This is a genomic window from Pseudomonas sp. S2_C03, assembly GCF_054668405.1.
In genome coordinates this window covers 521,844-983,216 of record NZ_CP162766.1, presented here as the reverse complement: position 1 = coordinate 983,216, position 461,373 = coordinate 521,844, and the positions used below count along the sequence as shown (strand labels likewise).

The window sequence follows — 461,373 nt, the reverse complement described above, 5'->3', positions numbered from 1 at the left end:
CGAGGAGGCCATTGGCGCCTGCGAAAAAAATAAAGTCCATCGGCCAATTGCCAGCGGTCACCCTGCGCCACTAGAATGCGATCAATTCTTAATTGCAGTCAGGCCAGCACGCCCGAATCGAGTAGCCGCCTTCCATGCCGTCAACCGAGCACGCTTCGAACCAGCAAATTCACACCCTCTATAGCGAACATCACGGTTGGCTGCAGGGTTGGCTGCATCGGAAACTCGGTAATCGCTGCGATGCTGCCGACCTCGCCCACGATACTTTCCTGCGCCTGCTAACCCGCCAGGTCACCAAGCCACTGGGCAGTGAGCCCCGGGCACTACTGACGCACATCGCCAAAGGCCTGGTCATCGACCGTTGGCGACGCCAGGACCTTGAGCGCGCTTACCTGGAAACCATCGCCCAACTGCCTGCCGCCGAAGTGCCTTCACCGGAAACCCGCCTGCTGATCCTCGAAACCCTGACGCGGATCGAAGCGCTGCTGCGCGAGCTGCCGGCGGTCACCCGCGACACCTTCCTGTTGTCGCAGATCGAAGGCCTGACCTACGTGCAGATCGCTGAGCGCCTGGACGTGTCGCTGATCACCGTCAAACGGCACATGCGCGCCGCCTTCGTTGCCTGCCTGAGTGTCGCCTGATGAACCCGATGATCAACCCGCAAATCCTCGGCGAAGCGGCCGACTGGCTGGTGCAGTTGCACTCTGGCAGCGCCACGCCGTCCGACCACCACGCCATCGCCCAATGGCGCAACCGCAGTGCAGAGCATGCCCAGGCATGGCAGCGTGCTGAAGCCTTGCTCGGGGAATTTCGCAGCGTACCGCCCAACCTGGCCCTGCAAACCCTGCAACGGGCGGCACGCAAGGAAGGCCTCAGCCGTCGGCAGACGCTCGCGCGCCTGGGTCTGTTGCTGATGGCAGGTCCCGTGGGCATCGCCGCGCAACATGTGCCCTGGGAGCAATGGAACCCGGATCAGCGCACGGCCGTGGGCGAACAGAAACAAGTGCAATTGCCGGACGGCAGCCAGTTGCTGCTCAACACCCATTCGTCCGTGAATATCGCCTTCACCCCCCAGGAGCGGCGCATCACGCTGCTGGGCGGCGAGGTGCTGATCAGCACCGCCAGGGACGCGGCCGCCCGCCCCTTCATCGTCGAAACCCCGCAAGCCATTGCCCGGGCGCTGGGCACCCGGTTTTGCGTGCGTACCCACGACTCGCGAAGCCAGGTGTCCGTACTTGACGGCCAGGTGGAGGTCACGCCGCTGTCGTTGTCACAGAGTTCGACCCTCAACGCCGGTGAGCGCCAGGCCTTCCGGTCCGACCGCTTCGACCCGGTGGAACGCTTCGACACCAGCGCCCTGGCCTGGGACAAGGGCATGTTGCTGGCCAACAACATGCGCCTGGATGAATTGCTCACTGAGCTGAGCCGCTACCGTCCCGGCATCCTGCGGTGTCATGCCGATGTCGCCGGGTTGCGGGTGTCGGGAGCGTTTTCCCTGCGTGACACCGACGCCAGCCTGCGCCTGCTCAGCGACACGCTGCCGCTGAAAGTCAGCAGCCTGACCCGCTACTGGATGTCGGTCGAACCCCGGGCCTGAGTGGCCTTCTTTTTTTTCACTGCCTCCTGATACCTTTTTGCGTTTCGTTCGGTGTGTGGATAGACCTTTTCAATTCCACGCGCTCGACAGGAACGCCGAATGACTTCCACGCTACAGCACTGCCCCGCCGAATTCCCGCTCAAGGCCCTGAGTCTGAGCGTCGCACTGGCCTTTACCGCGTTGTTGCCCGTCACCAGCCAGGCCGCCGACAGCGTCAGCGAAAATGCCACCCGCAGTGTCAATATCGCACCGGGCCTGCTCAGCCAGACCCTGGCGCAATTTGCCGTAGCGGTCGGCGTTCCCTTGTCGTTCGATCCGGCACAACTGGGTAACCGCCAGAGTGCCGGTCTGCAGGGGACTTACAGCGCCCAATCGGGTTTCGCGACATTGCTCGAAGGCAGCGGCTTTGAATTGATCAGCACCGGCGGCAACGGTTACACGGTAGCGCCGCGCGTGTCAGCCGACGGCGCCCTGGAACTGGGCGCCACCAACGTAAACGCTGTGCGCGATGACAACGCCGACACCTACGGCGGCGGCCAGGTGGCCAAAGTGGCGCAGGTCGGTATATTCGGCAATCAGGCGCTGAAGGACTTGCCTTTCAGCGTCACCAGCTACACCGCCAAGACCATCGCCGACCAACAGGCCCAGACCATCGGCGACGTGTTGCTCAATGATGCCTCAGTGCGCCAGTCCTCCGGCTTCGGCAACTTTTCACAGGTGTTCATGATTCGCGGCTTGCCGCTGGTGTCCGACGATATTTCCTACAACGGCCTGTACGGTATCCTGCCGAGACAAATCGTTGCGGTTGAAGCCTTGGAGCGGGTCGACCTGTTCAAGGGTCCGAACGCCTTTGTCAACGGCGTCACCCCCAGCGGCAGCGGGATTGGCGGTGGCGTCAACCTGCAACCCAAGCGCGCCAACGATGTACCGACCCGCAGCGTAACCCTCGATTACAGCGCCGATGGCCAGGTCGGCGGGCATCTGGACCTGGGCCAGCGCTTTGGCGAAGACAACCGTTTCGGTGCGCGGGTCAACCTGATGCAACGCGAAGGTGACACCGCCGTCGATGACGAAGACCGGCGCTCGTCGCTGATCAGTGTCGGCCTGGACTATCGCGGCGATCGCCTGCGGCTTTCGGCGGACCTGGGTTACCAGAAACAGGTGATCAACCAGGGCCGTTCGGTGATCTATGTCGACTCGTCCCTGAGCAAGGCCCCCAAGGTGCCTCACGCCAACGCCAGTTACGCGCAGAGCTGGAGCTACTCGCAGCTGGAAGACACCTTCGGCATGGCCCGCGCCGAGTACGACCTCAATGACAACTGGACGGCCTATGTCTCCGGTGGCGCCAAGCACACCCGGGAAAACGGCGTGTATTCGTCGCTGACCGTGACCAACCTCAACGGTGCAGCCAAGGGCGGCATGCTCTACCCGCCCCACGACGAAGACAACAAAAGCCTGATGACCGGCCTCAATGGCCACTTCAACACCGGCCCCGTCAGCCACCAGATGAACTTCGGCCTGGCGGGCATCTGGGGCCAGCAGCGCTCGGCGTTCGAGACCATCGGCGCCGCCTCGCGGTACGACACCAACCTCTATGATGTCACCGACAAACCTCGCCCGGCGGCCACCTCGGTTGCCAGCGACATTTCCGATCCGCGCATCGTCGGCAAGAACACCCTGCGCAGCGCTGCGGTGTCCGACACCCTGGGCTTTCTCGACGATCGCGTGTTGCTGACACTGGGCGTGCGCCGCCAGGCCATGAAAATCGACGGTTGGGCCACCGCCAGCGGCCTGCGCACTTCCAGCTACGAAGAGTCGATCACTACCCCGGTCTACGGCCTGGTGATCAAGCCTTGGGAGCACGTTTCGTTCTACGCCAACCGCATCGAAGGCCTGGCCAAGGGCCCGACACCACCGACCACCGCCATCAACCGCGACGAAACCTTCGCCCCGGTACGCAGCAAGCAGGTCGAAGCCGGTGTGCGCCTGGACATGGACAGCTACGGCGCCAGCCTGGGTGTGTACCGCATCGAACAGCCGGCGAGCTACACCCAGAGCGGCATCTTCCGGGTCGACGGTGAACAGGTGAACAAGGGGGTGGAACTCAACCTCTACGGCGAACCCCTCGATGGCTTGCGCCTGCTCAGCGGTGCCACCCTGATGAAAACCGAAATCGAAGGCAGTGCCAACGGCGTCAATGACGGCAACCGCGCGGTCGGCGTGCCACGCTTCCAGTTCAACGTTGGCGCCGACTGGGACGTGCCTGGCATCGAAGGTGCAGCGCTCAGCGCACGGATGTTGCGCACTGGCGGGCAATATCTGAACGCCGCCAATACCCAGAGCATCCCGGCGTGGAACCGCTTTGATGTCGGCTCGCGATATGCGTTCAAGTTCGACGACAAGGAAATCACCTTGCGCGCCAACCTGGAGAACGTTGCGAACAAGGCCTACTGGGCCTCGGCCTATGGGGGTTACCTGACACAGGGCACGCCGCGGACGCTGAAGGTGTCGGCGACGGTGGATTTTTGAACTGACATCGGGTGGATGCCATCGCGAGCAGGCTCGCTCCCACAAGAATCTTCGGCGTTCTTATTGTAGGAGCTGGCTTGCCAGCGATCCGCGCAGCCGCCATCAATGCTCAAGCCCGGTTACGCAACCACTGCAAAAACCCCTTCTTCACCGCCACCTTCGGCACTTCTTCGGTCAACGTCTGCGCCCGATGCAAGCGGTAATCGAGCAACGCCTTCATTGCCTCGCCAATGTCGTGCCGTGCCTCGAGACAGGGCTTGAGGTAATCCTTCTCGATCCGGTACAGACTGCAAGCGGTCTTGGCGCTGAATTCGGCCGGCAGCGAAGTGTCCGACAGAATGCCGCCTTCACCGATCACCTCGCCCGGTCCCATGCGCCCGGATTCAAACTTGACCCCGGCGCGGGCCAGCGTGACCGTCACGACACCGGACTCGATGATAAACAAATGATCGCTGACCTCCCCGGCTGGCAGGATCGTTTCCCCGGCACGAAAGGTCTGCAGGGCCATGTGCTGGCTGAAGGTTTCCTTTTCCTCCTGGCGCAGGGTGGAGAAAATCGCCGAGCTTTCCAGCAACGCCCGTGGTCGTGAGAGGCCGGCCGACGTGTTTGGCTCCACGCTCGACAGCAGGCTGACGCCCGAAGCCTGCAAGTGGCGGAACGCAAGGTCGAAGAGCAGGTTGCGCACCATGCGCTTCTGATCCATCGAAACCACGAAGCCGCTGATTTCATATTCCACGCCGGTAGCGCTCGATCCCTTGAGCGCAACGCTCGGAGCGGGTTTGCTCAACAGATGCCGGCAGCCCTCGACCGCACGTTCCAGCGCATCGATCACCGTTTGCGGACGCGCGTGGGGGCTCAGTTGCAAACTGATCGACACGCCAAAGATGTCGCTGGGACGGCTGAAGTTGACGATCTTGGCCTTGGCCGCCAGCGAGTTGGGGATCACCGCCATGCTGCCCTGGGATGTTTGCAGGCGCGTGGCCCGCCAGTCGATATCGGTGACCCGGCCTTCGGTGCCGTCGATGGAGATCCAGTCATCGAGTTGATAGGGTTTGGTGGTGTTGAGCACAATGCCCGAAAACACGTCGCTGAGCGTACTTTGCAAGGCCAGGCCGACGATGATCGCCAACGCACCGGACGTGGCCAGTACGCCCTTGACCGGCAGGTCGAGCACGTAGGCCAGCGCGGCAATGATCGCAATCAGGAAAATCACCGCACCGAGCAAATCCTGAAGCAGGCGCCCGGTGTGCCCGACCCGCTGCATCATCCCCGCGCCGATCAGTACTGTCAGTGTGCGCGCGCCGAACAGCCACCAGCCAATCTGCAAGCCGGTGGCCGCCAGGTGCAACGGGACATTATCGGCCCACGGCGCCGGCTCCAGCGGGTTCAAGCCTTCGTTGAACAGCAGAATGCTGAACAGCGAAAAAATCAGCAGGCGCACCAACAGTTTCCAGTTGCTGCCATTGGCGCTGATCAGGCGCCACAACCCCAGGTCGATCAGGATCAGGATCAGCGCACAGATCAGCGGGTGATTGGTAAGCAGTGACAGCATCGAACGGCTCCTGCCGGATACGGATGGCCACAGTGTAGGAGCAATCACAGGTCCTGGAGCAATACAAAAATGCGGGTTTGTGCAGCGCTCGGCAACCGTGCCTCAACCGCCCATCCGCCCGAAGCGCCCCGACTGGAAATCCGCGAACGCCTGGTGAATTTCCTGCTCGCTGTTCATGACGAACGGACCGTGGCCGACGATGGGCTCGTCGATCGGTTCACCGCTGAGCAACAACACCACGGCATCATCGTTGGCTTCCAGGCTCAGTTGCTTGCCGTCACGCTCGAACAACGCCAATTGCCCCTGGCGCACCAGCGCCTCGCCGTTGACCTCCACCGTGCCGCGCAACACCACCAGCGCCGTGTTGCGCCCCTCGTGCAGATCGAGGGTCAGCAACTGGCCACCCTTGAGGCGCAGGTCCCAGACGTCCACCGGGGTGAACGTGCGCGCCGGACCGGTGTGGCCGTCGAACTCACCGGCGATCAGGCGCAGGCTGCCGGCCCCGTCCTTGAGCGGGATGCTCGGAATGTCGGCGTCGAGAATCGTCTGGTAACCCGGATCGGCCATCTTGTCTTTGGCCGGCAGGTTGACCCACAACTGCACCATCTCCAGGTTGCCACCGGTTTGGGCGAAGCTATCAGAGTGGAACTCTTCATGGAGAATCCCTGAGGCAGCGGTCATCCATTGCACGTCTCCCGGGCCGATCGTGCCGCCGCTGCCCGTGGAGTCTCGGTGCTGCACTTCGCCCTCATAGACGATGGTCACCGTTTCAAAACCGCGATGCGGGTGCTGGCCGACGCCACGTCGCTCGGTGGTGGGCGAGAATTGCGCCGGGCCGGCGTGGTCCAGCAATAAGAACGGGCTGATATGTTCAGCCAGGTTGTCGTAGGAAAACAGCGTACGCACTGGGAAGCCGTCGCCGACCCAATGGGTTCGCGGGCTGGTGTAGATGCCAATGATATTTTTCATGCTTTCTCCAATTCTGTAGCTTGACCCATGGATAAAGCTTAAAACTCAAACCAATGATGCGCTAGACGGCGAAAACAGGCTTCATCGTTCTACTGGGAGAACAGTGGTAAAGGAGCAGGCCCCGCGAATTCTGCGTATTAAACATTCGTCGAGACTTGCTTGGCTCCCAAAGGCATCGCGTCGAACGGGGATTGATCATCAACCTTGGGCGAGACGATGTTCCAGGTATGTCATGGCCTGCTGCAACTGATCGACGGCCCCATCGATTTGCGACTCACGACCATCGCCGCAGGCACGCTCCAGCGCCTCGCAGCACTCGATCAGGGTCTGCGCCCGGACCATCAACGCCCCACCCTTGATGCGGTGCGCCAGCGCACTCAAGGCCGACTCGTCATGCGCGGCATGCGCCTTGAGCAGTTCCTCCCGGTCAGTGCGGTTGCTCAGCACCAGGTCGCGCAGCAACTGTTCGATCAGCTCATGATCCTCACCGACATAGTGCTGCAGACCGCTCAAGTCTATTTCGGAACAAGCGCCTGGCGACTCGATGCTCGCCCCCCTGGGCTCCGCACTGAATCTGGCGGCCAGCCAGGCGGCCAGGTCCGCCAGGCGAATCGGTTTGAACAGGCAGTCGTCCATCCCCGCCTCGATGCAACGCGCCTTTTCACTGGGCTGCGCGTTAGCGGTGAACCCCAGGATCAGGGTGCGTGGCAATCCTTGCTCACGCTCCTTTTCGCGGATCGCTGCTGTCATCTCATAGCCGCTGAGCACCGGCATGTTGCAGTCGGTGATCAGCACATCGAAGGCTGCCTGGCTCCACTTCTCGAAGCCTTGCCGACCCTCTTCAGCCGCCGTGACACGATGCCCCAGATAATTCAGCTGGCGGGTCATCAACAACCGGTTGGCCGGGTAATCGTCGACCACCAGGATCGTCAACGCACGTGTCTGTACTGGCGCCGACGGCTCGGGTGACTGGCTGTTGGCAACAGGTTTCAACAGCGGCAGTTCGAGGCTGATATCGATCCGCGTCCCCCGGCCCATTTCACTGTCGAGTTGCAGCCGGCCACCCATCATTTCGCACAGGGTTCGGCTGATCACCAACCCCAGGCCTGAGCCCTGCTGACCGGACTGCGGGGTATTGCTGGCCTGGACGAAGGGGCTGAACAGTCGCTGTTGATCAGCCGCACTGATACCGATACCGGTGTCTTCGATGCACAGGCTAATCGCCAGATAGCCCGAGCTCTCAGGTTCGACCTGCAAGAGCAGGCTCACTTCACCCCGGCGGGTAAACTTGATCGCGTTGCTCAGCAAGTTGGACAGCACCTGCTTGAAGCGCGTGGGGTCGATCAGTACGTCGCAGGCGCTTTGCTCGTCCAGTTCGACACGCCACTCCAGGTTTTTCTGGCGCGCCAGCCCCTCGAACACCCGGCACACCGATGCCACCAGCGCGCGCAGGTTGGTCCGTTCCGGCGTCAGGGACAAATGCCCGGACTCGATACGCGCGATGTCCAGGATGTCACCGATCAACGCCAGCAACTGTTGCCCGGCATTGGACGCCACTTCGATGGCGCCACGGTCGGTGATGCCGTCGTCGGCACGCTTGAGCGCCAGTTCGAGCATACCCAGCAGCGCGTTCATCGGCGTACGGATTTCATGGCTCATGGTTGCCAGGAAGGTGGTCTTGGCCCGATTGGCGTCGTCCGCCGCTTCCTTGGCTTCCTGCAATTGACTGAGCAATTGCTGGCGCATGCGAATCTGGCGACGCTGCCAGGCGATCCAGGCTAGCGCCAGTAACAGCAAGACGCCAACACCGGCAAAGGCCTGGAGGATGTTCAAGCGGTGACGCAACCAGAAGCTCTGCTCGACCATCAGGTCGTTGCGCCAGTACCCAGTCATTTCATCGATCTCTTCCGGGGCGATGCTGAGCAGGGCCTTGTCCAGGATCGAATGCAACTCCACCGCATCGCGGCCGGTGGCCAGCGTGGCGCGGGCCGGATCTGTGCCGACCGTGCTGGTCACTTGCAATCGGTCCCGGTACTGGCGGGAAATCATGATCCGTGCGCTGATCAGCGAATTGATCGCGCCGTCTGTCTTGCCCTGCGCGACCATTTCCATGCCGTCCGCGGTCAAGGGAGCATTGACCAGCTCGACCTGTGCAAAGTGCTGGCGAACGAACTCGCCGGCACTGTTGCCCTGGGTCACCGCCAGCCGCTTGCCCGCCATCTCATCCAGCGTCCGGGGGCCGTCTGGTCCTATGCGAGTCACCAGCACATTCGGGCTCGTAAGGAAGGGTCGGGTGAAGCGCAGATCGGCTTCGCGCTCGATGCTGGGGCTTGCCCCCGCCACGATGTCGATCTGTCCGGTCTTGATCTGATCGAGCATTTCAGCGATTGAACTGGCGGGCTGGAGGTCAAACTTCAACCCGGTACGCAAACTGATTTTACCCAGCACATCAATACTGATGCCGCGGTACTTGCCCTCACTGTCGATAAATGAAATCGGCATCATGTTTTCGTTGATCGCCACTTTCACATGGGGATGCTGCTTGATCCAACGTTGCTCCGCCATGCTCAATTGCAACGGTTGGGTGCCGGCAATGGACGCACCGCTGGCCCCCCACCGCCGCAGGATATTGATGCGTTCATTGGTCGGAACCGCCGCCAGCGCCTGGTTCACGATGCGTTTGAGTTGCACGCTGTCACTGGCCATCGCGAACGCGAAGCGCCCCGATTCCATGGGGGAAAAGTCCGCCAGCTGCACGTTGTTCAGGTAATTCTTGCTGATCAGGTGATGGGCGCTGATGGCGTCGCCAATAAACACGTCCGCCTGGCCGAAGGCTACGGCACCCACGGCTCCCAGCGTCGAAGGAAAGAGTTGCACATCGGCCTTGGGATAAAACGCTCGCACCTGTTGTTCGGGCAGGTAGTGGTACAACATTGCCAGGCGTTTGCCGGCCAGGTCCGGGTCCAGGGGAAGCGTCGCGTCGGTGCGGGTCACCAGTACGGGTTGATCGTCGGCGTAAGCGCTCGATTTGCTTAACGTCGGGTCCTGGGTCTCATAACGATTGGCCGTTCCCAGAAGATCGACCGTCCCTTGCTTGATGGCCTGTACCGCATCGTCGCGAGAGGCGTAGCGCTGGACCACGATGTCCACGTGCAGAAGTTGCTGGAGCAAGCCGGCGTAGTCCGCCGTCAAGCCTTCGTAGTCGGAACCGGTGGTGGTGATGTCGAAGGGGGGGTAATCGGGCGCGGTGACGGCCAGTACCAGTCGGCCTTTCTGTTGCAACCAGCGTGAATCGGCCTCCGAGAGCTTGATGTCATGGCCATCGACGCTCGAGCGCCCCAGCAGCGTGAGGACCTGTGGCTGCGCACCCACGCCGACCGCCCAAAGGCCGCTCGCCAGGAAGAAGACGATCGAACAACCGTATCGGCGTAATGTGTTCATTCAGATCAGATGATTGCGTTTGGCGAAATCCCTCAGGTGAACCTTGGATTCCACATTGAGTTTTTCCACCACGCGGGTCTTGTAGGTGCTGACCGTCTTGTGGCTCAGGTTCATGAGTTCGGCGATGTCCTTGTTGCCCTTGCCCCTCGCCAGATGCTGGAAGATCGTCAACTCACGATCCGACAGTTTGTCGATCATCTCCTTTTCGCTGCGTTCCAGCGCGCTCATCGAAACCGAGCTGGACCGTAGCTGGATAAAATAGGAATACCCGGCCCGGACCGCATGGATAGCCTTGTGCAGATGTTGCAGGTCGTTGGTCTTGGACACATACGCCACGGCACCGGCACGCATGCAACGCTCCTGGTAATAGTCCGCATCCTGGCCGGTGAAGACAATGACCCGACACCGTACGTCGCTGGCCTGGATCCTGCCCAGCACACCCAGCCCGTCGAGACCGGGGATATCCAGATCCAGCACCACCACCTCCGGTTTGTGCTCCCGTATCGCCGGCACCACCTCGTTGCCGCTGGATACCTCGATGATCCGGCTGAATCCCTCCTGTTTGAGCAGGATCCTGACTGCAGCGCGAACCACCGGATGATCGTCCGCTATCACGACTGAACTCATGGCAACTCCCTGTGCAAATACACAACCTTTGGACAAAAAATCTCCAAGGTAGACCCCGAATTAGACGCAGTGCTGCGCGAAGACTCTTGCATGTCTCGAAGCGCAGGACTAGCTGACAGAAATGACAGTGCCGACGAGCGGTTGCCTCGACTCAATAACGGCCATTGATCGCTCAATGAACGGCAGTTCAGGCATCGCAGACCCGATGACGTGAATTTTTTGCTGTCCGCGAGCGGATACAGGCGGTGACTGAGGGGCGTCGTCGCCATAGATCAAAGCGTGATGAACCTGTGGATGATCGAGGAAGAAGTCGAACAGGTTCAGCTCGCCCCGGGCCATCGAGGCGTTGATGACCACAAGGTCGAAGGGCACGCTCCCGTAATCGACCAGGGTCAGCAACTCCGCCAGACTGTGCACAGGCACCACCCGGTAATAACCGAGCTGGTTGAAGAGGCGCTCGATTCGCATGCGTTGAAAATGTTGCTCGTCGGCAATCAGGATACGTAACGCTTTGTTCGACAACCGGGACCACCAGAAGAAGTTCAGTTCGGAAGGCTGCAAGACTACGGAAGAGACATAGAGCTTTCTGTAGGACTATTCCGAAATTCCCGGTATCTAATCGGCTATGCCCTGCAAGGTGCCGGAGCCCACCTGCGCACAGGCAGGTAGGACCCGTACCCAACGCCTATTGCCAGCCAAACCGGCGAATGTAAAAACCCTTTACTGCCTGGGTCAGCGCCATGTAGGCGAGCAGGATCGCCGGCAGGAACACGAAGTACAGCGATGGCAGCGCCTGCAACTTGAAGTAATGCGCCAATGGTCCCATCGGCAGGAAAATGCCCACGGCCATGATAATCGCGGTCATCGCCATCAGCGGCATGGCCGCCCGGCTTTGCAGGAACGGGATCTTCGGCGTGCGGATCATGTGCACGATCAACGTCTGGGTCAGCAGCCCGACCACGAACCAGCCGGATTGGAACAGGGTCTGGTGGTCCGGGGTGTTGGCGTCGAACACGTACCACATCAGGGCGAAGGTGCTGATGTCGAAGATCGAACTGATCGGCCCGAAGAACAGCATGAACCGCCCGACATCCGTCGGCTGCCAGCGTTGCGGTTGCTTGAGCATCTCTTCATCGACGTTATCGAACGGGATGGCGATTTGCGAAATGTCGTAGAGCAGGTTCTGCACCAGCAGGTGCATCGGCAGCATCGGCAGGAACGGAATGAACGCACTGGCCACGAGCACCGAGAACACGTTGCCGAAGTTCGAGCTGGCCGTCATCTTGATGTACTTGAGCATGTTGGCGAAGGTGCGGCGCCCCTCCAGCACGCCCTCCTCCAGCACCATCAGGCTTTTTTCCAGGAGAATGATATCTGCCGCCTCCTTGGCGATGTCCACGGCGCTGTCCACCGAAATGCCGATGTCGGCGGTGCGCAACGCCGGAGCATCGTTGATGCCGTCGCCCATGAAGCCGACCACATGGCCATTACCCTTGAGCAAACGGACGAGGCGTTCCTTGTGCGTGGGTGTCAGCTTGGCAAAGACGTTGGTGGTTTCCACGACCAACGCCAGCTCGGCATCTGTCATTCCCTCGATGTCATTGCCCAGCAGCAGGCCTTGCTGTTCCAGACCGACCTCCCGGCAGATCTTCGCGGTGACCAGCTCGTTGTCACCGGTCAACACCTTCACCGCCACGCCATGCGCGGCGAGGGCCTTCAAGGCCGGCGCGGTGCTCTCCTTTGGAGGATCGAGGAATGCCACATAACCGATCAGCGTCAGAGCCTGCTCATCCGCCAGGCTGTAGGCGTCGCGATCTTCGAGCATCGGCCGGGCGGCAACCGCCACCACGCGCAAACCCTCGGCATTGAAGGCGGCGGTGACCTGGCGAATCCGCGCCAGCAAGTCATCGCTCAGCGCTTCATCGACCACGCCATGACGCACCCGGGTGCACACCGCCAGCACTTCCTCCACCGCGCCCTTGCAGATCAGCAGGTGCGAATGATCATGTTCGGCGACCACCACCGACATGCGCCGACGGGTAAAGTCGAACGGGATCTCGTCGACCTTGCGAAATGCCGTCCCCACCTTCAATTGCCGGTGGACCTCGACGTGTTCAAGCACCGCAACGTCCAGCAGATTTTTCAATCCGGTCTGGTAGTAGCTGTTGAGGTAGGCCATTTCCAGCACGTCATCGCTGTCGTTGCCCCAGACATCGACATTGCGCGCGAGGAAAATTTTGTCCTGGGTCAGGGTGCCGGTCTTGTCGGTGCACAGCACGTCCATGGCACCGAAGTTCTGGATCGCATCCAGGCGCTTGACGATGACCTTTTTGCGTGACAGGAAGACCGCGCCCTTGGCCAGGGTCGAGGTGACGATCATCGGCAACATTTCCGGGGTCAGGCCCACGGCAATCGACAGCGCGAACAGCAGCGCCTCGGTCCAGTCGCCCTTGGTGAAACCGTTGATGAACAGCACCAGCGGCGCCATGACGAACATGAAGCGGATCAGCAGCCAACTGATGTTATTGACCCCGGTCTGAAACGACGTCGGCGCACGATCCGTCGCCCCGACCCGCTGGGCAAGCGCGCCAAAATACGTGCTGTTGCCGGTGGTCAGGATCAGCGCAATCGCCGTGCCCGAGACCACGTTGGTCCCCATGAACAGAATGTTGTCCAGGTCCAGCGGATTGCGGGTGTCGGCGTCCTGCTGGTGGCGGAATTTCTCCACCGGCATCGATTCCCCGGTCATGGCCGCCTGGCTGACGAACAAGTCCTTGGCATTGAGTATCCGGCAATCGGCGGGAATCATGTCGCCAGCCGACAGCACGATCAGGTCGCCTGGGACCAGCAGTTTGATCGGCACCTCCGTGCGCAGCGCATCACGACGCATCACCGTGGCCGTGTTGCTGACCATCGCCTTGAGCGCGTCGGCCGCCTGGTTGGATTTGCTTTCCTGCCAGAAGCGCAGCAGCGTGGACAGCACCACCATCGAGAAAATCACGATGGCGGCTTTCAAGTCCTCGGTGAGCCAGGAAATCACCGCGAGCAAGGTCAGCAGCAGGTTGAACGGGTTCTTGTAGCAATGCCACAAGTGCACCCACCACGGCAGCGGTTGCTCGTGCTCGACTTCGTTGAAGCCGAACTGTTCGCGAAGCGTATCGGCCTCGGTTTCACTCAGGCCATCGGTATGGCTGCCGAGCTGCGCCAGCACTGCACCGGTGTCGCTGTTGGCGGCGCTCACCAGCGTTTGCGCCAAGGTGGGCGGCACCTCGCGGCTGACCGTGGTGTCGGTGAAGGTTTCCAGCAATGCCAGTCGCCGGAAGTGGCGGGCAAAGTGGCGAGTGCGCAGGAATCCGGCGAAGAATTCCTTGAGCAGGGTCAGGTTCATGGCAGTTCCCCCAGGTTGGGCCGGGAAACCTTCGAGCGGGCGTGCAAGAGCGCCGCGACAACGACCGCAGTCGAAATCACGCAGGGTTCAGCGTCGATGAGAGGACGTCGGGAACCAGGCCGGGACCGGCCAGGTATCGGGATGCCGCTGCTCGCTTTTACGGCGAGACGACGGCACGGAAAATCAGTGCGTTATCTTGCCGGGAAATTGCCGGTTACTAAAACCGGCCGACTACTGTCACTCGAACAAGTACCCACTGTGGGTCTCCGCAATTGATGAAAACGCGCGAAGCTTACGCCCCGATTTATGGAGAGTAAACGAAGGTTTGGGAGTCGGTGGGGGAATTGCGGGGTTCTTCAGGGAGGGTTCAGGAATGGGGATTTTGGGGTGATTGTGAGGGCCCCATCGTCGGAACGCCGCCCGGAGCCAGCCCGCTCCTACAGTGTGGGGGTGTTCACCACAAACCTGTAGGAGCGAGCTGGCTCCGGGCGGCGTTCCGACGATGGCGTCGCAATTGTCAGCTGGCAGTGGCCAACAACAAATCCGCCACCGACCGCCCATGCCCGCGATGCTTGCCGTGCTCATACAGCGACCCGGCAATCTCATCGGCACGGATTGGCAGGATAGACAGCAAGGTATCGCTCAAGCCATGGCTCGCCTGGCAGAAGCCCTGCATGTAGAGGCCGGCCTTGCAGCGCTCGTCGGTGATCAGTTTGTAATGGCGGTCCACTTCGAAGTCACCCAGATACTCTTCCAGCGGCGCCAACAACTGGCGGTGCATCTGCCGCTCGTATCCGGTGGCGAGCACCACCGCGTCGTACTGCCGGGCCGTCACGTCACCGGTGGCGTTGTTGCGCACCACCAGTTCAATGCCACGCGCGGTGACGGTGGCCTTTTCGACCGTGGTCAGGGTCCGGAACGCATGGCGGGCGATGCCCGAGACTTTCTGCCTGTAGAAGATGCCGTAGATGCGTTCAATCAAGTCCAGGTCCACCACCGAATAATTGGTGTTGTGGTACTCGTTGACCAGGCGTTCGCGCTCGCTGCTGTCCTGCTGGAACACCAGGTCGGTGAATTCCGGCGAGAACACCTCGTTGACGAACGGGCTGTCATCCGCCGGCTTCAGTGCCGAGCCACGCAGAATCATGTCGACCTGCACCGACGGGAAGCTGTCGTTCAAATCGATGAAAGCTTCCGCTGCGCTCTGCCCGCCACCGATGATCGCAATGCTCATGGGTTGGTTGTTCACGCACGGCTGCTGGGCCATCCGGGACAGGTATTGTGAGTGGTGAAAAACCCGCCCGTCATCCTTCAGCGCCTTGAACGCCTCGGGAATACGCGGCGTACCACCGGCACTGACCACCACAGAGCGGGCGCTGCGCACATGCTGCTGGCCCTGGATATCCCGCGAGATCACCCGCAATGCATCAACCTGCTGGCCGTGCACCACCGGCTCGATGGTCAGCACTTCTTCGCCGTAACGACTCTGCTCGGCAAATTGGCCGGCGACCCAGCCCAGGTAATCGTTGAACTCCATCCGGCATGGGTAAAACGTACCCAGGTTGATGAAATCCACCAGACGCCCGTGCTGTTTGAGGTAATTGACGAAGGAGTACGGGCTGGTCGGGTTGCGCAGGGTCACCAGGTCCTTGAGGAACGAAATCTGCAATTCGCTCTGGGTCACCAGGGTGTCGCCATGCCAGCGATAGTGGGCCTGTTTGTCCAGAAACAGCACATCCAGCGCGCCCTGGCTCGCGGCACGTTCCTGCAAGGCGATGGCCAGGGCCAGGTTCGAGGGGCCGAAACCCACACCGATCAGGTCGTGAACGAGGGGCGATGCAATTGCCTGTGTCATTTCCAGTGTCCTCTGGATGAACCGCTCAACCGCGGGGATTAAACCTCAATGACTTGATCTGCCCGGAGCAGAACTGCAAGTCGTCTGTTGATAGAGAACGAGGACAGTGAAATAAAATTTAATCCGACTGGCGTGCGATCAGTGCGCCTCCCACTGGCGCATCTGCACGCGGCAATGCTTCATCGCGTTGACGATGTGCTTTTCCACCAGCGCCCGGGAAATCCCCAGGCGCTCGGCGATTTCCGGGTGCGACAAACCTTCGATCTTGCGCAGCAGGAAGCTCTCGCGGCAAGGCTTCGGCAATTCGGCCAGGGCGCGCTGAAGCATCTCGAGGCGCTGGCCGTGATCGAGGCTGTTATGAGGGGATGGGATGAAATAGCGCTCTTCGTTGTCGAGCACCTCAAGCGATTCGACCTGACGCAGGGCGTTACGCCGATGTTCGTCGATCACCAGATTGAGCGCAGTGCGATAGAGAAATGCCCGGGGCTGCTCGATCGGCGTGTTACTGGAACGCTCCAGGACTCGCAGATAAGCGTCATGCACCACATCTTCGGCCACCTGACGGTTGCCCAGCTTGGCGTTGAGGAAACACACCAGCTCGCGGTAGTAGTTTTCCAACCATGACTCCCGGCCGCACGCATGCGACATCTGTCCTTGCGCCAGACCCGCAACCGCCCAATAGGCAGTGGCACGATAGTGGCAATTCTAAGGTGTAATTTATAGTAATTCTCATATAGATTTAAAGTGTTGTTTGAGTTTGCCTACCGAATCGTCATTTCCTACACACCTGTAACTCTGTGTGTCTGCGGTTAAATTCCTTCGCGATTCCATCGTTTACAGGACAGCCCCCGTTTCTGTCGGCCGTCCGACAGCGTTCGCCGTGTCGCCGATTTTGCGCGCAGCCTGCATGACGGGCCGAACTCCATTGGCCGGAACACCGCATGAAACGTCCCCGTCACGCCCGACGCGCCCTGCTTGTCGCGCTTTGTCTGATCCCGATCATTGCCGTGTCAGCCTGGCAGGTGCTGCCACCGGGCCGTGATCAATACGCCACGGTGCAGGTCGGGCGCGGTGACATTGAAAGCAGCGTCACCGCCCTGGGCACCCTGCAACCACGACGTTATGTCGACGTCGGCGCCCAGGCATCCGGCCAGATCCAGAAGATCCACGTGGAAGTCGGCGACGTGGTCAAGGAAGGCCAGTTGCTGGTGGAAATCGACCCGTCCACGCAACAGGCCAAGCTCGACGCAGGACGCTTTTCCATCGATAACCTCAAGGCCCAGCTCCAGGAGCAACGGGCCCTGCACGATCTCGCCCAGCAAAAGTACAAACGCCAACAGAATCTCGCCGCTGGCGGTGCGACCCGCGACGAAGACGTGCAGACTGCCCAGGCCGAGCTGCGCACCACTCAAGCGCGTATCGACATGTTCCAGGCGCAGATCCGCCAGGCTCAGGCCAGCCTGCGCCGCGACCAGGCGGAACTTGGCTACACCCGAATCTATGCGCCCATGAGTGGCACCGTGGTCGCCCTTGACGCCCGCGAAGGCCAGACCCTCAACGCGCAACAACAGACGCCGCTGATCCTGCGCATCGCCAAATTGTCGCCTATGACGGTCTGGGCCGAGGTGTCGGAGGCCGACATTGGCCACGTCAAACCGGGCATGACCGCCTGGTTCACCACCTTGAGTGGCGGCAATCGGCGCTGGAGCAGCACGGTGAGGCAGATACTGCCGATCCCGCCCAAGCCGCTTGACCAGACCAGCCAGGGCGGTGGCAGCCCGGCCAGCACCAGCAAGAGCGGCACCGGTCGCGTGGTGCTCTACACCGTGCTGTTGGATGTGGATAACGCCGACAACGCACTGATGGCGGAAATGACCACCCAGGTGTTCTTTGTCTCCAACCAGGCGAAAAACGTGCTAACGGCGCCGATAGCCGCTTTGCAGGGCAGTGCGCAACCGCACAGCCATACTGCCAACGTGGTGGCGAAAAACGGCGCCATCGAACAACGCACCGTGCGTACCGGCATCAGCGACCGCCTGAAAGTACAGATTCTCGACGGGCTACAGGAAGGCGATCACCTGCTGATCGGCCCGGCCGACGGGAGTGGCGGCTGAATGCAGACGCCCCTGATCGAACTGCAGGACATTCGCAAAGCCTACGGCGGCGGCGATTCGCCAGAGGTTCACGTGTTGCGCGGCATCGATCTGTCGATTCATGCCGGCGAATTCGTGGCGATTGTCGGCGCCTCCGGGTCCGGCAAGTCGACACTGATGAACATCCTCGGTTGCCTCGATCGCCCCACCTCGGGTGAATACCGCTTCGCCGGGGAAAACGTCGCGGCCTTGGGCAGCGACGAATTGGCCTGGCTGCGTCGCGAGGCCTTCGGTTTTGTGTTCCAGGGCTACCATTTGATCCCGTCCGGCTCGGCCCAGGAAAACGTCGAGATGCCGGCGATCTATGCCGGCATCCCGGCCGCCGAACGCCACGCCCGCGCCGCCGCCCTGCTCGACCGCCTGGGCCTGGCCTCTCGCACCGGCAATCGCCCGCATCAACTGTCCGGTGGCCAGCAGCAACGGGTGTCCATCGCCCGTGCGCTGATGAACGGCGGCCACATCATTCTCGCCGACGAACCCACCGGCGCCCTCGACAGTCACAGCGGCGCCGAAGTCATGGCCTTGCTCGATGAACTGGCAAGCCAGGGCCACGTGGTGATTCTGATCACTCACGATCGTGAAGTGGCGGCGCGGGCCAAGCGCATCATCGAGATTCGCGACGGCCTGATCATCAGCGACAGCGCCCAGGGCAATCCCGACGCGCAACACTCGGCCAATCCCGGCGCCCTGCAAGCCGTCGACCTGCGCAAGCGACTGAGCGAAGGCGCGGAGGCGACCGGTGCCTGGAAAGGCGAGGTGGTGGACGCGGTACACGCGGCCTGGCGCGTGATGTGGATCAACCGCTTTCGTACCGCACTCACGCTGCTGGGCATCATCATCGGCGTAGCGTCGGTGGTGGTCATGCTGGCCGTTGGTGAAGGCAGCAAACGACAGGTGATGGCGCAAATGGGTGCCTTTGGCTCGAACATCATCTACCTGAGCGGCTCGGCCCCCAACCCACGCACCCCGCCAGGCATCGTCACCCTCGATGACGTCGCGGCACTGGCCAGCCTGCCGCAAGTGATGCGCATCATGCCGGTCAACGGCGCCGAGGCCGGCGTGCGTTTTGGCAACCTCGACCACATGAGCTACGTCGGCGGCAACGACACCAACTTCCCGGCCATCTTCAACTGGCCCGTGGTCGAAGGCAGCTACTTCACCGCTGCCGACGAACAGAGCGCCGCAGCCGTCGCGGTGATTGGCCACAAGGTACGCAACAAGCTGCTCAAGGATGTCGCCAACCCCATCGGCCAGTACATCCTGATTGAAAACGTGCCGTTCCAGGTGGTCGGTGTGCTCGCGGAAAAAGGCGCCAGCTCCGGCGATTCCGACAGCGACGACCGCATTGCCGTGCCCTACTCGGCCGCCAGCGTGCGCCTGTTCGGCACCCACAACCCGGAATATGTGGCGATCGCGGCCGCCGATGCGCGCAAGGTCAAGGAAACCGAAGCCGCCATCGAGCAACTGATGCTGCGCCTGCACAACGGCAAGAAAGACTTCGAGTTGACCAACAATGCCGCGATGATCCAGGCCGAGGCACGGACCCAGAACACCCTGTCGCTGATGCTCGGGTCGATTGCCGCGATCTCGTTGCTGGTGGGCGGGATCGGCGTGATGAACATCATGCTCATGACCGTACGCGAACGCACCCGCGAGATCGGCATCCGCATGGCCACCGGCGCCCGGCAGCGGGACATCCTGCGCCAGTTTCTCACCGAAGCGGTGATGCTTTCGGTGGTGGGCGGCCTCGCGGGGATCGCCCTGGCGCTGATCGTCGGCGGCGTGCTGATCCTCAGCGAAGTCGCCGTAGCCTTTTCCGTGGTGGCCGTGCTGGGCGCCTTCGCCTGCGCGCTGGTCACCGGTGTTGTCTTCGGCTTCATGCCGGCCCGCAAAGCTGCCCGGCTCGACCCGGTCACGGCCCTTACCAGTGAATGATCGACCTATGAAACCGCGTCTCAGCCTGTTGACCCTGTGCCTGCTGCTCAGCGCCTGCGGGAATAATGTCCCGCGCCCGGACAGCGGCATCGTCGCGCCCGCCGCGTGGCAGTCGCCGCACATTGCCCAGGCGGTTCGCAGCAACGCCCAATGGTGGAGCCGCTTCGGCAGCCCCGAGCTCGACCGCCTGATCGAGCAGGCCCGGGCCGGCAGCTTCGACCTGGCCGCCGCCGTCGCCCGGGTGCGCCAGGCCCAGGCCGGCACCGTGATCGCCGGCGGCTCGCAACTGCCCGAAATCAAGGGCGCCGCCAACGCCAACCGTCAGAAGCTGCTACGCGGCAACGGCTACAACCAGCTCGACGTCGACGACAGCAACAAGGCCGTTGACTACTTCGACGCCAGCCTCACCGCCAGCTATGAACTCGACTTCTGGGGTGGCCAAAGTGCGACGCGCGACAGCGCCCGCTTCGGCTTGCAGGCCAGCGAGTTCGACCAGGCCACGGTGGAGCTGACCTTGCTCAGCGGCGTGGCCAGCACTTACGCACAAACCCTGTCCCTGCACGAACAACGGCGCATCGCCGAACTGAACCTGGCCAACGCCCAGCGCGTGCTGAATCTGGTGCAGACCCGTTTTGATTCAGGTTCGGCCACGGCCCTGGAACTGGCGCAACAGAAGAGCCTTGTGGCCGCCCAGCAACGGCAATTGCCAACGGTGCAACAACAGGCGGTGGACGCCCGGATCAGCCTCGCCGCCCTGCTCGGCCACCCGGTGCAGGAATTGCCGCCGTTGCAAGAGACGTTCGACCAATTGCAATGGCCCACCGTCGACAGCGGCGTACCCAGCGACCTGCTCAGCCGACGCCCGGACATCGCCCGCGCCGAAGCCCAACTGGCGGCGGCTCAGGCCGACGTGCGCGTCGCCCGCGCGGCCATGCTGCCAACCGTGACCCTGAGCGCCAACCTGGGTTCGGGGGCCAACACCGCTTCCGATATCTTGCGCAGCCCGTTCTACAACCTCACGGCCGGGCTCGTTGCGCCGATCTTCAACAACGGCAGGCTGGGTGCCGAGCGCGACAAGGCCAGCGCCCGGCAGCAAGAGCTTCTGGAAAACTATCGCGCCAGCATCATCAACGGCTTCGCCGACGTGGAAAAAGCACTGAACAGCATTCGTGGGCTGGATGAACAACGTCAATGGCAAAGCGAGGAACTGACCCAGGCGCAGACCGCCTTCAACATCGCCCAGAGTCGATATCAGGCCGGGGCCGAGGATTTGCTGACGGTGCTGGAAACGCAGCGCACGCTGTATGCAGCGCAGGATTTGAATGTGCAATTGCGGTTGGCGCGGTTGCAGGCGAGTGTGGCGTTGTACAAGGCGCTTGGGGGTGGGTGGCAGGCGCTGTGATTGGCGGTGACTGTCAGGCCGCCATCGCGGGCAAGCCCGCTCCCACAGATACCTCAGGTGTTCACATAATGTGTGACTAACCGAGTCCCTGTGGGAGCGGGCTTGCCCGCGATGAACGATAACGCGGTCCCACGCCTAGCTGCTGATCGGATTCACCTTCAAATGCCGCGCATACCAAGGCCGCTGCGGCACACGCCGGAACAACCCGGCCAGTTTTTCTTCATCGTCGATAAAGGTAATCCGCAACGCCAGTTTCATGGTCTCGGGGTCCATCTCCATCGACTTGCCCACCTGCAAACCTGGTGTGGTGCTGCATCCGTGGGTATCCGGCCCCAGCCAGGGATCAGCCACCTCGACCCAGCGCCCCGGCGCAAACCACGGCACACCATTGACCTGCAACCGACTGACTTCCCCCGGATGGAAACGCTCATGGGCGCGAAACCAATCTTCCAGGCGATCGTCGATCCAGCCGTGGAACTGCCAGAACACCGGATTGACGTGGGAAGAAAACGGGTCGCCGAGGAAATCATTTTCCGGCGCATACCAGCGCGCCGCGAAATCCGCCGGATCCCGGGCGAACGGCACCGGCTGGCCATTCGACGGATCGCGTGGCACCGAGGCCCAGCGCATGTGCAGCCAGTCATGCAAGCCCAGCTCGACTTCCGATCCGAACTGCCCCAGGGTCATTTTCGAGAGGTAACGTGGGTCGCGGTAGCGTGACTCCCAGACTTCGAAATTGCTGTGGTAGGTCTCGGCGGTCTTGATGTCGCTGACCCACTGCGTGTACTCGGTGTCTTCGGCGGCCTGCCAGGTGGGCGGCAGCGCCGCGCCGTCATGATTGTCGAAGTAGCGGGCGAAGCCCTGGCGATCCCGCTCCAGCTCCGGTTGGGGCATGGGGAAGCTCGACCACGAAGGCAAATCCTGCATCGAACGCGCCGTGCCGAGCATGTGCCGGTGCATGAAGAAAAAGTCGATGCCCGAGCCATTGCGGTCCTTGCGATCCCCTCGAGCATCGCGTTCCTGGCCCCGTGGACCGGGCTGCCAGCCGATGCCGCGCAAGGCATCGCGCTTGTCTTCGGACAGGCGGTGCCATTTGTCCCGGCTTGCGTGCCAAAGTTGATGGAACAACCGATGCTCGGGGGACACCAGCCAGGCCAGCAGCGTCGGACTCAGGCCGACACGCTCACGGGCCTCGGGGAACAGGCGTTTACGCGCAACGAAGCGATTGTCCCGCTCCGGCTCGGCGAGTGGCCGGTCCAGGCGCAGCAGACGGCCACTAAGCGTGCCGCTGCCGGCGTTGCCGAAATCGGCCCAGACTTCATCGAGCACCACCGCCAGCTCATAGACGGGCGCGTCGTCGCTCGACTGGCTGTCGAACAGGCGCCAATACAGTTCGGTGGGTTGTGGCTGTACCAGATCGCCGATCACCCGATAGCGCGGTGGCGCGTCACCGCGCAATTGCTCGGTGGTGTCGAGGAAGCCACGCAGCCCGCGACCACGCTGGGCAACATCAAGAAACAGCTCCAGGCCGGTCAACGGCAAGCCTTCCAGCCCCGCATGCGAACCTTCGAAACGAATGTCCCAGACCCCGCGCAGCGCGTTGGCCAACTGTTGGCCGGCGGCATCAGCCAGCTCGACCGTGGCCTCCCCGGGGGTGATCGTCGGGTCCGGTTTCGACCACTCACGATGCCCGAAAAAAGCCGCCGGCACCGCAGCGCCTGTGAGCGCCAGGCCTGCCATGAACCATCGTCGAGAAATCTTCATTGCCCTACCTGTGTCAGCCGTGAAGCAGGCTTTATCCAAGCTAGAACGAGCGTTGCCCGGCTAAATTTAGAAGCCATCGCGAGCAGGCTCGCGATGAAGCCTGCACAAACACTAAATTCCTCCCTCAGCCACTCGTTCTCCCCAGATAGCAAAGGCCCCCGCGCCTGCACTTCGACGGCGAACCTGACTGAGACGGCAATGAAAAGACCACGTTCGAAAAAGGCTCTGTACATCGGCCTGCCATTGGCTTTGGCGATCGCCGCCGCGGGCGGGTTCGCCGCCTGGGATCACTGGTTCAGCGACGATCTCGGTTACCCGGCCAACGTGGTGAAGCAGGCTGATGAGCTGCACCAGCGCCTGCTCTCTTTCGACAGCCACGTCAGCCTCACGCAGAACTTCGGCACCGACGGCAACGAGGCTGACAAGGATGGCGACGGCCAGTTCGACCTGGTCAAGGTCAACCGTGGTCAGTTGTCTGGCGCGGCGCTGACCATTTTCGGCTGGCCGGAAATCTGGAACGGCGCCAACGCCCCGCACAAGCCCACCGACGGGTTTGTCGACGAGGCGCGCAACCAGCAGGAGATCCGCTACAAAATCATCACCGGCATGGTCCGCGACTTCCCCAACCAGGTCGCCATCGCCTACACCCCGGACGATATGCGCCGCCTGCACGGCGAAGGCAAGTTCGCCATCTTCATCAGCATGCTCAACGCCTACCCGCTGGGCCACGACCTGAGCCAACTGGACCTGTGGACCGCGCGCGGCATGCGCATGTTCGGCTTCAGCTACATCGGCAACAACGATTGGGCCGACTCCTCGCGCCCACTGCCGTTCTTCAACGACTCGCCCGATGCACTCAACGGCCTCTCGGATCTGGGCAAGCAAGCGGTCACGCGCCTGAATGACCTGGGCGTGATCATCGACGTGTCGCAGATGTCGACCCAGGCGCTGGAACAGGTGGCGCAGCTCAGCCGTACGCCGCTGGTGGCCTCGCACTCGGCGCCTCGGGCGATGGTCGACATCCCGCGCAACCTCAGTGACAAGGAAATGCAACTGATCAGGAACAGCGGCGGCGTGGTCCAGGTCGTCGGCTTCTCGCAGTACCTCAAGCCGCTGACGCAAACAACCCAGGACAAGCTCAACGAGCTGCGCAAAAGCTACGACCTGCCGCCGCTGCCCAACCTCGCCATGGCCCTGATGCCGGGTGACCCGATCATCGCCGCCTGGTCCGAAGAGAAGTTCGGCAAATACGCCAGCCGTCTCTACGCGATCCTTGAGCAAGAACCCAAGGCGAGCCTCAAGGATCTGGGCGATGCCATCGACTACACGGTGCGCAAGATCGGCATCGACCACGTCGGCATCAGCTCCGACTTCAACGAAGGCGGCGGGGTCAAGGGCTGGGAAAACGTCGGTGAAATCCGCAACGTCACCGCCGAGCTGATCACCCGAGGCTACTCCGAAGCCGACATCACCAAGCTGTGGGGCGGCAACTTCCTGCGAGTCTGGGACCAGGTACAGAAAGCCGCCAAACCCGCTTTGATTTCCCGGCAGGACACACCATGACGGATCGCCGCACGTTTCTGAAACAGGCCGGGCTCCTGGCCGCCGCCCTGCCCATGACCGGCACCCTCGCCAACGTTGCCAGCGCGGCCCCCCTGGCGCCGCTCTTGCCACGGGACAAGTGGGCGCAATTGCGGCAATTGTTCGACCAGGATCCGGACTACCTGCATTTTTCCAACTTTTTGCTGACCTCCCACCCCAAACCGGTGCGCGATGCCATCGCCCTGCACCGCGCGGCCATCGACAAAAATCCCGGGTTGGCCATGGACTGGGACATGGGCGTCACCGAGCAACGCGAGGAAGAGGTCCGTGTCTGGGCGGGCCGTTACCTCAAGGCCGACGCCAAACAGATCGCCCTGACTGGCAGCACCACCCAGGGCCTGGCGATGATTTACGGCGGCGTGCAGGTGCGCCCGGATCAGGAAATCCTCACCACGGTCCATGAGCACTACGCCACCCACACGATTCTGGATCTGCGCAAGGAGCGCGACGCCACCCGCATCCGCAAGATAGAACTGTTCAAGGACCCGCAAACCCTGTCGCGCCAGGAAATCCTCGACAACATCGACCGCGCCATCGCGCCGCACACTCGCGTGCTGGGCATGACGTGGGTGCATTCGGGCAGCGGTGTCAAACTGCCGATTGCCGACATCGGCGCGCTGGTGGACAAGCACAACCGCAACCGCAGCGAGCAGGACCGCATCGTTTATGTGGTGGACGGCGTGCACGGCTTTGGTGTCGAGGACCTGGACTTCCCGACCATGAACTGCGACTTCTTCATCGCCGGGACCCATAAATGGCTGTTTGGCCCGCGCGGCACCGGCATCGTGTGCAGCCGCAGCAGCGAGGTCAAGTACGTCACGCCGATCATCCCGACCTTCTCCGAGGCAGAACATTTTTCCACCACCATGACCCCGGGCGGTTTCCACTCGTTCGAACACCGCTGGGCACTCAATGAAGCGTTCAAGCTGCATCTGCAGTTGGGCAAGGCCGAGGTGCAGGCGCGTATCCATGAGCTCAACAGCTACTTGAAGCAACAGTTGGCCAGGCACCCGCAGATTGAACTGGTCACGCCGCGCAGCCCGGAGTTTTCTTCGGGGTTCACCTTCTTCCGGATCAAGGGCAAGGACAGCGATCAGGTCGCCGCCTACCTGATGCAAAACCGTGTGGTCGCCGATGCCGTGGAGCGCGATGTCGGCCCGGTGATCCGCACCGCGCCAGGCCTGCTCAACAACGAGGGTGAGATTGATCGCTTCATGCTGTTGCTGGCCAGACAACTCTGATTTATCCACTTGTTGACGAGGGAAACGATGAACCGTGCGTTGTCAGGTTTTTCCGCCGGGGCGGTGCTGGCGCTGGCCATCAGCGCGTTGCCGGCCAGTGCCCAGGCGGGTGCGATTGCCCCGGGCAAGGTGTTCAAGGACTGCAAGGATTGCCCGCAAATGGTAGTGCTGCCCGCCGGCACCTTCACCATGGGCACGCCAGAGGATGAAGTGGGCCACGAGCCCGATGAAAGCCCGCAGCACCCGGTGACCTTTGCCCATCCGGTGGCGATCAGTCGCTTCCAGGTGCTGGCGGGCGAGTGGCAGGCCTACCTGCGCGACACCGGTTACGTCATGCCCGATGGTGACGACCGTCCCGGCCGCGAGTGCAAGGCGGGCATCCCGCGCTACGAATACACGGCGCGACACCCGGCAGTGTGCATGGACCTTGAGGAAGCGCGGGCGTATGTCGCCTGGCTGGCGAAAAAATCCGGCAAGCCTTACCGCCTGGTCAGCGAATCCCTGCGCGAATACGCCGCCCGGGCCGGCAGCACCGGGCCGTTCCCCTTCCCGTTCGATGAAGGCAAGCAATACAGCATCGCCACACACGCCAACACCTACGGCGCCGCCGACGGCTACAACTTCACCTCACCCGCCGGACGCTTCCCGGCCAACGCTTTCGGCGTGTATGACATGCACGGCAACGTCTACGAATGGACGGCTGATTGCTACACCGACGACTACATCGGTGCACCAAGTGACGGCAGCGCCTGGGTGACCGCAGACTGCAAGGTCCAGCGCCTGCGCGGCAACGACTGGGGTGAAGCGCCTGTGTTCTCTCGCTCCGGAAACCGCAACGCCGCCTACGGCGATGCCCGCGGCGATTGGCTGGGCTTTCGGGTGGCGCGGGATCTCTGATCCCACCCGCCCCCCTACGCGGTAAACACAAATCAACTGTGGGAGCGGGCTTGCCCGCGATGGCGGTCTGTCAGACACCATTGATGCTGAATGTGCCCGCGATGGCTGAGTGTCAGACACCATTGATGCTGAATGGGCCGGCCTCATCGCGGGCAAGCCCGCTCCCACAGGTTTTGTGTTCAGGCTGACATCCCACAAACCCGTGCGCGGCTAAATCGTCGCCCACGGGTTTCGTCTTTTAACCAGCCCAACTCTTTGAACCCCCGCCCTCGTCGGCACTTGCAGTGGAATTGCCCATGACCTCAAAACCCCGCGGAGCCATCAGTGAAGTCCTTGGCCTGCTCAGGCCCTATCGGGTCGTCGTGGTGCTGTCCATCCTGCTCGGCATGCTCGGGGGCCTGTCCATCACGGCGTTGCTGGCGACCATCAATGACGCCCTCAACGCCGAAGGCATTCCTTCACCAAAGGTGCTCGCCACCTTTGTCGGTTTGTGCATCGCGGCGCTGGCGACCTCGATCCTGTCCGACATCGGCACCAACCATGTCGGCCAACACATCATTGCCGGCCTGCGTAAATCCCTGGGGGAAAAGGTGCTGCTGGCACCCATCGAGCAGATCGAGCGTTTTCGCAGCCACCGCCTCATTCCCGTGCTGACCCACGACGTCGACACCGTCAGCGACTTCGCCTTTTCCTTCGCCCCGCTGGCCATCGCCTTCACCGTAACCCTCGGCTGCCTGGGTTACCTGGCTTACCTGTCGGTGCCGATGTTCGCCCTGCTGCTGGTCGCCATCGTCATCGGCACGGTGGTGCAATACGTGGCCCGGGCGAAGGGCATCAGGGGATTCGAGGCCGCCCGTGAAGCCGAAGACGAACTGCAAAAGCACTACAGCGCCATCGCCGCCGGCGCCAAGGAACTGCGCATCCATCGCCCGCGCCGCCAGCGCATGTTCAGCCAGCGCATCGAAGGCACCGCCGACTACATCTGCCACACACACATCCGCTCGATCAATACCTTCGTGGTCGCCAAAACGTTCGGCTCGATGCTGTTCTTCGTGGTGATCGGCCTGGCGCTGGCCCTTCAAGCGTTCTGGCTGGGCACCGACAAAGCCGTACTCAGCGGTTTCGTGCTGGTGCTGTTGTACATGAAAGGCCCACTGGAATACCTGGTGACCACCCTGCCGGTAATCAGCCGCGCCAACATCGCCTTCAAGCGTATTGCCGAACTGGCCGAACAATTCTCCTCGCCGGAGCCGCACCTGCTATTGCGCGAAAACGCCGCCGAAAAGAAAGCCACCGTTCAGCAGCTGCAAATGCGCGACGTGCACTATGCCTTCCCCGCCGTCAAAGGCAGCGCCGCGTTCGAACTGGGCCCGGTCAACCTGACAATCAAACAGGGCGAAATCGTGTTCATCGTCGGCGAAAATGGCGGCGGCAAAACCACCCTGATCAAACTGTTGCTGGGCCTCTACGCGCCGCAACGCGGTGAAGTGTTGGTGGATGGCAAGGTGGTTGGCGCCGAAGGCCGGGACGACTACCGCCAGCTGTTCACCACGATTTTCGCCGACTATTACCTGTTCGATGAACTGGTACAGGGCGACCAGCAAGTGCCGGAAGACGCCAACCGCTACCTGGAACGCCTGGAAATCGCCCACAAGGTCAGCATCCAGGATGGCGCCTTCAGCACCACCGACCTGTCCACCGGCCAGCGCAAACGCCTGGCCCTGCTCAATGCCTGGCTGGAGGAACGCCCGGTGCTGGTGTTCGACGAATGGGCCGCCGACCAGGACCCGACGTTCCGACGGATTTTCTACACCGAGCTGTTGCCCGAACTCAAATACCTGGGCAAGACCATCATTGTGATTTCCCACGATGACCGCTACTTCTACGTCGCCGATCAATTGGTGCGCATGGAAGGTGGGCGGGTCGTCGCGCAACAGCAACCGCTGGCGACAAACGCATGATGAACGATCTGATCGACGACGATGTACTTGCCCTGTTGCTGGCAGACGCCGCAGACCACACCCGGGACATCACCGCCCGGCCCCGTCAGGCGCCGGCTGCCATGTCCTTTGCCCAGCAACGCTTATGGTTTTTGCAGCAACTGGCCCCGGCCAGCGCCGCCTACAACCTGCCACGGGTGATTCGTATCGGCGGCGCGTTGCAGCCCCAGCGCCTGGAGCGTGCGTTGAATCAGTTGCTGGCCCGTCACGACATCCTGCGCACGGCGTTCCGCGAAATCGACGGTGTGGCGATGCAGGTGGTCGATGACCAGGCCCGGCTGACCCTCGACCAGCACGACCTCACGCACCTGGCCGAACAGCCCTGCACCGAGGAGATCGCCCAGCGTATCGAGGCCCAGGCCAACATGCCGTTCGACCTGCGCCAGGCTCCGCTGATGCGCGCCACCCTGCTCAAGGTCGACGCCGATGAGCATCTGTTGCTGATGGACATGCACCACATCGTTTCCGATGCCTGGTCCAACGCGATCCTCATGCACGACCTGACCCGCGCCTTTGTCCACGACCAACCGCTGCAGCGCCCCGCGATGCAGTACGCCGACTACGCCACCTGGCAACGCGGCGAGTACCTGCACAGCGCGGCCTGCGCCAACAGCGCCACGTACTGGCAAAACTACCTGGGCAAAGCGCTGCCGACCCTCGACATGCCGGTGGACTTTTCGCGCAGCGAGCAGCACCGCCATCCGGCCGGCCAGCACGACCTGCGCCTGTCGGCCGAGCTGTGCGCCGACCTCAACCGCTTTTGCCAGCAACAAGGCCTGACGCCGTTCGTGGTCGCCCTGGGCGCCTGGCAATTGCTGCTCAGCCGCTACAGCGGTCAGCAGGACTTCACCGTTGGCGTGCCCAACGCCACGCGCAATCGCAGCGAAACCCAGGAACTGGTCGGTTGCTTCGTCAGCAGCCAGGTGTACCGCGTGCGGATCGACCCGCTGCTGCCAGCCCGCGACTTCCTGCAACGACTGCGCCGCGAATCCATGGCAGCCTTGGACCACGGCGACTATCCACTGGAACTGAGTTTCGATGCCCTGCAATTGCAGGCCAGCGCGCAAGCCAACCCGCTGTTCCAGGTGCTGTTCAACTGGCGCACCGACAGCGTCGCCCACGAACGGATCGAACTCGACTGCCTGTCGCTGGAGTTTCTCGAAAGTGGTCCGGGCCAAGCCAAGTTCGACCTGTCGCTGGATGTCAGCTACTCGCTGCTGGGTATCGAGGCGAGCCTGGAATACAGCCGCGACCTCTACCTGCCGGCGACCATCGCGCGCATGGCCGAGCATTGGGTGAACCTGCTGCGGGCGCTTGTGACTGAGCCGGCCTGTGCCCTGGGAGAACTGGCGCTGCTGAACGACGCCGAACGTCAGGTGCAACTGCACCAGTGGAATCCGCCTCTGTCGCCACCGCCCGAAGAGAGCGTGCATCAGTTGTTCGAACGTCAGGCACGGGCGACACCGGATGCCGTAGCGCTGATCTGCAACGAGCTGACGCTCAGTTATGCACAGCTCAACGCCGCCGCCAACGCAGTGGCCCATGGCTTGATCGCCCAGGGCGTCGGACCCGAGGTGCTGGTAGGCATTGCCGTCGAGCGAAGCGCTGCGATGATCATCAGCCTGCTGGCGGTGTTGAAGGCCGGTGGCGCCTATGTGCCGCTTGACCCCGATTACCCGCAGGAGCGCCTGGGCTGGATGATCGAAGACAGCGGTCTGAGTGTGTTGTTGAGTCAACAATCCCTGCTGGGACGCCTGCCGTCATTACCAGGCGTGCAGATCCGCTGTGTCGATGATCTCGACGTTCCGGGCACATCGAACATGCCCAATCCGCCTTGCCGCACCACCGGCCACAACCTTGCCTATGTGATGTTCACCTCAGGTTCCACCGGGCGCCCCAAAGGCGTCGGCATTACCCAGGCCGCGCTGACTCGCCACACCCAGGTGGCGTTGGCGTTTCTCGGCCTCACGCCAGAGGACCGCTCGCTGCAATTCGCCACGTTCAATTTCGATGCCTTCGTCGAACAGCTTTACCCGGCGCTGATCTGCGGCGCCTCGGTGGTGCTGCGCGGCCAGGACATCTGGGACAGTGCCACCTGGTACCGCGAACTGCTCGACAAACAGTTCACCACCAGCGATCTGACCACCACCTACTGGAACATGCTGGCCAAGGATTTTGCTGCCGCAGGCAATCGCGACTACGGCGCGTTGCGCCAGGTGATCGTCGGTGGCGAAGCGATGCCGCCGGAGGGCGTGGCGGCCTGGGGCCAGGCGGGACTGGGGCATGTAAAACTGCTCAACACCTATGGGCCAACGGAGACGACAGTCAGCGCCACCCTGCTCGATTGCAGCGGCTACGTGACCGGGCTATTGCCCCTTCCCCGCAGCATGCCGATTGGCCGACCGCTGGGCGGACGCAGCATTTACCTGCTGGACAATGGCGGCCAACCGGTGCCGGTAGGCGTGGTCGGTGAACTGGTGATTGCCGGCGACCTGCTGGCGCGAGGTTATTTCAAGCGCCCGGACCTCACCGCCGAACGCTTCATGCCCGATCCGTTCAGCACCCCGGGCGGGCGTCTGTATCGCACCGGCGACCTGGCGCGCTATCGCGCAGACGGGGTGATCGAATACGTCGGGCGACTGGATCATCAGGTGAAGATTCGCGGTTTTCGCATCGAGTTGGGCGAGATCGAATCCTGCCTGCTGCAATCGACGGCAGTGCGCGAGGCCTTGGTGGTGGCGCGTGAAGGGTCGGCCGGCATGCAACTGGTTGGCTATGTGGTCCTCCACGACGCGACCTTGAGCGAGCAGCAACAATTCGAACTGCGCGACTCCCTCAAGGCCGAGCTGAAGGCCACCTTGCCGGGCTACATGGTGCCCACGTACCTCATGGTGCTGGCCGCCATGCCGGTAAGTCCTAACGGCAAACTCGACCGCAAGGCGCTGCCGCTGCCGGAGCTTAGCCAGTCCCAGCGCCCCTTCATCGCTCCCGAAACGCCTCTGGAACAGGGTTTGGCCCAGCTCTGGCAGGAAGCGTTGCAGATCGAACGGGTCAGCCTCGACGACAATTTTTTCGAACTGGGCGGCCACTCGATCCTGGCCATCCAGTTCATCTCGGCGCTGCATGCGCGCCTGGGCATCAAGCTGGCGCTGCAACAGATGCTGGCGCACCCGAGCATCGAGGCACTGGCGCGATTCATCGCCCTGGAGCACCAGCAGACTGTGCGATGCGTGGTCGAGTTGAATACTTCCACGCCGACAGCCGCCCCCCTTTTCTGTCTGCACCCCAGCGGCGGCATCGTGTTCTGCTATCAGCCGCTGGCGAAAAAACTCGGCCCCCATGCCCGGACCTATGGCGTGATGCACAAGGGGTTCGCCAACAAGGACGCGAACCCGCAGGGCTGGGCCGAAATGATCGATGACTACAGCGCGCAGATCATCGACAAGCAGCCCTACGGGCCTTATCGACTGATGGGCTGGTCGCTGGGCGGTGCGATTGCCATGGATGTGGCGGCGCACCTTGAGCGCCAAGGTCATGAAGTGGCTTTCCTCGGTCTGGTCGACACCACCCTGCCGGACCGTTACCTGCCAACCGATCTGCCGCGCAAACCACTGGAAGAAGACAACCCCGACCACCTGAGCCCGGAGAACGAACTGCTGGCGACGCTGGAAGTGTTCAGCCTGATGTTCGTGCATCTGGAAGAAGCCGCCTCGGCCTACGTCGCCGAACATCCCGGCACTGACCTCAAGGCGTTCTACCGCTGGGCCAGCGCGCAGACGGCCACCGGCGAACAGGAAATGATCGCCACCCTGGAAGGCATCAAGCAGGAAATCATGAACGCCCAGGCCTATGCGATTCATGATCGGCTGGTCGATGCGTTCGACGCCTTTACCCTGCCGATGCTGAAGGTCCAGGCCAGTTGCTGGTGGTCGCTGTCGCACAAGAGCCTGGAGCAGGTGTTGCATTCGGAGCATTTGCTCAGGGCTCACAGCGTGAGTGGGCAGTTACAGCGCTCGATCCATTCGCCACTGCCGCACAGGAGCATGATCTACAGCGAGGCATTATTGGCGTCGTTTTTTGAGGTGTTCTTGCAAAGCCTGTAAATCCCCGACCCTCTGGAGAATCACCGCAAACCCTGTAGGAGCTAGCTTGCTAGCGATGGTGGTTAACGATAACGCCGGCAGCCTGATACCCCGCGGGGCCTGGTCTTCCATCGCGAGCAAGCTCGCTCCTACAGAATCACCGCCGTCCCTGTGGGAGCGGGCTTGCCCGCGATGGTCGTCAACGATGACACGGGCGGCCTGATACCCCGCGGTGCCTGGTCTTCCATCGCGAGCAAGCTCGCTCCTGCAGAATGTTTGGTGTCACAAATATCCAGGGGCCCACCGCCCCTGTAGGAGCTAGCTTGCTAGCGATGGTGGTTAACGATAACGCGGGCAGCCTGATACCCCGCGGGGCCCGATCCTCCATCGCGGGCAAGCCCGCTCCTACAGAATCACCGCCGTCCCTGTGGGAGCGGCTTGCCCGCGATGGTCGTCAACGATAACGCGGGCGGCCTGATGCCCCGCGGTGCCCGACCCTCCATCGCGAGCATGCTCGCTCCTACAGAATCACCGCCGTCCCTGTGGGAGCGGGCTTGCCCGCGATGGTCGTCAACGATGACGCGGGCGGCCTGATGCCCCGCGGGGCCTGGTCTTCCATCGCGAGCATGCTCGCTCCTACAGAATATTTGGTGTCACAAATATCCAGGGACCCACCGCCCCTGTAGGAGCTAGCTTGCTAGCGATGGTGGTTAACAATAACGCGGGCAGCCTGATACCCCGCGGTGCCCGATCCTCCATCGCGGGCAAGCCCGCTCCTACAGAATGTTTGGTGTCACAAATATCCAGGGACCCACCGCCCCTGCAGGAGCTAGCTTGCTAGCGATGGTGGTTAACGATAACGCGGGCAGCCTGATACCCCGCGGTGCCCGACCCTCCATCGCGAGCAAGCTCGCTCCTATAGAATCACCGCCGTCCCTGTGGGAGCGGGCTTGCCCGCGATGGTGGTTAACGATGACACGGGCGGCCTGATGCCCCGCGGTGCCTGGTCTTCCATCGCGAGCAAGCTCGCTCCTACAGAATGTTTGGTGTCACAAATATCCAGGGACCCACCGCCCCTGTAGGAGCTAGCTTGCTAGCGATGGTGGTTAACGATGACACGGGCGGCCTGATGCCCCGCGGGGCCCGATCCTCCATCGCGGGCAAGCCCGCTCCTACAGAATCACCGCCGTCCCTGTGGGAGCGGCTTGCCCGCGATGGTCGTCAACGATAACGCGGGCGGCCTGATGCCCCGCGGTGCCCGACCCTCCATCGCGAGCATGCTCGCTCCTACAGAATCACCGCCGTCCCTGTGGGAGCGGGCTTGCCCGCGATGGTCGTCAACGATAACGCGGGCGGCCTGATGCCCCGCGGTGCCTGGTCTTCCATCGCGAGCAAGCTCGCTCCTGCAGAATGTTTGGTGTCACAAATATCCAGGGGCCCACCGCCCCTGTAGGAGCTAGCTTGCTAGCGATGGTGGTTAACAATAACGCGGGCAGCCTGATTCCCCGCGGTGCCCGATCCTCCATCGCGAGCATGCTCGCTCCTACAGAATCACCGCCGTCCCTGTGGGAGCGGGCTTGCCCGCGATGGTCGTCAACGATGACGCGGGCGGCCTGATGCCCCGCGGGGCCTGGTCTTCCATCGCGAGCAAGCTCGCTCCTACAGAATGTTTGGTGTCACAAATATCCAGGGACCCACCGCCCCTGTAGGAGCTAGCTTGCTAGCGATGGTGGTTAACGATAACGCGGGCAGCCTGATACCCCGCGGTGCCCGATCCTCCATCGCGGGCAAGCCCGCTCCTACAGAATGTTTGGTGTCACAAATATCCAGGGACCCACCGCCCCTGTAGGAGCTAGCTTGCTAGCGATGGTGGTCAACGATAACGCGGGCAGCCTGATACCCCGCGGTGCTTGGTCTTCCATCGCGAGCAAGCTCGCTCCTACAGAATCACCGCCGTCCCTGTGGGAGCGGGCTTGCCCGCGATGGTCGTCAACGATAACGCGGGCAGCCTGATACCCCGCGGTGCCCGACCCTCCATCGCGAGCATGCTCGCTCCTACAGGGCAAAAAAAACGCAGAAGCTGGGCTTCTGCGTTTTTTGTTTCAACCGTGCTTCAGTGCATCAAAACTCCGGCGTGTACTTCACGCTGAACATCACGTTGCGTGGGTCGCCGTAGTTGTTGTTGCCGTCGAGCTGGTTATAGCCAGCGGTGAAGTACGTCTTGTCGAACAGGTTGTTGGCGTTCATGGCCAGTTCGATTTCCGGTGTCAGCTGGTAACCGACGCGAGCGTTCCACACGGCATAACCAGGGACGTTGACGCTGTGATTGAAGCCAAGGGTGTGGGTTTGCGCGGTGAAACCCAGGCCAGTGCTGACACGGTTCCAGTCGCCAGTCCACTGGTAGTTACCCCACACGCGCACCATGTGTTTCGGTGTCCACCAGCTGAAAACCTTGCCCTCGTTAGTGGCATCCTCCAGGTATTTGGTGGTGTTGTAGGTATAGCCGGCGAAGAGTTGCAGGTTGTCGATCACTTCGCCGCTGATTTCGGCGTCGATACCTTGGCTACGAACCTTGCCCGAGGCCGTTGAGCAGTACCAACCGTCGCAGGTCTGCGGACCATCCTCATTGAGCACGGCACGGTTTTCCTGGTCGTAGCGGAACAGCGCCACCGACGTGTTGACCCGGCCATCCATCAACTGGCCCTTGAGGCCAATCTCGTAGTTGGTGCCAATGATCGGCTTGATCACGGAGCCGGCGGTATCGCGCTCGGTCTGCGGGGTGAATACGTCGGTGTAGCTGGCATAGACCGCCCACTCGCGACTCAGGTCGTACACGATACCGGCATAGGGCGTGACTTCGCCGGTTTCGTTGGTCTTGCTGTCAGGATTGGCAGTCAGGCTGGTCGCATCCTGGCTCCAGGATTTGTAGCTGTAGTCGTACCAACTGACCCGTGAGCCGACAACCAGTGTCAGATCATCCACAGGCTTTACGCGCCAGCTCCCGTAAAGGCCTTTCTGGCGGATGTCGTATTTACTCGGTGTGCCGAAACCGCCCGCATCGAGCAAGCTTTCATAACTGATTTCAGGACGGTCATGATCGATGTCGAAGATGTTGCCGGAGCCATCACCAAAGGTACGAGCGTACTTGTCGTCTGAGCGGTACTTGGAATAGTTGCCGCCGATCATGACTTCCTGCTGCATCGACAAGGCTTCGAACTTGCCGGTGAGGTTCATGTCCAGACCCAGTTTGGACGAGTCGGTATCGGTGACAAAGTCCGCGTATTGCAAGCCGCTGCCGTCGGGCTCAAGACCATCGCCAAAAGCTTGCGAGCGCTGGTTTTTCGCCTTGTTGGTTTCGCTCATGTGCACAGCGCCGACCTTGAACGCCCAGTTTTCGTTGAAGCGGTGTTCCAGGTCGGTATAGAGCGTGGTGACGTCGATGTCGGTGTGGTTCCACTTCGCACCGGTGTAGGTGGAACGTGGGATATCGACGGGTTTGCCATCAGCGTAACGTGGGAAGCCCCGAACGTTGCTGCGCGAAGTGCCGTCGGAGTTACTGACGGCAAAGCCCAGGGTGGTGTCTTCGCTCAGGTCGAAATCCAGTGCGCCGTAGAGCGAAGTGGTCTTGTACCACTCCTTGTCGACGAACGAGTGGCTGTTGTCCTGATCGGCGACGAAGCGGCCACGAATGGTGCCAGCCTGGTTCAGAGGACCGCCCGCATCCAGTTGCAGGCCATAATGATCCCAGGAGCCAGCCTTGCCGGTGAGGGTCACGGTCGGCGCAGCCTGGCCGCGCTTGCGCACCAGGTTGACCGCACCGCCCGGGCTGCCGGTGCCCTGCAACAAGCCGGAGGCGCCCCGCAGCACTTCCATGCGGTCAAAGAAGATCAGGTCCTGGGTTGCCCAGTTTCCCAGGGCATAGGTGTTACGCGGGATCGGCACACCGTCGTATTGCCAGTCATCGATCTGAAAGCCTCGCGAGCTGAGGATCAAACCCCGCCCCACCCCTTGCGCGCCAACCAGACCGGTGGTCTTGTTGGCTGCGTCCTTGAGATCGACGATGTCCTGGTCGTCCATCTGCTTGCGGGTCATCACGGTGACCGATTGCGGAATCTCCTTGAGGGTGTGGGTGCCCTTGCCAATGGTCACGGCGTTGGAGGTGTAGGAGTTGGAATTCTCGGTCGTGGCGTCCACCCGCTGGCCGCTGATGGTGGTGGCGCCCAGCTCCAGGCTTTCGCCCGTGGCGCCGCGCACGAGCATCAGCGTGTTGCCTTCGAAGCTGTAGCGTACGCCGGTGCCCTTGAGCAGCTCGGCAATCGCCGCTTCCGGGGTGTATTTGCCGCTGACACGCGTGCTGCGCAGGTCGGCCATCTCGCTGGCGTCGTAAATCACCTGGCGGTTGGTCTGGTTGCCAAACGCCTTCAGGGCCTGGGGCAGCGACTGCGCCGGAATGTTGATGGCGAATTCTTCCGCCAGGACCTGCGCACTCAATGGCAACAGGCAAGCCATGCCCAACCCGGCCAGCGCGTGGCGCGAGCGAATGCTTCGGGACATGACCAAAGCCTTGAACAGAGGTTTGAACTCATGAATTGCTGACATCGTGCTCTCTATTATTGGTAGAAGGATTGGACGGCCAACCGTTGCCTGGACCTTCGACCGGACCCCTCCCCGGGTATCGGTCGTCCGAACAACGGAAAAATTCTTGTAGCGCCGCACGAACCCTGAGGCAGTTCTACCTGCCCGGTTTTGCGTGCTCACAGAAGTGAGACGCAGCACCGGGGAAAAACCGGAATGAGTTTATTTATCATTTGTGGATTTTTTGTAAAAAGCCCCCGATGGACCCCATTGCCCTGTAGGAGCGAGCTTGCTCGCGATGGTCATTAACGATGACGCTGGCTGCCTGGTGCCCCGCGGTGTCCGATCGTCCATCGCGAGCATGCTCGCTCCTACAGAGGATTGTGTTTAACCGTACAGGGGAATTATCGGATGGCGCCTACAGGTCTTTGTAGGCAAACTCTGATTCTTGCTGTTGGGCAATTTGATGCCTTGTTCCGCGTTTCTTTGGCGGGATAGTCTCGGGTCGTCGCTGAGCATTCAGCGGTCGGGTGTGGTAACCCGAGAAACCAGCGCGACAGTGCATGAGTCATGAACACAGGCAGTTTTCATTGCCTGTGTTTTTGATATGGCGGCTGTGCGTGGGACGCCCTTGGGCGTGCCGGTTTCCTTGGTTTCCGGTTTACCACCCTGCGTGCAGCTGCCACCCTTTCGTGTGGTAACGAAATGGCAGCTCCTCAAACCTTGGAGCTAAATCAATGAAAAGCACAGATGCCTCTTACCCCGGAGACCTCAAAACCATCGGCCTCACCCCGCTCATCTACTGCGAAAACCAACCCCTGTTCCACGTCACCCGCGACGTTCCCCTGTGTGACGCCCTGGCCATGGCCTCCGACTTCCTGTTCCTCGCCAAAGGCCTGACCCAGGACGCTGCCTACGCCCGAGACTCCGACCGACACGCCTGGGCCGCGCATTACCTGACGCAGATGGGTAAGGCGTTGGTGGATGATGTGGTGAAAGTGCTGGAGCCCGTGCCAGAACGAACACAAGCCGAACCCAAGAAATAAACCTGCCTCCCCCTGTAGGAGCGAGCTTGCTCGCGATGGTGGTTCAGGCAACGCTGGTTGTCAGACAGTCAGCGTCGCCTGAACCACCATCGCGGGCAAGCCCGCTCCCACAGGGGCAGTGTCCGTCAGTAGATATTGGGGGGGACTGTAAGATCGTTATCGCGAGCAAGCTCGCTCCTACAGGGCCTTCGCCTCCTGCAACTGCCGCACCAGCAAAGCCTTTTCCTCCGGGCTCATGCCGTCCAATCGCAACCTCGCCTGGGCGATTTTTTCCAGTTGGCCCGGGACGCTCTCACTCGCCCGCAACGCCTGGGCCAGGCCGGCCACCGTGGGGTGGTCGAACACCAACCCCGGCTGGATCTCGCATTGCAGCAGCTTGCGAATCCCCGCGACCAGCTTGATCACCAGCAACGAATGACCACCAGCCGCAAAGAAATCACGGTCGATGCCCAGGCGTGGCAGGTCGAGCAGTTGCGCCATGCGCGCCGCCAGCAACTGCTCCAGCGCATCGCGCGGTTCCAGGCCAGTCTCATCAGGAGACTGCGCGCCCAACAGCTGCAACGCCTTGCGGTCGATCTTGCCATTGGCCAAACGCGGGAAACGCTCAACCACCTGGATCTGCTGGGGCAGCATGACATTCGGCAAGCGAAGCGCCAGCGCAGAAAGCAGGTCGTCGAGCCACCCGGAAACCGGCATCTCCCTGGCCACGACGAATGCCAGCATGCCCGCGGACGCTGCGGCCCCCGGGAGCACCAACGCCTGTGCAACGTTCGGCAAACGCAACAACTCGGCTTCGATCTCCGCCAGTTCAATGCGGAACCCCCGCACCTTGATCTGCTGGTCACGCCGCCCGTGCAACTGGATCGACAGATCCGGCCGGTAACGCGCCAGGTCACCGGTGCGATACAGCCGCTGCGTGGCATCGAACGGGCTCTGGATAAACGCCTGCGCATCGGCTTCGGCGTTGAGGTAACCGCGGCACAGTTGCGCGCCGCCCAGGTACAACTCGCCCAACACACCGACCGGCGCCAATTGCAGCGCCTCGTCGAGCACGAACACCTGGTTGTTACCCAGCACCTCGCTCAAGACCCCCGAGTCGCCGTCCAGCACCAACGGATGCACCAGCACCCCTACTGTCGCCTCGGTCGGGCCATAGTGGTTGAACACCCGGCAATCGCTGCGCAAACGAGCGATGCGTGTGAGCAAGGCCGGTGCAATGGGCTCGCCGCCCAGAATCAACGTGCGCGGCACGTGCGCCTGTTCGCAGTGGAGCAACGCAGCCAGGTGAGAAGGCACGATTTTCAGGCAGTCGATGGCCTGTTGTTGCACGAACGCGGCGAAGCGGCTGGCGTCCTGCATCTGCTCGTCGCTGGCCACGTGCAGGGTAGCGCCGTTGAACAACGCGCCGAACAAGGCCGTGTTGCCCAGGTCCGCCGCCACCGTGGAGGTGAATCCCACCTGCCGGCACTGCTCCAGCCCCAGTGCGTGGCTGACTTGCGCGGTGTAGTTGAGCAGTTGCCGATGTTCAATCACCACGCCCTTGGGCTGACCGGTCGAGCCCGAGGTGAACAGCACGTAGGCCACGTCGTCGCCCCGGGTTTGCAGTTCAACAGCAGGCTCAATCCCAGACACCGACGAGGCATTAAACAGCGACGTCAGCGTGCTCACCCGCACCCCACTGCCCTGCCACTGTTCCAACTGCCGACCATCGACCAGCAACAGCTCGGCACCCGCCTGCTCCAGCATCAAGGCCTGACGCGCCTGCGGCCATTGCGGGTCCAGCGGCAGGTACGCCGCGCCGACCTGCCACGCCGCCAGCATCGCCACCACCAGGTCGACCGAACGCGGCAACGCCAGCGCGACAATCGCACCACGCCCCAGCCCCTGGGCGCGCAAAGCCTGAGCCAGCGTAGTCACCTGCGCCTGCAATTGCCCGTAGCTCAGACGCTGCGTGGCGTCGGTCAAGGCAATCGCGTCCGGGTTGCTGCGGGCATGTTCGACAATGCGTTGCGGCAGATAACGCGCCTCGACCACGCTCGGTGCCGGGTTGATCGCCAGCAAGCGCTGCTGTTCGTCGGCACCGAGAAGCGACAACTGTCCAAGCAGCGCGCGCGGGTTGGCGACAATGGCGCCCAGCAACACCTTGAACTGGCCGACTAGCCCTCCAATCGCCTGCGCGCTGTAGCGCGAGGCGGCAAAGTGCAGGCGCAGCGCCTGTGCCGCACCGCTGTCATCCAGCTCGGCTTGCATCAACAGTTCCACCTCTCCGGGCGCCGACGGCTGCGGCGACGGCAACCAGTGCAACCCGGCCGTCTCGGCACGCGGCGCACGCCACACGGCGAAACCACAAGCCGGAACCGCGACCTTGGGTGCCAGTTCCGGCGCCCAGTATTCCTGCCAGGTGCGATGTTCATCCAGACGCGCCGCCAATTCCGTCAGCCAGCCATCGAACGGCGCGGCCAAGGGCAGCGCCAGGTTCAGCGGTAGGCTGCGCGTGAAAACGCCCAAGGCGTCGGCAAAATATTCGTAGTCCTCGCGGCTGTCGTGGCGCACCCCGACCAGCATCTGTTCCTGCCCGCTCAAACGGGCGAGCAACAACCACCAGGCCCCTTGCAGCAACAGGCTTTGCGGTTGTTGCAGCGCCGCGCTGGCTTGCTGCAAGCCGACCAGCAGCGCAGGTTCCAGCGCGCTGCTGAACAAGGCGGAAGCCGACTCGGCACTGGCCTTGCGATAGGCCAACCATGGGCTGGACAACTCGACGTCCGCATCCTGCAGGTGTTCCTGCCAATACAACCGGGCACTGGCAGCATCTTCATCGAGCACCACTTCGCTGCGCCATTCCAGGTACTGACCGAACTCGCCTGGCGCATCGTCGCCCTCGGGCAAGCCCTGTTCATACGCCAGGCGCACTTGCTGATAAAGCAGATGCAGACCATTTTCATCGCTGCAATGCCGCGCCACGCCAAACACCAACTTCCACTGCGCATCTGCCAGGCGATACAGCACTGCCTGGGCATTCTCCGACTCGCCCGGCACAAACGAACGCGCCGCCCATTCGTTCAGTTGCGCTTGAATATCAGCCGCCGACTCGATCCGCGCCTGCACCGTCAACGGAAAGCGCCCAACCCCCGCTGCAAACTGGCGAAGACCATGGAACCCCGCTGCCTTGCCCAGTTGCGCGAGCAACATCGGCTGCTGCGCCAGCACGGCATCCAGCGCTGCTTGCAAGCGCTGCGGGTCCAGTCCGCCATTGATGTCCACTTCCAGGAAATGCAAGGCATCGGCGCACACCGAAGCCTTCGGCAACTGCGCCAGCACACGCTGCTGCTCCGGGGTCAGGGCATGCCCCACATCCTGCTGATCCATGGTTACAGGGTTCATGCGCCGGTTTCCTCGGTGTTCGGTTGCGTCATTCGCAACGTGCTGTGGTCGACCATGTCGCCCATGGCGACGACGATTTTGCGTGGTCCTTCGTACGGATCGCGGGCGTGGGCCACCAGCATGTTGTCGAGCAGGATCGCGTCGCCCTTCTGCCAGTCGAAACGCACTGCGCATTCCTCGTACAGCTCGCCGATGCGCTGCATCACCTCGTCTTCGATCGGCGTGCCGTCGCCGTAGTAGACGTGGCGCGGCATGCGTTCCAGGCCGTACATCGACAGCAGGTCTTCACGCACTTCCGGTTCCAGCCAGTAGATGTGGTGCAGTTGCACCTGGTTGAAGAACGACTTGGCGCCGGTCACCGGGTGACGAATGATGGCCGGGCCCGGCGTGCGGGTCTGCAACTCGTCGTTGTCCAGCCAGCGCCACTGGATGCCACCGGCGCGGCAGCGGGCTTCGACTTCGGCGCGGTCCTCTGTCTTAAAGAAGTGCTGCCACGACACGTCGAGCTTGTCGGTAAAGGTGCGCACGTAGAGCAAGCCCTTGTCCTCGAACTTCTCGCGCAAGTCCGCCGGCAGCTTTTCGTACATCAGGCGGCAATCCACCACCGGCGTGGCACCGCCCGACAGCGAAGGCTGCTCGCAATAGAACATCTGCTTGCGCGGCCAGCGGTCCTGGTGCGAACTCTCGTTGTGGAACAGGATCATCTTGCGTTCCGGGTACGGCGTGGAGCGGTAGGTGTTCTTGCCGCCCTCCTTCTTCGGCAGGTCGCCGTACTGGCCGTAGAGGCCCGGCTGGATGGCCTCGGCGAAGGCTTCGAAGCCCTGGACGCCGTCGAGTGCGAAACCACGGAACAGGATGCCGGCGTGTTCGGCCAGTTTCTGCTCGAGCAATGGCCGGTTCTGCTTGATCCACTCGATCAGGTCCAGGTTCGGCTCGTTCGGCTCCACCAGCAACGGGAACGGCTGTGGTGCAGCAAGCAGCGATTCACGCACCGGCGCCGGGCGGATCTTGCTCACGGTGGCGGCGGAACGCTTGAGGAATTTGCCGAGTTTGTCGGCTTTCGGTCCTGGCACGGCGGGCCTTGCGGCTGCGGCTGCGTGTTCGACTGGCATGCTGATAGCTCCCAATTGAATGTCCTGATCAGCGACGATCTGTTCCAACAGGGCTATCCAGGCCTTGACCAGGTACTGGATGCGCTCATGTCCGAACAAGGTTGTGGCGAATTGCCAATTACCCAGCAATTGCCCTTCTTCATCGTCAACGAACAACGCCATGTCGAATTTAGAATGGGACTCCAGCACCGGCAGCGTTTCCACGCTCAAACCGCCCAGGGTCTGCACGCGGCCGGGCAGATTGTTCATCACGAACAGCACCTGCACCAGCGGGTTCATGCCCTTGTGCCGCGCCACTCCGCACGCGTCGACGATCATGTCGAAGGGCAGGTCCTGGTGTTCCAGGGCGCCGAGCAGCGTCTGTTGGGTGTTCGCCAGGAAGCTGGCGAACGGTACAGCGGCATCGAAGCGCGAACGCAGCGGCAGCACGTTGACGAAGAAGCCGATCAGGCGCTCCAGCTCCGGTTGCCCGCGCCCGGCCACGTCGGCGCCGACCAGCACGTCCGCCGCTCCACTCACCTGATGCAGCAGCACCTGGAAGGACGCCAGCAGCGTGCTGTACAGGGTCACGCCGGCCTGGGTCGAGTGCTGGCGCAGGGCACGGGACAGTTCGCCGGTGAGGCGGAACTGCACCGAGTCGCCATCGAACGACGGCACCAGGCCGCGCGGGTTGTCCGTCGGCAGCGACAATTGGCCGCTGTAACCGGCCAACTGTCCCTTCCAGTAAACGGCCTGCTGCCCGAGCACGCCCTGCTGTTCCAGCGCCTGTTGCCACAGGGCGAAGTCGGAATATTGCACGTCCAGCGCTGGCAAGCGCGCGGTGTCCGGGTCTTCGCCCAGGTGGTAGGTCTGCACCAGTTCGTTGACCAGCACGCCCATCGACCAACCGTCGGAAATGATGTGGTGCATGCAGAACAACAACACATGCTCGCTCGCCCCCAGGTGCAGGATGCGCCCGCGCCACAATGGCGCCTGTTCCAGGTCGATGGGCGTGCGCACGTTGTCCAGCGCGGCCTGGGCCACGTGTTCTTCCTGGGCGCTGCGCGAAAAGCCGGACAGGTCGGTCAGCGGGAAGTCCACCGGCACCTGCTCGCGGATCAGGGCAATCGGGTCGCCCTCATCGTCCTGGGCATAGGCGGTGCGCAGCACTTCATGTCGCTGCACCACGGCAGCAAAACTGCCGATCAGCCGCTGGATGGACAACTCGCCGCGCAGGCGCAGGGCCATCGGCATGCCATAAGCGGAGGTGCCGCCGGCCAGTTGCTCGGCGATCCACAAACGGCGCTGTACCAGCGACAACGGCGCGACGGATTTGCGGCCAAGGGCCAACAGCGGCGGCACCTCGACCATCGGTTTGCCTTGCTCTTGCATCCACACCGCCAGATCCTGAAGCCGTGGATGGCTGAACAGGTCGCGCAGGCTCAACGGGTAATCCGTCAGCTTGCGCAAGCGCGACACCGCCTGGGTCGCCAGCAACGAATGGCCGCCCAGTTCGAAGAAGTGATCATTGCGCCCGACCTGCTCAAGCTCCAGCACCTCTTGCCAGACCGTGGCGATCTGCTGTTCCAGCCCCCCGACCGGGGCGATGAAGCCGCCCGTCGCCGCCGTGGCATCCACCTTCGGCAAGGCCTTGCGGTCGATCTTGCCGTTGGGGCTCATCGGCAGAGTTTCGAGCAGCAACACATGGGCCGGCACCATGTAGTCCGGCAGGCTCTCGCGCAGGCGCGCCTTGATTTCATCACGCACCTGGGCCGCCCGCTCGCCTCGCGCCAGTGCGGGGTCGTCAAACGCCACGTAGGCCACCAGTTGCTGACCGATGGCCGCCGGTTGCGCCACTACCAATGCCTGGCGCACCGACGGCGCCTGTAACAGGTGGGTCTCGATTTCGCCCAGTTCGATACGAAATCCGCGAATCTTCACCTGATGGTCCAGGCGCCCGGAGTAGTCGATCAAGCCGTCGGGGCGATAACGCGCCAGGTCGCCGGTGCGGTACAGGCGACCGCCGCCGACCGGGTCGAACGGGTCGGGAATGAAGCGCTCGGCGGTGAGGTCGGGCCGGTTGAAGTAACCTCGGGCGAGCAAGTCGCCGCCGATCACCAGCTCACCGACCACGCCGACCGGTGCCGGCTGGCCGTGGATGTCCAACACGTGCAGGCCGCGACCTGGCAACGCATGACCAATCGGCATGGTTGCCGGTAATGGTTTCAGGCGCTGGGCGTAGTCGGTGCACACCAGTTCCGTGGCGCTGACCGTGGCTTCGGTCGGGCCGTAGGTGTTGAGCAGGCGCACATGGCCCAGCCCCGCCTTGGCCCAGGTGGCGACGCCTTCCGGTGGCATCGCCTCGCCGCCGACGCTGACCAGGCGCAGCACACCGTAATCACGCGGTGCGCTGGCGGCGAAGTCCTTGACCAGCATGTTCCAGTAGGCCGTGGTCAAGTCGCTGACGGTGATCCGCTGCTGCATCACCGCGCGGTGCCAGGTCTCGCTGTCCCAGATGTCCGAACCACGCAGAATCACCGTCGCGCCGCAGATCAGCGGTGGATAAAGCTGCTCCACGAAGGCATCGAAGTTGAACGTGGCAAATTGCAGACAACGGTCCGCCGCACTCAGGCCATGGAAGCCCACGGTGGCCAGGGTGTGCCGCGACAGCGCCGAGTGCTCGATGGCCACGCCTTTCGGACGCCCGGTGGAACCGGAGGTGAACATCACATAGGCGAGGTTGCGCGCACCGCAGCGTACCGACAGGTTGTCGTCCTGCGCCGGCAACTGGAGGTGATCGAGGCTGAGCGCGGTCACCCCCTGCACGACCGGCAATGCGCCCTGCAAGTGGCTTTGGGTCAGCAACAGACGCAGGCCGCTGTCCTCGATCATCGCCCCGAGGCGTTCGGCCGGGTATTCCGGGTCCAGCGGCACATACGCGCCACCGGCCTTGAGCACGGCCAGCAGGCTGACGATCATCGCCACCGACCGCTCCACGGCGATGCCCACGAGCACATCCGGGCCGACGCCGTGCTGTACCAGCAGGCGCGCCAACTGGTTGGCCTGGGCATTGAGCGTGGCGTAACTCAGGTGTTGATCGTTGAAGACCAGCGCGATGGCGTCCGGCGTACGGGCCACCTGCTGCTCGAAGATCTGCTGCACGCGGCGCTCATCGCCCGGTTGCGCAAGAGGCTCGCGCAATACCCCAGGCGTCAGGGTGAACTCACCCAGACAACGCTCGTCGGGCGCCTGCACCATCTGCTGCAACAACTCGCCGAAACACGCCGCCAGTTGCGCGATGCCGCCGCCGTCGAACTGCTGGCGGTTGTAGCTGAACTGCAAGGACAACTGCTCGCCGAGCATCACCGACAGGGTCAGCGGGTAGTTGGTCTGTTCGAAGTTCGCCACCTCGCCGAAGCGCAGCGCTGGCGAGCCGCCCTGTTGCAGGGCCCCGGCAATTGGGTAGTTCTCGAACACCAGGATGTTGTCGAACAGCGCTTCACCGCCCTGCCCGGCCCAGCGCTGGATGTCGAACAGCGGCGTATGTTCCTGCTCGCGCAACGACAGGTTCTGCGCCTGCACCTGTTGCAACCATTGCGCCAAGGCTTGCTCGGCACGGGGGCTGGCGATGACCGGCAAGGTGTTGATGAACAGGCCGATCTGTTGCTCGACGCCAGCCAGTTGTGCCGGACGCCCGGACACCGTGGCGCCGAAGCACACCGTGTCCTGGCCGGTGCAACGCTGCAACAGCAGCAGCCAGGCGGCTTGCACCAGGGTGTTGGCGGTGACTTTGTGGCGGCGCGCAAACTGTTGAAGGTCGGCGGTGCGCTGGCGGTCGAGTTCGAGGACGTACTCGCCCTGTTCCGCTGGCTCGCTGTCATTGTGGATAAGTGCCTTGGCCAGACAGGTCGGCTCTTCGAAGCGGGTCAGTTGCGCCTTCCAGAAATCTTCGCTGACCTTGCCGTCCTGGAGCGCCAGCCATTGGATGTAATCGCGATAACGCCCGCTGCCCAGAACGGGGACCTGGCCGTGGTAACGCTGCAACACGTCGCCCAACAACTGCGAATTGCTCCAGCCGTCCATCAGGATGTGGTGGCTGGTGTAGATCAGTTGATAACGCTCGGCAGCGAGCTGCACCAGCACCAGGCGCAGCAACGGCGCCGCTTGCAGATCGAAACCCTGCTGACGCTGTTCGCTCGCCAACTGTTCAAGGGCGGCGGGCAGATCGCTGCGCTCGCGCCAGTCCAGCACGCTGAACGGCACCGGCAGATCCTTGTGGATCACTTGCAACGGACGCTGCACCTCTCCGTCCCAGACAAAACTGCTGCGCAGCACATCGTGGGCGTCCATCGCCGCCTGCCAGGCCTCGCGGAAACGCTCGACCTGCAAGCCGTCCACTGCCACGCACAGTTGATTGATGTAGTCGCCGGCCTGTTGCTCGTAGAGGGTGTGGAACAGCATGCCCTGTTGCATCGGCGACAGCGGGTAGATGTCTTCGACTTGGCGCGGTGTGACCGCCAGGGTGTCGAGTTGTGCCTGGTTCAGCGCGGCCAGTGGGAAGTCGGACGGCGTCAGGCCCTGGTGCAACGGCTGGCAGCAGTGTTCGATCAGGCGCTCCAGCTCGCGACCATAGGCTTGGGCCAGGCGCTCGATGGTCACTGCGTCGAACATCTGCCCGCTGAAGGTCCAGGCGATGCTCAGCTCGCCGCCATACACCCGGCCATTGAGGGTCAGCCAGTTATCCAGCGCCGCTTGCGGGCTCTGGTGGGCGCCCGCCGATTCGCTGGCCGGGGTGAACAGTGCGTCGTCGGTGAAACCGGCGTCGAACTGGCCCAGGTAGTTGAAGGTTATGCGCGGCACGGGCAATGCCTTGAGGGTCTGCCGTGCCTGCTCGTTGCCCAGGTAGCGCAACGCGCCAAACCCCAAACCCCTGTCGGGAATGGCGCGCAGTTGCTCCTTGATCGCCTTGATCGACGCAGCGGTATCAGCGGCCGGGGTGAGGCGAACCGGGAACAGGCTGGTGAACCAGCCGACGCTGCGGCCGAGGTCCAGGTCGTCGAACAACGCTTCGCGGCCGTGGCCTTCGAGCTGGATCAGGGTCGAGGCTTGACCGGTCCAGTCGCCGATCACCTGCGCCAGCGCCGTCAGCAGCAGGTCGTTGATCTGCGTGCGGTAGGCGGCGGGCGCCTGCTGCAAAAGTTGGCGGGTCCGTTGCGAGTCGAGTCGAGTCTCGACATGCAGCGCATGGCGGTTGTGCAATTCGCCGTGAGGTCGATCACACGGCAGGTCCACCGGCGCGCCGTGCAACTGCGCGGTCCAGAAACCGAGCTGCGCTTGCATCGCGGAACTATCGGCATGGGCTTGCAGACGGCGCGCCCAGGCCTGGGTGGAACTGGTCTTGGCCGGCAGCTTGAGCGCCTGGCCAGCCTGCAACTGTTCGTAAGCCTGTTGCAGATCTTCCAGAAGGATGCGCCACGACACGCCATCGACCACCAGGTGATGGATCACCAGCAACAAGCGCTGGCTGCCATCGGCCATGTTCGCCAGCACCGCACGCAGCAGCGGGCCGTTGGCGAGGTCGAGGCTGCGCTGGGCCTGTTCGGCCAACTGTTCGAGGGCCTCGGTATCCGCGACATTGGCCTGCCACAGCAGGGGCTGCTCGGCCAGATCGCGGTGGCTGGCGAGCACGGCGCCATTCTCCAGGTTGAACGAAAGGCGCAGGGCGTCATGGTGCCTCACCAGCGCCTGCAACGCCCGTTGCAGGTGGTCGGCGTGCAACGGCTTGGCGCTCTTGAGCATCACCGACTGGTTCCAGTGGTGCGGCTCGGCCAGGTCACGTTCGAAGAACAACTGTTGGAACGGCAACAACGGCGTCGAGCCGGTCACGGGGCCTTGCTCGATGCTCAACGCACCTTCGCCCACCGTGGCCACTGCGGCCAGACTTTGTACGGTCTGGTGCAGGAACAGATCCTTGGGGTTGAAATGAATCCCGACCTGACGGGCGCGGCTGACCACCTGGATCGAGATGATCGAGTCGCCGCCCAGCTCGAAGAAATTATCGCCGGTGCCAATTTGCTCACGCCCGAGCACGCTTTGCCAGATCTGCACCAGCGCCTGTTCCACCGCCGTGGTCGGTGCGCTGTAGGCGTGGCTGCTGGTCTGGATGTCAGCCTTGGGCAGCGCCCTGCGTTCCAGTTTGCCGTTGGGGCTGACCGGCATTTTCTCCAGCCACTGCCAATGCTGCGGCACCATGTAGTCCGGCAGGCTTTGGCCCAGGTGCGCCTTGAACACTTGCGCCAGGGCATGGTGGCTGGCGTCGTCGGCGTGCAGCAGCGCGGTGTCGACGGGCACCACGTAAGCCACCAGCATTGTGCCGTCCTGGGCGATGACCACGGTTTCCCGCACGGCGTCGTGCTCGGCCAGGCGCGCTTCGATCTCGCCCAGCTCGATGCGCAGACCACGGACTTTCACCTGATGGTCGATGCGTCCGGCGTATTCAATCACGCCATCGGCGCGGTAACGGGCCAGGTCGCCGGTGCGGTACAGGCGTGCGCCTGCGCCGAACGGGCTGGTGACAAAACGCTCGGCGGTCAGTGCCGGACGTCGGTGATAACCCCGCGCCAAGCCTTCGCCGCCCAGGTACAGCTCACCAATCACGCCCACCGGCAACGGCGCCAGTTCAGCGTCGAGGATGTAGGTGGACAGGTTGGCAATCGGCTGGCCGATCGGCACCCCGTCATGCCCTTCATCGACACAGGTCCAGTGGGTCACGTCGATGGCCGCTTCGGTCGGGCCATAGAGGTTGTACAGCGAGGCGTTGGGCAACTTGGCGAACACCTGCTGCTGCGCGTCCACTTGCAGGGCCTCGCCGCTGCACACGATGCGCGTCAGGCTGGTGCAGGTGGCCACGGCCGGGTCCTGCACGAACACCTGCAACATCGAAGGCACGAAGTGCAGCGTGGTGATGCCGTGCGCGGTGATCAGCTCGATCAGTTTTGCCGGATCGCGATGCGCGCCGGGGGCGGCGACTACCAGGGTGGCACCGGTCAGCAGCGGCCAGAAGAACTCCCAGACCGACACGTCGAAACTGAACGGGGTCTTTTGCAGGACCTTGTCGCTGGCGTCCAGGCCATAGGCCTGCTGCATCCAGCACAGGCGGTTGACCAGCGCCGAGTGACGGTTGGCCGCACCCTTGGGTTTGCCGGTGGAGCCGGAGGTGTAGATCACATAAGCGAGGTTTTCCGGGTCCAGGGCCAGGCACGGGTTGGCGTCGCTGCGCCCGCCCAGCCAGTCGTCGTCCTGATCCAGCACCAGGCTGCGCAGGCCCGGCGGAATCGGCAGGTGCCCCAGCAGGTGGTTTTGCGTCAGCAGCAGTTCGATGCCGCTGTCTTCGAACAGGTAGGCCAGGCGTTCGGCCGGGTACTCCGGGTCCAGCGGCACGTAGGCACCGCCGGCCTTGAGGATCGCCAGCAGGCCGACGACCATTTCCACCGAGCGCTCCACGGCGATGCCCACCAGCACATCTGGGCCGACGCCCTGCTCGATCAACACCTGCGCCAACCGGTTGGCCCGTGCATTGAGCGCGGCGTAGCTCAGGCGCTGCTCGCCGAATACCAGCGCGCAGGCGTCCGGCGCGTTGGCCACCTGCTCTTCGATCAGGGCGTGTACCGGGCGCTGCAACGGGTAATCGGTTGCCGTGGCGTTCCAGTCGGCGACCATGCGCTGGCGCTCGTCGTCATCGAGCAAGGCCAGTTGCGCCAGCGGACGGTTCACGTCGGCCGCGAGGCCCCGCAGCAGGTTCACCCAGTGGCGCCCCATGCGTTCGATGGTGGCGGCCTCGAACAGGTCGGTGGCGTAGGTCAACGAGGCGTGCAGCCCTTGCGGGTTGTCGCTGGTGTCCAGGGTCAGGTCGAACTGCGAGTTGCGGTGCTCCCATCTGAGGGTGTCCAGCTCAAGGCCCGGCAATGCGGCGGCCATGTTCGACTCGGCTTCAGTGCGATGGTTGAACATCGCCTGGAAAAGCGGGCTGTGGCTGAGGTTGCGCTGCACCTGCAAGGCATCCACCAGTTGCTCGAACGGCAGGTCCTGATGCATTTGTGCGGCCATCGCCGTCTGCCTGACCTGTTGCAGCAACTGGGCGCCGCTCATCGAGCTATCGAACTCGGCACGCAGCACCTGGGTGTTGACGAAGAAGCCGATCAGGCGCTCGGTTTCCAGGCGGTTACGGTTGGCGATCGGCACGCCGACGCGGATGTCGGCCTGGCCGCTGTAGCGGTGCAGCAACGCCTGGAACGAGGCCAGCAACAGCATGAACAGGGTGACGTTTTCGCGGCGGGCCAGGGCTTTCAGCTCGGCGGCCAAGGCCGGCTCGATGCCCACCTGCAGGCGTGCGCCGGCAAAACTCTGTTGCGCCGGGCGTGGATGATCAGTCGGCAATTCCAGCAGCGGTTGTTCACTGCCCAGTTGCCCGGTCCAGTACGCCAACTGGCGCTCGCGCTCGCCGGCCGCCATCCACTGGCGTTGCCACACGGCGTAGTCGGCGTACTGCACCGGCAAGACCGGCAATGGCTGGGCCGAGTAAAGCGCCAGCAGATCGTCGATCAGCACCTGCAACGACCAGGCGTCGGAGACGATGTGGTGCATGGTCAGGATCAGCACGTGGTCCTGCTCACCGACCTGCAACAGCACGCAGCGCACCCGCTCACCGTCGAGCAGGTTGAACGGGCGCTGGGTCTCAGCTTCGACGAAGGCCCGGATGCTGGCCTCGTCGCCCTGCGCGAGGCGCTCCTCACGCAAATCGATGTGGCCACTCGACTCGATCACCTGCACGGTGCGCCCGTCGTCCTCGACGAAGGTGGTGCGCAGGCTTTCATGACGCTCCACCAGGTCTGCGAAGCTGCGTCGCAGCGCGGGCTTGTCCAGTGCACCGCGCAGGCGCAACGCAGTGGGAATGTTGTAGGCGGCGCTGTGCGGGTCGAGTTTCCACAGGAACCACTGGCGTTCCTGGGCAAACGACAACGGCAGCGGCTGCTCGCGCGACACACGGCTGATCACCGCTGGCTGGTCGCCCTGCCCGGCGTCCAGGGCCTGGACGAAATCCGCCAGTACACTGTGCTCGAACAGGCTGCGCAGCGGCACCTGAATGTCCAGCAGGCGACGCACCCGCGACACCACCTGGGTGACCAGCAGCGAGTGGCCGCCCAGTTCGAAGAAGTTGTCGTCCAGGCCCACGCGCTCAAGCTTGAGCACGTCCTGCCAGATGGCGGCCACCTGCTGCTCGCGTTCACTGCGCGGCGCCCGGTACTGCGCCTGCAACTGGTTGACATCGGCGGCCGGCAGGGCCTTGCGGTTGAGTTTGCCGTTCGGGGTCAGCGGCAGGTGCGCCAGGAACAGCAGGTACGCGGGCACCATGAACTCCGGCAGGCATCCCTTCAGCGCAGACTTGAGTTGGTCACGCCGTTGTTGCTGCGCCTCGGGGTCATCGAGGTCCAATTGCGGGGCCACCACATAGGCCACCAGTTGCTGGCTGCCCAGCGCCTCTTGGGCCAATACCACCACCTCGCGCACGTCGGGCTGCTCAAGCAGGCGCGCTTCGATTTCCCCCAATTCGATGCGGAAGCCGCGAATCTTCACCTGATGGTCGATGCGCCCCATGTATTCGAGCACGCCGTCGTGGCGGTAGCGCGCCAGGTCGCCGGTGCGGTACAGCCGCGAACCCTGGCCGAACGGATCGGGCAGGAAACGCTCGGCGGTCAGCGCCGGGCGGTCGTGGTAACCACGGGCCAGGCCATCGCCGCCGATCAGCAGTTCGCCGATGGCGCCCGCCGGGTTCGGCGCCAGTTCGTCACCGAGGATGTACAGCGTGGTGTTGGCAATCGGCTGGCCGAGGTATGGCCGGCGCTGGTCTTCGGTCAGTTGCCAGGCCGCCGACCAGATGGTGGTTTCGGTCGGGCCATAGAGGTTCCACACCTGCCCCGCCAGCCCCAGCATGCGCTGGGCCAGGTCGTCGGCCAGGGCTTCGCCGCCGCAGAAGAATTTGCAGCCGCGCAGGATTGGCGCCTGCTCGTGATCCAGCAGCATGCGCCAAGTCGAGGGCGTGGCCTGCACGACGCTGACCTGCTGCGCGTCGATCAAAGTCAGCAGCGCCTGCGGGTCCTGGGCGGTCTGTTTGTCCACCAGCACCACGCTCGCCCCGCAGAGCAGCGGGCCGTAGATTTCCAGGCCAAAAATATCGAACGAGAAGGTGGTCAGCGACAGCATGCGGTCACAGGCTGTAAGCCCTGGCGCACGGACCATGCTGGTGACGAAATTCACCAGCGCCTGATGGCGCACCATCACGCCCTTGGGCTTGCCGGTGGAACCGGAGGTGTAGATCGCATAGGCGAGGTTTTCGCCGTCGATGCGCACCTGCGGATTCGCTTCGCTATAGCCGCTGGCGTGCAGGCCCTGCGGGTCGAGCAGCAGCGTTTGCACCTCACGTGGAATCGGCAAGGCGTCCAGCAAATGCGCCTGGGTCAGCAGCAATTGCAGGCCGCTGTCCTCGATCATGTGGGCCAGGCGGTCCTGCGGATACTGCGGATCGAGCGGCACGTAAGCGCCACCGGCCTTGAGGATCGCCAGCAAGCCGACGAGCATTTCAAGGCTGCGATCAATGGCGATGCCCACCAGTCGATCCGGACCGACACCCAGCTCGATCAGGCGATGGGCCAGTTGGTTGGCCCGGCCGTTGAGCTGCGCGTAATCCAGCGCCTGCCCGTCGAACACCAGCGCCGTGGCCGCTGGCGTTCGCTGGGCCTGGGCTTCGATCAACTGATGGATGCACCAGTCGCGCGGATACTCGGCGGCGCTGTGGTTCCAGTCCACCAGCACCTGATGTTGTTCTTCGCTGTCCAGCAGCGCCAACTCGCCCACCCTCTGTTGCGGGTCGGCGACGACGCTGCGCAACAAATTTTGCCAATGGCGGGCGAGACGTTCGATGGTCTCGCGCTCAAACAGGTCGGAAGCGTAGGTCAACTGCGCGCCAAGGCCCTGGGCGTCGTCGAAGGTTTCCAGGGTCAGGTCGAACTGCGCGGTATGCGCAGGCTGGCGCAGGTGTTCAATCGTCAGCGCCTGGGTGTTGGCGCGGGCCTGACTACCGCCGGTGCTGCCCTGGTGGTTGTACATGACCTGGAACAGCGGGCTGTAGCTCAGGCTGCGTTCCGGTTGCAGCGCTTCGACCAGTTGCTCGAAAGGCAAATCCTGATGGGCCTGGGCCGCCACCACTGTGTGCTTGACCTGGGCCAGCAGCGTGCTGAAGCGTGCCTGCGGCTCCAGTTCGCTGCGCAGCACCTGGGTGTTGACGAAGAAGCCAACCAGCCGCTCGGTCTCGACCCGGTTGCGGTTGGCGGTCGGCACGCCGACGCGAATGTCGGCCTGGCCGCTGTAGCGGTGCAGCAAGGTCTGGAACGAAGCCAGCAACAGCATGAACAGCGTGACGTCCTGGGCCTTGGCGACCGCGCGCAGTTGCTCAGCCAGCGTCGCCGGTAGCGCCAGTTCGACCCGCGCACCGCGCAGGCTCTGCACCGCCGGGCGCGCATGATCCGTGGGAAGCTCCAGCACCGGGTGTTCATGGCCCAACTGCGTTTGCCAGTAAGCCAACTGACGCTCGCGCTCACCGGCTTCCATCCAGTGCCGCTGCCAGATGCCGTAGTCGGCGTATTGGATCGACAGCGCCGGCAATGCCGGTGCCTGACCCTGACGGTAGGCGTTGTAGAGGTGCAGCAGCTCTTCGACCATGACCCGCATCGACCAGCCATCGGAGGCGATGTGGTGCTGGGTCAGGGTCAGCATGTGTTCAGCGGCGCCCAGATGCAACAGGCTGACGCGCAGCAGCGGGCCGTTGATCAGGTCGAACGGCAGCGCGGTTTGCGTGGCGACGAAGGCCTCGACCTGCGCATCACGGGGTAATGCCGCCGGCGATAGATCCAGTTCATGCACATCGACGGTCAACGCCATGTGCGCGTGGATCACCTGCTCCGCACGGTCATCCTGCTGGCGGAAGGTGGTGCGCAGGCTCTGGTGGCGCTCGATCAGGGCATTGAAGCTGCGTTCCAGTGCCGCCACATCCAGCTCCCCGTGCAAGTGCAGGGCGCTGGGGATGTTGTAGGCGGCGCTGGTTTCGTCCATCTGCCAGAGGAACCACTGGCGTTCCTGAGCGAAGGAAAGTGGCACCGGATCGAACTGCGACTGGGTTTCCGGGATCGGCAGGTTGGCCGGCGACACCCCTTCTTCAAGCATCTTTTGCAGATACACCCTGCGCTTGTCGAGCGGCAAAGTAATGAAGCGCCGCGCAATCTTCAAAGCGACATTGGTATCCATCAAGCTTCCTCCATTTCGTCAAGCAGGGCGTCCAGCTTGCTCAGTTTCAACGAGTCGACCTGCTCACCGGCAGCGGCCAGACGGCTGACGAAATCTGTCAGTACGGGGTATTGAAAAATCAGTTGCGGGGTCAGTTTCAGCCCCAGTTCCAGTTGCAGCCGCGACACCACGTTCACCGCCAGCAGCGAATGCCCGCCGAGCTCGAAGAAGTGGTCACTCCGGCCCACGCGGTCCAGGGTCAGCACTTGCTGCCAGATCGCCGCGACCTGCTGTTCCAGCTCGCTGACCGGCGCCACGAAGCTCGCTTGCAGGTGGCTGGCATCGGCCGCCGGCAGGGCCTTGCGGTCGAGCTTGCCGTTGGGGGTCAGTGGCAATTGCGCAAGGAACAACCAGTGGGCCGGCACCATGTACTCGGGCAGGCTGTTCTTGAGGCGTGCCTTGAGTTCCTCGCGCAGCTGGCGTTGCGCCTCGGCATCGTCGAGCGCCAGTGAGCCGGCCACCACGTAGGCGACCAGTTGCTGGCCCCCGGCGACGTCCTGGGCGAGCACCGCCACCTCATCGACACCCGCTTGTTGCAGCAGGCGGGTTTCGATTTCGCTCAGCTCGATGCGGAAACCGCGGATCTTCACCTGATGGTCGATCCGCCCGCGGTACTCGATGACGCCATCGGCGTGGTAACGGCTGAGGTCGCCGGTGCGATACATCCGCTCGCCCTTGCCAGCGAACGGATTCGGCACGTACTTCTCGGCGGTCATCGCCGCGCGCCCCAGATAGCCACGGGTGATGCCGGCACCGGCCAGGTACAGCTCGGCACTGACGCCCTGCGGCACCGGTTGCAGGTTGGCATCCAGCAGGTAGCTGGCGGTGTGCTTCAGCGGCCGGCCGATGTTTGCCGTGCCGCCGGCGGCGCGGCGGGTCCAGGTGGAATAAGTGGTGTCTTCGGACGGGCCGTAGAGGTCGTAGACGTGTTCGACCGTTGGCTGTTGGTAAAGCGCATCGACCAGCGACTGCTTCAAAGGCTCGCCCGCCAGGTTGATGATGCGCACGCTCGGTGGAATCTGCCCCGCCGCGTGCAGCGCGTTGATCGCCGACGGCACGGTGTTGATCAGGCGTACCTGATCCCGCGCCGGCAACTGCGGCAACTCCAGGGCGTTACGGGCAATGACCAGCGAACCGCCGTTGGCCAGGGTGACGAACAGCTCCCACACCGACAGATCGAAGCACACCGAGGTTGAGGCCAATACACCTTGGATGTCGTCACGGCTGTACACCGATTGCGACCAGTCGATCAGCGCCAGCACGTTGCGATGGGCGATGGCTACGCCTTTTGGTTTACCAGTAGAGCCCGAGGTGTAGATCACGTAGGCGAGGTTGTCCGGCGTGGCGCGGCTCAGCGGCGCGTGCTGTGGATAACCCGCCCATCCCTGCGCGGCATCCATCAGCAGCACTTGAGTGTCGCTGGCCACGGTGAGGTTCTGCGCCACCGCCGACTCGCTGATCAGCACACGAGCGCGGCTGTCTTCAAGCATGTAGGCCACACGCTCGGCGGGGTAATCCGGGTCCAGCGGCACGTAGGCGCCACCGGACTTGAGCACCGCGAGCAGTGCCACCAGCAGTTGTTCGGAACGCTGCATGGCCACGCCGACCCGCACTTCCGGGCCGACACCCAGCTCGATCAGCTTGTGCGCCAAGCGGTTGGCCTGGGTGTCGAGTTCGGCGTAGCTCAAGGTCAATGTGCCGAAGGTCACGGCCAGTGCATCAGGAGTTGCTGCCCCCTGCCGGGCGATCAACTCGTGGATGCACAGGTTGTCGGCAAAGCCCTCGCCCGTGAGGTTCCAGTCGTCGACGATGCGCTGTTGCTGTGCCGGATCGAGCAACGTTAACTCGCCGAGGCAACGTTCGCCGCCCTTGGTCATCTGGCTCAGCAGATGTTGCAACTGACTGGCCATTTGCGCCAAGGCCGGCGCGGCGAACGCGTTGCGCTGGTAGCTGAAATGCAGTTGCAGTTCGTGGTCCAGGCTCACCAGCAAGGTCAGCGGGTAGTTGGTCTGTTCGCGGCTCGCCACCGGGCCGAAGCGCAACCCTTGTGGCGCACCCTGCTCCAGCGCCTGGGAGACCGGGTAGTTCTCGAACACCATCAAGGTGTCGAACAGCGCTTCTCCGCCCTGCCCGGCCCAACGCTGGATATCAAACAACGGCGTGTGTTCGAACTCGCGCAACGCCAGGTTGTGCGCCTGCAACACCTGCAACCAACTGGCCAGTGAATGCTCGGCACGCGGCGTGGCGATCACCGGCAAGGTGTTGATGAACAGGCCAATCTGCTGCTCCACACCCGGCAGTTCCGCCGGACGCCCGGCGACCGTGGCACCGAACGCCACGGTGCCCTTGCCGGTGTAGCGCTGCAACAGCAGCAGCCACGCGCCCTGCACCAGGGTGTTGACCGTGACTTTCGAGGCCCGGGCGAATTCGCCCAATTGTGCAGTCAGCCCAGCGTCCAGCACCTGGAAATGATCGCCGTAACCGTGCTCGCCGGGCGCTGGCGGCGTAAGGGTCTGAGCCAGTCGCGTCGGTTCTTCCAGCTCGCGCAAGGCCGGCACCCAGAACGCTTCGCTGGCCGCAGCATCCTGGCGTTGCAGCCAGGCAATGTAATCTCGGTAGCCCCCGGTCTGGCCCGCGACAACCTGCCCGCTGTAGCGTTGCAGCACTTCACCGAGCAACTGCGAATTGCTCCAGCCGTCCATGAGGATGTGGTGGTTGGTGTAGATCAGGTGATGGCGCCGCTCATCAAGACGCACAATCACCAGGCGCAGCAGGCTGGCATCACCGAGGTGCAGTTGCTGGCGCTCGCGGTCGGCCAGTTCCCGCAGGGCCTGTTCCGGCTGTGGGTGCGCTCGCAGGTCGTGCAAGCCGTAAGGCATCGGCGCATGTTTGCTGACGACTTGCACCGGCGCCGGCAACTCACCCTGCCAGACAAAACGCGTGCGCAGGATGTCGTGGGCTTCGACCGCCGCCTGCCAGGCCTGATGGAAGCGTTCGGGGTCGAGGCCTTCGACGTCGAGGCGCATCTGGTTGATGTAGTCGCTCGAGGTTTCCTGGTAAACGGCGTGGAAGAGCATGCCCTGTTGCATCGGCGACAGCGGGTACACGTCCTCGATCAGCGCCGCCGGCAGCGGCAGGCGATCCAGTTGCGCCTGGCTGAGCCGGGCCAGCGGGAAGTCCGACGGCGTGACACCGCCGTGGCCGGCCGCGCAGCAATGGGTGATCAACGCGTGCAGTTCGTGAGCGTAGTCGTCGGCCAGGCGCTGAATGGTCGCTTCATGGAACATCTCGCGGCTGAAGGTCCAGCCCAGGGTCAGCTCACCGCCGTAAACCTGACCATTGAGCGCCAGTTGGTTGGCCAGTGGCGCCGCAGCATCCAGTTCGTCCCCGGCCGCTTCGCCGGACGGCACGAACAACGCGCCACCTTCGGCGTTGAAACTGCCGTCGAACTGGCCCAGGTAGTTGAAGGTCAGGCGTGGCACTGGCAATTGGGCGAGGATTTGCTGCCCAGCGGCGTCGCCCAGGTGGGCCAGCGCGCCGAAACCGAGGCCCTTGTCAGGGATCGAGCGCAGTTGTTCCTTGATCTGTTTCAGGCAATCACCCAGCTCGGCCACCGGGGTCAGGCGCGCCGGGTACAGGCTGGTGAACCAGCCGACGGTGCGGGTCAGGTCGACGCCGTCGAACAGTTCTTCGCGACCATGGCCTTCAAGCTGGATCAACGCACTGTCGGCGCTGGTCCAGCGCACGATGACGCGGGCCAGCGCGGTCAGCAGCAGGTCGTTGACCTGGGTGCGATAGGCTTTAGGGGCGTCTTGCAGCAGTTGCCGGGTGAGGTCGCGGTCCAGTTGCGTGCGCACCGTCACGGCGTGGCGGTTTTGCAGGCTGCCTGCGGGGTTGTCCAGCGGCAGCGCGCCGTCGGCACCGGAAAGCCGCTGTTGCCAGTTGGCCAGTTCGGCTTGTAACGACGGGCTGCGGGCATAGGTTTGCAACTGTTGCGCCCAGGCCCTGGCCGAGGTGGTTTTCGTCGGCAGTTGCAGCGCTCGGCCCTGGGCCAGTTGGCCATAGGCCGTTTGCAGGTCGTCAAACAGAATCCGCCACGACACGCCGTCCACCACCAGGTGATGGATCGCCAGCATCAGTCGCTGGCTGCCGTCGCCGAGGTTTGCCAGCAGCGCCCGCAGGAGCGGACCCTGCTGAAGATTCAAGCTGCGTTGTGCCCGGCTGGCAGCGACTTCCAGTTCGCTGACATCGGCCACGTCGACCGCCCACACCAGCGCATCATGCTGGCTGCCGGGCGCCTGGTAATGGGCATGCCAGCCATCCGCCTGCTCGATGAAGCTCAGGCGCAGGCCGTCGTGATGATCCACCAGCGCGCCGAGTGCTTGCTCCAGCAGATGGGTGTCGAGCGGTTGCGTGGGTTTGAGCATCACCGCCTGGTTCCAGTGCTGGCGCTCCGGGATGGCCTGCTCGAAGAACAATCGCTGCACCGGCAGCAATGCCAGCTCACCGCTGACCGGTCCTTGCTCAATCAGTGGCGGCGCCTCGCCAACCCGCGCCACCACGGCCAGGGCCTGGATGGTCTGGTGCTGGAAGAGGTCTTTCGGAGTAAAACGAATCCCGGCATGACGAGCGCGGCTGACCACCTGGATCGAGACGATCGAGTCCCCGCCCAGTTCAAAGAAGTTGTCGCCCAGGCCCACCCGCTCCAGCTTCAGCACGTCTTGCCAGATCGCGGCCAGTTGCTGCTCCAGCGCGCTTTGCGGCGCCATGTAGGTTTGCTGCAATTGGCTGACATCGGGCTTGGGCAGGTTCTTGCGGTCAAGCTTGCCATTGGGCGTCAGCGGCAGGCGTTCCAGCACCAGCACGTAGGCCGGCACCATGTGCGCCGGCAACGTGGCCTTGAGCTGCTCGCGCAGCTGTTCGGCAAAATCGCTGCGCGCGGCATTCACCGCATCGACCACCACGTAGGCGACCAGGCGCTTGCCGCTGCCGGCGCTGCCTTCCTGGGCCACGACCACCGCTTCGCGCACCCCGGCGAGGGCTTGCAGGCTGGCTTCGACTTCCCCCAGTTCAATGCGGAAGCCGCGAATTTTCACCTGGTTGTCGATGCGGTCCAGGTAGTCGAAGGTGCCGTCGATGCGTTGGCGCACCAGGTCGCCGGTGCGGTACAGCAAACCGCCGACGGTGCTGAACGGGTCTGCAACAAAGCGCTCGGCGGTCAGGCCCGGACGGTTCAGGTAACCCCGGGCCAGCCCGGTGCCGCCCAGGTACAGCTCGCCCGCCATGCCGTGGGGCAACAGGTTCAGGTCGGCGTCGAGCACGTAGGCACTGCGGTCGCCGATGCGGCTGCCGATGGGCGCATAGGCGGCGCCGCAGGGCACCTCGCGTCCGGCTTTCCAGATCAGTGGCGTGACCACGGTTTCGGTCGGGCCGTAGCCGTTGATGATGTAGTCCGGGTCGAGCGCACGCTTGACCCGCTCGAAACTGGCAGCCGGCACGGCGTCGCCGCCGAAGCAGTAGATACGCACTTTCGGCGGGTGGCCTTCGCGCTCGGCATGCTCGGCCAGTTGTTGCAGGTACACCGGTGGGAATGCCACCACTGTCACACCATGTTCGCGCATGGCGTTGCAGGTTTGCTCCGGGGTCCACAGGCTGTCGTCGCGGATCAGCAGCGACGCGCCATGGGTCAGGCTGGTCAGCCAGCGCTCATGGGCGCCGTCGAAGGCGAAGGACATGAAATGGAATTCGCAATCGCTGTCGCGCATCTCGTAGCGCTCGCCGATGGCCTGGCAGTGCATGGCCAGCGGGCCGTGGGCGACGCTGACGCCCTTCGGGTTACCTGTAGAGCCTGAGGTGTAAATCACGTAAGCCAGGTGCTGCGGGTCGAGAGTCACTTGCGGCGCGCTGGTTGGCTGGTCGTCGAGGACAAGACGGTCCAGCTCCAACACTGTGCCATTGACCGGCAATTGCGCCGACACCGAAGAGTCGGTCAGCAACAGGGCCAGGCCCGAATCCTCAATCAGGTAGGCCAGGCGATCGCGTGGGTAACGGGTGTCCAGCGGCACATAGGCGCCCCCGGCCTTGAGCACCGCCAGCAGCGCGATGATCACCCCTTCGCTGCGCGGCAAGGCCACGCCAACCCGGCTTTCCGGGCCGACACCCCGGGCAATCAGCGCGTGGGCCAGGCGGTTGGCGCGCTGGTCGATCTCACCAAAGCTGAAGCGGCGACCGGCGAAGATTACCGCCGTGCGTTCAGGTTGCTGCGCTGCCCATTCGGCGATGCGTTGATGGACCGCCACGTCGACCGGGTACGGTTGCGGGTGGTTGGCGGCTTGCTGCTCGGCCAGTTCGTCCGCGTTGGTCAGGGCGATTTCGCCCAGGCGACGCTCGGCGGATTCGCTGAATTGCGCCAGCAAATGCAACAAGTGGCCGCCGATGCGCTCGATGGCCGCCAGCGGGAACAGTGCCCGGTCGAAGCTCAACTGCAGGGCCAGCGCCTGGCCCAGGGTCACGGCGATGCTCAGCGGGTAGTGGGTCTGTTCCAGGTTGGCGACTTCGCCAAACACCACACCCTGCTCGGCGCCCTGTTGCAGCGCCTGGGCAATCGGGTAGTTCTCGAATACCAGGATGTTGTCGAACAGCGCTTCGCCGCTCTGCCCGGCCCAGCGCTGCACGTCCGCCAGCGGCGTGTGCTCGAACTCGCGCAGGCTGAGGTTTTGCGCCTGCACCGCCTGCAGCCAGGCCGCCACAGTCTGGTCCGGACGCGGCATGCCGATCACTGGCAAGGTGTTGATGAACAGGCCGACCTGTTGCTCGATGCCGGGGATGTCAGCCGGCCGACCGGCGACCGTGGCGCCGAACGCCACGCATTCATGGCCGGTGTAGCGTTGCAGCAACAGCAGCCACGCCGCTTGCACCAGGGTGTTGACGGTGACTTTTTGCTGGCGGGCAAACGCTTCCAGCGATTGGGTGTGCGCAGGCGTCAGGCTGAGGAAATGATCGCCATGACCGCTCAGGCTGCCGCTCCCAGCCACCACCTGGGCCAGGCGCGTCGGCTCCTGCAACAGCGCCAGTTGTTCGCGCCAGTAATCCTCGCTGGCTTGTGCATTTTGGCGTTGCAACCAGCCGATGTAGTCGCCATAACGCCCGGCAGCGGCCGGCGGGGTGTGGCCGCGATAACGTTGCAGCACTTCCCCCAGCAGTTGCGAATTGCTCCAGCCATCCATGAGGATATGGTGATGGGTGTAGATCAGGTGCCAGTCATTCGCAGCCGTTTGCACCAGCACCAGACGCAGCAACGGCGCCTGGCCGAGATCGAAGCCCTGCTGGCGCTCGACATCTGCCAGAGCGGCCAATGCATCAGCCAGATCACTGCGATCGCGCCAGTCGAGCACGCTGAACGGCAATTTCACCTGCTTGTGCACGATCTGGATCGGCTGCTCAAGCTGCCACACGAAACCGGTTCGCAGAATGTCCTGGGCGTCGACGGTCGCCTGCCACGCGGCGCGGAAACGTTCGGGGTCGAGGCCCTGAACGTCGACCCGCAGTTGATTGATGTACTCGCCCGCCGCCTGCTCGTACAGGGTGTGGAACAACAGGCCCTGTTGCATCGGCGACAGCGGGTACAGGTCGTCCAACTGGCCGGCGGCAACCGGCAATCCGTCGAGCTGCGCCTGAGTCAGGCGCGCCAGCGGGAAGTCCGACGGGGTAGCCTGCGGGCTTTCGAGGGCGCAGCAATGCTCGATTACCGCCTCGAGTTCGGTGGCGTACTGCCCGGCCAGTTGCTCGATGGTGCGACGGTCGAACATCTCGCTGCTGAAACCCCAGCTCATGGCCAATTCGCCGCCATACACCTGGCCTTCGACCGTCAGCCAGTTGGCCAGCGGTGCAGACGGATCCTGCGCCGCGCCGTGGCCTTCGCTCGACGGCACGAACAACGCCGCCTCGTCGAACTGGCGGTCGAACTGGCCCAGGTAATTGAAGGTGATGCGCGGTGTCGGCAGCGCCGCCAACACAGCGCCGATGGCTGGGTCTGCCAGATAGCGCAATGCGCCATATCCCAGGCCCTTGTCCGGCACGGCGCGCAGTTGTTCCTTGATGGACTTTATCGAAGCCCCGACCTCGGCGCCCGGCGTCAGGTTGACCGGGAACAGGCTGGTGAACCAGCCGACGGTGCGGGTCAGGTCGATGTCGTCGAACAGATCTTCGCGACCATGACCTTCGAGCTGAATCAACGTACTGCCCTGCCCGGTCCATCGGCACACCACCCGCGCCAACGCCGACAGCAAGAGGTCGTTGACCTGGGTGCGGTAGGCCGCCGGGGCATCCTGTAACAACCTGCGGGTTTGCGCGGCATCGAGGCGGATCTCGACTTTCTGCTCGAAACGGTTTTCCAAGGCGCCATTGGCGTGATCGCACGGCAGCTCGCCCGAGGCGTCGCGCAATTGCGTCTGCCAGTGATCGAGGCTGTGCTGGAACACCGGCAGATGCGCTTGCAGGCGCGCGACCCAGTGCTGATAGGCGCTGGTCTTGGCCGGCAACGCCGCGCCCTGTCGGTAGCACTGTTGCAGGTCTTCCAGCAGGACCCGCCACGACACACCGTCCACCACCAGGTGATGGATCACCAGCAGCAGGCGCTGGCTGCCGTCGTACAGGTCCACCAACAGCGCCCGCAGCAACGGGCCCTGTTGCAGGTCGAGACTGCGCTGGGCTTCTTCGCACAGATCCAGCAAGGCCTGCGCCGAATCGGCCTGACGCTGCCACAACACCGAATCAGCCATCAGCCCGGCATAGGCCTGCTGCCATTGCGCGCCGTCGAATTCATAACGCAGACGCAAACCATCATGGTGCTTGAGCAGTCGCTGCAACTCTTGATCCAGCCTTGCGCCGTCGAGGCGCTCGCGAGGGATCAGCAACAACGACTGGTTCCAGTGCTGACGCTCGGGGATGGCTTGGTCGAAGAACCAATGCTGAACCGGCGACAGGGCCACGGCGCCTGTTGCCAGCCCTTGGTCGATGAGGTTCTGCTCGCCGCTGCGCGCCACTTGCGCAAGGCTGCGCAGGGTCTGATGCTGGAACAGGTCCTTGGGGCTCAACAGGATGCCGGCCTGACGGGCGCGGCTGACCACCTGCATCGAGACGATGGAGTCGCCACCCAGTTCGAAGAAGTTGTCTTCCAGGCCGATGGCGTCAACCGCCAGGACGTCTTGCCAGATTGCCGCGAGGGCTTTTTCCAGAGCGCTGCCGGGGGCGACGTGTTCGCGCTGCTGCTGGCTGCCGTCCACTGCCGGCAGGGCCTTGCGGTCGAGCTTGCCATTGGGGGTCAACGGCAAGGCGTCGAGAAACAGCAGGTACGCCGGGACCATGTAATCCGGCAGATACTGGCGCAATGCGGCCTTGAGGGTTTCACGCAGGCCGACCTGAGCGTGGGCATCGCCCGCCACAATGGCCGTATCGCTGGGCACTATGTAGGCCACCAGTTGCTGGCCATGGCCGCTGTCCTGGGCCAGTACCGCCAGTTCGCGCACGGCCGCCTGTTGCAGCAGGCGCGCCTCGATTTCGCCGAGTTCGATACGGAAACCGCGCACCTTGACCTGATGATCGATGCGCCCGCGGTACTCGATGACGCCATCGGCGTGGTAACGGCTGAGGTCGCCGGTGCGATACATCCGCTCGCCCTTGCCAGCGAACGGATTCGGCACGTACTTCTCGGCGGTCATCGCCGCGCGCCCGAGGTAGCCACGGGTGATGCCGGCGCCTGCCAGGTACAGCTCGGCGCTGACGCCTTGCGGTACCGGTTGCAGGTCGGCATCCAGCAGGTAGCTGGCGGTGTGCTTCAGCGGGCGGCCGATGTTGGCGATGCTACCTGCGGTGCGGCGGGTCCAGGTGGAATAAGTGGTGTCTTCGGATGGGCCGTACAGGTCGTAGACGTGCTCGACCGTATCTTGCTCGTAGAGCGCGTCCACCAGCGACTGCTTCAGCGGCTCACCCGCCAGGTTGATGATGCGCACGCTCGGCGGGATCTGCCCCGCCGCGTGCAGGGCGTTGATCGCCGAGGGTACGGTGTTGATCAGGCGCACCTGATCCCGTGCCGGCAATTGCGGCAACTCCAGGGCGTTACGGGCAATGACCAGCGAACCGCCGTTGGCCAGCGTGACGAACAGCTCCCACACCGACAGGTCGAAGCAAACCGAAGTCGACGCCAATACACCTTGGACGTCGTCACGGCTGTACACCGATTGCGACCAGTCGATCAGCGCCAGCACATTGCGATGGGCAATCGCCACGCCTTTCGGTTTGCCGGTGGAACCGGAGGTGTAGATCACGTAGGCGAGGTTGTCCGGCGTGGCGCGGCTCAGCGGCGCATGGTGCGGACGGCTTGCCCACTCTTGCGCGTCGTCCATCAACAGCACTTGAGTGTCGCTCGCCACATCGAGGTTCCGCGCCACTGCCGACTCGCTGATCAGCACACGAGCGCGGCTGTCTTCAAGCATGTAGGCCACGCGCTCAGCCGGGTAATCCGGGTCCAGCGGCACATAAGCGCCACCGGCCTTGAGCACCGCAAGCAGCGCCACCAGCAGTTGTTCGGAACGCTGCATGGCCACGCCGACCCGCACTTCCGGGCCGACGCCCAGCTCGATCAACTTGTGCGCCAGGCGGTTGGCCTGGGTGTCGAGTTCGGCGTAGCTCAGGTTCAATGTGCCAAAGGTCACGGCCAGTGCATCAGGAGTTGCTGCCCCCTGCCGGGCGATCAGTTCGTGGATGCACAGGTTGTCGGCAAAACCATCGCTGGCAGGGTTCCAGTCACGGACGATGCGCTGGTATTCGGCGCTTTCCAGCAGCGGCAAGTCGCTGATGCGTTGCTGGCTGTCACTGACCATGCCCTGCAACAGGCGAGTCCAGTGTCGGGCCATACGCTCGATGGTACAGGCGTCGAACAAGTCATTCGCGTAGGTCAGCGCCGCGTGGAGGGTGCCGGCCTTTTCATAGGTGTCCAGGGTGAGGTCGAACTGCGTGGTGCGCCCTTCCCACTCGATGGCGCCCAGCTCCAGGCCCGAGGCGGTGGTGACAGTGGCAATGTCCGCGACTTGCGGCTGGTGGTTGTACATCACCTGGAACAGCGGAGTGTGGCTGAGGCTGCGTTCCAGCTTCAAGGCCTCGACCAGACGCTCGAACGGCAAGTCCTGATGGGCCTGGGCGCCGAGGGCGGTTTCCTTGATAGCGCCAAGCAGATCGGCCACGCGGGTCTGGCCGTCCAGTTGCGTGCGCAGCACCTGGGTGTTGACGAAGAAACCAATCAGACCTTCGATTTCGCCGCGGTTGCGGTTGGCGATGGGCACGCCGATGCGAATGTCGGTCTGCCCGGTATAGCGGTGCAGCAGCACGTTGAACGCGCCGAGCAGCAGCATGAACAGGGTGACGTTGTGCTTCTGTGCGGTGGCGCGCAGTTGTTCAGCCAACCGGGCGTCAACGCCGAATTCGTAGCGGGTACCGCGATAGCTCGGCATCGCCGGACGCGGATGGTCGATGGGCAACTCCAGCACGGGATGCTCGTCGCCCAGCCGCGCCTGCCAGTATTCCAATTGCCGAGCCTGTTCGCCGGCCTCCAGCCAGCGACGTTGCCACAGGGCGTAGTCGCTGTACTGGATCGGCAGCTCAGCCAGTTGCGGTTGCTGGCCGACATCAAAGGCGTCGTAGCAGCGAATGAACTCGTCGATCAGCACGTTCATCGACCAGCCGTCGGAAACGATGTGGTGCAAGGTCAGCAGCAGCACGTGTTCCTGCTCCGCCAGCTTGAGCAACTGCACCCGCAGCAACGGGTCGACTGCCAGATCGAACGGCAGCAACGATTGTTGCTGGGCGGCGTGGGCCACAGCCTGCTCGCGCTCCTGCGCCGGTAGCGCGCTGAAGTCGACGTTGTCGACTTGCAACACCGTGCTGGCCGGCACCTGCACAAGGCGCTCGTCAGCCTGACGCTGGAACACCGTGCGCAGGGTTTCGTGACGCGCCACCAGGCTTGCGAACGCCTGATCCAGCGCCGCAGGGTTGAGGCGACCTTTCAGACGCACGGCACCGGGCAAGTTGTAGGCACCGCTGTGCGGGTCCAGTTGCCACAGAAACCACATGCGTTGCTGAGCGTAGGACAGCGCCTGCCGGTCCTCGGCCTCGACCCCCTGGGGGATCGGAAAACGGGCGAAATCCACACCCTCCTTGTGCAAGGCCGCGAGGAACATCTGGCGCTTCTCCAAAGGCAACCCGATAAACCGGCGAGCAAGTTTCAAGGAGTCTTCAGCATTCATTTCTTGGCATCCGGATCAGTAGGCAGAAAGCACAAAGGCGCGTCGTCCCTATAAAACGAATGCAGTCCGGAAAAATTAGCGGGTGGGAATAACTATCAGAGGGGCGGTGCGATGGGGTGTTGAATGCGGCACTGACCCTGTAGGAGCGAGCTTGCTCGCGATTGCGGTGTGTCAGTCACTCATCCATTCACTGGCACACCGCTATCGCGAGCAAGCTCGCTCCTACAGTGGGATTAGGTGGTGTCTGGAAAATCGTCAGGCCGTTGCGGCCACTACATGCCGGCGATGATGAACGTCCAGCTGATCCTTGATCACCCGCAGCACGCGGGCTTCGTGCTCGTGGATAAAGAAGTGCCCGCCAGCCAGCATGTCGAGCGAAAAGCTGCCGTGGGTTTCCTTGCTCCAGGCGATGAGTTGTTCGGTACTTGCCCTGTCGGCCTTGCCGCCAAACACGTGCACCGGGCATTTCAGCAAGGGGCGCTGCAGGGGCTCGAAGCGCCCGCACAGGAGGAAATCGGCACGCAGGATCGGCAGCGTCAGGCTCATCAGCTCTTCGTTGGCCAGCACCTCTTCGCTGGTGCCGTTGAGGGTGCGCAACTGGTCGATCAACTGCGCGTCGGTCTTGGGTTGCGCAAAGCCGCGATCATAATTGGCACGCATCGTCGGCGCCGCTGTGCCCGAAGCGAACAGCGCGACGGGCTCGGGGCAGCCCAATGTGCGAAACGCATGGGCGATTTCACAGGCAAGCAAGGCCCCCAGGCTGTGCCCGAACAGGGCATAGGGCGCCGTGAGCCGGGCTTTCTGTTCCCGGGCCAATTGCAACGCCAGGGTGCGCATGTCGGTGTGCAGCGCCTCGGCATAACGGGCACCGCGTCCCGGCAACTCCACCGGTTGCACATCCAGCCACTGGGGCACCTTGCGCCGCCAGCGGCTGTAAACCATCGCACTGGCGCCGGAGTACGGCAGGCACAGCAGGGTCAGCTTGGTCACCGCGTTCACCTTGGAAAAAGTCGTCTACTTCCATGAACGCGCGAACCCTGGGGCAAATTAGTCAAGCATGCGGATAAATTTGCGTCACGACGTTTCGTTCCCTGTTCAGACCCAAACCAAGAAGAGTGATCGTCGTGGACCTGCAAATCATCCTGGGCAAACTGTTCGCCAATGCGGGCGCCGTCGGTATCGAAGGTGTTTTTCAATTCGTGTTCGGCCCGCACCAGGCCTACTGGTCCGAGGTCAGGGCCAGCAGCCGCACCGAGGCCGGGCGCCATGCCAGTCCCGACGTCACCATCGAAGTCGCGCAGGAAGACTTTATGGGCATCATGGGGGGCTCGGCCAATGTCGAGGAACTGTTCGCCAGCGGTCGCCTGAAGATCGGTGGCAACATGGGCCTGGCGACGATGCTGCCGCAGATCATCGACAGCGCGCGTCATGGCGGCGCCGTGGTGGAAAAGGTCGACATGAACAAGCGCTACCCGACCCCACCGCGTTTCAGCGAAACACTCACCGCCCGCCTGCCGATCCAACGCACGGTGGAGCGTCGGCCGCGCAGCGAATTATCCGTGGAGGAATTCAAAAGCCGCTACTTGCCCAATGGCGTGCCGGTCATCATCAGCGATGCGTTGCAGGACTGGCCGCTGTTCAAGCTCAGCCGCGAAGAATCATTGGTGCACTTTGCGCAACTGCAAGGCATCACCCGCCATGGCGACTACGTGAAGAAAACCTTCTCGACGGAGCGGGACTTTCGCTCCACTTCAATGGCCGAGTTCATCGCCTCACTGGATGCCCCTGCCACCCAAAACGCCGATGGCGAACCACCGGCCTACATGGGCAACAACATCCTGCCGGCGCAATTGATGGAGCAGATCAAGTACCCACCCTACTTCGACCCTTCATTGTTCATCCCTCCACGAATCTGGATCGGCCCCAAGGGCACCCTGACGCCACTGCACCGCGACGACACCGACAACCTGTTCGCCCAGGTCTGGGGCCAGAAAACCTTCACCCTCGCCGCCCCCCACCATCGCGAAGCCCTCGGCACCTGGTCCACCGCACCCCAGGGTGGACTGGACGGCTGCGACTTCAACCCGGACGCGCCAGATTACAAGCGCTTTCCAAAAGCAGCAGCGGTGACCTTCATGCGAGTGACGCTGGAGGCCGGTGATTTGTTGTTTTTGCCAGAGGGGTGGTTTCACCAGGTGGAGTCGGTATCGACTTCGTTGTCGGTGAATTTTTGGGTGAATTCGGGAAGGGGGTGGTAGCTGGGGCTCATTTTTGCGGGTGTACATATCCATTTCTACGGCAACGGCCAGCCCCCCCTGTAGGAGCGAGTTTACTCGCGATGGTCGACAGAACAACGCTGGGTGTCAGGCTGCCCGCGTTATCGTTGACGTCCATCGCGAGCATGCTCGCTCCTACAGAAGATCAAAATCACAAGCAGAACACGGACCCTGTAGGAGCGAGTTTACTCGCGATGGTCGACAGAACAACGCTGGGTGTCAGGCTGCCCGCGTTATCGTTGACGGCCATCGCGAGCATGCTCGCTCCTACAGAAGATCAAAATCACAAGCAGAACACGGACCCTGTAGGAGCGAGTTTACTCGCGATGGTCGACAGAACAACGCTGGGTGTCAGGCTGCCCGCGTTATCGTTGACGGCCATCGCGAGCATGCTCGCTCCTACAGGGGGCCAAAGTGAGTCACCGTAAGGGCGAAACCATAAGCGGCCGTTACCGCAGCAATGGATATGCCCCCAATCAAGCCCCAACCAAACCTGACAAAAACTTCACCCACCCACCTGAACTCTCCCCGCCCCCCGCCAGTCAGCAGAATAAGCCCTAACCCCAAGGCGCCGTCCAACATGCAGATCTCACTGAAAAACCAGGTCGCCCTGATCACCGGCGCCAGCTCCGGCATCGGCGCAGGTAGCGCCAAGGCCCTGGCCGCCGCCGGCGCCGCCGTCGTGATCAACTACAATTCCCATGCCGCGCCCGCCGAACAACTGGCCCAGGACATCAACGCCCAGGGCGGTCGCGCTATCGCCATAGGCGCGGACGTCTCGCAGGAAGAAGACGTCGAACACCTGTTCGCAAAAACCCTCGAAACCTTCGGCACCCTGGACATCCTGGTCGCCAACTCCGGCCTGCAAAAAGACGCACCCGCCATGGACATGACCCTCGCCGACTGGAACCACGTGATCGGCGTCAACCTCACCGGCCAGTTCCTCTGTGCCCGCGCCGCCCTGAGAATCTTCAATCGACAGGGTATCCGCGAAGGCGTGTCCCGGGCGGCCGGCAAGATCATCCACATGAGCTCAGTGCACCAACGCATCCCCTGGGCCGGACATGTCAACTACGCCGCCTCCAAGGGCGGCCTCGACCAGTTGATGCAAACCCTCGCCCAGGAAGTCAGCCACCAGCGCATTCGCATCAACGGCATTGCGCCGGGAGCAATTGCCACCGCAATCAATCGCGATGTCACCGAAGGTAATACCACCAACCTGCTCAAGCTCATCCCCTACGGGCGCATCGGCGAGGTCGAGGACGTCGCCAATGCGGTGGTGTTTCTCGCCTCCGACGCCTCCGACTACATCGTCGGCACGACGCTGTTCATCGACGGCGGCATGAGCCTCTATCCGGAGTTTCGCGGCAATGGCTGATCATCACCAGGAACGACAAAGCGCCATCGACGCCCACGGCATCATTGGCGACATGCGCAGCGCGGCGCTCGTCAACGACAGGGGCAGCGTGGATTTCTTCTGTTGGCCTGAGTTCGACAGCCCATCGATATTCTGCTCGCTGCTGGACAGCCCAGAGGCCGGGGTTTTCCAGTTGTCACCGGACCTGCCAGACGCCCGCCGCGAACAGATCTACCTGCCCGACACCAACGTGCTGCAAACCCGTTGGCTGAGCGAGCGCGCCGTGGTCGAGGTGACTGATTTGCTGCCGATTGGCGACAGCGAAGATGATCTGCCGATGTTGATGCGCCGGGTGCGCGTCGTCAGCGGGCGCGCCACCTTCCACATGCGTTGCGCCGTACGCCACGACTACGCCCGCGCCAAAACCCGTGCGCGCCTGGACGATCAGGACGCAGTGTTCGAGGCGGCGGATCAACCAGCGATGCGCCTGGCCTCGGATCAGACGTTGAGCCTCGAAGACCACGCCGCACTGGCCGAATTCACCCTGGAGCAGGACCAGAGCGCACAGTTCCTGCTCGGGGGTGCCGACGATCCTCGCTTCAAAAAAGGCGCTGCCGATCTGTGCATGGCGCGCACGCTGAAGTTCTGGCGCGACTGGTCCGGTCAATCCAACTACCGTGGCCGCTGGCGGGAAATGGTCAATCGCTCCGCCCTTGCGCTGAAGTTGCTGACCTCGCGCAAACACGGGGCGATCCTCGCAGCAGCAACCTTCGGCCTGCCGGAAGCCCCGGGCGGCGAGCGCAACTGGGACTATCGCTACACCTGGATCCGCGACGCCTCGTTTACCGTCTACGCGTTCATGCGCCTGGGATTTGTCCAGGAAGCCAACGACTACATGCGCTGGGTACGCGGGCGGGTCAGCGACTGCCACGGCAAACCGATGAAAATCAACATCCTCTATGGTATCGATGGTCGCCAGGAATTGCCGGAAACCGAGCTCTCGCACCTGTCCGGCCATGGCGGCGCCCGGCCTGTACGCATCGGAAACGACGCCTACGCGCAGATCCAGCTCGACATCTTCGGCGAGTTGATGGATGCCGTGTACCTGGTCAACAAATACGGCGATGCCATCTCCCACGAAGGCTGGAAACACGTGGCTCACGTGGTCGATCAGGTGTGCGAGACCTGGCAGCAAAAAGACGTGGGCATCTGGGAAATGCGCGGCGAGCAGCATCACTTCCTGCACTCGCGATTGATGTGTTGGGTAGCCGTGGACCGGGCGATTCGCCTGGCGTCCAAACGTTCGTTGCCAGCGCCGTTCGCCCGTTGGGACGAGACACGACAGGCCATCTACGCCGACATCTGGGACAACTTCTGGAACGAGGAGCGTGGGCATTTTGTCCAGCACATCGGCGGCACCGCCCTCGACGGTTCGATGCTGTTGATGCCGCTGGTGCGTTTTGTCAGCGCCAAGGATCCACGCTGGCTCGCGACCCTGCAAGCCATCGAGAAACACCTGGTGCGAGACGGCATGGTCTATCGCTACCGTAACGATGACACCGGGATCGATGGCCTGGTCGGCACCGAAGGCGCCTTCGCAGCTTGTTCATTCTGGTACGTCGAATGCCTGGCTCGGGCGGGGCAGGTGGAAAAGGCGCACCTGGAGTTTGAGCAACTGTTGCGCTACGCCAACCCGCTGGGGTTGTATGCCGAGGAGTTTGACAGTCACGGGCGGCATCTGGGCAATACCCCGCAGGCGCTGACACATCTGGCGCTGATCAGCGCGGCAGTGTTCCTGGATCGCAAGTTGAGCGGGGAGAAGAGTTCCTGGCAGCCTTGAGACTGCTCGCGATGGGCCCCCGGCCCCCATCTCAAGCGCTGACCGAAAACCGCTCCCGATAAGCCTGCGGCGTCACCCCCATGGCCCGCAGGAAGCTGCGGCGCAACGTCTCCTCGCTGCCAAACCCGCATTGCAACGCCAGCCGTTTGATCGGCACGCCCGTGTCGCTCAGCAACCGTCGAGCGGTTTCCACGCGGATCAGTTCAATGGCCCGCGCCGGGGTCTGGCCGGTGTCGGCGCGGTAGTGACGCACAAAGCTGCGTTCACTCATGCCGGCTTGCTGGGCCAATGTGGGGATGCCGAGGTCTACGGTAAGATTTTCGCTGATCCAGGCATGAAGCTCGTCGAACCGGCCGCCTTCTTTTTGCAGTGACAGGGTCACGCTGAATTGTGACTGGCCGCCCGGACGCTTGAGAAACACCACCAGTTGCTGGGCGACTTCCAGTGCCATGGTTCGACCGAGGTCAGCTTCGACCATGGCGAGCGCCAGATCGATGCCGGCTGTCACCCCGGCCGAGGTCCACACCGGGCCGTCGTTGATGAAGATCGGATTGGGCTCGACCGTAAGCTGCGGATGTTTTTGCGCCAGTTGCTCGCAACGGGTCCAGTGCGTCACCACACGCCGCCCATCGAGCCAGCCGCTGGCTGCCAGCAGGAATGCCCCGGTGCACACCGAAGACACGCGCCGACAACCCGCCGCGTGCTTGCGTACCCATGCCACCAAAGCCTCGTCTTCCGACGCGGCGTAAACGCCCCAGCCTCCAGCGATGATCAAGGTGTCCCCAGCCTGCTCGGGCAAAGGTTCGGCCAACAGCGCCAACCCCGCCGACGAGGCCACCGCCCCGCCACCGCTGGCGATCACCGTTGGCGCGTAAGGCTCGGGCAAGCCTTTCTGACGAGCAATGTCGTTGGCAGAGGCGAACACTTGCAATGGCCCCGTGACGTCGAGCAATTGCACGTTGGCGAAAGCGAGCACATGAATGATCTTCGGCATGGTTGGCGTAATTCGTGGGGTAATTGGCGTATGCGCCAAATGCTACGAGTCTAATGTGAAGGCGTCCACTCACTTCACGAGAAACATGCCATGACGTTGCAGATCGGTTTTCTGTTGTTCCCTCAGGTTCAGCAACTGGACCTGACCGGCCCTTACGACGTGCTGGCTTCGCTGCCGGATGTGCAGGTGCACCTGATCTGGAAAGACCTGGTGCCCGTCACCGCGAGCACCGGCCTGGTCCTCAAACCGACCACCACCTTCGATGACTGCCCTGCGTTGGATGTGATCTGCATCCCCGGCGGCAGCGGCGTCGGGCCGTTGATGGAGGATGAGGTCACCCTGGCATTCATCAAGGCCCAAGCGGCTCAGGCCCGGTACGTGACGTCGGTGTGCACCGGCTCACTGGTACTGGGTGCGGCGGGTTTGCTCAAGGGAAAACGGGCGACCACGCATTGGGCGTATCACGAGTTATTGGCGCCGCTCGGGGCCATTGCGGTGCAGGACCGGGTGGTACGCGATGGCAATCTGTTCACTGGTGGTGGGATTACCGCCGGGATCGACTTTGCACTGACGCTGGCGGCGGAGCTGTTCGATAAGGAGACCGCGCAACTTGTGCAGTTGCAACTCGAGTACGCGCCTGCGCCGCCGTTCGACTCCGGCAGCCCTCGGACGGCGCCTGCCGCCGTTCTGCAAGAGGCCAACAAGCGTACCGCGCAATCGCGCCAGCAAAGGGCGCAGATCACCGAGCGGGTGGCGGCGAGGTTGGGGATCTGAGCCCGTCAGCAATGGACTGTCATTCGCTTTTGATCTTCTGTGGGAGCGATCGTCAGCACGCAGGGTTTTCGACAGACCAAAAAAACCCGCCAGAGGCGGGTTTTCCAAGACCATTCGACTCCCTGTCGATAGCGAGTCCCTGCTGATGGTCGATCATCCGTGATCCTGAAGCACTCCCTGTGCTTCAGTTGATGGCGCTAGATTACGTTTCGGATCCAATCTTCGATAGGCGACATCATTACCATCGCGTGTAAGACATTCGCCATAGCCACCCTTCCGAAAACCCTTAGGTCCGTAAGCTTGCTCTTCCTAACGCTCGTTCGCCCGGGTGTTGATCTTCAGAAATTCTTCGATGTTGTTCATCTGTTCATCCCACCCCCGGCTGTCCATGCGGAACGCCTTGAGCCGGCGCGACTGGGGAATGTGATCAAAACCCGACTCGGTCACCTTGAGCAAGGTGCCGTTATCCATGTCTTCGAGATCGAAACGCACCAGCGTGGTGGGCTCCTGGGAGTAGTCGATGTCCGGTTCCACGGCATAGGGGTGCCAGCGGAAGGAAAACACCCGCTCGGGTTCGACCCGCTCCACCAGGACGTTCCACAGCAAGTGTTCGTAGCCGGGGTAGGTAATTTGCCCCTGGGTCCACTCCCCGGCGACAAAACGCTTGCCTTCCAGGGCGACGCCAAACCATTGCCCGAATGCTTCGGCGTTGGCCACCACACGCCAGACCTGTGAGCGCGGCGACTTGAGCAGGATCTTCCTTTCGATGCGATCTGATGCTGGGTTCATAAATCACCTCCTTTACTGCACAGTAGGCCGGTCAGGCCCTTTGTCCAACCTTGAATGTGTTTCTCAATCCATTTGCCTGACATATTCGGCCGCACATCCGGGGCAAAGTTCGAAGGCAGGGTTTCACATCCTGTAACGCTCGTTTCGCTACACTGCCCTCACGTTTCCCGACTCAGTGAGATTCCCATGCCCCCTCGCCTGCTCCTGGCGCTGACGACACTGCTGTTCACCCCCCTTGCCCACGCCGTTGACTGCGCCAACGCCAGCGACCAGGCGACCATGAATCAGTGCGCGGCACAGGAGCACAAGGCAGCGGACAAGGAATTGAATGCGCTGTACCAGCAGATCACTGCGCGATTGAAGAGCAACCCCGAGAGCAAGAAGCTGTTGGTCGGTGCCCAGCGGGAGTGGATTGGCTTTCGCGACGCCGAGTGCAAATTCGCTTCGTCGGCGGTGACGGGCGGGAGTGTTTATCCGTTGATCTACAGCAACTGCGTCACCGAGCTGACCAAGGCGCGGGTGGAGACGCTGAAGAATTACCTGAAATGCCAGGAGGGGGATTTGAGTTGTCCGGTGCCGGGGCAGTAGATCTTCAGTGGCCTTGAGGGCCTCATCGCGGGCAAGCCCGCTCCCACAGTGATTTGCGCACACCGCGAACCTGTAGGAGCGAGCTTGCTCGCGAAGACGTCACCCCAGACACCGAAAAACTACCGGATAAACACCTGAGCCGTCGTAATCGCCATATCCCCCCCAGGCAACTTGATGCTCCCCACCTGTTTCAAACTGTCGGCATCAAAGATCGCCACATCGTTGAACGTCCCCGCCAGGTAGATCTTGCTGCCGTCCTTGTTGAAGGAAATGCAGTAGTAGGAGTGATCCAGCGTCGCCGCCTGGAGCATCTTTTTCTCCTTGATGTCGTACTTGGCCAGGCGGTTGAGCACGCCGAACATCAGGTTGGGGTCCTTCGGCGAGCGCATGCCGCTGAAATAGATCTCCGTCAACGGACCGAAGTCGGTGGTTTCGGTCTTGCCGGTCTTCAGGTCGACACTGAACAACCCGTACAGGTAGTCGGCGGTGGCGGGGTCCTGCTTCTTGTCCTTGAATTTCGCCGTGGTGTAGAGCAGCGAGAAGTCATGGCGATAGGTCTGCTGGTTCCACACGTAGAGCACGTCCGGTGCGGCATAGTTCGCCCGTTTCCAGTGGCGACTGGGGATCAGCACATCGAACTTGCCGGTTTTCACATCGACCTTGTAGATGTCCGCGCCGGCCACATATAGCGTACCGTCGTCACCACTTTGCATGATGGTCAATTGCCGGGGAGCCGGAAAGCTGCGCACGGGTTTGGCGTCCATCCCGGCATCGGTGGCGTACACATCGAGTCGCGGCTGCTGCACTTCGTAGCGATCGTTGAGCATCAGGGTCGGGTTGGCGATTGCGAACAGTTCCTTGCCGTCGTGGCTCAGGGTGAAGGCGAACATCGATTTGGCCTTCTCCCCCGGCTTCTGGGTGATGCTGGCGTGGAACACCTGCTTGCAACTGTCGAGCTCGACGCCGTAGATGTCCGCGTAGTGGTTGTTCAACACGTAGGCGGTCTTGCGGTCCGGTGACAACTGCACGGTGCCGGGGCCAAACGCATCCGGCATCTTGCAGGTCTTGAACAGGCTGTCTGTCGCCAGGTCAATGACGTGCAGGTTGTTCGGGTAGTTGGTGGTCAACATGTACTCGTGACCGTCTTGCAACGCGGTGTTTTCATCGGCCAGGACGTTGAACGAACAGACGACGGCAAACGCGGCCAGGCCGCAGGCTTTGATGCTAGGCATGCTGGATTCCTTATTCTCTGTCCGATCACTTGTCTTTGGGGAAGACCGTGCCAAGGTTGCGCCAGTTGTCGTTGGACGCCTGGGCATCCTTGTTCCAGTCCGGGTAGGTGCTCATCATGTCGGGCACCTGGGCCGGCCACCAGCAAGGGTCGGAGCAGCCATAAAGGTCCGCCTCCATGGGCTGGCACAGCGACGACACACCGCCGAACGCATCGATCTCCCAGCCAGGGTCGGTGGTGGAGGCGCAACCAGCCACGGAACTCATCGCCACGACTTCTTCAATGCGGTTTTCATCCGCGGCCTGATCCAGCTTCAACGCTTTGTTATTGATTGCCTTGAGATGTTTCATATCAGTGAGCCTTGCGCGGAGTGATGTAACTGCTGATGAACGCAGGGTTATTGGCCATGATCCGGGTGTAGACCTCGATGCCGAAATCCACCCAGTCACGCATCAGTTCGCAGTAGTGATAGGTCGGGTGGGCCGGGTCGCCGTAGCGGGCGTAACTTTCGTGGTAGCAGCCGCCGGAGCACAGGTTGCGGATGTTGCAGTCGTGGCAACCGGTGTTGGTGCGGTCCAGGCGCTGGGACAGGAAGTCGTTCAGCTCGACCTGCTTGACCCCTTCATGGACGTTGCCGAAAGTCGGCAGGGATGAGCCGGTAAAGCGGTGGCACAGATTCAGCTCGCCCTTGTGGTCCACGGCCAGCATCTTCAGGCCCGCGCCACAGGGCAGGGCTTTCTTGTGGCCTTCGTGGATATCGGTGATCAACTGATGCAGGTTGGAGAAGCCGATGTTGCGGTGTTCCAGCGCCGCTGTCAGATAGCGTCGGCCCAAGGCCTTCATGCTGGCGAACACTTGCCCCAGTTCTTCGTTGGTCAGGTTGAAGCTGCTGATGTCGCCGGAGGTCACCGGGGCGAACCCCACTTCGGCAAACCCCAGTTCGTTGAACAGGTGGTCCCAGATGGTTTCGACATCCGTGACGCCAGTGGTCAGCGTGACCCGCGCGCCGACCGGGCGGCTGTTGTAACGCGACAGCAGCATCTCGGCCTTGCGCCGCACCACGTCATAGGTGCCCTGCCCGCCCACGGTGATACGGTTGCGGTCGTGCACGGTCTTGGGCCCGTCGATGCTCACCGACAGCCCGAAACGGTGGGCGTTGAGGTAGTCCACCGTTTCCTCGGTGAGCAGCGTGGCATTGGTGGTCATGACGAATTCGACGAACTTGCCCGCCTCGCGAAAGCGTTTCTCACAGTAATCGACCATGTACTCGATCAGCTTGCGATTGCTCAACGGCTCGCCACCGAAGAACACCACGGTGAAGCGCTCTTCGTCGGGGGATTCCTTGAGCAGCATCTCCACCGAGGCGATGGCGGTCTCCACGTCCATCTTCTTGCCGGCGGATGGCTTGTCGAGGTCTTCCTTGTAGCAGTAGGTGCAGCTCAGGTTGCAACCGGTGTTGACGTTGAGCACCACGGTGTTGATGGCGGTGCGCTCGACCCGCTTGGTGGCGATGTCCGGGGTCAGCGGTGAGCCATCACTGACCAGCTCCAGGGCCATCAGCTCGCGCAGGGTCTCGGTGATTTCCTTGCCGTTGAACCGCGTCGCCAGGCGCTGGATCAAATCGTCCGAAGAACAGCCCGGACCGCGCAATGTGTCGATGATCGTGCCCGTCAGTTCGTCGCTGGCGAATAGCGAACTGCTGGGGATGTGAAACAACATGCGGTCGGCGTCAACCTGCACTTCGTGCAGATTGCGCTCAACCAGATTCAAGATAGCGCCCATTGCAACCTCCTTTGCAGACCCGGCTTCGGGGGCCTGCGTTCATTCCGAAAAGTGTCTGGAACCGTGTCGGATCAGCCTTACGGAATGGGTGGATTGTTCCAGCGTTGCACGGTCACGATCATGTGGGCCTCGCCGGTCAGGGATTTCCCTGCGTCGTCGACGGCGGCAATGACCTTGAGGTTGCCGGCATTGTTGGTGGACATCTTGCGTTGCGGGTTCGGCCCGGCATCGCCTGGTGTGAACACGCCCGTATCGGCCTCCATGGTGCCGGCGAACTTGACGTCCTCATCTTCCTTGGCACGATCGTCGAAGGCTTCGACCTTCCACTGCGCAGGGAACACACCGATGCGATACGGTTTGCCGTCAGCCCCCTTGCCCCAAGCCTCGGCGTCGAAACGCCCCTGCACCTTGGGCGTCGACCCACCGCCCTCGCCGATCCGCGCCACCGAGAATTCCGGCACCACCTTGACCTCGGCGATCTTGCTGTAGACCGACAGGCTCGGGCCTTTCAGCGTTCCCACCGCGACCGCCCGCAAGCCCGGCTGGGCATTGGCGGCGGCCTTGAGCTTGACCTTGATCTGTTCGGGCGTCTGCGAGACGACCTCGACCACTTCCACGCCCTTGCCGAAATTCGGCTTGCCGGTCAGGCCACTGCCGATCAGGGTCACTTCGGTTTCGCTGCCGGCCTTGAGGTAACCCGGTTGCACCGCCAGCAAGCGGCTGCTGCCCTGCTTGGCGGCGACGAAGTCCAGGCCACGCTCGTCATGCTCGGCCTCGAACATCCGGCCCTGCATCGCGTTGCCCTGGGCGGCGAACACCTGGCGCAGGGTCACGCCGTCGATGCTCACGTTGCCGCGCCATTCGTAGCCGGTGTAGAGGATCGCGCTGCCGTCGCCGTTGAACGGCGTACCGTCGGCGTACTGACCTTTGATGCTGACCTTGAAGGTGTCATCGCCAGCGGCGCTGACGCTCATTATCCCGGCTAACTCGCCCTTGCCTGGCAGGTGGCCGCTGAAACTCCAGTCGCCCGCCAATGCTTCAGCCTTCGGCGCGCTGGCTAGCCATTTTTTCCACGCTGGGTTGTCCAGTGGATAACGCTTGGCCAGCAGCGGCACCATCTCCTTGCGGGCGAGATCGAACCAGTCGCGGTCGCGGGACAACGCCTGGTACTCCAGCGACGGCCACTGGCCGAGGTGGAAGTTCACCAGGCGCTCCCACTCCTGGGCGGGCCGGCGTTGCAGGGCGACCCGCGCACCGGAGTGGCAGCGGCCACACATCTGGCTGGTTTTCTCGTCGAACTGTTCGACCGTGTTGAGCCGGCGCTCCATGGCGTAACGCACGCCGTCGGTTTCGCTCGGCGCCAGGCCCTGGGTGTCGGCCAGGTATTTGACCAGGGTGCGGCGATCGTCATCGCTGATCTGCAAACCGTGCATGGTCTGCATCCGCGCGATGCTCATCAACCAGCCTTCCGGCGTCTTGCGCTGGTGGCTGATGCGGCTCAGGGCGTTATCGGCTTCGGGGGTGTGACAGCCCTGACAGGTTTCCTTGAGGATGGTCTGGGCGTCACGGGCGGCCAGGCTGGCCGGCGAATGCAGCGCTACACAGGCGGCCACGGCCAATAGACTGACACTCAGGCCTGATCGGAGTCTTCTCTTCATCAACGTCGAACCTCGCACGGTGCTTTCTTATTTTTGTGGCTTATCGTTTTTATGGTTTCTGCCGTTGGCCATGAGCAGCCAACGGAGGCAAGAGAAACGTCTGCGATGAGCAATACACGGAGCGTGCCAGCTTGTGAATTTGTTGATTAATCAATGGTTTGTGTCGGACAGGGTAGGTTTTTCCAGGAACGACAGCGGCGTTGCACGTTTTATTTCGCGACAGCCGTTGCAACCTGAGACAAGCATAGCCCCGCTCTCTTCCCCTGTAGGAGCGAGCTTGCTCGCGATGGACTAAAGAACACCGCTGCGTGTCAGGCAGCCAGCGTCATCGTTGACGACCATCGCGACGGTTCGACGCCTCGACAAGCTCGCTCCTACAGGAGGCGATGTTGTCGTTGTCTCATGTCGTCGCAAATTGCGACGTCTGGCGATGACTTTACGATCGCGCAAACAACGGGAAAACCCGCCCGCTCGGGCTCCCGCCAGCAAAACCCACAACTGGCACACCCATTGCGAAAGACCTCGTCACACGAACAAGACGAGGTTTCAACATGTCGCTTCCCAACCTGCTCCCTGCCACCACGGCTTTCATCCAGCGCGCTCCGCGCATGTTGGTCGGAGGCGACTGGGTCGAGGCCTCCGATGGCCAGACCATGCCGTTGCACAACCCGGCCACCGGCGAGGTGCTCTGCGTGGTGCCTCGGGCGACGCCCGAAGATGTTGATCGCGCAGTGCTCGCCGCTCGCCAGGCGTTCGATGATTCGGCCTGGACCCGCACCCGACCGCGCGAGCGGCAGAACCTGTTGTGGAAACTTGCCGACCTGATGCAGCGCGACGCCGAACTGCTGGCGCAACTCGAATGCTTGAACAACGGCAAGAGCGCGGCCGTGGCCCAAGTGATGGACATGCAACTGGCCATCGACTTCCTGCGCTACATGGCCGGTTGGGCGACCAAGATCGAAGGCTCGACGGTGGATGTCTCGGCGCCGCTGATGCCCAACGAGCAATTCCACAGTTTTATCCGCCGTGAAGCGGTGGGCGTGGTCGGCGCCATCGTCGCCTGGAACTTCCCCCTCCTGCTGGCCTGCTGGAAACTCGGCCCGGCCCTGGCCACCGGCTGCACCGTGGTGCTCAAGCCCGCCGACGAAACCCCACTGACGGCGCTGAAGCTGGCGGAACTGGTACTGGAAGCCGGCTACCCCGAAGGCGTGTTCAACGTGGTGACCGGCACCGGCATCACCGCAGGCTCCGCCCTGACCCACAACCCGCTGGTGGACAAGCTGACGTTCACCGGCTCCACCGCCGTAGGCAAGCAGATCGGCAAGATCGCCATGGATTCGATGACCCGTGTCACCCTGGAACTGGGCGGCAAATCGCCGACCATCGTCATGGCCGACGCCGACCTTTCCAGCGCGGCGGCCGGTGCGGCTAGCGCGATCTTCTTCAATCAGGGCCAGGTCTGTTGCGCAGGCTCGCGCCTGTATGTCCAGCGCAAGCACTTCGACAACGTGGTAGCGGACATCGCCGGGATCGCCAACGCGATGAAACTCGGCAACGGCCTGGACCCAAGCGTCGAGATGGGGCCACTGATCTCAGCGCGGCAGCAGGAACGGGTCTACGGCTACATTGAAAAGGGCCGCGAAAGCGGCGCGACCATCGCCTGTGGCGGCGAACAGTTCGGCCCGGGGTATTTCGTCAAACCGACGGTCATCGTCGACGTCGACCAGAAACACTCGCTGGTACAGGAAGAAATCTTCGGCCCGGTGCTGGTGGCGATTCCGTTCGACGATGAGGCCGAAGCCTTGCGCCTGGCCAACGACAGCCCTTATGGGCTGGGGGCGAGTATATGGTCGAACGACCTGGCGGCGGTGCACCGGATGATCCCGCGAATCAAGTCGGGTTCAGTGTGGGTCAACTGCCACAGCGCGCTGGACCCGGCATTGCCGTTCGGCGGTTACAAAATGTCGGGGGTCGGGCGGGAGATGGGGTATGCGGCGATTGAGCATTACACGGAGTTGAAGTCGGTGTTGATCAAGTTGTAATTGCGGCGCCCTGCCAACACAAGGCTCAGGGCTTATACCCCTGAGCCAACAACCACCCCCTGACCACCTTCCCCTGCTCCACCGACAACCCTGCCAACACCTGCCCTACCGGCTCCACCGACAAGCGCCGCAGCAACGGCGCCAGCTCTATCCCCTGCACATGCCAGATCCCCAACGGTTGATCCGCCGTGATCACCACCTCGGCCTCATCGACAAACCCATCGCGCAACACCGGCGCCCGCTCTATGCGCAGTGACGCAAAATCCGCCTGGGCATGCGCCACCTCGGCGTCCGGCCATTGCCGCCGGGCCAGCCAGAACGGCTGATCCGCCCAGCGCTGCTCATCGGCATAAAAGTCCCGGCCGATGCGCGCAAAACGAAGAAACAGCTGCTCCACCCGCTGCTGGTGAAATCGCTGGGCCAGGGCCGCCCGTTCCGGTTTTCGCAGCAGCGTGTTGATCACCACCGGCGCCTGCAACGCCGAGGACAACGACTGGAAAATCCCGTTGCCCGACAGCGGGTCCACCGCCATCGCCGCGTCGCCGACACGAATCCACTGATCACCACACACCTGCGGGCTCAAGATCGCCGTGCTGCTGCGTGCATGCAATTGCGCTTCGACCTTGGCCTCGGCATCGGCGCCGAAAAACGCCCGCCCCAACGCCGAGCCCTGGCGCCGCTGGCGGCAATATTCGAGCAACTGCGCCTTTCCCGGCAGTTGCGCGCTGGCCACGTCCACCGTCCATTGCCAGTAGCATTGGCCGTCCGCCCGCCGCGCCATCCACGCCCAGCCGTCCTCAAGGCTCTCCACGGCGCTGGCGGTCTCGCCCGGCGGGCCTTGCCAGCGGTTGAGCAGGCTGACCGTCTCCGGCCCGCGCAGCCCCTTGCCCAGTGCTTTGTGCGAGGCCGGCGCCTGACGACCGCGAGCTTCCACCAGGAAGTCACAGGCGAGTACGCCATGCCCTTCGATCTCGATCCGCGCCCCCGTGGCCAATGACTGCACGCCCAGCACGCGGCCCTCGATCAGTTCAACACCGGCCAGGCGCAGGTCTTCGCGCAGGCCACGGTCGAACGCCGGGCGATCGAGCAGATACTCGATGTTCTGCGCGTGCTGCTGGCCATTCCATGACACCTGACGCTGGGACGGCAGCGTCGCCTCGGCCAGCGCGTGGTGCAGGCCGGCGCCGCGCAAGGCTTCCAACACCCGCACGGACACACCTTCCAGCGCCGCGAACCGGCGCCACTCGGATACCAGCGTCACCTCAAAGCCCAATCGGCGCAGACCCAGGGCCACGGCCGCCCCGGCAGGGCCTGCGCCAAGAATCGCGATCATGGCCCACTACGCCGTTCAGGACCGCGATAACGGGCGTTGTCTCGCAGACGATCGATGATCTGCTGATTGCTCGCCTCGGGGTGCTCCAACAGAAAAGCGGCGATGTGCCCGCTTAGCGCCGCACACCCCAGGCTCGCCCCCGATTGCCCAGGATAAGTGCCATGCACGCACGCGGCGAAATCCGCCTGGGCGCTGTCCAGCCAGGACCACTCCTGCTCCGCGCAACGCGCATCGCCGGTGATCCGCAGCACTTGTGGATAACGGGCCGGGTAAACACCCTCACCCTGGGCCGGGCTGGAGGCGCACAGCAAAACGCCCCGCTCGACCGCCATTGCACAGGCCTCACGCAGCAGGTTGCGGTCCTGGCGCAAGCCGAGGCTGAGATTGATCAGCCGCACATCCTGCGCCACCAGCCAGTCGATGGCCGTGGCGATCTGCAAGGCAGTGGTGACACCGCGTTGATCGAACACCTGGGCCACGCAGAACAGCGCCCCGGGGGCCCGTCGGCTAATCGCCTCGATCACCGCACTGCCGTGGCCAAGGACGTCGTCGTGCAAGGCATCCTCAAGCAAGGCGTCTTCGAGCAACGAGAACCGCCGACCGGCAACCACCTGCACCCGCTGCGCCGCCGAATGCCCGCTGTCGACCACGCCGATTCGCAGCTCACGCTTCATGGGCCACCGTTTTCGACGTCAGCACGCCATCGATCAGTTCGAAGCGCAGGTCGGCGTCAGCCAGGGTGGAAGGCCGATGGCTGATGAGGATGCGCGTACGCCCGGCAAACAATCGGTCGATGGCCTCGATCACTTCGCGCTCGGTGGCTTCGTCCACCGCCGAGGTCGCTTCGTCCAGCACCAGGATCATCGGATCCTGCAACAGCGCCCGAGCAATCGCGATGCGCTGTTTCTGCCCGCCGGACAACTGTTGGCCACGTTCGCCCAACGGGCTGTCGAGGCCTTCGGGCAGGGAGGCGATCAGGCTGTCGAGTTGCGCCAGGTGTGCCACTTTGGCAATGGCTTCGCGGTTTGCATCCGGCACCGCGTAGGCGAGGTTGTCGGCAAGGCTGCCGCGAAACAGCACGATGTCCTGGCTGACAACGGCGATCTGCCTGCGCAATTGCATCAGGTCCAGTTCGCGTACATCGGTCTCGCCCAGCAGTACCCGACCGGACTGCGGATCGTGATGGCGTTGCAACAGGTCGATCAACGTCGACTTGCCCACCCCGGAGCCACCGCTGAGGGCCACTTTCACACCGTAAGGTATCTGTGCCTGGATCCCGCTCAGGGTCGCCGGCCGACCCGGATGGCTGAAGTGCACGTCGTCAAAACGCAAGTCGCCGCACGCCGGCATTGGCTGGGGTTCGGCCGGGGTCAGCACGGTTGGCTCTTCGCCGCGCAACTCCATCACACGGCCGAGGCTGACGGTCATGCGCTGTATGGCCACATACAGTCCCAGCAAGCTCTGCACCGGCCCGACGGCCATGCCCAGGTACGTTGAAAACGCGATCAGCGCACCCAATTGCCAGGTGCCCTGCACCACCCAGTAACCGCCGATCAGGAATGCACAGGCACGGGACAATGAGGTCAATGTGCCCGGCACGGCCTGGGTGAAAAACTCGGTGACCTGCAGGCGCAACAACTGACTCATGTAGCCCTGCCCCAGAGACTCCAGCCGCCGAGATTCGCGCTGTTGCTGCCCGGCCGACTGGATGAACTTCATCACCGGCAGTGTCTCGACCATGAACGAGGACATGTCTGCCGATCGCTCACGCAACTGCCGCACGTCACGTTCGACCTTGCGCCTCATCCAACGCAGCCACAACACGTCGAGGGGAATCAGCACCAACGCCAGCAGGGAAAGTTGCCACGACAGGGTCACCAGCATCGCCACGGCGACCACCAGGCCGATCACGCTGGACACGGCGGAAAACAACGAATCCACGGCAAAGCGCTGGATCTCCGCGACATCACCATCCAGGCGCGACATCAGGTCGCCAATGCGCCGTTGCCCGTAGAAACCGGGCGAAAGGGTCTGCAGGTGGCGATAGAGGTCGTCGCGCAGCGCGAACAGAATCCGCCCGGACAGCCGCGTGTGCAGGTAACGATTGATTCCCGAGAGTGCCGTGCCGAGCAGCCCGGCGACGATCATCAACACGGCGATCAGCACCAGCATCGGGAAGTTACGGGCCAGCAGGCCATCGTCGATCAACAGCTTGGTCAGCCAGGGTTGCACCAACACCAGCGCCGATGCGCAGACCGACAGCCCAAGCAGCCCGACGATTGCCAGGCGCTGCGGCCTGACGAAACCGTACAGCCAGTGCAGCGCCGCTTGGAGGGCTTCGGGGTTGTGGCTGTCGACCAGCCGAACAATCCACATCAGGAACGCAACTGTTTGAGTTTGCGGTAAAGGGTCGCACGGCTGATGCCCAGGGCGTCGGCGGCTGCCGAGACGTTGCCCTGATGGCTGTCCAGGGACTGGCGAATCATCTCCAGTTCATTCTCGCGGATACTACCTGCCTGCGGACGTTCGTTGGCGGTCAATTCGTCGAGCATGCTGTCGGGCAGGTGATCGAGGGTGAGCACACTCTCGCCCGGCTCACGCATGGCCAGTGCGGTGCGCAGGACCATTTCCAGTTGGCGAATGTTGCCCGGCCAGTGGTAACCGGCGAGCAGCCGCCCGAGATCGTCGTGCAGGACTACGCTCGGCGCGTCGAGCCGTGCCAGCAGCCGACTCACCAGCGCACTGAAATCGTCGCGCTCGCGCAACGCCGGGAGCATCACGCTGATGCCGTTGACGCGATAGAACAGGTCTTCGCGAAAATGCTTGTCTTCGACCAGGCGCTTGAGGTCACGGTGGGTCGCGCAGATCAGGGCGACGTCGATGTCCTGCTCTTCGCCCGCCCCCAATGGTGCCACCTTGCGGTCCTGCAACACCCGCAGCAGACGTGCCTGTAACGCGAAGGGCATGTCGCCGATTTCATCGAGGAACAAGGTGCCGCCATGGGCCTGCTGCAAACGGCCGATCATGCCGCCCCGTCGCGAACCGGTGAAGGCGCCTTCGCGATAGCCGAACAATTCAGACTCGATCAGGCCTTCAGGGATCGCCGCGCAATTCACCGCGACGAAGGGTTTGTCTGCGCGGCTGCCGGCCATGTGCAGGGCGCGGGCAATGACTTCCTTGCCGGTGCCGGTTTCACCGAGCAGCAACACCGGCAACTCGTTGGCCAGGCCCTGACGCGCCATCCGCAAGGCGCGGGCGTAACGGCTATTGCTGCCGGCCAGGGATTCCAGGTCCGGGGCTGTCTTCGCGGTTTTCGTGGTGCTGCGCGGCGCGGGTGCGCTGACATTGAGTGAGCGCAGGGGAGCGCGCAGGGTTTTGTAGAAGAACTCGCCCTTGGCGGTCTGCAGGCTGCCGGCGCCACCCTGATGCAGGCGTGAAAGCAATTGCAGGCCATCCACGCCGAGAAACTCTTCGCAACGCCTCCCTACCAGCGCCGAGCGCTCGGCCCCCAACAACTGGCAGGCCTGGGCGCTGACCGCGAGGATCTGTCCTCCGAGGCTCACAGCCAGCAGCCCTTGCCAGGGCGACTCGAGGTATTGCCGACGGCTATGGAAGGCCAACACAATCTGGTCGGGAAAACTGGCGTTGAACACCCGGCTCTCGATTTGGCTGACGGCCAGGGCCAGCAGCGCGGTGCTGTCGTGAACGCGGCCGAGCGGGCCTTCGCGGGTCAAGTCGAGGACGCCGAGGATGTCTCCTTGCGGGCAGTAGATCGGCACGGAAGTGCAGGAAAAATCAGTCAGGCGATCCAGGTAGTGTTCGCCGCAATCAATCATCGTTGGCCGGGCTTCCACCAGGGCAGTACCCAGTGCGTTGGTGCCACGAGCGGCTTCGCTCCAGCAGGCCCCCAGGGCGATGTCTTGCAGGCCACTGCCCTTGAGTCGATCGGCACGGCCCTCGACGGCCAGGATGGTAGCATCGGAATTTGCGAGGATGATCAACCCTTCCTTGCCCTGACGCTCGGCCAGGTAATCGATGGCGGGCAATGCGGCGTCAATCAACAAGCGATTATTGCTCAATAGCACGTCAAGGCTCGCGCTCGATTCCAGCGCCAATTCATGCTTGCTGTTGAAATGCACGCCATGACTCAAGCTGCGTCGCCACGAAGCATCGATCTCGGCCCGCAGCACACCGTCAGGTACTTCGCCTTCCAGGTGGAGTTTTTCCCGAGCCAACCGGGCTTCACGGTGAAGTTTGGGGGAGTTTGTTTTTATCAGCGTCATCAAGCGCTCCGGGTCGTCCGCCCTGCGCCTTCGAACATCGGCGCCCTGAAGCATCTTTACGTTAACGTCAGGGCGATGGCAAGTGCCTTACGGCGCTTGTGGTTTCATGGGGGGACCGCGTTATCGTTCTTCGCGGGCAAGCCCGCTCCCACAGGGTTACGGGTTGTACACAGGATATGTGAACGACACCGGCCACTGTGGGAGCGGGCTTGCCCGCGAAGACGGCCTATCAGGCGCTAAAGAACCCCAGATCAAACATGCGGATCCCCAGGCACCTTGCTAGGCGTCGCATACTGGGGCTTGAGGTGCCCATCCTGATCCAGCAACCAGGCATCCATGATCTGCCGCACCACAGGCCCCGCGACACGGCCACCGGCCTCGCCGTTTTCGATCATCACCGATATCACGATCTTCGGGTGCTCGGCCGGGGCGAAACCGACGAACAAGGCGTTGTCGCGGTGACGCTCGAGGGTTTTCTCACGGTTGTAACGTTCGCCCTGCTTGATCGCGACCACTTGCGCGGTGCCGCTCTTGCCGGCGATGCGGTACTGAGCGCCTTGCGCGGCTGCACGTGCAATGCCGCGCGCATCGTGCATGACCATCTGCATGCCGTGGTTGACCTGCTCCCAGTCACGCGGGTCCTTGAGCAGGATGTTGGGCATGGGGTGTTCATCAACCGGAGCGACACCGTCCACGGTCTTGGCCAGGTGCGGGCGGTTCCAGACACCCTTATTGGCGATCAGCGCGGTGGCCTGTGCGAGTTGCAGCGGGGTGACCTGCATGTACCCCTGACCGATGCCAAGGATCACGGTTTCGCCTGGGAACCACGCCTGACGGCGCGTCACACGCTTCCAGGCCTGGGACGGCATCAGGCCAGCAGACTCTTCGTTCATGTCCAGCGACACTTTCTCACCGAGACCAAACATCGCCATGTAGTCATGCAGGCGGTCGATGCCCAGCTTGTGGGCCAGATCGTAAAAGTAAGTGTCGTTGGAACGCATGATCGCCGCGTCCATGTCCACCCAGCCGTCACCGCTGTGGTTCCAGTTGCGGTATTTGTGATCGTAGTCCGGCAACTGGTAGTAACCGGGATCGAAGACGCGAGTCTGGGGTGTAACTACACCGGCATCCAGACCGGCGATTGCCACTTCAGGCTTGATTGTCGAACCGGGCGCATAGAGGCCCCTGAGGACACGGTTGAACAATGGGCGGTCGATGGAATCATGCAGCGCCGCGTATTCCTTGAAGCTGATTCCCGTGACGAACAGATTCGGGTCAAAACTGGGTTTGCTGACCATGGCCAGCACTTCACCGGTGGACGGATCGAGAGCAACCACCGAGCCGCGACGGTCCCCGAGTGCATCCTCAGCGGCTTGCTGAAGCTTGGCGTCCAGGCTCAGGACGATGTTTTTGCCGGGTATGGGATCGGTATGTTTGAGCACGCGCAGGACTCGGCCCTGGGCATTGGTCTCAACTTCTTCATAACCCACGTGGCCGTGCAGTTCTGACTCGTAGAATTTCTCGATGCCGGTCTTGCCGATGGATTGGGTGCCACGGTATTCAACCGTGTCCAGCGCCTTGGCTTCCTTTTCATTGATACGACCGACGTAGCCGATCGAATGGGCGAAATGCTCGGCCATGGGGTAGTGACGAACGAACTGCGGTTCGACATCGATCCCGGGCAGGCGAAATTCATTGACGGCAAGCACGGCGATCTGTTCTTCACTCAGCTCGTAAAACAGGGTGACGGGCACGAAGGGATGACGCCCCTGCTTCATCGCCTTGTCGAACAACGCGCGATCTTCGGCGGACAAATGCAGGAGGTTGACGACCTCGTCCAGCTCTTGCTTGACGTCGGTGGCGCGTTCGCGGGTGATGGTCAGGTTGAAGCTGGGACGGTTGTCGGCCAGGATCACACCGTTGCGGTCGTAGATCAGCCCTCTGGTCGGGGTGATCGGCAAGACATGGACACGATTGTTCTCGGAGATCGTCGAGTGATAATCGAACTCCATCACTTGGAGCACATACATACGCGCAACCAGCGTACACATGATGGCGACGACGAACAGCGCGCACGCCATCAGCCTTTTGTTGACCAGGCGCGTCTCTTTCTCGTGATCCTTGATCGGAATCGGTTCGGGCATTTCTACAGCTGCTCTTTGACTGGCAATGAAGCGCCGTTCCTAGGCTAGAAATCAGTCCGTGAAAAAATGGAAGAGCACCATATCAAAAACGAAGGGCATGCTTGATGACGATTCCGTCAGCCAGACTTTTCCCGGGACAAAAACAAAACCCCAACTGCTTTCGCAATTGGGGTTTCGGAATTTAATCTTGACGATGACCTACTCTCACATGGGGAAACCCCACACTACCATCGGCGATGCATCGTTTCACTGCTGAGTTCGGGATGGGATCAGGTGGTTCCAATGCTCTATGGTCGTCAAGAAATTCTTGAGCTGACGTGTCTTTCGACATTCCAGCGAATCGGGTATGTGATGGCTTTCGGCTTTGTGAGTCGCAAACTTTCGGTTCGTTTCGTCTTCACAACACCGCAATCTGGCCTTTCGACTCAAATTGCTTGGGTGTTATATGGTCAAGCCTCACGGGCAATTAGTATTGGTTAGCTCAACGCCTCACAGCGCTTACACACCCAACCTATCAACGTCGTAGTCTTCGACGGCCCTTCAGGGAACTCAAGGTTCCAGTGAGATCTCATCTTGAGGCAAGTTTCCCGCTTAGATGCTTTCAGCGGTTATCTTTCCCGAACATAGCTACCCGGCAATGCCACTGGCGTGACAACCGGAACACCAGAGGTTCGTCCACTCCGGTCCTCTCGTACTAGGAGCAGCCCCTCTCAAATCTCAAACGTCCACGGCAGATAGGGACCGAACTGTCTCACGACGTTCTAAACCCAGCTCGCGTACCACTTTAAATGGCGAACAGCCATACCCTTGGGACCGGCTTCAGCCCCAGGATGTGATGAGCCGACATCGAGGTGCCAAACACCGCCGTCGATATGAACTCTTGGGCGGTATCAGCCTGTTATCCCCGGAGTACCTTTTATCCGTTGAGCGATGGCCCTTCCATACAGAACCACCGGATCACTAAGACCTACTTTCGTACCTGCTCGACGTGTCTGTCTCGCAGTCAAGCGCGCTTTTGCCTTTATACTCTACGACCGATTTCCGACCGGTCTGAGCGCACCTTCGTACTCCTCCGTTACTCTTTAGGAGGAGACCGCCCCAGTCAAACTACCCACCATACACTGTCCTCGATCCGGATAACGGACCTGAGTTAGAACCTCAAAGTTGCCAGGGTGGTATTTCAAGGATGGCTCCACGCGAACTGGCGTCCACGCTTCAAAGCCTCCCACCTATCCTACACAAGCAAATTCAAAGTCCAGTGCAAAGCTATAGTAAAGGTTCACGGGGTCTTTCCGTCTAGCCGCGGATACACTGCATCTTCACAGCGATTTCAATTTCACTGAGTCTCGGGTGGAGACAGCGCCGCCATCGTTACGCCATTCGTGCAGGTCGGAACTTACCCGACAAGGAATTTCGCTACCTTAGGACCGTTATAGTTACGGCCGCCGTTTACCGGGGCTTCGATCAAGAGCTTCGCGTTAGCTAACCCCATCAATTAACCTTCCGGCACCGGGCAGGCGTCACACCCTATACGTCCACTTTCGTGTTTGCAGAGTGCTGTGTTTTTAATAAACAGTCGCAGCGGCCTGGTATCTTCGACCGGCATTGGCTTACGGAGCAAGTCCTTCACCCTCACCGGCGCACCTTCTCCCGAAGTTACGGTGCCATTTTGCCTAGTTCCTTCACCCGAGTTCTCTCAAGCGCCTTGGTATTCTCTACCCAACCACCTGTGTCGGTTTGGGGTACGGTTCCTGGTTACCTGAAGCTTAGAAGCTTTTCTTGGAAGCATGGCATCAACCACTTCGTGTTCTAAAAGAACACTCGTCATCAGCTCTCGGCCTTAGAATCCCGGATTTACCTAAGATTCCAGCCTACCACCTTAAACTTGGACAACCAACGCCAAGCTGGCCTAGCCTTCTCCGTCCCTCCATCGCAATAACCAGAAGTACAGGAATATTAACCTGTTTTCCATCGACTACGCTTTTCAGCCTCGCCTTAGGGACCGACTAACCCTGCGTCGATTAACGTTGCGCAGGAAACCTTGGTCTTTCGGCGTGGGTGTTTTTCACACCCATTGTCGTTACTCATGTCAGCATTCGCACTTCTGATACCTCCAGCAAGCTTCTCAACTCACCTTCACAGGCTTACAGAACGCTCCTCTACCGCATCATCCGAAGATGATACCCGTAGCTTCGGTGTATGGTTTGAGCCCCGTTACATCTTCCGCGCAGGCCGACTCGACTAGTGAGCTATTACGCTTTCTTTAAAGGGTGGCTGCTTCTAAGCCAACCTCCTAGCTGTCTAAGCCTTCCCACATCGTTTCCCACTTAACCATAACTTTGGGACCTTAGCTGACGGTCTGGGTTGTTTCCCTTTTCACGACGGACGTTAGCACCCGCCGTGTGTCTCCCATGCTCGGCACTTGTAGGTATTCGGAGTTTGCATCGGTTTGGTAAGTCGGGATGACCCCCTAGCCGAAACAGTGCTCTACCCCCTACAGTGATACATGAGGCGCTACCTAAATAGCTTTCGAGGAGAACCAGCTATCTCCGAGCTTGATTAGCCTTTCACTCCGATCCACAGGTCATCCGCTAACTTTTCAACGGTAGTCGGTTCGGTCCTCCAGTCAGTGTTACCTAACCTTCAACCTGCCCATGGATAGATCGCCCGGTTTCGGGTCTATACCCAGCGACTAAACGCCCTATTAAGACTCGCTTTCGCTACGCCTCCCCTATTCGGTTAAGCTCGCCACTGAATATAAGTCGCTGACCCATTATACAAAAGGTACGCAGTCACAGAACAAAGTCTGCTCCCACTGCTTGTACGCATACGGTTTCAGGATCTATTTCACTCCCCTCTCCGGGGTTCTTTTCGCCTTTCCCTCACGGTACTAGTTCACTATCGGTCAGTCAGTAGTATTTAGCCTTGGAGGATGGTCCCCCCATATTCAGACAAAGTTTCTCGTGCTCCGTCCTACTCGATTTCATGACTAAGAGACTTTCGCGTACAGGGCTATCACCCACTATGGCCGCACTTTCCAGAGCGTTCCGCTAATCTCAAAGCCACTTAAGGGCTAGTCCCCGTTCGCTCGCCACTACTAAGGGAATCTCGGTTGATTTCTTTTCCTCAGGGTACTTAGATGTTTCAGTTCCCCTGGTTCGCCTCTTAAGCCTATGTATTCAGCTTAAGATAACCATCTTATGATGGCTGGGTTCCCCCATTCAGACATCTCCGGATCAAAGTCTGTTTGCCGACTCCCCGAAGCTTTTCGCAGGCTACCACGTCTTTCATCGCCTCTGACTGCCAAGGCATCCACCGTATGCGCTTCTTCACTTGACCATATAACCCCAAGCAATCTGGTTATACTGTGAAGACGACATTCGCCGAAAATTCGCAAAACTCTTAAGAGTCACTCACAAATTTTACCTTAGCCTGATCCGTTACCAGTGAAAGTAACGTTCAGTCTATCTTTCTATCACATACCCAAATTTTTAAAGAACGAACTAGTCAAAGACTAGAAATCAACATTCATCATCAATTCGATGGAATGCTCATTTCTAAGCTTTTACAAACAGAAGCAGTAGTGGTGGAGCCAAACGGGATCGAACCGTTGACCTCCTGCGTGCAAGGCAGGCGCTCTCCCAGCTGAGCTATGGCCCCGTATTTCTACAGGCGTTTCCCACACAAAATTGGTGGGTCTGGGCAGATTCGAACTGCCGACCTCACCCTTATCAGGGGTGCGCTCTAACCAACTGAGCTACAGACCCAATTTCGGGCTGCTTCTTTCGTCTTCTTCAATGAATCAAGCAATTCGTGTGGGAGCTCATGGAGCAGCTGAGTCGTCGATTAAGGAGGTGATCCAGCCGCAGGTTCCCCTACGGCTACCTTGTTACGACTTCACCCCAGTCATGAATCACACCGTGGTAACCGTCCTCCCGAAGGTTAGACTAGCTACTTCTGGTGCAACCCACTCCCATGGTGTGACGGGCGGTGTGTACAAGGCCCGGGAACGTATTCACCGCGACATTCTGATTCGCGATTACTAGCGATTCCGACTTCACGCAGTCGAGTTGCAGACTGCGATCCGGACTACGATCGGTTTTGTGGGATTAGCTCCACCTCGCGGCTTGGCAACCCTCTGTACCGACCATTGTAGCACGTGTGTAGCCCAGGCCGTAAGGGCCATGATGACTTGACGTCATCCCCACCTTCCTCCGGTTTGTCACCGGCAGTCTCCTTAGAGTGCCCACCATAACGTGCTGGTAACTAAGGACAAGGGTTGCGCTCGTTACGGGACTTAACCCAACATCTCACGACACGAGCTGACGACAGCCATGCAGCACCTGTCTCAATGTTCCCGAAGGCACCAATCCATCTCTGGAAAGTTCATTGGATGTCAAGGCCTGGTAAGGTTCTTCGCGTTGCTTCGAATTAAACCACATGCTCCACCGCTTGTGCGGGCCCCCGTCAATTCATTTGAGTTTTAACCTTGCGGCCGTACTCCCCAGGCGGTCAACTTAATGCGTTAGCTGCGCCACTAAAGACTCAAGGTCCCCAACGGCTAGTTGACATCGTTTACGGCGTGGACTACCAGGGTATCTAATCCTGTTTGCTCCCCACGCTTTCGCACCTCAGTGTCAGTATCAGTCCAGGTGGTCGCCTTCGCCACTGGTGTTCCTTCCTATATCTACGCATTTCACCGCTACACAGGAAATTCCACCACCCTCTACCATACTCTAGCTTGTCAGTTTTGAATGCAGTTCCCAGGTTGAGCCCGGGGCTTTCACATCCAACTTAACAAACCACCTACGCGCGCTTTACGCCCAGTAATTCCGATTAACGCTTGCACCCTCTGTATTACCGCGGCTGCTGGCACAGAGTTAGCCGGTGCTTATTCTGTCGGTAACGTCAAAATTGCAGAGTATTAACCTACAACCCTTCCTCCCAACTTAAAGTGCTTTACAATCCGAAGACCTTCTTCACACACGCGGCATGGCTGGATCAGGCTTTCGCCCATTGTCCAATATTCCCCACTGCTGCCTCCCGTAGGAGTCTGGACCGTGTCTCAGTTCCAGTGTGACTGATCATCCTCTCAGACCAGTTACGGATCGTCGCCTTGGTGAGCCATTACCTCACCAACTAGCTAATCCGACCTAGGCTCATCTGATAGCGCAAGGCCCGAAGGTCCCCTGCTTTCTCCCGTAGGACGTATGCGGTATTAGCGTCCGTTTCCGGACGTTATCCCCCACTACCAGGCAGATTCCTAGGCATTACTCACCCGTCCGCCGCTCTCAAGAGAAGCAAGCTTCTCTCTACCGCTCGACTTGCATGTGTTAGGCCTGCCGCCAGCGTTCAATCTGAGCCATGATCAAACTCTTCAGTTCAAACATCTTTGGGTTTTGAGAAAACCCTAAACTTGGCTCAGCAATCGTTGGTTACATCTTTGATTTCTCGCGGAGTAACTTGTGATGCTGATAATCTGTTGACTAGCAGTCTGACTCCACAAGCACCCACACGAATTGCTTGATTCAGTTGTTAAAGAGCGGTTGGTTAAGAGCTTTCGTCTCAACCGAGGCGCGCATTCTACAGCGCCTGATGTATCTGTCAAGCGGTTATTTTAAGAAGTTTTCAAAGTTTCCTCTGCAACTTCAACCACTTGCGCTTCCGATCTCTCGTCAGCGGGAGGCGAATTCTACAGCGTTACACGCTGCTGTCAACACCTCTTTTTCACCGCTTTCGACCGAGAAGATCGAACCGTCTATCAAGCGACAACTTCCTGCCTGACCGACTCCTTCCAGGCTTCGATGATCTGAAGCTGAACACCGTCGAAAACTGCGTAACTCGTTGTTTACCAAGGAGTTTTCCGTTTCGACTGCGCCGGAAGTGGGGCGAATTATAGACTTCTGAAATCTGCCGTCAACATCTAATTTAGCTTTTCTATCAAAAAACCTGAAATCCCTCTATATATAGATGCGCGCCTGGAGAGTGCGCAGTATATTGCTCAATCGACAATCAGCTTTTTGATTTCTGCCCTGGACGATCTCTCATAATGAATGAACAACCCCGAAGCCTTGCTTCGACCTTATTCCCGGTCGGCCTGCTGTTGATAGCCATGGCGTCGATCCAATCCGGCGCCTCCCTGGCCAAAAGCATGTTTCCCATAGCCGGCGCCCAAGGCACCACCACGTTGCGACTGATCTTCGCCAGTTTGATCATGATCGCGCTGCTGCGCCCCTGGCGTGCAAAACTCACCGCGAAATCCATGCGCACCGTCATCGTCTACGGAATAGCGTTGGGCGGCATGAACCTCCTCTTCTATATGTCTCTGCGCACAGTGCCACTGGGTATTGCCGTCGCGCTGGAGTTCACAGGCCCGTTGGCAGTCGCCATCTATGCTTCGCGCCGCGCAATCGATTTTTTGTGGGTCGCTCTCGCAGCGATCGGGTTGATGCTGCTCATACCGACAGGTGCAACGACCTCAAGTATCGACCCGCTCGGCGCAGGCTACGCACTGGCGGCGGGAGTCTGCTGGGCCTTGTACATTCTTTTCGGGCAGAAGGCCGGCAATGACAACGGCGTACAGACTGCCGCGCTGGGGGTGATGATCGCCGCACTGGTTGTCACACCTTTTGGCATCGCCCATGCTGGCAGTGCCCTGCTGACGCCTTCATTGATTCCTGTGGCCATCGGTGTCGCCCTCCTCTCCACGGCCCTGCCCTACACCCTGGAAATGATTGCCCTTACCCGGTTGCCAACCCGCACGTTTGGCACGCTGATGAGTGTCGAACCGGCGTTCGGCGCACTGTCCGGCCTCCTGTTCCTTCAGGAGTACCTCACCCTGTCACAATGGATGGCGATCATGTGCATCATTTCAGCGTCGGTTGGCGCGACCCTGACCATGGGCAGCAGTGCCAAGCCCGCAATCGCGGCAGACTGACACGCAAATGATGAAACTCTGGTATTTGCCGCTCATTTAGGCCATGTTTAGCCCGCACTTAATCTCAAACATGGACTTTTCAGGATAGGGACATCAGCGACGCTTCAGCGAAAGCGATTACTGCCAGACCCGGGCACGAAGATCCGGGACGCTTTAAGGACAGCAATGAAACGTATTTTGATACTGATCGCCGTGCTTGCAATTGCAGGCTGCGCGGCGACGGCGGAAACCCACACCAAACGTGGCAAGAAAGGTTTGCATATCAACTGCTCCGGGTTGTCGTCGTCGTGGGACAAGTGCTACGCCAGTGCCGCCAACTCATGCGCGCCGAAGAGCTACAAGGTCATCGCCAAGTCAGGGGATGGCGTGGAGGAGCCCGGCGACTATCCGTTCGGTCTCAACCCTGCCGGCTACACCAGCCGCAGCATGATTGTCATCTGCAAATAAAGGCCGGTCGTCTGTCCGTTTCACCGTCTTGACGCCCGTCCGATCCCCGGCATAACGTCCGTGCATCAACGATCGTTCAGCGATGGGGTCGAGCATGGATAACAGCAAAGTCGTTCTGGTAGTGGGGGCGGGGGATGCCACGGGCGGCGCAATCGCCCGGCGATTCGCGCGGGAAGGCTTCATCGCCTGCGTGACCCGGCGCAGCGCCGACAAGCTCCAACCCTTGGTGGATGCCATCAACCTTGCCGGTGGGCAAGCCCACGGTTTTGCCTGCGATGCGCGCAAGGAAGAGGATGTGGTGGCGCTCATCGAGCAGATCGAAAGCCAGCTCGGTCCCATCGAAGCGTTCGTGTTCAATATCGGCGCCAATGTGCCATGCAGCATCCTCGAAGAGACCGCACGCAAGTACTTCAAGATCTGGGAAATGGCCTGCTTCTCCGGATTCCTCAATGCCCGTGAAGTCGCCTTGCGCATGGTCAAGCGCCAACGGGGCACGATCCTGTTTACCGGTGCGACTGCTGGTTTACGCGGAGCCGCCGGTTTCGCCGCCTTCGCAGGTGCCAAGCATGGCATCCGCGCACTGGCCCAGAGCATGGCGCGCGAGCTGGGCCCGATGAACATCCATGTGGCCCATGTGGTCGTCGATGGTGCCATCGACACCGATTTCATTCGCGACAATTTCCCCGAAAAGTACGCTACCAAGGATCAGGACGGCATCCTCGACCCTGAGCACATCGCCGACAACTATTGGTTCCTGCACAGCCAACCTCGCGACGCCTGGACTTTCGAGCTGGACCTGCGTCCCTGGAACGAACGCTGGTAAGCCTCCCCCAAACAATAACAAGGAGCGCACCGATCATGAGCAAAACCGTGGAGTTCTACTTCGACCTCGGCAGCCCTGCCACCTACCTGGCCTACACCCAGCTTCCGAAAATCTGCGCGCAGACCGACAGCCATTTGATCTACATTCCGATGCTGCTCGGCGGTGTATTCAAGGCCACGGGCAATGCATCCCCGGCAACCATTCCGGCCAAGGGTCGCTACATGTTCCAGGACCTGGACCGTTATGCCCAACGATATGGCGTACCCCTGAGATACAACCCGAACTTCCCCATCAATACCCTGATGCTGATGCGCGCCGTCACGGGCATGCAACTGCGCCATCCGCAACGTTTTCAGGCGTTCATCGAGTGCCTGTTCCACGCACTCTGGGTCGAAGCGCGTAGCCTTGACGATCCGGCGACGGTCGCCGCCGTGCTGACGCAGAACGGCTTCGACCCCACTGAAGTGCTGGCCTTGACCGCCGATGAAGAGGTCAAGACGACGCTGAAGGCCAATACCGAGCAGGCCGTGGCTCGTGGCGTGTTCGGTGCACCGAGCATGTTCGTCGATAACCAGTTGTACTTCGGCCAGGATCGCCTGGACTTCGTCATCGAAGCCTTGCGTTAGACCTCGATGACCAACCGCCCCTCGGCTGCTCCCGACTTCAGCAGCTCATGGGCGGATTCGGCATTCTCCAGCGTGAAGGTGCGCGGATCCATCAATGGCTTGAGCTCGCCCGCCTCGATCAACTGCGCCGCCTGGCGAAGAATCTGCCCGTGCTGCTCGCGCCCCACGCCAGTGAGCAGCGGCAGCAAGGTAAACACCCCGGAATACGTTGCCCCGCGAAACGACAGCGGAGCCAGTACACGCGGTGTCCCCGGCGAATCGTCGCCAATCCGCCAGGGTCAAGGCCTTTGTCGACTACATGAGCCAGGCGCTGCAGGCAGCGCCCGAATTCAAGCCGATCAGATAGCCGCCGTGCGCGTGTTCAACCACTGGAGTGCTGCACCATCGACCAGCGGGCTCAAACGCTCGCGCACCTGCGCGTGATAGTCGTTGAGCCATTGTTTTTCCTCGGCCGTCAGCAACGACGGTTCCAGGCAGCGGGTGTCGATCGGGCACAAGGTGAGGGTTTCGAACTTGAGGAACTCGCCGAACTCGCTTTTACCGGCCTCGCGGTTCATCGCCAGGTTCTCGATACGCACACCCCAGCGGCCAGGACGGTAAGTGCCCGGCTCGATGGACGTGATCATGCCTGGCTGCATGGCAGTCTGCGGCGCCGCCACGGCCTGATAGGCAATCACTTGCGGCCCTTCGTGGACGTTGAGGAAATACCCCACGCCGTGACCGGTGCCGTGACCGTAGTCGACGTTGTCCGCCCAGATTGGCGCACGGGCGATGGCGTCCAGCAGCGGCGACAGGATCCCCCGAGGAAAACGCGCGCGAGACAGGGCAATCACGCCCTTGAGGACGCGGGTGCAATCGCCCTTCTGCTCTGCGGTCGGCGTGCCGACCGGCACCATCCGCGTAATGTCTGTGGTGCCACCCAGGTATTGGCCGCCGGAGTCAATCAGCAACAGGCCGTCGCCTTCGATCACCGCATGCTCTTCTTCGGTCGCGTGGTAATGCGGCATGGCGCCATTGGCGTTGAAGGCGGCAATGGTGTTGAAGCTCAGCGACACGTAGTCCGGACGCCTGGCGCGTGCAGCGGTCAGGTGTTCGTCAATGGTCAGTTCGGTGATGCGCTCACGGCCCCAGGCCGATTCCAGCCAGGCGAAGAATTCGCACAGCGCCGCGCCATCCTGCTCCATCGCGCGGCGAATGTGCGCGGCGTCGTCCAGGCTTTTCTGCGATTTGGCCAAAGTCGTCGGGTTCAAGCCTTCGACCAGTTTCACGCCGCTGCCCAGGTTGTCCAGCAGCCCGGCCGTGACACGTGCCGGATCCACCAGCAGGCTGGCGCCATCCGGCACCGCGCGCAGGGCGTCGGCCACTTCGTTGTAGTCGCGCAGAGTGATGCCGTCCTGCTCGAGCACTGCGCGCAACTCTGCGCTGACCTTGCTCAAGGCCACGAACAGCATCGCCTGTTGCTGGCTGATGAGTGCAAAGGACACGAATACCGGGTTGAACGACACGTCGCCGCCGCGCAGGTTGAAGAGCCAGGCGATGTCGTCGAGGGTGGCGATGAAATGCCAATCGGCACCCCGCGCATTCAGTGTTTCGCGCAGGCTGGCGAGTTTCTCGCCACGGCTGACGGTCGCTTGTGGAGGAAGGTGCTGATAAATCGGCTCGTCAGGCAGTTCCGGGCGATCGCCCCAGACCTGATCGAGCAGATCAAGGTCGGTACGCAGGCGCGCGCCGCGCTCTTCGAGCTTGCCACCCAGGGTCCGCGCCGACGCCACCGCCATCACTGCACCGTCCACGGCAACCACACCGCCTTCCGGGGTTTGCTCGGCCAGCCAGTCCAGCGGGCTCGGTTGGCCCGGTTGCAGCTTGACCAGTTCAATACCGCTGCCCTTGAGTTCCTTGGTCGCCTGTTCCCAATAGCGGCTGTCGGCCCATACTCCGGCGAAATCCGGCGTGACGATCAATGTACCGACCGAACCGTGGAAGCCCGACAACCATTGCCGCCCCTGCCAGTAGCCGGGCAGGTATTCCGACAGGTGCGGGTCGGCCGACGGCACCAACAGGGCATAAATGCCCTCCCGGCTCATCAGCTCGCGGGTCTGCGCCAGGCGCTGGGGCACCGAACCGTTGATCGAAGGCTGCGTACTCATCATGTCTCCTGCTAACCACTCATTGTTGAGTGCCGGTCAGGCCGGCACTTTAGTATCACGTTGCCCAGAATGCCGGAGCACTGGCGCAGTTGGCTTTAATCAGTTGCACCGCCTGGTCGATATCCTGCTCGGTGGTGAATCGGCCCAGGCTCAAACGCACGGTACGGCTCGCCGAGCGGGCGTCATGCCCCAGGGCCAGCAGCACGTGGGAAGGCGTGTTGCTCGCGGAGTTGCAGGCCGAGGTCGCCGAAAACGCAATCGAGGTGCTCAACGCCGTGGAATTGAACTCGCCCTCGGAGAAGGTCAGGCTCAGGGTATGGGGAATGCGCTGGGTCGGGCTGCCATTGACGCTCACCCCCGGCAGGCTCGACAAGCCATCGAGCAGACGCTGGCGCAGACGCACGATGGTGGCTTTTTCTTCATCGAACACCTGCGCCGCCAGTGCGAAGGCGACGCCCATGGCGGCAATCTGATGGGTGGCCAGCGTACCGGAACGCAAACCACCTTCATGGCCCCCGCCATGGATCTGCGCCTGCAATCGCTGCTGGGCCCGCGGCCCGACATACAGCGCGCCGATGCCTTTGGGGCCGTAGAGTTTATGCGCCGAGAAGGACATCAGGTCTACCGGCAGCTTCGCCAGGTCTATTGCCACTTTCCCCGCGCCCTGAGCGGCGTCGACATGGAACAAGGCCCCACGGGCGCGTACGACTTCACCGATGGCAGCGATGTCATTGACTGTGCCCAACTCGTTATTGACCAGCATCAGCGACACCAGGAAGGTGTCCTCGCGCATCGCTTCGCTGACAGCCTGGGCCGTAATCAGGCCCTGCGCGTCCGGCACCAGGTAGGTCACGGCAACGCCGCTGTCCTGCAACTGTCTGGCCGTATCGAGAATGGCCTTGTGTTCAATCTGGCTGGTTATTATGTGACCGCCGGACACGCCTCGGGCCTGGGCCACGCCCTTGAGGGCGAGGTTGTTGGATTCGGTGGCACCGGACGTCCAGACAATCTGCGATGCCTGGGCGCCGACCAGATCAGCGACTTGCCGGCGCGCCTGCTCGACCGTTTGCCGCGCCTCGCGACCGAACGCATGGGAGCTGGACGCCGGGTTGCCGAAATTGCCGGCAAAGCCAAGACACTCGACCATCACCTGAATGACTCGCTCATCCACCGGCGTGGTGGCGGCGTAGTCGAAATACAGCGGGCGTTTATTCATAAGAGACTCGCAGAGCTTGTTCCGGGATCAGTGGCCGGGAATCTGTCCACCGGCGCGGCCTGATCGGATGCGTTGAAGAGGACGACTTCATTTGAAAGTGCGTTGGAACGCTCCTGAAGGCGAGCTTAACAGGCATCGGGCAACGGGTTGAAGCAATGCGTCAGCTAAAGCTTTCGAGCAGTAACGGATACAACGAGACCACCAGCAGCGCGGCCATGCCCCAGTTGAACAGGCGCAACCAGCGACGATCCTTGAGCACGTTGCGCAATAGCGTGCCACACGCCGCCCAGACGCCGACGCTGGGCAGGTTGATGATGGCGAAAACGGCTGCGATCACGATGACATTAGTGAAATAGCCCTGCATCGGCGTGTAAGTGCTGATGGCGCCGATGGCCATGATCCAGGCTTTGGGGTTGACCCACTGAAAGGCGGCCGCACCGAGGTAGCTGATCGGTTTTCCCTGGCCGCTCTCACTGTCGGAGACCGGCCCCGAGTGGGCGATCTTCCACGCCAGGTACAGCAAATAGGCCGCGCCGACATAACGCAAAACGGTGTAGAGCAACGGATAGGTTTGAAACACTGCCCCCAGGCCGAATCCGACCGCCACCACCAGCACAAAGAAGCCGCAGGTAATGCCTAGCATATGCGGGATAGTTCGGTTAAAGCCGAAGTTCACGCCGGATGCCAGCAACATCGTGTTGTTTGGGCCGGGCGTGATCGAGGTCACAAGAGCAAACAGGGCGAAGCCCAGCAGCAGGTCGAGCGAGAGCGTCATCGGTGGCAGTCCAGGGTCGGTCAGGTATTGACCCTATCGCACGCCTGCCGGGAAGCCCATGGACAGTTGCGTGAAAGTTCGAGCAGTACAGTGGCTCAGCTTGGACGACCATGCAATTGGACAGCACGTCCAGCGCTCATTTCACCCTGTTTGTCGTAACCGAAGGTTTTCTGGGGCTGGCCGAGCAATTCGGCTTTTTTAGCATGGTATTCGTCGAACGAAAGGCCCCGACGATTCAACGCTTCCATCGCCAGTTCCCGCGTTTCTTCGTCGGTGTAGGGACGCAGTTCCGGGGAGACATGGGTGGCGCATCCGGCGAGGACGGAGGCGGCGAGCAGCACGGCAGTGGTGAGTAGAGTTTTCATGATTGGGCGTCCTGGCATCTGGGTTCGGGGCAATGAACACAGGCTACCCGTGCCCTCCGGCCGGCAGAAATCAACGCTTTCGATAGTGGCTATCGAGTTTTTCTAATGCCCCGGTGCGCACTCATTGAATATTCTATAAAGATCTATAAATATTATTTTATAGTATTTTGCGGAATAACAATCTGGCTTTATAACAACCCCATCACCTAATCCCACTGTTGCCCACGCAACTGTTCGCCAGGCAACAGTCATTCAACAAACAGTCTTGAAACACCAACAGCGTTGCCCAGTCGTCATGCTGCAAGCCCCGGAAAACCTGGGGCCGGGTGGACTGGTACAGCTCTTGCTCAAGCCCAGTGACTACTCACTGCTCATTGAGCAACTGTTTAAAAAGGAACTGATGATGTCGCGTCCATTGAAAGTCGTCGCCCTTTCCGGCGGAACCTGGCGTCCTTCCCGCACCTTGGTGCTGACCCAGGCACTGCTGCGCGAGCTGGCCGAGCAATTGCCGATCGAAAGCACACTGATCGAGCTGGGCGACATTGCCCGACCATTGGGCGCGGCGCTGTCGCGCCAGGAACTGGAAGCCAGCGTCGAGGCCCAGTTGCACGCCATCGAGACCGCCGATCTGCTGATTGTCGCGGCGCCGGTCTATCGGGGTTCTTACCCTGGCCTGCTCAAGCACCTGTTCGATCTGATCGACCTCAATGCACTGGTCAACACGCCGGTGCTGCTCGCCGCCACGGGAGGCAGCGAGCGCCATGCGCTGGTGCTCGATCACCAGTTGCGTCCGCTGTTCAGTTTCTTCCAGGCCCTGACCCTGCCGATTGGTGTCTACGCCACCGAAGCCGATTTCGCCAATTACCAAATAACCAGTGAGCCCTTGAAGGCCCGCATTCGCCTTGCTGCTGAGCGCGCTGCGCCGTTGTTCGGCGTGCACCCCAACAATCTGCTGAAAATCGCATAAGGATCTGTTCATGGATGTTTTCTGGTTTCTGCCGACCCACGGCGATGGCCATTACCTGGGCACCACCCAGGGCGCACGCCCGGTCACCCTCAATTATCTGAAACAAGTGGCTCAGGCCGCCGACAGCCTCGGCTACCACGGCGTGCTGATCCCCACCGGGCGCTCCTGCGAGGATTCTTGGGTGATCGCCTCAGCCCTGGTGCCGTTGACCGAACGCCTGCGTTACCTGGTGGCGATCCGACCGGGGATCATTTCACCGACCGTGTCGGCGCGCATGGCGGCGACGCTGGATCGCCTGTCGGGCGGCCGTTTGCTGATCAACGTGGTCACCGGCGGTGACCCTGACGAAAACCGGGGCGACGGGATTTTCCTGGATCACAGCGAACGCTACGAAGTCACCGACGAATTCCTCAGGATCTGGCGCCGCGTGCTGCAAGGCGAAGCGGTGGATTTCGAGGGCAAGCATTTGCAAGTGCAGAACGCCAAAGCACTGTATCCGCCCGTGCAGAAGCCCTACCCGCCGCTGTATTTCGGTGGTTCGTCCGACGCCGCCCACGACCTGGCGGCCGAACAGGTCGATGTCTACCTGACCTGGGGTGAACCGCCGACCGCCGTGGCACAGAAGCTCGCCGATGTGCGTGAGCGAGCGGCGCGTCACGGGCGCACGGTGAAGTTCGGCATTCGCTTGCACGTGATTGTCCGCGAGACCGCCGCAGAAGCCTGGAAGGCCGCGGACAAACTGATCGAACACATCAGCGACGAAACCATCGCGGCGGCGCAGAAGTCGTTTTCGCGTTTCGACTCCGAAGGCCAGCGGCGCATGGCCGCCCTGCATGATGGCCGGCGAGACAACCTGGAAATCTCGCCCAACCTGTGGGCCGGCGTCGGCCTGGTGCGCGGTGGCGCCGGGACGGCGCTGGTGGGCGACCCGCAACAAGTGGCGGCCCGCATCAAGGAATACGCCGACCTGGGGATCGAGAGCTTCATCTTCTCTGGCTACCCGCACCTTGAAGAAGCCTATCGCTTTGCCGAACTGGTCTTCCCATTGTTGCCCGAACCCTACGCGAGCCTGGCTGGGCGCGGGGTCACCAACCTCACCGGGCCGTTTGGCGAAATGATCGCCAATGATGTTTTGCCTGCCAAAGCCACTGCCTGACGGACGCCTGACCTGTAGGAGCGAGCACGCTCGCGATGGAAGATCAGGCACCTTGGGGTGTCAGGCCGCCAGCGTCATCGTTGACGACCATCGCGAGCATGCTCGCTCCTACAGGAACGTGCATTGTCTTCAAAGAGGAACCCCGCGTGACCGCCAAGCCGCAAAGCGCTCTGATTTCCCCCCTGCAAACCGCCCGCCGCCTGGCCGCCGAGTTTGCCCTGACGGCTGTCGAGCGCGATGAGCGTGGTGGCACGCCGAAAGCCGAACGCGACGCCTTGCGCGACAGCGGCCTGCTGGCCCTGAGCATTCCCACCCAGTACGGCGGCCTCGGCGCGAGCTGGAGTGAAACCCTGACCATCGTGCGTGAGTTCGCCAAGGTCGACAGTTCGATTGCCCACGTCTTCGGTTTCCACCACCTGATGCTCGCCACCGTGCGCCTGTTCTCGCGGCCCGAACAATGGCAGCCCTGGTTTGAACAGACGGCACGCAAGAACTGGTTCTGGGGTAACGCCCTCAACCCACTGGACACCCGTACCGTGGTCAAGGACCTCGGCGGCTGGCGCGAGTTTTCCGGCAAGAAAAGCTTCTGCTCCGGCGCCAGCGATTCACAGATGCTGATCGCCTCGGCGGTGGATGAAAACGCTGGCGGCAAGCTCTTGATCGCGGCCATCCCCAGCGGCCGCAGCGGCATCACCCTGCACAACGACTGGAACAACATGGGCCAGCGCCAGACCGACAGCGGCAGCGCATCGTTCGAACGGGTGCGGGTCGAGGAATCGGAACTGTTGCTGGACCCGGGCCCGTTGAGCACGCCATTTGCCTGCCTGCGGCCGTTAATCGCACAACTGACATTTACCCATATGTTTCTCGGCATCGCCGAAGGCGCCTTCGCGGAAGCGCGCCAATACACCCTCACCGAAACCCGTGCGTGGCACAAATCCAATACCCAGGATGTGCGACAGGACCCTTACGTGCTGGGCCATTACGGCGAGTTCTGGGTAGCGCTCGAGGGCGTTCGCTTGCTGGTGGAGCGCGCCACTGACCTGCTCGACAAAGCCTGGGCGAAAGGGCCCGCCCTCAGCGCAGAAGAACGTGGACACCTGGCCACGGCCATCGCCACGGCCAAGGTCGCCGCCACCCGCAACGGCCTGGAACTGTGCAGCCGGCTGTTCGAAGTCACCGGCGCCCGCTCGACCCACGCCTCGCTGCGCCTGGACCGCCACTGGCGCAATTTGCGCACGCAAACCCTGCATGACCCGGTGGATTACAAACTCCACGAACTGGGCGACTGGGCGCTCAACCAGGCCCTGCCGATTCCGACTTTCTATTCATAAATTGCCTACATGGAGCGTGCCCCCATGCAACTGCTGACCTTACCACCCTCGCCCGCTCTGGCCACCTCGATCCGTGCCACGGCCCAAGTCTTCGAAGACCCTAAATCCCAGGCACTGCTGGCGCATCTGCAACAAGTCGCCCCCAGTGAAGCCAGCGTGTTGATCATCGGCGAAACCGGCACCGGCAAGGAACTGGTAGCACGGCATATCCACAACCTCAGCGCCCGACGCAACCGTCCGTTCGTGGCGGTCAACTGCGGCGCGTTTTCCGAGTCCCTGGTCGAGGCCGAGCTGTTCGGCCACGAGAAAGGCGCCTTCACCGGAGCCTTGAGCGCCAAGGCCGGCTGGTTTGAAGAAGCCGACGGCGGCACGTTGTTCCTGGACGAAATCGGCGATTTGCCGATGGCGATCCAGGTCAAGTTGCTGCGGGTATTGCAGGAGCGCGAGGTGGTACGCCTGGGTTCACGCAAGAGCATCCCGATCAACGTGCGCGTACTGGCGGCGACCAACGTGCAGCTGGAAAAAGCCATCAACGCCGGACATTTCCGTGAAGACCTGTATTACCGCCTCGACGTGGTCAGCCTGGAGTTGAGCCCGCTGCGCGACCGTCCGGGCGACATCCTGCCGCTGACCCGGCACTTCGTCGACGCCTACAGCCAGCGCCTGGGCTACGGCACCATCACCATCAGCAAGGAAGCCGAGCTGAAACTGCGCAGCTACAGTTGGCCAGGCAACATCCGCGAACTGGAAAACGTGATTCACCACACCCTGCTGATCTGCCGTAACGGCGTGATCGAACGGGATGACCTGCGCCTGTCGCACATGCGCATCGAGCGTCAGGATGATGGCCAAGGTCACCCTCACGATTCACCGGAGGCCCTGCTCGAACGGGCTTTTCAGAAACTCTTCGAGGTACAGGCCGGTGCCCTGCACGAAAAAGTCGAGGACGCCTTGCTGCGAGCCGCCTACCGTTTCAGCCACTACAACCAGGTGCACACCGCTGCACTTCTGGGCCTGAGCCGCAACGTCACACGCACCCGCCTGATCAAAATTGGCGAATTGGCGGTGAACAAACGTCGGCCGACGGAAAACGTTCAGGGTGAGCGGTTGATGCACCTGTCGATTTAGCCCACCAGGTTGCAGTGCAGCGCGTCGTCCTGGCTACGTTCCAGGCTGTGCAACACCTGGAACGAGCCGAACGTCACGGTTTTTGCCTGATGCGCGCGAATCAGTTGCCAGAAATCCTCCTCGCCGCTTTCAAAACTCTGGAACGCGGCTTCTCCCGCTTCACGCGTTTGCCATTGCAGGTAACTGAGCACACGCCGGCCGTCCTCGCTGGCCTGAATACTCGCACTCAGAAAACCGCTGTAGCCCTGGGCCAGGCGTTCAGTCTGGCTAGAGAGCGCCGACACCAGCGCCGGTTGCTGATGGGGTTCGATCTCAAATTCGATCAACTGGGTGAAGCTGCGATTTTTCTCTGGTGCTTGCATGAAGATTCCCCACTGACGTGTAAGCCGAATCTTGCGATCCGAAGGCCTGCAGGGTAAAACCTCTAGTTAAGTCGAGGTCAAGAGGCAATTTCGATGCTCACCCCAGAACAGGCGCACAAGGAACTCACTGTCGGTCAACTCGCCGCGCGCAGTGGTGTTGCGGTTACGGCGCTGCATTTTTATGAGTCCAAGGGGCTGATCAGGAGCAACCGCAACCAGGGCAACCAACGCCGTTATCCCCGAGAAGTGCTGCGCCGGGTAGCGCTGATCAAGGTGGCGCAGCGCCTGGGCATTCCCTTGGCGGAAATAGGCACGGCGTTGAAATCGCTGCCTGACAACCGAGCACCGACGGCGGCGGACTGGCAGGTGTTGTCTGCGCAGTGGAGCCGGGAGCTGGATGAGCGGATCAACCAACTGGCCCTGCTGCGCGACAAGCTCAATGGCTGTATCGGGTGTGGGTGTTTGTCGATGGAGGCGTGTCCGTTGCGCAATTTGGGTGATGTGTTGGGGGAGCGTGGAGTTGGGGCGCAGCTCCTGGAATCGGGGGTTGATCCTGAATAGGGGGCGGCCATCGCGGGCAAGCCCGCTCCTACAGTGGATAGATCCCCTGTAGGAGCGGGCTTGCCCGCGATAGCGTCAGATCAGACAACGAAGATCAGAACCCCGGCGCAATCTGTCCCTTGTACCGGGTCAGGATGAACTGCCGCACTTCATCGGAATTCAGCGCCTTGGCCAGTTTCTGCAAACCCGGGTCGTTGATGTTGTCCGGTCGGGCCACGAGGAATTCGATGTACAGGCTCTTGCCCTTCTCGACAATCAACGCGCTGTTGGTGTCGATCCCGGCTTCCAGCGCGTAGTTGGCGAAAACGAACGCCAGGTCCACCTGGCTGACCGAGCGCGCCAGCAATGCACCTTCCAGTTCACGGATTTTCAGGTGCTTGGGGTTTTCGATGATGTCGCGCTGGGTCGCCAGCGTATTGCTCGGGTCCTTGAGTTTGATCAAGCCGGCTTCGTGCAACAGCACCAGGGCACGGCCGGTGTTCACCGGGTCGTTGGGGATCGAGACGCTGGCGCCATCCTTGAGCTCGGCGATGTTCTTGATTCTGGTCGAATAGGCGCCAAACGGCTCTATGTGTACACCGACCACGGGCACCAGGTCGGTATGCCGGGTCTTGTTGTAGTCATCGAGGAACGGCCGGTACTGGTAGTAGTTGGCGTCGAGGTTCTTCAACGCCAACTGCTGGTTGGGCTGGATGAAGTCGGTGAACACCTTGATGTTCAAGTCCACGCCTTCCTTGGCCAGGGTCGGTTTGACGAACTCGAGGATCTCGGCGTGGGGCACCGGGGTTGCACCGACGGTGAGTTTTTCGTTGGCGTGAACGCCGAGCGACACAAGGGCAGCCAGAATGGCCAGGGTCTTTTTCATGTTGCACTCCTAGGCAGATAAGGTGGCCGTCGTGGGGTGGACGTGGGGCCTGATTGTTTTCATTAAGGTTGTTGAAACCAAGCCATCGCCTCTTCAGCGTCGGCTGTAGCGCGCCACCAGGCGGTCACCGGTCATCTGCAGGGCCTGGACCAGGATCAACAGGAGCACCACGGTGACCACCATCACGTCTGTCTGAAAGCGTTGATAGCCGTAGCGGATTGCCAGGTCGCCCAGGCCACCGCCCCCGATCACCCCGGCCATCGCCGTGTAGTCCACCAGCACGATGGCGGTGACGGTGACCGCCGCGAGCAACCCGCCCCGGGCTTCCGGCAACAGGGTGTGACGGATGATCTGCCAGGTACTGCCGCCCATGGCCTGGGTGGCCTCCACCACGCCGCGATCGACTTCGCGCAACGCGGTTTCCACCAGCCGCGCGAAGAACGGCGTGCAGCCAACCACCAACGGCGGAATGGTCCCCGGTACACCCAGCGAAGTGCCCACCAGCAGCGTCGTCAGGGGAATCAGCACAATCAACAAAATGATGAAGGGCAGCGAGCGCAGCATGTTCACCAGCACCGACAGCACCCGATACACACCCAGCGCTTCGTGCAACTGACGCTTGCCGGTAAGGAACAGCACCACGCCCAGCGGCAACCCCAGCAGCACGGTAAAACCGAGGGCGGCACCGAGCATGGTCAAGGTGTCGAGGCAGGCCTGGCCGATGTCCGCCCAATAAATGTTCTTGAACAGTTCGCCCATGATCACGACCAGTCGTGGCGCGGCGGTTTCACGCCATTGAGCAGCCAGTTGCCGACCACGTGGTACTTCCAGCGCACCGGATCGTGCAAGGTGTGGACCCGGGCATTGCGCCAGTGACGATCGAAGTTGTGCTTTTTCAGGGTGGAGCGTGTGCCGCCAAGCTCGAACAGTTTGTTACTGGCCTCGATGGCGATTTCCGTGGTCAGCACCTTGGCCCTGGCGACGGCGAGGGACGCCTGGGCCACATTGTCTTCATCGGGTGCCGACCGCGCGGCATCCAGCGCCCAACCGGCACGCTCCAGCAAGGCTTCGGCGGCCTCCAGGCGGATATCCAATGCGCCGACCTGAATGATGGTCAGCGGGTCTTCGCTGGCTTTGTCGACGCCCGCATCGATCCACGGACGGGCGAACTCGCGCACAAAGGCAAGGGTATCCCGCAACGCCGCACGGGCGATGCCGGCGTCGATGGCAGCGGTGGTCAATTGCGCGAACGGGCCGGCCAGGGTCGGGCTCTCGTAGGAGCGGTAAGTGGGGAACACGTTGAACGCCGGGACGTGAAGGTCTTCGGCCAGCACCGTGCCGCTGGAGGTGGTGCGCTGGCCGATGCTGTCCCAATCATCGACGATCACCAGCCCCGGCGTACCTCGCGGCACAAATGACAGCTGGCCCTTCTGCTCTTCATCCAATGCCAACACCGCCAGCCAGTGCGCGTAGAGCGATCCAGTGCAGTAGCCCTTGCGTCCATTGATGACGTGACCGTCTCCATACCGGCGGATGGTGGCCTGAATGTCCTGCACGTTCTTGCCACCGGTCTCCGACAGGGCGTTGGCAAAGCGGTGGCCTTGCAACGCCAGCCCAAAGAAATGCGCCTGCTGCTCCGGAGTGCCCTGCAGGCGGATGTCTTCGAGCAGGCAATAATGGTTTTGCGGAATCTGCCCCAGGGACGGATCGGCCGCCGAGATGATCGCGATGACTTGCGCCAGCACCGCGTAGGACACCTGCGCACCGCCAAACACCCTGGGCACGCTGATGGCCCACAAGCCGCTGTTGGAGTACAGGTCGACGACCTCGGCTGGCACTTGCCGGGTACGGTCGCGTTCGGCGTCCTGCTCCAATAGTACGGCGGCGACGCGCTCGGCCACACGCAGGGCTTCGGCCTCATCGGCGATGCGGTGGGCGGCAGGCGGGTTGATCGGATAAACGGCAGATTCAGGCATGGGTGTCTCTCGGTACCGGTGTTTACCGAGGACATTGCAGCTTCTGTGCCTGACGGCCGAAGCCCGTGTTGGCGGGTGGTTGAGGCGATATCGAAGAGTTTGAACAGGCACCCGCCGAACATTCTGTTGCTTCACTGTTGATGGCCGAACAGTGGCGCTGCGGTTGGTCGGGGGCTCCCTGGTCGCCAGGCCGGTTGACCTATAGTCAACCGGCGACGCAACACCTTACCGACAACAACAGGGAGACGGACATGAACGTCAAACCCATTCCAGACGGATATCCCGGCATTACGCCGTACCTGGGCATCCAAAAAGCCGCCGAAGCCATCGATTTCTACAAAAAAGCCTTCGGTGCCGTCGAAATCATGCGCCTGGCCATGCCGGATGGCGGCGTTGGCCACGCCGAGCTGCGCATCGGCCATTGTCCGATCATGCTCGGTACGCCGTGTGATCAAGGACCGTTGAGTAATCCGGACGCCTCGCCGTCCGTAGGGCTGCATCTGTATGTCGACGACGTCGACGCCTCTTTCAAGCAGGCGATTGCGGCAGGCGGCACGCTGGTGTCCGAGGTCAAGGATCAGTTCTATGGCGATCGGTCCGGCACGCTGAAGGATCCGTTCGGGCATTTGTGGTTTTTGGCCACGCGCAAGGAGGACTTGAGTCAGGAGGAGATTGAGCAGCGGGCCAGGGAGATGTTTGAGCAGGGGTGATTCCATAGGTTTTATTCATCACACCTCACCATTGTGGGAGCAAGCCCGCTCCCACAATTTTTGCCATTTTCCAGAATAAGAAACATTTACTTTCATATTTGCTTCGGGGTTTTGAATTCTCATCCGTCTTATATAGATGTAGTCGGCTCGCGTAGGCAAAAGCCACGACCGCACTTTTCATGGACCTCACGCTGGGAAGCCCGCAGCAGGGGCCCTCTCATCTCATACAAGACCTCCACCATGTCGAAGAAATCCCGTTCAAAACTCTGGTTTCTGGTCCATAGCTGGCTGGCCCTGCCGATTTGGTTTTTCGTACTGATCGTCTGTGTCACCGGTACATTGGCTGTGGTCAGCCAGGAAATCGTCTGGCTGGCCAACCCCGAAATGAGGGCGACTCAGCCAACGGACGATGCGCCGCTACTGACGTATGACCAGATTCTCGCCGAAATGAAGAAGGCCGAGCCGAACACGCTGGTGCAGTCCATCAGCCGGCCGGACGAGTCGCATTTTGCCCTCGATGCCCGCGTCACCTACCCCGACGGTCGCAGCGTGACGGTCTACGTCAATCCGTACAGCGGGGTGATCCAGGGCGTCGCGCCGGAGTTCAACTTCCAGGCCTTTACCCGCGCCCTGCATGGCTGGTGGCTGGTGCCGTTCACCAATGGCTACAGCTGGGGCTGGTACCTGGTGTCCTTCCTCGGATTGCCGATGCTGGTGTCGTTGATCACCGGGCTGGTGGTGTACAAGAAGTTCTGGAAAGGTTTCCTGCGTCCGACCCTGCGCCTGCGCCACGGCGCACGGATTTTCTGGGGGGACTTCCACCGTCTGAGCGGCATCTGGTCCATCTGGTTCATCGCGACCATTTCCGTGACCGGTACCTGGTTCATGATCGAAGCGTTCCTTTACGACAACCAGATCTCGATTTCCACCGCTCCGGTCGCGCCGGTGGTGCCACGTGAAAGCGTGCCGCTCACCACCAATGGCTCGCCAGCGCCGATGATCAGCCTGGAATCGGCGATCCAGGAGGTCAAGGAACGCATTCCCGGCCTCGACGACAGCTTTGTCCAACTGCCCGCCAATGCCTACAGCTACCTGTCCGTGGGGGGCCGCAGCTGGTACCCGCTAATTTATCAGACCGCCGAGGTCAATCCGTATACCGGCGATGTCGCCGTGACCCGCCTGCTGTCCGACCGCTCGGGCCTGGAACTGGTGACCGAGTCGATGCGGCCGCTGCACACCGGTGATTTCGGTGGGCTGTGGATCAAGCTGATCTGGTTCTTCTTCGGCCTGCTGCTGAGCATGATGGTCCTCAGCGGCCTGCTGATCTGGACCAAACGTACCGCACTGGCCACCGCCAACGCTCTCAAGCGCGAGAAAAAACGCCCACGCAACCTCGAGGTCGCCCCGGTGGCTGGCCATAGCACCCCGGGGGTGAGCCAATGAGCCTGTTTACCGCTGAAAAACCGGGCTCCGCACTCAGCCGTTTCTGGCACAAGTGGCGCTTCCACATCAACGTTCTGCTGCTGCTGATACCGCTGGGTTTCATGCCCAAGTATTTTTCCGAAGTTGCGTTGTTTCGCGGTGACACCGGCCTGGGCGAGCGCGAAGTCGGTGAAGTGCAGGTCGGCCCATGGAGTCTGCGATTGGCCGAGTTTCGCAACGAAGCACCGCGCCCCGATCCAGCCGGCTACATGAAGGCTTTCAACGCCGCGCTGTGCGACAGCTGCCGCGACCAGGTCAAGGCCACTTACCTGCGCATCGGCAAACCGCGCAGCCTGCGCGCCGCCGGGGTGATTTTCTTCGGCGCGCCCTATCGCATGGGCGCCATGTTGCCCATCCCGGAAAAGACCAAGGCCACTGACGAACTGTGGATCACGATGGAAGGTTGGGACGGTTCGATGCACCAGGCATCCGTCCCTCTGAGCCAGGCATCCCCGGCCACCATTGCGTGGCTGAACAAACAAGGAGGCAAACCATGATCAACGCCATTCGCCCATTCCACGTCGCCCTGCTGGTGCTGTGCGCCGGTTTCAGCGCCAGCGCCCTGGCACACAACCCGATGTGTGAGTGCAAGGCCATCGACGCCGAGCAGATCCAGTGTACCGGCGGTTTCTCCGACGGCAGCGGCGCTCCAGGTGTAACCCTGGATGTGATCGGCTATGACGAAACGATCCTGGTGCCGGGCAAGCTCGGTGAAGACTCGAAACTGACCTTCAAGAAACCAGGCGCCGAGTTCTATGTGTTGTTCGACGCAGGTCCCGGTCACGTCGTCGAGATCGACCAAGCGGACATCCAGGCACCATGAGCACACCCACCACGCAAATCGTGCGCCCGGCCGGGGCCGGTCATGAAACCCTCAATGTGCTGCTGTTGTGCCTGCTGATCCTGGCGGTTGCCGGTTCCGTGGTTGCCTGGCGCCACGAGTCCCAGGACACCACCCGCATCAGCAATCATCAACTGGATGCCCGCCGCGACCTCAGCGCGTCCGAACAAGGCATCTACGCCGATCTGCGAGTCACGCTGGACGAAATCCGCCTGCTGCAACAGGAACAGCAAACCGTGCCAACGCCTGAAACCCTCGCCGACGAGGGTTTTGCGCCGTTCGCACAGGACGCCAGCTCCATCAGCCGGGGTGGCCATGCCTGGCAACTGCTCAACGCCAACGCGTACTTCGGGCACAGCCAGTCGCCCGCTGTGGCGGGCTCGTTTCTGATGCGCCTGAACGCGAACGAAGACGGCCCCGACATCTGGCTCAACCGAGCCGCCGACCTCAAGGCGCCCGCCGACCTGACTGACGCCGCGCTGCAAAGCGCCGGCTGGCAGCAGATCGTCGCGCAATTCGACGCCGGCGTAACGCGCCAGCATCGGCACTGACCCCTCGCCTTTCATCGAGAGAAGACCGCTTTCCCATGCCTATTTCATCTCAACGCTCTTTCTGGCGCCTGCTGCTGGTCGGCCTGTTCGCCTGCCTGCTGACACCCTTGGCCTGCGCCGACGAAGCCAAGCGCCTGCGCATCGGCATCACCCTGCACCCTTATTACAGCTACGTGGCCAACATCGTCGGCGACAAGGCCGAGGTGGTGCCGTTGATCCCGGCCGGTTTCAACCCGCATGCCTACGAACCCCGCGCCGAAGACATCAAGCGCATCAGTGGGCTGGACGTGATCGTGCTGAACGGCGTCGGCCACGACGACTTCGCCGACCGCATGATCGCCGCCAGCGAAACACCCAACGTGGCCGTGATCGAAGCCAATGAAAACGTGCCATTGCTGGCTGCCACCGGGGTTGCCGCTCGCGGCGCCGGTAAAGTGGTCAACCCACACACCTTCCTGTCGATAAGCGCCTCGATTGCCCAGGTCAATAACATTGCCCGCGAACTGGGAAAACTCGACCCGGCCAACGCCAAAACCTACACCCAGAACGCCCGTGCCTACGGCAAACGCCTGCGTCAGATGCGCGCCGATGCCCTGGCCAAGCTGACCGAGGCACCCAACGCCGAACTGCGGGTGGCTACCGTGCACGCGGCGTATGACTACCTGCTGCGTGAGTTCGGCCTGGAGGTCACCGCCGTGGTCGAACCGGCACACGGTATCGAGCCGAGCCCGAGCCAGCTGAAAAAGACCATCGACCAACTGCGTGAGCTGGACGTCAAGGTGATCTTCTCGGAGATGGATTTCCCGTCCACCTACGTCGACACCATCCAGCGCGAATCAGGGGTGAAACTTTATCCGCTGTCTCACATTTCCTACGGCGAATACACCGCCGACAAGTACGAAAAGGAAATGACCGGCAACCTCAACACCGTGGTTCGGGCCATTCAGGAGTCTGGCGCATGACCGCTCAGGAACCCCTCAACCTGCATTGCAGCGGCCCGACCCTGGACTTTGCCGAGATCGGCCTGGTCCTGGGCCGCACCACCATCCTCGACAAGGTCACGTTCCAGGTGCCGCCCGGCAGCGTGCATGCGCTGGTCGGCCCCAACGGCGGCGGCAAGAGTTCGCTGATCAAGACCCTGCTCGGGCAAATGCCCCACCAGGGCCGCCTGAGCCTGCAATGGCCCGGCGATCCCGGCACCATCGGCTATGTCCCCCAGGCATTGGAGTTTGATCGTGGCTTGCCAATGACCGTCGATGATTTCATGGCCGCGATGTGCCAGCGCCGCCCGGCGTTCCTCGGGCTGAGCAAGCACTATGCGACGGCCATTGGCGAGGCGCTGGAGCGTGTCGGCATGCAAGACAAGCGCAAACGCCGCATGGGCGCGTTGTCCGGCGGCGAGCGCCAGCGCGTGTTGCTGGCGCAGGGACTTATCCCGGCGCCACAATTGCTGGTACTGGACGAACCGATGTCGGCCCTCGATGAGGCCGGCATCCAGGTATTCGAGCGGCTGCTGGGCGACTGGCGCCAGAGCGGCATTACCGTGCTGTGGATCGAGCACGACCTGGAGGCGGTCGGGCGACTGGCCGATCGTGTCACCGGCCTCAATCGTCGGGTGCTGTTCGATGCCACGCCGAAGCAGGCGCTGACACCGGAAACCCTGATGACCCTGTTCTCGACCCATCCACGGAGCGCTGCCTGATGAGTTACGAAGCCTTTCGCTTGATGGTTCAGGGCTGGGCGTCTTCGGGTTATCTACCGGAAGCACTGGCTTATGGGTTCGTGGTCAACGCGTTGCTTGCCGGTTTGCTGATCGGTCCGGTACTGGGCGGCCTCGGGACGCTGGTGGTGGTCAAGCGCTTTGCGTTTTTCTCCGAAGCCGTAGGGCACGCAGCGCTGACCGGCGTGGCCATTGGCATCCTGCTCGGCGAACCCTACACCGGGCCGTATGGCAGCCTGTTCGGTTACTGCCTGCTGTTCGGCATCCTGCTCAATTACCTGCGCAACCGCACGGGCCTGGCGCCAGACACCTTGATCGGCGTGTTTCTGTCGGTGTCGCTGGCGCTGGGCGCGAGCCTGCTGCTGATACTGGCTGGCAAGATCAACGTGCACATCCTGGAAAACGTGCTGTTCGGCTCGGTGCTGACGGTCAACGGCAATGACCTGCTGGTGTTGGCCATCGTCGGCTCGCTGGTGATGGCACTGGCACTGCCGCTGTACAACCGCATCATGCTCGCCAGCTTCAACCCGCAACTCGCAGCGGTACGCGGCGTGGCGGTGAAGGCCCTGGATTACCTGTTCGTGATCCTGGTGACGCTGATCACCGTGGCCGCGGTGAAAGTCATCGGCGCCATTCTGGTGGGCGCGCTGCTGGTGATTCCAGCCGCCGCAGCACGACTGCTGAGCCAATCACTGAAGGGCTTTTTCTGGTGTTCGGTGCTGATCGCCACCGTCAGTACCCTCTGCGGGATTCTCGCGCCGATTGTCTTCGACCTGCCGATCCCGTCCGGTGCGGCAATCATTCTGATGGCCGGTATCGCCTTCGCCCTCGCCGCCATCGCGCGCGGCGTCGTCCCCAGCCTGAAAGGGAATCTTGGATAAATGTCATTTTCTCTGCGTCAACTGACCCTGGCCGTTGCCCTCTGCGGGCTGGCCAACACTGCCTTCGCGGTAGACAGCGCCAGGCCGCTGCACGTGCTGGCGTCCTTGCCCATCACTTACGGCCTGGGCGAAGCCTTGCTCAAAGGCACCCACGTCAAGCTTGAACGGGCCGCGCCAGCCAACTTGCCTGGCAGCCGCCAGAACGCTTATTTCACCGGGCGCGGCGCGCCGGCGCTGGCCAAACAGGCGAGCGACGCCGACGCGGTGATCGGCTTGCGTTCGTTGTGGGCGGACGACTCGCTTTATCCGATTGCACGACGCAGCAACATCCGCATCGTCGAAGTCGACGCCGCCCGCCCAGTGGATGGCGCCCTGCCCGGCATCGCGGTACAGCCTGGCAACAAGGTCGATGGCCTGAACAGCCAGCCATGGTTTTCCAGCAACAACATGGGGCGCATGGCGGATGTCATGGCAGCCGACCTGGTGCGCCTGGCACCCGCCGACAAGCCAACCATAGAGGCCAACCTGGCGGCGCTCAAGCAACGCTTGCTCAAGTTCAGCGCCGACAGCGAGGCACGGCTGGCCAGTGCCGACAACCTGAGCGTAATGAGCCTCAGCGATCACTTCGGCTACCTGATCGGCAGCCTGAACCTGGAACTGATCGGCGTTGACCCCCGCCCAGACGCCGACTGGACGCCCGAGGCGCTGAAGCAATTGACGGCGACGCTCAAGGACAATGACGTGGCCGTGGTCATGCACCACCGCCAGCCGTCCGACGCGGTGAAGACGGCAATTGCCGAGTCCGGTAGCCGGTTGGTTGTGTTGAGTGTGGACGGCGCGGATCCGGTGGCTGAGCTGGAGGGGAATGTGGATTTGGTGATCAAGGGGTTGAGTGGGGTTTGAGGTAGGCCCTGTAGGAGCGAGCTTGCTCCGGGCGGCGTTCCGACGATGGCGGCTTTGCGGTGTACATATCCATTCCTTTGGTAACGGCGGCTAATGGTTCCGCTCTTACAGCGGGTCACTTTGCCCCCTGTAGGAGCGGGCTTGCCCGCGATGGCGGCTTTACGGGTGTACCTATCCATTTCTGCGGTAACGGCCACTTAAGGTTCCGCCCTTACGGCGGGTCACTTTGGAAAGGCCTGCGCGGCCCGGCGCAAAGTAACCAAAACGCCATGCCCCTTTCGTTCGGTGCCTCGCCTAGGCTCGGCATGCCCTCGAGGGGGCGGGCACCGCGTAACGGCACGCCGAGGCGGCCTACCGGCCGGCCTATCCTTTGAAGCGACGCACTCACCTGTAGGAGCGAGCATGCTCGCGATGGTGGTTCGGGCGCCGCGGGAATTCAGACAGCCCGCGTCATCGTTGACGACCATCGCGGGCAAGTCGAATCGTCGCACCGCCGCTCCCACAGTGTTTTATGCAAACCCGAGACTTGTGTTTAATTGATGTGACGAAATATCGGATGCTTCCTACTGCCCTTTGTAGGCAAACTCCGAATCTTGCTGTTGGGCACTTTGATGCCTTGTTGCGCGTTTCTTTGGCGGGATAGTCTCGGATCGTCGCTGAGCATTCAGCGATCGGGCTTGGAAACCCGTCATACCGAAGCGCACCTAGCAACCCTCAGAATGCATCCGTTTTACGCGTGCGTTCTGGTTTGATGGCGGCTGTGCGCGGGACGCCCTCTGGCGTGCCGGTTCCTCGGTTCCCGGTTTTCCAACCTGCGTACAGCTGCCACCCCTTCGCTTGGAAACGAACATGGCAGCTCCTTAACCCGAGGAGTAAATACAGTGAAAGCAACAAAATCATCAAGCTCCGCCGAACTCAAAACCATCGGCCTCACCCCCCTCATCTACTGCACCGACAATCCACTCTTCCGCGTCTCTCGCAACGTCCCGCTCGTTGACGCATTGTCCATGGCTTCCGATTTCCTGTTCCTGGCCAAAGGCCTGACCGAGGACGCCGCCTACACCCGCGATTCCGACCGACACGCCTGGGCCGCGCATTATCTGACGCAGATGGGCAAGGCGTTGGTGGATGATGTGGTGAAGGTGTTGGAGCCTGCGCCAGAGCGGACACAGAAATAACACTGTCCCCTGTAGGAGCGAGCTTGCTCGCGATGGTGGATCACGCACCGCGGGGTGTCAGACAGCCCGCGTCATCGTTGACGACCATCGCGAGCATGCTCGCTCCTACAGGGACAGCGCCAACCCAACCAAACCACAAGGCCGAGCGTTAGCTCGCCTTGCAGGCTTTTGATCCACCCGCCCCTTCTGGAAGGCTGAGTGGAGGCATTCATCCGGGGAGTGGGCGCGCAGCGCCGTGCGGCGCAGCCGCACACATCGAGAGGAGGTGCAGCGCAGCAAACCGGAGGCGATGTCCCCGGATGGATGCCGGAGCGAAGGGATCCCGAGCCTCAGCGAGGGGCCGTACGCTGGGGCGAGCGTTTTTTGCTTACTTTTTTCTGGGCCGGCATTCCGGGCGCTTGTAAAAAAGTGAGTCGCCGTAAGGGCGAAACCATAAGCGGCCATTACCGCAGCAACGGATATGTACACCGTCAGGCCGCCATCGTCGGAACGCCGCCCGGAGCAAGCTCGCTCCTACAGGGGCCAAAGTGACCCGCTGTAAGAGCGAAACCATAAGCGGCCGTTACCGCAGCAATGGATATGCCTCCATCAGCAGGCCCACCAAAAGAGTTTTAGTGCGCCACCGCCGCCTGCTCTTCCATCTTCTTGCGCAGGCTCAACGGCCGCATGTCCGTCCAGGTTTCTTCGATGTAGGCCAGGCATTCCTTTTTCAGGCCGCTCTTGCCCACGGTGCGCCAGCCTTCGGGTACGGCTTTGTAATCGGGCCAGATAGAGTATTGCTCTTCGTGGTTGACCACCACCTGGAAGAGGATGTCCTCGCGGTCGAATACTGAAGTCATGGTGTCTCTCCATCGCTGTTGGGTGGGCTGTGCCGTGTGCGCAGCCGTTATGTTGGAAGAACGTTGCGGGATTCGAAAAATTTAGAGGCTGGCGGTCGCTGCAGCCATTGCTCGACCGAAAATCCCTGCCACCTGATCAATTTCCGCTGCGGTAATGACCAGCGGCGGCAGGAAGCGCACCACCGCGCCATGGCGGCCACCGAGTTCGAGAATCAGCCCGCGCTTGAGGCATTCGCGCTGGACCAGCGGTGCCAGTCGCCCAAATGCCGGCGGATGGCCCAGGGCATCCGGCGTACCTGTCGGGTCGACCAGTTCTACGCCAAGCATCAGGCCGCGCCCACGAATGTCGCCCAGTTGCGGGAAATCGCGCTGCAGGATGCGCAAGTGCTCGCTCAACCGTTCGCCCATGGAGGCAGCGTGATCGCAAACCTTGTGTTCGACCAGATAACGCATCACCGCGGAACCCGCGGCCATGGCCATCTGATTGCCACGGAACGTGCCAGCATGGGCGCCCGGCAGCCAGGTGTCGAGCCAGTCGCGGTAAACCACCACCGCCAATGGCAGGCTGCCGCCGATGGCCTTGGACATCACCACCACGTCCGGGATGATTCCGGCGTGCTCGAAGGCGAACATCTTGCCGGTGCGAGCAAAACCGCTCTGGATTTCATCGACGATCAGCGCTACCCCCGCCTGCTCGGTAATGCGCCGCAAACCGCGCAACCAGTCGAGGTCAGCGGGAATCACCCCGCCCTCCCCCTGCACCACTTCCACAATCACGGCAGCCGGCAATTGCACGCCGGCCTCGGGATCGTTCAGCAGGTTTTCGAGGTAATTGAGATTGGCCTGCACGCCTTGCGCACCGCCCAGGCCAAACGGGCAACGATAGTCGTAGGGATAGGGCATGAACTGCACGCCGTTGCCGAGCAGCGCACCCATCGGCTTTTTCGGCCCCAGGCTGCCCATCAGGCTCAATGCGCCCTGGCTCATGCCGTGGTAACCGCCCTGGAACGACACCACGGTGCTGCGTCCGGTGGCGGTGCGCACCAGTTTCAACGCTGCTTCCACGGCGTCGGTGCCGGTCGGACCGCAGAACTGGATTTTCGCTTGCGCAGCCAGCGCTGGCGGCAGCAGGCCGAACAGGTCCTGGACAAACTGATCCTTGACTGGCGTAGTCAGGTCGAGGGTGTGCAGCGGCAGTTCATCGGCCAGCACCTGTTGGATCGCGTCGATCACCACGGGGTGGTTATGCCCCAGCGCCAGCGTTCCCGCGCCGGCCAGGCAGTCGATGAAGCGACGCCCCTCGACATCTTCGACATGAATGCCCTTGGCGCGCTTGAGGGCCAGGGGAATGCGTCGCGGGTAGCTGCGGGCATTGGATTCCTGCTGGCTCTGGCGGGTAAGTAACGGCGAGTCGTTGAATTGATAAAGCATTTCGGCCGGCGTCGTCCGGGCCGACTGATCTTCCACAAGGCTGGTAGCGACTGACATCTCTCGACCCTTCAGTAGGTTTTCCTGTTCTGGAAACGCATTAGCGCACCGAGGATTTAGCCCCTTGGTCAGGTTTCTCTGCTGATCGTGCCAGGGCCTTCTGCATGGGGATGGCGTGCAGACCGGCGGTGGTGAAGGCTTGCGCGCAGGGCTGATAACCGAGGTGGCAATAAAAAGGCTCGCCAGTGCGCGTGCTGTTGAGGTGCACCTCCACCCGCCCCTGCTCGATCAGCCAACTTTCAGCGTCGTGCACCAGCGCTCGCCCGGCGCCACGGCGAAACCACTCCGGCAGCACATAACAAAGGGCCAGCCGGCCACTGAGGGTGGCCATCGCAACGCCGACCGGTTTGTCCTGCAGCAGGGCGATGTTGAGGTACAGCCGGGGGTCAGCCAACCATGGCTGGATATGTTCGAGGGTTTTGTTGCGGGTCCAGATGGCGAGGGTGTGGGGGTCATTGCGGTGGTCGAGGGCACAGCCGACGCGTATCGATCGCTCGATGATGCGGCTGATGATGCCGGTGTCGGCAGGGCTGGCTTTGCAGACTTGCAGGGGTGATTGCATGGAGCTGTTACCTCAATCCATTGAGAGAAAGCTGCGATGCAAGATAGCGCTGGGGTGGGGGCAAGGCTAATGGAGAGGCGTTACATTTGATGTGGGGCTGGCAAAGAACCTCATTGCCTGTGCTGGCGCCATCGCGGGCAAGCCCGCTCCCACCGTGAATTGTCGTCGTGCACAAAGCTATTGTGGGAGATTACGGGCTGTCAAACCGACTGCAACGGCATCGTCAGTTCCACCCGAAGGCCATCCGGCCGGCTGTCGAAATGCAGGGTACAGCCGCAGCGCTGGACAATGGCCTGTACGATCGCCAGCCCCAGGCCGCAGCCGGTGCTCTGGCCGTTGCGCCAGAATCGCTGGGTCAGGTGTTGCAGATCGTCCGCCGCAATACCCGGGCCATGGTCGCGGACCACGAATCGTACGCGGTTATCGCGGGTTTCGAGGCTCAGCTCCACCGGGCCGTCGTTCGGCGTATGGCGCAGGGCGTTGTCCAGCAGATTGCGCAGCGCGGCTATCGACAGCACGGCAGGCATTTGCACCGGCGCATGGGACAGCGTCGACGCCGGTTTGAAGGTGATGCGCTGGCGTTCACCGCTGGCGGCGTCCTGAATCGCCAGTTTCGCCACCTGTTCGGCATCGCATTGCACACCGTCATCGAATGACAGGCTGCCCTCGACCCGCGCCAGCAACAGCAATTGTTCGAGGGTCCGGTGCATGCGGTCGGCCCCTTCCTCAGCCTTGGCCAGGGATTGGTCCCGCGCCGCGCCTTCGGTCATGCGCGCCACTTGCAGGTGGGTCTTGATGGCCGTCAGTGGGCTGCGCAACTCATGGGCGGCATCGCCCGTGAGGCGGCGCTCGCGCTCGATGGTCTTGCCGATGCGCTGTAGCAGCTGGTTCTGGGTATCCAGCAGCGGCTTCAACTCACTGGGCAGCGGCTGGATCTGCAAGGGTTCCAGGGAATCGGCGCTGCGGCGCATCAAGGCATCGCGCATGCGGTTGAGCGGCGCCAGCCCCTGGCCGATGCCCAGCCACAGCAGGCACAGACAACCCAGCAGTGCCACACCGACCGGCACCGAGGCAGCCAACAGGATCGACATGTTCAGGGCTTCACGCTCGATCTGCCGGTCTGCCGTGGTGATGCGCAGGTCGCCACGGGCCAGGGTGAAGCTGCGCCACGGCGCGCCATCGATGATCTGATCGTGAAAGCCCATTTTCTCGGCTTCCAGGGTTTGCTGCGGGTCGGTGTGACTGCGGGCAAGGATTTCACCGCGCAAGGAGCTGACCTGGCACGCCATACCGCCCGGAATGTTCAGTTGTTCGGCGCTGAAATGGGTGCCCTCGCCCTTGGTCGGCAGGGCCGGCAATTGCTCCATCAGCCCGGCGACCATGCGCGCCGAGGCCACCAGCCGCTGGTCGAGGGAAAACATCATCTGGTTGCGCAGGTCACTGAGCATCCAGGCCGCCGCCAGCGCCCAGATCAGCGCAAAAGCAGCGCCCAGGGTCAGGCTCAAGCGCACACGCAGGCTCATCACTTGGATTCTTCTCCACCGTCGGCCGGCCCCAGGCGATAACCCAGGCCGCGCACCGTCTCGACAATGCCATTGCCGAGTTTGCGCCGCAGGTGATGGATATGCACGTTGAGGGCGTTGCTTTCCAGTTCGTCATTGAAGCCGTAGACGCTGTCTTTCAGTTGCTCGGTCGACAGCACCCGGCCACGGTTGTGCAGCAAAGCCTGCAACAGCGACTGTTCACGCCGGGACAAGTCCACTGGCTGGCCGCCGAGCAGGGTCTCGCGGCTGCTCGGGTCGTACGTCAGGCGACCGTGCTCGATCAGGTTGACGCTGCGCCCCGCCACGCGTCGCAGCAGCGTGTGCAGGCGGGCGGCCAGTTCACGCAGATCGAACGGTTTGAGCAGGTAATCGTCGGCCCCCGCTTGCAGGCCATCGACCCGATCGGTCACCGAATCGCGCGCGGTCAGGATCAACACCGGGATTTCCAGGCCGCTTTGGCGCAACTGCTGCAACAGCTTCAAACCGTCTTCATCGGGCAGGCCGAGATCGAGCACCATCACGTCGAACTCCGCGACCTTGAGCATCGCCCGTGCCTTGGACGCCGTATTGACGTGCTCCACAGTCAGGCCCTGAGCCGTGAGCCCGGCGACGATCCCGCTGGCGATCAACTCATCGTCTTCGCAAACCAGTACGTGCATGGGAACTCCCGTGGTAAAAGCCAGAGTCAACCAGCTGCGGATTAAGCCGCAATTATGGCAAGCGACCGCCCTGACGAGAAGCGCGGCGGTGGTTTACCCTGTTGACGAAAAAAGGGGATTGCGGGCCAACCGCGTAAAAATCGCGGTTAATCACCGGTTAATCACTCATCTCTAATGTGCAATCACTTGCACAGGAACAAGGTTTTTTCATGCGTCACTTCTTTCTACTGTTCGTTCTGTTGATCTCGGGACTGGCCCAGGCAGGCACAGATCCCTTCGCGTCAAAGCCGGATTTTTTGCCCGTGGACAAAGCCTTCGTCCTCACCTCTGAACGTCTGGAGTCCGGTGAAACCCAGCTGTTCTGGCAGATCGCCCAGGGCTACTACCTCTATCAGAAGCGCATGAAGTTCGACGGGTTGGCCGCGCAAAACCAGCCAACGCTGCCCGATGGCGAAGCCCACAGCGACGAGTTTTTCGGCGAGCAACCGGTGTATCGCCAGGGCGTGGAAGTGAAGATCCCGGCCAGCGCCAGCGGTTCGATCAAGGTCAGCTATCAAGGCTGCGCCGACGCAGGCCTGTGTTATCCGCCGCAGACCCGGGTCATCGACCTGGGTGGCGCAGCCGTCGCTCAAACCGGCGGCGAAGCCCCGGATCAAGCCCTGGCCAGCAGCCTGCAACAACGGGCGCTGGGCTGGAGCCTGCTGGTGTTCTTCGGCCTGGGCCTGTTACTGGCCTTTACACCTTGCTCGTTGCCTATGCTGCCGATCCTGGCCGGTTTGATCGTCGGCAGCGGCGCTACGCCCAAGCGCGGCTTTGCCCTGGCCACCAGCTACGTGGTGAGCATGGCCCTGGTGTACGCGGCGATGGGCGTCATCGCGGCGCTGCTCGGGGCGAACTTGCAGGCGTGGTTGCAAAACCCATGGTTGCTCGGCAGCTTCGCCGCCGTGTTCGTACTGCTGGCGTTGCCGATGTTCGGCTTCTTCGAACTGCAACTGCCGGTCGCCGTGCGTGATCGCCTGGAGAATGTCTCGCGCAATCAGCGCGGTGGCAGCCTGCTCGGCGCCGGCGTGCTGGGCGCTTTGTCCGGCCTGCTGGTGGGGCCTTGCATGACGGCGCCCCTGGCCGGTGCCCTGCTCTATATCGCGCAAAGCGGCAATGCGCTGCACGGCGGGCTGATTCTGTTCGCCCTGGGCATCGGCATCGGTGTGCCGCTGTTGCTGCTGGTGACGGTGGGGAACCGCTTCATGCCCAAGCCCGGTGCCTGGATGAACCTGGTCAAGGGCGTATTCGGTTTCCTGTTCCTGTCCACCGCACTGCTGATGTTGCGGCCAGTACTCAATCCATCGCTCTGGCTAGGCCTGTGCGGCGCCCTGTTGTTGATTGCCGCCTACAGCGCCTGGAAACAGTCGGACGGATTCGGGCGCCTGGCACGTCTGTTTGGCGCCAGCTCGCTGTTGCTCGGTTTGTGGGGCAGCCTGCTGATCGTCGGCGCGGCAGGCGGCAGCGATGATCTGTACCAGCCGTTGCACGTCTACAGCGGGTCGAAGACCGCTGCCGCGGGTCGCGCTGTCGGCCACGAAGCCTTCACCACGGTCAGTGACCCCACGGCTCTGCAGCGGGAACTGGATGCGGCGAAAACCGAGGGTCAGTGGGTACTGCTGGACTACTACGCCGACTGGTGCAGGCCGTGCAAAATCATGGAAACACAGGTATTCGGCCAGGCCCGCGTGCTCGACGCCCTGAGTGATGTGCGCCTGTTGCGCCTGGACGTCACTGCCGACAACGCCGCCAGCCGCGAACTGCTGGCCCGTTACAAAGTCCCGGGCCCACCGACGTTCCTGTGGATCGGCGCCGACGGCGAAGAACGCCGCAGCCAGCGCATCACGGGCGAAGTGGACGCTGACACCTTCCTGCAACGCTGGACTACCACCCGAGAAGCCCGCTAATGCTGACTTTGACCCTCGGTACGTTTGCCATCGCGCTTAATCATCTGCTGCTGATCAGTGCGCTGGCGCTGGCGACGTTTGTCGGCTGGCGCGCGGCCAAGCGTGGTGGCGAGAACCCCGAGTCCGTCCTTTTCAGTCTGTTCCTGCTGGGCATGCTCGCCGCGCGGATCAGTTTCGTCGCGCTGTACTGGATGCACTATCGCAACGATCCATGGCAGGTGATCGACCTGCGCGATGGCGGCTTCCTTGCCCTGCCCGGGGTGATCGTGCTGCTGCTCGCGGCGCTGTATCGCGGCTGGCGTCGTCCCGGTCTGCGCCGTCCGTTGGGTTATGGCGTGGCCAGCGGCCTGGCGTTCTGGTTGCTGGCAACCTTCTCGCTGAGCCTTTACGAGCAAGGTACGCGTTTGCCGGACATTGCCTTGCGCAATGCCGCCGGGGAAACCGTGCAGTTGGCGGACTACCAGGGCGGGCCGCTGGTGATCAACCTCTGGGCCACCTGGTGCCCGCCGTGTCGCCGGGAAATGCCGGTGCTGGAGAGTGCCCAGCAACGTCGGCCAGACCTGACCTTCCTGTTCGTCAATCAGGCCGAAAGCATGCAAAGCGTCAGTACGTTCCTGGAAACCCAGGGCCTGAGCCTGTCCAACGTGCTGTTCGATGGCAGCGGCCGCCTGGGTCAGGCCGTGGGCTCCATGGCGCTGCCAACTACGCTGTTTTACAGCCCTGACGGTCGCCTGCTGGGCAGCCACCTGGGCGAACTGTCGGAAGCCAGCCTGGCCCGTGCCCTGGAAAACTTCGAAACTCCGAATCCGGCCGCACAGGCCACCTCGTCAAGGAAACTGCCATGCCCCGCCTCCGCCACCTGCTGACACTGACCCTCGGCGCAGCCCTGCTGCACCTGCCAGCGGTGCAGGCTGCCGAAGAATTGCCTGCTGCGATCAAGAAGATCGAAGCCAAAGGCGCCAAAATCGTGGGCCAGTTCGACGCGCCCGACGGCCTGCGCGGGTACGCCGCGCAGTACCAGAACCGAGGCATCGCGCTGTACCTGACCCCGGACGGCAAGCATGTGTTGTTGGGCAATCTGTACGACGAAGCCGGCAATGACCTGAGCAGCGCACCGCTGCAGAAACTGGTGTATGCGCCGATGGCCAAGGAAGTCTGGGCCAAGTTCGAAGCCAGTGACTGGATCCAGGACGGCAACAAGGATGCGCCGCGCACGGTCTATCTATTCAGTGACCCGAACTGCCCTTACTGCAACATGTTCTGGGAGCAGGCGCGGCCGTGGGTCAAGGCCGGCAAGGTGCAGTTGCGGCACATCATGGTGGGCATCATCCGCGAAGACAGCCCGGGTAAGTCGGCGGCATTGCTGGCCGCCAAGGACCCGCAAAAAGCCCTGCAGGACCACGAGTCAGCGGGCAAGGCCAGCACGCTCAAGGCGCTCAAAGACGTACCACCTGCCATTCAGGCGAAACTGGCGGCGAACATGCAGTTGATGGAAGAACTTGAATTGCAGGCGACGCCGGCAATTTTCTACATGGATGACAAGGGTGAGCTGCAACAGCAGCAGGGCGCCCCTTCGCCGGACAAGTTGGTGAAGATTCTCGGGCCGAAGTAACCGTTCCCTGTAGGAGCGAGCTTGCTCGCGATGAGGGTGTATCAGTCAATGCATGTACTGGCTGACACTCCGTCATCGCGAGCAAGCTCGCTCCTACAGAAAACTAGCGGTTTCTTTCGCTCAGGAACATCAACAACGTCTCGGTCACGAACGCTGGGTTCTCCAGGTTGGAGATATGCCCCGCTTGCGGCACCTCGACATACGGGCAGCCAATCAATTCGGCCATTTCCCGAGCCTCGGCCGGTGGTCGTGGCTTGTCCTGATCGCCGCCCATCACCAGCGTGGTGGCCGGGTTCAACTCGGGCAGGCGTGAAAGGAAATCGTCGCGCCCGAAGGTGATCCGCCCCATCGGAGCAATGCTCTGGCGCAGGCGCTCAGCGGGCAGCGCCGCGAGAGCCTGGTAAAAGTCGCGATAGAGCGCCGACTCTGGATCGATGCCCGGACGGAAGAAGATCGGCACGATGATATCGAGCTGTTGGGGGGCGATCACGCCGCTGTCTTCGATCTGCTTGAGCAGCGAGAAATAATACTGGCGGGTGGGCTCAGGCTCGGCGCCGAGATAGGTGTCCATCAGCACCAGGCCATTGATCCGCTGTGGCGCCGCCAACGCCAGGCGCGCGCCCCACATGCCACCGACCGACAGGCCCACCAGGGTGACCCGATCGATGTCCAGATGGTCGAGCAACACCAAGGCCTGGCGGGCGATGTCGTCAAGATTCGCGGTGCCGTCGGGCAAGCGCCCGGACTCGCCGTGGCCCCACAGGTCCAGGCCAATGACCCGGTAATGCGGCGACAGTGCGGCAATCTGCGGCGCCCACATGGCCTGGTCCCACAGGTAGCTGCCGGCCAGCAATACCGCCGGGCCGGAACCCTCGTCAATGTAATGAAGGGGTTGTCCGTCAATCGTTACGAAGGGCATCGACTGGTTCCTCTGCGAGAAAGAGAAGTGGCAGACTGAGGGGGCGGTGGCGGATCGTCAATCGGGGAAATGTACGGGATTGTAGATGGGGGCTTTGTGGTGCCTGGACGGGCCTCATCGCGGGCAAGCCCGCTCCCACAGTGGTCGGTGTTGTACATGTAACATGTGTTCAACATTGAACCCTGTGGGAGCGGGCTTGCCCGCGATGAGGCCGCAACAGACACCGGAGATTACAACCCCTCCAACTCCGCCATCAGGTCGTTCAACCGATCCGCCTTCTCCCCGGTGATTTCACTGGCCGCCAACCCTTCGATGTACTCCGCCAGTTCCTGCACCGTGCTGCATTCGAACATCGCCCGCAGCGGCACATCCCGTTGCAGGGTTTTCTGCACCCGTGAAGCAATTTGCGTCGCCAGCAGCGAATGTCCACCCAGTTCGAAGAAATTGTCGCGAATGCCCACCTGCTCGACCTTCAAGACCTCGGCCCAGATATCAGCCAGGGTCTGTTCCAGTTCATCGCGCGGCGCCCGGTAATCCTCGCTCTGCAACTGGCCGATCTCCAGCGCCGGCAAGGCCTTGCGATCCAGTTTGCCGTTGGCGTTGAGCGGCATGCGCTCCAGCCACAACCAGTGCAGCGGGACCATGTATTCCGGCAGCTCGGCACGCAGGTGCTGCTTGATGCGCTCCAGCCGATCGCTCGGGCTCAGAGTGGCATCAACCGCCACCAGATAACCGACCAGATGCTTGCCATTCGCCCCCTCCTGCACACCGACCGCCGCTTCACGCACCTCTGGCTGTTCATGCAGGCGCGCTTCGATTTCACCCAGCTCGATGCGATAGCCACGAATTTTCACCTGATGGTCGATACGGCCGACGTACTCCAGCACGCCGTCGCTGCGCCGACGAGCCAGGTCACCGGTGCGATACAAGCGCTCGCCCGGCTCACCAAACGGGTCAGGCACGAACACCTGGGCAGTACGCAACGGATCGCTGACATAGCCGCGGCCAACCCCGGTGCCGGCCACGCACAACTCGCCCACAGCCCCCAACGGCACCAGTTCCAGCGCGCCATCGAGCAGATACAAACGGTTGTTGTCGGTGGGGGTACCAATGGGCAGGTAGCTGCCACGGGTCGAGGCCAGGTCGACGCGGAAAAACGCCACGTCGTCCGAGCACTCCGCCGGCCCGTAGGCATTCACCAACCCGATATCCGGATAGCGCAATAACCATTGATGAGCCAGTTCCGGCGGCATCGCTTCGCCGGTCGGTAACATCCAGCGCAGGCCATCCAGACTCATGCGTTCCTGAGCGAGCATGCCCTGGATCAGCGACGGTACGCTTTCCAGCACGGTGATGCCCTGCGAGGAAACGTGCGCCAGCAACCCCTGCGGATCATGGGCAATGGTGTTCGGCACAATGTCGACCCGTGCGCCGAACAACGGCGCGGCAAGGAACTGCCAAACCGAGATGTCGAAGCTTTGCGAAGCGGTCTGCGCAATCACATCCGCCTCGCTCAGGTTCAGGTACGGGACCTTGCTCAACTGATTGTTGAGCATGCCGCGCTGCTCCACCATCACCCCTTTGGGCAAACCGGTGGAGCCCGAGGTGTAGATGACGTAGGCCAGGTTGTCCGGGCCGCTGTAGACACCCGGATTGGCCACCGACAGGGCACTGGCCTGCACCTCTTCCCAAATCAACAGCCGTGGCCTGTGGGCGCAAGCGGTTTCCTCCAACAACGCGAGCGCCTGTTCGCGGCTGGCCTGGGTGCAGACCAGCAACGGCGTGCGGCTCAGGTCGATGATCCGACTCAGGCGCTGGCTCGGCAGACCCGGGTCCAGCGGCAGGTAACCGGCACCGGCCTTGAAGCTGCCGATGATCATCCCGAGCAGATCGAGGCTGCGTTCGGCCAGCAAGGCCACGGGTTGATCCAGCCCGACCCCGGCCGCGATCAGCGCGTGGCCCAAGCGGTTGGCTTGCTGGTTGAGCTCGGCGTAGCTGTGTTGCAGGCCCTGGCAACTGGCGGCGATACGCTGCGGATGCGCGGCCACCTGCGCCTCGAACAGCGCCACATAACCCTGCTCCAGCGGGTAGTCGTGGGCGCTCTGGTTGCAGCCATTGATCAGGAAATCCTGCTCTTCGACGCCCAGCAGCGGCAGGTCGGCCATGTCACCGTGGAAACCCTGGACCAGCGCCAACAGCAAGCGTTTGAACTCGCCGAGCATGCGCTCCACGGTGGACTCATCGAAATAACGCTGGTCAAAAGACAGGTGTAAGCCCAGGTCATCGCCCGGATAGCAAACAGCCGTCAACGGGAAGTTGGTGTGAGTCCGGCCGGAATCAGAGGTGGCATTGAGGCTTTGCGCACGATCCAGCACCGAGACTTCCACCGGCGCGTTCTCGAACACGAACAGGCTATCGAACAGCGGCTGGCTCTTGGGCAGCTCGCTGTGTTCCTGGATGCTCACCAGCGGCAGGTATTCGTATTCGCGCAGTTGCATGTTGCTGTCGAGCAACTCGCTCAACCATTCGCGCACGCTGCAGCGCTGATCATCCTCGGGCATCTTCACCCGCAGCGCGACACTGTTGATGAACAGTCCGACGGTGCGCTGCATCTCGGGCATTTCCACCGGACGCCCGGCCACGGTGACGCCGAACAACACGTCACGATCACCGCTCAGGCGCCGCAGCACCAAGGCCCACGCTGCTTGGGCGAAGGTGTTGATGGTCAACTGGTGAGCCTGCGCCAGCTCGCGCAATTGCGCGCCGTCGCGGGCGTCAAGGCGCGTATGGCAATCGCCGACGATCATGCCGCCGCTGTCGCCTGCGTGTTCACGCAGGAACGGCCGATCGCTCGGAATGGGCGTGGTGCGCTCGAAGCCTCGCAGGTTGTTCTTCCACCACTGCCGTGCCTCGGCCAGGCTCTGGTGTTGGAGCCAGCCGATGTAGTCGCGGTAACGCGGCGCGGGGGCCAATTGTGGTTCACGGCCTTCTCCCAGGGCCATGTAGATGTCGAAGAAATCGTTCATCAGCAGCGAACGGCACCAGGCATCGATGAGGATGTGGTGATTGCTCATCATGAACCAGTAACGCGCTTCGCCGACACGAATCAGGCGCAGGTGGAACGGCGCCTGGTTGAGCAGATCGAAACCGGCTTCGCGCTCGCTCTTGAGCAGGCTTTGCAGCTTTGGCTCCTGTTGGTCATCCGCGATGTCGCGCCAGTCGAGGTAATCGATTGGCGTGCGACCCGGCTTGTGGATCACCTGCAGCATGTCTTCGCCGACGTTCCAGCAGAACGAGGCGCGCAGGGCTTCATGACGGGCGATCACCGCTTGCCAGGCCTCGGCAAAACGCTGCGGATCAAGCGTGCTGTTGATGCGGTAGCGGTCCTGCATGTAGTAGAGGCCGGTGCCCGGTTCAAGTAAGGTGTGCAGCAACATGCCCTCTTGCATCGGCGTCAGCGGGTAAACGTCTTCAATCAGCGCTGCCGCGACCGGCAAGGCATCAAGTTGCACCTGGGTCAGCCTGGCCAGCGGGAAGTCGGACGGGGTCAAGCCGCCCGTGTCGTCTCGCAGGCAATGCTTGATCAGGCTTTGCAGTTCACCGAGGTAGGCTTGCGCCAATTCGCCGATGGTCTGCGCGTCGAAACGTTCGGCGCTGAACGTCCAGCGCAGCACCAGCTCGCCACCGTAAACCTGGCTGTCGACGCTCAGCTCGTTGGGCAGCGGCGCGTGCGGATCGTGAGCGGCACCGACCGGCTCGTCCAGCGGCTGGAACAACGCCTGCTCGCCAAAGCTCTGGTCGAACTGCCCCAGGTAGTTGAAGGTGATCGGAGCCACTGGCAACAAGGCCATGGCCTCGCGGCACGGCTGATCGGCGAGGTAACGCAGCACGCCATAACCCAGACCTTTATGGGGCACGCTACGCAATTGCTCCTTGATGGCCTTGATCGAGGCGCCCTGCCCGGCGGCTTCCTCGATATTCACCGGCGTCAACCGTAGCGGATACGCGCTGGTGAACCAGCCGACGGTACGGGTCAGGTCGATATCGTCGAACAGGGTTTCTCGACCGTGGCCTTCGAGTTGAATCAATGCCGAGGCATTGCCCGTCCAGCGACACAACACCCGGGCCAGGGCAGTCAGCAACAGGTCGTTGACCTGGGTACGATAGGCACTCGGTGCCTCTTGCAGCAGTTGCCGGGTGTGCTCGGCGCCAAGGCGTACGCTGACGGTTTCGCCGTGGCAATGGCGCTGCCCGCCGTCGGCACGCTCGCAGGGTAAATCGGCATTTGGCCCCGCCAGTTGCCCTTGCCACCAGTCCAGCTCTTCGCGCAGGGACTCGCTGCTGGCATAGGCCTGCAGGCGTGCGGCCCAGTCCTTGAAAGCACTGGTTTTCGCCGGCAATTTCACCGCCTGCCCCGCCTCCAGTTGGCGATATACGTTTTGCAGATCGTCCAGTAACACGCGCCACGACACGCCATCGACCACCAAATGGTGGATCGCCAGGAACAACCGCTGCTGCTCCTCGGGCCCATCGACCAGTAACACCCGCATCAGCGGCCCCTGTTCGAGATCGAGGCTGCGTTGCGCATCGGCAAACAGTGCCGCGCATTTGTCCATCGACGTGACTCGCACCTGCCACAGCACCGGCAGGTCGCTGACCGCCTGGTGCACCGCCGTCCAGACGTCCGACTCCTGTCGAAAGCGCAGGCGCAAGGCGTCGTGCTGCTCGATCACCGCCAGCAGTGCCTGCTCAAGTCGGTGAGCTTCGAGTATGACGCCCGGTTGCAGCAGCACGGCCTGGTTCCAGTGCTGACGCTGGGGAATATCACTGTCAAAGAACCAATGCTGAATCGGGGTCAGTCGTGATTCGCCAGTGAGCAGGCCTTGCTCGGCAGTGATTTGCTCGGTGCGACTGGCCACGGCGGCCAGGGTCTGCACGGTCTGGTGCTGGAACAGGTCACGCGGGCTGAAGTGAATGCCCTGCTGCCGCGCGCGGCTCACCACTTGGATCGACAGGATGGAGTCGCCACCCAGCTCGAAGAAGTTGTCGTGGAGGCCGACCTGGGTGACGTTCAGCACCTCGCACCAGATCTGCGCCAGGGTCAGTTCCAGTGCGTTGCTCGGCGCTACGTAGTGTCGGCGATTCAGCTCCAGGTCCGGTGCCGGCAGCGCGCGGCGGTCGAGCTTGCCGTTGGCGGTCAGTGGCATGCCCGCCAGCAGGATCAGGTGCGCCGGCACCATGTATTCCGGCAACTGCGCCTTGAGGTGGTTCTTCAACGCCTCGAGCAGGGCCGCCTGTTGCACTTCGCCCTGCTCGGCGATGTCGGTCGCCAGATAGCCGACCAGTTGCTTGCCGCTCGGGGCGTCCAGCGCCAGCGCCACTGCTTCGCGAATCGCTTCGTGGTCCAGCAGGCGAGTTTCGATCTCCCCGAGTTCGATACGGAAGCCGCGAATCTTCACTTGATGGTCGATACGCCCCAAGTACTCCACCAGGCCGTCGGCGCGCTGGCGCACCAGATCGCCGGTGCGGTACATGCGCCCGCCGGCAAAGGGGTTGGCGACGAAACGCTCCGCAGTGAAGCCCGGACGCTCGTGATAACCCTGGGCCAGGCCCGCGCCACCGACATACAGCTCGCCGGTCGCGCCTTGCGGCACGAGCGCCAGGTCGGCGTCGAGTATGTACGCCACGCGGTCACCGATCACGCTGCCGATCGGTACGCTGCCCAGCCCCTCTTCCAGCACGGGCGGCGCCAGGCAGGCCAACGGCATGACCACGGTTTCGGTCGGGCCGTAGGCGTTGAAGAACAGGCTCGGATTGAAGGCTGCGCGAATGCGCTGCAAATGTTCGCCGGTCAGGGCTTCACCGCCGGTAATGCACATGCGCACCGGCAGGGTTTCACTCTGGGTGGCCAGCCACTGTGCCAGCTGGCTGCCGTAGCTTGGTGTGAAGCCGAGGATGTTCACGTTATGGCGACGGATCAGCCCGCAGATTTCTTCGGCATCCCACTGGCCCTGGGCGCGCAGGACCACTTGCGCACCGCTCAGCAGCGGCACCAGCAGTCGCTCGGTCGCGGCGTCGAAATTGATCGAATAAAAGTGCAGCTCGCAATCGTCCGCTCGCATGCCAAAGCGCTCGATGACCGCACGGCAATGCATGGCGATTTCACCGTGGGACACCAACACGCCTTTGGGTTTGCCGGTGGAGCCTGAGGTGTAGATCAGATAGGCATGATGTTGTGGCAGAGTCAGCGACGGCAGTTCGGTAGCCGGGTAATCGACCAATTGCTCAGCATCTTCCTCAAGGCACCAACGGGCGATGCCCGGTGGCAGCTCGCCGAGGGCCGCAAACATCGCCGCATCGCTGAGCAACAAGCCGACCCCGCTGTCTTCGATCATGTAATGCAGGCGGTCGAGCGGGTATTCCGGATCGAGCGGCACATAGGCACCACCTGCCTTGAGGATCGCCAACAGCCCGATCACCATCTCCAGGGAACGCTCCAGCGCCAGGCCGACACGCACCTGCGGGCCGACGCCGCGCTCACGCAGCATCCAGGCGAGGCGATTGGCACGGCTGTCGAGCTCGGCATAGCTCAGGGTCTGTCCGGCGAAGGTCAGGGCCGGCGCCTCGTTGCGCCGCAACGCCTGCTCAGCGAACAGCAGATGAATGCACTGGTCAAGGCGATGTTCGCCCGATTCGACGCCCAGGCTGTCGAACAGCTGCTGTTGCTCGACGGCTTGCAGCATTGGCAGCTCACTCAGGCGCTGCTGCGGATCGGCGATCAACGCCTCCAGCAGATTGCGCCAATGTGCGGCCATGCGCGCAATGCGCGGCTCGTCGAACAGGTCAGTGCTGTAGGTCAGGCAGCAGCCCAGGCGATGATCGAGGTCGGTGACTTCCAGGTTGAGGTCGAACTTGGTTGCCCGTGCATCGTTGGCCAGGTATTCGACCGTCATGCCATCGAGCATGCGGCTTTGCTGGAACTCCCAGCGCTGCACGTTGCACATCACCTGGAACAGCGGGTTGTAGGCGGCGCTGCGTGGTGGCTGCAAGGCCTCCACCAAATGGTCGAACGGCAGATCCTGATGGGACTGTCCTTCGATGACGGTGTGCCGCACCTGCTCCAGCAGCTCAAGGACCGGCATCTGCCCATCGATCTGGCAACGCAGCACCTGGGTGTTGAGGAAGGCACCGATCAGACCTTCGCTTTCCGGACGGATGCGGTTGGCCACCGGCGCACCGATGCGCAGGTCGGTCTGCCCGCTGTACCGGTAAAGCAGTGCCGCCAGCGTGGCGGTCATGGTCATGAACAGGGTCAGGCCATTGTTGGCGTTGAATGCCCGGACCCTTGCGGCGAGGTCATCGCTGAGGTCAAACCGGAACAACTCGCCCTGATGGCTTTGCACCGGCGGACGCGGACGGTCGGCCGGCAGTTCCAGCAGCGGGTGTTCACGGCCCAGTTGCGCGGTCCAGTAATCGAGCTGGCGCTGGCGCTCGCCGGATTCCAGCCACTGGCGCTGCCACACGCTGTAATCCAGGTATTGCACCGGCAACGGCGCCAGCGGCGACTCGCGGTCATCGACGAACGCTTCGTACAGCACGCTGAGTTCGCGGGCGAAAATGTCCATCGCCCAGCCTTCGGTGACGATGTGGTGCAGGGTCAGCACCAGGTAGTGCTCCTGCTCCGCGCTCTTGACCAAGCAGGCCCGCAGCAGCGGCCCGGTTTCCAGGTTGAAGGGGCGATGCGCTTCGCTATCGGCGAAGGTCTTCACCCGCTGTTCACGCAGGTCATCACCCAGCGCAGAGAAGTCCTGCCAGTCCATGCGCACGCCGATGTCTGCATGCACCCGTTGCTGCGCCACGCCATCGACGCTCGGGAACGTGGTGCGCAAGGTTTCATGACGCAGGATCAGCGCCTGCAACGCCGTCTCGAAGCGTCCGACATCCAGCACCCCGCGCAGGCGGGCCATGCCGCCGACGTTGTAGGCCGGGCTGTCCGGTTCCATCTGCCAGAGGAACCACATGCGCTGCTGGGAATAGGACAGTGGCACTGGCTGGCTGCGATCGACCTTCTCGATCGGCGGTTGCTGGTTGGTCCGGCCGCTGGCCTGAATCAGGCGGACCTGTTCGGCAAAGGCGCCCAGTTCACCGTTTTCAAAGAGCGAACGCAACGCCAGCTCGACGTCGCACGCCTGACGAGTGCGCGAGATGATTTGCGTGGCCAGCAGCGAGTGGCCCCCAAGGGCGAAGAAGTCATCACGCAGCCCCACTTGCGCCAGCCCCAGGACTTCGCGCCAGATTCCGGCGATCTGCTGCTCCAGCGCCGTCACCGGTTCAATATGCTCGACGACCTGCCAGGCAGGTTCGGGCAACGCGCGACGGTCGAGCTTGCCGCTGGGGCCCAGGGGCATTTCCTGTAACCGCATGAGCTGCGCCGGCACCATGTATGGCGGCAGCTCGGCCGCCAGCGCGGTTTTCAGGCGGGTGTTTTGCGCGTCTTCGGCCTCACCGGTTTCAGTGGCGGTGTAATAGCCGACCAGTTGGGCGCCCGCAGCGGTGTCACGCACCAGCACCACCGCTTGCGCGACGCCTTCCTGCGCCAACAAACGCGCCTGGATTTCTTCCGGCTCGACGCGAAAACCGCGCAGCTTGACCTGTTGATCGAGCCGACCGAGGTATTCGATCACACCGTCGCCCGTCCAGCGTGCGCGGTCGCCGGTGCGGTACAGGCGAGCGCCCTGCTCGCCCCACGGATCGACGACAAAGCGTTCGGCCGTCAGCCCCGGGCGCCCGAGATACCCGCGCGCCAGGCCGAGGCCACCGATACACAGTTCTCCCGGCACGCCGGCCGGCAGAGGATTGAGGTCGCTGTCCAAAATACGGCAAATCACGTTGCCCAACGGCCGGCCAATCGGCGAACGCTCGTCATCGGCGGCGGTGCAATGCCAGTGAGTCACGTTGATCGCGGTTTCGGTCGGACCGTAGCGGTTGTGCAGTTGCACCGTCGGCAAGTGTTCCAGCACCCGGTTGCGCAATTGCGCCGACAAGGCCTCGCCGCCGGAGAACACCCGTCGCAGGCTCGAGCATCGGCCACTGAGCGGTTCCTCGATGAACAACGCCAGCAGCGGCGGCACGAAGTGCAGCGTGGTCACGCCAAATTGCCGGACCAGTTCGGCGATACGATGGGGATCGCGGTGCTCGCCGGGACCGGCAATCAACAGCCGTGCGCCCGTGATCAGCGGCCAGAAGCACTCCCAGACCGACACGTCGAAACTGATCGGCGCCTTTTGCATCAACACGTCGCTGTCGTCGAGGCGGTAGGTTTTCTGCATCCATTGCAGGCGCTCGGCCAGGGCGGCGTGGGTGTTGCCGACGCCCTTGGGCTGCCCGGTGGAGCCGGAGGTATAGATCACGTACGCCAGGTTGTCGCCGTGCAAACGCAGGCCCGGCGCCTGGCTCGGCCAGGTTTCCAGGTGGAGCGCGTCCATGGCGATCACGCTGACATCGTCGGCGGCTGGCAGCCTGTCGAGCAACGGGGTTTGCGTCAGCAGCAGTTCCGCCCCGCTGTCACGCAGGATGTAGGCCAGCCGTTCGGCAGGGTAATCCGGGTCCAGCGGCACATAGGCCCCGCCGGCCTTGATGATGGCCAGCAGGCCGATCAGGAGTTGTGGCGAACGCTCGGCGGCGATGGCCACGCAGACGTCCGGCCCCACGCCTTTGTCGCGCAGGTAATGCGCCAAACGGTTGGCCTGGGTGTGGAGTTCGGCGAAATCCAGGCTGCCACCCTCCCACACCAATGCGGTGCGCTGGGGCGTCTGGCGCGCCTGTTCGGTCAGCAGCTCCGGCAGCCATTGGTTGGCGGGCGCGCAGGGCGAAATGTTCCAGCGGGCTTGTTGCTCCAGTTCACTGGACGCCAGCATTTGCAGGTCGCCGACGGCTGTCTGCGGTTGCGCGCAGACAGAGCGCAGCAGGTTGCAGTAATGCTCGGCCAGGCGCTCGATGGTCGAAGCGTCGAACAGCTCGCTGGCGTAGTCGAAGGACAGCCTCAATCGGCCGTTGCGGTCTTCTTCGCTGTGCAGTTGCAGGTCGAACTTGGCTTCGCGGCTGTGCCACGGCAGCTCTTCGGCAAGCAGTCCAGGCAGGCGTCGCAGGGCACTCAAGTCCCGTTGCTGGTGGTTGAACATCACCTGGAACAGGCCCTGTTCGCGAGCCTGGGGAAACGCTTCGAGCAGTTGCTCGAACGGCAAGTCCTGATGTGCTTGCGCGCCCAGTGTCGCAACGCGGGTTTGCGCCAGCAGCGTCAGGAATGGCAAGCGCGAATCCAGCTCGGCGCGCAGTACCTGGGTGTTGATGAAGAACCCTATCAGGCCCTGGGTTTCCAGGCGCGGACGGTTCGCATTGGGCACGCCGACGCGGATGTCACGCTGACCGCTGTAGCGGTGCAACAAGCTCTGGAACGCCGCGAGCAACAGCATGAACGACGTGGACTCATGAGCCTGGGCGGTCTGGCGAATGGCGGTGCTGAGACCGGCATCCAGCCTCACCGTGTGCCGGGCGGCGCTGTGCTGACGTTGCGCTGAGTGCGGGTGGTCGGTGGCCAGATCCAGGGTCGGATGATCATCGCCCAATTGCGCTTTCCAGTACGCCAATTGCCGCTCGCTCTCGCCCTGCGCCAACCATTGACGCTGCCAGCTGCCATAGTCGGCGTACTGGGTCGGCAGTGGCGCAAGCGTCACCGTTTGCCCTTGGGACGCGGCGGCGTACAACTGCGCGAACTCGTCGATCAGTATGTTCAGCGACCAGCCGTCGGCGATGATGTGGTGCAGCGTCACCAGCAACTGGTGATCGTCCTCATCAAGGCGCACCACGGTGACCCGCAGCAGCGGGCCCTTCTCCAGATCGAACTGGGTCTGTGCTTCATCGTCACGTATTTGTCGCGCCCGAGCCTCACGCTCGACAGCGGGCAGGTTGCTGATGTCGATGCGTTGCAGGTTGAAGGCGCCCGGCGCATCGATCTGTTGCAGCGCCACGCCGTCGCGTTCGAAAAAACGCGTGCGCAGGGACTCATGCCGCTCGATCAACTGCTCGAAACCGCCAAGCAACGCGGCTTCATCCAGTTCCCCGCGCAGCCGCAAGGCGCCGGGGATGTTGTAGGCGCAGCTGTGCGGGTCCAGTTGCCAGGTGATCCACAGACGGTTTTGTGCCAGCGATTGCGGCAAGGCTTCGCTGCGCGACAACGTGCTGATTGCCCCCTGAGGCAGGTCGCCGTCCAGTTGCTGCTGTGCGACGGCGGCGGTAAAGGCACCCAGCGTTGGCGCTTCGAACAGCAGGCTCAGGTTCAACTGCAGGCCCAGCGCTTCGCGCAAACGCGCCACCACCTGGGTGGCGGCAATCGAGTTGCCGCCGAGCAGGAAGAAGTGGTCGTCGGCACTGACCTGCGGCACCTGCAACTGTTCGGCCCAGATGCGCCCGATCAGGCTTTGCAGCTCGCAAGCGGATTGAGGGTGCTCTTGATCGGCCACAGTCGCGGTTGGGAACAGCGCATAGCTGTCGAGGCTGCCGTCGGCCAGGCGGCTGCGGCAGGCCGAACGTTGCAGCTTGCCGCTGGACGTTTTCGGCAAGGCGCCAGGATTGAGCAGCACCACCACGCTCGGTGTTTCTTGATAGGCCTCGGCCACTGCCTGGCGAATGACTTTGATCAGCCCCTCGGGGGGCAGGATTTTCTGCACGCTGCGGCTGATTTCCGCCGCGATACCGATACCTTCCTGACCGTCGACAGTCACCGCGAACGCCGCGACCCGACCCTTGCGCACCACTTCCACCTCTCGCTCGACGGTCTGCTCGATGTCTTGCGGGTAAAGGTTGTGTCCACGCACGATCAGCATGTCTTTCAGGCGCCCGGTGATGAACAGCTCGCCGTGATGCAAGAAGCCCAGGTCGCCGGTGCGCAGCCAGGTCCTGCCCTGATGTTGCACAAAGGTTTCGGCACTGGCCTCGGGGTTGCGCCAATAGCCATGGGCGATGCTCGGGCCGGTGGCCCAGACTTCGCCGACCGCCTGCTGGGCCAACTCGCCAAGCGTGACCGGGTCGACCACCCGCACCGCGTGATCCGGCTGGCTGAAACCGCAACTCATGATTGCGCTGCCCTCGCCCATCTCGGCACGGTTTTGCGCCAGCGCCTGGTCATCCACCCGCAGGTTGCCGATGCCCTGGCCGCGGGGCGTGCCGGCGACGAACAACGTGGCTTCGGCCAGTCCGTAGGACGCCATGAAACAGTCCGGAGTGAAGCCTGCGACGGCGAACTTTTCGGCGAAACGATCAAGGGTGTCGAGGCGAATGGGTTCAGACCCGGAATAGGCAACCCGCCAGCTGCTCAGATCGAGACGTTCCAACGCCGATTCGCTGACCCGCTCACTGCACAGCCGATAGGCGAAATCCGGCCCACCGCTGATGGTGCCGCCGTATTCGCTGATGGCTTCCAGCCAGCGCAATGGCCGGCCGAGAAAATAAGCCGGCGACATCAACACGCAGGGCACGCCGCTGAAAATAGGCTGCAACAGGCCACCGATCAAACCCATGTCGTGGTACAGCGGCAACCAACTGACGATCACATCGTCTGGGTTCACATCGATGCCGAAGCCTTGGCGAATCAACAGTTCGTTGGCCACCAGGTTGCCGTGACTGACTTGCACGCCCTTGGGCAGCGCCGTGGAACCGGAGGTGTATTGCAGAAACGCGAGGTGGTCGTGCGTCAGGACTGGCTCAAGCCAACGTTCGGCCAGCGTGCAGTCGAGGGTATCGACGCACAGCAGCGGCGGCGCACCTTCTATCTGTTGCAAAGCATCACGCAGGCCGGCGCTGGTCAACAGCAGGCGCGGTTCAGCATCGTCGATGATCGACAGCAGGCGCTCCTGGTGATGGCGTTTGCTCGACTCCGGCGGATAGGCCGGCACCGCGATCACGCCGGCATACAGACAGCCGAAAAAGGCTGCGACGTAATCCGGACCGCTCGGAAATAACAGGACCGCGCGATCGCCAAAATCCGTTTCGGCCTGCAACGCACCGGCAATCGTACGGGCCCGCTGATCCAGTTCGCGATAACTGAGCACGACTGCCTGATCTGCGGTTTCGGCGAGGAAACGCAAGGCCACGCGGTCCGGCGTCAGGGCCGCACGGCGAGCCAGGGCTTGGACCAGAGTGCTAGGGGTTTCGAACGCGTCGGTCATGGGGGTTCCTGCCTGAATTCGGGGTGGTGTGCTGACGTCACGCCCTTCACAGGGCATGCGGGACGCGGTCTTCGCCGACCACGCGAGGCATTGGCAATGCGGTTGCGGCGCGAGCGTGCGCCCGCAGCCATTCACCCATGAGAACGGATGACGTCTTGAAATAATTAGTCGGCGGGCTGGGTCGCCAATGGGGAGCAATCCATGGAAGTGCGCCCTGGCTGGGTGCGGCAGTGTGTCGCAAGTCTCACTCTTGCACCGCCGTTATGCATTGTTTCTCTTTCTCATTTGACAATCATTATCATTAAGAATAATTTGTCGCTCGATATGTCGGACGGCCCCACATGCACCCGCCTGCCGTCCCATGACCCCATCCGCAGCAAGGTGATTTCCATGACGGAACAAGTATCGACAAGCACGTGCGATTCACCGCTACTTCAGGCATTCGTCGACAACCGACTGATACTGGTCAAGATCGCCGCACGCATTACCGGCTGCCGGTCGCGTGCCGAAGATGTGGTTCAAGACGCATTCTTCCGCCTCCAATCAGCGCCGCCGATCACCTCCTCGATCAAGGCTCAACTCAGCTACCTGTTCCAGATCGTGCGCAACCTGGCCATCGATCATTACCGCAAACAGGCATTGGAGCTGAAGTATTCCGGGCCGGAAGAGGAGGGACTGAACGTGGTGATTCAAGGCGCTTCGCCGGAAACTTCGCACATCAATTTCTCGACCCTGGAAAACATCGCCGACGCACTGACGGAGCTGCCGACCCGCACCCGCTATGCCTTCGAGATGTACCGCCTGCACGGGGTGCCGCAAAAGGACATCGCCAAGGAACTCGGTGTGTCGCCGACCCTGGTGAACTTCATGATTCGCGATGCGCTGGTGCATTGCCGCAAGGTGTCGGGGAGTCGGGCGGCTGTTCGGCGCTAGACCTCATCGACCTCATCGCGGGCAAGCCCGCTCCCACAGGCTCTGTGAACACCGAAGCCCCCGGTGGGAGCGGGCTTGCCCGCGAAGACTGACTCAAGATCAGCGCATGGTTTCAAGCCAAACTACACCGCGTAAAAAACCGCTCCCGCCCCAACACCATCAACGCCGCACGCTTGTGCGGGAAGTCGAACTCTTTCTCGCAATAAAAACGCTGGTCCTGCATGTAGCCGATCATCTTCGCGTTGTCGGCCCGTGGCTCGGCGACCAGTCGTTGTGTGCGCGGGTCGTCGAGAAACAGATAATGCGTCAACGCCGATAGCCAGCTTGCCACCTTGTGCGGGCCGCGATGGTGCTCCTCGCCAACCAGCATGTGAATGCCACGGTCATAATCGCCCGCCTCGTAAAATGGCGCGATGCGATCCTCTTTCGCCCAGTAGGCTTCGAAATACCCAAACGGCTCATCGTCGAAACAGCCAATGAGCGTCACGGTGTGAGGGTCGGCAGCGAGCTTGCCCAGGTACTCACGATGATGCTCGAGACTGCCCTCTTCCTGCCAGAAACTGGCCACCCGCGCGCTGTTCTGCCAACGGTTGAACCGCGCAAGATCCTGCTCGATGTCCACGGTTCGCAGGGAAATCCACACCCCCAGCCGTGAGTCGAAACGGCGGTAGACTTCGCCGCGCGGTTTCACCGGCCGCAATGGATGACGCTTGCCGCTGCTGATCACCCTGTGCTGTGGATAGCTGCCGGTGAGCGAGCTACCCAGCCAGGGCTGCGGCAATTGCCAGAACAAGGTGCGCTCGCAACGGTACTGGTTGGCGGCATCGCTCGGCACCAGCAATCCGCTGAGCAAGGCCTGGGCCGGCACTTCATCGAGGTGCCAGGTCAGATGCTGGCAGCCAGGATCGCGGGCAAATAGCCAATAACTCGCCGCCCATATGGCCTGAGTGTCACAGCGCGACTCGACGCGCAATTGCAGGTCGGGCTCACGGTTGAGGTGCAAGGCGACCAACGGCTGCGTGTCCAGGTTCAGGCTCAGGCGATTTTCGCCTGCTTGCGCGACAAGGCGCTGGCCCGTTGGGAGCGCCAGGGCGGTCAGGTCATTCAGATCGGGCATAAGTCGGGCTCACGTTAATCGTCGACAGTTCAACGAGGTGACGTGAGCCAGCGGGGAAAATTTAGCAGATGGGCGCGATCAATTGCCGGGAACCGGCACCACCGCGATCTTGTACGGATCGAAAATCCTCAGCATCTGGCCGTTGTCGCGCAAACCTTGCAGCAACCTGGCAAATGCCTCGCCGCTGATCGGCGCCGCCGGACGCAGAATGGCGTAGTGATGATAGATCTGGTCGATACGCTCGGACACCAGCAACTGATCGCCGACCTTTTCGTTGCGCAACAGGTAATCGCTCAGGTACGAGCGCGTCACCAGCGCGATGTCCGCGCGTCCGCGCAGCACCATCAGCAGGTTACTGTCGTGGGAGTAGGTCAGCGTGGCGTTGAAGTGTTGCGCAAGGAATTTCGGGTCGGCATTGAAGTTGGAAAACTCGTAGTGGTAACCGCTGAACAGTGCCAGGCGCTTGCCCGCCAGTTCGGCGAAATAGTCCTGCTGACGATCGGGAAGGCGTTGCGCGACGAAGATTTCGGCGTCTTCGAGGCCCATGTCGACGCTGGTGTGCGGGATGTCTTGCCAGCCCCAATCCGGGTTCTCGAAAATCGCCATGTCCACCCGGCCCTGCTTGAAGTCACCGAAGCGGCGCGGGATGGACGTGGGCACCAACACAAATTGGTAGTCCTTTTGCGAGGCGTTGAGCGCCTCGACCAACTGCGGCAACAGACCGGTGTCGGCGCCGGACTCCGGCCGTACGGTGTACGGGGGGAAATGCGCGGCACCGACCCGCACCAGTTGTGCAGCCGGGGACGGCAACATCCAAAGTGCGCAAAGCGCTGCGAGCAGAAGCCGTGAGGCCGTCCTGGTTGGCGAAGACATCAAACGACCCACTCCCAAAAAACATCAATCCATTCAAGCCAAGGCGGTTTCAATCACTTAGCCAGTTCCAGCCGTCCTGTGCAAACTATTGTTGCTCTGCCAACACCAGAATCAAGGCTTCTTCAGCCAATTGGTCCAGGCTCAGGCTGCCACCGGGGCGAAACCAGGTCGTGGTCCAGGACAACGCACCCGTCATGAAACGCCGCGTGATGAACACATCACCACGGATGAAGCCGGCGTCCTTGGCCTCCCCCAGCACTTGAAGCCACAGTTCCTCATAGACGTCGCGCAACGCCAGCACCTTGGCTTGCCCGTCTTCCGACAGCGAGCGCCATTCGTAGACCAGCACCGCCATGGCCTCGCCGCTGCCGCCCATGATCGACTGCAGCTCGCAGCGAATCAGCGCCAGCACCCGATCACGCACACTGCCGGCATCGGCAATGGCGGCGCGCATCAAGGCGGTGTTGTAGCGAACGGTTTCTTCCATCACTGCCCGCAGGATCTCGTCCTTGCTTTTGAAGTGATGAAAAATGCTCCCCGACTGGATGCCCACGGCACCGGCCAGATCGCGCACTGTGGTGCGTTCGAATCCCTTGTTGCGAAACAGATGGGCCGCCACTTGCAGCAGTTTGCCGCGGGCACTTTCCGGGTCCGTCAACTGGTTGCTCTCAACCAGTTCGCGCATGACCTTCAGGGCTTTTTGCTCATCCACCCGTTCTCTCCTACAGTCGAGTCCATCAATAAAACAGCGGGGTTCGTCGGCAATTTAAGCTGGCACAGGCAACCAAGCAAGCGCTTGGGAATAAGATATCAAAGGCCATTTACAAACCAAGCGCTTGCTTGGTAGTCTCCATACACGTTCGATGGAGGTGACTATGGAAAGGTCTGTGCCTGAAACTGTTCGCATCGGTTGCGCCAGCGCGTTCTGGGGCGACACCTCGACTGCCGCCGCGCAATTGGTGGAGGGCGGGAGCCTGGACTACCTGGTTTTCGATTATCTGGCGGAAATCACCCTGTCGATCATGGCCGGCGCGCGGCTTAAAGATCCCCAGGCCGGCTACGCCGGCGACTTCATCGAAGTGCTCAGCCCCCTGCTGGGAAAACTCGCCGAACAGAAAATTCGCGTTATCAGCAATGCCGGCGGAGTCAACCCACAGGCGTGCGCTGCAGCACTGCAAGCCGCGTGCGACAAGGCTGGCGTCGCGCTGAAAATCGCCGTGCTGTTGGGCGATGACCTGCAACCGCAATTGAAGCAGTTGAGCCATCTTGGGCTCGAGGAAATGTTCAGCGGCGCCCCCCTGCCCGCGTCATGCGTTTCTACCAACGCCTACCTCGGTGCGCCGGGCATAGTCGAAGCCCTGCACCTTGGCGCGGACATCGTGATCACCGGTCGCGTGGTCGACAGCGCCGTGGTCAGCGCCGCGCTGGTACATGAATTCGGCTGGTCCTGGCACGACTACGACAAGCTCGCCCAGGCCGCCCTCGCCGGCCATATCATCGAATGCGGCGCGCAGTGCACCGGTGGCAATTTTACCGACTGGCGCGACGTACCCGATTACGAACACATCGGTTTCCCCATCGTTGAAGTCAGCGCCGACGGCCAATTTGTCGTCAGTAAGCCCGAAGGCTCCGGCGGCCTGGTCACTCCGCTGACCGTCGGCGAACAGATGCTCTACGAAATCGGCAACCCGCAGGCTTACCTGCTACCCGACGTGGTCTGCGATTTCACCGAGGTGAAGCTGGTGCAGCAAGGCCGCAACGCGGTCCGGGTGCACGGCGCCAAGGGGCTGGCGCCTTCCGATCAGTACAAGGTCAGCGCCACCTACCCGGACGGTTTTCGCTGCACCGCCAGTTGCCTGATCGCCGGGATCGATGCGGTCGACAAGGCGCGACGGGTCAGCGAAGCGATCATTAACAAAACTTGCGACATCTTCCGCCAGCGCGGTTGGGCGCCTTACAGCGAGGTCAATATCGAACTGCTGGGCAGCGAGGCGACTTACGGGCCCCATGGCCAACGCCAGGACAGCCGCGAAGTGGTGATCAAAATCGCCGTACGCCACCCGGATAAAAAGGCGCTGGTCACCTTCTCCCGGGAAATCGCCCAGGCCGCCACCGGCATGGCGCCGGGACTGACAGGCATCGTCGGTGGTCGGCCGACGGTGTATCCGGTGATCCGACTGTTCTCGTTCCTGATCGACAAAAGCGCCTGCACCCTGCAGATCGACATCGACGGTCAACGTCACCCCTGCGCCCTGCCCGCCCTCGACACCCTCGCCACCACCGACCTGCCCCGGCCATTCGAAGCGCCCAAACCCTCAGGACGAGCCGATGCCAGTGTGGCGCTGGTCAAACTGGCGGTTGCGCGCTCCGGCGACAAGGGCAACCACAGCAACATCGGGGTCATCGCCCGCGAGCCGGATTACCTGCCATGGATCGCTGAAGCCCTGACCCCGGCAGTGCTCGTCGACTGGATGAGTCACGTGCTTGATCCGGTCCACGGGCGCGTCGAACGCTGGTACCTGCCCGCGACCCACAGCCTCAATTTTCTCCTGGAAAACGCCCTCGGCGGAGGTGGCGTGGCCAGCCTGCGCATCGACCCGCAGGGCAAGGCTTTCGCGCAACAACTGCTGGACATCCAGATTCCGGTACCGCAATACATCGCCGATCAGTTCAACTAGAGGACCGCCGCCGTGGCCTACGATTCAATTTTCAAAGCCGACCTGTTTGCCGGCCAAACCATCATCGTCACCGGTGGCGGCAGCGGTATCGGTCGCTGCACCGCCCATGAACTGGCGGCCCTCGGCGCTCATGTGCTGCTGGTGGGGCGCAAGGCCGATAAGCTCAAGACCGTGGCGGCCGAAATTGCCGAGGATGGCGGTCGCGCCGATTGGCAGGCGTGCGACATCCGCGACGAAGAAGCGGTCAAGCATCTGGTCAGCGAACTGATCCGGCAACACGGGCCGATTCATGGCCTGGTCAACAACGCCGGCGGCCAGTTTCCGTCGACGCTGGCGGCGATCAACCAGAAGGGTTTCGAAACGGTGATGCGCACCAACCTGGTGGGCGGATTCCTGATGGCCCGCGAAGTGTTCAACCAATCGATGAGTAAACACGGCGGCGCCATCGTCAACATGCTCGCCGACATGTGGGGCGGCATGCCCGGCATGGGGCACTCGGGCGCGGCGCGTTCAGGCATGGATAACCTGACCAAGACCGCCGCGTTCGAATGGGGTTACGCCGGAGTGCGGGTCAATGCCGTGGCGCCAGGCTGGATCGCTTCCACCGGCATGGACACCTACGAAGGTGCGTTCAAGGCGGTAATACCGACCCTGCGCGAACACGTACCGCTCAAGCGCATTGGCACTGAATCGGAGGTCAGCGCAGCGATCGTGTTCCTGCTCAGCCCCGCCGCCGCCTTCGTCAGCGGTAGCACCTTGCGCATCGACGGTGCCGCCAGCCTGGGAGGACGCGCATGGCCGATCCACAAGGCGACCAACAGCGAATCCTACAACGGCTTTCACCGCGCCTACCTCCCCGACGTGCTCAAGGACTAAGCCATGCCAGTGATCGAGTCGCAGATCGACCCGCAGAGCGAGGCGTTCGCTCACAACCGTGCGGCCATGCTGGCCGCAGTCGAACACATCCGCCGGTTGGAACAGAACCTTCTGGACAAGGCTGCCCAAGCCAAGCCGAAATTCGACAAGCGCGGGCAGTTGTTGCCCCGCGAGCGCCTCAACCTGTTGCTCGACCCTGGCGCGCCGTTTCTCGAACTGGCCAGCCTCGCCGGCTACAAGTTGCATGACGACAAGGACGGCAGTTCGGCGGGTGGCGGCCTGATCGCGGGCATTGGCTACGTGTCCGGCACCCGGGCACTGGTCATCGCCAACAACAGCGCGATCAAGGGGGGGACGATTTCCCCCAGCGGCCTGAAAAAATCCCTGCGCCTGCAACAAATTGCCGTGGAAAACAAACTGCCGGTGATTACCCTCGCTGAAAGCGGTGGCGCCAACCTCAATTATGCGACGGAAATTTTCGTCGAAGGTGCACGCAGTTTTGCCAATCAGGCACGGATGTCCGCCATGGGTTTGCCGCAGATCACTGTGGTCCACGGCTCGGCCACGGCGGGCGGCGCCTATCAGCCGGGCTTATCGGACTACGTCGTGGTGGTGCGTGGGAAGGCCAAGCTGTTTCTCGCCGGGCCGCCATTGCTCAAGGCGGCCACCGGTGAAGTCGCCACCGATGAAGAACTGGGTGGCGCCGAGATGCACGCGCAAACCGCCGGCACCGCCGAGTACCTGGCTGAGAACGATGCCGATGCCGTGCGCCAGGCTCGCGAGATTGTCCGGATGCTGTCATGGAACGATCAGTTGCCGTGGTCACCCGAACGTCGCTTTGAAACCCCGCGCTACCCCATCGACGAATTGCTCGGGCTGATTCCCGATGACCCGAAAAAGCCCTACGACGTGCGCGAAATCATCGCTCGGATCGCCGATGGCTCAAACTTCCTCGAGTTCAAGGGCGAGTTCGATCAGCAAACCGTCTGCGGTCATCTGCATATCGAGGGGCGCGCTTGCGGCTTCATTGGCAACAACGGCCCGATCACACCCAAGGGAGCCAGCAAGGCTGCGCAATTCATTCAATTGTGCGACCAGAGCCGCACGCCCCTGCTGTTCTTCCACAACACCACCGGCTTCATGGTCGGCACCGAGTCGGAACAGCAAGGCGTGATCAAGCATGGCGCCAAGATGATCCAGGCCGTGGCCAACGCGCGGGTGCCTAAACTGACCATCGTCGTCGGTGGCTCCTACGGCGCCGGCAACTACGCCATGTGTGGCCGCGGCCTGGATCCGCGCTTCATCTTTGCCTGGCCCAACAGCCGTACCTCCGTGATGGGCGGCGCCCAGGCCGGCAAAGTGCTGCGTATCGTCACCGAAGCCAAACAGCTCAAGGACGGACTGACGCCCGATCCGAAAATGCTCGACATGCTGGAGCAGGTCACCGCGCAGAAACTCGACAGCCAGTCCACCGCGCTGTACGGCAGCGCCAGCCTGTGGGACGACGGCCTGATCGACCCCCGCGACACCCGCACCCTGCTTGGTTATTTGCTGGACATCTGTCATGAGGCGGACACGCGACCGCTGCAAACAAACAGTTTTGGCGTAGCCCGGTTCTGAACCGGCCAGAGGAGAACAATAAAAATGATCTTCACCCAGGAACACGAAGCACTGCGCCGTACCGTCCGCCAATTCGTCGATCACGAGATCAACCCGCACGTGGAGGCGTGGGAAAAGGCCGGGCGTTTTCCGATCCACGAGATATTCCGCAAGGCGGGTGAGCTTGGTCTGCTCGGCATTTCCAAACCGGAAAAATTCGGCGGCATGGGGCTCGACTACAGCTATTCGATCGTGGCCGCCGAAGAGTTCGGCACCATTCATTGTGGCGGAATCCCCATGTCCATCGGCGTGCAGACCGACATGTGCACGCCGGCACTGGCACGGTTCGGCTCCGATGAGTTGCGTGAGCAGTTCCTGCGGCCAGCCATCAGCGGCGAACAGGTCGGTTGCATCGGCGTGTCGGAAGTGGGTGCCGGCTCCGACGTGGCCGGCTTGAAAACCACCGCTCGCAAGGACGGCGACGATTACGTGATCAACGGCAGCAAGATGTGGATCACCAATTCGCCCAGCGCCGACTTCATCTGCCTGTTGGCCAATACCTCCGACGACAAGCCCCACATCAACAAGTCGTTGATCATGGTGCCGATGGACACCCCCGGCATCAGCCTCAGCTCGCACCTGGACAAGCTCGGCATGCGCAGCTCGGAAACCGCCCAGGTGTTTTTCGACAACGTGCGCGTACCGCAGCGCAACCGCATCGGCCATGAAGGCGCAGGGTTCATGATGCAGATGCTGCAATTCCAGGAGGAACGCCTGTTCGGGGCGGCGAACATGATCAAGGGCCTGGAGTACTGCGTCGACAGCACCATCGAGTACTGCAAGGAGCGCAAGACGTTCGGCAGCGCACTGATCGACAACCAGGTGATTCACTTCCGCCTGGCCGAACTGCAAACCGAGATCGAATGCCTGCGCGCGCTGGTCTATCAGGCCACCGAGCAATACATCAAAGGCCAGGACGTGACGCGCCTGGCGTCCATGGCCAAGCTCAAGGCCGGGCGCCTGGGTCGCGAAGTCACCGACAGTTGCCTGCAATACTGGGGCGGCATGGGATTCATGTGGGAAAACCCGGTGTCTCGAGCCTATCGCGATGTGCGCCTGGTTTCCATCGGTGGCGGGGCTGACGAAATCATGCTGGGGATCATCTGCAAACTCATGGGCATCCTGCCGGGGAAAAAGAAATGAGCACCCTGCCGGTTTGTCAGACGCTGTCGCTTGAGCCGCATAACGGCGTGCTGCACATCACCCTCAACCGCCCGGAATGCCGCAACGCCATGAGCTTGCAAATGGTCGCCGAACTACGGTCGGTGCTGGCGGCCGTGCGCGATGACAGGGGCGTTCGCGCCCTGGTGATCGGCGGTGCCGGCGGGCATTTCTGCGCCGGTGGCGACATCAAGGACATGGCCGGTGCCCGGGGCCAGGGCGCCAGCGCCTACCGCGAGTTGAACCGCACGTTCGGCGCGCTGCTGCAGGAAGTTCAGCATGCGCCGCAGGTGGTGGTCACGGTTCTGCAAGGCGCTGTGCTCGGTGGCGGCTTTGGTCTGGCTTGCGTCAGCGATGTGGCGATGGCCGATCACCAGGCTCAATTCGGCCTGCCGGAAACCAGCCTCGGCCTGATCCCTGCGCAGATAGCGCCGTTCGTGGTCCAGCGGATCGGCTTGACCCAGGCCCGCCGCCTGGCGCTGACGGCAGCGCGCTTCGATGGCATTCAGGCACATCGCATGGGCCTGGTGCACTTTGTCGAGCAGGATGCGCAAGCGTTGGCCGAGCGCCTCGATGAAGTGTTGGCCCATGTGCTGTGCTGCGCGCCAGGGGCGAATGCGCTGACCAAACAATTGTTGTTGGCCAGTGTGGCGCAGCCCTCGGAGGAGCTGTTGGATCAGGCGGCCGAGTGGTTCAGTGAAGCAGTGAGCGGGGCGGAAGGGACCGAGGGGACCGTGGCCTTCGTGCAAAAACGTAAGCCGGGGTGGGCTTCCTGAAAGAGCATCGCGAGCAAGCTCGCTCCTACAGGGATTTCGGGTGCTCCAAATACCTGTAGGAGCGAGCTTGCTCGCGATGAGGCCCGCACATTCACCGCCAAAATCAGGGGAATAAAAACCATGCCCGGATTCAACAAAATCCTCATCGCCAACCGCGGTGAAATCGCCTGCCGCATCCAGCGCACCGCCCAATCCCTGGGTTATCGCACCGTCGCCGTGTTCAGCGACGCAGACGCCGATGCCCTGCATGTGCAAATGGCCGACGAGGCCGTCAACATCGGCCCGGCCCCGGTGCAACAATCCTATCTGAACATCGCGACCATCCTCGACGCCGCCCGCCGCAGCGGTGCCGACGCGATTCACCCCGGCTACGGCTTTCTCTCGGAAAACGCCGATTTCGCCCGCGCGTGCCAGCAGGCCGGCCTGACCTTCATCGGCCCGAGCCCCGAGGCCATCGAACTGATGGGCAGCAAACGCCTGTCGAAACTGGCCATGATCGAGGCTGGCGTCCCCTGCATCAAGGGTTACCAGGGCGCCGAGCAGGACGATGCCAGGCTCAGCCGCGAAGCCGACCACATCGGTTTTCCGCTGATGATCAAGGCCAGTGCCGGCGGCGGTGGGCGAGGCATGCGATTAGTACACGATGCCGCCGACCTGCTTGCGCAGGTGCGCACCGCGCGCTCCGAAGCCCTGAATGGTTTTGGCAGCGATGAATTGATCCTCGAACAGGCGCTGATCGATCCGCGCCACGTTGAGGTGCAAGTGTTCGGCGATCAGCACGGCAACCTGATTTACCTGGGTGAGCGTGACTGTTCGATTCAACGCCGCCACCAGAAGGTCATCGAGGAAGCGCCCTGCCCGGTCATGACCGCCGAACTGCGCCAGGCCATGGGCGAAGCGGCCCTCAAGGCGGGACGGGCGGTGAACTATGTAGGCGCCGGCACCGTGGAGTTCCTGCTGGACGCACGCGGGCAGTTCTACTTCCTGGAGATGAATACCCGGTTGCAGGTAGAGCATCCGGTCACCGAACTGATCACTGGCCTGGACCTGGTTGCCTGGCAATTGCACGTCGCCCAGGGACTGCCACTGCCGCTGCGCCAGGAGCAGGTGCAACTCAGCGGCCACGCCATGGAGGTGCGCCTTTACGCCGAAGACCCGACCCAGGGTTTCCTGCCGCAGACCGGCCGCGTCGTCGGCTGGGAGCCAGCACTGCAAGTTGGCGTACGCATCGATCATGGCCTGATTGAAGGGCAGCAGGTCAGCCCGTTCTACGATCCGATGCTGGGCAAGATCATCGCCCATGGAGCCACCCGTGAAGAGGCGCGGCGCAAGTTACTACGGGCCGTGCAGGACTGCGTGCTGCTGGGCCTGCCGAGCAACCAGCGCTTGCTCGCCAGCCTTCTGGACCACCCGCAATTCGTCAGCGGCACGTTCAGTACCGGATTCATACCAACCCATTTCGCCGACCACCCGTGCCTGCATGCCTATGCCCCCGGTGCCGAAGAACTGGCGACGGCGGCAGCATTGTTCTATCAGTCCTCGGCACAAGCCCACACCGCCGCGCAGTCTGGCTGGCGCAATAACGCCAGTGTGCCACTGCACTACCGCATCTGTGTCGAAGATCAGGACTGGCCGGTTCAACTCAACGCAGAGCCAGGCGAGCCCTACCGGGTTCAAGTTGCCGACCGGACTCTCGAAGTCAGCGTGATCCAGTGCGATGGACACCGGGCCACCCTGGATATCGACGGCATCCGCCAGCGACGCGCCTACCGGCTTGAAGGTGGCGAACTCTGGCTGTTTTCTCGCGCCGGCAGCCTGCGCCTGGTGGATCGAACCCAGGCGCCGGTCAGCAGTCAGGTCAGCGCCAGCTCCGGGACGCTCAAGGCACCCATGGACGGGGCGATCGTCGACGTGCTGGTCACGGAAGGCAGTCCGGTCAGCAAGGGCCAACTGCTGGTGGTGCTGGAGGCCATGAAAATGGAGCATCCGCTGAAAGCAGGCATCGATGGGGTGCTCAAGCGCTTGCAGGTCCGGGTCGGCGATCAGGTCAAAAATCGTCAGATTTTGTTGGAGGTCGAATAAGCCGCTAGGCGGATGCGCTGGCTTTGGCTACGCTCAAGCCCATCAGCACGCGGATATCAGGAAACCTGCAATGCCTCATTGGCTGGTCATTGATCTGGAAGCCACCACCGATGAAGGCGGTTGGCCGGTCACGGAAATGGAAATCATCGAAATTGGCGCCACGCTGGTGGATCGACAGGGGCGCGAACAAGATCATTTCCAGCGGTTCGTGCGCCCGCTGCGTCGCCCTTTGCTGACGCCGTTTTGCCGGGAGCTGACCCACATTACCCAGGCCAACATCGACAGCGCACAACCGCTGACTGAAGTCTGGCCGGTGTTCGAACGGTGGCTCGGCCAACATCACGCACGCCTGGAAGGCTGGGCCAGCTGGGGAGACTACGACCGCAAGCAACTGGTACAGGAATGGCAGCGCCTGCAACTCGACAGCCAGCTCAGCCGTGTACCGCACATGAATCTCAAGCAGCGCTATGCCAAAGCCAGGCGACTGGAGCGACCGTTGGGCCTCAACGGTGCGCTGCAACTGGCGGGGCTTCAGTTCAGTGGTCAACAGCATCGGGCGCTGGAGGATGCGCGTAATACAGCACGTCTGTTACCGCTGGTCCTACCCCTCTAGAGAGGTGACGCCGCCCGGGGCCTTGTGCATACTGGCCGGCCTTTTTCAGCCCTTTTCGAGGAATCGCCCATGTTTAAAGTCAACGAGTACTTCGACGGCACCGTCAAGTCGATCGCTTTCGGCACCGCTGAAGGTCCGGCGACCATCGGCGTCATGGCACCGGGCGAATACGAATTCGGCACCAGCCAGCGCGAAATCATGCACGTCGTAAGTGGCGCCCTGACCGTCAAACTGCCTGACAGCAGCAACTGGGAAACCTTCGAAGCCGGCAGCCAGTTCAACGTACCGGCCAACAGCAAGTTCCAGCTGAAAGTGGCGGTCGATACCGCTTACCTGTGCGAGTACCGTGGTTAACCCACAGGTTTTCAGCGCATAAAAAATGCCCGTGTCTTTCGATACGGGCATTTTTCATTCAGGCTTGTTTATTCCAGCACGGTCACTGGCATGCCGACCTCGAGTCGACCATTGCCGTCGTTGACCAGGTTCTGGCCAAACATCGCCCCCTCTTCCCGGGCACGGTATTTCTGCAAGGTCGCGAAGGGTTCACGGTCATCGCTGCGCGCACCGGTCTGCGGATCGATAGTGGTCAGGATGCAACGCGAACATGGCTTGACCACTCGGAACTCGACCTCGCCGATACGGATGCGTTTCCAGCCATCCTCGGCAAACGCCTCGGCGCCCTCGATCACCAGATTCGGCCGGAAACGCAGCATTTCCATGGGACGCCCGACCTTCTGGGACAAGTCTTCCAGGGACGCCTGACCGATCAGCAGCAATGGAAAACCATCGGCAAACGCCACCTGATCGTCGTCCTTGCCATAGCCCGCCTGGGTAGTACGCGCACGGTCCAGCGGTACTTGGACCAGGCGAGTCGGTTTGCCGATGAACTCACTGACCCAAGCGGCCGCCTCGTCTCCGGCATCCGGTACACGCAAGGTGTCGCGCCAGATCGTTACGCCACGCAACTCGGCGTCACTGGCAGGCAGTGCGATATCGATCGGCGAATGGCCTGGGGCTGCGAGGGTCAAGCCACCATGGGTATTCCACAACGCCGACAACTGGCTCATCGGCGCCACCGCACGCTGGGTCAGGAAGCGCCCACTGGCCTCGTCCACCAGCATCCAGCGTCGATCTCCCTCGAGCCCCAACTTGTCGAGGCTGACCTGCTCCAGGACCTCGCCCTTGCCGGATTTCAATGGAAAACGATAAAGCGCGCTCAAACGCAGCATGTCCAGCTCCCTGAGGTGATCAAAACGTCACCCTATACCAAAATCACCTGTGTCTGTAGGAGCGAGCATGCTCGCGATGGCGTTGAACGATGACGCTGGCTGCCTGACACCCCTCGTTATCGTTGACGACCATCGCGAGCTTGCTCGCTCCTACAGGGGTAACTTCACGCAGGCACCGCATCGAGCATCAAGCGCTGGCGAACCACATCCACCAGTTTGTCAGGCTGGAATTTGGACAGGAAGTTGTCGCAGCCGACCTTCTTCACCATCGAGTCGTTGAAGCTCCCCGACAACGACGTGTGCAACACCACGTAGAGGCCACGCAGGCGCGGATCGTTACGAATTTCGGTGGTCAGGCGATAGCCGTCCATTTCCGGCATTTCCGCGTCGGTGAACACCATCAGCAGTTTGTCGGTCATGTTGACGCCACTGTCCGCCCATCCCTTGAGCATGTTCAATGCCTTCAAGCCATCACTGGCGATGTGCATCTTCACGCCCAACTGGCCCAGGGTGTCGCGCAATTGCGAAAGGGCGACGTTGGAGTCATCCACCAGCAGCACCTCGCGGCCCCGGGCGCGTTCCAGTACAGGGTCGTCGAGTTTGTCGCGGGACACCTTGGCGTTGTACGGCACGATTTCAGCCAGGACTTTTTCCACATCGATGATTTCCACCAGTTGATCGTCGACCTTGCTGATGGCGGTCAGGTAATGCTGGCGACCCGCACTGGTCGGCGGTGGCAGGATGGCTTCCCAATTCATGTTGACGATGCGGTCCACGCCACCGACGAGGAATGCCTGCACCGAACGGTTGTATTCAGTGACGATGATCGTACTGGTCGGGCTGGGCACCAGCGCACGCATGCCGATGGCCTGGGACAGGTCAATCACCGGCAATGTCTGCCCGCGCAAGTTGACCACGCCACACACGAACGGGTGGCGCTGGGGCATCAGGGTCAGCTTTGGCAGTTGCAACACTTCCTGCACCTTGAACACGTTGATCGCGAACAATTGCCGCCCCGCGAGTCGGAACATGAGAATTTCCAGGCGATTCTCACCCACCAGTTGCGTGCGTTGGTCTACCGTGTCGAGAATGCCGGCCATCAATGACTCCTGGGCTTGTTCTGATGAATTCACTAAAGGGGGTTATCGGCTGTCTTTGCCGCATCTTGACCCTTATAAAATGCCCGCTCAGGCATTGATGTCACATTAACATCATGCTTTACTAGCGTCCTCAATTCATCTGCTTCAATTCCTGCCGCGCGACAACAGTTCGCACGTTAGGTTCCCGTGCCTAAGGGAATCCCTGAGCATCAATCAGGCCCAACCTGATATTCGCAATATCCAATAGCCATTAATGTGACGCCATTCTCATTGCATGAACGGAGTCAGGCTATCGTGCGCGACCGCAGTTCAGGGGTTTTCCATCCTATCGAGACTCTTGCCTGCCGCGCTATCGGCCGGATCGCGACCTGATGCCCGCCGCTCACGCCCATACACCCGACACGCTCTCACTTGACATGAAGTTGTGGAGATAAGTATGCCGAACGACCGTAAAGAGTGGGCCCAACGGCTTCCCGAATTTCTCGTCGAGGCAGAAACGCTCCTGGCCAAATCCGAGGAGTGCCTGAGTCATTTGCAACTGATCAGCAACGACAAGGACGCCATCGAGTGCATGATGAGTACCCTGCTGAAGCTGGCCAGCAAAGCGGATGCTCTCGCCCTGGGCGCCGTTTCGGAATTCTCCCTGCACATTCATGGCCTGCTCAATCACGCGCAACATCATGTGGACCTGCATGCGCAGGCGCTGCAAGCGCTGAAAGACTGCTTCACGCTGATGGCCTGGCAGCTTGAGCTGATCGACCAGAACACCGGTCAACTCAGTCTTGATCAGAGTGAACAGACCTCACTGATCGAAGCCTTTGCCTTCCAGGTAGGGCAAAGCCAGTTTCACCCGCCTGCCCATTCGAAACCGCTCAGGCTTATCTCTTTTTCATAACGCCCAGTTGAGTTTCCTGCCAACGCCTCGATGGTTTATCTCAGACTATTGGGTAGCTTGAATTAAGTCATGCCGCAATTGAATAATTCGGCAGCGACAGTTCGCCACACTTAAACCCTCTACAAATAGTTTTCATTTGTAGAACTAAGGTGCCAACTCTCTAATTCCTGACCATTCGGACATATATACCGAACGCGACCAACGGTATGTGAAGTGGTACTATGTCCTCCATTAATTGACGTCAATTAATAGCACAGTGACCCTTACATAGATTGTGTCCAAATGGCCAGTCTGTCCGCAGCGAACATCTATTGGCTCCATCCGCTATGTATGCCAACCTCAAGTCAATGACCAAGTGGCTCCCCTCCCGAGAAAACGCCCGCCGGTTCACGCTATTAGTGTGTATTGCCTCGGCGCTTGGCAGCGTGGCGGTCTATTGCCTGTCCACTCGGCTGCCGCTGGCATTACTGCTGGTCAATATTGCGGTATTGGCTTGCGTACTGGCGCAGCAGCGTCTCTCGCGCAAATCCATAAAGTTCGAGCCTCGGGAGCTGGCTGAGCGGTTACTGCAAGTCCAGGAAAACGAACGGCATCGGCTGAGCCGCGAATTGCATGACGACATCGGCCAGTTACTCACCGCTGCCAAGCTGCAAAGCCAATGGCTCAAGCGCCGCGTGCCCGAAGAACTCCAGGGACAGTGCTCGCTGCTCTGCGACACGCTGGACGAGACCCTGGCGAAAGTGCGAGACGTATCGGCCATCCTCAACCCCAGGCAACTGACCAGCCTGGGTCTTGAAGCCAGCTTGCGCGAGCACTTGCTCAAGACGTTGGCCAACACGTCGGTGAACTGGAGCCTGGAGTGCCAGTCGCGTTTGACCGGCATTCCCGAAGAAATGGCGCTGGCCGCTTTCAGGATCACTCAAGAAGCGGTCACCAATATTTTGCGCCATGCCGACGCGAAAAATCTTCTGGTGCGCCTGCAACGCCAGCCCCAAGGCCTGTGGCTCTCGATCAGTGACGATGGCCTGGGTTTTTCGCCAGCCACTGACCCAGGCCGTGAAGGGCAACGCGGAATGGCCGGGATGTCGGAGCGGATCGACCAGTTGGGTGGTACCCTGCGGGTGACCAGCGAGCCGGGCAAAGGCACTCAAATCGAAGCTCTCTTCCCCTGGGCGCCCCGTGCGCTGGAACGGGCCAGCACCCATAAGGTTATGCATTGACTTGTAACTTACTTCTGGTGGATGACCACTCGCTGATCAGGGCGGGCGTGCGCGCCCTGGTGATGGATATTCCAGGCTATGCGGTCGTCGGCGAGGCCAATGACGGCTCGCAGTTGCTCGAGATGTACGAGCGCCTGTTGCCGGACATCGTGCTGTTGGATATTTCCATGAAGCAGACCGGTGGCCTCGAGGCCTTGCAACATCTCAAACGCCAGCACCCACTGAGCAAGGTACTGATCCTGTCGATGCATACCGACCCTGCCTTGATCATGCAGGCACTGGAGTCTGGCGCTCACGGTTATCTGCTCAAGGACACCACGGCCACCGAGCTTGAACACGCCTTGACAGCACTGAGCAATAATGAGCGTTACCTGAGCCCCGCCATCGCTCATACGGTCATCAATCAGGCGTTGACCCGCAATCAGAAACTCCAGCCAGAGCCCGTCGATTCGCACAATCTTACGCCACGCCAGTTGGAAATCCTGAGGTTGATCGTTCGGGGCAAATCCACCCGCGAGATCGCCAATGGCCTGGGCTTGAGTATCAAGACGGTCGAAACCCACCGCTCGCAGATCATGAAACGCCTGCAGATTTACGACGTGGCGGGTCTCGTGCTGTTCGCCGTGCGTGAGCAGATCATCAGTCTGGACGATTGATCGCTGCCGCTGCTGGCTTGCCCAGCAGTGGAGAGTCTTGTGGCAAATGCACCCGCAAGGCTGCCGGGCGTGCAGCGAAGCGCAAACTATCACCCTCCAGCGGTTCGCCATCGAGATTGATGGAAAGGCCTTCCGCGACCTTGATTTCCACCCAAGGCAAACGAGCGCGGACAAACAGGCTATCGATCCCGAAGCCATCGGCAAGCAGGCTCTTCAACGTACCCACCACTTCCTGGGGAGCCGGCAGAATGCTGATGTCCAGCAGGCCATCGTCCGCCAGTGCCTGCGGGCACAATTCGTGGCCACCGCCTGCCTGGCGACCATTGCCGATGCCCAGGGCCAGCAAGTCCCCACTCCACTGAAAATCCGGACCGTTGAGTTCTCCATAGGCAGCATGCAACTCATTGAAACGTGTTAACCCGGTGAACAGGTACGCGGCGCCACCCAGCACTTTCTTCAGATCCTCCGAAGTATTTGCGGTGACCTGGCTGCCGAAGCCGCCCGTCGCCATGTTCAGGAACATTTGGCCGCCTACCTCACCGAGGTCAATGGCCCGGGGTTCGGCATCCAGCAGGTCCAATGCCAGGGCCGGCTCAAGTGGCACCCCGGCGGCACGGGCAAAATCGTTGGCGGTTCCCAGCGGCATCAGTACCAGGCTGGCGTGTCCCGAATGCGAAGCCATGGCCTCGGCAATATCGCGCAGGGTGCCGTCGCCACCGCCAGCAATGATCTGCTTGTAGCCTGCCGCCAGCGCTTCCTGTACGAGTCGTTGTGCGTCCCCCCCTCCCATGTCAGACGCACGGCCAGCTCCCAGCCTTGCGCGCGTCGGTCCTGAACAGCCGATCGCACCTCTTCGTTGAGCGCCTGCTTGCCGTGCAAAATCAACATTGCCTTGCGTTCGCCCATTGCGGTCATTCCCATGATTGATTCGTCTGAGAAATGTGACCTCCGAACACCGCATAAAAGTCGCAAAAATATTAATTATTTCAAGTCGAACGACGGCGAGGTCCTACAAGGCGGGATCTTTTCTTACAAAACGTGATGAATCGGCTCAATTGACCCGCCAGGGTGATTGGTACAACTTGGTCATCACCGTTGTTCAGTCATCAGCAGCACTACAGGGACGTACCATGCACAGCCATGACACCAGGTCACCGGGCACCCCGGCCGCACCGCTCGCGGAAAGGCGGGCCAGCTATCAAACCGAACTCAAACACCGCGCTGAAACCACTGGAGAAACTGACATGGAGCCTCGTGTCGTCGAGCTTGAAACGCACCTCAAATACATCCGCAGAGATATGGAAGAGATTCGGGGTGACGTTAAATCCATCAAGCACAGGCTTGCCTACGCCGCCGGCGGAACAGCGGTGGTTCTGGGCCTGCTGGGATGGATCGCCAACACCCGGTTCGATCAACTGGTGGCGCTGGTTGTTCACTGAATGCAGCCCGCAAACAACACCCGGTTCGCTGAACCGGGTTTGTTCATGTCAGGCGTCAGCCCAGCACTTCACTCAAAGGAATGAAGCCGACGCTGTCACCTTCAACCAGCGTGCGCTCCTCCAGCACCTCTACCAGGCCATCAGCCCATGCGGCGCTGCGCAACACACCCGAGCTCTGGTTTCGGTAAATGATCGCCCGGCCGTTTTCCAGACGCCCTCGCAAATACTCGCGTCGACTTCCGGCCTTGGGCCAGGAAAAACCGGCCGGCACCTGGAATTTCAAGGGCTCGAGCGCGGTTACGCCCTGGCGGCGCAGCAGATAAGGCCTGGCCAACAAAGCAAAAGTCACCAGGGTCGATGCCGGGTTGCCGGGCAGGCCGATCACCGGCACGCCACGAAAATGTCCAAACGTCAGCGGTTTGCCGGGTTTGATCGCAAGTTTCCACAAGGCAAGCTCGCCCTCTTCCCGCAAGGCGATGCCCAGAAAATCCGCCTCACCCACCGATACGCCACCGGTAGACAGAATCAGGTCGACATCCTTCAACTCACCCAGTCGGGTACGAGTGGTCTCGAGGTCGTCGGGCAGAATGCCGGCGTCGACCACCTCGCACCCCATACGCTGCAACCAGCTGCACAGCAGCACTCGGTTGCTATTGTAGATCTGCCCCGGCCCCAACGACTGCCCAGGCTCGACCAGTTCGTCACCGGTCGAAAGCACCGCAACGCGAACCTTGCGAATCACCTCCAACTGCGCACATCCCAGGGAGGCGGCCAGGCCCTGCTCTATCGGTCCCAGTCGTGTACCGGCAGCCAGAATCAGCTCACCGACCGTGGCTTCCTGGCCTTGGGGGCGAATGTTCTGCCCGGATGTCAAAGCCTCAGTGAACCGGACGCGACCATCAGCCAGCAGCTCGGCGTTTTCCTGCATTTCGACGCAGTCCGCCCCAGCAGGAACCGGCGCACCGGTGAAGATTCGTGCGCAGGTGCCAGGGGTCAATGGCTGGGGCGCGTTCCCTGCAAATATCTTCTGGCTGACCACCAGCGGCTCTGCACTGCCGTCAGCCGCGCGCAAGGCATAACCGTCCATTGCACTGTTGGGCCACGGCGGCAGGTCGAGCGTCGAGATCAGGTCATCGGCCAGCACGCGGCCCTGCACCTGAGCCAAGGGCAGGCGCTCTCGATCGGTAATCAATGAAGCAGTGGCCATCTCCAGCAAGCGCGCCTGCGCCACCTCCACCGCCATCAAGCTGCCGGCCTTGCCTGGCTTACCCACGGGATTCACAAGGGGCCGCCTGTTTCAGATGAGGCACGAAATTACACGGACGGTGCCGGGAGTCCAGCTGTTCGGCAAGAATGCCGTCCCAACCGGTCCTTACGGCATTGGTCGAACCCGGCAGGCAGCACACCAGGGTGCCATTGGCGAGGCCGGCCAGGGCACGTGACTGAACCGTTGAAGTGCCGATGTCCGCCACCGATATCTGGCGAAACAGCTCACCAAAGCCGTCGACCTGTTTGTCCAGCAGGCAGCTCACCGCCTCGGGTGTGCTGTCGCGCCCGGTGAAGCCGGTACCGCCGGTGATGAGCACGACCTGTACGACATCGTCGGCAATCCAGTTGGCAACTTGCGCGCGAATTTTGTAGAGATCATCTTTAAGCAGGACCCGGGCGGCCAGGTTATGGCCAGCAGCGTTCAAGCGGTCGACAAAGACCTGGCCCGAGGTGTCGGTTTCCAGGGTACGCGTATCGCTGACGGTCAACACCGCGATATTGAGCGGCGCAAAAGGTACTTCAGCCTTGGCTTTCATAGGCTCATCCAGTTGTAGGAGAAACAGCCCGGTGTTATATCACAGCGCTCCCTTTTTCCGCCGCTCCCATGGAGACCCCTCATGATCTCGAATTCACCGTTGCCACCCTGCTCCATCCTGCTCCTGGCAGGTGGGCGCGGCCAACGCATGGGCGGTCGGGACAAAGGCTTGATCGAGTGGCAGGGCGAACCACTGATCGCACACCTTCAACGCAAGACCCGTCCGTTGACCGATGACCTGATCATTTCCTGCAACAGGAACCTGGACAAATACGCGCCCTACGCCGACCGATTGGTCCATGACGATGACGGTGAATTTCCCGGGCCACTGGCCGGTATTCGTGCAGGCTTGCAGGTGGCTCACCATCGCTACCTGATGGTCCTGCCCTGCGATGTGCCGCGCATTGACGCCGCGCTGCTGCATGACATGCTTGAGGCTGCCAGCCAGCACCCGGACAAACCCTTGATGCTGCGCCACGGAGAACATTGGGAACCCTTGCTCAGCGTCATTCCCGTCACCCTGCGCGATACGTTCGAGAGTGCGTGGCAGGACGGTGAGCGCAGTCCGGGCCGCATCATGCGTAAACTCGGCGCGACGGCCCTGCAATGCCCCGACAACGATCCGCGCCTGGCCAATCTCAACACGCCAGATCTGTTGAGCTTGCATAACGGCGTTTCAGATTGACGCTAGCCAAGGAACTTGCGCGCGTTGTATACGTCTCACGCTCAGTAACCAAAAGAATTTCCATCGGAGATACACTCATGAACCAACGGATCCTCGCCACCTGTCTGCTCGCACTGGGCCTCGCGACTCTGGCCGGTTGCTCCTCGCCTACCGTGATCACCTTGAACGACGGCCGCGAAATCCAGACCGTCGACACGCCCAAGTACGACGACGACTCCGGCTTCTACGAGTTTGAACAACTGGACGGCAAACAGAACCGCGTCAACAAGGACCAGGTTCGTACCGTTAAAGAGTTGTAAGAACATCGGATATGAAAAAGCCCGCTTCATGCGGGCTTTTTTACGCATGGAAAACGCTGCTCACCATTGCAGGGTGAGCAGGCTCTGGAACTCCCGCAACTCACCGGAAACCGGGTCGGTAAACCGCAATCCCTGAGCGAGCAGTTTCAAGGGGTTGGCGTAGTCATCCTCGACGTCGTTGAGCACGTCCGGATAAAACGGGTCGTTGCAGATGCTGGCACCCAGGGCCGTCATGTGCACACGCAACTGATGTTTCTTGCCCGTCACCGGATAAAGTCCGTAGCGCCACAAATCTCCGTTTTTCTCCCGGACTTCGACGGCCGTCTCACTGTTGCACGCGCCCGGCCCTTCCTGCATGCGAAAGAACGGCTCGCCATCGATCAGCCGGCTTTTGTGCACTAGGGGAAAAGTCAGATCCGGCAGCGCCCGGGCAATGGCCTCGTAGCGCTTTTCGATTTGCCGGGTCGGGAACAACGACTGATACGCGGAGCGACTCTGCGGATTGGCGGAAAACAGCACCAACCCCGCTGTATGCCGGTCGATACGATGCAAAGGCACAAGGTGCGGATTATCCAGGCGACGGATCAAACGCCGTAACAGGGTCTGTTCCACGTACTCACCGGCCGGGGTCACAGGCAGGAAATGCGGTTTGTCCGCCACCACCAGATGCTCGTCGGCATAGAGGATGGATTCAACCACCGGGATCACTTTCTCGTGTGCAACCTCACGAAAATAATGAATCCGCAAACCTTCCCTGTAGGCCAGGTCTACCGCGATCGGCGCACCATTGCCATCCAGAACTCGCCCCCGGGCGATCCTGTCCAGCCATTGCTCGCGGCCAATGGCACTGAAGTGATCACACAGGCAGTCGAGTACCGTCAGCCACGGCCCAGGGGGCAAGTAGAGTGTACTGGCCTGGCTCTGCGCAGCGCTGAATAATGAAGTGGACATACAGAAGCTCTAACCCTCAATACAGGCCGGCATTATCCAGCAGTGCCCGGGTCGAGCCTAGAGAAGAATCCTCACGCGGTAATCGGCTGGGCGCCAGCTGCCGCTTCGGTGTACTCCTTCAGCCAACGCAGCACATCCACCGCTTCCCAGCGCACCGGATCGTAGAGCGCATACAACAACCCCTGGTAACCAACGACATCCAGTTGTCGGTGATAACCTGCACGCTGGAACAATGCCTCGATCTCGGCAAAACAGGTATTGAAATGCAATTTGGTGAAAGGCGTCTTGCCTTCCGTGACCAGGCCCTCCAGGCGCAGCTCACTGACGGCGTCACGCACGACGTCCACCGACATCAGGTTAACGCTGCTTTTCAATTGTTCGACATTGACCAAGATTCATCCCTCGACTCACGGGATCACCTGTCCAGGCCGCAAGGAGGACGAGCAGGACGGGCAATCCGGATAACTGTATGAACATACAGTAACCGAATAACGAGTCCCGCGCCAATGTTGACGCAAGATTCAGAGCAACGGCGGCTCAGCGCAGAAAGGCGACCACCTGATCGCCATCAAACGGCCAATCGAGTTCTGCCCCGGTGTCCAGGCGCCGCAGGACCGGAATACGCAAACCGTAATCTTCGACCCAGTCTTCGTTTTCCGCGATGTCGACCAGCTCCACCAGCAAACCGTGCTCGACCAGGGGCATCAGTTCATCTTCGGCAAGCTCACAAAGGTGACACCCCAAGGTGCCGAACAGCTGACATTCAGGAGGCATGAGTGCAGGACCCGACAAAGTAGGCGTCCATTCTAGGCCTGCGAGCCGGTGCAGTCGACCCAATAGGGACAACCTGGCGGCGGAAGAAAAAACTCAAAAATTTCGGGCCGACGGCTGACACACATCATTGGACCCTGATATCAATTGCGTGATCCTCGCGACTTTTTTGTCTCTACGCTGCAATGGCCAGCGTTTGCTCCGGAGCGTCCAGTGTTTGCCAATCTGCTGATCATTCTCGCCTCATCCCTGGTAGTGATTGCCCTGTTCCAGCGTCTGCGCCTGCCGCCGGTGCTGGGTTACCTGTGCGTCGGGCTGATGATCGGGCCTACGGCATTCAACTGGGTCAATGAAAGTGAAGAACTGCCCGACCTCGCCGAACTGGGCGTAGTGTTCCTGCTGTTTTCACTGGGGTTGGAGTTTTCCCTGTCGAAAATGCTCGCGCTGCGCAAAGTCGTGTTCCGGCTGGGCAGCCAGCAAGTGCTGGTCACCGCGCTCTTGCTGGGCGGGTCGTTGATGCTGCTCGGCTTGTCGGCGACGCCTGCCCTGCTGCTCGGCGCCGGCCTGTCGCTGTCATCCACGGCCATTGTCAGCAAGGAGTTGGGCAGTCTCGGCGAGATTTTCAGCAGCCACGGCCAGAATGCGATCGCGGTACTGCTGTTTCAGGACGTCGTGGCGGTGTTGTTGCTGACCCTGGTGCCCGTCTTCGCCGGCAGCAGCGATCAGGCCTGGTATTGGGCGTTGCCGGTGACACTGGGCAAAACCGTGGTGCTGTTCCTCGGCCTGCTGCTGGCCAGTCGCTGGCTGCTGCCGCGCCTGTTCCATGAAGTGGCCGCCGCTCGTTCCGCAGAACTGTTTGTGCTGCTGGCCCTGGTGATCGTACTGCTGACGGCATGGCTGACGCATCTGCTCGGACTCTCTCCGGCCCTCGGTGCGTTTCTTGCCGGCATGCTGCTGGGCGAAAGCCACTATCGCCATCAAATCGAGGCCGACATCCGTCCGTTCCGCGACATCCTGCTCGGGGTATTTTTCGTCAGTATCGGCATGCTCATCGACTTGCAACTGTTCACCAGCCACGGCCTGTTGATACTCGGCCTGACGTTGGGACTGTTGCTGATCAAGGGCTGCGTAGTCGCGCTGCTGGTCAAATGGCGTGGCAGTGACGCTGAAACCGCCTGGCGCAGCGGCCTGGCCCTGGCCCAGGGCGGCGAATTCTGCTTTGCATTGATGGCCCTGATGCAGCAAAACCAATTGATGCCTGCTGACATCGGCGGGTTGCTGCTGGCCGCCACCTTTTGCTCGATGCTACTGACGCCCCTTTTACTGCGAGCCGCCCCGCGCATCGCCCTGCGCCTGCACCGCAAACCCAATGAAGAAGCCAAGCTCGAGGAAATCAGCGCGCTCAATGCAGACCTGCGTAACCACGTGGTGATTTGTGGTTATGGTCGCGTTGGCCAATCCATCGGCCGCTTTCTGCGGCAAGCGCAACAACCCTACATTGCACTGGACAATGATCCGGTGCGTGTCCAGGAAGCCGGCGTGGGCGAAACCTGCGTGCATTATGGCGACTCTCGTCGTGGCGAGTTGCTGGTCGCCGTCGGCCTGGAGCGCGCGCGGCTACTGGTGATCGCCGTCGACCAGGCTGATATCGCCCTGCTGATTCTGAAAGAAGCACGCCGGTTCAACACCCATGTGCCGATTCTGGTGCGCACGCGGGACGACAGCCAGTTGACCGAACTGAAAGCGGCGGGCGCCAGTGAAGTGGTGCCCGAACTGCTCGAATCCAGCCTGATGCTCGCCTCTCATGCGCTGATCATGCTGGGCTTGCCGGGACAGCAGGTCCAGGACCGGGTCGACCAGGTGAGGCGAGACCGCTATCGCCTCCTGCACGACTTTTACCCCGGCGCGGATGATGAAGAGACGTGATTCAATCCTGGCTGACAGCGCCGATCTTGTGCACCGACAGGTCGGCCCCGTAATACTCTTCTTCCTGGCTCAGGCGCAGCCCGTGCAGCGCCTTGATCACTCCGTACACCGCAAAACCACCGACCAACGCCACGACCACTCCCAGCGTCGTGCCGATCAACTGGCTGATCAGGCTGACCCCGCCCAAGCCACCCAGGGCAGTCTGCCCGAAGATACCGCAGGCGATTCCACCCCAGACGCCGCACAGGCCATGCAAGGGCCAGACACCCAGGACATCATCGATGCGCCATTTACCCTGGGCAGCGGTGAAGCACCAGACAAACAGCGCCCCGGCGACGGCTCCCGTCAACAGCGCCCCCACCGGATGCATCAGGTCGGAACCGGCGCAGATCGCCACCAACCCAGCCAGCGGGCCGTTGTGCAGGAAGCCGGGGTCATTGCGCCCCACGACCAGCGCGGCCATGGTGCCGCCGACCATGGCCATCAGCGAGTTGACCGCCACCAGACCACTGACATTCTGCAAGGTTTGCGCACTCATCACGTTGAAGCCGAACCAGCCGACGATCAGGATCCACGAGCCCAAGGCCAGGAACGGAATGCTGGAGGGTGCAAACGCCACCAGTTTTCCATCGCGATAACGCCCGTTTCTCGGCCCGAGCAACAACACCGCTGCCAACGCCAGCCAGCCGCCCATGGCGTGCACCACCACCGAGCCGGCAAAGTCATGGAAGCCGGCGCCGAAGCGCTCCAGCAACCAGGCTTGCAACCCATAGTTGCCGTTCCAGATCATGCCTTCGAAGAAGGGATAGATGAAGGCCACGATCAATGCCGTGGCGCACAGTTGCGGCACGAACCGGGCACGTTCGGCAATGCCACCGGAAATGATCGCCGGGATTGCCGCCGCGAACGTCAGCAGGAAGAAAAACTTCACCAGCCCATAACCGTGATCGGCGTTGATGACCGCTGCCGGTTGCAGAAAGGTCACGCCATAGGAAATCCAGTAGCCTATAAAGAAGTAGGCCAGGGTGGAGACCGCGAAGTCGCTCAGAATCTTCGACAGGGCATTGACCTGGTTCTTCTGTCGAACGGTGCCGACCTCAAGAAAGGCAAAACCGGCGTGCATGGCCAGGACCATGACCGCACCAATCAGAATGAACAGTGTGTTGGAGCTGTGGACCAGAGTCTCTACAGCGCTTTGCAGATTTTCCATGGATGGGCAGACCTGAAGGCTAGAAAAAGCACCAAAGCAGTTCGCGCAAAACGCTCATGCACCAAAGTGAAACCATCCCGGATCGACGCTTGGAGCCGGATGAACCGCTTTGGCGCACAAAGTGGCAACCTTTGCGCGGGTTTTCATTATTTGAGATAAGGTTTCGCCTGATTCACGCCCAGCAACAGCGCAAACACGCGGCCTGGCGCACCATGACGTAGCAAAAGACGTACCAGTGATTTGTACTGAACCTTCGACCAAGGCTCATACTCGAACGCAACAGAAGCCACTTACGGAGATCACCAATGGCCAGCATCAAGGCAAAGACTGCTCAAGAAATCCTGATGAACGATTTTCAGACGCTTGTCAGCGACACCGAACGTTTGCTGGAACACACGGCCACCCTGGCAGGCGATCAGGCTGACGAGTTGCGCCAACAAATCCACGACAGTCTGCTGCGCGCCCGTGAAACCTTGAAGCTGACAGAAGACTCCTTGCGTGAACGCGGCCAGGCCGCCGTGACCGCCACCGAAGACTACGTACAGGCCAACCCATGGCAATCGGTCGGCATCGCCGCCGGCGTTGGGTTCCTCCTCGGTCTGTTGGCAACCCGGCGCTGATTATGGCTAACGATGAATTCGGCTCGTCCGCCACGGGCCCAGGCCCCTCATCGCGGCGCCTGGGCGCCGCCTTCCTTGGACTGCTGCACAGCCATGTCGAATTGTTCGGCATTGAATTGCAGGAACAGAAAGCCCGTACCGTCAGCCTGCTGCTGTTCGCCGGCCTGGCGCTGGTATTCGCCTTGCTGCTGCTGGTCGGGCTGTCGACCTTGGTCATGATTCTGTTCTGGGATACGTATCGTTTGCCCGCCATCGTCGGCCTGTGTGTGTTCTATGTGCTCGCCTGCATTTTTTGTGCGGTGCGCCTTAGAGCGGCTATTTTCGATGAGTCTTCGCCCTTCCATGGCACCCTGGAAGAACTGGCCAACGACCGGGAGCGCCTGCTGCCATGAACCTGCCTGAACTGCCTCACAACAGCTCGCGCACGGAAATGCGAAAGGCGCTGATCCGCCTGCGCATGGAAATGCATCGTCAGGAAATCCGCCAGGAGTCCGGGCAGCTGCTGCAACCGTTGCACCGTGTCCGCGGGATGACGCAAAACCTGCACAGTGGCCTGGGCATCAAGCATGCCCCACTCTGGGGCGTGGCTGCCGTCACCCTGCTGGGCTTTCTTACCGGCAAGGGTGCCAAGAGTGGCGGAGTCAGCAGCGTTACCCGGCTAGTCCGCCTGGCCACCACACTGGGGCCATTGATCAAACTGGTCTTGCAGGGCTCGGCCCCCAAACACTGAAGCCATCTGGCTACATTCTTGCAAAGCCACCGGGATGAACCTCTTTTACCAGAGACTTATCCCGGTGGACCTCTTTGGTCATCAGGTTCCATCCAAAAACAAGGTCGACTAAGGAGGCCCCGTGATAGACGGGCAACCGCTTGCCTGCTTTCAACCGTTCATCGACACCGCCACGGGCCGTATCGCCGGAGTCGAGGCGCTGGGCCGGGTGCGTCAGCGGGATGGTCGACTGACGTCCGTGGGACCGCTGTTTGCCGATCCGCGCACGCCGGCCATTGCCCTGCGCCAGCTCGATCGCCAAATCCGCGATAATGCCCTTAGCCGCTTCCATGAAGCCCCCGATGACTGGTTTCTCAGCCTGAACATGTCACCGCGCTGGATCAACCGATTGCGGGCGAACCAGGCGCTGCCGAGCCTCAAGCAATTGAGCCGGCATGGTGTGGATTCACGGCGCATTGTCTTCGAGATCACCGAACTGGGCGGCGACATCCAACGCCTGGCCGAGGTGGTGGCGCGCTATCGCCAGGCAGGTGCACGTATCGCCATCGATGATTTCGGGGCTGGTTACTCGCAGCTCGATCGGGTGCTGGCCTTGCAACCGGACATCCTCAAGCTGGACATGCGACTGTTCCAGGCTGCGGCACTGGGCGGCCCGAGCAGCGATGTGGTCAAGGCACTGGCGCAGATGGCGGAAAAGTCCGGATGCTGGATTATTGCCGAAGGCGTGGAGACCGATGCGCAACTCAATTTTGCCCTGGAATGTGGCTCGCGCTATGTACAGGGTTACTTGTTCGCCGCAGCCGAGACGGACTTTTTTGCCTCAGACGCCTTTGTCGAGCGTTTCGCCGAGTTGCGTCAGCGCTATGTCCAACAAAAACTGGCTGAACGTGGCCGCCTGATGATCATGCGCCAACAACTCAGCGAACTGATGGCGATTCTGCAAACCTGGGCCCAGGCTCGCGCACCGCTCAGCGCCCTGCCGCAACTGGACGCCTTTCCCTGGCTGTTGCGCTTTTATCAATGCGATCGTCACGGTACGCAGTTGACACCTAACCTGGAGTGGCGCAATCAGCGCTGGGAAGCCGACGATCGCTACCTGGGGCACAACTGGTCCTGGCGTCCTTACTTTTATCACTTGCTGGCAGAAGGTTGGGATGAACGGCGACTGACACTCTCCAACACCTATCGCGATGCCACCAGCAATCAGTACTGCCTGACGGCTGGACAGTTTTTCCACAACGGCGAGCGGTTGCTGCTCATCGATATCGATGCGGCCGGGCTGTAGTTGCAGGTTGCGCTTGCAGGCACCGCTACGAACCGGGAAGCTAGGCGTTCAGTCACCTGACGGAGATACCCCGCCTTGGATTGGCATACCCTGCTTACCCGCGAACGCCTCGGAAAACCTCTGCACAGCTCGGAAGAACTCGGCCGCAGCCCTTTCCACAAAGATCACGACCGCATTATTTTCTCCGGTGCATTTCGCCGCCTCGGGCGCAAGACCCAGGTTCACCCGGTATCGAGCAACGACCACATCCATACGCGCTTGACCCACTCGCTGGAAGTCAGTTGTGTGGGTCGCTCGCTGGGCATGCGCGTCGGTGAAACCATCCGCGGCGCCCTGCCCGACTGGTGCGAGCCGAGCGACCTGGGCATGGTGGTGCAATCGGCCTGCCTGGCTCATGACATTGGCAATCCGCCCTTCGGCCATTCCGGTGAAGACGCGATCCGCCACTGGTTCCAGCAAGCAGCAGGCCGTGGCTGGCTGGACGCAATGAGTGAAGCCGAACGCGGTGACTTCCTCAATTTCGAAGGTAATGCCCAAGGCTTCCGGGTCCTCACCCAACTGGAGTATCACCAGTTCGATGGCGGCACCCGACTGACCTACGCCACGCTCGGCTCCTACCTGAAATACCCGTGGACGGCTCGACACGCCGACTCTCTAGGCTACAAGAAGCACAAGTTTGGCTGTTATCAGAGCGAACTGCCGTTGCTGGAACAGATCGCTCACAAGCTGGGCCTGCCGCAACTTGAGGATCAACGCTGGGCGCGGCATCCGCTGGTGTATCTGATGGAGGCCGCCGATGACATCTGCTACGCGCTGATCGACCTTGAAGACGGCCTGGAAATGGAGTTGCTGGAGTACGCCGAGGTCGAATCCCTGCTGCTTGATCTGGTGGGCGACGACCTGCCGGAAACCTATCGCCAGCTCGGACCTTTGGACTCGCGTCGACGCAAGCTGGCGATCCTGCGGGGCAAGGCCATCGAGCACCTGACCAATGCCGCAGCCCGGGCCTTCGTCGAACAACAGGACGCGTTGCTGGCCGGCATGCTGCCAGGCGATCTGGTGGAGCACATGCACGGACCCGCGAAGCGCTGCGTGCTCAATGCGAAAGACATGGCGCGCAAAAAAATCTTCCAGGACAAGCGCAAGACTCTGCACGAAATCGGCGCGTACACCACGCTGGAAATACTCCTGAACGCGTTCTGCGGCGCAGCCCTGGAACAGCACAATGGCCGCACCCCCTCCTTCAAGAGCCGACGCATCCTCGACCTGTTGGGGAACAGCGCACCGAATCCGGACGGACCGTTGCACACCTCGTTCCTGCGCATGATTGATTTCATCGCCGGCATGACCGACAGCTATGCCAGCGAAATGGCGTTGGAGATGACGGGTCGTTCGAGCCAGTGACACCAAATGGGTTGATCGGTCCGAGGGCAGATCAACCTTTTACACCCAGGGCATTCAGCCAACCACGATCTGCGAATCGCCCTACACCTCATGCCGAGCAAACTGATCGAATGATTTTCATTCTTGGGAAACAATAAGACGCCCCGCTGTGTGAGAGACCAAGCGTGAGCAATCCAGGGTTAAAAGACGATTTGCGTATCCTGTTGGTGGAAGACCATCCCTTTCAACTAATGGCAACTCAGTATTTACTTGAAAGTTACGGCTTCACTCAACTGACAACTTGCGACAGTGCCCAGAAGGCCTTGCAAAAAATGCTGGCAGCCGTGCACCCATTTGACATTCTTTTGTGCGACCAATGTCTGCCTGATCTTTCCGGGCTTGATCTGGTCGAACTCGCCAGTCATCAGGGAATGATAAGGCAGGCAATAATATTAAGCAGTTTGACCTGCACGGAACTCGATGGGCTGAAAAAAACCGCGAATGCACACGGCCTACCTTTGTTGGGATATTTGATAAAACCGTTGAAACAATCTGAATTCAGAAACTTGTTGAATTCGGGCAACGCCTAAAACAATCGCTGATAATTTCATTCGAATACATATAAACACTTACAAACTTCCAGAGGAAGTGCCGAGTGAGCGCCATCCATCGTCCGTCTTCATTTAAAACCTAGTTGTTCCGTAGTCCCATTCTTTTTCGATCGTAGGAAGATTCCTATATTGCCGCTTACGGTCTGTCGGTTCATGCGTCCCGTCAACTATCTGAGCTAAGGTGCGCGCTTTATCCGAGCACGCATGGGACTTGATTATGAACTCCGTTTTTATTGTCGACGATCACCCTGTCATCCGCCTTGCCGTCCGAATGTTGCTGGAACACGAAGGTTATAAAGTCGTAGGCGAATCTGATAACGGAGTCGATGCGATGCAGATGGTTCGTGAATGCATGCCGGACCTGGTCATTCTCGATATCAGTATTCCAAAACTCGATGGCCTTGAAGTCCTTGCGCGTTTCAACGCAATGAGTACTCCCTTGAAAACCCTGGTACTCACCGCGCAGTGCCCGACCCTGTTCGGCATTCGCTGCATGCAATCCGGTGCATCGGGATATGTCTGCAAGCAGGAAGACCTGAGCGAACTGGTGAGCGCGATCAAAGCAGTCTTGTCAGGTTACAACTATTTCCCCAGTCAGGCCTTGAACCCTGTTCGCGGAGATGACGCCCGATACGCCGAACTTGAACTGTTCAAGTCGGTTAACGACAGGGAACTGATGGTATTGCAACTATTTGCGCAAGGTCGCACCAACAAGGAAATTGCCAAAGGCATGTTCCTGAGCAATAAAACGGTCAGTACCTATAAAAAACGCCTCATGCAGAAGCTCAAGGCAAAATCCCTGGTTGAACTCATCGAGATGGCAAAACGTAACGCGTTAGTGTGAGCCTCAGGATGCCCCGTCGTTTAAAAAACTGTCTGAAACTGCTGGTTGCGGGTTTATGCCTGAGCACTGCCGCGCACGCAACGCACGGTATCAGCGAAGATTTCACGCTGCTCAGCCGTTCCACGGTCAAGCCCCTGGAGGTCCAGCTCGATCCCACACAACGTCAATGGATCGCAAGCAGGCACGAACTGGTCCTTGGTACGTCAGCCCCGGACTACCCCCCTTTCGACCTGACCATCAGTGGCAAGGATTACGAAGGTTTCACCGCCGATTATGCGGGCATCCTTGGCAAGACTCTGGGCTTGCCGGTCAGGGTCCAGCGGTTCGCGTCCCGTGGTGCAGCCATCAAGGCACTCAAGAAAGGCGAGGTGGATCTGCTGGGGACGGCCAACGGATTCGAAGCCCACAATGCCGACATCGTGCTTTCCGCACCCTATGCCGTGGACCAACCGGTACTGGTCACCCGCGAAGGCGAAACGCGCTCCCTGACCGATGGTCTGGCCGGCTTACGCCTGAGCATGGTGTATCACTATCTGCCTCTGGAGGAAGTCAGGAGCCTCTATCCCAAGGCGATAATCACGTCCTATCCGTCCTACCAGAACGCGATCAATGCCGTGGCGTTCGACCAGGCCGACGTCTTTCTGGGTGACACCATCTCGACCCATTACATGATCAACAAGGGCTACCTGAACAACATTCGCATGGCCAACTTCGGCAAGCATGAAGCACACGGATTCAGCTTTGCCGTACACAGGAACAACCTGGAACTGCTCGGCATCATCAACACGATGCTCACGGCCATCCCCGCCAACGAACGACAGAACATCGCCGAACGCTGGAGTGCCGGCAGCGACATTCTGCTCACCGACCAGAAACTTCAACTTACCGACGCCGAAGAACAGTGGCTGACGCAGCATCCGGTAGTGCGCGTGGTGGTCAACGAAGCCTTCGCACCCCTGACATTTTTCGACAGGGATGGCAATTTTCGCGGGGTGACCGCCGACCTCCTCGAATTGATCCGGCTGCGCACAGGCCTGCGCTTCGACATTCTGCGCAGCCGCAACGATGACGAGATGATCGAACAAGTCCGGCACCACAAAGCCGAAATGATCGCCGCCCTGCTTCCCAGCACGGAACGTGAAACGCAGTTGAATTTCACCCGCCCCTACCTGCAAAACTCCTTCGTTCTGTTGACCCGCAAGGCCGACGACAGCCCGGCCAACCTTCAACAGCTGGAGGGCAAACGCCTGACCATCGCCCAAGGCCATCCGCTGCTGGATTTCCTGCGCAGCGAGTACCCGCAGATCAAGCTGATCGAAACGCCGGACACATTCAGCGCGGTGGAGTTGCTTGCCGACGGCAAGGCCGAAGGTGCCGTCAACTCCCTGGTCATCGCCAACTACTTCATTTCATCCAGGCTTTTCGAACGTACCCTGCAGATCCGCAGCACCATCGGCACCCGACAAGCCGCCTTCTCCCTGGCCACCGGCCGAGATGCAAAAAGAGCTCAATGCCATTCTCAACAAGGCGCTGCTGAGCATCGCCCCGGAAGAACTGGGCATCATCAACAGCCGTTGGCGCGGTTACTCGGCATCGTCACAAAATACCTGGCGCAACTACCAGCGGCTGTTCTATCAGATCGTCATCGGCGCCGGCGTGTTGCTGCTGATCTCCGCTGCCTGGAACGCCTACATGCGGCGCCAGATCAAACAGCGCCAAGCCGCCGAGCGTGCCCTGAACCATCAACTGACCGAACGACGCCAACTGGTCGAGCAACTGCGCCAGGCAAAAGAGCGCGCCGATGAAGCCAACCGCGCCAAAAGCACCTTTCTGGCGACCATGAGCCACGAGATCCGTACGCCGATGAATGCCGTCATCGGTATGCTCGAACTGACGCTCAAGCGTATCGAGAGTGATCATGCCGATCGTCCGGCGATAGATGTGGCGTACAACTCGGCCAAGGATCTGCTGGAACTGATCGGGGACATTCTCGACATCGCCCGGATCGAGTCCGGGCGTCTGAGCCTGAGCCCGGAGCGCGTCAATCCGGGTGAAATCGTCGGGTCGGTCGTCCGCATCTTCGAGGGGCTCGCCCGACAGAAAAACCTGGAACTGCAGGTGGAATTCAACCCGGCCAATCCGGCGAACGATGTCCTGCTCGACCCGATGCGCTTCAAGCAGATCCTGTCGAATCTGGTCAGCAACGCCATCAAGTTCACCGAGCAAGGTCAGGTTCGGATCAACCTGGAGTTACTCGGCACTGCACAACCCGAGCAGGTGCGAATGCTGTTGCAGGTCGAGGACAGTGGCATCGGCATCAGCGAAAGGGATCAACGCAAACTGTTCGAGCCCTTCGCCCAGGCTGACGCCACCGGGCAGTCAGGCAGAGGTGGCGCGGGGCTGGGGCTGGTGATCAGCCGTAGCCTGTGCGAAATGATGGGTGGCACGCTGAAACTGGACAGTCAGCCCGGCGTAGGAACGCAGGTGCAGATTTCACTGCTGCTGCCCATGCTGCCGATCGAACGTGCATCACCGGTCGCCGAGCCAATCGTACACACGAGTACCGCGCCATTGGACATTTTGGTGGTCGACGACCATCCGGCGAACCGCTTGCTGATGTGCCAGCAACTGGAATTTCTCGGACACCGCTTCAGTGTTGCCGAAGAGGGTGAAGCGGGCCTCCAGGCGTGGAGAACGCAGCGATTTGATCTGGTGATTGTCGATTGCAACATGCCGATCATGAATGGCTACGAACTCGCTCGCGCCATTCGCGAGGATGAACGGCAAACCGGGCGCCCGCGCTGCACTGTCCTGGGCTTCACCGCCAACGCGCAACCGGAAGAGCTGCAGCGGTGCATACAGGCCGGGATGGACGACTGCCTGTTCAAGCCGCTGACGCTGACAGCCTTGAGCCAATGGGTTGCCGGCATCGCGCCGCGCGACCCTGTTCCCGCGTTCAGCCTGAGTGGGCTGCACTTGATGACCGGCGGCAATCCAGCGATGGACCTGCGCCTGTTGACCGAGTTGTTGAACAGTAACGATGTGGATCGACGGGCGCTGCAGGCGTTGTGCGGCTGCAATGAGCCGCAGGCGTTCCTTGATATTGCACACAAAATCAAAGGGGCGGCGCGCATCGTCCAGGCCCGACGCCTGATCGAATGCTGCGAGGCGCTCGAGCGAGTTTGTCAGCCGACGTTGCAAGCTCACGAACTCACCCAACGCTGCCAAGCGCTGGAGCACGCGATGATTGAATTGGGGCAGGAGCTGCAGCAGCAAATCGCACAGGTCGAAAAAAGCATTTTGACGCAGCCTTAACTATGCTTGGGCGCTGAGCAGTGTGTTCACACGCCATGGAGAAGTCTGCAATGCCCAACTCACTGCGTCCGCATCTACGGCGGTTCCCGCTGCATGTGCACATCAGCGTGATGTTCACCCTGCTGTTGATGTTGACCGGCACGGTGCTCGGCCTTTTCAACTACCAGCAGACCACGCAGATCATCCTGTCCAGCAGTGAAAAACTCTTCCAGCGCATCGAGCAGGACGTGCGCCTCGACTTGCAGGCCACCTATGAACCCATCCGCCACCTGCTCAGCCTGCTGGTGCACGACTCCGCGACCCAGGCCACCGACCTCGATCAACGCCTGAAGCTGCTCCTGCCGTTCAGCCAGTCGCTCAAGGACAACCCCAACCTTGCCTCACTGTACGTGGGCTACGACAGTGGCGACTTTTTCATGGTGCGGCCACTGCGAACAGCGGCCCTGAAGACCCTGCTCAAGGCGCCGGACGCTGCGGCCTATCAGGTCTGGAGCATCGAGCGCCTCGTTGGAGACCAGGACCGCTCGCAATCGTTGTTTTTCGATCGGGACTTGAACCTCCTCAGTCGCGAGGACAACCCGGACGAGAGCTACGATCCGCGAACCCGTGCCTGGTTCTCCAGTGCCCGACGCGCCAGCGACCAGATCACCACCGAGCCCTACCTGTTTTTTTCCACGCACAACGTCGGCACCACCCTGGCCCGTCGCAGCGGCGCCCATGCCGTCATGGGTGCCGACCTGACGCTGGCCGAACTGTCGGCGACCCTGGCCAAACATGTCGTGACCCCGCGCACCGAAATCGTCCTGCTCGATGCCCAGGGCAATGCCATCGCCTACCCGGACACCAGCAAGTTGATCGTGGATGACCAGACAGCCCGCCTGAACAAAGCCGCCGACCTGAGTCCCGCTCTCGGCACGCTGCTCCATAGCCCGGCCACAGGCCAGCGACTGCGGGCTGACGGACGCCAGTGGATCGTTGCCCAGAGCCACATGACGGAAGGTGGCCCCAAAGGGTTGCAACTGGCGATGCTGGTGCCGGAAGACGAATTGCTCGTCGATGCCTACCGCCTGCGCTGGCAAGGTGCGCTGATTACCCTGGCCACGTTACTGTTGTGCCTGCCATTGGGCTGGCTGATCTCCCGGATTCTGGTCAGGCCCTTGCACACCCTGGTTCATGAAGCCGATGCCATTCGCAGTTTCAACTTCAAGCAACCCATCTCGCGTCGCTCCCTGGTGCTCGAAATCGACCAGTTGAGCGTCTCGATGAGTCGCATGAAGGACACGCTCGCGGGGTTCTTCCAGATCACCGACAGCCTGAGTGCCGAGACCCGGTTCGCGCCCCTGCTGGAGCGTGTCCTGTTTGAAACCGTAAAAATCGCCCAGGCCCAGGCTGGGCTGATCTACCTGCGGGAAAACGACGATGATCGCGTGGAGCTTCACGGGCTGGTGATCAACGACAGTTCCCGGGCATTGCCAGCGTTCGGTATTCGTGGCCACAACCTGCGGGACCCGCAATGCCCGTCATGGCTGCAGCAGTTGTCGAGCGCCAACAATGTGGTCACCAACATGGGTTTCGAACAGGCGGGCGACCTGCAGGGTGTGTTGCGGGAAATGGGCGCTCCCCGGGCGCACTTGATCGGCATCCGCCTGCACAATCGCCATAACGAAACCGTGGGGCTGCTGGTCCTGCTGCTGGCCGACAGCGGCGATCAAAGTGACCTGGAAAAGCTCAAACCCGATCGCATCGCCTTCCTCCAGGCAGTCTCCGGAGCGGCTGCCGTGAGTATCGAAAGTCAGCGCCTGCAAGCCAAACAGAAGCAATTGCTGGACGCCTTCATTCAATTGCTCGCCGGAGCGATCGACGCCAAGAGTCCCTACACCGGCGGGCACTGCCAGCGGGTGCCGGCGCTGGCGTTGATGCTTGCGCAGGCTGCTGCAGCCAGCCAGGAAGAGGCCTTCAGCGACTACCACCCCACGGAAGACGAGTGGGAGGCGCTGCATATCGCGGCGTGGCTACATGACTGCGGCAAAGTGACCACCCCCGAATACGTTGTCGACAAAGCCACCAAGCTGGAAACCCTGAACGATCGCATCCACGAAATCCGCACCCGTTTCGAAGTCCTCAAGCGCGATGCGTGGGTCAGTTACTGGCAGGCCGTCGCCCAAGGTGGCGACGAGCAGCACCTGGCCGAACTGCGCGATGCGGCTCTCGCTGAGCTGGACAATGATTTTGCCTTCATCGCCCGTTGCAATCTCGGCGGCGAAGCGATGGCCGACGACGATCTGCAACGCTTGCGCAGCCTGGCCCAACGTACCTGGATCCGTACCCTGGACGATCGCCTGGGCGTGTCCTGGGAAGAGAACCGGCGACAGGCGCGAACCCCGGCGCCGACTCTGCCAGTACACGAACCGCTGCTGGCGGACAAACCCGAACATCTGTTCGAACGCAGCGAGGCCGAACTGATACCGCAGGACAATCCCTGGGGCTTCAAGCTCGACGTGCCGCCCTACAAGTACAACCGGGGCGAGCTTTACAACCTGAGCATTACCCGAGGCACGCTGACCCGAGAGGAACGTTACGTCATCAACCATCACATGGTGCAGACAATCCTGATGCTCAGTCACCTGCCCTTCCCCGGGCACTTGGGCAACGTGGCGGAAATCGCCGGCGGCCACCACGAAAAAATGGACGGCACCGGTTATCCCAAACGATTGAAACGCGGGGAAATGAGCCTGCCGGCTCGAATGATGGCAATCGCCGATATTTTCGAAGCCTTGACGGCGGCGGACCGCCCCTACAAGAAAGCCAAATCATTGAGCGAGGCGCTGGGCATCATGGCCTCCATGTGCCGCGACGCCCACATTGACCCGCAGTTGTTTGGCCTGTTCATCAATGCGGGCATCTATCAGCAATACGCTGATGAATTTCTCGATCCACAGCAGATCGATGCGGTGGACCCACCGGCCTTGCTGATCAAGGCCGGCCTTCTGTGATCAGCAGTCGGTCAGACGCAGGAAAATCGCGGCCAGTTGTTCGATCCCGACTTGATCCTCAGCGGTAAACCGCGCCAGCTTCGGGCTGTCGAGGTCCAGCACGCCAATCAGGCGACCGTCCTTGACCAACGGCACCACCAGTTCACTGTTCGACGCACTGTCGCAGGCGATATGCCCGGGGAAGGCGTGAACGTCTTCGACCAATTGAGTCTGCAACGTCGCCGCCGCGGTCCCGCACACCCCGCGCCCGAACGGAATTCGCACGCAAGCGATCTGCCCCTGAAACGGGCCAAGCACCAGTTCTTCGTTGCGATTGAGGTAGAACCCGGCCCAGTTCAGATCATCGAGCTGGTTAAACAAGAACGCCGAGAACTGCGCGGCGTTGGCAATGAAATCACGCTCATCCGCCAGCAGGGATTCCAGCTGCGCGTGGAGCATGCCGTAGCCCTCCAGACCCTGGCCGCTTTGTTTTAGATCAATCATGCCTTGTGCTCCAACAGCTTCAGCCCGACCCAATAGCGGGCAAATTGATAGGCGCAACGTCCATTGCGATTGCCTCGCCCGGTGGCCCAGCGCACGGCAAGGATGTCCAGCTCTTCATCACGCTGCCACTTCAGCCCGGCCTTGTCCGCCAGTTGACCGATCCAGTGCTCGACCACGTTGAGAAAGTGTTCCTGGGTGAATGGATAGAACGACAGCCACAGGCCGAAACGGTCGGATAGCGCGATCTTGTCTTCCACGGCTTCGCTCGGATGCAGTTCGCCGTCGACCCGTTTCCAGTTTTCGTTGTCGCTTTCCTTTTCCGGCACCAGGTGGCGGCGGTTCGAGGTGGCGTAAAGCAGCACGTTGTCCGGCGCCTGCTCGAGGGAACCGTCGAGCACGCTCTTGAGGACGCGGTAATCGCCTTCGCCCGACTCGAACGACAGGTCATCGCAAAACAGCACGAAACGCTGGGGCAATTTGGCGATCTGTTCGACTACCCGCGGCAGATCCGCCAGGTGATCGCGCTCGATCTCGATCAGGCGCAGACCCGCCTTGGCGTGTTCGGCCAGCAGCGCGCGTACCAGCGAGGATTTGCCGGTACCCCGCGAACCCCATAGCAAAGCGTGGTTGGCCGGCATGCCATCGATGAATTGCTGGGTGTTGCGCCCCAGTTGCTCCAGCTGGCGCTCGACCCCGATCAAGTCGGACAGGCGCATGTCGAGGCTGACCTGCAGCGGCAGCAAAAAACCGCTGCGCCCTTCGCGCTGCCAGCGCGCAGCCAGACATTGGGTCCAGTCGATGGCTTGACGGGGAGCAGGCAACAGGGGTTCGATACGGGCCAGGACGGCATCGGCGCGTTCAAGAAAAGCATTCAATCGGGAATCCACGTCTTCTCCTCGGGCACGTTCACAGTGATGATGGCGCTGCAGCGACGAAACACGGCACTCGATGCCAGGCAGATCCCTTGTCAACAAGGACTCGCGCGAACATCGGCAGCCATGCATGATCGACTATGCTTGAGCAGCGAAGGGATACGGAAGTGGTTCGACACCCCATGGATATCAAGTTCACCAACCGGCTGTCCTACAAACAAGCCCGGCTTACCGTGCTGGTGGGTTTTATTCTGGGCACGCTGCTCAGCCTGCTGCAAATAGGCATCGATTATGCCAGCGAAGACGCCTCCATCAACCGGGAAATACAGTCTTTACTGGAAATCAGCCACAACCCCGCCTCACGAATTGCCTACAACATCGACGCCGAACTGGCCCAGGAACTGACAATGGGCCTGCTGCGTTCGCCAGCGATCATCGGCGCACAACTGACTGACAACAACGGTTCGGTGCTGGCCAGCGTCAAGCGCCCCGGCGTCCAGAGTGGCTACCGGGTGATCAGCGACTTCCTGTTTGGCGCCAATCGCACCTTTGAAGATCGTCTTTACCTGGACCATTTGCCGAGCGAATCTCTCGGCACCCTGCGGCTGGATGTCGACACCTATGCCTTCGGCAGCCGCTTCCTGAAGCGCGCCGAGGTGACCCTGCTCAATGGATTCGCCCGCAGCCTGCTGCTGACCGGCATCCTGCTGGCGTTGTTCTATGTCATGTTGACCAAACCCCTGGTGCGCGTCATTCGCGAACTCAGCAGCCGTGACTCGCGCAGTGTCACCCCCACCTGGCTTGAGTGCCCCGGCGGTCATGAGAACGATGAGATCGGTGTGCTGGTCAAGGTTGCGAACCAGCAGTTCGAAAACATCGCCACCGAAATCCAGCAACGACGCAATGCCGAAAACCGTCTGACCGATTATCTGGGGCAACTGGAAAACATCGTGTCTGCACGTACGGCGGAACTCAAGGCGAGCAACGCCCGGCTCAGCCAGTCCAACGGGGAGCTGGAAGTCGCTCGCAGCACCGCCCTGGACATGGCCGAAGCGCGCTCGACATTCCTTGCCAACATGAGTCACGAGATCCGCACGCCCCTCAATGGTTTGCTGGGAATGATCGCCCTGTCCCTGGACGGACCGCTCAATGCCGAACAGCAGCAACAGCTGTCCATTGCCCACGACTCGGGCAAAGTCCTGGTGGAGTTGCTCAACGACATCCTCGACCTGTCGAAATTCGATGCCGGCCAGCTCGAACTCGAACACATTCCTTTCGACCTCGGTGCACTGATCGAGGACACCGCCAACCTGCTGTCGCAGAACGCTGCACCCAGTGTAGAACTGACCTGCCTGATCGAGCCCGCCTTTCCAGCGCTGGTCCTCGGCGACCCGACGCGGGTGCGCCAGATCGTCAGCAACCTGCTGTCCAACGCGCTCAAATTCACCCGTTTTGGCCGTGTCGACGTGCGTCTGTCAACCTACGAAGAAGGCGTGAGGATCGAAGTCTGCGATACAGGAATCGGCATCGCCCAGGATGCCCAGGTGAAGATCTTCCAACCCTTCACCCAGGCCGGTGCCGGTATCACCCGTCAATTCGGCGGCACCGGGTTGGGGCTGGCGCTGACCTACAACCTCTGCGAAGCGATGCAGGGGCGGCTCACCATCAGCTCTGAAGCCGGTTTCGGCAGCCAGTTCTGCGCCGATCTCCCGCTGCCCTGTCACACGCGCGCCCTGCCGCCTGCAGCCTTGCGCGGCAAAATCATTGCGATCACGGCGGCCAACAGCGGCCTGGCTGAACTGCTGCAAAGCCTGCTGCCGGGCTGGGGGCTCGATTATCAGCAACGCTCGCTCGACGACCCGATGACCGGGCTCAACCCCGACATGGTGATCACCGATTGCCCGCAGTGCCTGTTCAATCTGCGCCCCCATTGCGCTGCACCGATTCTCCTGGTGACCGCCTACGGCAGTTTCCTGCCCAGCGAAGAAGCCAGCGCCCTGGCGCCTCTTCAACAGCAGGCGCGTCCGCTGGCACGCAACGCGCTGTATCAGACGTTGCGGCGGGTCCTGCAGCCGGAGATCAACACCCTGAACGATATTCGCCTCGAAACCCTTTCACCCCAACGACGTGGACGGGTGTTGCTGGTCGAAGACAATCCGGTCAACCAACTGGTGGCCAAGGGCATGCTGGGTAAACTCGGCTGCGAGGTGATCGTCGCCGCGCATGGCGGCGAAGCGCTCGATCAACTGGAGCATGGCGATTTCGACCTGGTCTTGATGGACTGCAACATGCCGGTGATGGATGGTTACGAAGCCAGCCGGCAAATCCGTCGCAGCGGGCGCTGGCCGCAATTGCCCATTGTCGCGCTGACGGCCAACGCCATGTCCGAAGAGCGTGAACGTTGCCGCGCGGCGGGCATGAACGATTACCTGGCCAAACCCTTCCGCCGCGAGGAACTGGCCACGCTGCTGGATTTGTGGATGCCGGCTACGAAATTGCCTTGATCTGCCCCAACAAGTGATCCAGGCCCGCTCGCAAATCGTTGAGCCGATCCAGATCGACACCGCTGTCGCACAACAATCGGGCCTTGAGCGGCCCAACCTGTTCGCGCAATGCCTGGCCGGCAGGCGACAGGCTCAAATGAACCTCGCGCTCATCCCGTGCCGAACGCCGACGTTGCACCAACTGCAACTGTTCAAGGCGCTTGAGCAACGGCGTCAACGTCCCGGAGTCAAGCGCCAGGCGCTCACCCAGAGCCTTGACGGTCGGTTGCTCCGGCACGGCGTCCTGCCATTCCCACAGCACCAGCATCGCCAGGTACTGCGGGTAGGTCAGGCCCAGTTGGTCGAGCATCGGCTTGTAGGCGCGGATCACCGCCCGGGAGGCGGCGTACAACTTGAAGCAAAGCTGGTTATCGAGTTTCAGGGCATCGACAGGCAAGCTGTTCATTTGAGCAGGGCTTCGATCTCGCGACTCAGATCCTGCGGCTTGGTGGCCGGAGCGAAGCGCTTGACCAACTGGCCGTCCTTGCCGATCAGGAACTTGGTGAAATTCCACTTGATGCCTTGGGAGCCCAGCACACCCGGTGCGCGTTTTTTCAACTGGACGAACAGCGGGTGGGCACCGGTGCCGTTGACCTCGATCTTTTTGAAGAGGGGGAAGCTGACTCCGTAATTCAGCTCGCAGAACTCGGAAATCGCCCCTTCGTTACCCGGTTCCTGTTTGCCGAACTGGTTGCAGGGAAAACCCAGCACCACCAAACCCTGGTCCTTGTAGGTTTGCCACAGTTCCTCAAGGCCTTTGTACTGCGGGGTGAAGCCGCATTTGCTGGCGGTGTTGACCACCAGCACGGCTTTGCCGGCGAAGTCCGCCAGGGTCTTTTGTTCACCCTTGATGGTGGTGCAAGGGATGCTCAGCAGATTGTCGCTCATGGGAGGGGTCCTCTTGTTGGAGGCTGAAACATAGCGAGCAATTGAATTGTGTGCAATTTAAATATTCAAGGAGCGATCACTGGATCGTTCCCTGCTCGTTATTCGCGCGGCACCAGGTCCAGGCACACAGAGTTGATGCAGTAACGCAGGCCTGTCGGCGGCGGACCGTCCGGGAACACGTGCCCCAGATGCGCATCGCATTTGGCGCAGACCACTTCGGTGCGGATCATGCCGTGGCTGACGTCGCGGATCTCGACCATGGCGCTGTCGGCGATCGGCTCATAGAAGCTCGGCCAGCCGCAACCAGAGTCAAATTTGGTCTTTGAGTCGAACAACGCCTCATTGCAGCAGATGCAGTGATAAACGCCATCGACCTTGCTGTCGTTGTATTTTCCGGAGAACGGCCGTTCGGTGCCCTTGAGGCGGCAAACGTTGTACTGCTCCGGATCGAGCATCGCCCGCCATTCTTCCAGCGTTTTTTCCAACTTTTCCATCATCACACCTCGGCAACTGAAAAAGCCCGATCTGTACCTTTTCCACGGATCGGGCGGCACGTATGATTGCGCCTCGTCAAACGCCAGTCTGGCACCCAGGCCAGGCGTATTCAACGTATCCGCACTTCAAAGCGTCAGGCCTGTGGTTACACAGGATTCCCAGTACGGTAGGTCAAATGCCGCCTGGATCGTTCATTTTCGGGAACACATCGCCATGCAGGTCAGCAAATCGAACAAGCTCGCCAACGTCTGCTACGACATTCGCGGCCCAGTGCTCAAGCACGCCAAACGCCTGGAAGAGGAAGGCCATCGCATCCTCAAGCTGAACATCGGCAACCCGGCCCCCTTTGGTTTCGAAGCGCCGGACGAAATCCTCCAGGACGTCATCCGCAACCTGCCCACCGCCCAGGGCTACAGCGACTCCAAGGGTCTGTTCAGCGCCCGTAAAGCGGTCATGCAGTACTACCAGCAAAAGCAGGTGGAAGGTGTCGGCATCGAGGACATCTACCTGGGCAACGGCGTTTCCGAGCTGATCGTGATGTCGATGCAGGCGCTGCTCAACAATGGCGACGAAGTGCTCGTGCCGGCCCCGGACTATCCGCTGTGGACCGCCGCGGTCAGCCTGTCGGGCGGCAACCCGGTGCACTACCTGTGTGACGAGCAGGCCAACTGGTGGCCGGACCTGGCCGACATCAAGGCCAAGATTACCCCGAACACCAAGGCACTGGTGATCATCAACCCGAACAACCCGACCGGCGCCGTGTACTCCAAAGAAGTGCTGCTGGGCATGCTGGAGCTGGCTCGCCAACATAACCTGGTGGTGTTTTCCGACGAAATCTACGACAAGATCCTGTACGACGATGCCGTGCACATCTGCACCGCGTCGCTGGCGCCGGACCTCCTCTGCCTGACCTTCAACGGTTTGTCGAAGTCCTACCGCGTAGCCGGCTTCCGTTCCGGCTGGATCGCCATATCCGGTCCGAAGCTCCACGCACAGAGCTACATCGAAGGCATCGACATGCTGGCCAACATGCGCCTGTGTGCCAACGTGCCGAGCCAGCACGCGATCCAGACGGCCCTGGGCGGTTATCAGAGTATCAATGACCTGGTACTGCCGCCGGGTCGCCTGCTGGAACAACGCAACCGTACCTGGGAGCTGCTCAATGACATTCCCGGCGTCAGTTGCGTGAAACCGATGGGAGCGCTGTACGCCTTCCCGCGCATCGACCCGAAAGTCTGCCCGATCCACAACGACGAGAAATTCGTCCTTGACCTGCTGCTCTCGGAAAAGCTGCTGGTGGTGCAAGGCACGGCCTTCAACTGGCCATGGCCGGACCACTTCCGCGTCGTGACCCTGCCCCGTGTAGATGACCTGGACATGGCCATCGGCCGCATCGGCAACTTCCTGAAATCCTATCGCCAGTAAAGGGGCTGCTTCGTGCGGCTTTCTCCGGAAAGTCGCACGAGGAATAATTCAGCAACACCTCTTCTGCGCCAAGTCCTCGGTGACGAGTTTTCTCGTTGCGCCATCGCGCCGAGCGCGCTCACGTCTAACATTGACAGGGATATGCGAGGGCATTTGCCTGACAAACCTGTCTGCCGCTGCCATCGGAAATGCCCTGCAAGCAACTAGACTTTGGCTGTAGGACACAGTTTGAAATAGTCACCCGGTTGAATAGCCCCGTGCAGCACCTTATATACCCCGCAGTACGCTACATCTTTAGCATAAGGAGATTTCTACAACCATGATGCGCATCCTGCTGTTTTTGGCCACTAACCTGGCGGTCGTGCTGATTGCCAGCATCACCCTGAGCCTCTTCGGCTTCAACGGGTTCATGGCGGCCAACGGGGTTGATCTCAACCTCAATCAGCTGCTGATTTTCTGTGCGGTCTTTGGTTTCGCCGGTTCGCTTTTCTCGCTGTTCATCTCCAAGTGGATGGCGAAGATGAGCACCAGCACCCAGATCATCACCCAGCCGCGCACCCGCCATGAGCAATGGCTGCTGCAAACGGTCGAGCAACTGTCCCGCGAAGCCGGGATCAAGATGCCCGAAGTGGGGATTTTCCCGGCCTACGAGGCGAATGCCTTCGCCACCGGCTGGAACAAGAACGATGCACTGGTCGCTGTCAGCCAGGGTTTGCTCGAGCGGTTCTCACCGGATGAAGTGAAAGCCGTCCTGGCCCACGAAATCGGCCACGTTGCCAACGGCGACATGGTTACCCTGGCCCTGATCCAGGGCGTGGTGAACACCTTCGTGATGTTCTTTGCGCGGATCATCGGCAACTTCGTCGACAAAGTGATCTTCAAGAACGAAGAAGGCCAAGGCATCGCCTACTACGTAGCGACCATCTTCGCCGAACTGGTCCTGGGTATCCTGGCCAGCGCCATCGTGATGTGGTTCTCGCGCAAGCGCGAATTCCGCGCCGACGAAGCCGGCGCCCGTCTGGCCGGCACCGGTGCGATGATCGGCGCCCTGCAACGGCTGCGTGCCGAACAAGGCCTGCCGGTGCACATGCCGGACACCCTGAATGCATTCGGTATCAACGGTGGCATCAAACAGGGCCTGGCCCGCATGTTCATGAGCCATCCGCCGCTGGAAGAGCGTATCAACGCGCTGCATCGTCGCGGTTGATCGAGAGCCGGTAAAACGAAAGGCCCGCAGAGATGCGGGCCTTTTTTTGTCCAGAGGAACGCCGGGGTCCCTGTAGGAGCGAGCATGTCGAGGCGTCGAACCGTCGCGATGGAGGTCAACGATAACGCTGGCTTCCTGACACCCAGCGGCGCCCTGACAACCATCGCGAGCAAGCTCGCTCCTACAGGGATTGGGTCAACTTTGGAGGCGGTAAACCCGCTCTTCCAGCCGCGTCACTCCACTTTCGGCAAACTTGCCGTTCTCCTCCAGCACATCCTGGTCTTCGAGAATCTTCAGCGACCACGCCGAACCGAACAGTTGCTGCACCTCGTCGTCGAGCACGGCAAACGGCGGTCCGTCTTTCTGCGCCTGGTCGTAATCCAGTGTGATCAACAGTCCCAGCGCGTCCTTGGGCACAATTCGCTTGAGGTGGGCGGCATATCGTTCACGCATGGCCGGCGGCAGGGCGATCAGTGCCGCCCGGTCGTATAGCGCGGCACAATCGGCCACATCGCCGGCTGTCAGCTCGAAAATATCACCACACCACAGCTCGATAGACCCGGCGCGATAGACCTTGAAGGGCCCCTGCACACTGACGTCCGGGTCAAACTCATGTTCCTCGAAAAAGTCTTCGATGGCCTTTTCCGACAATTCGATGCCCAGGACTTCGTGCCCCTCTAGCGCCAGCCACAACAAATCCAGACTTTTCCCACACAGCGGCACCAACACCCGAGCGCCGTCTTCCAGCCGCAATTGCGGCCAGAAACGCTTAAGGTAGGGGTTCACTTGCGGCAGGTGGAAGCCGATCTGATTCGACTGCCAGCGCTTGTGCCAAAACTCGGGCTGCATACCTATCTCCGAATAATTCGATCAAAACACCCTAAAACTTATATTAGATTTAGATCAATGATCTGATTGAAGATGGAGCCATCTTACTCTTTGGAGCACCTGTATGTTCCCCAGCCTGTACATTTCCCACGGCTCCCCCATGCTGGCCCTCGAGCCCGGCGACAGTGGACCTGCGCTCGCCCGTATTGCCGCACAATTGCCCAGACCCAAGGCCATCGTGATTGTTTCCGCCCACTGGGAAAGCAATGAGCTGCTGGTCAGCGCCAACCCCCACCCGGAAACCTGGCATGACTTCGGCGGTTTTCCGCGTGCGTTGTTCGAGGTGCAGTACCCGGCGCCTGGCGAGCCAAAGCTGGCGGCCTCGGTGGTTGGATTGCTGAATGACAGCGGCTTGCCTGCGCGCCTCGACAATCATCGGCCCTTCGACCACGGCGTCTGGGTTCCGTTGTCGTTGATGTATCCACAAGCCGACATCCCGGTGGTGCAGGTTTCATTGCCCACCCACGAAGGGCCTGCCCTGCAGACCCGTGTGGGCCAGGCATTGCGCAGCCTGCGCGAACAGGGAGTGCTGCTGATCGGGTCTGGCAGCATCACTCACAACCTGCGCGAGCTGGATTGGCATGCCGGTCCGGAAAGCGTCGAGCCGTGGGCGAAGGTCTTCCGCGACTGGATGATCGAGAAGCTAGAGGCCAATGATGAAGCGGCGCTGCATGATTACCGGCGGCTGGCACCCAACGCCGTGCGTAATCATCCAAGCGATGAGCACCTGTTGCCGCTGTACTTCGCGCGAGGCGCTGGAGGTGCATTCAGTATCAGCCACCAGGGCTTCACCATGGGCGCGCTCGGCATGGACATCTACCGATTCGGTTGACGAAACCCGAGAGTCTGCGGCGGCCAGGCTCAAACCACATCGACACTGACGTGAATCGCATCGTGCCGCCAGAACTCCAGGTCACAGTCGATCAGTCGCTCGTGCTGATCGTAATTGACCCGGGCAATACGCAACCCGGGACTGCCGACCGACACCCTTAACGCCGCCGCCGCATCCACCGATAACGCGGTCGGGACGATTTCGAAGCGCACCCGACCATAATGCAGGTCGTAATGACGGGCGTACAATTCGGTAATCGACTGATTCAGATCGAAATCCAGTATCCCCGGAAAATACTGAGGGTTGAGGTAGTGCTCGACGTAGAGCACCAGCCGCCCATCTATCCTGCGCGCCCGACAGATCTGGATCACGCTCGACAGCGCCGGCAATTGTAACCAGGCACACACCGCCGCCGACGCCGGTAGCAACCGTGCCGAAATCATCTCGGTGGACGGTACCCGGCCCTGGGCGCTGACCATCGCGTGAAAGTGGCTGCGCTGCATCAGGTTGTAGGCCAGGCGCGGCGGCGACACAAACCATCCCCGACGTTCCTCGCGGTAGATGTGCCCTTGTGCCTCCAACTGCAACAAAGCTTCACGCAGGGTGATCCGCGTCGTGCCGAACAACTCACTGAGCTTGCGCTCGGCCGGCAACTTGCTGCCGGGTGCCAATAGCCCGTGATCAAGTTGCTCCTGCAAAACCTGCCCGATGGCGGTGACCGCCTTCGTCGCTTCAATACGCATCAATGTTACCCATCTGGACTAGACCAGCACTGTTTCGGGGCGAGGCCGGGTTGGAAACGGCGTTATCAACTTCCTGGAAGCCTAGGCACTGCTGATGACTGGCAGATGACAAAACAACCGAACGGTACGCTCCTCCCCCCTGCAATTTGATGGCCAAGGCCCACAATTCCGGCGCCCTTGGCATGGTCTACGCTTATCTCGAACCCTGAGCACTGCGACGTGAAAAAAATCGGCAGACATCAAAATGTCATCCAGCCCACCTAGATTGGCTCAGGTATTGCTGACCTAGACCAACACAACCGCAATCGCAGCGTTGAAAACGCCCAAAGGAGCTTCGGAATGAAAAAGCTTTTCCTGGCATCACTGTTAGGCTCGACCATTGCCCTGTGTACCGCCGCCATGGCCGCTGATGATTTGAAAACCCTGGAAGCCGCTGCGAAAGCCGAAGGCGCCGTCAACAGCGTCGGCATGCCCGATGACTGGGCAAACTGGAAAGGCACCTGGGCGGATCTGGCCAGTCAATATGGCCTGAAGCACCTCGACACCGACATGAGTTCCGCGCAGGAAATCGCCAAGTTTGCCGCTGAAAAAGACAACGCCAGCGCTGACATCGGGGACGTCGGTGCTGCCTTTGGCCCGATTGCGGTCAAGCAGAATGTGACGCAACCCTATAAACCAAGCACCTGGGCACAGGTCCCCGACTGGGCCAAGGATAAGGATGGTCATTGGGCCCTTGCCTACACCGGGACTATCGCCTTCATCGTCAACAAGAAACTGCTGCACGGTTCCGACGTACCCACCAAGTGGGCTGATCTCAAGGACGGCAAATACAAGGTGTCCATCGGTGACGTGAGCACCGCCGCCCAAGCCGCCAACGGTGTATTGGCCGCCGCACTGGCCAACGGTGGCGACGAGAAGAACCTGCAACCGGCGCTGTTGCTGTTCGCCGACATCGCCAAGCAGGGTCGCCTGTCGATGGCCAACCCGACCATCGCCACCATGGAAAAGGGCGAGATCGAAGTGGGGGTGGTCTGGGACTTCAACGGCCTGAGCTACAAGGCCAAGATGGCGAACCCGGATGATTACGTGGTGCTGATCCCGTCCGACGGCTCGGTGATTTCCGGTTACACCACCATCATCAACAAATACGCCAAGAACCCCAACGCCGCCAAGCTGACCCGCGAATACATTTTCAGCGACGCCGGCCAGATCAACCTGGCCAAGGGCAATGCACGTCCGATCCGCGCTGAGCACCTCACCCTGCCAGCCGACGTACAGGCCAAGCTGCTGCCGAACGAGCAGTACAAGAAGGTCACCCCGATCAAGGACGCGGACGCGTGGGAAAAGACTTCGAAGGCCCTGCCGCAGAAGTGGAACGAAGAAGTCATTGTTGAGATGAAGTAAGGCGGTAAAACCCGCTTCCTGATTCCCACTGGGATCCCTGTGGGAGCGGGCTTGCCCGCGATGGCATTGTGTCAGTTACCGATGCATTGACTGTTTCGCCGCCATCGCGGGCAAGGCGAGTCGTCGCACCGCCGCTCCCACAATGGACCGCGCCACATTCGGAATTTCTGCCCGCGGAGTTTTCGCCCCTATGAAACACAACGTCATCCTGGTGGTGCTCGACGGTCTCAACTACGAGGTTGCACACCACGCCATGGGGCATTTGCAGGCTTACGTCGGCGCAGGACGGGCGGCGCTCTACAAGCTGGAGTGCGAACTGCCTGCCCTGTCACGCCCCCTGTACGAATGCATCCTGACCGGCGTCCCGCCCATCGACAGTGGCATCGTGCATAACCATGTCTCGCGCCTATCCAACCAGCGCAGCATCTACCACTACGCCCGCGCGGCCGGGTTGACGACGGCGGCAGCGGCTTATCACTGGGTCAGCGAACTGTACAACCGCTCGCCGTTCATCGCCGCGCGCGACCGTCATACCGACGACCCGCAACTGCCGATCCAGCATGGGCATTTCTACTGGAACGATCACTACCCCGATTCACACCTGTTCGCCGACGCGGAAAACCTGCGCCTGCGCCATGCGCCGAACTTCCTGTTGGTGCACCCGATGAACATCGACGATGCCGGGCACAAGCACGGCCTCGACACCGCGCAATACCGCAACAGTGCCCGCACGGCCGACATCATTCTCGCCGACTACCTGCAAGGCTGGCTGGACGCCGGCTACCAGGTGCTGGTGACGGCCGACCACGGCATGAACAGCGATCGCTCGCACAATGGCCTGTTGCCTGAAGAACGCGAGGTGCCGCTGTTCGTCTTCGGTGACGCCTTCAGCCTCGACGCCAGCGCCACACCGAAACAGACGCAAATTTGCGGCACGGTCTGCGAACTGCTGGGCGTGCCCCACGATAAACCCGTATGCCCGGAGCTGCTCAAGTGAATGCCATGACGCGCGGCAAGTGGCTCGCGGCCCTGTGCCTGGTGCCTTTTACCCTGTTCTTTATCGTGTTCGAGATCGCTCCGCTCGCCTGGGTGATGATCAACAGCCTGGAATCGGAAGAGTTCGGCTGGGGCCTGGCCAACTTCAGCAAGATCTTCAGCTCCAAGTTCTACCTGCAGGCGATCCAGTACAGCCTGGAGATCAGTTTCTGGTCGAGCGTATTCGGCATCTTCATTGCCGTCCTCGGTGCCTACTCGCTGCGGCGGGTCGACTCGAAGCTGCGAAATTTCGTCAACGCCTTCGCCAACATGACCAGCAACTTCGCCGGCGTGCCCCTCGCCTTCGCATTCATCATTCTGTTGGGTTTCAACGGCAGCTTCACCATCCTGCTCAAGCAGGCCGGACTGATCCAGGACTTCAACCTGTATTCCAAGACCGGGCTGATCATTCTCTACACCTATTTCCAGATTCCGCTGGGGGTGCTGCTGTTGTACCCGGCCTTTGACGCCTTGCGCGAAGACTGGCGAGAGTCCGCCGAGTTGCTCGGTGCCAGCGGTTGGCAGTTCTGGCGGCACATCGGCTTGCCGGTGCTGACCCCGGCACTGCTTGGCACCTTCGTGATCCTGCTGGCCAACGCCCTCGGCGCCTACGCGACGGTGTACGCCCTGACCACCGGTAACTTCAACGTACTGCCGATCCGCATCGCGGCGATGGTGTCCGGTGATATTTCCCTGGACCCTAACCTGGCCAGTGCCCTGGCCGTAGTGCTGGTGGCGTTGATGACCCTGGTGACCATCGTGCATCAGCTGCTGCTGAAGAGGAGCTACCATGTCTCGCGCTGAACGGGGGCCCGTCGCTGTTTATCACCGGGTCGTGGTGTACTTGCTGTTTGCCATTCTGTTGCTGCCCCTGGCCGGCACGCTGGTCTACTCGATCGCCAGCAGTTGGTCGGCGACCATCCTGCCCAGCGGCTTTACCCTCAAATGGTACATCGCGCTGTGGAGCGACCCGCGCTTTCTCCACGCCTTCGGCCAATCGTTGGTGGTGTGCGTCGGCGCGCTGGTCCTGTCGGTGGTCCTGATCCTGCCGTTGCTGTTCGTGGTGCATTACCACTTTCCGAAACTCGATGCGCTGATGAACATCCTGATCCTGTTGCCCTTCGCGGTGCCGCCGGTGGTGTCGTCAGTGGGGCTGCTGCAACTGTACGGTTCCGGGCCTTTCGCAATGGTCGGCACGCCGTGGATTCTGATCGGCTGTTACTTCACCATTGCCCTGCCCTTCATGTACCGCGCAATCACCAACAACCTGCAAGCGATCAGCCTGCGCGACCTGATGGACGCGGCACAACTGCTCGGCGCCAGCACCTGGCAAGCAGCGTTCCTGGTGGTGCTGCCCAACCTGCGCAAGGGTTTGATGGTGGCGCTGCTGCTGTCGTTCTCCTTCCTGTTCGGCGAGTTCGTCTTCGCCAACATCCTCGTCGGCACCCGTTACGAGACCCTGCAGGTCTACCTCAACAACATGCGCAACAGCAGCGGTCACTTCACCAGTGCGCTGGTGATTTCCTACTTCTTTTTCGTGCTGGTTCTGACCTGGGCGGCCAACATCTTGAACAAGGACAAAAGCGAATGAGCTACGTCAGCGTCCAACACCTTCAGAAGAACTACGCCGGCACCACGGTGTTCAGTGACATCAATTGCGAGATTCAAAAAGGCGAGTTCGTTACCCTGCTGGGGCCTTCCGGTTGCGGTAAGTCGACCTTGCTTCGCTGCATCGCCGGGCTGACCCCGGTGGATGGCGGCAAGATCCTGCTCCATGGCGTCGATATCGTTCCGCTGAGCCCGCAGAAGCGCGGGATCGGCATGGTGTTCCAGAGTTACGCGCTGTTCCCGAACATGACCGTTGAGCAAAACGTCGCGTTTGGCCTGCGCATGCAGAAGGTCAACAGCGACGATAGCCACAAACGGGTCGCCGAAGTGTTGAAACTGGTGGAGCTCGGCGACTTCGCTTCGCGCTACCCGCATCAACTGTCCGGTGGCCAGTGCCAGCGCGTTGCGTTGGCTCGTTCACTGGTGACACGCCCGCGTCTGTTGCTGCTGGATGAGCCGCTATCGGCCCTCGATGCGCGCATTCGCAAGCATCTGCGCGAACAGATCCGTCAGATCCAGCGCGAACTCGGCCTGACCACTATCTTCGTTACCCATGACCAGGAAGAAGCGCTGACCATGTCCGACCGGATTTTCCTGATGAATCAGGGAAAGATCGTACAAAGTGGCGACGCCGAAACCTTGTACACCGCGCCGGTGGATGTATTCGCTGCCGGCTTCATCGGTAACTACAATCTGCTGGATGCGGACAGCGCAACCAAGCTGCTGCAACGGCCGATCAACCATCGCATCGCCATCCGCCCGGAGGCCATCGAGCTGAGCCTGGAAGGCGAACTCGATGCCCAGGTGCGCAGCCACAGTCTGCTGGGCAACGTGATTCGTTATCGCGTCGAGGCCCGGGGCGTGGAACTGGTGGTGGATGTGCTCAACCGTTCGGCGACGGACTTGCACCCCGATGGCCAGCGCCTGTCGCTTTCCATCGATCCGACGGCCCTGCGTGAGGTGGCATGAGAGCAGCTGCAAGCTTCAAGCTTCAAGCTTCAAGCTTCAAGCTTCAGGCTTCAGGCTTCAAGCTTCGAGCTGCAAGCCGTAGACTGCCGGCCAACTGATCCCTTTCTTGCAGCTTGAAGCTCACGGCTTGAAGCTGCTCTCACCGAGAGCCCCCCATGGCCCTGGCAATTTTTGATTTGGACGAAACCCTTATCCACGGCGACTGCGCCACCCTCTGGGCTGAGCAGATGGGGCGGCTGGGTTGGGTCGACCCGGAGTCGTTCATGCGTCGCAACAACGAACTGATGGACGCCTACAGCCACGGCAAGCTGCGCATGGAGGACTACATGACCTTCAGCCTGGAGCCCATGATCGGGCGCACCCCCGAAGAGATCGACCACCTGGTCGGCCCCTGGGTGGAAGACGTCATCGAACCGATCATTTTCAGCGAGGCAACCAAAGCCATCGCCGCCCACCGCAAAGCCGAGGACCGCATTCTGGTGATCTCCGCGTCGGGCACTCACCTGGTCCGGCCGATTGCCGAACGGCTTGGCATCGACGAAATTCTCGGCATCGAACTGGAGGTTGCGCATGGTGTTTACACCGGCCAGACCACCGGTACCCTGACCTACCGGGAAGGCAAGATCACTCGCTTGCTGGAATGGCTGGACGCGGAAGAGGAAAACCTCGAAGGCGCGAGTTTCTATTCGGACTCACGCAACGATTTGCCGTTGCTGCTGAAGGTGGATTTCCCGCACGTGGTGAATCCGGACCCGGTGTTGCGCGAGCATGCAGAGAAGGCTGGCTGGCCGATTCATCTCTGGAAATAAATCCGATCCCCCCGTACCCCTGTAGGAGCGAGCTTGCTCGCGATTGCGGTGTATCAGCCAATACAGTTTTGTATGACACACCGCTATCGCGAGCAAGCTCGCTCCTACAAGTATGTGAGTATTCTCACAGGTCCTGTGCTGTCAGCTCAGGCTCTCATCAATCACCAACACCACCTTCCCCGCCACCGTATTGCTCGCCAACTCGGCAAACGCCGCTTCGGCATCCTTGATCGGGAAAGTCTTCGCCAGTTGCGGGCTCAGGCGACCGTCGGCAAACAACGGCCACACATGCTGGCTGAGTCCGCTGAACAGGTCGGCCTTGAACAGATCGTCGCGACTGCGCAGGGTCGAACCCAGCAATTGCACACGTTTGGCCAGCACCTGCGCCAGATCCAGCTTGGCCTCACGGCCCCCCATCAGGCCGATCAGCACCCAACGGCCATCGCTGGCCAGCAGCTTCAGGTTCAGCGCAGCGTAATTGCCACCGACCGGATCGAGGATCACGTCGAACGGCCCCAGGTCTCTCAAGCCTTCCAGGTCATCGCCTCGCAACACGCCACCCTGGGCTCCCAACGCTTCGCAGTAGGCCAAGCGCTCGGCAGAGCCGACGCTGACCCAGCACGGGTTGCCGAATGCCTTGCACAGCTGAATGGCGGCTGAACCGATTCCACTTGCTCCGGCGTGCAGGAGAACTTTCTCACCGGGCCGGAGCGCAGCCAATTGAAACAAATTCAGCCAGACCGTTGCGTAAACCTCAGGTAATGCGGCGGCTTCGATCAGGGATATTCCTTCCGGCACCGGCAGCACGTGCCGTCCGTCGACTACCACCTCTTCGGCCATGCCACCCCCGGCCAGCAAGGCGCAAACGCGGTCGCCGACTTGCCAGGACGACCCCGGACCGACTTCGCTGATCACCCCTGAACACTCCAGGCCCAGCACCTGGCTCGCCCCCGGCGGCGGCGGATAAAGGCCCGCTTTTTGTAATAAATCGGCGCGATTGAGGCCTGCAGCCGACACGCGAATGCGAATTTGCCCTACATCACACGTAGGACTGGGCTCTTCAACCCATGCCACTTGACCTTCCACGCCTTGCAATGCTTTCACAGTGCCTCCATAGTGAGTCTGGACTGAGCCCGAAGCTATAGCGCCGGGCTTTTTGCATTATGCGACCGGCCCTCGTGGACCCGGCGACTTCAAAGACGGCCTAATATGCGTTATCAATTGTCCCTGCGTCGAATCGGCATGAAGCACCTGTTCCCCAGCACCGCCCTCGCTCTGTTCATCGGTATCGGCCTGATGCCGATGTCGAGCAATACGTTCGCAGCCAATAGCTGGGACAAGCTTCAGCCTGATCGTGACGAAGTGATCGCCAGCCTGAATGTCGTCGAGTTGCTCAAGCGCCATCATTACAGCAAACCGCCACTCGATGACGCGCGCTCGGTGATCATCTACGACAGCTACATCAAGCTGCTGGACCCGTCGCGCAGCTACTTCATGGCCAGCGACATCGCCGAGTTCGACAAATGGAAGACGCAGTTCGACGACTTCCTCAAGAGCGGCGACCTCAACGCCGGGTTCACCATCTACAAGCGCTACCTGGACCGCGTCAAGGCGCGCCTGGACTTCGCCCTTGCCGAGCTGGACAAAGGCGTCGACAAGATCGACTTCACCACCAAGGAAACCTTGCTGATTGACCGCAAGGACGCCCCTTGGCTCAAGTCCACTGCGGAACTCGACGACCTGTGGCGCAAACGCGTCAAGGATGAAGTGCTGCGCCAGAAGATCGCCGGCAAGGACTCCAAGCAGATCCAGGAAACCCTGACCAAGCGCTACAAGAACCAATTGGCGCGCCTGGACCAGACCCGCGCCGAAGATATCTTCCAGGCGTACATCAACACCTTCGCCATGTCCTACGACCCGCACACCAATTATCTGTCACCGGATAACGCGGAGAACTTCGACATCAACATGAGCCTGTCCCTCGAGGGCATCGGCGCCGTGTTGCAGAGCGACAATGACCAGGTGAAAGTCGTGCGTCTGGTGCCTGCCGGCCCGGCCGACAAGACCAAGCAGGTTGCACCGGCGGACAAGATCATCGGCGTTGCCCAGGGCAACAAGGAGATGGTCGACGTGGTGGGCTGGCGCCTGGACGAAGTGGTCAAGCTGATCCGCGGGCCAAAAGGCACCGTGGTGCGCCTGGAAGTCATCCCCGCCAGCAATGCGCCGAACGACCAGACCAGCAAGATCGTGCCGATCACCCGCGAAGCGGTGAAGCTTGAAGACCAGGCCGTGAAGAAGTCGGTCCTCAACCTGAAACAGGACGGCAAGGACTACAAGCTCGGCGTCATCGAGATTCCGGCCTTCTACCTGGACTTCAAGGCGTTCCGCGCTGGCGATCCGGACTACAAAAGCACCACCCGCGATGTCAAGAAACTGCTGACCGAGCTGCAAAAAGAGAAGGTCGACGGCGTGGTCATCGACCTGCGCAATAACGGCGGTGGATCCCTGCAGGAAGCCACGGAGCTGACCAGCCTGTTCATCGACAAGGGCCCGACCGTGCTCGTGCGTAATGCCGATGGCCGTGTCGACGTCCTGGAAGATGAAAACCCGGGCGCCTTCTACAAAGGGCCGATGGCGTTGCTGGTCAACCGCCTGTCCGCCTCGGCTTCGGAAATTTTCGCCGGCGCCATGCAGGATTATCACCGCGCGCTGATCATCGGTGGCCAGACCTTCGGCAAAGGCACCGTTCAGACCATCCAGCCGCTCAACCATGGCGAACTGAAACTGACCCTGGCCAAGTTCTACCGGGTTTCCGGCCAGAGCACCCAGCATCAGGGCGTATTGCCTGACATCGATTACCCGTCGATCATCGACACCAAGGAAATCGGGGAAAGCGCTCTGCCCGAAGCCATGCCGTGGGACACCATCCGCGCGGCCATCAAGCCGGCGGTCGATCCGTTCAAGCCGTACATCACCCAGCTCAAATCCGAGCATGACGTACGTACAGCCAAGGATGCCGAGTTCGTGTTCATCCGCGACAAGCTGGCCCTGGCTCAGAAACTGATGGCGGAAAAAACCGTCAGCCTCAATGAAGCGGAACGTCGTGCCCAGCACGCCGATATCGAAGCCAAGCAACTGGCGATGGAAAACATCCGTCGCAAGGCCAAAGGCGAAGAACCGCTCAAAGAGCTGAAGAAAGAAGACGAAGACGTTGCTGCGGCGGAACCGGACAAGGTCAAACCAGAAGATGATGCCTATCTGAGCGAGACCGGGCGCATTCTGCTGGACTACCTGAAACTCAACACGGCGGTGGCCAAGCACTAAGATGGTGGCTATTTAATGCTGACGCCGCTGAGACGTCATCAAACAGTCATCAATCTGTCGTGAAATAAAGGACTGGAACCTCTCTTGAAAAAAGCGAGTTTCCGGTCCTTTTTTTTACCAAGAGATCGCCATGACCACGACCGAACAGCTGGGTGCATTGAGTTCAATCTTAACTCAAGGTGGTTTGCACAGCCTGTTCCAGCCGATCATTTCCCTCTCTGAACGCAGGATTCTTGGTTTTGAGGCCCTCAGTCGCGGCCCGTCCAACAGCCCGCTGCACTCCCCCATCGCCCTCTTTGCCGTCGCCCGTCAGGCCGGTCGACTTAACGAGCTGGAAATCGCCTGCCGCGAAAGCGCTTGCCGACGTTTCCACGAACAGCAACTGCCCGGCAAACTCTTCCTCAACGTGTCGCCGGAATCGCTACTCGAAGCCGCACACCAGCCGGGCCGCACCCTGCAACTACTGGAAGATTTCGGAATACCGCCGAGCCAGGTCGTCATCGAACTCACCGAACAGACGCCCATTGACGACTTCCAACTGTTGCAAAAGGCCCTCAACCACTACCGGGCCATGGGGTTCTCCATCGCGCTGGATGATCTGGGTGCCGGCTACTCGAGCCTGCGTCTGTGGTCCGAGCTGAGACCCGATTATGTGAAAATCGACCGGCACTTCATCGACGGCATCCATCAGGATGCGCTCAAGCGCGAGTTTGTCGGCTCGATCATGCAAATCGCCAAAGCGTCCCGGGCGCAAGTGATTGCCGAGGGCATCGAGCTGGCTGAAGAACTCGCGGTGCTGACTGACATGGGGGTGGACCTGGTCCAGGGTTACCTGCTTTGCCGGCCGCAGGAACAGCCGCCACGGGATGCGCGGCCGCTGATGCCCAAACAGGACAGCGCTGCCGTGGCCTTGAACGACGAAGGCAGCGACCTGAGCGCCCTGCTGAACGACCAGCCGGCAGTCGACCGGGATACGCCGACAGCGACGGTACTGGAGGCCTTCCGCCGCCAGGCCAATCTGAACTCGCTGGCAGTGCTCGACGAATTCGGCCGACCGTGCGGTATCGTCCACCGGCATTCACTGTCGGACGCCCTGCTCAAGCCGTTTGCGACCGACCTGTTCGCCCGCAAGCCCATCAGTCGGCTGATGAGTGACGATTTCCTTGCCGTGGAAATGAGTCAGTCGCTGCAACAGGTCAGCCGCCTGATCACCAGCCGCGCCCGGCAACGCATCGAAGAAGACTTCATTATCACCCTCAACGGCGGCTATCTGGGGCTGGGCCGGGTCATCGACGTACTCAAGCTGATTACCGAACTGAAAATCCAGCAGGCCCGCTACGCCAACCCGCTGACCCTGCTGCCCGGCAACGTACCGATCCAGCAATGCCTGACCCGCTTGCTGCAACAGCAACGCGAATCGGTGATCTGCTACGTCGACATCGACAGCTTCAAACCCTTCAACGACATCTACGGCTACGGCCGCGGTGATGAAGTCCTGCTGTGCCTGGCGCAATGCCTGAACGACCGCGTCGATCCCTCACGCGACTTCGTCGGCCACATCGGCGGCGACGACTTCCTGCTGGTGCTCGGTCCGGACGACTGGCGCAAACGCCTGAACCAACTGCTGGACGACTTCCAGAGCCAATGCCGACGCTTCTACCGCGCCGAACACCTGGAAGCCGGCTGCTTCATCGCCCCCAACCGCCAGGGTGTGCGCCAGGAATTCCCATTGCTATCGCTGTCGATCGGCGTGGTCCACCTGCACACACAGGCCTGCGCACAACTCGACGCCAGCCAACTGGCAGAAATGGCTTCCCAGGCCAAGCATCACGCCAAGAACATTCCGGGGTACAGCGTGCACGTGATCGACAGCCTCACCGCACAGGAACCTGAGCTGGAATGCTGAACCTGTGGGAGGGTTAGAGGGAAAAGGATTTATTGCGCAGTGTCGCGAGCAGCCAATTCGTTGAGCTTGATCTCGGCCAATGGGTGTCCTGCTTTCAAGGCCAGGTTCCAGAACCGAGCGGCCTCCACCGGGTCTGGCGCTTTGCTCGCGCTTCCAGCCAGGCTGATCACACCCACTTGGTAGGCCGCCTTGCCATCACCGGCCAACGCCGCCAGGCGTAGCAAGCGGATGCCTTCTTCCCGCGCACCGAGCCCCACGCCACGGAACGTCAGGATATGCCCGTAGAAGCTTTGCGCCTGGACGTTACCCAGGTTGGCCATGCGGGCAAACTGGCTTTCCATCCAGCTCCAGACACGGGGCTGGCGAACGCACCATGTCCAATGAAAAAGCCGGCGGGCAAGCCAGTAGCCAGCCCGCGCCTTGAATCTGAGCAGCATTCAGGCCTCCGCCGATTCGGGGTATTCGTACTCGAATACACGCACAACTTCCCGAGGCGTGCCAGGATGCCGCGGCGACTCCGTCAGACGGCCCGGAAAAACGCCCCAGACGCTCGACGCATTCGAAAAACCCAGTGCGTGGCAAGCGACTGGCACCCTGGCTGATCACCAGGGAGCTGCGCAGGGGCTGCTCAGCCTTGGCATCCAGTGCGGCCAGATGCTCCAGGGCCGCCGTGAGGGTTTGCATGGCCGGCGTCGGCAACTGCAAGCGCTCCAGCAATGCACGGTAGGTCAGCAGATGCCTTTGGCGGCGCGCCTGATCCAGCTCGCCCAGCAATCCGTCCCAATGTTGACGACTGATGCGTACGCTCACGATTCATCCCTCCACCCTGGCACCTTCAATTCCCAGGCCAGACTGCGGCGAATCGCAGCGTCGGGTTGACGCTCACCACGTTCGATCATGGCCAGATAAGACGGGCTGATGCCTACCGTGCGGGCGAGCGCCTCGATGGCGATGCCCTGTGCTTCGCGTAAACTGCGCAGTTGATCCAGGCCCGGGAGAATCGGGTCCGGTGTGGCCGACGGACGCTCTGGGGCGGCCTGCGGTGGTTGCGGGTCAATGCCCGCTGCTTTCAGTAAAGCCTGATATCGGGCCCACGGCAGAACCGCATACTCGGGCTCACCATCGCGTGTGATTATCTGAATATCCATGACTTCCCCGTAGGACAACGACCCTAAACGAGCCGGTGCTTTTCCTTGGAAGTGTAATCCTAACAGCGGCCAAGGTCGCGGGGTATGGATATAGGAATGATCCTTAACAAAATCAGGCTTTTTTCGAGCCCTGGAGCTTCAGTTGTTCCGGGGTGGCGGGCAGTCGCTCCACGACCAGGAGTTTCTCCGGCACCTGGCGTTTGCGCCAGGCACGAAAAGCGTTGAGTTCGTCATCGAGCACTTTCATCAACCAGGCGAGCACGGCGATGTCATCGATCATGCCGAACACGGGGATGAAATCCGGAATGGCATCCACCGGGCTGAGGAAATACATCAAGCCCGCCACAACCGACACCAGCGCTTTTGGACTGATGGCCCGGTATTCTCCCCGCCAGTACGCCAGGCACAATGCCTGCAACAAGCGCAGATCGTCCTTGATTTTGCCGAGGCGATTGCCCTGGCTGGCGCTTTTGCTGGCCACGGAGAACAGCAGCGTCGGCAGTCGACCACGAGCCAGCAGGCGTCCGGCAAGCGGCAGGAACCGAGCGAAATTCCACGGAGCTTTCATCATTCCTCCCACGGCAGGGTTATCCACACAAATTGTGGATAACCTTGTGAACAGACCTGCATTTCACCGCTGAAAGGCCCGTATCACAAGGGCCTCGCTTAGATCGGGCGTTTTTTACACACATAAAAACGCCCAGAATTTCATTGACTTGGCGCCCCGTCGCGGCGTACGCAAGCACCTCAATGGGTCTGACTGCGTGCTGCAACATCCGTTCGCTTTGTTTACCTTCGCCAGGCGCCAGATGCAACAACGCCCCGCATAAGCGAGGCGTTGCAGGCGGGACAGACGCTGATTATTTCGCGGCGTCGTCTTGCTTGGATGGATCCTTGATAGCCAGCAGTTCCAGGTCGAATACCAGCACCGAGTTGGCTGGAATGGCTGGGCTCGGGCTTTGGGCCCCGTAAGCCAGTTCGCTAGGAATGTACAGTTTGTACTTCTCGCCAACGTGCATCAGTTGCAGGCCTTCGACCCAACCCGGGATCACGCCGCTGACCGGCAGATCGATCGGGCTGCCACGCTCGACGGAGCTGTCGAACACGGTACCGTTGGTCAGGGTGCCGGTGTAGTGAACGGTCACGACGTCAGTCGGCTTTGGCTGAGGGCCGTCGGCTTTCTTGACCACTTCGTACTGCAGGCCCGAAGCCGTGGTGGTGACACCGGCTTTCTTGGCGTTGTCTTCGAGGAATTTCTTGCCGGCAGCGGCCGACTCTTCACTCATCTTGGCCATACGCTCTTCGGCACGCTTTTGCAGTGCAGCGAAGGCTTCAACCAGTTCGTCGTCTTTGAGCTTCTGCTCTTTCTTGCCGACGGCATCTTCGATGCCCTGGGCAACGGCCTTGGAGTCCAGGTCATCCATGCCTTCCTGAGCCAGGCTCTTGCCCATGTTCAGGCCAATCCCGTAGGAAGCTTTTTGCGCCGGGGTTTTCAGCTCTACGCTGGTCTGCGAATCACAACCCGCGAGTACCAGGCTAACCAGGGCCACCGCCGCCGCCAACCGATGCTGTTTCATGCTATTTCCTTGTTCATGCGCCAAAAGGGCAATCGAGTAAAGCCGCGAGCTTATCAGGCGGCCACGACCAATGGCTACCGGGATGAGAACAGGATGTTACTGATAAGTTCAGGTGTTTTAACGCATTTCCATAATTGGATGATGAAGCTTATGTCATCAAGGCACTTCGTTTGTCACTGACTTGCGTCATCTCCGGCGTAATGGCCACTTGCCGCAAAATTATAGGTCAGGCATAAGGAAGCGATAAATCGACAAGGATAGTTAACTTGCGCCTCTTTTACCGATTGCTGATTCTGATCGTGGCGCTGCTGGGCGTGGTCCTGGCGGTGGTCCTGTATTACGTCGCCAACCCGAAACTGCCGCAATGGTCACCTGCACAGCAGGTGCATTATCTGGAGCAGTGGAGCGCGAGCGACCGCCAGACTTACTATTTCACCCCCCAGGGCACGCAAGTCAAAGGCCTGCGTTATGAGTGGTTCACCGCACTCGAATTGCCCTTCTCGGAGCGACGATTCGCCGCGCCGGAGTACCTGGCACGTTTCGGTTTCCTCATCGACCCCGGCCAGAAAGCCACGCCCGACAACCCCGGCAACCTGCCCGTGGGCTTCGCCCGGCATAAAAACCCCGGCAACAAAGATGAATTTCTGGATATTACCTGTTCCGCTTGCCACACCGGCGAGCTGCGCTTCAAAGGCCAGGCGATCCGTATTGACGGCGGCACGGCGCAACATGTATTGCCCTCCAGCGTTCCTACATTACGTGGTGGCAGTTTCGGACAAGCACTGGTCGCCAGTCTGACATCTACTTACTACAACCCTTGGAAGTTCGAGCGTTTCGCCCGCAATGTCCTGGGCCAGGATTACGACAGCCAACAGCAGCAACTGCGCAAGGACTTCAAAAAGTCCCTCGACACCTTCCTGAAAGTGGCCTGGAACGATACCCACCGTGGGCTTTACCCTACCGAGGAAGGCCCTGGTCGCACCGACGCATTCGGCCGCATTGCCAACGCCAGTTTTGGCGACGCGATCTCCCCCGCCAACTACCGGGTGGCCAACGCACCGGTGGACTACCCGCAACTGTGGGACATGTGGACCTTCGACTGGGTGCAGTGGAACGGCTCGGCACAGCAACCCATGGCGCGCAACATCGGCGAAGCGCTGGGGGTGGGAGCCACGCTGAATTTCTTCGACGAAAACCGCCAGCCGCTCATGGGCGACGAGCGCTACCCCTCCAGCGTGAGGGTGCGTGATCTGCATTTGATTGAACAAACCCTGCAACGCCTCAAACCGCCAGCCTGGCCGGAGGAGCTGCTGGGCGCAGTCGATAAACCGCTGGCAGCCAAGGGCCGCGTGCTGTTCACAGAGAACTGCGCTGGTTGTCACGTGCCGAAAGTGACGCAGGAAGGCGAGCGCTGGGTCCAGCATCTGCACATGCTGCCGGTCGATGTCATCGGCACCGACCCCACCGCTGCCAACAACATCGCCAACCACCGTTTCGACCTGACCGCCCTGCAATGGGACCCGGCGGAACTTGCCAGGCTGGACGTGAAGCTGGACCCCGAGCCCAAGGAACCGCTGGACTTGAGCCAACTCTCGGTGGCCAAGGGCCTGGCCTACGTCACGGCCTTCGTCGAAAACCGCGCTTACCGCGACGCCGGGATCACGGCTGCCGAGAAACCACAGTTCGACGGTTTCGGCCTGCCCATCGGCGTGCGCGAAAAAGTCGCGTACAAAGCCCGCCCGCTGGCGGGTGTCTGGGCCACGCCGCCGTTCCTGCACAACGGCTCGGTGCCGAGCATCTATCAATTGCTCTCACCACAGGATGAACGCGCCACCACCTTCTACCGGGGCACCTTCGAGTACGACCCACGGCACCTGGGCTACCGCACGGAAGCCTTCGACAACGGCTTCGTGTTCGATACGCGCATGACTGGCAACCGCAACAGCGGCCATGAATTCCGCGCCGGCCAACGGGGCAATGGCGTGATTGGCCGGTTGCTGCAACCCGAGGAACGCTGGGCGCTGCTGGAATACCTGAAGGTGCTGGGCGGCCCGCTGGAGACACAACTGCCATGATCATGACCACGTTCAAAAAGGAATTGCCGCTGTTGGCCAGGCTCTGGTTGCGGCTGGGGCGCTTGCTCGGCAAGATTTTGCTGTGGACGCTGGTGATCGGCCTGCTTGGCTGGGCGGTTTCCAGCGCCTGGTTTGCCTGGCAACACCGAGGCCCGGTGCCTTCGCGAGAGCAAATCCCCGAAGGCGAAGCGGCCATGACCCGGGACGTGATCCAGACCGCCGTGCGCATCGTCGATCAACACCGCGAAAGCACCCGCTACCTGCGCGATGCCCACGCCAAGGCCCATGGCTGCGTGAAGGCCGAAGTACAGGTGTTGCCGGAACTGGCGCAGGACCTGCGTCGCGGCGTGTTCAGCGAGCCGGGCAAACGTTGGCAAGCCACCCTGCGCCTGTCCAACGGCAACGCCTATCCGCAGTTCGACAGCATCCGTGACGCCCGAGGCATGGCGATCAAACTGCTGGATGTGCCGGGCAAACAACTGCTCGCCAACCGCCAGGACCAGGGCGAACAGGACTTCGTGATGTTCAGCCACCCGAACTTTTTTGTCAGCGATGTCGCCGAATACCGTCAGAACGTGGCGGCACAGGCCGACGGCAAAAAGGTCATGGCGTTCTTCCCTGGCTGGGACCCGCGCACCTGGCAGGTCCGCCACCTGTTCATCGCCCTGGCGACGCTCTCGCCGCCACCGGACAGCCCGACGCAGACCACCTATTTTTCCGTGTCGCCGTACAAGTTCGGCGAGGGCAATGCAAAGTTCAGGGTCGCGCCGGATCCGGACAACTGCCCGGCCTACACCTTGCCCCAGCAGAATCACGACCTGCCGAACTTCCTGCGTAGCGCCCTCACGCAGCAACTCTCCACCGACCGGGTGCCGGCGTGTTTCGTCTTGCAGATCCAGCGCCAGGACGCGAACAAATACATGCCGATCGAGGACACCAGTGTCGAGTGGCGTGAGGCCGATGCGCCGTTCCAGACCGTGGCCCGTATCACCCTGCCCGCCCAGGATTTCGACACCCCGGCGCAGAACCTGAAATGCGACAACCTGTCGTTCAACCCGTGGTTCGGCCTTGAGGCGCACCGCCCGATTGGCGGAATCAATCGCCTGCGCAAGGCGGTGTATGAATCAGTGAGTGATTACCGCCACAGCCAGAACGCCAGGCAATAAAGGGCACCCTGTGGGAGCGGGCATGCTCGCTCCCACAGGGGCTGAGATCACCACACCGCAATGTGCGAATCCGCCCGCGGTTCTGTCCCCCCGCACAGCACACCCGTCACCGGATCGCGCAGGATGATCTGCCCGCGCCCATAGTCGGTCAGGTCGCTGGCGATCTGCACGTGATGCCCGCGCCGGGCCAATGCGTTGGCCAGGTCGCGGGAAGCGCCCTGTTCGATGCCGACCTTCATCTCGCCCAGCCACTGCCAGCGCGGCGCATCCAGTGCGGCCTGCGGGTTGAGGCCGAAGTCCACCAGGTTCATGACCATCTGCACATGCCCCTGAGGCTGCATATAGCCACCCATCACGCCGAACGGGCCGAGGGCCTGGCCGTCCTTGCTCAGGAAACCGGGGATGATGGTGTGAAAGGTTTTCTTGCCTGGAGCGAGGCAATTGGCGTGTACCGGATCGAGGCTGAATTCCTGCCCGCGATTCTGCAAGGCGATACCGCTGTCGGGCAGCACCACACCGGAACCAAAGCCGTGGTAGTTGCTCTGGATGAACGAAACCATGTTGCCCTCGCCATCGGCGCATGCCAGGTACACCGTGCCGCTGGCATGGGGGTCGCCAGGCGCGGGCGGTTGCGCCTGCTCGCCGATCTGCCCACGGCGTCGGGCGCTGTAGTCATCGCTGAGCAGATCAGCCACGGCCACGCGCATGTGCTGCGGGTCAGTGATGTAGTGCAGGCCGTCGCTGTAGGCCAACTTCATGGCTTCCAACTGACGGTGCCAGGTCTGTTGGCTGTCGCGGTGGTCGAAATCGAAGCCTTCGAGGATTTTCAGCGTCATCAGCGCCACCAGGCCTTGCCCGCTCGGCGGGATTTCCCAGACATCGACGCCACGGTAGTTGATGTGGATGGGGTCGACCCATTGTGCGCGGTAGTCGGCCAGGTCCGTCGCGCGCAGGTAACCACCGGTGGCTCTGGAGTGGGCATCCAGGCGCTGGGCCAGCGCGCCGCGGTAAAAGCTTTCACATTGCGTGGCCGCCAGTTCCTCCAGAGTGCGGGCCTGGGCCGGGTTGCGGAACAGTTCGCCTGCCCGGGGGGCGCGACCGTCGATCAGGAACGTCTCGAACCAGGGCTCGAGCAGCGCGTCGCGGTGGGGGCTGAACTCATCCAGGGCGACCTGCCATTGCTGGGCGACCACCGGCGACAGCGGGAAGCCGTCACGCGCCAGGCTGACGGCCGGTTGCAGCAGATCGGCGAACGGCAGCTTGCCAAAACGCCGGGACAATTCAGCCCAGGCGGAAGGGCAACCAGGCACGGTGACCGGCGTCCAGCCATACAACGGCATCTGCGCATGACCTGCCGCCTTCACCGCCTCGATGCTCAGTGCCGCCGGGGCATGACCATTAGCGTTCAAGCCATGCAACTGGCCCTGAGTCCAGACCAGTGCAAAGGCGTCACCGCCCAGGCCACAGCCGGTAGGTTCAACAACGGTGAGGGCGGCCGCCGTGGCAATCGCCGCATCGATGGCGTTGCCCCCCTGACGCATGATTTCAATCCCCGCCTCCGCCGCCAACGGTTGCGAGGCGGCGACCATGCCGCGACGGGCGAACACGCTCTGGCGCTGGGACGGATAGGGATATTCGTGGGCAGAAAAATTCAACATGGCAAACACTCGTCAATTCATTGACCGGACTTGATCCGGTTCCACTCGCGGGTGATCAGGCGCTGTATCGGGTCTGGCAGGTCGGCGGAGACGAAGGTGTGGGCGATCACGTCGTCGCCGGGATAGATGCCCGGGTTGCCGCTGACCTTGGGGTCCATCAGCGCGGTGGCGTCCTTGTTCGGGTTGGCGTAACCCACGTAGTCGCTGACCGGGGCGATCACTTCGGGGCGTAGCAGGTAGTCAATCAGCTTGTGGGCACCCACCGTGTTGCCGGCATCCTTGGGAATGGCCAGCATGTCGAACCACAGGTTGACCCCTTCCTTGGGCAGCAGGTAGCGGATGTCGACGGTTTTCCCGGCTTCCTTCGCCCGGGTCTGGGCCTGCATCACGTCGCCGGAATAACCGATGGCCACGCAGATATCACCGTTGGCGAGGTCCGCGGTGTATTTCGACGAGTTGAAGTAGGTCACCGACGGCCTGAGTTTCATCAGGAGCGCCGAGGCCTTTTTGTAGTCATCGGGTTGGGTGCTGTTGGGGTCCAGGCCCAGGTACAACAAGGCCTGGGGAATGATCTTCACCGGTGCATCGAGGAAAGCCACGCCGCAACTCTTGAGCTTGGCCAGGTTGGCCGGATCAAAGACCATCGACCAGGAATCAAGCACCACGTCCTTGCCCAGGGCGGCGCGGACTTTTTCCTCGTTGTAGCCGATGCCCACGGTGCCCCACATATACGGCACGGCGTATTTATTGCCCGGGTCAGCAGCTTCCAGGCGCTGCATCAGGCGCGGGTCGAGGTGCTTCCAGTTGCCCAGCAGGTTGCGCTGCAAGGGTTGGTAGGCGCCGGCGCGGATCTGCTTGGACAGGAACTGGCTGGAAGGCACCACCAGGTCATAGCCCGAATGCCCGGACAACATCTTGGCCTCGAGCATTTCATTGGTGTCGAAGATGTCGTACTGGACCTTGATGCCGCTGTCCTGCTGGAAATTCTTCAAGGTGTCGGGCGCAATGTAGTCGGACCAGTTGTAGAACTTCAGTTCCTGTTCGGCCGCCTGTACCTGGGGCAAAACAGCGGCCATGCAAAACGCTGCAGCAAGACTCGATAAACGCATCTTCAACTCCTTGGGAAAGATCACAGCACGCGGCTGGGAACGGCTTGGGTTCGGGGATGGCTGGGGTGGCTGAAAATCTGGGGGCAGTACTCAAAGTCACAACAAGTCGCAACAAATCACCGCACGGGTCGGGCTTTGGCCCGTTATTTTCCTGTTTGCAAAAACTTGATCAGTTCGGGAACCGTGTCCTCGATATGCTCGCGCACCACCGCCTCCGCCCGTTCGGCATCGCCGGCGCGAATTGCATCGAGGATCACCGCATGTTCCTCGTGCGCGCTCAGGGGTTTGTCGACGTGTTGCAGCCACAGGCGCATGGGTGCCTCGATCAGCGAATACAGGGCCGATATCTGCTTGAGCAACCGTGGCCGGCCACTGAGGCTGCACAGGTACTCATGGAACTTGCGATGGTGGCTGACCCATTCGGCGCTCTCGTCTCGGTAGTCATCCATTTCATCGAGCAGACGCTCCAGGGCCGCCAACTGGCGCTCGCCGATGTTGGGCACGGCCAGGCGCATCGCCAGGCCTTCGAGGGCGCTGCGCATCTCGAACACCTCTTGCAACTGGTCGATGTCCAGGCCGCTGACAATCGCCCCGCGGTTGGGTCGCAGCGTCACCAGGCCCTGCGCATCGAGGCGTCGAAAGGCCTCGCGCACCGGCATGCGGCTCATGCCGATTTCGCTGGCGATATCCTCGGCAATCAGCCGGTCGCCCTTGCGATAACGGCCACAGCAGATCGCTTCGAGGAGAAAGTTGTAAGCCTCCTCCTCGGCGGTCAGGGGTGGGCGGTCAGCGTAAGCGGGAGCGAATTGCATGGCGGCACCTTTTGACTTTTTGTATCCAATTATCCACGGATGCAAAAAGCACAATGCGTGCCACAGGCTGCGTGAGTGATCCAAGCTATTGATTCAACAGATTTGAATGGATAAGTGACGCCGAAGACGATCGATCGGCCAAGGGATGATTGCTACTTCATGGATCAACGATGGGCCCATAAAGGTGCAAAACGGTAGCGAGGTAACCGTTGGGAAAGGCAAAAACGCAAAAAGCGGCCCAAGGGCCGCTTTTTGCGTGACATCCAGGTGTTCAGTGGGCCTGGATGCGAAATATGGCGCAGCGGACGGGACTCGAACCCGCGACCCCCGGCGTGACAGGCCGGTATTCTAACCGACTGAACTACCGCTGCGCGTAGCGTTGAAAGCAAGTGGTGGGTGATGACGGGATCGAACCGCCGACATTCTGCTTGTAAGGCAGACGCTCTCCCGGCTGAGCTAATCACCCTTTATCTTCGTTGCGGGGCGCATTGTGCCACAGATTTTCATAAAGTGTTGATTTAATTGAAAAATATTTCAATCAATCGGAAAACCGGTGAAACGGTGCAACCTGCACAAACATCAGACAGAAAAAAGCCCGCGTGAGCGGGCTTTCCGTGGTGACCTGGCGTTCAGTGTTCCAGGTAACCGAATATGGCGCAGCGGACGGGACTCGAACCCGCGACCCCCGGCGTGACAGGCCGGTATTCTAACCGACTGAACTACCGCTGCGCGTAACACTGGAAGCGAATGGTGGGTGATGACGGGATCGAACCGCCGACATTCTGCTTGTAAGGCAGACGCTCTCCCAGCTGAGCTAATCACCCTTCACTTTCGGTGTGGCGCGCATTCTACGGAGCAGCCCTACCTCTGGCAAGCACTTTCTTAAATAATTTTTTCAGGCCTTCCAAAGGCTTAGAGAAGGGTTGGCCTATGGCGCCACGAAGAGAATAATGCCCCACTTTGTATAAAGGAGAGACTCGCCCCATGTGGTTCAAAAACCTGCTTATCTATCGCCTGACCCAAGATCTGCCTGTTGATGCCGAGGCGTTGGAAACTGCACTGGCCACCAAACTGGCGCGGCCCTGTGCAAGCCAGGAGTTGACCACCTACGGTTTCACCGCCCCTTTCGGCAAAGGTGAAGATGCTCCGCTGGTGCATGTCAGCGGTGATTTCCTGCTGATTTCGGCGCGCAAGGAAGAACGTATTCTCCCAGGCAGCGTCGTGCGTGACGCGGTGAAGGAAAAAGTCGAAGAGATCGAAGCCGCCCAAATGCGCAAGGTCTACAAAAAGGAACGCGACCAGATCAAGGATGAAATCATCCAGGCGTTCCTGCCTCGTGCCTTTATCCGTCGTTCTTCGACCTTCGCCGCCATCGCGCCGAAACAGGGTCTGATCCTGGTCAACTCGGCCAGCCCTAAACGCGCCGAAGACCTGCTGTCGACCTTGCGCGAAGTGATCGGCACCCTGCCGGTCCGTCCGCTGACCGTGAAAATGGCCCCGACGGCGGTCATGACCGAATGGGTCACCAGCCAGGAAGCTGCTGCGGACTTCTTCGTGCTCGACGAGTGTGAACTGCGCGACACCCACGAAGACGGCGGCATCGTGCGCTGCAAACGCCAGGACCTGACCAGCGAGGAAATCCAGCTGCACCTGAGCACGGGCAAAGTGGTCACCCAGCTCTCGCTGGCCTGGCAGGACAAGCTGTCTTTCGTCCTCGACGACAAGATGGTGGTCAAGCGCCTCAAGTTCGAAGACCTGCTGCAAGACCAGGCGGAACAGGACGGTGGCGATGAAGCCCTCGGCCAACTGGACGCCAGCTTCACCCTCATGATGCTGACTTTCGGCGACTTCCTGCCGGCGCTGGTCGAGGCGTTGGGCGGTGAAGAGATGCCGCAGGGGATCTAAACCCTTGTGATTCCCCCCTTGTGGGAGCGGCGGTGCGACGATTCGCGAGCAAGTCGAATCGTCGCACCGCCGCTCCCACATTGGAACTAAGTCATTAATAAAAAGGATCAGGCCATGCGTGCACTGGCTGCATTGAGTCGCTTTGTCGGCAACACCTTCGCTTACTGGGTTCTGATTTTCGCCGTGGTGGCGTTCCTGCTACCAGCGTGGTTCATCGGCCTGAAAGGCGCCATTGTTCCCCTGTTGGGATTGGTGATGTTCGGCATGGGCCTGACCCTCAAGCTCGAAGACTTCGCCGAGGTCGCCCGCCATCCGTGGCGCGTGGCCCTGGGCGTGGTCGCTCATTTCGTGATCATGCCCGGTGTGGCGTGGTTGCTCTGCCAGGCGTTCCACCTGCCACCCGAGATCGCCGTCGGTGTGATTTTGGTTGGCTGCTGTCCTAGCGGCACTTCGTCCAACGTGATGACCTGGCTGGCCCGTGGGGATCTGGCACTGTCGGTGGCCATCGCCGCCGTCACCACCCTGCTCGCTCCGCTGTTGACCCCCGCACTCATCTGGTTGCTGGCCTCGGCCTGGTTGCCGGTCTCGTTCATGGAGCTGTTCTGGTCGATCCTGCAAGTGGTGCTCCTGCCGATCGTGCTCGGCGTCGTCGCCCAGCGTGTGCTCGGTGACCGGGTGCGTCATGCGGTAGATGTGCTGCCGCTGGTGTCGGTGGTGAGCATCGTGATCATCGTCGCGGCCGTCGTTGCAGCCAGCCAGGCGAAGATCGCCGAGTCCGGCCTGCTGATCATGGCCGTGGTGATGCTGCACAACAGCTTTGGTTACCTGCTGGGTTACTTCACCGGACGCCTGTTCAAATTGCCGCTGGCCCAACGCAAGTCCCTGGCCCTGGAAGTCGGCATGCAGAACTCCGGCCTGGGCGCGGCGCTGGCGAGTGCGCACTTCTCGCCACTGGCGGCCGTGCCCAGCGCGCTGTTCAGCGTCTGGCACAATATTTCCGGGGCGCTGCTCTCGACATATTTCCGCCGGATGAGCGAGAAACAGGACCGGCACGAGGCGGCGAATCGCGTTGTGCACTGATGCACCAACTTGATCCACGCCCTCATAATGGGCACTATATTGCGCAACGCGAGGACGACCTCGCGACTCGATCGAGTCATTACCCTGGGGACGACCCCGTCTTCGATGGAGGTCTGTCATGTCCTGGATCATTCTGTTTTTCGCCGGCCTGTTTGAAGTGGGTTGGGCTGTCGGACTGAAATACACCGACGGCTTCAGCCGCCCTCTTCCCACGGCCCTAACCGTCGCCGCCATGGCGATCAGCCTTGGCCTGCTGGGCCTGGCCATGAAGGAGTTGCCGCTGGGCACCGCCTATGCAATCTGGACCGGCGTGGGTGCGGTCGGTACGGTCATCGCGGGGATCATTCTGTTTGGCGAGTCGATGGCACTGTTCCGGCTCGCCAGCGTGGCGCTGATCATCGCCGGGTTGATCGGGTTGAAGATCAGTACCTGAAACCAGTCGACCATGAAAAAGCCCGCCCCTCTATCCATAGAGGGGCGGGCTTTTTTGTGTCTCGACCTGTAGGAGCGAGCATGCTCGCGATGGTAGATCAGGCACCGCTGGGTATCAGATAGCCAACGTTATCGTTGACGACCATCGCGAGCTTGCTCGCTCCTACAGTTACACGTGAGTGACACCTGTATCAGCTTTCGGCCAGCGCCATGCGTTCACGGGCTACCGTGGTTTTTTCCGCGTGCTCCAGCTGCATGCACCGTTCCAGGAACAGGAACATGTAGTCGTAGCTCTTGCACACCGCCTGACGCAACTCCGATTGCAGGGATTTGCTCGGGTTCATCCCGGCCAGCGTGCAGATGATTTCCAGTGCCTCCCACGGGTGGGCATCGTCGTACTGGGCATGCATCTTCAGCCACTTCATGGCCCGCTTGCGATCTTCCTCGGGAAACGCTGCCGCGTAGACACCGGTGGAACACACCAAAGCCGACCATTCGCCGGTCGCGCCTTCGATGGCGTAGTTGGTGGCGGCAATGGCAACGATCAGCGAGTCCGAAGAGCTGGTGTGCCAGCACCAATGGCTCAGGGCGTGAAGCTCGGGGGCCACCTGCTGCTCTTGCAGATCTTCCAGGCTGACACCGTGCGCACGGCTCCAGTGCACCCAGTAGTCGGCGTGGTTGAGTTCCACACGAATGTTGCGCATCAACCAGCGGCGCGCCATGTCCTCGCCGGGATGGCGGGCAAAGCGCGTCTTGGTCAGGTTCTGTGCCATGTAGAGCGCGAACTGTTCGACGACCGGCCAGCCACCAATCAGGTAGTGACGCATGGTCCTGGCGCTGAGCTTGTTATCGCGCATGCGCTTGTACAATTCGTGTTCGACAACCCGGCGCTTACTCTCGCTGCAATCCTGGATCAGTTTCTGAGCCCAGGCGGGGTAACTTGCAGCTTCCATGAGGGGTCCGGTTCGGTTGAATGAGTCGATCACTGTCGGGTTCCTTTTGATTGTGATTGTTGACGATCAGCAAGAATTTCAACGGAACGTGCCGGGCGCCTTGAACAGCAAGGGTTGGGGCCTGGCAGGACGACTTTGCAGACTATCGCAGGTAAACAGATGCGGGCGCTCAATCACATACCCTTGAGCGTAATCGACCCCAATTTCAAGCAATGCCTGTTCGATCTGGGGCGTTTCAACAAACTCGGCAATCGTACGCTTACCCATGACATGACCGATGTGATTGATCACTTCGACCATGGCGCGGTTAATCGGGTCGTCCAGCATATCCTTTACGAAACTCCCGTCGATCTTCAGGAAGTCTACAGGCAAATGTTTCAGGTACGCGAATGAGGACATTCCGGCACAAAAGTCATCAAGGGAAAAATGGCAGCCTAAGCCTTTGAGCTCATTGATAAATCTGATTGCACTACCAAGATTGGAGATTGCGCTGGTTTCAGTGATTTCAAAACAAATCATTTCAGGCGGAATGGAGTACGCCACGAACTGCTCGCGCAGGAAGTCCAGAAACGCCTCGTCCCCGATGGTACTGCCTGACAGATTGATCGCACACGTGGCCAACGGCCCCTTGTGTGGCTCGGCCATGCACTGGGCAATGATCTTGAACACGTTCTGCACAACCCAGCGATCGAGCGACGTCATCAGGCCATAACGTTCGGCGGCGGGAATGAAGCTGTCGGGCAGGATCATGCGCCCGGCTTCGTCGTGAAGGCGCAACAGGATTTCAATGTGCCCACTGCCCTGCTCGGTCTGGCCCAGCGCCGCGATCTCCTGGGCATACAGGCAGAATCGGTCTTCCTCCAGCGCCATGTGCAAGCGCTGTACCCAGGCCATCTCGCCAAACCGCATGGACAGCTCCGAGTCATCGGCGTGATACACCTGAACCCGGTTGCGGCCTTTTTCCTTGGCCATGTAGCAAGCCATATCGGCTGCGCGCAAGGAGGTTTCCAGCGTGGTCGGGTGATGGTTGACGTGCACCAGGCCGACGCTGACCGTGGTCACGAATGGTCGGCCCTTCCAGACGAAATGCAGGTTCTGAACGGTCTGGCGCAAGCCTTCGGCGATTTTCTCCGCCGCTTCCGGTGCGCAGTTCTCCAACAGGATGCCGAACTCGTCACCGCCGAGCCTGGCCAGCGTATCGCCCTCGCGCAGACCCGACTGCAACAGCGCGCAGATATGCCGCAGCAACTCGTCCCCCGCGGCATGACCACAGGTATCGTTGACCAGCTTGAACTGGTCGAGGTCGAGGAACATCAGGGCATGGCGTGCCGGCTGCCGGTTCAGGCTGTGCAGCACCTGCTCCAGGCGATACTCGAATTCGCGCCGGTTGGCCAGGCCGGTCAAGGCGTCATGGGTCGCCTGCCAGGACAGATTGGCGATGTATTGCCGCTCCTGGGTCATGTCGTGCAAGACCAGTACGGTGCCGCTGACCTTGCCGGCATTGCGGATCGGCGCGCCCACCAGCGTGACCGATACCGTGCTGCCATCCAGGCGCTGGATCAGCTTGGAATGCTCACTGCCGCTGGTGAGCTGGCCGTTCTGGATGCGCTCGATCAGCGTGAAGCCTTCGGCCTGAGCGTTCTCGTCCAGCACATTGAACAGGGCGGCGAGCGGCAGACCCGTCGCTTGCTCGGCCTTCCAGTGGGTCAACGCTTCGGCGGCCGGGTTCATATAGGTAATGGCGCCCGCCACGTCGGTTGTGATTACGCCGTCGCCAATCGATTGCAGCGTGATCTGCGCCCGGTCTTTCTCCAGTTGCAAGGCGTCGGCAAACTCGTGGCGTTGCTTGAGCAGTTTATGGGTGCGCATCAGGGCCAGGGCGATCAGGCCCAGGGCGGTGGCCAAATTGGTCACCAGCAACAGCCGAAGTATGACCCGCGAGCCTTCTCCCAGCGCATCGCTGAAGGCTTTCGCCGGAGGGGTCACTTCGTCATTGATCGCAAAGATCTGCGCCTTCCAGCGCTGGATATCAGCCTCCGACGCGCGCCCCGTGGTGATGTGCTGGTGCATCTCCCGGGCGACATCATCGAGCTTGGCCAGGTACGCATCCCCCACCGTCCACAGGTCGATGGCTTTTTCCAGGTAGCTGAAGTGGCGGAAATTGAGGTACAGCCAGATCAGGCTGGAAACATCGTCGGGGTGGTTACCTCCCTTGAGGATCGCCACCCGCGCCGCCGCAATGTCCGGTGGCTGACTATCCAGGGCTACGCGCAGCTCATGCCCGCCCTGAGGCACCAGGATCGCGTCCTGATACTTTCTGAAAGTCGTCTCGTCCCGGCTGTCGGCGTAGAGGTTCAGGTAGTAGATGGCGTCCTTCTGGCCCTTCGACCAAAGGCTTTCGCCGGCGACATAGCCGCGCACAGCCGACAACACATAAAGACTGACGCCGCCCAGCAGCGCCTGGAACAACACCACGGCAATAAAGGGCCAAACGATGCCCAACAACCGTGGCGTTCCGAGAGTCCGCGTTTGATTCATGAGGTCCCTTGTTTTTAGCACCGCTTGCTCGTCTTCCGGACGAAATCGCTACCGCAAGACTAGGGCGCGTTCTCGATTACGGCAAGCGGCTGATCGGCCGTATATATGTACCACCCACACAGGTGCCGGCAGCGATGTACTGCACTCCCGGTTTTCCCTGCTCACAAGGGGGATAACGTTGACAAGGAATGCGACATGCAAGCGACCACTTTTGCTGCATCTGAGTTACAGACCACCGAAGAAAACCGTGCCAGGCAAGCGCTTGGCCTGGAGAACGGCCCCGATATTGACAGGTTGAACCGCCTCCCGACTGCACGGGACCGAAGACGATACAAGGCCCTGATGCGCGACTCACCCGGCCAGGACACCCTGTCGATCGACGACTACATGAGGCAGACCCTCAATGCCCGGATCGTCGAGACGGTGAAGAGCCTGCTGGCTGGCAAGCCCTCTTTGATCAAGTACCTGTTCGACGACGTGCTGCAAACTGCCTCGACCGAGGAGTTGCGCGCCACACCGTCCATTTACCTGCAACAGATACTCGAATCGCCGCCCGCCCAGGACCTGGCAGACCGCCTGCTGAGAACGCTCAAGTGGTATGGAGCGCGCCCTGGCGAACAAACCCCGGCAGCCGTGCGTTATCAACTGGTGTGCAAAGCCATATACGTTTACCTGCACTCAACGGCGGTCGACAAAACACACGAATTTGCCGGCTTCAACTGGCTCGACCCGGCGCATTGGGGCAAAAGCTACCCGGCGTTGCGCACGGCATTCGAACAGCACCTGTTGCTCAAGCGGTGGGCTCACTCGACCAAAGGCTCGATCATGCTGGCTCACGTGCTCCAGCCCTGGCTCTCGAAAGACTTCGCGGTACGCGATATCCCCGCCGATTTGCGCTACAAGAGTTCGCTGGTCTGGGTGAACTTCATGCACGGTGTGTTGCTGGCCGATGAACTGGGCCTCAACCGTCCAACGCCGCTGTCCTTCCAACAGCTGATCGATCTGCCGCTGCAACGCAGCGCCACGGCCTCCCCTGAAGCACTGCAAGTCATCGCCCGCTTGAGAATGAGCCCTGCCCTGCAATGGGCAATCTGTGTGGGGGTCGTTGCGTCGAAAACTGATGCAGCGTATGACGCGCACGATATCGAGCGCGCCCTGACGGCCCTGGAAAGCCACGGCACAAGCCTGTACAGCGCCGTGCAGACACTGGATATCGCGCCACCCGATCGATTGAAAATGGCCAAGCGGATAAAGGACGAGCAGTTCGGCGCCTACGCGCTCGAAGCCGACGGGTACAGGTTCTTCCCGCTCGACTCATCCAGCCGCCAGGGTGCCAGAGACGTTCCGACGCTCAAACTTGCCGGGCGCGCGTTCCTCGATCTTTATGCGGACGGCCAGTTCGATAACGGTAAGCGATGGGGCGTGACCCAGGCCGATGGCAAGACGCCCACCCGCCAGACCTTCAGGATTGATGAGCAGCGAGTGTGCCACTCGGAACGCAAGGATCCCCAGGGAGAGTACCGCCAGGTGTTTCAAGGCGAAGTGCCCATTCCCTCAATGAGAACCCTGCCGGACGTCAATGCGTTGTTTCAGACCGATTTCGATCACTACCTCTCGACCATCCGTTCGGCCTATCAAACCCTGATCGCCAGCCTCTTGGCCTCCCTGCCACTCACTGAGCGTGGAGCGCTGGAAGACGGTGATGTCCGGGTACTGGGGCTACGGAGCAAAGTCAGGAAGAATGGAACACCCACTGATATCCACGCGCGCAAGGGCTTCGTATTGAAGGTCACCCATGCCGAACAGATCACCTATTACGAACTGATTCCAAGTGCAGGCTTCATTCGCCTGCGCACCGGCTTGCGGTTTTCAACCATTAACGGCGTCTATACCGAGTTCCCGCTGCACGCCGTTATTCCCAATCAGACCTATGCGCCAGAGCGCGACCTCAATACCTCGCTGCGCCTGGACTGGCCCGCACATGTTCGTGGAACCGTGCCGACCCACCGTGGGTACATCGGTTTTCTGGATGAGGTGGGAAAAATGCCGACCGCGAAGAAAGCGACCGAAGCGGCTGAGCCAAGGTCAAGGCTCAACGACATTGCCCAATATATTGCCTCGACTCACCTGTTCGTCGACGAACAGCATTTGCGCCTCCAGGCTCGAGGAATGACCGAATTCGACACGCTCAGGGTCGAAAGCGCGCAACGCCGAGCAGTACTTCTGGAAATCGTCAAAGGGTTCGTGCCCTTCTGGGGCAGTATCGAAGACCTTTCATCCGACGATACCGAGCGCAAAATCCTCGGCGCGGGTGGGTTGTTCCTGGACCTGGCGTCATTTCTGTTTCCCATCGGCAAATTCATTTCCGGGTCGGTCCGTCTGGCCAGAGTCGCCAGCAGTGCATCGCGCCTGGTCGCCAAGGCAAGCCTGCCCACCTATTCAGGGTTGGCTCGCCAGTTGCTCACCGCTTCGCTGCAAAACCTCAACCCGTTGGACGGCCTGCCTTCACTCTTGAAATCGACGTTGAGCGGCGCGGGCAAAACGCTTCACACCGCTGCGAGCCTGGGAACAGAGGGCGTCAGGAGGCTGATCGGAAAAACCGGCAGTTTGCGCCAGACCACCCACCTGCCTCAGGTCGTCGACCCCGGACGCTGGAAACCGCTGACCCCGGGCGACGAACTGGCAACACTCAGCGGCATCAATGACGTGGTCATTCGCAATACCGGAACCTCAAGCAGCAGACGCGTGCACCTTGTCGACCCCCTGACGTCCCTTCCCTACGGCCCGCACCAGCCCAACAATCGCCGACAGTTCATACCTGGCCGGTCGACCTTCACGATGCTGCCCGCGACCGAGTCCCACGCCCTGGCGCTGGTGCCGGCGCACGCCAATGTCCATGAACTATTGGAGACCGATGGCCGAATCACGCTGCTGATCGATGACATCCCCTATCGACTGGATGGCGATCAACTTCGCCGTGCCGACCTGATAAACGAGTCGTCCACCTTAAAATCCATCCCCTGTCGACTGCCGCGTATGGATGGCCTCGATGCCGTGTGCAAAACCCGCTATGTCACAGGCCTTGCGGCGCCAACGCCGAGCATGGGCAGCCATGATCCGGACAAGGGTTTCGCCGAGTGGTTTGGCGATATGGTCTACACACCGGCTTTTTCCAACCAGCCTCTTAGGCTCAATGCCCTGCGCACCTACAGGAAAATCGACGCCAGCCTGCTCTTCCAAAAAGGACTCTACGCCCGCATCAAGGCAAACCTGCCCTACCGAAACCGCTTCGATACCCTGGAGACGGGCGCTGTCATCGTCCCCGCCATCGATGATTCCAAACACTATGTTTTTACCCGCCTGGGCCCCGGCGATTTCTACGTTGCAGAGCGCCAAGCGGGGCAAGACCTGCCCACCCCGTTGACGTTGCTGCCTGCAGACAACCTGCCCGCCGACCTGGCAGAGGAACTGAAGACGGTTTACGTAGGGTCCCTGAACGCCAACAACATGGCTCGGATTTATGGCGCAGACGCCGTGGAACGGGCGATGAAAACCATGGATGAGATTGCCATTCCAATTGGCGGCCATGCGAACCCTCCCGAGGGGCTCAAACGGCTCAAAGTCGATACCAGCCCAGGCGAGGCGGTACTGTTCGACCATTCCACGCGCATGATCGTGACCCAACTGGCGAACGGCGCGGCGTCCTGGTCACGCAGCCGAAACGCATCGGACACGTTTCGCCAGAGGACCGCACAGATTTTCGACACCTTGTTCGCCGAGAAGACCATCACCGTCGAGTTGAACAGCGACTTGAAGATCAACAAGGCCATGCAGACATTCCAGAAACTGCTGCCTGTCGAGCTTCAATCCCACAACCCCAGGAACATTGCGTTCGCCGATGTGGTGACGGCGCAGGGAAAACGCGAGGTTTACGTCAGCGTTTCGGGGGCTCTGGGCCTGACAGGGGAGTTGCCGCTGTTCAAGCCGCCGTTTGCCTCCAATGGTGTGGTGGTCAATGGCACCACGTACTTCAACGTCGATTTCGACCAGACCTTCACGCGCACCTCCTTGAACGTTTCCAGCGACGGCAAGCTGCTGGCTATTCCGCACACCATCAAGGATATCGAGTCCTATACACCGCAATTGACTCGCAGGCCGACGTCCCTGGACAGCGAAGCCAAGCTGATCAGCACCCTCAGGGAGAAGTATCCGCAGGACAGCCTGCTGGCATCCGTCGACGTGGCGACCACCCTGCCGCCATGCAACAGCTGTGCGGTGGTGATCAAGGAGTTCGGCCATGACGGCGCAGCCGATGCCCTGCAGGTGTTGTGGAAGTGACTTACAACTGCTGCAGGTGCCCGTAGAGCTTGGCGTACAAACCACCCTCGGCGATCAGTTGCTGGTGATCGCCATCCTCGGCAATCTGCCCGCCATCGAACACGAGTACACGGTCAGCCTGTTTCACCGCTGACAAGCGGTGGGCGATGATCAGTGTGGTGCGCTGGCTGAGAAATCTCGCCAGCGCCTGGTGCAGGTTGTACTCGGTGGCGGCATCCAGTGCCGAGGTGGCTTCGTCAAGAATGACCACTTTCGGCTCGGCCAGCACCATGCGCGCAATCGCCAGTCGTTGCCGTTGACCGCCAGACAAGCGCACGCCGGAACGCCCGACCACGCTATCCAGGCCCTTGGGCAATTCACGGATGGTGGCATGCAACTGGGCGATTTCAAGGGCTTGCCAGCAGGCCTCGTCGCTGCGTTCGCGGCCCATGGTCAGGTTGGCCCGGACGGTGTCATTGAACAACGCCGGGTGTTGCAGGACCACGGCAACATTTTCCCGCACGGTTTCCAGGCCGATCTCCTGCTGGGTCGAACCACCGAAGCGGATCGTTCCAGCCAGTGGCGTATACAAGCCCAGCAGCAACTGCACCAGGGTGCTTTTGCCACCACCACTGGCACCGACGATCGCGACCTTTTCACCCGGCGCAATCGACAGGTTCATCTGGTTCAGCACCAGCTCGTCGCCGTAGCCGAAGCTCAAGCTCTGGACTTCGATGCCGACCGTCTGGCGACCGTTGAATGGATCGACACCACCTGGATATTCCGGCTCGTCGGCCCTGGCCAGCAGTTCGTTGATGCGCAACAACGCGCCACCGGCCGCGTAGTAGGCGTATTGCAGATTGAGCAGTTGCTCCACCGGGCCGATCATGAACCACAGGTAGCTGAACACCGCGAGCATCTGGCCGATGGACAAGTCCGAGAACAACACGGTGAGCATCGCAGCGGCGCGAAAAATGTCGATGCCGAACTGGAACAGCAACCCGCTGGCCCGGTTGGAGGCATCGGTTTTCCACTGTGAGTTCACGGCATAATCTCGTACCTCCCGGGCACGCTGGCCAAGCCGACCAAGAAAAAAGCCCTGGCGGTTGCCGGCACGAACTTCCTGGATAGCGTCGAGGGTTTCGGTCAATGCCTGGGTGAAGCGCGAGGTACTGTCGTTCTCGAGCTTCTTGAGGTGCTTGACCCGCTTGCCCAGCAATACAGTGGCGTAGATCACCAGCGGATTGAACAGCATGATCAGGAGTGCCAGCTTCCAGTGCATCCAGATCAGGATGCTCGCAGTGCCGACCAGAGTCAGCATCGCCACGAGAAAACGGCTGAGTGTCTCGCCGACAAATTTGTCCAGGGTGTCGAGGTCGGTTACCAGATGGGTGGTGACCGTGCCGCTGCCCAGGCTTTCGTATTCGCCCAGGGAGATACGCTTGAGCCGTTCGATCAAGCGGATACGAATGCGATACACGATGTCCTTGGCCAGCGCCGCAAACAACCTGGCCTGCACCACGTTGAACAGCAGGGCCGAGCAACGCAGCAACAGCGTGACCGCCAGCATCAGGCCAATGTAGCCCGCTGCTTTCTGCCACGGTTGCGGCAATACGTGATTCATGACTTTCAGCGCAGAATCGCCGTGTCCCAGCAACACTTCGTCCACCAGCAGCGGCAAGAGCAAGGGAATTGGCACGCTGCACAGCGTTGCCAGCAGCGCGACGCCATTGGCAACCCACAGGGCTTTTTTATGGTGCAGGGCCAGGCGACGGATTTCCGCCCAACTCAGTCGATCAACAGGTCTGGAGGCAGGTGCATCGTTGTGCAGGTCATGCACAGGCAGCACGCTCCAGCCAGCGGCCGAGCAGCGATGACAGCACATCAAGAGGCTGGTAGCCGTTGGTCAGCAAAGCCAACTGACCATCACGCTCGGCCAGCAGGGTCGGGAAACCGGCAATGCCGAGGTCCTGGACCCAGGTGAAATCGGCTGCCGTCGCCGTGTGCATGTCGGCGCGATCGAACGCTGCGGCAAACTCGATACGCGGCACGCCCGCCTGTTCCGCCAGCTCCACCAACACGCTGGCGTGAGTGACGTCGCGACCTTCGACATAGAACGCATGCTGGATCAGCCCAAGCAGCGTCCACGCGCAATCCGGTGCCAGGCTGCGCGCAGTGACCAGCGCGCGGCAGGCGGGCTCGGTGTCGTAGACGAAGCCTTCGGGCAGAGCACCTTGAGTCTTGAACGGTTGGCCCGTGGCCTCGGTGACCGCTTGCCAATGCTCAAGGATGTAACGCCGGGTACTCGGTTCCAGTGCCGAACCGCTGCCGGTGCGCAAGCCACCCACTACCAGGTGCACATCCACTCCCGCCGCCTGCGCCTGCTCGACCAGCGCCTTGGCCACCGGCGCGAAGCCCCAGCACCAGGAACACATCGGGTCCATCACATAGAGCAGGCGGCATTCAGACATGGATCAAGCCTCGGAAGGGGTTTGCTTGTAGTTGTAGCCGATCGGGTGCGGCATGTTGCGGGCCTTTGCCAACTCGATCTGCTTCTGGCGGTCGATCGCGCTGCGACGGGTTTTCTCGCTCAGGGTATCCCAGCAATGCGGGCAGCTGATACCGGCCACATAGTGCTCGGATGCGCGGTCCTCGACACTAACCGGAGTACGGCAGGCGTGGCATTGATCGTAGTCACCTTCGGTGAGGTCATGACGCACGGTCACGCGGTTATCGAACACGAAGCAGTCGCCCTGCCATTTTGTTTCTTCCTGCGGCACCTCTTCGAGGTACTTCAGGATGCCACCCTTGAGGTGATAGACCTCGTCAAAGCCCTCGCTGAGCATGTAGCTCGAAGCCTTCTCGCAGCGAATGCCACCGGTGCAGAACATTGCGACCTTCTTGTGCACGGCCGGGTCGAAGTTGGCTTTGATGTAGTCGGGAAATTCGCGAAAACTGGTGGTCTTCGGGTCGATGGCGCCTTCAAACGTGCCAATCGACACTTCGTAGTCGTTGCGGGTGTCGATCAGCAACACTTCCGGATCGCTGATCAGCGCATTCCAGTCCCGTGGCTCGACATAGGTGCCGACCTTCTTGTTCGGATCGACGCCTTCGACACCCAGGGTAACGATTTCTTTTTTCAGTTTGACCTTGGTGCGATAGAACGGCTGCTCGTCGCAATACGATTCCTTGTGATCGATATCGATCATGCGCGGATCGTTGCGCAGCCAGGCCAGCAGGCCATCGATGCCTTCGCGGGTGCCGGAAACGGTGCCGTTGATGCCTTCTTCGGCAATCAGCAGCGTGCCCTTGATGCCGTTGTCGACCATGGCCTGCAGCAGCGGCTCGCGCAGGTCGACGTAGTTTTCCAGAGTGACGAACTTATACAGTGCCGCCACGACAATCTGTTGTGTCATGGGTGATTCTCCAGGTGGCTACCCTCGTAAGGGGTGAACCGGACTCAAAAAAAACGCGCCCCTTGGGGCGCGTTGCGGATTGTAGCAAAAAGGCAGCTTTGAGCGGCAAGCTTCAAGCTGCAAGCTCAAGACGGACCGAGTTCGGCTTTCGGCTTTCGGCTTTCGGCTTTCGGCTTTCGGCTTTCGACTTGAAGCTTGAAGCTTGAAGCTCGAAGCTGCTCCTAACTGCCACTACCGCCAGCACAGGTCGGCGAGGCCGGAGCCGCTTCGATCTCTGCCCATTCCTGCGGGGTGTAGGTGTGCAGCGCCAACGCATGGAACTCGCCCATCAGCTCGCCGAGCGTTCCGTAGACTTTCTGGTGGCGCTTGACGCGATTGAGCCCTTCGAACTGCTGGCTGACCACCACGGCCTTGTAATGGGTCTGTGTCCCACGACTGTGCATGTGGCTTTCATCCAGCACCTGCAGGTGCTCGGGCTGCAACAGCCCCAGCGTCGATTCAATGCGTTGTTGCATGGTCATACCGGGCTCCGATCAAGGCTTTTTCTTGGCGGGAGCGGCCGCTTTTGGCTCAAGCTCGGCGGTCATGTCAGCCAGCAGCTTGTTGACCACAGGCACCGCGCTCTCGAGCTTGGCCTGGGTCATCTGGGCCGATTGCTGGGTCAGCTGCGGCATTTTTTCCAGGACCTTCTTGCCCAGTGGCGACTGGTAGAACGCTACCAGGTCCTTGAGCTCGGATTCGCTGAAGTTGGTGGTGTAGAGCTTGACCATGTCCGGCTTGAGCTTGTTCCAGCCAATGGCCTGGTCCAGCGCGGCGTTGGCTTTGGCCTGGTAGGTCTCCAGCAAGGCTTTTTTCGACTCGGGCGCTTTGGTCTGGGCAAAGCGTTGAGCGAACATCTGCTGCACTTGCGCGTACACCGGAGTACCCAGTTTGTCAGCATGCGCCAGGGTCAGGAAGGCCTCGGCACTGGCATTGTGGCTGGCGGTATCGGCAAAGACAGGGCCGCTGGCGCAAGCCAGTGCAACCGCGGTACAGATGGCACGAAGACGAGTCATCGAGTTTCCTTTTCTAGCAGGCGAGGTAAAACCCCAAGGGCGACCATTCTGCGCCTAAAAAAGTGTGTCACTCAACCCCAACCCTTGCCGCGCTTGATTTAGGGGGGTTGAATGGTCGAAAACCAGACCGATGGAACCACGGCCGGCGAGCACGGCCTAAACTGCGCAATTGGACCTACAGGAGTGTGCACGATGAGCCGTATCGAAACCGACAGCCTTGGCCAGGTTGATGTCCCGGATGAGGCCTATTGGGGCGCTCAGACGCAACGCTCGCTGATTAACTTCGCCATCGGCAACGAACGCATGCCGTTGGCCGTGCTGCATGCACTGGCGCTGATCAAGAAAGCCGCGGCGCGGGTCAACGACCGAAATGGCGACTTGCCTGCCGATATCGCCCGGCTGATCGAACAAGCTGCCGATGAAGTGCTCGACGGCAAACACGACGACCAGTTCCCGCTGGTGGTCTGGCAGACGGGCAGCGGCACCCAGAGCAACATGAACGTCAACGAGGTGATCGCCGGCCGTGCCAATGAACTGGCGGGCAACCCCCGTGGCGGCAAGTCGCCGGTACACCCCAACGATCACGTCAATCGCTCGCAAAGCTCCAACGACTGCTTCCCGACGGCCATGCACATCGCCGCCGTCCAGGCGGTGCAGCACCAGTTGCTACCGGCGATCAGCGAACTGTCCGGCGGGCTGGCAGAGTTGTCCGCGCGCCACATGAAACTGGTCAAGACCGGGCGTACCCATATGATGGACGCGACCCCCATCACCTTTGGCCAGGAAGTCTCGGGGTTTATTGCACAACTGGACTACGCCGAACGGGCGATCCGGGCTGCATTGCCGGCCGTATGCGAGCTGGCCCAGGGCGGCACCGCCGTTGGCACCGGGTTGAACTCGCCTCACGGTTTTGCCGAAGCCATTGCCTCGGAGCTTGCCGCATTGTCGGGCCTGCCGTTCGTCACCGCACCAAACAAATTTGCAGCGCTGGCCGGCCATGAACCGCTGACCACACTGTCCGGCGCGCTGAAAACCCTCGCCGTGACCCTGATGAAAATCGCCAACGACCTGCGTCTGCTGGGTTCCGGCCCGCGCGCCGGTTTCGCCGAGGTCAAACTGCCGGCCAACGAACCCGGCAGCTCGATCATGCCCGGCAAGGTCAATCCGACCCAATGTGAAGCGCTTTCGATGCTGGCGTGCCAGGTGCTGGGCAACGACGTCGCCATCGGTTTCGCGGCGAGTCAGGGCCACCTGCAATTGAATGTGTTCAAACCGGTGATCATCCACAACCTGCTGCAATCGATCCGCCTGCTGGGCGACGGCTGCAGCAACTTCCAGCAGCATTGCATCGCGGGCCTGGAACCGGATGCCGAGAAAATGGCTGAGCATCTGGAACGTGGATTAATGCTGGTGACGGCGCTCAATCCGCATATCGGTTACGACAAATCAGCGGAAATTGCCAAGAAGGCTTATGCCGAAGGGCTGACCTTGCGCGAGGCGGCGTTACAGCTGGGGTATCTGACCGATGAGGAGTTCGATGCCTGGGTGAGGCCGGAGAATATGCTGGAGGCTGGGGCCAAGGGCTGAGTTTTCCAGCACTCGTTAAACCATCGCGAGCAGGCTCGCTCCCACAGGTTTTGTGAACGCCACAGATCTGTGTGGGAGCGGGCTTGGTCCGGGCGGCGTTCCGACGATGAACGATAACGCGGTCTAACTGGCCGCCACCCTGGCCCGCCGCGCCCGCAGCCCCGCCACCAGCGAAGGCCCCAACGCCACCAGCGCCGAGCCCAGCACCACCAGGATCGCCCCGCCATAACCCAGGCCATTGATGGTCTCGGCATGCACGAATTCAGGCCATATCCAGGCCGCAATAGCCACCGCTCCGAACGTCACCAACGGGGTGATCGCCAGCGTCGCGCTCACCCGTGACGCCTCCCAATGCGCCAGCGCTTCGGCGAAGGCGCCGTAGGCAATCAGCGTATTCATGCAACACGCCAGCAACAGCCAGCCTTGCAGGGGATTGAGTTGCAGCGCCTCCAGCGGATGCACCCAGGGCGTCAGCAGCAGCCCGCAGAACAGGTAGATCACCATCATCACCTGCAATGAGTTCCACACCGTCAGCAACTGCTTCTGTCCCAGCGCGTAGAACGTCCAGACCGTGGACGCCAGCAACACCAGCAACACACCGGCGGTGTAATCGCTCAGCGACGTGAGCAACTCCATCAGGCGCTGGTTGAAAAACAGTCCGAAGCCGATCAGCAGCACCAGAAGTCCAATCCCCTGTCCGAGGCTGAAGCGTTCCTTGAACACGAACACGCTGGCGATGAGCAGCATGATCGGCCCCATCTGCACCACCAGTTGCGCGGTGCCGGGGCTGAGCAGGTTCAGGCCCATCAGATACAGCACGTAGTTGCCCACCAGACCACAGACGGCCATCAACACCAGCCAGCCGCCACGCGGGCCGAGTACTTTGCGACTCGGCAGACGTCGGGTGGCTGCCAGGTAGATGAACAGGCAAGTGCCGGACACCATCAGGCGAAACCAGGTGACGGTCACCGGGTCCATCACCTGCAGTACCTGTTTGAGCTTGATCGGCAGAATTCCCCACAACAGCGCGGTCAACAGGGCCAGGAACAGACCATAAACCCAGCGACCGGATGAAATGTGCATGCGAACCTCAAGAGCCAGATGGCAGGGACCGCCATTCTAGGCGCAGCGGCACTTGGCACACAGGGACAGTTTGTGGGCGGACGCAAATAAAACTGTGCGGGTCGCAACCATTAATTGGCGATGGCCGTCGATCGGATCAACAGGCAGTGCAAGTCATTCATGCATAAGCTGATTGCAGCTACCCACCTTCAGGAGACCGCCATGTACGGCATGCGCGCCCAGGACAACACCCCTGCCATGCACTTTCGCAGCGACCGCGTCAGTCGGGTCAACGGGGAGTTGTACTTCAGCACCCGGGAAAACACCCTGGAGGGGCCGTTCGACAGCATGGAGAAGGCTGTGCGGGAGATCGAAGCTTATATTGGGCGGATGCAGGGTTCGGGTGCTCGGCCATAGACCGAGCCGCTGCCATCGCGGGCAAGCCCGCTCCTACCAGGGCGACATAGATCCCCTGTAGCAGCGGGCTTGTCGAGGCGTCGAACCGTCGCGATAGCTATTTAAATGTCACCACACATTCAACGCACCGCCTCAAACAACCCGCTCGCCCCCATCCCGCCCCCCACACACATGGTGACGATGCCGTATCGCAAGTTACGCCGTTGCAACTCGCGCACCAGGTGCCCAACCTGACGCGAGCCGGTCATGCCGAACGGGTGGCCGATGGAGATCGAGCCGCCGTTGACGTTGTATTTCGCGTTGTCGATACCCAAACGGTCGCGGCTGTACAGGCATTGCGAGGCGAACGCTTCGTTGAGCTCCCATAAATCGATGTCGGCGATCTGCAAGCCCTTGGCCTTGAGCAGTTTTGGCACCGAGAACACCGGACCGATACCCATTTCGTCCGGTTCGCAACCGGCCACGGTAAAACCGCGGAAGAACGCCTTGGGCTTCAAGCCCAGCGCCAGCGCTTTTTCCAGGCTCATCACCAAGGTCATCGATGCACCGTCGGACAGCTGCGAAGAGTTGCCCGCCGTGACCGAACCGTCTTCGGCGAACACCGGTTTCAAGCCGGCCAGGCTCTCCAGAGTAGTGTCCGGGCGGTTGCAGTCATCGCGATCGACCACTCCGTCGAGAATCTTCACCTCGCCGGTTGCCTTGTCCTCCGCGCGGTACTTCACCGACATCGGCACGATTTCGTCATCGAACAGGCCGGCCGTCTGCGCCTGGGCGGTGCGTTGCTGGCTTTGCAGGGCATACAGGTCCTGGGCTTCGCGGCTGACGCCGTATCGACGGGCGACCACTTCGGCAGTCTGGCCCATGGGAAAGTAGATGCCCGGCACCTGCTCCTTGAGCAAAGGGTTGATCAGGTTGTCGGTGTTGACGCTTTTCATGGTCAGGCTGATGGACTCGACGCCCCCGGCGACGATGATGTCGCTGCAACCCGAGGCGATCTGGTTGGCGGCAATGGCAATAGCCTGCAAACCCGATGAGCAGAAGCGGTTGAGGGTCATGCCGGCGGTGCCGGTGCCCAGGCGCGACAACACGGCAACGTTGCGTCCGATGTTGTAGCCCTGGGCGCCTTCGTTGGAGCCGGCGCCGACGATGCAGTCCTCGACGCTGGCCGGGTCGATGCCGCTGCGCGCCAGCAGTGCGTTCACGCAATGGGCCGCCATGTCGTCCGGCCGGGTCTGGTTGAACTTGCCGCGAAAGGACTTGGCCAGGCCAGTCCGCACGCTGTCGACGATCACCACTTCACGCATGGCATACCTCATTGTTATTGGCGGTTAAGAGTGGACCGAGCATAAGTCCGGCCCTCAGTGCCCGCGACAATCATTCACCTTGCGTATGCGTCGCCATCGGGTTACTTGTGTTTTTTCCCGTGTCGGTCGGACCTTTCGAAGGCCGCTTCCAGGGCTTCGTTGAGGGTGCGCAACACCTTGATCCGTGCCCATCGCTTGTCGTTGGCCTCCACAAGCGTCCAATTGGAGATCTCGGTGCTGGTGCGATCAACCATGTCGCCGACTGCAGTCCGATAGGCATCCCATTTCTCGCGATTGCGCCAGTCGTCCTCGGTGATCTTGAAGCGCTTGAATGGCGTTTCCTCGCGTTCCTGAAAGCGCTCCATCTGGGTGTCCTTGTCGATGGCCAACCAAAACTTGACCACCACAACGCCGGCGTCGGCGAGCTGTTCTTCAAAGTCATTGATTTCGCCGTAGGCACGCAACCAGTCAGCGGGGCTGCAAAAGCCTTCGATGCGCTCCACCAACACCCGGCCATACCAGGAACGGTCAAACACGGTGAATTTGGTCCGTGCCGGAATATGCCGCCAGAAACGCCACAAATACGGATGCGCGCGCTCCTCTTCGGTGGGGGCGGCGATGGGCACGATGCTGTATTGCCGCGGGTCGAGCGCCGCCGCTACCCGCCGGATCGCCCCGCCCTTGCCCGCAGCATCGTTGCCTTCGAATACCGCCACCAGGGCATGACGGCGCATGCGTTTGTCGCGCATCAGCCCGGAGAGTCGTGCCTGTTCGGTGATCAGTTGCTCTTCGTACTCATCCTTGTCCAGGCGCTGGCTCAGGTCGAGGCTGTCGAGCAGGCTGATCTGATCGACGCTGCTGACCAGCGGCGCAGCGCTGACCTTGTCGGGGTGAATATCAGGCCGTTGCAAGGCGTCTTGCAGGCCTTTGAGCAGTATCTTGCCGACCGCCAGGCTGCGATAGCGCGGGTCCACGCCGGCGATCACGTGCCATGGCGCATAGTCACGGCTGGTGCGGCGAAGGACGCGCTCGCCGTATTTGACGAACTTGTCATAGGTCTGCGATTGCTGCCAGTCCAGCGGGCTGATGCGCCAACTGTGCAGCGGGTCGTCTGCCAGGGACTTGAGCCGTGCCTTCATCTGTTTCTTGGACAGGTGGAACCAGAACTTGAAGATCAGCGCGCCTTCGTCGCAGAGCATTTTCTCCAGACGTTCGGCGCCATTGATGGCCTGATCCAGTCGCGGATCCTTGAACTCGCCATGCACGCGCCCCTGCAACATCTGGCTGTACCAGTTGCCGAAGAAAACCCCCATGCGCCCCTTGGCCGGCAGCATCCGCCAGTAACGCCAGGCCGGGGGTCGCGCCAGCTCTTCGTCGGTCTGCTGGTCGAACGTGCGCACCTCGATCAGTCGCGGGTCCATCCATTCGTTGAGCAACTTCACCGTTTCGCCCTTGCCGGCGCCTTCGATGCCGTTGATGAGGATGATCACCGGAAATCGCTTCTGCTGCTGAAGTTCGAACTGCGCCTCGAGCAAGGCTTCGCGCAGCGCCGGTACTTCAGCGTCGTAGGTTTCTTTGTCGATGACGTGACCGATTTCGGCAGATTCGAACATGGACCGCTCCCATTCAAGATTGCACAAGCCTAGCGGAAAAACCTGCGGCTATCTGGACCGGGGTCAATGCAGAAGGTTGCGGACAACACCGCCCACCTGTAGGAGCGAGCATGCTCGCGATGGACGCCTGAACACCGCGGGGTGTCAGGCAGCCAGCGTCATCGTTGACGACCATCGCGACGGTTCGACATGCTCGCTCCTACAGGTGGGCGGGCTCAATGTGCTTGCTTTGGATCATGGTTCAACCCCATCGATCAGCTAGAATGGCCCCCTAGCCGTGATCGAGCCTGCCATGAAACCTGTTCTGCCCCACGCCCAGCTCGACTGGGATGACCAAGGCCTCCCGCGTTCGCGGGTGTTCGACGATGTGTATTTTTCCGACCTGTCCGGCTTGGACGAAACCCGCTATGTGTTCCTCGAACAGAACGCGTTGCGCGAGCGTTTTGCGGCGTTGCCGGTGGGTGGACGGCTGGTGATTGGCGAGACCGGTTTTGGCACTGGCTTGAACTTCCTGTGCGCTTGGCAGTTGTTCGAACAACACGCGCAACCTGGCGCACGCCTGCACTTTGTCAGCGTTGAAAAATACCCGCTGAATGCCGCCGATCTGCAACGGGCGCTTGCCTTGTGGCCGGAACTCAAGCCGTTCGCCGATCAATTGCTCGCGCAGTATGTAGCGATCCATCCAGGCTTCCAGCGGCTGGTGCTGGCCGAGGGTCGCGTGACGCTGACCCTGTTGATCGGTGATGCGCTGGATCAGTTGGCGCAACTGGACGCACAGGTCGATGCCTGGTTCCTCGATGGTTTCGCGCCGGCAAAGAACCCGGACATGTGGACCGCCGAATTGTTTGTCGAACTGGCGCGGCTCGCCGCCCCCGACTCGACCATCAGCACGTTTACCAGCACCGGTTGGGTTCGCCGACTGCTGAACGCGGCGGGGTTCAAGATGAAGCGCACCCCGGGCATCGGTCATAAATGGGAAATCCTGCGCGGCTCGTTCCTCGGCTGGCCGCAGGAAGTCCCCGCGCCCGCGGCGACCAGCCCATGGTTCGCCCGCCCTCAACCTTTCGCCGGCGAACGTCGCGCGCTGGTGATCGGCGGCGGCATGGCCGGTTGCGCGACCGCTGCCAGTCTGGCGGCACGGGGCTGGCAAGTCAGTGTGCTGGAGCGTCGTGATGCTCTGGCGCAAGAAGCCTCGGGCAACCCTCAAGGTGTGCTGTACCTGAAGTTATCGGCGCACGGCACAGCGTTGTCGCAACTGATCCTCAGCGGATTCGGCTACACCCGTCGCCTGCTGGAGCACCTGCAACGCGGCCTCGACTGGGACGGTTGCGGCGTGCTGCAACTGGCGTTCAATGCCAAGGAAGCCGAACGTCAGGCGCATCTGGCGCAGGCATTCCCCCATGATTTGCTGCACAACCTGGATAAGGAGCAGGCCGAGGCACGCGCCGGTATCAGCCTGGCGTCGGGCGGTCTGTTTTTCCCGGAAGGCGGCTGGGCGCATCCCCCGGCGTTGTGCCAATGGCAAGCCAACCACCCCGGAATTCGGGTGCTGCCCCATCACGATGTGCTGCAACTGCGTCGAGACCAGGGCCGCTGGCAAGCCTGGGATGGCGAACACCTGCTGGCCGAAGCCCCCGTGGTGGTGCTGGCCGGCGCTGGCGAAATCCAGCGTTTCCCAGAGACCAGCCATCTGCCACTCAAGCGAATTCGCGGCCAGATCACCCGCCTGCCGCAGACGCCTCAGAGCCAGGCGCTGAGCACCGTGGTCTGCGCTGAAGGTTATGTCGCGCCGGTGCGCTTGGGTGAACATACCCTGGGCGCCAGTTTCGACTTCAACAGCCAGGACCTGGAACCCACCGCCGCAGAGCACGCCGGTAATCTACAGATGCTGGAAGACATTTCCGCAGACCTGACGGTTCGCCTGCGTGCCGATACCTTGCAGCCCGAAACGCTCCAGGGCCGCGCCGCGTTTCGCTGCACCAGCCCGGATTACCTGCCGATTATCGGGCCCCTGGCGGACGCCGAGGCGTTTGCCGACGCCTACAGCGCGTTGAGCAAGGACGCCCGGCAAATACCCGACGTCGCCTGCCCTTGGCTGGAAGGTTTGTACGTCAACAGCGGTCACGGCTCCCGGGGCCTGGTCACCGCGCCACTGTCCGGCGAGTTGCTCGCGGCGTGGATCGAAAATGAGCCGATGCCGCTGCCACGCGCCGTGGCGCAAGCCTGCCACCCGAACCGCTTTGCCTTGCGCCGGTTGATCCGCGGCAAGGGTTGAACCTCAATCAAGAGCGAAGCATGTCTTTGACTCTTCGGCGGTGAGCGCCGCCTGGGTCAAACGTGCCATCAAGGCGCGCTCGGCCTGCTGCAACTCGTCCATGATGCCATCGGCCTTTGTCCGGTAACCTGCGCCCAGCGTGTCCTGACTGTCGAAGGCAGATTGCATGCGTGCGTGGAAAGGTTCGACAAGGTCGGCGAACTGTTTGCCATGGTGCTCTCGCAAAAAATCGGTCCAGAAACCGCGCGCATCCAGGTACTCCTGCAATTGGGATGACAGTTGCGCGTTGACCACCCGGCTGTACGCCACATCCAGATCAGCAGGCTTCACCCCGCCCAACGAGGCATAACGCATGTGTCGCGGCTGCCCGATCAGCTCGAGCCTGTCCGCCAACCCGGTTCGGTAGGCCAGCGCCACCTCGACCGGATCGAGCGTGGGGTCAGCCTTGACCTTCTCCCGGGCAATCTTGTCCAGGTAGTCCAGGTTGAACAGTGACCTTCCCAGGTTGATCAAGCGGGCGGCGCGATCATGGGTATTGATGGCCTGTCGTACCACCTGTTCGATTTCCACAGCCACCTCAAGGTTACTGAAGAGGGTGGCCGCCGAATCGGCGCAATTGGACCTCACCGCCATCGACAACAATTGATCACGCAAAGCCGCATCCCTGCCAGTCGCCTCGACCACATTCCACACCCGGCGCGTCATGTCCTCGCGCACGAAGCGACTATCGGCCGTGCTACCCGTTTCCGCGAGCAGGCGAAAGAAGCCGTCGGACGCGGGTTGATTCTTCAGGGCCTGCCAGGCGTGGTTACGCCGGGCATAATTGTGCTCGCTGGGTTTGGGCATCCAGAAGTCCCTGGCCATTTGCTCGCTGATCACAGCGGCATCATTGTCGAGAAACCCCATGCCCTCGCCTGTGTTGTCGCGATAGGCCTTGAGCCTCGCGGAGCTCTCGCTGGACAGCGGGTTGTGTCGCAAATTAATGGTTCGGGCCAAGCGTCGGGAGGTGTCGAACAGCCAGTCCGGCAACTTGCGAATCTCGTTACCGCGTAAATCGACCATGTCCAGGTAGGGCAAGCGCTCAAGCCCCAGTGGCAGTTCAGTGGCGTGGGTGTGACCGAGGAACAGGCCTTGCAAATGGAGCATCTTGCGCACATCCAGGGTTGCACCCAGCCGATTGCCCGCCAGCGACAGCGTGTGAAGGCCCCGCATATCGGCCAGTTTGCGCAGCGTTTGCTCGGTTAATATCAGCTGATTGTCGTTCAGGCTCAGGTGTTGCAGGCCCGGCATCTGCGACAGTGCTTCGGGCAGGCGTGTGACTTTGTTGCCGTCCAACTCCAATCGGGTCAGATTCTTGAAGGGTTTGAGGAAGTACGCCAGTTCATCACCGGCGTTCATGTCCCTGACCCGCAGGGTACGTACATGGGCGACATCCTGTTCGGTGAGTGTGGGCAACGGCCCCACCGGGTTACTTTCCAGCGTCAGGGTGGTGTAGGGCTGGTTCACGGGCCAACGCGGTGGCGCCACCCGACGCCAGCAATTTTCAAGAGCATTGGCCACCTGCCGGCGGCTGACCCGGAGGTCATTCAACTGCCCCGGCAGCTTGGCCATCTGTGCAGTGTCGTCACGCCAGGCATAGAGGGTCCTGCGGAACACATCCAATTGCTGCTTGAGCTCGCGCAGTCGACTCATCTGCGCCATCGGGGTGCTGCCGGCGTTGTCGAGAAAAGCCACCGCCTGCGCATCTGTGTACAAAGGAAATAACTTGAGGACTTTGCGGATCAGGCTCCTTGCATGCGCTTTCCCTTCAGGAGGCGCCGCCTGAACGCAGGACAACAGGTGACTGGCGGTTTTATCACGCTCACCGCGCAACAAACGGCCCGTGCGCGCCGGATCGGCAGTACCCGCCTTGACCAGTCGTGATCGAAGCGACGTCACATCCTGGATATCGTTACCGGTCAAACCCATGCGCGCACGCTGGCGGGCGGGCAAGGCATCAATTATGGCCTGGGCCAACGTATCGCTGGCAGCCGTGGAAGACACATTGCCGGTGACCTGGGTGACCTGGTAGCCCGTGGCGGTTTTCACGATGATACCGCGCGATTGCGCCTGCGCCTCACCCACGCTGTTCAACAGGTCGCCGGTTGGCGATCCCTGCCGTAATTCAAGTCTGCACCCCTCATCCCAACCCTGCACCCGATCCATCAGTGCCAGTGTCAGGCTTTCGGTGTCGGCATTGGCCAGATGCGGCAGATGCAACCCGGCGAGCGCCCGGTCCTGGCGAATGGCGAACTCTGCCTGACGCACCTTGCGCGCCAGATCCGACCCAAGGATCTTGCGATCGAACAGGAAATGGCGGTCTCTGCCCGACGCGCCATCCAGCACTTCCTGCGCAACCCGGCTGGGCAACTGCGGAGCCTGTTCGCGCAGCAAGACGATGTCCTTGTTGGCGGTGTCATCGTAGACCTGGTACAGACGTTCGAACAACGGCTTGCGATTGCCCTTGAGATACCTGGCGATTTTCTCACCCAGCAATCGTGCATTCGATTCTCGGCTGGAATGGCCAACCAAGGCTTTGACTTGCTCAGGGTAAAGGCCGTCGACGATAGTCTGGAGCAACTTCCCAGCGCCGAGTTGCGCCTGGGTCACGTGCACGCAATTGATTTCATCATTTTTCGGCGCCGTTTTCGGGAACCGCGCGATGACGACGTCCTGCTCATCGAGCACTTCGATGAACCGTTCCGCCGGCCAGTCGGGCAGCATGGGCAGCACCTGCAACTGCGCCTGCACATACCGAGTACGGGTGGTTTCTCCACGCTCCATGGCATTGATCAACTCGCTGATCTGCCGGTCCAGCTTGAAGCGCTGGGCGCTGTCGTTCACGCGTTGGGGCAGTTTCAATCGGCTTTCGTGCAAATGATGCAGCCGACTGGGCGTCATGCCCGTGATGTCGGCCAGCGCCGTCAGGTCGCTGCCGCGCTCGGCCAGGTGGGGATTGCTTCGACCTAATGCGTAACCCGCCTCGGGCCACTCGTGGGCATGTTCATAGACATGGCGCCAGCCACCGGCGAGGGTTTGTTCCAATTGAGGCTCAAAGGCATCGGTGCGCGTGGGATGACTGATTTGCCAGGCATTCCCGGCGGCATTGCGTGACACGCGATAGGTGGCTCCATCCATGATGATCGAATGGGCATCACCCTGCGCGTAAACGCCCTGTGAGTCCGGCCGCAAATCAGTTGGCAACCCTGAAGACTGCCGATAAGGGGCCAGGTCCGGTTTCCAGAGCATGGCCTTGCCGTCCGCTCGGTTCACCGCCTCGAAACGCTCGAAGTACGCCGCTTGCTCCTTCACGCCTTTGCCGAGGACCTTGCCGACAATTTTGCCGCCGGCCGCAAACACCGCCATCTGCGCAACGCCTTCGACCACGTTAAGCAAGTGTGACAGTGCTTCGTTGCGTTCACCCTGCGTCCAGTCTTCCACGCCTTCGTAGATTTCGCCGGCCATTTCGACCACAGCGGCGGCCAGCATCAACCCTCCCAGTACCGGAACGAAGAAAGCGGCTGCATTGAGTAGCACCATGCCGACTTGCAGCAGGGCCTGGAGCGTTTTCTCGCGCTGCTGCTCGTCGACAACATGGGTCGGTACCGCGAGTATTCGCGCGTCCTCTTCGGCCTTGGTGACAAAGTCGCTGAACAGAAAATCCCCGAGGCAGGTATCGTCGGGCAAGGCTGACAATTTGCCCACCGTCTTGTCCTGATCGAACCGGCTGAAGAAATCGACGGCATCGTGGCCCGCGAGGTATTGAGTCGCAAACTGCTTGCGGAAACTGTCACTCTTCAAATGAAGCGTCAGATAGGCCTTCAAATCCTCGAGTGAGGCATATTCGTAAAACGGCCGGCGGGGATTGTTGGGCATGTAGACCACACACTTGGCTGTGGGCGCGGTATCGATGGAGACCTTGCTGAACACCAGCACGCCGTACAGGTTGACGTCATGAATCACCAGGCCTTGCCAGAGCACCGGCGCCCCGTCGTACTGAATGTTCCTGGCCTTGGCCGCCGGTAGATCCTGCTCGATGGCCTTCAACAGCATCCGGTAGGCGGCATCGCTGATGTCTTTTTTCAGAAAGGCCGTGTGGGCCGCAACCTGCATGTCCAACAACTTCAATCGCCGAACGTCCACCGAGGCTGGTGTTGCGTTGATGAACGTCGCCGTCAATGAAGTTGCAGGTGGAACCGCGAGCACTTCGTTGATGTGCTTCTGATATTTGCCCCCCAGGTCCAGCTCGCGACACAGCGCAGCGAATTTGGCAGGCGTGATGTCCGGGCCCGAGCGGTCCTTGCCATTGATCCGGACCCTGGAATCCTCAAGAAAACCGTCTGATGCGGCTTCCTCAGCGGTGAAATTGAGCATGGCCGCGTGCAGCAGGCTGCAGGAACTGGCGGTGATTTCTCCCTCGTAACCCAGGGGTAACAACCCGGTGCCGGAAAACTCCATCTTGACCACCTCGAGCGTATCCCGCTCGACATCGACATCGAGTTTCCACTGGCTCTTCAGCGCAGCAGTGAGCCCTTGCTTGCAGAACCCATCCAGCGGTTTGAGCCTTTGCAGGACCTGTGAGGCCCTGGCGTAGACCAGATGCGACTGGTCGAGCGCGGCGTTCAGAGCCTGGACCACACCCAGGTCGGCATTGGCCAGCCAGGCTGGAAGTGACCTGTGCAGCACATCGGCCTTGTCCAGATCGCCGGTATGCTCCACCAACGTCGCCAATCGGTGGGCATCGGAGACGGGGGATGAAGCATTCGTGATAGCGGGGGTCAGCATAAGCAATGTCCTTATTGCATTCGGAAGTGCTCAGCCTACGCCCCCCCGCAGGCCGATCCGGCAGCATTATCTACCACCCTGTTCAAGGACGAATCCGCCATACCAGAGGTTCGCCTCTCTGCTGCTTATTACTTATCGATCTAAAACTACTGAAATCTACACGGGTCAGTTTCTGAGTACCCGCCGTTCTGGCCGAGTACCGATTGACCCTCCCCAACGGAAAAACCGGTAAGGATTTTATGTGTGGATTAGCTGGCGAGTTACGCTTTGATCATCAACCTGCGGACCTTGCAGCCGTTGAACGAATCACCCATCACCTGGCCCCTCGCGGCCCCGACGCTTGGGGATTTCACAGTCAGGGGCCGATTGCCCTGGGCCATCGTCGCTTGAAAATCATGGACCTGTCGGACGGCTCGGCGCAGCCGATGATCGACAACCAACTGGGTCTGTCCCTGGCCTTCAATGGCGCGATCTATAACTTCCCCGAACTGCGCGCCGAGCTGGAAAGCCTCGGCTACGCCTTCTATTCCGGCGGCGACACCGAGGTGCTGCTCAAGGGCTATCACGCCTGGGGTGAAGCCCTGCTGCCCAAGCTCAACGGCATGTTCGCGTTTGCCATCTGGGAACGCGACGCCAGGCGCCTGTTCATCGCCCGCGACCGCCTCGGTGTGAAACCGCTGTACCTGTCGCGCACCGGGCAGCGCCTGCGCTTCGCCTCGGCGCTGCCGGCGTTGCTCAAGGGTGGCGACATCAACCCGATCCTCGACCCGGTAGCGCTCAATCATTACCTGAACTTCCATGCGGTAGTCCCGGCGCCGCGTACCTTGCTGGCGGGCGTAGAAAAGCTGCCTCCGGCCACCTGGATGCGTATCGAAGCCGATGGCCGCACCGAGCAGAAAACCTGGTGGACACTGCCCTACGGCCCACGCGATGACGAGATGAACCTGACGCTCGAAGACTGGCGTGACCGCGTGCTCGAGAGCACTCGTGAAGCTGTAGCGATTCGCCAGCGCGCGGCGGTGGATGTCGGGGTCTTGCTCTCCGGCGGCGTCGACTCGAGCATGCTCGTGGGCCTGCTGCGTGAAGTCGGCGTGGACAACCTGTCGACCTTCTCCATCGGCTTCCAGGATGCCGGCGGCGAACGCGGCGATGAATTCCAGTATTCGGACCTGATCGCCCAACATTTCGGCACCCGGCATCATCAGTTGCGCATCGACGAAAAAGAAATCATCGAGCAACTGCCCGCGGCGTTCCGCGCCATGAGCGAGCCGATGGTCAGTCATGACTGCATCGCCTTCTACCTGTTGTCCCGGGAAGTGGCCAAGCACTGCAAGGTGGTGCAAAGCGGCCAGGGTGCGGACGAATTGTTCGCCGGTTATCACTGGTACCCACAGGTGGATGGTGCCGCCGATCCTTATGCGGCCTATCGCGAGGCGTTTTTTGACCGCAGTTACGACGATTACGCTGCCACGGTACAGCCGAAGTGGCTGACCGCGAATGACGCTGCCGGTGACTTCGTCAAAGAACATTTCACACAACCCGGTGCTGACGCTGCGGTGGACAAAGCCTTGCGCCTGGACAGCACCGTGATGCTGGTGGATGACCCGGTCAAACGCGTCGACAACATGACCATGGCTTGGGGGCTGGAAGCGCGTACGCCGTTTCTGGACTACCGCCTGGTGGAACTGTCGGCGCGCGTGCCGGGCCAATTCAAGTTGCCCGACGGCGGCAAGCATGTGTTGAAGGAAGCGGCACGCCTGGTGATCCCGAGCGAAGTCATCGACCGCAAGAAAGGTTACTTCCCCGTGCCTGGCCTCAAGCATCTGCAGGGCGACACCCTCAACTGGGTACGCGACCTGCTGATGGACCCGAGTCAGGATCGCGGCCTGTTCAACCCGGCGATGCTCGACCGCCTGCTCACCGATCCCCAGGGCCAGTTGACCCCGTTGCGCGGCTCGAAGCTGTGGCAACTGGCGGCGCTGAACCTGTGGCTCAGCGAACAAGGAATCTGACTGATGAAACCTCACGCCACGGCGTACAGCCAACGCCTGTTGCGCGGTCAGGCGCCCTCCTACGAACGCTTGCAGGCGCGACTGGCCGAAGACGGCAGCGAGCTGGCCGCCGACCCCATCGCCGTTCATTGCGGCTGGGGCCGGTTGCTGATCGGTCATACCTTTCCGGATCCGGCAAGCCTTGCTCGGGAATTGCTCAACGAGCAGCCCGGCGAACGAGATATTGCCCTGTATGTCGCCGCCCCCCAGCAGGTCTTGGGCCTGGAGCCGGCACAGCTGTTCCTCGACCCTTCCGACACCCTGCGTCTTTGGTTCAGCGATTACCGCCAGGCCACCCGCGTGTTTCGGGGTTTTCGCATTCGCCGCGCCCAGAGCGAGGCGGATTGGCAAGGCATCAACCAGCTCTATCAAGCGCGAGGCATGTTGCCGATCGACCCTGCCCTGCTGACACCTCGTCATCTGGGTGGGCCGGTGTACTGGCTGGCCGAGGACGATGACAGCGGCGCGGTCATCGGCAGCGTCATGGGCCTCAATCACCAGAAGGCCTACAACGACCCGGAACATGGCAGCAGCCTGTGGTGCCTGGCCGTCGACCCGCATTGTTCACGCCCCGGTGTCGGCGAAGTGCTGGTGCGGCATTTGATCGAGCACTTCATGAGCCGCGGCCTGAGCTACCTGGACCTGTCGGTCCTGCATGACAATCGCCTGGCGAAAAACCTTTACGCCAAGCTCGGCTTTCGCAACCTCTCGACCTTCGCGATCAAGCGCAAGAACGGCATCAATCAGCCGCTGTTCCTTGGCCCCGGCCCCGAGGCCGAGTTCAACCCCTACGCGCGGATCATTGTCGACGAAGCGCATCGGCGCGGCATCGAAGTTCAGGTCGATGACGCCGAAGCCGGTCTGTTCACCCTGGTCCATGGCAGCCGACGCGTGCGCTGCCGCGAGTCCCTGAGCGACTTGACCAGTGCCGTCAGCATGACGTTGTGCCAGGACAAAAGCCTGACCCACAAGGTGTTGAAAAACGCCGGCCTGAATCTGCCCGCGCAACAACTCGCCGGGAATGCCGATGACAACCTGGCGTTTCTCGACGAGCACGAGCGGGTGGTGGTCAAGCCGCTGGACGGCGAACAGGGCCAGGGCGTGGCAGTGGACCTGCGCGACATCGAGGAAGTGCAACAGGCTATCGAAGTCGCCCGCCAGTTCGACACCCGCGTACTGCTGGAAAGTTTCCACGAAGGTCTCGACCTGCGCATTCTGGTGATTGGCTTTGAGGTGGTGGCGGCGGCGATTCGCCGACCCGCTGAAGTCATAGGCGATGGACACCATTGCATCCGCGCGTTGATTGAAGCCCAGAGTCGCCGACGCCAGGCAGCCACCAGCGGTGAAAGCAAGATCCCCATGGACCAGGAGACCGAACGCACCCTGCAGGCAGCTGGCTACGAATACAGCAGCATTCTGCCGGCAGGCGAGCACTTGTTCGTACGGCGCGCGGCGAATCTACACACCGGCGGCATTCTCGAGGACGTCACTGCGATCCTGCACCCGACGTTGATCGATGCCGCTGTGCGCGCCGCGCGGGCGCTGGACATCCCGATGGTCGGCCTCGACCTGATGGTGCCAGCGGCAGATCAGCCGGAATATGTGTTTATCGAAGCCAATGAGCGTGCCGGACTGGCCAATCACGAACCGCAGCCTGTGGCTGAGCGGTTTGTCGATTTGCTGTTTCCGCACAGTCAGGCGGTGGTCTGAATAACGCCATCGCGGCCGTGCGATGGCGTCACCCCAGACACCCAACGAGGAGTTTCCATGACCCACAAAACCCCCGAACCGGATCTCAATTACCTGCAAAAAGTCTTGCTGGAAATGCTCGCCATACCGAGCCCGACCGGCTTCACCGACACCATCGTGCGCTACGTTGCCGAGCGCCTCGAAGAACTGGGCATCCCTTTCGAAATGACCCGACGCGGTACCATCCGCGCCACGGTCAAGGGTAAGAAAAACAGCCCCGACCGCGCCGTTTCCGCTCACCTGGACACCATCGGCGCCGCCGTCCGCGCGGTGAAGGACAATGGTCGCCTGACCCTCGCCCCGGTGGGCTGCTGGTCCAGCCGATTCGCCGAGGGCAGCCGCGTCAGCCTGTTTACCGATAACGGCGTGATCCGTGGCAGCGTGTTGCCACTGATGGCGTCGGGGCATGCGTTCAATACGGCCATCGATGAGATGCCGATCAGTTGGGACCACGTTGAACTGCGCCTTGACGCCTACTGCGCGACACGTGCCGACTGCGATTCGCTGGGCATCAGCGTCGGCGATTTCGTGGCGTTCGATCCGCTGCCGGAGTTCACCGAAAGTGGCCACATCAGCGCTCGCCACCTCGATGATAAAGCCGGTGTTGCAGCGTTACTGGCGGCGCTCAAGGCCATCGTCGACAGCGGCGAGGAACCGATGATCGATTGTCATCCGTTGTTCACCATCACTGAGGAAACCGGCAGTGGCGCGGCGGCGGCGTTGCCCTGGGACGTCAGCGAATTCGTCGGGATCGACATCGCGCCGGTCGCCCTGGGCCAGCATTCCAGCGAGCACGCCGTCAGCGTGGCGATGCAGGACTCCGGCGGCCCCTACGATTACCATTTGTCCCGCCACCTGCTACGGCTGGCCAGCGACAACGAATTGCCCGTGCGCCGTGACCTGTTCCGCTATTACTTCAGCGATGCCCACTCGGCCGTCACCGCCGGCCACGACATCCGCACCGCCCTGCTCGCCTTTGGCTGCGACGCGACTCACGGTTACGAACGTACGCACATCGACAGCCTGGCAGCGCTCAGTCGCCTGCTCGGCGCCTACATCCTCAGCCCGCCGGTGTTCGCCAGCGATGCCCAACCGGCCAAGGGCTCGCTGGATCGCTTCAGCCATCAAATCGAACATGACACGCAGATGGAAAGCGATACGCGGGTGCCGTCGGTGGACAGTCTGGTGGGGCAGCGGTCGGAGGGTTGATCTGACATTTGGGTTGCCTGACCTGGCTCTATCGCGGGCAAGCCCGCTCCTACAGGGGTTGCGGTGAACCTGTAGAAGCGGGCTTGCTCGCGATAGCCATTCACCCGGTACCCCATCATCCCGGGCTAGCCGCAACCCGTCATTCACCGTAGCATCGCGCCATTGTTTAGCCGAGGTGCCTATGCTGATCCCCCACGACCAACTCGAAGTCGATACCCTGACCCGCCTGATCGAAGACTTCGTGACCCGCGACGGCACGGACAATGGCGACGACACGCCGCTGGAGACCCGCGTACTGCGAGTACGCCAGGCGTTGACCAAGGGCCAGGCGCTGATCGTCTTCGATCCGGAAAGCGAGCAATGCCAACTGATGCTCAAGCACGACGTGCCCAAGCATCTGTTCGACTGACAGCGTCAGGTGGCCTCGTTTTTCGCCAGTTTGGCCTGGATACGTCTGTGCACCTCCGCCCGGTGCACGGTGACACTTTTTGGAGCTTCGATGCCAAAACGCACGTTGTTGCCGTTGACGGCTACAACACGCAGGGAGATGGTGTCACCGATAGAAATCATTTCACCCACAACGCGGCTGAGTACAAGCATGGCATTCGTCCTTCAGGGTTATCGAGCCCTGAAGATGCACGGTGCGTAGCGGCCCTTCAATGCAGTGGGGGAAAAACAGTCTCGCCCTACAAGGCTAAACGTACGACTCCCTAGGAAACGTCCGACAAAGCTGGGCGAAACGTCAGGAAGCGGTGAAGCGCGGGCCAAACAGGATGACACTCGCACCGATCACGCACAACGCAACGCCAATCCAGTCCGATCCCAACGGACGAATTCGCTCAACCACCGCCAGCCAGCCAATCGACGCAATGATGTAAATGCCGCCGTAGGCAGCGTAGGCGCGCCCTGCATAGGTTGCTTCGACACGGGTCAGCAACAGCGCGAACAGGGTCAGGCTGAGCAGCGCCGGGACCACCCACCAGACACTCTTGCCCTGGCGCAACCACATCCAGAAAGCAAAGCAGCCGGCGATTTCAAACAGCGCGGCAAGAAAGAACCACAGGTAATTGAGCATGCCAGGTGTCTCGTTAGGTTGACCGATGGCGGCCACCCTAACGACGACGTTTCGTTGGGGCAAGTTCAACCGGCGGTTTGTTTGGCCTTGGCGCGCATTTTATCGGCCATTGCAGTCATTTCATCGTAAAGCAGCTGCGGGTTTTTCTGCTTGAGCGCCCAAGCCATGCGCCCCTGCTCGTGGGGCAGGATCATGAACTCACCCGCCTCAACCTGCCGATAAATGTAATCGGCAATATCCGAAGCGGTAATGGGCGAACTTTCCAACAGTTTGCCGACCTGGGCTTTCATCGCCGGGGTGGGGCCACGGAATGAGTCCAGCAAGTTGGTCTGGAAGAATGAAGGACACACCACATGCACACCGACTTCCTGCTGCGCCAGCTCCACCAGAAGGCTTTCGGACAACGCCACGACACCGGCCTTGGCGACGTTGTAGTTGCTCATGGCCGGGCCCTGCATCAAGGCGGCCATCGACGCGATGTTGATGATCCTGCCTTTGCTTTTTTCCAACAGCGGCAGGAAGGCCTTGCAGCCTTTGACCACCCCCATCAGGTTGATCGCGATCTGCCAGTCCCAGTCTTCCAGCGACAGCTCGCTGAAAAAGCCACCTGAGGCGACACCGGCATTGTTGACGATGACGTCGATGCCACCGAATTTCACTTCACAGGTCTGGGCAAACGCTGTCAGTTGACTGTAGTCACGCACATCGCAGCGCTGTATGAATCCGTCGCCACCGGCTTCGCGAACGAGTTTCAGGGTTTCCTGCAAACCAGGTTCGCTGACATCCGACAAGGCCAGTTGCCAGCCTTCACGCGCCCAGCGCAGCGCGATTTCGCGACCCAGGCCCGAGCCCGCGCCAGTGATCATCATGCGATTTTGCATAGCAAACAGCCTTGTTGTTCCCGAGGAAGATGCCTGAGTGTAGCGAAGGACCCTGACCGACCCACGCTCCATCAGATTGCTGAATAGCCCGAACAAACCCCGGACAGGGGCACGACAAGTTGCCCATTGAAAAGAAATAAGCGAACTCGCAAAAAACATTAAAAAAACATGGAATTTTCTTTCAAGTGCAAGAGTCGGACTTGGTAAGCAGCTTGGGTTTATAGCAATCCAGCTGACTATTTAGCGCCAGGTAATTCCAGAATGCTTCCCACAAGGAAATAGACATGGGCACAATCTTAATCATTATTCTGATTCTCCTGCTGGTAGGCGGTCTGCCGGTATTCCCTCACTCAAGAAGTTGGGGTTACGGCCCGTCGGGTATCATTGGCGTAGTGTTGGTAGTGCTGCTGATCCTGCTGTTACTCGGCAAGATATAAAGCAACAACAAGCGAAAAAAAGGCAAAAAAAAAGAGGCCCTGCGAAGGGCCTCTTTTTTATTGCGTCTATAACTTATTCCGGTACGCCGTGGACCACACCAGCGGTGTTGTCGATCAGGCTCTTGGTCGCGGTCTGGATGAACGACTCAAGTTTCTGCCGCAGGGCCGCTTCGTCTTCCGACGCGGGGATCATCTCACCTTTCGGATTGGCGCCCAGCTCGTAGTGGTACAGTTTGGGCGGCATTTCCTTTGGCAGCACCAACACGCGATCGGCGGTGAGCAAGGCAACCGTCTGGTCGCTGCCCGACGGCTTGATCACGCCGAAGCCCTTGTCGCCTTCCGGCAGGTTCAGCAAGTCGCGACCCCAGCACTGGTGAAGCACGTCGCCACCGATGCGCCCCATGATGGTCGGCACGATGTCGATCTGGGTGCCCACGGTGTGGTCAACCTGGCCGAACTTGTCCTGCACGCCTGGCCCGATCAGCAACATCGGCACGTTGAAACGACCCAGGTCCATTTCAGTGATCTGCTGCTCGTTGCCGAAACCGTGGTCGCCGACGATCACGAACAGCGTTTCCTTGAAGTACGGCTCCTTGCGTGCCTTCTCGAAGAACTGACCCAGCGCCCAGTCGGAGTAGCGCATGGCGGTCAGATGCTCGTTGAGGCTGCCGCGGTCAGTGACACGTTCTACCGGCAACGGCGTCGGCAAGGCGTACGGCGTGTGGTTGGACAGGGTTTGCAACAAGGCATAGAACGGCTTCTTGTCCTTACCGTCGCGAGCTTTCAACTCCTCCAGGCCACGATTGAACATGTCCTGGTCGGACACGCCCCAGGTCGGGTCGGAGAACACCGGGTTGACGAAGTCATTACGCCCGATGAAGTTGGTCATGCCCTGGTTGCTGAAGAAGCCCGACTGGTTGTCCCAGGCAAAATCACCGTTGTAGACATACACGTCATCGTAATCGCGGGCACTGAGCAATTGCGGCAGGCCGGACAGCTTGTGGCTGCCTTCCGGTGTCTGCATCAGATACTCGAACCCGGGCAGGTTCGGGAAGCAGGCCATGGTGGCGAACATGCCCTGGTGGGTGTGCGTGCCGTTGGAGAAGAAACGGTCGAACAACAGGCCTTCTTTCGACAGCTTGTCAAAGTAAGGCGTGATGTTGCCCGGACGGCCCAGCGCGCCGACCGAGTGACCGGCGAAGCTTTCCATCAGGATGACCACGACGTTCTTGATCGGCAGGGTCTTGTCGGCGTTCGGCGAATAGGTGCGGCGAACGGCAGCGGTCTCGGCATCGACCAGCTTGTCACTCGGCGTCAGCAGCATGTCGCGCACGGTCTGCTGGGCGACGGGTTGCTCAATGGTGGCTTTCCAGATGTTGTCGCGATCTTCAGAGAACCGGCTCTTGGCCGCGGCAATCAAGGAGAGCGTGCCGTTGAGGCCCAACTGGTTGGCGAAGTTCGAATCGGTGGTGTAGACGTCACCCCAGCGCAGCGGTGGCCCCTGACGCAGGGTGCCGCGAGCCGCGACCACGCAGATCAGCAGGCAGACCACGAAAACCACTGCCCGCATGTACCACGGGGCGACCTGACGGGCACCGATGCTGCCACCGCTAAACGGCCCGCGTGGTCGGGTTGCACGGTCGGCACCCTTGAATGCCAGGGTCAGGATCAAGGTACCCACGGCCCAGGCCAGCAGGTAGCGAACCACCGGGAAACCGTACCAGAGCATGCTCATCACGGTTTTCGGGTCTTCCTTCACGTACTGGAAAACCAGGCCGTTGAGACGTTGGTGGAACTCGCGATAAAAGTCCATCTCCATCAGGCCAAGGAACAGCGCGATGCTCGATGCGATGGTCAGCCACAGTCGGAAGAACCCACGTGCGGCCATCGCCCGGGCACTGAACAGGGCCAGTACCAATGGAATGATGAGGTAGACCACCAGGCGCAGGTCGAAGCGCAGGCCGTTGGCGAACGCCTCGGCAAAGGTCGAGGCCGGTGTGTCGAGGATCATCGCGCTGTTGTAGACCAGCAGCGCCAGGCGCAGCAGGCTGAACATGACCATCATGACCAGGGCGCACAGCAGCGTGTAGGCCAGGTGGGATTTGACGGTGGGTTGCAGCAGGCGACTAGAAGCTCGCTGCTGATTCAGGGCGTCCGGGATTGCCATGTCGTTTTAGGACCCTTGGAAGTTAAAGTTGCAAAAGGCAGCTGCGCCCAGCCCTCTGTTGGCCAATTCTCGGCCCCGGGGTTTGCGCGGTGCGCAAATGTTGCACGATCAATCGTGGCATTGCCATTGATTAGTGAGCGGCACAGTTACGCGGGCGGATTGTCTTGGAGACTTTGTGAAAATTTCGTTCAACGCATATTGAGAAACAAAATAAAGTGCGCTGTCTGTAGGAGCGAGCTGGCTCGCGATTCTGCGTATCAGCTTGCATATTTGCTCCCTGACCCACCGAATCGCGAGCAAGCTCGCTCCTACCGTAAAATGAACGATCTGAATGGGGCGTTTTTTTACTTCTCGGCCTTGGCCTTCAAAGCCTTCAGGGTATTGAACGGCGCATCCACCACGAACTTGTTGGCAACCATCGACGGCACGCTGCCGCCCGGCTCCGTGTGGACCTGATAGGTCACTTCGACCTGATCACCCTTGGGGACGAACTTCCAGAAACCGTCGATATTGGCCACCCGCACGAAACCCTTCTCCTCTGGAATGTAGTTCGGTACTCCTTCGAGTTTACGGGTCAGGCTGCCGTCGGCGCCTTCGGTGGTGGTGACATGCAGCACCGAATCACGCGGGGTCACCGGCCATGGCGTATTGAACTGGCTGTAGGTCCAGCTCTGGTTCCCTTCGTGCTTGAGCAGTTTCTGCAGTTTGCACTCGTGAATCCAGGCGCAGGCACCTGCCACGTCATCCTGCAAGGCGCGCAACTTGGCCACGGTGGTTTTCATCAGGGTGACCCCCTGATAGGCCTTGTAATCGGAGCCGGCCACTTCACTCAAGGACACCTTGATACCGTCCTCATTCTTGGCCACTTTCCAGTCTTCGGCCTGGGAGACACTGGTCGCCAGCATCAGCGTCAACCCACACAGCACAGCCATTCGATGCAGCGAACTCATAGTCTTATTCCTTATTGTTGAAGTTCCGTTCGTAAACACATCACGCCGCCGTCATCTGCTCCCACCAGCCCAGCAACCTGATCGCCTCTTCGCTGCTGGCGCCGCAAACCTCGACGTCGGCCTTGAAGCCCGAGCACACGGCAGGACGCTCCGGTTGGCCGAAAATAGCGCACAGGTTTTCGACAGACAGCTGCGCGCAACGTTCTCCTGCGGCTTTGCCATGGGGCATGCCGGGAATCGGGGAGCTGATGGAAGGGGCAATGCAGCAGGCGCCACAGCCTTCACGGCAGTTCATGACGAAGGGTTCCTCGCGACGGGCGATATGTGATTGGACGGCCACAGAATAACGACTAAAACAGTTGTTTTAAATTACTGGCCGCGAGTTTTTACGCGCAAACGGGCGTGACTGACCAGTCTGCGACAAAGCGCCTGCGAATCAGCGCTTGAATTCGAACTCCAGCGCGGCGCCGTCCACCTCACGGCGCTCTTCGTTACGCAGTTGCAATTGCATTTCGTTGCTGATCAGCCGCCCGTTGAGCTGGAAGGGAGAGGCCTTCTCACCAAACATTTGTGGCAATACCGCCGGACGCTTGGGCAGCGCAACGGTGCCGACCGGCTCCAGCTCCTCGACCATGTCCCGGGGCAGGCTCAAATCCAGGTTCGCCGAAGGCAGCGCAGTCTTCGCGACTTCGCTCGCGGGTTTGGACTTGGAGACAATCGGCGCGCGCTTTTTCACCTTGGTCGCATTTTTTGTGACTGGCGCGGCTTTCTTGACGGGTGTGGCTTTCTTGGCCGGAACAGCTTTCTTGACGGGAGCGGCTTTGTTCGCAGCCGCTTTCGCCGCAGGTTTTTCCTGCACTGAAGCCGCCTTGACGCTTGGCGCCGGTAGGATCAGCGCCAGACACACCGCAAGGCATACAGAGGAAAACAATGATTTCATGGACCCAACGGAGCTCACGGCACTATCGGCGAGGGACATATGCTCGCTCGTTGGGCACAACAAGACAAGCTTGCTGGAGGGCGACTTGTATCAAAAGACGCCAGTCGTCTCCTGGCACAGTTGTGTGGCCAACATGCCCAGGGTCATCAACGCCCGTTCCGCCTCACGATTCCATGGCGTACCGCAGTTGAGCCGGATGCAATGGTTGAACTGCTCGGTGTTACTGAAAATCAGCCCCGGCGCGATACTGATGCCTTGTTGCAGCGCACGCACATGCAGTTCCTGCGTGTTGACCCTGCCGGGCAGGCTTACCCATAGAATGAAACCGCCGGTGGGCCGGGTCATCTGAGTGCCTTCCGGAAAGTACTGCTGCACCGCGAGCTGGAAGGCGCTGAGATTCTTGCGGTATTCCTGGCGGATGAACCGCAGATGCCTGTCGTATCCACCGTTTTCCAAATAGGCAGCGATGCCCATCTGCGTCACGCTGCAGGCGGAATGGGTACTGAACGTCTGCAGCCGCTGGATTTCCTGCTGGTACTTGCCGGCGATCATCCAGCCGATGCGCACCCCCGGTGACAAGGTCTTGGAGAAGCTCGAGCAATAGATCACCCGGTCCAGCCGGTCGTAGGCCTTGAGCGCCTTGGTCCGACCCTGTTCGAACATCAATTCGCCGTAGATGTCGTCTTCGACCACCTGGATATCGAAATCCGAGGCCAAGCGCAGCAATTGTTTCTGCCGCTCTTCGGGCATCGTGCCCCCCAGCGGGTTGCCCAGGCGCGTGGTCAGCACCAACGCCTTGATCGACCACTGGTTGGCCGCCAGCTGCAAGGCTTCCAGGCTCATGCCGGTGGCCGGATCACTGGGGATCTCGATGACTTTGAGGCCCAGCAGGTCGGCCAATTGCAACAAGCCGTAGTAAGTCGGTGACTCGGCGGCGATCAGATCGCCTGGCCGTGTCAGCACGCGCAGGGACATCTGCAGGGCATCGACGCAGCCGTGGGTGATCACCACTTCGGAGGGATCGACCACCACGCCCGCATCGCGCATGCGAATCGCCACTTGGCGGCGCAGCGGTTCGAAACCGGGGCTGAACATGTAGCTGAACGCCCGCGGACTATGGAATCGGGTGACTTTGGCCAGTTGCTGATGCAATGCGCGAACGGGCAGATAGTCAACGCTTGGCACGGCCGCGCCCAGGGGAAACACCCCTTCACGGCGCGACTCGACCAACACTTGCTGGATGATGCTGCTACGGGTAACCAATCCAGGGCGCTCTACCCGTGCGATGTCCGGCGTCGGCGCCGTCAGTGCTGGCGTCTGGTGCACGTAGTAACCGGACTGCGGCCGGGCACGGATCAGCCCCTGATCCTCGAGGTTGGCGTAAGCCTGCAACACCGTGGCATGGCTGACGTTGAGCTGCGAGCTCATCTTGCGTACCGAAGGCACGCGCTCCCCCGGTTGATAGACACCCCGACGGATGTCTTCGGCCAGTTGTTGAGCAATACGTTGGTAGAGCAAGAGGTTGGTCATGACGCAGCACTCGATTTCACGGGCATTTTATTCTTGTGTGAAACAATACCGGAACAGTTTAGAAGTGTACGGGGACAGTTACCACAATAGTCGACAGTACAGTGCAGTGTCAGCAAAATCTGTACTGCTTACATCAAGAGTGTGAGCCGTTGGCAGGCGTAAAAAAACCCGGCACTGACTGGCAGGCCGGGTTTTCCAGTAACGCCGCCCTCAGCGGGCGGCGCCGAGCTGGCCTTTTTCGTCGGAGAACACGATTTCCACTCGACGGTTCTGCGCGCGGCCCCGTTCGGAGGCGTTCACGTCCACCGGGTATTCGTCGCCGTAACCTTCGACCTGGATGCGCTTGTCGTCGATGCCCAGGTCCATGAGTACATCAGCCACCGACTGTGCGCGGTCACGGGACAGCTTGAGGTTTTCCTGCTTGCCGCCGGTACTGTCGGTGTACCCTTCGATGCGCACGACGCGCTTGGGGTTGAGCTGCAGGAACTGGACAATCTTGAGCACCACGCGGTTGGCAGAGCTTTTCAGCTCAGCTTCACCGGTATCGAACAGCATGTCGCCGAGTGTCATCACCAGGCCGCGATCGGTCTGGGTGGTGGCGAGCGCGACGATCTGTTCTTCCAGCCACTTGCCCTGCTGCTGCACGCTGAGCAGCTTGGATTCGCGCAAAGCTAGTTGCAGGCGCTGTCGCTCCAGCTCGAGCTTGGCCGCACGCTCTTCATTGAGCACCAGATTGGTGTGCTCCCGGGCGATTTCGCTGTAGCGGCGACTCAGGTAGGCGTAATGCACCACGTCTGAACCGCTGCCCCAGTAACTGGACAGGCGGTCGGCACGCGCCAGGGATTCGCCGGCGCGAATCACGTCCTTGGGGGCGATGCGCAACACGTTGGCATCTTCCTTGACCTTCTGGAAATCGGCACCGGCATCCTGCAACGCAGTTTCGCTGCGTTGACCGGCACAGCCGTACAGACTGGCGCAGCCGGCGAGGATCAGGGCCCCGACAATCCTGGAATCGAGATTCATTGGGCATCCCCCACTTGCTTGCGCAGTCGGGTAATGCGGCTGTTGAGCACCTTCAATTGCTCTTCGCTCTTGAGCGTCAGCACCTTGGCTTCGGCCAGGCGTGCGTCCAGCTCGGCCTGTTCAGCCCGCATCCGCGCATGTTTGTAGGATTGATCGGCCATATCGCCCTGAGCGCGACTGAACTTGTCTTCGGCCAGTTTCATTTCCGGCACTTCGTCGGCGGTGGCCCCTACGGCCTTGGCTTGTACCAGTGCCTGCTCGGTCAGGCGGAACTGTTCATTGGGCGCCGGATCGGCTGCACACCCCGCCAGGGCCATAACGGCCAAGGCAGCGAAAAGAGGTCGAATACTCACTAAAAATCCCTACTGTTTTGGGGCACCGGCGGGGGGCTGTTGGGGTTGGGAGAGTTGGGTTTTCCAACGCTCGATATTGCGCAACAGCGCGGCCTCGGCCAGTCCGGACGCGGGCAATTCTGTCATCTTTTTGGCCAGCTGTCCGCGCAACCACGGATCGTTACAGGCCGAATTATGGGATATCGCCAGGTACAGGCCCGGTTTATCCACCGGTTGGGCTCGCGCCACCAAGTCGTTGGCCATGCCCAATGCCTGCACGGCGGCCATGCCTGAGTAACGCCCTGCCAGTACATATTCCACCTCGCCCAGCAGCAGTTTCTGGAACGCCTGCGTCAGGTTGGCTGTACGAACGAGGGCCAGTTGTTGCTCGGCGAACAGGCTGAATGCCGACGTAATCCGGGACTTTTCCGACAGTGCACCAGGGTGGCCGTGAAGGTCATGCGCGTCGTTGTAGACCAGCGCCGAGTCCTTGCGTGTCCAAACCAGGTAATCGTTTTCCAGCAATGGCGGATGGATGTAGTCCAGGCTTTGCAGTTCACTGAGCGTCAACGGCGCGTCTGCCAGCATGTCCATGCGTCCACTGCGCACCTCTTCCAGGGCTTGGGCGCGTTTACCGGCATAGAGCAACTCGACCTTGATCCCCAACTCCCCTGCCACTTGCTGCAGCAGATCGGCACTGGCCCCGATCAGGTGCTTGGGATTTTGCGGGTCCTGCCAAAGGTACGGCGGCGCATCCGGGCTACCGGTGACCACCAGGCGCTCGCACTTGCCGGCGGCGACGGACAGGCCCGGCAACAGCGCCAGCGCACTCAATATCAGACGCAGATTCATACACCTCCCGTAATCCCCCCCTGTAGGAGCGAGCTTGCTCGCGATGGACGACAGAGCACCGCGGGGTGTCAGGCGCCCAGCGTTTTCGTTGACAACCATCGCGAGCAAGCTCGCTCCTACAGGGGGGCAGAAAAATCGAAAGCAAAAAAAAGCCCGACCAAAAGGTCGGGCTCTTTATAGGTCAAGCGGCTGGATTAGACCAGCTTCTCGAACTCGGGGATGGCTTCGAACAGGTCTGCCACCAGGCCGTAATCGGCCACCTGGAAGATCGGCGCTTCTTCGTCCTTGTTGATCGCAACGATCACTTTGGAGTCTTTCATGCCGGCCAGGTGCTGGATCGCGCCGGAGATACCGACCGCGACGTACAGCTGTGGCGCAACGATCTTGCCGGTCTGGCCGACCTGCATGTCGTTGGGTACGAAACCTGCGTCGACCGCGGCACGCGAGGCACCGACAGCAGCGCCCAGCTTGTCGGCCAGGGCGTACAGGTGCTTGAAGTTGTCACCGTTCTGCATGCCACGGCCGCCGGAAACGACGATCTTGGCAGCGGTCAGTTCCGGACGATCGGACTTGGCCAGTTCCTCACCAACGAAGCTGGAGATACCAGCGTCGTGAGCCGCAGCGACGGCTTCAACGGCAGCCGAACCACCTTCGGCGGCAACCGGGTCGAAACCGGTGGCACGTACGGTGATCACCTTGATCGCAGCGTTCGATTGCACGGTAGCGATGGCGTTACCCGCGTAGATCGGACGCTTGAAGGTGTCGGCGCTTTCTACCGAGATGATCTCGGAGATCTGGTCAACGTCCAGTGCAGCGGCAACGCGCGGCAGGATGTTTTTGCCGTTGGAAGTCGCGGCAGCCAGGATGTGACTGTAGCTTTTGCCCAACTCTGCAACCAGCGGAGCAACGTTTTCTGGCAGCTGGTGCGCGTAGGCCGCGTTATCAGCATTCAGGACCTTGCTCACGCCAGCGATTTTCCCGGCGGCTTCGGCCACGGTACCAGCGCCCTGGCCAGCGACCAGAACGTGGATGTCGCCACCGATTTTGGCGGCGGCAGCTACGGTGTTCAGCGTGGCCGGAGCCAGGGCTTTACCGTCGTGTTCAGCGATTACCAAGATAGTCATGATTAGATTACCTTCGCTTCGTTTTTCAGTTTCTCGACCAGTTCAGCCACCGACTTGACCTTGATGCCTGCGCTGCGTGCGGCAGGCGCTTCGACTTTTACGGTCTTGTTGGTGGAGGCGGTGGAAACGCCCAAAGCGTCCGGAGTCAGCGTCTCGAGAGGCTTCTTCTTGGCTTTCATGATGTTTGGCAGGGACGCGTAGCGCGGCTCGTTCAAACGCAGGTCGGTGGTGACGATGGCCGGCAGCTTCAACGAAACGGTCTGCGCGCCGCCATCGATTTCGCGAGTCACGGCAACGCTGTCGCCAGACACTTCGACCTTGGATGCGAAGGTGCCCTGACCGTAGCCGCTCAGTGCAGCCAGCATCTGGCCAGTCTGATTGTTGTCGCTGTCGATGGCTTGCTTGCCCAGGATCACCAGTTGCGGCTGCTCCTTGTCGACAACGGCCTTCAACAGTTTGGCGACGGCCAGGGATGTCAGATCTTCAGCGGATTCGACGAGGATGGCGCGGTCGGCACCCAGAGCCAGTGCGGTGCGCAGCTGCTCCTGAGCGGTGGACGGGCCGACGGAGACGACGACGATTTCAGTCGCAACGCCTTTTTCTTTCAGGCGTACGGCTTCTTCCACTGCGATTTCGCAGAATGGGTTCATCGACATCTTCACGTTGGCGAGGTCGACGCCGGAATTGTCCGCCTTGACGCGGACCTTGACGTTGTAATCCACAACGCGTTTGACAGCTACAAGAACCTTCATGGATTCCTCGTTACTCTCCGGTGAAAAGAAAGTCGCCTGGGCGTACCTGGCGGTTGATGCTCATCGGGCGCAAGGGCACCTCCAAAAACGCCGGCCTGTGTGTCAAGTGATGGACGCTCATGATGTTGATGACCGTTCGTCAGGGGTGACTACTCGGTCATCGCATTACACGGCGTGTAAACTGCGCGGATAACCCCACGCCTTGCATCACCTTCTACTGCCATCGCCCTGTCTTTAGAGGTGCTCTTGAAACCACCGGTCAGCCTACGGCGAGCGCAAAACCGACCGTATCTTGACCGGAACGCCTATTCCGGTCAATACGGCAAAATAGCCGTTCATAAGCCGCGTGACTTTGATTTATCTGGCTTTGAGCCATTTCAAACAAACGTTTGTATTGGACGCTGAGAGTGGTGTAGATATAATGCGCCACCCAGAGAGAAAGGTGGCTCATCGATTGTCCTCTTCCCCGTTCACGCAGGGATTCATGGATGCGACACCAAACCTCCAAATAGAAAAAAAACCGTTGAGCCTTGAGTAGGAGAAAACCTGTGGAACGCGAATACATGGAATTCGACGTGGTCATCGTCGGTGCCGGCCCCGCTGGTCTTTCCGCCGCCTGCCGGTTGAAGCAGAAGGCTGCTGAAGCCGGTAAGGAAATCAGCGTCTGCGTGGTCGAAAAAGGCTCTGAAGTGGGTGCTCACATCCTGTCCGGTGCCGTGTTTGAACCGCGCGCCCTGAACGAATTGTTCCCGGACTGGAAAGAACTCGGTGCACCGCTGAACACGCCGGTGACCCGCGACGATATCTACGTACTGAAGAACGCCGACAGCGCGCAACAGATTCCTGACTTCTTTGTGCCCAAGACCATGCACAACGAAGGCAACTACATCATTTCCCTGGGTAACCTGTGCCGCTGGCTCGCCCAGCAGGCCGAGAACCTGGGCGTGGAAATCTACCCGGGCTTCGCCGCCCAGGAAGCGCTCATCGACGAAAACGGCGTGGTTCGCGGGATCATCACCGGCGACCTGGGTGTCGACCGTGAAGGTCATCCCAAAGAAGGCCTGTACACCCCCGGCATGGAACTGCGTGGCAAATACACGCTGTTCGCCGAAGGTTGCCGTGGCCACATCGGCAAACAGCTGATTAAGCGTTTCAACCTCGATACCGAAGCCGACGCCCAGCACTACGGCATTGGTCTCAAGGAAATCTGGGAAATCGACCCGGCCAAGCACCAGCCAGGCCTGGTGGTCCACACCGCCGGTTGGCCAATGGACATTATGGGCACCGAGAACACCGGTGGCTCGTTCCTCTATCACCTGGAAAACAATCAGGTGTTCGTCGGCCTGATCGTCGACCTTTCCTACAGCAACACCTACCTGTCGCCGTTCGACGAGTTCCAGCGCCTCAAGCATCACCCGGTGCTCAAGCAGTACCTGGAAGGCGGCAAGCGCATCAGCTACGGCGCACGCGCGATCTGCAAGGGCGGCCTGAACTCGCTGCCGAAAATGGTCTTCAAGGGTGGCGCGCTGATCGGTTGCGACCTCGGCACCCTGAACTTCGCGAAGATCAAGGGCAGCCACACCGCGATGAAGTCGGGCATGCTCGCTGCCGAATCGGTGGCTGACGCGCTGTTCGCCGACAAGGACGGCAGCGAAGAGCTGACTTCCTACGTCGACGCGTTCAAAAACAGCTGGCTGCATGAAGAACTGTTCGCCAGCCGCAACTTCGGCCCGGCGATCCACAAGTTCGGCGCTATCGTCGGTGGTGGTTTCAACTGGCTGGACCAGAACATCTTCGGCGGCAAAATGCCGTTCACCCTGCACGACAACAAGCCGGACTACGCCTGCCTCAAGCTCGCGGCCGACTGCAAGAAGATCGACTATCCGAAACCGGACGGCAAACTCAGCTTCGACAAATTGAGCTCGGTGTTCATTTCGGGGACCAACCACGAAGAAGAACAACCCTGCCACCTGAAGCTCACCGACCCGAGCATTCCGCTGAGCAAGAACCTGCCGCTGTACGACGAACCGGCACAGCGTTACTGCCCGGCCGGCGTGTATGAAGTCGTGACTCAGGAAGACGGCGAGAAGCGCTTCCAGATCAATGCCCAAAACTGCGTTCACTGCAAGACCTGCGACATCAAGGACCCTGCGCAGAACATCACCTGGGTGACACCGGAAGGTGCCGGCGGCCCGACTTACCCGAACATGTAAGCCGGTTGCTCTGATAAAAAGGCTCCCTACACGGGGGCCTTTTTGTTACCCACAATTCCTGTCGGAGCGAACACGTCAGAAACTGCGCTCGAAACAGCGCCTGTGCCGCAATTGTGCGTCGAGCACCTCGAAGCTCAGACCTTCAGACCAAGCTCCGCCGACAGCCGGGCTGTGACCCCTTTGATCAGGGGAATCAGCTCGGCCATTTTTTCCAGTGGCATGTACGGCACCGTGCTCGCAATGCTGATGCCGGCGACGATGCGCTTGCTGGCATCGCGTATTGGTGCGGCGACGCAGCGGATCGACGGTTCGTTGTCTTCCAGGTCGAAGGCGTAGCCACCGGCCACGTACTCGACCATGCGCTGGCGGAACTGCGCCCAGGATTGCTCCGGGTGCTGCGGCCAGAACTGATTTTTCCCACCTTCTGGCAAGCTGACTTCGTACAACCGTTGCCATTCTTCCTCGGTGTCATCCAGCATCAGCGCCTTGCCGATCCCGGTGCGTGCCAACGGCATGCGGTGGCCAACCCGTGAACGCATTTCCGGGCCGTTGCGCCCTGGGTTCTTGTGCAGATACAAGACTTCGTCGCCTTCGCGAATCGCCAGGTGAATGGTGTCGCCGGTCAACGCCGACAACTCATCCAGATACGGCCCGGCCAGGGTCACCAGCGGCAGCTCTTCACGGGCCTGGAAACCCAGCTCGATCAACTTCGGCCCCAGCAGATAACCGATCTGCGGCACCACGCGTAAGTAACGCTCGTCCACCAGGCAACTGGCCAGTCGATGCGTGGTACTGCGCGTGGTGCCGATCAGACGGGCGATTTCCTTCAGGTCGCGTGCACCACTGGCCACGGCCTGCACGACACCCAAACCGCGAAGCAAAGTCTGGGTGCCAGTGGGCGCAGCGTCCTTGGTGTGTTTTGCAGCGTCTTCCTGCATATCCAGCCTTTAGCGTTGAGCGAGTGAACGGGCGGCATTATGGTCGCCCGAGGGCTGCGACTACAACTCGATACGCTCGACCTTGCCCACCAGCAGGATGTAGGAAAGCGCACCCAGCAAGGCCAGAACCGAGATGTAGGTAATGGCTGGCGCGAAGGAATCTCCGCTGGCGAGGAAACCGATGACGATCGGCGTGGCGATGGCCGACAGGTTACCGATGAAGTTGAAAACGCCACCGGTCAATCCCAGCAGACGCGCCGGTGCCAGGGTCGAAACCAGCGACCAGGTGATGGACGCCAGGCCGTTGCCGAAAAAAGCCAGCGCGAGGAAGGCAATCACCAGCGGCGTCGATTCGACGAAGTTGGCCCCGATGATCGAGGTCGAAATCAGCAAACCGCCGATGATCGGCAACTTGCGGGCAAAGCCCACGGAGTAACCACGACGGATCAGGAAGTCCGAGAAGAAACCCGAGCAGAGCACGCCCACGAAGGCCGCCAGGAACGGCAACGATGCCAGCAACCCGGACTTGATGAAGTCCATGCCACGGTATTTCACCAGGTAGGTCGGGAACCAGGTGAGGAAGAACCACAACGTCGAGTTGAGGCAGAACTGGCCCAGGTAGATGCCCCAGAGTTTGCGTTTGGTCAGGACGATGCCCAGGTCGGTCCAGCTGAATTTGGCTTTGACCTTGGCTTGTTCCTTCTGGATGTCCACCAACCCGCCGCCTTCGCGGATCAAGTCGATTTCAGCCTGGTTGGCGCCCTTGAAGTCCCGTGGCTCACGATACACGGCGTACCAGATCACCGCCCACAGAATGCCCACCGCGCCGGTGGTGACAAACACCATGTGCCAGCCGAATTCATGCTGCAGCCAGGCGAGGACCGGCGTCAGGAACGCCAGGCCGACGAACTGCCCGGAGGTGTAGAAACCGATGGCCGTGGCGCGCTCGCGCTCGGGGAACCAGGTGGTGACCACCCGGCTGTTGATCGGGTACGCAGGGGCTTCCAGGGCGCCGACCGCCATGCGCAGGACGAACAGCGCGATGAAGCTGCCAGCGAAGCCGAGCATCACCGTGGCGATCGACCACAGCAACAATGCGGCAGTGTAGAGAATGCGCGGCGGAACACGATCGACCAGCCAGCCGCCGGGGATCTGCATGGCGGCATAGGTCCAGCCGAACGCGGAGAAGATCAGCCCGACATGGATCGGGTCGATGCCCAGGTCGCTGGTCAGTGCCGGGGCGGCGATGGACAGGTTGCTGCGGTCCAGGTAGTTGATCACCACGGTGATGAACAGCAGGACCATGATGAAAAAACGCTTGCGGCTGGGCGTCACCAACGACGCCTGCCCGGTGAGGGTTTGCGATTGCATGGGGGTGCCTCTTTTTATCTTTATTGAGGTCGAGCTGAAGCGCTGAGTCAGTCCCCTTGTGGGAGCGGGCTTGCTCGCGATAGCGGTGTGTCATTCGACATCGATGCCGGCAGACAAACCATCGCGAGCAGGCTCGCTCCCACAGGGGGCTATAAGATGAATCAAACGAGACTCACCACTCGGCAAAACTGCCATCGGCATGACGCCAGATCGGGTTGCGCCAGCGGTGGCCGACCGCTGCACGCTCGATCACGTATTCCTCGTTGATCTCGATGCCCAGGCCCGGGCCGTTGGGGATCTTCACCATGCCCTGGTCGTAGTCGAACACCCGCGGGTCCTTCACGTAGTCGAGCAGGTCGTTGCTCTCGTTGTAGTGGATGCCCAGGCTCTGTTCCTGAATGAACGCGTTGTAGCAGGCCGCGTCCAGTTGCAGGCAAGCCGCCAGGGCAATCGGGCCCAGCGGGCAATGCAGCGCCAGCGCGACGTCGTAGGCCTCGGCCATGTTGGCGATCTTGCGGGTCTCGGTGATCCCCCCGGCGTGAGAGGCGTCGGGCTGGATGATGTCGACGTAGCCTTCGCTCAACACACGCTTGAAATCCCAGCGTGAGAACAGGCGTTCGCCCAGCGCAATCGGCGTGCTGGTCAGTGGTGCCAGTTCCTTCAACGCTTCGTAGTTTTCACTGAGCACCGGTTCTTCGATGAACATCAGCTTGTACGGGTCGAGTTCCTTCATCAGCACCTTGGCCATTGGCTTGTGCACCCGGCCATGGAAGTCCACGCCAATGCCGACGTTCGGGCCGACCGCATCACGCACGGCGGCAACGTTGGCCAGGGCCAGGTCGACTTTTTCGAAGGTGTCGAGAAATTGCAGTTCTTCGGTACCGTTCATTTTGACGGCCGTGAAACCACGAGACACCGCTTCTTTCGCCGCGCGGGCGGTGTCTGCAGGGCGGTCGCCGCCGATCCACGAATACACGCGAATCTTGTCGCGAACCTGACCACCGAGCAGGTCGCTGACCGACACGCCCAGCGCCTTGCCCTTGATGTCCCACAACGCCTGGTCGATGCCGGCGAGTGCGCTCATGTGGATGGCGCCACCCCGGTAGAAGCCGCCGCGGTAAAGCACGGTCCAAATGTCTTCGATGTTGCGTGGGTCTTTGCCGATCAGGTAGTCGGACAATTCTTCGACGGCAGCCGCGACAGTGTGAGCGCGGCCTTCGACCACGGGCTCGCCCCAACCGGTCACGCCTTCATCGGTTTCGACCTTGAGGAAGCACCAGCGCGGCGGAACGATGAAGGTGGTCAGCTTGGTGATTTTCATCTGATTGTCTCTCTTGTTAGATGCAGCGCTTGCAGCGCCGAAAATGCTTAGCGAAGAGCCTTCCAGGCCGCGACGTAGGCCTTGGCATTGGCCGCTACTTGCTCGGGCGACATGCCCGGCTTGAACAAACCGGAACCGAGGCCGAACCCTCGAACGCCAGCGTCGATGAACACTTGCATGTTGTCCGGGGTGATCCCGCCCACCGGTGCCAGGATGGTTCCGGCCGGCAACACGGCCAGCCAGGCCTTGACCACCGCCGGACCCATTTGCTCAGCCGGGAACATCTTCAGCACATCGGCGCCTTCCGCCAGCGCGGCAAACGCTTCGGTAGGCGTCGCCACACCCGGTGACAGGAACAATCCGGCCGCCTTCGCCGCGCGCAACACCTTGGCATCGCTGTGCGGCATGACGATCACCTGGCCACCAGCGGCTTTCACCTGCTCGACCTGTTCCGGCGTCAACACCGTGCCGGCGCCGATCAGGCAATCGGCAGGCAAGGTGCTACGCAGGATGCGGATACTTTCGTACGGTTCGGGTGAATTGAGCGGCACTTCGATGACGCGAAATCCGGCGGCGTACAGCACTTCGCCGATGGCCGCCGCTTCTTGCGGACGCAGGCCGCGCAGGATGGCAATCAGACCGTTTTGCGCCAGGGCTTGCTTGAGCATGTCAGACCTCCAGTCAGGTTTAACGCGAGGGTTGTTGGGGGACGAGGCCAGCGGCAACCGCCAGTTGCCACAAACCGCGCTCGGTGGCCTGCTCGGCCAGCGTCACACGAGCAAAACCGCAGGCGTCGAGGGCCCGGCTGTAGCGGGAGCAGAGTTGGCTGTTGCCAATCAGAATGACCGAAGGCAGGTGCACGCTGCAGCGCCGACGACGCAGTACGGCGGCCAGCGCCGTCAGTTCATGGCCGATGAGCAGGCCGGACAGGTAATCCGCTTGAGCACTGGCGCTGAGCTCGCCGGTCAGGCCGAGGCTGCGGGCACTGAACATCGTCGACAGCGGACCGGTTTCGCCCTCGGTCGACAGCGCCACTTGCACGCCACGGTCAAATGCAGCGCTGTCAAAGGACCCGCCGCGTTGTTGGGTGCGTCCCAGAATGCTGTGATCGCTGAGCACCGCGAAGACTTCGCCGGTCATGAAAGTGTCGAAATGCACGATGCAACCGTCGGCCACTTCCACCCACTTCGAATGACTGCCCGGCAGGCCGATCAGCAGATCGTCACCCTTCTCTTCCGGCAGACGTTGCAGAACGCCCAGGACCTGGGTTTCTTCGCCGCGCATCACATTGGGCAGGCGCGAACGCTGGATCACGCCCGGCACGATATGCACGTCGACACCGCGCACACTGCGCACGGTTTGCAGCGAAGTGCCCAGATTGGCGACATTGGCCGGTGTGTCGCAGTACGCCGCTTCGCGCCAGCCCTGGGCGCTGCCGACCATGCCACAGGCAATCACCGGCAGACCAGGTTGGGCGTCAAGCCAATCGCCGCAGGCATCAAGGAACGCCAGTTCAAAACCGTCGGTGCACATCACGCCGCCGATGTCTCGCGGCGTGACGGGCAACTGCATGATGCCGCACGACAGCGAGCGCTGTTCCAGCACCTGGCCATCTGCAGCGAGTTTGTAAGCACGTAATGAGGTTGTCCCCCAATCGAGCGCGATCAATTGCGCCAGCATCGCTTCACCTGTTTTGTTTATTGGGCAGTGAGTGAGCCGGACTATAAACCCGCAAAGCGATAAATCTCAATATATAAATACTTATCCCATATTGTGAGACAAAACAAAAAAAAGACCGCAGCCATTGCGATCTTCTCAAACGTTTGGGAGCAGTCAGTTGCCTTGGGCAAACTCGCGCAACACCGCACCATCCATCCGGTAACGCACCCACTCCTCTTGCGGTTGCGCCCCCAGCGACTTGTAGAACTCGATAGCCGGCGTGTTCCACTCCAGCACACTCCACTCAAAACGCCCGCAATCATTGGCGCAGGCGATTTTCGCCAGGTGGCGTAGCAGGGTCTTGCCTGCTCCGCCGCCGCGCTGTTCGGGTGTGATGTACAGGTCTTCCAGGTACAGGCAATTGCTGCCCAGCCACGTCGAATAGCTGAAGAAGAACACGGCGAAACCGATCGGCACGCCGTCACGCAGGCAGATCAGGCCATGGGCCGTGGCGCCTTCGCTGAACAGGCTGCGTTCGATGTCGGCAACGCTGGCGATGACTTCGTGGCGGGCGCGTTCGTAGTCGGCCAGTTCGGTGATGAACCCGAGGATTTGCGGGGCATCGCTCGGGGTCGCCGGGCGGATCTCGATGGTCATGGACGGGCCTTCGTCAAAATGGAAAACGTCATGGTATGTCGACGCGGCGCACGCGTCACAGGGATTTATCCCAAGCCCTGCGCATTACTCCGGTCATTACTCATCCTGAAATCGAGAACCAGAGACCTAACATCTTCGCCTCGCGTGATAGATAGAAGACTCTTTGCAATGAACGGGTCAAGGAACCGCGTCATGTCCAGTGCTCCACCCCAAGTCTCGCGCAAGCTGTTTGGCATGTTCTGCCTGGCCAGCTATCTGTTGTCGCTGTCGTACGGCTCGACGTTTCTGTTGTCACTGCTGATCGGTGCACGCGGAGGGAACGAACACGATGCCGGTAGCGTGATCTCTGCGGCAATGCTCAGTACGTTCGCGGCGGTGATCGTCTCCGGGCATTTGTCCGATGTGTTCGGTGCGGCGCGCTCGATTGCGTTGTTCGGCGTTCTGCTGGTGGTGGCCAGCCTGGGGTTCGCCATGACGCCGGGCTTCGGGCACCTTCTGCTGTTTTTCGGCCTGTTGCTGGGGTTGGGCTGGGGCGTCTTCTATACGCTCGGGCCGATCATCGTCGCCAGCCTGGTCGTGCCCGCGCAACGCGCCAAATACTTCGCCCTGCTGTCGGGCAGCATGATGACCGGCATCGGCAGCGGCCCGTTGCTGGGGCGTGCGGCCAGCGCACTGGGCTACCCGCTGACTTCGGCGTTTTACCTCGCGGCACTGGCCAGCCTGATCGGCGTCGTGCTGTTCTGGCGCCTGGACGCGCGGTTAAACAAGGCGCCCTCGCCCACCGCCAGCGTCGCGCGCATCTCGTGGAGAGCCACCTTTGAAGTGCTGTCGTCCAGGGCGGTGCTGCCGATCGTCATGGTGGGTCTGGGCGGTTGCGTCTTTGGTGGCCTGTCGAGTTTCCAAACCAGCTATGCGACATCACGTTCGCTGGATTACTCGCTGTTCTTTTTCGGCTTCATGGGCGCCGCAATCAGTAGTCGCATGTTGATCGCGGGCTTCGTGGTCAAGCGCGATCCGCTGCGCGCTTCATGCCTGTTGTCGGGGTTGATGATGGGTTCGATCGTGCTGTTCGGCTTTGTCGTCGACAACAGCTTCACCTACGTGCTGGCCGCAATGACGCTTGGCGTAGGCTATGGACTGACGTACTCGGTGATCAACGGCCTGGCCGCCAACGAAGCACCCGGCGGAGTCACCGCGCAAGCGTTACTGCTGTTCAGTCTGTCGTACTTTATCGGCGTGTTCGGCTTCCCGTTGCTGGCGGGCAAGATCATCGTCGAACAAGGCATGGGTACACTTTTGCTGACAATTCTGGCGGTGGCGTTGTTGAACTGGTTGATCACCGTAGGCCGCCTGCTCTGGCGCCGGTTCAACCTCAAGACGCCACAGCCGGCCTGAACCGTTCGTCGTTCATCAGGCACCAATCCAAAGGGAGGGTGGACCAACATCAGGTAAGGACTCTTAATGAAATGGAGACGACACCATGCTCATGTCCCGACTGACCGCCCTCACCTTCGCTACCCTGTTGTCCTCTGCAGCGTTCGCTGACACTACCGCCTCAGGAACAGGCCCGACCGACCCGGTCACCAAACCTCAATCTCCAGCCATTCAAAGCGCGCCCGGTATCAACACCGATGGCGGCGGCGTCGATCAGAACCTGCCGCCGTCTACCGGCACCGACCCACGCACCAAAGGCAACGACACGGGACGCCAAGGCGTACCAGACGGCGCCACTCCGGACAATACCGGCACTCGCTCCAAAACCACCACTGGTGGTTCGGGCTCCGAAGGCGGCGCCAATCAGTAAATCGCCACGCCAGTAATCCATTGCCATGAAAGAGGTAACCATGAACGTCGATGAAAACCTTGAGAAAGAAGTCCTGACCCGTTTGCTGCACGCTCATCCGAGCGGGCTGGGTAAAGAGGTCCTGGACAATTACCGGGGAGAGAAAGTCGTGGCCAGCACCCTGGCCACACTGCAGGAGCGCGGGTTGATCCAGCAGGGTCACGTGGTGTGCAACGAGGCTGGCGAGCACTCGTTGAACCTGCCGATCAAGCTCAGTGCCGCCGGGGTCGAGGCGGCGCGCAAGCTGGATGTCTGACGCGAAATATCCGGTCGCCGCCACGAGCGGTGGCGACCTTCGATGCATACACCAGGAGAATTGCCATGCCTCGTGGAAGCAAAGACAAGTACACCGCCGAGCAAAAACGCAAGGCTGAACACATCGAGGAAAGTTACGAGCACAAAGGAGTGTCGAAAGATGAAGCCGAGGCTCGGGCTTGGGCCACGGTCAACAAACAGTCAGGTGGCGGGGAGCGCAGCGGATCGGGTCGCAAGAAGCCGGCGCGGGCGAAGTCCGAAGATCGCAAGGAGTCCTCGAGACGCGCTGTGGCCAGCCGTGAGGGGCACCCGCGAAGCAGCAAGGCCTCCCGAGAAACCCAGACCGTAGCGAGCTTGAAGAAAGAAGCCTCGGCGAAGAAGATTCCGGGGCGCTCCACGATGCGCAAGCAGGAGTTGATCGAGGCGTTGCGCAAGGCCGGCTGAGTCTTGAGTGTTGCAATGAGGCTGATGGCCTCTTCGCGGGCAAGCCCGCTCCCACAGATTGGACACGCCCCTGTAGGAGCGAGCTTGCTCGCGATGGGGCCGGTACAGGCACCAGAGTTTTGTGTTGAAGCCGATGGCCCTTCGCGAGCAAGCTCGCTCCTACAGGGGCACGCATTCAGCAGAAGGAATGCCGTGGGAGCGAGCCTGCTCGCGATGGGGCCAGCTCAGGCTCTATAAGGACTGGCGGATAAACGCATCCACCTCAGCAGCCCCAGGCGCCGTCGCCGGCCCCCAGCGCGTCACCGCCAAAGCCGCCGCTGCATTCGCCCGCCGCGCCGCCGCGAGCACCGGCAGGCCTTGCGCCAACCCGGCGAGGAACACCCCGGCATGGGCATCACCGGCACCGTTGCTGTCCACCGCTTCGACTTTGAAACCCGGTACGTGACTGCGGATGCCACCCTGATTGATCCAGCAGCCCCGAGGCCCGTCACGCACCACCATCATGACCTTGGGCGAAAGCAATCCAGCCAACTGACCGAGTGCTGCGTCGAGGTTCGATTCCCCGGTGATCTTCAGCGCCTCAACGCTGTTGCTGGTCCACACATCAATGCGCGGCATCAAGGCCCGCAACAACGGCGCATCCGGTGAGTCCACCAGTGGCCCCGGATCAAACACTACGCTGATTGCCGCAGGCAGTCCCAGCACCCAATCCAACAGGGCCTGGGCCTTGCCGACCTGCGACAGGCTATAGCCACTGACGTAGACAAAGTCTCCCGCCTCGACCGGCACGCCGGCCAGTTCCTCGGCGGACACCTCACCTTCTGCACCGATGTAGGAAATGAAGCTGCGCTCGGCTGACGCCTCGGTAACCGCCACGCACAAACCGGTATCGCGCTCGGCAGGCTGGACGATGCCAAGGTGAATGCCTTCAGCCGCCATCGCCGCCCGGGCCAGGTCGCCGAAACGACCATTGCCATGACGCCCGAGGTAAACCACTGGCAAGCCATTGCGCTGCGCAGCGGCCATCACATTGAAGCCGCCGCCGACCTCAAAATCGGCGGACTGGGCCAACACATCGCCACCCGGTGGTGGCAGCTTGTCTACCGCCATGACCAGGTCGATGATGACCTGGCCGGTGTGTAACAACTTAGGCATGAGCATTCTCAATCACGGCAGCACGACGATCCCTGGCCCCGCCGAGTACAGCGTAAATCCCACCGGCGACCAGGAACGTCACGATCCAGCCCAAGCCGTTATGACCGAGCCAGGAGTCGGAGAGGAAACCGCGAAACCAAACGGTCTGTTCGGTGGTGCCAATCGTGGTGAAGCTGAAACCCAGCACGATCGCCACGGCCCAGGCACCGAACGCCCGCCATTCGACGCCGCCGCGATACCAGTAGGCGCTGCTCGGGGTGACATCCAGCAAGTCGGCAGGGCTGTAGTAGTGACGGTGAATCAGGTCGACTACAAAGATCCCGACCCAGGCCGTGATCGGCACCGCCAGCAGGGAAATGAACGTGATGAACGGGCCGTAGAAGCTGTCAGCGATCAGCATGAAGTAGATGGAGCCGGCGAAGATCGCCACGATGTCGACCACCACCGCGTACACGCGCTTGACCTTCAGGCCCAGGGTCAACGTAGTCAGGCCAGCGGAGTACACCGACAGGTTGTTGGACAGCAGCAGACCGCCAAATGCGGTGATCAGGTACGGCACCGCCATCCAGGTCGGCAGCATGTCGCGAATCGCGACGATCGGGTCAGTGGCCGACGCCAGGTCATTGTTGCCCACCGACAGCAGGCCGCCGAGGGTGATCAGCAGCACCAGTGGAATGCCGGCACCAAACGCTGCCGATGCAACCAGGCGCACGGCCTTGACGCTGCGATGCTGGTAGCGCGACATGTCGGCACCGGCATTGGCCCAACCGATACCGGTGCCCGCCGCCATGGTGCCGATGCCGATGATCATTGCGCTCATCGGCGCCGGCGTGGCGTTGAACACGGCACTCCAGTCGATGGTGGCGCAGAGGAAGCCGCCCACCAGAATGTTCAGCGCCCCAAACACATAGGTCGCCCATTTTTGGATCACCAGCAGCGTCGCGTGGCCTAGCCCCGACACCGACAACGTCAGGAGCACGAAAATCGCGATGAAGACCAGCGTCAGCAAAGGTGCGCTTTTCGCTTCCACCGGCGAGCCGAACAGGATCGAACACAACGACAGCAGTACGAAGGCCGCAGTGGTGGTGTTGACGGTTTCCCAACCCAGACGCGACATCAGCGAAACCAGCGTCGGGCCGATGTTGCCGCGCACGCCGAAGATCGCCCGCGACAGCGTCAGGCTCGGTGCTCGGCCACGACGACCGGCAATGGAAATGATCCCCACCACCGCGAAGGAACCGGCGGCCCCGAGAATCGCGACGATGATCGCCTGCCAGATCGCCAACCCCCGAAACGCTACCAACGTGGCCCCCAGCGGCAGGCCGAGGATGGAAATGTTGGCGGCGAACCAGACCCAGAACAGTTGCAGCGGATGCCCGTTGCACTCCGCTTCCGGTACCGGTTCGATCCCCCGGGTCTCCAGTTGCCCGGCGCTTTGCCCGACGTTTGATGAACTCATGTAAAAGGCTCCTGTTGCCATTTTTGTGCTTGTGGGCAATTGCAGAAATCGACAAAACATCCCGGCGGTCCTGGCCGTGTTGTGCGATCCATTGCGGTGAATAATTCGATAAAGCGGTGCACCCCTGTAGGAGCGAGGTTGCTCGCGATGGTAGCCCAGACACCGCGGGGATTCAGACATCCCGCGTTATCGTTGACGACCATTGCGGGCAAGCCCGCTCCTACAGGGTGTGCGTCAGCGCAGTGCGAGAAGCCCTTGCACCAAAGGCTCCAGCTTCAACCCGTTGACAGTCTTGACCTGCTCGATCATCGAGGCTGGCCAGCTTTCAAGGCCCAGGCAGGCCCCCAGCATAGCCCCGAGAATCGCCGCGATGGTGTCGGTGTCGCCACCCAGGCCGGCGGCCATGCACAGCGCGTCGAAGGCATTCATCTCACCGATGGCCACTTGCTGCGCCAACGCGAACGAAACCACCACCGACTCCTGCGACGCCACGGACGTGCCGATCACGTCGTAAAGCAGATCCGCAAGCAACGCCTTGTCACGATCAACGCTGATGGTACGCGCCCAACTGATCCGCGAGGCAATGCGCCCGCCCGCGACCCAGTGTCCATGCTCTTCGGCCTGCTGTGCGATCTGCTGGCCGAGGTTCAACGCCTCGCCCAGATCCATGCCGTTGATACCGGCCGAGACCACCGCCGCCACCGCCGCCGCACTGGAGATGCCCAGCGTGGTGTTATGGGTGACCTGGCAGGCCTGCACCACGGCAGCGATGAATGCCTGTGGCTTGGCGACATCGGCGGCAATGCCCACCGGTGTAATGCGCATCGCCGCGCCGTTGGTGGTGCCGTAGCGCCCGGCTTCTTCAGGCGAATGGCCGGCAAGGATCATCTCGATGGCGCGCTTGGTCGACGGGCCGAGCAAATCCTGCGAGCCCTTGGCCTGCATCGCCGCTTCCCATTCGATCAGTCGCTGCGCCAGCAACGCAGGTTCGATGGTGCCCCGGCCATCAACCAGCAACTGGCCGACCAGGATCGCCTGCTCGGTGTCATCGGTGATGGAGCCCTTGGGCATGTTGGCGGCAATCGGCTGATGGGGGCCTGCATCTTCCAGGCGTGTGATCTCGCCGAAACGGGACTGGATTTCGGCACGGCTCAGCGATTGGGTCGGCATGCCCAGCGCATCACCCAGGGCCAGTCCGTAGAATGCGCCCAGGGCACGATTGAGCGCCGTCATTGTGTATTTCCAAATTGCAGGTGCAGGCGAAAATGTACGGGATCGAGCAGGCTTTCGACCTGTTCCATGAAACGGTTTTGCCGGTCGTAGGTCGTCCGCAACGCTTTGAGGAATACGGTGCCGGTGGGGCGTCCGAGTAGCTGGGCGTCTTCGGCACTCAAGGGTTCGGCGCCAATCCACTGGTCGCCGCGTTCGCCGATGTAGCCGTAGGCGGCCAGGGTAATGGTCAGGGAGTTGTCGATCAGGCCGACTCGCGGCAGGCTTTCCAGGCCCCCGGTGGCAGGCATCAATGAGCGTTCAAGGGAGACCAGCGTGCCGTCGTTGGCGCGACGGCGGCGGTCGAGTGTGATGAACTGGTCGGTGCCAAAGCGCGACAGCAGGTCCGGTCGCGTGACCGCCTCCAGCCGCAGTACTTCGGTATTGACCAGCGCCCCGCTGTCGGCCAGTGCCTGCGCCCAGCCGCTGCGCTGATCAAGCACCACGCCGTCGAAAGTGACGATGGAACCTACTCCGCTTTGGGTCGCAATGTATTTGCGCCGTTTCAGTTCGGCCAGCGCTTCACGCAGCGTGCCGCGGCTGACCTTGAATTCTTGAGCCAACTGATGCTCACCCGGCAATAGAAAACCGTCCTCCAACAGACCGCTTTCAATGCGCCGGATGAGTTCGTCGACCACCCGTTGTTTCTTGTCGAATCGTACCTGTCTAATCATGTACAAATTGATACCCGAAACATGCTGTTACGGGCAAGGAATATTTAAGGGAGGTGACAGGTGGAGGGCTGACCGCTGCGCGGTCAATCGCGACGGTTCGACGCCTCGACAAGCTCGCTCCTACAGTGATCGCATTTCAACTGTAGGAGCGAGCTTGTCGAGGCGTCGAACCGTCGCGATTGGCAATATCAGATCAACACGATTCTCAACGCTGCTTCAACCGGTCAATCACCACCGCCAACAGCAGGATCGAACCGCGAATCACATACTGGTAGAAGGTGTCGATGTTCTTGAGGTTCATGGCATTCTCGATGATCGCCAGAATCAACACCCCGGCAATCACATGCCGGATCATGCCAATACCGCCACTGAGCGATACGCCACCCAGAACGCAAGCCGAAATTACCGTCAGTTCAAAACCCTGGCCAATCATTGGCTGGCCCGAAGTCATGCGCGACGCCAGGATCACCCCGGCCAATGCGCCGATCACGCCGTGCACGGCGAAGATGATGATCTTGGTCCGGTCAACGTTGACGCCGGCCAGCAACGCCGCTTCCTGGTTGCCACCGATGGCCATGGTGTTGCGTCCGTACGTGGTGTAGTTCAGCAGCCAGCCGAAAAACAGGAAGCAAACGATGGTGATCAGGATCGGCACCGGTACGCCGAACAACTGGCCGTTGCCGTAGACGAAGAACGATTCCTGGGACACGCCCACCGCTTTGCCGTTGGCGAAGATGTAGGCCAGGCCACGCACGATTTGCATGGTCGCCAGCGTAGTGATCAAGGCATTGACCCGCAGCTTGGCAATCACGATGCCATTGATCAGCCCGACGATCAGCCCCATGCACAGCGCCGCCGCCACGCCGAGGAATACGCTGTCGGTGTCACGCATCACCACCGCCGCGACCACACCGGCACAGGCAATCACCGAACCTACCGACAAGTCAAAATGCCCCGATGCCAGGCAATACAGCATCGTGCACGCGGCAATGCCGGTGGTGGAGATCGCCAGGCCCAGGCCGCGCATGTTGAGCGGCGAGAGGAAGTTGTCGATCAGCAGTGTGCAAAGCACGAAGATACCGACCGCTGCCGCCAGCATCGCCCAGTCATCGAGAAAGCGCCGCAGGTCCAGCGGTTTGCGCGTCGTCGGCAGGGTTTCGTTTTGGGTTGTCATCATAGTCACCTCTCAGTTCGCCACGCCGTCAGCGCGTTGGCGCGGCAAAGCCAGTTGCAGCAGGTTGGATTCATTGGCCTGTTCGCGGCTTAGCTCGCCACGCATTGCCCCTTCGCACATCACCAGGATCCGGTCGGAAATGCCCATGACTTCCATCAGGTCGCTGGACACCACGATGACCGCGATCCCACTGTCGGCCAGGTTATGAATGATCTGGTAGATCTCGGCCTTGGCGCCGATGTCGATGCCACGAGTGGGCTCGTCGAGCAGCAGCACCTTCATCGGCATCGACAGCCATCGACCGAGGATCGCCTTCTGCTGGTTGCCGCCGGAGAGAAACTTGATCTGTTGTCCGGCATGGGGCGTTTTCACCCTGAGCGCCTTGATCTGCTTGTCAGCATTGTCCTTTTCCCAGAGCCCGCGAATCAGGCAGCGGAAACCGGAATGGGCCGGGCGTGCGCTGATGTTGATGTTTTCGGCGACACTGCCCAACGGAATGATGCCCTCCTTCTTGCGGTCCTCCGGACACAGCAGAATGCCGGCGGCGATCGCGTCCCGGGGTGAGCGTAGTTGCAATTCATGACCGCGCAATTCCAGGCGTCCGGCGCTGCTGCGCTCCAGGCCACTGAGCAGGCGGAACAGCTCCGTGCGCCCGGCACCCACCAGCCCGAACAGGCCGAGGATCTCGCCTTTGTGTGCGTCGAAACTCATCGGCTCGCGCAAGCCCGGCCCGAGGAGGCCATCGGCTCGCAACGCCACCGCCCCCCGCTTGCGCGGACGGTAATCGTAGATGTCCTGGATGTCGCGGCCGACCATGCAAGTGACCAGTTGATCGTGGGTCAGCTCGCTCATGTCCTCGAAGGTACGCACGTAGCGGCCGTCCTTGAAGACCGTCACCGCGTTGCAGATGCGGAACACTTCTTCCATGCGATGGGACACGTAGAGCACCACTTTGCCTTCATCGCGCAGGCGACCAATGATTGCCATCAAGCGATCGATCTCCCGCGCCGACAGGCTGCTGGTCGGTTCGTCAAAGGCGATCACGTGCGCGCCTCGGGACAGGGCCTTGGCGATTTCCACCAGTTGCCGCTGACCAAGAGACAGGCGCCCGACTTTCTCCTGCGGGTCGATTTCGTCCGCCAGGCCCTTGAGGCAGGCCAACGCCTGCTGGCGCAACGCGCCGCGATTGATCAGGCCGAAACTGGCGGGCAGATGCCCGAGAAACAGGTTTTCGGCGACGGTCATTTCCGGCACCAAGTGCAGCTCCTGGTGAATCACCGCCACCCCGCTGGCGATGCTGTCGGCCGTGGACTTGAAGGCCATCGTCCGTTCACCGATCTGTAAATCGCCGCTGCTGGGCGTGTAGGCACCGCCGAGGATTTTCAGCAGGGTCGACTTGCCGGCGCCGTTCTCGCCCATCAAGGCATGGACCTGGCCTGGATGTGCGACGAAGCTGATGCCGTCCAGCGCCTTGACGCCGGGAAAGGTCTTACCGATCCCGTTGAAACGTAAACTGCCGCCGGCGCTGTCTTGTTGTGTTTGTACTTGCGCGTGCATAAACCACCTCATCCCACGGATCAGGCAGCCCCGTTGCCAGGGCCGCCGGGGAAATCAATCGAGCCTCAGTTCCACAGGCCGATTTTTTCCAGTTCCTGCTTGAAGTTGTCCCGAGTGATCAGCGTCACGTCGTCCATGGCGGTGTACTTCGGCGGCTCCTTGCCGGTGGTGACCCACTCGAACATCATGCTGGCGGTGTTATAGCCTTCGATGTGCGGGCTGGGCAGCATCGAACCGAAGAAACCGCTGTTGGGCTTTTTCAGTTCACCGATGGCATCGGTGCCGTTGATGCCGATGCCGATCACGTTGGCCGCCGCAAACCCGGCGCTTTCGGTGGCGCGCACGCCGCCCAGCACGGTGTTGTCGTTCATGCCGCCAATGATCAGGTTTTTTGCCGCGCCCGGCAGTTTCACCAATGCAGAGTTGGTGGCGTCCATGCTGCCCGGCACGTCGAGGGTCTTGAGCGCCGAGAACAGGATGTGATCCTTCGGCATCCCGGCGTCTTCCAATGCCTTGACCGAACCGTCGGTGCGCTTCTTGCCTGTGTCCAGTTCGTTGTAGGTGTTGATCACCGCGTAGGTGTCTTTCCAGTCCCAGCCACGTTTTTTCGCTTCGGTGGCCATCGCCGCGCCCTGCTTCTGCCCGACCTCGTAAGCCGCCATCCCGAGGTACGGCACGTCTTCCATGAATTTGCCGCTGGCATCGACGAAGCGGTCATCCACGGCAATCACTTTCAAACCGTTGAGCTTGGCCTTGGCCATGATTGCCGGGCCCAGGGAGACGTCCGGCGGACAGATCACGAAACCCTTGGCGCCGTTGGCGGCAAGGCTGTCGATGGCAGAGAGGGTTTTCTCGCCGTCCGGCACGGCAATCTTGATCACGGTGAAGCCCTTGTCCTTGCCGGCTTTTTCCGCGAAGGCCCATTCGGTCTGGAACCAGGGCTCTTCCGCCTGCTTCACCAGAAAACCGATTTTGATTTCCTCGGCAGCCAGCAGCGTACTGCTCAGGCTGACGGCGGTAACCGCCAAGGCAACACGGCACAGGGAACGGATCCCACGACGACGATTCATAAGCTGACTCCTTGTTATTTTTTTTGAGCGTTAGTTGAAAGCCAATCAAAGGTTACTGCAAATAGTCATATTATATGATGATTGAATTACAGCCGCACTTTAGCGCCTGGAACCCCGGTTACTCAGTCGTGGTACAGCACCGAGCGACCACCATCGATGGTGATGCATGAAGCATTGATGAAGGGCGCTTCATCACTGGCCAGGAACACCGCGGTCATCGCCACTTCCATGGGCTGGCCGATGCGCCGTGGTGGATGCAGGTCGAACGCCCGTTGACGCTCGGCGTGCGGGTCGGCAAAACCGTTCCAGTAATCGATGTTCAGTTGGGTTTCGATGTAGCCTGGGGCGATGGCGTTGACCCGAATGCCCTTGGGCGCGTACTCGATGCCCAGCGCACGGGTCAGGCCGAGCAACCCGTGCTTGGCCACCGGATAGGGAAAACAGCCTGGAATGATGTGGCTGGAATGGGTCGAAGCGATGTTGATGATGCTGCCGACACCCTGTTCGATCATCTGTGGCAGTACGGCCTTGCAACCGAACCAGGCTCCGTCCAGGTCGATGGCGAAACAACGGCGCCAGTCTTCCTCGGTCATTTGCAGGGGATCGCGAAATACATTGACGCCTGCGCAGTTGACCAGCACGTCGATGCGGCCGTAACGCTCGACCGCCAGCCGTGCCATAGCATGCAAGTCCTGTGGGCTGGATACGTCGGCCCTGATCGCCTGGACGTCGAAGCCCTTGTCGCGCCAGAGAGCAGCGACTGCCTCGACCTTCTCGCCCTGGATATCACTGATGATCAATCGGGCCTGCTGGCAGGCGAAGGCCGCAACGATTGCCTCGCCGATGCCCTGGGCTGCGCCGGTCAGCAGTACGACCTTGTCTTTCAGGCGCTCACCCTGCGGCGGCTCGGGCACCGCTGGCAGCGAAAGGAGCTCAGCCATGCAGCGCGACTCCCTTTTCCAGGCACGACAAAAACCGGGCATCCATCGATGTCCGGTTGAAAATCCTGTAGGTAAATCGTTTCATCACTTCACCTGTTTTATTCTTTTTAAGTGTGAGTGCGTGCAACTGATGGATCTGACTATAAACCCGGCGGGCAAATAATCTCAATATATAATTTTACATCCCATATTTTGGGATTTAACCGGAAAATCTCGTACAGAGCTTTCCGGGCACATCGACCTCAATGGCCAGCACCGCGCCGTCCAATGGATGATTCTTCGGGCTCGCGGCACTGGTGACGTAGAGCGTTTTCAGGTCCGCGCCGCCAAATACACAGCTGGTAGGGCGACTGACGGGTAGCTCGATCACCTGATCGACCTGCCCCTGCGGGGTCAGCCTGAGCAGACAACTGCCGTCCCACCGTGCGTTCCAGATGAAACCTTCAGCATCCATCGCCGACCCGTCCGGCCCGCCGCGCTCATGGGGGCCGAACCACACTTGCGCCGGCTCCAGACCGCCATCGGTGCGGATGAAATACTGGTAGAGCACGCCGTCCAGGCTGTCGGCGAAATACAGCGTGGTGGCGTCATCGCTCCACAACAGGGTGTTGGGAATACCCAGCCCACGCAGCAACGGCGTGACCCGCGCATCCCGGTCGACGCGAAACAGACCGCCGCTGCGTCTCTCCAACGGCAGGTCTTCACCGCTTTCACCAATGTTGTTCTGCATGGTGCCGAGCCAGAGCCGGCCCTGCGCATCGCAACGGGCTTCGTTACCCCGATTGCCAGGTTGGGGGTCGGCAACGCAGAACAGCGTCAGCCTGGGTTCAAGACCGGGCGAATCGAGGTCCAGCCGATAGACGCCACTGCTCAACGTCACCAGTGCGTCGCCACTTTCACAGGGAATGAAGGCGGACACGTGCTCGGGCATCTGCCAGATCTGCACGTTGGCTCCGATCAGGCGCAGTGCCTGACGCCCGGCGATATCGACCCAATACAGCGCCTGGGTCGGTGCGTCCCAGAACGGCCCTTCACCCAATTGCGCACGGTGTTCGGTGACTGCGGTGAAACTCATGAAACCTCCGGCATTGTTGTTTTTATTGGGAGAGCCAGGTCAGCCTGCTTTCTTGTCGGCCATGACCTGTGGGTAAAAACGTTTGATCGCCAGGTCCGCATTATCGATCAGCGTCATGCAAGCCCACACGCCCCGCGCCGAATCCCGAGCGGCGATGGCGTCGGCCATCTCCTTGTGGATGGGCAGCGTGCGGCGCAGTTCGTCAGGGTCGGCGGCGGACACTTCGAACGACACCGCCAGCAACGCGCCGAGCGCCGGGACCATCTGCTCGATGAATTGGTTGTGGCTGGCGGCGAGGATGCACTCGTGGAAGCAGCGATCAGCCCGGTTGTAATCCGCATCGCTGCTGACCGCGCGCTCCAGGGCGTTGTAAGCCAGCAGAATCGCCTCCACCTGCTCGACCGTCGCTCGCTCGCATGCCCAGCGCACCGCCATGGGTTCGATGGTGCGACGCAAGTCCAACAGGTCGTCGACGAAGTTCTCCGGCAGACCGCTGCGCGACAGCCAGCCGACAACTTGCGGATCGAAGAGGTTCCAGCGTCGCACCGGTAGCACCCGTGTGCCGACCTTCGGCCCGACTTCGAGCATGCCCTTGGCAACCAGGGTTTTGATGGCTTCGCGAATGACCGTACGACTGACGCCGAGTTGCTCACCCAGATCGGCCTCAACCTTGAGGGCTTCGCCTGGCTTCACATGGCTCGCGGCAATCCAGCAACCCAGCCAATCGACTGTTGATGCATGAAAGCTGCTGGACATGGACACCTCGGACCTGATTACTGTGGAGGCCTACGCTAATCATCATATGATTGGGTGTCAATTTGAATTTCAGGAGAACCACTTTTTTACATGTGGGAGCGGGCTTGCCCGCGATTGCGGTGTGTCAGATGAGCATTGATTGACTGACACACCGCCATCGCGAGCAAGCCCGCTCCCACTGGGATCTCTCACTCGTGAGATTTCAGGTCAGGGCTCGAGACCAATGGGGAAGAATTGGCCACCACTCCAAACCCCCAACCACTGCTGCCCATCGATCTCGCGACTCACCGCCAGCTCCACCATCTGGTAGAACACATTGCGATGAATCAGGGCTTCGAGATTGGTGCGCACATGCACGTAAGGGGCGGGTTCGTCGGTCCGAGTATCGATCACCACGCGAATCGGATGGTCGGGCCCGGCTTCGGTGGTTTCCTCGACGTTGGTGGTAAAGCGCAGGATTTGCGACTCACCCTCGCCTTGCACATCCAGGGTCACCGCCACGAACGGCGCATCGTCAACCTTGATGCCGACTTTCTCGACCGGGGTGACCAGGAAATAATCATCGCCATCGCGGCGGATGATGGTGGAGAACAGCTTGACCATCGGCTTGCGCCCGATCGGCGTGCCCAGGTAATACCAAGTGCCGTCGCGAGCGATGCGCATGTCGATGTCGCCGCAGAACGCAGGGTTCCACAAGTGGACCGGTGGCAAGCCTTGGGTCTTGGGGATCTGCCCCAACAGGTCGTTGGCTTTTTGCGGGCCACTCATGGCGTTCTCCTGACGATTACTGGTCACTGAGCCCCAGCAGGCTGCGCGCATATTGTTCCAGCGGCGGGCCCATCAGGTCTTCCGGCTTTTTGTCGTGGAACGTCAGTAAACCGCCACGACTCTTGATGCGTGCAGTATCAATCAAATACTGGGTGCTGGTCTCGATCAACATGACCTGAATGACACCCGTGTCGACGCCGAGGCGGTCCACGGCTTCCTGGTCCAGCCATTCGTCAGAGTTACCGATACGGTCATCGGACTTGGCGAAACGGGTATAGAGCAGATAATGGGCACCCACTGCACGGGCTTCACCCATGGCCTGGTCCAGGCCTTCCGGCGCCCGAGCACGGCGCACCATCGGGAAGTATTCGATAAAGCCGTCAAAGGCGACTTCGGCGATCACATTGGGTCGCGGATACACGGCACTGTTCGGCGGCGCAAAGGCACCCTGGGCGATGTACACAAACGAATCCGGTTGAATGCGCAGGTTGTTCACGCGACGGCTATCGCTGTGGTCGAGCAGACCCGCGTCGCTCATGTGGTAGCGAGTCCCTTCAGCCATGTCGCTGACATTCATGCAGCCACCAAGCGCCAAAACGGCCAGCAGCAAAACCAGGCTACGCATCCTACCCTCCAGGAGCCGGTGACGGAAAACCGGCGAATGGCCATGGGATGCAGCTTCCGCGCCAGCTTGATACCTCGGCGGTGTCTGAGCCACCATCGCGAGCAAGCTCGCTCCTACAGGATCAGGACAGGATCAGCCGCCGATGATCTTCATGACAGTCGCCCCGCCGGAAAACGCCACATCCTGCTTGTCGCCCAAGGCTTTCATCAGCAAGCGCTGCAAGGCCGGCAAGGCTTGATGACGCGGCTTGTCCAGCAGATCGCCAACGTAGTGGCGGTTGCTCGACGACAGGCAGCCATGCAGCCAGCCGGTCGAGGACAGGCGCAAGCGCGAGCACGTTCGGCAGAAGGGCACGCTTTCGTTGGCAATCACGCCGAAATACCCTTGGCCCGGAATCTCGTAGCGCACCGCTGTGGCATCGACCGGTGCATCGGCCTGAAGGTATTCATGGTGATGGCCGATCAGGCTCAACAGTTGTTGCAGGCTGACGAATTGCTGTACGAACGCATTGGAGTCACTGGCAAGGTGGCCCATGCGCATCAGCTCGATAAAGCGCAACTCATAGCCGCGCTCCAGACAGTATTCGAGCAGGGGCATCACCTGGTCCAGGTTCTGTCCGCGCAACGGCACCATGTTGACCTTGATCTTCATACCGGCGGCACTGGCCTGCGCCATGCCATCGAGCACCGTCGCCAGATCGCCGCCGCGAGCAATACTGCGGAATGCACCGGCATCCAGGGTATCGAGCGAGACGTTGAGACGGCGGATACCGGCGTCGACCAGCAATGGCAGTTTTTTTGCCAGCAACTGGCCGTTGGTGGTCAGGCTGATGTCTTCAAGCCCCATCTGGCCGACGGCGGCCATGAAGGCTTCGAGCTTGGGACTGACCAGTGGCTCGCCACCGGTTATCCGTAAACGCTCGATGCCGGCGGCTTCGATCAGGTACGCCACGCCTCGGGCCATGGCCTCGGCCGACAGTTCATCCTGCGCAGCGACCAGCCGCTTGCCGTTCGGCACGCAGTAGGTACAGGCGTAATTGCAGGCTGAAGTCAGGCTGATTCGCAGATTGCGGAAACGCCTGCCTTGACGGTCAACGATCATGATCACTCCGGCACAGGGAAATCGGACTCACTGAAACTTGACTCACAAATCAAGTTTTAGCAAGCCCCATGCCTGAGTATATTACTGTGGTACTGCGCCATATAGCGAAATCATGGCGCGATGACGCAGCGGGATAACTCAGCTGCTCGGGGTGTCGGTATCACGCTTGCGCTTGTTGCCCATGCGTACACCGATGTCCATCAGGAACTGGAAGAAACCTTCCTGATCTTCCAGCACATTGCTCCAGAACGGCGAGTGATACAGCGCCACCGCGCCGTGCACCAGCGCCCAGGATGCGCAGTAATGGAAGTATGGAGGCACGTCTTCAAGTTTGCCTTCGCTGATCCGGCCCTTGATGAGCAGCGTCAGGCGTTCGAAGTTCGAGGCGCGGATCTTGTGCAGCTCCTCGATCATCTCCGGGACCTGGTTGCCCTTGACCACCTTTTCCTCAAGGCGATCGAACAAGCGGTAGCGTTGCGGATCGCGCATGCGGAATTCGAAGTAGGCCCGGGACAGGGCTTCCTTGTCCTTGTCGACGTCGGCCGAATGCAACAGCTCGTTCAGGTCGCGCTCGTAGTCGAGCATCAGGCGCAGGTAAATCTCCGCCTTGGACTTGAAGTGCTTGTAGATTGTGCCTTTGCCGATACCGACGGCATCAGCAATCATCTCGACGGTGACACTGTCTTCACCTTGGTCGAGGAACAGCTTGAGCGCGGTATCGAGAATTTCCTGCTCGCGGCGACGAAATTCACGGACCTTACGAGGTTCTTTATGCATAAGAAAAGGTCTGTCGGGGTCAAAATTCGAAGCCGCGTATTATGCCTAACTTGCGCAAAAATGCACGGATCATCCGCGCATTCCTCTGTTTGTCGATGATTTCTCGCAAGGTTCTGTTTTGATGAGAACGCTTCCGAAGCGGCTGTATTCCAAAATTGTTTAAAAACCGCGACCGGTGAACTGGACTCGGCGCAATCCTGATCAATACTTCAACTGTCGGCGGGGCATCTCCCCCAAGTGTCTCGCCGATATTGGTACCAACGGACCGCGTACCATTGTTTTACTCCTAATGGTCTTAACCCGGATTCACCCCCCAGAACCCGGGTTTTTTTTGCCTGCGATTCAGCCTTTTACATGAGCCAGCGGGAACAGACGCTTGAAGTTCGCCGTGGTCTGTTCGGCAAATCGTGCGTAGGATTCGCCGCGCAACATCGCCAGGAACTCTGCCACTTCCCGCACATATTGCGGCAGGTTCGGCTTGCCGCGATACGGGATCGGGGCCAGGTATGGCGAGTCGGTTTCCACCAGCAATCGGTCGGCAGGCACCTTACTCGCTACATCCCGCAGCGCATCGGCATTGCGAAAAGTGACAATACCGGACAGAGAAATGTAATAACCCATGTCCAGCGCTTCCTTGGCCATCTCCCAATCTTCAGTGAAGCAGTGCAGGACACCGGCCTGGGGCAACGCGGCTTCGCGCAGCAGGCTCAAGGTATCGGCCCGGGCACCCCGGGTATGGATGATCACCGGCTTGCCGGTCTGCTGCGCGGCTTGCAGGTGCAGTCGAAACGACTCCTGCTGTAACTGCGCCGCTTCGGGCTCGTAGTGATAATCCAGCCCGGTCTCTCCGATCGCCACCACCCGTGGATGGTTGAGCTCGCGCAGCAGCCAGTCCAGCGCTGGTGCGGCACCGGGTTGCACGTCCAACGGGTGCACGCCCACCGAACAGTCGACATCCTCGTAGCGCTCGGCCAGGGCTTTGACGTCGGCCGCATTATCGGCACTCACGCCAATGCACAGAAAATGTCCTACGCCGCGCTGCCGCGCGGCATCGAGTGCGGCATCGAGAGAGCCATCGTGTGCGGCGAGGTCAAGGCGATCGAGGTGGCAATGGGAATCTACAAGCATAAAAAAGTTGGCAACTTACATCGTATGGGTGGGACGGTCGGACTTTAGGGCTCCGACCAGATGGGTTTCGATTCGACTGCGCGCGGCGTTATCGCCATCGTTGAATTGAACACCAACGCCAGCGGCACGATTGCCTTGGGCACCTTTGGGTGTGATCCAGGCAACTTTGCCAGCCACCGGAATTTTCTCCGGCTCGTCCATCAGGTTCAGCAGCATGAATACCTCGTCACCCAACTTGTAGCTCTTGTTGGTCGGGATAAACAGCCCGCCATTCCTGAGGAACGGCATGTAGGCCGCGTAAAGCACGGACTTGTCCTTGATGGTCAAGGACAAAATGCCGTTGCGCGGCCCCGGGTTCTCGGCTTCATTCATGCTGACCTCCACTGCTGATAGTCAGAGTCTAGGCATAGTCGATCACTTCTGGATAGGCAAAGACGCCCATTGCACCAGCAAGGCTTCCAGCAACAACACGCGATTGAGATTGGCCTTGCTGAGCACTTTCTGGCGCTGGGCGAGGATCCAGTCCTGAATATTCAAGGTTTTTTCCTGGCTGGTTTTCTGCGCCAGGTACTGCACGACCTTGCGCATATCGGACAATCCCAACCCGTCTTCATCCTGGGTCAACTGATAGCGCAGGATCAGGCTCGACCAGTCGCAAAACCAGTCGAACAGCAACAGCAGCGGCACCGAATTCCAGCCCTCGGCCAATTGCGTGGGGGATTGTTGCTGCTTGAGCAGCTTCTTCACACCGTCGACCACCAGTGCTCGTTGCTCCTGTACGCCCTGAGCGTGCAGGCTGACCGCTGCCAAGGGCGAACCGGCAGCGAGGGTCAGCAGTTCGTTGCGCTCTTGTTCATTGCAATCGGGCAGAGCGGTCGCCAACCACGCCAGGCTCACGGCCTCGCTCGGCAACGGGCAGGCTTGCTGCACGCAACGGCTCTTGATGGTCGGCAACAGGCGGCTGCTCTGATGGCTCACCAGCAATAGCACCGTATCGCCGGACGGCTCTTCAAGACTTTTGAGCAAGGCGTTGGCGGCGTTGATGTTCATCGACTCGACTGGCTCGATCAGCACCACCTTGCGCCCACCCAACTGCGAGGTCTGAACCACGAAGCTGACCAGGTCACGCACCTGGTCGACCTTGATCGCCTTGTCGGCTTCTTCGGGCTCCAGAATGTAGTTGTCGGGGTGGCTGCCGGCCTTTAGCAACAGGCAGGATTTGCATTCCCCGCAGGCGTTCTGAGCCGTCGGCTGCTGACACAACAGCTGTGCCATCAGGCGCTCGGCCAACGCACGTTTGCCAATTCCCGCCGGCCCGTGCAGCAAATAGGCGTGCGCATGCTGCTTGCGACCGGCCAATTGCTGCCAGAGGCTGTCCTGCCACGGGTAGGCTTCAGCCACGGCTCAGCTCCAGCAGGCGCGGTAGCAGCGCATCCAGCGACTGTTGAACCTGCGCCAGCGGCTGTGCGGCGTCGACGAGCACGTAGCGCGCTGGCTCGGCGGCGGCGCGCTTGAGGAAAGCACCGCGCACCGCATCGAAGAATGTGCGCCCTTCCCGCTCGAAGCGATCCAGGCGACCCCGTGCGCTGGCACGGGCCAGGCCCACTTCCACCGGCAAGTCGAAGATCAGCGTCAGGTCAGGACGCAGATCGCCCTGGACGAAGGTTTCAAGGGTCGCGATGCGCTCCATCGACAGGCCGCGGCCACCACCCTGGTAGGCGTAGGTCGAATCGGTAAATCGGTCACACAGCACCACCGCACCCCGCCCCAGCGCCGGGCGAATCACCCCGGCCAGATGCTGGGCGCGGGCAGCGAACACCAACAGCAACTCGGCATCCGGATCCATGATTTCTTCGACAGGCGTCAGGAGGACTTCGCGGATCCGTTCGGCCAGCGGCGTCCCGCCCGGCTCCCGGGTCAGCACCACTTCAAGACCGGCGGCACGCAAGCGCTCGGCGAGGTACTCGCGATTGGTGCTCTTGCCCGCACCTTCAGGGCCTTCCAGGGTAATAAACAAGCCAGTCACAGGCAGTCCTTAGTCGAGTTCATTGCGAGCCTTGCGGCGTGGCGGCGTCCGTTTCGGGCGCAACAGCAGGTTCTTTGGCAGGTTCTTCAGTCGATTGCGGGGCCGATTGTTCAATGGGCGCAGACGGCGTCACGGGCGGCAATGCCTGCGGCGAAGTGTCTGGTGAATCTGGCGTGATCGGCGCCGGCTCACCCGTGGCTTCCGGCGCCGTGACTGGCGCGGGGCTTGAGCGGTAATCGGCGCGACGCTTGAGCTGGAACTCACGCACAGCGTTGTTGTGGGCATCCAGGTCATCGGAGAACACGTGACTGCCATCGCCCCTTGCCACGAAATACAGGCTGTTGCCAGCCACCGGGTTCAGAGCGGCATGGATCGCCTCGCGGCCAACCATCGCAATCGGGGTCGGCGGCAGGCCCGCAACCATGTAGGTGTTGTAAGGGTTGGATTCCTTGAGGTGGGCGCGGGTCAGCTTGCCAGCGTAACGATCGCCCAGGCCATAGATCACCGTCGGATCGGTCTGCAGCAGCATGCCCAGTCCCAGGCGACGCACGAACACCCCGGCGATCTGCCCACGTTCTTGCGGCACACCGGTCTCCTTCTCGACCAGCGAGGCCATGATCAGTGCCTGGTAAGGCTCGGTGTACGGCACATCTGCGGCGCGTTGCGCCCATTCCTTGGCCAGGACTTCATCGAGGCGATCATAGGCTTTTTTCAGCAGCTCGACGTCGGTCATGCCCCGTACAAAGCGGTAGGTGTCCGGGAAGAAACGTCCCTCCGGGAAGATGCCCTTGTGGCCGAGCTTGTCCATCACCTCGCTATCACTCAAGCCGTCGAGCGTCTGGTCCAGCTTTTCAGCCTTGGCCAGGGCAGCACGTACCTGGTGGAAATTCCAGCCTTCGACCAGGGTCAGGCTGTACTGGACCATTTCGCCACGCTTCCACAGGTCGATCAGCCCGTCGACAGTCATGCCGGGCTGCATGCGGTACTCGCCGCTGTGCAATGGCTGGCCGGCCAGGTTGAAGCGCCAATACACGCGCAACCAGAAGGCATCCTTGATCACGCCATCGGCTTCAAGTCGGTAAAAAGTGCGGGTGGGCGTGGTGCCCTTGGGCACGTCCAGCAGCTCTTCCTGGGAAATATTCAAAGGCTGGTGTAACGCCGTATGGATCTTCCAGGCCGAAGCGCCCAGACACAACCCTGCCAGAACCAGGCCGGTTTCCAGCAACAGCAAGAGTTTACGTCTCACGTATCAAGCATCCAGTAGCGCACGGGAAATGTGTTGGAGTTTACGGGTGAGCGGCCCAACCGGCCAGCTCAGCGCTGCATAGGCGCGCACTGGCCAGACGCCGTAGACGCTGTTGCAGACAAACACTTCGTCGGCCCATTGCAGTTGTTCGAGGGTGATATCGGTGATTTGCGTGGGAATTGCCGACGACTCGGCTTGAAACAATAATTCCGCACGCATCACCCCGGCCACGCCACAGCGCTTGAGATCGGCGGTGATCAAGACACCATCGCGTACGATGAACAGATTACTGAATACCCCCTCGATCACCCGCCCCGCGTGATCGAGCATCAAGCCTTCGGCATATTCGGTGTCCTGCCATTCGGCACGGGCAATGACTTGTTCGAGGCGGTTCAGGTGCTTGAGCCCGGCGAGCAAGGGTTGCGCGGACAGGCGCGTGGTGCAGGGGAACAGCCGCACCCCCTGTTCTGCATGAACGGCAGGATAAGCAGCGGGCGGATTGCCCTGCAGGATGCGTCGAGCCACAGCTGCCGGGTCGGGCGCGTAACCGCGCAGACTGTCGCCGCGCGTGAGGATAAGCTTGAGTACACCCTCGCCCAGTGCTGCGGCATAGGCCAGCAACTCGCTGCGGACCAAGCCGTGATCGGCGCTGATCGAAAGCCTCGAACAGCCATGGGCCAGACGCGCCAGGTGGCGTTCCAGCAGCAACGGCTGGCCGCTACGCACGGCAATGGTCTCGAACAGACCATCACCGTAAGCCAGGCCGCGATCCTTCAGCGACAGAGCGTCAGCCGGCTGACCGTCGACCCAACTGTCCATCAGCCTGCGAACCGCCGGAACACGAGCGAGCCGTTGGTGCCACCAAAGCCGAAGGAGTTGGAGATGACCACGTCGATATCCATGTTGCGCGCCGTGTGCGGCACGAAATCGAGATCACAACCTTCGTCCGGCTCATCGAGGTTGATGGTTGGCGGCGCCACCTGGCTGTTGATGGCCAGCACGCTGAAGATCGCCTCGACCGCGCCCGCCGCACCCAGCAGGTGACCGGTCATGGACTTGGTCGAACTGACTGCCAGCTTGTAGGCGTGATCACCGAATACCGACTTGATCGCAGAGGCTTCAGCCAGGTCGCCAGTCGGCGTCGAGGTGCCATGGGCGTTGATGTACTGGACCTGATCGGCATTGATCCTGGCATCGCGCAGGGCATTGGTGATGCAGCGCGCAGCACCGGCGCCGTCTGCAGGTGGCGACGTCATGTGGAACGCGTCGCCACTGGTGCCGAAACCCACCAGCTCGGCGTAGATGGTCGCACCACGAGCCTTGGCGTGTTCCAGCTCTTCAAGCACCAGCGCACCGGCACCGTCGGACAGGACGAAACCATCACGCCCCTTGTCCCATGGACGACTGGCACGGGTGGGCTCGTCATTGCGGGTGGACAATGCACGCGAAGCGCCAAAGCCGCCCATGCCCAGGCCGCAAGCAGCCATCTCGGCACCGCCGGCAATCATCACGTCCGCTTCGTCGTACATGATGTTGCGTGCCGCCATGCCGATGCAATGCGTACCGGTGGTACATGCGGTGGCAATCGCGTAGTTGGGCCCCTGTGCACCCAGGTGGATCGACAGGAAACCGGAAATCATGTTGATGATCGAGCCTGGCACGAAAAAGGGAGAAATCCTTCGTGGGCCGGAATCGTGCAGGGTGCGGCTGGTTTCTTCGATATTGGTCAGTCCACCAATACCCGACCCCATGGCCACGCCAATGCGCTCACGGTTGGCATCGGTGACTTCAAGGCCGGCATTACGCACCGCCTGGAAACCGGCCGCCAGCCCGTACTGAATGAACAGGTCAAGCTTGCGAGCTTCCTTGACCGACAGGTATTCCTCGACATTGAAGCCCTTTACCGAGCCGCCAAAACGGGTGGAATAGGCAGAAAGGTCGGTGTGTTCGATCAGACCAATGCCACTGCGGCCAGCCAGAATGCCCTGCCAACTGCTTGGCACATCCGTGCCCAGTGGCGACAACATACCCATACCGGTGACTACGACGCGTCTACGCGACACAACACTCTCCTTTTTCTAATGACGACTTTGCATCAGGCCTAAAGAAAAAACCGCACGCCGTGACGGCAGTGCGGTTTTTCCACGACAGCAAGCAACGATTACAAACGATTAACCCTGGTGGGAGTTAACGTAGTCGATTGCAGCTTGTACGGTAGTGATCTTTTCAGCTTCTTCGTCAGGGATTTCGGTCTCGAATTCCTCTTCCAGAGCCATCACCAGCTCAACGGTGTCAAGGGAGTCGGCACCCAGGTCTTCAACGAAGGAAGCAGTGTTGATCACTTCTTCTTCTTTAACACCCAGTTGCTCGGCAACGATTTTCTTGACGCGCTCTTCGATGGTGCTCATACCTTGTTTTCACTCCTAATGGACAAATTCAGGCAGCTGGCCAGTGGGTAAGTGTATAGAAAGGCTTTTCAGCTTTTCAACTGAAAGCTTCACTCCCCGTACCCGGTGACCCTCTGCCTATAAATAGATTGCAGCTTTATAACGGATTTTAGACAGCTCGTATGACATTTTTTTGAAGCAATCCGTCACATTTTAACCTACATGTACATCCCGCCGTTCACCGGGATTGTAGCTCCGGTAACGTAAGCCGCACCGTCGGATGCAAGAAAAGCGACCACGGACGCGATCTCTTGCGCTTGACCCAGACGGCCCAGCGGAATTTGCGTCTGCAAGGCTTCACGCTGCGCCTCGGGCAGTTCGCGAGTCATATCGGTGTCGATGAACCCAGGGGTCACCGAGTTTACCGTAATCGAACGCGAACCGACTTCACGCGCCATGGCACGACTGAAACCTTCCAGGCCAGCCTTGGCGGCGGCATAGTTTACTTGGCCTGCGTTGCCCATGGCACCCACTACCGAGCCAATACTGATAATTCGCCCCCAACGCGCCTTGGTCATGCCACGCAAAACGCCCTTGGACAGGCGATATAGACTGTTCAGATTGGTATCGATCACGTCGAACCATTCGTCGTCTTTCATGCGCATCATCAGGTTATCGCGGGTGATACCGGCATTATTGACCAGGATCAAAGGGGCACCGAACTGCTCCTGGATGCTCGCCAGCACGGCGGCAACAGACTCATCGTTGGTGACATTGAGCTCCAGGCCGGTGCCTTGAATACCGTTTTCCTTCAGGGTCGCGGCAATACGCTCGGCGCCGGAAGCGGAGGTCGCGGTGCCGACGACGATGGCACCCTGACGACCCAGTTCCAGGGCGATAGCCTGGCCAATACCGCGGCTCGCACCGGTGACCAGTGCAACTTTACCTTGCAGACTCATGCAAGCTTCTCCTGATTCAGGCCAATGCTGCACGGGCGGCAGCGAAAGCGTCTGGGGTGTTGAGGTTGGATGTCGATACGCCTTCGGCGCAGCGTTTGTTGAGACCGGCCAGTACTTTGCCAGGACCGCATTCGACCAACTGGGTCGCGCCTTTGGCGGCCAGGGTCTGAACCGATTCTACCCAGCGCACTGGCTTATAGAGCTGTTCGAGCAGATCGCGCTTGAGGGTTTCCAGATCGGCCGGCACCTGAGCGCTGACGTTCTGTACCAACGGAATCTGCGGTGCCTGCCAATTGATGGCCGCGATCGCCTCGGCGAAACGCTCAGCCGCCGGACGCATCAGTTCGCAATGGGACGGCACGCTGACCGGCAATGGCATGGCACGCTTGGCACCACGAGCCTTGCAGCCTTCGATGGCGCGTTCGACCGCTGCCTTGGCACCGGCGATGACCACCTGGCCAGGTGAATTGAAGTTGACCGCACTGACCACTTCGCCTTGCGCCGCTTCGGCGCAGGCAGCCAGCACGTCAGCATCTTCCAGGCCAAGGATGGCAGCCATGCCGCCCTGCCCGGCCGGAACGGCTTCCTGCATCAACTGGCCACGACGCTCGACCAGTTTCACCGCGTCGCCCAGGCTCAGGCTGCCAGCAGCGACCAGTGCGCTGTACTCGCCCAGGCTGTGACCCGCGACATACGCAGGGCGCGCGCCCCCTTCGGCCAGCCACAGGCGCCACAGGGCGATCGAGGCGGTCAGGATGGCCGGCTGGGTTTTATCGGTTTGATTGAGTTGCTCTTCCGGCCCTTGCTGGGTCAGTGCCCACAGGTCGTAACCGAGCGCGTCGGAGGCTTCTTTGAATGTTTCGAGGACCACCGGATGTTCCGCGCCCAGCTCGGCCAGCATGCCGAGGGACTGCGAACCCTGTCCTGGAAAGACGAATGCGAGGGAAGCAGACATGTAACAAGCCCCTAATGATCTTGTCGTCGAAGAATTGGCGTCCCGGCAGGGGACGCAAGAAACTGACAGTTTGGATGGCCAATTGAACCAAGCGGTCACATTTAAGCATTGTCCGACGAAAACGCCTAAAGCAACAAATCCTCGAGCCGACCGTGAATGCGCTCTGGCAGGTTTTCCTGAATCTCGATCACGGCCCGCGAAATGGCGCTCTGAAACCCCTGAACACCAGCAGAACCATGACTTTTCACCACAATTCCCTGCAAACCCAGGAAACTTGCGCCGTTATGCCGCGCAGGCGCGAGGTCCGCTTGCAGGCGCCTCATCAGTGGCAGCGCCATTGCACCGACCAATTTTGATGCAAAGTTTTTTTGAACAGCGCTTCGATGCGCCCCGAAATCATGGTCGCCAACCCTTCACTGGACTTGAGCAGGATGTTGCCGACAAAGCCATCACACACCACCACATCCGCTTCGCCACGATACAGGCCATCGCCCTCGACAAAACCGATGTAATTGATACCGCGTGCGCTTTGCAGCAAGGTTGCCGCCAACTTGACCTGCTGATTGCCCTTGATGTCCTCGGTGCCGATGTTCAGAAGAGCCACGCGCGGACGAACAATTCCCAGCGTTTCTGCGGCCACCGAACCCATGACGGCAAACTGCAACAGGTGCTCGGCGCTGCAATCGACATTCGCTCCCAGATCGAGCAACTGACAATAACCCTTCTGCGTCGGAATCGCCGCAACCATGGCCGGCCGGTCTATGCCCGGCAGCGTCTTGAGCACGAACCGCGACAACGCCATCAGCGCACCGGTATTGCCCGCACTGACGCATGCCTGGACCTTGTCATCGCGCAGCAGCTGCAGCGCCACACGCATTGACGAATCGGGCTTGCCACGCAGCGCCTGGGCAGGTTTTTCATCCATGGCAATGACTTGCGACGCTGGGGCAATCGACAGGCGCGAGCGATCCACAGCCGAATGGCCAGCGATCAATTCTTCAAGGAGGGACGGTTGACCGACGAGGGTCAGGTGCAGCGAGGGGGTAGCAGACAGGCAAGCGAGGCTGGCCTGGACAATGCTGCGGGGACCGAAGTCCCCGCCCATTGCGTCAATCGCGATGACTTGAGCGGACAAGTGATTACTCGTCAGCGCCCTTGTCGATCACTTTACGACCACGGTATACGCCTTCTGGCGAAACGTGGTGACGCAGGTGAACTTCACCGGTGGTTTTTTCTACAGACAGGGTGCTAGCCTCGAGAGCATCGTGCGAACGACGCATGTCACGGGCAGAGCGGGATTTTTTGTTCTGCTGAACAGCCATAATTGATTAACTCCTAAACGTTTGGGTCACGCTTTAACTGCGCCAATACACTGAACGGGTTGGACCGCGTTACCTCGTCCTCGCTCGGTTCGGGTTCATCTGCTCCCGCCGGCTGCTGGCATTCTTCCGGATGATGAGCAGGCACAATGGGCAAGGCGAGCAGAAGCTCCTCCTCGATCAGTGACTGCAGATCCAAAGGATCTTCGCCCAGTTCCAGCACGTCATAACCTTTCGGCAACGACTGGGTATTCGCACCCTCCTTCACCACAGCATAACTGCACTCGCTATGGATCGGCAGGGTGACCAGCTCAAGACAACGCTGGCAAACCATTTTGACTTCGGTGTCGATAAAGCTGTGGATCACCACAGATTTACGTTCATCTCGCTCAAAAACGAGTTTGGCCTGGACCGTACCGACAGTGTCGGAAAGCGGGTCGCAGAGTCTCTCCAAATTGGCCAGCAGCAGTTCACCTTGAAGGGTGGTGCCACGGTCAGCCAATTTGCGCGGGTCAACGTGAGGTGGAATCGGGTCATTCAACATAGGCGCAGCATTATAGGGATGCCCCCGGCCATGTCAAAGGAAATTCGGCCCTGTCCGTCACCTGCAAGCCTCGCTAGAATTCGCGCCTGCCATCCGGAGATGCCCATGCTGCCTTTATTACTCGCTTCAAGCTCGGCCTATCGCCGAGAATTGCTGGCCCGACTGCAGCTGCCGTTCATCTGCTGCTCGCCGGATATCGATGAGAGCCGCCTCCCGGACGAGCCCGCCGCTGAGCTGGTGCAGCGCCTCGCCCGGGAAAAAGCCCTGGCCCTGGCCGACCGTCACCCCAACCACCTGATCATCGGTTCTGACCAGGTGGCGGTGCTGGGCGATCGCATTATCGGCAAACCCCATTCCTTCGAAAAGGCCCGCGAACAGCTGCTCGCCTCAAGCGGCGCCAGCGTGACCTTTCTGACTGGCCTCACCCTGCTCAACAGCCAGACCGGCCACTGCCAGGTCGATTGCGTGCCCTTCACCGTGCACATGCGCACACTGAACAGCGCACGTATCGAACGCTACCTGCATGCCGAGCAACCTTATGATTGCGCCGGCAGCTTCAAGGCCGAAGGCCTGGGCGTCAGCCTGTTCCAGAGCACCGAAGGCCCTGATGCCACGAGCCTCGTTGGCCTGCCACTGATTCGCCTGATCGACATGCTGATGGCCGAAGGCGTTGAAATACCCTGAAACCAAGCAGAAAAAAACCGGCCACAAGGGCCGGTTTTTTAGGCAACGAAGACGCTCAGCGCAGCGAAGGCCCCTGAAACCCCATCCACATTGCCAGATGCTCCGCGACGCTGGCGCCGAGCTTCTTCGAGAAACGATCGAACGGTGATTCCTGCACGGTGAAGTCCACCAGCTCTTTTTCGCCGATCACATCACGGGCAACCGAACTGGCATTACCCAGGCCGTCGATCAAGCCCAATCCCAGCGCCTGCTCGCCAGACCAGACCAGCCCGGAAAACAGCTCCGGATGCTCCTTGTCCTTGAGACGATCACCGCGCCCCTGCTTGACGCTATTGATGAACTGCTTGTGCGTGGTATCGAGCACCCCCTGCCAGAACGCCGTTTCTTCAGGCTTCTGCGGCTGGAACGGATCGAGGAACGCCTTGTGCTCACCGGAGGTGTAGGTCCGACGCTCGACACCGAGTTTTTCCATGGTCCCGACAAAACCATAGCCGGCCGCCGTGACACCAATGGAACCCACCAGGCTCGCCTTGTCGGCATAGATCTGGTCGGCGGCACTGGCGATGTAGTAGGCACCGGAAGCACCCAGGTCGGAAATCACCGCGTACAACTTCGTATCAGGGTGCAAGCCGCGCAGGCGGCGAATTTCGTCATAGACATACCCCGACTGCACGGGACTGCCACCCGGACTGTTGATACGCAGGATGACACCCTTGACCTTTTCGTCCTCGAACGCGGCGCGCAGGCTGCCGACGATATTGTCAGCGCTGGCCGGCTCCTTGTCCGCGATCATGCCATTCACATCGATCAGCGCCGTGTAGGCGCCACTGCGGGTGGCGGCCTTTTCCATGTCCATCAAGGGCGTGAACAGCGCCAGCGCAACGAACAGGTAAACAAAGGTCAGGAGCTTGAAGAATATCCCCCAGCGGCGCGATCTGCGCTGCTCCTGCACACCCGCCAGCAGGGTTTTCTCCAACAGCTTCCAGCTTTTCTCGTCGCCGCTCTCTGCACTCGCCTTTGGCGCCTTCCATTCGTCGGTCATGCCCATCTACCCCAGCAAAATCCTGTTAAGCCCGCTGACTCAGCCAGGCATGCAACTCTGAAAAACGATCAATCGCCAGCGTCGGCTCGAACAATTTCAACGCCTCGATCGATTGGGCGCCGTAGCTGACCGCCACCGACCCCATGCCGGCGTTGCGCGCCATCTGCAGGTCAAAGGAGGAGTCCCCGATCATCAGCGCCTGTTCCCGACGAACTTCGCAGTGCGCGAGGATCTGCTCGAGCATCAACGGATGCGGCTTGCTGGCGGTTTCGTCAGCGGCGCGAGTGATGTCGAAGTAGTTCTCCCAACCGTGAGACTTCAGAACGCGATCCAACCCGCGACGCGCCTTGCCGGTTGCGACCGCCAGATGGTAGCCCTCGGCTCGAAACGCCTCCATCGATTCCACAACACCTTCAAACAGTGGCGAAGGTACGGCTTCCGAAGCAATGTAGTGATCTGCATAGTGCTCACGAAACGCAATCAACTCGCTGTCACTGATCTGCGGGTACAACGTACGAATGGCTTCCGGCAGGCCCAGGCCGATGATGCCCTTCACGGCAAAATCGTCGCGCAGCGCAAAGCCCGAGCGTTCGGAAGCGACGTGCATTGCCTCGACTATCCGACCAATGGAGTCGGCCAAGGTGCCGTCCCAGTCGAAAATCAGCAACTTGTAATCAGAGGGGTGCACTCAAACGCTCCACAGTCCTGGCCCACATTTCGTCGACTGGCGCCTGTAGCTTCAATTCGCCACCATCGGGGAGCGGAACGGTCAGCATGTAGGCATGCAGAAACAGACGCTTGCCACCCAGATCGCGGATTTCCTTGCTGAAACCCTCTTCGCCGTACTTGGTGTCACCCGCAATGCAGTGCCCGGCATGCAGAGTGTGCACGCGGATCTGGTGAGTGCGACCAGTAATCGGTTTTGCTTCAACCATGGTGGCAAAATCGCCGAAACGACGCAAAACCTTGAATACCGTCAGAGCATCCTTACCTTCTTCGTCAACTTCGACCATACGCTCGCCAGACCGCAGGTTGCTCTTCTGCAAAGGCGCACGCACCTGCTTGATCGACGACGGCCAATTGCCGCGAACCAGCGCCATGTAGCGCTTGTCGACGCCATCACCGCGCAACTGCTCGTGCAGGTGGCGCAACATGCTGCGTTTTTTGGCGATCATCAGCAGCCCGGAAGTGTCCCGATCCAGGCGGTGAACCAGCTCCAGCTCCTTGGCGTCGGGGCGCAACTGACGGAAGGCCTCGATAACACCGAAGTTCAAGCCGCTGCCGCCGTGAACTGCGATCCCGGCGGGCTTGTTGATCACGATCAGTGCCTTGTCCTCAAAGACAATCGACGCTTCGAGGCGCTGCAAGAGCCCTTGAGCGACCGGCATCGGCTCGTCGCGCTCAGGCACGCGAACCGGCGGCACGCGCACGATATCGCCTGCCTGCAGCTTGTATTCGGGCTTGATCCGACCTTTGTTCACGCGCACTTCGCCCTTGCGCAAAATGCGATAAATCAAGGTCTTGGGCACGCCTTTGAGTCGGGCGAGGAGGAAGTTATCAATACGTTGGCCGGCATATTCCGGCGAGACCTCAAGCAGTTGAACGCCTGGAGTCGAGGGGGCAGTAGTCGTCATGGCGCGGATGATATCAATTTTTTATGGAATTGAAGCACTTAATCATTACTGCTATAGTCGCGAACGCCGCCAAAAGCGGCCTGGACAGCGGATTAGCGGTCAAAAACCGCCCCTGACCAAAGCAATTCACCAGGACGCGAGGCCGTCCTACGGGGCTTTCGCTACGTAACGGTGGAGTTTGCAGCTGTAACGAGCGCAGGTGACATGAGGCCTGAATCACGCCGCAAAGCAGAGTTTTTCACTCGCCACGCGAGCCATATTCACGGCCAGTTCACAAAGTGCAGTCGGCTGCGGATGACCCCGAGCGAAGGCTTCGGAAACAACGCCTAAATTAGCCATGATGCGTGACCTCCCCTTTCGGAGCTCACGGTAAATGCCAACCCGCTGCGGATTCTGCGCGCGGCAGCACCCGAATTATCAGGGATACGTGTAGGGTGGAGATGCACAACCGCTGGACTGTGTAGCAATAGGCTTTCCCAAGACGCTTCATCTCGTCCACAGCCGCCGGTTGATTCCTCCTCCTGACTGAGTGCTTAAGTAGCCACAGCAAGCAGGACGCGTACGTCGCGACGAAGGCCCACATTGGCCGGACCTCGCTGGACACGGGATTGGCCAACCACTCCCGACGCACCTGACACCGACCGTGAGAAGTCGTGTGTGCCGAACGCCGTTTCCGGCAGCCCGGAAACCGACGGTACTACATGAAAAGAATGCTGATTAACGCAACTCAACCCGAAGAGTTGCGTGTTGCACTGGTAGATGGCCAACGCCTCTACGACCTGGACATCGAATCCGGTGCACGCGAGCAAAAGAAGGCCAACATCTACAAAGGCCGGATTACTCGCATCGAACCGAGCCTGGAGGCCGCCTTTGTCGATTTCGGCTCCGAGCGCCACGGCTTCCTGCCCCTCAAGGAAATCTCCCGCGAATACTTCAAGAAGGCACCTGAAGGCCGCGTCAACATCAAGGATGTCCTGAGCGAAGGCCAGGAAGTCATCGTCCAGGTCGAAAAAGAAGAACGTGGCAACAAGGGTGCCGCCCTGACCACCTTCATCAGCCTGGCTGGCCGTTACCTGGTCCTGATGCCGAACAACCCGCGTGCCGGCGGCATCTCCCGTCGCATCGAAGGCGAAGAGCGCAATGAACTGCGTGAAGCCCTGAACGGCCTGGTTGCCCCCGCCGACATGGGTCTGATCGTGCGCACTGCCGGCCTGGGTCGCAGCAGCGAAGAAATGCAGTGGGACCTCGATTACCTGCTGCAACTCTGGACCGCCATCAAGGAAGCCTCGCTGGATCGTTCCGCGCCATTCCTGATCTACCAGGAAAGCAACGTCATCATTCGCGCCATCCGTGATTACCTGCGCCAGGACATCGGCGAAGTGCTGATCGACAGCGTTGAAGCACAGGACGAAGCCCTGACCTTCATTCGCCAGGTAATGCCGCAGTACGCCAGCAAGATCAAGCTGTACGAAGACAGCGTACCGCTGTTCAACCGTTTCCAGATCGAAAGCCAGATCGAGACCGCTTTCCAGCGCGTCGTTGAACTGCCTTCCGGCGGCTCCATCGTCATCGATCCGACCGAAGCCCTGGTGTCAATCGACATCAACTCGGCGCGCGCCACCAAAGGCAGCGACATCGAAGAAACCGCCCTGCAGACCAACCTTGAAGCGGCCGAAGAAATCGCCCGCCAGTTGCGCCTGCGCGACATCGGCGGCCTGATCGTCATCGACTTCATTGACATGACCCCTGCCAAAAACCAGCGCGCCGTGGAAGAAAAAGTCCGCGAATGCCTGGAAGCCGACCGCGCTCGTGTGCAAGTCGGTCGCATCTCGCGCTTCGGCCTGCTGGAAATGTCCCGTCAGCGCCTGCGCCCATCGCTGGGTGAAAGCAGCGGCATCGTTTGCCCGCGCTGCAACGGCACCGGCATCATCCGTGATGTTGAATCGCTGTCCCTGGCGATCCTGCGCCTGATCGAAGAAGAAGCCCTGAAAGACCGCACTGCCGAAGTCCGCGCCCAGGTGCCGATTCCGGTTGCAGCCTTCCTGCTCAACGAAAAACGCAACTCGATCACCAAGATTGAACTGCGCACCCGTGCCCGTATCGTCATTCTGCCGAACGATCACCTCGAAACGCCGCATTTTGAAGTGCAGCGTCTTCGCGATGACAGCCCGGAAGCCGCCAACAGCCAGTCCAGCTACGAAATCGCTGCGGCCGCGGCCGAAGTCGAAGAAGTCCAACCGGCTGCTGCGACCCGCACCCTGGTTCGCCAGGAAGCTGCGGTCAAGACGGCTCCAGCCCGCGCCAACGCTCCGGTTCCAACCGAAGTCCCTGCCACTCCGGTAGCGGCCCCGGTTGCCGCGCCAGAGCCAAGCCTGTTCAAGGGCCTGGTGAAGTCGTTGGTCAGCCTGTTCGCGACCAAGGAAGAGCCTGCTGCCCCGGCCGTGGTTGAAAAGCCAGCCGCTGAGCGTCCAGCACGCAACGAAGAGCGTCGTAACGGCCGTCAGCAAAGCCGCAACCGTAACGGTCGCCGCGATGAAGAACGCAAACCTCGCGAAGAACGTGCACCGCGCGAAGAGCGCGCGCCACGTGAACCGCGCGAAGCCCGTGAAGAAGCACCGGCCGCTCGCGAAGAACGCGCACCACGCGCCCCGCGTGAAGAACGTGCACCGCGCGCCCCTCGCGAAGACCGCAAGCCGCGTGGCGAGCGTGAAGAGCGGGTTCGTGTACTGCGTGAACCTCTGGATACCGTTGCACCGGAAACCGCTGCAGTTGCCGCCACCGAAGAACGTCCGGCCCGTCAGCCGCGCGAAGAGCGCGCTCCACGCCCACCGCGTGAAGAGCGTCAACCGCGAGCCGAACAAGCCGCTGCTGCCGTAGCCGAAGAAGAACTGACCGGCAACGAAGAGCAACCGGGTGAAGACGGTCAGGAAGGCGCCGAAGGTGATCGTCCACGTCGTCGTTCCCGTGGCCAGCGTCGTCGCAGCAACCGTCGCGAGCGTCAACGCGATGCCGACGGCAACGTGATCGAAGGCTCGGAAGAGTCGCCAGCCACCGAAGGCAGCGAAGCACCAAGCGCCGCCGACCTGGCCGCTGGCCTGGCGGTCACCGCCGCTGTCGCCAGCACCGTGATCAGCGCTCCGGCCGAAGCACAGGCCAACGAGCAAGCCGAACGCGCCACTGCCACCACGCTTGAGACTGCCCCAGTCGAAGCGCCGGTCGTTGAAGCGAACACGCCCGTGCAAGTGACCGCCGCTCCGGAAATCGAAGTGGCTCCAGCGCAGTCTGAAGCCCAACCGCAAGCTGAAGCAGTTGCAGAGCCTGCGGTGGTTGTGGAAGAAGCGCCGGCTGTGGTTGCCGAGCCAGCCGTCGAAGTCGCGGCTGAAACCGTGACCGAAACCGTGCGCGAAGTTCGTGAAGAACAAACCGCCTTCAACTGGGTGGCCGAACCAGCCGTTGTCGAAGCGCCAGCGCCAGTCGCCGAGCCGGAAACTGCCGAAGCCATGGTCAGCGAACCTGTGGTGGTAGCTGCCGAACCAGCCCCCGTGGTAGAGGCCCCGGTGGTTACCCAGGCACCGGCACCCGTTGTCGAAGCGGCTCCAGCCAGCGCACTGACTCCAAGCGGCCGCGCGCCGAATGACCCACGTGAAGTGCGTCGTCGCAAGCGCGAGGAAGAGCGTCTGCAGAAGGAAGCCGAACTGGCCGCCGCTGCTGCTCCCGTTGAAGCGGTTGCGGTCGAAGAGCCAGCACCGGTTGCTGCTGAAGTGGTCGAGGCCCCTGCCCCGGTCGCTGAAGAAGCTACCGAATCGGTGATCCACGAAGCTCCGCGCTCCGTTCAGGAAGCCGTGGTGCAACACGAAGCCGAGGAAAAGGAACACGAGCCTAAACCGCTCGCCTGATCCTGCTGCAACTGAAAGCCCCGCCTGGTGACGCCAGGCGGGGCTTTTTTATGTCTGAATGCCTGCGGTGCCCGGGTACGCAGTCCACCTGTGGGAGCGGGCTTGCCGGCGATGGTCGTTAACGATAACGCGGGGTAGCTGGGAGGTCACCGATAGCTGGGCCAGCATCGCGAGCAAGCTCGCTCCTACAGGGGGTCGATCTACCCGGCGAAGACTAATGCCTCAGGGACATCCACATCCCACAACACTCCAGGATCATCCACTGGCACCTCAGCCACCTTCGCCGGGACGAACAATGGTTTGGCGCCACGGTCTCCCGACAGCGCCATCAACCCGGGACCGAACGAACGCCCAAATCCCACGGGATGGCCATACTCGCCGTTGATCACAGGCACACTGATCCCATCATCCGTCACCCCCGTCAGCACTTTCTCGAAGGTGGACGGCAGGATGAACGGCATATCGCCCAAGGCGATCAGCCACCCGGCGAGCTGCGGACAGGCCGCGACCCCGGCCGCGATGCTGTCGCCCATGCCGGTGGACTCGATCAGGACAATCTCGAAACCATAGGCCTGGGCCATGCGGATGACTTGTGGACGGTCTTCGGTGGTGACCAGCACGCGCTTCGTCAGTCCAGCCGGCACACTCATCAGCACCTGCTCGATCACCGAACGCACGGCGCCATCGCGCCCGGCGCAGTCAGCCAGCAACTTGTCCCGAGCACCACCCGCTGCCTGCCGGAACCGGGTGCCCTGCCCCGCAGCCAGGACGATGACGCCGATGGACTCGTTCATGCACTTTCCTTTTTCTGCTTCAACTCGATGCCATTTTTGATCGCGACGATTTCAGCCAGCAACGACAACGCGATCTCCGCCGGGGAATGGCTGCCAATGTGCAAACCGATCGGGCCATGTAACCGTCCGATGGCCGCTTGAGACAAGCCTAGCTGAGCCAGGTTGGCTCGACGTTTCTGGCTGTTGACCCGCGAACCCAGCGCACCCACATAAAAAGCCCTGGAATCGAGGGCCGTCAGCAGCGCCATATCATCCAGGCGAGGATCATGCGTCAGCGCCACGATGGCTGTGCGCTCGTCGGTCTGGATGTTCAGCACCGCTTCATCCGGCATGCCGGAGACAAAGCGCCCGTGCTGTTCCTCCCAGCCGTAGACGAATTCGGTGCGCGGATCGCAAATCAGCACTTCGAAATCCAGCAGGCGCGCCATCTCGGCCACATACCGGGACAACTGGCCCGCGCCGATCAACAACAAACGCCAGCGTGGGCCGTAGATCGCGCGCAACGTGTGTCCGTCGAAACTCAGCACCTCGCTCTTGCCCGCTGGCTGCAAGCGCACCTCACCGGTGGCGACGTCCAAAGTGCGGGCGACGATTTCATGGGCCTCGCAACGTGCCAGCAACTCGGCGACCCAGGCGGGATCCCCCACGCGTTCCTCGGTCAGGCGCAAGGTCCCACCACAAGGCAAACCGAAGCGGGCCGCTTCCTCCTGGGTCACGCCATAGGTGATCAACTGCACGGGCGGCCCGTCTGGCGTAATCCGTCCATCGTGCAGGCGGGTGATCAGGTCATCCTCGATACAGCCACCGGACACCGAACCAATCACCACGCCGTCTTCGCGCAAGGCCAGCATGGCGCCAGGGGCCCGGGGCGCGGTACCCCAGGTCCGGACGACGCTGTACAACATCACCCGCTGACCGGCCTGACGCCACTGCAATACACTGTGCAAGACATTCAGATCGACGCTGTCCATCAAACGTCAGCCTTCTGCCAACCCTGCAATTGGTAACGTACCGGCAAATTGCGGATGCGCTTGCCGGTCGCCGCGAAGATCGCGTTGCACAGTGCCGGCGCTATCGGTGGCACGCCCGGCTCGCCGACGCCGCCCAACGGCACTTCGCCCGGTGGAGTGACCAAATGCACCGCGACTTCCTTCGGCGCCAGGGACATGCGCGCCACTTCGTACATATGGAAGTTGTCCTGCTGGACCTTGCCGTCCTTGAAGCTGATTTCCCCCAGCACCGCGTTGCCCAGCCCCATCACGCAGGCCCCCTCGAATTGCGAGCGAATCCGCTCGGGGTTGATCTGCGGACCGCAATCCACCGCGATATCGGCCTTATGCACAATCAGGGTGCCATCGTCCTTGACTTCGACCTCGATCACCGCCGCGACGTAGGTGACGAAACTGTAATGCACCGCCAGCCCCAGCCCACGCCCCTTCGGCAACTGTCGCCCCCAACCGGCGGCTTTTGCGGCGGTTTCCAGCACGGTACGCATGCGTCCGGTGTCGATTGGATAACGCTCGGGCGATTCGCCGTAGTTCCATTCTTCACTCAAGGTGCGCGGATCGATCTGGCGATCCGGGCCGAGCAACCTGACCTGGTACTTGAGCGGGTCTTCGCCAGCCTTGTGCGCCAGTTCATCGACAAAGCTCTGGATGGCAAAACCGTGGGGAATGTTCGACACGGAGCGATACCAGCCCACTCGGGTGTGCACCACGGCTTCAGGGTTTTCCAGGCGTACGTTGGGAATCGCGTAGGCCATGTTGGTGAAACCCATGCCCAATTCGAAGGCCGCTTCGTGGTTCATGCCCGGTGCGAACAACGCGGTGATGCTCGGTGCAACGGTACGGTGCAGCCAACCGGACGGCAGGCCGTCCTTGTTCAGGCCGGCCTTGAGGTATTCCGCCGAGACGGTATGGAAGTAGGAGTTATGGATGTCGTCTTCGCGGGTCCACTGCACGCGCACCGCCTTGCTAGGAAATTCCTTGGCGAGCACGGCCGCTTCAATGATGAAATCCGGTTTGGATTTGCGCCCGAACCCGCCACCGAGCAGGGTGACGTTGAAGGTCACCTTGTCGAACCCGATACCCAGCCGTTCACCAATACGCTCGCGGGTGACCTGTGGCGCCTGGCTCGGTCCCCAGGCTTCGCAAATGCCATCCTTGAAGCGGGCAATGGCGACCATCGGTTCCATCGGCGCTTGTGTCAGGTGCGGCAAATAGTAGGAGGCTTCCAGTGTGCTGCTGGCACCGCTGATAGCCTTGTCGATGTCGCCGGTATTGCGCACGACCTTGCCCGGTTTCAGGGACGCCGCTTCCAGTTCCTTGCGGTAGGCAATCGAATCGTAGCTGGCATTGGGGCCGTCATCCCATTCAATTTTCAGTGCCTCACGCCCCTTGATCGCCGCCCACGTGTTGCTGGCAACCACGGCCACGCCACCCAACGGCTGGAATTCAGAGGGCAATGGTCGGCTTTCGATTTGCAGGACCTTGATCACCCCGGGGACCTTCAGTGCCGCGCTGTCGTCCAGCGACTTGACCTTGCCGCCGTAGACCGCCGGGCGAGCGATGGTGGCGTAGAGCATGCCCTCGAAATGGACATCGGCACCGTAGATGGCACGACCGTTGACGATGTCTGCGCCATCGATTGCACGGGTGCCTTCCTTGCCAATGTAGCGGAACTCCGATGGCTGCTTGAGCCGCAGGCTGTCGCGGGCCGGTACGGCCAGTGCACCAGCAGCGGCGGCCAGGGCGCCATAACCCAGCTCTCGACCGGACGGCTTATGGATGACCTTGTGCAATTGCGCGTGGCACTCGCCGACCGGGACTTTCCACTGATCGGCGGCCGCCTGTTCCAGCATGGTCCGCGCAGCCGCGCCACAGCGGCGCATCGGCTCGTACCAGTGACGCATACTGCGCGAGCCGTCGGTGTCCTGGTTACCGAAGCGCACTTCGTCGCCCGGTGCCTGCTGCACTTTCACCAGGGCCCAGTCGGCCTCCAGCTCGTCGGCCACCACCATGGTCAGGCTGGTGCGCACGCCCTGGCCCATTTCCGAGCGGTTGCACACCACCGTCACCGTGCCATCAGCGGCGATGCTGACGTAGACCTTGGGATCATCGATCCAGCCGTTGGGCATGCCCTCGGCGCCGAATTTTTTCTCTTCGTCGGCGGCGAACGCATCCTGCCACCCCCAACTCGCTGCAACCACCAGAGCACTGGTGGCGCCCACGCCCTTGAGGAAGCCACGGCGGCTGAGGTTGCTCAGGGCAAAATCATTGGGTAACTGGCTCATGCCTTGGCCTCCTTCAGGTGAGTGGATGCCTGCCGGATCGCGGTCTTGATTCGGTTGTAGGTACCGCAGCGACAGAGGTTGCCAACCATCGCCTCTTCGATCTGCTCATCACTTGGATTGGGGTTGGTCTTGAGCAGTGCAGTCGCCGACATGATCTGCCCGCCCTGGCAAAAACCACATTGGGCCACGGCGCTGTCGAGCCAGGCCTGTTGGACGACTTGCCCGACCGGGTCCGCGTGCAGGTTGTCGATGGTGGTGATGTTCTGGCCCACCACGGAGCCGATGGGCGTGATGCAACTGCGCGCCGGCGAGCCTTCGATGTGGATGGTGCAAGCGCCGCACAGGCCCATGCCGCAGCCGAATTTGGTGCCGTTGTATCCCGCCACGTCGCGGATAGCCCAGAGGAGCGGCATGTCCTCAGTAACATCGAGCTGATGGTCTTGACCATTGAGTTTCAGGGTAATCATGGGCACGCCCGCATAGTTATAAAGGTTATGGGGTCGAGCAATCTGCCGCTGGTTGACAGCGGTTGGCATCACGCAGATCGGCTCAGGCTAACAGGCTCTCTTGTGCAGACGCGAGCGTCTGAACCGGGCCTTTTATGGAACAAATGAGGGTTATCGTTAGCTGACTAAGTTAACCCAGTATTAACAAAAAAGCCCTGCAGGGCAGGGCTTTTAGTTGCAAGCTTCAAGCTGCAAGCCTCAAGTAGAAGCAAGACAGCAAAACCCACACACCTGATTGTAGCTTGCAGCTTGCAACTCGAAGCTTGCCGCTGCATCTCTAATACCGGTTAGGCTCCATTTCCAGCTCAACATGGAAACGTTCTGCAATGTCTTTCTGGATGCGCTGCGCAAGGTTCAGCAATTGCAAGCCCGTCGCCTCGCCGTAGTTGACCAGCACCAGCGCCTGCGCCTTGTGCACGCCAGCATCGGCGTCGCGAAATCCCTTCCAACCTGCACGCTCGATCAGCCACCCGGCGGCCAGTTTCATCTGCCCGTCCGGTTGTGCATACGCCACCAGATCGGGGTACTGACCCTTGAGCTGCGCAACCAGTGCGGCCGAGACGAGCGGGTTCTTGAAGAAGCTGCCGGCATTGCCGAGGACGGCCGGATCCGGCAGCTTTTCATTACGAATACTGCAGATCGCCCGGCTGACATCGGTGGCGGTGGGCTGGTCGACGCCTTGCTCAGTCAGGCGCTGACGCACCGGGCCGTATTCCAGGTGCAGATGCGCGACGCGATTCAAGGCAAACCGCACCCGCAGGATCAACCATCGACCGGGCTCTTGTTTGAACAGACTGTCGCGGTAAGCGAAGTTGCACTCGTCCAGATTGAAATCGCGCAGCTCACCCGTCTGGCGGTCCAACGCGGTCAGGCCGGCGAACACGTCCTTGATCTCCACGCCATAGGCGCCGATGTTCTGCATGGGCGCGGCACCGACGGTGCCGGGAATCAAGCTGAGGTTTTCCAGCCCCGACAATCCCTGGGCCAGGGTGTGCTGAACGAACGGATGCCAAGGCTCGCCGGCCTCGGCCTCGATGACAACACGACTGCCGTCATCGCTCAGGATGCGAATGCCACGGCTGGCCATGCGCAGCACCAGCGACTGGATATCGGCAGTCAGCAGCAAATTGCTGCCACCGCCGATCACCAGCAACGGTACGTCCTGCTGTGCGGCATAAGCCAGGGCTTCACGCACATCGGCATCGCTGTGAGCCTCGGCAAACAACCGGGCCCGGACATCCACGCCAAAAGTATTGAACGGCTTGAGGGAAACCTCGCGCTGTACCCGCAAACTCATAACCGCCCCTTCAATTCGATGACCAACTGATCACTGGCGCGCTCGATCAGGTCGAGCACGCGTTCGAAACCCTGATCGTCGTAATACGGATCCGGGACTTCGTCGATCTCCGACGGGTAGCGACGCAGGAACAGGTCCAGCTCGGCCTTACCCGAGGCTGGTTGCAAGGCCTTGAGGTTGCGCAGGTTGCTGTGATCCATGGCGAGGATCAGGTCATAAGTGGCGAAATCGGCGCGAGTAACCTGTTGGGCGCGCTGGGCGGACAGGTCGTAGCCACGCTGCTTGGCGGCGGCCTGGCTGCGTTTGTCCGGTGCTTTGCCGACGTGCCAGTCGCCGGTGCCGGCCGAGGCCACTTCAACCTGATCGGCCAGCCCCGCTTCGCGCAGTTTATGGCGCAACACGCCTTCGGCTGTCGGCGAGCGGCAGATGTTGCCCAGGCAGACGAACAGAACGCGCATCAGGCCTCCAGCAGGCGACGAACGCGTTCGAGGTCTTCGGGGGTGTCGACACCGGTCGGCGGTGCGATCAGCGCGTCGGCCACGTGAATCCGGACGCCATGCCACAGGGCACGCAGTTGTTCCAGTGATTCGGTGTTTTCCAGCCAGCACGGGCCCCAACTGACGAAGTCATGCAGGAAACCGGCGCGGTAGGCATAGATGCCGATGTGACGGCGATACGGCACGCCTTCAGGCAATTGCTCGCAGCTTTTGGCGAAGGCATCGCGGGCCCAGGGCAGGGTCGCACGGCTGAACGTCAGCGCCAGGCCGTTGAGGTCACTGACCACCTTGACCACGTTGGGATTGAACAGGGTCTGGACGTCTTCGATCGGCTCGGCCAGGGTGGCCATGCGCGCTTCGGTGTGGGCGGCCAGGTTGGCGGCGACCTGATCGATCACGCTCGGCGGGATCAGCGGTTCGTCACCCTGGACGTTGACCACGATGGCGTCGGGCGCCAGGCCGAGTTTGCTGGCGACTTCGGCGAGACGGTCAGTGCCGGAATTGTGGTCTTCACGGGTCAACACCACTTCGGCGCCAAAGCCGTTGCAAGCCTCGACGATGCGCGCATCGTCGGTCGCCACCACCACGCGCTGGGCACTGCTCTTGCTCGCCTGCTCCCAGACGAGCTGGATCATCGGCTTGCCGGCAATCAGCAACAGCGGCTTGCCCGGCAAACGGGTGGAGGCATAACGAGATGGAATGACGACGGTGAAGGCGGTGGTCATTTATCCAGGCGCTCGTCGGTGGTCAGGGTGCGGGCTTCGGTTTCAAGCATCACCGGGATTCCGTCGCGAATCGGGTACGCCAAGCCGGCGCCCTTGCTGATCAGCTCGGTTTTATCGGCGCTGAGTTTGAGCGGGCCCTTGCAGATCGGGCAAGCGAGGATGTCGAGCAGTTTGGTGTCCATGAGCATTCCCTGGAGAACAACGGTTTAAGGCAAAAGACGAGCCGGCAACAGACGCATCAACTGCGTATCGAACCAGGCCACGAAGGCCGGCGATGGCGCAGCATCGACCGTCAGATACCACCAATCGGCGGCGGCGAAGGCACGGCACTTCACCGCGTCCTTTTCCGTCATCACCAAGGGCAATGACGGTGTGAAATTCAAGGCCTGCACGCTGTATTCGGCGTGGTCGGCAAATGCATGAGGAACAGGTCGCCAGTGTAGCGTTTCGAGGGTTGTGAAGAAACGCTGCGGGTTACCGATCCCGGCAACGGCGTGTAACGCCTGGCCGTTCGGGAAATGATCGAGGGGACGCCGTTCGCCATTCTGCAGGTTGACCAGTGCGGTGGGCTGCAAGGTGAAGGCAAATCCGTCCGCCCGGTCATCGGCAGCGCCGTTGTACAGCACGGCGTCGACGCTTTGTAGGCGCTCGACCGGCTCACGCAGCGGCCCGGCGGGCAGGCAGCGTTTGTTGCCCAGGCCACGGGCAGCATCGATCAAGACCAGTTCTAGGTCGCGAGCCAGGCGATAATGCTGCATGCCGTCGTCGGACAGGATCAGATCCAGCGGTTCACTGGCCAGCAACGCCTTGACCGCGTTGCTGCGATCGGGATCGATCATCAGCGGCACCCCGGTGCGCTGGACGATCAGCAGCGGTTCGTCACCCGCCACGTCGGCGTCCTGATCGGACTCGACCCGCCACGGCAGTTGCGGCGGCTTGGCACCATAACCGCGACTGACCACACCGACCCGCAGGCCACTACGCTGGCAATGCTTGATCATCCACAGGATCAGCGGCGTCTTGCCCGTGCCGCCGACGGTGATATTGCCGACCACGATGAGCGGCACCGGCGGCTGATAGATCTCACCCTCGCCTGCCAGGAAACGCTCGCGCTTGCGCGTGACCACACGCCGATACAGCCATTCCAGTGGCTGCAGCAGTTTCAGGGCCGGGTGCCCCTGGTACCACGCGGCGAGCAGGCGATCGGACATGGCCATCAGGGCGCGGGCGGCGCCGCCTCGACTGTGGTCATGCGCAGGTGGCTGAAACCCAGTTTGCCGGCGGCGTCCATCGCGGTGATCACCGACTGATGCTGGGTCTTGCCATCGGCGCTGATGGACAGTGGCAGGTTGGTGTCGCCACCGGACTCTTTCTGCAGCGCATCGATGAGGGTCGCCAGATCGCTTTTTGGCAGGATCTGGTTGTTCAGCGCGAACACACCCTCAGCGTTGATGGTGAGGTCCAAGTGCTTGGCCTGCTCGTCATCGGCCGACGCACCGGTGACCGCCTGCGGCAGCTCGACGCGCAGTTGGGTTTCGCGGGTGAAGGTGGTGGTCACGACAAAAAACAGCAGCAGGATAAACACCACGTCGATCAATGACGCGAGGTTGATGTCCACGTTCTCCCGTTGCTTGCGACGGAATTTCACGCTTTTTTACCCTCGTACAGATCCACGTCGCGATCGCCCTGTACCACTTCAACCAACTTGATCGCTTCTTGTTCCATGCCCACCACCAATTCATCGATGCGTCGTTGCAGGAACCGGTGGAAGAACACCGACGGGATGCCGACCATCAGGCCCGCTGCGGTCGTGATCAGGGCCTTGGAAATACCACCGGCCAGCACGGAAGCGTTGGTGGTCATGCCCGTGCCCATGAAGGCGCTGAAAATGTCGATCATGCCCAGCACCGTGCCCAGCAAGCCCAGCAGCGGAGCCATGGCGGCGATGGTACCCAGCGCATTGATGTAGCGTTCGAGTTCGTGAATGACCCGCGCCGCCGCTTCTTCGATGCACTCTTTCATGATCTCGCGACCATGCTTGGAGTTGGCCAGGCCCGCGGCCAGGATCTCGCCCAATGGCGAATTGGCGCGCAGTTCCTTGAGCTTCTCCTTATTGAGTTGCTTGTCCTTGATCCACACCCAGACCTGGCCGAGCAGATGCTCAGGCGTCACACGGCTGGCGCGCAGGGTCCACAGACGCTCGGCGACAATCGCCATGGCCGCGATGGAACTCAGAATGATCGGCAGCATCATCCAGCCGCCGGATTTGACCAATTCCCACACAGTGTCAGTCCCCTCGAAAAAGTGCGCCACTCTAACATAGGGGGTGGGCGCACCGAAGACCGTGATGTCGCATCCGGTCGTTCTTCGATCCCCCCTTTTTTATGGTGCGGCCCGCCAGAAGCGCCGTTGTTGACGCATCGTCCAGGCCGGCTCGAAACGCCCGAGCCGCAGACGAATGGCGCCCTGCTCAGCGCTGTCGTGGACGGTCATGCCACGTTTTCGATACCGGGCCATGACCGTGGGATGTGGGTGGCCGAACGAATTACCGTTGCCGCGCGAGATCAACACCGATTTGGGTTGCAGCGCGGCCAGCAGTGCCATGGACGAAGAACTGCGGCTGCCATGGTGCGGTGACTGCAACCAATCGGTGGGCACTGCCAGTGGGCTGTCGAGCAAGGCGCGCTCGGCCGGAACGTCGATATCACCGGTGAGCAGCAGGCGCTCACCATTGGCTTCGACCTGCAGCACACAGGATTTTTGATTGCTGCCCGCCGCCTCGGCCCATTGCCATAGTTGAAAGCTCACGCCGTCCCAATCCCATCGCTGCCCGCTTTCGCAGGCTTGCGCGTTCAGGGTGACGGGCAGCGCGAGCGGGTCGCCGCTGAGGACTCGTGCCACCGGCAATCCATTGGCAATCGCCCGCGCCCCACCGGCATGGTCGGCGTCGGGGTGGCTGATCAGCATCAGGTCGAGCTGGTCCACACCCAGTTTGCGCAACGTTGGCAAAACCACTCGTTCGCCGAGGTCGAAATCACCGAAGCGCGGCCCGGTATCGTACAGCAGGGTGTGATGCCGGGTGCGTATCAGGATTGCCAGCCCCTGGCCGACATCCAGTTGCCAGACTTCGGCAATGCCTTCAGGGAGCGTTGGCCTGGGCGGGAAAACCAGCATCAGCAACAGCGGCCATCCCAGTGGGCGCAGCACAATGCCACCGGGCAGCAACAGCAGCAGCGCGCCCAGGCTGCCCAGCCCCCACGCCCAAACTGGAATGGCCACCGACACCCACGCGGGCACGGGGTCCGCGAGCAAGCCAAGGCCCCAGAACAACCAATCGATCAACCCGCCTGCCAGCCACAGTAAACTTTCGCCCACCAGGGGCACAGGCAACAGCAGCGTGCCGAGCAAGGCCAGCGGCAACACCAACAGGCTGATCCAGGGCACCGCCAGCAAATTGGCCAGCGGGCCGCTGAGGCTGACCGGCAATCCCAGTATCAGCAGCAACGGCCCAAGGCCAAGGGCAATCAACCATTGCGCGCGCGTCCAGGTTTGCCACCATCGCCAGGGACCGAGTCGGCCGCCGAAGGTAAAGATCAGCACCGCCACCGCCGCGAACGATAGCCAGAAACCTGGCAGCAAACTCACCAGGGGGTCCAGCAGCAACACCGCGTCGAGCGCCAGCAACAAGGGCCACCAGGCGCCGAGGTGGCGAAAACGCAGGCGCCATAACAGCACCAGTCCGATCATCACGCAGGCCCGTCGCACTGGCACTCCGAGCCCCGCCAACAGCCCGTAGGCCAGCGCTGCGGCAAACGCCAGTGCGCAGGCCCAGGGTAACCACGGTAAAAGGTTCGGCCAGAGCCCATAACGCGCCAGCCCGGCAATCAACAGGTACACCATGCCCGCCAACAGGCCGATGTGCTGGCCCGAGATCACCAGCAGATGCACGGTGCCGGTGTCTTGCAATACTTGCCAGTCTTCACGATCCAGCCCGGCGCCATCGCCCAGCACCAGGGCCGTCAGCGCACCGGTCCGACCCTGGGCATCCACCGCCTGCAAGCGTTGGCGGACAGTGTCGCGCCAGGCCCAACGGGCTTCAACAAGTCGCTGGCCATCCTTGATGGTACCGGTGGCGCCGATGCGTTGCGCCAGCAGCCAGGCGTCGTAATCGAAGGCATGCGGGTTGAGCAGCCCGGCCGGACGCTTCAATTTCACCGCCAGGCGCCAGCGCTCGCCGCTGCTGATCGGTGGCCCGCCATACCAGGCCAGACGCATCATTCGAGGCATCCTGGCCTCCCGCGAACGTACGTCAATCAATTCGAAACGCACCACCGCGTCGCTGCTCTGGGGCAACCCAACCACGCGTCCCTCGACCCAACGGGTTTCCCCGTCGAGGTCCGCCGGCAATCGGTCATCCAGCGCCCACTGTGCATTCGCGCAGGCCCAACTGAAGCCAAACAGGAAAAACGCCAACGGATAAGTCCTGAACGGCAACCACATCAAACCCGCCACGGGCAGTACCAGCCACAACCCTGCCGGCGGTAATACCGGCAAAAAGCGCAGGGTCAGCAGCCCCAACGCCAGCGCCATCATCCCTGTGCGCATAAGCCCGTCCTTGAGAGTCCCCTCCCTAGTGATAGCCGGCTCACGGCACGAGCGTGGTCAATAATTGTCACAAACTCTGAATGGGCGACTCGTAGAATCCAGACATACTTGCAGCCTTAACCGACCGAGAAGCCTTATGCCCCGGCGCTTATTCAAACGATACATGCCAGACCCGACCAGCATCAGGGAACATCAATCCTTACGCTTTCTCGGCCCCCTGCTGCATGACCCGAACCTCTGGCACCTCAACCGACACTCGGTGGCGCGGGCGATGGCGGTGGGTCTATTCGCGGCGTTCCTGCCGATTCCCATGCAGATGCTGGTGGCGGCCGCCCTTGCCGTACTGGTGCGCGGCAACATGCCGATTGCTGTCAGCCTGGTCTGGCTGACCAATCCGATCACCATGCCAGCGGTGTTTTTCTGCACGTACCAGATGGGTGCCTGGCTGATGAATGTGCCCGCCCGGCACTTGCCCGACGAGCTGACATGGGAGTGGATCAGCGGCGAATTGTCGACGTTGTGGCAGCCATTCCTGCTGGGATCGGTGGTCACAGGACTGTTGCTGGGCGCGCTCGCCTATTGCCTGGTGATGATGTACTGGCGCTGGTGGGTCAGCCGGCAGTGGGCGCGGCGCAAGAAAAAGCGTATGCAATGAACACAAAAGGCCTCCATCTGGAGGCCTTTTCAATGGCACAACGCAACCCCTGTAGGAGCGTTAAGTCCGCATCCCCCGCCCACTCACGAGCAACCGCGCGCAGCCGATGTACAACACCACCGTGGCCACCAGCATGAACGTAATCGCCACACTGATCCTGATGTCCGAAACGCCCAGGATTCCGTAGCGGAAAGCGTTGACCATGTGCAACACCGGATTGGCCAGCGATACCGTCTGCCAGAACGGCGACAGCAGCGAGATCGAATAAAACACCCCGCCCAGGTAAGTCAGTGGCGTCAGCACAAAGGTCGGGATGATCGAAATATCATCGAAGTTGCGTGCGAACACCGCGTTGATGAAGCCCAGCAGCGAGAAGATCGTCGCCGTCAGCACCACCACCAGGATGGTGAGCCCCAGGTGATGCACCTGCAAGTGGGTGAAGAACATCGACAGGACCGTCACGATTAGCCCGACCATCAACCCGCGCAGCACGCCGCCCAGGGTGAAGCCGATCAGAATCGTATGCGGTGACACCGGCGACACCATCAATTCCTCGATGGAACGCTGGAACTTGCTACCGAAGAAACTCGATACCACGTTGCCGTAGGAGTTGGTGATCACCGACATCATGATCAGCCCGGGCACGATGTACTCCATGTAGCTGAAGCCACCCATGTCACCAATCTGCCGGCCAATCAGGTTGCCGAAGATCACAAAGTACAGAACCATCGTGATGGCGGGCGGCAGCAGCGTTTGTGGCCAGATCCGGGTAAAGCGCCTGACCTCACGGTAAACGATGGTGTTGAGGGCGACGAGATTGGGTCGCAGCTCGGAATTCATACCGCCACCTTCGACAGATTTTTCTCCACCAGGGACACGAACAACTCCTCGAGGCGATTGGTTTTGTTACGCAGGCTCAGCACTTCGATGTTCTGCTGCGCCAACTGGGTGAACAGCGCCGTGATACCCATGGTCTTCTCGACCTGGACTTCCAGGGTATGCGCGTCGAGCAATCGGCTCGGGTAACCGAGCAACTGCGGCGCCACGCTCAGGGCGTTCTTCGTGTCGAGCAGGAACGTCTCCACATGCAGCTGGCTGAGCAGCTGTTTCATGCTGGTGTTTTCGACGATGGTGCCGTGATCGATGATACCGATGTGGCGGCACAGCTGCTCAGCCTCCTCCAGGTAATGCGTGGTGAGGATGATGGTGATGCCTTTCTGGTTCAGCTCGGTCAGGAACGACCACATCGAACGGCGCAGTTCGATATCCACCCCCGCGGTCGGCTCGTCGAGGATCAACAGACGCGGTTCATGAACCAGAGCGCGAGCGATCATCAGGCGCCGCTTCATGCCGCCGGACAGTGAACGCGAAGGTACATCGCGCTTGTCCCAAAGGCCGAGCTGCGTCAGGTACTGCTCGGCGCGCTCCTTGGCAACTTTCGGCGGGATGCCGTAATACCCGGCCTGGGTCACGACGATGTCGAAGGTCTTTTCGAACTGGTTGAAGTTGAATTCCTGCGGCACAACGCCAATGGAGCGTTTGAGCTGCGCAGGATTCTTGTCCAGGTCGTGGCCAAAGATGTTCACCGTACCGCTGGTCTTGTTCACCAGGGTGGAGAGAATGCCGATGGTCGTGGATTTGCCGGCACCATTGGGGCCGAGCAAGGCGAAAAAGTCACCCTCGGCGACGTCCAGATCGATACCACTCAGGGCCTGGAAACCGTTGCCGTAGGTTTTGGTTAGCTGCCGGATGGACAGAGCGGAACTCATATCGGATCTACGCACCAAGAAGGGAAAGAAGGAATAAACGAGGGTGGGCGGCGCACAAGGCAGCCACGGCACATGAGTGCAATGGTGCTTGTCGCCGCCAGACAAGTACAGTGAAGTGTGTCGATAGTAAGTATTAAGTCAACGCGGTCATGACCGCTTTTTTGTACGCTGGACGCTCTTTCAACCGTGCATACCAGGCCTGCAGATGAGGTTGCGGCGCACGCTCGATCGGCATCTCGAACCAGGCATAAATAAAACTGCCGAGGGGGATGTCGCCCATGCCGATTTCATCACCCGACAGGTACGGTTTCACGGCGAGCGCCTCATTGGCCATCGACAACAACGTGTCGCATTCCTTGATCGCGGCGTGGATCGCAGGCCAGTCCTGTTGCTCGGCCGGCGTGCGCAGGACACCCCAGAACACGGTTCGGAACGGGCCGGCAAAACTGGAAGTGGTCCAGTCCATCCATTTATCGGCGAGGGCACGCTGCTTCAGGTCGGCCGGATACCACGCGGTGCCACCGGCATGCAGGGCCAGGAGGTAACGTACGATGGCGTTGGACTCCCAGAGTACAAAGCCGTCATCTTCGATCACCGGCACTCGCCCATTAGGATTCATCGCGCGGTATTGCGGCGTATCGACCACACCAAAGGCGCCACCGGCGTCGATGGCCTCATAGGCCAGGTTCAGCTCCTCGGCGGCCCACAAGGGTTTCCTGACATTCGACGAATTTTTCCGACCCCAGATCTTCAGCATGTCTGCCTCTTTATGGATGAATGCGCAGGCAGCATACGCTGGATCAGGCGCGGCTCAAATCGCTCTGCATATCACCCAGCAGCAGCGGCAGTTCATCGCTGAACAGATGCGGGTAGCACTGTTGCAGATGCTCGAAGAAGAAGGTTTCGGGTACGTCGGCGAACTGACCGTGATCGACCAGATACTCCATCAGTTGCTCACCGTCACGATTGAAAGGGTGGAAAACGCTATCGTTGATGCCATCGAATTCCAGCGGCGCCACGTTGAACAGTTCACACAATTGCTGGTTGAACGCCGGCGTGGCCTTGACCCAGGCGCCGTTCAGGTACAGCTCGGTATAACCGTGCATGGCGAACACATCGCTTTTGAGCAACGCCAGTAAGCGAGGGGTCGACAAATGGTTGCGAACATCGGCCAGGCCAATTCGCGCGGGGATGCCGCAATGACGCGCGGCCCCCGCCAGCAATGTGGCTTTGGGCACACAATAACTTTCACCGGCGGCCAGTGCATGACTGCCACGCAAGCTGTGCGGATCACGACTGAATGTGTAAGGGTTGTACCGCACAGCCTCGCGCACCGCGTAGTAAAGATTGATGGCCTGCTCGAGCGGATCGCGCCGGCTGCCACGGTGTTTCTCCGCGAACTCCACGACCGACGGGTGGTCACTATCGATGAAGCGACCGGGATTCAAATACTCGTGCATGCGATTGATCTCCTGGGGGTGCCCCCGAGTCTAGCGACAGGCTCAGCACAGAGATAACGACGTTTCGGCCAAACTTGGACGCTTTGCCGCCCGCTCTCGAACGATTGGTGTGATCCGCTGCCAACCGCTCCTACAAACTCATCGAAGGTTTCTCACGATTTCTGTCTCACCGCTCTGGTCAACCTGTTCGGCCGATGCCGTCTAAGCTCTGAAGGTTGTTTTTGCCCTTGTTTCACGGAGGATTAAATATGCTGCTGTTGTGGATACTGGTTCTGGTTGTCGGGATTGCGTATTTAGCCCACCGTCGCGTCGCCCCCCTGCCCGCCTTGTGTATCGTTGCCGTTTATGTCGTGGCGATGGGCGCCTTCAGTCGCGCGCCTGGCTGGCTACTGCTGATCTTTTGGCTGCTGATCGCCGCTGTCGCAGCGCCCTTGCTGTTGCCTGACCTGCGTCGCAAATTTTTCAGCGCGCCGCTCTTCGACTGGTTTCAGAAAACGCTGCCGCCCATGTCCGAAACCGAGCGAGATGCCATCGACGCCGGCACGGTCTGGTGGGACGGTGAACTGTTCAGCGGCCGCCCGGACTGGGACAAACTGCTGTCCTACCCCAAGGTGCAATTGACCGAAGAGGAGCAGGCGTTCATCGACGGGCCGACTGACGAACTCTGCGCGATGGTGACCGACTGGCAGATTGGCCAGGACATGGACCTGCCCGCCGAAGCCTGGGCCCACATCAAAAACAACGGCTTTTTTGCGCTGATCATTCCCAAGGAATACGGTGGCAAGGGCTTCTCGGCCTACGCCCACTCCCAGGTGGCGATGAAACTGGCCACCCGCAGCGGCGACCTCGCCTCAACCGTGATGGTTCCGAACTCCCTTGGCCCGGCAGAGCTGTTGCTGCACTACGGCACCGACGAACAACGCAACCATTACTTGCCACGCCTGGCCCGTGGCGATGACATCCCCTGTTTCGCCCTCACCGGACCACTCGCCGGCTCGGACGCCGGTGCAATGCCCGACACTGGCATCATCTGCAAAGGCCAATGGAACGGCGAGGAAACCCTCGGCCTGCGCCTGAACTGGGAAAAACGCTACATCACCCTCGGCCCGGTCGCCACCCTGCTCGGCCTGGCGTTCAAAGCCTATGACCCGGACCATTTGCTGGGCGATGAAGTGGACCTTGGCATCAGTCTGGCGCTGATCCCCACCGACACGCCCGGTGTGGAAATCGGCCGTCGACATCTGCCGCTGGGCGCAGCATTCATGAACGGCCCCAACGCCGGCAAAGACGTGTTCATTCCTCTGGACTTCCTGATCGGCGGCCAGGAAATGCTCGGCAAAGGCTGGATGATGCTGATGAACTGCCTGTCGGTGGGGCGGTCGATTTCGTTGCCGGCAGTCGGCACCGGTGCGGCAAAATTCACCAGCCTGGTGACCGGCCAATATGCGCAGATCCGCGAGCAGTTCAACGTGCCACTGTCGGCGTTCGAAGGCATCCAGGAAGCCATGGCGCGCATCGGCGGCAATGCCTGGATGATGGACGCAGCGCGGATGCTCACCGCCAACGCGGTGGACCTGGGCGAGAAACCGTCGGTACTGTCGGCGATCCTCAAGTACCACCTCACCGAACGCGGCCGCGAATGCATCAGCCACGCCATGGATGTCCACGGTGGCAAGGCCATCATCATGGGGCCCAACAATTACCTGGGGCGCAGCTGGAATGGCGCACCCATCTTCATCACCGTGGAAGGCGCGAACATCCTCTCGCGAAACCTGATGATCTTCGGCCAGGGTGCGATCCGTTGCCATCCTTTCGTCCTGAAAGAAATGGCCTTGGCCGGTCGCGAGGACAAGCAGCAAGCCCTCACCGAATTCGATGGATTGCTGCTCAGGCATATCGGGTTCGCCGTGAGCAATGCGGCCAGTACGTTGGTACTCAACCTGGGCTTCGGTCACTTCGAGAGGGCGCCAGGCAACAAGCTCAGCCAAGGCTACTTCCGCGCCCTCAACCGCCAGGCAGCCGCTTTCGCCATGCTGGCCGATTTGAGCATGATGCTGCTGGGCGGTGAGCTGAAGCGCCGCGAACGCCTGTCGGCACGCCTGGGAGATGTACTCAGCAACCTGTATCTGGCGTCGGCCGCACTCAAGCGTTATCACGACCTGGATTCTCCCGAACACATGGCGCCTCTGTTCACCTGGGCCATGGAAGAAAGCCTTGGGCAGTCCGAGCGAGCCCTGGATGAGTTGCTGACCAACTTCCCCAACAAAGTGCTCGGTTGCCTGCTTCGGGTCATCGTGTTCCCGTTCGGTCGCCGTCACAAAGGCCCATCGGACAGGCTCGGCGCCGAAGTGGCAGCGGTGATCGGCCGGGCGAAGGGTGATCCAACCCTGGAAGAATTGCTCGGCGGCTGCTTCCGCCCACAATCGCCCGTTGACGCCGTGGGCGCGCTGCAACACGCCTGCAACCTGTTGAACGCGGCGCAACCGGTGCATAAAAAGTTGCACGTGGCGCTCAAGGGCGGTCAGTTCAAACCGCTGGCTGGGGAACACGTCATCGACGCGGCGCTGGAGGCTGGTGTCTTGCAGCCCATGGAAGCGCATAACCTGCGTGAAGCCGAAGTGGCGCGGCGCAAGGTGATCGATGTGGATGATTTCGACAAAGAAGAGTTGGCACCGACGCCAGGGAAAGTCCGCTGATCCTGCCAACCATGTAAAAACGGGCGCGGGAGCTTTATACTCCCGCGCCCGTTTTGCTCTTGAGGACTTATCTCGTGTCCAACGTCGTTGCCGATCATCTCGTCTTGCTTGACCACTTGCGCAGCATCCTGGTCGCCGTGGGTGAGGCCGAACAGGTTCCCGAAGAAAGCCATGCCCTGTTCCTGGAGCGCTTCGACGAACTGCGTGCATCCCTGCCGATCGATCCGATCGAAAGCCAGTACCTGGGCCAGGACATCCTGTGCCAGGTGATGACCCGCTACCCACAGATCGCCCACCTGGTCCCGCGCGACCTGCTGTGGTACTTCGCCGGTGACTGCCTGCACTACATGCCCGACGACGAGATCGACCTGTATCAGGCACTGGAAGAACGGCGCTACGAAGCTGAACAGAACGACGAACCGTTCGACTGGCATCAGGAAAAACAGTTGCTGGCGATGTCGAACGACGACAGCAAGCACTGACACCAAAAGGCCCGCATCGGGGGCCTTTTTTATTGGAACTCTGGCCGACGGGGGGCGGGTTGTTTGCCGGGTTTGCCCAGTGTCGGCTCTCTCTCAAGGCATTCCACCAGATAATCGATCAACACCCGCAGCTTTGGCGGCAGGTAACGAGTGGGCGAATGCAGCAGCCACGCACCGCCGTGGTATGAGGCGAGAAACGTCCAGTCTGGCAGCACCTGTACGAGCAAGCCCTGCTCCAGTGCATGACGCGCGGTGAAATACGGCAGGCTGCCAATCCCGATGTGCTGCAACACTGCACCCAGACGCACCCCGGTGTGATTGGCGGCATAGCGCCCGCGCACGCCAACGGTGACAGCCTTGGTGCCCTTCTTGAATTTCCAGCGTGCATCACTTGGCGTTTCGCCCAGGTAGATGCAGCTGTGATTGAGCAGGTCATGGGGATGAGTTGGCGTGCCATGCTCCGCCAGATACTGCGGTGTCGCACACAGCAGGTGATCGATGGTCAGCAATTGTCGCCCTACCAGCCCCGCAGGTGGATGATCGGTGATGCGAATCGCCAGATCGACGTGATCGTCGATCAGATCCACCTGGCGATCCTCGAGCAACAACTCCACATCCACCTTGGGATAACGCCCCAGAAACTCCGGCATGTGTGGGTGTATCACAAATCGACCCACTGCCTTGGGCACGCTGAGACGGACCAACCCTTGTGCTTCATCGGTGAACTGGCCGCTGATTTCCATCACCGATCTGGCGGCGTTGACCATCTCCTGGCAACGCTTGAACACCTCTTCGCCACCGTCGCTCAGGCGCAATTTACGTGTGGTGCGTTGTAGCAAACGCATGGCCAGCGCCTTTTCCAGGCGCGAAATGCTGCGGCTGACCGCCGACGGTGAACTGCCCAACTGACGTGCAGCCTCGGAAAAGCTCCCGGTCTCGACAACCTTGACGAAAATGGCCATTTCACCGAGTAACGGCAGGGGAAGATTTATGCTCACGACGCAACAGTCCTTTGATGTTTGAACGGATTATCACGCAATTGCACGCTTCATATAATGAAATACATAAACGTGAGTGAGAGCATGGAATATGACGCTTCGCCTCTTTTTCCATAGTGATGACCTCAAGGCCGACGTGGAAGTGCTTCACCCCTGACCTCATGGAGCTGAGATGCAGTTTTCGATTTACCTGGGAGAATTCCTGGCGTTGGCGACCATCCACTTTCTGGCCGTGGTCGCCCCCGGACCCGATTTTGCAGTCACCATTCGCCAAAGCGTACGTTTCGGACGTGGCATAGGAATCTGGACCGCCTTGGGCATTGGCGCTGGCATTTCCGTGCACGTGCTCTACACCGTGCTGGGGGTTGGCGCACTGATGCACACCCTGCCCTGGCTGTTGACGGTGGCCAAGATCATCGGCGGCGCCTACATCCTGTACCTCGGTGTCAGCCTGTTACGCAGCCAACCGAAGACAGTGCTCGAAGGTGAAAAGGAGGGCCATGAGCCGGCTGTCGAACAAACCCGGCTCAAGGCGTTCACCACAGGATTTCTGACCAACGCGACCAACCCGAAGGCCACGTTGTTCTTCCTGGCGATTTTCACCACCCTCATCAGCACCTCGACACCCCTTGTCATCCAGGCGCTTTACGGGTTGTGGATGTGCTTCGTCAATGCCCTGTGGTTCGTCATTGTCGCGCTGTTTTTCTCCAGCAACCGAGTGCGAGTGCTGTTCATACGTATGGGACACTGGTTCGAACGCACGATGGGGGTGATGCTGATTCTGTTCGCAGGGCGCCTGATTCTGTCGATGTAAAGCAGCGCCCACGCAAACGGCCCGCTCAGCCTGACTGACGGGCCTTTTTTTCCGGCCTGGAGACGAATTGCAGACAAACAAAAACGCCGCTCAATGAGCGGCGTTTTTGTGAATTTGGAGCGGGAAACGAGACTCGAACTCGCGACCCCGACCTTGGCAAGGTCGTGCTCTACCAACTGAGCTATTCCCGCAAATGGCGTCCCCTAGGGGACTCGAACCCCTGTTACCGCCGTGAAAGGGCGGTGTCCTAGGCCACTAGACGAAGGGGACACGCTACCCGGAACACATGGTGTGTGTTTCGGTGTCCAGATCCCGCATCCGAAGATTGGGTTCTGGTTTCACTCAGTATCACCCGAAAGCAACACTGTTTAAAATTGGAGCGGGAAACGAGACTCGAACTCGCGACCCCGACCTTGGCAAGGTCGTGCTCTACCAACTGAGCTATTCCCGCATTGGCGTCCCCTAGGGGACTCGAACCCCTGTTACCGCCGTGAAAGGGCGGTGTCCTAGGCCACTAGACGAAGGGGACACACGTACAACATTCACTGCCTGCCGCGTTTCGCTGTGTGCTTTACGCTGCAAGTGGCGCGCATTCTATGGATGGATTGAAGGGTCGTCAACCCCCGAATATAAATTTATTTAAATCAATGACTTCGCCCCGCTTTGCGCCACGATTCAGGCTTTTTGCTCGCCCGTCGTTTGGCGCCTATATTCTGACACTCGCCAAGACGTTATAGTCCACCCATGAAAAACATGATGGCAATGTGCAATTTGATTGTGCCTGCTTATATAAGAAGCGTTGCGGTCGATACAGTGACAAGCGCATTCGATCCAACCCGTCGAGCGGCCCTATGCGGCCCCATGCCAAGCCACTAAACTCGCTCGCGAATCCCATAAAGAGGTCTTACCGTTGACTCCACTCATGATCACCCTGCTCGTCGTAGCCGGGATAGCACTTTTGATCGCCATTGGGTACATGAACCATGTGGTGGAAGCCAACAAACTGGAACGGGCTCGTACCAAGGTCGAACTCAATGACCGTCTGCGCCGCTGCGGCGAGATCACCGAGACCTTTCCGGGCCAGTTGATGACCCCGGCCCTCAAGCTGCTGTTGACCCGCCTGGAGCTGAACGTCTGCCAGCGCCTCTTGAACCTGGAAAAAACCAGCGCCAACCTGAAGTCCCGGATCAACGAGCTGAGTACGCTGATCGGCCAAGGTGAATCGATCCCGGTCAACAATCCGCCCGCACCGATCCAGACCGAAGCCAAGGCCAAGGATGTTCGCTTCCTGCTCGAGGCCCTGCACGGTCAGATCACCCGTGCGGCACAGGATGGTTTCCTGCCGCCAAACGAGGCCAAGCGCTGGATCCGCGAAGTTCGCCACATCCTGGTGTTGTTGCACATCGAGTTCTTCAACAACCTGGGCCAACAGTGCCTGCAACAAGACCAGCCTGGCCAGGCACGTCTCGCTTTCGAACGCGGCGTGCAATACCTGCGCAAGCAACAGGAACCGCAGGTCTATGCCGAACAACTCGAATACCTGGAAAAACTCCTGGCCCGCGCCAACGCCCAGGTCATGGACCAACACGCGCAGTCCGAAGACGAGGCAAACCAGTTGAACGAAGGCCTCAAGGAAGTCGAGGCGGATTGGAAGAAGCGCGTGATCTACGACTGATTCATGGCTCGGATGCTCGCACAACGGCCGCACCGAAGCTGAATGAGCGAGCATGTCGCAGCGTCGTGATGGTCATCAACGATTATGCGGGCTGTCTGAATGCCCGCGGTGCCTGGGCTACCATCGCGACGGTTCGACGCCCCGACAAGCCCGCTCCTACAGGAGCGGGTTCAGCTACAACCTGAAATGCCCCACCATCCCCTTAAGCTCACTGCCCAATTGCGCCAGCTCGATACTCGACGCTGCGTTGCCCTGCATCGCCAACGATGACTGATCGGCACTGGCGCGGATGCTGGTCACGCTGCGGTTGATCTCCTCGGCCACGGAGCTCTGTTCCTCGGCGGCTGCGGCAATCTGCTGGTTCATCTGCTGAATCAACGACACTGCCGAAGCGATACTGCCCAGAGCGCTCTCGGTCTGGAGCGCATCACTGACCGCCAGCTTCACCAACTCGCCACTGCTCTGGATCTGCTGCACCGACGACTGCGCCGCCGCGCGCAAGGCGCTGACAAGGCGCTCGATTTCCTCGGTCGATTGCTGGGTTCGCTTGGCCAATGCCCGGACTTCGTCGGCGACCACTGCAAAGCCCCTGCCCTGCTCACCAGCCCGCGCAGCCTCGATAGCCGCATTGAGCGCCAGCAGATTGGTCTGCTCGGCAACACTCTTGATCACGCCGAGCACGGCACCGATGTTCTGGATTTCCGCACTCAGGCTCTCGATACTGGAACTGGCCGAGGACGCCGAATCCGCCAGTTGCTCGATCCGCGCCATGCTCTGACGTACCACGGCCTGGCCACTTTCGACTTTGCCGTCCGCTGTCTGCGCCGCCAGTGCAGCCTCCTCGGCATTGCGCGCCACATCATGTACCGTCGCGGTCATCTGGTTCATGGCCGTGGCGACCTGTTCGGTTTCCTCTTTCTGGCTGCTGACCTCCAGATTGGTCTGCTCGGTCACCGCCGACAGCGACTGAGCGGAGCTGGCCAACTGCTCGATACCCGCCTGCAGACCGCTGACGATTGTGCTAAGCCCCGCCCCCATCTGCTGCATTGCCTGCATTAACTGGCCGATCTCGTCCCGACGAGTCACCTCGATCGTGGCGCTCAAATCGCCTGCCGCGATCTGCTGGGCAACGCCGATCACTCGACGCAACGGCCCTACGATCAAACGAGTGATGACCAATGCCGCAATCAACCCGACCAGCAAAGCCAATGCCGACGAAGCGATGATCAGCAGCGCGTTCTTTTTCAGCTCGGTCTGCATCGATTGGTCTTCGGCGACGTAAGCCTGGTCAACGCGCTCCATCACTTGGGCCGCGCGCTGATTCAACTGCCCGTAGACGGTTTTTTCCTGGGCCAGAAGATCTGTATATTCCGCGAGTTTTTCACTGAAACCGCCGATATGCCCCACCACTTCATTGAGGACCGTCAGGTAACCCTCATCCTTGACCGTGGTTTTCAGTTGCTCGGCCTGGGCCAGCGCCTGATCGGCCTGTTCGATCTTGCCTTGGGCGCTATCATCGCCCTTGCGGCTTTGATCCAGGCGCATACGCGCTTCGTTCATGGCCTGCAGCATCAGTCGCGATACCTGGCTGACCTGACTGGCCTGCTCGATGAACTGGGCGCCGTCCTTGCCTTCGGAATCCTTCAGGGTGTAGGCGCCATCATCAGCGAGGCCCGATTGCAGCACATCGAGATTATTGGCGACGCTGGACACCGACCAACTGGCCATTTCCAGCGCCAGATCCTTGGCTTGGCTGAGCGAGACAAACTCGTCAAAGGCCTTGCGATAAGCCGCCAGGGACTGCTCGACATCGTTCATCACCGGGACGTTGGTCGGTGACTGTTCCTTGAGCTGATTAGCCAAGGCAATCAGCCCATCGACGCCCTCGCGCAGGGCTGTGGCAACTTTTGGGTTGCCATGCAAGGCGTACTCCTGCTCGAGCAGACGCACCTTGAGCAGGCCGCTGTTAAGCGACGACATCTGCTTGAGACCATCGAAACGCTGACTGATGGTCTGCAGGGACCAGATGCCAATGGCGGCGACCAATGCCGTCAACAACAGCACCAGCACAAACCCGATACCCAGTTTTTTCGCCATACCGAGGTTGGCAAAACGTCCTTGCACGGCCGAAATCATTGCACTGAGTCCCCTGACATAGTCTGTAGACGCAGATTCGCAACGGGCCTGTGTCAGCACAAGTCTCTGACGTCGGAATAATGGCAAAAAGCTACGCCAACGTCGTTTTCAGAACGCTTGAGGTCGATCCGAAGCGGTGGCCTGAAAGAACGCCCGGGCTCGGGGGTCGCAGGCACACGCTACATTGATACGCTGCCAGTCGCTGGCCTCGTCCGCAGGGCTGAACGCCGTGGCGGACGACAACAAAACCCCAAGGCGCTGGGCGTGCTGCCGCATCTGAGCGTAGTTGGAGAAACGAGGTCTCGCCCAGATAAACAAGCCGCCAACGGGCTTGCCGAAAACCTCCCAGTCGGCATCGTCCAGCAGATGCAGCGCAACCTCGCGGTCATGCCGCAGACGCTGGCGCAAGCGCAGCAGAAGCTTGCGGTAGGCACCACTGGCCAGCAAACACGCCAGCACCGCTTCACAAAACCCGGAAGCCCCCAGGCTGCTCACCCGCTTGAACTCGGCCAGACGCGATATCACCTCGGCACTGGCCATCACAAAGCCGACCCGCAATGAACTGCTGAGCGTCTTGGAGAAGCTGCCGACGTAGATGACATCCTCATCAAGCGCGGCCAGCCGGGTGCCGGGGCTTGCGTGCAGGTCGGCGTAGACGTCGTCTTCGATCACCTGCACGCCATGACGCCTGCTCAGTTGCAAGACCTGTTGTGCCACCATCGGAGCCAGATTGCTGCCCGTCGGGTTGTGATAAAAACTGTTGATGAACATCGCTCGCGGCTTGTTCTTTTGAAGCAGCGCCTCGAGCACCTCGATGTCAGGCCCGCGTGGTGTACGCGGGACTTCGATCATCGACACCCCCTGCAACCTGAGCAACTCGAACAGCTGAGCGTAGCCGGGACTTTCGACCACCACGCAGTCCCCTGGCTTGAGCAGGACTCGTGCGATCAGGTCAAGGCCCTGGCTGGCGCCGGCCGTGGTCATGATGCGTTGATCATCTGCGGCAATGCCCAATCTATTCAAGCGTTTGCCAATTTGGCGACGCAATGCCGGCAGCCCCAGTGGTGTGCTGTAGTTGAACAGGCTCGCCATGTCAGTGCGGCTGACCTCGCGAATCGCGTACGTCAGATCATCCGTCTCCCGCCAGCTTTCGGGGAGTCCACCGCCTCCCAGGGATAACTCACCCGCCAACGGCTGTAACTCCACACCCTCGAACCAGGGTGGACCTGCGATGGGTAACGGGGGCGTCGCAACAATGAACCCACAGCCGTGACGCGAGGACAACACGCCCTGCGCGACAAGGCGATCGCACGCTTCGACCACACTGGACTGGCTGAGCAGATTGATCCGGGCGATCTGCCGGGCGGAGGGCAGACGCGTTCCCGGCTCGATGGCGCCCTGGCGTAGCCAGCACGCCAGCGCATCGACGATTTGTTGTACGACGGGCACCAAAGCCTGTCGATCAATTCTCAATTCCATGAGCAAGCAAACTCCTGTTCGTTTGACCGAATCAGTAAATCACAAGCGCGCTCAATGGGTTGTGCGACAACGCCGCCAAAATTGGCGGTTCTAACCATTTGAAACAAAAATGCGGCAAAGAGGACATCCCTGTGGAAGCGAGCTGGCTCGCCTCACAGAAGGGGAGAAAAAGGCGGTGAACAGCGCCGCGTCAGAAAGCGGTGACGCCGCCGTCCACTGCCAGTGAATGCCCGGTGGTAAAGGCTGCACCATCGCTGCACAAGTACAGCACCGCGCTGGCAATTTCCTCGACCTTTCCGATGCGCCCCACGGGATGCATGGCATTGGCGAACTCGCCTTTTTTAGGATCCGCTTCATAGGCGCGGCGGAACATATCCGTATCGATGACTGCCGGGCACACCGCATTCACACGAATTTTCTTCTTGGCGTATTCGATGGCCGCCGATTTGGTCAGCCCGATCACCGCATGTTTCGACGCCGCATAAATGCTCATCTTCGGCGCGGCGCCGAGACCTGCGACCGAGGCCGTGTTGACGATCGCTCCGCCCCCCTGGGCCAGCAACAACGGCAACTGATACTTCATGCACAGCCAGACGCCTTTGACGTTGACGCCCATGATCGCGTCGAACTCATCGACGGTGCCTTCCGCCAGTTTGCCTTTTTCGATCTCGATGCCGGCATTGTTGAAGGCATAGTCAAGTCGACCATAGGTCTTGACCACCTCATCCATCAGATTTTTTACATCGCTTTCCAGCATGACATTACAGCGCACAAAGGTCGCTTCACCGCCGGCGGTGCGAATCAGCGCCACGGTGCCTTCACCCCCTGCGGTGTCCATATCCGCCACCACCACGTTCAAGCCTTCGGCAGCGAATGCCTGGGCGGTCGCTCGGCCGATACCATTGGCGGCCCCCGTTACGACAGCAACCTGGCCGGAAAACGTCATGCTCATTGTTTTGTCCTCGAAGTGATGAACGCGTGGCCCCAGTCTAGTCACAGGTTTTACTTGCACGGCAGCACTATCAGAAGGCCAGTTGGGTTCCCATGAGTGCCAGTGATGAAACCAATGCTCCAATTATCACTGCACTGGATCAGCCTGCATTCGCCGTATCAGCCAAACTTGCGACCTTGGCCCTGAAGGTCTATCAACAAGGCTTCATTCGCCTTTGAGTGCCTGTCATGACTTCCCAGACCAATCGTCAGTTCCTGCTCGCCAAACGTCCGGTGGGCGAGGCTACCCGCGAGACATTCACCTATCAGCAAGTACCGATCGGCGAACCGGGTGCGGGTCAGATCCTGGTCAAGAACGAGTACCTGTCCCTGGACCCGGCCATGCGCGGCTGGATGAATGAGGGCAAGTCCTACATCCCGCCGGTGGGCATCGGCGAAGTCATGCGCGCACTGGGCGTCGGCAAGGTCGTGGCCTCGAACAACCCGGGCTTTGCGGTCGGGGACTACGTCAATGGCGCACTGGGCGTGCAGGATTACTTCCTGGGTGAGCCGCGCGGGTTCTACAAGGTGGATCCGAAACTGGCGCCACTGCCGCGTTACCTGTCCGCACTGGGCATGACCGGCATGACCGCCTACTTCGCCCTGCTCGACGTCGGTGCACCCAAGGCCGGCGATACCGTGGTGCTGTCCGGCGCGGCGGGTGCGGTTGGCAGCATTGCCGGACAGATTGCCAAGATAAAGGGTTGCCGGGTCGTTGGCATTGCCGGCGGTGCGGACAAGTGCAAATTCCTTGTCGAGGAACTGGGTTTTGACGGCGCCATCGACTACAAAAGCGAGGACGTGCTCGCCGGCCTGAAGCGCGAGTGCCCGAAAGGCGTCGACGTGTACTTCGACAACGTCGGAGGCGACATCCTCGATGCGGTACTGAGCCGCCTGAACATGAAGGCACGCGTGGTGATCTGCGGCGCCATCAGCCAATACAACAATAAGGAAGCGGTCAAGGGCCCAGCCAACTACCTGTCGCTACTGGTGAACCGCGCGCGGATGGAAGGCTTCGTGGTGATGGACTACGCCGCCCAGTTCGCCGCTGCCGGCCAGGAAATGGCGGGCTGGATGGCCCAGGGGCAGCTCAAGAGCAAGGAAGACATCGTCGAAGGACTGGAAACGTTTCCAGAGACGCTGATGAAGTTGTTCAGCGGGGAGAATTTCGGAAAGTTGGTGTTAAAGGTGTGATCCGACACTCGGATTGATCACGCCCCTGTAGGAGCGAGCTTGCTCGCGAAGCGCTGTGTCAGGCTACTGTGTTGCCATCTGATACACCGCTATCGCGAGCAAGCTCGCTCCTACAGGGGGGATGGGGTCAGGCCAGTTCTGCAACGACCGCCGCCAATGCCTTCGACGGATCCGCCGCCTGGCTGATTGGACGACCGATCACCAGATAATCGGAACCCGCATCCAACGCCTGGCGTGGGGTCAGGATGCGGCGCTGATCGTCCTGGGCACTGCCGGCCGGACGAATCCCCGGTGTCACCAGTTGCAGCGATGGGTGCGCCGATTTCAGCGCCTGGGCTTCCAGCGCCGAGCACACCAACCCGTCCATCCCGGCTTTTTCCGCCAGCGCTGCCAGGCGCAGTACCTGTTCCTGCGGTTCAATGTCCAGACCGATACCCGCCAGGTCCTCGCGCTCCATGCTGGTCAGCACCGTCACGCCGATCAACAGCGGCTTCGGCCCGGAGCGCTTGTCCAGCTCTTCACGGCAGGCGGCCATCATGCGCAGGCCACCGGAGCAATGCACGTTGACCATCCACACGCCCATCTCCGCTGCGGCCTTGACCGCCATGGCAGTGGTGTTCGGGATGTCGTGGAACTTGAGGTCCAGGAACACTTCGAAGCCCTTGTCGCGCAGGGTGCCGACGATTTCCGCGGCGCAACTGGTGAACAGCTCCTTGCCAACCTTGACCCGGCACAGTTTTGGGTCCAACTGGTCGGCCAGTTTCAGCGCGGCGTCACGGGTGGGGAAATCCAGGGCGACGATGATAGGAGTCTGGCAGGCGGACATGTGCGGGCTCTCAAGCAGGACGAAATCGGCGCGCATTGTAGCGGAACCAGCGCGGCAGCGGGACCCGATGATCGGTAAATCATCGCCCGCGCCCCGGCAAGATTAGCCCTTCAATCGATTGTGTCGAGACCGATACACTCACGACACGCCCACAACACCCACGCCCGCTACCCTCGGCAGCCGCAACACGTCCTTACAGCACTTCCCGCCTCAGGGCCGGACGCCTATGCTGGAACCACAACCTCGCAGCCCATCTTTGTGGTTGGCAGCCTGAATGGCAGATGAACGCACGCATGCACAGCACTCAAGCCCCCTCGAACGACGATCAAAAAGCGCCCGGCGACGACAAACGCTGGAGCATCCGGGCACTGATCGTCGACGATGACGTTCCGATCCGTGAACTGATGATCGATTACCTGGCTCGTTTCAACATTCACGCCAGCGGCGTCACCGATGGCGCCGCCATGCGACAGGCCTTGCAGGCGGAACATTTTGACGTGGTGGTGCTCGACCTGATGCTGCCCGGTGAGGACGGTCTTTCGCTGTGCCGCTGGCTGCGTGCCGAATCGGATATCCCGATTCTCATGCTGACTGCACGATGCGAGCCGACCGACCGCATCATCGGCCTGGAACTGGGTGCCGACGATTACATGGCCAAGCCCTTCGAACCGCGAGAACTGGTGGCGCGCATCCAGACCATTTTGCGCCGCGTGCGTGACGACCGCACCGAACAGCGCGCCAACGTGCGCTTTGACAACTGGCGTCTGAACAGTGTGCTGCGCCAGCTGATCGCCGCCGATGGGCTGGTGGTGCCGTTGTCCAATGCCGAGTTTCGCCTGCTGTGGGTGTTCATCGAGCGCCCTCGCCGGGTGCTCAGCCGAGAGCAACTCCTGGACGCGGCACGCGGTCGCTCGATCGAGGCCTTTGATCGCAGCATCGACCTGCTGGTGTCCCGCCTGCGCCAGAAACTCGGGGATGACCCGAAAGCGCCACAATTGATCAAGACCGTTCGCGGCGAAGGCTATTTGTTCGACGCCCGGGATATCGGCTGATGCGAGCGCGCTTCGATACGCTGTTCGGTCGCCTGTTTGGCGTGCTGTTGCTGGCGATCATCCTGGCGCACCTGCTGGCCTTTGCCTGGTTTCATCACTACGGTCCTCCGCCACCCCCGCCGCCGCCCGGATTCACCGAAGGCTTCGACGGCCGTCCGCCACCGGATCCACGTTTCGAGAACCGACCACCGCGCCCCTGGTTCGGCGGGCCGTTGGTGCCGCTGACGTTCCAGTTCGTTTCGCTGATCATTGCAGCCTGGTACGGCGCCAAACTGCTGAGCCGACCGATCCAGCGCCTGAGCGACGCCGCCGAACGCCTGAGTGAAAACCTCGACAGCCCACCGCTGGACGAGTCCGGCCCCCGGGAGGCCAGGCAGGCCGCGTCGACTTTCAACCTGATGCAGAAACGCATCATCGGGCAAGTGCAGCAGCGTTCGCGCATGCTTGGCGCGGTTTCCCACGACCTGCGTACTCCGTTGTCGCGGCTCAAGCTGCGCCTGGAACAGATCGACGACAACAGGCTGCAAAGCCAGATGCGCCAGGATCTGGACGACATGATCAGCATGCTCGACGCGACCCTCTCTTATCTGCACGAACAGCGCGCCAGCGAAGCCCCTCAGTGGATGGACGTGCAGGCATTGGTCGAGTCCCTGAGTGAAAACGCCCAGGACCAGGGCGCCGATGTCCAGGCAAACGGCCACTGCGCGCCCCTGCAGGTCCAGCCCATGGCCTTGCGCTCGTGCATCAACAATTTGATGGATAACGCCCTTCGTTACGCCGGGCAGGCGCGGATCGAACTTGAAGACAGCCGCGAGCAGCTGATCATCCGGGTCATCGACCATGGGCCGGGAATCGCTGCGGATAAACGCGAGGCCGTGTTCGAACCGTTCTTTCGCCTGGAAGGTTCGCGCAACCGTAATTCCGGTGGTGTCGGCCTGGGCATGACCATTGCCCGCGAAGCAGCGGAACGCCTGGGCGGGCAATTGACGCTGGAAGAAACGCCGGGCGGCGGATTGACCGCCGTCATCCGCCTTCCCCGCATGGGAGCAAGCCCTCTCCCACCTTGTGTTTAGCGATCGGTACAAACCTCACACACCCACGACAAACAGCTCCCCGACTCTGCACAAGCCGGTGCACCCGCCGGTTTTCCATTCCAGGGAGTGAGCCCGATGATCGGTAGCGTCAGCAACTACACGAGCTATACCAGCAGCGTCACCAGTACCAGCAATGCCCGCAGCCAGCAGTTCCAGAAACAGCTGCTGGGCAAACTCGACACCAACAGCGACGGCTCGGTGGATCAGGATGAGCTCAACAACGCCCTGTCGCAGAAGTCCGACGATGGCCTGTTGGTCAGCCTGAGCAAGAATTTCGCCGACCTGGACAGCGACGAAAGCGGCAGCCTGAGCAGTGAAGAAATGGCAGCGATGGCCCCCCCACCGCCACCACCCCGTGATCAGGCACCGGACACCGAGCTCGCTGACGCGCTGATCACCGCGCTGGACACTGATGGCGATGGCGCCATCAGCAATGACGAGTTGACCACCGGTTTGACCAGTGCCGGCAGCAGCGCCGACAGCAGCGAGATTTTTTCGGCCCTGGACAAGAATGAAGACGGCGTCGTCAGCAAGGACGAACTGGCCGCCAGCCTCACCCCGCCACCCCAGCAAGCATCCAGTGAAGACGCGTTCAGCCAGCTCGATACGGACAGCTCCACTGATCAAGCGAGTGTGACCCAGGCGCTGGAAAAAATGATCGCCAACCTGAGCAAGCAGTATTCGCTCGACAACGTCGCCACCGTGGGCAAATACCTCAACGTGGCCACGTAATCCCCGGCGACCTGACGACCACCGCGAGCAGGCTCGCTTCTACAGAGGTCCGCGTTCTCCTGTGGGAGCGGGCTTGCCGAGGCGTCGAACCGTCGCGATGGTCGTCAACGATGACGCGGGCCGCCTGAATGCCAGCGTTGCCTGATCCTCCATCGCGAGCAAGCTCGCTCCTACAGGGACACCACCGGATCTGTAGGAGCGAACTTGTTCGCGATGGAGGTCAACGATGACGCGGGCCGCCTGAATGCCAGCGTTGCCTGATCTTCCATCGCGAGCAAGCTCGCTCCTACAATGGGAGGCGTTTTCAGGGTTTTGCCTGGCTCTTGCTCCAATCGTTCAACAGGCTGTACGCCACCGCCAGTAACGTCGGGCCGATGAAAAGGCCGATGAACCCGAACGCAATCAACCCGCCGAACACCCCCAGCAACACGATCACCAGCGGCAGGTTGCCGCCACGGCTGATCAGGTAAGGCTTGAGCACGTTATCGACCCCACTGATGATGAACGTGCCCCAGATGCCCAGGAACACCGCCATCCCGTACTCGCCTTTCCAGGCCAGCCAGGCCGTCGCCGGAATCCAGACCAAGGGTGGCCCCATGGGAATCAGGCTGAGCAGGAAAGTGACGATACCGAGCACCAGCGCGCCCGGCACGCCGGCGATGAGGAAGCCGATCAACGCAAGGATTGCCTGGGCTGCGGCCGTGCCGATCACGCCGTTCACCACCCGCTGCACAGTACCCGCCACGAGTTCGATGTAGTAACCGGCACGATCACCGATCAAGCGCTGCAGCAAGCCATGGACGAAAGCGGCGAGGCGCGGCCCGTCGCGATAGAAAAAGAACACGAAGACGATGCTCAGCGTCAGCTCCAGAATGCCGCCGCCAATCTGCGCGCTGCGCGCCAGCAACCAGTTGCCGACCTGCCCCAGATAGGGTTTGAGCGACGCCAGCAATGCCGCACCTTGCTGGTCGATGCTGTTCCAGACCACCACCAGCCGCTCGCCCACCAGCGGAACGCCCCCCAGCCAGTCCGGCGCCTCGGGCAAGCCTTCCATCTGCACATCCTTGATGAATGCCGTGGCGTCGCGCACATGATCCGCCAGGTTGAAACCCAGCCACACCAACGGCACCGCCACCAGCAGCATCCAGCCCAGGGTCAGCACTGCCGCCGCCAGGGATTCGCGGCCGTTGAGCCAACGGGTCAGCAACAACATCAAGGGCCAACTGGCGAACGCGAGCACCGCGCCCCAGAACAACGCCGACCAGAACGGCGCCATGACCCAAAGGCTCGCGCCAAACAGCACCAGGAGCAGGATCTGCACCAACAGCCGATCGTTATTGATCATCCGGATCTCGAAAAAAGTCAGTCTGCAAAAGAATAGGCGAATGCGCCCCGCGCACCCGCCTGGTACAGCTTATCGCAACAGCTCCATGTGCAGACCCGAGCCTTCGACGCTACCGGTTTCAAGGCGCGCCGTGCGCACGCCCTGGCCAATCAGCGCCTGACGCCAGGCTTCGGCATTCGGCCCGGACACGCTCACCCGCAGGGTAGTGTCCAGATTCAGGCCACGCGACAACAGACGCAGCCAGGTCTCCTCGGGGGCGCCGGTCAGCTGTGGAAAATCGAGCTCCCCCGTGCTTTTGAGCTCACGCAACAAGGTCGCGGAGGTTGGCAGCAATTCCCCCAGCGGCGCAGTCGCGTCAAACTGCTCAACGTGCAGGTAGGCCTTGCGATTACCCCGGGTGATGCCGTACAGCGCCACCAGCGTGTTGTCGTTGGGCGCCGCCAGTCGTAACAGCAGGTATGCCTGCTGCTCATCGGAACCATAGAGCTTGGCGTTGCCGAAGACTTCATTGGCCCACAAGCTGCTCTCGCCACAATCGCGGGCCTGGCACCAGAACAGCAACTGCGCATCCTGTTTTTGCAACGCTTCGCGAGCAGTGGTGAACGCAGCGTTGGAAGTTTGCTCCGGTGGCAATTCGTAGGTTACCGAAGTGGTATGCCCCCGCGCGCTGACCTGGCCGTCGAAGCGCAACTGGCCACTGATCTTGCGAATCGAACCCATCGGATAGATCCGCTCGAGTTCGGTCGCGGGCCGATAGTCGACGATCTGTGAATCGGTCATGCGCGGCACGATCGGCAAATCCTGACTGCCCGGAACATCCGCGGCAAATGACAGAGAACTGAAACTACAGAACGTCAGCAGGCTGAGTGAACGTATGGATAAGGTCATCGGATCAGCATCGCCCGGGCACCCTCGGTGTAGAGATCTTTCATGGTTGTCTCCCCATTCAACCCGACCAGCCTCGACAGTTGCCGAACGCAAGTCAAGGAATGGCGAAGAACCGATTGAAACAGTCTGCTACAAGATCCGCTCCGGACTCGTCATTCAGGTGCAAATGATGACCGCCTGGCAGCTGTTCAAGGCTAAAGGGTAGACGCTCCAGCAACTCGGGGTGTTTGGCGAGCATGCCTTCGGCCGCGACAACCAACAGCGCTGGGCAACTGATACGGTGGACGAAGGCCATCGCCTGCTCGGTGGTCAGGCGCAGCGGCGACGGCAGCGTCAGGCGATTGTCCGTTCGCCAGGTGTAGCCACCCGAGACTGGCATCAGGCCCCGTTGTGCCAGCAGCTCGGCGGCTTCTCGACTGACGGCCACCAGGCCCTTCATGCGCGCTTCGATGGCGCGGTCGAGGGTGGCGTAGATCGGCTTGCGTTTCTCCCGCAGGTCCAACTGCGCTTGCAGCGCCATGCCCATGCGCTCGGCGGCGTTTTCACCTTTGTCCGTCGGCGGGATGACGCCATCGATCAGGGCAAGATGGGTCACGCGCTCAGGCATCGATCCGGCGATGATCAGCGAAGCGATGGCACCCATGGAGTGCCCCAGCAGCGCAAACCGTTTCAGGCCCATTTGCTCGGCGACCTGCAACACATCGTGGGCATAGTCCCACATGGCATAACCGGCACCCGCCGGACGATGCCCGGAATGACCATGACCGGCCATGTCCAGTGCGACGATGCGCAACCCTTTGAGCTTGGGCGCCAATCGGGCAAAACTGTTGGCGTTGTCCAGCCAGCCATGCAGGGCAATGACCGGCAAACCGTCTTCTGGACCGAACAGGTGCGCTGCCAGTTCGATATGCGGCAGGCTCAGGCGAACTTCTTCGACCACCGGCTTCATGCGCAATCCCGTTGTTGGCGACCGCCCCAGCGGCTGAACAGGTCCTTGAGCAGCGTGGCGGTGTCCTGTGGCCGCTCGAGGGGAAACATGTGCCCGCCCGGCATGGTCAGGGACTCGCCCTGTGGCAGGCGCCCGACGGAACTGGCGTGATGACGCATGACCACACGGCTGTCACGCCCACGCACTACCGCCAGCGGCACCTTCAAGTGACGCGTATGGCCAGGGCTGGTGTGAGGCACGCCACGGTAGATACTGATTTCGGTGGCGGGATCGAAACGAAGGCGCAACTTGTCGCCTACCGGTTCCAGACCGTGTTGCAGGTAGGCGTCGAAGCATTCCGGATCGAAACTGCGGAACAGGGTTTTACCGGCGAAATAGCGCCGGGCGCTGTCGAGGTCGGCAAACTCTTCCTTGCGCCCCAGCGTACGCCCCGCCGGTGTCAGGCGGTCGATGAAGCCAAAACGCTTGGCCGCCCGGATCACCCACTGATCGGCGCGGGTGAGCACTGGCGAGTCGAGCATGACTACGCCTCGGTACAACTCAGGGCAACGCAACGCCGCATGCAGGTGCAGCACGCCACCGAAGGAATGCCCCACCCCCCAAATCGGTTGCGCCTGTTGTTCGAGGTGGTGAATCAGCTCGTCCACCAGGTTATGCCAGTTGTCATCCGCCGGGAAACGCGGGTCATGGGCGTGCTGCGGCAAATGCGCAACCTGATACTCGGGCGCCAACGCCGCGAACAACTTGCCGTAGGTCCCCGAGGGAAAACCGTTGGCGTGAGCGAAAAATACCTGCTGCGACATACCGGCGAAGTCCAAAAACAATGACAGGCGTTGATTGTCCGCAAGACAGGGACCCGCAGCAATGACCGTAACTGCCAGGAATGATGACAGTCCGGTCAGGCGAATACCCCGCCGTTTGCAATCAACGCGCCCGCGGGTTCTCACCCAGTGGCACCACCGCCATGGTCAGGCGTGACACGCAACTGGCCTTGCCCTCGTCACTGGTCAGGCGAATGTCCCAGACGTGGGTGGTGCGCCCGATGTGGATGGGCTTGGCGACAGCGGTCACGCGCCCGCTGCGCAGGCCGCGCAAATGGTTGGCATTGATTTCCAGGCCCACGCAGTAGAACTTGCTGGCGTCGATGCACAGGTAGCTCGCCATGGAACCAACGGACTCGGCCAGCACCACCGAGGCGCCCCCATGGAGCAAACCATAAGGCTGGTGGGTGCGATGGTCGATCACCATGCTGGCAGTCAGGGACTCGTCGTCGAAGGTTTCGAAGCGGATGTCCAGCACTTCGCCAATGGTGTTCTTCTGAATTGCGTTCAATTGCTCGATGTTCGGAGTGGTACGCCACAAACTCATCGCAGGCATCCTTTATTGGTTTTGTTCGTGACTCAATCCTGCCACAGCACCGCATCTCTGTGCTCGCTCCATTCTGCAAAACGCGAACCGTAAGCCGCCTCGATCACGTTGCGTTTGATTTTGAGGGTCGGCGTGAGGAAACCGTTCTCCACCGCCCAACTGTCCTTGACCACCACCAGGCGATGCAGACGCTCGTGCTTGTCGAGAACGCCGTTGACCTCCTCCAGCAGTTTTTCCAGGCTCGAGTGCAGTCCCGCGCGCGCGGCACCCACGGCGTCCTGTTGCCCGACAGCCGACAGCACGCACAGCCCCAGTGGCGCGATCAGACCGTCGCCGACCACACACACCTGCTCAATCCGGGAATGCACCGCCAGACGGTTTTCAATCGGTGCCGGTGCTACGTACTTGCCTTTGCTGGTCTTGAAGATTTCCTTCAGCCGCCCGGTCAGCCGCAGGTTGCCTTCGGCGTCCTGCTCACCCTTGTCACCGGTACGCAGGAAGCCGTCCCCGGTGAGGGTGTCGGCGGTTTTCTCCGGCTCCTTGAAATAGCCGAGCATGGTTGCCCCGCTGCGCACCAGGACTTCGCCGGATTCGTCGATCTTCACTTCAACATTCGGGCACGGCTTGCCGATCCAGCCTCGCTTGTTCTCGCCGGGCCGACCGATGTGGGAATACCCGCAGCTTTCGGTCATGCCATACACCTCCAGCACGTCCAACCCAAGCTTGCGGTACCACAGCAGCAAGGTCTGAGGGACTGGCGCCGCCCCGGACAGGGCCACCCGCAACGCATCCAGCCCAAGCCCGGCGAGCACCTTTCGCCCTACCCGCTTGCCAATGAAAGGCAAACCCAGGAGCAAATCCAGGCGCTTGGCTGGGATCTTGCCGTATACGCCCATCTGGAACTTGGTCCAGATCCGTGGCACGCCGAACAATGCCGTGGGGCGCGCACGCTGCATATCGGTGAGGAAAGTGTCCAGGCTCTCGGCAAAAAATACGGTTTGCCCGGTGTAGATCGAAGCCAGTTCGACGAACATGCGTTCGGCAACGTGGCAGAGCGGAAGGTATGACAGCAGTCGATCCGATTCGTTGAGACCGAACAACTGGGTGCCGCCGCTGGTGGCGAAACCCAGGGTGCCAAAGGTGTGCATGACACCCTTGGGCAGACCCGTGGTGCCGGAGGTGTAAATGATGGTCGCCAACCGATCGGCGGCAGGCATCGGATTGTCCAGGATCGGCGAGCAGGCTTGCAGGTCTTCCCAACTGTAACTGAAGCTGCCCGGCGGGTGCAGCGGCAGGCTGATGGTGGGCAGATCTGGGCTGACTCCACGGGACATGGCGGGCCAGTCATCGAGCTTGCCGATGAACGCCAGGGCCGCCTCGGAGTGTTGCAGCACTTGCGCGACGGAATCGGCGGTGAGGTTGGGGTACAACGGCACCGACACATGCCCGGCCATCCAGATCGCCAGGTCAGCGATGATCCAGTGGGCGCAGTTTTTCGAGATCAGAGCGATGTGGCTGCCCTGCGGCAATTCGCGGGCCCGCAACCAGTGCGCCGCGCACCGGGCTTGATGACCGACGTCTGCCCAGGTCAGGGTTTCGACCTGGCCGCCGCCCACTGGCTGAACCAGGTAGCGCTGACGGGGATGACGGGCTTCACGCTCGTAGAAGACGTCCAGCGGCAAACGAAAAGCAGCAGACATGCGACTCGCTCCTTTGTTTTTGGTCTGGAGCAAGCGTAGCCAACCAAGCGGTTGCTTGGTTGATTACTTCACAAAAAGATACATATCACCGCATCTACGGGTGCTTGATACCATTCAGCTTCATCGCCCCGGCCACCGGGAGATCGCCCTCCAGTTCGGCCAGGCCCGCGGTCTTGACCGCTTCGGGTTCTTGCACGTGGCCGTGTTGCAGGTAACCCAGCAAATTACCCACCAGCGGGTTGTGGCTGACCAGCAACGCGTGGTCCACCGAGACCAATTGTTCGGCAACCGCTTGCGGGCGGTTGTCTGGGGTCAGCCATTCCACAGTGCGGATGTCCGGTGCGAAACCCAGGGCCGTGCGCATGATCTCGGCGGTTTGCTGTGCACGCAGGTAAGGACTGGCATAAATGGCCGTGATGGGACGCCCCATCAACTCGGCCGCTGAGCGTAACACCTCTTCCCGACCGTGGGCCGTCAGTGCCCTTTCGGAGTCCGGACGTTTGCCGTAAGGCTCGGCTTCACCATGACGCAATACCCAGAGTTTCATAGCTTGGGTTCCTCATCTCGGGCCGGATGCGGCGCCGGCGCCACGACGTGCGCAGCTTCACCTTCCGGGGTGCGCAGCGCCGGCCAGTCGGCGAACGGCCAGGGTTTCTGGTCGCTGTGGAACGTGCCGAATCGACCGATCTGGGCCAGGAACTGGCTCAGGCTGTCGCCGAAATTCATCAGGCTGGCGCTCGGAGCGCCATAAAACAAACGATAGACCAGCTGCACCAGCACCACGGCGCCGAGCATGAACTGCGCCACCTGCCACACCAGCAGGAAAACGATCATCCACAACACCCGCAGAAGGATGGACTCGTACTGGTCTTCTACTTTCGGTTCGCTCATGTGCAATGCCCTGCCCTTGTCTATAGCGTGATCAGTTGAAACCACTGGTGGAAATGAAATCGACATCAGTTTTGGGTTCGCCGCGCATCAGCAGTTCAATCACCTGACTGAGCGTGCGCCCTTCGAACAGGATCGCGTGCAGCCCGGCGACCAGCGGCATATATACGCCGACTTCCTGGGCCTTGGCCTTGAGCACTTTGAGCGTGTTTACACCTTCGGCCACTTCGCCCAGGCGCGCCACGGCGTCTTCCAGGCTCAAGCCCTGGCCCAGTGCAAAACCGACCTGATAGTTGCGGCTCTTGGGCGAAGAGCAGGTCACGATGAGATCACCGACCCCCGCAAGCCCGAGGAATGTCATCGGGTTGGCACCCTGATTCACTGCGAAACGGGTCATTTCCGCCAGTGCACGAGTGATCAGCATGCTTTTGGTGTTTTCGCCCATGCCCAGTGCCACTGCCATGCCAGCGATGATCGCATAGACGTTTTTCAACGCCCCGCCCAGTTCCACGCCAAAACGGTCGGCGCTGGCATACACGCGAAAGGTACGACCGTGCAGCGCAGCCTGAACCTGCTGGCAGAGCGCTTCGTCTTCGCTGGCGACCACGGTGGCGGTCAACGCGTGCTCGGCGACTTCCCGGGCCAGGTTTGGCCCGGACAACACACCTATGCGCGCCTGGGGAGCGATCTCTTCGAGGATCTCGCTCATCAGCTTGAATGTGTGGGCTTCGATTCCCTTGGTCAGGCTCACCAGCATCTTGCCGCTCAGCAGCTGCGCGTGAGGGGCCAGCACCGACCGCAGCGCGCTGGAAGGCAGCGCAACGAAACACAGCTCACACGCCGCAAGCGTCGCCAGCAGGTCCGTGGTGGGCTCCACGGCAGCAAGCACCTTGATGCCCTTGAGGTAGCGCGGGTTCTCGCGATTGACCGCAATGGCTTCGGCCTGTGCGGGATCACGCATCCACAGGCTAACCTGGTGCCCGTTCTCGGCCAGCAGATTAGCCACGGCGGTACCAAAACTTCCGCCTCCCAGAACCGCAATCGGGCGCTGTTCAGTCATATGCAATCCGTTAATCCATACCAGTGGCGATGCCGGCATTATACGGAGCGGCCCAGTGACGGACAGCCCCCGCATCAAATACCGGCACTTGTATGAAGATGACCAATAATGACGAGGAAAATGCGGTCATCGTGACTGGAAAAGTCGATGGGCTCGGTTAACATGCGCGCCAGTGATTCGCTATCAAGGATGTGTCGTGTCGTTTGGCTCTGCTTCAACTCGCTCGCCGCTGGTCCTGGCGCTGCTCCTCAGCCCGCCGTTGCTCGCTGACGACCTGTTCACCGACAGCGAGCAACTGCCACAGGTGCTGACGGCCACGCGCCTGAAACAGTCGCCCGCCGCAGTGCCCGGCAGCATGACGGTGATTGACAGTGAACTGATCGACAGCAGCGGCGCCCGGGACATCAGCGAACTCTTGCGCCTGGTGCCGGGCATGATGGTCGGCAACATCACCGGCAATCAGCCCGCCGTGAATTATCACGGCACCAACGCCAGCGATGCGCGGCGTCTGCAGGTGCTGATCGACGGTCGCTCGGTGTACCGCGCCGGCCTGGCCACGGTGGACTGGAGTGATATTCCCGTGGCCATGGAGGACATTGAGCGCATCGAAGTCTTCCGCGGCCCGAACACCGTCAGCTATGGCGCCAATGCGCTGATGGCGGTGGTCAACATCATCACCCGCCACCCGGCTGACAGTTTCGGCACGCGATTGAAGGTCACCCGCGGTCAGCGCGGCATCGACGACTTCTACGCCAGCCAGGGCGTCGGCTGGGACACTGGTGACCTGCGCCTGTCGATGTCCGGCCAGCAGGACGACGGCTTCGATTCGGACCGTCATGGCGCCGATTACCGTGACAGCCGACGCCTGAACCGCATCAACCTTGCCATCAGCCAGGCGCTCGACGAGTGGCAAAGCCTGGACTGGCAATTCAATGCCAAGGAAGGCAGTAATCAGCGGCCATACACCTACCGGCCGGTGTTCTCGGGGATTACCGCCGCCGGCAACAATTCCGACGTGAACGCCAAAGACTATGCCGGCTCGTTGCGCTGGAACCTGGACATCAATCCTGAACACAGCCTTTATATCCAGGGTTCGGCCCAGCACTGGGATCGCCAGCAGACGTGGCGGGCCTGCGACGCCGAAATCTCCTTCAGTCCCGAATTGACCGAACTCTGGCAGCTCAACCCCAATTACACCGAGCGACTGGCGCGCAACATCACCCAATACCTGGGTCCCGGCGCCCCGACCGGCACGGCGGCGCAACAGACGCTGGCCAACCAGGTGCTGGACCAGTGGCGCGCCGGTGCCGGGCAAAGCCTGTGCGGCGACATTGACCAGAGCATCCGCGAGTCGCGGTACGACCTTGAATTACAGGACACCCTCAGCCTGTCCGACAGCCTGCGACTGGTCAGCGGCATGAACTATCGTTACGACCGGGCCGACTCCGAGACGTACTTCAATGGCAAGTTCGATGACACCACCTGGCGTACCTTTGGCCATCTCGAGTGGCGGGCAACCGAGCACTGGCTGTTGCAGGGTGGCGCGATGTTCGAGGACACCCGGTTGACTGGCAGCTCGTTGACTCCGCGAATGGCGGTCAACTACCTGATCAATCCTCGCCATGGCCTGCGCGCGGTGTACTCGGAAGCGATCCGTTCGCCGGACATGTTCGAGAACAATGTCAACTGGAGCTACCGGGTCACCAACCTGCAACCTGCGGCCTTCGGTCAGAGCAGTGCGCGTTATTTCGTCAGGACCCGCGGCCCCGGGGACCTCGACAAGGAACGCATGCGTTCCAGGGAAGTGGGCTACAACGGCTATTTCTCCGAGTGGGGACTGGCCGTGGACGTGAAGGCGTTCCACGACGAGATCACCGGCATGATCAGCGAGCCCTTGCGCAATAACCAGTACATCGCCAGCAACGCCAACAGCTCGCGTTTCACCGGGGCGGAAACCCAGGTCGACTGGCGCCTGGGCAGTGCCGACCGGTTGCGCCTGACCTACGCCTATGTCGATGCCCGGTCAAGCAACCCGCTGGACGCCCGACAGACCGCCCGCAACAGTGGTTCCGCTGGCTGGTTGCGCAACTGGGGCCAGGGCTGGAACAGCGCGCTCTTCTACTATGGTGATGACGCCCTCAACGGCTATCGCTTTGAACGGGTCGATACACGCATCGCCAAACGCATAGGCTTGGGCAAGGCCACGCTGGAGCTGGCCGGCGTGCTCCAGCAACGCCTCGATCATCAGCCCACCACCTTCGTCGACAACCGTTATGACCAGCAGCGGGTCATGTACTTCAGTGCGGAGCTGGTGTTCTAGATGCCGCCGCGCCTGTCACGGACGATGCCCACCCTTGGCCGCCTGCTGGCCGGGTTGTGTCTGGCACTGGTCGCTTGGCTGGGGAGCCTGTCCGCCCGCGCCGAGGATATTTTACTGACGGGTGCCGAAGACAGTCCGGGCATGCAGGCCTTCGCCACGGCCCTGGGCGAACTGCGCCCCACCGACACCGTACATTTTCAACCGCTCAGCCAGTTGCCGGCACCGAGCCAGTTACCCAGGAAAACCCGATTGATCCTGCTCGACCTGCCGAGCCTCGACTGGCGCCTGCAAGACCCCCGAGGACCCGCAACGCTGGCGCTGCGCATCAGCCGCCTGCAAGCCCGCGAACGACTGGGAGCCACGCTGCCCCCATGGTTGACCCTGCTTTGGAGCGATCCGCCGCTGGATCGACAACTGCATCTGACCCGTATCCTGTTGCCCCAGGCCAGGCGAGTCGGCGTACTTTACGACCGTCATAGCGAATTTCTTCTCAATGAACTGCGTCTGGCCGCCAGGAAGCTGGACCTGGAGATCGTCACCCAGCGCTGGGACAATTCCCATGACAGCCGCCCTTTACAGGCCTTGCTGAAGAACAGCGACGTGTTGCTGGGCCTGGAGGATCCCGACCTGTACAACTCAAGAACCGCGAAAAACCTGTTGCTCAGCAGTTACTCGCGCCAGACCGCCTTGATCGGTCCCAGCGCCGCTTTCGTCAGGGCCGGCAGCCTGGCCAGCAGTTACAGCGACCAGAGCGACTGGCTGACGGTTCTCGACGAACTGCTCGACCGCCCGACGGACAGTTGGCCGCGCGCGCATTATGCCAATCACTTCAAAGTATTGAGTAACCCACAAGTGGCTCGTTCATTAGGTATTGAACAGATCGATGAAGCCCGGGTCGCAACACAGTTGGCCGCAGGAGAAAGCCGCCCATGACTTTCCGTCGTCGCTGGGACATCAACACCCGCACGCAAATCATCAGCCTCGGCCCGGCGCTGCTGCTCACCTTGCTATTGATCAGCTTTTTCACCTTCGTGCGCATCCAGGATCTGCGCCAGGAGCTTAACCACACCGGCCAACTGATTGCCAACCAGTTGGCGCCGGCGGCGGAATACGGGGTGATATCCGGCAATAACGAAGTCCTCGATAGCCTGCTCAAAGCCACCCTGGCCACACCGAACGTTCGCTTTTTGGAAGTCCAGGACAGCGCCAACCGGATTCTGGTGTACGTCGAACATCCCTCGGAATCCCATAGCCGCTCGCAGCAGGTCGAAGTGTTTCAGGCACCGGTTCGGCTGCAACGGATCGCGCTGCACAACGACTTTTTCCCCGGCAGCAAGGTGGCCAACGCAGCGCCTGCCGAAGATTACCTGGGCAGGGTGATCGTCGGGCTGTCCAACGATGCCTTCAGCAAACGCCAACAGGAAATCCTGTTCAAGGCCGGCATCCTCGCGCTGTTCGCCCTGCTGTTCACCTACCTCATCGCCCGGCGCCTGGCTGGCAGCCTGTCGCAGCCGATCCGTGACATTGGCAACGCCGTCAAGGCCATACAGGGCGGCGACTACACGACTCCATTGCCGATTGTCGACGACACCGAACTCGGCGCGCTGTCGCAGCACATCAATAACCTGGCCAGCGGCCTCGAACAGGCCAGCCGCGAACAGCACCAGGCCATGGCACAACTGATCCAGACCCGCGAGGAGGCAGAGAAGGCCAACAATGCCAAATCCGATTTCCTGGCGATGATGAGCCACGAACTGCGCACACCGATGAATGGCGTGCTGGGCATGTTGCAACTGCTGGAGACCACCGAGATGACCGAGGAACAGGTCGAGTACGCGGCGTTGGCTTCGGAGTCCACCGAACACCTGCTCAAAGTCATCAACGATATACTCGACTTCTCGCGCATCGAACGCTCTGAACTGGAACTGGAACACATTGCGTTCAACCTGGCAGACCTGATCGGTAGCTGCGCCCAATCGTTCCAGCACAGCGCGGCGCAGCGGGGGCTCCATTTGGCGCTGCAAATTCCCGAAGACATGCACGCCCTGCAGGTTCAGGGCGATCCGACACGAATCCGCCAGATCCTGGTGAATCTGGTCGGCAACGCGCTGAAATTCACCGAGCAGGGCCGCGTGAGCATTGAAGCGCAATGGCAGGCGCTGGACCACGAACTGTTCTGGTTTACATGCACCGTACGCGATAGCGGCATCGGTATTCCGGCCGAGAGTCTGGAGTCGATGTTCAACGCCTTCCAGCAAGCCGACAGTTCCATATCCAGGCGATACGGCGGCACTGGCCTGGGCCTGCCAATCGCCCGCACGCTCGCCGAACGCATGGGCGGTACGCTGCGTGCCCAGAGTGAGGAAGGACGCGGCTCGGCCTTCACCCTTGAGATTCCACTGGCGCGCCATAAACAGCCGTTGCCCGTACTGGCGCCTCGGGTACCTGCGGGTAACAGCGACGGTGCGGGCCGCAATGTGCTGTTGGTCGAAGACAACCCGGTCAACCAGACCGTGATCGAGGCCATGCTACGCAGCCTGGGCTTTACCGTCAGCGTCGCCACCGATGGCGCTCAAGCGGTACGCAGTGCCGAAAGCCTGATTTTCGAAGCGATCCTGATGGACTGCCGACTGCCGATCATCGATGGCTACGAAGCCACTCGACAGATTCGCCAGTTACCCGGTTGCAGCGACGTACCGATCATTGCACTGACCGCCAATGCCCTGCAGGGCGACCGCGAAACCTGCCTGTCGGCGGGAATGAACGATTATCTGGCCAAGCCGTTCAAACGTACGGATTTGCAGCAGATTCTCCAACGATGGGTGCAGTGATACAGGCCTTTCGAGCATCTGTGACTGGCGTGAAAGGCGAAATTGCGGCAGTCTTAGGCACCCGAATAGCCTCGAAAAGGGGCTTGAATAATAATTTCAGTGCACAAGTGTACTTTCATGTCCTTGGTGCTGTGACTTTCACTACAACGCAATAGTCTATGAGTAGGCTGCCGACTCGAGGCATGAACGCTTCGATCGGCCGGGAAGATTTGCCCCACCTGCCGCATGGGATTATTGAGGAGCTCGCATGACCAAACAAAACGCCTTTACCCGGGAAGACCTGCTGCGCTGCAGTCGCGGTGAGCTGTTCGGCCCAGGTAACGCGCAACTGCCCGCCCCTAACATGCTGATGGTTGATCGCATCACCCTGATCAGCGAAGAGGGTGGCAAGTACGGCAAAGGTGAATTGGTCGCCGAGCTGGATATCAATCCGGACCTGTGGTTCTTCGCCTGTCACTTCGAAGGTGACCCGGTGATGCCAGGTTGCCTGGGCCTCGATGCCATGTGGCAGCTGGTTGGTTTCTTCCTCGGCTGGCAAGGCCTGCCGGGCCGTGGCCGCGCGCTGGGTTCGGGCGAAGTGAAGTTCTTCGGTCAGGTGCTGCCAACCGCCAAGAAAGTCACCTATAACATTCATATCAAGCGCGTCCTCAAGGGCAAGCTGAACCTGGCCATCGCCGACGGTTCGGTCACTGTCGACGGTCGCGAGATCTACACCGCCGAAGGCCTCCGGGTCGGCGTTTTCACCTCCACTGACAACTTCTAAGGGTTATCCGCATGCGCCGCGTCGTTATCACTGGTCTGGGCATCGTTTCGTGCCTGGGCAATGACAAAGAGACCGTCTCCGCTAACCTGCGTGCAAGTCGCCCTGGCATCCGGTTCAACCCGGAATATGCCGAAATGGGTCTGCGTAGCCAGGTTTCCGGCTCCATCGACCTCAACCTCGAAGAACTGATCGATCGCAAGATCTATCGTTTCGTCGGCCACGCGGCGGCTTATGCCTATCTGGCCATGAAAGACGCCATCACCGACTCCGGCCTGACCGAAGAGCAAGTGTCCAACCCGCGTACCGGCCTGATCGCCGGTTCCGGTGGCGCGTCCACGCTGAACCAGATGGAAGCGCTGGACATCCTGCGCGAGAAAGGCGTCAAGCGCGTTGGTCCATACCGCGTAACGCGGACCATGAGCAGCACCGTTTCGGCCTGCCTGGCGACGCCATTCAAGATCAAGGGCCTGAACTACTCCATCGCTTCTGCCTGCGCCACCAGTGCTCACTGCATCGGTACCGCCATGGAACAGATCCAGATGGGCAAGCAGGACATCGTGTTCGCCGGCGGCGGTGAAGAAGAACACTGGAGCCAGTCGTTCCTGTTCGACGCCATGGGCGCCCTGTCCAGCAAGCGCAACGACACCCCGGCACAAGCCTCCCGCGCCTACGACGCCGACCGTGATGGTTTTGTCATCGCTGGCGGTGGCGGCATGGTGGTAGTCGAGGAACTGGAACACGCCCTGGCTCGTGGCGCGAAGATCTACGCGGAAATCGTTGGCTACGGCGCGACGTCCGACGGCTACGACATGGTTGCCCCAAGTGGTGAAGGTGCGATCCGCTGCATGCAGCAGGCGCTGTCCACCGTCGATACCCCGATCGACTACCTGAACACCCACGGCACCTCGACCCCGGTCGGCGACGTCGCGGAAATGAAAGGTGTACGTGAAGTGTTTGGCGACAAGGCACCGGCCATCAGCTCCACCAAGAGCCTGTCCGGTCACTCCCTGGGCGCCGCCGGTGTTCATGAAGCGATCTACTGCATGCTGATGATGGAAGGCAACTTCATTGCCGGCTCCGCCAACATCGACGAGCTGGACCCGGAAGTGGCTGACCTGCCAGTGCTGACCAAGACTCGCGAAAACGCCAAGATCGACACCGTGATGAGCAACAGCTTCGGTTTCGGTGGCACCAACGCGACGCTGGTACTCAAGCGCTGGGAAGGCAAGTAATCCCCTTCTGCTGCGCCGTACCTGAAAACGCCCCGACTGGTTCGGGGCGTTTTTTTTGCCTACCCCCTCCTCTGTAGGAGCGAGCATGCTCGCGATGGTCGTCAACGATAACGCTGGCTGCCTGAATGCCCGCGGTGACTGGGCTACCATCGCGAGCATGCTCGCTCCTACAGGGGGGCGTAATCACCTGTTCAAGATGAAGCATTTGTCATGCAACCAAACGCCCTGCGACCGAATGTCGCGGATTTTGCGGGCTGTAGCACTGTTGCGAATTTCGCAATGAATCTTTACCGATTTCGCGCGTTTACTTAGCCGGCTAACAAATCCTATAACTGAGTCCTGCACACGCCTTGCTGCAGATCACAGAAATTGGAGCTAGCAGATGACTGTAAAAGTAACTGAACGCGACGATTCACACATGTCCCATGAAGGCGTAGCCGCCGGTATCCGGATCTGGGACGTGCATCAACAAGACTTGCTGGTCGGGATGTTTCATAACGAAATCGACGCCCACAACTACAAGGCCGAACTGGAAATACAAGAGCGGCAACGCGAGCTACGCTCCGCATGAAACCACAGCATTAAAAACGACAAACCCCGCCATGAGCGGGGTTTGTCGTTATGCAAGCAGGCTTACCACATCAGATCGTCAGGGATCTGGAAGGCTGCGTACGGATCGTCCTCAGCCGCCGCTTCTTCGGTCTGCACATTCAGCTGCACGATGCGCTGCGGGTCGCGCTCCTGGATCTTCAGGGCCGCTTCACGGGGGATCACTTCGTAACCGCCGCCATGGTGCACGATGGCCAGCGAACCGTTGCTGAGCTTGTTGCGCATCAGCGTATTGACGGACAGGCGCTTGACCTTCTTGTCGTCGACGAAGTTGTAGTAATCCTCAGTGGTCAGCTTTGGCAGGCGCGTGGCTTCGATCAGTTGCTTGATCTGTGCGACACGGGCCTTGGCTTCGGCTTTCTCCTGCTGCTGGCGATTGAGTTCCTGGTCGCGCTTGACCTTCTCGGCCTTGGCTTCCTGGGCGGCACGCTGCTGGGAGTCATCGAGTTCAATCTGCCCCTTGTGGGCCAGACGTTGCTGCTTCTGCTTCTCTTTGCCGACCTGCTTGGCCTGCTTTTGGTTGACCAGCCCTGCTTTGAGCAACTGGTCGCGAAGGGAAATGCTCATGGTGCTTGTTTCTCGCTTGGGCCGCTGCTCAACCGCAGCTGGGTAAATTCTTTTCCTGGCGTTTGGCTTCGCCCCACAGGGCGTCCAACTCTTCGAGGGTGCAATCTTCCATGGGTCGGTGGGTGTCGCGCAATGCCTGTTCGATAAAACGGAAGCGTCTTTCGAACTTTCCGTTGGCGCCACGCAGCGCAGTTTCCGGATCGACTTTCAAATGACGCGCCAGATTGACCACCGAAAAAAGCAGATCACCGACTTCATCGGCAATCGCCGAGGGGTCGTCAGCGGCCATCGCTTCGAGGATTTCGTCGAGTTCTTCACGCACCTTGTCCACCACCGGCAAGGCATCGGGCCAATCGAAACCCACCTGCCCCGCACGCTTTTGCAGCTTGGCCGAACGGGACAATGCCGGCAACGCGGCAGGCACGTCATCGAGCAACGACAATTGCTCAGGCGCCTCGGATTTCTCGGCGCGCTCCTCGGCCTTGATCGCTTCCCAGCGCTGCTTGACCTGTTCCTCGCTCAGGCGCGGAACATCCAGCGGTGCGTACAAATCGCCCGTGGGGAATACGTGCGGGTGACGGCGGATCAGCTTGCGCGTGATGCTGTCGATGACGCCGGCAAATTCGAAGCGCCCTTCTTCACGTGCCAGTTGGCTGTAATAAACCACCTGGAACAGCAAATCACCCAGCTCGCCCTGCAAGTGATCGAAGTCACCTCGCTCGATGGCGTCGGCCACCTCGTAGGCTTCCTCAAGCGTATGCGGGACGATGGTGGCGTAGGTTTGCTTGATGTCCCAGGGACAGCCGAACTGCGGATCGCGCAGACGGCTCATCAGGTGCAGCAGGTCTTCAAGGCTGTACATCATTCACTCTCACCACATCTGAACCTGTAGGGGCGACGGTGCGACGATTCGACTTGCTCGCGATGAGGGCGTGTCAGCAGTATTTGATTGCCTGACACACCGCTATCGCGAACAAGCTCGCTCCTACAGTGGGTCTCATGGTCTCATGGGGTTCGGTTACGCCGCGTCTCGATGATGTTCGGCAACTGTGAAATCCTGCCCAGCAACCGCCCCAGTGCATCCAGGCCTGGAATCTCGATGGTCAGGGACATCAGTGCGGTGTTGTCCTCCTTGTTCGAGCGCGTGTTGACCGCCAGCACGTTGATCCGTTCGTTGAGCAGCACCTGGGAGACGTCACGCAGCAGACCGGAACGATCGTAGGCACGGATGATGATGTCCACCGGGTAGGTGAGCACCGGCACCGGGCCCCAACTGACCTGGATAATCCGCTCCGGTTCGCGACCGGCCAATTGCAACACCGAGGCGCAGTCCTGACGGTGGATGCTGACACCACGGCCCTGGGTGATGTAGCCGACGATGGCGTCCCCCGGCAGTGGCTGGCAGCAGCCGGCCATTTGCGTCATCAGGTTGCCGACGCCCTGGATCTGAATGTCGCCGCGCTTGCCCGGCTTGTAGCCGGTGGCCTTGCGTGGGATCAGCTCCAGCTGTTCGTTGCCGCGCTCCGGCTCGACCAGTTGCTGCGCCAGGTTCACGAGTTGCGCCAGACGCAAATCGCCAGCACCGAGCGCGGCAAACATGTCCTCGGCGGTTTTCATGTTGGCCTTGTCGGCCAGTTTCTCGAAATCCACCGCCGGCAGGCCGAGGCGATTAAGCTCGCGCTCCAGCAGGGTTTTACCGGCGGCAACGTTCTGGTCACGCGCCTGCAACTTGAACCAGTGGACGATCTTCGCCCGCGCTCGGGACGTGGTCACGTAACCCAGGTTCGGGTTCAGCCAGTCGCGGCTTGGCGTGCCGTGCTTGCTGGTGATGATCTCGACCTGCTCGCCGGTTTGCAGGCTGTAGTTGAGCGGTACGATGCGCCCGTTGATCTTCGCGCCACGGCAGTTATGGCCGATTTCGGTGTGCACGCGATAGGCAAAGTCCAACGGCGTTGCCCCCTTGGGCAAGTCGATGGCGTGACCGTCCGGGGTAAAGATGTAGACCCGGTCCGGCTCGATATCGACGCGCAGTTGTTCGGCGAGGCCGCCGATATCGCCAAGCTCTTCGTGCCACTCGAGCACCTGACGCAGCCAGGAGATTTTTTCTTCGTAGTGGTTGGAGCTGGGTTTGACATCGGTGCCCTTGTAGCGCCAGTGCGCGCAAACGCCCAGCTCGGCTTCTTCGTGCATGGCATGAGTGCGGATCTGCACTTCCAGCACCTTGCCTTCAGGACCGATCACAGCGGTGTGCAGCGAGCGGTAGCCGTTCTCTTTCGGGTTGGCGATGTAGTCGTCAAATTCTTTCGGGATGTGTCGCCACAGCGTGTGGACGATCCCCAGCGCGGTATAGCAGTCGCGCATTTCCGGCACCAGCACACGGACCGCGCGCACGTCGTAGATCTGGCTGAACTCCAGGCCCTTGCGCTGCATTTTGCGCCAGATGGAATAGATGTGCTTGGCCCGCCCACTGATGTCGGCTTCGACACCGGTGGCCTGCAACTCGCTCTTTAGCTGGCACATCACGTCGCTGATGAAGCGCTCGCGATCCAGGCGCCGCTCGTGCAGCAGCTTGGCAATTTGCTTGTACTGGTCGGGCTCGAGGTAACGGAAGGACAGATCCTCCAGTTCCCACTTGATATGACCGATACCCAGGCGGTGCGCCAGCGGTGCATAGATGTCGAAAACTTCACGGGCAACGCGATTGCGCTTCTCGTCATCGGCGGTTTTTACCGCACGGATCGCGCAAGTGCGTTCAGCCAGTTTGATCAAGGCAACACGCACGTCGTCGACCATGGCCACGAGCATCTTGCGCAGGTTTTCCACCTGCCCCTGAGTGCCCATCACCATGGATTTACGCGGACTCAGGCTGTCGCTGATCGCCGCCATGCGCAGCACGCCGTCGATCAGTTTGGCCACCACCGGACCAAAGCGCTGGCTCACGGCCGGTAGCTGGATCTGCCCTTCGCGGACGCCGCGGTACAGGACCGCAGCGACCAGGGAGTCCTGATCGAGTTTGAGGTCGGCGAGAATCTCGGCGATCTCAAGGCCCGTGCTGAAACTCGAGGTCCCTTCGGACCACAGGTTTTTTGCCGCATTGGCCTGTTGTTCTGCCGCACGAGCGAACTCGCACGCGTCCTTCAAGGCTTCGCGATCCAGTGCCATGTCGACACTGACCGCATGATCGAGCCAAGCCTCGAGATTGATACTGCCGTCGGTGTTGATCGGCTGGTGTGCTCTCACCTGTACCATCTTGCTTTACCTTCCCTACGACGCAGATTCAATGCGTCAAATCGCTGACCTTCGTTGCCGGTGCACTCGCGGGGCGAGACGAGTGCTGCACGGGCGGGTCAGTCGGACCAGACGAGCCGTCCTAGCTCGCTTCAAATAACGCCATGGCCTCGACATGTGCCGTCTGAGGAAACATATCGAGAATCCCGGCACGTTTTAACCGGTAGCCCTGCTTGATCAATTCGACCGTGTCGCGCGCCAGAGTTGCAGGGTTGCACGACACATACACCAACCGTTCGGCGCCCAGTGTCCTGAGTTTGCGTACCACCTCGAAAGCGCCGTCTCGCGGTGGATCCAAGAGTACCGCACAAAAGCCTTCGCGCGCCCATTCGGCATCGGTCAAAGGCTGGGATAAATCGGCCTGAAAAAACGTCGCATTATGCAGATTGTTGCTCGCGGCGTTCGCGGCAGCCCGATCGACCATCGCCTGCACACCCTCGACCGCCACCACTTCGCGAACGACCTTCGCGAGCGGCAAGGCGAAGTTGCCCAAACCACAGAATAGATCGAGAACACGCTCATCTGCTGTCGGTTTCAACCACTGCAGCGCCTGGGCGACCATCGTTTCGTTGACCGCGGCGTTGACCTGGACGAAATCGCCCGGCCGGTAAGCCAGTTCCAGATCCCACTGTTCGAGGCGGAAGCCCAGGCTCTGATCGCCGTCGACCGGGTGTGGTTGGCCCTCGCCATGCAGCCACAATTGCGCCTCATGGAACGCGCAGAAATCCTTGAGGACGGTCAGGTCGGCATCAGACAACGGCGCCATGTGGCGCAGCAACACCGCCAGCTTCGTTCCGCTGAACAACTCCACATGCCCAAGAGCCTGCGGTTTGCTCAAGCGACGTAACATCTCCGGCAGACGCGTCATGATCGGTTGCAAGGGCTGTACCAGCACCGGGCATTCGTCGATGGAGACGATGTCCTGACTGCCCGCCGCACGGAACCCCACCTCGAGCTTTTTCGCCTTGAGATCCCAACGCACCGCCACGCGGGCGCGTCGGCGATAAGCAAACTCCGCACCGGTCAATGGCGCAGCCCATTCTTCAGGCTCGACGCCTGCAACCCTGGACAATTGCTCCGCGAGCATGCGCTGTTTCAGGGCAAGTTGTTCATCGTGCGGCAAATGCTGGACACTGCAACCGCCGCAACGACCGGCGTGTTTGCACGGTGCCGGACGCCGCAGCTCGCTGGCGGTGAACACCCGCTCGGTACGCGCCTCGACCACTTTGCCGTGGGCACCCAACACTCGGGCCTCGACTTCTTCCCCGGCCAGTGCGCCAAGCACAAACCAGGTACGACCTTCGAAAAATGCGATGCCGCGACCGTCACTGGCAAGGCGCTCGATGCTCAAGCGCTGCTTCTTGCCGGTCGGAACCTGCGGCGCCTTGGTGCCACCGGTGGGCTGGAAGCGCAGGCCTTTCTCATGCTTGGCCATCAGTTGGGCGCGTCGAAAATGCCGGTGGACAGGTAACGGTCGCCACGGTCGCAGATGATCGCGACGATCACCGCGTTTTCAACTTCTTTGGACAGGCGCAGCATGCCGGCCACGGCACCGCCCGAGGACACGCCACAGAAGATGCCTTCTTCGCGGGCCAGGCGACGGGTCACGTCCTCGGCTTCGCTTTGCGCCATGTCGATGATGCGATCCACGCGGTCAGCCTGGTAGATCCTGGGCAGGTACTCCTGCGGCCAGCGGCGGATGCCGGGAATCGACGCGCCTTCCATCGGCTGCAAACCGATGATCTGCACGTTATCGTTCTGCTCTTTCAAATAGCGCGAGGTGCCCATGATGGTGCCGGTCGTGCCCATGGAGCTGACGAAGTGCGTGATGGTGCCCTGGGTCTGCCGCCAGATTTCCGGGCCGGTGGTGGTGTAGTGCGCCTCGGGGTTGTCACCGTTGGCGAACTGGTCCAGCACCTTGCCACGGCCTTCGGCCTCCATGCGTTGGGCGAGATCGCGGGCACCTTCCATGCCTTCTTCCTGGGTGACCAGGATCAGCTCGGCGCCGTAGGCGGTCATGGCAGCCTTGCGTTCGGCGCTGGAGTTGTCTGGCATGATCAGGATCATCTTGTAACCCTTGATCGCGGCGGCCATCGCCAGGGCGATCCCGGTGTTGCCCGACGTCGCTTCGATCAGCGTATCGCCGACGTGGATCTGCCCGCGCAACTCGGCACGAGTGATCATCGACAGCGCCGGACGGTCCTTGACCGAACCCGCCGGGTTATTCCCTTCAAGCTTGAGCAATAGGGTGTTGCTGGTGGCGCCAGGCAGGCGCTGCAAACGAACCAGCGGAGTGTTGCCGACGCAATCGGCGATGGTTGGGTACTGCAAGGTCATGGCGTATTCGCAATCCAGACTGCGGGGGCGCCTATCATACCGGCAAACGTGGGCAGGCCATATCACGCAAAGTGTGGTGCTTATGGCTTATGGGAATAAGCGATTCATTTCCTGTGGGAGCGCGTGTGTCAGGCGCCCAGCGGCGCTCTCGGGTTCATCGCGAGCGTGCTCGCTCCTACAGGGGCGTCGTCTTCGGCCAACAGGCGTATGTTCAGGCGCAATCCGGTGCCGGTGTTCTCAGCCCAGAGTTGTCCACCCTGGCGTTGCACCGCGTTGCGCGCGATGCTCAGGCCCAGGCCGAAGCCACCGTTGCCCGGGCGTGAGCCGTCCAGGCGAATGAACGGCGAGAAGATCCGCTCCAGGTCTTCTTCATCCACCCCACCGCCCTCGTCTTCCAGCCACAAATGCCAGAAGTCACCCTCCCGGCGGCCATCCAGGCGCACGATGCCATCCGTCGGGGAGTGACGAATGGCGTTGCGCAGGATGTTTTCCAACGCCTGTGCCAGGGTGTTGAGGTTGCCGCGCACCCAGCAGGACGCGTCCACCCGGCATTGCAAGCGGCCCGAGGGGCAGGCGCTTTCGTAGCAGGCGTTTTCCGTGAGCATTTCCCATAGGGCCTGAACCTGAATCGCTTCGTCAGGCAACGGCGCGCGCTCGGTATCGAGCCAGGCCAGTTGCAGCGTGTCCTCGACCAGGCGCTGCATGCCATCGACTTCGCGGCCGATGCGCTCGCGCAGTTGTGCCAGGTTCTGCTCGCCTTCGCTGGCCACGCGCAAACGGCTCAAGGGCGTGCGCAATTCATGGGACAGATCGCGTAGCAGTTGTTGTTGCAGGGCCACGGTGCTTTGCAGGCGTTCGGACATGTGATCGAACGCGCGGCCCAACTCGCCCAGTTCATCGGAGCGGTTGGTGGTTCGCCGTGACAGGCGCACGCCCAGTTGGTCGGCACGCCAGGCGTTGGCCTGCTCCCGCAATTGATTGAGGGGCACCACCAGCAGGCGATACAACCCGATACACAGCAGCAGGGTGAACAAACCGGGAATGACGCCATTGGTGATCACGCGCCAGAACATCTGATAGCGCCCGGGCTGGAAGCGCTTGGGCAGTTCAATCACCAGGCTGCCGACCGAAGGATCACCGGGAAACGGCACGCGCATCCACGGCAGGTTGTTCTTGTGGATCGGCCAATCGAGGCCACGCAGGAACGTCAGGCGCTCGATCTGCTGATCGGTCAGCGGCAAGTTGCTCAATGACTGCAAATCACCGCTGATTACGCCCGACCATCCGTGCTCACGCTGACGCATCAGCGCAAGCCAGGCATCGACGCCGTCGCTTTGCCCCTGGTGCCACGCCTGTTCGGCTTCGGCAGCGTATCGCGTCAGTGTGCCCCGGGCCTCGTCCGAGAGAAACTGGTTGCGTTGCTCCATGTAGCGACCCCAGGACCAGCTCAACCAGATCATCAGCAGACAGAAGCACACCAGCAGACAGGCGAGCTTCCAGAACAACGAATGTCGGCCCGGCAGGTCAGCCCACTTCATGGTCGGCACTCAAGACGTAGCCTTTGCCCCAGACCGTGCGCACTTCGCGCTCGGTGTAGCCGATGGCCTTGAGCTTGCGGCGGATCTGGCTGATGTGCATATCGAGACTGCGGTCGTGCGCCGAGTACCCGCGCTGCAACACGTGCTGATAAAGGAAGGCCTTGCTCAACACCTCATCACCGTTGCGGTTGAGCGTGTCGAGCAAGCGGTATTCGCTGCGGGTAAGGCCGGCGGCCTGTTGACCGCAGAACACGTCAGAACTTTCTTCATCAAAGCGCAGGTTGTCCGCTGCCGGCGCGACCGGTTCGATGGCCGGCCGCCGGTCAAGCGCGACACGGCGCAGTATCGCCTCCAGGCGCACGCACAATTCGGCCATGCTGAAGGGCTTGGGCAGGTAATCGTCGGCGCCAAGGCGAAACCCGCTGATGCGATCGGCCTCGGCCCCCAGTGCAGACATGAGCACCACCGGGGTGGAATGGCTCTGGCGCAACTCGGTCAACACCGACAGGCCATTGAGGCCCGGCAACAGAATATCCATCAACACCACGTCGAAGGTTTTCTCACGGGCCATCGCCAGGCCCTCCTGCCCGTTCTGGCACCAGGTGACCTGGAAACCGCTGCGGCCCAACTGCTCGTGTACGTAGGCACCGAGCACCAGGTCGTCTTCGATGGAAAGAATTCGGGGATGGCCAACAGCGCTGGGAGTCATAATTATCTGCAAATAATTCTCAGTTGATGATTATTCAAGATTGCCTCGCCCGGGACAAGCCGAGGTTGACTGGCACCCTCAAAGCCCCGGCCAACCCGACGAATGGCGACATCAATTTTACGAGCAATGCCCGCGAGCAAATCGCTACACTGCGCAAATGGCGCGCACCGGACGTGCGCACCGGTTCCTAAATGGCGGGATGCGGGAGAGTGGCGTGCTCAAGAAACTGGGAATAAAAGGTCGCGTGCTGTTGCTGACCTTGCTTCCAACCAGCCTCATGGCGTTGGTGCTGGGCGGCTATTTTACCTGGGTACAGCAATCGGACCTGCAAACCCAACTGATGCAGCGCGGCGAAATGATCGCCGAACAGCTCGCGCCTCTCGTCGCCCCGGCCATGAGCCACAATGACGCCGAGTTGCTGGAGCGCATCGCCACCCAGTCCCTGGAAACGCCCGACGTACGCGCAGTGACGTTCCTTGCGCCAGACCGCACGCCGCTGGCCCACGCCGGCCCGACCATGCTCAATCAAGCCCCTCTGGGCAATGGCTCGCAAATGCTGCGACACAGCGGCAACGACGCGACCCGCTACCTGCTGCCCGTGTTCGGCAAACACCGCAACCTGGCCGGCGACCTGATCCCCGAAGAAACCGAGCGCATGCTGGGCTGGGTCGAACTGGAAATCTCGCACAACGGCATGCTCCTGCGTGGCTACCGCAGCCTGTTCGCCAGCCTGTTGCTGATCGCCGCCGGCCTGGCCGCCGCGGCGTTGCTGGCGTTGCGCATGGGCCGCACGATCAACCGGCCACTGAACCAGATCCAGCAGGCAGTGGCGCAACTCAAGGACGGTCACCTCGAAACCCGCCTGCCGCCCCTCGGCAGCCAGGAACTGGATGAACTGGCCTCCGGCATCAACCGCATGGCCGGCACCTTGCAGAATGCCCAGGAAGAGTTGCAGCACAGCATCGACCAGGCCACCGAAGACGTACGCCAGAACCTGGAAACCATCGAGATCCAGAACATCGAGCTGGACCTGGCGCGCAAGGAAGCCCTGGAAGCGAGCCGGATCAAATCCGAATTCCTCGCCAACATGAGCCATGAGATTCGTACGCCGCTCAACGGCATTCTCGGCTTCACTCACTTGCTGCAAAAAAGCGAATTGACCCCGCGCCAGCTCGACTACCTGGGCACCATCGAAAAATCCGCTGACAGCCTGTTGGGCATCATCAACGAGATCCTCGACTTTTCGAAAATCGAGGCCGGCAAGCTGGTGCTCGACCACATTCCGTTCAATCTGCGTGATCTGCTCCAGGACACACTGACCATCCTTGCCCCCGCCGCACACGCCAAGCAGCTGGAACTGGTGAGCCTGGTGTACCGCGACACCCCGCTGTCGCTGGTGGGCGACCCGTTGCGCCTCAAGCAGATCCTCACCAACCTGGTGAGCAACGCGATCAAGTTCACCCGCGAGGGTACGATCGTCGCGCGCGCCATGCTGGAGGACGAACACGAAGACAGCGTGCAACTGCGTATCAGCATCCAGGACACCGGTATCGGCTTGTCCAACGAGGATGTGCGCGCACTGTTCCAGGCCTTCAGCCAGGCCGACAACTCGCTGTCCCGGCAGCCCGGTGGCACCGGCCTGGGCCTGGTCATTTCCAAGCGATTGATCGAACAGATGGGCGGCGAGATCGGCGTCGACAGCACACCTGGCGAGGGGTCGGAGTTCTGGATCAGCCTCAACCTGCCCAAGACCCGCGACGATGCCGAAGACATGCCCGGTGCGCCGCTGCTCGGACGTCGCGTCGCGGTACTGGAGAACCATGAACTGGCGCGCCAGGCCTTGCAGCACCAACTGGAAGATTGCGGCCTGGAAGTCACGCCATTCAACACCCTGGAAAGGCTCACCAATGGCGTGATGGGCGCCCACCAGACCGATCAGGCCATCGACCTCGCCGTGCTCGGCATTACCAGCAACGACATGCCACCCGAACGCCTCAACCAGCACATCTGGGACCTCGAACACCTGGGCTGTAAAGTGCTGGTGCTGTGCCCGACCACCGAACAGACGCTGTTCCATCTATCGGTGCCCAACCCCCACAGCCAGCTTCAGGCCAAACCGGCCTGCACCCGCAAGCTTCGCCGGTCGTTGTCCGACCTGGTCAACCCGCGCCAGACACGCAGCGAGCCCGGCGAACCGGTCGCCAGCCGCGCTCCGAAAGTGCTGTGTGTCGACGACAACCCGGCCAACCTGCTGCTGGTGCAAACCCTGCTTGAAGACCTCGGCGCCAAGGTCCTCGCGGTCGAAAGCGGCTACGCTGCCGTCAAGGCCGTACAAAACGAAACCTTCGACCTGGTGCTGATGGACGTACAGATGCCTGGCATGGATGGACGCCAGAGCACCGAAAGCATTCGCCAGTGGGAAAGCGAACGGCACAGTACGCCGATGCCGATCGTGGCGCTCACCGCCCATGCCATGGCCAACGAAAAGCGCGCCCTGTTGCAAAGCGGCATGGACGATTACCTCACCAAGCCGATCAGCGAACGGCAACTGGCCCAGGTGGTGCTGAAGTGGACTGGCCTTGCCTTGCGCAATCAGGGGCCGGACCGGTCCAGCGACGGCCATGGCAGCGGCCACGAACTGCAAGTGCTCGACCAAGAGGAAGGCTTGCGCCTGGCTGCCGGCAAACAGGATCTGGCCGCAGACATGCTGGCGATGTTGCTGGCTTCGCTGGAAGCTGATCGCGAGGCGATCCGCGTGGCGCGCGAGACCCACGACCACACTGCGCTGATCGAACGGGTGCACCGCCTGCATGGCGCCACCCGTTATTGCGGGGTGCCGCAACTCAGGGCCGCCTGCCAACGCAGCGAAACCCTGCTCAAACAGCAAGACCCGAAAGCCGGCGCCGCGCTGGAAGAACTCGACCGGGCGATCAATCGCCTGGCCGCCCATGCGCGGATTAATGCTTGATCAAACCGCTTTCTGTAGGAGCAGCCGGTCGACGCTCGATTGCTCGCGATGGTCGTCAACGATGACGCGGGCAGCCTGATTCCCCAAGGTGTCCTTGAGTCCATCGCGAGCATGCTCGCTCCTACAGGATTGCAATCTTCCCCCCCAAGGAATAACGCATGCGTACGATTCTCTTCAGCAGTCAGAACTACGACCGCGACAGTTTTCTGGGCGTCGACCTTCCCGCAGGCATCGAGTTGCATTTCCAGTCGGCACGGCTGAGCCTGGACACCGCGGCGCTGGCCGAGCAGTTTGAGGTGGTCTGCGCGTTCATCAACGATGATCTCAGCGCTCCCGTGCTCGAACAGCTGGCCGCCGGCGGCACCCGACTGATCGCCCTGCGCTCGGCCGGTTACAACCACGTCGACCTGGCCGTGGCCAAGCGCCTGGGGTTGACGATCGTGCGGGTGCCAGCCTATTCCCCCCACGCGGTGGCTGAACATGCGGTGGCGTTGATCCTGGCGCTGAACCGGCGCCTGCACCGCGCGTACAACCGCACGCGCGAAGGTGATTTCACCTTGCACGGGCTGACCGGCTTCGATCTGGTGGGCAAGACCGTCGGCGTGGTCGGCACCGGGCAGATCGGTGCGACCTTCGCGAAGATCATGCACGGTTTCGGCTGCCAGCTCCTGGCCTATGACCCCTACCCCAATCCCCAGGTCCAGGCGCTGGGCGCACGGTACATGGAGTTGCCGCAGTTGCTCGCCCAATCGCAGATTATCAGCCTGCATTGCCCACTCAATGCGCAAAGCAAGCACCTGATCAACCGCGACTCCCTGGCGCACATGCAACCCGGCGCCATGCTGATCAATACCGGGCGCGGTGGACTGGTGGACACGCCGGCGCTGATCGACGCCTTGAAGGACGGCCTTCTGGGATACCTGGGCCTGGACGTCTATGAAGAGGAAGCCCAACTGTTCTTCGAAGACCGCTCCGACCTGCCGCTGCAAGACGACGTGCTGGCTCGGCTGTTGACCTTCCCCAACGTGATCATCACCGCGCACCAGGCGTTTCTGACTCGCGAAGCCCTGGGTGCGATTGCGGCGACTACGTTGCAGAATATTGCCGCCTGGGCTGCCGGCAGCCCGCAAAACCGGGTGGATGTCGACTGAACCGGATCGAAGGTCGCTTCTGCGCGCAGTGCGGCAACGATGTCCGTGCTAGCATTCCGCGCAGATTTGGAGGACCCATGGTCGAACACGATTTCCGCTACAACCTGATGAACCCGCAACACACCCTCACCGAATGCCGCGCCCTGGTACCTGGGCGTTATCAGGTCACCGGCAACGGTGGCTCGATTCGCAACAATGACGTGCTGATCGTGACCCTCAAAGGCGCCAAGGACCTGTCCATGCGCCTGACCGTCGAAACGGTTCGCCACCTGATCAACCCGCCCGGCCAATGGGTCGCGGTGGCCAATGGTCCGGTTTTCGGCGAGTTGGCGATCCACACCTGGAAGGTCAATTGCGACAGCTGCGCCAAGGAGCTGAGCTTCGAGTTCGCGGTCGACGCCAAGTTGGGCAACAAGGCTGAAAAGCCAGCCGCCACTGCGCGGATTACCGAGCTGGGCTGGAAAAGCGTTGGCGAAAAGCACCTGTGCCCGAAATGCCAGGAGCCTGCGTGATGAAACGCCTCGCCCTGACTGCGATGGTCAGCGCCAGCCTGTTAGGCTGCGCTGCCGAGCCGGTGCAACTGCAACAAAACCGCAGCTACATCCTGGAATGGATCGGTGAGCGGCCATTGATGGATTACAGCCACCTGACCATCACCCTCGGCGAAGACGGTCGGGCCTATGGCAGTGGCGGCTGCAACCACTGGTTCGCGCCCTACACGCTCGATGGCGACAAGCTGAGTTTCGGCAAGATCGGCAGCACCCGCAAAATGTGCGCGCCAGCGCTCATGGAGCAGGAAAAACGCTTCCTCCAGGCGCTGGAAGGCGTGCAACGCTGGGACGTGTCGTCGATCGAGCAGATGCGTTTCTGGCCTGCCGAGGGCAAGCCGCTGCGCTGGTGGCTTGAAGAGGGTTGAGCCCTTCACACTGATCGGTCCCGCGTTTGCGCGCGAGACCGATCACGTCTTTCAGTTGGTCGCTTGCAGGGCCTCCAGCTTGGCCATGACCCCCGCCGCTGTCTGTTCGCCCATCAATTGCTCGCGCACCTTGCCCTTGGTGTCGATGATATAGGTCACCGGCAGCGCTTCGCTGCGCGGTAGATCGAAAACTTCGCTTGGGTCCTGTGCGAGCACGGTGAACTTGATGCCCAGCTTTTCACTGGCGCTTTTCAGTTCTTCACCCTGCACGTTGTCGAAGTTGACCCCGAATACGCCGATTTTCCTGGCTTTCAATTGCTCGGCCAGTGTGTTCAGTTCCGGGATCTCAGTGCGGCATGGGCCACACCATTCCGCCCAGTAGTTGAGCACCAACCATTGCTTGTCCAGTCGTTCGGACGCGACTTTCTGGCCGTTCTGGTCGATCCCATAATCGTTGCCACAGCCCCCCAGCATCAGCGCTGCGAATATCGCGAATGCCGCTGCCAATCGCCTTGTCATGTCGTGATCCTTGTTCAAAATTGAATGCGCCTGCGACCCATCGCCTCCCAAGGTTCAGGATTGCGCGCTGCACAGTTAGAATAGCTGCCACCTTACGCCAAATGCGACCCGCACATGACCGATCTGACGCTTTATCACAACCCGCGCTGCTCGAAATCCCGTGGCGCGCTGGAACTGCTCGAAGGCCGTGGCCTGACCCCGACCGTGGTCCGTTACCTCGATGAACCGCTGGATGCCGCGCAAATCCAGGGCTTGCTGAAAAAGCTCGGGCTGAGCGCCCGGCAGATCCTGCGTACCGGCGAGGATGAATACAAAACCCTCAACCTCGCCGACGCCACCTTGAGCGAAGCGCAGTTGATCGCTGCGATCGCCGCGCACCCCAAACTCATGGAACGCCCGATTCTCGCCGTCGGCGACAAAGCCGTCATTGGTCGTCCACCGGAGCAGATCCTGGAACTGCTGCCATGAGTACGCCGTACATCCTGGTGTTGTATTACAGCCGCAGCGGCTCGACCAACGAGATGGCCCGGCAGATTGCACGGGGTGTCGAGCAGGCCGGGATGGAAGCGCGCCTGCGCACCGTGCCGGCCATCTCCGCAGAATGTGAAGCCGTGGCGCCGGACATCCCCGTCGAAGGCGCGCTGTACGCCAGCGTCGACGACCTGAAGAACTGCGCGGGCCTGGCCCTGGGCAGTCCGACGCGCTTCGGTAACATGGCGGCGCCGCTCAAGTACTTCCTGGATGGCACCAGTAACCTGTGGCTGACCGGTGCGTTGGTGGGCAAGCCAGCGGGCGTGTTCACTTCGACCGCCAGCCTGCACGGCGGCCAGGAAACCACTCTGCTGTCGATGATGCTGCCATTGCTGCACCACGGGATGCTGATCACCGGACTGCCCTACAGCGAATCGGCGCTGCTGGAAACTCAAGGCGGCGGCACCCCCTATGGCGCCAGTCATCACGCCGGTGCCGATGGCAAAAGCGGCCTGGACGCCCACGAAGTGGCGCTATGCCGCGCGTTGGGCATGCGCCTGGCCAAGACCGCACAGAAACTGGAGGGCTGAGGGTGGCCAAGAAGACGAAAGTCCTGCCCGCCATTGAATGGCTCGAACCGCGCGTGCGGGCCATGCGTGTGATCAGCCTGCTGTGTTTTGTCGGCCTTGTGGCGCTGCTGTGCGTCTACTACCTGCTGGTAGCGGATCTGCACGGTGCCCGGCCCTGGGTGATCCTGTTGATCGAACTGGTGCCGTTGCTGTTGCTCGCCCCCGGGATGATCACCGGCAGCCCGCGTGGCCACTCATGGATGTGCTTTGCCGTGAACCTGTATTTCATCAAGGGCGCGCTCGCCGCGTACGACCCGAACCGGCAGTGGTTTGGCGTGCTGGAAATGGGCGCGAGCCTGGCGGTGTTCTGCTCGGCGTTGTTGTATGTGCGGTGGCGGCATCAGTTGAACCGCAAGTTGGCGGGGGAAGGTCAGGTCTCTGTCGCCTGACAGCCCCCTGTAGGAGCGGGCTTGCCCGCGATAGCGGCGGCACCTCCAGCATCAATGTGTCAGGAGTACCGCCATCGCGGGCAAGCCCGCTCCTACAGGGATCAGTGATTGGCGGTGTAAGCCAGCATCATCGAGATCTGGCTCATTGGCCGCCCGCCGCTCTCTTCGTGCCACTGGTTGAACACGTCCTGCACCAGGGCGAGGTCGCGCAGGCTGGTCGGCACCTTGTCGATGATCTTCTGCGCATTGAGCGCCGCGACAACGTCATAGCTCGGAACAAAGGTGTCCTTGCCGACCATGCGCAGGAAGCGGGGGGCCGATAGCCCGCCCAACTGACTGCCGCGCTTTTTCAGGTACGTCCACAATCCGACGATGTCGGTCACTGGCCAGTCGGCGATCAAGTTGCCAAAGCTGCCCTTCTCATGGGCCACGTCGAGCACGAACTGCGCATTGCGCGGAACACTCTTGAGCTTGCCCAGGTGGCGGATGATCCGCGCGTCCTGCATCAGGCGCTCAAGGTGTTCGGCGCTCATCAGCACGACCTTTTCCGGGTCGAACCTGAAAAACACTTCCTCGAAGGCCGGCCACTTGGCGTCCACCAGGCTGTGCTTGAGCCCGGCGCGGAACACGCGCAAGGCCATGGTCGAGAGGTAGCGATCGTCGGTGATATCGCGCAACTGCGCAGGGGTCTTGGGAACGGGAAGATGGGCTTGCAGTTCAGCGGCCGAACCGAAGCGGTTCAGGCAGTACTCGTTCAGCCACTTGTAATCGCGCATGCCCTCTCCTGAGGTGTTTGATCAGAGATTCACGACATTGACGAAGCGCGAGGCCGCCGTTTCGTCGATCTTCAGGCTGGTGAAATCGAACAGGTTGCGGTCGGCGAGTTGCGACGGGATCACGTTCTGCAGACTGCGGAAAATGCTCTCGGTGCGGCCCGGCGTCTTGCGCTCCCACTCCACCAGCATGTCCTTGACGACCTGGCGCTGCAGGTTTTCCTGGGAGCCGCAGAGGTTGCACGGAATGATCGGGAACTGCTTGAAGTCCGAATAGGCCTGAATGTCCTTTTCGTTGCAGTACGCCAACGGGCGAATCACCACGTTGCGCCCATCGTCGGCGCGCAATTTCGGCGGCATGGCCTTGAGCGAGCCATTGAAGAACATGTTGAGAAAGAAGGTTTCGACGATGTCATCGCGGTGGTGACCGAGGGCCATCTTGGTCGCGCCGATTTCATCGGCAAAGGTATAGAGCGTGCCACGACGCAGGCGCGAGCACAGCGAGCAGGTGGTCTTGCCTTCCGGGATCAGTTCCTTGACGACCGAGTAGGTGTCTTTTTCGACAATGTGGTACTCGACACCGAGGGTTTTCAGGTACGCCGGCAGCACGTGCTCGGGGAAACCCGGCTGCTTCTGGTCCATGTTCACGGCAACGATCTCGAACTTGATCGGCGCAACTTTCTGCAAGTGCATCAGCACGTCGAGCATGGTGTAGCTGTCCTTGCCACCAGACAGACAGACCATGACCTTGTCGCCGTCCTCGATCATGTTGAAATCGGTGACGGCTTCACCCGCCAGGCGGCGAAGGCGCTTTTGCAGTTTGTTCTGGTTGACCGAGAGAGTGCCCATGACGCGAAATCCGTGAGGTGTGACGAAAGGCCGGCATTTTACGCATAAACGCCGGGCGGGCGAAGCGCTCTCTGTCTGCTGTGCCGCTCCCACAGGGGTAGTGCGTTGGAAATATCCGACGGCAATTAACAGCCCTGTTTACAGCGCGATTTGCTCTAACCCCTCTGCACCTGCGCCAGTAAGACCTTCCTATACTGCGACATAAGGTCGCATAGATATCCAGACCTTTACTGGCCGCATTGGCCATGTAAGCGCTCCACTGGGGGGCGACGGTAAAAACAAGAGGAGTGACTGGCATGATCCATCACGTAGTGGGGCTCTTCACCCACCCCGACCAGGAATGGAAAGACATCCGTGGCGATCAGGAAGAAAGCATCAGCCACATGTACCTGACCCACACGCTGATCCTTGCGGCGATCCCCGCCGTGTCGGCGTTTATTGGCACCACACAGGTCGGCTGGGTTATCGGCAACCGTCCGCCGGTCATGTTGACGATGGAAAGCGCGCTATGGATGACAGTGATGTCGTATCTGGCGATGCTCGGGGGCGTGGCCGTAATGGGCGCTTTCATTCACTGGATGGCGCGTACCTACGACGCCAATCCGAGCCTGGCACGCTGCGTCGCGTTTGCGACCTACACCGCGACCCCGCTGTTCGTCGGCGGCCTCGCGGCCCTGTACCCGCACATGTGGCTGGGGATGATCGTCGGGACGGCGGCCATCTGCTACACGGTGTATCTGCTGTACGTGGGTCTACCGACCTTCATGAACATTCCATCGGATGAGGGATTCCTGTTTTCAAGCTCGGTGCTCGCCGTCGGCCTGGTCGTACTGGTGGCCATCATGGCGTTCACGGTCATCGTCTGGGGACTCGGCGTGGGGCCGGTCTATACCAACTAGCGACGCGTCACCCAATCAAGAAAATCTGCCAATACGGGCCGCCGCAAGGCGGCCTTCTAATATCCGGATACCAGGGGTACAACGACCATTCGGCACTTGGGCGATTCGCAAGGCCCCGGGGTTGCGGCATACTCGACGTCTCTGGAGATCCATCAAGCATGCCCGAGCAACTCAACACCCGCGTCGAAGACTGTTTCCAACAAGCCGAATCCTTTTTCAAACGACCTTTCAAACGCCCTGTGGTGAGCCTCAAGCTGCGCGGGCAAAAAGCCGGTGTCGCGCATCTGCACGAGAACCTGCTGCGTTTCAATCCGCAGCTGTACCGGGAAAACACCGAAGACTTTCTCAAGCAGACCGTGGCCCATGAGGTCGCGCACCTGATCGCGCACCAATTGTTCGGCGACACCATCCAGCCCCACGGCGAAGAGTGGCAGTTGATCATGCGCGGGGTGTACGAATTGCCGCCCAATCGCTGCCACACCTATGACGTCAAACGCCGCAGCGTGACCCGCTACATCTACAAGTGCCCGTGCGCCGACAGCGATTTCCCTTTCTCGGCCCAGCGCCACAGCATGGTGCGACAGGGCCGGCGGTATTTGTGCCGGCGGTGTCGCAGTACGCTGGTGTTCAGTGGGGAGATGCGGGTGGAGTAGCTGGTTTTTGTGGTGGCTGGACTGGCCCCATCGCGGGCAAGCCCGCTCCCACAGTGATCTATGGCGTTCGCAAAACCCCTGTAGGAGCGGGCTTGCCCGCGATGGGGCCCGCCAAACCACTACAGAATTACCTTGGCCCCCCGCAGCTGCGCAATCCGCTGCTCACTGAACCCCAGCTCCCCCAGCACCTGATCAGTATGCGCCCCGACCCCCGCGCCGATATGCCGAGGCTGAGGTAACCCATCGGAAAACTTCAACGGGCAAGCCATCTGCGCCTGGCTCGAACCGTCCCCCCGAGGCACCTGGGTCACCACTTGCCGGGCCTGCAACTGCGGATGCTGCACCGCCTCCCCCAGACTCAGCACCGGCTCGACACACGCATCCAGCTCGGCGAACAACGCGCACAACTCCGCGAAGTCATGTTTCTCGAATTCGATCTTCAATGCCTCCTTAAGCTGCTTCTGCCGGGCAGGCTGCGGCGACAAGCCCAGGGCTGCCAGTTCTTCGAGTCCCAGCGCCGTGCACAATTGCTTCATGAAAGCCGGCTCCAGGCTGCCCACTGACAACCAGCGGCCGTCCCGTGAACGGTAGTAATCATAGAAACTGCCACCATTGAGCACCTGGGCCTCGCGCCCCGGCTCCTCGCCACAGGCCAGGTACCCGGCGCCGGCCAAGGCATTCAGGCTGAAGGCACAATCGGTCATGCTCACATCCAGGTACTGCCCGACACCGCTGTGCTGGCGGGCGATCACCGCCGCCAGCAGTCCGGCGACGGCGTGCAACGAGCCGCCGGCGACGTCCGCCACCTGCATGCCCAGCGGCAGTGGCCCGGCGTCAGCGCGGCCGGTGTAGCTTGCCGGCCCTGCCAACGCGAGGTAATTGATGTCATGACCGGCGCGATCCCGGTAGGGACCCGTCTGCCCGTACCCGGTGATGGACACGTAGATCAACCTGGGGTTGATTGCTTTCAGCGCTTGATAACCCAAGCCCAGTCGCTCCATCACACCAGGGCGAAACTGCTCCAGGACAATGTCGTAGTCGTGCAGCAGGGACTTGATGATCTCCAGTGCCTCGGGCTGCTTGAGGTCGAGCGCAAGGCTGCGCTTGTTGCGATTGAGGTAGGCATGGCTCGCCGACACGCCCCGGTCATGGGGCGGCAGCACGCGCAGCAGATCAGTGCGGGTCGGCGACTCGATGCGCAATACCTCGGCGCCCATGTCGGCCAGAAGCAGCGAGGCAAACGGCCCCGGCAACAGTGTCGAAAAATCCAGAATCTTCAGCGATGCCAATGGACCGAGCATGAGTGACCTCCAGGTGCAATAACTCAAGCCTAGGCAGCCGTTGGCGTTGCGGCAATCACCCGAAGTGTCAGTAACTGTGACCGTTACGCTCAAATCACAGGCATGAAAAAACCCGCCGAAGCGGGTTTTTCCTATGCGGCGGGTTTACTTGACGCTGCTCGGGGTTGGGCCTTCGGCCACGCCCAGGTCGTCTTCTTCACGCTCGTCAGCAATACCGCGGCCACCAGAGGCCAGTTCGGCTTGCAGCACGTCGGTGTCCAGTTCCTTGACCCACTTGGCCACGACCACGGTAGCAACGGCGTTGCCGACCAGGTTGGTCAGGGCACGGGCTTCGGACATGAAACGGTCGATACCGAGGATCAGCGCCAGGCCGGCAACCGGCAGGTGGCCTACCGCGGACAGGGTGGCAGCCAATACGATGAAACCGCTACCGGTCACGCCAGCAGCACCTTTGGAGGACAGCAGCAACACCACCAGCAGGGTGATCTGGTGAGTGATGTCCATGTGGGTGTCAGTCGCTTGAGCGATGAACACGGCCGCCATGGTCAGGTAGATCGCGGTACCGTCAAGGTTGAACGAGTAACCGGTCGGGATCACCAGACCCACGACGGATTTCTTCGCGCCCAGGCGCTCCATCTTGATCAGCATGCGTGGCAGTACCGATTCCGAAGAAGAAGTACCCAGCACGATCAGCAGTTCTTCACGGATGTAGCGGATCAGCTTCAGGATGCTGAAGCCGTGAGCGCGAGCGATACCGCCCAGCACGATCAGGATGAACAGCAGGCAGGTGATGTAGAAGCACGCCATCAACTGGCCCAGTTGCACCAGCGAGCCGACACCGTAGGCACCGATGGTGAATGCCATGGCACCGAAGGCACCGATTGGCGCGAGCTTCATGATCATGTTGATGATGTTGAACATCACGTGGGCGAAGCGATCGATGAAGTCCAGAACCGGCTTGCCGTAGGCACCCAGGCGATGCAGGGCGAAACCGAAGATCACCGAGAACATCAGCACTTGCAGGATATCGCCAGTGGCGAAGGCGCCAACGATGGTCGACGGGATCACGTTGAGGATAAAGCCGACGACGCTCTGGTCAGCACCGGCCGAAACGTACTGAGCGACTTTCGAGGCGTCCAGGGTGGCCACGTCGATGTGCATGCCGTTGCCCGGCTGAACGACGTTCACCACCACCAGGCCTACCAGCAATGCGATGGTCGAAACGATTTCGAAGTAAAGCAGCGCGTAGCCGCCGGTCTTGCCGACCGACTTCATGCTCTGCATGCCAGCGATACCGCTGACAACGGTGCAGAAGATGATCGGGGCGATGACCATTTTGATCAGCTTGATGAACCCGTCACCCAGTGGCTTTACCGCCACACCGAGCTGAGGATAGTAGTGACCGAGCAGGATGCCGATAACGATGGCAACGATCACCTGGGCATACAGGGATTTGTACAGTGGCTGACGAGTCGTCATTGCAAAGTTCCTCAAGAGCGCGGCGCGACAACATCCACCTGTTGTCGACGACACCTCATTTGCGAACCCTCCTGCACTGGAGGGATTTGTTTTTTCGAGCTGCACGAAAGCAGACATCTGTCGGTTGTATCGCAAGCGGCGTGCCACTTTTTCCAAAATGCCTGTGAGCCTTTTGCCATCAGGGCTCTACGGTTCACGCGGCAATGGCTCGCCAGCCAAACAGTGGCGGATTTCCGCCCATCCGCCAGGGCTCGTCCTACAATTTGGCGGATATCCGCCTTGTTCGGCCGCTGCCTGCATGGCTACCATTCGTCGTCAAATGCCGGATCTGCCTGCCATGCGTGAACGCACCATCGCCAGTCATTTTGCGCGCGCCGCCCTGGGCGGTGCCCGTCGCCTGGGTCATGACTGTTCAGAACTGTTGCACCAACTGGGCATCAGCCCCGAATTGCTGGGGGAGCCCCGGGCGCGAATCACGCCTGAACAGTTCACCCGGTTGATTCAAGGGTTGTGGCTGGCGCTCGATGACGAATATCTGGGATTCGGGCCGGTCCCGAGCAAGACCGGCAGCTTCGCGATGATGTGTCATGCCGTGATCCATTGCCGCAATCTCGATCGGGCACTGCGCCGTGGCTTATTATTTTATAGCTTATTCCCGGGCGGCCCGCGCCTGACCTTGGCCCGTGAAGATGAATTGATCCGCCTGAGTCTCGACGACGCACGCTTCCATGACCCGGACCATTTCCTCACCGAAAGCCAGTTGCTGGTCTGGCATCGGCTCGGCAGTTGGCTGATCGGCCAGCGCATTCGCCTGGAACAAGTGACCTTCAGTTACGCCAGGCCTGCCCACGGTGCCGAATATGACCTGTTGTTCCCCTGCCCAATGGAATTTGGCACGCCCCAGAGCAGCCTGCTGTTCCACAGTCGATACCTGAACATGCCGTTGTTGCAGGACGAACGCACCCTCAAGCATTTCCTCGAACGCTCCCCCGCCGACCTGTTGTCGCGCCCGGATGACGGGGACAGCCTGAGCAGCCGGCTGCGGCGCCTCCTCAGCCGTGACAGCGCGCGCTGGCCGGACCTGGAAGCCGTGGCCGCGTACCTGCACATCAGCCCGCAGACCTTGCGGCGGCACCTTCGCGAAGAGGGTTCGAGCTTTCAGGAATTGAAGGATCAGCTGCGCCGCGACATCGCGATTTATCATCTGGGACGCGCGGACCTGTCGTTGCAACAGATCGCCGAGCAGCTGGGGTTTTCCGAGCCCTCGGCGTTTCATCGGGCCTTCAAGAAGTGGACGGGGCTGACGCCGGGGGCCTATCGGGCGCAGGAAAGCCGAGCGCCAGCGCCGCCTACTTCAACGGCGGAATGACCAATGCCAGGCCGGGATAAATCTTGTCGGGATGTTCCAACACCGATTTGTTCGCCTCGAAGATCAACGGAAACTTGGCAAAATCGCCATAGAATTCCTTGGCAATCCGGGCAAGGGTATCGCCTCTTACCACCACATACATGTTCTGCTGGCTGACCGGCGGGACGGCCAATGTGGCCGGTGACTCGAAGCTCACATCGCCCAGCGCTTGTATTTCTGCGATGAACCGACCCAGGTTGTTCGCCGTGGTCGCGTGGATGTCGTGCATGAGCACAATGGAATGGTTGCGCTTGCGAATCTGCTCGACCCCATGGGCCACCCAGCCGCCTTCGCGGTAGTCACTCTTCCAGTCCAGGGTATCGACACTCCATAGCACTTGGCGATAACCGAGGTCTGCGATCGTGCGATCAACCAGTGCATCGTGGGCGCCATAGGGCGGTCGCATGATCGGGTCCGGCGCCTGGAACGGCGCCAGGGCCTGCTCGGTTCTTTTGATCTGGTCGATGATGGTGTCCTTGTCCTGGCCCACCAGCCGAAGGTGATCGTAGGTGTGATTGCCGATCCGGTGCCCTTCACCCAGGATGCGCCGGATGCGCTCGCCATGTTTGGCGACCAGGTTGCCCACGATAAAAAAAGTCGCCTTGATATCGGACTTGGCAAGCGTATCGAGCACTGTGTCGGTCTGGGTCTGCCGAGGGCCGTCGTCGAACGTCAGCCAGATTTTTTTCTTTTCCATCGTTGAGTCCTTTAATGGCCAGTAATGCTGCCTCCTCGTCGAGGGGCTACGCCTATTACCAGCCAGCGAAGGACTGAATACCAACGAAAAACTGTTGCCTTATTTATTCATAACTTGTTGATACAAAATGAAAATATCAGAAACACAAGTTGCTCAGAGCACCGGAAAATGGATCCTGAACGCCGCCCCGCCCATTGGCGAATCTCCCAGGGTCAGCCGAGCGCCGTAGCTTTCGATGATGTCCTTCACCACCGCCAGCCCGATCCCCTGCCCTGGGTGCTGGCGGTCCAGGCGTTCACCGCGTTGCAGGATCCGCGCACGCTGGTCCGGCGGCACGCCCGGCCCGTCGTCCTCGACGCAAAGCTCGATGCCGCTCAGGCTTTCGCGCACGCTGATGCGCACTTCGCCCAGGCACAGGCGATAGGCGTTTTCCAACAGGTTGCCGAGCATTTCCAGCAAGGCGCCCTGCTCGATCGGCACATAGCACGGTTGCGGCAGGTCGAAGGCCACCCGCACGCGCTTGTCGCGGTAGACCTTGTCCAGGGTGTCGCACAGGCTCTGCAACACGGGCTGCAAACGCACCTGATGGCGCACCAGGCCGCTTTTGCGCAGGCTCGCGCGCTGCAATTGATAGCCAATCTGCTGACTCATGCGCTCGATCTGGGTTTGCAACACCCAGGCCTGGTCGCGATCGGCGGGCCGTTGCGCCATGTCTTCACTGACACCTTGCAACACGGTCAACGGGGTTTTCAGGCTGTGGGCCAGGTCGTCGAGGGAATCGCGATAGCGGCTGCGCTGCTCGCGCTCGCTGTGCAACAGTCGGTTGAGCGAGCCGGTCAGGCGCAACAACTCGCGCGGGTGCTGTTCGCTTAAGCTTTCGCGCGCGCCGCTTTCGATCTCGTCGAGTTCCTGGCTCAACCGACGCAACGCCTGCAAACCCCAGGTCAGGCCTATCCACAGCAGCGCCAGAAGCACCAGCAGTGCCGCGCCGAAGCCCAGGTAGAGGTTTTCCCGCAGGCCTTCGAGGGTATTTTCATATTCGCGCACCGGTTGCAGGGTGACGATGCTGAACGCCGCGCTTTTGCCGCCCAGCAGCTTGACCTCGACGTCATAAACGAAAAACTCCTTGCCGTCGGCTTCCTTGATTCGCGCGAACTCGTTTCCGCGCCCGTCGTAGCGCGGCTTGTAATTGATGTGTTCCTCGCGGGTACCTTTGGAGCGCCAGACCAAATGGCCGTCGCGGTCATAGATATAGCCGAGCAGGCCGCTGTCAGTCAGGTTGAAGCGCTCATCGGGCAACTGCGCCGGCATCTGCAAGCGGTTGCCCTCGACCCGGGCAGCAGAGATCAGCGTGGTGACATCCGAGGCCAGGCGTTGCTCGATCGAATCCTGCAACGCCAGGCTGAACGCGCCCTGCATCGCTGGCAACAGCGCCAGCATGAACAACACCGCCAACAGGGTGGCGGCCAGCATCAAGCGAACACGAAGCGAACGGATCAAGTGCAGCGCTCATTAAACAGGTAGCCGAGGCCACGCACGGTGTCGATCGGCTTGAAACCCGCCGGACCTTCGAGCTTGCGCCGCAGGCGGCCGACCAGCACTTCAATGACGTTCGGATCACGCTCGTCATCATCCGGGTAGAGCTGCTCCATGAGGCGGTCCTTGGCGACCACCTGCTGGTGGTGGCGCATCAGGTATTCGAGGATGCGGTATTCGTAGGCAGTCAGCGCCAGCGGCTGGTCGTCGAGTGAGGCCTGCTTGCGGTTGAGGTCGAGCAACAGCGGGCCGGCGACGATGGTCGACTGAGTGAACCCGCTGGAGCGACGCAGCAACGCGTTCAAGCGCGCATCGAGTTCCTCGAACTGGAACGGCTTGACGACATAGTCGTCGGCACCGGCGGCGAGGCCTTCGACTTTGTCCTGCCAATTGCCGCGGGCAGTGAGGATCAGGATGGGGAAGGTCTTGCCGCGCGAACGCAACTGGCGAATCAGGTCGAGCCCGCCCATACCCGGCAACCCAAGGTCGATCACGGCAAGGTCGTGGTTGAACTGCTCGGTCTGATACAACGCCTCTTCAGCGTTGGGCACCGACTCGACCACGTGGCCGCTGTCCGTCAGGCGGGTTTGCAGGTGATGGCGCAAGAGCGCTTCATCTTCGACGACCAGCAATTTCATGAGGCTCTCCCGGGCAAGTCAACATCTCCAGAGGTGTACCGAGTGGGTGCTGCCACCCACCGGGTCAGACAGATCGTAAACGCCAAGCAGGTATTCCTGACGCAGTTTAATGCCATTGTAGGTACCCGACACCTTGTCATAAGCGGCGTAGTAGTGGCCTCGACCGTTTTGTTGCGCCAGACGCACACCCCAGACACTGTCCTGGATCACGCCTGCGGCGTTCGGGTGGTTGAAGTTCAGCGCGTTAGCCTTTTTCAGCCTGTTGTTCTGATCGAACGCCGGGCTGGAAAAGTTATCGTCGCTTGCATGGGCCGCTACGCTTGCGCCCATCACCGTGAAAGCCAGAAGCAGGTTCTTCAACGTAGTCATTGACGAGTTTCCTCAGGTGCAATGTGCTTTTCGGGTATGGCACAAGGTTACCCACCGGGCCCTGAACTGCCCCTGAACGTACACTGAACCTCCGCTGAACCAGATTGACGGCTACGCTAAGCCCTTGTTTGAGCCCCTTGTTGCAGGAGATCTTTGCATGCGCGTACTCATCGCTGTCCTTTTACTGACCCTGAGCGGGCTTGGCCAAGCCGCAATCAAAACCCAGGAAATGCCCTATCAAACTGCCGACGGCACAAAACTGATCGGCTATTACGCCTACGACGACGCCATCAAGGGACAACGCCCGGGCGTGGTGGTGGTGCACGAATGGTGGGGGCTCAACGATTACACCAAGCGCCGAGCCCGTGACCTCGCGGCCCTGGGCTACAGCGCGCTCGCCATCGACATGTACGGCGATGGCAAGAACACCGAGCATCCCAAGGACGCCATGGCCTTCATGCAGGCCGCGTTGAAGGACGCCGACGCCTCCAGCGCCCGCTTCCAGGCCGGGCTCGATCTGCTGAAGAAACAGGCACAAACCGACCCGGACAAGGTGGCGGCGATCGGTTACTGCTTCGGCGGCGCCGTGGTGTTGAATGCGGCGCGCCAGGGTGTGCCACTGGCGGGCGTGGTGAGTTTCCACGGCGCGCTGGCGACCAATACGCCGGCTGAGCCTGGCAAGGTGAAAGCGAAGATTCTGGTCGAGCATGGCGCGTTGGACAGCATGGTCACGCCGCAAAACGTGGCCGCCTTCAAAAGCGAGATGGACAAGGCCGGCGCCGACTACACCTTCGTCAGCCTGGAGGGGGCCAAACATGGCTTCAGCAACCCGGACGCGGACCGCCTGGGCCATGGCGATCATGGCGGCCCGGACATTGGCTACAACAAGGCGGCGGATGACAAGTCGTGGGCCGATATGCAGGCGTTTTTCAAGAAATTGTTTGGTTGATTGCATAGACCGAGTTGAATCCATCGCGGGCAAGCCCGCTCCCACAGGTGATTTGCGTCGTACAGAAAATCCCTGTGGGAGCGGGCTTGCCCGCGATGGGGTCACCTCGGTCTCGGATGAGACTACCCAGCCCGCAACCAACCCGGCAAAATGCCGACATGACTCCCATCCCCGCACTACCCGCCTGCTGCACCCCGCTCGATGCCGACTGGCCGCTGCCGTTCGTGCTGCCCGACACGGTACTGCTCAGCACCCATTTCGACAGTTCGCGACTGACCGCCGATGACTTCCGGCAAAGCGCCATCGAGCCACCGGCCACCGTCCAACGCTCGGTTGCCAAACGCCAGGCCGAATTTCTCGCCGGGCGAATCTGCGCACGGGCCGCGCTTCAACAACTGGAAGGGCTGAATGAGGTTCCGGCCATGGGTGAGGATCGGGCCCCCGTCTGGCCGTCGCACATCAGTGGCTCGATCACCCACAGCACCGGCCGAGCGGCGGCGATCGTGGCGCGTAAAAGCGATTGGCGCGGCCTGGGCATGGACCTGGAAAACCTGCTCAACGCGGAACGGGCGCAGCGCCTGGCCGGGGAAATTCTCACCCCCGCCGAACTGCAGCGCATGGCGACCGGCCGCCACGATCAACAGGCGCTGCTGGTGACCCTGACGTTTTCCGTGAAGGAGAGTCTGTTCAAGGCGCTTTATCCGATTGTGCAGCAGCGCTTCTATTTCGAGCACGCCGAGGTGCTGGAGTGGAGCGAGGCTGGGCAGGTGCGGTTGCGGTTGTTGGCCGATCTGTCCGCGGAGTGGCGTCATGGCACCGAGCTGGAGGCGCAGTTTGGGGTGAAGGATGGGCAGTTGTTGAGTTTGGTCAGCATCAAGACCTGAAGAGGTTTGTTGTTTTGGCCGGCCCCATCGCGAGCAAGCTCGCTCCTACAGGGCAGGCTTGCTCGCGATGAGGCCGGGCCAGACAACACAAATCTCAGCGCTTCTCCTGATCCCTCGGCCAACTCAAACTGAAACACGCCCCGCCCAGGCTCTTGCTCTTGCTGATCAAGGCCCGGCCGTCATGCCAATGGATGATCCGCCGCACGATGGACAAACCCAGGCCATGCCCGCCGGAAGCACGCGTGCGGCTGTCATCGAGGCGCAGGAACGGCGTGAAGATTTTCTCCCATGCCGACTCGGGCACCCCCGGCCCGTCGTCTTCGATATCGACCCGACAACGTTGCTGGCCGACCTGATAACTGACAGTCACCCGCGACTGGGCATGGCGCATAGCGTTGCTCACCAGGTTCTGAATGGCTCGGTGCAGGTAACGCGGCTCTGCCTCGACCCAGGCGTCGTCGCAATCGGCCGCCGACAGGCACAACCCGCGCTGGACCGTGACATCCGCGCGCAGCGGCGCCAACTCCTCGATCACCTGATTGACCAGCGCGTCCAGGTCGATGCGTTGGAAGTTCAACGCCGGCGAGCCCTGCTCCATACGCGCATAGGTGAGCATTTCGTCCACCAGCCGATCAAGGTCTTCGATGTCGTGGTCCATGCCCTCGCAGTATTTTTCCAGCGCTTGCGGCGTGGTGGCCGACCCGATCATCTCCAGGCCAAAACGCAAACGCGCCACCGGCGTCCGCAATTCGTGGGACACGGCGCGCACCAGTTCGCGCTGCACCGCCAACAATTGCTGCAAGTGTTCGGCCATGCCGTTGAAGGCCGCCGCCAGACGCCCGACCGAGTCCGCACCACGCGCCGGCACCCGGGTTTCCAGGCTGCCCTGGGCGATGCGCGTGGCGGCGGCTTCCAGGCCGCGTAGACGACGCTCCAACTGGCGCACCAGCAAATAGACGATCAGACCGATCAGGCTCAGCCCCAGCGCCGCGATCAGCACCAGCCATTGTGGCGGATAAGGATTCATCTGGTACAACGGACCGATTTCCAGCACCCAGGGCGTACCGACCATGCCGGCGAACACCCGGATCGAATCGCCCTCCTTGCCCAACGCCATCACCGTGTCCCCTTCCGACACACGGCGACTCTGGTCTTCGTCCATGTCGGCCTCTTCGACCGTGACGAGCCGCAAGTCGAAACCGAAGCCTTTCTCTTCCTTTAACTGCGCCAGGCGTTTGGCCTGTTCGGCCACCGGGACGCGCACCAGTTCGTCGGTGAGCAGGTAGATTGTTGCTCGCGCAAGTTGCTCGCTGATCTGCTGCACCTCGCCGGTGAGCATCAACTGTTCCTTTTCACTGACCAGCCGGTACACCCTCGCCGCATGCGGACCGGTCTGTTCCACCAGCGCCTGACCGCGCAGCACGCGGGTGCGCTGGGTCAGGTCAAGGTCGCTCTGGGCGAAGGTCTTCAGTGCCAGCGGAATGCCCAGCAAACGCTCCCAGACCAGCAACGCCCGGTGGCGCTGGGTTTCATTCATCGGTTGCAGGTTGTCGGCCATCAGCGAAAACGTGCCGTGGGCCAGGCGCTCGCGGTACTGCTCGCTGCGCACCTGGTTGAGCATATGCAACGCCAGCACCCCAAGCACCGCCACCAGGATCAGCGCCGCGCACATGCCGCCGTAGATGCGCAGGAAGATCGAGTTCACAGCGACGGGTCTACGCAGGCTTCAGGCACGAACAGATAGCCTTTGCTGCGGATGGTCTTGATCAGGCGCGGGTGATCGGGGTCATCGCCAATCTTCGGACGGATCCGCGAGATGCGCACATCGATGGAGCGGTCCTGGCCGTCATAACCGATACCGCGCAACGCCGTGAAGATCTCCTCCCGTGACAGGATGCGTCCGGCATTGGCCACCAGTAGCCACAGCAGGTCAAACTCGGCGCTGGTCAATTCGATGCTGTTGTCATGCAGCCAGGCTTCACGCAACGCGCTGTCCACCACCAGCGGACCGAACTGCAGGCGGCGCTGTTTTTCCGCCGCCGGCTCAGGCGACTCGCTACGGCGCAACAACGCCTGGATGCGCGCGAGCAACAAACGCGGACGCACCGGTTTGCACACGTAGTCGTCGGCCCCGAGGTCCAGGCCGAGGATCTGGTCGGTATCATCGGTACGCGCGGTAAGCATCAGGATCGGGCCGTCATACTTGTCGCGAACCTTGCGGCAGATACTCAGGCCGTCTTCGCCGGGCAGCATCAGGTCGAGGATCACCAGGTCCGGCTGCTCCTTGATAATGCGGGCCGCAGCCAGCGCTCCATTGCCCTCGATCGACACGCGCAGGCCATTGGCTTGCAGGTATTCGCGGGTCAGCTCGGCCAGACGCTGGTCGTCCTCGACAATCAATACCTGCCAGGCTTCTTGCTCCACGGTGACCTCTGCTTGCCAACAACACTGATAAAGGAAGGATCCACCCGTCTTTTTGTCATGTTTGGGGGGATAAGAATGCGTACGCACCGGCCGATTGTATAAACGCCACTCGTCCAGAACACAAGCCGGCAAATGCGTTCGGACAACCCGCTTTTTTGTGATAGGGTTCGCGCCCTTCGAAATCCGGATGGCTGTTTTCGCTCATTGAAAATCAGTGAAAATTCGCTCGATCCAGCAGGTTCGCGGCCTACACGCGGATTCACCCTGTCACACACAATTTACGCACAGGGTTATCCACAGGCAGTACGTTGCAACCCCCCTCAAAACGCATTATCTTGTAGCACGGCGCTAAAAAAACCCTACATATAGGGTTTTCCCTTAGAAAGGCCAACCACATTTCAAACCGGTAACTCAAGCGTTTTATCGCCTGTTCCCGGTTGAACCCAGCGTGATTTACAAGCCCAAACCGCTCCCGCGGATGGCACCGTTTTTTTCAGGCCAGCAGGGCCAGGACGGTACGGGTGTTGCAGTCAAGACTGCCACCCGGAATGGAATCCGGCAGCAAGCCAAGGCTCGCTGCCAAAACTTCGGCAAGGACGCGGCATCAATAGCCTTTTTCCTACTGCCCCGAAGTTGTTATGCCCGACGCGTGTCGGTTGTAGTGCTTCAGGACAGAACGGTGGGCACCGTCATGGTGCCCAAACAAACATAAAGAATGTGGAGACAACCCCCATGCAAACCGACACAACTCGCGAGAACCCGCAAGGCACCTTGCCGCAGGCTGTGGATTCGAATTCGGATCTGTCCGCCACCGCGCCTGGCCAGTTGCGCGTGATCAAGCGTAACGGCACTGTCGTTGCTTACACCGATGACAAAATCACCGTCGCCATCACCAAGGCGTTCCTCGCAGTTGAAGGCGGCACCGCTGCCGCCTCGTCGCGCATCCATGACACCGTGGCACGCCTGACCGAGCAGGTCACCGCGACCTTCAAGCGTCGCATGCCATCGGGCGGCACCATCCACATCGAAGAAATCCAGGACCAGGTCGAACTGGCCCTGATGCGTGCCGGCGAGCAGAAAGTTGCCCGCGACTACGTGATCTACCGTGATTCGCGTGCCAAGGAGCGTGCGGCACACACGCCGGCCGAAGCCACCGTCAACGCTCACCCCTCGATCCGCATCACCCGCACCGACGGTAGCCTGGCGCCGCTGGACATGGGCCGCCTGAACACCATCGTGACCGAAGCGTGCGAAGGCCTGGAAGAGGTCGACGGTGACCTGATCCAGCGCGAGACCCTGAAGAACCTGTACGACGGCGTCGCCCTGACCGACGTTAACACCGCCCTGGTGATGACGGCCCGGACCCTGGTAGAACGCGAGCCGAACTACTCGTTCGTGACCGCCCGCCTGCTGATGGACACCCTGCGTGCCGAAGGCCTGGGCTTCCTCGGCGTCGCCGAAAGCGCTACCCACCACGAAATGGCCGACCTGTACGCCAAGGCCTTGCCTGCCTACATTGCCAAGGGTGTCGAGTACGAGCTGGTCAACCCTGAGCTGGCCAACTTCGACCTGGAAAAACTCGGCAAGGCGATCAACCACGAACGCGACCAGCAGTTCACCTATCTGGGCCTGCAAACCCTGTACGACCGTTACTTCATCCACAAGGATGGCGTGCGTTTCGAACTGCCGCAGATCTTCTTCATGCGCGTGGCCATGGGCCTGGCCATCGAAGAGAAAGACCGCGAAGCCCGTGCCATCGAGTTCTACAACCTGTTGTCGTCCTTCGACTACATGGCTTCGACCCCGACCCTGTTCAACGCCGGCACCCTGCGTCCACAGTTGTCGAGTTGCTACCTGACCACCGTGCCGGATGACCTGTCGGGCATCTATCACGCGATCCACGACAACGCCATGCTGTCCAAATTCGCTGGCGGCCTGGGCAACGACTGGACGCCGGTTCGTGCACTGGGTTCGTACATCAAGGGCACCAACGGCAAGTCCCAGGGTGTGGTTCCGTTCCTGAAAGTCGTGAACGACACCGCCGTCGCCGTGAACCAGGGTGGCAAGCGCAAGGGCGCTGTCTGCGCCTACCTGGAAACCTGGCACATGGACATCGAAGAGTTCATCGAGCTGCGCAAGAATACCGGTGATGATCGCCGTCGTACCCACGACATGAACACTGCCAACTGGATTCCTGACCTGTTCATGAAGCGCGTCTTCGATGACGGCAAGTGGACCCTGTTCTCGCCATCCGAAGTACCGGACCTGCACGACCTGACCGGCAAGGCCTTCGAAGAGCGCTACGAGTACTACGAAGCCCTGACCGAGTACCCAGGCAAGGTCAAGCTGTTCAAGACCATCCAGGCCAAAGACCTGTGGCGCAAGATGCTGTCCATGCTGTTCGAAACCGGCCACCCATGGCTGACCTTCAAGGACCCGTGCAACCTGCGCAGCCCGCAGCAACACGTGGGCGTGGTTCACAGCTCGAACCTGTGCACCGAAATCACCTTGAACACCAACAAGGACGAGATCGCTGTCTGCAACCTGGGTTCGATCAACCTGCCAAACCACATCGTGAACGGCCAGCTCGACACCGCCAAGCTGCAACGCACCGTGAACACTGCCGTGCGCATGCTCGACAACGTGATCGACATCAACTACTACTCGGTGCCACAAGCGAAGAACTCCAACTTCAAGCACCGTCCGGTTGGCCTGGGCATCATGGGCTTCCAGGATGCGCTGTACCTGCAGCACATTCCTTACGGCTCCGATGCCGCCGTGCAGTTCGCCGACAGCTCCATGGAAGCCGTCAGCTACTTCGCGATCCAGGCCTCCTGCGACCTGGCTGACGAGCGTGGCGCCTACGAGACATTCCAGGGTTCGCTGTGGTCCAAGGGCATCCTGCCGCTGGATTCGCAACAGATCCTGATCGAGGCTCGTGGCCAGAAGTACATCGATGTCGACCTGAAGGAAAGCCTGGACTGGGCACCGGTTCGCGCCCGTGTACAGAAAGGCATCCGTAACTCGAACATCATGGCCATCGCACCGACCGCGACCATCGCCAACATCACTGGCGTTTCGCAGTCGATCGAACCGACCTACCAGAACCTGTACGTGAAATCGAACCTGTCGGGCGAATTCACCGTGATCAACCCGTATCTGGTTCGCGATCTGAAGGCTCGTGGCCTGTGGGATTCGGTCATGATCAACGACCTGAAGTACTACGACGGTTCGGTACAGCAGATCGAGCGTATCCCGCAAGAACTCAAAGAGCTCTATGCGACCGCGTTCGAAGTGGACACCAAGTGGATCGTCGACGCCGCCAGCCGTCGTCAGAAGTGGATCGACCAGGCTCAATCTCTGAATCTGTACATCGCCGGCGCTTCGGGCAAAAAACTGGACGTCACCTACCGCATGGCTTGGTACCGTGGCCTGAAAACCACTTACTACCTCCGCGCCCTGGCTGCGACCAGCACCGAGAAGTCGACCATCAACACCGGTAAGCTGAACGCTGTTTCCAGCGGCGGCAACCACGGTGACGATTCGGTCCTGGCAGCGCCAGCCGGTCCTGCTCCAGTGCCGAAGGCCTGCGCCATCGACGAGCCGGATTGCGAAGCTTGCCAATAAGCTGAGCCGGCAGGCGCTGCAAGGCGCCTTCCCCGACAACCCCCGACCAGTCCCCTGGATTGTCGGGGGTTTTCTTTTGCCCCGCCCCGGCCCCCGCCCCCCCCACCCTGTAGGAGCGAGCACGTCGAGGCGTCGAACCGTCGCGATGGTCGTTAACGATGACGGGGGCTGTGTGGGGCCCGCGGTGTCTGGGCTACCATCGCGACGGTTCGACATGCTCGCTCCTACAGGTTCGCGCCCAGGCAACACAAAAAGCCGGCCATAAAAAAACCCCTCTTGCGAGGGGTTCTTCATGCAGCGCCAACCGTATCAGGTCATCTGAATGATGGTCTGCATAATGGTGCTCTGGGTCGAGATGGTCTTGGCGTTCGCCTGGTAGTTGCTCTGCGCCTTGATCAGATCGACCAGTTCGCTGGTCAGGTTGACGTTGGACTCTTCCAGCGAGTTGGAGTTGATCGAGCCCAGGGTGCCGGTGGTCGGTGCATCGTACCCCGGGATACCCGAAGCGAAGGTTTCCTTCCAGCTCGTGCCGCCCACTGGCTGCAAGCCTTGCTCGTTGGTGAAGCTCGCCAAGGAGATCTGGCCGATGGCCTTGGTCTGGTTGTTGCTGAAGTTGGCCAGCATCACACCGCTGCCGTCGATGGTCAGGTTGGTGATCTGACCGGTGGCGTAACCGTTCTGCGTTGGGATCGAACGCGCGGTATCGGCGTTGAACTGGGTGGTGTTGCTCATGGAGATGGTAATGCCAGCCGGATCGGAGGCAGCGCCGTTCGCGCTCCAGGTGCCGTTGACCACTTTGCCCGGAATCCAGCCGGTGATTTTCAAGTCAGGACTGACCACCGGTGGAGTTCCGGGGGTGGTCACCGACACCAGCTTGCCGGAGGTGTCGAAGGCCATGGTCGAGGCCACCGGAGGGGTCGCCGGATCGGTCGGATCGGTGCCATCAGGGTTGCGACCGTCGACCAAGCTATAGACTTTCCAGGTGTTGTCACCCGTCTTCACCATGTACTGATCAAGGGCGTGCTGGTTGCCCTGGGTGTCATAGATCGGTGTGCTGAACTGCTTGGTGAAGGATTCCTGCTTGCTCGGGTCGAATGGATAGGTGGTCTGATTGATCGCCGTTGCCGTGGAGTTCAGGTTGATCGTCGACGAAATGGTCGTCGTGGTCTTCGGCGACAGGTTCGAGGTATCGATGCGCAGGTCGGTCAGGATGCCGTTGATGATCTTGCCGTTGGCATCCACGCCGTAGCCTTGCAGGCGCGCAGTGCCGTCGGAGTTGGTGACGTAACCGTCCTTGTCGACCTTGAAGGTACCGGCACGGGTGTACGACAGCGAGCCGTTTTCGTTCAGCACGAAGAAGCCCGAACCGTTGATGCCCATGTCCAGCACGTTGCCGGTGTTGTTGATGTCACCCTGGGTGAACTGCTGGGAGACGTTGGCCAGGCGCACACCATTACCGATAACTTTAGAGCCGGAGCCCAATCTCGTCGCTGAGTAAACGTCTTCGAATTCCGCGCGGGACGATTTGAAACCGGTGGTCGCCACGTTGGCGATGTTGTTGCCGGTCACGTCCAGTTGCTTGTTGGCTGCGTAGAGACCGCTAAGGCCGATGTTAAAAGACATGTTCCACTCCTTTGTGCCGGGTTAGTCGGCTCTTACATACCAATAGTTTGGACTTTGGACAGGGCGATGCTGCCCAGCCCGGCCAGATTGAGCATCAACTCACCGCCGGTCTGGCTGATGGTCACGCTGTTGACGGTGGCTGGCAGGTAGGTCACCAGCGAAGTTGCCTTGCCGTCGTAGGTCGCGGTGGCGGCGAAGGTGTAGGTGCCCGCCGTTGCCACTTCGCCCGCATCATTCTTGCCGTCCCAGATGAAGCTGGACGTTCCGGCCTTCTGGCTACCCAGGTCGATGGTGCGGATAACCTTGCCATCGGCGTCGGTGATCTTGACCTTGACCGGGTCGACCGAAGCAGGCACGGCGATGGTCCCGGTGAAGCTCTTCGAGGTGTCGACTACGGCCTTGTCGCCCGGAGCAATAACAGAGCGGCCTACCAGCGACGACGCTTGCAACGCCTGGGACGAGCTGTAGTTGCTGGCCAGGCCGCTCACGGTGTCGTTGAGGGTGGTGATGCCTTCCAGACTGCTGAACTGCGCCAATTGGGCAACGAACTCGCCGTTGTCCTGAGGCTCCAGCGGGTTCTGGTTTTTCAACTGCGTGACCAGCAATTGCAGGAACGCATCCTTGCCCAGGGCCTTTTTACCGGTGGCGCTGTTGGTCGCGGACGCCAAGCCGTCGGAGCTGGTGTTATTGGTCTTGATCGAAGAGTTGGCCAGGATGTCTTTGAGGCTAAGGCCGCCGGTAGTATCAGTAACACTCATCTGAGTCGCCCCTTATCACTGACCGAGGGTCAGGACCTTTTGCATCATGGTTTTGGCGGTGTTCATCATTTCAGCGTTGGTCTGGAACGAGCGACTCGCGGAAATCATGTCGGCCATTTCTTCCACCACGTTGACGTTCGGGTAGTAGACGTAACCCTTGGCGTCGGCCGCCGGATGGTTGGGTTCGTAGCGCGCTTCGAGGTTGCTCTGGTCTTCGACCACGCCGAGCACCTGCACACCCTGGCCGGCAGCGTCCTGGTTCTGGAACAGTGAATCGCTGCCGCCACTCTGGCCGCCCTGGAACATGGTGGCGAACACCGGGTGACGCGCGCGGTAGGTCTGGTCGATGCTCGACGAGACGGTCTCGGCGTTGGCGATGTTTGACGCCACGGTGTTCAACCGGGTGGTCTGGGCGCTCATGCCGCTACCGGCAATATTGAAAACGCTGGCTAGCGACATGTTTATTCTCCACGCAGGGCTGAGACCAGCCCTTTGAATTTGCTGTTGAGCAGGGTGAAACTGGCCTGGAAGTTGACCGAGTTTTCCGCGTAGTTCGATTGTTCCAGTTGAGCATCAACGGTGTTCTGGTCGATCGACGGCTGCATCGGCGTGCGATACATCAGCGACTCGTCGCCGTTGCCCAGGCCCTGCGCTTCGATATGACGGCTATTGGTCATGTTCAGGGCGAAAGTACCGTTCTTGGTCTTCTCGCTCTGCTCGGCGAGCACTTTGGAGAAGTCCAGATCCCGAGCCTTGTAGTTCGGGGTGTCGGCGTTGGCGATGTTGTTGGCCAGAACCTCGGCACGCTGGGCGCGGAAGCCCAGGGCTTGTTCGTGGATACCGAGCGCTTTATCGAAGCTGATGCTCATGTCGGGAAACCTTCGGGAGACCTGATTTTTCGTACGAAGGTTTTAGCAAGCGGCGTGCCAACTCGGCGAACCCCCGGTTTACGGGGCTTCGCGTAAAAGGGGCTGGTGCCAATGCCAGAAAAGCGGCAATCGTTTTCCGCCGCCTGCCGCTTTTCTGCCGCTTTGCGCCGAACATCCCCGCCGCCGCCCCTCCTGTAGGAGCGAGCATGCTCGCGATGACCGTCCAGACGACGCTGGCTGCCTGATACCCCTCGTTATCGTTGACCACCATCGCGAGCATGCTCGCTCCTACAGCGGGAGAGGACCATCGGGCATAAAAAAACGGGAGCCCTGTCGGACTCCCGTTTGTTTGTCGCAAGCAATCACTTCGCCTGGTAAATGATCCCCGGGCTGCACTGGACCATCTGGTAATGATCCGGCAGACCGTTCAGCGCTTCGGAGGCGCCGAGGAACAGATAGCCACCAGGCTTGAGCGTGCTGTGAATGCGCAACAGGATGTCTTTCTTCACCTCGGCGGAGAAGTAGATCAGCACGTTGCGGCAGAACACGATGTCGAACTTGCCGAGGCTCGCGTAACTGTCCAGCAGGTTGAAAGCGCGGAATTCCACCCGACTCTTGATCGGTGCCTTGATCGCCCAGCGGCCCGGCCCTTTCGGGTCGAAATAACGCTGCAGGCGTTCCGGCGACAAGCCACGGCCGATGGCCAGGCTGTCGTACTCGCCGGTCTTGCAGTTGATCAGCATGGAGCCCGACAGGTCAGTCGCCACAATTTGCACGCCCGCCTTCAACTGACCGATATTGGTCCGCTCGAACTCGTCGATGGACATCGAAAGCGAATAGGGCTCCTGCCCCGAGGAGCAGGCGGCCGACCAGATGCGCAGGCGCTGGCCGGGAGCCGCCTTGATCGCTTCGGGCAATACCTTGTTCTTCAAGACCTCAAACGGATAGGTGTCACGAAACCAAAGGGTTTCGTTGGTCGTCATGGCATCGACCACCATCTCGCGCAAACCGCTGCGCGGCTGGGTCTGGATGCGCTGCACCAGCTCACCCAGGGACTTGATGCCTTGCTGCTCCATCAGTTTGTTGAGACGGCTCGAGACAAGGTACTGCTTGTTTTCACCCAGCAAGATGCCACAGGCTTTTTCCAGGAACACCCGGAACTGTTCGAAATCCAAATTACCCGTAGACAATGCTGCCGCCTCTTAAATCGTGTGAACCGCCAGGGGCAGAAGGCCCCTAGCTGATATCTGCTGCTTTGATCCGGTCAACCACCCGGGATGCCAGGTCATCAGGACGGAATTTGGCAAGGAAGTCATCGGCACCGACCTTCTTGACCATCGCCTGATTGAACACACCCGACAACGAAGTATGCAGGATGATATGAAGCTTTTGCATACGCGGGTCGTTGCGGATTTCCGCCGTCAGGGTATATCCATCCATTTCCGGCATTTCGATGTCGGAAATCATCATCAGGAACTCTTCTTCCGGCTTTTTCCCATCGTCGACCAGCTTGCGCAAGTAGTCCAGCGCTTGCCGCCCGTCGTTCAACGCCACCACTTCGACACCGACCGTCTGCAGGCAACGCGTGACCTGCTTGCGTGCCACTGACGAGTCATCGACGGTCAGCACGCGCAGCGACAAGGCCTTGTGCTGGGTCTCGACGTCGACCACGCCCACGGAAATCGCTTCGGGCGTCGGCGCCACTTCCGCCAGTACCTTCTCGACGTCGATGATTTCGACTAGCTGATTGTCGACCCGAGTCACAGCCGTCAGGTAGTGATCGCGTCCGGTGCCCTTGGGCGGCGGATGAATCTCCTCCCAGTTCATGTTGACGATGCGCTCCACCGAGCGCACCAGGAAACCCTGGGTCTTGGTGTTGTACTCCGTGATGATCACGAAGGGGTTGCTTTGATCTTTCAATGCTCCGGAACCGGTTGCCATCGCCAGATCAAGAATCGGAATGGTCGCTCCCCGGATATTTGCCACACCGCACACGACAGGACTGGACTTGGGCATCACGGTCAGCGAGGGGCATTGCAGCACCTCTCGAACCTTGAACACGTTGATCCCGTAGAGCTGCTGGCCGTCGAGACGGAACAACAACAGCTCCAGGCGATTCTGCCCTACCAGTTGCGTGCGCTGGTTTACCGAATCCATTACACCAGCCATGCCCAGACTCCTACACCAACGCTAGTTGTGTTGCGACGCACATTCATCACTAAACGGCACGGCGCTTGCTTTTTAACTTTTATGAACACAGAACCGACATTTTTTCGACGCCTGACATCCACCTCCCGCAGATTGCTCTGCGCGATATCGGCCGTCTGCCTGTTCAACGCTGGCAGCCCTGCCCTTGCTGACGCAGTTACCTTGCCTGACATGCTTATCGGCGTCACCCAAGGCTTTCTTGAATTCACCGTAGAGGACTACCTGGCCACCAGTCAAACCGAAGGTCGTTACGAAATCGAGGTCAAACAGCTCGACCCGCGCCTGCGCATGCCCATGTGCGACAAGGAATTGACAGCCAGTCTGGAGAGCCCTGCCAAGCCATTGGGCCGTGTCACGGTCAAGGTTCGCTGCGAGGGCAGCTCCCCGTGGACAGTGTTCGTGCCCGCTCAAGTGCGCCTGTTTCGCGAGATAGTGACCACTGCCCGCCCCCTGCGTCGCGCCGACATCGTCGAGCCCGGTGACGTGGTCATGCGCGAGCGGGACATCGGCCAGGTTACCCAGGGCTATCTGACCACCCTGGACCAGGCGATCGGTCAGCGACTTACCCGACCAATGGTCGCTGATCAGGTGATAACCCTGGTCAATCTCGAACAGACTGAAGTCATCCGCAAAGGTGATCAGGTGGTGATTACTGCCCGTAGCGGCACGCTGAGCGTGAGGATGCCCGGCGAAGCACTGTCCAACGGCGGCATGAGCGAGCAGATTCGCGTGAAAAACCTCAACTCCAAACGGGTTATCAAGGCGCAAGTGACCGCGCCTGGGCAGGTGGAGGTGGCCATGTAGCAACTCTGATCGCGAATCAGTGGCGTTGCCCTGGGCTGTTCCCTAAACTGTGGCGCATGCGGAAGACGTGCTGGCGCTTGCAGGCTCATTGATAAAATGGGTCTAAAGTTTTCACTGGGATAGCCGAGAACATGGCAAGCGTCCAAATATTCAGAGGTTTTTTACCATGGTCATCGATTTCAGCCGTTTGAACAGCACCTCGCCACTAACGGGCAATACACGTACCAACGCCGCCAAGGACACCGCCGAAACTGGCCAGTCCAAAGCGTTGAATACCCCGGCCGAACAGGCCAGCACCGTTAAAAGCGGGGAATCGGTACACCTCAGCCATGAGGCTCAACAGTTGCAACAGGTCACTGACAAGCTGCGTGATCAGCCTGCCGTCGACAAAGCCCGGGTGGCCGAGTTGAAAGCAGCGATTGCCGATGGCAGCTACAAAGTCGACAGCAACCGTGTAGCCAGCAAACTGCTCAATTTCGAAGCCCAGCGCTAGGCTCCGGTCTGCGCCAGGCTTTTGGACGCTTAAAAACCAAGGCCAGCCATGCACGATACTAATTTACTGCAACTGATCACCGACGACTTCGCTCCCGCTCAACACCTGCTGGAGTTATTGCAAACCGAGTCCCTCGCCTTGCACGGTCGCGACATGCCTCTGCTCGAAGAGATTCTGGCGCAGAAGCAGGCAATGATCATTCTGCTCGAACAGCATGGCCGCAAACGCAGTGAAATTCTCGCCAGCCTGAACCTGCCGCTCAATCGCAATGGCCTGGAGCAATTGGCCAGCCAATCGAGCATCGGCCCGCAACTGCTGGAACAGAGCGATGTGCTGACCGATCTGTTGGCTCAATGCCAAGCGGCAAACGCCAATAATGGCCAGTCGATTCTGGTCCAGCAGGCCGCCACGGCCAACCAGCTGAAAATCCTCACCGGCGGTGAACCGCCAGCACTCTATGATGCACGCGGATCTACCGCGAAACTTGCGAAGCCGCGCCCGCTCAGTCAGGCTTGAGCCTGCAAATGATCACGCCCTATGAAGACTCGCAACATGCTGGCACTATAGTGGCCAGTTGTAGTCATATTTTGTCTGGAGATTGATGTGTCCAATGCCTTAAATGCGGAAGATTCCCCGCAGCCACCCAAGGTGCTCACCACGCCTCTGGAGATCTCCGGCAACCTGCGCCAATTGCAAGACAGCCATGATCCGCTGATCATTACTTTCCACGAACGGACCCAGCGCTTTCAGAGCTACCTGGTGAACGTCGACCGCGACAGTGGCACGATCAAACTCGACGAAATGATCCCGCGCGATGGCGAGCGTTTCCTGCTGGCCGGCGAGCCGTACAAGGTCGAAGGTTTTCATGATGGCGTGCGTATCGCTTGGGAAAGCAACGGCCAACCGACGCTCGACGAGTCCGGCGGCGAGCGCGGCTACCTTGCCCCACTGCCGGACGAAGTGGTTTACCACCAGCGCCGCAACGCCTTCCGCGCCGCCCTGAAGCTGGCGCAACTGGTCGACATCGACCTGGACGGTGAAAAGCTCAAGGCGCCGATTCGCGGCAAACTGCTGGATATTTCCGCCACCGGCTGCAAGTTGCGCTTCGATGGCGACATCACCGCCAGCCTGCAACTGGGCCAGGTCTACGATCGCTTCGCCGCCGCCCTGCCTTTCGGCAAGATGACCGCGCCGGTCGAACTGCGCTACCTGCACTTCGAAGAAAGAATCTCCACCACCTTCGCCGGCATCCGCTTTCACAACATGAGCGGGCTGGTGCAGCGCCAGGTCGAACGTTTCGTCTATCAGTTGCAGCGTGAAGCACGTCGCTTCGATAAAGACGATATGTAACGTCTGCTACCTCGGCAAATGTGCAGGGTCTTGCCGCATCGCAGCAAGACCCGTGGCTACACCTGGCGTCCTGCCACTCCTATTTTCTTTCTGAACAACGCCCCAGCTAACACAAACGAGCTTATTGTGGGCATGACTGCGGCTCCGGCAGATGCAGCGGCATCTTGATCGGGTATTGCGGGCTGCCAAAGGCGTAGCAGGAGGTGGTGACCGCAAGCTCGTCGCACGGCAGGAAGTGCACGGTGAGGCCGCAGACTTTTTGTCCGGTGTAGTCGGGGATGGGGACGGTTTTGCTGTGTTGGCGTTTTTGGGCATTGATGTTGTCTAGCCAAGCATCGTATTTCGCCTCATCAGCAAGACCCGGATTGTCGTAGGAGTAAGCCACACCAGTTTCCCAATCAACACGCACCATCATTCCCGGTTTCCAACGCAAAGGCGCGGCATAACAACATCCTCCTCCCCCGCCCTGGTACGGGCCAATGATGTCGAGACCCGAGCGCCCGTCCACCCTGAAGCGATTAATAGCCCAGTGGGTATGGTTGATCGCTTCGAGGGTGCTGGCATTAACGTTTGCCGGCGCAGCCATCAGGATGCCGATTGCCCATATCACGTAACGACACTGAATACGCTGGAGCCTGCCCCACATGCTTCGCGCTCGATGCCCGGCAACGTGCTCAAACCGTCTCATCGCGAACCTCCCTGGCTTGTGCGCCGAAGCTCTCCCAACGTGCGCTGAGCCTCTTTTGCATCTCGGCCAAACCCTCGCCATCCAGGATCGAAGGTGGCCTCGGTCGCGGCTGGGAATGGCGATTGTCGGCTACCATCCCGCCGTTGCCTTCCTTGAGCAGCACCAACTCCCGTCGGTTGACTTCGCCGAAGAACACCATGCGCTCACTGAAGTACGTGCCCCCTCGCTCACGGCCTTTGGCGTAGAGGAACCAGGCGCGCGAGTCGTGGACCTGATCGTCGAATAAGGCACGCAGTAATCCGCTGGCCTCCTGCGCATTGCGGCTTTCATCGACGTTATGGCGCGTATTTTCATCGACGTGGTTGCGTTCGAATTTAGGTGGCGGGAACAGTTGGCTGACGCGCTCCCTGCCCATGGCCTTGATTGCCGCGCGCTCGGCCCGTGCGTTGATCGCGAGTCGATTGGCCAAAACCCCAGGGAGCAACGCCACGCCTACCAGCCAGAGCGCTATCGTCTCGATGTTCTCGATGTTGCGGTAGTCCAAGCTGAACTCCTGGGCGGCTTCACGCAGTTGGGTCTGCGCCATGTCCGGGTCAAAGTCCTTGATACCGGGCTCCATGGGTTTCTTTTCGGCGCCCGGGACGCGTTCGTTGATCAGCTGTTCTTTTCGGATATTTTTGATGGCGTCCTGTTTTGCTTCTCGCGCGGCCTCAGCTTTTTGCTGCACATAAGGATCGACTTGCGTGTCGCTTGCCTGTTGGTAAAACGCTGTTTGTCTGAGGCTGGAAAAACCGTAGCGGTCGATACGCCAGGCGGTTATCCAGCCCAGTTGGTTGCGCATGGCCCCTTCCAAATTGATAGAGGCTGTTAGGGGTTCGTAGTAGTCCGTTTGCTCGGGGCTTAATGGCTGGCGAGGAGGCAACAAATTTAGAGTTACTTCGCGCCAGGCGTTGAAGCGGAGAGCCAGATCGGGGGAAACACCGAATTCGATCTCGACATCTGTTTCCATAGCACGCCAGAACTCATCTCTCATCTGCACTGGCAGGGACTTTGGCGGTACTTTCAGTGGTGCTCCATGTGCGAACGCGTCGGAATACAGATCGTGTAAAGCTATCTGCGACAACAAATAACGGTCATCTCTTCCAGCGGCCTTCCCCTGATCGCCCGGCGGATACCCTCCACCCACATCCGAATGCACCCCCGGATAAATCACCTCCATGGAATTAACCGGATACCCACCGCTCGCCCGACGAATCGACTCCGATGGAAAACACAACCGCTGCTCATGACTGGCCACCAGATGCAGGCAGCGCTTGACCAACCGGTCCGGTATTTCCTGGCTGCTATCGGCCCAGCCCATATGCCCGTCCGCCCCAAACGCAATATCGGCGAGACCCACCGACGCCACGGTGTCCAGCAACCCCAGATACTCGACGCTGACGGGGAGGGTCAGGTCCTTGAACTTCAGCGAGGGCGTTGTTGCATCGCGGTCCAGCAACTGGTTGAGCCAGTTGACGAAGGCTCTGGCCGCCGCCGCACCGCGGGAAAACCCATACACATAGAGCTTGATCCCCAACAGTTTCGGGCGCGCCGGCAAATTGTCTGCCAGCGCTGTGCGTAAGGGCTGTTCAAGGGCTGCGAGCTGTTTGTCAAACACATTGGCTCGATTGGCCTCCCCACCGGACTCCATCCCCACCAACGTACCCATGGATTTGACGGCGCCGAGCAGCGCAACATTATCCATTCGGGGTAAATCCAGACTGCGCCTGAGCGCATCGATGATCATCAACAACGCCCAGTTGATGCGCTCCTCGCCATACCACCCGGTAGCCATGCCCAGTTGGGTGTAATCCAGGTCGCCCACTTCGGCAAAGGGTGTGCCGACACCGGGCATGTAATATTTGAAATACTGGTTGTTGCCGGCCCCAGGAGCATCGGTCAGCCCCCGAGCCTTGCTGCTGGGGTGCCCGGTACCGCCTGCGTGGCCGGTACCAATGCTGGCGCGGAACATCCGAGCAACGTTAGTAGGGTTCGCAGGCGTGGACAGATAGAGGTCGTTGTTTAGGTTATTGCCGGTGCCGTCGAAACACAGGCTGATGTGCAGCGTCTTGCAGCACGGCAGCAAGGCACGCCGCCCCGCCGCTCCGCTCAGGGCGTCGTGATAGTCGGATTCCCAATCGGTTCGGCGCAGCAGGTTATGTTGAACTTGCCACTCTTTTTTCGGCAGCCTACCCAGTTCAGGAAAGGGTGGTGGATACCAAACGCCGGCATGAGTCAATTCGGACATGATTGCGGCTCCGGCAGGTTCAACGGGGTTTTGATGGGGTACTCAGGGCTGCCATAGGCGTAACAAGAGGTGGTGACTTGAAGCTCGTCACAGGGCAGGAAATGCACGGTGAGACCGCACACTTTTTGACCTGTGTAATCGGGTACGGGCACAACCTTGGTGTATTGACGCTTCTGCGCCTTGATCTGTCTTGCCCACTCAAGATATTTAGGCCAATCCGCATAACCTGGAGATCCCTCCGCGTAAGCCACTCCCGTTTCCCAATTAACACTCACCGTCATCCCCGGCACCCACCGCGAAGGCGCGATATAACAACACCCTCCGCCTCCCCCCTGATAGGGACCGATGATGTCCAGACCCGATTGTCCATTGACCGCGAATTGATTGATGGCCCAATGGGTGTGGTTGATCGCTTCGAGAGTTCCTGCCGAGGCTTTTGGGGGAGTCAAAATTGACACCAGAGCACCGAGAAGAACGGCACGATAACCGCCGCTTGAAAATGTCGGCATGGGGTTCATTTCCTTATGTCGTTGGTGGATTAACACCGGCGCCCTGCAACTTGGCGACGGCATAGGCTTCACGCTCCGGGGCGAACACAAGTCCACTCTGGTTTGCCTCGAGCATGGCCGCAAAACACCCATCAAATTGCTGCTGGGCGCTCCAGTCGCCCGGCATCGCTTGACGATGGCGCTTTATCGCCATCAGGGCGTCGCTGACGCAGCTAAATGCATCCAGCTGCAGGTCACTGAGTTCGATGTGAACGAAGTCGAGCGGGCTCCGCGGCCGATCAGGACTGCCCATCAGCCACCGAGGTTCACCATCGATATCCAGCCAGCTCCAGAACCACGCCGGGCGCAATAACACCTGCTGCTGATCGGCTTGCAGCACATGACTGAACAACAACGGGAATATCCGCGGGTCGTAGTAACGCAACAGCCCCAATCGCCCCACATGGCGGGCTTCCAGGCATTGGCCCAGATATTCGGCCAGCACTCCGAACGGCCAACAGGACGCCAGCACCAACAATTGCGATCGATTTTTCAGGAATTGGATCAGTCCCTTCAGCCATTGCCGCTGAAGCGGCTGCGCAAGATCGACCCGCACCAACAAAGGCGCCAGATCCTCGGCGCTTTCCTCGGGCAATCCACTGAACAACGATTGCCAGGGCAGCGCCGGCTCGACGCTCAGGACACTGGGCAGCAACGGGGCGCCGCCCGCCTGGTCGATGATGATGTCCAGGCAGGTGATGGAGACCTCGGCGCAGGACGAGTCCAGTTGTTCGAGCCAGGTGTCGCTCATGATCGACGTCATGCCTGGGCCCTCCCCGTGTACAAACAGGCCGGCACGCCAAGAATCGGGTGGAAGTCGAGCGCCCAGAGTTTGTGGCGGCTTTGGTCGAAGAAGATCGGGGGTGCATTCATGCTCAAGCCTCCCTGGCCTGGATGGAGTGGCGGGGAGGTTTTCATCTACCCGCGTTGGCTGCGGGTCAGTGTTCTAGAAGCTGAAAATTGTTGAAATAGGACGATTCTGATGGGGGCGTAGGATGCGTCCACATTTTGAGATGCAGGATCAGTAGGAATTTTCTTAGGTCGAGCCCCCAAAAAAACGGGCAGTCCCTTGCGGTGACTGCCCGTTTTTTTATGCGCGTCTTTCAAGCCCCTCAGGGAATGGCGTCCGGCAGCGTCGGGTCCTGGCCATCTTGTGGACGCTGCGCAGGTTTGGGGGCTGGTTGCTCATCTGCGGTTGTGGCTGCAACTTCTGCCTCAGTTTCTGCCGCAGGCGCAGGTTCCGGCGCAGGCTCGACCGGGCTCTGCATCTGATCTTGCACCGACTGCTCATCCACCCGCGGGTCCAGGGCGGCCGCCAGCGGCGAGCTGGCCATGCTGTCCGGCATGGCCACGTGGTGCAGCGGCGCATCGTCCACCTGATGCAGGTTGGTGACGGCTTTCGGCCGGATCCGCCACACCAGCACCAAGGCGAAGAAACTGAAGAAGGCATACAGCATGTGGCTGCCGAACGTCTTCATCAGCACACCCGCCACCAGCGGCCCGATACTGGCACCGACCCCATAGGTCACCAGCAGCATCGCCGTGAGCGACACCCGGCGATCGGCCTCGACGTGGTCATTGGAGAACGCCACCGCCAGCGGATACAGGCAGAACTTCACCAGCGAACAAATGAAACCGATGATGAACAACACTTCCAACGGCACCTGCTGCATGATCGCCAGCGGCAATGCCGCGATCGCCAGCACCAGCGCAAAACAGCGGATCAGCAGCGCCCGGTCATAGCGGTCGGACAACCAGCCCAATGGCCACTGCACCACCAGCCCGGCAAAAATGCAGCTACCCATGAACAAACCGACCTGCTCGGTGGACAAGCCCTGCTGCGCCGCATACAGCGGCGCCAGACCGTAGAACGAACCGATGATCAACCCGGCCCCAAGCACCGTGCTCAACGATTGCGGCACGCGCTTGATGAAGAACCGTGGCTCCATCGGCGCCGGGCGCAAGGGTGCCGGGTGAATGCGTCGGGTCAGGGCCACCGGCACCAGGCACAGGGCAAAACACAGGGCCACGAGCATCAACAGTTCCAGGCCGAGCGCCGGGTGCATGACCAGGATCAGTTGACCCAGCACCAGGCCCAGATACGACGCAATCATGTAGCCACTGAACACCGTGCCGCGCTGTGGCGCGTCGGCCTGCTCGTTGAGCCAGCTCTCGATCACCATGTATTGGCACATCATGCCCAGGCCAACGATGACCCGCAGGAAAATCCACGCCGGCAACCAGTCCACCAGGCCATGGCCCAGCACCGCCGCACCGACGATCCCGGCACAAGCGGAGTAAGCCCGGATATGCCCGACCCGTGCGATCAGCCGGTGACCGATCTTGCCGCCCAGTACCAGGCCAAAATAGTTGGCCGCCATCAACGCACCGACCCACAGGCTGTTGACGTTGTCGGCCGCCAGGCGCAAGCCCAGGTAAGTGCTCAACAGGCCTGAGCCGATCAGCATCATCAGCGAGGCGAAATACAGCGCTCGAAAAGCTTTCCAGATCTGGCGCATCGGCGTTCCGAGCGGCTCCTTGCGGTGAGATACGGGCTAACGAAAACGATAGCCCGAAGACGAAAGTTCGTCAGGCCTGGGCAGCCAGGACACGGCGTTCCCAGGGGGTAATTTCATCAAAAAAGCTGGTCAGTTCCAGGGTCTTCGAAGCCACGTAGCCTTCGATGAACTCCTTGCCGAACAGTTCCTTCGCCAACGTGCTACAGCTCAGACGTTCGAGGGCGGCATGCAAGGTACAGGGCAACGAAAGATTGTCCGGCACCGAAAACTCACCCTGGATCGCCGCGCTCGGCTCCAACTGGTGTTCAATTCCATGCAAACCCGCCGCCAGGCTGGCAGCAATGGCCAGGTACGGATTGGCATCTGCGCCCGGCAAGCGATTCTCGACCCGGCGTGCAACCGGTGAACTGGCTGGAATGCGCAAGCCTGCCGCGCGATTGTCATGGGACCAGCAGGCATTGTTGGGCGATGCGAACGGGTGGCACAGGCGCTGATAGGAATTCACGTTCGGCGCGAACAACGCCGTGAAGTCCGCCATTGCGGCCTGCTGCCCGCCGATGAAATGACGGAAAGCCGCCGTCGGCTCTCCCGTCTCGTCGGTGAACACGTTTCGCCCGCTGCCGATCTCGACGACGCTCTGGTGGATGTGCATCGAACTGCCCGGCGTGTGCGCCAGCGGCTTGGCCATGCAGACCACGGTCAGGCCATGCTTGAGCGCCACTTCCTTGAGCAGGTGCTTGAACAGGAAGGTCTGATCGGCGAGCAACAGCGGGTCCCCATGCAGCAGGTTGATCTCGAACTGGCTGACGCCCATCTCGTGCATGAAGGTATCGCGGGGCAGCCCCAGCGCGGCCATGCATTCGTAAACTTCCTTGAAGAACGGACGCAGGCCGTTATTGGAGCTGACACTGAACGCCGAATGACCTTCCTCGCGACGACCGTCCAGGCCCAGCGGCGGCTGGAAAGGTTGCGTCGGGTCGGTGTTGGGCGCGAAGACGAAGAACTCAAGCTCAGTGGCCACCACCGGTGCCAGCCCCCGCGCCGCGTAACGCGCAATAACTGCCTTGAGCTGGCCACGGGTCGACAGCGCCGAACTTTCGCCCGTCAGCTCATCGGCATCGCAGATCGCCCAAGCCCGCGGCGACGGGCTCCAGGGCAAGCGGTGAATCTGTGCGGGATCGGCCACCAGCGCCAGGTCGCCGTCATCGCTGCCGTAAAAACGTGCGGCCGGATAGCCACCCATGATGCATTGCAGCAGCACGCCCCGCGCCATCTGCAAGCGTCGCCCCTCCAGAAATCCCTCGGTCGTCATGACCTTGCCGCGCGGTACGCCATTGAGGTCCGGCGTGACACATTCAATCTCATCAATGCCGGTCAGTCGCTGTGCGAGTGAACCCTGGCCATCGGTCATCATGACGCAATCCCTTGTAGTGCAAGCCGCGAACGGCGACCGTACAAAATAGGCTGCGCCTGTTCACAATTTCAAGCAGCGACAAACAAAATCATCACTACGGCAGATAAAGGCTGAAAACGCCGCCGCCCAGCGGCCCGCCATTGCTGATTCGCGTGTGGCCGCCCACGCCGTTGCGCTGGTGCAACGCCGCGATGCGTCCGGCGAAATACAGGCCCAGCCCGGTACTGCCGCTGCTGTGGTTGATGCCCTGCACGTAATCGGCCTGGCGCTCGATCATCTCGGCCGGATAGCCGTCACCATCATCATTGATCGTCAGCACCAGTTGCCCGGCCTCATCGCTGACGGTGATCAATACCGCGTGACGGGCGTAACGCACGGCGTTATTGATGCAATTGCCCAGCACCGAGGCGATCAACTCGCGATCGAAGAATCCCAGTGGGCTTAATGGGTCCACTTCATACGTCGCCATGATGCCGCGACTGGCGAACACGTCCTGATGGCAGGCCAGTTGCGCTTCGATGAAATCGTCCAGTTCGTGATAGGCCGGTTGCAACGGCATCTGGTTGACGCCGAGCTTGTACAGCCCGAGCAACTGCACGAGCATGCCGTTGAGGTGAGCAAATTCGAATTCGATCACCCCCTGCTCCGGCGCATGCCGGTCCGGCTCGGGCAAGCGCTCCAGCCATTGGCTGTGGGCCTGCATCAATAGGGTCAGGGAGTTCTTCATGTCGTGCACGGTGGAGGCAATCACCGTGGAAAAATCCAGTGCCGGGTCGTCCTTGCTCATTCGCCAAACGCCTTGATTTTCAGTTTCTGATAACGCGAGTAACGCGCATCGGTGTCAGGCATCAGGCCGACCATTTTCAGGCAGGCCCGACATTCTTCAAGTTCCGCCGAAGGCACACTGGTGTCAGTGCCGTGCAGCAGCGATTGCGCCATGTTCAGCGCGATACTGATGTTTTTCGGCTGCATCGCCAGGGCCTTGCGGAACACGGTCCGCGCCTGAACCAGATCGCCAGTCTTGTACACCCGTACACCCTGACGATTGAGATCCGCGGCGGCGTTACTGGAATTGAGTATCGTCGGATCGTCGGTTAGCTTGGCGATGTTTTTCATGACGTTCGGGTCGTCGCCGTAGATTTCCGCGCAGTTTTTCAGCATCGAATTCCCGGCGTCGGCCTGGCCGAGCATCTGCAACTGCTTGGCCACCAGCAACGCGGCCTCGGGGCTCATGAACTGCTCCATGCCATCAAGGCGCATCAGCGCTTGCTCGGTGAGTTTGTCCGCCGTTTCGGCATCGTTGAGCAACAGGCTGGTGGCTTTCATCAGGCGCGCCCGAATCTGCAGGCCCGGGTCACTGGGGTTTTCCTTGGCCACGGCACTGAGGGTGGTGTTGATTTCCAGGCGCGTGCGGGTGTCCAGGCCCCTGTCGCTGCCTTTGCTGATCAAGGCATGGGCCAGGCCGAGGTTGCTTTCGGCATCCTTGTAACGCGATTGCGCGCCCTGGTTGACCGCCTGACGATAGGCCCTGGAAGCCGTGTCGAAGTCTTCGTTGGTCATCGCCAACTTGCCCAGCAGCGCTTGCCGGCGCACCGCCAATGGCGACAAACGAATCGCCTCCTCCAACACCTGTTGCGCGCCCTTGGTATCACCTTCGGCGACCAGTACATCGGCCATGCCGTCGTACAGCGCCGGCATCATCGGGAAGACCTTCAAGGCTTTCTCATAGACGCCCTTGGCCTGGGCGACCTGGCCGCGCTTGAACAACAGCTGCCCCAAACCGGCAAAGGCCCATGGCAACGGCCGGTCGGCAATGATGCCGTCATAGAGGCGCTCCAGCGCCTCGTTCTGATTGAGGTCACGCAAGGCATCGGCGCGGTAGCGCAGGCACAACGGCGAATAACGGATGTCTTGTTTGCACAGGGCGATGCAGGCATTGAGCACCTCGGCCGGCTTGCCGCGATCGAGCGCCTGCAGGATCGGCTTGAGCAACGTCTTGCGTTGCTCAAGGCGCTCCAGCCGCTGGGCCAGGCCCGAGCGGTTGAAGGGTTTAGTCAGGTACGCATCAGGCTCGTGCTCCAGGGCACTGAGCACCATCGCCTGGCTCGTCTCGGCGGTGACCATGACGAACACCGCCTCATGGCTGATCAGTTTCTCGAACATCAGGTCTTCGAGCACCTGTTGCCCGTTTTTTTTGCCGTCGCCGAGATGGAAGTCCTGCAGGATGAAATCGTAGGACTTCTGTGAGCACATCTTCAGTGCCTGCTCTCCGGTGTCCGCAGTATCGACATCCTTGACGCCCAGCTCACGCAACATCGAACGCACGGAACTGCGGAAATCGGAGAAATCATCGACGATCAGAAAACGCTTTTGGTGATACGACGACATCGAAGATTTCCAGGCAATGTTAAGAATAAGATCTGAGCTGTCCGGGTTATCGGCCAGCCATGCCATTCTCTTGAAGCAACGGGCCTGCGAAATATCTTCGAGCGGCGAAATCATCCAGCGTATTGCAAACCTGGAGCGTCAGGGCCGCTTGCCAACCTCCGCGGCCTGCGCCGTCCACGGTTTGACCTGCTCGCTGAGCGTCAGCCCCAGGCCCGGGCGCGTCGGCACCAGCATGCGGCCATCGCGGGTTTCCAGGCGCTCGTTGAACAGCGGCTCGAGCCATTCGAAGTGCTCGACCCAAGGTTCGGTCGGATACGCTGCCGCCAGATGCACATGCAACTCCATCGCGAAATGCGGGGCCAGCATCAGCCCTGCCTGCTCGGCCATTGAAGCCACCTTCAGATACGGCGTGATGCCGCCCACGCGAGGCGCATCGGGCATCAGGAAGTCGGCACCGCGCAGTTTGATGAACTCGGCATGCTCGGCCACGCTGGTAAGCATTTCCCCAGTGGCGATCGGCGTATCGAATTGCTGTGCCAGTGCGGCATGGCCTTCGGCGTCGTAACAGTCCAGCGGCTCTTCGATCCAGATCAGGTTGTACTCCTCGAACTGGCGGCACATGCGCTGGGCAGTCGGCCGATCCCATTGCTGGTTGGCATCGACCATCAGCGGGAAGTTGTCGCCCAGGTGTTTGCGCACGGTACTGACGCGCTGGATGTCGATGGCGCAATCCGGCTGCCCGACCTTCAACTTGATGCCGCCAATCCCCTTCTCGCGGGACAGGTCGGTGTTCTTCATCAGTTGATCCAGCGGGGTGTGCAGGAAACCGCCCGAGGTGTTGTAGCACCGCACCGAATCACGTTGCGCACCGAGCAGGCGCGCCAGTGACAGGTTGGCGCGCTTGGCTTTCAAGTCCCACAACGCTACGTCGAACGCACCGATAGCCTGGGTCGACATGCCGCTGCGTCCGACCGATGCACCGGCCCAGCACAGTTTGGTCCACAGTTTGGAAATATCGCTGGGGTTTTCGCCGATCAGCGCCGGGGCAATTTCCTGGGCATGGGCAAACTGGCCCGGGCCGCCGGCACGCTTGGAGTAGCTGAAACCCAAACCGCGATGGCCGTCGATGGTCTCGATTTCGGCGAACAGAATGGCGATCTCGGTCATGGGTTTTTGCCGACCGGTGAGCACCTTGGCATCGCTGATCGGGTTGGCCAGCGGCAGAATGACCGAAGACACGCGCACCCAGGCGATGCGGTCATCATCGGAGGACTTGAGGGTAGTTTGTTGTGCGAGCATGGGGCTCTCCTTCAATGAAAGGTGAAAGGTTCAGGAACGCTGGGGATTCAGATCGGCGCTCGCCGGGGTGTCCTCGAAGTCATCGAGCTCCAGGCGCTTGAGTGGCCCGACAATGAACAGGTAGGCGAAGGCGCCCAGCAGCCCCATGCCGGCGACGTACATCAGCGCCACGTCGAAGGAGCCCAACTGGTTGATCATCACGCCGATGGCGATTGGGGTGACGATGCTGGCGAGGTTGCCGCAGAAGTTGAACATCGCCCCGCTGACGCCCATGGCCCGAGCCGGGGACACGTCGCCGACGATGCACCAGCCGAGGTTGCCGACCCCCTTGGCAAAGAAGGCAACCGACATCACCAGAATCACCAGGGTGATCGACTGGGTGTAGTTGGCGACCACGATGCTGCTGGAGAGCAACAGCCCGCAGATGATCGGGGTCTTGCGCGCGGCTGTGAGGCTGAAGCCCTTGCGCAGCATCCAGTCCGACCAGACGCCGCCGAGCACCCCGCCCAGGCATCCGGCGATGGGTGGAATAGCCGCCACCAGCCCGACCTTGAGCATGGTCATGCCCTTGGCCTCGATCAGGTAGGTTGGGAACCAGGTGAGGAAAAACCAGGTGATCGACGTCAGGCAGAACTGGCCCAGGTAAATGCCCGCCATCATGCGGTTGCCACCAATGGCCTTCATGCGCTTCCAACTGAACGGGGTCTTCACGTCGCCGATGGTGGGCAGGCCGCCACCCGCTTCGATGTAGTCGATTTCCGCCTGGTTGACGCGTTTGTCCTTGCGCGGCTCATGGACCATGCGAAACCACAGCAGGCCTATGAGGATGCCGGCGCCCCCGGTGACCCAGAACACATGCTGCCAACCCCAGGTGCTGACCAACCAGACCATCAGCGGCGTGAACGCGGCCAGGGCAAAGTATTGGGCAGACTGGAATACCGCCGTGGCCAGGCCCCGCTCATGTCGCGGAAACCACATCACCGTCAGGCGGTTGTTGGCCGGGAACGCTGGCGCTTCGGCAATGCCCATCATGAAACGCAGGACGAACAGCGCGAGAAAGGCCGAGCTGAACAGATCGACGTAACCCTGCAAAAAGGTGAACACCGACCAGATGATCAGGCTCATGCCCAGCACCAGCCGAGAGCCAAAACGGTCGAGAATGATGCCGCCCGGGAGCTGCATCGAGGTGTACGCCCAACCGAATGCCGAGAAGGCGATGCCCATGGTCATGGCGTCGAAGCCAAGATCGGTGCGCATGCTCGGGGCAGCAATCGACAGCGTGGCGCGGTCAACGTAATTGAATACCGTGACGATGAAAATCATCACAAGGATGAGATAGCGGACGTTGGTCTTCGCTATCGACTGCGTGGGATTGATCACTCTTGTTTTCCTTATTGTGAATTGCAGCGGTGTATCCGTTTGGCGTTTATCGCTCCTGTTACCACCAGATGATTGCGCAATCATCATTAGCTTTTAAAAAGGTCGCCCTCGGCAGAAACGAGGCGACCTTTTGAATGGATACTACACTGATTGCGCAATCATTCAACACCGTCATGCTATGAAGTTTGCGATTTTCAGTTCAGGTACTGGCGCGGTCGATGAGGGTAAAGCCCGTGTCGATGCGTACGGGATCCTGCGCAGACGCCGGGTTTTCGAATCGATCCAACAAGGCCTGGGCCACTTGCAGGCCGATGGTCTTACCGTCGACGCTGACGGTCGACAGGGCCGGGTACACATGGGCCGCACTACTGAGGTCGCCAAAACCCATGACCGCCAGGTCCGTCGGCACCTTCAGCCCGCGACTGGCAGCCTCGGCCAAAACGCCTTGGGCGACGGTGTCCGAACTGCAGACAACAATGTCGGGGCGGGTCGACTGATCGAGCAAACGTTGCAACCCTTCACGCCCGACTTCAAGGGTGGCGGGCGGCGCCAGGACTTGCATGGGCACCTCCCCCACACCCAGTCGCTTGAGTTCGGCAATCAGACTGTGGCAACGACGCAGGCCACGGGGATCGCTGATGCTGACCACCGAAAAGCGCTTGTAGCCTTTGTCGACCAGGTGCCGAGCAGTCGCCTCGCCAACTTTTTCGTGGGAAAACCCAACCAGCATGTCGAGCGGGTCCTCACTCAAGTCCCAGGCCTCGACCACGGGAATGCCCGCTTGCGCCAGACGCATACGGCTGGATTCAGTGTGCAATGTGCCGGTCAGCACAATGCCATCCGGACGTCGACCGAGTACCGCTTCAAGGAGATTTTCTTCCTGTTGCGCCGAGTAGCCCGTCAGGCCAAGCAGCGTCTGATAACCGGCCTGGGTCAGGCGGTCCATGAGCGCTTGCACGGTGTCGGCAAAAATCGAGTTGGCGATGGTGGGCAGGAAAATGGCGACCAGGCGGCTTTTGTTACTCGCCAGGCCCCCGGCCAGCATGTTGGGTACGTAACCGGTCTGGCGCACCGCTTCACGGACTTTGTCCCGAGTGGCTTCGGAGACCAGTTCCGGCCGGTGCAACGCCCTGGACACGGTCATCGGCGAAACCCCGGCGACCTTGGCCACGTCGATAAGCGTCAGGCTCGAGGGTGTCCGGGTGTCGGTGGAGAGCGTTGCCGGTTTCTTTGCCATGAACAATTCCGAAGACGCAGCCCCCCGTTTCTGGAGCCACGAAAAAAGCAGTAGGTGAAGGCGCCAAACTTATCAAAGGTCGGCTGAATATTCACGCTACTGCTTTGTATTCGAACGGGCTATGGGTGAATCAGACTTCGCCCACCAGCACATCGGCAATCCGGATACTCAACGCCGCACCGGTCAGTGTCGGGTTCACACAGGAAGACGATGGCATGACACTCGTGCCGGCGATGAACAGGTTCGGGTGGTCATGGGTGCGACAGTCACGATCGACTACCGAGTCCTTCGGATTGTCGCCCATGATCGTCGTGCCCATGATGTGCTGACGGTTCTGGAAACCCACGTCGGTGCTGACGATGTCGGCATCGAGCAACTTGGCGAACTGCTTGAAGTCTTCCAGGGCCTTCTCTTTACCGGCGTGCCAGTAGTCCGGAACGCTGTAGTAGATTTCAGGCACAGGCAGGCCGATCGCATCGAACTTGGTCTTGCTCGGGGTGACGCGGTTTTCCGGCAGCGGCAAGGTTTCGAAGTCTACCGCCCAGTTCAACGAACGCGCCGATTGCAACTGAATCTGTTGATCGAGCTTGGAGCCCAACACACCTTTGGCGATCAAGTTCGAGGTGATCTGCGAGGTCGGAACCGTGTTGCGCACCTTGATCTTGTAGCTTGGATACTGCTCGCGGAACGCACCGTCACGGCTGTTCAGGTAGACCAGCAACTGGGTAGGCCCCTGGCCTGGCCACATGTCTTCCTTGGTCATCACGTTCATGCTGATGCCAGTGTGGTCCATCAGGTTGCGACCGACCTGGTCCGAAGAGTTGGCAATGCCGTTCGGGTATTTGTCGGACGTCGACATCAGCAACAGCTTCGGCGACTCGATGCCGTAGGCCGCGAGCACGAAGGCACGGGCGGTCAGCTTGTGCTTGGACTTGTCCGGGCGCATGTACCAGACGGCGGTTATCTTGCCGTCATCACCCGCCTCGATTTTGTAGACCACCGAGTTATCGAGCACCTTGGCGCCGTGGCGCTCAGCCTCATCGATGTGCATCGAGCCGTCGTACTTGGCGGCGGTCGGGCATACCGGGTTGCAGTTGTTGTTGCCGGCGCACGGCGGCCGCTTACCGTAAGGACGGGTTGCCCGGCCATTAGGTTCAAGGATGGGGTTGTAACCGCCCTTGCTCAGCAGCTCGGACAGGCGCTTGAACATGTAGCTGGGCTTTAGCCCTTCCATCGGGTACGGGATCGAGCGCGGCGGATAGGCATCGCCACCCTGCCCGCTTTCATCCTGGCCATCGACGCCCGATACGCCCAGCTCGGTTTCGGCTCGCGCGTAGAAAGGCTCGAGCTCGTCATAGCTGATGGGCCAGTCACGACCCCGGCCGTACAGCGATTTAAGCCGGAAGTCGTTGGGCAGCATGCGCCACAGCGACGAACCGAAGTGCCAGGTGGTACCACCGACCACACGCAGGTAGGAGGTGTTGTATTTCACCGGCCCCACCTGCTGCAGATAGTCGCCGTAGGTGGACGGCGCGTGAGGCAGGCTCGGGTAAGGCGACCCCGCACCCTGCAACTTGGCGTTGGCCAGCGACAGTTTCACCGGGGCATTGCGGAAGGTTTCCACGATGTCACGGCGATTCACCCGGGGACCGGCCTCAAGCACGATCACCGATTTGTTTGCCTTGGCCAGACCGGTAGCGATCAGGCCGCCCATGACGCCGGAGCCGATGATCACCACATCGGCATCGAATTGATCGCTGCTCATACTTTCGAACCTTCAATAGCTGCTGGTTTGGCGCCCCATGTAGCCGGGCCGCCACCGTAAGTTGGGATGATGAGAATGCCGTGGGTCGGCTGGTACATCAGGGCTTGGGAGTAAGCCACCAGCTCCGCGTCCGCCGGCTCACCGACGATGCCCAGGTACCAGGCCGAAATGATGCTGGTGGCCGTCGCCTTCAGCGACGCATCCGGTTCGGGCTGCGCCAGGTACTCATCCACATGCTTGTAGCCACGGGCCTCGATCAATTGCTTGAGGGCGATGGCGTTGGTCGAGAAATTCGGCGCGCGCTTATCCAGCGCTGCAAAGTAACGAGCGGCCAGCACCGGATTGACCGGGCGGCTCACCAGGAACTGCGACAGCGCAACAAAGTCGTCGCTGGAAACCTGTGCAGCCAGCACTGACTGCCAGGGCATCACGCCAGTGACCAACGCCGTCAGGCCCAGGGCCACGGAACCGCGCAACAGATTGCGACGAGAGAAGCCCGCCGGGGTTTGAATCACTGCTTGTTTGTTCGTCGTGTCCATTAATCAGGCTCCCTTGCGACGACGGGAAATCGCGAACAGGCCAATCAGCACGCACACGAGGATGATTGCCGGGACCGTGTATTTCGCCATCACCGCCAATGGCGCCTTCGGGCCACCTTCACGGACCTGCGCGACATCGGCGGCGGTGACGACGCTGGTGGCATTGCCATAGCGCGACAGCACGTAGTTGCTGACGTCGGCGATCTGCTGATCGTTCAGGCGGTCGGTGAACAGCGCGTCCGGGCCAAAACCCGGCATGTCGATGGCCACGCCGTCGACTTCGCGATGCACGCCATAGACGATGGTCGCGATCAGGTTGTCCGTGCGAGCGGTGGCAGTGTTGTGGAACAGCGAGGGGAATTCCTTGTTGCCCTGCCCGTTTGGTTGATGGCAGTTGGCACAGGTGCCGCTGAAGATGTGCCAGCCTGGATTGTCCTCAGGCTTGCCACCGCGCAGGGTCAGTTCATCCACCGAAGCCTGGCCGTACTCGTGACGAGCCTTCGCCTCGCCGGTCTTGATTGGCGTGGTCTGTTGCAGATAGGCGGCGATGGCCTTGAGGTCCGCATCGCTCAGGTATTGCAGGCTGTGTTCCACAGCCTCGGCCATCGGTCCCGCAGCCTGGGCCTTGCCTTCGACATGACCGGTGCGCAGATACGTGACGATTTCGTCGTTGGACCAGGCGCCGATACCGCTGACCTTGTCGGAGGTGATGTTGGGCGCGTACCAACTGCCCAGCGAGCCACCGGCCAGTGGCTTGCTGTTGTCAGCCGCCATCAACAGGTTGCGCGGGGTGTGGCAGGTGTCGCAGTGCGCCAGGCCATTGACCAGGTAGTCGCCGCGGTTGACCTCGGCCGATTTGGCCGGGTCCGGGCTGAAACGCTTGTCGCTGTGAAACAACGCGTTCCAACCCATCATCGAGGCGCGAACGCTGAACGGGAAGTCCAGCGAGGTTTTCTGGTTCGGCGTATCGACTGGTCGCACTTCGTGCATGAAGTAGTCGTAGAGTTCGGCGACATCGCTGTCGGTCATCTTCGAATACGAGGTGTATGGCATCGCCGGGTACAGGTGGGTGCCATCGGGCGTGACCCCGTCACGTACCGCACGGGCGAACTGCTCGGCGGTGTAGTTGCCGATGCCCGCCGTTTTCGACGGCGTGATGTTGGTCGAGAAGAGGGTGCCCATCGGCGAACTGAGCGCGTAACCACCGGCGAAAGGCTTGCCTCCCGGCGCCGTGTGACACGCCACGCAGTCGGCGGCGACGGCCAGGCGCTTGCCGGCGGACGCATGACTGTCGAGCATCTCGGTGGAGGCTGCGGCGGCCGTGGCCATCGTCAGCGTAATCAATCCTGCAAAGGCGCAAGCCCTGCGTTTTCCCTTATCAATGCGACGCGGCATCAGTCCTTCCCCAGGCAACTGGTTTCTGTGTTTTTCACGGTCGTGAAAATCAGGAACACCTGTCCCCGCCATCATGAAAAATCATGCTGAAGAGGTACGATGTCGTATGAATTTGCGGGGAATATTTCACACAATGTAACACTTGGCAACAAGAAGAAAAGGCCAATTGCCATCTTATGTATGTTTGTGCTGAGCGCTCTAGGTCGGCGTTTCTAACGATTGATAGGGAAATGATGGCGAACTAATATGGCTCCTGCACGCGAAAACCAGCTCATCTTTTTGTTACTAAAAATGAGCAAAAACCCTTCAGCCATTAGCGTTCCCGCCGATAGATGTACGACGACTATTAAAAGTTTTCCGGCAACAACCGAAAACTAACCGCCTCCCACACACTCGCAGGATGCCTTATGAGTTGGATCAACGACGCAAAACTCTCGACCAAATTGATTACAGCTTTCGCGCTGTGCGCGTTCATCACCCTGGGAGTCGGCCTACTGGGAAGCCGGGGAGTGAGTGAACTCTCGGGGAGCCTGAGATCGGTGTTCGACAACAATCTGGTCGGCGTGATGAATATCGCGCAGACGAAGATCAAGGCGGTCGGACAGACCCGCGACATGTATCGACTCTACGTCGCGACCGCCGCTGGCCTGCCACAAGCGACCAAGGATGAATTTCTTTCCTCGATGGCAGCCAACAAACTGGCGAGCGAAAAAGCGTTCGCAGAATATCGACGCACGCAGCTGGCCGACGATGAACGCGCCGCCGCCGACCGAATGGAAAAAGCCTGGCCTGTCTACCAGGCGATCGTGCAAAAGTATCTGGACCTGATGAAGGCCGGAGACGTGGAAAACGGCCGAACGCTGTTGCTCGGTGATTTGCAGAAGAATTACCGCGTGGTCATGGACGAACTGACCCTGATGAACGACTCCAACGACCAGCAAGTCAGCCAAGCGGCAAACAATGCGGTGCTGTCCGAGTCGTCAGCCAAGACCTCGCTGTACATCGGCATCGCCCTGGCCTTCATTGCCGCCATCTTGCTCGGCCTGTTCATCAGCCGCTTGATCAGCCGCCCCATCGCTTACGCCGTGGCAAGTGCCCGCAGCATTGCCGGCGGAGACCTGACCCAACACATCACCAGCACCGGTCGCGATGAAGCGGGCCAGCTGCTCACCGCCTTGGCCGACATGCAGGGCAGTCTGAAAAACACCATCCAGCAGATCGCCAGCGCCGCCGACCAATTGGCCTCGGCCGCCGAAGAGCTGACCGCCGTGACCGACAATGGCAGCCGTGGGCTGGTGCGCCAGAACGACGAAATTCAACAGGCCGCCACTGCCGTGACGCAAATGACCTCAGCCGTGGAAGAAGTGGCGCGCAACGCCGTCTCCACTTCCGAAGCGTCCCAGGCGACCAGTCAGCAAGCCAGCAACGGCCGCGACCAGGCGCGAAGTGCCGTCAGCGCAATCAACAACGCCACCAGCGAAATCGCCACCTCCACCACCATGGTCAAGGACCTGGCAGACCAAGTGCGCGACATCGGCAAGGTCCTCGACGTGATCCGCGGGATCGCCGAGCAGACCAACCTGCTGGCCCTGAACGCCGCCATCGAAGCCGCACGAGCGGGCGAACAGGGCCGCGGCTTTGCCGTGGTCGCCGACGAAGTCCGCGCGCTGGCCGCCCGAACACAGGCTTCCACTGGAGAGATCGAAGGCATGATCAACAGCGTGCGCACCAGCGCCGACGAAGCCGTGGGCGCCATGGGCAAGAGCCAGGCACTGGTCAGCGAAACCCAAACCCTGGCACAAGCCACCGGCCAGGCGCTGGAACAGATCGCCGACGGCATCGCCCAGATCAACGACCGCAACCTCGTCATCGCCACAGCGTCTGAAGAACAGGCCCACGTGGCCCGCGAAGTGGATCGCAACCTGGTCAACATCCAGGACCTGTCCACGCAAACGGCGGCAGGCGCGCACCAGACCAGCGCTTCGACGCAGGAGCTGTCGAATCTGGCGGCTTCGTTTAATGCGTTGGTGAGTCGGTTTCGATTGTAATGAGGCGACGGGGGACGAGGTCGGCGTGCAAGGCGCTGGCCTTGCCCTGGTTTTCGCTAACTAAATAGCTCAAGCCGACGAAGCGGACTCTCGGTCTCTCCGAGCAAATGGAAACAGTGGGTCACAGTCTTTAGCTTCCGCCTTGACGTTACGGTTATACCCTTGAAAACAGAATCACTCAGGCAGCTTGGCCGTAAACCGCCCATCTGCTTAACGGCCGATTTAACAGGGATTACCATCACATGGACGACAGGGAGCGATTCCATTTCGCTGAGAAGGTTTATTACTACGAGCTGGAGAGAAAAGAAAAACTGATAGCACGATTGAGCCTGCCGCTTGCAATTCTGGTCGCCTTACTGAGCTTTTTCTCCTACATGCTCGACAAAGCACCAGCCACAGCGGACGGGGGCGTAGGGGTGTTTTTCTGGATATTTTATTGGTATGCCTGCATATGCCTGGCAGTAGGCGTGTGGAAATTTTGGAGGGCGTGGAATCTACGAGTGTTCGATAAAGCCCTTTCCACTTTGGAAGATATCGAAGCGTACAGGACCCAGATGCTCAAACTCTACGCGGCGTTCGATGACGGCGTGGAAGAGACGGACAAGCAGATGTCCATATTCATTTACAATCAATACATCACGGGAGCTACAACGAACGCGCTGAACAATGATCGCCGCCTGGAGTACCTGAACGAGCTTTCAACGTTCATGGCCGCGACAATCTTGTTCGCACTGCTATCGTTCGTACCATTTTATGTCTTCCACCATCCCTAGGTGATCGAAATGACCACACAAAAACCGCCGCCGCCGCCACCACCACCGATGCGATTTGTGCGGGACGACAAGCCTCGCCCCGGCTCGTCGCGCCCACCCGAGCCGCCTAAGCGGCCCCGCTAAAACGCAAGAAGCAGAGAAGGCAGTACGTGCCTTCTCTCCCCCCGCTACCGATCGCGCGCAATGCGCTGGCCTGACCCCGCCAATCATCGGCTTGTTGCGATCACACCCGCCATGTATTGATTCAGATCGCGCAGGTCCTGAACGCTCCAGGCGTGCGCTGGCAGCTTCACACCGTTCTCGCGCAATGTCCTTGGAATCAGATCTCCATTGGGCCGCAGTATGACCGAAGAGACGATTACCCCAGGGTACTCACTCAACCGTTTCTTGAACGTGGCCGTTGTCAGGTCGGGTGTTGCAGGGGTGCTTTTATGAGCCAGTGGGCCGGTGGCCTGGAGATCTGTCCCATGGCACATGGCGCACCGCTGAAGAAAGAGATTTTTGCCATTCACACTATCCGCAAAGGACAGGGACGGGAGGGATAGCAGACTCAGCGAAGCGATGAGTAATAACTTCATTTCGAGGCGGCCTTCCTTGTGCCGTGAACACCAAAAAGCCCCTCCGGGATCATGCCGGGAGGGGCTTTACGCCTGCCAACACCGCTGGAAAAGCAAGCATGTGGGCAGAGGAGACCAGAACGGCCCGAATAGGTGGTGTCCCAGGGCAGGTTCGAACTGCCAACCTTCCCCTTAGGAGGGGGATGCTCTATCCAATTGAGCTACTGAGACACAAGTCGACCACGAGAGAACGCGGTGCGATGGACGGCGTGCATGTTAACGGCCACGTCTGCATTTGTCATGTCGTCCGTAGGGCTTTTTAAGTGTAGGCAGGCGCCCGCCACAGAAGCGGGAATTGTTGATCGGGTAATTTGCATCACTGCAATATGCCATCAATGCAAATTGCAATGCAGTCGCACCTAAAAACTATTCTAACGTATTGTTTTTAAATGATTTAATAGTCACTAGACTGTTGGCACGCCGGCTGCTTTGAATGTTCACATAGAAGATTGGAGGCCGGTCGACATGAACAAGGCTCTCTTGCTGGCGAACGCAATCGCTTTGGCCACCCTGCTGGGTACTCACCCCGAGAAAGATTCTGATCTGATGGCGCAGCGTACGCCTCACTACCTGCAAATCCAGAAAGCCCCGCAATGGGCGATGGTCGGTGATCAGCAAGGCCTCATAGGTCGGGACCAGGACGTGAAGCCGTTGCCTCCCTCTTCTGATCGCCTGGTATTTTGACCCCACCACCCAAGGAGCACTGCATGTCCAAATCAGCCGCCGGTTTTTTTATCCTCGCCCTTTCAAGCGGCATGCTCCATGCGTCGCAGGCTTTGGATTCGTTTGTTCCCCTGGCCGCCTGTGGCGTGTTCACTGCACTGTTCGTACTGGCACTGATTGCGGGTCGCAGGATCAAGTTTGATCCGGTCTTGCGCTGAGCCGCAGCAGGTCCAGTAACTGGATTACCGTGGTGGCCAAGTCGCCGGAATTGTCGAGTCGATGGATGTATACCGCATCGTCGGACATGAACATTCCATTACGCTTCAAGCGCGCGTCAATCTCCGACAGGCTCTCCCGCCCACGCCGCAGCAGACGCTCACGCAATACGTCATCCTTGACCGTCAACAGGATAGGCAGCAATGCCGGGTAGCGCTCCAATGCTTGAGCCAGATGCCCGCGAGAGCCATTGACCAATACATCACGGCCATTCTCCAACCACTGATCAATCGACGCAGGGATTGCGTAATCCAGGCCATGGGCACTCCAGCACAGCGCAAACTCCCCCGCCCGCTGCCGGCGCTCGAACTCCTCGCGAGAGACTGGGATTGCATCTTCGCCCAGCGCCTGCGCCGAACGGGTGATGATTCTGCGCGCCACTTCACACCCCAGGGCCAGCAAGGGCGTTCGCGCCGCCTCGATCAAGCTGTCCTTGCCCGAACCGGACGGCCCCATCAGGTAAATCAGCCTGCCTTTCATCCTGAATCAGCCCCTCGTGATCGAAATGCCACTAGTAAATCGGCCATTTGCCACTATTCTGTATAAGATAAGGAAATGTGATTGAGTTCGCATAGTTTGCACCGTTGGGCGTCTTCGGACATCCGCCGTCGGGCAACAGGACGCGGTCGGCGATACGGATCTGGGCTCGCTTTTCAAACCAGTCCGCATTTCTGATAATTGGTGCTGGCATATCGCCTTTATCCAGTTCAATATTTGTCACAGAATTGACGCCAATCAACTGGCTACTTTGAGGCATGATGCGAGCCTCTTTCAATTCAGGTTGAACATTTGGCCGGAGCGCTTGTCCTAACAGACATCGTGCGGCCAATCCCGTGAACCGCTCCCCTGAACTAACCGGTTAAATATATGCGCCCAGCGAAACAGATAACTTACTCCAGCCGTACGGCTGACAAGTTCGTCGTACGCCTGCCAGACGGAATGCGTGAGCGCATTGCCGAGGTGGCCCGCAATCATCATCGCAGCATGAACTCCGAAATCATTGCGCGCCTGGAGCAGAGTCTTATTCAGGAAGGCGCATTGGGCGAAGAGTTGAGCATGCGCCTGGACAGCCCAGAGCTGTCGCTGCACGAACGCGAACTGTTGCAACGCTTCCGCCAGCTCTCCCATCGCCAGCAAAACGCTCTCGTTTCGCTGATCGCGCATGACGCTGAAATGGCCGCAGACGCTACCTGATTGACCTGAATGCTCAAAGCCAGCCTGATCGCTGGCTTTTTTTTGCCTGAAATTCACCCATAAAAAAACCCGCCGAAGCGGGTTTTTGTGTTTTGCGGGCCTCAGAGCAGAAAGATCGTCGCCAGCCCCAGGAAGATAAAGAAGCCACCGCTGTCGGTCATCGCCGTGATCATCACGCTGGCGCCCATCGCCGGATCGCGACCCAGTCGCGCCAGGGTCATGGGGATCAATACCCCCATCAACGCCGCCAGCAGCAGATTGAGGGTCATGGCGGCAGTCATTACTACACCCAGCGACCAACTGCCGTACAGCATGTAGGCAACCGCACCAATGACTCCCCCCAGACCAGGCCATTGATCAGGCCGACCGCCAACTCCTTGCGCATCAACCGCGACGTGTTGCCGGTGCTCACCTGATCCAGCGCCATGGCACGCACAATCATGGTGATCGTCTGATTGCCCGAGTTACCACCGATACCTGCAACGATCGGCATCAACGCCGCCAACGCCACCAGTTTCTCGATCGAGCCTTCGAACAAACCGATCACGCGGGAGGCAATGAAGGCCGTGATCAGGTTGATCGCCAGCCACGCCCAGCGGTTGCGCAGGGACTTCCAGACCGAGGCGAAAATATCTTCTTCTTCACGCAGACCCGCCATGTTGAGAACTTCGGTTTCGCTCTCTTCACGGATCAGGTCGACCATTTCGTCGATGGTCAGACGGCCGATCAACTTGCCGTTTTTGTCGACCACCGGCGCGGAGATCAAGTCGTAACGCTCGAATGCCTGCGCGGCGTCATAGGCGTCTTCATCCGGGTGGAAACTCACCGGATCGCTGGCCATGACTTCCGCGACTTGCTTGTCCGGGTCGTTCACCAGCAACCGCTTGATCGGCAACACTCCCTTGAGGATGCCGTCGTAGTCGACCACGAACAGTTTATCGGTGTGGCCTGGCAGCTCCTTGAGGCGACGCAGGTAACGCAAGACCACTTCGAGACTGACATCCTCACGGATAGTCACCATCTCGAAGTCCATCAGCGCACCGACTTGCTCCTCGTCATAGGACAACGCGGAGCGAACGCGCTCACGCTGTTGCGCATCGAGGGTTTCCATCAGCTCATGGACGACGTCACGGGGCAGCTCCGACGCCAGGTCGGCGAGCTCATCGGCATCCATGTCCTTGGCGGCCGCCAGGAGCTCGTGATCGTCCATGTCGGCGATCAGTGTTTCACGAACCGAGTCGGATACTTCGAGGAGAATGTCACCGTCGCGATCGGCCTTGACCAGTTGCCACAGCGTCAGACGATCGTCCAGCGGCAGGGCTTCAAGGATGTAGGCAACGTCGGCGGAGTGCAGGTCATCGAGTTTGCGTTGCAGCTCGACGAGGTTCTGCCGGTGAACCAGGCTTTCGACCCGGTCTTGATTCGGGCCCTGCTCGCGGTGCGTCAGGTCTTCGACCATGCGCTGACGCTGCAACAGCTCAATCACTTGAGCGAGGCGATCCTGCAGGCTTTCCTGTGTTTTCTTTACTTCAATTTCAGACATAGGCGAACTCCACTCCCAGCAGCGGAGCACGCCGGGAGGATCAATCAGTCAATTCTTGATTGGAAAAACGGTTTACTGAATGTCTACTGGGTAAGTCCATGGAGGTATTCCACAAGCCCCGGCGGGGCTGACGGGCGCAATGATACACCGCCCGACGTTTTTTAACGTTAAAAAATCTTGGCCTAAACAAGCGCTTGCAAGACAAACTTGAGCGCCATCCTGATCCATGAAAGTGCGACGACTCATTCTGAAAAGAAAACACACCCATGCAGAAAAATGTAGCGGCTAACCTTGAGTCAGACCGTCACGGAGGACGTTTGATGCCATCGGATACCCATTATTTTTTGCTGACCGCCCTGCTTGGCCTGCCGCTTGAGGCACCCGCAATCACCGTTCACCGATGCGAGTCCGCCAGCGGGCACCTCACGTTCACCACACGGGGTTGCGCGAGCGCAGATACACAATCGCTGCAAGAGGTACACACCTACCTGCCTGGCACAATGGTCCCCCTGATGCCGGAAGCCGATGCCCGCCAACCCGCTTACACCAGGAGAGCGCCAACCATCGTTGGTCAGGCCCAAGACACCTGCGGCAACCTGATCAACGCCAGGCAACGCCGGGAAGGCAACATCAATCAGCGGGTTGTCGCCGGCATGAGCCAGCAGGATGTCGAAAGCGCGCTCGGCAAGCCCGACAAGGTGACCGTGCGCAATTCAGCCACGATTTACCGCTACGACAATCAACGGGGTCGCAGTGCGCATGTCGAATTCGATGAGAAAGGATGCGTGAGCGGAAAAGCCAAATCCCGGACAGCAAAAAGCCCGCGTTAAACGCGGGCTTCTTGGTATATGGTGCACTCGACAGGATTCGAACCTGTGACCGCTCGGTTCGTAGCCGAGTACTCTATCCAGCTGAGCTACGAGTGCATTTGTGTTTTTATACCAGATCACAACTGGTTGAAGCCAAGTCATTTACATCACTGCAAACAACTCTTAAATGGTGCACTCGACAGGATTCGAACCTGTGACCGCTCGGTTCGTAGCCGAGTACTCTATCCAGCTGAGCTACGAGTGCATTTGTTGCCGCGCATTATAGGCCGTCAAATCTTTTTGTAAAGCGCTTTTTTCTAGTAATTTCAACAACTTACCGAAGAAGCCAGATTACAACGTACTACGCAAATAATGGCGGAGAACGGGGGATTCGAACCCCCGACACCCTTTTGAGGTGTACTCCCTTAGCAGGGGAGCGCCTTCGGCCACTCGGCCAGCTCTCCGCAACACGGGGCGTATATTAACCAGCTTCTTCCCCGTTTGCAAACATAAAAAACGATAAAAATTAATGGCTTGGTTCTTCGTCCTTCTCTTTCTTTATACGCAGGTAAATTTCCTCACGGTGCACCGCAACCTCTTTCGGCGCATTGACGCCGATGCGCACCTGGTTTCCTTTGACGCCGAGCACGGTCACAGTGATTTCGCCATCACCGATGATCAGGCTTTCTGCACACCGACGAGTCAGAATCAGCATACCTTTCTCCTCACGCATTTCATTTCGGGAACAACAGTCTGCAAAAAAAAGGCACTCGACCGACAACCGCAACGATCGGTGCCCTACATGCCTGAGTATTGACCAGCGCAGACAAAAGAACGCTGCGCCATTCAAAAAAACAAAAGGGCGCGGTCAGACCGCGCCCTTTGGCAAACGCATCACTCGCCCTGGCGGGCCGGTGCGTCCAGTTCGAAAGCCGTGTGCAGAGCGCGCACAGCCAATTCCAGGTACTTCTCTTCGATGACCACGGAAACCTTGATTTCCGAAGTCGAGATCATCTGGATGTTGATGCTTTCCTTGGCCAGGGATTCAAACATGCGGCTGGCGACGCCTGCGTGGGAACGCATGCCGACGCCGACGATCGAGACCTTGGCGATTTTGGTGTCGCCCACCACTTCCCGGGCACCAATTTCACGGGCCGTGTTTTCCAGCACGCTCTGGGCGGCCTGGTAGTCATTGCGATGCACGGTGAAGGTGAAGTCGGTGGTGTTATCGTGCGCAACGTTCTGCACGATCATGTCGACTTCGATGTTCGCGGCGCTGATCGGGCCAAGAATCTTGAATGCAACACCCGGGGTGTCTGGCACGCCACGGATGGTCAGCTTGGCTTCATCGCGGTTGAAAGCGATGCCGGAAATGATCGGCTGTTCCATGGTTTCCTCTTCATCGATAGTAATGAGGGTGCCCGGACCCTCCTTGAAGCTGTGCAGTACGCGCAGCGGAACGTTGTACTTGCCGGCGAACTCCACCGCGCGGATCTGCAACACCTTGGAACCGAGGCTGGCCATTTCCAGCATCTCTTCGAAGGTGATCTTGTCCAGGCGCTGAGCCACGGGCACCACACGCGGGTCGGTGGTATAGACGCCGTCGACGTCGGTGTAGATCTGGCACTCGTCTGCCTTCAAGGCTGCCGCCAGTGCCACGCCGGTGGTGTCGGAGCCGCCACGACCGAGGGTGGTGATATTGCCGTACTCGTCGACGCCCTGGAAGCCGGCGACAACCACCACGCGACCGGCCTTCAGGTCACCACGAATTTTCTGGTCATCAATCTGCAAGATACGCGCTTTATTGTGAGCGCTGTCCGTCAGGATACGCACCTGGTTGCCGGTGTAGGACACCGCTGGCACGCCTCGCTTGATCAGCGCCATGGCCAACAGTGCAATCGTCACCTGCTCGCCGGTGGAAACGATCACGTCCAGTTCACGCGGAACCGGTTGACCTTCGCCACTGATTTGCTTGGCCAGATCGATCAGACGGTTGGTTTCGCCGCTCATTGCAGACAGCACAACCACCAGGTCATCGCCGGCATCGCGGAATTTCTTAACCTTGTCGGCAACCTGCTCGATTCTCTCGACAGTGCCGACCGAGGTGCCTCCAAATTTCTGTACGATCAAAGCCATTTCAAAGCCGCCTCTGCCCATGAAGGGCGCCCAAATAATCACTCAAACAGCGCGCCGGCCCGCCACGGGGCCGCGGGCCGGGCACGCTGCCTTATAAACCCTGCTCTACAAATGGAACGGTCAGGGCCAGTGCCGCGTCCAGTGCGTCGGCGTCGGTACCACCGCCTTGCGCCATGTCCGGACGACCACCGCCCTTCCCGCCCACTGCCGCAGCGGCCTGCTTCATCAAATCACCGGCTTTGAGTTGGCCAGTCAGGTCTTTGGTTACGCCTGCAACCAGAACGACCTTTTCCTCATGGACACTGCCGAGCAGGATCACTGCGCGGCCGAGTTTGTTTTTCAGTTGATCGACCAGCGCCAGCAGCGCCTTGCCGTCCTGACCGTCCAGACGGACGGACAGCACTTTCACACCCTTGACGTCCAGGGCGGAAGCCGACAGATCGTCGCCCGCCGCGCTGGCTGCCTTGGCTTGCAACTGCTCGAGTTGTTTCTCCAACAGACGGTTGCGCTCCAGCACAGCCGACAGCTTGTCGATCAGGTTGTCGCGGCTGCCCTTGACCAGGCTGGCCGCTTCCTTGAGTTGTTCTTCGGCAGCGTTCAGGTACGCCAGTGCCGCTGCACCGGTGACGGCCTCGATACGACGCACACCTGCCGCCACACCGCCCTCGCTGATGATTTTCAGCAGGCCGATGTCGCCGGTACGGTTGGCGTGGATACCGCCACACAGCTCGACGGAGAAATCACCGCCCATGCTCAGCACACGTACGCTGTCGCCGTACTTCTCGCCAAACAGCGCCATGGCGCCTTTCTTCTTGGCGGTGTCGATGTCGGTTTCTTCGGTTTCAACGGCGGAGTTCTTGCGGATCTCGGCGTTGACGATGTCTTCCAGTGCCTTGATCTGTTCAGGCTTGATCGCTTCGAAGTGGCTGAAGTCGAAACGCAGGCGCTGGCTGTCGACGAGCGAACCTTTTTGCTGCACGTGATCGCCCAGCACTTTGCGCAACGCGGCGTGCAGCAAGTGGGTAGCCGAGTGGTTCAGCGAAGTGGCATGACGCACGTCGGCTTCGACCTGGGTTTGCACCGGCGCCGCAATGGTCAGGTTGCCCAGGGCCTGCACGCCGTGGTGCAGGAATGCGCCGCCGGTCTTGGTGGTGTCGCGCACGTCGAAACGACCGCTGCCGGTCTGGATGTAGCCGCAGTCGCCGATCTGGCCACCGGACTCAGCGTAGAACGGCGTCTGGTCGAGCACGACCACGCCCTCTTCACCTTCATTCAATACGTCGACCGATTGCCCGTCCTTATAGAGAGCAACGATTTTCGCCGAGCCGCTGGTGGCGTTGTAACCGGTAAATTGGGTGTCCACATCAACCTTGACCAGGCTGTTGTAGTCCATGCCGAAGGAGCTGGCGGAACGGGCACGGACGCGCTGGGCTTCCATTTCACGCTCGAAGCCTGCTTCGTCGAGGGTCAGGTTGCGTTCGCGAGCGATGTCACCGGTCAGGTCCATCGGGAAGCCGTAGGTGTCGTAGAGTTTGAACACCACGTCGCCCGGCACCACGTCACCCTTGAGCCCGGCCAGATCCTGCTCGAGGATTTTCAGGCCCTGCTCCAGGGTCTTGGCGAACTGCTCTTCTTCAGCCTTGAGCACGCGTTCGATGTGCGCCTGCTGGGATTTCAGTTCCGGGAAGGCTTCGCCCATCTCGGCGACCAGGGCCGCGACGATCTGGTAGAAGAAGCTGCCCTTGGCGCCCAGTTTGTTGCCGTGACGGCAGGCGCGACGGATGATCCGGCGCAGTACGTAACCACGGCCTTCGTTGGACGGCAGCACGCCGTCGGCAATCAGGAAACCGCAGGAACGAATGTGGTCAGCCACGACTTTCAGCGAAGCCTGGGCGTCATTGGTGCAACCGATGGCCTTGGCCGACGCGTTCAGCAGGCTCTGGAACAGGTCGATTTCATAGTTCGAATGAACGTGTTGCAGCACGGCACTGATACGCTCCAGGCCCATGCCGGTGTCCACCGACGGCGCAGGCAGCGGGTGCAACACGCCGTCGGCGGTGCGGTTGAACTGCATGAACACGTTGTTCCAGATTTCGATGTAACGGTCGCCGTCTTCTTCCGGCGAGCCCGGTGGGCCACCCCAGATGTCGGCGCCGTGGTCGAAGAAAATCTCGGTGCAAGGACCGCACGGGCCAGTGTCGCCCATGGTCCAGAAGTTGTCGGAGGCGTACGGCGCGCCCTTGTTGTCGCCGATACGGACCATGCGCTCGGCCGGAACGCCGACTTCCTTGGTCCAGATGTCGTAGGCCTCGTCGTCGCTGGCGTATACCGTGACCCAGAGTTTTTCTTTCGGCAGGTTCAGCCACTTGTCGGACGTCAGGAAGGTCCAGGCGTACGTGATCGCATCGCGCTTGAAGTAGTCGCCGAAGCTGAAGTTACCCAGCATTTCGAAGAAGGTGTGGTGACGGGCGGTATAACCGACGTTTTCCAGGTCGTTGTGCTTGCCGCCGGCGCGCACGCATTTCTGGCTGCTGACGGCGCGGGTGTACGCGCGTTTTTCCTGGCCCAGGAAGCAGTCCTTGAACTGGTTCATCCCCGCGTTGGTGAACAGCAGGGTCGGGTCGTTGCCCGGAATCAAAGAGCTGGAGGCTACACGGGTGTGGCCTTGCTCTTCGAAGAAGCGAAGGAAGGCTTCACGGATTTCTGCGCTTTTCATTAGGTTCTTCCACGGAGGCTGCGGCCAAAGGCCTGTTCGAAACGTCACCAGACGAAACGACGGCAAAGGGCCGCATTATATCGGCCCTGCGCGCGGGGTACAGCGTGTTTATACGATAGAAACGGTCAATTGGACCGCTAACGCTATCACTTATGTGAAAACTCGACGAATGTCGCGACGACTTGCTCGATTTGTGTGCGGCTGACGTCCATGTGCGTCACCATTCTCAGACGGGCGGCAGCGCTGAGCTTGATCCCGCGTTCAGCGGCAAACGCTTTGAGTGCCTCGGCTTTGTCGCCGATCTGCACATAGACCATGTTGGTCTGCACCGGCTCGACCTCGTACCCCGCTGCGCGCAGGCCGTCGGCCAGATGCTGGGCGTTGGCATGGTCATCGGCCAGGCGCTGGACATTGTGGTCCAGCGCATACAGCCCCGCTGCGGCGAGGATGCCCGCCTGGCGCATGCCGCCGCCGACCATCTTGCGCAGGCGCCGGGCCTTGGCGACCAGTTCATTTGAGCCGCACAGCACTGACCCCACCGGCGCCCCGAGTCCTTTGGACAGGCAGACCGACACCGAATCGAAATGCTGGGCAATCTCGCGAGCCTCCACCCCAAGCTTGACCGCTGCGTTGTACAGGCGGGCGCCGTCCAAGTGAAGTTGCAGGCCATGTTCACGGGTGAATCGGCGTGCCTCGGCCAGATACGAGAGCGGCAACACCTTACCTTGCATGGTGTTTTCCAGCGCCAGCAAACGGGTGCGAGCGAAGTGGAAGTCATCCGGCTTGATCGCGGCCGCTACCTGGGCCAGATCCAGCGAGCCGTCGGCCTGGACTTCCAGGGGTTGTGGCTGGATCGAGCCGAGCACCGCGGCGCCGCCGCCTTCGTACTTGTAGGTGTGGGCCTGCTGGCCAACGATGTACTCGTCGCCACGCTCGCAATGCGCCATCAACCCCAAGAGGTTGCTCATGGTGCCCGTTGGCACGAACAACGCTGCGGCAAAACCCAGGCGCTTGGCCAACTCGGCCTCCAGACGATTGACCGTCGGGTCCTCGCCATAGACGTCGTCCCCGGTGGCCGCCCCGGCCATTGCGTCGAGCATCCCTGGAGTCGGTTGGGTGACGGTGTCGCTGCGAAGATCGATAACGCTCATGAATCTGGCCTCGGTTTGCAGGAAATGATTGTCAGAGGGGGATTACTGCGGTCATGAGCGCGATTAATCAACCCTTGAGGGCGGCTGATCCAACAAAAAAAACGATGGCAATCATCTGAAAGCATCAATGCGTGCACGGGAAAGATATGTTACAAAAGCTGCGCCGCCAGACATTCTGCCGGCAAAACGTTCTCAGGGCGGGGTGTAACTCCCCACCGGCGGTAATTGCGCGCAAATGCGCATAGCCCGCGAGCGCTTGGTGACAGCACGGTTTTGATCGTGGTGGCGGCAAGGTCAGCAGACCCGGTGTGATTCCGGGGCCGACGGTCATAGTCCGGATGAAGAGAGAACGGGATTAACGCCAAAGGGCCGCCTGCGAGCACTCGTGCGAGCGCGTACCCTTAGATCCCCTTCGATTCATATGCCCTGTTTGTTCATTAAACAGGAGTCAGAACATGCAACCCACCGCAATCGATAGCAAAAGCAAACACCCTCATGGCGAGCGCGTCGCGTTCATCCAGGCGTGTTGGCACAAGGAAATCGTCGACCAGAGCCGTAAGGGCTTCGTCACAGAAATGCTAGCCCAGGGTTATCAGGAATCGGACATCGACTTCTTCGAACTCGGTGGCGCCTTCGAAATTCCGCTGCACGCCAAGTTGCTGGCCAAAACCGGCCGTTATGCCGGCATCGTCGCCGCCGGCCTGGTGGTGGATGGCGGCATCTATCGCCATGAATTCGTCGCCCAGTCGGTGATCAGCGGCCTGATGCAGGTGCAACTGGAAACCGAAGTGCCAGTGTTCTCAGTCGTATTGACCCCGCACCACTTCCACGCCGGTGAGGAACACCAGAAGTTCTTCTTCGAGCATTTTGTGCACAAGGGCCAGGAAGCGGCGAGGACGTGTGCGGATACGCTGAAAAAAGTGCGGGCGCTGCATCGCAGTGAGCCGCGGGCGGTAGCGGTGTAAACACCGCATCACTTGTAGGAGCGAGCATGCTCGCGATGGTCGCCAACGATAACTCCGGGCTGCTGAATACCCGCGCTGTCTGGGCATTCATCGCGAGCATGCTCGCTCCTACAGAGGGATCTGTTCTAAATCAGACCAGGTTTTCGTCAGTGGTCGGCACGATCAGGATGCCCGCGCGCAAGCCGTTCTTGACCTTCGGGTTGGGGAAAATGATCCGGGCGCCCTCTTCCTCGATGATCCAGCGGGTCTGGGCGATGTCTTCGGCCAGCAGGTAACCCACTTCCAGTTCCGAAAAATTCTCGATGTCCGCCGGCAGGTTCAGGCGGAAGCTGTCGCTGTGCTTGATGATTTCGCGCGCCACGCTGAATAGCTGCAAGCCGTCCAGCTGGGCATCGGCCTGGGACGGTTCGTTGCCTTCGATAATCTGTTTGAGGCGCGTTTCCAGCAGGTTGACGTTGACTCCATCGTTCTGCCCGAACGGCCGCGCCTTGCCCAATTCCAGAGTGAAGGACTCGGCCCCCAGCTTGTCGTAGGTGTAGGAGCTGAAGACGATGGACGGCTTGTTCTGCAACAACACCGCTTCCATACCCGCAGCACGCAGACGCGCCAGTTCACGGCGCGAATGCTGGCGACCTTCTTTCCACGGGTACAGCGCGAATTGCTCGATCTTCGATCCACGGATCGCCGTGTGCAGGTCGTAGTGCAGCCGTTCACGATCCGGCAGGCTGAAGAAACTCGCCGCCAGGCGCTCCAGTTCACAGGCGCGCAGCGCCTCTGAACCGCTGCTTTGTTCGTGACGGCCGTTGAACAGCCGATTGACGTCCTGCTCGACGAAGCGCTCGCCCTTGCGAATCGCTTCAGGGTTGCCGAACAGGAACAGGATACGGGCGCGCGGCTTGAGGTCGCCGCGGGCGATGTCGTGCAACAGCCGATCGAGCAATTCGATCGGTGCTGTTTCATTGCCATGGATGCCCGCCGACAGCAGCAGGTCCAGGCCATTGTCACGGGCTTCGGGCGGCCGGACTTCCAGCGCACCCTCGCTCAACCAGCGCATGCGCACGCCTTCGACAGTCAGTTGAGTCTTCTCCGCCGGTTCACGGCCGGCGAGGGTCAGTTCAAGCAGTTTGCCGAGGGCGAGCATAGAGCGGTTCCCTTAGTGGTCGTGGTTGCAATCCGGGCCGTGAACGTGACCGTCTTCGTCGCCGAGGTCAGCCGGTTCCATCTCCAGTTGCAGACTTACCAGATTAGTCGCCAATGGGCGAAGCAGCAGGTTGGCGTATTCGGCGTCACCTTCTTCGACATCCACGCCGATCAGCAGTTGGCCGCGACCGTCCTGCTGGATCCACAGCTCCTTGCCTTGCCACAGGACCGCGACGCGGGTGCAGGAGGTTTCCAGTTGCGTGCCGTCGGTGTCTTCAAGGATCAGCTGCAGGGTATCGCTCATGTTTTTTACGCTCTCGACTTCAATTGATCTGGAAAGGATAAACCGCGCCCAGTTTAAGGATTTGTGTCAGTTCATCCAGTGCCGTCCGGCACTCAAGCAGCAATTGCGGGTCCGCCAGGTCGCTTTCGGCCATGCGGTCGCGGTAGTGCTTGTTCACCCATTCGGTGAGGGTGCCGTACAACGGTGCCGTCATGATAACCCCTGGGTTGACGGCCGCCAGTTCGGTTTCATTGAGCGCCACGCGCAGCCTCAGGCAAGCTGGGCCGCCACCGTTCTGCATGCTTTGCTTGAGGTCGAACACCTTGACCTCGCGAATCAGTCCGCCCGAGCCGGTCAAACCCTGCAGGTATTGCCAGACACGTTCGTTGCCACGGCATTCTTCCGGCACGATCAACAGCATGGAGCCGTCAGGACGCGACAGCAGTTGGCTATTGAACAGGTAGGACCGAACCGCGTCTTCGACGGTTACCGCCGAACGCGGTACGCACACCGACTGAAATTTCCCACCGACCTTGGCGAGCTTGTTCGTCAGCTCGGCCAGCATTGTGTCGGTCTCGAGGAAGGCGTCCTCATGGTAGAACAGCACTTCGCCATTACCGACGGCGATCACGTCATTATGGAACACGCCCTGGTCGATCACTGACGGGTTTTGCTGGGCGTAGACCACGCCATCGTCCTTCAGGCCGTGCAGGCGTGCGACGGCCTGGGACGCTTCGAGGGTTTGACGGGCCGGGTATTTCTGCGGTGCCGGGTAGCGAGTGTCGAACGCGCTGCGACCGAACACGAAGAACTCGACGCCGGCTTCGCCGTACTCACGGCAAAAACGCGTGTGGTTGGCCGCGCCTTCGTCACCGAACTGCGCCACCGCCGGCAACGCGGCGTGGTGGGCGAAGTGTTTCTGATCAGCGAACATCGCCCCCAGCACGCGGCTGGTGGTGGGGTGCTCGATGCTGCGGTGGTATTTGCAGTTGAGGTTGGCGGCGGTGAAATGCACACGCCCATCGGCCGTATCGGCGCTTGGGCTGACCGTGGCGGCGTTGGCCACCCACATGCTCGACGCTGAGCAACTGGCCACCAGCAGAGGCATGGCCTCTTTGGCAGCGCGTTCGATCACCTGCGCATCGCTGCCGGCAAAGCCAAGGCGACGCAGCGCGGCCACATCCGGGCGCTCTTGTGGCGCCAGCACGCCCTGGGTAAAGCCCATGTCCATCAAGGCTTTCATTTTCGCCAGGCCTTGCAGCGCGGCTTCCTTCGGGTTCGAAGACTGCTGGCTGTTGCTCTGGGACGCGACGTTACCGTAGGACAAACCGCCGTAGTTATGGGTCGGCCCCACTAGACCGTCAAAATTGACTTCACAGGATTTCATCAGCGAGGCTCCACGAGGATCTGTTGTTATAGGCTTCAGTAACAATTTCTGAGATTGCGGCGTGGCCATCGCGGGCAAGCCCGCTCCTACAGGGGTTATGTGTCGGACACACATCCAGTGTGGGAGCGGGCTTGCTCGCGATGGGCATCACGCCATCTTCACGCCCGGCGTCAAGGCAGCCGGCATCACCAGGCTCGGGGTCTCCAGCGAGGCCACCGGGTAGGCGCAGTAATCCGCTGCGTAGTAGGCGCTGGCGCGGTGGTTGCCCGAGGCGCCGACGCCGCCGAACGGTGCGCTGCTCGCGGCGCCGGTCAGTTGCTTGTTCCAGTTGACGATACCGGCGCGGCTTTCCAGCCAGAATTGCTGGTAACGCGCCTCGGAGTCTGACAGCAAGCCAGCGGCCAGGCCGTAGGCGGTGTCGTTGGCTTCGGCAATGGCTGCCGCAAAATCAGCGTAGCGAATCACTTGCAGCAACGGGCCGAACAGCTCTTCATCCGGACGCTCGGCCACCGCCGTCACGTCCAGAATGCCTGGGGTCAGCAATGCCGCCTGGGCCTGGGGCTGGGTCATTTCCAGCAACGCCGTGGCGCCGTTGGCCAGCAGATGCGCCTGGGCATCCAACAAGGCCTTGGCCGCGCCCAGGGAAATCACCGACCCCATGAAGGGTGCCGGTTGCTGATCGAAGGCACCGACCTCGAGGGTCGAACTGACGGCCACCAGCCGTGCCAGCAACGCATCGCCCCAGGCGCCCTGCGGCACCAGCAGGCGGCGTGCACAGGTGCAACGCTGGCCGGCAGAGATGAACGCCGACTGGATGATGGTGTACACCGCCGCGTCCACGTCGGCGACCTCGTCGACCACCAGCGGGTTGTTGCCGCCCATTTCCAGGGCCAGGATCTTGTCCGGGCGGCCGGCAAACTGGTTGTGCAGATGATTGCCGGTACGGCTGGAACCGGTGAAGAACAAACCGTCGATGCCTGGATTCGCCGCCAGGGCGATGCCGGTTTCCCGCGCACCCTGGAGCAGGTTCAGCACGCCTGCCGGCAGGCCTGCTTCGATCCAGCACTTGACCGTCAATTCTGCGACTTTGGGCGTCAGCTCACTCGGCTTGAACAGTACGCTGTTGCCGGCCAGCAACGCCGGCACGATGTGACCATTGGGCAGGTGACCAGGGAAATTGTACGGGCCGAACACCGCCACCACCCCGTGTGGCTTGTGTCGCAACACAGCGGTGGCGTCGCCCAGCGGGCCGCTCTTCTCGCCGGTGCGTTCGCGGTAACTCTGTACCGAAATGGCAATCTTGTTAACCATGCTGGTGACTTCGGTGGCCGCTTCCCACAACGGTTTACCGGTTTCCTCACCGATGGTGCGGGCCAGTTCATCCGCGTGATTTTTCAGCGCGGCGGCGAAGGCTTCCAGCACCGAGATGCGCTCCTCCAACGTACGACGGGCCCAATCGGGAAACGCCTGGCGTGCCGCCTGGACGGCCGACTCGACCTGGGCGGCAGTGGCGCCCTCGCCGGCCCACAACACTTGCTGGGTCACGGGGTTCAGCGACTGAAAGGCTTCGCCCTGGCCGGCCAGCCATTCACCTGCGATGTATAACGAATTCATTATTTCGACTCCCGGGCAGCGGACAGCGGAACGGCGCGCACCTGATCGCCAGCGGTGAGTTGCAGGCGCTTGGCGGTCTGTTGGTCAACCACCAGCGTGCCGGCGGCGAAGCGTGCCGGTGCAGCCGTGATGCGGCAGTCTTCGCGCTTGCGGTTATGAATGATGAATGGCGTGGCGTCATCACCCGGCGTGCCGATGGCCAGCACCAGCGCCTGGCTGTCGCGCACCGCACGAATCTTGGCGGTTTCGCATTCGATGGCCGGGCCTGCGTCGAAGATGTCGACATAACCCTGATAGCTGAAACCCTCGCTGCGCAGCATCGACAGCGCAGGCTCGGTGTCCGGGTGCACCTGGCCGATGACATTGCGAGCATCCGGCGACAGGAAGCAGGTGTACAGCGGAAACTTGGGCATCAGTTCGGCGATGAATGCCTTGTTGCCCACGCCCGTCAGGTAATCGGCCTGGCTGAATTCCATCTTGAAGAAATGCCTGCCCAGACTCTCCCAGAACGGCGAACGCCCGGCCTCGTCGGACACGCCGCGCATTTCGGCGATGATCTTGTTGCCGAACAGTTGCGGGAACTCGGCGATGAACATGAAGCGCGCCTTGGACAGCATGCGACCGTTCAGGCCGGTGCGGTAATCAGCGTGCAGGAACAAAGAGCACAGCTCGGAGTTGCCCGTCAGGTCGTTGGCCAGGAACAGGGTCGGGATTTCGCGGTAGATATTCAGCTCTTGCGAGGCGCTGACGGTCAGGCCGACGCGAAAGTTGTACCACGGCTCACGCAGGCCCACGGCACCGGCAATGGCGGAAATGCCGACGACACGGCCGTCGTCGTCTTCGAGCACGAACAGGTAGTCCGCATCGCCCCGCCCGGCTTCGCCGCGAAAGGTCTTCTCGGCCCAGCCGACCCGATGGGTCAGGCGTTCTTCGTTGGCCGGCAAGGTGGTCAGGCCGGTGCCGGTGCTGCGGGCCAGGTCGATCAGAGCGGGTAAATCGCTGCTGCGTACGGGACGAACGATCATGCTATCTCCTCAAACGGGCCGCTTGCGCCACCCGCCAAATGTAAGGCGTTAAACCGCCACCAGGCGCACGCTGGCACCTTCGCCGACGCCCAGGGCTTCGGCGGCTTCCAGATCCAGGGTGACGGGTTTGCCCGGCGCGTAATCGAGCTCGAGCAATACGGCGCGGTAATCCTGCAACTGGGCATTGGCCACCAGGTATTGACGCCCTACCCCTTTGACCGTCTCACCGATTTTCACCGGCACCACGCGGCTCTGGGCAATCGAGCGAATGCCGGATACACGGGCGTGCAGGGTCGGACCGCCGTCGAAAATGTCGATGTAGTGGTCGGTCTCGAAGCCTTCGCGCATCAGGATGTCGAAGGTGATCTGCGCCCGCGGATGCACCTGGCCCATGGCTTCCTGCGCGGAGTCCGGCAACAGCGGCACATAGATCGGGTAGTGCGGCATCAGCTCGGCGAGGAAGGTACGGCTCTTCAGCCCGCACAGGCGCTCGGCCTCGGCATAGTTGAGGTCGAAGAAGTTGCGGCCGATGGCGTCCCAGAACGGCGAGTCGCCGTTTTCATCGCTGTAGCCAACGATCTCGGTCACCACTGAATCGGCGAAACGCTCCGGGTGGCTGGCAACGAACAGCAGGCGTCCGCGGGAATTGAGTTCCGCCCAGGGCGAACCCACCAGGTCGCGGGTCACATAGAAACTGGTCAGCAGACTGTTGCCGGTCAGGTCGTGGCACTGCGAGAGCACGTGGATCTTGTTATGAATCTTCAGCTCGCGGGAGGCGTGCACGAAGGTTTCATTGCGAAAGCTGTAGAACGGCTCGGAATAACCGGCCGATGCGACAATGGCCGAGCATCCGGCGAGCTTGCCGGTGGCGGTGTCTTCAAGGACGAAGAAATAGGATTCTTCACCGTTGAAGCTGACCTCGGCGGCGAAGGAAGCTTCGCTCGCGGCAATCTTGTCGCTCAGGCGTTCAACGTCATCCGGCAAGGAAGTGACACCAATCGGACTGTCCGCAGCCAGACGCTGTACCTCGCCCAGATCAGCCATTTGCGCGGGGCGCATCACCAGCATGGTGTCACTCCTTTTTTCAACTCTTTGAGGAAAATAAGCCGGGCCTTTCAACCCCTTGTGATCCCTTCTGTGGGTGTTCCACAGTGGAAATTTCCCACAGGAGATCTCGGCCCGGCATACAAAAATTCTGATCGACGCCCGAAATATCAGGGCGCCGAAGGGTCTATCAGGCTTGCGTCAGTTTTGCCGCCGCACGCTCGAAGCGGTCCAGGCCTTCGTCGATGTCGGCGTCTTCCACCACCAGGCTCGGGGCGAAACGCACCACGTCCGGGCCGGCCTGCAGGACCATCACGCACTCTTTTTCAGCGGCGTTGAGGATGTCCTTGGCCTTGCCTTTCCAGGCATCGGTCAGCACGCAGCCAATCAACAGGCCCATGCCACGCACCTGGGTGAACAGGCCGTATTTCTCGCCGATCTGCTCCAGGCGTGCCTTGAACTTGTCGTGCTTGGCTTTCACGCCGGCCAGTACTTCCGGGGTGTTAACCACGTCGATCACGGCTTCGCCAACGGCGCACGCCAGCGGGTTGCCGCCGTAGGTGGTGCCGTGGGTGCCGACGACCAGGTGCTTGGCCAACGCGTCGGTGGTCAGCATCGCGGCGATCGGGAAACCGCCGCCCAGGCTCTTGGCACTGGTCAGGATGTCCGGGATCACGCCGTAATGCTGGTAAGCGAACAAGTGGCCAGTGCGGCCCATGCCGGTCTGCACTTCGTCGAAGATCAGCAGCGCGTTGTGTGCGTTGCACAGGTCACGGGCACCTTGCAGGTATTCAAGTTCAGCCGGGATGACGCCGCTCTCGCCCTGGATCGGCTCGATGATCACCGCGCAGGTTTTGTCGGAAATGGCGGCTTTGAGCGCTGCCAGATCGTTGTACGGCACGTGGGTGATACCGGTGATTTTCGGACCGAAGCCGTCGGAATACTTCGGCTGGCCACCCACGTTCACAGTAAACAGGGTGCGGCCGTGGAAGCTGTTGACCGTGGCAATGATCTCGTATTTCTCGCTGCCGGCGCGGTCGAAACCGACACGACGGGCCAGCTTCAGCGCAGCCTCGTTGGCCTCGGCACCGGAGTTGCAGAAGAAGGCACGCTCGGCGAAGGTCGCGTCGATCAGCTTGTGCGCCAGGCGCAGGGCCGGCTCATTGGTGAACACGTTCGATACGTGCCACAGCTTGTTCGCCTGCTCGGTCAAGGCACCGACCAGTGCCGGGTGCGCGTGGCCCAATACGTTAACGGCAATCCCGCCAGCGAAGTCGATCAGCTCACGGCCGGACTGGTCCCACACGCGGGAACCGGCGCCACGTACCGGAATGAAAGCGGCAGGCGCGTAGTTGGGAACCATTACCTGGTCGAAATCAGCGCGTTCTACCGCAGCGTGCTCAACGGACATCGGAGTCTCCTGAAGAGGAACACCCGCCTGAAACTGGCGAGCGATGGGGGGATTGTAAGGACAGTTTTCAGCCCGTCCTTGTCGCCAAGCGACAACTTCTTATAGCGCAAACCCCGGTTTCAGCCGGGTTTACGGCAATGCGACATATAGCGTCGCAAAGGCGCAGTTTAAACTGCGCACGGGCTCAGAGGCAGAGGCGCACCGCGCTATCCGACAAATATGTACCGCAGATGCCATGGCCATCCCTGATTTCCTTTTGCGCTTTCCCTACGCTCAAGGAACAGTCACATGCAGGTGCAGCAAGATTTCCAGGTGAATACGGCGCCCGCGGAACACCCCGACAGCCACTATCAGCCCCTCATCGACGCCCTGCCATCATGGCTCGGCCAGATATCCCCGGCCCATCGCCAGGCGCTCCAGGCCAGCCAACCGCAGCTTGCCGACGCACTCCAGTCGGCAACACCCGAGCAGCATCAACGGCTCAAGGCGCTCACCACCGCACACTGGACCGCGCAAAGCGCTGTCGACGAGCGTCTGGCGCACTTGCAGGATGCCAGCCGCTTTGCCGAACCCCTGCTCAAGGACGCGCTGAAGAATCGCTTCGGCCTGGACCTGGACGTGCGCAGCACCTTCCTGCGCCTCTACATCCCGGTGACGGTGCCAGGCTTTGCGATCCAGACCGGCGCCCGTGCCTGGACAGTGTCGTTGCTGGACGCGGCGCTGCATAACTTCGAAGAACGGGAAAGTGCAGACGATGCCTACGAAAGCGCCTCGACCTTCATCACCGCGCCTTCACCCACGGGACAGTTCGACACGCTACCGCTGATCCAGGCGTCGATGAGCATCGCGGCCTTTATCCGGCTGTGTCGGGAAATCGACATCGGCGCCCGATACGAGGCCTGTCTGCGAGAAAGCCTGGGCCTTTCTGAGCCGGTGGGCGCCGCCGTGCTGCGCTTGAAAATCAACACCAGCCAGCAGGCCGCGCTGAAAGCGGCGGTGCAATGGGCGCGGATGAAGGGCGATCTCAGTGAAGTGTATGCGCGCCTGATCGGCGGGCTGGCCGATGGGCTGCAAGGCATGCGCATCAATGGGCAGGCGTTGCGTTGTCATGACTTGACGATGATGTCCGCGCGCCTGACCGGCATCCTGGTCTTCGCCACCGATCTGCAAGCCTCAACGCGGGTCGGCAGCGTGGTGGCGTACATTCCTGATGATCCGCTGCACCCGATAAAGGAGTACACCTCTACCACCGAGATGGCCGGTGAACTGACCCGGCAACTGCGCGCCAGGGACTATCAGCAGTTCTTCAGCCGCTTTATCGATCACGAACGCCTGGGGCCGTTTTTCGCCACGCTGAACAGCCGGCTGACGCAAGTGACCTGGCATGAACCGGTAAAAGGCAGCGCCCTGCCCGCCTGGCGGGAGGAACCCATCGAGCCACCGAATCTGCAGCTTGTGGCCACCGCGTTCAGTGGCGAGATGTGGCAGCACCTCTATCAACGCAAACTGGACAAAATCCTCAGCGACGCCCGCACCCTTGCCGTGCCGACTGCCTACGTCGACCAGAACGCCCGCTGGGCGCGCTGGAATGCTTTTGTCAGCCTGGCTTCAAGCATCGTCCAGGCCGCCACGTTCATCGTCGCGCCATTCGTGCCGGTGTTGGGTGAACTGATGATGGGCTACATGGCTTACCAACTGCTCGAAGATGCATTCGAGGGGATCGTCGATTGGGCCGAAGGCCAGACGGGCATTGCCTTCGATCACTTGATGAGCGTGATGGAGTCGCTGGTGCAACTGGGGGTGTTCGCCGCAGGTTCGAAGCTTGTCGCAGGCCTGTATCGCCAGGTGCTGCCACAGGAAGTGGTGGCCTTCATCGACCGTTTCCTGCCGGTCGAGCGCGCCAATGGGTCAACGCGCTACTGGAAGCCGGACCTGCATGCCTATCAACACCCGGCTATACCCGCCGCGGATGCGCCGATCAATGAGCTTGGCCTGCGCCAGCACCAGGGCAAACAACTACTGGCCATCGAGGATGCGCATTACGCCGTGAGCCAGAACCCGGTGACTGGCCGATACCAGATCGATCACACCACCCGAGTCGATGCGTACAAGCCGCCACTTCGCCACAACGGCGAGGGCGCCTGGCACACCGAACTCGAACAGCCGCTGGAGTGGGACGGCGATACCGCGTTGCGGCGTCTTGGCCACCACGTCGAGCCGTTCTCCACCATCCAACGCCAGCGAATTCTCAAGGTCAGTGGCTACTCCGAGGACGGGCTGCGCAAGATGCACGTCAACCAGCAAACCTTGCCGCCGTTGCTGGCCGACAGCATTCGGCGCTTTCGGATCGACCTCGACCTGGGGCAACTGCTCGATCAACTGGCCAGCGACCTGCCCGATCAATACACGCGGGCCGATCCGTTGACGCAGTTGCAACTGCTCGGCGAACAGCACCGCTGGCCGGCAAACAAACGCCTGCAATTGATCGATGCGGGCGGGCAAACCGCCTGGACGTCATCGGCCGATGAACGCCTGCCGGTGACGCAGATCCGTCTGGATAAACTGATCGAACGCGACCTGCTGAAAACCCTGCTGCACAGCCTCGACGAAAGCGAGATCAAGCACCTGCTCAATGAGGAATTCGGCCAGCCGACGCTGGCGCTCGATGTGCGCACGCGTACCCTGCGAAAGCAGGTGCTGCGCCTTGCGCGCAAATACCGCGCTGCGCTGTTCGAATCTCGCTACAAGGCCCTCGAACACACCGATGACGTCCTCGCCCGACAGGTCGCCCAACACAATCGGCAGCTACCCGCCAGCATCACGCGCGAGCTGCTCGACACCGCCACTCCGGATGAACGACAACAGATCCGCCAGGGACAACTGCCACCCCGCCAGCAATCACTCATCGCAGTGGCCAACCAACACGTGCGCATCACCCGCGCCTTCGAAGGGCTGGAGCTGGCGTCGGTCAGCAACCCCGACACCGACCTCCTGGCGCTGCAAAGCCTGCAACGCTTGCCCGGTTGGAGCGGCCAGGTGTGCATCGAGATGCGCGACCGGTCGTATGACGGGCCACTGTTGACGAGCATCGCCGCGCCACAGGCGTCCTCGCTGAAGGTCCTGGTGCGCCAGGCCGATGGTCGTTATCAACCCTGGGACGATCGCGGCCAGCCGCTGCACTCGCTCACCGACTTCTATACCAGTGTTCTGTACGCCCTGCCGGACAGCGAGCGCCAGGCTCTGGGCATTCACATAGGCCAGGGTGAGCCGCTCAAAACCCTGGTGCGTGAACATCCACTGGGACGCAGCGAGCTCATCGTGAAGCTGTACGAGACGCCGATTCATGAACCGACCGTCGACACGCTCAGACTGACCGGCAGTGACGGTTATCGACGGATATTGCGCACGGTCAACACCTCGGCCGAACAGCCATTGACACTTGAGCAACGGGTGCAGGCGCTGTATCCGCAACACTCTGCGCAGCAGATCCAGGCGACGCTGGCAGACCTGCAAAATCATCCGGCGGGCGCACGGGCCGAACTGTCGCGCCTGCGCAACGAATATGCCCGGCTGACTCATGAGCTCAGTCGTTGGGACAATGCGCTGCCGACCGTCGATCACAACGGCACCGCGCTGACCGCCCCCGAGCTTCACGAAGCGCGTCTGGCCCGACGCTTTCTCAAGCACTCTCTGGAAAAAAGCTGGCGCCGTGAAGCCGACAGCGCAGTCGGACACATGCTATTCATTCCAGGCTCGATACGCGGCGACCTTCCTTCCATCAGTGGCGACTTCAGCCACGTCGCCTGGCTCCAGATCAACGGCCGCAACGGCACCACTCACCTCAAGGGCTTTCTGCAGAACTTCCGCGGTTTGCTTCACCTGGAACTTCAGGACTTCTCGATGCCAGGCCTGCCCGAGTCAATCACCTCGATGCCGGCGCTGCGCCAACTGGTGGTGCGCAACTGTGGCATCACCCTGTCGATTGCCGATCAACGGGTATTGGCGTCGTTGCCGAACGTGTCGATTCTCGATTTACAGGACAACCCGTTGGCGCGCCCGCCCGACGTGCACGCGCTGGCGCAGTTACGTGAACTCAACCTGGCCAACACCGGGATCACCCTGCCCCCGGCCGACCTGCTCAATCACCCTCGGCTCATTGCCGTCAACCTTTATGGCAACCGCATCACCGAACTGCCCCCGCCGCTCCTGACCCTCGGCGCCGAACTCAGCAACGGCTTCAATTTTGCCAACAACCCACTGTCGGCGGCCGCCCGGGAGCAGATCAAGATTCACTACAATCGCACCGGCAAGGATTTCGGCGTATTGGCCGAACAGGTGGACACCGATCGGGTGCGTGCCCTGTTCCCCGAGCAGAACGTACGCCAGGCCACCGACCTGTTGTATCGCTTACCCGGCACGCTCGCCGAGGGTCGAGAACAGCTCAGCCGCTGGGAGGGCGAAATTGTCCGCCTGCTCGCTGACCTTGCGCAGTGGGAAAACGACATCCCCGACCGAAGTCCGGTGACCGGCCAACAGCTCAACATCAACGAAACCTTCACCGAGCACACCGCGAGGACCGCCTTCTCCCGGCAGCTCGAGCAATTCTGGCGCACGCGCCACACCGATCATCCGGACCGTTTCAGTGCCGCACTGACATTCTGTGGCGACCTGCCCGTCCTGAGCGCCGACTTCAGCCATGTGTCGATCCTGAAGTTGACCGGCAACGTGCACGTTAGCGCCGTGGACTCTTTGTTGCAGCGCTTCGGCGGCTTGCAAACCCTGCAGCTCAATGACTTCGACCTCGGCCAGGTCCCCTCCGCCATCTCCCACATGCCGAAACTGCACACCCTGGCCCTCAATCGCTGCGGTGTGGTGCTCACCCCCGAAGGTCAATCGCGGCTGGCTTCACTGACCCAACTGAAAATTCTCGAACTGGCCAACAACCCCTTGGGCACGCCGCTCGACCTGACGTTCCTGCCACACCTTTATTTCCTCGACCTCTCCGGCAGCGCCCTGTCTACGCTGCCAACGGGCCTGGCCGATCACCCGCAACTCAAGACCCTGATCTTCAGCGACAACCATATCAGTGAACTGCCCGACCCCGTGCTCAAGCTGTCCGCCCAACGCATCGACGGATTCGACTTTGCCGACAACCCTTGGTCGGCGGCCACCCGCGAGCGGATCAAGACCCGCTTCCGCGAAATCGGCCGGGATTTCGGGGTGCACGCCGAGACAGCGGACATCGTCCTGTCCCAGGAACTGTTTCCGGCGCTGGACAACCAGGACGCCAGTGACGTGATCTACAATTTGCCCGGCACCCTGATCGATGGTCGCAAGCAACTGCGGCACTGGCGTGTGGAGTTGACGCAACTGATCGCCGACCTCAAGGCCTGGTCATTGCAAGCACCCGAACGTCACCCGCTCACGCAGCAACCGCTCAGCGCCGAGCAACACCTGGCCAATCACGTCGCCCGCACCGAGTTCGGGCAAATCCTCGAGCGATACTGGCGTGACCGACCTGATCCCGAGCTCAAGCGCGAAAACCATTTCACCCTGCGCACGACATTCCTTGGCGACATGCCGCGCCTGACGGCAGATTTCAGCCATGTATCGTTGCTGAGCCTGCAGGGCAATCCGGCGGTGGGTGCGGTCGACTCATTTCTCGAGCCGTTTACGAACCTGCACGTTCTCAACCTGCGCGACTTTGCCCTGGACCAGGTGCCCAGCGCGCTCACGCGGATGCCGGTGCTGCGGGAACTGTCCCTCACCCACTGTCGATTGGCCATGACGCCTGACGGCCAGACCGTGCTGTCATCACTCGGCAGCCTGGAGTCCATGGACCTGAGTGACAACCCGCTGACCATCGCCCCCAGTCTTGAAGGCATGCCGCTGTTGAATGAGCTACGGTTGCCCAACACCGGTATCGAGCACCTGCCCCAAGGCATGACCAAGCTGCATAACCTGAGCCTGGCGATGCTGCACGGCAATCGGATCAGCGACCTGCCCCCCGCCCTGTTCGCCATGGAAGCGGACAACGCCGAGGGCATCAACCTCGCCAATAATCCGTTATCCGCTGCCAGTCGCGAACGGATCAAGGCCGGGTATGCCGAGAGCGGCAACGACTTTGCCGTGCGAGCCGAGGAGGCGGACATCCAGCGCACGCGCGCGCTGTTCCCGGAACTGGATGAAGAAGACGCCAGCCACGTGCTCTACACATTGCCCGGCACGTTGGATGAAGGCCGCGCCCAACTGGCGCGCTGGGAGCAAGAGCTGGGCCGAATGAGCCAGGAGCTCGACCTGTGGATCGCCGACATCCCGGCGCAACACCCCGTGACAGGACACACGCTCAACGCAGACGAGCTCGCCGCCGAGCGCACCGACCGGACCGAGTTCGCCCAGAAGCTGGAATATTTCTGGCGCCACCGGCTGCCGCAAACCGCCGCGCTGCGAGATAACTCCTTCATCGCCAAGCCGACGTTTCTCGGTGATCTGCCCGCGCTGACCACTGACTTCAGCCATGTGTCCGCGCTGTCCCTGAGCGGCCACCCGGCGGCGGGCATCCACCCGCGCTTCCTCGAATGTTTTACCGGCCTGCAACACCTGGAACTGCGCAACTTCAATCTGGGCACGATGCCGAAGGCCGTCAGTGGCATGCCATCGCTCAACTACCTGGTGATGAGCCGTTGCAGTGTGGTGTTTGACAGCGACGGGCAGGCGGTCCTGTCCTCGCTGACGCGCTTGAAGATGCTCGACCTGTTCGACAATCCGTTGGGCACTACGCCGGATGTCACACCCTTGAGATCGCTGACCTTCATCGATCTGTCCAACACCGCCATCGAGCACATGCCCACCGGCTTGCTCGATCTGCCGCAGTTGTCGACGGTACTGCTGCGCGACAACCACATCACTGAGTTGCCCGAGGCGATCTTCGAATTACCCGGCGCCAGCGGCGATGGTTTTGACTTGAGTAACAACCCGCTGACCGCCGCAACGCTGGAGCGAGTCAAAGCCTATCGGCAAAAAAGTGGCAGCGACTTCGGCGCCTGGGCAGCGCCGGCCGATATCGACCAGGCCATCGCGCTGTATCCGGACTTGACTAGCGAAGAAGCCAGCCACCTGTTCCTCGCCCTGCCCGGAACACTGGCAGACGGCCGCGCTGAATTGACACGGCGGCAGATCGAGTTCGACACACTGACCCGCGACCTCGCCGCCTGGGTCGGTGAAGTGACCAACGACACCGAAGAGCAAGGCCATCGCGCCGCGTTCAAGACCGCTTTGGAACAATGCTGGCGCAGGGTGCCGCTGGAGAATCGATCGCTGGACGAGTATCACTTCAAATTCGACGGACCGATGCGCGGTGATCTGCCAGTGCTCACAGCGCGTTTCGATTATGTCCTTGACCTGTCGCTGACCCACGCCGCCCCCCAGGCTGCCAGCGTCGGCAACTTCCTTGAGCACTTCCCCAATTTGACCCACCTGAAGGTTCGAGGGTATCGACTGGCTACCTTCCCGGAGGCGGTGCTCCGTATGCAGGCCCTGACGTCGCTGGACCTGAGCGGCACCGGGCTTGGCGAGCTGCCGATCGCATTGGTCGATAACCGTCGGTTGATTCATGTCGACCTGTCCAACAACGCCATCCGCGAGGTGCCAACCGAACTGACCCAGGCCGATGCAACGACCACCGTGGCGTTCAATCTCAGCGCCAATCCGCTGTCTCCGCCCAGCCTTGCGCGCATCGCCGAGCATTTTCGCAGGACCGGCAACACCCTGGGAGTGAGCCCCGGCACCGCACTCTAACCGCCCCATGCGGGAGCGGGCTCGCTCACTCCCGCGGGCAACCCGTTGTGATTGGCGGACCCATCCCGTGCGGTAACTATCTACCGCACACGACCCTGCCCCGTCTGGTTTGCTTGCGCTTCAATAAAACGCTCAAGGACTCGAGCCATGAACCCGCAAACTTTCACTGCAACGCCGGACGCGCCTGTTCATCACGCTGTCGACAACCTGCCCGACTGGCTGTTCAAAGCATCGCCCACCACACGCAAGGCGCTGAAAAACGCCCGCTTGCAACCGCATCAGACCGCACGACATCAGGCGTTGCACGGAGCCTGCGCGGACCACATGACCCAGCGCAACCGCCTCGAGTCGAGGCTGGCCAACCTGCAAAATCCCAGGGACTTCGCCCTACCGCTGCTGACCGCTGCCATCAAAACCCGATTCGGCCTTGAACTGGACGTCAAGACCACCTACCTGCGCCTGTACATCCCGCGACACATCCCGTGGTTCCCGATCCCATCGGGTGCCGCACGCGCCTGGACGATCTCGTTGCTGGACGCCGCATTGCACAACTTCGAGGAATCGCACACCCACGTCGACGCCTTTGAACCGGAATCCACCTACATCACCCAACCCTCCCCCCACGGTCATTTCGAGACCTTGCCCGCGGTCGAGCAACAGTTGCCTATTCCACGCTTTGCCCAACTGTGCCGCGAGCTGGACATCGGCAACCAGTACCAGGCCTACCTCAACGAGACGCTCGGTCTGACCAGTCCGGTGGCCAGTGAGGTGGTCATGACCGACGTCATTGGAAGCCATAAAACCGCCCTGCGTGCCGCCCTGCACCTGGCCCACCTGCGCCACGACCTGCCTACTGACCTCTTCCAGACGATGCTCGACAATGTGGAGGGTCGCGAAGTCGCGCAGATGGACGGCCAGCCGATGCTCGGACATGACCTGACGATGATGTCTTCCACACTGACCGGTATCCTGGTGTTCGCGCCTGAGGCCATACGTTCACGGGCCACCACGCGGATCATTGTTTACCTCCCCGACGACCCGCACCATCCGCTGAAACTCTACGCCAGCCCGGCGGCCTTTATTGAAGCGCTGACCCTCAAGCTGCGCGACCCTCAATACCAGGCATTCTTCAGCCGCTTCGTCGAGCATCACGAGCGCGGGTATTTCTTCGCCGACCTGAGCCGTCGCCTGAGCCATGTCACCTGGCATCACCCTTCGCGCGGCGACCCCCTGCCCAACTGGCGCGACACCCCCATCGACCACCCCAACCTGCGATTCGCGGTGCACCCCATCAAGACCGACCTGTGGACTCATCTGTATCAGCGCCAACTGAACAAGATCCTCAACGACGCCAGCCACATGGCCGTGTCCACGGCCAGCACCGACCGCGCCGCACGCTGGGCGCTGTGGGACAGCCTGAATAAAGTGGCCGGTGCAATCGTCGAAGTCGCGTCATTCGTAGCCCTGCCCTTCGTGCCGTTTCTGGGTGAGCTGATGCTCGGCTACATGGCCTACCAGCTCCTCGACACCACCTTCGAAGGCATCATCGATTGGGCTGAAGGCTTACAAACGGAAGCCTTCGGCCAGTTGATAGCGCTGACCGAATCGGTGGCGCAAGTGGGCCTGTTCGCTGCAGGCGGCGCCCTCGTCACGCAGGCTTTGAGTCGCGTGCTCTCCCCCGAAACACTGGCGCTGTTCGCCTCGCTCAACGTCGTGAAAACACGCACGGGCCAGATGCGCTACTGGCGTCCGGACCTGACACCCTACGAGCAGTCGATCACGCTGCCGAGTTCCGCCAAGCCCGATGAGCTGGGGCTGTATCACCATCAGGACAAAACCCTGCTGCGCCATGAAAACAAACTGTACGCCGTTAAACCGGACAGCGAGACCGGGCATTACCAGATCGAACATCCCGACCGTACCGATGCTTTCCAGCCGCCGCTGCGGCACAACGGTCACGGGGCCTGGCAGACCTTGCTTGACGATCCCCTTGCGTGGGACCGCGACACGGTGGTGCGCCGCCTTGGCCACAGCGTCGAGGGGTTCACCCGAATCGAGCGCGAGCAGATCCTGCGCATCAGCGGCTTTCACGACAATGTGCTGCGCGAATCCCACGTCGAGAACCAGCGACCACCGTCACTGCTGACCGACACGATCAAGCGCTTGAAGATCGATCGCGACATCCGTGCCCTGATTGAACAGCCCGACCACCCCGAGCGCGAGGAGGCCCTGACCAACCCATTGACCTTTTTCGGCTATCGCTACGATGAACTCGAAAAAACCACCGATCGCCATGTGCAACTGCTGCAAGGTGTGGAACGCGGTCTGCCGACCGACATTGCACAAGAGCTGGTGGACAACGCCACGGGCAGCGAACTCAAGCAAATGCACGAAGGGCAAGTGCCGAGGCGCCTCCAGGATGTGGCCAACAAGGCCATGGAGGCCGTGCGGACCGCCCGGGCGTTCGAAGGGTTTTACCTGCGCCGCGCACAAACGCTCGACACCCATCGCCTGGCCTTGCACAGCCTCGAGTCGATGTATGGCTGGCCGGATGATTTGCGCATCGACCTTCGCGCCTATTCCACAACCGGTGAAGTGCTGGACCGCATTGGCCCGGACGAAGCGCCGATTCACAAGACCCTGGTGTGCGCCGCGGACGGTACGGTCCATCTGGCCGAACACAGCGAACAGGCAGGCACCTTTTATGAGGCCATCCTGCAAGCACTGAGCAAGCAGCAACGCGATGTGCTGGAACTGTCCCAAGCCGACGGTGAAGCGCTCAAGCGACGCATCATCGACCAGGCGGCACGCACACCGTCGTTGCGCACGTTGCTGGCAAGGCACCCGCATCGCAAGACCCTGTACGACCCGGCGACCATGCGCCTGCCCGGTGGCACCGAGGGTTACTTTCGCCGCAACAGCTCCACCCCGACCCTCGATGCGCGGGTTCGCGAGATTTATCCCAACCTTGATCGAGAAGAGCTACGCGCGCAGATTTCGCGCCTGCAAAATCATCCCGACGGTGCGCGCATGGCGCTTTCGCGCCTGGCTACCGAGTCCCAGGAACTGTACACGGACCTGGATCGCTGGATCCGCCAAACACCGACCTTCAGCCCTGACACCGGGTTGGCACTGGACGCCGTCGACCGTCAGGCCATGCATCACAACCGCCGCTTGCTGGCGTTGGAGATCCAGCGCAGTTGGCAACGTCAGTCCGAGCGCGACGTGGATGCCGCCGACGGCAGCGCGCGTTACATACTGCGCTTTGCCGAGCCGATCCCGGGTGACCTGCCTGCCCTGCGCGCCGACTTCAGTCATGTGTCGACCCTTATCCTGAGGGGCGACAAGGCCACCCAGGGCGCGCCCGCGTTCCTGAAATCCTTTACCGGCCTGCGCCGACTGGAGCTGCACGGGTTCGCCCTCGACTCATTGCCTGAAGCCGTCGGCCCACGCGCGCCACTCGAGACACTGACCCTCAGCGACTGCGCGATCACGTTCGATGAGGCCGCCTGGTCAAGACTGGCATCGATCACGACCCTCAAGCACCTGGACCTGTCTGCCAATCAATTCAAGACCAGTGTGCAGGTCGATTCACTGCCGAACCTTCAGCATCTGGACCTCAGCGGCGCCGGCCTGACCGCCATCCCTCTTGGCGCGCTGCAACACCCCCGGCTCGACACGCTGATGCTGATGAACAACGTCATCAGCCAATTGCCAGCCGACCTGTTCGAGAGCGAGGTGTACGAAAGGCGCGGCATCCAACTGACGAACAATCCGCTCGACGATGCGTCACTGGAGCAGATCAAGCAGCACTATTTCGAGACTTCCTACGATCTTGGGGTGGCGGCGCCCGAGGCGGATGTACAGCGCGTCCTGTCGTTGTACCCGATCCTGGAGCCCACCCAGGCGAGTGACTTCGTGTACGAACTGCCCGGCAATTTCGCCGAGGGCCGGGCCATGTTGACCAGTCTGGAAGAAGAACTGGGTCGCGTGAGCAGCGATCTCGACACCTGGACCACCGAATTGCCGGTCCGACATCCGCTGACGGATGAGGCGCTCGATGCCGAGCAATTGTTCGCCGAGCACGTCAATCGCGAGCAATTCATGCAGGTACTCTTGAGCGGCTGGCGCCATGAAACGGAGCTCGATGGCTTCGATGAGCGGATGGAGCCTACCTATGAGCTGGTGATCAATGCGCCGATCCTCGGTGAACTGCCGACCCTGCGCGCCGACTTCAGCCACGTGTCGGTACTGGATCTGCGCAGTGTCGATGGACTGACGCGCATCGGGCGATTCCTGGAGGCGTTCCCCAACCTCAAGCGCCTCAGGTTGCACAATTTTGACCTGGGCAACCTCCCCGACGCGGTGTACAAGATGGGTCGCCTGCACTCACTGGCGCTGCCGGGTTGTCGCATTACGCTGACCGTGGAATCGGCCAACGCCCTGGCCGGCCTGGAGCGGCTGCAGTACCTCGACCTGGCATCCAACCCGCTAGGGCAGGTGCCAGACTTGAGCCAGATGCCGGACCTCGTCAACGTACTGCTGGACCATACCGGCATCACCGAGTTGCCCAATGGCTTGCTCAACCGAGGCGAACTGGGTTGGGCGGACCTCAGCAACAACGCCATCACTGACGTGCCGAGCGACATCCTCGAGGTGCCTGCGGCCATTGCGCAAAACCTGCATTTGCGAAACAACCCGTTCACCGAGGACGCCCTGGGGCGACTGACCGATTATTACGAAAAGACCGGCATCAGCTTCAGCGTGGACGCCGTCAGTGATCGAGGTGAACCGCCGCTGTTGGCGACCCAAGCGTCGGCGGCGGACGAGTAAACCGGCGTCAGCCGCGCTCGGCTGGCACCGATGACAACTCGAATGGGCTGCTGCTGCGCCGCTGGTTACGATCTTCTCGCGGCGTGGCACCGAAGAAGTTGCGGTAGGCGCTGGAGAAATGCGGCCCCGACGAGAATCCGCATGACAGGCCGATCTGGATGATCGACTTGCTGGTTTGCATCAACATCTGCCGGGCCTTGTTCAGGCGCAGTTCCAGGTAGTACTGGCTCGGCACGCGGTTGAGGTATTGCTTGAAGATGCGTTCCAGCTGCCGACGGGACACGCACACGTGCTGGGCGATTTCGTCGGTGGTCAGCGGCTCTTCGATATTGGCTTCCATGAGCAATACGGCTTGCGTGAGCTTCGGGTGACTGGAGCCGAGGCGGTTCTGCAACGGAATGCGCTGACGCTCGCCGCCTTCGCGGATGCGCTCGACCACCAGCTCCTCGGAGACCGCACCGGCCAATTCGGCGCCGTGGTCGCGGGCCAACACCGCCAGCAAAAGATCGAGCACCGACATGCCACCGCAAGCGGTCAGGCGGTCGCGGTCCCAGTCGAACAGATGGCTGGTGGCGATGACCTTGGGGAAACGCTCGGCGAAATCGTCCTGCCAGCGCCAATGCACGGCGGCGCGATAACCGTCGAGCAAACCGAGCTGCGCCAGCGGGTAGACCCCGGCCGACAACCCGCCGATCACGCAGCCGCTGCGCACCAGTTGTTTCAAGGCACTGCTCAGCGCTGGCGCCAACGTGGTCGGCGGCTCATCGGCGAGCAGGAACAGTTTCTGGAAGTTTTCCAGCTTGCCGGTCCACGCCTCGCCCGGCAATTGCCAAGCCCCCTCGGCAGGCGGTTCAGCCTGCAGGAACGACAGCTCGTAAACCACTTCGGGATGCACACGCTGGGCAACACGCAAGGCCTCCTCAGCCAGCGCAAGCGTCAGGGCTTTTGTGCTGGGCCAAATCAGGAAACCAATTCGATGGGCAGTCATGGTGGGCAATCCGAAGCGAAATCAAGTGTTGAAGGCATGGGCCACAATGCTAGCCCGTATACCCTGTAGGAGCGAGCTTGCTCGCGATGCGGTGTATCAGTTTGCATCTGTGGTACTGACACACCGCCATCGCGAGCAAGCTCGCTCCTACAGGGGGCTGAAGCATGCACCATTGAGGTGCACAAAGCAGCCTCAAATTACTTCAGGCTACCCGACAGGAACTGCTGCAACCGTTCCGACTGCGGGTTCACCAGCACTTCGCGCGGGTTGCCGCTTTCCTCCACCAGGCCTTTGTGCAGGAACACCAGTTGGTTGGACACTTCACGGGCAAAGCCCATTTCGTGGGTCACCACCACCATGGTCCGGCCTTCCTGGGCCAGGGCCTGCATCACCTTGAGCACGTCGCCGACCAGCTCCGGGTCGAGCGCCGAAGTCGGTTCGTCGAACAGCATCACCTCCGGCTCCATGGCCAGCGCACGGGCAATCGCCACGCGCTGCTGCTCGCCGCCGGACATGTGGCCCGGGTAGGCGTCCTTGCGGTGGGCCACGCCGACCTTGTTCAGGTAGTGCTCGGCTTTCTCGCGGGCTTCGGCCTTGGCCACGCCCAGCACGTGAACCGGCGCCTCCATGATGTTTTCCAGCGCGGTCATGTGCGACCACAGGTTGAAATGCTGGAACACCATCGACAGGCGCGAACGCATGCGTTGCAGCTGCTTGGGGTCGGCGGCTTTCATTGCGCCGTCCTTGTTGGCCACCAGTTTCAGCTCTTCGTTGTTGAGCAGGATGCGGCCAGCGTGGGGCTGCTCCAGCAGGTTGATACAACGCAGGAAGGTACTTTTGCCGGAGCCACTGGAGCCGATGATGCTGATCACATCGCCGGCGGCCGCTTTCAGGGACACGCCCTTGAGCACTTCGTGACTGCCATAGCGTTTATGCAGGTCTTGGACTTCAAGTTTGTACATGCTGTCGGTTCTCACAAAAACAGTCAGTCAGTCGTTGAGCAAGCGCCCGTGACGCAGCGCTTCGCGCCCCGCCACCTTGGCCAGCCAGAAACCGGGTTGGGCATAACGCAGCCGTTCAATGGCAAACAGCACCCCGGACGTACCAGCACACACCGTGCTGACCCGATCCGCCAACGGATCGATCACTTCGAAAATCTCGTCACCGTCCTCAACCCACTCGCCGGGTTGGCGCAGGAAGCTGACCACACCCGGATGCGGCGCAAACAGCAACTCGGTGCCCTCGAACGGCATGCCTTCGCAGGCGTCGCGCTCGGGCTTGGGCCACTCGCCGCCGATCAGCCCTTGTTCGGCGAGGAACGCCAGGATGCCGTCGGCGTAGGCCTCGGCATCCGCGCGCGCGGTGTCGGCCTGGCCACCCAGTTCAATGGTGGTCGCCAGACACGCCAATGGAATCTGCGCGTCGGGGAACTGCCGCGACAGGCGCAACCACGGCAGCGAACAGGCTTCGTCGAACGAGCTGCCGCCGGAGTCTTCCGCCAGCAACCCGACCTTCACACCCAGGTGCGCCGCCAGCGAACGCCACTGTGGCCAGTGTTGCGGCAAGGCATACATGTGCAACGCCGCCTCGGCATCGCAATGCAGGTCCAGCACCACATCGGCGGTGCAGGCGTGGCTGAGCAGGATGCGCTGCATGCCCTGCAACTGGCTCGCAGCCGCCGGCAAGGAGGCCAGGTGATCACTCATGGCCTGGCGGATCAGGCGGATGTTGGCGTGCGAGTCATCGCCCAGGCGCCCGGCGAGCGCTGCCGCAACGGGCGCGCTGAGCTCGACGAAATCACGGTTGAAGTTCTTGCCACTGCCCGCCTCGAAACGCCCTTGGTGATTGCCTTGCAGCAATTGCCCAAGCCCCAGCGGGTTGGCCACCGGCACCAGCTCGACGACGCCATTGAGCAAGCCCTGGGCTTCGAGTTCGCCCAGGCGTTTTTTCAGTTCCCAGGCGGTGCGCATGCCGGGCAGCTCGTCGGCGTGCAGGCTGGCCTGGATGTAGGCCTTGCGCTCGCCGCTGCCAAAGCGGAATACCGAAATCTGCCGCTCGCTGCCCAGGTGGCTCCATGGCAAACAATGATCAATACGTTCCATATCAGTGCTTCCGCGGGGCCAGGTAGCCCAACCAACGGCGCTCGGCCATCTTGAACAGCTTCACCAGGATGAAGGTCAGGCACAGGTAGAACACGCCAGCGGTGATGTACGCCTCGAACGGCAGGTAATACTGGGCGTTGACCGTGCGCGCGGCACCGGTAATGTCGATCAGGGTCACGATGGAGGCCAGGCTGGTGGTCTGCAACATCATGATCACTTCGTTGCTGTACTGCGGCAGTGCACGGCGCAGGGCCGACGGCAGCAGGATTCGCTTGTACATCTTGAAGCGCGACATGCCCATGGCCTTGGCCGCTTCGATCTCGCCGTGGGGCGTGGCGCGCAGGCTGCCGGCGATGATTTCGGCGGTGTAGGCGCTGGTGTTGATGGCGAACGCCAGGCAGGCGCAGAAGGTCGCGCTGGAGAGCCATGGCCAGAGGAAGCTTTCGCGCACCACTTCGAATTGCGCCAGGCCGTAGTAGATCAAAAACAACTGCACCAGCATCGGCGTGCCGCGGATCACATAGGTGTAGAGCCAGGCGGCGCCGTTGACCACGGTGCTCTTCGACACGCGCATCAGGCCCAGCGGCAATGCGCACAACAGGCCAAAGAACAGCGACAGCGCGAGCAGTTTGAGGGTGGTCACCAACCCGCCAAAGTACAGCGGCAAGGCCTCCCAGATGACGTTGTAGTCGAAGATCATAGCTCAGCCGCCCTTACGCCTACCGAGTAGCGCTTCTCGAGGTGACGCAATGCCAGCAACGAGACGCTGGTAATCACCAGGTACATCGCCGCCACTGCGAGGAAGAAGGTGAAAGGCTCGCGGGTGGCATCCGCCGCCTGCTTGGCCTTGAACATCATGTCTTGCAGGCCCACCACCGAAATCAGCGCGGTGGCCTTGGTCAGTACCAGCCAGTTGTTGGTGAAGCCAGGAATCGCCAGGCGGATCATCTGCGGCACCATCACCCGGAAGAACACCTGGAAACTGCTCATGCCGTAGGCCATGCCCGCTTCGGCCTGACCTTTGGGGATTGCCATGAACGCGCCACGGAAGGTTTCCGACAGGTACGCCCCGAAGATGAAGCCCAGGGTGCCGATACCGGCGGCCAACGGGTTGAGATCGATGTAATCGTCGAAGCCGAGCATCGGTGCCACGCGGTTGAGCAGGTCCTGGCCGCCGTAGAAAATCAGCAGGATCAGCACCAGGTCGGGAATGCCGCGAATCACCGTGGAATACAGGTCGCCCAGCCAGGCGAGCCAGCGCACCGGCGACAGACGCAGCGCCACGCCGATCAGCCCCAGGACGATGGCCAGCGCCATGGACGACAAGGCGAGCTGAAGCGTCAGCCATGCGCCATCGAGGATGACAGCCCCGTAGCCTTTCAACATGATTCAGGTCCTCGAAAGTTGGGATGAAAAAATGGCGCAAACCGCAGAGATCCTGTTGCTTGCGCCATTTCGGACTTGTCGCCTGGACGTGTTACTTGCCGTAGATATCGAAGGCGAAGTACTTGTCCTGGATTTGCTTGTATTTGCCGTTTTCGCGGATGGCCACGATGGCGCTGTTGATCTTCTCTTTCAGCGCGTCACCCTTGCGCACGGCGATACCCACGCCGTCGCCGAAGTACTTGACGTCGGTGAAGGCCGGACCCACAAACGCGAAGCCCTTGCCGGCGTCGGTTTTCAGGAAACCGTCATTAAGCAGCGTAGCGTCTGCCACGGTGCCGTCGAGGCGGCCAGCGGTCACGTCCAGGTAGATTTCGTTCTGCGAGCCGTATGGCTTGATCTCGGCACCCAGCGGGGCCAGGACTTCGCGGGCAAAACGCTCGTGGATCGAGCCACGCTGCACGCCGATGTTCTTGCCCTTGAGCTCGGCCAGGCCGTCGCTGACTTGGGTGCCTTCCTTCATCACCAGACGAGCCGGGGTGTTGTAGTACTTGTTGGTGAAGTCCACGGACTTCTTGCGATCTTCAGTGATCGACATCGACGACAGGATCGCGTCGATCTTGCGCACTTTAAGCGCCGGGATCAGGCCGTCGAACTCTTGCTCGACCCATACGCACTTGACCTTCATCTCTTCACACAGGGCGTTGCCGATGTCGTAGTCGAAACCCACGATGCTGCCGTCCGGTGCCTTGGAGGCAAATGGAGGGTAAGCCGCTTCGATACCGATCTTGATCGGCTTTTCATCGGCGAAGGTTGGCAGGGACAGCACGGACAGTGCCAGGGCGCCAAGCAGCACGAGTTTCTTCATCTTGGTACTCCATCGGTAAAGGGCGAAAACGGCAGAGTGAGCGACAGCCCAATATGCGAATGAGTGGGACCGCAATTGTGTGGCTACGTCCTAGGAAGCCGGTGGTTTTTTCAACACCGGCAACGACGAGCGAGTGATCGGCATTCTAACGACAGGCCCAAGGTCGATATTTCTTCAATGCGACAACTAGTTACAGATGCGTATAGAAAGCCGCTCGGGCGCGTTGACAGCCCTGCAAATTCATGCAAGGGCAAAAGACAGTGAACCGATCTATGCTGCAAATTGCGGGCCTATTATTGGCAAAGCCTTCTAATCCGGCAAGCGCAGCGTTAGGGGTTATTTTTTTGCAGCGCATTTGTGGCCCTGATCAGGGCATAAGCGTTTCTGGATGCCCCGGGGCGGTGCGGGTGGTTACACCCGGGGTAACAGTGGGAAATGGATGACAGGAGATGTCGATAATTATTGGTTGGCGTTTATCCGGTGTTTGGTTTGACCCCATCGCGAGCAAGCCCGCTCCCACACTGCTGATCCCTGTGGGAGCGGCGGTGCGACGACTCGACTTGCTCGCGAAGAGGCCAGCCATTGCACCACAAAACCATCAGGCAGAAAAAAGCCCCACCGGCTTACACCGATGGGGCTTTCACTCAAAACCGGCGTTTAAGCCACGTTCATCGTCTTGTGCGTATCAATCAAATGCTGCACCACGCTCGGGTCCGCCAGGGTCGAGATATCACCCAGCCCGTCATACTCGGCCGTGGCAATCTTGCGCAGGATGCGGCGCATGATCTTGCCCGAACGGGTCTTCGGCAGCCCCGGTGCCCACTGGATCACATCCGGTGAAGCAATCGGGCCGATCTCACGACGTACCCAGTTTTTCAGCTCGATGCGCAGTTGCTCGCTGGGTTCCTCACCGCCATTCAAGGTCACATAGACATAAATGCCCTGGCCCTTGATGTCATGCGGCACGCCCACGACTGCCGCTTCGGCGACTTTCGGGTGCGCAACCATCGCGCTTTCGATTTCGGCAGTGCCCATGCGGTGGCCGGAAACGTTGAGCACGTCGTCCACACGGCCGGTGATCCAGTAGTAACCATCGGCGTCACGGCGTGCACCGTCACCGGTGAAGTACATGCCACGGAAGGTCTTGAAGTAGGTGTCCACAAAACGGTCGTGGTCGCCAAACAGCGTACGCGCCTGGCCTGGCCACGAGTCGAGAATCACCAGGTTGCCCTCGGCCTCGCCTTCGATGATGTTGCCCAGGTTGTCGACCAGCGCCGGCACCACACCGAAGAACGGACGTGCCGCCGAACCCGGCTTGAGGCCATGGGCGCCCGGCAACGGGCTCATCATGTTGCCGCCGGTCTCGGTCTGCCACCAGGTGTCGACGATCGGGCAACGGGACTTGCCGACGTTCTTGTAGTACCAGTCCCAGGCTTCCGGGTTGATCGGCTCGCCCACCGAGCCCAGCAAACGCAGGCTGCTGCCGTCAGCGCCGTCCACGGCGGCGGTGCCGGAAGCCATCATCGCGCGGATCGCGGTGGGCGCGGTGTAGAGAATGTTGACCTTGTGCTTGTCGACCACCTTGGCCACCCGGGTAATGTCCGGGTAGTTCGGCACGCCTTCGAACAGCACAGTGGTGGCGCCGTTGGCCAGCGGGCCGTAGACGATGTAGGAGTGGCCGGTGACCCAGCCCACGTCGGCGGTGCACCAGTAGACTTCGCCCGGACGGTAATCGAACACGCGCTCATGGGTCATGGCCGCATACAACAGGTAACCGCCGGTGGTGTGCTGCACACCCTTGGGTTTGCCGGTGGAGCCGGAGGTATAAAGGATGAACAGCGCTTCTTCGGCACCCATCTCTTTCGGCGCGCATACGGTGCCCGCCACTTTCATCAGGTCTTCGTACCAGATGTCGCGGTGCTGGTTCCACTTGATGTCGCCGCCGGTGCGCTTGCACACGATGACTTTCTGGATGCTGCTGGTTTCCGGGTTGGTCAGCGCGTCGTCGACGTTGGCCTTGAGCGAGATCTTCTTGCCGGCGCGGATGCCTTCGTCAGCGGTAATCACCACTTTGGACTTGCAGTCGATGATGCGACCGGCCAGGGCTTCCGGCGAGAAACCACCGAACACCACCGAGTGGATCGCACCGATGCGGGCACAGGCCAGCATGGCGACCACGGCCTCGGGGATCATCGGCATATAGATAGTGACCACGTCGCCACGGTGCACATCCTGGCCACGCAGGGCGTTGGCCAGCTTGCACACTTCTTCGTGCAATTCGCGGTAGGTGATATTGCGACTCTCGGAAGGGTCATCGCCTTCCCAGATGATGGCGACCTGATCGCCGCGCTCAGCCAAGTGGCGGTCGAGGCAGTTGTAGGAAACGTTCAGGGTGCCATCGGCGAACCACTTGATGTCGACGTGGTGATCGTCGAACGAAGTCTGCTTCACGGTGGTGAAAGGCTTGATCCAGTCGAGGCGCTTGGCTTGCTCGCGCCAGAAGCCGTCGGGGTTGACGACCGACTGCTGGTACATGGCTTTGTAGGTTGCCTCGTCGGTCAGCGTATTCGCCAGGACCTCGGGACGAACGGGATACAGAGAAGCCGCACTCATCTTTCTTACCTCGGTGGAATAGTTGTTTTTGTATGGGTCCAGTTTTAGCCCGCCCAGCACCATAGAACTATTCGACGATGGTAGTAACAATCCCCTACAAAACGTCATGCCAACGCAAAACACCACACATCCCCGCCAATCCCTGTAGGAGCGAGCATGCTCCGGGCGGCGTTCCGACGATGGTAGCCCAGGCACCGCTGGCATTCAGACAGCCAGCGTCATCGTTAACGACCATCGCGAATAAATTCGCTCCTACAGGACATCACCAGCCCACAGCCCTCCTAATCAGCGATTGTTACAAAATCTACCAAAGGTGTTTATCAAAACCCCACCTATATGAATCCCCACCCCACGCCTAGAATCCGCCCCGCAACAAGACAAACCCTGATTAACCCAGTTGCAGCCCCCACGAAGGCCGTTAATCAAATACTTGAAAACCCAAGTTCCACACGCAACCCCACAAAGGTTGCGTGACCCCACTCGACCTCTAAAAGGTAAAAACGAAATGAAAGCTTTATTAGTTCTGGCCCTCTCCAGCCTGTGCGCAACCGCCATGGCAGACGAGGTCCCGACTGATGTCGCACAGCAACAACCGGTTATCGAGGAATACACTTACTCCACCCATTTGGACATCGCCAAAGTGATCTCCATGAGCGATGTTCCCAATGTCTGTGAAGTCGTTCCAATGAAAATGGAATACGACGACTCCAAAGGCCAACGCCACATCCTGCGCTACAGCGTCATGGGCAACGGCTGCTCCAACGGCTGATCACCGCCCCCTCCCAATACGGTTCGACCCACCGGCCTGGATGCTTGAGGCTGCTGAAGCGCCGAACCGTATAGATCGATTTTTACGATTGGTTAAAGCATATATTTGCGCTTTTTAATCAAAATTGTCGGCGTAGTATGAATTCCACACCAAGACATACAACGACGACGAACTGGAGCAACCACCATGAAAACCAAAATGATTCTCGCCCTGACCCTCTCTGTACTGGCCGCCAACACCTTCGCCGCTGACGGCTACGACCGCACAGGCTCGGCCGTTTTCACCACGGCATCGGCCGCTGCTGTCTCGACGACGTTCGCCGCTGACGGTGCTGATCATGTAGGGGCAGGCAAACTCGCTGCTGACGGTGCTGACCATATTGGCGCAAGCAAACTCGCTTCCGATGGTGCCGACCATGTTGGCGCAAGCAAACTCGCTTCCGATGGTGCCGACCATGTTGGCGCAAGCAAACTCGCTTCCGATGGTGCCGACCATGTTGGCGCAAGCAAACTCGCTTCCGATGGTGCTGACCACGTCGGTGCAAGCAAACTCGCTGCTGACGGTGCCGACCATGTGGGTGCTTCCAAGCTCGCGGCCGATGGTTCGGATCACGTCGGTGCCGCTCGCCTCAGCTGATCGACGAGCATGACTTCACAGCCCGACTTCGGTCGGGCTTAGTTGTGTCCAGCCCCGCCAAAAACCGACCTAAAACACAAGATGTAGTAAAAAACGCCTTTTTTGACTGTTTTTTGAACAAAAAAAATGACACTGAAAAATTAATGAAAAAAAATCTGCCACGGCCATATCCAGTCAAAGCCCTGTAAACCCTCGCTCCGACCGAAAAACCCTCGGGCTCGAACGATCCGTGCGCGGATTCGCCCCACCACTGCCGCAAAAATTTCCCTATAATGCCGCCTAAACCGGCCTGCAATATTCCCTTACAGGGAAGACTGCCAGTCTGAAGCCCACGCAAAAGTCCTCCGCGACTTCTGCGCCCATCAGCGGCTCTCGGAACCCGGTACAAAATTATGTTTATTTGCCTGCGTGTACCGCTGCAAAAAACGCTATCAACGCGGCCAACAGGGCCGTGTGAAAAATACAGACATCCAATTTCACACGGGCACTCTGGCCCTCACGCAGGAGACGACACGTCATGCTGAGCTGGGACGAATTCGACAAAGAAGACACGGAAGTAGCGGCCAAGAGCGCCAACGCCGGCCACGCCACCGAAGCCAACATGGACCGTCTCGACAGCGCCGGCGGTGCCGCCGCCCTGGAAGCTCGCGCCGTTACATCCAATGACTCGCCTGCCGTTGTCCGCGCCAAGACTGCACTGGACAACCTCGACATCGCCGAAGGCCTGGCCGAACTCGAAGGCGCCTCCGCACGCGTCGCCGTCGACGAAAAAGCCATGATCAACTGCCGCGCCGACCTCAACCAGCTCGTACCCTTCAAGTACGACTGGGCCTGGCAGAAATACTTGGACGGCTGCGCAAACCACTGGATGCCGCAAGAAGTCAACATGACCGCCGACATCGCCCTCTGGAAAAACCCGGAAGGCCTGACCGACGACGAGCGCCGCATCGTCATGCGCAACCTGGGCTTCTTCTCCACCGCCGACTCCCTGGTCGCCAACAACCTGGTGCTGGCCGTTTACCGCCTGATCACCAACCCGGAATGCCGCCAGTACATCCTACGCCAGGCGTTCGAAGAAGCGATCCACACCCACGCCTACCAGTACTGCATCGAATCGCTGGCCATGGACGAAGGTGAAATCTTCAACATGTACCACGAGATTCCATCGGTCGCGAAAAAAGCCACCTGGGGCCTCAAGTACACCCGTTCGATCTCCGATCCGAAGTTCGAAACCGGCACCGTCGAAACCGACAAAGAGCTGCTGCGCAACCTGATCGCCTACTACTGCGTTCTGGAAGGCATCTTCTTCTACTGCGGCTTCACCCAGATCCTGTCCATGGGCCGCCGCAACAAAATGACCGGCGTCGCCGAGCAGTTCCAGTACATCCTGCGCGACGAATCCATGCACCTGAACTTCGGCATCGACGTGATCAACCAGATCAAAATCGAAAACCCACACCTGTGGGACGCCGAAATGAAGGAAGAAGCCTCGCAAATGATCCTGCAAGGCACCCAACTGGAAATCGAATACGCCCGCGACACCATGCCGCGCGGCGTACTGGGCATGAACGCCGCGATGATGGAGGACTACCTCAAATTCATCGCCAACCGTCGCCTGTCGCAGATCGGCCTGAAAGAAGAGTACCCAGGGACCACCAACCCGTTCCCATGGATGAGCGAGATCATGGACTTGAAGAAAGAGAAGAACTTCTTTGAGACGCGTGTGATTGAGTATCAGACGGGTGGGGCGCTGAGCTGGGATTGATTTGCGAGTGAGCTGCGGTTTGGTGGCTAGAACAGCAAATTGAGAATCAAGAAAGCCCTGATTTGATCAGGGCTTTTTTGTGGTTGTAGGAAAGTGGTTTCGTGAAATCAGTGGCAGCTAACTCTCCTACAAAAAAACCAGCACATTCCGCATTGAGCACCCAATCAAGCAGATCTAAGCTTTATCGCAGGTGCCTAAGAAACGCCCAACGTAGAAGCTAATCTCCTCACACCGAATGCATGCTGGCGTCCGCCTTGTATGTGCGGTGTGTGAAAGAAAGAGCTTGTTGGGATTTCTTAGATCCTCTACGTCGGGCCCCGGCCCCTCTTCAACTTCACACGTAGAGGTAATGGATATGCCTAGCAAAGTCTCGAAATGCGCCGTCATCACAGAGCCTTCCGTCTCGACAGTTTTCAGCCGCCACAATCTCTCTCTTCATGCCCTTCTCCATGAAAACCAGCCATGGTTCTGCGCTCGCGATATTGGCCGTTTGATGGGCTTCCATCTCAGCGATCGCATGGTCAGCAAGCTGGATAAAGATCAGCATCAAGTCCTGCGGATTGATTATTACCACCAACCAGAAAAGCAGCTGATGCTAAGCGAATCCGGCGTGTATGCGCTGTTGGTGTATCACTACGCTCCAGAGAATCGGTTACTGCGTGAATGGTTGACCCATCAGGTCGTACCAACGTTACGTGACGCGCAGACTTCTGACGATTCAGATCGTCCGATGCTGAGTTTGTTGGATTGGCCGAAGATGTCGTTGAGCATGCTGCATTGGCAGGGCGAGGGATGGATTAGGCTGCGGGATATGCCTTACTTGTTAGAAGACCACGCACCGAGTCCGATGAAAGCGACTAAGCCTTGGCGGCGCAGAGTCATGGATATTTTTCAGTTATCCAAGCATTCGTTGGGATAGTGATACACCTGTAGGAAGCGCCACCTCTTACTGTAGGAATTTTCGTAGACAACCGTAATGGCCACTCAGTATCGTCCGAGGGTTTTCAACCCTCGGCGATTGTATGGACACGTTTAAGAGCAATAGCGATTGGAACGACGCGGAAATTCAGGCCGCAGTAGATGCTTACTTGAGCATGCTCGCGCGCGAGCAGGCTGGTCAGTCGATCAATAAAGCTCATGAAAACCGAGTCTTACGCGAAGGGCTGTTAGCAGGTCGCACCAAAGGTTCTGTTGAATTTCGGATGCAGAACATTTCCACCGTATTGGTCGAGTTGGGTCGCAGGCGCATTGAGGGCTATAAGCCTGCTAAAAATGTTGGCGCCAACGTTGCGATAAGCATTCGTAAAGCACTCAACGCTCCAACCCCCGTAGCCCCCGAAGATTTCGCCCCAACGGCAGATGAGACGACACTCGAGCAGCGAGCCGCGAAGCTTGAGCAGCAGCCGATCACCGATGAGCCAAAGGGGATCGAAAAACCACAACAGGCCCAGTCCAGCGCAAAGTCGTTTATCCGGGATCCTGGAGTCAGGGCATGGGTTCGACGACAGGCCGCGGGAAAATGTGAAGGTTGTGGTGAACCAGCCCCATTCGAAAAATCAGGCAAACCGTTTCTTGAGGTCCATCACGTTAAGCATCTAGCGCGGGAAGGCTCGGACCGCCCCAGCAATGCGGTAGCGCTATGCCCGAACTGTCATCGTCGTTGTCATCATTCGGATGACAGTGCGGCATTTACCGAATCGCTCTATCAGAAGGTTGGGCGATTGCTTCGTGAGTAAGCGGGTAATTGATGGGGTCTGTGAACCCATTCTGCTACTCCACCCACTCCACATAACTCGACTCCCCCCACCCTCCGCACCCGACAACCACCCCCACACAAACGCCAACGTCGTGCGCCCTGCCCCATCGACACCCACCGTGCCGCGCGACCAGCCGGACAGAATCTCGCCGTCATGGGTGATGCAGTGAAACAGCAGTTCGATGCTATCGGGGCCGGTGACGCGGCCCACTTGGTGACCCGTGCGGATTCGACCGCCCTGGTAGGTGCTGGTGATGGCATTGCCTTCGACCCGGTAATGAAACACGGTGCCGGTGCCGGAGAGGCCGTGGGTGTTGCCGGCGACGGTGAAGCGGCGGTTGTGCAGGCGTTCGTTGACGGGCATGGGTGGTGTCCTTGGGTTCACTGAGTCCATTGTGTGGGCCATGGTAAGCGTGTTGGGTGTCTGCCGGGGCAAATCCTTCACACGCTGTTCGGCTCAATCATCTCCCAGTTTCAGCGAACTCCGCTGGCGTTTCTCGATGGAGAATTTCAGCAAGGCGGCGCTGCGGAAGATGCCGTGGGCGAATTTGCTGTAGGGCATGGTCAGGAAGAAAGCCATGACCAGGCCAAGGTGGAGGCTGAGCAACAGCGCCATGGCCGGGGTTTCACGGCCGGCCAGCAGGGCCAGGCCACTCAGGCTGATGAGCAGGAGCAGGGCGATGAATCCGCGGTCCATGGGTTTCTGGTGGTGATCGCCCTGATCGGGATGCCGGCGCATGTTCAGCCACAACAGCCCGGCCGGCCCGATCAGCAAACCGATACCACCGGCGATGCCCAGCAACACCGGCACGCTGAGCACGGGATAAGGGGCCGACCAACCGGCCAGGTAGTGGTAGAGCGTGGCGACAGCGGTGGCGGCAAAACACAGCAAAAAACCATAAAACGTGAGGTGGTGGAAGCGGCGGCGCCATAACGTGAAGGCGTCGTCGGCGTTGTTGCAGCCTTGTCCATGGCCACCGTCGAGGTACTTGAGGGTCAGGACGTTTTTGGCCGCTTCCATCGCTGCCGGCTGCAATGCAACGGGTTGCCGGGCCGGGGTGATTTCGCGCCAGAATTTGCGCACGCCCAGCGTGAGCGCCAGCAGCGCAAAACCAAAGACCGAACCGAACATCCACACCAACGTGTTGTGGGTGAAGATCGCGTAGAAGTTGCCGCCCTCCACCTGGGTCCACAGGTTGCCCGCGACCATCAGCGTCAACAGCAGAAACAGCGCCAGCCCGGCACCGCTGGCCAGCGCCAGGGTCAGGCCATTGCGTTGGTAAAGCTTGCCCAGCGCCGGTGGCCAGGCGTATTCGGCGTAGGTGTCCAGGCGAACGCGGGCCATGGCCTGCGGCACGTTGACGGCAAACTCGTGGGGCGCGGCGTACTGGCACGCGTGCAGGCAGGCACCGCAGTTGTGGCAAAGATTGGCCAGGTAGTGCGTATCGGCCTGCGCGAACACCAGGCGGCGGGTCATGGCGGGGAACACCGCGCAAAACCCTTCGCAATAACGGCATGCGTTGCAGATGGTCATCTGCCGCTCGACTTCGCGCTCATTCACATTCAGCACAGGGATCAGGTCAGGACGCGCCTGGGTCGTGGGGTCAAACAGTTCCATGGTGATGCCCTGCCGGTTCTGATGGATGTTGAAAACCCAGCGCGGCGGCGGCGCGCACGCCCGCGAGGCGGCCAAACGCGGTGCCGATCGCCATGCCGATGCCGGCGGTGTAGCCTTTGCCCAATATGTTGCCCGCCATCATTTCCCCCGCCACAAACAGATTGGGCGAGGGTTTGCCGGCAAAACGCACCGCAGTGGTTTCATCGGTCTTGAGCCCCAGGTAGGTGAAGGTCACGCCCGGACGCAACGGATAGGCGTAATAAGGCGGAGTGCTGATGGGCCGAGCCCAGTGACTTTTGCCGGGCACGATGCCTTCGGTGTGACAGTCATCCAGCGCGGTGTGGTCGAACGTGCCCACGCGACAGGCACCGTTGAAGTCTTCGATGGTCTTGACGAACGCTTCGCAGGGCAAGCCGAGCTTTTGGGCCAACCCGTGCAGGGTGTCGGCCTGCGTACCGGCAAACACGGGCGGCATGAACCGGCCGACCGACGTTTGATCAATGATCGAAAAACCCATCTGCCCCGGCTGTTGCGCCACCAGCCGGCCCCAGATGGCGTAGCGTTTGGGCCAGAAGTCCTCCCCTTCGTCATAGAAGCGCTGGCCGTCGCGGTTGACCACCACGCCCAGCGATACGCAGTCGATGCGCGTGCAAATGCCGCCGTCGTACAGCGGGGCCCGCGCATCGATGGCGACCATGTGCGCCTGGGTCGGGTCGCCAATGACGTCGGCCCCTTGATCGATCATCCGTTTGAGCAACGTGCCTTGGTTGAAACGCGTGCCTCGGATCAGGAAATTGTCCGCCGGCCACTCGCCATCGGCATTCTGCCCCCAGGCTTCGCGCAGCCACTCGCGGTTCGACTCGAAGCCGCCCGCGGCCAGCACACAGGCGCGGGCTTCGATGCGTTCACCCGAGACGCACTGGCCGTCGATCTCGGTGGACTTCAGGTGAGCGGCGACAAAGCGGCCATTGTCCATTTCGATGTCAGCCACTTCGGCGTCGTAGCGCACCTGGATGCCCAAGCGCTCGGCGCTGCGAAAATAGGCATTGATCAGGGCCTTGCCGCCGCCCATGAAGAACGCATTGGTACGCGCCACATGCAACGCGCCGGACAACGATGGTTGAAAATGCACGCCATGGCGGCGCATCCAGTCGCGGCAGGTCGAGGAGGCGCGGATGGTGATGCGCGCGAGTTTTTCGTCGGTCTGCCCCCCGGTGACCTTGAGCAGATCCTGCCAGTATTCCTCCTGCGGATAGGCGTCGATCAGCACATCCTGCTCAGCCTCGTGCATGCAGCGCAGGTTTCGCGTGTGCTGTGAGTTGCCACCTCGCCAGGCTTTGGGCGATGCCTCCAGCAGCGTGACGCTGGCACCCGCTTCGCGCGCCATCAGGGCGGCACACAGCGCCGCGTTGCCGCCCCCTATGACTAGAACGTCGATCATGATTTCTCCTCTACGGCGAGGAGCGTTGAACATTGCCTCCCCACGAATGGGCGGACGATAAGTCAGCCAGCCCAGGCTCGAAAGGCGCCCACGGGTGGGGGGTGTTCAGTTTTACTAAAGGCGAGATTGCCACTCAGCCCGCGACGGTGTTGCCCTCCAGCAGACTGGCGCCGGGCCAGCGCCCCTGGGCCACCAGTTCACGCGCCACCTCGATCATCACCACCCGTGCAGCCAGTGCCGCGGGTGACAGTTCATCGTCGGGCAAGGTGGTCAGGATATTGCGGCGGCCCACATGCGGGTCGGCAATCTGCACCATCGACAGCCCGCACTCGCCCGAGTGCGAGGCGGCCGCGCCGGGTTGGATGGTGGCGGCGAGACCGGCGCGCACGGTGTCCATGAGCACTGCCAGGCCGTCGACTTCCATGACGACGCGCGGTTCGACCCCCGAGCGCTCGAAGGCGCTCATCAATGCGGCGCGCAGGCCATGCTGCAAGCTGGGCAGGACCAGTGGCAGATGCCCCAGGTCGGCCATCTGCACGCTCGCCCCTTGCGGCGCACCGGCCAGATCGGGGGTGCAGATCACAAAGAGTTTTTCGTCGAGCAGCGGCGTGATGGTCC

362 protein-coding genes, 14 tRNA genes, 3 rRNA genes, 11 pseudogenes and 1 riboswitch (1 of these 391 cut by a window edge) are annotated in these 461,373 nt (G+C 61.0%); of the genes and pseudogenes, 147 read left to right on the top strand and 243 right to left on the bottom strand.

The window, feature by feature from the left end:
* Positions 1–134: 134 nt before the first annotated feature.
* The 3 genes from AB4N64_RS04380 to AB4N64_RS04370 all read left to right on the top strand — a co-directional run bounded on the left by AB4N64_RS04380 (position 135) and on the right by AB4N64_RS04370 (position 4,126).
* The gene (locus AB4N64_RS04380; protein ID WP_460122292.1) at positions 135–641 is read left to right on the top strand and encodes a sigma-70 family RNA polymerase sigma factor; all 507 of its coding nucleotides are present in this window, start codon (positions 135–137) and stop codon (positions 639–641) included.
* Entirely contained in the window at positions 641–1,597 is a 957-nt protein-coding gene (locus tag AB4N64_RS04375) for a FecR domain-containing protein (RefSeq protein WP_460122290.1), read from the top strand. Before AB4N64_RS04380 ends, AB4N64_RS04375 begins: the two co-directional genes overlap by 1 nt.
* A 99-nt stretch (positions 1,598–1,696) precedes the next feature.
* Positions 1,697–4,126 carry a TonB-dependent siderophore receptor gene (locus AB4N64_RS04370; protein WP_460122289.1) on the top strand — a complete coding sequence of 810 codons (2,430 nt, stop codon included), beginning with the start codon at positions 1,697–1,699 and terminating at the stop codon, positions 4,124–4,126.
* Between the two features lie 109 nt (positions 4,127–4,235).
* Here AB4N64_RS04370 and AB4N64_RS04365 read toward each other — a convergent pair whose 3' ends face one another.
* The 8 genes from AB4N64_RS04365 to AB4N64_RS04330 all read right to left on the bottom strand — a co-directional run bounded on the left by AB4N64_RS04365 (position 4,236) and on the right by AB4N64_RS04330 (position 16,576).
* Positions 4,236–5,678: a mechanosensitive ion channel domain-containing protein gene (locus tag AB4N64_RS04365; RefSeq protein WP_460122287.1), complete on the bottom strand. Its 1,443-nt coding sequence runs from the start codon at positions 5,676–5,678 to the stop codon at positions 4,236–4,238.
* A 102-nt stretch (positions 5,679–5,780) separates the two neighbouring features.
* Entirely contained in the window at positions 5,781–6,647 is an 867-nt protein-coding gene (locus AB4N64_RS04360) for a pirin family protein (RefSeq protein WP_460122285.1), read from the bottom strand.
* Between the two features lie 198 nt (positions 6,648–6,845).
* The gene (locus AB4N64_RS04355) at positions 6,846–10,088 is read right to left on the bottom strand and encodes a transporter substrate-binding domain-containing protein (RefSeq protein WP_460122283.1); all 3,243 of its coding nucleotides are present in this window, start codon (positions 10,086–10,088) and stop codon (positions 6,846–6,848) included.
* Positions 10,089–10,715, bottom strand: a complete 627-nt coding sequence (locus AB4N64_RS04350; RefSeq protein WP_460122281.1) for a response regulator — start codon at positions 10,713–10,715, stop codon at positions 10,089–10,091.
* A 108-nt stretch (positions 10,716–10,823) separates the two neighbouring features.
* Positions 10,824–11,237 carry a response regulator gene (locus AB4N64_RS04345; protein WP_460122279.1) on the bottom strand — a complete coding sequence of 138 codons (414 nt, stop codon included), beginning with the start codon at positions 11,235–11,237 and terminating at the stop codon, positions 10,824–10,826.
* A 163-nt stretch (positions 11,238–11,400) separates the two neighbouring features.
* On the bottom strand, positions 11,401–14,103 hold the full coding sequence (gene mgtA, locus AB4N64_RS04340; protein ID WP_460122277.1) for a magnesium-translocating P-type ATPase: 2,703 nt from the start codon (positions 14,101–14,103) through the stop codon (positions 11,401–11,403).
* Between the two features lie 517 nt (positions 14,104–14,620).
* Positions 14,621–15,958 (bottom strand): lysine N(6)-hydroxylase/L-ornithine N(5)-oxygenase family protein, encoded by a 1,338-nt coding sequence (locus tag AB4N64_RS04335; RefSeq protein WP_460122275.1) that lies wholly within the window; start codon positions 15,956–15,958, stop codon positions 14,621–14,623.
* A gap of 138 nt (positions 15,959–16,096) precedes the next feature.
* The gene (locus AB4N64_RS04330; RefSeq protein ID WP_460122273.1) at positions 16,097–16,576 is read right to left on the bottom strand and encodes a sigma-70 family RNA polymerase sigma factor; all 480 of its coding nucleotides are present in this window, start codon (positions 16,574–16,576) and stop codon (positions 16,097–16,099) included.
* A gap of 323 nt (positions 16,577–16,899) precedes the next feature.
* Between AB4N64_RS04330 and AB4N64_RS04325 the strand changes: the two genes are divergently transcribed.
* Genes AB4N64_RS04325 through AB4N64_RS04315 form a run of 3 tightly spaced genes read left to right on the top strand, consistent with a single transcriptional unit; the run spans position 16,900 to position 21,448 of the window.
* A complete protein-coding gene (locus AB4N64_RS04325) occupies positions 16,900–18,072 on the top strand; it encodes an efflux RND transporter periplasmic adaptor subunit (RefSeq protein WP_460122272.1) in 1,173 nt (390 codons plus the stop codon).
* Positions 18,073–20,046 carry a MacB family efflux pump subunit gene (locus tag AB4N64_RS04320; protein WP_460122270.1) on the top strand — a complete coding sequence of 658 codons (1,974 nt, stop codon included), beginning with the start codon at positions 18,073–18,075 and terminating at the stop codon, positions 20,044–20,046.
* A 7-nt stretch (positions 20,047–20,053) separates the two neighbouring features.
* Positions 20,054–21,448, top strand: a complete 1,395-nt coding sequence (locus AB4N64_RS04315; protein ID WP_460122269.1) for an efflux transporter outer membrane subunit — start codon at positions 20,054–20,056, stop codon at positions 21,446–21,448.
* Between the two features lie 135 nt (positions 21,449–21,583).
* Here the strand turns inward: AB4N64_RS04315 and pvdP are convergent, their stop codons facing one another.
* The gene (gene pvdP, locus AB4N64_RS04310) at positions 21,584–23,212 is read right to left on the bottom strand and encodes a pyoverdine maturation tyrosinase PvdP (protein WP_460122267.1); all 1,629 of its coding nucleotides are present in this window, start codon (positions 23,210–23,212) and stop codon (positions 21,584–21,586) included.
* A gap of 198 nt (positions 23,213–23,410) precedes the next feature.
* Between pvdP and pvdM the strand changes: the two genes are divergently transcribed.
* From pvdM to AB4N64_RS04285, 5 genes are all read left to right on the top strand, one after another.
* Entirely contained in the window at positions 23,411–24,775 is a 1,365-nt protein-coding gene (gene pvdM, locus AB4N64_RS04305; RefSeq protein WP_460122266.1) for a pyoverdine-tailoring dipeptidase-like protein PvdM, read from the top strand.
* Entirely contained in the window at positions 24,772–26,055 is a 1,284-nt protein-coding gene (gene pvdN / locus AB4N64_RS04300) for a pyoverdine-tailoring periplasmic protein PvdN (RefSeq protein ID WP_460122264.1), read from the top strand. Before pvdM ends, pvdN begins: the two co-directional genes overlap by 4 nt.
* A 27-nt stretch (positions 26,056–26,082) precedes the next feature.
* Entirely contained in the window at positions 26,083–26,952 is an 870-nt protein-coding gene (pvdO, locus tag AB4N64_RS04295) for a dihydropyoverdine dehydrogenase (RefSeq protein WP_460122262.1), read from the top strand.
* Between the two features lie 296 nt (positions 26,953–27,248).
* Positions 27,249–28,913 carry a cyclic peptide export ABC transporter gene (locus AB4N64_RS04290; RefSeq protein WP_460122261.1) on the top strand — a complete coding sequence of 555 codons (1,665 nt, stop codon included), beginning with the start codon at positions 27,249–27,251 and terminating at the stop codon, positions 28,911–28,913.
* On the top strand, positions 28,913–33,055 hold the full coding sequence (locus tag AB4N64_RS04285; protein ID WP_460126595.1) for an amino acid adenylation domain-containing protein: 4,143 nt from the start codon (positions 28,913–28,915) through the stop codon (positions 33,053–33,055). Before AB4N64_RS04290 ends, AB4N64_RS04285 begins: the two co-directional genes overlap by 1 nt.
* 2,100 nt (positions 33,056–35,155) lie before the next feature.
* Here the strand turns inward: AB4N64_RS04285 and AB4N64_RS04280 are convergent.
* The gene (locus AB4N64_RS04280; RefSeq protein WP_460122259.1) at positions 35,156–37,633 is read right to left on the bottom strand and encodes a TonB-dependent siderophore receptor; all 2,478 of its coding nucleotides are present in this window, start codon (positions 37,631–37,633) and stop codon (positions 35,156–35,158) included.
* 713 nt (positions 37,634–38,346) lie between these two features.
* Between AB4N64_RS04280 and AB4N64_RS04275 the strand changes: the two genes are divergently transcribed.
* Entirely contained in the window at positions 38,347–38,655 is a 309-nt protein-coding gene (locus tag AB4N64_RS04275; RefSeq protein ID WP_460122258.1) for a DUF3077 domain-containing protein, read from the top strand.
* 177 nt (positions 38,656–38,832) lie between these two features.
* Here the strand turns inward: AB4N64_RS04275 and AB4N64_RS04270 are convergent, their stop codons facing one another.
* The 4 genes from AB4N64_RS04270 to AB4N64_RS04255 form a co-directional block, all read right to left on the bottom strand.
* On the bottom strand, positions 38,833–42,036 hold the full coding sequence (locus AB4N64_RS04270; protein WP_460122256.1) for a non-ribosomal peptide synthetase: 3,204 nt from the start codon (positions 42,034–42,036) through the stop codon (positions 38,833–38,835).
* The gene (locus tag AB4N64_RS04265) at positions 42,033–55,484 is read right to left on the bottom strand and encodes a non-ribosomal peptide synthase/polyketide synthase (RefSeq protein WP_460122254.1); all 13,452 of its coding nucleotides are present in this window, start codon (positions 55,482–55,484) and stop codon (positions 42,033–42,035) included. Before AB4N64_RS04265 ends, AB4N64_RS04270 begins: the two co-directional genes overlap by 4 nt.
* On the bottom strand, positions 55,484–67,822 hold the full coding sequence (locus AB4N64_RS04260; protein ID WP_460122252.1) for a non-ribosomal peptide synthetase: 12,339 nt from the start codon (positions 67,820–67,822) through the stop codon (positions 55,484–55,486). Before AB4N64_RS04260 ends, AB4N64_RS04265 begins: the two co-directional genes overlap by 1 nt.
* 255 nt (positions 67,823–68,077) lie before the next feature.
* Entirely contained in the window at positions 68,078–68,812 is a 735-nt protein-coding gene (locus tag AB4N64_RS04255; protein ID WP_460122250.1) for a thioesterase II family protein, read from the bottom strand.
* 134 nt (positions 68,813–68,946) lie between these two features.
* On the opposite strand from AB4N64_RS04255, the gene AB4N64_RS04250 reads away from it, so the two are divergent.
* From AB4N64_RS04250 to AB4N64_RS04240, 3 genes are all read left to right on the top strand, one after another.
* Positions 68,947–70,080 carry a cupin-like domain-containing protein gene (locus AB4N64_RS04250; RefSeq protein WP_460122248.1) on the top strand — a complete coding sequence of 378 codons (1,134 nt, stop codon included), beginning with the start codon at positions 68,947–68,949 and terminating at the stop codon, positions 70,078–70,080.
* A 598-nt stretch (positions 70,081–70,678) separates the two neighbouring features.
* A complete protein-coding gene (locus tag AB4N64_RS04245) occupies positions 70,679–71,476 on the top strand; it encodes a glucose 1-dehydrogenase (RefSeq protein ID WP_460122247.1) in 798 nt (265 codons plus the stop codon).
* The gene (locus tag AB4N64_RS04240; RefSeq protein ID WP_460122245.1) at positions 71,469–73,295 is read left to right on the top strand and encodes a glycoside hydrolase family 15 protein; all 1,827 of its coding nucleotides are present in this window, start codon (positions 71,469–71,471) and stop codon (positions 73,293–73,295) included. The genes AB4N64_RS04245 and AB4N64_RS04240 overlap by 8 nt, the downstream gene beginning before the upstream one ends.
* Positions 73,296–73,326: 31 nt before the next feature.
* Here AB4N64_RS04240 and AB4N64_RS04235 read toward each other — a convergent pair whose 3' ends face one another.
* The gene (locus AB4N64_RS04235; RefSeq protein WP_460122243.1) at positions 73,327–74,289 is read right to left on the bottom strand and encodes a GlxA family transcriptional regulator; all 963 of its coding nucleotides are present in this window, start codon (positions 74,287–74,289) and stop codon (positions 73,327–73,329) included.
* A gap of 90 nt (positions 74,290–74,379) precedes the next feature.
* Here AB4N64_RS04235 and inhA point away from each other — a divergent pair, with 90 nt between their 5' ends.
* Positions 74,380–75,063, top strand: coding sequence for an isonitrile hydratase (gene inhA / locus AB4N64_RS04230; RefSeq protein ID WP_460122241.1), 684 nt, complete (start codon positions 74,380–74,382; stop codon positions 75,061–75,063).
* A 309-nt stretch (positions 75,064–75,372) separates the two neighbouring features.
* On the opposite strand, the gene AB4N64_RS04225 is transcribed toward inhA, so the two are convergent.
* The gene (locus tag AB4N64_RS04225; protein WP_460122239.1) at positions 75,373–75,852 is read right to left on the bottom strand and encodes an SRPBCC family protein; all 480 of its coding nucleotides are present in this window, start codon (positions 75,850–75,852) and stop codon (positions 75,373–75,375) included.
* Positions 75,853–76,038: 186 nt separating this feature from the next.
* On the opposite strand from AB4N64_RS04225, the gene AB4N64_RS04220 reads away from it, so the two are divergent.
* Positions 76,039–76,440, top strand: a complete 402-nt coding sequence (locus AB4N64_RS04220; RefSeq protein ID WP_460122238.1) for a lysozyme inhibitor LprI family protein — start codon at positions 76,039–76,041, stop codon at positions 76,438–76,440.
* A gap of 119 nt (positions 76,441–76,559) precedes the next feature.
* Here the strand turns inward: AB4N64_RS04220 and peaD are convergent, their stop codons facing one another.
* From peaD to peaA, 4 genes are all read right to left on the bottom strand, one after another.
* Positions 76,560–77,672 carry a quinohemoprotein amine dehydrogenase subunit beta gene (peaD, locus tag AB4N64_RS04215; RefSeq protein ID WP_460122236.1) on the bottom strand — a complete coding sequence of 371 codons (1,113 nt, stop codon included), beginning with the start codon at positions 77,670–77,672 and terminating at the stop codon, positions 76,560–76,562.
* A 25-nt stretch (positions 77,673–77,697) separates the two neighbouring features.
* Positions 77,698–78,021, bottom strand: coding sequence for a quinohemoprotein amine dehydrogenase subunit gamma (gene qhpC / locus AB4N64_RS04210; protein ID WP_008016081.1), 324 nt, complete (start codon positions 78,019–78,021; stop codon positions 77,698–77,700).
* Position 78,022: 1 nt separating this feature from the next.
* Positions 78,023–79,453: a quinohemoprotein amine dehydrogenase maturation protein gene (gene peaB / locus AB4N64_RS04205; protein ID WP_460122234.1), complete on the bottom strand. Its 1,431-nt coding sequence runs from the start codon at positions 79,451–79,453 to the stop codon at positions 78,023–78,025.
* 77 nt (positions 79,454–79,530) lie between these two features.
* Positions 79,531–81,111, bottom strand: coding sequence for a quinohemoprotein amine dehydrogenase subunit alpha (peaA, locus tag AB4N64_RS04200; protein WP_460122232.1), 1,581 nt, complete (start codon positions 81,109–81,111; stop codon positions 79,531–79,533).
* 551 nt (positions 81,112–81,662) lie between these two features.
* Here peaA and AB4N64_RS04195 point away from each other — a divergent pair.
* A complete protein-coding gene (locus AB4N64_RS04195; protein ID WP_460122231.1) occupies positions 81,663–83,153 on the top strand; it encodes an aldehyde dehydrogenase family protein in 1,491 nt (496 codons plus the stop codon).
* 25 nt (positions 83,154–83,178) lie between these two features.
* Here AB4N64_RS04195 and qhpG read toward each other — a convergent pair whose 3' ends face one another.
* The 10 genes from qhpG to AB4N64_RS04145 all read right to left on the bottom strand — a co-directional run bounded on the left by qhpG (position 83,179) and on the right by AB4N64_RS04145 (position 96,297).
* Positions 83,179–84,486 (bottom strand): flavin-dependent monooxygenase QhpG, encoded by a 1,308-nt coding sequence (gene qhpG / locus AB4N64_RS04190; RefSeq protein ID WP_460122229.1) that lies wholly within the window; start codon positions 84,484–84,486, stop codon positions 83,179–83,181.
* A complete protein-coding gene (qhpE, locus tag AB4N64_RS04185) occupies positions 84,483–85,160 on the bottom strand; it encodes a subtilisin-like serine protease QhpE (protein WP_460122227.1) in 678 nt (225 codons plus the stop codon). The genes qhpG and qhpE overlap by 4 nt, the downstream gene beginning before the upstream one ends.
* Entirely contained in the window at positions 85,150–86,862 is a 1,713-nt protein-coding gene (locus AB4N64_RS04180) for an ABC transporter ATP-binding protein (RefSeq protein ID WP_460122226.1), read from the bottom strand. Before AB4N64_RS04180 ends, qhpE begins: the two co-directional genes overlap by 11 nt.
* A complete protein-coding gene (locus tag AB4N64_RS04175; RefSeq protein ID WP_460122224.1) occupies positions 86,862–88,769 on the bottom strand; it encodes a sigma-54-dependent Fis family transcriptional regulator in 1,908 nt (635 codons plus the stop codon). Before AB4N64_RS04175 ends, AB4N64_RS04180 begins: the two co-directional genes overlap by 1 nt.
* A 251-nt stretch (positions 88,770–89,020) precedes the next feature.
* Positions 89,021–90,913, bottom strand: a complete 1,893-nt coding sequence (mrdA, locus tag AB4N64_RS04170) for a penicillin-binding protein 2 (RefSeq protein WP_460122223.1) — start codon at positions 90,911–90,913, stop codon at positions 89,021–89,023.
* Between the two features lie 185 nt (positions 90,914–91,098).
* Positions 91,099–91,214, bottom strand: a 5S ribosomal RNA gene (gene rrf / locus AB4N64_RS04165).
* Between the two features lie 144 nt (positions 91,215–91,358).
* Positions 91,359–94,252: ribosomal RNA gene (locus AB4N64_RS04160) — 23S ribosomal RNA — on the bottom strand.
* Positions 94,253–94,497: 245 nt separating this feature from the next.
* Positions 94,498–94,573, bottom strand: a tRNA-Ala gene (locus AB4N64_RS04155).
* A gap of 30 nt (positions 94,574–94,603) precedes the next feature.
* Positions 94,604–94,680 (bottom strand) — tRNA-Ile (locus tag AB4N64_RS04150).
* A gap of 80 nt (positions 94,681–94,760) precedes the next feature.
* Positions 94,761–96,297 (bottom strand): 16S ribosomal RNA (locus AB4N64_RS04145).
* The 16S, 23S and 5S rRNA genes sit together here with 2 tRNA genes alongside, the layout of an rRNA operon.
* A gap of 665 nt (positions 96,298–96,962) precedes the next feature.
* Between AB4N64_RS04145 and rhtA the strand changes: the two genes are divergently transcribed.
* From rhtA to AB4N64_RS04125, 4 genes are all read left to right on the top strand, one after another.
* Complete coding sequence (rhtA, locus tag AB4N64_RS04140) at positions 96,963–97,850, top strand: threonine/homoserine exporter RhtA (protein ID WP_460122221.1); 888 nt, start codon at positions 96,963–96,965, stop codon at positions 97,848–97,850.
* A gap of 165 nt (positions 97,851–98,015) precedes the next feature.
* Positions 98,016–98,297 carry a hypothetical protein gene (locus AB4N64_RS04135; RefSeq protein ID WP_460122219.1) on the top strand — a complete coding sequence of 94 codons (282 nt, stop codon included), beginning with the start codon at positions 98,016–98,018 and terminating at the stop codon, positions 98,295–98,297.
* Positions 98,298–98,391: 94 nt separating this feature from the next.
* Positions 98,392–99,120, top strand: coding sequence for an SDR family oxidoreductase (locus AB4N64_RS04130; protein WP_460122217.1), 729 nt, complete (start codon positions 98,392–98,394; stop codon positions 99,118–99,120).
* A 35-nt stretch (positions 99,121–99,155) separates the two neighbouring features.
* The gene (locus tag AB4N64_RS04125; protein WP_460122215.1) at positions 99,156–99,746 is read left to right on the top strand and encodes a 2-hydroxychromene-2-carboxylate isomerase; all 591 of its coding nucleotides are present in this window, start codon (positions 99,156–99,158) and stop codon (positions 99,744–99,746) included.
* Here the strand turns inward: AB4N64_RS04125 and AB4N64_RS04120 are convergent.
* A pseudogene (locus tag AB4N64_RS04120) lies at positions 99,743–99,982 on the bottom strand (zinc-binding dehydrogenase); the annotation flags it as partial. The gene AB4N64_RS04125 and the pseudogene AB4N64_RS04120 overlap by 4 nt on opposite strands.
* Between AB4N64_RS04120 and AB4N64_RS04115 the strand changes: the two are divergent.
* Positions 99,979–100,092, top strand: a pseudogene (locus AB4N64_RS04115) (LysR family transcriptional regulator); the annotation flags it as partial. The pseudogenes AB4N64_RS04120 and AB4N64_RS04115 overlap by 4 nt on opposite strands.
* On the opposite strand, the gene AB4N64_RS04110 reads toward AB4N64_RS04115, so the two are convergent.
* The 4 genes from AB4N64_RS04110 to AB4N64_RS04095 all read right to left on the bottom strand — a co-directional run bounded on the left by AB4N64_RS04110 (position 100,085) and on the right by AB4N64_RS04095 (position 104,249).
* Complete coding sequence (locus AB4N64_RS04110) at positions 100,085–101,893, bottom strand: aminopeptidase P family protein (protein WP_460122213.1); 1,809 nt, start codon at positions 101,891–101,893, stop codon at positions 100,085–100,087. The pseudogene AB4N64_RS04115 and the gene AB4N64_RS04110 sit on opposite strands and share 8 nt — an antisense overlap.
* Before the next feature lie 55 nt (positions 101,894–101,948).
* Entirely contained in the window at positions 101,949–103,109 is a 1,161-nt protein-coding gene (locus tag AB4N64_RS04105; protein ID WP_460122211.1) for a cysteine desulfurase family protein, read from the bottom strand.
* A 160-nt stretch (positions 103,110–103,269) separates the two neighbouring features.
* The gene (locus AB4N64_RS04100; RefSeq protein ID WP_460122210.1) at positions 103,270–103,884 is read right to left on the bottom strand and encodes a LysE family translocator; all 615 of its coding nucleotides are present in this window, start codon (positions 103,882–103,884) and stop codon (positions 103,270–103,272) included.
* A 95-nt stretch (positions 103,885–103,979) separates the two neighbouring features.
* The gene (locus AB4N64_RS04095) at positions 103,980–104,249 is read right to left on the bottom strand and encodes a hypothetical protein (protein ID WP_460122208.1); all 270 of its coding nucleotides are present in this window, start codon (positions 104,247–104,249) and stop codon (positions 103,980–103,982) included.
* Between the two features lie 403 nt (positions 104,250–104,652).
* On the opposite strand from AB4N64_RS04095, the gene msuE reads away from it, so the two are divergent.
* The 4 genes from msuE to AB4N64_RS04075 all read left to right on the top strand — a co-directional run bounded on the left by msuE (position 104,653) and on the right by AB4N64_RS04075 (position 108,834).
* Positions 104,653–105,216, top strand: coding sequence for an FMN reductase (gene msuE / locus AB4N64_RS04090; protein ID WP_460126592.1), 564 nt, complete (start codon positions 104,653–104,655; stop codon positions 105,214–105,216).
* Between the two features lie 10 nt (positions 105,217–105,226).
* Positions 105,227–106,372 carry an FMNH2-dependent alkanesulfonate monooxygenase gene (gene ssuD, locus AB4N64_RS04085; RefSeq protein WP_460122207.1) on the top strand — a complete coding sequence of 382 codons (1,146 nt, stop codon included), beginning with the start codon at positions 105,227–105,229 and terminating at the stop codon, positions 106,370–106,372.
* Positions 106,373–106,518: 146 nt separating this feature from the next.
* Positions 106,519–107,706 carry an acyl-CoA dehydrogenase family protein gene (locus tag AB4N64_RS04080; protein ID WP_460122205.1) on the top strand — a complete coding sequence of 396 codons (1,188 nt, stop codon included), beginning with the start codon at positions 106,519–106,521 and terminating at the stop codon, positions 107,704–107,706.
* Between the two features lie 24 nt (positions 107,707–107,730).
* Positions 107,731–108,834 carry a sigma-54 interaction domain-containing protein gene (locus AB4N64_RS04075; protein ID WP_460122203.1) on the top strand — a complete coding sequence of 368 codons (1,104 nt, stop codon included), beginning with the start codon at positions 107,731–107,733 and terminating at the stop codon, positions 108,832–108,834.
* Here the strand turns inward: AB4N64_RS04075 and AB4N64_RS04070 are convergent.
* On the bottom strand, positions 108,831–109,196 hold the full coding sequence (locus AB4N64_RS04070; protein ID WP_460122200.1) for an antibiotic biosynthesis monooxygenase: 366 nt from the start codon (positions 109,194–109,196) through the stop codon (positions 108,831–108,833). The genes AB4N64_RS04075 and AB4N64_RS04070 overlap by 4 nt on opposite strands.
* A 93-nt stretch (positions 109,197–109,289) precedes the next feature.
* Between AB4N64_RS04070 and soxR the strand changes: the two genes are divergently transcribed.
* Positions 109,290–109,757 carry a redox-sensitive transcriptional activator SoxR gene (gene soxR / locus AB4N64_RS04065; protein ID WP_460122198.1) on the top strand — a complete coding sequence of 156 codons (468 nt, stop codon included), beginning with the start codon at positions 109,290–109,292 and terminating at the stop codon, positions 109,755–109,757.
* A 94-nt stretch (positions 109,758–109,851) separates the two neighbouring features.
* Here soxR and AB4N64_RS04060 read toward each other — a convergent pair whose 3' ends face one another.
* From AB4N64_RS04060 to AB4N64_RS04050, 3 genes are all read right to left on the bottom strand, one after another.
* Positions 109,852–110,622, bottom strand: coding sequence for a MetQ/NlpA family ABC transporter substrate-binding protein (locus AB4N64_RS04060; protein WP_460122196.1), 771 nt, complete (start codon positions 110,620–110,622; stop codon positions 109,852–109,854).
* Between the two features lie 93 nt (positions 110,623–110,715).
* Positions 110,716–111,381 (bottom strand): methionine ABC transporter permease, encoded by a 666-nt coding sequence (locus AB4N64_RS04055; protein WP_460122194.1) that lies wholly within the window; start codon positions 111,379–111,381, stop codon positions 110,716–110,718.
* A gap of 2 nt (positions 111,382–111,383) precedes the next feature.
* Positions 111,384–112,598 carry an SfnB family sulfur acquisition oxidoreductase gene (locus AB4N64_RS04050; RefSeq protein WP_460122193.1) on the bottom strand — a complete coding sequence of 405 codons (1,215 nt, stop codon included), beginning with the start codon at positions 112,596–112,598 and terminating at the stop codon, positions 111,384–111,386.
* Between the two features lie 251 nt (positions 112,599–112,849).
* Here AB4N64_RS04050 and AB4N64_RS04045 point away from each other — a divergent pair, with 251 nt between their 5' ends.
* From AB4N64_RS04045 to AB4N64_RS04000, 10 genes are all read left to right on the top strand, one after another.
* Complete coding sequence (locus AB4N64_RS04045; protein WP_460122191.1) at positions 112,850–113,308, top strand: VOC family protein; 459 nt, start codon at positions 112,850–112,852, stop codon at positions 113,306–113,308.
* 240 nt (positions 113,309–113,548) lie between these two features.
* Positions 113,549–114,751: a PepSY-associated TM helix domain-containing protein gene (locus tag AB4N64_RS04040; RefSeq protein ID WP_460122190.1), complete on the top strand. Its 1,203-nt coding sequence runs from the start codon at positions 113,549–113,551 to the stop codon at positions 114,749–114,751.
* Positions 114,748–115,287 carry a thiamine pyrophosphate-binding protein gene (locus AB4N64_RS04035; RefSeq protein ID WP_460122188.1) on the top strand — a complete coding sequence of 180 codons (540 nt, stop codon included), beginning with the start codon at positions 114,748–114,750 and terminating at the stop codon, positions 115,285–115,287. Before AB4N64_RS04040 ends, AB4N64_RS04035 begins: the two co-directional genes overlap by 4 nt.
* Positions 115,284–115,613: a hypothetical protein gene (locus tag AB4N64_RS04030; protein WP_460122186.1), complete on the top strand. Its 330-nt coding sequence runs from the start codon at positions 115,284–115,286 to the stop codon at positions 115,611–115,613. The genes AB4N64_RS04035 and AB4N64_RS04030 overlap by 4 nt, the downstream gene beginning before the upstream one ends.
* On the top strand, positions 115,610–116,182 hold the full coding sequence (locus tag AB4N64_RS04025; RefSeq protein WP_460122184.1) for a DUF6162 family protein: 573 nt from the start codon (positions 115,610–115,612) through the stop codon (positions 116,180–116,182). The genes AB4N64_RS04030 and AB4N64_RS04025 overlap by 4 nt, the downstream gene beginning before the upstream one ends.
* A gap of 35 nt (positions 116,183–116,217) precedes the next feature.
* On the top strand, positions 116,218–117,144 hold the full coding sequence (locus AB4N64_RS04020) for a metal ABC transporter substrate-binding protein (RefSeq protein ID WP_460122182.1): 927 nt from the start codon (positions 116,218–116,220) through the stop codon (positions 117,142–117,144).
* Positions 117,141–117,884, top strand: coding sequence for a metal ABC transporter ATP-binding protein (locus tag AB4N64_RS04015; RefSeq protein WP_460122180.1), 744 nt, complete (start codon positions 117,141–117,143; stop codon positions 117,882–117,884). Before AB4N64_RS04020 ends, AB4N64_RS04015 begins: the two co-directional genes overlap by 4 nt.
* Positions 117,884–118,783, top strand: a complete 900-nt coding sequence (locus tag AB4N64_RS04010; RefSeq protein ID WP_442098991.1) for a metal ABC transporter permease — start codon at positions 117,884–117,886, stop codon at positions 118,781–118,783. Before AB4N64_RS04015 ends, AB4N64_RS04010 begins: the two co-directional genes overlap by 1 nt.
* On the top strand, positions 118,784–119,686 hold the full coding sequence (locus tag AB4N64_RS04005) for a metal ABC transporter substrate-binding protein (protein ID WP_460122178.1): 903 nt from the start codon (positions 118,784–118,786) through the stop codon (positions 119,684–119,686). It abuts the gene before it with no gap.
* 881 nt (positions 119,687–120,567) lie between these two features.
* On the top strand, positions 120,568–120,864 hold the full coding sequence (locus tag AB4N64_RS04000) for a DUF3077 domain-containing protein (RefSeq protein ID WP_460122176.1): 297 nt from the start codon (positions 120,568–120,570) through the stop codon (positions 120,862–120,864).
* Between the two features lie 611 nt (positions 120,865–121,475).
* Here the strand turns inward: AB4N64_RS04000 and AB4N64_RS03995 are convergent.
* The 5 genes from AB4N64_RS03995 to AB4N64_RS03975 form a co-directional block, all read right to left on the bottom strand.
* A complete protein-coding gene (locus AB4N64_RS03995) occupies positions 121,476–121,703 on the bottom strand; it encodes an MbtH family protein (protein ID WP_008033724.1) in 228 nt (75 codons plus the stop codon).
* Positions 121,704–121,784: 81 nt separating this feature from the next.
* Entirely contained in the window at positions 121,785–123,191 is a 1,407-nt protein-coding gene (locus tag AB4N64_RS03990; RefSeq protein ID WP_460122174.1) for a diaminobutyrate--2-oxoglutarate transaminase, read from the bottom strand.
* A gap of 40 nt (positions 123,192–123,231) precedes the next feature.
* Entirely contained in the window at positions 123,232–123,753 is a 522-nt protein-coding gene (locus tag AB4N64_RS03985) for a GNAT family N-acetyltransferase (protein WP_460122172.1), read from the bottom strand.
* Between the two features lie 200 nt (positions 123,754–123,953).
* A complete protein-coding gene (locus AB4N64_RS03980; RefSeq protein WP_460122171.1) occupies positions 123,954–125,279 on the bottom strand; it encodes an ATP-binding protein in 1,326 nt (441 codons plus the stop codon).
* Positions 125,276–125,956, bottom strand: coding sequence for a response regulator (locus AB4N64_RS03975; RefSeq protein WP_460122169.1), 681 nt, complete (start codon positions 125,954–125,956; stop codon positions 125,276–125,278). Before AB4N64_RS03975 ends, AB4N64_RS03980 begins: the two co-directional genes overlap by 4 nt.
* A 209-nt stretch (positions 125,957–126,165) precedes the next feature.
* On the opposite strand from AB4N64_RS03975, the gene dsbD reads away from it, so the two are divergent.
* The 3 genes from dsbD to dsbG are packed head-to-tail and all read left to right on the top strand — an operon-like array spanning position 126,166 to position 129,514.
* A complete protein-coding gene (dsbD, locus tag AB4N64_RS03970; RefSeq protein ID WP_460122167.1) occupies positions 126,166–127,902 on the top strand; it encodes a protein-disulfide reductase DsbD in 1,737 nt (578 codons plus the stop codon).
* The gene (locus AB4N64_RS03965; RefSeq protein ID WP_460122165.1) at positions 127,902–128,768 is read left to right on the top strand and encodes a prolipoprotein diacylglyceryl transferase family protein; all 867 of its coding nucleotides are present in this window, start codon (positions 127,902–127,904) and stop codon (positions 128,766–128,768) included. The genes dsbD and AB4N64_RS03965 overlap by 1 nt, the downstream gene beginning before the upstream one ends.
* The gene (gene dsbG / locus AB4N64_RS03960) at positions 128,744–129,514 is read left to right on the top strand and encodes a thiol:disulfide interchange protein DsbG (protein WP_460122163.1); all 771 of its coding nucleotides are present in this window, start codon (positions 128,744–128,746) and stop codon (positions 129,512–129,514) included. The genes AB4N64_RS03965 and dsbG overlap by 25 nt, the downstream gene beginning before the upstream one ends.
* Positions 129,515–129,617: 103 nt before the next feature.
* On the opposite strand, the gene AB4N64_RS03955 is transcribed toward dsbG, so the two are convergent.
* Both AB4N64_RS03955 and AB4N64_RS03950 read right to left on the bottom strand, forming a co-directional pair.
* Positions 129,618–130,433: an alpha/beta fold hydrolase gene (locus tag AB4N64_RS03955; protein ID WP_460122162.1), complete on the bottom strand. Its 816-nt coding sequence runs from the start codon at positions 130,431–130,433 to the stop codon at positions 129,618–129,620.
* A 230-nt stretch (positions 130,434–130,663) separates the two neighbouring features.
* Positions 130,664–143,656, bottom strand: coding sequence for a non-ribosomal peptide synthetase (locus tag AB4N64_RS03950; protein WP_460122160.1), 12,993 nt, complete (start codon positions 143,654–143,656; stop codon positions 130,664–130,666).
* Between the two features lie 390 nt (positions 143,657–144,046).
* Here AB4N64_RS03950 and AB4N64_RS03945 point away from each other — a divergent pair, with 390 nt between their 5' ends.
* Positions 144,047–144,589 (top strand): RNA polymerase factor sigma-70, encoded by a 543-nt coding sequence (locus AB4N64_RS03945; protein ID WP_460122158.1) that lies wholly within the window; start codon positions 144,047–144,049, stop codon positions 144,587–144,589.
* Positions 144,590–144,701: 112 nt separating this feature from the next.
* Here AB4N64_RS03945 and AB4N64_RS03940 read toward each other — a convergent pair whose 3' ends face one another.
* The 3 genes from AB4N64_RS03940 to AB4N64_RS03930 all read right to left on the bottom strand — a co-directional run bounded on the left by AB4N64_RS03940 (position 144,702) and on the right by AB4N64_RS03930 (position 147,291).
* Positions 144,702–145,706: a GNAT family N-acetyltransferase gene (locus tag AB4N64_RS03940; protein ID WP_460122156.1), complete on the bottom strand. Its 1,005-nt coding sequence runs from the start codon at positions 145,704–145,706 to the stop codon at positions 144,702–144,704.
* Between the two features lie 78 nt (positions 145,707–145,784).
* Positions 145,785–146,579, bottom strand: a complete 795-nt coding sequence (locus AB4N64_RS03935) for a substrate-binding periplasmic protein (protein ID WP_460122154.1) — start codon at positions 146,577–146,579, stop codon at positions 145,785–145,787.
* An 85-nt stretch (positions 146,580–146,664) separates the two neighbouring features.
* A complete protein-coding gene (locus tag AB4N64_RS03930; protein ID WP_460122152.1) occupies positions 146,665–147,291 on the bottom strand; it encodes a TetR/AcrR family transcriptional regulator in 627 nt (208 codons plus the stop codon).
* Between the two features lie 175 nt (positions 147,292–147,466).
* Between AB4N64_RS03930 and AB4N64_RS03925 the strand changes: the two genes are divergently transcribed.
* The 8 genes from AB4N64_RS03925 (at position 147,467) to ppnP (ending at position 156,778) form a co-directional block, all read left to right on the top strand.
* Positions 147,467–149,257, top strand: coding sequence for an acyclic terpene utilization AtuA family protein (locus AB4N64_RS03925; RefSeq protein ID WP_460122150.1), 1,791 nt, complete (start codon positions 147,467–147,469; stop codon positions 149,255–149,257).
* 12 nt (positions 149,258–149,269) lie between these two features.
* Positions 149,270–150,133 (top strand): SDR family oxidoreductase, encoded by an 864-nt coding sequence (locus AB4N64_RS03920; RefSeq protein ID WP_460122148.1) that lies wholly within the window; start codon positions 149,270–149,272, stop codon positions 150,131–150,133.
* 3 nt (positions 150,134–150,136) lie between these two features.
* Positions 150,137–151,753, top strand: a complete 1,617-nt coding sequence (atuC, locus tag AB4N64_RS03915; protein WP_460122146.1) for a geranyl-CoA carboxylase subunit beta — start codon at positions 150,137–150,139, stop codon at positions 151,751–151,753.
* A gap of 24 nt (positions 151,754–151,777) precedes the next feature.
* On the top strand, positions 151,778–152,935 hold the full coding sequence (gene atuD / locus AB4N64_RS03910) for a citronellyl-CoA dehydrogenase (protein ID WP_460122144.1): 1,158 nt from the start codon (positions 151,778–151,780) through the stop codon (positions 152,933–152,935).
* A complete protein-coding gene (locus AB4N64_RS03905) occupies positions 152,932–153,729 on the top strand; it encodes an enoyl-CoA hydratase/isomerase family protein (protein ID WP_460122142.1) in 798 nt (265 codons plus the stop codon). The genes atuD and AB4N64_RS03905 overlap by 4 nt, the downstream gene beginning before the upstream one ends.
* A gap of 120 nt (positions 153,730–153,849) precedes the next feature.
* The gene (locus AB4N64_RS03900; protein ID WP_460122140.1) at positions 153,850–155,811 is read left to right on the top strand and encodes an acetyl/propionyl/methylcrotonyl-CoA carboxylase subunit alpha; all 1,962 of its coding nucleotides are present in this window, start codon (positions 153,850–153,852) and stop codon (positions 155,809–155,811) included.
* 70 nt (positions 155,812–155,881) lie between these two features.
* The gene (locus AB4N64_RS03895; protein WP_460122138.1) at positions 155,882–156,424 is read left to right on the top strand and encodes a 3'-5' exonuclease; all 543 of its coding nucleotides are present in this window, start codon (positions 155,882–155,884) and stop codon (positions 156,422–156,424) included.
* A gap of 69 nt (positions 156,425–156,493) precedes the next feature.
* Entirely contained in the window at positions 156,494–156,778 is a 285-nt protein-coding gene (gene ppnP / locus AB4N64_RS03890; RefSeq protein ID WP_460122136.1) for a pyrimidine/purine nucleoside phosphorylase, read from the top strand.
* Between the two features lie 68 nt (positions 156,779–156,846).
* Here ppnP and AB4N64_RS03885 read toward each other — a convergent pair whose 3' ends face one another.
* On the bottom strand, positions 156,847–157,653 hold the full coding sequence (locus tag AB4N64_RS03885) for an MOSC domain-containing protein (protein WP_460122134.1): 807 nt from the start codon (positions 157,651–157,653) through the stop codon (positions 156,847–156,849).
* A gap of 164 nt (positions 157,654–157,817) precedes the next feature.
* Positions 157,818–158,753: a chemotaxis protein CheV gene (locus tag AB4N64_RS03880; protein ID WP_460122132.1), complete on the bottom strand. Its 936-nt coding sequence runs from the start codon at positions 158,751–158,753 to the stop codon at positions 157,818–157,820.
* A 436-nt stretch (positions 158,754–159,189) separates the two neighbouring features.
* Between AB4N64_RS03880 and AB4N64_RS03875 the strand changes: the two genes are divergently transcribed.
* The 3 genes from AB4N64_RS03875 (at position 159,190) to AB4N64_RS03865 (ending at position 161,524) form a co-directional block, all read left to right on the top strand.
* On the top strand, positions 159,190–159,648 hold the full coding sequence (locus AB4N64_RS03875; protein ID WP_460122130.1) for a hypothetical protein: 459 nt from the start codon (positions 159,190–159,192) through the stop codon (positions 159,646–159,648).
* Positions 159,649–159,974: 326 nt separating this feature from the next.
* Complete coding sequence (locus tag AB4N64_RS03870) at positions 159,975–160,868, top strand: sensor histidine kinase (RefSeq protein WP_460126591.1); 894 nt, start codon at positions 159,975–159,977, stop codon at positions 160,866–160,868.
* The gene (locus tag AB4N64_RS03865) at positions 160,865–161,524 is read left to right on the top strand and encodes a response regulator (RefSeq protein ID WP_460122128.1); all 660 of its coding nucleotides are present in this window, start codon (positions 160,865–160,867) and stop codon (positions 161,522–161,524) included. The genes AB4N64_RS03870 and AB4N64_RS03865 overlap by 4 nt, the downstream gene beginning before the upstream one ends.
* On the opposite strand, the pseudogene yegS reads toward AB4N64_RS03865, so the two are convergent.
* Positions 161,508–162,430: pseudogene (gene yegS / locus AB4N64_RS03860) on the bottom strand (lipid kinase YegS). The gene AB4N64_RS03865 and the pseudogene yegS sit on opposite strands and share 17 nt — an antisense overlap.
* Positions 162,431–162,654: 224 nt before the next feature.
* Here yegS and AB4N64_RS03855 point away from each other — a divergent pair.
* Positions 162,655–162,963 carry a hypothetical protein gene (locus AB4N64_RS03855; protein WP_460122126.1) on the top strand — a complete coding sequence of 103 codons (309 nt, stop codon included), beginning with the start codon at positions 162,655–162,657 and terminating at the stop codon, positions 162,961–162,963.
* Between the two features lie 55 nt (positions 162,964–163,018).
* On the opposite strand, the gene AB4N64_RS03850 is transcribed toward AB4N64_RS03855, so the two are convergent.
* Both AB4N64_RS03850 and moaB read right to left on the bottom strand, forming a co-directional pair.
* Positions 163,019–164,245: a molybdopterin molybdotransferase MoeA gene (locus AB4N64_RS03850; protein ID WP_460122124.1), complete on the bottom strand. Its 1,227-nt coding sequence runs from the start codon at positions 164,243–164,245 to the stop codon at positions 163,019–163,021.
* Entirely contained in the window at positions 164,229–164,768 is a 540-nt protein-coding gene (gene moaB / locus AB4N64_RS03845) for a molybdenum cofactor biosynthesis protein B (RefSeq protein ID WP_460122122.1), read from the bottom strand. The genes AB4N64_RS03850 and moaB overlap by 17 nt, the downstream gene beginning before the upstream one ends.
* A gap of 81 nt (positions 164,769–164,849) precedes the next feature.
* On the opposite strand from moaB, the gene mobA reads away from it, so the two are divergent.
* Both mobA and AB4N64_RS03835 read left to right on the top strand, forming a co-directional pair.
* The gene (gene mobA, locus AB4N64_RS03840) at positions 164,850–165,452 is read left to right on the top strand and encodes a molybdenum cofactor guanylyltransferase MobA (protein ID WP_460122120.1); all 603 of its coding nucleotides are present in this window, start codon (positions 164,850–164,852) and stop codon (positions 165,450–165,452) included.
* A gap of 77 nt (positions 165,453–165,529) precedes the next feature.
* Positions 165,530–165,751 carry a YgdI/YgdR family lipoprotein gene (locus tag AB4N64_RS03835; protein WP_460122118.1) on the top strand — a complete coding sequence of 74 codons (222 nt, stop codon included), beginning with the start codon at positions 165,530–165,532 and terminating at the stop codon, positions 165,749–165,751.
* Positions 165,752–165,811: 60 nt separating this feature from the next.
* Here the strand turns inward: AB4N64_RS03835 and AB4N64_RS03830 are convergent, their stop codons facing one another.
* From AB4N64_RS03830 to AB4N64_RS03820, 3 genes are all read right to left on the bottom strand, one after another.
* Positions 165,812–166,702, bottom strand: a complete 891-nt coding sequence (locus tag AB4N64_RS03830; protein WP_460122116.1) for a pseudouridine synthase — start codon at positions 166,700–166,702, stop codon at positions 165,812–165,814.
* Between the two features lie 71 nt (positions 166,703–166,773).
* Entirely contained in the window at positions 166,774–167,094 is a 321-nt protein-coding gene (locus AB4N64_RS03825; protein ID WP_460122114.1) for a transcriptional regulator, read from the bottom strand.
* A 145-nt stretch (positions 167,095–167,239) separates the two neighbouring features.
* Positions 167,240–167,476 carry a glutaredoxin family protein gene (locus AB4N64_RS03820; RefSeq protein ID WP_460122112.1) on the bottom strand — a complete coding sequence of 79 codons (237 nt, stop codon included), beginning with the start codon at positions 167,474–167,476 and terminating at the stop codon, positions 167,240–167,242.
* 210 nt (positions 167,477–167,686) lie between these two features.
* Between AB4N64_RS03820 and AB4N64_RS03815 the strand changes: the two genes are divergently transcribed.
* Complete coding sequence (locus AB4N64_RS03815) at positions 167,687–169,399, top strand: cation:proton antiporter (protein ID WP_460122110.1); 1,713 nt, start codon at positions 167,687–167,689, stop codon at positions 169,397–169,399.
* Position 169,400: 1 nt separating this feature from the next.
* On the opposite strand, the gene AB4N64_RS03810 is transcribed toward AB4N64_RS03815, so the two are convergent.
* Positions 169,401–170,609 (bottom strand): ammonium transporter, encoded by a 1,209-nt coding sequence (locus tag AB4N64_RS03810; protein WP_460122108.1) that lies wholly within the window; start codon positions 170,607–170,609, stop codon positions 169,401–169,403.
* Positions 170,610–170,914: 305 nt separating this feature from the next.
* On the opposite strand from AB4N64_RS03810, the gene AB4N64_RS03805 reads away from it, so the two are divergent.
* From AB4N64_RS03805 to AB4N64_RS03765, 9 genes and pseudogenes are all read left to right on the top strand, one after another.
* Entirely contained in the window at positions 170,915–171,229 is a 315-nt protein-coding gene (locus AB4N64_RS03805) for an ElaB/YgaM/YqjD family protein (protein ID WP_460122106.1), read from the top strand.
* 2 nt (positions 171,230–171,231) lie between these two features.
* Positions 171,232–171,621 (top strand): phage holin family protein, encoded by a 390-nt coding sequence (locus tag AB4N64_RS03800; protein WP_460122104.1) that lies wholly within the window; start codon positions 171,232–171,234, stop codon positions 171,619–171,621.
* A complete protein-coding gene (locus AB4N64_RS03795) occupies positions 171,618–171,959 on the top strand; it encodes a hypothetical protein (RefSeq protein WP_460122102.1) in 342 nt (113 codons plus the stop codon). The genes AB4N64_RS03800 and AB4N64_RS03795 overlap by 4 nt, the downstream gene beginning before the upstream one ends.
* A gap of 121 nt (positions 171,960–172,080) precedes the next feature.
* Positions 172,081–173,244 (top strand): EAL domain-containing protein, encoded by a 1,164-nt coding sequence (locus tag AB4N64_RS03790; protein WP_460122100.1) that lies wholly within the window; start codon positions 172,081–172,083, stop codon positions 173,242–173,244.
* 75 nt (positions 173,245–173,319) lie between these two features.
* Entirely contained in the window at positions 173,320–174,648 is a 1,329-nt protein-coding gene (locus AB4N64_RS03785; protein ID WP_460122098.1) for a deoxyguanosinetriphosphate triphosphohydrolase, read from the top strand.
* A gap of 164 nt (positions 174,649–174,812) precedes the next feature.
* Positions 174,813–175,217, top strand: coding sequence for a response regulator (locus AB4N64_RS03780; protein WP_460122096.1), 405 nt, complete (start codon positions 174,813–174,815; stop codon positions 175,215–175,217).
* Positions 175,218–175,455: 238 nt separating this feature from the next.
* Positions 175,456–176,082 (top strand): response regulator, encoded by a 627-nt coding sequence (locus AB4N64_RS03775; RefSeq protein ID WP_460122094.1) that lies wholly within the window; start codon positions 175,456–175,458, stop codon positions 176,080–176,082.
* 8 nt (positions 176,083–176,090) lie between these two features.
* Positions 176,091–179,397, top strand: a pseudogene (locus AB4N64_RS03770) (transporter substrate-binding domain-containing protein).
* 50 nt (positions 179,398–179,447) lie between these two features.
* The gene (locus AB4N64_RS03765) at positions 179,448–182,390 is read left to right on the top strand and encodes an HD domain-containing phosphohydrolase (protein WP_460122092.1); all 2,943 of its coding nucleotides are present in this window, start codon (positions 179,448–179,450) and stop codon (positions 182,388–182,390) included.
* On the opposite strand, the gene AB4N64_RS03760 is transcribed toward AB4N64_RS03765, so the two are convergent.
* Both AB4N64_RS03760 and AB4N64_RS03755 read right to left on the bottom strand, forming a co-directional pair.
* On the bottom strand, positions 182,391–182,873 hold the full coding sequence (locus AB4N64_RS03760) for a GAF domain-containing protein (protein WP_460122090.1): 483 nt from the start codon (positions 182,871–182,873) through the stop codon (positions 182,391–182,393). It lies immediately after the preceding gene.
* A complete protein-coding gene (locus tag AB4N64_RS03755) occupies positions 182,870–183,760 on the bottom strand; it encodes an ATP-binding protein (RefSeq protein ID WP_460122089.1) in 891 nt (296 codons plus the stop codon). Before AB4N64_RS03755 ends, AB4N64_RS03760 begins: the two co-directional genes overlap by 4 nt.
* A 167-nt stretch (positions 183,761–183,927) precedes the next feature.
* Between AB4N64_RS03755 and AB4N64_RS03750 the strand changes: the two genes are divergently transcribed.
* Positions 183,928–186,249, top strand: a complete 2,322-nt coding sequence (locus AB4N64_RS03750; RefSeq protein ID WP_460122087.1) for a hybrid sensor histidine kinase/response regulator — start codon at positions 183,928–183,930, stop codon at positions 186,247–186,249.
* On the opposite strand, the gene AB4N64_RS03745 is transcribed toward AB4N64_RS03750, so the two are convergent.
* The 3 genes from AB4N64_RS03745 to msrB all read right to left on the bottom strand — a co-directional run bounded on the left by AB4N64_RS03745 (position 186,233) and on the right by msrB (position 187,670).
* Complete coding sequence (locus AB4N64_RS03745; RefSeq protein ID WP_460122085.1) at positions 186,233–186,694, bottom strand: MarR family winged helix-turn-helix transcriptional regulator; 462 nt, start codon at positions 186,692–186,694, stop codon at positions 186,233–186,235. The two genes, AB4N64_RS03750 and AB4N64_RS03745, sit on opposite strands and share 17 nt — an antisense overlap.
* Positions 186,691–187,176 carry a glutathione peroxidase gene (locus AB4N64_RS03740; protein WP_175376994.1) on the bottom strand — a complete coding sequence of 162 codons (486 nt, stop codon included), beginning with the start codon at positions 187,174–187,176 and terminating at the stop codon, positions 186,691–186,693. The genes AB4N64_RS03745 and AB4N64_RS03740 overlap by 4 nt, the downstream gene beginning before the upstream one ends.
* 98 nt (positions 187,177–187,274) lie before the next feature.
* Positions 187,275–187,670, bottom strand: coding sequence for a peptide-methionine (R)-S-oxide reductase MsrB (gene msrB, locus AB4N64_RS03735; protein WP_460122083.1), 396 nt, complete (start codon positions 187,668–187,670; stop codon positions 187,275–187,277).
* 214 nt (positions 187,671–187,884) lie between these two features.
* Here msrB and AB4N64_RS03730 point away from each other — a divergent pair, with 214 nt between their 5' ends.
* The gene (locus tag AB4N64_RS03730; RefSeq protein WP_460122081.1) at positions 187,885–189,096 is read left to right on the top strand and encodes a pyridoxal phosphate-dependent aminotransferase; all 1,212 of its coding nucleotides are present in this window, start codon (positions 187,885–187,887) and stop codon (positions 189,094–189,096) included.
* Between the two features lie 319 nt (positions 189,097–189,415).
* A complete protein-coding gene (htpX, locus tag AB4N64_RS03725; RefSeq protein ID WP_460122079.1) occupies positions 189,416–190,303 on the top strand; it encodes a protease HtpX in 888 nt (295 codons plus the stop codon).
* Positions 190,304–190,498: 195 nt separating this feature from the next.
* Here the strand turns inward: htpX and AB4N64_RS03720 are convergent, their stop codons facing one another.
* Complete coding sequence (locus AB4N64_RS03720; RefSeq protein ID WP_460122077.1) at positions 190,499–191,152, bottom strand: thiopurine S-methyltransferase; 654 nt, start codon at positions 191,150–191,152, stop codon at positions 190,499–190,501.
* Positions 191,153–191,255: 103 nt separating this feature from the next.
* On the opposite strand from AB4N64_RS03720, the gene AB4N64_RS03715 reads away from it, so the two are divergent.
* Positions 191,256–192,023 carry a DODA-type extradiol aromatic ring-opening family dioxygenase gene (locus tag AB4N64_RS03715; RefSeq protein ID WP_460122075.1) on the top strand — a complete coding sequence of 256 codons (768 nt, stop codon included), beginning with the start codon at positions 191,256–191,258 and terminating at the stop codon, positions 192,021–192,023.
* Positions 192,024–192,052: 29 nt separating this feature from the next.
* Here AB4N64_RS03715 and AB4N64_RS03710 read toward each other — a convergent pair whose 3' ends face one another.
* Positions 192,053–192,766: a UTRA domain-containing protein gene (locus AB4N64_RS03710; protein ID WP_460122074.1), complete on the bottom strand. Its 714-nt coding sequence runs from the start codon at positions 192,764–192,766 to the stop codon at positions 192,053–192,055.
* 339 nt (positions 192,767–193,105) lie between these two features.
* On the opposite strand from AB4N64_RS03710, the gene AB4N64_RS03705 reads away from it, so the two are divergent.
* The 6 genes from AB4N64_RS03705 to AB4N64_RS03680 all read left to right on the top strand — a co-directional run bounded on the left by AB4N64_RS03705 (position 193,106) and on the right by AB4N64_RS03680 (position 198,591).
* Positions 193,106–194,170, top strand: coding sequence for an ABC transporter substrate-binding protein (locus AB4N64_RS03705; protein WP_460122072.1), 1,065 nt, complete (start codon positions 193,106–193,108; stop codon positions 194,168–194,170).
* A 190-nt stretch (positions 194,171–194,360) separates the two neighbouring features.
* Positions 194,361–195,167: an alkaline phosphatase family protein gene (locus AB4N64_RS03700; RefSeq protein WP_460122070.1), complete on the top strand. Its 807-nt coding sequence runs from the start codon at positions 194,361–194,363 to the stop codon at positions 195,165–195,167.
* 5 nt (positions 195,168–195,172) lie between these two features.
* Complete coding sequence (locus AB4N64_RS03695; protein WP_460126589.1) at positions 195,173–196,009, top strand: ABC transporter permease; 837 nt, start codon at positions 195,173–195,175, stop codon at positions 196,007–196,009.
* Positions 195,996–196,796, top strand: a complete 801-nt coding sequence (locus AB4N64_RS03690; RefSeq protein WP_460122069.1) for an ABC transporter permease — start codon at positions 195,996–195,998, stop codon at positions 196,794–196,796. The genes AB4N64_RS03695 and AB4N64_RS03690 overlap by 14 nt, the downstream gene beginning before the upstream one ends.
* Complete coding sequence (locus AB4N64_RS03685) at positions 196,793–197,782, top strand: ABC transporter ATP-binding protein (protein WP_460122067.1); 990 nt, start codon at positions 196,793–196,795, stop codon at positions 197,780–197,782. Before AB4N64_RS03690 ends, AB4N64_RS03685 begins: the two co-directional genes overlap by 4 nt.
* 155 nt (positions 197,783–197,937) lie before the next feature.
* Positions 197,938–198,591, top strand: coding sequence for an HAD family hydrolase (locus AB4N64_RS03680; RefSeq protein ID WP_460122066.1), 654 nt, complete (start codon positions 197,938–197,940; stop codon positions 198,589–198,591).
* Between the two features lie 141 nt (positions 198,592–198,732).
* On the opposite strand, the gene AB4N64_RS03675 is transcribed toward AB4N64_RS03680, so the two are convergent.
* Positions 198,733–199,695 carry a zinc-binding dehydrogenase gene (locus AB4N64_RS03675; protein WP_460122065.1) on the bottom strand — a complete coding sequence of 321 codons (963 nt, stop codon included), beginning with the start codon at positions 199,693–199,695 and terminating at the stop codon, positions 198,733–198,735.
* Positions 199,696–199,833: 138 nt separating this feature from the next.
* Here AB4N64_RS03675 and AB4N64_RS03670 point away from each other — a divergent pair, with 138 nt between their 5' ends.
* Complete coding sequence (locus AB4N64_RS03670; RefSeq protein WP_460126588.1) at positions 199,834–201,915, top strand: carboxy terminal-processing peptidase; 2,082 nt, start codon at positions 199,834–199,836, stop codon at positions 201,913–201,915.
* A 130-nt stretch (positions 201,916–202,045) separates the two neighbouring features.
* A complete protein-coding gene (locus AB4N64_RS03665; RefSeq protein WP_460122063.1) occupies positions 202,046–203,821 on the top strand; it encodes a bifunctional diguanylate cyclase/phosphodiesterase in 1,776 nt (591 codons plus the stop codon).
* A 29-nt stretch (positions 203,822–203,850) separates the two neighbouring features.
* Here AB4N64_RS03665 and AB4N64_RS03660 read toward each other — a convergent pair whose 3' ends face one another.
* The 5 genes and pseudogenes from AB4N64_RS03660 to AB4N64_RS03640 form a co-directional block, all read right to left on the bottom strand.
* On the bottom strand, positions 203,851–204,258 hold the full coding sequence (locus tag AB4N64_RS03660; RefSeq protein ID WP_460122061.1) for an SEL1-like repeat protein: 408 nt from the start codon (positions 204,256–204,258) through the stop codon (positions 203,851–203,853).
* Positions 204,259–204,631, bottom strand: a pseudogene (locus AB4N64_RS03655) (hypothetical protein).
* Positions 204,628–204,969 (bottom strand): helix-turn-helix domain-containing protein, encoded by a 342-nt coding sequence (locus tag AB4N64_RS03650; protein ID WP_460122059.1) that lies wholly within the window; start codon positions 204,967–204,969, stop codon positions 204,628–204,630. Before AB4N64_RS03650 ends, AB4N64_RS03655 begins: the two are co-directional and overlap by 4 nt.
* Positions 204,970–205,081: 112 nt before the next feature.
* Positions 205,082–205,537, bottom strand: a complete 456-nt coding sequence (locus tag AB4N64_RS03645; protein WP_460122057.1) for a YkvA family protein — start codon at positions 205,535–205,537, stop codon at positions 205,082–205,084.
* A gap of 292 nt (positions 205,538–205,829) precedes the next feature.
* A complete protein-coding gene (locus AB4N64_RS03640) occupies positions 205,830–206,546 on the bottom strand; it encodes an FKBP-type peptidyl-prolyl cis-trans isomerase (protein ID WP_460122055.1) in 717 nt (238 codons plus the stop codon).
* Between the two features lie 266 nt (positions 206,547–206,812).
* Between AB4N64_RS03640 and AB4N64_RS03635 the strand changes: the two genes are divergently transcribed.
* The gene (locus AB4N64_RS03635) at positions 206,813–208,621 is read left to right on the top strand and encodes a di-heme-cytochrome C peroxidase (protein WP_460122053.1); all 1,809 of its coding nucleotides are present in this window, start codon (positions 206,813–206,815) and stop codon (positions 208,619–208,621) included.
* Between the two features lie 29 nt (positions 208,622–208,650).
* Positions 208,651–209,787 carry a catalase family protein gene (locus AB4N64_RS03630; RefSeq protein WP_460126587.1) on the top strand — a complete coding sequence of 379 codons (1,137 nt, stop codon included), beginning with the start codon at positions 208,651–208,653 and terminating at the stop codon, positions 209,785–209,787.
* 47 nt (positions 209,788–209,834) lie between these two features.
* On the opposite strand, the gene AB4N64_RS03625 is transcribed toward AB4N64_RS03630, so the two are convergent.
* From AB4N64_RS03625 to AB4N64_RS03595, 7 genes are all read right to left on the bottom strand, one after another.
* Positions 209,835–211,445 (bottom strand): gamma-glutamyltransferase family protein, encoded by a 1,611-nt coding sequence (locus AB4N64_RS03625; protein ID WP_460122051.1) that lies wholly within the window; start codon positions 211,443–211,445, stop codon positions 209,835–209,837.
* A gap of 17 nt (positions 211,446–211,462) precedes the next feature.
* A complete protein-coding gene (locus AB4N64_RS03620; protein WP_460122049.1) occupies positions 211,463–212,554 on the bottom strand; it encodes a polyamine ABC transporter substrate-binding protein in 1,092 nt (363 codons plus the stop codon).
* Positions 212,555–212,697: 143 nt separating this feature from the next.
* Complete coding sequence (locus AB4N64_RS03615; protein ID WP_460122047.1) at positions 212,698–213,366, bottom strand: GntR family transcriptional regulator; 669 nt, start codon at positions 213,364–213,366, stop codon at positions 212,698–212,700.
* Between the two features lie 294 nt (positions 213,367–213,660).
* A tRNA-Asp gene (locus tag AB4N64_RS03610) sits at positions 213,661–213,737 on the bottom strand.
* A gap of 19 nt (positions 213,738–213,756) precedes the next feature.
* Positions 213,757–213,832 (bottom strand) — tRNA-Val (locus tag AB4N64_RS03605).
* Between the two features lie 186 nt (positions 213,833–214,018).
* A tRNA-Asp gene (locus tag AB4N64_RS03600) sits at positions 214,019–214,095 on the bottom strand.
* 19 nt (positions 214,096–214,114) lie between these two features.
* A tRNA-Val gene (locus AB4N64_RS03595) sits at positions 214,115–214,190 on the bottom strand.
* A 160-nt stretch (positions 214,191–214,350) separates the two neighbouring features.
* On the opposite strand from AB4N64_RS03595, the gene rdgC reads away from it, so the two are divergent.
* The 3 genes from rdgC to sugE all read left to right on the top strand — a co-directional run bounded on the left by rdgC (position 214,351) and on the right by sugE (position 216,784).
* Entirely contained in the window at positions 214,351–215,271 is a 921-nt protein-coding gene (rdgC, locus tag AB4N64_RS03590; protein ID WP_460122045.1) for a recombination-associated protein RdgC, read from the top strand.
* A gap of 114 nt (positions 215,272–215,385) precedes the next feature.
* Positions 215,386–216,351 carry a bile acid:sodium symporter family protein gene (locus tag AB4N64_RS03585; RefSeq protein WP_460122043.1) on the top strand — a complete coding sequence of 322 codons (966 nt, stop codon included), beginning with the start codon at positions 215,386–215,388 and terminating at the stop codon, positions 216,349–216,351.
* Between the two features lie 118 nt (positions 216,352–216,469).
* Positions 216,470–216,784 carry a quaternary ammonium compound efflux SMR transporter SugE gene (gene sugE / locus AB4N64_RS03580; RefSeq protein WP_460122041.1) on the top strand — a complete coding sequence of 105 codons (315 nt, stop codon included), beginning with the start codon at positions 216,470–216,472 and terminating at the stop codon, positions 216,782–216,784.
* Positions 216,785–216,974: 190 nt separating this feature from the next.
* Here sugE and AB4N64_RS03575 read toward each other — a convergent pair whose 3' ends face one another.
* The gene (locus AB4N64_RS03575) at positions 216,975–217,736 is read right to left on the bottom strand and encodes a TenA family transcriptional regulator (protein WP_460122039.1); all 762 of its coding nucleotides are present in this window, start codon (positions 217,734–217,736) and stop codon (positions 216,975–216,977) included.
* Between the two features lie 78 nt (positions 217,737–217,814).
* Positions 217,815–220,274: an EAL domain-containing protein gene (locus AB4N64_RS03570; RefSeq protein ID WP_460122037.1), complete on the bottom strand. Its 2,460-nt coding sequence runs from the start codon at positions 220,272–220,274 to the stop codon at positions 217,815–217,817.
* 195 nt (positions 220,275–220,469) lie between these two features.
* Between AB4N64_RS03570 and AB4N64_RS03565 the strand changes: the two genes are divergently transcribed.
* Complete coding sequence (locus tag AB4N64_RS03565) at positions 220,470–224,612, top strand: hypothetical protein (protein ID WP_460122035.1); 4,143 nt, start codon at positions 220,470–220,472, stop codon at positions 224,610–224,612.
* Position 224,613: 1 nt separating this feature from the next.
* On the opposite strand, the gene AB4N64_RS03560 is transcribed toward AB4N64_RS03565, so the two are convergent.
* From AB4N64_RS03560 to AB4N64_RS03540, 5 genes are all read right to left on the bottom strand, one after another.
* On the bottom strand, positions 224,614–226,431 hold the full coding sequence (locus tag AB4N64_RS03560) for an ABC transporter ATP-binding protein (RefSeq protein WP_460122033.1): 1,818 nt from the start codon (positions 226,429–226,431) through the stop codon (positions 224,614–224,616).
* Positions 226,424–227,062 carry a DsbA family protein gene (locus AB4N64_RS03555; protein ID WP_460122031.1) on the bottom strand — a complete coding sequence of 213 codons (639 nt, stop codon included), beginning with the start codon at positions 227,060–227,062 and terminating at the stop codon, positions 226,424–226,426. The genes AB4N64_RS03560 and AB4N64_RS03555 overlap by 8 nt, the downstream gene beginning before the upstream one ends.
* 3 nt (positions 227,063–227,065) lie before the next feature.
* Positions 227,066–228,007, bottom strand: coding sequence for an oxygen-dependent tRNA uridine(34) hydroxylase TrhO (gene trhO / locus AB4N64_RS03550; RefSeq protein WP_460122029.1), 942 nt, complete (start codon positions 228,005–228,007; stop codon positions 227,066–227,068).
* 221 nt (positions 228,008–228,228) lie between these two features.
* A complete protein-coding gene (locus AB4N64_RS03545; RefSeq protein WP_460122028.1) occupies positions 228,229–228,528 on the bottom strand; it encodes a BolA family protein in 300 nt (99 codons plus the stop codon).
* A gap of 12 nt (positions 228,529–228,540) precedes the next feature.
* Positions 228,541–229,062, bottom strand: a complete 522-nt coding sequence (locus tag AB4N64_RS03540; RefSeq protein ID WP_460122026.1) for a DUF2059 domain-containing protein — start codon at positions 229,060–229,062, stop codon at positions 228,541–228,543.
* A gap of 192 nt (positions 229,063–229,254) precedes the next feature.
* Here AB4N64_RS03540 and AB4N64_RS03535 point away from each other — a divergent pair, with 192 nt between their 5' ends.
* Positions 229,255–230,649, top strand: coding sequence for a class II fumarate hydratase (locus AB4N64_RS03535; RefSeq protein WP_460122024.1), 1,395 nt, complete (start codon positions 229,255–229,257; stop codon positions 230,647–230,649).
* Between the two features lie 123 nt (positions 230,650–230,772).
* Here AB4N64_RS03535 and AB4N64_RS03530 read toward each other — a convergent pair whose 3' ends face one another.
* Positions 230,773–231,732: a DMT family transporter gene (locus tag AB4N64_RS03530; protein WP_460122022.1), complete on the bottom strand. Its 960-nt coding sequence runs from the start codon at positions 231,730–231,732 to the stop codon at positions 230,773–230,775.
* Positions 231,733–231,933: 201 nt separating this feature from the next.
* On the opposite strand from AB4N64_RS03530, the gene AB4N64_RS03525 reads away from it, so the two are divergent.
* Positions 231,934–232,128 carry a DUF6316 family protein gene (locus AB4N64_RS03525; RefSeq protein ID WP_460122020.1) on the top strand — a complete coding sequence of 65 codons (195 nt, stop codon included), beginning with the start codon at positions 231,934–231,936 and terminating at the stop codon, positions 232,126–232,128.
* Positions 232,129–232,247: 119 nt separating this feature from the next.
* On the opposite strand, the gene AB4N64_RS03520 is transcribed toward AB4N64_RS03525, so the two are convergent.
* A complete protein-coding gene (locus AB4N64_RS03520; protein ID WP_460122018.1) occupies positions 232,248–233,432 on the bottom strand; it encodes a thiolase family protein in 1,185 nt (394 codons plus the stop codon).
* Between the two features lie 101 nt (positions 233,433–233,533).
* Complete coding sequence (gene pap / locus AB4N64_RS03515; protein ID WP_460122016.1) at positions 233,534–235,045, bottom strand: polyphosphate:AMP phosphotransferase; 1,512 nt, start codon at positions 235,043–235,045, stop codon at positions 233,534–233,536.
* 292 nt (positions 235,046–235,337) lie between these two features.
* On the opposite strand from pap, the gene mnmC reads away from it, so the two are divergent.
* The gene (mnmC, locus tag AB4N64_RS03510; RefSeq protein WP_460122014.1) at positions 235,338–237,320 is read left to right on the top strand and encodes a bifunctional tRNA (5-methylaminomethyl-2-thiouridine)(34)-methyltransferase MnmD/FAD-dependent 5-carboxymethylaminomethyl-2-thiouridine(34) oxidoreductase MnmC; all 1,983 of its coding nucleotides are present in this window, start codon (positions 235,338–235,340) and stop codon (positions 237,318–237,320) included.
* 3 nt (positions 237,321–237,323) lie between these two features.
* On the opposite strand, the gene AB4N64_RS03505 is transcribed toward mnmC, so the two are convergent.
* Positions 237,324–242,144 carry an NEL-type E3 ubiquitin ligase domain-containing protein gene (locus AB4N64_RS03505; protein ID WP_460122013.1) on the bottom strand — a complete coding sequence of 1,607 codons (4,821 nt, stop codon included), beginning with the start codon at positions 242,142–242,144 and terminating at the stop codon, positions 237,324–237,326.
* Between the two features lie 239 nt (positions 242,145–242,383).
* Here AB4N64_RS03505 and AB4N64_RS03500 point away from each other — a divergent pair, with 239 nt between their 5' ends.
* The 4 genes from AB4N64_RS03500 (at position 242,384) to AB4N64_RS03485 (ending at position 247,562) form a co-directional block, all read left to right on the top strand.
* On the top strand, positions 242,384–244,156 hold the full coding sequence (locus AB4N64_RS03500; protein ID WP_460122011.1) for an N-acetylglutaminylglutamine amidotransferase: 1,773 nt from the start codon (positions 242,384–242,386) through the stop codon (positions 244,154–244,156).
* A gap of 3 nt (positions 244,157–244,159) precedes the next feature.
* A complete protein-coding gene (gene ngg, locus AB4N64_RS03495; RefSeq protein WP_460122009.1) occupies positions 244,160–245,905 on the top strand; it encodes an N-acetylglutaminylglutamine synthetase in 1,746 nt (581 codons plus the stop codon).
* 57 nt (positions 245,906–245,962) lie between these two features.
* Entirely contained in the window at positions 245,963–247,153 is a 1,191-nt protein-coding gene (locus tag AB4N64_RS03490) for an osmoprotectant NAGGN system M42 family peptidase (RefSeq protein ID WP_460122007.1), read from the top strand.
* Positions 247,154–247,334: 181 nt separating this feature from the next.
* Entirely contained in the window at positions 247,335–247,562 is a 228-nt protein-coding gene (locus AB4N64_RS03485; RefSeq protein WP_003199186.1) for a YheU family protein, read from the top strand.
* 5 nt (positions 247,563–247,567) lie between these two features.
* Here the strand turns inward: AB4N64_RS03485 and csrA (AB4N64_RS03480) are convergent, their stop codons facing one another.
* From csrA (AB4N64_RS03480) to AB4N64_RS03470, 3 genes are all read right to left on the bottom strand, one after another.
* Entirely contained in the window at positions 247,568–247,753 is a 186-nt protein-coding gene (csrA, locus tag AB4N64_RS03480) for a carbon storage regulator CsrA (protein WP_460122006.1), read from the bottom strand.
* A 142-nt stretch (positions 247,754–247,895) separates the two neighbouring features.
* Complete coding sequence (locus AB4N64_RS03475) at positions 247,896–248,228, bottom strand: YnfA family protein (RefSeq protein ID WP_460122004.1); 333 nt, start codon at positions 248,226–248,228, stop codon at positions 247,896–247,898.
* A 65-nt stretch (positions 248,229–248,293) separates the two neighbouring features.
* Positions 248,294–249,109, bottom strand: coding sequence for an SDR family oxidoreductase (locus AB4N64_RS03470; RefSeq protein WP_460122002.1), 816 nt, complete (start codon positions 249,107–249,109; stop codon positions 248,294–248,296).
* Between the two features lie 278 nt (positions 249,110–249,387).
* Here AB4N64_RS03470 and AB4N64_RS03465 point away from each other — a divergent pair, with 278 nt between their 5' ends.
* The gene (locus tag AB4N64_RS03465) at positions 249,388–249,546 is read left to right on the top strand and encodes a DUF3309 family protein (RefSeq protein ID WP_174602692.1); all 159 of its coding nucleotides are present in this window, start codon (positions 249,388–249,390) and stop codon (positions 249,544–249,546) included.
* A 73-nt stretch (positions 249,547–249,619) separates the two neighbouring features.
* Here AB4N64_RS03465 and AB4N64_RS03460 read toward each other — a convergent pair whose 3' ends face one another.
* From AB4N64_RS03460 to AB4N64_RS03415, 10 genes are all read right to left on the bottom strand, one after another.
* The gene (locus tag AB4N64_RS03460) at positions 249,620–251,713 is read right to left on the bottom strand and encodes an LTA synthase family protein (protein ID WP_460122000.1); all 2,094 of its coding nucleotides are present in this window, start codon (positions 251,711–251,713) and stop codon (positions 249,620–249,622) included.
* Between the two features lie 344 nt (positions 251,714–252,057).
* Positions 252,058–252,663: an START domain-containing protein gene (locus tag AB4N64_RS03455; RefSeq protein ID WP_460121998.1), complete on the bottom strand. Its 606-nt coding sequence runs from the start codon at positions 252,661–252,663 to the stop codon at positions 252,058–252,060.
* Between the two features lie 40 nt (positions 252,664–252,703).
* Positions 252,704–252,958 carry a YkgJ family cysteine cluster protein gene (locus AB4N64_RS03450; RefSeq protein ID WP_460121996.1) on the bottom strand — a complete coding sequence of 85 codons (255 nt, stop codon included), beginning with the start codon at positions 252,956–252,958 and terminating at the stop codon, positions 252,704–252,706.
* A gap of 141 nt (positions 252,959–253,099) precedes the next feature.
* Positions 253,100–253,603, bottom strand: a complete 504-nt coding sequence (locus AB4N64_RS03445) for a translation initiation factor 2 (RefSeq protein WP_460121994.1) — start codon at positions 253,601–253,603, stop codon at positions 253,100–253,102.
* Positions 253,604–253,693: 90 nt separating this feature from the next.
* Positions 253,694–255,133, bottom strand: coding sequence for an aminotransferase-like domain-containing protein (locus AB4N64_RS03440; protein WP_460121992.1), 1,440 nt, complete (start codon positions 255,131–255,133; stop codon positions 253,694–253,696).
* 210 nt (positions 255,134–255,343) lie between these two features.
* Positions 255,344–256,156: an OmpA family protein gene (locus AB4N64_RS03435; protein ID WP_460121990.1), complete on the bottom strand. Its 813-nt coding sequence runs from the start codon at positions 256,154–256,156 to the stop codon at positions 255,344–255,346.
* Complete coding sequence (locus AB4N64_RS03430; RefSeq protein WP_460121989.1) at positions 256,153–256,509, bottom strand: DUF4398 domain-containing protein; 357 nt, start codon at positions 256,507–256,509, stop codon at positions 256,153–256,155. Before AB4N64_RS03430 ends, AB4N64_RS03435 begins: the two co-directional genes overlap by 4 nt.
* A 9-nt stretch (positions 256,510–256,518) precedes the next feature.
* A complete protein-coding gene (locus tag AB4N64_RS03425; RefSeq protein WP_460121987.1) occupies positions 256,519–257,340 on the bottom strand; it encodes a substrate-binding periplasmic protein in 822 nt (273 codons plus the stop codon).
* 194 nt (positions 257,341–257,534) lie between these two features.
* Entirely contained in the window at positions 257,535–258,464 is a 930-nt protein-coding gene (locus tag AB4N64_RS03420) for an electron transfer flavoprotein subunit alpha/FixB family protein (RefSeq protein WP_460121985.1), read from the bottom strand.
* 2 nt (positions 258,465–258,466) lie between these two features.
* Complete coding sequence (locus AB4N64_RS03415; protein ID WP_192306085.1) at positions 258,467–259,216, bottom strand: electron transfer flavoprotein subunit beta/FixA family protein; 750 nt, start codon at positions 259,214–259,216, stop codon at positions 258,467–258,469.
* Positions 259,217–259,764: 548 nt separating this feature from the next.
* Between AB4N64_RS03415 and AB4N64_RS03410 the strand changes: the two genes are divergently transcribed.
* Positions 259,765–261,429 carry an electron transfer flavoprotein-ubiquinone oxidoreductase gene (locus AB4N64_RS03410; protein WP_460121983.1) on the top strand — a complete coding sequence of 555 codons (1,665 nt, stop codon included), beginning with the start codon at positions 259,765–259,767 and terminating at the stop codon, positions 261,427–261,429.
* Between the two features lie 134 nt (positions 261,430–261,563).
* Here AB4N64_RS03410 and AB4N64_RS03405 read toward each other — a convergent pair whose 3' ends face one another.
* From AB4N64_RS03405 to AB4N64_RS03380, 6 genes are all read right to left on the bottom strand, one after another.
* Positions 261,564–262,367 carry an IclR family transcriptional regulator gene (locus AB4N64_RS03405; RefSeq protein ID WP_460121981.1) on the bottom strand — a complete coding sequence of 268 codons (804 nt, stop codon included), beginning with the start codon at positions 262,365–262,367 and terminating at the stop codon, positions 261,564–261,566.
* A 60-nt stretch (positions 262,368–262,427) separates the two neighbouring features.
* Entirely contained in the window at positions 262,428–263,738 is a 1,311-nt protein-coding gene (locus AB4N64_RS03400) for an MFS transporter (RefSeq protein ID WP_460121980.1), read from the bottom strand.
* A 172-nt stretch (positions 263,739–263,910) separates the two neighbouring features.
* Positions 263,911–265,059, bottom strand: a complete 1,149-nt coding sequence (gene dgoD, locus AB4N64_RS03395) for a galactonate dehydratase (RefSeq protein ID WP_224536146.1) — start codon at positions 265,057–265,059, stop codon at positions 263,911–263,913.
* A gap of 47 nt (positions 265,060–265,106) precedes the next feature.
* A complete protein-coding gene (locus AB4N64_RS03390; RefSeq protein WP_460121978.1) occupies positions 265,107–265,727 on the bottom strand; it encodes a 2-dehydro-3-deoxy-6-phosphogalactonate aldolase in 621 nt (206 codons plus the stop codon).
* Positions 265,728–265,746: 19 nt separating this feature from the next.
* Complete coding sequence (locus AB4N64_RS03385) at positions 265,747–266,739, bottom strand: 2-dehydro-3-deoxygalactonokinase (protein ID WP_460121976.1); 993 nt, start codon at positions 266,737–266,739, stop codon at positions 265,747–265,749.
* A 153-nt stretch (positions 266,740–266,892) separates the two neighbouring features.
* Entirely contained in the window at positions 266,893–267,375 is a 483-nt protein-coding gene (locus AB4N64_RS03380) for an N-acetyltransferase family protein (protein WP_460121974.1), read from the bottom strand.
* Between the two features lie 192 nt (positions 267,376–267,567).
* Here AB4N64_RS03380 and AB4N64_RS03375 point away from each other — a divergent pair, with 192 nt between their 5' ends.
* From AB4N64_RS03375 to AB4N64_RS03360, 4 genes are all read left to right on the top strand, one after another.
* The gene (locus AB4N64_RS03375; protein ID WP_460121972.1) at positions 267,568–268,770 is read left to right on the top strand and encodes an MFS transporter; all 1,203 of its coding nucleotides are present in this window, start codon (positions 267,568–267,570) and stop codon (positions 268,768–268,770) included.
* Between the two features lie 85 nt (positions 268,771–268,855).
* Entirely contained in the window at positions 268,856–269,179 is a 324-nt protein-coding gene (locus AB4N64_RS03370; RefSeq protein ID WP_460121970.1) for a hypothetical protein, read from the top strand.
* Between the two features lie 40 nt (positions 269,180–269,219).
* Positions 269,220–269,474 carry a hypothetical protein gene (locus AB4N64_RS03365; RefSeq protein ID WP_460121968.1) on the top strand — a complete coding sequence of 85 codons (255 nt, stop codon included), beginning with the start codon at positions 269,220–269,222 and terminating at the stop codon, positions 269,472–269,474.
* 65 nt (positions 269,475–269,539) lie between these two features.
* Complete coding sequence (locus AB4N64_RS03360) at positions 269,540–269,917, top strand: Rho termination factor N-terminal domain-containing protein (RefSeq protein ID WP_460121966.1); 378 nt, start codon at positions 269,540–269,542, stop codon at positions 269,915–269,917.
* Positions 269,918–270,148: 231 nt separating this feature from the next.
* Here the strand turns inward: AB4N64_RS03360 and AB4N64_RS03355 are convergent, their stop codons facing one another.
* The 27 genes and pseudogenes from AB4N64_RS03355 to AB4N64_RS03225 form a co-directional block, all read right to left on the bottom strand.
* Entirely contained in the window at positions 270,149–271,072 is a 924-nt protein-coding gene (locus AB4N64_RS03355) for a PfkB family carbohydrate kinase (protein ID WP_460121965.1), read from the bottom strand.
* Positions 271,065–272,531, bottom strand: coding sequence for a purine-cytosine permease family protein (locus tag AB4N64_RS03350; RefSeq protein ID WP_460121963.1), 1,467 nt, complete (start codon positions 272,529–272,531; stop codon positions 271,065–271,067). Before AB4N64_RS03350 ends, AB4N64_RS03355 begins: the two co-directional genes overlap by 8 nt.
* 234 nt (positions 272,532–272,765) lie before the next feature.
* Positions 272,766–273,764 carry an ADP-ribosylglycohydrolase family protein gene (locus AB4N64_RS03345; RefSeq protein WP_460121961.1) on the bottom strand — a complete coding sequence of 333 codons (999 nt, stop codon included), beginning with the start codon at positions 273,762–273,764 and terminating at the stop codon, positions 272,766–272,768.
* Positions 273,761–274,474, bottom strand: coding sequence for a GntR family transcriptional regulator (locus AB4N64_RS03340; RefSeq protein WP_460121959.1), 714 nt, complete (start codon positions 274,472–274,474; stop codon positions 273,761–273,763). Before AB4N64_RS03340 ends, AB4N64_RS03345 begins: the two co-directional genes overlap by 4 nt.
* A gap of 205 nt (positions 274,475–274,679) precedes the next feature.
* A complete protein-coding gene (gene araH / locus AB4N64_RS03335) occupies positions 274,680–275,648 on the bottom strand; it encodes an L-arabinose ABC transporter permease AraH (protein ID WP_460121957.1) in 969 nt (322 codons plus the stop codon).
* Positions 275,649–275,660: 12 nt separating this feature from the next.
* Positions 275,661–277,205 carry an L-arabinose ABC transporter ATP-binding protein AraG gene (gene araG / locus AB4N64_RS03330; protein WP_460121955.1) on the bottom strand — a complete coding sequence of 515 codons (1,545 nt, stop codon included), beginning with the start codon at positions 277,203–277,205 and terminating at the stop codon, positions 275,661–275,663.
* A gap of 65 nt (positions 277,206–277,270) precedes the next feature.
* Positions 277,271–278,275 carry a substrate-binding domain-containing protein gene (locus AB4N64_RS03325; protein ID WP_460121954.1) on the bottom strand — a complete coding sequence of 335 codons (1,005 nt, stop codon included), beginning with the start codon at positions 278,273–278,275 and terminating at the stop codon, positions 277,271–277,273.
* A 122-nt stretch (positions 278,276–278,397) separates the two neighbouring features.
* The gene (locus AB4N64_RS03320) at positions 278,398–279,216 is read right to left on the bottom strand and encodes an SDR family oxidoreductase (protein WP_460121952.1); all 819 of its coding nucleotides are present in this window, start codon (positions 279,214–279,216) and stop codon (positions 278,398–278,400) included.
* Between the two features lie 199 nt (positions 279,217–279,415).
* Positions 279,416–280,291, bottom strand: coding sequence for an SMP-30/gluconolactonase/LRE family protein (locus tag AB4N64_RS03315; protein ID WP_460121950.1), 876 nt, complete (start codon positions 280,289–280,291; stop codon positions 279,416–279,418).
* Positions 280,292–280,330: 39 nt separating this feature from the next.
* Positions 280,331–281,047 carry a FadR/GntR family transcriptional regulator gene (locus AB4N64_RS03310; protein ID WP_460121948.1) on the bottom strand — a complete coding sequence of 239 codons (717 nt, stop codon included), beginning with the start codon at positions 281,045–281,047 and terminating at the stop codon, positions 280,331–280,333.
* Between the two features lie 207 nt (positions 281,048–281,254).
* Positions 281,255–281,815: a DUF1285 domain-containing protein gene (locus AB4N64_RS03305; RefSeq protein WP_460121947.1), complete on the bottom strand. Its 561-nt coding sequence runs from the start codon at positions 281,813–281,815 to the stop codon at positions 281,255–281,257.
* Between the two features lie 16 nt (positions 281,816–281,831).
* A complete protein-coding gene (locus AB4N64_RS03300; protein ID WP_460121945.1) occupies positions 281,832–282,440 on the bottom strand; it encodes a DUF4823 domain-containing protein in 609 nt (202 codons plus the stop codon).
* 132 nt (positions 282,441–282,572) lie between these two features.
* Positions 282,573–283,541, bottom strand: coding sequence for a GTP 3',8-cyclase MoaA (locus AB4N64_RS03295; protein WP_460121943.1), 969 nt, complete (start codon positions 283,539–283,541; stop codon positions 282,573–282,575).
* 138 nt (positions 283,542–283,679) lie between these two features.
* A complete protein-coding gene (locus tag AB4N64_RS03290; protein WP_008031613.1) occupies positions 283,680–284,318 on the bottom strand; it encodes a TetR/AcrR family transcriptional regulator in 639 nt (212 codons plus the stop codon).
* Positions 284,319–284,660: 342 nt separating this feature from the next.
* Entirely contained in the window at positions 284,661–285,446 is a 786-nt protein-coding gene (locus AB4N64_RS03285) for a TatD family hydrolase (protein WP_460121940.1), read from the bottom strand.
* A 15-nt stretch (positions 285,447–285,461) separates the two neighbouring features.
* Positions 285,462–285,818, bottom strand: a complete 357-nt coding sequence (locus tag AB4N64_RS03280; protein ID WP_460121938.1) for a PilZ domain-containing protein — start codon at positions 285,816–285,818, stop codon at positions 285,462–285,464.
* A 42-nt stretch (positions 285,819–285,860) separates the two neighbouring features.
* On the bottom strand, positions 285,861–286,847 hold the full coding sequence (locus AB4N64_RS03275; protein WP_460121936.1) for a DNA polymerase III subunit delta': 987 nt from the start codon (positions 286,845–286,847) through the stop codon (positions 285,861–285,863).
* The gene (tmk, locus tag AB4N64_RS03270) at positions 286,840–287,472 is read right to left on the bottom strand and encodes a dTMP kinase (protein ID WP_460121934.1); all 633 of its coding nucleotides are present in this window, start codon (positions 287,470–287,472) and stop codon (positions 286,840–286,842) included. Before tmk ends, AB4N64_RS03275 begins: the two co-directional genes overlap by 8 nt.
* Positions 287,473–287,491: 19 nt before the next feature.
* Positions 287,492–288,718, bottom strand: a complete 1,227-nt coding sequence (mltG, locus tag AB4N64_RS03265) for an endolytic transglycosylase MltG (RefSeq protein WP_460121932.1) — start codon at positions 288,716–288,718, stop codon at positions 287,492–287,494.
* A 3-nt stretch (positions 288,719–288,721) separates the two neighbouring features.
* Positions 288,722–289,537, bottom strand: coding sequence for an aminodeoxychorismate lyase (gene pabC, locus AB4N64_RS03260; RefSeq protein WP_460121930.1), 816 nt, complete (start codon positions 289,535–289,537; stop codon positions 288,722–288,724).
* A complete protein-coding gene (gene fabF / locus AB4N64_RS03255) occupies positions 289,537–290,781 on the bottom strand; it encodes a beta-ketoacyl-ACP synthase II (RefSeq protein WP_460121928.1) in 1,245 nt (414 codons plus the stop codon). The genes pabC and fabF overlap by 1 nt, the downstream gene beginning before the upstream one ends.
* 108 nt (positions 290,782–290,889) lie before the next feature.
* Positions 290,890–291,126, bottom strand: a complete 237-nt coding sequence (gene acpP, locus AB4N64_RS03250) for an acyl carrier protein (RefSeq protein ID WP_368554645.1) — start codon at positions 291,124–291,126, stop codon at positions 290,890–290,892.
* A 197-nt stretch (positions 291,127–291,323) separates the two neighbouring features.
* Complete coding sequence (fabG, locus tag AB4N64_RS03245; RefSeq protein WP_460121926.1) at positions 291,324–292,064, bottom strand: 3-oxoacyl-ACP reductase FabG; 741 nt, start codon at positions 292,062–292,064, stop codon at positions 291,324–291,326.
* Positions 292,065–292,080: 16 nt separating this feature from the next.
* A complete protein-coding gene (gene fabD / locus AB4N64_RS03240; protein WP_460121924.1) occupies positions 292,081–293,019 on the bottom strand; it encodes an ACP S-malonyltransferase in 939 nt (312 codons plus the stop codon).
* A 125-nt stretch (positions 293,020–293,144) separates the two neighbouring features.
* Positions 293,145–294,154, bottom strand: a pseudogene (plsX, locus tag AB4N64_RS03235) (phosphate acyltransferase PlsX).
* A gap of 4 nt (positions 294,155–294,158) precedes the next feature.
* Positions 294,159–294,341 carry a 50S ribosomal protein L32 gene (gene rpmF / locus AB4N64_RS03230; RefSeq protein WP_003179396.1) on the bottom strand — a complete coding sequence of 61 codons (183 nt, stop codon included), beginning with the start codon at positions 294,339–294,341 and terminating at the stop codon, positions 294,159–294,161.
* A 13-nt stretch (positions 294,342–294,354) separates the two neighbouring features.
* The gene (locus AB4N64_RS03225) at positions 294,355–294,882 is read right to left on the bottom strand and encodes a YceD family protein (RefSeq protein ID WP_368554651.1); all 528 of its coding nucleotides are present in this window, start codon (positions 294,880–294,882) and stop codon (positions 294,355–294,357) included.
* Positions 294,883–294,987: 105 nt separating this feature from the next.
* Between AB4N64_RS03225 and AB4N64_RS03220 the strand changes: the two genes are divergently transcribed.
* Complete coding sequence (locus AB4N64_RS03220) at positions 294,988–295,566, top strand: Maf family protein (protein WP_460121922.1); 579 nt, start codon at positions 294,988–294,990, stop codon at positions 295,564–295,566.
* A gap of 55 nt (positions 295,567–295,621) precedes the next feature.
* On the opposite strand, the gene AB4N64_RS03215 is transcribed toward AB4N64_RS03220, so the two are convergent.
* The 3 genes from AB4N64_RS03215 to rluC are packed head-to-tail and all read right to left on the bottom strand — an operon-like array spanning position 295,622 to position 298,242.
* Positions 295,622–296,608, bottom strand: a complete 987-nt coding sequence (locus AB4N64_RS03215; protein WP_460121920.1) for a S49 family peptidase — start codon at positions 296,606–296,608, stop codon at positions 295,622–295,624.
* A 25-nt stretch (positions 296,609–296,633) separates the two neighbouring features.
* The gene (locus tag AB4N64_RS03210; RefSeq protein WP_460121919.1) at positions 296,634–297,296 is read right to left on the bottom strand and encodes an HAD-IA family hydrolase; all 663 of its coding nucleotides are present in this window, start codon (positions 297,294–297,296) and stop codon (positions 296,634–296,636) included.
* Positions 297,283–298,242, bottom strand: a complete 960-nt coding sequence (rluC, locus tag AB4N64_RS03205) for a 23S rRNA pseudouridine(955/2504/2580) synthase RluC (protein WP_460121917.1) — start codon at positions 298,240–298,242, stop codon at positions 297,283–297,285. The genes AB4N64_RS03210 and rluC overlap by 14 nt, the downstream gene beginning before the upstream one ends.
* Before the next feature lie 701 nt (positions 298,243–298,943).
* Here rluC and rne point away from each other — a divergent pair.
* Positions 298,944–302,138, top strand: coding sequence for a ribonuclease E (gene rne, locus AB4N64_RS03200; RefSeq protein WP_460121915.1), 3,195 nt, complete (start codon positions 298,944–298,946; stop codon positions 302,136–302,138).
* A gap of 200 nt (positions 302,139–302,338) precedes the next feature.
* Here the strand turns inward: rne and AB4N64_RS03195 are convergent, their stop codons facing one another.
* The 12 genes from AB4N64_RS03195 to AB4N64_RS03140 form a co-directional block, all read right to left on the bottom strand.
* Complete coding sequence (locus tag AB4N64_RS03195; RefSeq protein ID WP_460121913.1) at positions 302,339–302,932, bottom strand: nucleotidyltransferase family protein; 594 nt, start codon at positions 302,930–302,932, stop codon at positions 302,339–302,341.
* Complete coding sequence (locus AB4N64_RS03190) at positions 302,929–303,903, bottom strand: XdhC family protein (RefSeq protein WP_460121911.1); 975 nt, start codon at positions 303,901–303,903, stop codon at positions 302,929–302,931. Before AB4N64_RS03190 ends, AB4N64_RS03195 begins: the two co-directional genes overlap by 4 nt.
* Complete coding sequence (locus AB4N64_RS03185) at positions 303,903–306,224, bottom strand: xanthine dehydrogenase family protein molybdopterin-binding subunit (protein ID WP_460121910.1); 2,322 nt, start codon at positions 306,222–306,224, stop codon at positions 303,903–303,905. Before AB4N64_RS03185 ends, AB4N64_RS03190 begins: the two co-directional genes overlap by 1 nt.
* The gene (locus AB4N64_RS03180) at positions 306,221–306,691 is read right to left on the bottom strand and encodes a (2Fe-2S)-binding protein (protein WP_460121908.1); all 471 of its coding nucleotides are present in this window, start codon (positions 306,689–306,691) and stop codon (positions 306,221–306,223) included. The genes AB4N64_RS03185 and AB4N64_RS03180 overlap by 4 nt, the downstream gene beginning before the upstream one ends.
* A 316-nt stretch (positions 306,692–307,007) precedes the next feature.
* Entirely contained in the window at positions 307,008–308,027 is a 1,020-nt protein-coding gene (murB, locus tag AB4N64_RS03175; protein ID WP_460121906.1) for a UDP-N-acetylmuramate dehydrogenase, read from the bottom strand.
* Positions 308,024–308,485, bottom strand: a complete 462-nt coding sequence (locus tag AB4N64_RS03170) for a low molecular weight protein-tyrosine-phosphatase (RefSeq protein WP_460121904.1) — start codon at positions 308,483–308,485, stop codon at positions 308,024–308,026. The genes murB and AB4N64_RS03170 overlap by 4 nt, the downstream gene beginning before the upstream one ends.
* Entirely contained in the window at positions 308,485–309,249 is a 765-nt protein-coding gene (gene kdsB, locus AB4N64_RS03165; RefSeq protein ID WP_460121902.1) for a 3-deoxy-manno-octulosonate cytidylyltransferase, read from the bottom strand. The genes AB4N64_RS03170 and kdsB overlap by 1 nt, the downstream gene beginning before the upstream one ends.
* The gene (locus tag AB4N64_RS03160) at positions 309,246–309,431 is read right to left on the bottom strand and encodes a Trm112 family protein (RefSeq protein WP_187677807.1); all 186 of its coding nucleotides are present in this window, start codon (positions 309,429–309,431) and stop codon (positions 309,246–309,248) included. Before AB4N64_RS03160 ends, kdsB begins: the two co-directional genes overlap by 4 nt.
* A 24-nt stretch (positions 309,432–309,455) precedes the next feature.
* Positions 309,456–310,466, bottom strand: a complete 1,011-nt coding sequence (gene lpxK, locus AB4N64_RS03155; protein WP_460121901.1) for a tetraacyldisaccharide 4'-kinase — start codon at positions 310,464–310,466, stop codon at positions 309,456–309,458.
* Complete coding sequence (locus tag AB4N64_RS03150) at positions 310,466–310,897, bottom strand: ExbD/TolR family protein (protein ID WP_460121899.1); 432 nt, start codon at positions 310,895–310,897, stop codon at positions 310,466–310,468. Before AB4N64_RS03150 ends, lpxK begins: the two co-directional genes overlap by 1 nt.
* Positions 310,894–311,532 (bottom strand): MotA/TolQ/ExbB proton channel family protein, encoded by a 639-nt coding sequence (locus AB4N64_RS03145; protein ID WP_460121897.1) that lies wholly within the window; start codon positions 311,530–311,532, stop codon positions 310,894–310,896. The genes AB4N64_RS03150 and AB4N64_RS03145 overlap by 4 nt, the downstream gene beginning before the upstream one ends.
* 99 nt (positions 311,533–311,631) lie before the next feature.
* A complete protein-coding gene (locus tag AB4N64_RS03140) occupies positions 311,632–313,854 on the bottom strand; it encodes a DNA internalization-related competence protein ComEC/Rec2 (RefSeq protein WP_460121895.1) in 2,223 nt (740 codons plus the stop codon).
* Positions 313,855–313,990: 136 nt separating this feature from the next.
* Between AB4N64_RS03140 and AB4N64_RS03135 the strand changes: the two genes are divergently transcribed.
* A complete protein-coding gene (locus tag AB4N64_RS03135) occupies positions 313,991–314,509 on the top strand; it encodes a DUF2062 domain-containing protein (protein ID WP_460121893.1) in 519 nt (172 codons plus the stop codon).
* A 60-nt stretch (positions 314,510–314,569) separates the two neighbouring features.
* On the opposite strand, the gene AB4N64_RS03130 is transcribed toward AB4N64_RS03135, so the two are convergent.
* The 4 genes from AB4N64_RS03130 to AB4N64_RS03115 form a co-directional block, all read right to left on the bottom strand.
* Complete coding sequence (locus AB4N64_RS03130) at positions 314,570–315,349, bottom strand: ABC transporter permease (RefSeq protein ID WP_460121891.1); 780 nt, start codon at positions 315,347–315,349, stop codon at positions 314,570–314,572.
* Positions 315,346–316,278 (bottom strand): ABC transporter ATP-binding protein, encoded by a 933-nt coding sequence (locus AB4N64_RS03125; protein ID WP_460121889.1) that lies wholly within the window; start codon positions 316,276–316,278, stop codon positions 315,346–315,348. Before AB4N64_RS03125 ends, AB4N64_RS03130 begins: the two co-directional genes overlap by 4 nt.
* Before the next feature lie 133 nt (positions 316,279–316,411).
* Positions 316,412–317,035 carry a glutathione S-transferase family protein gene (locus AB4N64_RS03120; protein WP_460121887.1) on the bottom strand — a complete coding sequence of 208 codons (624 nt, stop codon included), beginning with the start codon at positions 317,033–317,035 and terminating at the stop codon, positions 316,412–316,414.
* 43 nt (positions 317,036–317,078) lie between these two features.
* On the bottom strand, positions 317,079–317,738 hold the full coding sequence (locus AB4N64_RS03115; RefSeq protein WP_460121886.1) for a transglutaminase-like domain-containing protein: 660 nt from the start codon (positions 317,736–317,738) through the stop codon (positions 317,079–317,081).
* 248 nt (positions 317,739–317,986) lie between these two features.
* Here AB4N64_RS03115 and AB4N64_RS03110 point away from each other — a divergent pair, with 248 nt between their 5' ends.
* Positions 317,987–320,434: an acyl-CoA dehydrogenase gene (locus tag AB4N64_RS03110; protein ID WP_460121884.1), complete on the top strand. Its 2,448-nt coding sequence runs from the start codon at positions 317,987–317,989 to the stop codon at positions 320,432–320,434.
* A 74-nt stretch (positions 320,435–320,508) separates the two neighbouring features.
* The gene (locus tag AB4N64_RS03105) at positions 320,509–320,916 is read left to right on the top strand and encodes a PA2817 family protein (protein ID WP_460121882.1); all 408 of its coding nucleotides are present in this window, start codon (positions 320,509–320,511) and stop codon (positions 320,914–320,916) included.
* 29 nt (positions 320,917–320,945) lie between these two features.
* Here the strand turns inward: AB4N64_RS03105 and AB4N64_RS03100 are convergent, their stop codons facing one another.
* The gene (locus AB4N64_RS03100; RefSeq protein ID WP_460121880.1) at positions 320,946–321,914 is read right to left on the bottom strand and encodes a LysR family transcriptional regulator; all 969 of its coding nucleotides are present in this window, start codon (positions 321,912–321,914) and stop codon (positions 320,946–320,948) included.
* A gap of 172 nt (positions 321,915–322,086) precedes the next feature.
* Here AB4N64_RS03100 and AB4N64_RS03095 point away from each other — a divergent pair, with 172 nt between their 5' ends.
* Positions 322,087–322,728 (top strand): LysE family translocator, encoded by a 642-nt coding sequence (locus tag AB4N64_RS03095; protein WP_460121878.1) that lies wholly within the window; start codon positions 322,087–322,089, stop codon positions 322,726–322,728.
* 115 nt (positions 322,729–322,843) lie between these two features.
* Here the strand turns inward: AB4N64_RS03095 and AB4N64_RS03090 are convergent.
* The 4 genes from AB4N64_RS03090 to AB4N64_RS03075 form a co-directional block, all read right to left on the bottom strand.
* Positions 322,844–322,919: transfer RNA gene (locus tag AB4N64_RS03090), tRNA-Gly, on the bottom strand.
* Positions 322,920–322,922: 3 nt separating this feature from the next.
* Positions 322,923–322,998: transfer RNA gene (locus AB4N64_RS03085), tRNA-Glu, on the bottom strand.
* Positions 322,999–323,103: 105 nt separating this feature from the next.
* A tRNA-Gly gene (locus tag AB4N64_RS03080) sits at positions 323,104–323,179 on the bottom strand.
* A 2-nt stretch (positions 323,180–323,181) separates the two neighbouring features.
* Positions 323,182–323,257: transfer RNA gene (locus AB4N64_RS03075), tRNA-Glu, on the bottom strand.
* Between the two features lie 393 nt (positions 323,258–323,650).
* Here AB4N64_RS03075 and AB4N64_RS03070 point away from each other — a divergent pair.
* The gene (locus AB4N64_RS03070) at positions 323,651–324,403 is read left to right on the top strand and encodes a hypothetical protein (RefSeq protein ID WP_460121877.1); all 753 of its coding nucleotides are present in this window, start codon (positions 323,651–323,653) and stop codon (positions 324,401–324,403) included.
* Between the two features lie 174 nt (positions 324,404–324,577).
* Here AB4N64_RS03070 and AB4N64_RS03065 read toward each other — a convergent pair whose 3' ends face one another.
* The 4 genes and pseudogenes from AB4N64_RS03065 to AB4N64_RS03050 form a co-directional block, all read right to left on the bottom strand.
* The gene (locus tag AB4N64_RS03065) at positions 324,578–325,282 is read right to left on the bottom strand and encodes a methyl-accepting chemotaxis protein (RefSeq protein WP_460126585.1); all 705 of its coding nucleotides are present in this window, start codon (positions 325,280–325,282) and stop codon (positions 324,578–324,580) included.
* Positions 325,283–325,486: 204 nt separating this feature from the next.
* Positions 325,487–325,663: pseudogene (locus AB4N64_RS03060) on the bottom strand (HAMP domain-containing protein); the annotation flags it as partial.
* A 984-nt stretch (positions 325,664–326,647) separates the two neighbouring features.
* Positions 326,648–328,018: an aminotransferase-like domain-containing protein gene (locus AB4N64_RS03055; protein ID WP_460121875.1), complete on the bottom strand. Its 1,371-nt coding sequence runs from the start codon at positions 328,016–328,018 to the stop codon at positions 326,648–326,650.
* Positions 328,019–328,208: 190 nt separating this feature from the next.
* Entirely contained in the window at positions 328,209–328,970 is a 762-nt protein-coding gene (locus tag AB4N64_RS03050; RefSeq protein WP_460121873.1) for an SDR family oxidoreductase, read from the bottom strand.
* A gap of 92 nt (positions 328,971–329,062) precedes the next feature.
* Here AB4N64_RS03050 and AB4N64_RS03045 point away from each other — a divergent pair, with 92 nt between their 5' ends.
* Together AB4N64_RS03045 and AB4N64_RS03040 are read left to right on the top strand one after the other, a co-directional pair.
* Positions 329,063–329,188 carry a hypothetical protein gene (locus AB4N64_RS03045; protein WP_460121871.1) on the top strand — a complete coding sequence of 42 codons (126 nt, stop codon included), beginning with the start codon at positions 329,063–329,065 and terminating at the stop codon, positions 329,186–329,188.
* A gap of 9 nt (positions 329,189–329,197) precedes the next feature.
* Complete coding sequence (locus AB4N64_RS03040; protein ID WP_460121869.1) at positions 329,198–330,202, top strand: NADP-dependent oxidoreductase; 1,005 nt, start codon at positions 329,198–329,200, stop codon at positions 330,200–330,202.
* 127 nt (positions 330,203–330,329) lie between these two features.
* Here AB4N64_RS03040 and pyrF read toward each other — a convergent pair whose 3' ends face one another.
* Positions 330,330–331,028, bottom strand: coding sequence for an orotidine-5'-phosphate decarboxylase (gene pyrF, locus AB4N64_RS03035; RefSeq protein WP_460126584.1), 699 nt, complete (start codon positions 331,026–331,028; stop codon positions 330,330–330,332).
* Between the two features lie 293 nt (positions 331,029–331,321).
* On the opposite strand from pyrF, the gene AB4N64_RS03030 reads away from it, so the two are divergent.
* The 3 genes from AB4N64_RS03030 (at position 331,322) to xopAW (ending at position 333,906) form a co-directional block, all read left to right on the top strand.
* Positions 331,322–332,080 carry a response regulator gene (locus AB4N64_RS03030; protein WP_460121867.1) on the top strand — a complete coding sequence of 253 codons (759 nt, stop codon included), beginning with the start codon at positions 331,322–331,324 and terminating at the stop codon, positions 332,078–332,080.
* Complete coding sequence (locus AB4N64_RS03025) at positions 332,080–333,153, top strand: sensor histidine kinase (protein ID WP_460121866.1); 1,074 nt, start codon at positions 332,080–332,082, stop codon at positions 333,151–333,153. The genes AB4N64_RS03030 and AB4N64_RS03025 overlap by 1 nt, the downstream gene beginning before the upstream one ends.
* Before the next feature lie 96 nt (positions 333,154–333,249).
* Positions 333,250–333,906 (top strand): XopAW family type III secretion system calcium-binding effector, encoded by a 657-nt coding sequence (xopAW, locus tag AB4N64_RS03020; RefSeq protein WP_460121864.1) that lies wholly within the window; start codon positions 333,250–333,252, stop codon positions 333,904–333,906.
* 304 nt (positions 333,907–334,210) lie between these two features.
* Here the strand turns inward: xopAW and AB4N64_RS03015 are convergent, their stop codons facing one another.
* The 9 genes from AB4N64_RS03015 to AB4N64_RS02975 all read right to left on the bottom strand — a co-directional run bounded on the left by AB4N64_RS03015 (position 334,211) and on the right by AB4N64_RS02975 (position 342,104).
* Positions 334,211–335,251, bottom strand: coding sequence for an AI-2E family transporter (locus tag AB4N64_RS03015; RefSeq protein WP_460121862.1), 1,041 nt, complete (start codon positions 335,249–335,251; stop codon positions 334,211–334,213).
* A 69-nt stretch (positions 335,252–335,320) separates the two neighbouring features.
* Positions 335,321–336,127: a DUF4892 domain-containing protein gene (locus tag AB4N64_RS03010; RefSeq protein WP_460126582.1), complete on the bottom strand. Its 807-nt coding sequence runs from the start codon at positions 336,125–336,127 to the stop codon at positions 335,321–335,323.
* 106 nt (positions 336,128–336,233) lie between these two features.
* Positions 336,234–337,088: an alpha/beta hydrolase gene (locus tag AB4N64_RS03005; protein ID WP_460121860.1), complete on the bottom strand. Its 855-nt coding sequence runs from the start codon at positions 337,086–337,088 to the stop codon at positions 336,234–336,236.
* Positions 337,085–337,891: an alpha/beta fold hydrolase gene (locus tag AB4N64_RS03000; protein WP_460121858.1), complete on the bottom strand. Its 807-nt coding sequence runs from the start codon at positions 337,889–337,891 to the stop codon at positions 337,085–337,087. The genes AB4N64_RS03005 and AB4N64_RS03000 overlap by 4 nt, the downstream gene beginning before the upstream one ends.
* Positions 337,892–338,012: 121 nt before the next feature.
* Positions 338,013–338,456: a hotdog fold thioesterase gene (locus tag AB4N64_RS02995; protein WP_460121856.1), complete on the bottom strand. Its 444-nt coding sequence runs from the start codon at positions 338,454–338,456 to the stop codon at positions 338,013–338,015.
* A gap of 32 nt (positions 338,457–338,488) precedes the next feature.
* Positions 338,489–340,156 carry an AMP-binding protein gene (locus AB4N64_RS02990; RefSeq protein WP_460121854.1) on the bottom strand — a complete coding sequence of 556 codons (1,668 nt, stop codon included), beginning with the start codon at positions 340,154–340,156 and terminating at the stop codon, positions 338,489–338,491.
* Positions 340,157–340,250: 94 nt separating this feature from the next.
* Positions 340,251–340,703 carry a phosphohistidine phosphatase SixA gene (sixA, locus tag AB4N64_RS02985; RefSeq protein ID WP_460121852.1) on the bottom strand — a complete coding sequence of 151 codons (453 nt, stop codon included), beginning with the start codon at positions 340,701–340,703 and terminating at the stop codon, positions 340,251–340,253.
* Entirely contained in the window at positions 340,700–341,047 is a 348-nt protein-coding gene (locus tag AB4N64_RS02980; protein ID WP_460121850.1) for a DUF4389 domain-containing protein, read from the bottom strand. The genes sixA and AB4N64_RS02980 overlap by 4 nt, the downstream gene beginning before the upstream one ends.
* A gap of 31 nt (positions 341,048–341,078) precedes the next feature.
* Positions 341,079–342,104: an NAD(P)H-dependent glycerol-3-phosphate dehydrogenase gene (locus AB4N64_RS02975; protein ID WP_460121848.1), complete on the bottom strand. Its 1,026-nt coding sequence runs from the start codon at positions 342,102–342,104 to the stop codon at positions 341,079–341,081.
* A 196-nt stretch (positions 342,105–342,300) separates the two neighbouring features.
* On the opposite strand from AB4N64_RS02975, the gene AB4N64_RS02970 reads away from it, so the two are divergent.
* The 6 genes from AB4N64_RS02970 (at position 342,301) to AB4N64_RS02945 (ending at position 349,821) form a co-directional block, all read left to right on the top strand.
* The gene (locus tag AB4N64_RS02970; protein WP_460121846.1) at positions 342,301–344,424 is read left to right on the top strand and encodes a TonB-dependent receptor plug domain-containing protein; all 2,124 of its coding nucleotides are present in this window, start codon (positions 342,301–342,303) and stop codon (positions 344,422–344,424) included.
* Positions 344,425–345,357, top strand: coding sequence for an ABC transporter substrate-binding protein (locus AB4N64_RS02965; RefSeq protein WP_460121844.1), 933 nt, complete (start codon positions 344,425–344,427; stop codon positions 345,355–345,357).
* A complete protein-coding gene (locus tag AB4N64_RS02960; RefSeq protein WP_460121842.1) occupies positions 345,354–347,255 on the top strand; it encodes an ATP-binding protein in 1,902 nt (633 codons plus the stop codon). The genes AB4N64_RS02965 and AB4N64_RS02960 overlap by 4 nt, the downstream gene beginning before the upstream one ends.
* 247 nt (positions 347,256–347,502) lie before the next feature.
* Positions 347,503–348,018, top strand: coding sequence for a 3-hydroxyacyl-[acyl-carrier-protein] dehydratase FabA (fabA, locus tag AB4N64_RS02955; RefSeq protein ID WP_003227150.1), 516 nt, complete (start codon positions 347,503–347,505; stop codon positions 348,016–348,018).
* Positions 348,019–348,029: 11 nt separating this feature from the next.
* The gene (gene fabB, locus AB4N64_RS02950; RefSeq protein WP_460121840.1) at positions 348,030–349,250 is read left to right on the top strand and encodes a beta-ketoacyl-ACP synthase I; all 1,221 of its coding nucleotides are present in this window, start codon (positions 348,030–348,032) and stop codon (positions 349,248–349,250) included.
* A 382-nt stretch (positions 349,251–349,632) separates the two neighbouring features.
* Positions 349,633–349,821 carry a hypothetical protein gene (locus AB4N64_RS02945; RefSeq protein WP_460121838.1) on the top strand — a complete coding sequence of 63 codons (189 nt, stop codon included), beginning with the start codon at positions 349,633–349,635 and terminating at the stop codon, positions 349,819–349,821.
* Positions 349,822–349,883: 62 nt separating this feature from the next.
* Here the strand turns inward: AB4N64_RS02945 and AB4N64_RS02940 are convergent, their stop codons facing one another.
* The 7 genes from AB4N64_RS02940 to AB4N64_RS02910 form a co-directional block, all read right to left on the bottom strand.
* Positions 349,884–350,426 (bottom strand): DUF2058 domain-containing protein, encoded by a 543-nt coding sequence (locus AB4N64_RS02940; RefSeq protein ID WP_460121836.1) that lies wholly within the window; start codon positions 350,424–350,426, stop codon positions 349,884–349,886.
* A 28-nt stretch (positions 350,427–350,454) separates the two neighbouring features.
* Positions 350,455–351,288 (bottom strand): nucleoside triphosphate pyrophosphohydrolase, encoded by an 834-nt coding sequence (gene mazG / locus AB4N64_RS02935; protein WP_460126580.1) that lies wholly within the window; start codon positions 351,286–351,288, stop codon positions 350,455–350,457.
* Positions 351,289–351,431: 143 nt separating this feature from the next.
* Positions 351,432–353,675, bottom strand: coding sequence for a GTP diphosphokinase (gene relA / locus AB4N64_RS02930; protein WP_460121834.1), 2,244 nt, complete (start codon positions 353,673–353,675; stop codon positions 351,432–351,434).
* A 121-nt stretch (positions 353,676–353,796) separates the two neighbouring features.
* Positions 353,797–355,149, bottom strand: a complete 1,353-nt coding sequence (rlmD, locus tag AB4N64_RS02925; protein WP_460121831.1) for a 23S rRNA (uracil(1939)-C(5))-methyltransferase RlmD — start codon at positions 355,147–355,149, stop codon at positions 353,797–353,799.
* A complete protein-coding gene (cysM, locus tag AB4N64_RS02920; protein WP_460121829.1) occupies positions 355,149–356,051 on the bottom strand; it encodes a cysteine synthase CysM in 903 nt (300 codons plus the stop codon). Before cysM ends, rlmD begins: the two co-directional genes overlap by 1 nt.
* 128 nt (positions 356,052–356,179) lie before the next feature.
* Positions 356,180–357,589 carry a histidine kinase sensor domain-containing protein gene (locus AB4N64_RS02915; RefSeq protein WP_460121828.1) on the bottom strand — a complete coding sequence of 470 codons (1,410 nt, stop codon included), beginning with the start codon at positions 357,587–357,589 and terminating at the stop codon, positions 356,180–356,182.
* Positions 357,576–358,298 (bottom strand): response regulator transcription factor, encoded by a 723-nt coding sequence (locus tag AB4N64_RS02910; RefSeq protein ID WP_460121826.1) that lies wholly within the window; start codon positions 358,296–358,298, stop codon positions 357,576–357,578. Before AB4N64_RS02910 ends, AB4N64_RS02915 begins: the two co-directional genes overlap by 14 nt.
* A gap of 26 nt (positions 358,299–358,324) precedes the next feature.
* Between AB4N64_RS02910 and AB4N64_RS02905 the strand changes: the two genes are divergently transcribed.
* The 5 genes from AB4N64_RS02905 (at position 358,325) to AB4N64_RS02885 (ending at position 363,333) form a co-directional block, all read left to right on the top strand.
* Positions 358,325–358,489 (top strand): hypothetical protein, encoded by a 165-nt coding sequence (locus AB4N64_RS02905; RefSeq protein WP_460121824.1) that lies wholly within the window; start codon positions 358,325–358,327, stop codon positions 358,487–358,489.
* Positions 358,490–358,512: 23 nt separating this feature from the next.
* A complete protein-coding gene (locus AB4N64_RS02900; protein WP_460121823.1) occupies positions 358,513–361,266 on the top strand; it encodes a response regulator in 2,754 nt (917 codons plus the stop codon).
* Between the two features lie 158 nt (positions 361,267–361,424).
* On the top strand, positions 361,425–362,417 hold the full coding sequence (locus tag AB4N64_RS02895; protein ID WP_460121821.1) for a 2-hydroxyacid dehydrogenase: 993 nt from the start codon (positions 361,425–361,427) through the stop codon (positions 362,415–362,417).
* 77 nt (positions 362,418–362,494) lie between these two features.
* Complete coding sequence (locus AB4N64_RS02890) at positions 362,495–362,929, top strand: hypothetical protein (protein WP_460121819.1); 435 nt, start codon at positions 362,495–362,497, stop codon at positions 362,927–362,929.
* Positions 362,929–363,333: an META domain-containing protein gene (locus tag AB4N64_RS02885; RefSeq protein WP_460121817.1), complete on the top strand. Its 405-nt coding sequence runs from the start codon at positions 362,929–362,931 to the stop codon at positions 363,331–363,333. The genes AB4N64_RS02890 and AB4N64_RS02885 overlap by 1 nt, the downstream gene beginning before the upstream one ends.
* 51 nt (positions 363,334–363,384) lie before the next feature.
* Here AB4N64_RS02885 and AB4N64_RS02880 read toward each other — a convergent pair whose 3' ends face one another.
* Positions 363,385–363,852 (bottom strand): TlpA disulfide reductase family protein, encoded by a 468-nt coding sequence (locus tag AB4N64_RS02880; RefSeq protein ID WP_460121815.1) that lies wholly within the window; start codon positions 363,850–363,852, stop codon positions 363,385–363,387.
* 114 nt (positions 363,853–363,966) lie between these two features.
* On the opposite strand from AB4N64_RS02880, the gene arsC reads away from it, so the two are divergent.
* From arsC to AB4N64_RS02865, 3 genes are read left to right on the top strand one after another with little or no spacing between them, the layout of a single operon-like run.
* Entirely contained in the window at positions 363,967–364,320 is a 354-nt protein-coding gene (gene arsC / locus AB4N64_RS02875) for an arsenate reductase (glutaredoxin) (protein ID WP_460121814.1), read from the top strand.
* Positions 364,317–364,913 carry an NAD(P)H:quinone oxidoreductase gene (gene wrbA / locus AB4N64_RS02870; RefSeq protein ID WP_460121812.1) on the top strand — a complete coding sequence of 199 codons (597 nt, stop codon included), beginning with the start codon at positions 364,317–364,319 and terminating at the stop codon, positions 364,911–364,913. Before arsC ends, wrbA begins: the two co-directional genes overlap by 4 nt.
* A 2-nt stretch (positions 364,914–364,915) precedes the next feature.
* Positions 364,916–365,341, top strand: coding sequence for a DUF2069 domain-containing protein (locus AB4N64_RS02865; RefSeq protein WP_460121810.1), 426 nt, complete (start codon positions 364,916–364,918; stop codon positions 365,339–365,341).
* Between the two features lie 101 nt (positions 365,342–365,442).
* Here the strand turns inward: AB4N64_RS02865 and AB4N64_RS02860 are convergent, their stop codons facing one another.
* Positions 365,443–366,117 carry a DNA-3-methyladenine glycosylase I gene (locus AB4N64_RS02860; RefSeq protein WP_460121808.1) on the bottom strand — a complete coding sequence of 225 codons (675 nt, stop codon included), beginning with the start codon at positions 366,115–366,117 and terminating at the stop codon, positions 365,443–365,445.
* 21 nt (positions 366,118–366,138) lie between these two features.
* Positions 366,139–366,963 (bottom strand): tRNA 2-thiocytidine(32) synthetase TtcA, encoded by an 825-nt coding sequence (gene ttcA / locus AB4N64_RS02855; RefSeq protein WP_460121806.1) that lies wholly within the window; start codon positions 366,961–366,963, stop codon positions 366,139–366,141.
* Between the two features lie 296 nt (positions 366,964–367,259).
* Here ttcA and AB4N64_RS02850 point away from each other — a divergent pair, with 296 nt between their 5' ends.
* Positions 367,260–367,862, top strand: coding sequence for a Yip1 family protein (locus AB4N64_RS02850; protein WP_460121804.1), 603 nt, complete (start codon positions 367,260–367,262; stop codon positions 367,860–367,862).
* 158 nt (positions 367,863–368,020) lie between these two features.
* Positions 368,021–368,515 carry a SprT family zinc-dependent metalloprotease gene (locus tag AB4N64_RS02845; RefSeq protein WP_460121802.1) on the top strand — a complete coding sequence of 165 codons (495 nt, stop codon included), beginning with the start codon at positions 368,021–368,023 and terminating at the stop codon, positions 368,513–368,515.
* Between the two features lie 119 nt (positions 368,516–368,634).
* Here AB4N64_RS02845 and AB4N64_RS02840 read toward each other — a convergent pair whose 3' ends face one another.
* Positions 368,635–369,816, bottom strand: coding sequence for a CaiB/BaiF CoA transferase family protein (locus AB4N64_RS02840; RefSeq protein WP_460121800.1), 1,182 nt, complete (start codon positions 369,814–369,816; stop codon positions 368,635–368,637).
* 144 nt (positions 369,817–369,960) lie between these two features.
* Complete coding sequence (locus tag AB4N64_RS02835; protein WP_460121799.1) at positions 369,961–371,295, bottom strand: dicarboxylate/amino acid:cation symporter; 1,335 nt, start codon at positions 371,293–371,295, stop codon at positions 369,961–369,963.
* A 337-nt stretch (positions 371,296–371,632) separates the two neighbouring features.
* Between AB4N64_RS02835 and AB4N64_RS02830 the strand changes: the two genes are divergently transcribed.
* Positions 371,633–372,664, top strand: a complete 1,032-nt coding sequence (locus AB4N64_RS02830) for an AraC family transcriptional regulator (protein WP_460121798.1) — start codon at positions 371,633–371,635, stop codon at positions 372,662–372,664.
* Here AB4N64_RS02830 and AB4N64_RS02825 read toward each other — a convergent pair.
* The 4 genes and pseudogenes from AB4N64_RS02825 to AB4N64_RS02810 all read right to left on the bottom strand — a co-directional run.
* Positions 372,645–373,400 carry a polysaccharide deacetylase family protein gene (locus tag AB4N64_RS02825; RefSeq protein ID WP_460121796.1) on the bottom strand — a complete coding sequence of 252 codons (756 nt, stop codon included), beginning with the start codon at positions 373,398–373,400 and terminating at the stop codon, positions 372,645–372,647. The two genes, AB4N64_RS02830 and AB4N64_RS02825, sit on opposite strands and share 20 nt — an antisense overlap.
* A 153-nt stretch (positions 373,401–373,553) precedes the next feature.
* On the bottom strand, positions 373,554–374,900 hold the full coding sequence (locus AB4N64_RS02820) for an ATP-binding protein (protein WP_460121794.1): 1,347 nt from the start codon (positions 374,898–374,900) through the stop codon (positions 373,554–373,556).
* Positions 374,897–375,574 carry a response regulator gene (locus AB4N64_RS02815; RefSeq protein WP_368554731.1) on the bottom strand — a complete coding sequence of 226 codons (678 nt, stop codon included), beginning with the start codon at positions 375,572–375,574 and terminating at the stop codon, positions 374,897–374,899. Before AB4N64_RS02815 ends, AB4N64_RS02820 begins: the two co-directional genes overlap by 4 nt.
* Positions 375,575–375,619: 45 nt before the next feature.
* Positions 375,620–375,943, bottom strand: a pseudogene (locus tag AB4N64_RS02810) (hypothetical protein); the annotation flags it as partial.
* 157 nt (positions 375,944–376,100) lie between these two features.
* On the opposite strand from AB4N64_RS02810, the gene AB4N64_RS02805 reads away from it, so the two are divergent.
* Entirely contained in the window at positions 376,101–376,892 is a 792-nt protein-coding gene (locus AB4N64_RS02805; RefSeq protein WP_460121792.1) for a dienelactone hydrolase family protein, read from the top strand.
* A 158-nt stretch (positions 376,893–377,050) separates the two neighbouring features.
* The gene (locus AB4N64_RS02800) at positions 377,051–377,776 is read left to right on the top strand and encodes a 4'-phosphopantetheinyl transferase family protein (RefSeq protein ID WP_460121790.1); all 726 of its coding nucleotides are present in this window, start codon (positions 377,051–377,053) and stop codon (positions 377,774–377,776) included.
* A 94-nt stretch (positions 377,777–377,870) separates the two neighbouring features.
* Here the strand turns inward: AB4N64_RS02800 and AB4N64_RS02795 are convergent, their stop codons facing one another.
* Together AB4N64_RS02795 and AB4N64_RS02790 are read right to left on the bottom strand one after the other, a co-directional pair.
* Positions 377,871–379,481 (bottom strand): ATP-binding protein, encoded by a 1,611-nt coding sequence (locus AB4N64_RS02795; RefSeq protein WP_460121788.1) that lies wholly within the window; start codon positions 379,479–379,481, stop codon positions 377,871–377,873.
* Entirely contained in the window at positions 379,478–380,200 is a 723-nt protein-coding gene (locus AB4N64_RS02790; protein WP_460121786.1) for a response regulator, read from the bottom strand. Before AB4N64_RS02790 ends, AB4N64_RS02795 begins: the two co-directional genes overlap by 4 nt.
* Before the next feature lie 732 nt (positions 380,201–380,932).
* On the opposite strand from AB4N64_RS02790, the gene AB4N64_RS02785 reads away from it, so the two are divergent.
* A complete protein-coding gene (locus AB4N64_RS02785) occupies positions 380,933–383,827 on the top strand; it encodes a ribonucleoside-diphosphate reductase subunit alpha (RefSeq protein WP_460121784.1) in 2,895 nt (964 codons plus the stop codon).
* A gap of 309 nt (positions 383,828–384,136) precedes the next feature.
* On the opposite strand, the gene flgE is transcribed toward AB4N64_RS02785, so the two are convergent.
* The 7 genes from flgE to AB4N64_RS02750 all read right to left on the bottom strand — a co-directional run bounded on the left by flgE (position 384,137) and on the right by AB4N64_RS02750 (position 389,246).
* Complete coding sequence (flgE, locus tag AB4N64_RS02780) at positions 384,137–385,450, bottom strand: flagellar hook protein FlgE (protein ID WP_460121782.1); 1,314 nt, start codon at positions 385,448–385,450, stop codon at positions 384,137–384,139.
* Between the two features lie 32 nt (positions 385,451–385,482).
* The gene (gene flgD / locus AB4N64_RS02775) at positions 385,483–386,208 is read right to left on the bottom strand and encodes a flagellar hook assembly protein FlgD (protein WP_460121780.1); all 726 of its coding nucleotides are present in this window, start codon (positions 386,206–386,208) and stop codon (positions 385,483–385,485) included.
* Between the two features lie 15 nt (positions 386,209–386,223).
* Positions 386,224–386,667 (bottom strand): flagellar basal body rod protein FlgC, encoded by a 444-nt coding sequence (gene flgC / locus AB4N64_RS02770; RefSeq protein ID WP_046046514.1) that lies wholly within the window; start codon positions 386,665–386,667, stop codon positions 386,224–386,226.
* Between the two features lie 2 nt (positions 386,668–386,669).
* The gene (gene flgB / locus AB4N64_RS02765; protein WP_368554742.1) at positions 386,670–387,077 is read right to left on the bottom strand and encodes a flagellar basal body rod protein FlgB; all 408 of its coding nucleotides are present in this window, start codon (positions 387,075–387,077) and stop codon (positions 386,670–386,672) included.
* On the bottom strand, positions 387,058–387,357 hold the full coding sequence (locus AB4N64_RS02760; protein ID WP_460121778.1) for a hypothetical protein: 300 nt from the start codon (positions 387,355–387,357) through the stop codon (positions 387,058–387,060). The genes flgB and AB4N64_RS02760 overlap by 20 nt, the downstream gene beginning before the upstream one ends.
* A gap of 82 nt (positions 387,358–387,439) precedes the next feature.
* Positions 387,440–388,267: a protein-glutamate O-methyltransferase CheR gene (cheR, locus tag AB4N64_RS02755; protein ID WP_460121776.1), complete on the bottom strand. Its 828-nt coding sequence runs from the start codon at positions 388,265–388,267 to the stop codon at positions 387,440–387,442.
* Between the two features lie 46 nt (positions 388,268–388,313).
* A complete protein-coding gene (locus AB4N64_RS02750; RefSeq protein WP_460121774.1) occupies positions 388,314–389,246 on the bottom strand; it encodes a chemotaxis protein CheV in 933 nt (310 codons plus the stop codon).
* A gap of 81 nt (positions 389,247–389,327) precedes the next feature.
* On the opposite strand from AB4N64_RS02750, the gene flgA reads away from it, so the two are divergent.
* The 4 genes from flgA (at position 389,328) to AB4N64_RS02730 (ending at position 391,932) form a co-directional block, all read left to right on the top strand.
* On the top strand, positions 389,328–390,089 hold the full coding sequence (flgA, locus tag AB4N64_RS02745; protein ID WP_460121772.1) for a flagellar basal body P-ring formation chaperone FlgA: 762 nt from the start codon (positions 389,328–389,330) through the stop codon (positions 390,087–390,089).
* 166 nt (positions 390,090–390,255) lie between these two features.
* Entirely contained in the window at positions 390,256–390,582 is a 327-nt protein-coding gene (gene flgM / locus AB4N64_RS02740; protein WP_460121770.1) for a flagellar biosynthesis anti-sigma factor FlgM, read from the top strand.
* 48 nt (positions 390,583–390,630) lie between these two features.
* The gene (locus AB4N64_RS02735; protein WP_460121769.1) at positions 390,631–391,098 is read left to right on the top strand and encodes a flagella synthesis protein FlgN; all 468 of its coding nucleotides are present in this window, start codon (positions 390,631–390,633) and stop codon (positions 391,096–391,098) included.
* A gap of 87 nt (positions 391,099–391,185) precedes the next feature.
* Positions 391,186–391,932, top strand: a complete 747-nt coding sequence (locus tag AB4N64_RS02730; protein ID WP_460121767.1) for a flagellar brake protein — start codon at positions 391,186–391,188, stop codon at positions 391,930–391,932.
* 121 nt (positions 391,933–392,053) lie between these two features.
* Here the strand turns inward: AB4N64_RS02730 and AB4N64_RS02725 are convergent, their stop codons facing one another.
* From AB4N64_RS02725 to AB4N64_RS02660, 14 genes are all read right to left on the bottom strand, one after another.
* A complete protein-coding gene (locus AB4N64_RS02725) occupies positions 392,054–392,518 on the bottom strand; it encodes a DUF3304 domain-containing protein (RefSeq protein ID WP_460126579.1) in 465 nt (154 codons plus the stop codon).
* An 88-nt stretch (positions 392,519–392,606) separates the two neighbouring features.
* Positions 392,607–394,907, bottom strand: a complete 2,301-nt coding sequence (locus tag AB4N64_RS02720) for a T6SS phospholipase effector Tle1-like catalytic domain-containing protein (protein WP_460121765.1) — start codon at positions 394,905–394,907, stop codon at positions 392,607–392,609.
* The gene (locus tag AB4N64_RS02715) at positions 394,895–395,425 is read right to left on the bottom strand and encodes a DUF3304 domain-containing protein (RefSeq protein WP_460121763.1); all 531 of its coding nucleotides are present in this window, start codon (positions 395,423–395,425) and stop codon (positions 394,895–394,897) included. The genes AB4N64_RS02720 and AB4N64_RS02715 overlap by 13 nt, the downstream gene beginning before the upstream one ends.
* 4 nt (positions 395,426–395,429) lie before the next feature.
* Entirely contained in the window at positions 395,430–396,218 is a 789-nt protein-coding gene (locus AB4N64_RS02710) for a DUF4123 domain-containing protein (protein WP_460121761.1), read from the bottom strand.
* A 349-nt stretch (positions 396,219–396,567) separates the two neighbouring features.
* Complete coding sequence (locus tag AB4N64_RS02705) at positions 396,568–397,974, bottom strand: MFS transporter (RefSeq protein WP_460121759.1); 1,407 nt, start codon at positions 397,972–397,974, stop codon at positions 396,568–396,570.
* A gap of 70 nt (positions 397,975–398,044) precedes the next feature.
* Positions 398,045–399,286 (bottom strand): glutamine synthetase family protein, encoded by a 1,242-nt coding sequence (locus AB4N64_RS02700; RefSeq protein ID WP_460126577.1) that lies wholly within the window; start codon positions 399,284–399,286, stop codon positions 398,045–398,047.
* A gap of 196 nt (positions 399,287–399,482) precedes the next feature.
* The gene (locus AB4N64_RS02695) at positions 399,483–400,175 is read right to left on the bottom strand and encodes a sensor histidine kinase (protein WP_460121757.1); all 693 of its coding nucleotides are present in this window, start codon (positions 400,173–400,175) and stop codon (positions 399,483–399,485) included.
* The gene (locus AB4N64_RS02690; protein ID WP_460121755.1) at positions 400,172–401,776 is read right to left on the bottom strand and encodes a response regulator; all 1,605 of its coding nucleotides are present in this window, start codon (positions 401,774–401,776) and stop codon (positions 400,172–400,174) included. The genes AB4N64_RS02695 and AB4N64_RS02690 overlap by 4 nt, the downstream gene beginning before the upstream one ends.
* A gap of 138 nt (positions 401,777–401,914) precedes the next feature.
* The gene (locus tag AB4N64_RS02685; RefSeq protein ID WP_460121753.1) at positions 401,915–403,075 is read right to left on the bottom strand and encodes an L-talarate/galactarate dehydratase; all 1,161 of its coding nucleotides are present in this window, start codon (positions 403,073–403,075) and stop codon (positions 401,915–401,917) included.
* A gap of 30 nt (positions 403,076–403,105) precedes the next feature.
* On the bottom strand, positions 403,106–404,398 hold the full coding sequence (locus AB4N64_RS02680; RefSeq protein WP_460126575.1) for an MFS transporter: 1,293 nt from the start codon (positions 404,396–404,398) through the stop codon (positions 403,106–403,108).
* A gap of 256 nt (positions 404,399–404,654) precedes the next feature.
* A complete protein-coding gene (locus tag AB4N64_RS02675; protein ID WP_460121752.1) occupies positions 404,655–405,692 on the bottom strand; it encodes a LacI family DNA-binding transcriptional regulator in 1,038 nt (345 codons plus the stop codon).
* Positions 405,693–405,822: 130 nt separating this feature from the next.
* Positions 405,823–407,457: a GMC family oxidoreductase gene (locus tag AB4N64_RS02670; protein WP_460121750.1), complete on the bottom strand. Its 1,635-nt coding sequence runs from the start codon at positions 407,455–407,457 to the stop codon at positions 405,823–405,825.
* Positions 407,454–407,996: a sugar dehydrogenase complex small subunit gene (locus AB4N64_RS02665; RefSeq protein WP_460121748.1), complete on the bottom strand. Its 543-nt coding sequence runs from the start codon at positions 407,994–407,996 to the stop codon at positions 407,454–407,456. The genes AB4N64_RS02670 and AB4N64_RS02665 overlap by 4 nt, the downstream gene beginning before the upstream one ends.
* A gap of 3 nt (positions 407,997–407,999) precedes the next feature.
* Positions 408,000–409,391: a c-type cytochrome gene (locus AB4N64_RS02660; protein ID WP_460121747.1), complete on the bottom strand. Its 1,392-nt coding sequence runs from the start codon at positions 409,389–409,391 to the stop codon at positions 408,000–408,002.
* Positions 409,392–409,798: 407 nt separating this feature from the next.
* Between AB4N64_RS02660 and AB4N64_RS02655 the strand changes: the two are divergent.
* From AB4N64_RS02655 to AB4N64_RS02645, 3 genes and pseudogenes are all read left to right on the top strand, one after another.
* Positions 409,799–410,581, top strand: a pseudogene (locus AB4N64_RS02655) (MCP four helix bundle domain-containing protein); the annotation flags it as partial.
* Entirely contained in the window at positions 410,576–411,439 is an 864-nt protein-coding gene (locus AB4N64_RS02650; RefSeq protein ID WP_460126573.1) for a methyl-accepting chemotaxis protein, read from the top strand. The pseudogene AB4N64_RS02655 and the gene AB4N64_RS02650, both read left to right, overlap by 6 nt.
* Positions 411,440–411,681: 242 nt before the next feature.
* Positions 411,682–412,212: a hypothetical protein gene (locus tag AB4N64_RS02645; RefSeq protein ID WP_460121745.1), complete on the top strand. Its 531-nt coding sequence runs from the start codon at positions 411,682–411,684 to the stop codon at positions 412,210–412,212.
* 206 nt (positions 412,213–412,418) lie between these two features.
* Here the strand turns inward: AB4N64_RS02645 and AB4N64_RS02640 are convergent, their stop codons facing one another.
* On the bottom strand, positions 412,419–412,790 hold the full coding sequence (locus tag AB4N64_RS02640; protein WP_460121743.1) for a c-type cytochrome: 372 nt from the start codon (positions 412,788–412,790) through the stop codon (positions 412,419–412,421).
* A gap of 133 nt (positions 412,791–412,923) precedes the next feature.
* Positions 412,924–413,000 (bottom strand) — tRNA-Arg (locus AB4N64_RS02635).
* Positions 413,001–413,294: 294 nt separating this feature from the next.
* On the opposite strand from AB4N64_RS02635, the gene AB4N64_RS02630 reads away from it, so the two are divergent.
* Both AB4N64_RS02630 and AB4N64_RS02625 read left to right on the top strand, forming a co-directional pair.
* Positions 413,295–413,513 (top strand): hypothetical protein, encoded by a 219-nt coding sequence (locus tag AB4N64_RS02630; RefSeq protein ID WP_460121741.1) that lies wholly within the window; start codon positions 413,295–413,297, stop codon positions 413,511–413,513.
* 23 nt (positions 413,514–413,536) lie between these two features.
* Positions 413,537–413,710 (top strand): PA3371 family protein, encoded by a 174-nt coding sequence (locus AB4N64_RS02625; RefSeq protein ID WP_460121739.1) that lies wholly within the window; start codon positions 413,537–413,539, stop codon positions 413,708–413,710.
* Here the strand turns inward: AB4N64_RS02625 and phnN are convergent.
* Complete coding sequence (gene phnN, locus AB4N64_RS02620) at positions 413,685–414,248, bottom strand: phosphonate metabolism protein/1,5-bisphosphokinase (PRPP-forming) PhnN (RefSeq protein WP_460121737.1); 564 nt, start codon at positions 414,246–414,248, stop codon at positions 413,685–413,687. The two genes, AB4N64_RS02625 and phnN, sit on opposite strands and share 26 nt — an antisense overlap.
* Before the next feature lie 31 nt (positions 414,249–414,279).
* The gene (locus AB4N64_RS02615; RefSeq protein WP_460126902.1) at positions 414,280–414,525 is read right to left on the bottom strand and encodes a hypothetical protein; all 246 of its coding nucleotides are present in this window, start codon (positions 414,523–414,525) and stop codon (positions 414,280–414,282) included.
* Positions 414,526–414,635: 110 nt separating this feature from the next.
* Here AB4N64_RS02615 and AB4N64_RS02610 point away from each other — a divergent pair, with 110 nt between their 5' ends.
* Positions 414,636–414,962 carry an Arc family DNA-binding protein gene (locus AB4N64_RS02610; RefSeq protein WP_460121735.1) on the top strand — a complete coding sequence of 109 codons (327 nt, stop codon included), beginning with the start codon at positions 414,636–414,638 and terminating at the stop codon, positions 414,960–414,962.
* Between the two features lie 101 nt (positions 414,963–415,063).
* Here the strand turns inward: AB4N64_RS02610 and mgtE are convergent.
* Positions 415,064–416,505, bottom strand: a pseudogene (gene mgtE / locus AB4N64_RS02605) (magnesium transporter).
* Positions 416,506–416,825: 320 nt separating this feature from the next.
* Between mgtE and AB4N64_RS02600 the strand changes: the two are divergent.
* Complete coding sequence (locus tag AB4N64_RS02600) at positions 416,826–417,335, top strand: cell envelope protein SmpA (protein ID WP_460121733.1); 510 nt, start codon at positions 416,826–416,828, stop codon at positions 417,333–417,335.
* A 19-nt stretch (positions 417,336–417,354) separates the two neighbouring features.
* Here AB4N64_RS02600 and AB4N64_RS02595 read toward each other — a convergent pair.
* From AB4N64_RS02595 to ltaE, 7 genes are all read right to left on the bottom strand, one after another.
* A tRNA-Arg gene (locus AB4N64_RS02595) sits at positions 417,355–417,431 on the bottom strand.
* Between the two features lie 71 nt (positions 417,432–417,502).
* Positions 417,503–417,579: transfer RNA gene (locus tag AB4N64_RS02590), tRNA-Arg, on the bottom strand.
* A gap of 108 nt (positions 417,580–417,687) precedes the next feature.
* Positions 417,688–417,778: transfer RNA gene (locus AB4N64_RS02585), tRNA-Ser, on the bottom strand.
* Between the two features lie 62 nt (positions 417,779–417,840).
* Complete coding sequence (gene csrA / locus AB4N64_RS02580; RefSeq protein WP_002554426.1) at positions 417,841–418,029, bottom strand: carbon storage regulator CsrA; 189 nt, start codon at positions 418,027–418,029, stop codon at positions 417,841–417,843.
* Positions 418,030–418,208: 179 nt separating this feature from the next.
* On the bottom strand, positions 418,209–419,450 hold the full coding sequence (locus AB4N64_RS02575) for an aspartate kinase (RefSeq protein ID WP_460121731.1): 1,242 nt from the start codon (positions 419,448–419,450) through the stop codon (positions 418,209–418,211).
* A gap of 91 nt (positions 419,451–419,541) precedes the next feature.
* Entirely contained in the window at positions 419,542–422,166 is a 2,625-nt protein-coding gene (gene alaS / locus AB4N64_RS02570; RefSeq protein ID WP_460121729.1) for an alanine--tRNA ligase, read from the bottom strand.
* Positions 422,167–422,312: 146 nt separating this feature from the next.
* Positions 422,313–423,317, bottom strand: coding sequence for a low-specificity L-threonine aldolase (gene ltaE / locus AB4N64_RS02565; protein WP_460121727.1), 1,005 nt, complete (start codon positions 423,315–423,317; stop codon positions 422,313–422,315).
* 184 nt (positions 423,318–423,501) lie between these two features.
* Positions 423,502–423,672: riboswitch (FMN riboswitch) on the top strand.
* Positions 423,673–423,772: 100 nt separating this feature from the next.
* On the opposite strand from ltaE, the gene AB4N64_RS02560 reads away from it, so the two are divergent.
* Positions 423,773–424,282, top strand: coding sequence for a 6,7-dimethyl-8-ribityllumazine synthase (locus AB4N64_RS02560; RefSeq protein WP_460121725.1), 510 nt, complete (start codon positions 423,773–423,775; stop codon positions 424,280–424,282).
* A gap of 130 nt (positions 424,283–424,412) precedes the next feature.
* Here AB4N64_RS02560 and astE read toward each other — a convergent pair whose 3' ends face one another.
* The 7 genes from astE to AB4N64_RS02525 form a co-directional block, all read right to left on the bottom strand.
* A complete protein-coding gene (gene astE / locus AB4N64_RS02555; RefSeq protein ID WP_460121723.1) occupies positions 424,413–425,423 on the bottom strand; it encodes a succinylglutamate desuccinylase in 1,011 nt (336 codons plus the stop codon).
* Positions 425,424–425,435: 12 nt separating this feature from the next.
* Positions 425,436–425,726 (bottom strand): topoisomerase II, encoded by a 291-nt coding sequence (locus AB4N64_RS02550; protein ID WP_368554776.1) that lies wholly within the window; start codon positions 425,724–425,726, stop codon positions 425,436–425,438.
* 19 nt (positions 425,727–425,745) lie between these two features.
* Entirely contained in the window at positions 425,746–427,092 is a 1,347-nt protein-coding gene (gene astB / locus AB4N64_RS02545) for an N-succinylarginine dihydrolase (RefSeq protein WP_460121721.1), read from the bottom strand.
* Positions 427,093–427,239: 147 nt separating this feature from the next.
* On the bottom strand, positions 427,240–428,709 hold the full coding sequence (astD, locus tag AB4N64_RS02540; protein ID WP_460126571.1) for a succinylglutamate-semialdehyde dehydrogenase: 1,470 nt from the start codon (positions 428,707–428,709) through the stop codon (positions 427,240–427,242).
* Positions 428,706–429,731 carry an arginine N-succinyltransferase gene (astA, locus tag AB4N64_RS02535; RefSeq protein ID WP_460121720.1) on the bottom strand — a complete coding sequence of 342 codons (1,026 nt, stop codon included), beginning with the start codon at positions 429,729–429,731 and terminating at the stop codon, positions 428,706–428,708. The genes astD and astA overlap by 4 nt, the downstream gene beginning before the upstream one ends.
* Positions 429,732–429,779: 48 nt before the next feature.
* On the bottom strand, positions 429,780–430,799 hold the full coding sequence (aruF, locus tag AB4N64_RS02530) for an arginine/ornithine succinyltransferase subunit alpha (RefSeq protein ID WP_460121718.1): 1,020 nt from the start codon (positions 430,797–430,799) through the stop codon (positions 429,780–429,782).
* 166 nt (positions 430,800–430,965) lie between these two features.
* Complete coding sequence (locus AB4N64_RS02525; RefSeq protein ID WP_460121716.1) at positions 430,966–432,186, bottom strand: aspartate aminotransferase family protein; 1,221 nt, start codon at positions 432,184–432,186, stop codon at positions 430,966–430,968.
* A 288-nt stretch (positions 432,187–432,474) separates the two neighbouring features.
* Between AB4N64_RS02525 and AB4N64_RS02520 the strand changes: the two genes are divergently transcribed.
* A complete protein-coding gene (locus AB4N64_RS02520; RefSeq protein ID WP_460121715.1) occupies positions 432,475–439,983 on the top strand; it encodes a dermonecrotic toxin domain-containing protein in 7,509 nt (2,502 codons plus the stop codon).
* A 147-nt stretch (positions 439,984–440,130) separates the two neighbouring features.
* On the top strand, positions 440,131–444,816 hold the full coding sequence (locus AB4N64_RS02515; protein ID WP_460121713.1) for a dermonecrotic toxin domain-containing protein: 4,686 nt from the start codon (positions 440,131–440,133) through the stop codon (positions 444,814–444,816).
* Between the two features lie 7 nt (positions 444,817–444,823).
* Here the strand turns inward: AB4N64_RS02515 and argR are convergent, their stop codons facing one another.
* The 7 genes from argR to acs all read right to left on the bottom strand — a co-directional run bounded on the left by argR (position 444,824) and on the right by acs (position 452,770).
* A complete protein-coding gene (gene argR / locus AB4N64_RS02510) occupies positions 444,824–445,804 on the bottom strand; it encodes a transcriptional regulator ArgR (RefSeq protein WP_460121711.1) in 981 nt (326 codons plus the stop codon).
* A gap of 197 nt (positions 445,805–446,001) precedes the next feature.
* The gene (locus tag AB4N64_RS02505) at positions 446,002–446,766 is read right to left on the bottom strand and encodes an ABC transporter ATP-binding protein (RefSeq protein WP_460121709.1); all 765 of its coding nucleotides are present in this window, start codon (positions 446,764–446,766) and stop codon (positions 446,002–446,004) included.
* Positions 446,767–446,793: 27 nt separating this feature from the next.
* Positions 446,794–447,906 carry a M14 family metallopeptidase gene (locus AB4N64_RS02500; protein WP_460121707.1) on the bottom strand — a complete coding sequence of 371 codons (1,113 nt, stop codon included), beginning with the start codon at positions 447,904–447,906 and terminating at the stop codon, positions 446,794–446,796.
* A gap of 1 nt (position 447,907) precedes the next feature.
* Positions 447,908–448,606, bottom strand: coding sequence for an ABC transporter permease (locus tag AB4N64_RS02495; protein ID WP_460121705.1), 699 nt, complete (start codon positions 448,604–448,606; stop codon positions 447,908–447,910).
* Complete coding sequence (locus AB4N64_RS02490; protein ID WP_460121703.1) at positions 448,603–449,292, bottom strand: ABC transporter permease; 690 nt, start codon at positions 449,290–449,292, stop codon at positions 448,603–448,605. Before AB4N64_RS02490 ends, AB4N64_RS02495 begins: the two co-directional genes overlap by 4 nt.
* A gap of 91 nt (positions 449,293–449,383) precedes the next feature.
* Entirely contained in the window at positions 449,384–450,157 is a 774-nt protein-coding gene (locus AB4N64_RS02485) for an ABC transporter substrate-binding protein (protein WP_460121701.1), read from the bottom strand.
* A gap of 657 nt (positions 450,158–450,814) precedes the next feature.
* Positions 450,815–452,770: an acetate--CoA ligase gene (gene acs / locus AB4N64_RS02480; protein WP_460121699.1), complete on the bottom strand. Its 1,956-nt coding sequence runs from the start codon at positions 452,768–452,770 to the stop codon at positions 450,815–450,817.
* Between the two features lie 505 nt (positions 452,771–453,275).
* Here acs and AB4N64_RS02475 point away from each other — a divergent pair.
* Complete coding sequence (locus AB4N64_RS02475; RefSeq protein WP_460121697.1) at positions 453,276–453,539, top strand: DUF2790 domain-containing protein; 264 nt, start codon at positions 453,276–453,278, stop codon at positions 453,537–453,539.
* Between the two features lie 114 nt (positions 453,540–453,653).
* Here the strand turns inward: AB4N64_RS02475 and AB4N64_RS02470 are convergent, their stop codons facing one another.
* Entirely contained in the window at positions 453,654–454,112 is a 459-nt protein-coding gene (locus AB4N64_RS02470; RefSeq protein WP_460121696.1) for a hypothetical protein, read from the bottom strand.
* A 580-nt stretch (positions 454,113–454,692) separates the two neighbouring features.
* On the opposite strand from AB4N64_RS02470, the gene AB4N64_RS02465 reads away from it, so the two are divergent.
* The 3 genes from AB4N64_RS02465 to AB4N64_RS02455 all read left to right on the top strand — a co-directional run bounded on the left by AB4N64_RS02465 (position 454,693) and on the right by AB4N64_RS02455 (position 457,676).
* The gene (locus tag AB4N64_RS02465) at positions 454,693–455,940 is read left to right on the top strand and encodes a ribonucleotide-diphosphate reductase subunit beta (protein ID WP_460121694.1); all 1,248 of its coding nucleotides are present in this window, start codon (positions 454,693–454,695) and stop codon (positions 455,938–455,940) included.
* Between the two features lie 355 nt (positions 455,941–456,295).
* Positions 456,296–456,859, top strand: a complete 564-nt coding sequence (locus AB4N64_RS02460) for a BRO-N domain-containing protein (protein ID WP_460121692.1) — start codon at positions 456,296–456,298, stop codon at positions 456,857–456,859.
* Positions 456,860–456,962: 103 nt separating this feature from the next.
* Positions 456,963–457,676 (top strand): HNH endonuclease, encoded by a 714-nt coding sequence (locus tag AB4N64_RS02455; protein ID WP_460121690.1) that lies wholly within the window; start codon positions 456,963–456,965, stop codon positions 457,674–457,676.
* A 34-nt stretch (positions 457,677–457,710) separates the two neighbouring features.
* Here the strand turns inward: AB4N64_RS02455 and AB4N64_RS02450 are convergent.
* The 4 genes and pseudogenes from AB4N64_RS02450 to AB4N64_RS02435 all read right to left on the bottom strand — a co-directional run.
* Positions 457,711–458,090, bottom strand: a pseudogene (locus AB4N64_RS02450) (hypothetical protein).
* A 63-nt stretch (positions 458,091–458,153) separates the two neighbouring features.
* On the bottom strand, positions 458,154–459,314 hold the full coding sequence (tcuB, locus tag AB4N64_RS02445) for a tricarballylate utilization 4Fe-4S protein TcuB (protein ID WP_460121688.1): 1,161 nt from the start codon (positions 459,312–459,314) through the stop codon (positions 458,154–458,156).
* Complete coding sequence (tcuA, locus tag AB4N64_RS02440) at positions 459,301–460,755, bottom strand: FAD-dependent tricarballylate dehydrogenase TcuA (RefSeq protein WP_460121686.1); 1,455 nt, start codon at positions 460,753–460,755, stop codon at positions 459,301–459,303. Before tcuA ends, tcuB begins: the two co-directional genes overlap by 14 nt.
* A 133-nt stretch (positions 460,756–460,888) precedes the next feature.
* On the bottom strand, positions 460,889–461,373 hold the 3' portion of the coding sequence (locus AB4N64_RS02435) for a LysR family transcriptional regulator (RefSeq protein ID WP_460121684.1). It continues 457 nt past the right edge of the window; the window shows 485 of its 942 coding nt (coding positions 458–942); its start codon lies beyond the right edge, outside the window; its stop codon occupies positions 460,889–460,891.

Bases quoted from the DNA above. Each gene is read 5' to 3' on its own strand.
- AB4N64_RS04380 (WP_460122292.1), top strand. From the start codon at position 135: ATGCCGTCAACCGAGCACGCTTCGAACCAGCAAATTCACACCCTCTAT.
- AB4N64_RS04375 (WP_460122290.1), top strand. From the start codon at position 641: ATGAACCCGATGATCAACCCGCAAATCCTCGGCGAAGCGGCCGACTGG.
- AB4N64_RS04370 (WP_460122289.1), top strand. From the start codon at position 1,697: ATGACTTCCACGCTACAGCACTGCCCCGCCGAATTCCCGCTCAAGGCC.
- AB4N64_RS04365 (WP_460122287.1), bottom strand. From the start codon at position 5,678: ATGCTGTCACTGCTTACCAATCACCCGCTGATCTGTGCGCTGATCCTG.
- AB4N64_RS04360 (WP_460122285.1), bottom strand. From the start codon at position 6,647: ATGAAAAATATCATTGGCATCTACACCAGCCCGCGAACCCATTGGGTC.
- AB4N64_RS04355 (WP_460122283.1), bottom strand. From the start codon at position 10,088: ATGAACACATTACGCCGATACGGTTGTTCGATCGTCTTCTTCCTGGCG.
- AB4N64_RS04350 (WP_460122281.1), bottom strand. From the start codon at position 10,715: ATGAGTTCAGTCGTGATAGCGGACGATCATCCGGTGGTTCGCGCTGCA.
- mgtA (WP_460122277.1), bottom strand. From the start codon at position 14,103: ATGAACCTGACCCTGCTCAAGGAATTCTTCGCCGGATTCCTGCGCACT.
- AB4N64_RS04335 (WP_460122275.1), bottom strand. From the start codon at position 15,958: ATGACACAGGCAATTGCATCGCCCCTCGTTCACGACCTGATCGGTGTG.
- AB4N64_RS04325 (WP_460122272.1), top strand. From the start codon at position 16,900: ATGAAACGTCCCCGTCACGCCCGACGCGCCCTGCTTGTCGCGCTTTGT.
- AB4N64_RS04320 (WP_460122270.1), top strand. From the start codon at position 18,073: ATGCAGACGCCCCTGATCGAACTGCAGGACATTCGCAAAGCCTACGGC.
- AB4N64_RS04315 (WP_460122269.1), top strand. From the start codon at position 20,054: ATGAAACCGCGTCTCAGCCTGTTGACCCTGTGCCTGCTGCTCAGCGCC.
- pvdP (WP_460122267.1), bottom strand. From the start codon at position 23,212: ATGAAGATTTCTCGACGATGGTTCATGGCAGGCCTGGCGCTCACAGGC.
- pvdM (WP_460122266.1), top strand. From the start codon at position 23,411: ATGAAAAGACCACGTTCGAAAAAGGCTCTGTACATCGGCCTGCCATTG.
- pvdN (WP_460122264.1), top strand. From the start codon at position 24,772: ATGACGGATCGCCGCACGTTTCTGAAACAGGCCGGGCTCCTGGCCGCC.
- pvdO (WP_460122262.1), top strand. From the start codon at position 26,083: ATGAACCGTGCGTTGTCAGGTTTTTCCGCCGGGGCGGTGCTGGCGCTG.
- AB4N64_RS04290 (WP_460122261.1), top strand. From the start codon at position 27,249: ATGACCTCAAAACCCCGCGGAGCCATCAGTGAAGTCCTTGGCCTGCTC.
- AB4N64_RS04285 (WP_460126595.1), top strand. From the start codon at position 28,913: ATGAACGATCTGATCGACGACGATGTACTTGCCCTGTTGCTGGCAGAC.
- AB4N64_RS04280 (WP_460122259.1), bottom strand. From the start codon at position 37,633: ATGTCAGCAATTCATGAGTTCAAACCTCTGTTCAAGGCTTTGGTCATG.
- AB4N64_RS04275 (WP_460122258.1), top strand. From the start codon at position 38,347: ATGAAAAGCACAGATGCCTCTTACCCCGGAGACCTCAAAACCATCGGC.
- AB4N64_RS04270 (WP_460122256.1), bottom strand. From the start codon at position 42,036: ATGAACCCTGTAACCATGGATCAGCAGGATGTGGGGCATGCCCTGACC.
- AB4N64_RS04265 (WP_460122254.1), bottom strand. From the start codon at position 55,484: ATGGATACCAATGTCGCTTTGAAGATTGCGCGGCGCTTCATTACTTTG.
- AB4N64_RS04260 (WP_460122252.1), bottom strand. From the start codon at position 67,822: ATGAATGCTGAAGACTCCTTGAAACTTGCTCGCCGGTTTATCGGGTTG.
- AB4N64_RS04245 (WP_460122247.1), top strand. From the start codon at position 70,679: ATGCAGATCTCACTGAAAAACCAGGTCGCCCTGATCACCGGCGCCAGC.
- AB4N64_RS04240 (WP_460122245.1), top strand. From the start codon at position 71,469: ATGGCTGATCATCACCAGGAACGACAAAGCGCCATCGACGCCCACGGC.
- AB4N64_RS04235 (WP_460122243.1), bottom strand. From the start codon at position 74,289: ATGCCGAAGATCATTCATGTGCTCGCTTTCGCCAACGTGCAATTGCTC.
- inhA (WP_460122241.1), top strand. From the start codon at position 74,380: ATGACGTTGCAGATCGGTTTTCTGTTGTTCCCTCAGGTTCAGCAACTG.
- AB4N64_RS04225 (WP_460122239.1), bottom strand. From the start codon at position 75,852: ATGAACCCAGCATCAGATCGCATCGAAAGGAAGATCCTGCTCAAGTCG.
- AB4N64_RS04220 (WP_460122238.1), top strand. From the start codon at position 76,039: ATGCCCCCTCGCCTGCTCCTGGCGCTGACGACACTGCTGTTCACCCCC.
- peaD (WP_460122236.1), bottom strand. From the start codon at position 77,672: ATGCCTAGCATCAAAGCCTGCGGCCTGGCCGCGTTTGCCGTCGTCTGT.
- qhpC (WP_008016081.1), bottom strand. From the start codon at position 78,021: ATGAAACATCTCAAGGCAATCAATAACAAAGCGTTGAAGCTGGATCAG.
- peaB (WP_460122234.1), bottom strand. From the start codon at position 79,453: ATGGGCGCTATCTTGAATCTGGTTGAGCGCAATCTGCACGAAGTGCAG.
- peaA (WP_460122232.1), bottom strand. From the start codon at position 81,111: ATGAAGAGAAGACTCCGATCAGGCCTGAGTGTCAGTCTATTGGCCGTG.
- AB4N64_RS04195 (WP_460122231.1), top strand. From the start codon at position 81,663: ATGTCGCTTCCCAACCTGCTCCCTGCCACCACGGCTTTCATCCAGCGC.
- qhpG (WP_460122229.1), bottom strand. From the start codon at position 84,486: ATGATCGCGATTCTTGGCGCAGGCCCTGCCGGGGCGGCCGTGGCCCTG.
- qhpE (WP_460122227.1), bottom strand. From the start codon at position 85,160: ATGAAGCGTGAGCTGCGAATCGGCGTGGTCGACAGCGGGCATTCGGCG.
- AB4N64_RS04180 (WP_460122226.1), bottom strand. From the start codon at position 86,862: ATGTGGATTGTTCGGCTGGTCGACAGCCACAACCCCGAAGCCCTCCAA.
- AB4N64_RS04175 (WP_460122224.1), bottom strand. From the start codon at position 88,769: ATGACGCTGATAAAAACAAACTCCCCCAAACTTCACCGTGAAGCCCGG.
- mrdA (WP_460122223.1), bottom strand. From the start codon at position 90,913: ATGCCCGAACCGATTCCGATCAAGGATCACGAGAAAGAGACGCGCCTG.
- rhtA (WP_460122221.1), top strand. From the start codon at position 96,963: ATGAATGAACAACCCCGAAGCCTTGCTTCGACCTTATTCCCGGTCGGC.
- AB4N64_RS04135 (WP_460122219.1), top strand. From the start codon at position 98,016: ATGAAACGTATTTTGATACTGATCGCCGTGCTTGCAATTGCAGGCTGC.
- AB4N64_RS04130 (WP_460122217.1), top strand. From the start codon at position 98,392: ATGGATAACAGCAAAGTCGTTCTGGTAGTGGGGGCGGGGGATGCCACG.
- AB4N64_RS04125 (WP_460122215.1), top strand. From the start codon at position 99,156: ATGAGCAAAACCGTGGAGTTCTACTTCGACCTCGGCAGCCCTGCCACC.
- AB4N64_RS04110 (WP_460122213.1), bottom strand. From the start codon at position 101,893: ATGAGTACGCAGCCTTCGATCAACGGTTCGGTGCCCCAGCGCCTGGCG.
- AB4N64_RS04105 (WP_460122211.1), bottom strand. From the start codon at position 103,109: ATGAATAAACGCCCGCTGTATTTCGACTACGCCGCCACCACGCCGGTG.
- AB4N64_RS04100 (WP_460122210.1), bottom strand. From the start codon at position 103,884: ATGACGCTCTCGCTCGACCTGCTGCTGGGCTTCGCCCTGTTTGCTCTT.
- AB4N64_RS04095 (WP_460122208.1), bottom strand. From the start codon at position 104,249: ATGAAAACTCTACTCACCACTGCCGTGCTGCTCGCCGCCTCCGTCCTC.
- msuE (WP_460126592.1), top strand. From the start codon at position 104,653: ATGTCGCGTCCATTGAAAGTCGTCGCCCTTTCCGGCGGAACCTGGCGT.
- ssuD (WP_460122207.1), top strand. From the start codon at position 105,227: ATGGATGTTTTCTGGTTTCTGCCGACCCACGGCGATGGCCATTACCTG.
- AB4N64_RS04075 (WP_460122203.1), top strand. From the start codon at position 107,731: ATGCAACTGCTGACCTTACCACCCTCGCCCGCTCTGGCCACCTCGATC.
- AB4N64_RS04070 (WP_460122200.1), bottom strand. From the start codon at position 109,196: ATGCAAGCACCAGAGAAAAATCGCAGCTTCACCCAGTTGATCGAATTT.
- soxR (WP_460122198.1), top strand. From the start codon at position 109,290: ATGCTCACCCCAGAACAGGCGCACAAGGAACTCACTGTCGGTCAACTC.
- AB4N64_RS04060 (WP_460122196.1), bottom strand. From the start codon at position 110,622: ATGAAAAAGACCCTGGCCATTCTGGCTGCCCTTGTGTCGCTCGGCGTT.
- AB4N64_RS04055 (WP_460122194.1), bottom strand. From the start codon at position 111,381: ATGGGCGAACTGTTCAAGAACATTTATTGGGCGGACATCGGCCAGGCC.
- AB4N64_RS04050 (WP_460122193.1), bottom strand. From the start codon at position 112,598: ATGCCTGAATCTGCCGTTTATCCGATCAACCCGCCTGCCGCCCACCGC.
- AB4N64_RS04045 (WP_460122191.1), top strand. From the start codon at position 112,850: ATGAACGTCAAACCCATTCCAGACGGATATCCCGGCATTACGCCGTAC.
- AB4N64_RS04040 (WP_460122190.1), top strand. From the start codon at position 113,549: ATGTCGAAGAAATCCCGTTCAAAACTCTGGTTTCTGGTCCATAGCTGG.
- AB4N64_RS04035 (WP_460122188.1), top strand. From the start codon at position 114,748: ATGAGCCTGTTTACCGCTGAAAAACCGGGCTCCGCACTCAGCCGTTTC.
- AB4N64_RS04030 (WP_460122186.1), top strand. From the start codon at position 115,284: ATGATCAACGCCATTCGCCCATTCCACGTCGCCCTGCTGGTGCTGTGC.
- AB4N64_RS04025 (WP_460122184.1), top strand. From the start codon at position 115,610: ATGAGCACACCCACCACGCAAATCGTGCGCCCGGCCGGGGCCGGTCAT.
- AB4N64_RS04020 (WP_460122182.1), top strand. From the start codon at position 116,218: ATGCCTATTTCATCTCAACGCTCTTTCTGGCGCCTGCTGCTGGTCGGC.
- AB4N64_RS04015 (WP_460122180.1), top strand. From the start codon at position 117,141: ATGACCGCTCAGGAACCCCTCAACCTGCATTGCAGCGGCCCGACCCTG.
- AB4N64_RS04010 (WP_442098991.1), top strand. From the start codon at position 117,884: ATGAGTTACGAAGCCTTTCGCTTGATGGTTCAGGGCTGGGCGTCTTCG.
- AB4N64_RS04005 (WP_460122178.1), top strand. From the start codon at position 118,784: ATGTCATTTTCTCTGCGTCAACTGACCCTGGCCGTTGCCCTCTGCGGG.
- AB4N64_RS03995 (WP_008033724.1), bottom strand. From the start codon at position 121,703: ATGACTTCAGTATTCGACCGCGAGGACATCCTCTTCCAGGTGGTGGTC.
- AB4N64_RS03990 (WP_460122174.1), bottom strand. From the start codon at position 123,191: ATGTCAGTCGCTACCAGCCTTGTGGAAGATCAGTCGGCCCGGACGACG.
- AB4N64_RS03985 (WP_460122172.1), bottom strand. From the start codon at position 123,753: ATGCAATCACCCCTGCAAGTCTGCAAAGCCAGCCCTGCCGACACCGGC.
- AB4N64_RS03975 (WP_460122169.1), bottom strand. From the start codon at position 125,956: ATGCACGTACTGGTTTGCGAAGACGATGAGTTGATCGCCAGCGGGATC.
- dsbD (WP_460122167.1), top strand. From the start codon at position 126,166: ATGCGTCACTTCTTTCTACTGTTCGTTCTGTTGATCTCGGGACTGGCC.
- AB4N64_RS03965 (WP_460122165.1), top strand. From the start codon at position 127,902: ATGCTGACTTTGACCCTCGGTACGTTTGCCATCGCGCTTAATCATCTG.
- dsbG (WP_460122163.1), top strand. From the start codon at position 128,744: ATGCCCCGCCTCCGCCACCTGCTGACACTGACCCTCGGCGCAGCCCTG.
- AB4N64_RS03955 (WP_460122162.1), bottom strand. From the start codon at position 130,433: ATGCCCTTCGTAACGATTGACGGACAACCCCTTCATTACATTGACGAG.
- AB4N64_RS03950 (WP_460122160.1), bottom strand. From the start codon at position 143,656: ATGACCGACGCGTTCGAAACCCCTAGCACTCTGGTCCAAGCCCTGGCT.
- AB4N64_RS03945 (WP_460122158.1), top strand. From the start codon at position 144,047: ATGACGGAACAAGTATCGACAAGCACGTGCGATTCACCGCTACTTCAG.
- AB4N64_RS03940 (WP_460122156.1), bottom strand. From the start codon at position 145,706: ATGCCCGATCTGAATGACCTGACCGCCCTGGCGCTCCCAACGGGCCAG.
- AB4N64_RS03935 (WP_460122154.1), bottom strand. From the start codon at position 146,579: ATGTCTTCGCCAACCAGGACGGCCTCACGGCTTCTGCTCGCAGCGCTT.
- atuC (WP_460122146.1), top strand. From the start codon at position 150,137: ATGCCAGTGATCGAGTCGCAGATCGACCCGCAGAGCGAGGCGTTCGCT.
- atuD (WP_460122144.1), top strand. From the start codon at position 151,778: ATGATCTTCACCCAGGAACACGAAGCACTGCGCCGTACCGTCCGCCAA.
- AB4N64_RS03905 (WP_460122142.1), top strand. From the start codon at position 152,932: ATGAGCACCCTGCCGGTTTGTCAGACGCTGTCGCTTGAGCCGCATAAC.
- AB4N64_RS03900 (WP_460122140.1), top strand. From the start codon at position 153,850: ATGCCCGGATTCAACAAAATCCTCATCGCCAACCGCGGTGAAATCGCC.
- AB4N64_RS03895 (WP_460122138.1), top strand. From the start codon at position 155,882: ATGCCTCATTGGCTGGTCATTGATCTGGAAGCCACCACCGATGAAGGC.
- ppnP (WP_460122136.1), top strand. From the start codon at position 156,494: ATGTTTAAAGTCAACGAGTACTTCGACGGCACCGTCAAGTCGATCGCT.
- AB4N64_RS03885 (WP_460122134.1), bottom strand. From the start codon at position 157,653: ATGCTGCGTTTGAGCGCGCTTTATCGTTTTCCATTGAAATCCGGCAAG.
- AB4N64_RS03880 (WP_460122132.1), bottom strand. From the start codon at position 158,753: ATGGCCGGCATTCTCGACACGGTAGACCAACGCACGCAACTGGTGGGT.
- AB4N64_RS03875 (WP_460122130.1), top strand. From the start codon at position 159,190: ATGCCGAACGACCGTAAAGAGTGGGCCCAACGGCTTCCCGAATTTCTC.
- AB4N64_RS03870 (WP_460126591.1), top strand. From the start codon at position 159,975: ATGTATGCCAACCTCAAGTCAATGACCAAGTGGCTCCCCTCCCGAGAA.
- AB4N64_RS03855 (WP_460122126.1), top strand. From the start codon at position 162,655: ATGCACAGCCATGACACCAGGTCACCGGGCACCCCGGCCGCACCGCTC.
- moaB (WP_460122122.1), bottom strand. From the start codon at position 164,768: ATGAAAGCCAAGGCTGAAGTACCTTTTGCGCCGCTCAATATCGCGGTG.
- mobA (WP_460122120.1), top strand. From the start codon at position 164,850: ATGATCTCGAATTCACCGTTGCCACCCTGCTCCATCCTGCTCCTGGCA.
- AB4N64_RS03835 (WP_460122118.1), top strand. From the start codon at position 165,530: ATGAACCAACGGATCCTCGCCACCTGTCTGCTCGCACTGGGCCTCGCG.
- AB4N64_RS03830 (WP_460122116.1), bottom strand. From the start codon at position 166,702: ATGTCCACTTCATTATTCAGCGCTGCGCAGAGCCAGGCCAGTACACTC.
- AB4N64_RS03820 (WP_460122112.1), bottom strand. From the start codon at position 167,476: ATGCCTCCTGAATGTCAGCTGTTCGGCACCTTGGGGTGTCACCTTTGT.
- AB4N64_RS03810 (WP_460122108.1), bottom strand. From the start codon at position 170,609: ATGGAAAATCTGCAAAGCGCTGTAGAGACTCTGGTCCACAGCTCCAAC.
- AB4N64_RS03805 (WP_460122106.1), top strand. From the start codon at position 170,915: ATGGCCAGCATCAAGGCAAAGACTGCTCAAGAAATCCTGATGAACGAT.
- AB4N64_RS03800 (WP_460122104.1), top strand. From the start codon at position 171,232: ATGGCTAACGATGAATTCGGCTCGTCCGCCACGGGCCCAGGCCCCTCA.
- AB4N64_RS03795 (WP_460122102.1), top strand. From the start codon at position 171,618: ATGAACCTGCCTGAACTGCCTCACAACAGCTCGCGCACGGAAATGCGA.
- AB4N64_RS03775 (WP_460122094.1), top strand. From the start codon at position 175,456: ATGAACTCCGTTTTTATTGTCGACGATCACCCTGTCATCCGCCTTGCC.
- AB4N64_RS03765 (WP_460122092.1), top strand. From the start codon at position 179,448: ATGCCCAACTCACTGCGTCCGCATCTACGGCGGTTCCCGCTGCATGTG.
- AB4N64_RS03760 (WP_460122090.1), bottom strand. From the start codon at position 182,873: ATGATTGATCTAAAACAAAGCGGCCAGGGTCTGGAGGGCTACGGCATG.
- AB4N64_RS03750 (WP_460122087.1), top strand. From the start codon at position 183,928: ATGGATATCAAGTTCACCAACCGGCTGTCCTACAAACAAGCCCGGCTT.
- AB4N64_RS03745 (WP_460122085.1), bottom strand. From the start codon at position 186,694: ATGAACAGCTTGCCTGTCGATGCCCTGAAACTCGATAACCAGCTTTGC.
- AB4N64_RS03740 (WP_175376994.1), bottom strand. From the start codon at position 187,176: ATGAGCGACAATCTGCTGAGCATCCCTTGCACCACCATCAAGGGTGAA.
- msrB (WP_460122083.1), bottom strand. From the start codon at position 187,670: ATGGAAAAGTTGGAAAAAACGCTGGAAGAATGGCGGGCGATGCTCGAT.
- AB4N64_RS03730 (WP_460122081.1), top strand. From the start codon at position 187,885: ATGCAGGTCAGCAAATCGAACAAGCTCGCCAACGTCTGCTACGACATT.
- htpX (WP_460122079.1), top strand. From the start codon at position 189,416: ATGATGCGCATCCTGCTGTTTTTGGCCACTAACCTGGCGGTCGTGCTG.
- AB4N64_RS03720 (WP_460122077.1), bottom strand. From the start codon at position 191,152: ATGCAGCCCGAGTTTTGGCACAAGCGCTGGCAGTCGAATCAGATCGGC.
- AB4N64_RS03715 (WP_460122075.1), top strand. From the start codon at position 191,256: ATGTTCCCCAGCCTGTACATTTCCCACGGCTCCCCCATGCTGGCCCTC.
- AB4N64_RS03710 (WP_460122074.1), bottom strand. From the start codon at position 192,766: ATGCGTATTGAAGCGACGAAGGCGGTCACCGCCATCGGGCAGGTTTTG.
- AB4N64_RS03705 (WP_460122072.1), top strand. From the start codon at position 193,106: ATGAAAAAGCTTTTCCTGGCATCACTGTTAGGCTCGACCATTGCCCTG.
- AB4N64_RS03700 (WP_460122070.1), top strand. From the start codon at position 194,361: ATGAAACACAACGTCATCCTGGTGGTGCTCGACGGTCTCAACTACGAG.
- AB4N64_RS03695 (WP_460126589.1), top strand. From the start codon at position 195,173: ATGACGCGCGGCAAGTGGCTCGCGGCCCTGTGCCTGGTGCCTTTTACC.
- AB4N64_RS03690 (WP_460122069.1), top strand. From the start codon at position 195,996: ATGTCTCGCGCTGAACGGGGGCCCGTCGCTGTTTATCACCGGGTCGTG.
- AB4N64_RS03685 (WP_460122067.1), top strand. From the start codon at position 196,793: ATGAGCTACGTCAGCGTCCAACACCTTCAGAAGAACTACGCCGGCACC.
- AB4N64_RS03680 (WP_460122066.1), top strand. From the start codon at position 197,938: ATGGCCCTGGCAATTTTTGATTTGGACGAAACCCTTATCCACGGCGAC.
- AB4N64_RS03670 (WP_460126588.1), top strand. From the start codon at position 199,834: ATGAAGCACCTGTTCCCCAGCACCGCCCTCGCTCTGTTCATCGGTATC.
- AB4N64_RS03665 (WP_460122063.1), top strand. From the start codon at position 202,046: ATGACCACGACCGAACAGCTGGGTGCATTGAGTTCAATCTTAACTCAA.
- AB4N64_RS03660 (WP_460122061.1), bottom strand. From the start codon at position 204,258: ATGCTGCTCAGATTCAAGGCGCGGGCTGGCTACTGGCTTGCCCGCCGG.
- AB4N64_RS03650 (WP_460122059.1), bottom strand. From the start codon at position 204,969: ATGGATATTCAGATAATCACACGCGATGGTGAGCCCGAGTATGCGGTT.
- AB4N64_RS03645 (WP_460122057.1), bottom strand. From the start codon at position 205,537: ATGAAAGCTCCGTGGAATTTCGCTCGGTTCCTGCCGCTTGCCGGACGC.
- AB4N64_RS03640 (WP_460122055.1), bottom strand. From the start codon at position 206,546: ATGAAACAGCATCGGTTGGCGGCGGCGGTGGCCCTGGTTAGCCTGGTA.
- AB4N64_RS03625 (WP_460122051.1), bottom strand. From the start codon at position 211,445: ATGTTGAATTTTTCTGCCCACGAATATCCCTATCCGTCCCAGCGCCAG.
- AB4N64_RS03620 (WP_460122049.1), bottom strand. From the start codon at position 212,554: ATGCGTTTATCGAGTCTTGCTGCAGCGTTTTGCATGGCCGCTGTTTTG.
- AB4N64_RS03615 (WP_460122047.1), bottom strand. From the start codon at position 213,366: ATGCAATTCGCTCCCGCTTACGCTGACCGCCCACCCCTGACCGCCGAG.
- rdgC (WP_460122045.1), top strand. From the start codon at position 214,351: ATGTGGTTCAAAAACCTGCTTATCTATCGCCTGACCCAAGATCTGCCT.
- AB4N64_RS03585 (WP_460122043.1), top strand. From the start codon at position 215,386: ATGCGTGCACTGGCTGCATTGAGTCGCTTTGTCGGCAACACCTTCGCT.
- sugE (WP_460122041.1), top strand. From the start codon at position 216,470: ATGTCCTGGATCATTCTGTTTTTCGCCGGCCTGTTTGAAGTGGGTTGG.
- AB4N64_RS03575 (WP_460122039.1), bottom strand. From the start codon at position 217,736: ATGGAAGCTGCAAGTTACCCCGCCTGGGCTCAGAAACTGATCCAGGAT.
- AB4N64_RS03570 (WP_460122037.1), bottom strand. From the start codon at position 220,274: ATGAATCAAACGCGGACTCTCGGAACGCCACGGTTGTTGGGCATCGTT.
- AB4N64_RS03565 (WP_460122035.1), top strand. From the start codon at position 220,470: ATGCAAGCGACCACTTTTGCTGCATCTGAGTTACAGACCACCGAAGAA.
- AB4N64_RS03555 (WP_460122031.1), bottom strand. From the start codon at position 227,062: ATGTCTGAATGCCGCCTGCTCTATGTGATGGACCCGATGTGTTCCTGG.
- trhO (WP_460122029.1), bottom strand. From the start codon at position 228,007: ATGACACAACAGATTGTCGTGGCGGCACTGTATAAGTTCGTCACTCTG.
- AB4N64_RS03545 (WP_460122028.1), bottom strand. From the start codon at position 228,528: ATGACCATGCAACAACGCATTGAATCGACGCTGGGGCTGTTGCAGCCC.
- AB4N64_RS03540 (WP_460122026.1), bottom strand. From the start codon at position 229,062: ATGACTCGTCTTCGTGCCATCTGTACCGCGGTTGCACTGGCTTGCGCC.
- AB4N64_RS03535 (WP_460122024.1), top strand. From the start codon at position 229,255: ATGAGCCGTATCGAAACCGACAGCCTTGGCCAGGTTGATGTCCCGGAT.
- AB4N64_RS03530 (WP_460122022.1), bottom strand. From the start codon at position 231,732: ATGCACATTTCATCCGGTCGCTGGGTTTATGGTCTGTTCCTGGCCCTG.
- AB4N64_RS03525 (WP_460122020.1), top strand. From the start codon at position 231,934: ATGTACGGCATGCGCGCCCAGGACAACACCCCTGCCATGCACTTTCGC.
- AB4N64_RS03520 (WP_460122018.1), bottom strand. From the start codon at position 233,432: ATGCGTGAAGTGGTGATCGTCGACAGCGTGCGGACTGGCCTGGCCAAG.
- pap (WP_460122016.1), bottom strand. From the start codon at position 235,045: ATGTTCGAATCTGCCGAAATCGGTCACGTCATCGACAAAGAAACCTAC.
- mnmC (WP_460122014.1), top strand. From the start codon at position 235,338: ATGAAACCTGTTCTGCCCCACGCCCAGCTCGACTGGGATGACCAAGGC.
- AB4N64_RS03505 (WP_460122013.1), bottom strand. From the start codon at position 242,144: ATGCTGACCCCCGCTATCACGAATGCTTCATCCCCCGTCTCCGATGCC.
- AB4N64_RS03500 (WP_460122011.1), top strand. From the start codon at position 242,384: ATGTGTGGATTAGCTGGCGAGTTACGCTTTGATCATCAACCTGCGGAC.
- ngg (WP_460122009.1), top strand. From the start codon at position 244,160: ATGAAACCTCACGCCACGGCGTACAGCCAACGCCTGTTGCGCGGTCAG.
- AB4N64_RS03490 (WP_460122007.1), top strand. From the start codon at position 245,963: ATGACCCACAAAACCCCCGAACCGGATCTCAATTACCTGCAAAAAGTC.
- AB4N64_RS03485 (WP_003199186.1), top strand. From the start codon at position 247,335: ATGCTGATCCCCCACGACCAACTCGAAGTCGATACCCTGACCCGCCTG.
- csrA (WP_460122006.1), bottom strand. From the start codon at position 247,753: ATGCTTGTACTCAGCCGCGTTGTGGGTGAAATGATTTCTATCGGTGAC.
- AB4N64_RS03475 (WP_460122004.1), bottom strand. From the start codon at position 248,228: ATGCTCAATTACCTGTGGTTCTTTCTTGCCGCGCTGTTTGAAATCGCC.
- AB4N64_RS03470 (WP_460122002.1), bottom strand. From the start codon at position 249,109: ATGCAAAATCGCATGATGATCACTGGCGCGGGCTCGGGCCTGGGTCGC.
- AB4N64_RS03460 (WP_460122000.1), bottom strand. From the start codon at position 251,713: ATGGCAATCCCGGACGCCCTGAATCAGCAGCGAGCTTCTAGTCGCCTG.
- AB4N64_RS03455 (WP_460121998.1), bottom strand. From the start codon at position 252,663: ATGAGTTCGCTGCATCGAATGGCTGTGCTGTGTGGGTTGACGCTGATG.
- AB4N64_RS03450 (WP_460121996.1), bottom strand. From the start codon at position 252,958: ATGAACTGCCGTGAAGGCTGTGGCGCCTGCTGCATTGCCCCTTCCATC.
- AB4N64_RS03445 (WP_460121994.1), bottom strand. From the start codon at position 253,603: ATGAAATCATTGTTTTCCTCTGTATGCCTTGCGGTGTGTCTGGCGCTG.
- AB4N64_RS03440 (WP_460121992.1), bottom strand. From the start codon at position 255,133: ATGACCAACCTCTTGCTCTACCAACGTATTGCTCAACAACTGGCCGAA.
- AB4N64_RS03435 (WP_460121990.1), bottom strand. From the start codon at position 256,156: ATGAATCTCGATTCCAGGATTGTCGGGGCCCTGATCCTCGCCGGCTGC.
- AB4N64_RS03425 (WP_460121987.1), bottom strand. From the start codon at position 257,340: ATGAATCTGCGTCTGATATTGAGTGCGCTGGCGCTGTTGCCGGGCCTG.
- AB4N64_RS03420 (WP_460121985.1), bottom strand. From the start codon at position 258,464: ATGACTATCTTGGTAATCGCTGAACACGACGGTAAAGCCCTGGCTCCG.
- AB4N64_RS03415 (WP_192306085.1), bottom strand. From the start codon at position 259,216: ATGAAGGTTCTTGTAGCTGTCAAACGCGTTGTGGATTACAACGTCAAG.
- AB4N64_RS03405 (WP_460121981.1), bottom strand. From the start codon at position 262,367: ATGCAGGAAGACGCTGCAAAACACACCAAGGACGCTGCGCCCACTGGC.
- AB4N64_RS03400 (WP_460121980.1), bottom strand. From the start codon at position 263,738: ATGCAATCGCAAACCCTCACCGGGCAGGCGTCGTTGGTGACGCCCAGC.
- dgoD (WP_224536146.1), bottom strand. From the start codon at position 265,059: ATGAAAATCACCAAGCTGACCACCTTCATCGTTCCGCCGCGCTGGTGC.
- AB4N64_RS03390 (WP_460121978.1), bottom strand. From the start codon at position 265,727: ATGCTCAAGCAAGCCCTGGCGCAAAACGGTCTGATTGCCATCCTGCGC.
- AB4N64_RS03385 (WP_460121976.1), bottom strand. From the start codon at position 266,739: ATGCTGGCGCAATTGATCGCGCTCGATTGGGGGACAACCTCATTACGT.
- AB4N64_RS03380 (WP_460121974.1), bottom strand. From the start codon at position 267,375: ATGACCATCGAGATCCGCCCGGCGACCCCGAGCGATGCCCCGCAAATC.
- AB4N64_RS03375 (WP_460121972.1), top strand. From the start codon at position 267,568: ATGTCCAGTGCTCCACCCCAAGTCTCGCGCAAGCTGTTTGGCATGTTC.
- AB4N64_RS03370 (WP_460121970.1), top strand. From the start codon at position 268,856: ATGCTCATGTCCCGACTGACCGCCCTCACCTTCGCTACCCTGTTGTCC.
- AB4N64_RS03365 (WP_460121968.1), top strand. From the start codon at position 269,220: ATGAACGTCGATGAAAACCTTGAGAAAGAAGTCCTGACCCGTTTGCTG.
- AB4N64_RS03360 (WP_460121966.1), top strand. From the start codon at position 269,540: ATGCCTCGTGGAAGCAAAGACAAGTACACCGCCGAGCAAAAACGCAAG.
- AB4N64_RS03355 (WP_460121965.1), bottom strand. From the start codon at position 271,072: ATGCCTAAGTTGTTACACACCGGCCAGGTCATCATCGACCTGGTCATG.
- AB4N64_RS03350 (WP_460121963.1), bottom strand. From the start codon at position 272,531: ATGAGTTCATCAAACGTCGGGCAAAGCGCCGGGCAACTGGAGACCCGG.
- AB4N64_RS03345 (WP_460121961.1), bottom strand. From the start codon at position 273,764: ATGACGGCGCTCAATCGTGCCCTGGGCGCATTCTACGGACTGGCCCTG.
- AB4N64_RS03340 (WP_460121959.1), bottom strand. From the start codon at position 274,474: ATGATTAGACAGGTACGATTCGACAAGAAACAACGGGTGGTCGACGAA.
- araH (WP_460121957.1), bottom strand. From the start codon at position 275,648: ATGACAACCCAAAACGAAACCCTGCCGACGACGCGCAAACCGCTGGAC.
- araG (WP_460121955.1), bottom strand. From the start codon at position 277,205: ATGCACGCGCAAGTACAAACACAACAAGACAGCGCCGGCGGCAGTTTA.
- AB4N64_RS03325 (WP_460121954.1), bottom strand. From the start codon at position 278,275: ATGAATCGTCGTCGTGGGATCCGTTCCCTGTGCCGTGTTGCCTTGGCG.
- AB4N64_RS03320 (WP_460121952.1), bottom strand. From the start codon at position 279,216: ATGGCTGAGCTCCTTTCGCTGCCAGCGGTGCCCGAGCCGCCGCAGGGT.
- AB4N64_RS03315 (WP_460121950.1), bottom strand. From the start codon at position 280,291: ATGAGTTTCACCGCAGTCACCGAACACCGTGCGCAATTGGGTGAAGGG.
- AB4N64_RS03310 (WP_460121948.1), bottom strand. From the start codon at position 281,047: ATGTCCAGCAGCTTTCATGCATCAACAGTCGATTGGCTGGGTTGCTGG.
- AB4N64_RS03305 (WP_460121947.1), bottom strand. From the start codon at position 281,815: ATGAGTGGCCCGCAAAAAGCCAACGACCTGTTGGGGCAGATCCCCAAG.
- AB4N64_RS03300 (WP_460121945.1), bottom strand. From the start codon at position 282,440: ATGCGTAGCCTGGTTTTGCTGCTGGCCGTTTTGGCGCTTGGTGGCTGC.
- AB4N64_RS03295 (WP_460121943.1), bottom strand. From the start codon at position 283,541: ATGATCGTTGACCGTCAAGGCAGGCGTTTCCGCAATCTGCGAATCAGC.
- AB4N64_RS03290 (WP_008031613.1), bottom strand. From the start codon at position 284,318: ATGCATAAAGAACCTCGTAAGGTCCGTGAATTTCGTCGCCGCGAGCAG.
- AB4N64_RS03285 (WP_460121940.1), bottom strand. From the start codon at position 285,446: ATGCTTGTAGATTCCCATTGCCACCTCGATCGCCTTGACCTCGCCGCA.
- AB4N64_RS03280 (WP_460121938.1), bottom strand. From the start codon at position 285,818: ATGAATGAAGCCGAGAACCCGGGGCCGCGCAACGGCATTTTGTCCTTG.
- pabC (WP_460121930.1), bottom strand. From the start codon at position 289,537: ATGGACAGTTGGGTCGACGGTCAGCCGGCTGACGCTCTGTCGCTGAAG.
- acpP (WP_368554645.1), bottom strand. From the start codon at position 291,126: ATGAGCACCATCGAAGAGCGCGTCAAGAAAATCGTTGCCGAGCAACTG.
- fabG (WP_460121926.1), bottom strand. From the start codon at position 292,064: ATGAGTCTGCAAGGTAAAGTTGCACTGGTCACCGGTGCGAGCCGCGGT.
- fabD (WP_460121924.1), bottom strand. From the start codon at position 293,019: ATGTCTGCTTCCCTCGCATTCGTCTTTCCAGGACAGGGTTCGCAGTCC.
- rpmF (WP_003179396.1), bottom strand. From the start codon at position 294,341: ATGGCTGTTCAGCAGAACAAAAAATCCCGCTCTGCCCGTGACATGCGT.
- AB4N64_RS03225 (WP_368554651.1), bottom strand. From the start codon at position 294,882: ATGTTGAATGACCCGATTCCACCTCACGTTGACCCGCGCAAATTGGCT.
- AB4N64_RS03220 (WP_460121922.1), top strand. From the start codon at position 294,988: ATGCTGCCTTTATTACTCGCTTCAAGCTCGGCCTATCGCCGAGAATTG.
- AB4N64_RS03215 (WP_460121920.1), bottom strand. From the start codon at position 296,608: ATGACCGACGAATGGAAGGCGCCAAAGGCGAGTGCAGAGAGCGGCGAC.
- rluC (WP_460121917.1), bottom strand. From the start codon at position 298,242: ATGACGACTACTGCCCCCTCGACTCCAGGCGTTCAACTGCTTGAGGTC.
- rne (WP_460121915.1), top strand. From the start codon at position 298,944: ATGAAAAGAATGCTGATTAACGCAACTCAACCCGAAGAGTTGCGTGTT.
- AB4N64_RS03195 (WP_460121913.1), bottom strand. From the start codon at position 302,932: ATGAACGAGTCCATCGGCGTCATCGTCCTGGCTGCGGGGCAGGGCACC.
- AB4N64_RS03190 (WP_460121911.1), bottom strand. From the start codon at position 303,903: ATGGACAGCGTCGATCTGAATGTCTTGCACAGTGTATTGCAGTGGCGT.
- AB4N64_RS03185 (WP_460121910.1), bottom strand. From the start codon at position 306,224: ATGAGCCAGTTACCCAATGATTTTGCCCTGAGCAACCTCAGCCGCCGT.
- AB4N64_RS03180 (WP_460121908.1), bottom strand. From the start codon at position 306,691: ATGATTACCCTGAAACTCAATGGTCAAGACCATCAGCTCGATGTTACT.
- murB (WP_460121906.1), bottom strand. From the start codon at position 308,027: ATGAGTTTGCGGGTACAGCGCGAGGTTTCCCTCAAGCCGTTCAATACT.
- AB4N64_RS03170 (WP_460121904.1), bottom strand. From the start codon at position 308,485: ATGCGCGTTCTGTTCGTCTGCCTGGGCAACATCTGCCGCTCGCCGACA.
- kdsB (WP_460121902.1), bottom strand. From the start codon at position 309,249: ATGACCACCGCCTTCACCGTCGTCATTCCATCTCGTTATGCCTCCACC.
- AB4N64_RS03160 (WP_187677807.1), bottom strand. From the start codon at position 309,431: ATGGACACCAAACTGCTCGACATCCTCGCTTGCCCGATCTGCAAGGGC.
- lpxK (WP_460121901.1), bottom strand. From the start codon at position 310,466: ATGGCCATGTCCGATCGCCTGCTCGCCGCGTGGTACCAGGGGCACCCG.
- AB4N64_RS03140 (WP_460121895.1), bottom strand. From the start codon at position 313,854: ATGCGCACAGGGATGATGGCGCTGGCGTTGGGGCTGCTGACCCTGCGC.
- AB4N64_RS03135 (WP_460121893.1), top strand. From the start codon at position 313,991: ATGCCCCGGCGCTTATTCAAACGATACATGCCAGACCCGACCAGCATC.
- AB4N64_RS03130 (WP_460121891.1), bottom strand. From the start codon at position 315,349: ATGAATTCCGAGCTGCGACCCAATCTCGTCGCCCTCAACACCATCGTT.
- AB4N64_RS03125 (WP_460121889.1), bottom strand. From the start codon at position 316,278: ATGAGTTCCGCTCTGTCCATCCGGCAGCTAACCAAAACCTACGGCAAC.
- AB4N64_RS03120 (WP_460121887.1), bottom strand. From the start codon at position 317,035: ATGCTGAAGATCTGGGGTCGGAAAAATTCGTCGAATGTCAGGAAACCC.
- AB4N64_RS03115 (WP_460121886.1), bottom strand. From the start codon at position 317,738: ATGCACGAGTATTTGAATCCCGGTCGCTTCATCGATAGTGACCACCCG.
- AB4N64_RS03110 (WP_460121884.1), top strand. From the start codon at position 317,987: ATGCTGCTGTTGTGGATACTGGTTCTGGTTGTCGGGATTGCGTATTTA.
- AB4N64_RS03095 (WP_460121878.1), top strand. From the start codon at position 322,087: ATGCAGTTTTCGATTTACCTGGGAGAATTCCTGGCGTTGGCGACCATC.
- AB4N64_RS03070 (WP_460121877.1), top strand. From the start codon at position 323,651: ATGATCACCCTGCTCGTCGTAGCCGGGATAGCACTTTTGATCGCCATT.
- AB4N64_RS03065 (WP_460126585.1), bottom strand. From the start codon at position 325,282: ATGACCGCGACGGTACATGATGTGGCGCGCAATGCCGAGGAGGCTGCA.
- AB4N64_RS03055 (WP_460121875.1), bottom strand. From the start codon at position 328,018: ATGGAATTGAGAATTGATCGACAGGCTTTGGTGCCCGTCGTACAACAA.
- AB4N64_RS03050 (WP_460121873.1), bottom strand. From the start codon at position 328,970: ATGAGCATGACGTTTTCCGGCCAGGTTGCTGTCGTAACGGGGGCCGCC.
- AB4N64_RS03045 (WP_460121871.1), top strand. From the start codon at position 329,063: ATGAGTGCCAGTGATGAAACCAATGCTCCAATTATCACTGCACTGGAT.
- AB4N64_RS03040 (WP_460121869.1), top strand. From the start codon at position 329,198: ATGACTTCCCAGACCAATCGTCAGTTCCTGCTCGCCAAACGTCCGGTG.
- pyrF (WP_460126584.1), bottom strand. From the start codon at position 331,028: ATGTCCGCCTGCCAGACTCCTATCATCGTCGCCCTGGATTTCCCCACC.
- AB4N64_RS03030 (WP_460121867.1), top strand. From the start codon at position 331,322: ATGCACAGCACTCAAGCCCCCTCGAACGACGATCAAAAAGCGCCCGGC.
- AB4N64_RS03025 (WP_460121866.1), top strand. From the start codon at position 332,080: ATGCGAGCGCGCTTCGATACGCTGTTCGGTCGCCTGTTTGGCGTGCTG.
- xopAW (WP_460121864.1), top strand. From the start codon at position 333,250: ATGATCGGTAGCGTCAGCAACTACACGAGCTATACCAGCAGCGTCACC.
- AB4N64_RS03015 (WP_460121862.1), bottom strand. From the start codon at position 335,251: ATGATCAATAACGATCGGCTGTTGGTGCAGATCCTGCTCCTGGTGCTG.
- AB4N64_RS03005 (WP_460121860.1), bottom strand. From the start codon at position 337,088: ATGAAGCCGGTGGTCGAAGAAGTTCGCCTGAGCCTGCCGCATATCGAA.
- AB4N64_RS03000 (WP_460121858.1), bottom strand. From the start codon at position 337,891: ATGTCGCAGCAGGTATTTTTCGCTCACGCCAACGGTTTTCCCTCGGGG.
- AB4N64_RS02995 (WP_460121856.1), bottom strand. From the start codon at position 338,456: ATGAGTTTGTGGCGTACCACTCCGAACATCGAGCAATTGAACGCAATT.
- AB4N64_RS02990 (WP_460121854.1), bottom strand. From the start codon at position 340,156: ATGTCTGCTGCTTTTCGTTTGCCGCTGGACGTCTTCTACGAGCGTGAA.
- sixA (WP_460121852.1), bottom strand. From the start codon at position 340,703: ATGAAACTCTGGGTATTGCGTCATGGTGAAGCCGAGCCTTACGGCAAA.
- AB4N64_RS02980 (WP_460121850.1), bottom strand. From the start codon at position 341,047: ATGAGCGAACCGAAAGTAGAAGACCAGTACGAGTCCATCCTTCTGCGG.
- AB4N64_RS02975 (WP_460121848.1), bottom strand. From the start codon at position 342,104: ATGACTGAACAGCGCCCGATTGCGGTTCTGGGAGGCGGAAGTTTTGGT.
- AB4N64_RS02965 (WP_460121844.1), top strand. From the start codon at position 344,425: ATGCCGCCGCGCCTGTCACGGACGATGCCCACCCTTGGCCGCCTGCTG.
- AB4N64_RS02960 (WP_460121842.1), top strand. From the start codon at position 345,354: ATGACTTTCCGTCGTCGCTGGGACATCAACACCCGCACGCAAATCATC.
- fabA (WP_003227150.1), top strand. From the start codon at position 347,503: ATGACCAAACAAAACGCCTTTACCCGGGAAGACCTGCTGCGCTGCAGT.
- fabB (WP_460121840.1), top strand. From the start codon at position 348,030: ATGCGCCGCGTCGTTATCACTGGTCTGGGCATCGTTTCGTGCCTGGGC.
- AB4N64_RS02945 (WP_460121838.1), top strand. From the start codon at position 349,633: ATGACTGTAAAAGTAACTGAACGCGACGATTCACACATGTCCCATGAA.
- AB4N64_RS02940 (WP_460121836.1), bottom strand. From the start codon at position 350,426: ATGAGCATTTCCCTTCGCGACCAGTTGCTCAAAGCAGGGCTGGTCAAC.
- mazG (WP_460126580.1), bottom strand. From the start codon at position 351,288: ATGTACAGCCTTGAAGACCTGCTGCACCTGATGAGCCGTCTGCGCGAT.
- relA (WP_460121834.1), bottom strand. From the start codon at position 353,675: ATGGTACAGGTGAGAGCACACCAGCCGATCAACACCGACGGCAGTATC.
- rlmD (WP_460121831.1), bottom strand. From the start codon at position 355,149: ATGGCCAAGCATGAGAAAGGCCTGCGCTTCCAGCCCACCGGTGGCACC.
- cysM (WP_460121829.1), bottom strand. From the start codon at position 356,051: ATGACCTTGCAGTACCCAACCATCGCCGATTGCGTCGGCAACACTCCG.
- AB4N64_RS02915 (WP_460121828.1), bottom strand. From the start codon at position 357,589: ATGAAGTGGGCTGACCTGCCGGGCCGACATTCGTTGTTCTGGAAGCTC.
- AB4N64_RS02910 (WP_460121826.1), bottom strand. From the start codon at position 358,298: ATGACTCCCAGCGCTGTTGGCCATCCCCGAATTCTTTCCATCGAAGAC.
- AB4N64_RS02905 (WP_460121824.1), top strand. From the start codon at position 358,325: ATGATTATTCAAGATTGCCTCGCCCGGGACAAGCCGAGGTTGACTGGC.
- AB4N64_RS02895 (WP_460121821.1), top strand. From the start codon at position 361,425: ATGCGTACGATTCTCTTCAGCAGTCAGAACTACGACCGCGACAGTTTT.
- AB4N64_RS02890 (WP_460121819.1), top strand. From the start codon at position 362,495: ATGGTCGAACACGATTTCCGCTACAACCTGATGAACCCGCAACACACC.
- AB4N64_RS02885 (WP_460121817.1), top strand. From the start codon at position 362,929: ATGAAACGCCTCGCCCTGACTGCGATGGTCAGCGCCAGCCTGTTAGGC.
- AB4N64_RS02880 (WP_460121815.1), bottom strand. From the start codon at position 363,852: ATGACAAGGCGATTGGCAGCGGCATTCGCGATATTCGCAGCGCTGATG.
- arsC (WP_460121814.1), top strand. From the start codon at position 363,967: ATGACCGATCTGACGCTTTATCACAACCCGCGCTGCTCGAAATCCCGT.
- wrbA (WP_460121812.1), top strand. From the start codon at position 364,317: ATGAGTACGCCGTACATCCTGGTGTTGTATTACAGCCGCAGCGGCTCG.
- AB4N64_RS02860 (WP_460121808.1), bottom strand. From the start codon at position 366,117: ATGCGCGATTACAAGTGGCTGAACGAGTACTGCCTGAACCGCTTCGGT.
- ttcA (WP_460121806.1), bottom strand. From the start codon at position 366,963: ATGGGCACTCTCTCGGTCAACCAGAACAAACTGCAAAAGCGCCTTCGC.
- AB4N64_RS02850 (WP_460121804.1), top strand. From the start codon at position 367,260: ATGATCCATCACGTAGTGGGGCTCTTCACCCACCCCGACCAGGAATGG.
- AB4N64_RS02845 (WP_460121802.1), top strand. From the start codon at position 368,021: ATGCCCGAGCAACTCAACACCCGCGTCGAAGACTGTTTCCAACAAGCC.
- AB4N64_RS02840 (WP_460121800.1), bottom strand. From the start codon at position 369,816: ATGCTCGGTCCATTGGCATCGCTGAAGATTCTGGATTTTTCGACACTG.
- AB4N64_RS02835 (WP_460121799.1), bottom strand. From the start codon at position 371,295: ATGACGACTCGTCAGCCACTGTACAAATCCCTGTATGCCCAGGTGATC.
- AB4N64_RS02830 (WP_460121798.1), top strand. From the start codon at position 371,633: ATGCGTGAACGCACCATCGCCAGTCATTTTGCGCGCGCCGCCCTGGGC.
- AB4N64_RS02825 (WP_460121796.1), bottom strand. From the start codon at position 373,400: ATGGAAAAGAAAAAAATCTGGCTGACGTTCGACGACGGCCCTCGGCAG.
- AB4N64_RS02815 (WP_368554731.1), bottom strand. From the start codon at position 375,574: ATGAAATTGCTGGTCGTCGAAGATGAAGCGCTCTTGCGCCATCACCTG.
- AB4N64_RS02805 (WP_460121792.1), top strand. From the start codon at position 376,101: ATGCGCGTACTCATCGCTGTCCTTTTACTGACCCTGAGCGGGCTTGGC.
- AB4N64_RS02800 (WP_460121790.1), top strand. From the start codon at position 377,051: ATGACTCCCATCCCCGCACTACCCGCCTGCTGCACCCCGCTCGATGCC.
- AB4N64_RS02785 (WP_460121784.1), top strand. From the start codon at position 380,933: ATGCAAACCGACACAACTCGCGAGAACCCGCAAGGCACCTTGCCGCAG.
- flgE (WP_460121782.1), bottom strand. From the start codon at position 385,450: ATGTCTTTTAACATCGGCCTTAGCGGTCTCTACGCAGCCAACAAGCAA.
- flgD (WP_460121780.1), bottom strand. From the start codon at position 386,208: ATGAGTGTTACTGATACTACCGGCGGCCTTAGCCTCAAAGACATCCTG.
- flgC (WP_046046514.1), bottom strand. From the start codon at position 386,667: ATGTCGCTAGCCAGCGTTTTCAATATTGCCGGTAGCGGCATGAGCGCC.
- flgB (WP_368554742.1), bottom strand. From the start codon at position 387,077: ATGAGCATCAGCTTCGATAAAGCGCTCGGTATCCACGAACAAGCCCTG.
- AB4N64_RS02760 (WP_460121778.1), bottom strand. From the start codon at position 387,357: ATGCTCGCGATGGTGGTCAACGATAACGAGGGGTATCAGGCAGCCAGC.
- AB4N64_RS02750 (WP_460121774.1), bottom strand. From the start codon at position 389,246: ATGGCTGGTGTAATGGATTCGGTAAACCAGCGCACGCAACTGGTAGGG.
- flgA (WP_460121772.1), top strand. From the start codon at position 389,328: ATGAACACAGAACCGACATTTTTTCGACGCCTGACATCCACCTCCCGC.
- flgM (WP_460121770.1), top strand. From the start codon at position 390,256: ATGGTCATCGATTTCAGCCGTTTGAACAGCACCTCGCCACTAACGGGC.
- AB4N64_RS02735 (WP_460121769.1), top strand. From the start codon at position 390,631: ATGCACGATACTAATTTACTGCAACTGATCACCGACGACTTCGCTCCC.
- AB4N64_RS02725 (WP_460126579.1), bottom strand. From the start codon at position 392,518: ATGGCTGCGCCGGCAAACGTTAATGCCAGCACCCTCGAAGCGATCAAC.
- AB4N64_RS02720 (WP_460121765.1), bottom strand. From the start codon at position 394,907: ATGTCCGAATTGACTCATGCCGGCGTTTGGTATCCACCACCCTTTCCT.
- AB4N64_RS02715 (WP_460121763.1), bottom strand. From the start codon at position 395,425: ATGAACCCCATGCCGACATTTTCAAGCGGCGGTTATCGTGCCGTTCTT.
- AB4N64_RS02710 (WP_460121761.1), bottom strand. From the start codon at position 396,218: ATGACGTCGATCATGAGCGACACCTGGCTCGAACAACTGGACTCGTCC.
- AB4N64_RS02705 (WP_460121759.1), bottom strand. From the start codon at position 397,974: ATGCGCCAGATCTGGAAAGCTTTTCGAGCGCTGTATTTCGCCTCGCTG.
- AB4N64_RS02700 (WP_460126577.1), bottom strand. From the start codon at position 399,286: ATGACGACCGAGGGATTTCTGGAGGGGCGACGCTTGCAGATGGCGCGG.
- AB4N64_RS02695 (WP_460121757.1), bottom strand. From the start codon at position 400,175: ATGAGCAAGGACGACCCGGCACTGGATTTTTCCACGGTGATTGCCTCC.
- AB4N64_RS02690 (WP_460121755.1), bottom strand. From the start codon at position 401,776: ATGTCGTCGTATCACCAAAAGCGTTTTCTGATCGTCGATGATTTCTCC.
- AB4N64_RS02685 (WP_460121753.1), bottom strand. From the start codon at position 403,075: ATGCTCGCACAACAAACTACCCTCAAGTCCTCCGATGATGACCGCATC.
- AB4N64_RS02680 (WP_460126575.1), bottom strand. From the start codon at position 404,398: ATGATTTTCATCGTCACGGTATTCAATTACGTTGACCGCGCCACGCTG.
- AB4N64_RS02675 (WP_460121752.1), bottom strand. From the start codon at position 405,692: ATGGCAAAGAAACCGGCAACGCTCTCCACCGACACCCGGACACCCTCG.
- AB4N64_RS02670 (WP_460121750.1), bottom strand. From the start codon at position 407,457: ATGAGCAGCGATCAATTCGATGCCGATGTGGTGATCATCGGCTCCGGC.
- AB4N64_RS02665 (WP_460121748.1), bottom strand. From the start codon at position 407,996: ATGGACACGACGAACAAACAAGCAGTGATTCAAACCCCGGCGGGCTTC.
- AB4N64_RS02660 (WP_460121747.1), bottom strand. From the start codon at position 409,391: ATGCCGCGTCGCATTGATAAGGGAAAACGCAGGGCTTGCGCCTTTGCA.
- AB4N64_RS02650 (WP_460126573.1), top strand. From the start codon at position 410,576: ATGCAGGGCAGTCTGAAAAACACCATCCAGCAGATCGCCAGCGCCGCC.
- AB4N64_RS02645 (WP_460121745.1), top strand. From the start codon at position 411,682: ATGGACGACAGGGAGCGATTCCATTTCGCTGAGAAGGTTTATTACTAC.
- AB4N64_RS02640 (WP_460121743.1), bottom strand. From the start codon at position 412,790: ATGAAGTTATTACTCATCGCTTCGCTGAGTCTGCTATCCCTCCCGTCC.
- AB4N64_RS02630 (WP_460121741.1), top strand. From the start codon at position 413,295: ATGAACAAGGCTCTCTTGCTGGCGAACGCAATCGCTTTGGCCACCCTG.
- AB4N64_RS02625 (WP_460121739.1), top strand. From the start codon at position 413,537: ATGTCCAAATCAGCCGCCGGTTTTTTTATCCTCGCCCTTTCAAGCGGC.
- phnN (WP_460121737.1), bottom strand. From the start codon at position 414,248: ATGAAAGGCAGGCTGATTTACCTGATGGGGCCGTCCGGTTCGGGCAAG.
- AB4N64_RS02615 (WP_460126902.1), bottom strand. From the start codon at position 414,525: ATGCCTCAAAGTAGCCAGTTGATTGGCGTCAATTCTGTGACAAATATT.
- AB4N64_RS02610 (WP_460121735.1), top strand. From the start codon at position 414,636: ATGCGCCCAGCGAAACAGATAACTTACTCCAGCCGTACGGCTGACAAG.
- AB4N64_RS02600 (WP_460121733.1), top strand. From the start codon at position 416,826: ATGCCATCGGATACCCATTATTTTTTGCTGACCGCCCTGCTTGGCCTG.
- csrA (WP_002554426.1), bottom strand. From the start codon at position 418,029: ATGCTGATTCTGACTCGTCGGTGTGCAGAAAGCCTGATCATCGGTGAT.
- AB4N64_RS02575 (WP_460121731.1), bottom strand. From the start codon at position 419,450: ATGGCTTTGATCGTACAGAAATTTGGAGGCACCTCGGTCGGCACTGTC.
- alaS (WP_460121729.1), bottom strand. From the start codon at position 422,166: ATGAAAAGCGCAGAAATCCGTGAAGCCTTCCTTCGCTTCTTCGAAGAG.
- ltaE (WP_460121727.1), bottom strand. From the start codon at position 423,317: ATGAGCGTTATCGATCTTCGCAGCGACACCGTCACCCAACCGACTCCA.
- AB4N64_RS02560 (WP_460121725.1), top strand. From the start codon at position 423,773: ATGCAACCCACCGCAATCGATAGCAAAAGCAAACACCCTCATGGCGAG.
- astE (WP_460121723.1), bottom strand. From the start codon at position 425,423: ATGCTCGCCCTCGGCAAACTGCTTGAACTGACCCTCGCCGGCCGTGAA.
- AB4N64_RS02550 (WP_368554776.1), bottom strand. From the start codon at position 425,726: ATGAGCGATACCCTGCAGCTGATCCTTGAAGACACCGACGGCACGCAA.
- astB (WP_460121721.1), bottom strand. From the start codon at position 427,092: ATGAAATCCTGTGAAGTCAATTTTGACGGTCTAGTGGGGCCGACCCAT.
- astA (WP_460121720.1), bottom strand. From the start codon at position 429,731: ATGATCGTTCGTCCCGTACGCAGCAGCGATTTACCCGCTCTGATCGAC.
- aruF (WP_460121718.1), bottom strand. From the start codon at position 430,799: ATGCTGGTGATGCGCCCCGCGCAAATGGCTGATCTGGGCGAGGTACAG.
- AB4N64_RS02525 (WP_460121716.1), bottom strand. From the start codon at position 432,186: ATGTCCGTTGAGCACGCTGCGGTAGAACGCGCTGATTTCGACCAGGTA.
- AB4N64_RS02520 (WP_460121715.1), top strand. From the start codon at position 432,475: ATGCAGGTGCAGCAAGATTTCCAGGTGAATACGGCGCCCGCGGAACAC.
- AB4N64_RS02515 (WP_460121713.1), top strand. From the start codon at position 440,131: ATGAACCCGCAAACTTTCACTGCAACGCCGGACGCGCCTGTTCATCAC.
- argR (WP_460121711.1), bottom strand. From the start codon at position 445,804: ATGACTGCCCATCGAATTGGTTTCCTGATTTGGCCCAGCACAAAAGCC.
- AB4N64_RS02505 (WP_460121709.1), bottom strand. From the start codon at position 446,766: ATGTACAAACTTGAAGTCCAAGACCTGCATAAACGCTATGGCAGTCAC.
- AB4N64_RS02500 (WP_460121707.1), bottom strand. From the start codon at position 447,906: ATGGAACGTATTGATCATTGTTTGCCATGGAGCCACCTGGGCAGCGAG.
- AB4N64_RS02495 (WP_460121705.1), bottom strand. From the start codon at position 448,606: ATGATCTTCGACTACAACGTCATCTGGGAGGCCTTGCCGCTGTACTTT.
- AB4N64_RS02490 (WP_460121703.1), bottom strand. From the start codon at position 449,292: ATGTTGAAAGGCTACGGGGCTGTCATCCTCGATGGCGCATGGCTGACG.
- AB4N64_RS02485 (WP_460121701.1), bottom strand. From the start codon at position 450,157: ATGAAGAAACTCGTGCTGCTTGGCGCCCTGGCACTGTCCGTGCTGTCC.
- acs (WP_460121699.1), bottom strand. From the start codon at position 452,770: ATGAGTGCGGCTTCTCTGTATCCCGTTCGTCCCGAGGTCCTGGCGAAT.
- AB4N64_RS02475 (WP_460121697.1), top strand. From the start codon at position 453,276: ATGAAAGCTTTATTAGTTCTGGCCCTCTCCAGCCTGTGCGCAACCGCC.
- AB4N64_RS02470 (WP_460121696.1), bottom strand. From the start codon at position 454,112: ATGGTCGGCACCGTCAGCAGCGAGTTTGCTTGCACCGACGTGGTCAGC.
- AB4N64_RS02465 (WP_460121694.1), top strand. From the start codon at position 454,693: ATGCTGAGCTGGGACGAATTCGACAAAGAAGACACGGAAGTAGCGGCC.
- AB4N64_RS02460 (WP_460121692.1), top strand. From the start codon at position 456,296: ATGCCTAGCAAAGTCTCGAAATGCGCCGTCATCACAGAGCCTTCCGTC.
- AB4N64_RS02455 (WP_460121690.1), top strand. From the start codon at position 456,963: ATGGACACGTTTAAGAGCAATAGCGATTGGAACGACGCGGAAATTCAG.
- tcuB (WP_460121688.1), bottom strand. From the start codon at position 459,314: ATGGAACTGTTTGACCCCACGACCCAGGCGCGTCCTGACCTGATCCCT.
- tcuA (WP_460121686.1), bottom strand. From the start codon at position 460,755: ATGATCGACGTTCTAGTCATAGGGGGCGGCAACGCGGCGCTGTGTGCC.